General features: G+C 36.0%; 299 protein-coding genes, 4 tRNA genes, 1 rRNA gene, 3 pseudogenes and 2 riboswitches (1 of these 309 only partly in view). Of the genes and pseudogenes, 85 read left to right on the top strand and 222 right to left on the bottom strand.

Going from position 1 to position 334,021, the window contains the following annotated elements:
* The 4 genes from comFA to AC2CGR_RS20810 all read right to left on the bottom strand — a co-directional run.
* Window positions 1-772: the 5' portion of an ATP-dependent helicase ComFA gene (gene comFA, locus AC2CGR_RS20795; protein ID WP_484481105.1), read on the bottom strand. 578 nt of this gene lie to the left of the window's left edge; the window shows 772 of its 1,350 coding nt (coding positions 1-772); it begins with the start codon at window positions 770-772; its stop codon lies beyond the left edge, outside the window.
* A 127-nt stretch (window positions 773-899) separates the two neighbouring features.
* On the bottom strand, window positions 900-2,303 hold the full coding sequence (locus AC2CGR_RS20800; protein ID WP_131101126.1) for a coiled-coil domain-containing protein: 1,404 nt from the start codon (window positions 2,301-2,303) through the stop codon (window positions 900-902).
* A gap of 148 nt (window positions 2,304-2,451) precedes the next feature.
* Window positions 2,452-2,766, bottom strand: a complete 315-nt coding sequence (locus AC2CGR_RS20805; protein WP_000400857.1) for a winged helix-turn-helix transcriptional regulator — start codon at window positions 2,764-2,766, stop codon at window positions 2,452-2,454.
* A 173-nt stretch (window positions 2,767-2,939) separates the two neighbouring features.
* The gene (locus AC2CGR_RS20810) at window positions 2,940-3,782 is read right to left on the bottom strand and encodes a DegV family protein (protein ID WP_029440995.1); all 843 of its coding nucleotides are present in this window, start codon (window positions 3,780-3,782) and stop codon (window positions 2,940-2,942) included.
* A gap of 239 nt (window positions 3,783-4,021) precedes the next feature.
* Here AC2CGR_RS20810 and AC2CGR_RS20815 point away from each other — a divergent pair, with 239 nt between their 5' ends.
* Complete coding sequence (locus AC2CGR_RS20815) at window positions 4,022-4,657, top strand: YigZ family protein (protein ID WP_000926682.1); 636 nt, start codon at window positions 4,022-4,024, stop codon at window positions 4,655-4,657.
* 74 nt (window positions 4,658-4,731) lie between these two features.
* The gene (locus AC2CGR_RS20820; RefSeq protein ID WP_001975277.1) at window positions 4,732-5,865 is read left to right on the top strand and encodes an LCP family protein; all 1,134 of its coding nucleotides are present in this window, start codon (window positions 4,732-4,734) and stop codon (window positions 5,863-5,865) included.
* Between the two features lie 41 nt (window positions 5,866-5,906).
* On the opposite strand, the gene wecB is transcribed toward AC2CGR_RS20820, so the two are convergent.
* Both wecB and AC2CGR_RS20830 read right to left on the bottom strand, forming a co-directional pair.
* Window positions 5,907-7,022, bottom strand: coding sequence for a non-hydrolyzing UDP-N-acetylglucosamine 2-epimerase (gene wecB, locus AC2CGR_RS20825; protein ID WP_000140129.1), 1,116 nt, complete (start codon window positions 7,020-7,022; stop codon window positions 5,907-5,909).
* 73 nt (window positions 7,023-7,095) lie between these two features.
* A complete protein-coding gene (locus AC2CGR_RS20830; RefSeq protein ID WP_102990439.1) occupies window positions 7,096-8,466 on the bottom strand; it encodes a UDP-glucose dehydrogenase family protein in 1,371 nt (456 codons plus the stop codon).
* 488 nt (window positions 8,467-8,954) lie between these two features.
* On the opposite strand from AC2CGR_RS20830, the gene AC2CGR_RS20835 reads away from it, so the two are divergent.
* The 3 genes from AC2CGR_RS20835 (at window position 8,955) to AC2CGR_RS20845 (ending at window position 13,746) form a co-directional block, all read left to right on the top strand.
* Window positions 8,955-10,028 (top strand): glycosyltransferase family 4 protein, encoded by a 1,074-nt coding sequence (locus tag AC2CGR_RS20835; RefSeq protein WP_000378317.1) that lies wholly within the window; start codon window positions 8,955-8,957, stop codon window positions 10,026-10,028.
* A 200-nt stretch (window positions 10,029-10,228) separates the two neighbouring features.
* The gene (locus AC2CGR_RS20840; protein ID WP_087968728.1) at window positions 10,229-10,966 is read left to right on the top strand and encodes a polysaccharide deacetylase family protein; all 738 of its coding nucleotides are present in this window, start codon (window positions 10,229-10,231) and stop codon (window positions 10,964-10,966) included.
* 104 nt (window positions 10,967-11,070) lie between these two features.
* On the top strand, window positions 11,071-13,746 hold the full coding sequence (locus AC2CGR_RS20845; protein WP_087968727.1) for a sigma-54-dependent transcriptional regulator: 2,676 nt from the start codon (window positions 11,071-11,073) through the stop codon (window positions 13,744-13,746).
* Window positions 13,747-14,046: 300 nt separating this feature from the next.
* On the opposite strand, the gene exsM is transcribed toward AC2CGR_RS20845, so the two are convergent.
* Complete coding sequence (gene exsM, locus AC2CGR_RS20850) at window positions 14,047-14,460, bottom strand: exosporium regulatory protein ExsM (RefSeq protein ID WP_087968726.1); 414 nt, start codon at window positions 14,458-14,460, stop codon at window positions 14,047-14,049.
* A 188-nt stretch (window positions 14,461-14,648) separates the two neighbouring features.
* On the opposite strand from exsM, the gene AC2CGR_RS20855 reads away from it, so the two are divergent.
* On the top strand, window positions 14,649-15,830 hold the full coding sequence (locus AC2CGR_RS20855) for a chromate transporter (protein ID WP_087968725.1): 1,182 nt from the start codon (window positions 14,649-14,651) through the stop codon (window positions 15,828-15,830).
* A gap of 38 nt (window positions 15,831-15,868) precedes the next feature.
* On the opposite strand, the gene chbG is transcribed toward AC2CGR_RS20855, so the two are convergent.
* The 5 genes from chbG to AC2CGR_RS20880 form a co-directional block, all read right to left on the bottom strand.
* The gene (gene chbG / locus AC2CGR_RS20860; protein ID WP_000593484.1) at window positions 15,869-16,573 is read right to left on the bottom strand and encodes a chitin disaccharide deacetylase; all 705 of its coding nucleotides are present in this window, start codon (window positions 16,571-16,573) and stop codon (window positions 15,869-15,871) included.
* Between the two features lie 49 nt (window positions 16,574-16,622).
* Window positions 16,623-17,948, bottom strand: coding sequence for a 6-phospho-beta-glucosidase (celF, locus tag AC2CGR_RS20865; protein WP_000145757.1), 1,326 nt, complete (start codon window positions 17,946-17,948; stop codon window positions 16,623-16,625).
* Window positions 17,949-17,951: 3 nt separating this feature from the next.
* Complete coding sequence (locus AC2CGR_RS20870; protein ID WP_000989050.1) at window positions 17,952-18,275, bottom strand: PTS lactose/cellobiose transporter subunit IIA; 324 nt, start codon at window positions 18,273-18,275, stop codon at window positions 17,952-17,954.
* A 183-nt stretch (window positions 18,276-18,458) separates the two neighbouring features.
* Window positions 18,459-19,766 carry a PTS cellobiose transporter subunit IIC gene (gene celB, locus AC2CGR_RS20875; RefSeq protein ID WP_087968724.1) on the bottom strand — a complete coding sequence of 436 codons (1,308 nt, stop codon included), beginning with the start codon at window positions 19,764-19,766 and terminating at the stop codon, window positions 18,459-18,461.
* 16 nt (window positions 19,767-19,782) lie between these two features.
* Window positions 19,783-20,085, bottom strand: coding sequence for a PTS sugar transporter subunit IIB (locus AC2CGR_RS20880; protein WP_001023567.1), 303 nt, complete (start codon window positions 20,083-20,085; stop codon window positions 19,783-19,785).
* 402 nt (window positions 20,086-20,487) lie between these two features.
* Between AC2CGR_RS20880 and AC2CGR_RS20885 the strand changes: the two genes are divergently transcribed.
* Both AC2CGR_RS20885 and speD read left to right on the top strand, forming a co-directional pair.
* A complete protein-coding gene (locus tag AC2CGR_RS20885; RefSeq protein WP_484481106.1) occupies window positions 20,488-21,597 on the top strand; it encodes a polyamine aminopropyltransferase in 1,110 nt (369 codons plus the stop codon).
* A gap of 27 nt (window positions 21,598-21,624) precedes the next feature.
* Window positions 21,625-21,996, top strand: a complete 372-nt coding sequence (gene speD, locus AC2CGR_RS20890; RefSeq protein ID WP_087968722.1) for an adenosylmethionine decarboxylase — start codon at window positions 21,625-21,627, stop codon at window positions 21,994-21,996.
* 262 nt (window positions 21,997-22,258) lie between these two features.
* On the opposite strand, the gene AC2CGR_RS20895 is transcribed toward speD, so the two are convergent.
* From AC2CGR_RS20895 to AC2CGR_RS20905, 3 genes are read right to left on the bottom strand one after another with little or no spacing between them, the layout of a single operon-like run.
* Window positions 22,259-22,576 (bottom strand): PTS lactose/cellobiose transporter subunit IIA, encoded by a 318-nt coding sequence (locus tag AC2CGR_RS20895; protein ID WP_484481107.1) that lies wholly within the window; start codon window positions 22,574-22,576, stop codon window positions 22,259-22,261.
* Window positions 22,577-22,585: 9 nt separating this feature from the next.
* Complete coding sequence (gene celB / locus AC2CGR_RS20900; protein WP_029441007.1) at window positions 22,586-23,887, bottom strand: PTS cellobiose transporter subunit IIC; 1,302 nt, start codon at window positions 23,885-23,887, stop codon at window positions 22,586-22,588.
* A gap of 14 nt (window positions 23,888-23,901) precedes the next feature.
* Window positions 23,902-24,204, bottom strand: a complete 303-nt coding sequence (locus AC2CGR_RS20905; RefSeq protein ID WP_044792017.1) for a PTS sugar transporter subunit IIB — start codon at window positions 24,202-24,204, stop codon at window positions 23,902-23,904.
* A 222-nt stretch (window positions 24,205-24,426) separates the two neighbouring features.
* On the opposite strand from AC2CGR_RS20905, the gene AC2CGR_RS20910 reads away from it, so the two are divergent.
* The 3 genes from AC2CGR_RS20910 to AC2CGR_RS20920 all read left to right on the top strand — a co-directional run bounded on the left by AC2CGR_RS20910 (window position 24,427) and on the right by AC2CGR_RS20920 (window position 27,373).
* Window positions 24,427-25,644 (top strand): dicarboxylate/amino acid:cation symporter, encoded by a 1,218-nt coding sequence (locus tag AC2CGR_RS20910; RefSeq protein WP_000649373.1) that lies wholly within the window; start codon window positions 24,427-24,429, stop codon window positions 25,642-25,644.
* A 148-nt stretch (window positions 25,645-25,792) separates the two neighbouring features.
* Complete coding sequence (locus AC2CGR_RS20915; RefSeq protein ID WP_087968719.1) at window positions 25,793-26,950, top strand: acyltransferase; 1,158 nt, start codon at window positions 25,793-25,795, stop codon at window positions 26,948-26,950.
* A gap of 42 nt (window positions 26,951-26,992) precedes the next feature.
* On the top strand, window positions 26,993-27,373 hold the full coding sequence (locus AC2CGR_RS20920) for a VOC family protein (RefSeq protein ID WP_087968718.1): 381 nt from the start codon (window positions 26,993-26,995) through the stop codon (window positions 27,371-27,373).
* A gap of 41 nt (window positions 27,374-27,414) precedes the next feature.
* Here the strand turns inward: AC2CGR_RS20920 and AC2CGR_RS20925 are convergent, their stop codons facing one another.
* Window positions 27,415-29,415 (bottom strand): YhgE/Pip family protein, encoded by a 2,001-nt coding sequence (locus AC2CGR_RS20925; RefSeq protein WP_484481108.1) that lies wholly within the window; start codon window positions 29,413-29,415, stop codon window positions 27,415-27,417.
* 135 nt (window positions 29,416-29,550) lie between these two features.
* Here AC2CGR_RS20925 and AC2CGR_RS20930 point away from each other — a divergent pair, with 135 nt between their 5' ends.
* Window positions 29,551-30,435 (top strand): LysR family transcriptional regulator, encoded by an 885-nt coding sequence (locus AC2CGR_RS20930; protein WP_000421918.1) that lies wholly within the window; start codon window positions 29,551-29,553, stop codon window positions 30,433-30,435.
* A 47-nt stretch (window positions 30,436-30,482) separates the two neighbouring features.
* Here AC2CGR_RS20930 and AC2CGR_RS20935 read toward each other — a convergent pair whose 3' ends face one another.
* On the bottom strand, window positions 30,483-31,568 hold the full coding sequence (locus AC2CGR_RS20935; RefSeq protein WP_131101139.1) for a transcriptional regulator: 1,086 nt from the start codon (window positions 31,566-31,568) through the stop codon (window positions 30,483-30,485).
* 94 nt (window positions 31,569-31,662) lie between these two features.
* Window positions 31,663-31,830, bottom strand: coding sequence for an adhesin (locus AC2CGR_RS20940; RefSeq protein WP_131101141.1), 168 nt, complete (start codon window positions 31,828-31,830; stop codon window positions 31,663-31,665).
* Window positions 31,831-32,062: 232 nt separating this feature from the next.
* On the opposite strand from AC2CGR_RS20940, the gene cydA reads away from it, so the two are divergent.
* From cydA to AC2CGR_RS20955, 3 genes are all read left to right on the top strand, one after another.
* The gene (cydA, locus tag AC2CGR_RS20945; protein ID WP_484481109.1) at window positions 32,063-33,418 is read left to right on the top strand and encodes a cytochrome ubiquinol oxidase subunit I; all 1,356 of its coding nucleotides are present in this window, start codon (window positions 32,063-32,065) and stop codon (window positions 33,416-33,418) included.
* Window positions 33,411-34,436: a cytochrome d ubiquinol oxidase subunit II gene (locus AC2CGR_RS20950; RefSeq protein ID WP_270184658.1), complete on the top strand. Its 1,026-nt coding sequence runs from the start codon at window positions 33,411-33,413 to the stop codon at window positions 34,434-34,436. The genes cydA and AC2CGR_RS20950 overlap by 8 nt, the downstream gene beginning before the upstream one ends.
* 327 nt (window positions 34,437-34,763) lie before the next feature.
* Window positions 34,764-36,122: an arsenic transporter gene (locus AC2CGR_RS20955; RefSeq protein WP_087968714.1), complete on the top strand. Its 1,359-nt coding sequence runs from the start codon at window positions 34,764-34,766 to the stop codon at window positions 36,120-36,122.
* 101 nt (window positions 36,123-36,223) lie between these two features.
* On the opposite strand, the gene thiC is transcribed toward AC2CGR_RS20955, so the two are convergent.
* Complete coding sequence (gene thiC, locus AC2CGR_RS20960; RefSeq protein ID WP_000814468.1) at window positions 36,224-37,984, bottom strand: phosphomethylpyrimidine synthase ThiC; 1,761 nt, start codon at window positions 37,982-37,984, stop codon at window positions 36,224-36,226.
* Between the two features lie 113 nt (window positions 37,985-38,097).
* A riboswitch (TPP riboswitch) is annotated at window positions 38,098-38,213 on the bottom strand.
* 71 nt (window positions 38,214-38,284) lie between these two features.
* Window positions 38,285-39,943, bottom strand: coding sequence for an L-lactate permease (lldP, locus tag AC2CGR_RS20965; protein WP_029441019.1), 1,659 nt, complete (start codon window positions 39,941-39,943; stop codon window positions 38,285-38,287).
* 297 nt (window positions 39,944-40,240) lie between these two features.
* Here lldP and AC2CGR_RS20970 point away from each other — a divergent pair, with 297 nt between their 5' ends.
* Window positions 40,241-40,558, top strand: a complete 318-nt coding sequence (locus AC2CGR_RS20970; RefSeq protein ID WP_087968711.1) for a magnetosome magnetite crystal formation protein family — start codon at window positions 40,241-40,243, stop codon at window positions 40,556-40,558.
* A 66-nt stretch (window positions 40,559-40,624) separates the two neighbouring features.
* Here AC2CGR_RS20970 and AC2CGR_RS20975 read toward each other — a convergent pair whose 3' ends face one another.
* Both AC2CGR_RS20975 and AC2CGR_RS20980 read right to left on the bottom strand, forming a co-directional pair.
* Window positions 40,625-41,116, bottom strand: a complete 492-nt coding sequence (locus tag AC2CGR_RS20975; RefSeq protein WP_001139082.1) for a metal-binding protein — start codon at window positions 41,114-41,116, stop codon at window positions 40,625-40,627.
* Window positions 41,117-41,166: 50 nt separating this feature from the next.
* Window positions 41,167-41,532, bottom strand: a complete 366-nt coding sequence (locus tag AC2CGR_RS20980) for a YkvA family protein (RefSeq protein ID WP_000810368.1) — start codon at window positions 41,530-41,532, stop codon at window positions 41,167-41,169.
* A 546-nt stretch (window positions 41,533-42,078) separates the two neighbouring features.
* Here AC2CGR_RS20980 and AC2CGR_RS20985 point away from each other — a divergent pair.
* From AC2CGR_RS20985 to AC2CGR_RS21010, 6 genes are all read left to right on the top strand, one after another.
* On the top strand, window positions 42,079-44,007 hold the full coding sequence (locus AC2CGR_RS20985) for an LTA synthase family protein (RefSeq protein WP_087968710.1): 1,929 nt from the start codon (window positions 42,079-42,081) through the stop codon (window positions 44,005-44,007).
* 510 nt (window positions 44,008-44,517) lie between these two features.
* Window positions 44,518-45,402 carry a D-amino-acid transaminase gene (locus tag AC2CGR_RS20990; RefSeq protein ID WP_205687613.1) on the top strand — a complete coding sequence of 295 codons (885 nt, stop codon included), beginning with the start codon at window positions 44,518-44,520 and terminating at the stop codon, window positions 45,400-45,402.
* Window positions 45,403-45,612: 210 nt separating this feature from the next.
* Window positions 45,613-47,355, top strand: a complete 1,743-nt coding sequence (locus tag AC2CGR_RS20995; protein ID WP_087968708.1) for a C40 family peptidase — start codon at window positions 45,613-45,615, stop codon at window positions 47,353-47,355.
* A gap of 345 nt (window positions 47,356-47,700) precedes the next feature.
* Window positions 47,701-48,912 carry a NupC/NupG family nucleoside CNT transporter gene (locus AC2CGR_RS21000; RefSeq protein ID WP_001051011.1) on the top strand — a complete coding sequence of 404 codons (1,212 nt, stop codon included), beginning with the start codon at window positions 47,701-47,703 and terminating at the stop codon, window positions 48,910-48,912.
* 250 nt (window positions 48,913-49,162) lie between these two features.
* Window positions 49,163-49,918: a GGDEF domain-containing protein gene (locus AC2CGR_RS21005; RefSeq protein ID WP_087968707.1), complete on the top strand. Its 756-nt coding sequence runs from the start codon at window positions 49,163-49,165 to the stop codon at window positions 49,916-49,918.
* Window positions 49,915-51,216, top strand: a complete 1,302-nt coding sequence (locus AC2CGR_RS21010) for a glycosyltransferase family 2 protein (protein ID WP_087968706.1) — start codon at window positions 49,915-49,917, stop codon at window positions 51,214-51,216. The genes AC2CGR_RS21005 and AC2CGR_RS21010 overlap by 4 nt, the downstream gene beginning before the upstream one ends.
* A gap of 558 nt (window positions 51,217-51,774) precedes the next feature.
* Here the strand turns inward: AC2CGR_RS21010 and opuD are convergent.
* Window positions 51,775-53,292, bottom strand: a complete 1,518-nt coding sequence (gene opuD, locus AC2CGR_RS21015; protein WP_087968705.1) for a glycine betaine transporter OpuD — start codon at window positions 53,290-53,292, stop codon at window positions 51,775-51,777.
* A gap of 664 nt (window positions 53,293-53,956) precedes the next feature.
* On the opposite strand from opuD, the gene AC2CGR_RS21020 reads away from it, so the two are divergent.
* Entirely contained in the window at window positions 53,957-54,835 is an 879-nt protein-coding gene (locus tag AC2CGR_RS21020) for a cell wall-binding protein EntA (protein ID WP_484481110.1), read from the top strand.
* A 79-nt stretch (window positions 54,836-54,914) separates the two neighbouring features.
* Window positions 54,915-55,217, top strand: coding sequence for a DUF3910 family protein (locus AC2CGR_RS21025; RefSeq protein WP_087968703.1), 303 nt, complete (start codon window positions 54,915-54,917; stop codon window positions 55,215-55,217).
* 40 nt (window positions 55,218-55,257) lie between these two features.
* Here AC2CGR_RS21025 and AC2CGR_RS21030 read toward each other — a convergent pair whose 3' ends face one another.
* From AC2CGR_RS21030 to AC2CGR_RS21040, 3 genes are read right to left on the bottom strand one after another with little or no spacing between them, the layout of a single operon-like run.
* On the bottom strand, window positions 55,258-56,637 hold the full coding sequence (locus AC2CGR_RS21030) for a zinc ribbon domain-containing protein (protein WP_087968729.1): 1,380 nt from the start codon (window positions 56,635-56,637) through the stop codon (window positions 55,258-55,260).
* 12 nt (window positions 56,638-56,649) lie between these two features.
* Complete coding sequence (locus AC2CGR_RS21035; protein WP_087968702.1) at window positions 56,650-58,203, bottom strand: zinc ribbon domain-containing protein; 1,554 nt, start codon at window positions 58,201-58,203, stop codon at window positions 56,650-56,652.
* A 5-nt stretch (window positions 58,204-58,208) separates the two neighbouring features.
* A complete protein-coding gene (locus AC2CGR_RS21040) occupies window positions 58,209-58,700 on the bottom strand; it encodes a zinc ribbon domain-containing protein (RefSeq protein ID WP_033692244.1) in 492 nt (163 codons plus the stop codon).
* A gap of 158 nt (window positions 58,701-58,858) precedes the next feature.
* On the opposite strand from AC2CGR_RS21040, the gene AC2CGR_RS21045 reads away from it, so the two are divergent.
* Window positions 58,859-60,478, top strand: a complete 1,620-nt coding sequence (locus AC2CGR_RS21045; RefSeq protein WP_484481111.1) for an SWIM zinc finger family protein — start codon at window positions 58,859-58,861, stop codon at window positions 60,476-60,478.
* A complete protein-coding gene (locus tag AC2CGR_RS21050) occupies window positions 60,462-63,218 on the top strand; it encodes a DEAD/DEAH box helicase (protein WP_484481112.1) in 2,757 nt (918 codons plus the stop codon). The genes AC2CGR_RS21045 and AC2CGR_RS21050 overlap by 17 nt, the downstream gene beginning before the upstream one ends.
* A gap of 177 nt (window positions 63,219-63,395) precedes the next feature.
* On the opposite strand, the gene AC2CGR_RS21055 is transcribed toward AC2CGR_RS21050, so the two are convergent.
* Window positions 63,396-63,881: a VanZ family protein gene (locus tag AC2CGR_RS21055; protein ID WP_001080719.1), complete on the bottom strand. Its 486-nt coding sequence runs from the start codon at window positions 63,879-63,881 to the stop codon at window positions 63,396-63,398.
* Between the two features lie 109 nt (window positions 63,882-63,990).
* Between AC2CGR_RS21055 and AC2CGR_RS21060 the strand changes: the two genes are divergently transcribed.
* Window positions 63,991-64,215, top strand: a complete 225-nt coding sequence (locus AC2CGR_RS21060) for a DUF1659 domain-containing protein (protein ID WP_061686765.1) — start codon at window positions 63,991-63,993, stop codon at window positions 64,213-64,215.
* 84 nt (window positions 64,216-64,299) lie between these two features.
* Window positions 64,300-64,515 (top strand): DUF2922 domain-containing protein, encoded by a 216-nt coding sequence (locus AC2CGR_RS21065; RefSeq protein ID WP_484481113.1) that lies wholly within the window; start codon window positions 64,300-64,302, stop codon window positions 64,513-64,515.
* Window positions 64,516-64,687: 172 nt separating this feature from the next.
* Here the strand turns inward: AC2CGR_RS21065 and AC2CGR_RS21070 are convergent, their stop codons facing one another.
* Window positions 64,688-65,086 (bottom strand): DUF4359 domain-containing protein, encoded by a 399-nt coding sequence (locus AC2CGR_RS21070; protein ID WP_484481114.1) that lies wholly within the window; start codon window positions 65,084-65,086, stop codon window positions 64,688-64,690.
* Between the two features lie 194 nt (window positions 65,087-65,280).
* Between AC2CGR_RS21070 and AC2CGR_RS21075 the strand changes: the two genes are divergently transcribed.
* Window positions 65,281-65,787, top strand: a complete 507-nt coding sequence (locus AC2CGR_RS21075; protein ID WP_001001401.1) for a competence protein ComK — start codon at window positions 65,281-65,283, stop codon at window positions 65,785-65,787.
* 55 nt (window positions 65,788-65,842) lie between these two features.
* On the opposite strand, the gene AC2CGR_RS21080 is transcribed toward AC2CGR_RS21075, so the two are convergent.
* The 47 genes from AC2CGR_RS21080 to nuoA form a co-directional block, all read right to left on the bottom strand.
* Window positions 65,843-66,313 carry a sigma-70 family RNA polymerase sigma factor gene (locus AC2CGR_RS21080; protein ID WP_270184650.1) on the bottom strand — a complete coding sequence of 157 codons (471 nt, stop codon included), beginning with the start codon at window positions 66,311-66,313 and terminating at the stop codon, window positions 65,843-65,845.
* Window positions 66,314-66,531: 218 nt separating this feature from the next.
* Window positions 66,532-67,212: a YknW family membrane protein gene (gene yknW / locus AC2CGR_RS21085; RefSeq protein WP_087968695.1), complete on the bottom strand. Its 681-nt coding sequence runs from the start codon at window positions 67,210-67,212 to the stop codon at window positions 66,532-66,534.
* Between the two features lie 16 nt (window positions 67,213-67,228).
* Window positions 67,229-67,927 carry a YknW family membrane protein gene (yknW, locus tag AC2CGR_RS21090; RefSeq protein ID WP_087968694.1) on the bottom strand — a complete coding sequence of 233 codons (699 nt, stop codon included), beginning with the start codon at window positions 67,925-67,927 and terminating at the stop codon, window positions 67,229-67,231.
* A 127-nt stretch (window positions 67,928-68,054) separates the two neighbouring features.
* A complete protein-coding gene (locus AC2CGR_RS21095; RefSeq protein ID WP_000054356.1) occupies window positions 68,055-69,257 on the bottom strand; it encodes an ABC transporter permease in 1,203 nt (400 codons plus the stop codon).
* The gene (locus tag AC2CGR_RS21100; protein ID WP_000631615.1) at window positions 69,254-69,934 is read right to left on the bottom strand and encodes an ABC transporter ATP-binding protein; all 681 of its coding nucleotides are present in this window, start codon (window positions 69,932-69,934) and stop codon (window positions 69,254-69,256) included. The genes AC2CGR_RS21095 and AC2CGR_RS21100 overlap by 4 nt, the downstream gene beginning before the upstream one ends.
* The gene (locus AC2CGR_RS21105; RefSeq protein WP_484481115.1) at window positions 69,931-71,124 is read right to left on the bottom strand and encodes an efflux RND transporter periplasmic adaptor subunit; all 1,194 of its coding nucleotides are present in this window, start codon (window positions 71,122-71,124) and stop codon (window positions 69,931-69,933) included. The genes AC2CGR_RS21100 and AC2CGR_RS21105 overlap by 4 nt, the downstream gene beginning before the upstream one ends.
* A gap of 240 nt (window positions 71,125-71,364) precedes the next feature.
* Complete coding sequence (pgtP, locus tag AC2CGR_RS21110; protein ID WP_029441040.1) at window positions 71,365-72,699, bottom strand: MFS transporter; 1,335 nt, start codon at window positions 72,697-72,699, stop codon at window positions 71,365-71,367.
* 19 nt (window positions 72,700-72,718) lie between these two features.
* Window positions 72,719-73,753, bottom strand: coding sequence for an ABC transporter substrate-binding protein (locus AC2CGR_RS21115; RefSeq protein WP_087968692.1), 1,035 nt, complete (start codon window positions 73,751-73,753; stop codon window positions 72,719-72,721).
* A complete protein-coding gene (locus AC2CGR_RS21120) occupies window positions 73,750-74,532 on the bottom strand; it encodes a DUF3919 family protein (RefSeq protein WP_087968691.1) in 783 nt (260 codons plus the stop codon). The genes AC2CGR_RS21115 and AC2CGR_RS21120 overlap by 4 nt, the downstream gene beginning before the upstream one ends.
* A 66-nt stretch (window positions 74,533-74,598) precedes the next feature.
* Window positions 74,599-76,029 carry a HAMP domain-containing sensor histidine kinase gene (locus AC2CGR_RS21125; protein WP_087968690.1) on the bottom strand — a complete coding sequence of 477 codons (1,431 nt, stop codon included), beginning with the start codon at window positions 76,027-76,029 and terminating at the stop codon, window positions 74,599-74,601.
* A gap of 11 nt (window positions 76,030-76,040) precedes the next feature.
* Window positions 76,041-76,712 (bottom strand): response regulator transcription factor, encoded by a 672-nt coding sequence (locus AC2CGR_RS21130; protein WP_484481116.1) that lies wholly within the window; start codon window positions 76,710-76,712, stop codon window positions 76,041-76,043.
* 121 nt (window positions 76,713-76,833) lie between these two features.
* Window positions 76,834-77,826 carry a UDP-glucose 4-epimerase GalE gene (galE, locus tag AC2CGR_RS21135; RefSeq protein ID WP_001084647.1) on the bottom strand — a complete coding sequence of 331 codons (993 nt, stop codon included), beginning with the start codon at window positions 77,824-77,826 and terminating at the stop codon, window positions 76,834-76,836.
* A 175-nt stretch (window positions 77,827-78,001) separates the two neighbouring features.
* Entirely contained in the window at window positions 78,002-78,769 is a 768-nt protein-coding gene (locus AC2CGR_RS21140; RefSeq protein WP_484481117.1) for a tyrosine-protein phosphatase, read from the bottom strand.
* Window positions 78,770-78,972: 203 nt separating this feature from the next.
* Entirely contained in the window at window positions 78,973-79,884 is a 912-nt protein-coding gene (tagU, locus tag AC2CGR_RS21145) for a polyisoprenyl-teichoic acid--peptidoglycan teichoic acid transferase TagU (protein ID WP_074569587.1), read from the bottom strand.
* A gap of 385 nt (window positions 79,885-80,269) precedes the next feature.
* The gene (locus AC2CGR_RS21150; RefSeq protein ID WP_484481118.1) at window positions 80,270-80,467 is read right to left on the bottom strand and encodes a hypothetical protein; all 198 of its coding nucleotides are present in this window, start codon (window positions 80,465-80,467) and stop codon (window positions 80,270-80,272) included.
* A gap of 387 nt (window positions 80,468-80,854) precedes the next feature.
* Window positions 80,855-81,289: a 3-hydroxyacyl-ACP dehydratase FabZ gene (gene fabZ, locus AC2CGR_RS21155; RefSeq protein WP_000884318.1), complete on the bottom strand. Its 435-nt coding sequence runs from the start codon at window positions 81,287-81,289 to the stop codon at window positions 80,855-80,857.
* Between the two features lie 780 nt (window positions 81,290-82,069).
* The gene (tagH, locus tag AC2CGR_RS21160; protein WP_484481119.1) at window positions 82,070-83,704 is read right to left on the bottom strand and encodes a teichoic acids export ABC transporter ATP-binding subunit TagH; all 1,635 of its coding nucleotides are present in this window, start codon (window positions 83,702-83,704) and stop codon (window positions 82,070-82,072) included.
* A gap of 15 nt (window positions 83,705-83,719) precedes the next feature.
* The gene (locus tag AC2CGR_RS21165) at window positions 83,720-84,526 is read right to left on the bottom strand and encodes an ABC transporter permease (RefSeq protein WP_484481120.1); all 807 of its coding nucleotides are present in this window, start codon (window positions 84,524-84,526) and stop codon (window positions 83,720-83,722) included.
* Window positions 84,523-85,806: a nucleotide sugar dehydrogenase gene (locus AC2CGR_RS21170; RefSeq protein WP_484481121.1), complete on the bottom strand. Its 1,284-nt coding sequence runs from the start codon at window positions 85,804-85,806 to the stop codon at window positions 84,523-84,525. The genes AC2CGR_RS21165 and AC2CGR_RS21170 overlap by 4 nt, the downstream gene beginning before the upstream one ends.
* A gap of 22 nt (window positions 85,807-85,828) precedes the next feature.
* Window positions 85,829-87,337: a DUF6270 domain-containing protein gene (locus tag AC2CGR_RS21175; protein WP_484481122.1), complete on the bottom strand. Its 1,509-nt coding sequence runs from the start codon at window positions 87,335-87,337 to the stop codon at window positions 85,829-85,831.
* Between the two features lie 58 nt (window positions 87,338-87,395).
* Window positions 87,396-89,723 carry a glycosyltransferase gene (locus AC2CGR_RS21180; RefSeq protein WP_484481123.1) on the bottom strand — a complete coding sequence of 776 codons (2,328 nt, stop codon included), beginning with the start codon at window positions 89,721-89,723 and terminating at the stop codon, window positions 87,396-87,398.
* The gene (locus tag AC2CGR_RS21185; protein WP_484481124.1) at window positions 89,723-90,496 is read right to left on the bottom strand and encodes a hypothetical protein; all 774 of its coding nucleotides are present in this window, start codon (window positions 90,494-90,496) and stop codon (window positions 89,723-89,725) included. Before AC2CGR_RS21185 ends, AC2CGR_RS21180 begins: the two co-directional genes overlap by 1 nt.
* Window positions 90,497-90,583: 87 nt before the next feature.
* A complete protein-coding gene (locus AC2CGR_RS21190) occupies window positions 90,584-91,885 on the bottom strand; it encodes a glycosyltransferase (RefSeq protein ID WP_484481125.1) in 1,302 nt (433 codons plus the stop codon).
* The gene (locus AC2CGR_RS21195; RefSeq protein ID WP_484481126.1) at window positions 91,836-93,077 is read right to left on the bottom strand and encodes a glycosyltransferase family 4 protein; all 1,242 of its coding nucleotides are present in this window, start codon (window positions 93,075-93,077) and stop codon (window positions 91,836-91,838) included. The genes AC2CGR_RS21190 and AC2CGR_RS21195 overlap by 50 nt, the downstream gene beginning before the upstream one ends.
* Before the next feature lie 295 nt (window positions 93,078-93,372).
* Complete coding sequence (mreB, locus tag AC2CGR_RS21200; RefSeq protein WP_000457985.1) at window positions 93,373-94,374, bottom strand: rod shape-determining protein; 1,002 nt, start codon at window positions 94,372-94,374, stop codon at window positions 93,373-93,375.
* Window positions 94,375-94,535: 161 nt separating this feature from the next.
* A complete protein-coding gene (gene spoIIID, locus AC2CGR_RS21205; protein ID WP_000544012.1) occupies window positions 94,536-94,808 on the bottom strand; it encodes a sporulation transcriptional regulator SpoIIID in 273 nt (90 codons plus the stop codon).
* 308 nt (window positions 94,809-95,116) lie between these two features.
* Entirely contained in the window at window positions 95,117-95,251 is a 135-nt protein-coding gene (locus AC2CGR_RS21210; protein ID WP_000008905.1) for a hypothetical protein, read from the bottom strand.
* A gap of 141 nt (window positions 95,252-95,392) precedes the next feature.
* Complete coding sequence (gene spoIIQ / locus AC2CGR_RS21215; protein WP_087964163.1) at window positions 95,393-96,298, bottom strand: stage II sporulation protein SpoIIQ; 906 nt, start codon at window positions 96,296-96,298, stop codon at window positions 95,393-95,395.
* Between the two features lie 161 nt (window positions 96,299-96,459).
* Window positions 96,460-97,167 carry an ABC transporter permease gene (locus AC2CGR_RS21220; RefSeq protein WP_131101178.1) on the bottom strand — a complete coding sequence of 236 codons (708 nt, stop codon included), beginning with the start codon at window positions 97,165-97,167 and terminating at the stop codon, window positions 96,460-96,462.
* Window positions 97,167-98,009 carry an ABC transporter ATP-binding protein gene (locus tag AC2CGR_RS21225; RefSeq protein ID WP_000170839.1) on the bottom strand — a complete coding sequence of 281 codons (843 nt, stop codon included), beginning with the start codon at window positions 98,007-98,009 and terminating at the stop codon, window positions 97,167-97,169. The genes AC2CGR_RS21220 and AC2CGR_RS21225 overlap by 1 nt, the downstream gene beginning before the upstream one ends.
* A gap of 193 nt (window positions 98,010-98,202) precedes the next feature.
* Entirely contained in the window at window positions 98,203-99,210 is a 1,008-nt protein-coding gene (locus tag AC2CGR_RS21230) for a LytTR family transcriptional regulator DNA-binding domain-containing protein (RefSeq protein ID WP_087964161.1), read from the bottom strand.
* A gap of 116 nt (window positions 99,211-99,326) precedes the next feature.
* The gene (locus tag AC2CGR_RS21235) at window positions 99,327-100,943 is read right to left on the bottom strand and encodes a long-chain fatty acid--CoA ligase (RefSeq protein ID WP_484481127.1); all 1,617 of its coding nucleotides are present in this window, start codon (window positions 100,941-100,943) and stop codon (window positions 99,327-99,329) included.
* A 135-nt stretch (window positions 100,944-101,078) separates the two neighbouring features.
* A complete protein-coding gene (spoIID, locus tag AC2CGR_RS21240) occupies window positions 101,079-102,098 on the bottom strand; it encodes a stage II sporulation protein D (RefSeq protein ID WP_000672666.1) in 1,020 nt (339 codons plus the stop codon).
* A 206-nt stretch (window positions 102,099-102,304) separates the two neighbouring features.
* Entirely contained in the window at window positions 102,305-103,609 is a 1,305-nt protein-coding gene (gene murA / locus AC2CGR_RS21245; RefSeq protein ID WP_000411264.1) for a UDP-N-acetylglucosamine 1-carboxyvinyltransferase, read from the bottom strand.
* A gap of 39 nt (window positions 103,610-103,648) precedes the next feature.
* Window positions 103,649-104,353, bottom strand: a complete 705-nt coding sequence (locus AC2CGR_RS21250; protein WP_412678146.1) for a YwmB family TATA-box binding protein — start codon at window positions 104,351-104,353, stop codon at window positions 103,649-103,651.
* A gap of 51 nt (window positions 104,354-104,404) precedes the next feature.
* The gene (locus tag AC2CGR_RS21255) at window positions 104,405-104,641 is read right to left on the bottom strand and encodes a DUF1146 family protein (RefSeq protein ID WP_000940742.1); all 237 of its coding nucleotides are present in this window, start codon (window positions 104,639-104,641) and stop codon (window positions 104,405-104,407) included.
* Between the two features lie 213 nt (window positions 104,642-104,854).
* Window positions 104,855-106,369, bottom strand: a complete 1,515-nt coding sequence (nuoN, locus tag AC2CGR_RS21260; RefSeq protein WP_484481155.1) for an NADH-quinone oxidoreductase subunit NuoN — start codon at window positions 106,367-106,369, stop codon at window positions 104,855-104,857.
* A 7-nt stretch (window positions 106,370-106,376) separates the two neighbouring features.
* Window positions 106,377-107,879, bottom strand: coding sequence for an NADH-quinone oxidoreductase subunit M (locus AC2CGR_RS21265; protein WP_087964156.1), 1,503 nt, complete (start codon window positions 107,877-107,879; stop codon window positions 106,377-106,379).
* Entirely contained in the window at window positions 107,876-109,738 is a 1,863-nt protein-coding gene (gene nuoL / locus AC2CGR_RS21270) for an NADH-quinone oxidoreductase subunit L (RefSeq protein ID WP_484481128.1), read from the bottom strand. The genes AC2CGR_RS21265 and nuoL overlap by 4 nt, the downstream gene beginning before the upstream one ends.
* Before the next feature lie 29 nt (window positions 109,739-109,767).
* Window positions 109,768-110,082 carry an NADH-quinone oxidoreductase subunit NuoK gene (gene nuoK, locus AC2CGR_RS21275; protein ID WP_000100078.1) on the bottom strand — a complete coding sequence of 105 codons (315 nt, stop codon included), beginning with the start codon at window positions 110,080-110,082 and terminating at the stop codon, window positions 109,768-109,770.
* Entirely contained in the window at window positions 110,075-110,599 is a 525-nt protein-coding gene (locus tag AC2CGR_RS21280) for an NADH-quinone oxidoreductase subunit J (protein ID WP_484481129.1), read from the bottom strand. The genes nuoK and AC2CGR_RS21280 overlap by 8 nt, the downstream gene beginning before the upstream one ends.
* Window positions 110,596-111,015: an NADH-quinone oxidoreductase subunit NuoI gene (nuoI, locus tag AC2CGR_RS21285; RefSeq protein ID WP_000677191.1), complete on the bottom strand. Its 420-nt coding sequence runs from the start codon at window positions 111,013-111,015 to the stop codon at window positions 110,596-110,598. Before nuoI ends, AC2CGR_RS21280 begins: the two co-directional genes overlap by 4 nt.
* Before the next feature lie 25 nt (window positions 111,016-111,040).
* The gene (nuoH, locus tag AC2CGR_RS21290) at window positions 111,041-112,042 is read right to left on the bottom strand and encodes an NADH-quinone oxidoreductase subunit NuoH (protein ID WP_000573430.1); all 1,002 of its coding nucleotides are present in this window, start codon (window positions 112,040-112,042) and stop codon (window positions 111,041-111,043) included.
* Entirely contained in the window at window positions 112,042-113,142 is a 1,101-nt protein-coding gene (gene nuoD, locus AC2CGR_RS21295) for an NADH-quinone oxidoreductase subunit NuoD (RefSeq protein WP_484481130.1), read from the bottom strand. The genes nuoH and nuoD overlap by 1 nt, the downstream gene beginning before the upstream one ends.
* A gap of 3 nt (window positions 113,143-113,145) precedes the next feature.
* Entirely contained in the window at window positions 113,146-114,288 is a 1,143-nt protein-coding gene (locus tag AC2CGR_RS21300; protein WP_484481131.1) for an NADH-quinone oxidoreductase subunit C, read from the bottom strand.
* On the bottom strand, window positions 114,285-114,803 hold the full coding sequence (gene nuoB, locus AC2CGR_RS21305) for an NADH-quinone oxidoreductase subunit NuoB (RefSeq protein WP_000236331.1): 519 nt from the start codon (window positions 114,801-114,803) through the stop codon (window positions 114,285-114,287). The genes AC2CGR_RS21300 and nuoB overlap by 4 nt, the downstream gene beginning before the upstream one ends.
* Entirely contained in the window at window positions 114,794-115,162 is a 369-nt protein-coding gene (gene nuoA, locus AC2CGR_RS21310; RefSeq protein ID WP_000179273.1) for an NADH-quinone oxidoreductase subunit NuoA, read from the bottom strand. Before nuoA ends, nuoB begins: the two co-directional genes overlap by 10 nt.
* Before the next feature lie 268 nt (window positions 115,163-115,430).
* Here nuoA and AC2CGR_RS21315 point away from each other — a divergent pair, with 268 nt between their 5' ends.
* Window positions 115,431-118,160 carry a putative bifunctional diguanylate cyclase/phosphodiesterase gene (locus tag AC2CGR_RS21315; RefSeq protein ID WP_087968243.1) on the top strand — a complete coding sequence of 910 codons (2,730 nt, stop codon included), beginning with the start codon at window positions 115,431-115,433 and terminating at the stop codon, window positions 118,158-118,160.
* A 33-nt stretch (window positions 118,161-118,193) separates the two neighbouring features.
* Here the strand turns inward: AC2CGR_RS21315 and AC2CGR_RS21320 are convergent, their stop codons facing one another.
* The 19 genes from AC2CGR_RS21320 to AC2CGR_RS21410 all read right to left on the bottom strand — a co-directional run bounded on the left by AC2CGR_RS21320 (window position 118,194) and on the right by AC2CGR_RS21410 (window position 132,589).
* Window positions 118,194-118,847, bottom strand: a complete 654-nt coding sequence (locus tag AC2CGR_RS21320; protein WP_087968244.1) for a DUF975 family protein — start codon at window positions 118,845-118,847, stop codon at window positions 118,194-118,196.
* Window positions 118,848-118,896: 49 nt separating this feature from the next.
* Window positions 118,897-119,691 carry a DUF975 family protein gene (locus AC2CGR_RS21325; protein ID WP_087968245.1) on the bottom strand — a complete coding sequence of 265 codons (795 nt, stop codon included), beginning with the start codon at window positions 119,689-119,691 and terminating at the stop codon, window positions 118,897-118,899.
* Window positions 119,692-119,822: 131 nt separating this feature from the next.
* Window positions 119,823-120,224 (bottom strand): F0F1 ATP synthase subunit epsilon, encoded by a 402-nt coding sequence (atpC, locus tag AC2CGR_RS21330; protein ID WP_048528049.1) that lies wholly within the window; start codon window positions 120,222-120,224, stop codon window positions 119,823-119,825.
* 20 nt (window positions 120,225-120,244) lie between these two features.
* Window positions 120,245-121,651: a F0F1 ATP synthase subunit beta gene (gene atpD, locus AC2CGR_RS21335; RefSeq protein ID WP_001032595.1), complete on the bottom strand. Its 1,407-nt coding sequence runs from the start codon at window positions 121,649-121,651 to the stop codon at window positions 120,245-120,247.
* 240 nt (window positions 121,652-121,891) lie between these two features.
* Complete coding sequence (gene atpG / locus AC2CGR_RS21340; RefSeq protein WP_000157696.1) at window positions 121,892-122,752, bottom strand: F0F1 ATP synthase subunit gamma; 861 nt, start codon at window positions 122,750-122,752, stop codon at window positions 121,892-121,894.
* Window positions 122,753-123,042: 290 nt separating this feature from the next.
* Complete coding sequence (atpA, locus tag AC2CGR_RS21345; RefSeq protein WP_000027512.1) at window positions 123,043-124,551, bottom strand: F0F1 ATP synthase subunit alpha; 1,509 nt, start codon at window positions 124,549-124,551, stop codon at window positions 123,043-123,045.
* Window positions 124,552-124,562: 11 nt separating this feature from the next.
* Window positions 124,563-125,105: a F0F1 ATP synthase subunit delta gene (gene atpH, locus AC2CGR_RS21350; RefSeq protein WP_000064683.1), complete on the bottom strand. Its 543-nt coding sequence runs from the start codon at window positions 125,103-125,105 to the stop codon at window positions 124,563-124,565.
* Window positions 125,102-125,608, bottom strand: a complete 507-nt coding sequence (gene atpF / locus AC2CGR_RS21355) for a F0F1 ATP synthase subunit B (RefSeq protein ID WP_001142618.1) — start codon at window positions 125,606-125,608, stop codon at window positions 125,102-125,104. The genes atpH and atpF overlap by 4 nt, the downstream gene beginning before the upstream one ends.
* Before the next feature lie 127 nt (window positions 125,609-125,735).
* Window positions 125,736-125,954 carry a F0F1 ATP synthase subunit C gene (gene atpE, locus AC2CGR_RS21360; protein ID WP_000052064.1) on the bottom strand — a complete coding sequence of 73 codons (219 nt, stop codon included), beginning with the start codon at window positions 125,952-125,954 and terminating at the stop codon, window positions 125,736-125,738.
* Between the two features lie 56 nt (window positions 125,955-126,010).
* On the bottom strand, window positions 126,011-126,730 hold the full coding sequence (gene atpB / locus AC2CGR_RS21365; RefSeq protein ID WP_000399870.1) for a F0F1 ATP synthase subunit A: 720 nt from the start codon (window positions 126,728-126,730) through the stop codon (window positions 126,011-126,013).
* A 7-nt stretch (window positions 126,731-126,737) separates the two neighbouring features.
* Window positions 126,738-127,130: an ATP synthase subunit I gene (locus tag AC2CGR_RS21370; protein WP_000567600.1), complete on the bottom strand. Its 393-nt coding sequence runs from the start codon at window positions 127,128-127,130 to the stop codon at window positions 126,738-126,740.
* A complete protein-coding gene (locus tag AC2CGR_RS21375) occupies window positions 127,130-127,354 on the bottom strand; it encodes an AtpZ/AtpI family protein (RefSeq protein ID WP_001171223.1) in 225 nt (74 codons plus the stop codon). Before AC2CGR_RS21375 ends, AC2CGR_RS21370 begins: the two co-directional genes overlap by 1 nt.
* Window positions 127,355-127,380: 26 nt before the next feature.
* On the bottom strand, window positions 127,381-127,494 hold the full coding sequence (locus AC2CGR_RS21380; RefSeq protein WP_000232961.1) for a DUF4024 domain-containing protein: 114 nt from the start codon (window positions 127,492-127,494) through the stop codon (window positions 127,381-127,383).
* Between the two features lie 371 nt (window positions 127,495-127,865).
* The gene (upp, locus tag AC2CGR_RS21385; RefSeq protein WP_000517539.1) at window positions 127,866-128,495 is read right to left on the bottom strand and encodes a uracil phosphoribosyltransferase; all 630 of its coding nucleotides are present in this window, start codon (window positions 128,493-128,495) and stop codon (window positions 127,866-127,868) included.
* Window positions 128,496-128,767: 272 nt separating this feature from the next.
* Window positions 128,768-130,009 (bottom strand): serine hydroxymethyltransferase, encoded by a 1,242-nt coding sequence (gene glyA, locus AC2CGR_RS21390; RefSeq protein WP_131101185.1) that lies wholly within the window; start codon window positions 130,007-130,009, stop codon window positions 128,768-128,770.
* Between the two features lie 216 nt (window positions 130,010-130,225).
* Window positions 130,226-130,798 (bottom strand): TIGR01440 family protein, encoded by a 573-nt coding sequence (locus tag AC2CGR_RS21395; RefSeq protein ID WP_087968251.1) that lies wholly within the window; start codon window positions 130,796-130,798, stop codon window positions 130,226-130,228.
* 66 nt (window positions 130,799-130,864) lie between these two features.
* The gene (gene rpiB / locus AC2CGR_RS21400) at window positions 130,865-131,308 is read right to left on the bottom strand and encodes a ribose 5-phosphate isomerase B (RefSeq protein WP_000869544.1); all 444 of its coding nucleotides are present in this window, start codon (window positions 131,306-131,308) and stop codon (window positions 130,865-130,867) included.
* Window positions 131,309-131,405: 97 nt separating this feature from the next.
* Entirely contained in the window at window positions 131,406-131,846 is a 441-nt protein-coding gene (locus AC2CGR_RS21405) for a low molecular weight protein arginine phosphatase (RefSeq protein WP_029441076.1), read from the bottom strand.
* 245 nt (window positions 131,847-132,091) lie between these two features.
* Window positions 132,092-132,589 carry a PTS sugar transporter subunit IIA gene (locus AC2CGR_RS21410; RefSeq protein ID WP_000473666.1) on the bottom strand — a complete coding sequence of 166 codons (498 nt, stop codon included), beginning with the start codon at window positions 132,587-132,589 and terminating at the stop codon, window positions 132,092-132,094.
* A 386-nt stretch (window positions 132,590-132,975) separates the two neighbouring features.
* On the opposite strand from AC2CGR_RS21410, the gene AC2CGR_RS21415 reads away from it, so the two are divergent.
* Together AC2CGR_RS21415 and AC2CGR_RS21420 are read left to right on the top strand one after the other, a co-directional pair.
* A complete protein-coding gene (locus AC2CGR_RS21415) occupies window positions 132,976-133,362 on the top strand; it encodes a DoxX family protein (protein ID WP_087968252.1) in 387 nt (128 codons plus the stop codon).
* 159 nt (window positions 133,363-133,521) lie between these two features.
* Window positions 133,522-134,133 (top strand): flavin reductase family protein, encoded by a 612-nt coding sequence (locus AC2CGR_RS21420; protein WP_087968253.1) that lies wholly within the window; start codon window positions 133,522-133,524, stop codon window positions 134,131-134,133.
* A 141-nt stretch (window positions 134,134-134,274) separates the two neighbouring features.
* On the opposite strand, the gene AC2CGR_RS21425 is transcribed toward AC2CGR_RS21420, so the two are convergent.
* From AC2CGR_RS21425 to spo0F, 14 genes are all read right to left on the bottom strand, one after another.
* Window positions 134,275-134,553: a DUF3935 domain-containing protein gene (locus AC2CGR_RS21425; protein WP_087968255.1), complete on the bottom strand. Its 279-nt coding sequence runs from the start codon at window positions 134,551-134,553 to the stop codon at window positions 134,275-134,277.
* Between the two features lie 230 nt (window positions 134,554-134,783).
* A complete protein-coding gene (locus tag AC2CGR_RS21430) occupies window positions 134,784-135,332 on the bottom strand; it encodes a manganese efflux pump MntP (protein ID WP_131101187.1) in 549 nt (182 codons plus the stop codon).
* Between the two features lie 74 nt (window positions 135,333-135,406).
* The gene (locus AC2CGR_RS21435) at window positions 135,407-136,450 is read right to left on the bottom strand and encodes an L-threonylcarbamoyladenylate synthase (protein WP_087968257.1); all 1,044 of its coding nucleotides are present in this window, start codon (window positions 136,448-136,450) and stop codon (window positions 135,407-135,409) included.
* 108 nt (window positions 136,451-136,558) lie between these two features.
* Window positions 136,559-137,017, bottom strand: a complete 459-nt coding sequence (locus AC2CGR_RS21440) for a GNAT family N-acetyltransferase (protein ID WP_000758435.1) — start codon at window positions 137,015-137,017, stop codon at window positions 136,559-136,561.
* A 49-nt stretch (window positions 137,018-137,066) separates the two neighbouring features.
* Window positions 137,067-137,930: a stage II sporulation protein R gene (spoIIR, locus tag AC2CGR_RS21445; protein WP_087968271.1), complete on the bottom strand. Its 864-nt coding sequence runs from the start codon at window positions 137,928-137,930 to the stop codon at window positions 137,067-137,069.
* A 112-nt stretch (window positions 137,931-138,042) separates the two neighbouring features.
* A complete protein-coding gene (gene prmC / locus AC2CGR_RS21450; protein WP_087968258.1) occupies window positions 138,043-138,894 on the bottom strand; it encodes a peptide chain release factor N(5)-glutamine methyltransferase in 852 nt (283 codons plus the stop codon).
* Window positions 138,894-139,961, bottom strand: coding sequence for a peptide chain release factor 1 (prfA, locus tag AC2CGR_RS21455; protein ID WP_029441082.1), 1,068 nt, complete (start codon window positions 139,959-139,961; stop codon window positions 138,894-138,896). The genes prmC and prfA overlap by 1 nt, the downstream gene beginning before the upstream one ends.
* A gap of 270 nt (window positions 139,962-140,231) precedes the next feature.
* Window positions 140,232-140,816, bottom strand: coding sequence for a thymidine kinase (locus AC2CGR_RS21460; protein ID WP_000280861.1), 585 nt, complete (start codon window positions 140,814-140,816; stop codon window positions 140,232-140,234).
* A gap of 108 nt (window positions 140,817-140,924) precedes the next feature.
* The gene (locus AC2CGR_RS21465) at window positions 140,925-141,170 is read right to left on the bottom strand and encodes a type B 50S ribosomal protein L31 (protein ID WP_000643437.1); all 246 of its coding nucleotides are present in this window, start codon (window positions 141,168-141,170) and stop codon (window positions 140,925-140,927) included.
* Window positions 141,171-141,649: 479 nt separating this feature from the next.
* Entirely contained in the window at window positions 141,650-142,921 is a 1,272-nt protein-coding gene (gene rho, locus AC2CGR_RS21470) for a transcription termination factor Rho (RefSeq protein WP_001053897.1), read from the bottom strand.
* A gap of 318 nt (window positions 142,922-143,239) precedes the next feature.
* Window positions 143,240-144,205, bottom strand: coding sequence for a class II fructose-bisphosphatase (gene glpX / locus AC2CGR_RS21475; protein ID WP_000442336.1), 966 nt, complete (start codon window positions 144,203-144,205; stop codon window positions 143,240-143,242).
* A gap of 112 nt (window positions 144,206-144,317) precedes the next feature.
* Window positions 144,318-145,607, bottom strand: coding sequence for a UDP-N-acetylglucosamine 1-carboxyvinyltransferase (gene murA / locus AC2CGR_RS21480; protein ID WP_484481132.1), 1,290 nt, complete (start codon window positions 145,605-145,607; stop codon window positions 144,318-144,320).
* A 331-nt stretch (window positions 145,608-145,938) separates the two neighbouring features.
* Window positions 145,939-146,796: a class II fructose-bisphosphate aldolase gene (locus tag AC2CGR_RS21485; protein ID WP_001131850.1), complete on the bottom strand. Its 858-nt coding sequence runs from the start codon at window positions 146,794-146,796 to the stop codon at window positions 145,939-145,941.
* A 210-nt stretch (window positions 146,797-147,006) separates the two neighbouring features.
* Window positions 147,007-147,375 (bottom strand): sporulation initiation phosphotransferase Spo0F, encoded by a 369-nt coding sequence (spo0F, locus tag AC2CGR_RS21490; protein WP_000398594.1) that lies wholly within the window; start codon window positions 147,373-147,375, stop codon window positions 147,007-147,009.
* A gap of 201 nt (window positions 147,376-147,576) precedes the next feature.
* On the opposite strand from spo0F, the gene AC2CGR_RS21495 reads away from it, so the two are divergent.
* Window positions 147,577-148,101, top strand: coding sequence for a DUF2529 domain-containing protein (locus AC2CGR_RS21495; RefSeq protein WP_088297785.1), 525 nt, complete (start codon window positions 147,577-147,579; stop codon window positions 148,099-148,101).
* Between the two features lie 31 nt (window positions 148,102-148,132).
* On the opposite strand, the gene pyrG is transcribed toward AC2CGR_RS21495, so the two are convergent.
* The 8 genes from pyrG to AC2CGR_RS21535 form a co-directional block, all read right to left on the bottom strand.
* The gene (gene pyrG / locus AC2CGR_RS21500; protein WP_000170457.1) at window positions 148,133-149,740 is read right to left on the bottom strand and encodes a CTP synthase; all 1,608 of its coding nucleotides are present in this window, start codon (window positions 149,738-149,740) and stop codon (window positions 148,133-148,135) included.
* 257 nt (window positions 149,741-149,997) lie between these two features.
* Entirely contained in the window at window positions 149,998-150,534 is a 537-nt protein-coding gene (rpoE, locus tag AC2CGR_RS21505; RefSeq protein WP_087968260.1) for a DNA-directed RNA polymerase subunit delta, read from the bottom strand.
* Window positions 150,535-150,688: 154 nt separating this feature from the next.
* Window positions 150,689-151,318, bottom strand: a complete 630-nt coding sequence (locus AC2CGR_RS21510; protein ID WP_000238599.1) for a TetR/AcrR family transcriptional regulator — start codon at window positions 151,316-151,318, stop codon at window positions 150,689-150,691.
* Between the two features lie 66 nt (window positions 151,319-151,384).
* Complete coding sequence (gene acdA / locus AC2CGR_RS21515) at window positions 151,385-152,524, bottom strand: acyl-CoA dehydrogenase AcdA (protein ID WP_000545533.1); 1,140 nt, start codon at window positions 152,522-152,524, stop codon at window positions 151,385-151,387.
* Between the two features lie 21 nt (window positions 152,525-152,545).
* Complete coding sequence (locus AC2CGR_RS21520; protein WP_087968261.1) at window positions 152,546-153,676, bottom strand: acyl-CoA dehydrogenase; 1,131 nt, start codon at window positions 153,674-153,676, stop codon at window positions 152,546-152,548.
* Between the two features lie 72 nt (window positions 153,677-153,748).
* On the bottom strand, window positions 153,749-154,600 hold the full coding sequence (locus AC2CGR_RS21525) for a 3-hydroxybutyryl-CoA dehydrogenase (protein WP_000116035.1): 852 nt from the start codon (window positions 154,598-154,600) through the stop codon (window positions 153,749-153,751).
* A gap of 56 nt (window positions 154,601-154,656) precedes the next feature.
* Window positions 154,657-155,940 (bottom strand): acetyl-CoA C-acetyltransferase, encoded by a 1,284-nt coding sequence (locus AC2CGR_RS21530; protein ID WP_131101191.1) that lies wholly within the window; start codon window positions 155,938-155,940, stop codon window positions 154,657-154,659.
* A gap of 9 nt (window positions 155,941-155,949) precedes the next feature.
* Window positions 155,950-158,061, bottom strand: a complete 2,112-nt coding sequence (locus tag AC2CGR_RS21535; RefSeq protein WP_087968263.1) for a (Fe-S)-binding protein — start codon at window positions 158,059-158,061, stop codon at window positions 155,950-155,952.
* A gap of 306 nt (window positions 158,062-158,367) precedes the next feature.
* On the opposite strand from AC2CGR_RS21535, the gene cls reads away from it, so the two are divergent.
* From cls to AC2CGR_RS21550, 3 genes are all read left to right on the top strand, one after another.
* Window positions 158,368-159,561, top strand: a complete 1,194-nt coding sequence (cls, locus tag AC2CGR_RS21540) for a cardiolipin synthase (protein ID WP_087968264.1) — start codon at window positions 158,368-158,370, stop codon at window positions 159,559-159,561.
* A gap of 32 nt (window positions 159,562-159,593) precedes the next feature.
* Window positions 159,594-160,547 carry a UV DNA damage repair endonuclease UvsE gene (gene uvsE / locus AC2CGR_RS21545; protein ID WP_131101193.1) on the top strand — a complete coding sequence of 318 codons (954 nt, stop codon included), beginning with the start codon at window positions 159,594-159,596 and terminating at the stop codon, window positions 160,545-160,547.
* A gap of 128 nt (window positions 160,548-160,675) precedes the next feature.
* Window positions 160,676-163,354: a DUF4084 domain-containing protein gene (locus AC2CGR_RS21550; protein WP_087968265.1), complete on the top strand. Its 2,679-nt coding sequence runs from the start codon at window positions 160,676-160,678 to the stop codon at window positions 163,352-163,354.
* A 16-nt stretch (window positions 163,355-163,370) separates the two neighbouring features.
* On the opposite strand, the gene papR is transcribed toward AC2CGR_RS21550, so the two are convergent.
* Both papR and AC2CGR_RS21560 read right to left on the bottom strand, forming a co-directional pair.
* On the bottom strand, window positions 163,371-163,517 hold the full coding sequence (papR, locus tag AC2CGR_RS21555; protein WP_000734740.1) for a quorum-sensing peptide PapR: 147 nt from the start codon (window positions 163,515-163,517) through the stop codon (window positions 163,371-163,373).
* 147 nt (window positions 163,518-163,664) lie between these two features.
* Window positions 163,665-164,528, bottom strand: a complete 864-nt coding sequence (locus AC2CGR_RS21560) for a helix-turn-helix domain-containing protein (RefSeq protein ID WP_002194878.1) — start codon at window positions 164,526-164,528, stop codon at window positions 163,665-163,667.
* Between the two features lie 168 nt (window positions 164,529-164,696).
* Between AC2CGR_RS21560 and AC2CGR_RS21565 the strand changes: the two are divergent.
* A pseudogene (locus tag AC2CGR_RS21565) lies at window positions 164,697-165,194 on the top strand (M4 family metallopeptidase); the annotation flags it as partial.
* A gap of 67 nt (window positions 165,195-165,261) precedes the next feature.
* Here AC2CGR_RS21565 and AC2CGR_RS21570 read toward each other — a convergent pair.
* From AC2CGR_RS21570 to AC2CGR_RS21585, 4 genes are read right to left on the bottom strand one after another with little or no spacing between them, the layout of a single operon-like run.
* On the bottom strand, window positions 165,262-165,864 hold the full coding sequence (locus AC2CGR_RS21570; protein WP_484481133.1) for a response regulator transcription factor: 603 nt from the start codon (window positions 165,862-165,864) through the stop codon (window positions 165,262-165,264).
* Complete coding sequence (locus AC2CGR_RS21575; protein ID WP_484481134.1) at window positions 165,861-166,991, bottom strand: sensor histidine kinase; 1,131 nt, start codon at window positions 166,989-166,991, stop codon at window positions 165,861-165,863. The genes AC2CGR_RS21570 and AC2CGR_RS21575 overlap by 4 nt, the downstream gene beginning before the upstream one ends.
* Window positions 166,992-167,726, bottom strand: coding sequence for an ABC transporter permease (locus AC2CGR_RS21580; protein ID WP_002194881.1), 735 nt, complete (start codon window positions 167,724-167,726; stop codon window positions 166,992-166,994).
* Window positions 167,723-168,625 carry an ABC transporter ATP-binding protein gene (locus tag AC2CGR_RS21585; RefSeq protein WP_484481135.1) on the bottom strand — a complete coding sequence of 301 codons (903 nt, stop codon included), beginning with the start codon at window positions 168,623-168,625 and terminating at the stop codon, window positions 167,723-167,725. The genes AC2CGR_RS21580 and AC2CGR_RS21585 overlap by 4 nt, the downstream gene beginning before the upstream one ends.
* A 157-nt stretch (window positions 168,626-168,782) precedes the next feature.
* On the opposite strand from AC2CGR_RS21585, the gene map reads away from it, so the two are divergent.
* Window positions 168,783-169,577, top strand: coding sequence for a type I methionyl aminopeptidase (gene map / locus AC2CGR_RS21590; RefSeq protein ID WP_002096176.1), 795 nt, complete (start codon window positions 168,783-168,785; stop codon window positions 169,575-169,577).
* A gap of 507 nt (window positions 169,578-170,084) precedes the next feature.
* On the top strand, window positions 170,085-171,482 hold the full coding sequence (locus AC2CGR_RS21595) for a M28 family metallopeptidase (RefSeq protein WP_131101195.1): 1,398 nt from the start codon (window positions 170,085-170,087) through the stop codon (window positions 171,480-171,482).
* 637 nt (window positions 171,483-172,119) lie between these two features.
* On the opposite strand, the gene AC2CGR_RS21600 is transcribed toward AC2CGR_RS21595, so the two are convergent.
* On the bottom strand, window positions 172,120-180,852 hold the full coding sequence (locus AC2CGR_RS21600) for a Cna B-type domain-containing protein (protein ID WP_484481136.1): 8,733 nt from the start codon (window positions 180,850-180,852) through the stop codon (window positions 172,120-172,122).
* Between the two features lie 1,840 nt (window positions 180,853-182,692).
* Between AC2CGR_RS21600 and AC2CGR_RS21605 the strand changes: the two genes are divergently transcribed.
* Complete coding sequence (locus AC2CGR_RS21605; RefSeq protein WP_087968481.1) at window positions 182,693-183,067, top strand: hypothetical protein; 375 nt, start codon at window positions 182,693-182,695, stop codon at window positions 183,065-183,067.
* A 27-nt stretch (window positions 183,068-183,094) separates the two neighbouring features.
* Here the strand turns inward: AC2CGR_RS21605 and AC2CGR_RS21610 are convergent.
* The 3 genes and pseudogenes from AC2CGR_RS21610 to AC2CGR_RS21620 all read right to left on the bottom strand — a co-directional run.
* Window positions 183,095-183,604, bottom strand: a pseudogene (locus tag AC2CGR_RS21610) (anti-sigma factor); the annotation flags it as partial.
* A 278-nt stretch (window positions 183,605-183,882) separates the two neighbouring features.
* The gene (gene argS / locus AC2CGR_RS21615; protein WP_087968483.1) at window positions 183,883-185,553 is read right to left on the bottom strand and encodes an arginine--tRNA ligase; all 1,671 of its coding nucleotides are present in this window, start codon (window positions 185,551-185,553) and stop codon (window positions 183,883-183,885) included.
* Window positions 185,553-185,990 (bottom strand): YwiB family protein, encoded by a 438-nt coding sequence (locus AC2CGR_RS21620; RefSeq protein ID WP_000744345.1) that lies wholly within the window; start codon window positions 185,988-185,990, stop codon window positions 185,553-185,555. The genes argS and AC2CGR_RS21620 overlap by 1 nt, the downstream gene beginning before the upstream one ends.
* A gap of 202 nt (window positions 185,991-186,192) precedes the next feature.
* On the opposite strand from AC2CGR_RS21620, the gene AC2CGR_RS21625 reads away from it, so the two are divergent.
* The gene (locus AC2CGR_RS21625) at window positions 186,193-187,179 is read left to right on the top strand and encodes a S66 family peptidase (RefSeq protein ID WP_087968484.1); all 987 of its coding nucleotides are present in this window, start codon (window positions 186,193-186,195) and stop codon (window positions 187,177-187,179) included.
* A gap of 25 nt (window positions 187,180-187,204) precedes the next feature.
* Here the strand turns inward: AC2CGR_RS21625 and AC2CGR_RS21630 are convergent, their stop codons facing one another.
* Complete coding sequence (locus AC2CGR_RS21630; RefSeq protein ID WP_087968485.1) at window positions 187,205-187,567, bottom strand: YxeA family protein; 363 nt, start codon at window positions 187,565-187,567, stop codon at window positions 187,205-187,207.
* Between the two features lie 234 nt (window positions 187,568-187,801).
* On the opposite strand from AC2CGR_RS21630, the gene AC2CGR_RS21635 reads away from it, so the two are divergent.
* Window positions 187,802-188,839, top strand: coding sequence for a PTS sugar transporter subunit IIC (locus AC2CGR_RS21635; protein WP_087968486.1), 1,038 nt, complete (start codon window positions 187,802-187,804; stop codon window positions 188,837-188,839).
* Between the two features lie 407 nt (window positions 188,840-189,246).
* Here AC2CGR_RS21635 and speB read toward each other — a convergent pair whose 3' ends face one another.
* The 4 genes from speB to AC2CGR_RS21655 all read right to left on the bottom strand — a co-directional run bounded on the left by speB (window position 189,247) and on the right by AC2CGR_RS21655 (window position 192,927).
* Window positions 189,247-190,119 (bottom strand): agmatinase, encoded by an 873-nt coding sequence (gene speB / locus AC2CGR_RS21640; protein ID WP_001209831.1) that lies wholly within the window; start codon window positions 190,117-190,119, stop codon window positions 189,247-189,249.
* Window positions 190,120-190,336: 217 nt separating this feature from the next.
* Window positions 190,337-191,164 (bottom strand): polyamine aminopropyltransferase, encoded by an 828-nt coding sequence (gene speE, locus AC2CGR_RS21645; RefSeq protein WP_000424696.1) that lies wholly within the window; start codon window positions 191,162-191,164, stop codon window positions 190,337-190,339.
* 186 nt (window positions 191,165-191,350) lie between these two features.
* A complete protein-coding gene (locus tag AC2CGR_RS21650; RefSeq protein WP_061687835.1) occupies window positions 191,351-192,514 on the bottom strand; it encodes an MFS transporter in 1,164 nt (387 codons plus the stop codon).
* A gap of 5 nt (window positions 192,515-192,519) precedes the next feature.
* Entirely contained in the window at window positions 192,520-192,927 is a 408-nt protein-coding gene (locus tag AC2CGR_RS21655) for a MerR family transcriptional regulator (protein WP_000276566.1), read from the bottom strand.
* A gap of 152 nt (window positions 192,928-193,079) precedes the next feature.
* On the opposite strand from AC2CGR_RS21655, the gene AC2CGR_RS21660 reads away from it, so the two are divergent.
* On the top strand, window positions 193,080-193,805 hold the full coding sequence (locus tag AC2CGR_RS21660; RefSeq protein ID WP_087968488.1) for a glycerophosphodiester phosphodiesterase: 726 nt from the start codon (window positions 193,080-193,082) through the stop codon (window positions 193,803-193,805).
* 99 nt (window positions 193,806-193,904) lie between these two features.
* Window positions 193,905-195,956 carry a transglycosylase domain-containing protein gene (locus AC2CGR_RS21665; protein WP_484481137.1) on the top strand — a complete coding sequence of 684 codons (2,052 nt, stop codon included), beginning with the start codon at window positions 193,905-193,907 and terminating at the stop codon, window positions 195,954-195,956.
* Window positions 195,957-195,989: 33 nt separating this feature from the next.
* On the opposite strand, the gene AC2CGR_RS21670 is transcribed toward AC2CGR_RS21665, so the two are convergent.
* Both AC2CGR_RS21670 and AC2CGR_RS21675 read right to left on the bottom strand, forming a co-directional pair.
* The gene (locus AC2CGR_RS21670) at window positions 195,990-196,499 is read right to left on the bottom strand and encodes a YwhD family protein (RefSeq protein ID WP_000136678.1); all 510 of its coding nucleotides are present in this window, start codon (window positions 196,497-196,499) and stop codon (window positions 195,990-195,992) included.
* 25 nt (window positions 196,500-196,524) lie between these two features.
* Window positions 196,525-197,199 carry a site-2 protease family protein gene (locus AC2CGR_RS21675; RefSeq protein ID WP_000372447.1) on the bottom strand — a complete coding sequence of 225 codons (675 nt, stop codon included), beginning with the start codon at window positions 197,197-197,199 and terminating at the stop codon, window positions 196,525-196,527.
* A gap of 112 nt (window positions 197,200-197,311) precedes the next feature.
* On the opposite strand from AC2CGR_RS21675, the gene AC2CGR_RS21680 reads away from it, so the two are divergent.
* Complete coding sequence (locus tag AC2CGR_RS21680) at window positions 197,312-197,497, top strand: 2-hydroxymuconate tautomerase (RefSeq protein WP_001147171.1); 186 nt, start codon at window positions 197,312-197,314, stop codon at window positions 197,495-197,497.
* Between the two features lie 39 nt (window positions 197,498-197,536).
* Here the strand turns inward: AC2CGR_RS21680 and AC2CGR_RS21685 are convergent, their stop codons facing one another.
* The 6 genes from AC2CGR_RS21685 to AC2CGR_RS21710 all read right to left on the bottom strand — a co-directional run bounded on the left by AC2CGR_RS21685 (window position 197,537) and on the right by AC2CGR_RS21710 (window position 203,559).
* Window positions 197,537-198,841, bottom strand: a complete 1,305-nt coding sequence (locus AC2CGR_RS21685) for an HD domain-containing protein (RefSeq protein WP_000262739.1) — start codon at window positions 198,839-198,841, stop codon at window positions 197,537-197,539.
* Window positions 198,842-198,986: 145 nt separating this feature from the next.
* Window positions 198,987-199,931 carry an ABC transporter substrate-binding protein gene (locus AC2CGR_RS21690; protein WP_087968489.1) on the bottom strand — a complete coding sequence of 315 codons (945 nt, stop codon included), beginning with the start codon at window positions 199,929-199,931 and terminating at the stop codon, window positions 198,987-198,989.
* Between the two features lie 191 nt (window positions 199,932-200,122).
* A complete protein-coding gene (locus tag AC2CGR_RS21695) occupies window positions 200,123-200,935 on the bottom strand; it encodes an ABC transporter ATP-binding protein (RefSeq protein WP_087968490.1) in 813 nt (270 codons plus the stop codon).
* Window positions 200,936-200,950: 15 nt separating this feature from the next.
* Window positions 200,951-201,967 carry a FecCD family ABC transporter permease gene (locus AC2CGR_RS21700; RefSeq protein ID WP_001260776.1) on the bottom strand — a complete coding sequence of 339 codons (1,017 nt, stop codon included), beginning with the start codon at window positions 201,965-201,967 and terminating at the stop codon, window positions 200,951-200,953.
* Entirely contained in the window at window positions 201,964-203,019 is a 1,056-nt protein-coding gene (locus AC2CGR_RS21705) for a FecCD family ABC transporter permease (protein ID WP_001980709.1), read from the bottom strand. The genes AC2CGR_RS21700 and AC2CGR_RS21705 overlap by 4 nt, the downstream gene beginning before the upstream one ends.
* Before the next feature lie 315 nt (window positions 203,020-203,334).
* Window positions 203,335-203,559 (bottom strand): YuzB family protein, encoded by a 225-nt coding sequence (locus AC2CGR_RS21710; protein WP_000526077.1) that lies wholly within the window; start codon window positions 203,557-203,559, stop codon window positions 203,335-203,337.
* 284 nt (window positions 203,560-203,843) lie between these two features.
* On the opposite strand from AC2CGR_RS21710, the gene AC2CGR_RS21715 reads away from it, so the two are divergent.
* Window positions 203,844-204,536, top strand: coding sequence for an RsfA family transcriptional regulator (locus tag AC2CGR_RS21715; RefSeq protein ID WP_000868372.1), 693 nt, complete (start codon window positions 203,844-203,846; stop codon window positions 204,534-204,536).
* A 28-nt stretch (window positions 204,537-204,564) separates the two neighbouring features.
* On the opposite strand, the gene AC2CGR_RS21720 is transcribed toward AC2CGR_RS21715, so the two are convergent.
* Window positions 204,565-205,155, bottom strand: a complete 591-nt coding sequence (locus tag AC2CGR_RS21720; protein WP_087968491.1) for a lipoprotein BA_5634 family protein — start codon at window positions 205,153-205,155, stop codon at window positions 204,565-204,567.
* Between the two features lie 173 nt (window positions 205,156-205,328).
* Here AC2CGR_RS21720 and lipL point away from each other — a divergent pair, with 173 nt between their 5' ends.
* Complete coding sequence (lipL, locus tag AC2CGR_RS21725; RefSeq protein WP_000071954.1) at window positions 205,329-206,174, top strand: octanoyl-[GcvH]:protein N-octanoyltransferase; 846 nt, start codon at window positions 205,329-205,331, stop codon at window positions 206,172-206,174.
* 48 nt (window positions 206,175-206,222) lie between these two features.
* On the opposite strand, the gene pta is transcribed toward lipL, so the two are convergent.
* Entirely contained in the window at window positions 206,223-207,194 is a 972-nt protein-coding gene (gene pta, locus AC2CGR_RS21730) for a phosphate acetyltransferase (protein WP_484481138.1), read from the bottom strand.
* A gap of 280 nt (window positions 207,195-207,474) precedes the next feature.
* On the opposite strand from pta, the gene hemQ reads away from it, so the two are divergent.
* The 4 genes from hemQ to gerQ all read left to right on the top strand — a co-directional run bounded on the left by hemQ (window position 207,475) and on the right by gerQ (window position 210,743).
* Window positions 207,475-208,218 carry a hydrogen peroxide-dependent heme synthase gene (gene hemQ / locus AC2CGR_RS21735; RefSeq protein ID WP_001287588.1) on the top strand — a complete coding sequence of 248 codons (744 nt, stop codon included), beginning with the start codon at window positions 207,475-207,477 and terminating at the stop codon, window positions 208,216-208,218.
* 201 nt (window positions 208,219-208,419) lie between these two features.
* Window positions 208,420-209,691, top strand: a complete 1,272-nt coding sequence (locus AC2CGR_RS21740) for a serine hydrolase (protein WP_484481139.1) — start codon at window positions 208,420-208,422, stop codon at window positions 209,689-209,691.
* Between the two features lie 173 nt (window positions 209,692-209,864).
* Window positions 209,865-210,287, top strand: coding sequence for a cell wall hydrolase CwlJ (gene cwlJ / locus AC2CGR_RS21745; protein ID WP_000538159.1), 423 nt, complete (start codon window positions 209,865-209,867; stop codon window positions 210,285-210,287).
* Between the two features lie 27 nt (window positions 210,288-210,314).
* On the top strand, window positions 210,315-210,743 hold the full coding sequence (gerQ, locus tag AC2CGR_RS21750) for a spore coat protein GerQ (RefSeq protein WP_000068648.1): 429 nt from the start codon (window positions 210,315-210,317) through the stop codon (window positions 210,741-210,743).
* 31 nt (window positions 210,744-210,774) lie between these two features.
* On the opposite strand, the gene AC2CGR_RS21755 is transcribed toward gerQ, so the two are convergent.
* From AC2CGR_RS21755 to AC2CGR_RS21765, 3 genes are all read right to left on the bottom strand, one after another.
* The gene (locus tag AC2CGR_RS21755; RefSeq protein ID WP_000688322.1) at window positions 210,775-211,143 is read right to left on the bottom strand and encodes a DUF423 domain-containing protein; all 369 of its coding nucleotides are present in this window, start codon (window positions 211,141-211,143) and stop codon (window positions 210,775-210,777) included.
* A 64-nt stretch (window positions 211,144-211,207) separates the two neighbouring features.
* Entirely contained in the window at window positions 211,208-211,492 is a 285-nt protein-coding gene (locus tag AC2CGR_RS21760) for a YwdI family protein (protein WP_029441120.1), read from the bottom strand.
* A 6-nt stretch (window positions 211,493-211,498) separates the two neighbouring features.
* On the bottom strand, window positions 211,499-212,491 hold the full coding sequence (locus AC2CGR_RS21765) for a potassium channel family protein (protein ID WP_131101203.1): 993 nt from the start codon (window positions 212,489-212,491) through the stop codon (window positions 211,499-211,501).
* 95 nt (window positions 212,492-212,586) lie between these two features.
* On the opposite strand from AC2CGR_RS21765, the gene AC2CGR_RS21770 reads away from it, so the two are divergent.
* From AC2CGR_RS21770 to AC2CGR_RS21780, 3 genes are all read left to right on the top strand, one after another.
* Window positions 212,587-213,870 carry a purine/pyrimidine permease gene (locus AC2CGR_RS21770; protein ID WP_484481140.1) on the top strand — a complete coding sequence of 428 codons (1,284 nt, stop codon included), beginning with the start codon at window positions 212,587-212,589 and terminating at the stop codon, window positions 213,868-213,870.
* Window positions 213,871-214,111: 241 nt separating this feature from the next.
* Window positions 214,112-214,933, top strand: coding sequence for a Cof-type HAD-IIB family hydrolase (locus AC2CGR_RS21775; RefSeq protein WP_087968496.1), 822 nt, complete (start codon window positions 214,112-214,114; stop codon window positions 214,931-214,933).
* Window positions 214,934-215,142: 209 nt separating this feature from the next.
* A complete protein-coding gene (locus AC2CGR_RS21780; RefSeq protein ID WP_000953396.1) occupies window positions 215,143-215,436 on the top strand; it encodes a DUF3817 domain-containing protein in 294 nt (97 codons plus the stop codon).
* A gap of 41 nt (window positions 215,437-215,477) precedes the next feature.
* Here AC2CGR_RS21780 and AC2CGR_RS21785 read toward each other — a convergent pair whose 3' ends face one another.
* The 5 genes from AC2CGR_RS21785 to AC2CGR_RS21805 are packed head-to-tail and all read right to left on the bottom strand — an operon-like array spanning window position 215,478 to window position 219,943.
* Window positions 215,478-216,155: a uracil-DNA glycosylase gene (locus tag AC2CGR_RS21785; protein WP_270184634.1), complete on the bottom strand. Its 678-nt coding sequence runs from the start codon at window positions 216,153-216,155 to the stop codon at window positions 215,478-215,480.
* Window positions 216,156-216,174: 19 nt separating this feature from the next.
* Window positions 216,175-217,167, bottom strand: coding sequence for an ABC transporter permease subunit (locus AC2CGR_RS21790; RefSeq protein ID WP_087968497.1), 993 nt, complete (start codon window positions 217,165-217,167; stop codon window positions 216,175-216,177).
* Complete coding sequence (locus tag AC2CGR_RS21795; protein ID WP_088308136.1) at window positions 217,160-218,077, bottom strand: ABC transporter ATP-binding protein; 918 nt, start codon at window positions 218,075-218,077, stop codon at window positions 217,160-217,162. The genes AC2CGR_RS21790 and AC2CGR_RS21795 overlap by 8 nt, the downstream gene beginning before the upstream one ends.
* The gene (locus AC2CGR_RS21800) at window positions 218,074-218,955 is read right to left on the bottom strand and encodes an SGNH/GDSL hydrolase family protein (RefSeq protein ID WP_002022849.1); all 882 of its coding nucleotides are present in this window, start codon (window positions 218,953-218,955) and stop codon (window positions 218,074-218,076) included. Before AC2CGR_RS21800 ends, AC2CGR_RS21795 begins: the two co-directional genes overlap by 4 nt.
* Window positions 218,956-218,965: 10 nt before the next feature.
* Window positions 218,966-219,943 carry a LacI family DNA-binding transcriptional regulator gene (locus tag AC2CGR_RS21805; protein WP_087968499.1) on the bottom strand — a complete coding sequence of 326 codons (978 nt, stop codon included), beginning with the start codon at window positions 219,941-219,943 and terminating at the stop codon, window positions 218,966-218,968.
* Between the two features lie 97 nt (window positions 219,944-220,040).
* On the opposite strand from AC2CGR_RS21805, the gene AC2CGR_RS21810 reads away from it, so the two are divergent.
* On the top strand, window positions 220,041-220,667 hold the full coding sequence (locus AC2CGR_RS21810) for a YczE/YyaS/YitT family protein (RefSeq protein WP_029441130.1): 627 nt from the start codon (window positions 220,041-220,043) through the stop codon (window positions 220,665-220,667).
* A 24-nt stretch (window positions 220,668-220,691) separates the two neighbouring features.
* Here the strand turns inward: AC2CGR_RS21810 and AC2CGR_RS21815 are convergent, their stop codons facing one another.
* The 3 genes from AC2CGR_RS21815 to AC2CGR_RS21825 form a co-directional block, all read right to left on the bottom strand.
* Window positions 220,692-221,987: a homoserine dehydrogenase gene (locus tag AC2CGR_RS21815; protein WP_000659095.1), complete on the bottom strand. Its 1,296-nt coding sequence runs from the start codon at window positions 221,985-221,987 to the stop codon at window positions 220,692-220,694.
* A 141-nt stretch (window positions 221,988-222,128) separates the two neighbouring features.
* Window positions 222,129-223,034: a homoserine O-acetyltransferase MetA gene (gene metA, locus AC2CGR_RS21820; RefSeq protein WP_001121520.1), complete on the bottom strand. Its 906-nt coding sequence runs from the start codon at window positions 223,032-223,034 to the stop codon at window positions 222,129-222,131.
* Window positions 223,018-224,316, bottom strand: a complete 1,299-nt coding sequence (locus tag AC2CGR_RS21825; RefSeq protein WP_087968500.1) for a bifunctional O-acetylhomoserine aminocarboxypropyltransferase/cysteine synthase — start codon at window positions 224,314-224,316, stop codon at window positions 223,018-223,020. The genes metA and AC2CGR_RS21825 overlap by 17 nt, the downstream gene beginning before the upstream one ends.
* Before the next feature lie 92 nt (window positions 224,317-224,408).
* A riboswitch (SAM riboswitch) is annotated at window positions 224,409-224,513 on the bottom strand.
* Window positions 224,514-224,834: 321 nt separating this feature from the next.
* Between AC2CGR_RS21825 and AC2CGR_RS21830 the strand changes: the two genes are divergently transcribed.
* On the top strand, window positions 224,835-226,067 hold the full coding sequence (locus AC2CGR_RS21830) for a chloride channel protein (protein ID WP_131101207.1): 1,233 nt from the start codon (window positions 224,835-224,837) through the stop codon (window positions 226,065-226,067).
* Between the two features lie 40 nt (window positions 226,068-226,107).
* Here the strand turns inward: AC2CGR_RS21830 and AC2CGR_RS21835 are convergent, their stop codons facing one another.
* Window positions 226,108-226,803: a YjjG family noncanonical pyrimidine nucleotidase gene (locus AC2CGR_RS21835; RefSeq protein ID WP_087968502.1), complete on the bottom strand. Its 696-nt coding sequence runs from the start codon at window positions 226,801-226,803 to the stop codon at window positions 226,108-226,110.
* Window positions 226,804-226,909: 106 nt separating this feature from the next.
* On the opposite strand from AC2CGR_RS21835, the gene AC2CGR_RS21840 reads away from it, so the two are divergent.
* Window positions 226,910-227,581, top strand: a complete 672-nt coding sequence (locus AC2CGR_RS21840) for a transcriptional regulator YeiL (RefSeq protein ID WP_087968503.1) — start codon at window positions 226,910-226,912, stop codon at window positions 227,579-227,581.
* A 62-nt stretch (window positions 227,582-227,643) separates the two neighbouring features.
* Here the strand turns inward: AC2CGR_RS21840 and AC2CGR_RS21845 are convergent, their stop codons facing one another.
* The 3 genes from AC2CGR_RS21845 to AC2CGR_RS21855 form a co-directional block, all read right to left on the bottom strand.
* Window positions 227,644-228,270 carry an FMN-dependent NADH-azoreductase gene (locus AC2CGR_RS21845; RefSeq protein ID WP_029441135.1) on the bottom strand — a complete coding sequence of 209 codons (627 nt, stop codon included), beginning with the start codon at window positions 228,268-228,270 and terminating at the stop codon, window positions 227,644-227,646.
* A gap of 190 nt (window positions 228,271-228,460) precedes the next feature.
* Entirely contained in the window at window positions 228,461-229,108 is a 648-nt protein-coding gene (locus AC2CGR_RS21850) for a response regulator (RefSeq protein ID WP_000695789.1), read from the bottom strand.
* 20 nt (window positions 229,109-229,128) lie between these two features.
* On the bottom strand, window positions 229,129-230,700 hold the full coding sequence (locus tag AC2CGR_RS21855) for a GAF domain-containing sensor histidine kinase (protein ID WP_270184631.1): 1,572 nt from the start codon (window positions 230,698-230,700) through the stop codon (window positions 229,129-229,131).
* A gap of 135 nt (window positions 230,701-230,835) precedes the next feature.
* Here AC2CGR_RS21855 and pdxK point away from each other — a divergent pair, with 135 nt between their 5' ends.
* Window positions 230,836-231,660 carry a pyridoxine/pyridoxal/pyridoxamine kinase gene (gene pdxK / locus AC2CGR_RS21860; RefSeq protein ID WP_000174252.1) on the top strand — a complete coding sequence of 275 codons (825 nt, stop codon included), beginning with the start codon at window positions 230,836-230,838 and terminating at the stop codon, window positions 231,658-231,660.
* A gap of 78 nt (window positions 231,661-231,738) precedes the next feature.
* Here pdxK and AC2CGR_RS21865 read toward each other — a convergent pair whose 3' ends face one another.
* The 8 genes from AC2CGR_RS21865 to AC2CGR_RS21900 form a co-directional block, all read right to left on the bottom strand.
* Window positions 231,739-232,794, bottom strand: coding sequence for a GGDEF domain-containing protein (locus AC2CGR_RS21865; RefSeq protein ID WP_087968505.1), 1,056 nt, complete (start codon window positions 232,792-232,794; stop codon window positions 231,739-231,741).
* A 146-nt stretch (window positions 232,795-232,940) separates the two neighbouring features.
* Window positions 232,941-233,144 (bottom strand): YbdD/YjiX family protein, encoded by a 204-nt coding sequence (locus tag AC2CGR_RS21870; RefSeq protein WP_000919823.1) that lies wholly within the window; start codon window positions 233,142-233,144, stop codon window positions 232,941-232,943.
* Window positions 233,137-235,212, bottom strand: a complete 2,076-nt coding sequence (cstA, locus tag AC2CGR_RS21875) for a carbon starvation protein CstA (protein ID WP_061687851.1) — start codon at window positions 235,210-235,212, stop codon at window positions 233,137-233,139. Before cstA ends, AC2CGR_RS21870 begins: the two co-directional genes overlap by 8 nt.
* A 121-nt stretch (window positions 235,213-235,333) precedes the next feature.
* Window positions 235,334-236,050, bottom strand: coding sequence for a LytR/AlgR family response regulator transcription factor (locus AC2CGR_RS21880; RefSeq protein ID WP_029440336.1), 717 nt, complete (start codon window positions 236,048-236,050; stop codon window positions 235,334-235,336).
* Window positions 236,051-236,327: 277 nt separating this feature from the next.
* A complete protein-coding gene (locus AC2CGR_RS21885) occupies window positions 236,328-237,527 on the bottom strand; it encodes an MFS transporter (protein ID WP_087968508.1) in 1,200 nt (399 codons plus the stop codon).
* Between the two features lie 216 nt (window positions 237,528-237,743).
* Complete coding sequence (locus AC2CGR_RS21890) at window positions 237,744-238,484, bottom strand: WecB/TagA/CpsF family glycosyltransferase (RefSeq protein WP_000453368.1); 741 nt, start codon at window positions 238,482-238,484, stop codon at window positions 237,744-237,746.
* Between the two features lie 15 nt (window positions 238,485-238,499).
* Window positions 238,500-239,600 carry a glycosyltransferase family 4 protein gene (locus tag AC2CGR_RS21895; RefSeq protein WP_484481141.1) on the bottom strand — a complete coding sequence of 367 codons (1,101 nt, stop codon included), beginning with the start codon at window positions 239,598-239,600 and terminating at the stop codon, window positions 238,500-238,502.
* Window positions 239,601-239,678: 78 nt separating this feature from the next.
* Window positions 239,679-241,079, bottom strand: coding sequence for an O-antigen ligase family protein (locus AC2CGR_RS21900; RefSeq protein ID WP_087968510.1), 1,401 nt, complete (start codon window positions 241,077-241,079; stop codon window positions 239,679-239,681).
* A gap of 271 nt (window positions 241,080-241,350) precedes the next feature.
* On the opposite strand from AC2CGR_RS21900, the gene AC2CGR_RS21905 reads away from it, so the two are divergent.
* The 3 genes and pseudogenes from AC2CGR_RS21905 (at window position 241,351) to AC2CGR_RS21915 (ending at window position 243,415) form a co-directional block, all read left to right on the top strand.
* Entirely contained in the window at window positions 241,351-241,983 is a 633-nt protein-coding gene (locus AC2CGR_RS21905; RefSeq protein ID WP_000924376.1) for a trimeric intracellular cation channel family protein, read from the top strand.
* 250 nt (window positions 241,984-242,233) lie between these two features.
* Window positions 242,234-242,611, top strand: a pseudogene (locus AC2CGR_RS21910) (protoglobin family protein); the annotation flags it as partial.
* Window positions 242,609-243,415, top strand: coding sequence for a methyl-accepting chemotaxis protein (locus AC2CGR_RS21915; RefSeq protein ID WP_481748783.1), 807 nt, complete (start codon window positions 242,609-242,611; stop codon window positions 243,413-243,415). The pseudogene AC2CGR_RS21910 and the gene AC2CGR_RS21915, both read left to right, overlap by 3 nt.
* 89 nt (window positions 243,416-243,504) lie before the next feature.
* Here the strand turns inward: AC2CGR_RS21915 and AC2CGR_RS21920 are convergent, their stop codons facing one another.
* Window positions 243,505-244,818, bottom strand: coding sequence for an ArnT family glycosyltransferase (locus AC2CGR_RS21920; protein WP_087968512.1), 1,314 nt, complete (start codon window positions 244,816-244,818; stop codon window positions 243,505-243,507).
* Window positions 244,819-245,131: 313 nt separating this feature from the next.
* Between AC2CGR_RS21920 and AC2CGR_RS21925 the strand changes: the two genes are divergently transcribed.
* From AC2CGR_RS21925 to AC2CGR_RS21945, 5 genes are all read left to right on the top strand, one after another.
* A complete protein-coding gene (locus AC2CGR_RS21925) occupies window positions 245,132-245,644 on the top strand; it encodes an acyl-CoA thioesterase (protein WP_000412133.1) in 513 nt (170 codons plus the stop codon).
* 385 nt (window positions 245,645-246,029) lie between these two features.
* A complete protein-coding gene (locus tag AC2CGR_RS21930; protein ID WP_087968513.1) occupies window positions 246,030-247,484 on the top strand; it encodes an oligosaccharide flippase family protein in 1,455 nt (484 codons plus the stop codon).
* 28 nt (window positions 247,485-247,512) lie between these two features.
* The gene (locus AC2CGR_RS21935; protein ID WP_087968514.1) at window positions 247,513-248,334 is read left to right on the top strand and encodes a glycosyltransferase family 2 protein; all 822 of its coding nucleotides are present in this window, start codon (window positions 247,513-247,515) and stop codon (window positions 248,332-248,334) included.
* A gap of 195 nt (window positions 248,335-248,529) precedes the next feature.
* A complete protein-coding gene (locus tag AC2CGR_RS21940; RefSeq protein WP_000055390.1) occupies window positions 248,530-250,083 on the top strand; it encodes an ABC-F family ATP-binding cassette domain-containing protein in 1,554 nt (517 codons plus the stop codon).
* Between the two features lie 91 nt (window positions 250,084-250,174).
* Window positions 250,175-251,632, top strand: coding sequence for an ArnT family glycosyltransferase (locus AC2CGR_RS21945; protein ID WP_131101209.1), 1,458 nt, complete (start codon window positions 250,175-250,177; stop codon window positions 251,630-251,632).
* Between the two features lie 59 nt (window positions 251,633-251,691).
* Here AC2CGR_RS21945 and AC2CGR_RS21950 read toward each other — a convergent pair whose 3' ends face one another.
* Window positions 251,692-253,131 (bottom strand): glycosyltransferase family protein, encoded by a 1,440-nt coding sequence (locus tag AC2CGR_RS21950; RefSeq protein WP_061687857.1) that lies wholly within the window; start codon window positions 253,129-253,131, stop codon window positions 251,692-251,694.
* 304 nt (window positions 253,132-253,435) lie between these two features.
* Here AC2CGR_RS21950 and AC2CGR_RS21955 point away from each other — a divergent pair, with 304 nt between their 5' ends.
* Together AC2CGR_RS21955 and AC2CGR_RS21960 are read left to right on the top strand one after the other, a co-directional pair.
* A complete protein-coding gene (locus tag AC2CGR_RS21955) occupies window positions 253,436-253,819 on the top strand; it encodes a GtrA family protein (RefSeq protein WP_087968515.1) in 384 nt (127 codons plus the stop codon).
* 36 nt (window positions 253,820-253,855) lie between these two features.
* The gene (locus AC2CGR_RS21960) at window positions 253,856-254,827 is read left to right on the top strand and encodes a glycosyltransferase family 2 protein (RefSeq protein ID WP_087968516.1); all 972 of its coding nucleotides are present in this window, start codon (window positions 253,856-253,858) and stop codon (window positions 254,825-254,827) included.
* Between the two features lie 29 nt (window positions 254,828-254,856).
* Here AC2CGR_RS21960 and AC2CGR_RS21965 read toward each other — a convergent pair whose 3' ends face one another.
* Entirely contained in the window at window positions 254,857-255,729 is an 873-nt protein-coding gene (locus tag AC2CGR_RS21965; RefSeq protein WP_131101211.1) for a TetR/AcrR family transcriptional regulator, read from the bottom strand.
* 191 nt (window positions 255,730-255,920) lie between these two features.
* Here AC2CGR_RS21965 and AC2CGR_RS21970 point away from each other — a divergent pair, with 191 nt between their 5' ends.
* Window positions 255,921-259,037 (top strand): efflux RND transporter permease subunit, encoded by a 3,117-nt coding sequence (locus AC2CGR_RS21970; protein ID WP_087968518.1) that lies wholly within the window; start codon window positions 255,921-255,923, stop codon window positions 259,035-259,037.
* Between the two features lie 27 nt (window positions 259,038-259,064).
* On the opposite strand, the gene msrB is transcribed toward AC2CGR_RS21970, so the two are convergent.
* From msrB to lytS, 6 genes are all read right to left on the bottom strand, one after another.
* A complete protein-coding gene (gene msrB, locus AC2CGR_RS21975; protein ID WP_087968519.1) occupies window positions 259,065-260,030 on the bottom strand; it encodes a peptide-methionine (R)-S-oxide reductase MsrB in 966 nt (321 codons plus the stop codon).
* 99 nt (window positions 260,031-260,129) lie between these two features.
* Complete coding sequence (locus tag AC2CGR_RS21980) at window positions 260,130-261,164, bottom strand: AI-2E family transporter (protein ID WP_001977228.1); 1,035 nt, start codon at window positions 261,162-261,164, stop codon at window positions 260,130-260,132.
* A 326-nt stretch (window positions 261,165-261,490) separates the two neighbouring features.
* A complete protein-coding gene (lrgB, locus tag AC2CGR_RS21985) occupies window positions 261,491-262,183 on the bottom strand; it encodes an antiholin-like protein LrgB (protein WP_000168869.1) in 693 nt (230 codons plus the stop codon).
* A 35-nt stretch (window positions 262,184-262,218) separates the two neighbouring features.
* The gene (gene lrgA, locus AC2CGR_RS21990) at window positions 262,219-262,650 is read right to left on the bottom strand and encodes an antiholin-like murein hydrolase modulator LrgA (RefSeq protein ID WP_000104901.1); all 432 of its coding nucleotides are present in this window, start codon (window positions 262,648-262,650) and stop codon (window positions 262,219-262,221) included.
* Between the two features lie 132 nt (window positions 262,651-262,782).
* Window positions 262,783-263,523 (bottom strand): LytR/AlgR family response regulator transcription factor, encoded by a 741-nt coding sequence (locus AC2CGR_RS21995; RefSeq protein ID WP_087968520.1) that lies wholly within the window; start codon window positions 263,521-263,523, stop codon window positions 262,783-262,785.
* A complete protein-coding gene (gene lytS / locus AC2CGR_RS22000; protein WP_087968521.1) occupies window positions 263,501-265,270 on the bottom strand; it encodes a two-component system sensor histidine kinase LytS in 1,770 nt (589 codons plus the stop codon). The genes AC2CGR_RS21995 and lytS overlap by 23 nt, the downstream gene beginning before the upstream one ends.
* 328 nt (window positions 265,271-265,598) lie before the next feature.
* On the opposite strand from lytS, the gene AC2CGR_RS22005 reads away from it, so the two are divergent.
* Window positions 265,599-266,897, top strand: a complete 1,299-nt coding sequence (locus AC2CGR_RS22005; protein WP_001103433.1) for an MFS transporter — start codon at window positions 265,599-265,601, stop codon at window positions 266,895-266,897.
* Window positions 266,898-267,009: 112 nt separating this feature from the next.
* On the opposite strand, the gene AC2CGR_RS22010 is transcribed toward AC2CGR_RS22005, so the two are convergent.
* Both AC2CGR_RS22010 and AC2CGR_RS22015 read right to left on the bottom strand, forming a co-directional pair.
* Complete coding sequence (locus tag AC2CGR_RS22010) at window positions 267,010-268,578, bottom strand: BCCT family transporter (RefSeq protein ID WP_484481142.1); 1,569 nt, start codon at window positions 268,576-268,578, stop codon at window positions 267,010-267,012.
* 363 nt (window positions 268,579-268,941) lie between these two features.
* Window positions 268,942-270,012 carry a nitric oxide synthase oxygenase gene (locus AC2CGR_RS22015; protein ID WP_087968523.1) on the bottom strand — a complete coding sequence of 357 codons (1,071 nt, stop codon included), beginning with the start codon at window positions 270,010-270,012 and terminating at the stop codon, window positions 268,942-268,944.
* Between the two features lie 215 nt (window positions 270,013-270,227).
* On the opposite strand from AC2CGR_RS22015, the gene sodA reads away from it, so the two are divergent.
* Window positions 270,228-270,854 carry a superoxide dismutase [Mn] gene (sodA, locus tag AC2CGR_RS22020; RefSeq protein WP_270184623.1) on the top strand — a complete coding sequence of 209 codons (627 nt, stop codon included), beginning with the start codon at window positions 270,228-270,230 and terminating at the stop codon, window positions 270,852-270,854.
* An 88-nt stretch (window positions 270,855-270,942) separates the two neighbouring features.
* On the opposite strand, the gene AC2CGR_RS22025 is transcribed toward sodA, so the two are convergent.
* Both AC2CGR_RS22025 and AC2CGR_RS22030 read right to left on the bottom strand, forming a co-directional pair.
* Window positions 270,943-271,824 carry an NAD-dependent epimerase/dehydratase family protein gene (locus AC2CGR_RS22025; protein WP_484481143.1) on the bottom strand — a complete coding sequence of 294 codons (882 nt, stop codon included), beginning with the start codon at window positions 271,822-271,824 and terminating at the stop codon, window positions 270,943-270,945.
* Window positions 271,825-271,929: 105 nt separating this feature from the next.
* Window positions 271,930-272,520 carry an AmiS/UreI family transporter gene (locus AC2CGR_RS22030; protein ID WP_000542569.1) on the bottom strand — a complete coding sequence of 197 codons (591 nt, stop codon included), beginning with the start codon at window positions 272,518-272,520 and terminating at the stop codon, window positions 271,930-271,932.
* 426 nt (window positions 272,521-272,946) lie between these two features.
* On the opposite strand from AC2CGR_RS22030, the gene AC2CGR_RS22035 reads away from it, so the two are divergent.
* The gene (locus AC2CGR_RS22035; RefSeq protein ID WP_087968526.1) at window positions 272,947-273,348 is read left to right on the top strand and encodes a hypothetical protein; all 402 of its coding nucleotides are present in this window, start codon (window positions 272,947-272,949) and stop codon (window positions 273,346-273,348) included.
* A gap of 150 nt (window positions 273,349-273,498) precedes the next feature.
* Here AC2CGR_RS22035 and galE (AC2CGR_RS22040) read toward each other — a convergent pair whose 3' ends face one another.
* Together galE (AC2CGR_RS22040) and trhA are read right to left on the bottom strand one after the other, a co-directional pair.
* Window positions 273,499-274,515 carry a UDP-glucose 4-epimerase GalE gene (gene galE / locus AC2CGR_RS22040; protein WP_087968527.1) on the bottom strand — a complete coding sequence of 339 codons (1,017 nt, stop codon included), beginning with the start codon at window positions 274,513-274,515 and terminating at the stop codon, window positions 273,499-273,501.
* A gap of 223 nt (window positions 274,516-274,738) precedes the next feature.
* Window positions 274,739-275,386 (bottom strand): PAQR family membrane homeostasis protein TrhA, encoded by a 648-nt coding sequence (gene trhA, locus AC2CGR_RS22045; RefSeq protein ID WP_029440313.1) that lies wholly within the window; start codon window positions 275,384-275,386, stop codon window positions 274,739-274,741.
* 164 nt (window positions 275,387-275,550) lie between these two features.
* On the opposite strand from trhA, the gene AC2CGR_RS22050 reads away from it, so the two are divergent.
* Window positions 275,551-276,111 (top strand): DUF1836 domain-containing protein, encoded by a 561-nt coding sequence (locus AC2CGR_RS22050; protein ID WP_087968528.1) that lies wholly within the window; start codon window positions 275,551-275,553, stop codon window positions 276,109-276,111.
* A 42-nt stretch (window positions 276,112-276,153) separates the two neighbouring features.
* Here AC2CGR_RS22050 and dbpA read toward each other — a convergent pair whose 3' ends face one another.
* Both dbpA and AC2CGR_RS22060 read right to left on the bottom strand, forming a co-directional pair.
* A complete protein-coding gene (gene dbpA / locus AC2CGR_RS22055) occupies window positions 276,154-277,599 on the bottom strand; it encodes an ATP-dependent RNA helicase DbpA (protein ID WP_131101215.1) in 1,446 nt (481 codons plus the stop codon).
* A 188-nt stretch (window positions 277,600-277,787) separates the two neighbouring features.
* A complete protein-coding gene (locus tag AC2CGR_RS22060) occupies window positions 277,788-278,819 on the bottom strand; it encodes an acyltransferase (protein ID WP_484481144.1) in 1,032 nt (343 codons plus the stop codon).
* A gap of 240 nt (window positions 278,820-279,059) precedes the next feature.
* On the opposite strand from AC2CGR_RS22060, the gene guaC reads away from it, so the two are divergent.
* A complete protein-coding gene (guaC, locus tag AC2CGR_RS22065) occupies window positions 279,060-280,043 on the top strand; it encodes a GMP reductase (protein ID WP_000432434.1) in 984 nt (327 codons plus the stop codon).
* Between the two features lie 134 nt (window positions 280,044-280,177).
* The gene (gene pepF / locus AC2CGR_RS22070) at window positions 280,178-281,995 is read left to right on the top strand and encodes an oligoendopeptidase F (RefSeq protein WP_087968531.1); all 1,818 of its coding nucleotides are present in this window, start codon (window positions 280,178-280,180) and stop codon (window positions 281,993-281,995) included.
* Window positions 281,996-282,032: 37 nt separating this feature from the next.
* Here pepF and AC2CGR_RS22075 read toward each other — a convergent pair whose 3' ends face one another.
* From AC2CGR_RS22075 to AC2CGR_RS22090, 4 genes are all read right to left on the bottom strand, one after another.
* Complete coding sequence (locus AC2CGR_RS22075) at window positions 282,033-282,911, bottom strand: radical SAM/SPASM domain-containing protein (RefSeq protein WP_000713634.1); 879 nt, start codon at window positions 282,909-282,911, stop codon at window positions 282,033-282,035.
* A gap of 103 nt (window positions 282,912-283,014) precedes the next feature.
* Window positions 283,015-283,626, bottom strand: a complete 612-nt coding sequence (locus tag AC2CGR_RS22080; protein WP_131101218.1) for a hypothetical protein — start codon at window positions 283,624-283,626, stop codon at window positions 283,015-283,017.
* Between the two features lie 183 nt (window positions 283,627-283,809).
* Window positions 283,810-284,568 carry a DUF2290 domain-containing protein gene (locus AC2CGR_RS22085; RefSeq protein ID WP_484481145.1) on the bottom strand — a complete coding sequence of 253 codons (759 nt, stop codon included), beginning with the start codon at window positions 284,566-284,568 and terminating at the stop codon, window positions 283,810-283,812.
* Window positions 284,561-286,735, bottom strand: coding sequence for a DEAD/DEAH box helicase (locus tag AC2CGR_RS22090; RefSeq protein WP_484481146.1), 2,175 nt, complete (start codon window positions 286,733-286,735; stop codon window positions 284,561-284,563). The genes AC2CGR_RS22085 and AC2CGR_RS22090 overlap by 8 nt, the downstream gene beginning before the upstream one ends.
* Window positions 286,736-287,196: 461 nt before the next feature.
* Between AC2CGR_RS22090 and AC2CGR_RS22095 the strand changes: the two genes are divergently transcribed.
* On the top strand, window positions 287,197-289,080 hold the full coding sequence (locus tag AC2CGR_RS22095) for a DEAD/DEAH box helicase (RefSeq protein WP_484481147.1): 1,884 nt from the start codon (window positions 287,197-287,199) through the stop codon (window positions 289,078-289,080).
* Window position 289,081: 1 nt separating this feature from the next.
* Entirely contained in the window at window positions 289,082-289,399 is a 318-nt protein-coding gene (locus tag AC2CGR_RS22100) for a hypothetical protein (RefSeq protein WP_484481148.1), read from the top strand.
* Between the two features lie 215 nt (window positions 289,400-289,614).
* Here AC2CGR_RS22100 and AC2CGR_RS22105 read toward each other — a convergent pair whose 3' ends face one another.
* From AC2CGR_RS22105 to AC2CGR_RS22235, 27 genes are all read right to left on the bottom strand, one after another.
* A complete protein-coding gene (locus tag AC2CGR_RS22105) occupies window positions 289,615-291,225 on the bottom strand; it encodes a recombinase family protein (protein ID WP_484481149.1) in 1,611 nt (536 codons plus the stop codon).
* A gap of 292 nt (window positions 291,226-291,517) precedes the next feature.
* The gene (locus AC2CGR_RS22110; RefSeq protein WP_484481150.1) at window positions 291,518-293,128 is read right to left on the bottom strand and encodes a DNA primase family protein; all 1,611 of its coding nucleotides are present in this window, start codon (window positions 293,126-293,128) and stop codon (window positions 291,518-291,520) included.
* A 145-nt stretch (window positions 293,129-293,273) separates the two neighbouring features.
* Window positions 293,274-294,569 carry a hypothetical protein gene (locus tag AC2CGR_RS22115; protein WP_484481151.1) on the bottom strand — a complete coding sequence of 432 codons (1,296 nt, stop codon included), beginning with the start codon at window positions 294,567-294,569 and terminating at the stop codon, window positions 293,274-293,276.
* 121 nt (window positions 294,570-294,690) lie between these two features.
* Window positions 294,691-294,909: a hypothetical protein gene (locus AC2CGR_RS22120; protein ID WP_484481152.1), complete on the bottom strand. Its 219-nt coding sequence runs from the start codon at window positions 294,907-294,909 to the stop codon at window positions 294,691-294,693.
* Between the two features lie 1,006 nt (window positions 294,910-295,915).
* Window positions 295,916-296,395: a 23S rRNA (pseudouridine(1915)-N(3))-methyltransferase RlmH gene (rlmH, locus tag AC2CGR_RS22125; RefSeq protein ID WP_001027003.1), complete on the bottom strand. Its 480-nt coding sequence runs from the start codon at window positions 296,393-296,395 to the stop codon at window positions 295,916-295,918.
* A 59-nt stretch (window positions 296,396-296,454) separates the two neighbouring features.
* On the bottom strand, window positions 296,455-296,640 hold the full coding sequence (locus AC2CGR_RS22130) for a CxxH/CxxC protein (protein WP_001052835.1): 186 nt from the start codon (window positions 296,638-296,640) through the stop codon (window positions 296,455-296,457).
* 53 nt (window positions 296,641-296,693) lie between these two features.
* Window positions 296,694-297,869 (bottom strand): S1C family serine protease, encoded by a 1,176-nt coding sequence (locus AC2CGR_RS22135; protein WP_001977497.1) that lies wholly within the window; start codon window positions 297,867-297,869, stop codon window positions 296,694-296,696.
* 63 nt (window positions 297,870-297,932) lie between these two features.
* A complete protein-coding gene (locus AC2CGR_RS22140) occupies window positions 297,933-298,727 on the bottom strand; it encodes an MBL fold metallo-hydrolase (RefSeq protein WP_000522841.1) in 795 nt (264 codons plus the stop codon).
* Window positions 298,711-299,553 carry a two-component system regulatory protein YycI gene (locus AC2CGR_RS22145; RefSeq protein WP_087968533.1) on the bottom strand — a complete coding sequence of 281 codons (843 nt, stop codon included), beginning with the start codon at window positions 299,551-299,553 and terminating at the stop codon, window positions 298,711-298,713. The genes AC2CGR_RS22140 and AC2CGR_RS22145 overlap by 17 nt, the downstream gene beginning before the upstream one ends.
* Window positions 299,534-300,850 carry a YycH family regulatory protein gene (locus AC2CGR_RS22150; protein ID WP_484481153.1) on the bottom strand — a complete coding sequence of 439 codons (1,317 nt, stop codon included), beginning with the start codon at window positions 300,848-300,850 and terminating at the stop codon, window positions 299,534-299,536. Before AC2CGR_RS22150 ends, AC2CGR_RS22145 begins: the two co-directional genes overlap by 20 nt.
* A complete protein-coding gene (walK, locus tag AC2CGR_RS22155) occupies window positions 300,847-302,688 on the bottom strand; it encodes a cell wall metabolism sensor histidine kinase WalK (RefSeq protein ID WP_000755372.1) in 1,842 nt (613 codons plus the stop codon). The genes AC2CGR_RS22150 and walK overlap by 4 nt, the downstream gene beginning before the upstream one ends.
* Before the next feature lie 3 nt (window positions 302,689-302,691).
* Window positions 302,692-303,399 (bottom strand): cell wall metabolism DNA-binding response regulator WalR, encoded by a 708-nt coding sequence (gene walR / locus AC2CGR_RS22160; RefSeq protein ID WP_000971872.1) that lies wholly within the window; start codon window positions 303,397-303,399, stop codon window positions 302,692-302,694.
* A gap of 430 nt (window positions 303,400-303,829) precedes the next feature.
* Window positions 303,830-303,902 (bottom strand) — tRNA-Phe (locus AC2CGR_RS22165).
* Between the two features lie 41 nt (window positions 303,903-303,943).
* Window positions 303,944-304,019: transfer RNA gene (locus AC2CGR_RS22170), tRNA-Asp, on the bottom strand.
* 22 nt (window positions 304,020-304,041) lie between these two features.
* Window positions 304,042-304,113, bottom strand: a tRNA-Glu gene (locus tag AC2CGR_RS22175).
* Between the two features lie 13 nt (window positions 304,114-304,126).
* A tRNA-Lys gene (locus AC2CGR_RS22180) sits at window positions 304,127-304,202 on the bottom strand.
* A gap of 141 nt (window positions 304,203-304,343) precedes the next feature.
* Entirely contained in the window at window positions 304,344-305,633 is a 1,290-nt protein-coding gene (locus AC2CGR_RS22185; protein WP_087968534.1) for an adenylosuccinate synthase, read from the bottom strand.
* A gap of 215 nt (window positions 305,634-305,848) precedes the next feature.
* Window positions 305,849-307,210, bottom strand: a complete 1,362-nt coding sequence (gene dnaB, locus AC2CGR_RS22190; RefSeq protein WP_001286244.1) for a replicative DNA helicase — start codon at window positions 307,208-307,210, stop codon at window positions 305,849-305,851.
* A gap of 27 nt (window positions 307,211-307,237) precedes the next feature.
* On the bottom strand, window positions 307,238-307,684 hold the full coding sequence (gene rplI / locus AC2CGR_RS22195) for a 50S ribosomal protein L9 (RefSeq protein ID WP_000864235.1): 447 nt from the start codon (window positions 307,682-307,684) through the stop codon (window positions 307,238-307,240).
* A complete protein-coding gene (locus AC2CGR_RS22200; RefSeq protein WP_087968535.1) occupies window positions 307,681-309,654 on the bottom strand; it encodes a DHH family phosphoesterase in 1,974 nt (657 codons plus the stop codon). Before AC2CGR_RS22200 ends, rplI begins: the two co-directional genes overlap by 4 nt.
* Before the next feature lie 78 nt (window positions 309,655-309,732).
* Window positions 309,733-310,668 carry a YybS family protein gene (locus AC2CGR_RS22205; RefSeq protein WP_140349829.1) on the bottom strand — a complete coding sequence of 312 codons (936 nt, stop codon included), beginning with the start codon at window positions 310,666-310,668 and terminating at the stop codon, window positions 309,733-309,735.
* A gap of 81 nt (window positions 310,669-310,749) precedes the next feature.
* Complete coding sequence (gene rpsR, locus AC2CGR_RS22210) at window positions 310,750-310,983, bottom strand: 30S ribosomal protein S18 (RefSeq protein WP_000918873.1); 234 nt, start codon at window positions 310,981-310,983, stop codon at window positions 310,750-310,752.
* A gap of 45 nt (window positions 310,984-311,028) precedes the next feature.
* On the bottom strand, window positions 311,029-311,541 hold the full coding sequence (gene ssb, locus AC2CGR_RS22215) for a single-stranded DNA-binding protein (protein WP_000981966.1): 513 nt from the start codon (window positions 311,539-311,541) through the stop codon (window positions 311,029-311,031).
* Window positions 311,542-311,567: 26 nt separating this feature from the next.
* Entirely contained in the window at window positions 311,568-311,858 is a 291-nt protein-coding gene (gene rpsF, locus AC2CGR_RS22220; protein ID WP_001233778.1) for a 30S ribosomal protein S6, read from the bottom strand.
* Window positions 311,859-312,048: 190 nt separating this feature from the next.
* Complete coding sequence (gene ychF / locus AC2CGR_RS22225) at window positions 312,049-313,149, bottom strand: redox-regulated ATPase YchF (RefSeq protein ID WP_000524669.1); 1,101 nt, start codon at window positions 313,147-313,149, stop codon at window positions 312,049-312,051.
* A 115-nt stretch (window positions 313,150-313,264) separates the two neighbouring features.
* Window positions 313,265-313,462, bottom strand: a complete 198-nt coding sequence (locus AC2CGR_RS22230) for a DUF951 domain-containing protein (protein ID WP_000436051.1) — start codon at window positions 313,460-313,462, stop codon at window positions 313,265-313,267.
* A gap of 20 nt (window positions 313,463-313,482) precedes the next feature.
* Complete coding sequence (locus AC2CGR_RS22235; protein WP_087968537.1) at window positions 313,483-314,364, bottom strand: mechanosensitive ion channel family protein; 882 nt, start codon at window positions 314,362-314,364, stop codon at window positions 313,483-313,485.
* 258 nt (window positions 314,365-314,622) lie between these two features.
* On the opposite strand from AC2CGR_RS22235, the gene yyaC reads away from it, so the two are divergent.
* Window positions 314,623-315,219 (top strand): spore protease YyaC, encoded by a 597-nt coding sequence (gene yyaC / locus AC2CGR_RS22240; RefSeq protein ID WP_087968538.1) that lies wholly within the window; start codon window positions 314,623-314,625, stop codon window positions 315,217-315,219.
* A gap of 20 nt (window positions 315,220-315,239) precedes the next feature.
* On the opposite strand, the gene spo0J is transcribed toward yyaC, so the two are convergent.
* The 10 genes from spo0J to rpmH form a co-directional block, all read right to left on the bottom strand.
* A complete protein-coding gene (spo0J, locus tag AC2CGR_RS22245) occupies window positions 315,240-316,091 on the bottom strand; it encodes a stage 0 sporulation protein Spo0J (protein WP_001051839.1) in 852 nt (283 codons plus the stop codon).
* Window positions 316,084-316,845, bottom strand: coding sequence for a sporulation initiation inhibitor protein Soj (gene soj, locus AC2CGR_RS22250; protein ID WP_000516114.1), 762 nt, complete (start codon window positions 316,843-316,845; stop codon window positions 316,084-316,086). The genes spo0J and soj overlap by 8 nt, the downstream gene beginning before the upstream one ends.
* 189 nt (window positions 316,846-317,034) lie before the next feature.
* Complete coding sequence (gene noc / locus AC2CGR_RS22255) at window positions 317,035-317,907, bottom strand: nucleoid occlusion protein (protein WP_000799027.1); 873 nt, start codon at window positions 317,905-317,907, stop codon at window positions 317,035-317,037.
* A 105-nt stretch (window positions 317,908-318,012) separates the two neighbouring features.
* Window positions 318,013-318,732, bottom strand: a complete 720-nt coding sequence (rsmG, locus tag AC2CGR_RS22260) for a 16S rRNA (guanine(527)-N(7))-methyltransferase RsmG (RefSeq protein WP_001019621.1) — start codon at window positions 318,730-318,732, stop codon at window positions 318,013-318,015.
* Window positions 318,733-318,753: 21 nt separating this feature from the next.
* Window positions 318,754-320,643: a tRNA uridine-5-carboxymethylaminomethyl(34) synthesis enzyme MnmG gene (gene mnmG, locus AC2CGR_RS22265; protein WP_087968539.1), complete on the bottom strand. Its 1,890-nt coding sequence runs from the start codon at window positions 320,641-320,643 to the stop codon at window positions 318,754-318,756.
* 46 nt (window positions 320,644-320,689) lie between these two features.
* Window positions 320,690-322,066, bottom strand: a complete 1,377-nt coding sequence (gene mnmE, locus AC2CGR_RS22270; protein WP_087968540.1) for a tRNA uridine-5-carboxymethylaminomethyl(34) synthesis GTPase MnmE — start codon at window positions 322,064-322,066, stop codon at window positions 320,690-320,692.
* A gap of 226 nt (window positions 322,067-322,292) precedes the next feature.
* Window positions 322,293-322,910, bottom strand: a complete 618-nt coding sequence (gene jag, locus AC2CGR_RS22275; protein WP_131101223.1) for an RNA-binding cell elongation regulator Jag/EloR — start codon at window positions 322,908-322,910, stop codon at window positions 322,293-322,295.
* Entirely contained in the window at window positions 322,907-323,674 is a 768-nt protein-coding gene (spoIIIJ, locus tag AC2CGR_RS22280; RefSeq protein ID WP_087968542.1) for a YidC family membrane integrase SpoIIIJ, read from the bottom strand. The genes jag and spoIIIJ overlap by 4 nt, the downstream gene beginning before the upstream one ends.
* A 52-nt stretch (window positions 323,675-323,726) precedes the next feature.
* Window positions 323,727-324,074, bottom strand: coding sequence for a ribonuclease P protein component (rnpA, locus tag AC2CGR_RS22285; RefSeq protein WP_029440294.1), 348 nt, complete (start codon window positions 324,072-324,074; stop codon window positions 323,727-323,729).
* A gap of 76 nt (window positions 324,075-324,150) precedes the next feature.
* Window positions 324,151-324,285, bottom strand: a complete 135-nt coding sequence (rpmH, locus tag AC2CGR_RS22290) for a 50S ribosomal protein L34 (RefSeq protein ID WP_000831901.1) — start codon at window positions 324,283-324,285, stop codon at window positions 324,151-324,153.
* A 565-nt stretch (window positions 324,286-324,850) separates the two neighbouring features.
* Between rpmH and dnaA the strand changes: the two genes are divergently transcribed.
* The 7 genes from dnaA to AC2CGR_RS22325 all read left to right on the top strand — a co-directional run.
* The gene (gene dnaA / locus AC2CGR_RS22295) at window positions 324,851-326,191 is read left to right on the top strand and encodes a chromosomal replication initiator protein DnaA (protein WP_000428025.1); all 1,341 of its coding nucleotides are present in this window, start codon (window positions 324,851-324,853) and stop codon (window positions 326,189-326,191) included.
* Between the two features lie 178 nt (window positions 326,192-326,369).
* On the top strand, window positions 326,370-327,509 hold the full coding sequence (dnaN, locus tag AC2CGR_RS22300) for a DNA polymerase III subunit beta (protein ID WP_001212891.1): 1,140 nt from the start codon (window positions 326,370-326,372) through the stop codon (window positions 327,507-327,509).
* A 127-nt stretch (window positions 327,510-327,636) separates the two neighbouring features.
* Entirely contained in the window at window positions 327,637-327,849 is a 213-nt protein-coding gene (gene yaaA, locus AC2CGR_RS22305) for a S4 domain-containing protein YaaA (RefSeq protein WP_000821367.1), read from the top strand.
* A 12-nt stretch (window positions 327,850-327,861) separates the two neighbouring features.
* Entirely contained in the window at window positions 327,862-328,989 is a 1,128-nt protein-coding gene (recF, locus tag AC2CGR_RS22310; protein ID WP_000470746.1) for a DNA replication/repair protein RecF, read from the top strand.
* Between the two features lie 38 nt (window positions 328,990-329,027).
* Window positions 329,028-330,950 carry a DNA topoisomerase (ATP-hydrolyzing) subunit B gene (gyrB, locus tag AC2CGR_RS22315; RefSeq protein ID WP_000435986.1) on the top strand — a complete coding sequence of 641 codons (1,923 nt, stop codon included), beginning with the start codon at window positions 329,028-329,030 and terminating at the stop codon, window positions 330,948-330,950.
* An 88-nt stretch (window positions 330,951-331,038) separates the two neighbouring features.
* Complete coding sequence (gene gyrA / locus AC2CGR_RS22320; RefSeq protein ID WP_071758537.1) at window positions 331,039-333,510, top strand: DNA gyrase subunit A; 2,472 nt, start codon at window positions 331,039-331,041, stop codon at window positions 333,508-333,510.
* Window positions 333,511-333,752: 242 nt separating this feature from the next.
* Window positions 333,753-334,021 (top strand): 16S ribosomal RNA (locus AC2CGR_RS22325); the annotation flags it as partial.

The raw sequence follows: 334,021 nt of genomic DNA on the forward strand, positions 1-334,021 counted from the left end.
TCCACTTTTCATCAGGGGTTGCAGTTAAATAAATACGCGCTGCTTTCTCTTTCATCGCTTGCCTAACTGCATACTGTAACATTTGATCCGCATGATACGGGAAGGCATCAATCTCATCTACAATCATCACATGAAACGCTCTATAGTAACGTAACAGTTGGTGAGTCGTTGCAACGACTAACGCTGCATCTTTTTCATGATCTACACTCCCTCCGTATAAAGCAGCCACATTTATACTTGGAAACACTTCTTGTAATCTCGGCGCTAATTCCATTACAACGTCCGTCCTTGGTGTTGCTATACAAACTCTTTCTCCTTTTTGAAGTGCCTCTTCTATACCGTAAAATAACATTTCCGTTTTTCCAGCGCCGCACACAGCCCAAATAAAAAAAGATTCTTTCTGCTTAATCGCTTCTATAACACCTTGCGCCGCCAATTCCTGACCAGTAGATAAAGTTCCTTTCCAATGTAACAAATTTAATTCCCTTTCTCCTTTTCTTTCATTAATCCCTCGAACAAGTACAGTACATTCACTAACTCTCCCCATCGTTATACACTTCCGGCAATACATGCATGCTTTACCGCATCTTTTACATAAAAATGATGCAAATAGCCGCTGCTCTATATTTCCGCAGCGCTGACATATATATTTAGAAGCCTTTTTTATTACGCCTTGTACACATATGACCTCTCCCTTCTCTTTTAAATCACTTAATTCTCTCCCTAAATCTGAAGAGAGTTCTTCTAATAGCAACTGTTTCCCAGCAAACATCCGCAACCACCTCCAGCACTACTATAAACCTTTCTCATAATCTCGTAAAAACTCAAAAAAGCCGATAACCTACTTATAAAATAGTAAGCTATCGACTTTATACACATGTTTTATTCGATTATAAATCCTAGAATCTACCGTATCCTAAGAAATGTTTTTGGTTGTAGCTACTGCTTAAGCTAGAGTAAGCAATACCTTTATCACCAGCATGAATCATTTGGTCATTACCAACGTAAATACCGATGTGAGATGGGCCTGCTTTATAAGTACCTTGGAAGAATACTAAATCTCCAGGTTGTGGGCTACTTACTTTAGAAACTGAGTTCCAGTAACCGTTAACGTCTTGACGACCTACACCGAAGACGTAAGAAATGAATCCACTACAGTCAAAACCACCATTTGACGGAGATGCACTTCCCCAAACATATGGCATACCTAAGTATTGTTGTGCTTTACCAATTACGCCAGGAACCGGAGCTGGGCCTGGTGTCGGTTCTGGTTTTTTATCTTCTTTTTTAGGTTCTTCTTTTTTAGGTTCTTCTTTTTGAGCTTGTCCACCGTTATTTGCTGGCGCTGCTGGCTGAGCAGGTGCCGCCGCTTGTGCTGGTTGAGCTTGCGCATCTTTAGCAGCTTGCTCTGCTTGTTTTTTTGCTGCAGCTTCTTGTGCAGCTTTTTCTTGCGCTTCTTGTTCAGCAATACGTTGTAATTGCAGCGCTTGCTTTTCAAGTTCTTTCAATTGACTTTCCGTACTTGTCATTGAAGTTACAACTGTATCCATTTTACCGCTTAAATCGTTTACTGCTGTTGCTTTTTTCGCTTTTTCAGCGTCAAGTTCTTTCTTAGCAGTTTCAATTTGAGCTTGTGCTTCTTTTAATTCTTTTTGCTTTGTTTTTACCGTTTCAACATCTTTTTTCACGTTCGCTTGATCTTCTTGTTGCGTTTTCATGATATCTTCGTCAGACTCAAGAATTTTAGAAACAGAAGTTAAACGATCAACTAAATCTGCAACGTTTTTAGAGTTTACAAGAACTTCTGTTACAACGTTCGTGTTTGGTTGTTCTTGAAGTGCAACTAAACGTTTTCTTAATAACTCTTCACGTTTTGCAATTTTCGTTTGTAATTCTGCAATATCTTTATTTTTCTTTTCGATTAATTGCTCAGTATCTGCAACTTTTTTCGTTGTTTCATCAAGTTTTGCAGCATTCTCTTGAACAGACTTATCTAAACCTTGAATTGTTTTGTTTAAGTCATTCATTTGTTTTTGTAATTCATCACGTTCTTGTTGTTGTTTATGTAAAGTGTCATTTTGTGTATTAATTTGTGATTTCACGTCAGAAATTTTATCTTCTGCAAATACATTTGGTGTTAGCCCTGAAAACATTAACCCTGCAACTAATGCGCAAGATGCCATTTTTAGCTTTTTCATTTTATTTTTTACACCGCTTTCTTTTTTCTTTTTCCGTATATAACCTATAAAATTTATACCATAATTCGGGATTTTTTTTGCTAATGTTACGGTTTTGTAAAACAAATGTAATATTATATGTAACTCTATCGCAAAATATGCATATTTTTGTATGTATGTGTAGAGTTTTAAAAGGTTTTTTATAAGCAAAGAAAAAAACGCAAGGTTTCCCTTACGTTTTATTAAATATACTAATACGGATGAAATCAAAACGTTATTTCATCCATTTCTCAGCCCAATTTTGGACTTCATCCATAACACTTTCTAACGCTTTTCCCTTGTCCGTTAAGCCGTACTCGATTCGAACTGGTACTTCTGGATAAACATTGCGAACTACAATGCCTTCGCTTTCCAATTCCTTTAAACGCTCTGATAACATACGATCGCTCATATTCGGTATAATATCTGCGATTTCTCTAAAACGTTTTGACTCTTCCAGCAAAGATTTAATAATTAAGCCAGTCCATTTCTTACTAAGCAAAGTAAAAGCTGACTCAAACTTTGGACATAAACAAGAATTATGCTCCATATGTTTCACCTCTCTTCTATTATAATATAGTTTCTTGTAAAAAGTAAGTTATAAAACTTTCCTCATTATTTTATTTTACGTACATTTTACCATTTCCAAATATTAACTTGTCAACTTCACGTAAAATATCCGTAAAAAAACCCTCTTCCGAAAGAGAGCTTTTTATATCTTTATTACTTCGTATACCATCCAAGACCTAGTGCACCTTCACCTAAATGCGTTCCAATTACAGCACCGAAATAACCTGTGCGGATTGTAACATGAGGATATTTTGCTTCTAATTCTGCCTTCCATTCATTCGCTTCCTCTTCACGTTGTGCATGAATGATAACTGCTTCCATAGGTACACCTTTACTTGCTTGCTCATCAAAAATTTCAATGATACGTTTTAACGCTTTTTTACGCGTACGAATCTTTTCAAACGGGATAATGATTTTGTCTCTAAAATATAAAACCGGCTTTACTTGTAACAGACTACCGATGAAAGCTTGCGCACTATTTAATCGGCCTCCACGTTGTAAATGGTGTAAATCATCTACTACAAAATAAGCGTCCATCGTTTTCTTCATTTCATCAAAACGGGCGATAATCTCTTTTGGATCCTTCCCTTCGCTTGCTAGCCTTGCACCTTCACGCACATAGAACCCTTGTACTTCACAACTAATTTCAGAGTCGTACGTATATACATCAATACCCTCTACCATTTGTCCAGCTGTCGTTGCCGTTTGATATGTACCACTAATTCCACTTGAAAGATGAATGCTAATAACTGCATCATAATCCTTAGATAATTCTTCATATAGCTCAACAAACTTTCCGATTGCTGGTTGAGAAGTTTTTGGAAGTTCTTCTTGCTCACGTACTTTTACATAAAAATCATCTGCTGAAATTTCAGCTTCTTCTTGATAAGATTCCGTTCCAAACACAACGTTTAATGGAATCATATATATATTGAGTTCATCACGAATATGCTTCGGTATATATGCTGTACTATCAGTAACAATAGCTGTTTTCATTTTCGTACCTGCCTTATAAAAAAGTTTTTATTTCCTAATTTTACACGAAAACTAAAAATGGTGCATCCATACATAAAAATGCGGGTTTGAAATTATACTCATCATCTCGACAAATTACAACAAAAAGGGAAAACACTCACCAAAAATTTCAGCTTATTTATAAAAAATGTTTGAATATAAAAACGCCCGCTTTTAAAATGTAAAGTACTAGTCATTTTGATGGATAGGAGCGTATACAAGTGTTATTACAATATTTAACAATAAAGGACTACGGTGAACACGAAATTGTTATTCAAAAATCAAGATTCATCTGTTATGTTAGTCGTGCTACAACCGAAGAAGAGGCTCAAGAATTCATACAAAAAATCAAAAAACAAAACTGGAATGCAACACATAATTGTTCTGCTTATTTAATTGGCGAACAAGATCAAATTCAAAAAGCAAATGATGATGGTGAACCTAGCGGTACAGCTGGCGTACCTATGTTAGAGGTACTAAAAAAACGCGGTTTAAAAGATACCGTCGTTGTCGTTACCCGCTATTTTGGTGGCATCAAACTGGGCGCTGGTGGATTAATTCGCGCATATGGAAAATGTACAAGCGAAGGCATTAATCATGTCGGTGTTGTCGAGCGAAAACTAATGCGTGTTATGCAGACCGAAATTGATTACACGTTACTTGGCAAAATTGAAAATGAATTACGCAATTCAAAATATGCCATTAAAGATATACATTATCTCGAAAATGTCACATTTGATACGTATGTAGAAGAAGATGGAAAACAAGCATTCACGGATTGGATGATTGAATTAACAAATGGGAAATGTACAATTACAGAAGGAGATATGTTGTACTTAGAACAAGATGTTATCTAAGAATAAATACTTTATCGCCTTTAAAGATTAATGTAGTGAATTACTTTCCTACAAATGAACTAAGGAGATTATATATGGAAGAACGTTATTATCATCTCCAAAATAGCAGAATAAAAAAGAAACGAAGAAGAAAGTTTTTCTACTTCCTTATTTTCTTATTTTTATTTGGTAGTGTAGGACTTTATATATTAAATTCCTACTCTTCTCTCATGGGGATGTATAGTGGTTTTACTCGTGAAAAATCGGATTTGAGAACCGAAGATGTAGAAATTACAAAGGAGCCTTTTACACTCCTTATTATGGGTATAGAAGATTATGCAACAGACGGTCAAAACGGTCGTACAGATTCATTAATGTTTGCGACAGTCAATCCGAAAACGCAAAAGATTTCGCTTATGAGTATCCCTCGTGATAGTCGCGTTCCAATTGTCGGAAAGAATAAAGAGGACAAAATTAACGCTGCACATGCTTACGGCGGAGAAGAAATGGCAATCAAAACTGTCGAAGGTTTTCTAAAAGTGCCTGTCGACCATTATCTTAAAATTGATTTCCAAGGCTTTAAAGGTATTGTTGATGCTGTTGGCGGTGTTACTGTTGATGTCCCCTTCGATTTTTGGGAGCGTTCAGACGTGGATTACTACAAAAAAATTGAATTTAAGCAAGGACAACAAGAATTAAACGGTGAAGAAGCACTCGCTTACGTTCGTATGCGAAAGCAAGATCCAAATGGCGATTATGGCCGGGCTGCTAGACAAAGACAATTACTAGCTGCTGTTGCTCAAAAACTAAATTCCACCTCTACCGTATTTAAAATTAAAGATTTGACAGCAGTCGTTGGAAAATATATAAAAACTGACATTCCTATTTCAGATGGCCTTGCTCTTTATAATAAACTTTCTGGGTTTGATCCTTCTACAATGCAAACGTTCAAACTTGAAGGAGAAGACAAAAAAATAGGTGGTATTTATTACTTCCTTCCGGATCCAAACGGTGTTGAGGCAGTACGTAACGAAATTAAAAAGGAATTAGGTGAAAAGGTAAACACGCAAGAAAATCCAACAACAAAAACTGAATCAAATCCTTCTTCAAATTCTAACTCGAACGAAAAAGCAAAGAAAGAAACGAATCACAATCAGAACAAAACACCAACTGATCCCCCTCCTTCTACGAATGCTCATGCAGAGTGGATTATGAGAAATCAGCAATAACAAAAAGAGCCAAATCGTATATGATTTGGCTCTTTTTTTATTTACTTATTAAAGTGTTGTAAAATTGCTTCTACAATACGCTCTGATGCACGGCCATCACCGTACGGATTAGATGCTTTTGACATCTTATCATGAGCTTCTTTGTCTGATAACAACTCATCAGCAAGACTAAAGATTGTCTCTTCGTCTGTTCCCGCTAATTTCAACGTACCTGCTTCAATACCTTCTGGACGCTCTGTTGTATCACGAAGAACAAGAACCGGTACACCTAATGACGGCGCTTCCTCTTGTACCCCACCAGAATCAGTTAACATTAAGTATGAACGAGCTGCAACATTGTGGAAATCAATTACATCTAGCGGCTCAATTAAATGAATGCGGCCATGATCACCTAAAATATCATTTGCTGTTTCACGAACAACAGGGTTCATATGAACAGGATACACAACTTGTACGTCTTCATGCTTATCAACAAGACGCTTAATTGCACGGAACATATTACGCATTGGCTCTCCTAGGTTTTCACGACGGTGAGCTGTCATAAGTACAAGACGATCATTCCCAAGCTTCTCTAGTACAGGATGACTATATGTTTCTTTTACAGTCGTTTTTAATGCATCAATCGCTGTATTTCCTGTTATGAAAATGCGTGACTCATCTTTATTTTCTTTCTGTAAGTTCGTTGCTGATTTTGCTGTAGGTGAGAAATGAAGATCTGCCATTACGCCTGTTAATTGACGATTCATCTCTTCTGGGTATGGAGAATATTTATCCCATGTACGAAGTCCTGCCTCGACATGGCCTACTGGAATTTGATTATAGAAAGCAGCTAAGCTTGCAATAAATGTTGTCGTTGTATCACCATGTACGAGTACGATATCCGGCTTTGCTTCTTTCATTACTTTATCTAAACCTTCTAAACCACGTGTTGTAATATCAATTAAAGTTTGGCGATCCTTCATAATATTCAAATCGAAATCTGGTGTAATCCCAAAGATACTTAATACTTGGTCTAACATTTGACGGTGTTGCGCTGTTACAGTCACAATCGATTCAATTTTCTCTGGATGCTTTTGCAACTCTAATACAAGAGGTGCCATTTTAATTGCTTCTGGACGTGTCCCGAAAATTGTCATTACTTTTAAACGTTCAGTCATTTCATTGCCTCTTTTCTTTCACTAGTTACAACTTCTATTATGACATATAAGAATATACATGAATACATACTTTTTAACGAATAATGGAAAAGTCCCTCTTACAAATACTTTCTCTTCCAACAGAATAATAATCTATCTCTTGCTTCTTGACATCCTCAACAGTATAACAATTTCTTCCATCAAATAAAATAGGTTCTCTCATAAGTTGGGCGTACTTTTCTAACGGATAAGCCCGGATAGCCTCCCATTCTGTCATGATAAAAGCCGCACTCGCTCCTCTAATGGATTCATCTATACATTCGCTATATTGTATAGTCTTCCCAAAGATATTTTTCATATTTTGAATCGCCTTCGGGTCATATAGAACTATATCCGCACCTATATTCATTAATTCTTGTATTATAATAAGGGACGGTGCGTCTCTTATATCATCTGTGTTCGGTTTAAATGCCGCTCCCAGCACTGCAATCCGCTTCTTGTTCATATTCATTACTTTCTTCGCTTTCTCGATCAATAATAACTGTTGTTTATTATTTACTTCAATGACGGCTTTTAACAAGCGAAAATCATGTGCTACATTCCCTGCAATTTGCACAAGAGCTTTCGTATCTTTCGGAAAACACGATCCCCCGTAACCAATGCCCGCATTTAAAAAAGATGCCCCAATTCTCTTATCCATTCCCATCCCTTTTGCAACGTCTGATACATTAGCTCCTACCTTCTCACATATATTTGAAATTTCATTGATAAAACTAATTTTTGTCGCTAAAAAAGCATTCGATGCATATTTAATCATCTCTGCACTTTTTATGTCTGTCACATATGTCTGTAAGTGTAATTCACTATATAAATTCTCCACTTTTCGTGTCGCTTCCTCATTATCTGCTCCAATTACAATACGATCTCCCCGAAAAAAATCGTAAATACCTGAACCCTCCCGTAAAAATTCGGGATTCGATACAATATGTAATTCATGCCTATTTTGTAATGTCTCCTCAATCCATCCCCTCATAGCATCATTCGTCCCTACAGGAACCGTACTTTTTGTAACAACAATGATGTCTTTAGTCGCATATGTTCCAATATCAACACATGCATTTTGAATATATGTTAAATCCGCTGTCCCATCTAATAATGATGGCGTTCCAACTGCAATAAATATAAATTCTGCATCGTTAAATGCTTCTTCTTTACTTGTTGTAAAAGTTAAACGATTATTCTCAAACGCATCATGTATTAATTCATATAAGCCTGCTTCATAAATAGGCAGATCCCCTTGTTTTATCCGTTCAATTTTCTCATTATTTATATCAAAACATGTAACCGAATGTCCCAATACTGCCAATCCTACTCCTGTAATCAATCCAACGTATCCGGTACCTATTATCGTAATTTTCATTTCCTTTTCGCACAGGAATATACAATAGAAAATATACGAATACATAGAATTCTCCCTGCGCTTCCTCCTCTCACATTAAAAATGAGAAAACTCTTTTACTTCTTTATTATATGAATTACTTTCTTCATTCTTTTTTAAGTTTTTGTAAAATTAAATATTGTTCATTAAACCAATAGAGATCTTACCGGGATTAAAGCTCCCTTTTCACGCAGGATAAATTCCCACATTTTAACACGGAACTTACTCATTTCTACGTGTAACACTTATAATATTGAAATAAAAGTATTCACTATTAAAGAAAAAGAGAAAATGTCATATTCCAAAGCCCAATACGATTAACCTTCTCAAATGATTCAACATTCTGTATACAATTGTCATATATTCTATCTGTTTCCATTTACTGTAAAACGAAAAAAAGATTGAATTCTAATCTTTTTGTGATACCATATGTTATGAGCCTGTAAATAAACATCATAATTTTCAGATAAATACATTTAAAAAATTACGTTAGACTATAAAAGGGTGGGGTATTAATGGACTCACAAGTGATTTATGCCATTTTGGCATCTTTCATCACTGTACTCGTCGTTACTCCTTTAGTTATTAAGTTAGCTTTTAAAATAGGAGCAACAGATAAGCCAAACGCGCGTAAAGTGCACCAAAAGATTATGCCTCGTCTTGGCGGGTTAGCGATATTTATTGGTGTGGCTGTTGGATTTGTTGTCGGTGGCTTATACGAACAAAGAATGTTATCGATAACGCTAGGTGCGATTATCATTGTAATCATCGGTATTTTAGATGATATGTACGAGTTATCTGCGAAGGTAAAATTCGGTGGACAACTATTAGTTGCCGTTATGATTGTAAAAAGTGGATTATTAGTGCAAGTATTATATATTCCAATCCTCGGGGATACTGAACTTGGATGGCTTGCTTACCCAATTACAGTATTTTGGATTGTAGGTATTACAAATGCTATCAACTTAATTGACGGCTTAGATGGATTATCCGCTGGTATTTCATCTATCGTACTGGCAACGCTAGCATATATGGCCTTCACTAGCCCATGGGGTACTGGAACAGCTATTATTTTACCGCTAGCACTAATTGCACTTGCAAGTACAATTGGATTTTTATTCTACAACTTCCATCCAGCAAAAATTTTCATGGGAGATACAGGAGCACTATTTTTAGGATACTGTATTTCTGTTATATCGTTACTTGGATTATACAAAAGTGTAACGTTATTCAGTTTTATCGTTCCAGTTATCATTTTAGGCGTACCTGTATTTGATACGACATTTGCAATTATCCGCCGTATCGTAAATAAAAAACCTATTTCAGCACCAGATAAATCGCATTTACATCACCGTTTACTTGCAATGGGCTTCTCTCATCGTAAAACGGTACTAATTATATACGCATTCGGTATTTTCTTTAGTGTAAATGCAATCATTTTCTCTAGTGCGACATTATGGTTATCCATTATTCTTCTTTTCGTTTTAATCTTCTTTACAGAGATTATTGCTGAAGTAATTGGGCTTGTACATGAACGTTACAAACCACTTATTTCCTTTTATAAAAAAGTGAAAAAACGCGAAGACTAATTGTAGTATAGCCTTTACTATTATGAAATATTCAAATAGCATCCTCTTTCTTATAAGAGGATGCTATTTTTTATTCGTTATTTTACATTTCCAAAATATAGCTTGTTTGAGAGTTCCACTATTGGAGAAAGATATACATAATAAGAAAAGGGTTATATTTTCTTTTTTACATCTTGATTGTCAAACTGAGGGTGAATGTTATGATCAAGCGAGTATTTCAATACATTATTTTATTTTTAACGATTACTATGTACGCGTCATCTCATGCAGGAGCAACTACAATTCCCCCTGCTGAACATCATCCAAATACCGAAACTACCTCTTCTACAAAAAAAATCGCGTACTTAACATTTGATGACGGACCAAACAAATATACTACGCAAATTTTAAACATCTTAAAAGAAAAGAACGGAAAAGCAACTTTCTTTGTGATTGGTGGAAAAGTACCACATTATAAAAAGACAATGCAACGATTAATTAAAGATGGACATTATATCGGACTTCACAGTATGTCCCATGATGTAAAACGCCTTTACACTGGTGATCCATCTGCTTTAATTACAGAAATGGAACAAACACAAAACATTGTCCAACAAGTTACAAAATTAAATACACATCTCGTTCGTGTCCCGTATGGTAGCATGCCTTATTTAAAAAAGAATTACCGTGATGCACTTGTATCAGCCCAGTATAAAATGTGGGATTGGACAATCGATACATACGACTGGAAAAGCTATGACAATCCTTCTGCCATACTAGAAAGGGTACGTAATCAGAGCGATGAACAAGTCGAAGTAATTTTAATGCATGATTCGAGTGTAACCGTACAAATACTGCCACAAGTAATTGATTACTTACAGTCACAAGGATACAAACTTCTTCCTTATAATCCATCTTCTCATCTCAAAGTAAACTTTTGGAAAGACACAAGATTGTAACAGCTTTAGTGCCTATGTGCTAAAGCTGTTTTATTTTTCTCTTCCCACCCTTCCCATTTTTGTGTAAAATTTTAAATAGTGATGAAGTTTCGAGGTGAATAGAAATGAAACGAATAGATCTCATTTTTAACGCAATACAAAAAGGCAATTATACAGAAGGTGTAACTGCATCAGAACTCGCTACCCTGTTGCAACTAGATCGAGCCAATGTAAGTAGCGACTTAAACAAACTCGTAAAAGATAAACGTTTATTAAAAACAAATACGCGTCCTGTTCGTTTTTATATAGAAACGAACGCTTCGTTGGAAACGCATTCAAAAGAAGTAACTTCATTAGATACATTTGCAGTTGAAAATACGAGCCTTAAAATCGCAATCGAAAAAGCGAAAGCTTCTATTCTCTATCCTCCAAACGGTATGCATACTTTACTGCTCGGAGAAACAGGCGTCGGAAAATCTATGTTTGCTTCTTTAATGCACGAATATGCAATTGAGGTTGAACAGCTTCCTAAAAATGCACCCTTTATCGTCTTTAACTGTGCTGATTACGCAAATAATCCACAGCTACTACTAGGACAATTATTTGGGATTAAAAAAGGAGCTTATACAGGGGCAAGTGATCAAAAAGGGTTAATTGAAAAAGCACATGAAGGGATCCTTTTCTTAGATGAAGTACATCGCCTTCCTCCAGAGGGACAAGAAATGCTTTTCACCTTTATTGACCGCGGAGTATACCGCCGCCTCGGAGAAACAGAAAATGAACGTAAAGCACAAGTATTAATCATTACTGCAACAACAGAAGAACCAAATTCATTTTTATTAAAAACATTTACAAGACGTATACCGATGACTGTCACGCTGCCACCACTTCGTGAGCGTACACATAAAGAACGTTTTGCTTTACTGCAACTATTTTTCACAAATGAAGCAATTCGCTTGCGAAAAGAAATTCACGTTAGCCCGAATGCAATGCGTGCTTTCGTTTTTTACAATTGTCCCAATAATATCGGTCAATTAAAAACGGATGTACAAATTGCCTGTGCGAAAGCCTATTCTGACTTCGTGACAAAGAAACGTGATTCTGTCTATGTTTCAAGTACAGACTTACCTTGGTATATGAAAGAAGGGCTCTTCATTGAAAGAAAAAGCCGTCATCTATACCAAATACCGAATGAAACATTTATATTTACAGGTGATGAAGGTTGGAGTCATCATAAAGCAGAAAATGAGAAGCAATCTTCTATTTACGATTATATTGATTATAAATATGAAGAACTTCAAGCTCGTGGTATTGAAGAGGAAGAATTAGAATTACTAATCGAAAATGATATTCAAAGCTTTTTCGTACAATATTTTAACCAAATGTCAAAAAAGACAAGTCATGAAAATGTTTTTAAAATTGTGGATCGTAATATCGTTTCCGTTTGTGAAAGAATTGCAGAACTTGCTGAAAAACATTTATCCAAGACGTTTGATGAAAAAGTATTTCTCGCTTTAAGTTTACATGTACAGACAACTCTACAACGTTTACAAGCTGGAAAACAAATTCATCATCCACAATTAAATCAAATTCGTACGAAATATAAAGAAGCTTTTTCCGTAGCTATGCAATGCATTCAACTACTGGAAGACGAATTACAAATAACAATGCCTATCGATGAAGCAGGCTTTTTAACAATGTTCTTCGTTGTTGATCCAATTCCTGCCTCACAAACAGAAGTAAAAGTATTAATATTAGCGCACGGCAACGGCATAGCAACAGAAATGGCAAACGTCGCAAACGAACTGCTCGGCATTGAGGAAGTAACCGGTATCGATATGCCATTACATGAATCACCCAAAGATTTCTTAGAGCGTGTGAAAGTGTATATGAAAACACTCCAAAATGTAAACGGGCTTCTCTTACTCGTTGATATGGGATCTCTCGCTTATATTGGTGATATATTAGAAACTGAGTTCAAAATCCCGGTACGTGTTCTTTCCATGACGAGCACTCCACATGCACTAGAAGCTGCTCGAAAAGCTCAGCTTGGCTACTCGTTAGATGCATTATATGAAACAGTGAAGAACTTAACACCGTTTTACTTAAACGTACAAGAAGAAAAGAAAAAGCCACTATCACCAATGAAATCTGTTATTTTGACAGCTTGTTTAACTGGGGAAGGCAGTGCTTTAGCTATTCAAAAAATGTTGGAGAACTATTTGCGATTTGACAAAGACTTAATTGAAATCATTCCGATTAGTATCGTCCATGAAAAAGATTTAACAAAAATGATTGAGAACATAAAAAAAGAGCGGAATATCATTTGTATCGTCACGAATTTCGATGTGCAGGTGCCATGCTTAACTTATCATTTCCAAGACATTGTAAACTACACAGCGATTCAGCCAATTCAAGAATTAATTACGTATGAAGAAACATATGCAAAAATGGCTGACATTCTTGAACAACAAATGCAGCGGAACGACGGAGCATTACTTATTAAAACGATCCGTTACGCATTGAATACAATTCAAGAATTAATTTCCTTACAGCTAACTCCTGACAGTTTAATGGGTGTTATTCTGCATATGAGCTGTATGGTTGACCGTCTTCAAAAAGGAGAAAGCCTCCTCCCTCATCCGGATAAAGAGAAACGAAGACAAGATGAATACTGGATGTATATGAAAGTAAAAAAAGCATTGCAGCCAATTGAAAATACATTTGAAATACAAATACCTGATGACGAAGTGTTTTATGTTATGGACTTCTTCATTAAAAATCAGCCTGTAAAAAATTAATCGAGACAGTTTTTTAGTATATCGAACGTAACTCGGATTTTATCAGTGTTTTTCAAGATATATCAGCGCAACTCGGATTTTATCAGCGATTTTCAAGATATATCAGCGCAACTCGGATTTTATCAGCGATTTTCAAGATATATCGGCGCAACTCGGATTTTATCAGCGATTTTCAAGATATATCAGCGCAACTCGGATTTTATCAGCGATTTTTCAAATATATCGATTTACCGGCAATAACCGCTAAAATTTGCACCTTATAGCAAAAAAGGCTGTTCCAAAATATGGACAGCCTTTTTTCTACTTCTTTACTTTCCTGATTCTACCCCTTATTTCACCCTTCTTATGGGACTTCGTATAAACATTTACATATACATTCGCCTGAATGATTTCTTGAAGTAAGCTATCAAACGCTCTCCCCTGTAAAGGTCCTTCAAAATCCCCCACATTAACTACACCAGTGACGACTCCTTCATTTACACTAATACCTTGCTTTAGCGGACCAAGTAAACTTAAAACAATTGGACCAATTTGATCTGCTTTCCCTAAATGAATTTGGCATGATGTAACTTTTTCGATGTTTTTCAATATGACCCGATATTGCAACTTCTTTAAATCCTCACTAAATATAAACTCTGCTACGCCATAAGCTTCTGTATTTACAGGAGGTATTTCCCTCTTACCTGTTAACCTCGCAAAGAAATGTGTTGTCATACGGGCATTCTCCTTATATAAATTTCCCAGCACTACTTCTACTACTTTATGGTTTATACATAATCATTTATGACTTTTTCAATTTTAATTACAAAGAAAAGATTCACACAATCTTTACATTAGAATCGTTCCTTTTGCTTCACTACCTCTTGTATAATGCACATAGAAAAACATTCTAGGAGGTTATTTTGGAAAATAACAAATACACTATTCACACATTATTAGAGATTTTTCTCGTTTCATTTAAATTAGGACTTACTTCATTTGGGGGTCCTGTCGCCCATCTTGGGTATTTCCACCACGAATATGTGCAAAGAAGAAAATGGATGGATGAACGGAGCTACGGAGATTTAGTAGCACTAAGTCAATTCCTTCCTGGTCCTGCTAGCAGCCAAGTCGGTATGGGCGTTGGATTATTAAGGGGCGGGGTATTAGGAGCTATTATTTCATGGATTGGATTCACACTACCATCTGTACTTGTTTTGGTTTTCTTCGCCTCATTCCTTAATCAATTTAACCTTGGAAGTGCTGGCTGGATTCATGGACTAAAACTTGTAGCAGTCGCTATTGTCGCTCATGCAATATGGGGAATGGCGCAAAAATTAACGCCAGACCGAAATCGTGCAACGATTGCAATTGCAACTGCCGCAATCGCCCTATTATGGCCAAGTAGCTGGACACAAGTCACTCTCATTATAATATCTGGCTTTATCGGCTGGCTTTTATATCGCAACCAACCAATTAGCCAATCTCAAAGTATAAAAGTACCTATTTCAAAAAAGATAGCAGTTTCTTGTCTCGTCTTATTCTTTGGACTATTACTACTGCTACCAATATTAAGACCGTTCTCTTATTACATCGCTTTATTTGATAGTTTCTATCGCTCTGGCGCACTTGTATTTGGAGGCGGACACGTCGTGCTACCTCTTCTTGAAGGTGAGTTCATACAAAATGGAATGATGACGAAAGAACAATTTCTAGCTGGATACGGATTAACACAAGCAATGCCAGGACCACTATTTACATTCGCTTCTTATATAGGAGCAGTGTTAAACGGAACGCTCGGAGCAATACTCGCAACAATTGCGATCTTTCTTCCTGCCTTCTTACTCGTTATTGGTGTTTTACCATTTTGGGACAGTGTGAGAAAAATAGCTTTCATACAAGGCGCACTATTTGGAGTCAATGCCGCAGTTGTTGGTATTTTAATTGCCGCCTTTTATGATCCTATTTGGACAAGCACAATTATAAACGCTGCAGATTTTGTTTTTGCGTCTCTTCTATTTTGCTTGCTCGCTTTTTGGAAAACACCCCCTTGGGTTATCGTCATACTTGGAGCCTTTGGCGGATATGTTCTATCCATTTTATAAATAAAAAACGACGGCATGATGTAGCCGTCGTTTTTTTATTAGAACTTCACAAGCTCTATTCCTTCAGGCAACTCACTCTCTGTTAAAATACGCAATTCTTTCACACGATCCATTACGTAAGAAGAACGTTTCACAAGCTCTGGGTCAATATAAGCTGGATGAACCATAATTTCTACCGTTTGTTCACCTTGTACTCTTTCTTTTAACTTCACAAAATAATCTTCCGTCACACCATCCGCATAAAAGTCACTATAAAACACGTCAGAAAATGGACGCACTGCTCGCTCTTCTTCACAACGACGAATTGGAACATTATATTTATTAGCTAATCTTTCAAGAACATCGTGCAAGATCGGTAATCCATGCACGTGATGATGACTATCTAAATGAGTTGGTTTTAATCCGTAAGATAGGAATTTCTCAATTTGAGCAGCCCACTCTCTCTCGACTTCCTCTGGATTTACCTTCCCTTCCCATACGACGCTTTGTTTATGAAACAATCCATCGCTACTTACAAGTGATGGAACATCTCCAAGAAGCGGGTTCCCTGCCGTTAATACAAGATGTACGCCTACCCCTAACGTTTTATACTCTTTTGCTAAGCGTACCGCATGCTCTGTTCCCGGCATATTCATCATCATCGTCGTTGAATTGACAAGTCCATTTATATGCCCATCAATAATGCCGTAATTTGTACCTTCTGTAAGACCGAAATCATCTGCATTTACAATTAGTTTAATCATCGTAATACCTCCTAATAGAATAAAAAAAGCGGGCTAAATAGCGCCGCTTTTATTTCTCTACCTTTTTAAAGAACTGCGGAAGATATTCTTTATGCGCTTCCAACATTTCATCTAAAATTTGTTTTGCAACTTTATCTGATGGTACAAGTGGGTTAATTGTCATAGCAAGCAGCGCTTTATGATAATCCCCTGTAACAGCAGCTTCAATTGTTGTGCGCTCAAATGATTTAATTTGTTGTACTAAACCGCGAACTGGTACTGGAAGATCTCCCACTGCAATTGGTTTTGGACCTTCTTTCGTAATAATACAGTTCACTTCAACAGCAGAATCATGTGGCAAGCTTGCAATTGTTCCGTTGTTTCGTGTATTAACAGGCTGGATATCACCTTTATTATTATAAATAGACGTAATTAAGCTACATGCTGCATCACTATAATAAGCGCCTCCACGTTTTTCTAATTGTGGTGGTTTAATATCTAAGTTCGGGTCTTTATATAACTCGAATAAATCATCTTCTAATTGTTTTACTACTTCTGCACGTGTTCCTTTTTCAACCGAAGCTTCTTTCTCTTCTTCTAGCATTTCACGTGTTTTGTAGTAGTAACGATGGTATGGACAAGGGATTGCACGAAGACCGCGAATAAAGTCTGGCTCCCAGTTAAGCGCAGCGATATTTTCCATCGTAATTTGCTTCTCTGGATCTGTTACAAGTTCTAACACACGATCCATTACACTTACGCCATCTAAATACACATCTAGTCCGTATACCATATGGTTTAAACCTGCGAAGTCAACGTGTACACGACTTGCATCTACTTCAAGTAATCTCGCAAGCCCCATACGGATTCCGATTGGAACGTTACATAGACCAACTACTCTTTGGATATTTGTATAACGAAGGACAGCTTCTGTTACCATACCAGCTGGGTTTGCAAAGTTAATTAACCATGCATTCGGACAAAGTTCCTCCATATCCTTACAAATATCTAAAATAACAGGAATCGTTCTCAACGCTTTGAATAAACCACCAGGACCATTCGTTTCCTGACCGATTACATCATATTTTAACGGAATCGCTTCATCTTTTGCACGAGCTTCTAATAAACCTACGCGAAGCTGCGTCGTTACGAAATCAGCATCCTTCAATGCCTCGCGACGATCAAGTGTTAAATGAACCTCGATTGGTAAACCTGATTTTTTCACCATACGTTTCGCTAAGTTACCAACGATTTCTAACTTTTCTTTTCCTGCCTCGATATCTACTAACCAAATTTCACGAACAGGAAGTTCATCATAACGCTTAATAAATCCTTCAATTAACTCTGGTGTATAACTAGATCCACCGCCGATTGTAGCAATTTTAATTCCAGTCATGCTTTATTCCCCTTTCGCTTCTAACTTTTTATAAAGGTCAATAAACTCTGCTGCTAATTCTTTTACTGTAATCGCATTCATTAAATGGTCTTGTGCGTGAATTAAAAGAACACTAATCTCTGTTTTTTCTCCTCTTGCTTCTGATTGTATGAGCTCTGTTTGGAAATGATGCGCTTCATTAATCGCTTCTTTCGCCTTTACCATCGCTTCATCAGCTTCTGCCATTTTCCCCTGTTTAGCAAATTGAAGTGCCTCCATTGCAAAGCTTCGTGCATTACCGCTATTTAAAATTAATTGGAATGGAATTTGTTCTGCTGTAGTCATCATAATTACCGCCCTCTCTATTATGGTTCAACCGATTGAAATACCCCTTCAGTTTGAACATTTCTATTAAAATATTAATTTATGAATGATAGTTTGGTGTTCTTTTAGATGGGTCTCATCTTTTTGAACATGATATAAAGGTAATTGTTCTCACAGATCATGTTGTCTGTGAGAACAATTACTATGTTACATAGGTACAGAGTTGTTATTTCCTTGTGCTGCTGCTTTTTCAGTACGAACAACAGAACGGTCACATAATACAACGAATGGATAATAGATTACCATCGCAATTACAAAGTTGAATAACTGTAGAATTGCACCTGAAAGATGCCCACCTGTTACAAGATAACCACTAATAATTGGTGGTGTTGCCCATGGAATCATCACAACTGTTTTTGGTACCCAGCCAATAGATATAGCTGTATAAGAAGTAATTACTAATACAATTGGTGTTATGATAAACGGTAAGAATAAAATTGGATTTAAAATAATTGGTGTACCAAAGATTACTGGTTCGTTAATGTTGAATGCACCTGGACCAATTGATAAACGAGATACACCGCGTAATTGTGCACTTTTTGCTACAAGTAATACAACTACTAAGAACGCTAATGTTGCACCAGAACCACCAAGATATACGAAAGTATCAAAGAACGGTTTTGTAACAATGTTTGGAACATCAAATGCAGATGTGCCACCTTTGAATAACTGCATATTTTTCTCTAATGCTGGTAAGTATAACGGCTCAATAATACCACCAACGATATTTGGACCATGTAAACCGAAGAACCAAAGAAGATGAACAAGAATTACAATGACAATTGCACTTGGTAATGTCCCTGCTAAACTTTGCAGTGGCGATTGAATCGTATTAAAGATAAATTCATGAACACTTGTACCGGCTAATTTCACTGCTAATTGAATACCTGCAACTACTGTTAAAATAACAAATGCTGGAACTATAGCTGCGAAAGATCTTAAAACTGCTGGTGGTACTCCATCAGGCATTTTAAAAGTAATGTTTCTTTGTACAAAGAAACGGAATACTTCAGTAACAAGGAGTGCCACGATAATTGCTACGAATAACCCTTGTGCACCTGTCCAAGCTAAGTTCAAGCCGCCTTCTTTCGGTGTTGTTGGCGTAAGAATAATTAACGCACCAAATGAAATAATACCTGCTGACAAACCATCAACGCCGTAAGATTTTGCTAAGTTATAACTTGTTGTAAATGCTATGATTAATGCTAAAATCGCGAAAGAACCAGTCCACATTCCACCGCCAACTTGTTTCCACGTTTCACCAAACAAACCTTTCATGAAATCTTGGAAAGCTTCAGACGGAAAACCATTAATTAGTGATGCCAGTGCACCAACTAGAATAAGTGGCATAACTGCAATAAATCCGTCACGGATCGCAGCTAAGTGACGTTGCGATCCGATTTTACCAGCGACAGGAACAATATATTTCTCCATAAATGCAATAAACTTTTGCATTTCGCTTCCCCCCTAATTATTTTTTTAGTGTTAACGCGTGATCTAAAACTGCTTCTCCATTCATCATGCCGTAGTGCATTGGATTGATAACGTCGATTCCAACGTTCTTCTCATCAGCAAGCGTTTTCATTGAAGAAAGCATGTAACGAACTTGTGGTCCTAATAATAATACGTCTGCTTGATCGATATTTGTTTTTACTGCATCCCCAGATACAGCCCAAATCTTTCCTTCTAGACCGCGAGCTTTTGCAGCCGCTTCCATTTTTGTAACTAGTAAACTTGTAGACATCCCTGCTGAGCAACATAATAAAATATTCATTTGAAAATCCCCCTTGTGTAGTATAAAAAATTTATGTTTTATTTATTTTTCTTTACGCTATTTATTAATGCAATTAGCGTGCCAACTTTTTAAAACCACTAAAATCAGCACTTTTTCGACTATTTTCTTTGTGTGTTAACGCTTTCAATTAGTGTGTCGCTCAAAAAACACACAGTGTGTTATAAAACAACACGCTTTTAACACATAACTGTATGAAAATAGATTAGTGTTTAGTTGTCTAGTTGTGTTTAAACCAAAAAAACACTAAAAAATATTTTTTAGCGTGAAAATCTAGTAAAAAAATAAAACTCTCTTGAACACACTCTTCTATCTATTGTCCAAGCAAACTCTACTAAATCACATAGAATAGAGTAAAATAACACAATTCGAAAGGGGATTCCTATGCCAAAACATAGAAAACAAAGCAAAATAAAGATTTATAGAATAACAAGCTATAAAAAAGACAAGCGCTCTGAATTAGACTCTGACAAATTTGAACTAGAACAGCAGGAAATAGAAAATAAGCAGGACAAGCACGGTAAACAAGACAAACAGGATAAGCACGACAAACAGGACAAGCACGTACAAGCGGAAAATGTAGTCATAGTACCCACGGATTCACACAACTTAGATATATGGGATGAAATTTCTCTAAAAGAAATACAAGCTGGTGAACATACAAATTTATTGAATGAAAAAAGTAATTATCAAAATATTAATTTGGTACAAGTAAGCGATATCCGTTTATATTTGGACAACCAACTACAATTCAGTTCCGTTGATGAACAAATTTATCATGAAGCTCTTGTACATCCAATTATGGCAAAAGTAATTGATCCGAAACGTGTTCTCATATTAGGTGGCGGCGATGGACTTGCTTTACGAGAAGTTTTGAAATATGAAACTGTGCTACATGTAGACCTTGTTGATTTAGATGGGGCAATGATTAATATGGCACGTAATGTTCCAGAAATAGTATCCTTAAACAAAAATGCTTTTTTTGATAATCGTGTGAATGTGCACGTATGCGATGCGAAAGAATTTCTAAATTCTCCTTCATCCTTATACGATGTAATTATTATTGATTTTCCTGATCCAGCAACAGAGGTTTTAAGTACTTTATATACAAGCGAACTTTTTGCTCGTATAGCTACATTCTTAACAGAGGATGGTGCTTTCGTCTGCCAATCTAATTCACCTGCTGATGCACCTCTTGTATATTGGAGTATCGGTAATACAATTGAAAACGCCGGCTTAATTGTAAAAAGCTATCATATAATTGTGCCTTCTTTCGGAACTGACTGGGGATTTCACATTGCTGCTAACTCCTCACATGTACTCAATCAAATTGAACAATTATACGTAGTACCCACTCCTCGAACATTACCTTCCCTTCTTTTTCCTTTATTTCAATTTAAAGAAGAATATTTAGAACAACGTAACCATGCTCTTATAAATTCCGAATCGAACCTTATCCTACATCAATGCTACAAACAAGAAATGGAGTTTTGACGATACTATAGTAAGGAGTGCTACCTTATGGAATACTCTACTTTCGGTAAGCATATAATAGTAGATTTATGGGGAGTGGACTTTTCCCTATTAGATGATGTTCACTTTTTAGAATATCATTTAGTTAACGCTGCTGATCACGCAGGTGCCCATGTTTTAAACGTAAGTGCAAAAGAATTCGATCCGCATGGCGTTACTGTTTTAGTTTTACTGTCAGAAAGCCATCTTTCCATTCACACTTATCCAGAAAAAAACTTTGCAGCCATTGATTGTTACACATGCGGTACGACCGTTGAACCACAAATAGCGATTGATTATATTGTGAGTATATTAAAACCAAATGAGATTAATATAAAAAAACTAATTCGTGGTATAGGAGAAATTATTACTGTCGATTAAATATCAATCTTACTCATTTGTAAAAAGGAGGATTGTAAATACCATCAGTGGAATGAACACTCCACTGATGGTACAGACACATACATAAAGTGAAACTTTAATTAGTGGGGGTTTTGTTCATCCCCCACTAATTATTAGTTGAACCAATCGGGCCTTTACGGGCAGTTAAGCTCCCTCCTAACTTCCTTGCTCCAGCCACATTTTGAGGTGGGAGTTTTACTGCCCGTTAATGCGGGATAAAAAAACCTTGCATACGCAAGGTTCATTCGGATACTGACATCTTCCTATATAATTCTACAAATTCACTCGCTAATTCCTTCACCGTAATCGCATTCATTAAATGATCTTGCGCGTGTACCATCAGAAGGGTCACTTCGGTCTTTTCACCACCAGCTTCTTTCTGTATGAGATCCGTTTGTACACGGTGCGCCTCTTTTAATTCCTCTAACGCTTCTTGTAATTTCGCTTCTGCTTCTGCAAATTCTCCACGCTTTGCGCAATCAATTGCTTCCATTGAACAACTTCTCGCATTTCCCCCATGCAAAATTAAATGAAAAGCCTTCGTTTCTATTGTATCCATTTTCCTTTTTCACTCCCCCTTTTCTTCCGCTACTTTTTGTTTATCCCATATTTTTAAGAACGGTAAATAAATGACGAACGCTAGTGCAAAGTTAACGAGTTGCAAAATAACACCTGAAATTTTGCCACCCGATCCTAAATATCCACTAAATAGAATTGGTGTCGTCCATGTTACAGCAGCACCACTTGGACGAGCTACCAACCCCCATTCCATTGCGAAATAAGAAACAATCGTTAATACAACGGGAACTACTATAAATGGAATAAGTAAAAGTGGATTCATGACAATTGGCATACCGAAAGTTACCATTTCATTAATGTTAAAAATACCAGGTGCAATTGACAATCGTCCTAAACTTTTTAATTGCTGACTTCGTGCAAACAATAACATTCCGACAACTAAGGCTAGTGTTGCACCAGAACCACCCATATAAATCCATAAATCAAAAAACTGTGCAGTAATCGTGTTCGGTACATCTTGGCCCGCTTGAAAAGCAATCCGGTTCTGATCCATTAACGATAACCAAATCGGACTCATTACACCGCCCACAATTGTAGCTCCATGAATTCCGCATGCCCAAAGAACATGAACGAGAATAACCGCTATAACTGCTCCCCAAAGACTAGCACCAAGTATACTCAGCGGTTCTTGCAGTAGCTTCCCTACAACATTATGAATGCTTCCGAAAGTTGTGTGTTCAAAAATCAATCTAATGATCCAAACAACTGTCACAACAATAAACCCAGGAATAAGCGCTGCAAATGAACGCGTTACTGCCGGCGGAACTGTCTCAGGCATTTTTATAATCATCTTTTTTTGTACAAGAAATCGGTATATTTCAGTAGATATAATTGCAATAATCATCGCTACAAATAAACCTTGGCTTCCCATTAATGCCGCTGGAATTACTCCATCTACCAGTATACTTTCTTTCGTACCCGGCATGATATATGAAACTTGAAATGGAGTTGCAAGTAAAAATGTCACAAGCGACAATGCCCCGGATGCTAAAGCGTCCACTTTATAATATTCCCCAAGTCTGTAAGCGATTCCAAAAACAGCTATTAAAGCCATTATATTAAAAGTTGCACTAACTGGATACCCTAATGCTACGTTCCAGTTTTTTCCGAACAAACTCGCCATGAATTCACTATACCCGGGGATTGGTAGTGTACTAATAATAAGAAAAATTGATCCTATAATTAAGAACGGCATCGTCAATACAAGTCCATCACGAATTGCTAGCAAATGCCTCTGCTCTGCAACCTTTCCTGCTACCGGCATTACATATTTCTCTAAAAACCGTATCATCTATCCCACTCTCCTCATGGTTTCATTGACAAAGCTGCTTGCAAGATAGCTTCTCCATTACAAAGTCCGTAATGGACGGATTGAATGACATCAACAGGTACTCCTTTCTCCTTACATAATTCTTTCATTTTCGGTAATAAATAACGTACTTGTGGTCCAAGTAAAAGTACATCGGCTTTATCAATATGGCTATTTACTTCAGAACCTGATACAGCCCAAATATTTACCTCTATTCCTCTTGCCTCTGCTGCTTTCTCCATTTTTGTAACAATCAAACTGGAAGACATTCCCGCTGCACAGCAAAGCAAAATATTCATCTCGCTTCCCTCCCCCTTCTTCTCAACCTAAGTGATGGTGCATCCCTTGCCACAACAAGGTTACAAATATATATGTCTAGATTTCCTGCTGTATGCCGAGCTTAAAAACAAAAATTTCTCGGTTTTCACGCTATTCCATCTATCCGTATTCTTCTAGTAAAGAGGGCTCTAACTCGCTATAATAATTCAGTATGATTTTTTAATTGATAGGAGGATATATTTATGAAGGCATATCGCTTTCCACTTATTTTATTATCTTCTATCCTAATTGGTGGTTTCATTGGTTATTTCATGGGTGCCGATGCAGTTGCTTTAAAGCCGCTTGGTGACATTTTCTTAAACTTAATGTTTACGATTGTTGTACCATTAGTGTTCTTTAGCATCGCGTCATCTATTGCTAATATGGATGGATTAAAACGTTTCGGTAAAATTATGTCTAGTATGGCTGGGACTTTCTTATTTACGAGTATTTTAGCTGCTATTTTTATGATTATTGTCGTGAAAGTATTCCCGCCAGCACAAGGTGTTGTATTGGAATTAACACAACCTGACAAAGCAGAAAAAGCTGTTAGTGTTGCAGATCAAATCGTCGGTATTCTAACAGTATCTGACTTCTCGAAATTACTATCTCGTGAAAATATGTTAGCACTTATTTTCTTCTCTATTTTAATGGGGGTTGCAACTTCAGCAGTTGGTGAAAAAGGAAAACCATTCGCTACGTTCTTACAAGCGGGTGCAGAAATTTCAATGAAAGTTGTATCTTTCATTATGTACTACGCTCCAATCGGACTTGCTGCTTACTTCGCAGCATTAGTTGGTGAATTCGGACCACAACTTCTTGGAACTTACTTCCGAGCAGCAATGGTATACTATCCAGCGTCTCTCATTTACTTCTTTGTATTCTTCACGTTCTATGCATACCTTGCAGGTCGCAAGCAAGGTGTACAAGTATTTTGGAAGAACATGGTCTCTCCTACAGTTACATCTCTTGCAACTTGTAGTAGTGCCGCAAGTATTCCAGCGAACTTAGAAGCAACGAAGAAAATGGGTATCTCTTCTGACGTTCGTGAAACAGTCGTCCTTCTTGGATCTACACTTCATAAAGACGGCTCTGTTTTAGGCGGCGTATTAAAAATTGCTTTCTTATTCGGTATTTTCAACATGGAATTCGAAGGACCGAAAACATTAGCAATCGCACTTGTTGTTTCTCTATTAGTAGGAACAGTAATGGGCGCTATTCCAGGCGGCGGTATGATTGGTGAAATGTTAATCGTTTCTCTATACGGCTTCCCGCCAGAAGCATTGCCTATTATCGCAGCAATCAGCACAATCATTGATCCTCCTGCAACGATGTTAAACGTAACAGCAGATAACGCTTGTGCCGTAATGACAGCTCGCCTTGTAGAAGGTAAGAACTGGATCAAAAACAAATTTGCTTAATAAATAGAAAGAGGATGCTCCAAACGAGCATCCTCTTTTTTTGTTGTTAATCCATTCCGCCACAAATTTGTTAAAATCTTCACAAATATTCCACACCCATCATCCATTCTCCGTACTATAATCATGTATGGAAAAGGAGATGGACACGATGACACAAAGCGCACCAGAATTTAAAGTTTTGCAAAGCATTGCATTTCTTGCTGTCGTTTTGCAAAGTTCCTTATTATATACAATGAATCAAGGACATGTTTTACTTGAGCAATCCCTCATTATGGGTATGCTATTTAATCTCGCAAAATTTTCAGCACCTGCATTCATATTTATCGTCGGCTTTCACTTAATTCGGCAATATACAAAGCAACTAGCCTATACAGAATATATTTATGAAAAAGCCGCACATTTACTCATTCCTTATTTCTTCTGGTCTATTCTTTACTTATTAACAACAAACGATATGATTACACTACAAAGTGGAATAAAAAGTGTATTACTCGGAACAGCCGCACCCCATCTTTGGTACGTGATTATGATGTTCCAAATTCACCTATTGTTCCCTTTGCTGTGCACACTATTTTATTGGTTTCAAAAACGAACAGAAAATAAAAAAGACATATATAAATATATGACCATCTTTGCTTGCTTATATTTTCTCTTAATGTGGTATTCTTCGCACTACATTTTTAATGGAGAGAAATTAACTAGCTCAACCATTTTACATTATACAGATCGTTCCTTCTTCTTCTACTCGTTCTATTTCGTCATGGGAGGAATTGCTGCTGTCGCACTCAAAACGTGGCGTACATTTGTCATGAAACATATCCCGCTTATCACAATATTATTTTTCGTCTTATTTTTATTCATCAATTATGAGTTATTTAGTTTTTACGGAGCAAACTCTATTCATTTAACCGTTTCAACTTATTTAAAACCGTCTATGTTTTTATATATCGTATGCGAAATTATTATACTTTACGTGCTATCTATTACAATCGTACAGCGACGCGGTTTCTTGTATAAAGCTTTACGCTTTATCGGGAATTACACGTATGGTGCTTATTTAGCTCACCTTTTCTTCTTACAACTATGTACAAAATTTCTTTCTTTATTTACACTGCAAGAAAACACAATATTATATAGCCTATTATTATTTACAATAACGGCCACAATCTCGATTTCAGCCATGGTCATTTGCAGTACACTACCATTTCATACATGGATTACAGGACCTTCTCCTACAACAAATGTGAGATGGGCGAAGATTGTACTTCGGAAAAATCACGAAAAGGTATTCAAACCATATCTTTGATATAATAGAATTCCATACAAGAAAAGAAAGTAGGACACACCTATGATTAATCAAATTGGACAAATTATGCTATATGTAAATAATCAAGATGAAGCCGTACAATTCTGGACTGAGACAGTAGGATTCCAAATTATTGCGGAAGAAAATAACGGACAAGGGTTTCGCTGGATTGAAATTGCGCCGGCAAAAGAAGCAGGCACAAGCATCGTCCTTCACGATAAAGCGTTAATTGCAAAGATGCAACCTGAATTAAACTTACATACACCTTCACTTATGTTCTTCTCTAACAACTTAGATCAACTGTATAAAGATCTTTCTGAGAAAAACGTTACTGTTGGACAAGTTGTAGATTTACCTACTGGCAGAGCATTCAACTTTGCTGATCATGAAAACAATTACTTTGCGGTAATGGAGCGAAAATAAAAAAAGAAGCTATCCGAAAAAACCGGATAGCTTCTTTCATTTTAAGAAACTTGTTCTACATTCGTTTCCCTATGTTGAATATGACTCGTAATCCAAGCAATTCCGCCGGCAACAACGAGGTAGCATAACAATATTAAAATTTGCATTTGTAATTGCGACCAATCTCCTAAAGAAATCACATCTTGCAATCCTCTAAGAGAATGGGACATTGGGAGAAATTGTCCAATCTTGCTAAGAACAGCTATATTTAATTCTCCTGGGAAAGTCCCCCCGCTCGTCGCTAACTGCAGGACCAGCAGCGTTACCGCTAAAAACTTTCCAACAAGACCAAACACCGTTACTAACATAAGAATAAACGTCATGAACGTAAAGGAAATAACGATACTTGATAAAACAAAGAGTGGCACACTTGCAACTTCTAATTTCATAACTCCTAGCACAACCACATCCACAAGTAATGCTTGAATCAGTCCAATTAAATATACTAACCCTAATTTATTAATAAAATGTACCGTTCCGCTTACTTTCATATTTTGTCTACGGCCAAGCGGTAAAATATTTGATGCCATAATTCCGCCAACATAAAATGCAAGCGATAAGAAATATGGTGCAATACCTGAACCGTAATTAGGCACATCAGAAACTGTTGACTTCACTAATTGAACCGGCTCTGAGAACATCGTATTGCGTGCATCATCATTGCGAACATCCGCTATCTTCTCTGCGCCCTCTCCTAATTTCGTAGAAAGTTCTTTCGCACCATCGTCAAGTTTAACAAGTCCGTTCGTTAACTGATCAGCACCATGATTCAGCTCTGTTCCACCATTCGCAAGTTGATTTACACCTTCTTGTAATGATGTAAATCCAGTTCCCCATTTCGTAAATCCACTAGCTAAATTTGTAGCACCATCTGCTATCTTTTTCGTTCCAGCAGTAGCTTCATTTAACTTAACTCCGAATGTATTCATACCTTCTTCCATCTTATGTTGACCATCCGCAAGCTTCTTTGCACCTTGCGTCAATTGTTGCTGGCTATTATTTAAGCTGTTTGTTGCTTTAGCTAATCCATTAGAAGTAGCAACGATTTTTTGAAAAGCAGGGTCTTGCTGCGCCTCTGGATGATTTTTCACGTACTCTTCTAATTGTTGTTTTACACTATTTGCTGCATTGTCCGCTTTCACTTGCCCTTCAGCAAGTTTCTCACTTCCGTTCACCCATTCATTTGTACCAGCATTTAATTCACTAACCCCTGATTGTAAGGTTTTTTCACCTTGTGCTAATAACTCCATACCGCTATGAAGTGAGGTTGCTCCTTGACTTAGCTCATTTGCTCCGTCAGTTAAGGCAGATTGGCTAGAAGCAAGTTTGTCACTTCCCTCTTTCACTTTTGATGTCCCGTCACTTAAGCGATGAATACCATCTGCGAGCTGATTTGCCCCATCTTTCGCATCTGTCGTTCCTTCATGTAACTTCCCAGCACCATTACTTGCATCATTCAACCCTTGTGCTAAGTCTTGAAACTTTGAAAAGACACCTTCTGTATAAGATTTTGTAATACTATTTGAAATTTTTGTTTTCATATTTTCAACAGCTGTCGTTCCAATTTGCGCTGCTACAAAGTTTTTACCCGGATTTACTTTGTACTGCAATTGTGCTGGTTCTGGTTTCTCATCCATAAGTGTACTTACCTTTTTAGAGAAATCTGCCGGAATCGTAACAACCATATAGTACTTATCTTCTTTTAGCCCTTCATCAGCATTTTTTTCTGATACGAAATGAAAAGCCAGTTCCTTATTCTCTTTTAAATTTTTTACAAAATCGTCTCCTGCATGAATTGTTTTCTCATCCATTGCAGCACCCTTATCTAAATTTACAATCGCAACAGGTAATTTATCTAATCGTCCGTACGGATCCCAATATCCAGCTAAAAAGAACCCTGAATAAATTAAAGGAACGATTAACAAAAAAATTAAAGCGATACGTCCATGTTTATGGTGCCACATCGCTTTCCAATCTTTAAATATAAGTTGAATTCCCTTCATGAAACATACTCCTTCTCCGAATTTAACACCATTAGAATGGTTTAACAGATTTACTATACACGTCCACTTTCATACTGTATAATACATCTTTAATTATCAATTCATTCCTTTTGGTCTATTGAAAGGAGAGTCAAAATGGAACTTCTTCAACTAAAATACTTTCAGACAGTGGCAAGATTAGAGCATATGACAAAAGCCGCTGAAGAATTGCATATCGCACAGCCTTCGCTCAGCAAAACAATTGCTAGACTAGAAAAAGACTTAGGCGTCCCGTTATTTGATCGCCAAGGTCGACAAATTACATTAAACTCTTTCGGGAAAGTATTCTTAAAACGAGTAGAGCGCATTTTTCATGAATTAAGTGAAGGCGAACGAGAAATTAAAGATTTAGCTGACTTACAACAAAGCTCTATTACGCTGGCCGTTTCTATTCCAAGAATATTACCAGAACTACTCGGTTCTTTTTTACTAGAACATCCTAACGTTCGATTCCAACAATTTCTCGCATCTACTCCTTCTATGAAACGACAACTAGATAATATAGAAATTGACTTTTGCATTTCTTCTGTGCCAATTGAAGGCGAGGAGATTATTTGGGAACCACTTATTACAGAAGAAATTTTCTTAGTCGTCCCTTCAGGCCACCGTTTATCAGAACGTGAAAGTGTATATCTGCATGAAGTAAAGGACGAACCGTTTATTAGTATGAACACTGGTTATGGATTTCGGCACTTAACAGATGAATTTTGTAAAGAAGCTGGCTTCACTCCACATATCGCTTTTGAAGTAGATGAACCAACTGTGATTAGCGACCTTATTAAGCAAGGCCTCGGCATCGCCTTTGTCCCAAGTTTAACTTTATTAAAAAACTCTACTTTAGCATTAAATAAGTTACGTATTATTGAACCCGTTTGTAAGCGAACGATTGGCTTAAGCTGGTCAAAAAAACGTTACTTATCGAAAACCGCTCAGCAATTCCGTGAATTCGTGATTCATTACTTCTCCAATATTAGGACGTAAAATGATATCCAAAAATAAAAGGTGCCATCCCCATAGGGTGGCACCTTTTATTTTTCACTCTTCTCTAATTCTATTTCAGCTAAAAGCGGCAAAACATTATCAAAAATATGCGTATTGTTATTTTCGCCTGTTACGTATCCACCGTAATATCTACTAAATACATTGTCATTTCGAAATGTGGCCATATGATCATATAATTCCTTTGCAAACTTTGTATCACCTGTTTGTAGTACGTACAAAATCGTTAATCCGTAAGCGGCTGGAGATTCATAATTCACAGTTTGCTTTCCCGTTTCTAAATTGTAACGACCGTATAGCTTTCCATCTTCCTGGAATTTCTTCTTTATAAATTCCAAATATGCATCTGATGAAAGGCCGCCTAAACTACGATGATATGCAACGTATGATTGGTCAATAAGATTCACTTCTTTGTCGTACGTAAATGTACCATCTGCTTTATACTCTTTCGGGAATGCCCATCCACGCCTTGGATAATCCGCTAAAAATTGAACGACTTTCTGATATTGCTCAGCAGAAACTTTGCCATACTTTTTCATATAGGAGAATGCGCGCGGATTTATATATGACGTTGTTGCAAAATCATTTTGTTTCCTTGCATCTGCATCATAATAATCAACATAATAATTATCTTTCTTATTATAACGAATTACAGCATCACTCAATTGATCTGCCAAGTTTTTATAACGCTCTTCCTTGTACATTTCATAAGCGCGATATAACTGTTCTATAATACGAAGATCATCGATAAGTGCATTTGTAGCTGACTGCATTTCTCCCTTTTCAGAGATTTTCCATAAAACAATTTGGTTCTTATGTACAAAGTTATTTTGAATAACCTTAACTTGTTCATCAAATAACGCTTGATCGTCTTTATCCAATGTATATTGTAGCCATAGTCCTGCTGATTCCGATAAAGCTTCACGGCCTTTCGCTTCACCGGTACCTGCTTTTGTATCTTCTAAACGATATGTAGCAAGCGTTCCATTTTCATTCACCATATGTCTTAAAATAAAATGTTCCGTACGGTTTCCTTGCAGAGCTGACCAAAATACAATTCCACCTAAAGCGATTAAAAGAATAACTCCGATCACTATATATATACGTTTCCGCAAACTTTTCACCTCCCTAGTAAGGCTATCCTTAATTTTACCAGAACATACGTAAATGTAAAAAAGACAACCTATTAGATTGTCTCCCGTTCCTCTATCACTCACAAGCCTCTTTAGAAGGTCTATATAACGATTCCACGAGTCGATCATACTCACTACGTGTAATCTCTTTATTATACAGCTTCAATAATAAATCTCTATGCTCTTTTGAAAATGCCATCTTTTTAATGACTTCAGGATACATAAAACATCCTCTCCATTTCACATAAACTTCTCCACTCCAAAACAGAACTTATGTTCGCATAAAAGATTATAAAATATTCCCGCTAAAAAAACAAACAAAACATGAGAAACTACATATTTCTTTTTATTCAAAATATTACAACATTATATTATCATATTCACTTTTTAAATACATATATATTTTTGGTAGTTTTTTTGAATAAATCTTCCAATTCAATCAGAAAATAATGGCAAAAAAGAAGAGGAGTCTACATATGGATACGGTAACATTAGCAAGAGCATTTTTCGGTTCTTCACTAGCATTCCACATTATCTTCGCAACACTTGGTGTCGGACTTTCATTAATGATTTTTATAAGTGAAATACTCTATCACTGGAAGAAAGATTCCGACTACGCCATTATGGCGAAAAGATGGACAAAGGCTTTTGCCATCCTTCTCGGTGTAGCAATTCCAACTGGAACAATCGTTGGTGTGCAAATCTCACTTCTTTGGCCTGGTTTTGCCAAAATTGTTGGGCAAGTTATCTCTGTGCCCTTTCAAATTGAGATTTTCGCCTTCTTTTTAGAGGCTTTGTTCATGTCCATTTATGTATATGCAGCTGACAAACTACCTCCATTCATGAGATTAATCTCACTATTCTTCGTCATGATTGGTGCCACGGCATCCGCCGTGCTTATTACATCAGCAAATACATGGATGAATACACCCGCGGGCTTTTCAATGGGGCCAGATGGATCAGTTTTTAACGTTGACCCTTGGAAAGCTTTCTTTAATCCGAGTTTTGGCACAAGCGCATTCCACGTTGTGATTACAGCCTACGCAACGGGAGCTGCCGTCATTGCCTCTATCGCCGGATTTAAATTATTAAAGAAGAATGTAAGTGAACGTGAAGTGGCGTATCATACAAAAGGACTACTGTTAGGACTCATCGTGACATTTATTACAGGTGCTACGATGTGGCTTTCGGGACACGAATCGGCAATTGCCTTACATAAGCATTCTCCTGAAAAACTGGCATCTGCTGAAGCTCTATTTGAAACGACATCACATGCACCGTTATCAATTGGCGGCGTTGTAGATCCTAACACACTTGAACTAAACTATGCACTAGAAATCCCGAACATGCTTAGCCTACTAGTGGGACTAGACCCTAGCACCGTCGTAAAAGGACTAAAGGAATTCCCACAAGAAACATGGCCACCATTTTACACACATACACTGTTCAATTTAATGGTCGGCACTGCTGCCTTTACCTTTGCAGTTGCAGCAATTGCCCTCTTATATTGGTACTTTGTTTACCGAAAAAAAGGAACAGAACTACCGAAGTGGCTTCTTTGGGGAGCTGCCGCATGTGGACCAGTTATGATGCTCGGCATTGAATTCGGGTGGATTTTCAGCTGTAGCGGTCGTCAACCGTGGACCATTTATGGTATGCAACGTACCGTAGATGCTTCTACACGCGCTGATTTTGTCGGTCCTTTATTTATTCTATTCATCATTTTATATATTGGACTCGGTATTTTAACAGTCTTTGTGCTACGAACATTCTTTAAGAAACATCCGCTTACAAATGATTTACATCACGAAGGAGGCGATTCTCGTGCATGAGGAAAGTATTGCAATCATCATCTTATGGGCTCTTATTTTTGTATACAGTATATTAGGGTCCATCGATTTTGGAGCAGGTTTTTGGGGCATGGTATACGCCAAACATCCAACGCTCGCTGCCAAGCTTGCCAACCGATACTTATCACCGACTTGGGAAGTAACAAATACATTTCTCGTCTTTGTCGTTGTCGCTTTTCTCGGTTTCTTTCCGAAAGCCGCTTTCACCCTAGCAACGGTGATGTTCGTACCCGTTATGTTAATTCTAGTACTCGTGGCAATTCGCAGTACATTTATGGTATTTGCTTATTCCCTGCCGAGGTACCAACACCTTCTTCGTATTATTTCAGGTATTACAGGACTCTTAATTCCAGCCCTATTAATTACCGTTTTACCCGTTACAGAAGGTGCCTATATTACAATGTCTGAAGGAAAAGAAGTACTCCTATACGGAAAACTTCTTTCTAGTCCTGTTATTTATTGTTACATGCTCTTCGGACTAACTTCTGAACTATTTCTTTCCTCTCTCTTTCTTGCTGATTTTGCGAGAGAACAAGGTTCAGAAGATGCATATAAAATTTATAGAAGAAACGCGATTATCCTTGGTCCTGCAACGCTCGTTACGGCGATTATTGCCCTCGTTGTAATGGATCCGGAAACACACTGGCTTATGCAAGGGCTAATAAAGCAATTCACATGGTTTACAGTTTCTATCGTTTTATTCGTTATCGGGTACTCTTCTCTTTGGTGGACAAACAAGAAGTATGCCACACTAGGATACCCTCGTATTGCCGTTTTAGCAGTCGTCGCTCAATATGCATTTGCAAGTTATGCTTACGGCGTTGCGCATTTACCGTATATTATTTATCCTGATGTAACTGTATTTACAAGCTTTACAACGGTCGAAACATTCTATGCATTGCTTATTTTATATGCAATTGGGATCGCAATTTTATTACCAGGATTTATTTTCTTCTGGAATTTATTCTTGAAGGATCGAACTTTTTTGAAGGAAAAATAATATTGTAGGGCCTGTTCCAAAAGGTATTTTGGGATGGGCTCCTTTTTTCATGTTTTGTCGATAAATTGATATAATTTAAAAATCGCTGATATATTTCAATGATTGTCTATATAAATTTCATTTACTATCCTACCGCCCCACCAATTTATAGACTCCTATCACAATAGTTATTACACTATTCATGATACTTGTCCTTTAGCTTGAAAAACACATATTCGTTTCATTCCATTATACGTCTAGTTCTTCTTATTTTTTGCTGAATATACTACCAATACAAACCTTGAGACAAGCTACTTGTTCAAGGAAAAATAGAAAGGTAGGCAAAATATGAGCGTTGAAATATGGATTACTATTATTGTATTCTTCTTAACGATGATTGTTATTTTTTGGCGACCCCGCGGTTTAAATGAGGCGTGGCCGGCAGCAATTGGCGCTGGCATTATACTGATTACTGGACTTGTATCAAAACCAGACGTCATGGACATTATTAGTAAAATTGGCGGTGCCTCCATAACAATATTAGCGACCATTGTTATGGCGGTTATATTAGAAAGCTTCGGCTTCTTCCACTGGTCCGCGGCAAAACTTGCAAATTTAGCAAAAGGCTCCGGTCGCCGTTTATACTGGTATATTCAATTATTATGTTTTCTTATGACTCTTTTATTTAATAATGACGGTAGTATTTTAATTACAACTCCCATTTTAATTCTTCTCCTAAAAAATCTTCAATTAAAACCACATCAACAAATCCCTTATTTATTAAGCGGTGCTTTAATTGCTACTGCTTCCAGTGCGCCAATTGGTGTAAGTAATATCGTAAACTTAATCGCATTAAATATCGTGAATATGACTCTTTATATGCATACTGCTATGATGTTTGTACCAGCAACATTAGGACTATTATTTATGTCATGGCTTATGTATACGGTTTTGAAGAAAAAACTTCCGAAAAAATTACCTGTTTCTTCATATGATATCGAAGAAATATTCTTCACGAAAAACTTCCATCCGTTAAAAGGACAAAATTCTGTTGATACGAAACAAAAACGGACAAGATTCATGTTAAAAGTATTGGGTTTCGTCTTCCTTATGCGCTGTCTTCTATTCGTTGCATCCTTCTTATCCATCCCAATTGAAATCGTTGCAGTACTTGGTTCACTCGTTCTTCTCATTTGGAGATGGTACTACTTACGAACAAATCCTGTCGACATTTTGAAAAAGACACCATGGCACATTTTAATTTTCGCCTTCTCTATGTACGTCATTATTTACGGACTCCACAACGCAGGATTAACAGCAGCGCTTGTTCAATGGCTTGAACCAGTTGTAAGTCAACATCTACTTTATGCTAGCTTTGCAATGGGTGGACTCGTTTCTCTCCTCTCCAATGTCTTCAATAATCACCCTGCACTTATGATTGGTACCATTACGTTAACAGAAATGGGATTAGATCCAGTCACATTAAAAACTATCTACCTCGCAAATATCATTGGTAGTGACATCGGTTCACTATTATTACCAATCGGTACGCTAGCTTCCCTCATTTGGATGTATATCCTGAAACAAAACAAAATTAAAGTAAAATGGAAAGACTATTTAAGTGTATCCCTTATCGTTATCCCACTTACAACAGTCGTCACATTATTCCTCTTATTCTATTGGGTACATCTCTTCTTCGCCTTATAAACAACAGAAGCCCGCTTTGCTACCGTCTTAGCAAAGCGGGCTTCTTCTATATTTAAGTTAGGTACTACAGTGTGATCAATCAAGTAAAGAGGTGTAACGTGTTATTGGTATAAATGACTACCAGTGTCTTTAAATTCTTTCGCTTTCTCTTTCATTCCCTTTTCAATTGCTTCTGTCGTTTCTAAATCATTTTCTTTCGCGTATTCACGAATATCATGTGAAATTCTCATACTACAAAACTTCGGTCCACACATAGAGCAGAAATGAGCTGTTTTCGCGCCTTCTGCTGGCAATGTTTCATCATGATATTCCATCGCACGTTCAGGATCTAAAGATAAATTAAATTGATCGCGCCAACGGAATTCAAAGCGCGCTTTTGAAAGTGCATCATCGCGCTGATGAGCCGTTTTGTGCCCTTTCGCAAGATCGGCTGCATGCGCAGCGATTTTGTACGTAATAACACCTTCGCGTACATCATCTTTATTCGGTAAACCTAAATGTTCTTTCGGCGTTACATAACAAAGCATCGCCGTTCCAAACCAGCCAATCATCGCAGCTCCTATTGCGGATGTAATATGGTCATAACCTGGTGCAATATCTGTCGTTAAAGGCCCAAGTGTATAGAATGGCGCGCCCTGACAAATATCAAGCTCTTTCTCCATATTTTCTTTAATTAAATGCATCGGTACATGCCCAGGCCCTTCAATCATCACTTGCACATCATGTTTCCAAGCGATCTTCGTTAATTCACCAAGTGTTTCAAGCTCAGAGAACTGTGCTTCATCATTTGCATCTGCAATTGAACCTGGGCGTAATCCATCTCCAAGAGAGAACGAAACATCATACTGCTTCATAATTTCACAAATCTCTTCAAAATGAGTGTATAGGAAGTTTTCTTTATGATGGAATAAACACCACTGCGCCATAATCGAACCACCGCGCGAAACGATACCTGTCGTACGCTTTGCAGTAATTGGAATGTAACGAAGTAATACACCAGCGTGAATTGTAAAGTAATCTACGCCTTGCTCCGCTTGCTCAATTAACGTATCACGATACACTTCCCACGTTAAATCTTCTGCAATTCCGTTTACTTTTTCAAGCGCTTGATAGATCGGTACAGTTCCAACTGGTACAGGCGCGTTACGAATAATCCACTCACGCGTCGTATGAATGTTTTTACCTGTAGATAAATCCATAATCGTATCTGCACCCCAGCGAGTAGCCCATGTCATCTTCTCTACTTCTTCCGCGATAGAAGAAGATACAGCAGAGTTTCCGATATTTGCATTCACCTTCACGTGGAAATTACGTCCAATAATCATCGGCTCTGCTTCCGGATGGTTAATATTTGCTGGTAAAATAGCGCGACCTTCCGCAATTTCCTTACGAACAAACTCCGGCTCTACTCCTTCACGAATCGCAACATATTCCATCTCAGACGTAATGATGCCATTACGTGCATAATGCATTTGCGTAACATTTGCACCTTGCTTCGCTCTAAGCGGTTTGCGATCCATCTGCGGGAAAACAGGCGTGTGTTTCGAAGCCACCTTCACACCGTCATCCTCTGGTTTTACTTCGCGCCCTTCGTATGCCTCTACATCTCCGCGCTCTAGAATCCAAGAGTGGCGCGGCGTTGGAATCCCCTTCTCTAACTCGACTTTATACGCAGGATCTGTGTAAGGACCGCTCGTATCATACACACGAATTGGCGGATTCGGGACGCCATTTGTATCGCTTTGTTCAATCTCACGCATCGGCACCTTCATACCTTCTCGTGGTCCATCCACATACACTTTCTTACTTCCTGGTAAACTCGATTTCAATTCAATTTGCTCAGCTGAAACAGACTGTTTCATAACCTTTGTTGCCCCCCTGTACGTGACAAGGACGAGATATGGCCAGCGTATGCCAAAATAAAAAGAGCCAGGTCCATAAAAAAATAAGGACCTGGCTCATAAAAGACATCATTATGTAAAGCCGTTAACTTCCCTACGCTGGTACGAGCCAGATCAGGTCCAAAGGGTTAAGAAGTTCACGCGCTTCTCTCTCAGCCTACGCATACGTTAGGCACCCCTAGTTTATCACTGATTTAATTTTCAATACTTTCCCATCATACACGATAATCTGAAAAATGCAAAGTTTATTTCTTTTGTCGCTTATGGAATCATCCACGTTAAATAATATGCCTGTACATACGTCATAATACCAACAATAATTACGAAGAACAAACTATGCTTCACTGTAAACCGGAATAAATCTGATTCTTTTCCAGCAAGTCCAACTGCCGCACAAGCAATCGCAATCGATTGCGGAGAAATCATTTTTCCGGTTACACCGCCCGTTGTATTCGCTGCAACGAGAAGTACTTCAGATACACCGACTTGCTGCGCTGTAATTGCTTGTAAATTTGAGAATAATGCATTCGCTGACGTATCAGACCCTGTTAAGAATACACCAATCCATCCTAAGAATGGTGAGAAGAACGGGAATAGTCCGCCAGTTCCTGCTAGTGCTAATGCTAGTGTTGAAGATAGCCCAGAATAGTTTGCAATAAATGCAAATCCTAATACAAATCCAATAGATAGAATTGGCATTTTTAATTCACTTAACGTTTCTTTAAATGTTACTACTGCATCTTTTACACTCATTTTCAAAATAAACATGGAAATGATACAAGCAATTAAAATTGCTGTTCCCGTTGCTGATAATACATCAAACTTCAAAATTGCCTCGTAAGGCGTCGCTTTATTTACAATAGGCTCAGCTTTCATTACTAAATTGTGTAAGCCTGGAATTTCAAACTTAAATACAAGGCTTTCTAACGCGCCTCCTGGAACAAATAATGCTTTAAAGAAACTTTGACTCCAAACCACTACCATAACCGTTAATACGATAAATGGAGACCATGCCTTTACTACTTTTCCTAACGTTAATTTTGGCATCGATGCCGCTGTTGTTGCAGCTACTTCTCTATTTGCTTGCCCAGATTGATAAATTTCTTTCGGTTGCCATACTTTTAAGAACAGCGCTAAACTAACTAAACTTACAAGGGCTGACGTAATATCCGGAAGTTCTGGTCCTAAAAATGTCGCTGTTATGAACTGCGTAATTGCAAATGAGCTACCTGCTACAAGTAAAGCAGGCCACGTTTGTCTTACCCCTTTCAACCCGTCCATTAAAAATACGATAAAGAATGGAACAAATAATGATAAGAACGGTAATTGATGTCCAGCCATTTGTCCAATTTTATGTGGATCAATACCTGTTACTTGTCCAGCAACTGTAATCGGAATTCCCATCGCTCCGAACGCCACTGGTGCAGTATTTGCAATTAAACAAAGACCTGCTGCGTATAAAGGATTTAACCCAAGACCCGCAAGAAGCGCTGCTGTAATCGCTACTGGCGCTCCAAATCCTGCCGCTCCTTCTAAAAATGCTCCAAATGAAAATCCAATTAAAATAACGAGTAAACGATGGTCATTCGTAATGGATAATACAGATGCACGAATCACATCGAATTGACCTGTTTTCACAGATATTTTATATAAAAATACCGACATAATGATAATCCAAGCAATCGGCCATAGTCCGTATAAAAAACCATATCCAGTTGCTGCCATTGCCATCGTGAACGGCATCTTATAAGCGAATAACGCCACTAAAATTGTAAGTACAACTGTAATAAATCCTGCCACATACCCCTTCATGCGGAAAACTGCTAAAGCTAAGAAAAAAAAGATAATCGGAATAAGTGCGACCGCTGCCGAAATCCAAATGTTTCCGAACGGATCATAAACTTGTGTCCATGTGTTCATTGTTCTCTCCCCCTAAAGAATCCCCTTTTAAATAGAATAACCTCATCAATAGACTATCAGGTCATCATACCTTTTAGCCTAAAAATAAAAAAACGTTTAAGAAAACGTTTTCAACAACTTTCATTTATACTGTACCATAACAATTTCCATTAAAAAAGATTTTTTTGAAAATTTTATCATTTAATATAAAAATCTTACAAAATCGTCATGTTCCTGTAATGTTCATCGATAGTAAGCTTGCCAAAACTATTGCATAATAATAGTATAACAACGGACATTATTTATGAGGTGATATATATGAATGGAAACAAAATATTAGCAGCTTTATCATACTTTAGTGTATTATTTGCCCCTATCTTATTCCCTATTATTGTGTGGATTGTGGGCGATGCGGAAACGAAACCACATGCAAAACGTGCTCTATGGACACACATTATCCCAAGTATCGCTACATTCGTTGGCGTAACTATTTTAGGAATTATGGGTCTTGGATCTGATCAACCGGATGTAACACTGGGCATCGGTACAATAATTGTCTTATGTATTTGCGGAATCATTAGCTTGTACTACTTCATTTGGAACATCGTGAAAGGTATTAAAGTACTGAAAGCTTAATCTCTTTTTAAACAAACGTTTGATTAAAAAGAAAAACCGTCCCAAAAGGTATTTTGGGACGGTTTTTTATCTTCTGCGTTTCTTCTTTTTTCTCATCATTTTCTTGCGGCGCGTATTCACTTTATCCGCTATAATGTGAAGCGTGCTTGCAACAACAATTCCCATTACGAACGTTACAATTTCAACCTCATGTTTCTTCGCAATTTCTATTAAATTCCCGTCAAGTGCGATTACATTTAATAGGAATAAAAACGGAGAAAACACAATTAACATGTATGCAATACGAATCACATCACCAAGTATAATTGTGTGTGTAAAGAAGGAGCGATGCGGCATCACCTTCTTATACGGATACCAAAATATGCGCAGGAATCCCCATTTATTATACGCATTACTATACGTATCTAAATCCGGTGTTAAAAATGTAGTACCTACTAAAAAGCCAATTGCAAAAGTTAATAAAAAATCAAAATTTGTTAATCCATACGAAAAGAGCATAAACAAAACAACCGGAAGGGATATTAAGTTTATTTTCGTATGCGTTCTTCCTGACGGCATAATGCACTTCCTCGCTTACGTTCGCCCTGTCACCATGTGACAGTTCTCACCTATTGATCTAATTTTTGATCGATAAAGGATGTGTCTATATCCGAACCAAACCATTCTGTCAACTTCACTCGTGCCTTATCTTTCACATCATCATTGACGTATAACGACGCTTGTAATAGCGCAGCCATTAACGCCCCTAAATCATCCGTATACCCAATTCCAGCAACGAAATCTGGAATCGCATCAATCGGTGCAATAAAATAAGCAAGTGCTCCAATTACAATAATTTTCACTCGTTTTGGAACATCTGGTTTCTGCAAAACGTAAAACAATAATAAACTTGCATAAATGACCGACTGCCCTGCTTGCTTTGCGACATGTTTTACTTTCTTCCAAAATGCTTCAACTGAAAATTTTTGTTTCATGTAAAAGCCTCCCTATTTTTTAAAAGAAATAAGCTACAATATGTTTTCAGTAAAAGTTCATCAAAATTACACATAATCTATCAATGAACTTTCATTGTAACAAACAAACTAAAAAAGAACAAGTGTTCGTTAATTTTCACATACTTCCCTTCATATAATAGGTTTCTAGATAACCACTTACCCATTGTCATTTCTTATTTCTCAACAAAGAAAATTTTCACTTTCACTTAACATTCTGCTCTACCTTTGTTATATTTTCTAGTTGACGGACATATAAACGAATGTTAAAGTTTTCTCTGGTAGTGACAAATATCATACAAAAAATGTAAAATGTTATAGTGTTTCTCAGAAATGAATTTTGTTGTATAATACAGAAATGACGTTATGCTTATGAGCAACACAAGAAACTAAAAGGGTATGCATAGTTATAGTCGTATATGGGTGAATATAGAACCTCTAATTATGGCCAAGAAAACTATGTATTTTTTATTTTAGCATTTTTCGCTCCAAAATCGACCAAGCCTGATAGAGAAAGGGTGGAAATGAATGAAAGAAACCTTGAAATCACAATTTCAAAATGTGCGTTTCACTGTATTCGTAGCTTTAGCCTTATGGTTGAAGACATATCTTATTACACGCACAAGCTTTGATTTAAAACTTGAATCTTTCATGCAAGAATTCATTTTATTCCTTAGCCCATTAGCAGCATCATTACTGCTTGTTGGTCTTGCATTATTTGCAAAAGGGAAAAAACGTAACTATATAGCACTTGGAATTAGTTTTGTTTTAACAATCGTTCTTGTTGGTAACGTAATGTTCTACGGATTCTACAATGACTTCGTTACTTTACCAGTACTAGGACAAACATCTAACTTCGGAAGTTTAGGTTCTAGTGTAAAAGAATTGTTTAACTACAAAATTATCCTTGCATTTGCTGATATTATCGTATTCTTCATTTTATTGAAGAAGATGAAGAATTTTGCACCGACAGAACGTGTAGCACGCCCAATGCGTTCCCTATACTTCGTGTCAACAATTGCTATTTTCTTCGCAAACTTAGGACTGGCAGAAGCTGAGCGTCCAGAACTATTAACACGTTCATTCGACCGCGTGATGCTTGTTAAAAACTTAGGTTTATATGTACATCAAGTGTATGATCTTGGCTTACAAGCAAAATCAAGTTCACAAAAAGCATTTGCTGACGGTAGTAAGTTACAGGAAACAGAGAACTACGTAAAAACAACGCAAAGCAAACCAGATCCAAATATGTTTGGTACTGCAAAAGGGAAGAACGTAATTGTTGTCTCTCTTGAGTCATTACAAACATTCTTAATCGGTGCAACAGTTAACGGACAAGAAGTTACACCGTTCTTAAACCAATTTACGAAAGAAAGTTATTACTTTGATAACTTCTTCCATCAAACTGGGCAAGGAAAAACATCTGATGCTGAATTCTTAGTAGATACTTCAATGTATCCACTAGACCGTGGTGCTGTATTCTTCACACACGGTAACAACGAATACACAGCAACTCCAGAAATTTTACGTCAGCAAGGATACTACACTGCAGTATTCCACGCAAACAACGCAACATTCTGGAACCGTAACATTATGTATCCAGCACTTGGTTATGATCGTTACTACAACGAGCTTGACTACAAGATTACGCCAGAAACGAAATTAAACTGGGGATTAAAAGATATCGAATACTTTGATCAGTCAGTCGATATGTTAAAACAAGTGAAGCAACCGTTCTATACTCGCTTCCTTACTTTAACAAACCACTACCCATTCACTTATGATGACAATACAAAATTAATTGATGAATACAATTCTGGTGATGGCGTATTTGACCGTTACATGGTAACAGCTCGCTACTTAGACGAAGCAATGAAACACTTTATTGAACGTCTAAAAGCAGAAGGTATTTATGACAACTCAGTTATCGTATTCTACGGTGACCACTACGGTATTTCTGAAAACCATAACCGTGCAATGGCACAGTTCTTAGGAAAAGAAGAAATTACTGCATTTGACCATATGAACTTACAAAAAACACCGATGTTTATTCACGTTCCAGGTCAAAAAGAAGGTAAAACAATTTCAAAACCAACTGGTGAAATTGACATTAAACCAACTATTCTAAACTTACTTGGTGTAGACTCTACGAATGACGTTCGATTCGGTCATGACGTATTCTCACCTGATAATAAAGGATTCGTTGTTCTTCGTGATGGTAGCTTCGTTACAGATAAGTACATGTACACGAACAGTACATTCTACGACCGTACTACTGGTGAAGTTGTACAACTACCAAAAGAAGAATCTCAACCACTTATTGATCGTGCCCAAAATGAATTGAACATGTCTGACAAAATCATTGAAGGTGACTTACTTCGCTTCTCTGAAAGTAACAAGATCAAAACTGGTGAAGTAAAGACAGCTATTAAAGAAGAAAAGAAGAGCGCTGAGTAATCTCAGCCTCTTTTTTTATATTTCTCCATACAATTACTTATATTCATTAACTTTAACATTACATAACCTTTACCAAATATTCACATAAAATTAATGAAGTATCTCTATAATAAAATATGTAAACGAGGTTCTATATATTTCTTATCTCTCATCTGTAATAAGATCCCTTAAAGAAATATGTGAATCGTTTATTTCTACTTTCTTATAATTGTCTTTCAATATGTTTTGTTTCCATACACAAAACATTCAATAAGACGATGTCCCTATGAAAGATAGCTACCCTCCTTGTGCAGCATTCCATAAGAATGTTGCTTTTTTTTATTTAAAAGCAGGATTCTTATTTCTTATTTTCGAATTTGTATATACAAAATGCTATAAATCACCACTACTTCTCTACCATTTACCAATACATATACGTCATATGTAAAGAGTTACTCACATAAAAATTACTATAGTGATTTTTATTCCGAATGAATTACAGTTTCACTTTACTTATGCACTTACGAAAGGATGGGACGAAAATTGGCATATGAAAGATTTGTACTTTGGAATGATGCAGTTATTGATACAACGAAACAAAAAACGTACATAGAACTTGAAGAAAGAGGCTTGCAGTTTGGAGATGGTGTCTACGAGGTTATTCGTCTATACAAAGGGAACTTTCACTTATTAGATCCGCATATCACAAGATTATATCGCTCCATGGAAGAAATAGAATTAACACTCCCTTTCTCAAAAGCAGAACTGATTACCCTACTTTATAAACTAATCGAAAATAATAATTTCCACGAAGATGGAACGATTTATTTGCAAGTATCTCGTGGTGTACAAGCTCGTACCCATACGTTCTCATATGACGTCCCTCCGACAATCTATGCCTACATTACAAAGAAAGAAAGACCAGCGTTATGGATTGAATATGGTGTACGTGCCATATCAGAACCGGATACGCGCTGGCTACGCTGTGATATTAAATCATTAAATTTATTACCAAATATATTAGCTGCTACGAAAGCGGAACGAAAAGGTTGTAAAGAGGCTCTTTTCGTTCGAAATGGTACTGTAACTGAGGGCAGCTGTTCTAACTTCTTTCTAATTAAAAACGGAACTCTTTACACACATCCAGCTAATCACCTTATTTTAAATGGCATTATTCGTCAATATGTCCTTTCTTTAGCGAAAACCCTTCGTATTCCAGTACAAGAAGAGCTTTTCAGCGTTCGTGATGTTTATCAAGCGGATGAATGCTTTTTTACAGGAACCACAATTGAAATTTTGCCGATGACTCATCTTGATGGAACCGCAATCCAAGATGGTCAAGTTGGCCCTATCACTAAAATGCTGCAACGATCATTTTCTAAAAGTTTGTTACAATCCAATATGTCATCTTCTTAAAAACGAATAATTTCTATCCTTTCTACATTCAACATATGTATTTAAATGGAAATCAAGGTATAGATTTATGCCTTGATTTTTTCTTGTAATCTTTTTGTCATATTCAGATTCCCGCATAAGTCTTGACAGTAATCGACATGCTCTTTAGAATTTTTAACAGTTGGTAAATATTTCTTCACTACATTACAGACAGAAAGGAATCGACAAATTATGAAAAAATACCTTGCCGGTCTTGCGGCAGTGTCTGTAGCAGGAGGAGCAGCACCTACACTTGATAGCGTTCAAGCTGCCCCTGAACAAAATACACAAAAAGCTGCTACAACTGTCCAAGCTTCTGCATCAAACAGCTCATCTTATAAGGTTAACGCTGACGTCTTACATGTTCGTGCAGGATCAAGTACTTCTCACGACATCATCTCGCGCGTTTATAACGGTCAATCACTAAACGTGATTGGCGAAGAAAATGGTTGGTACAAAATTAACATTAATGGAAAAACAGGCTTTGTTAGTGGCGAATTTGTATCAAAAAATGGTGCAAGTAATTCCAATGTAAGTACAACAGGTGGAAAAAATAAAGTTACTGCTGATGTATTACGTGTACGTACTGCTCCTAACACTTCTAGTTCTGTTTCAGGACGTGTATATGAAGGACAAACATTAAACGTAATTGGTCAAGAAAATGGTTGGGTGAAAATCAACCATAATGGACAAATTGGCTATGTAAGTGGCGAATTCGTATCTGGTGTTTCTTCTAATGCAGGTTCTTCAAACAACAATACGAATAATAACAATCAAGAATCTGTAAAACCAGCAAGCGGAAACTATACAGTAAATGTATCTTCCCTTCGTGTTCGTACAGGCCCTAGCACTTCCCACACAACTGTAGGTTCTGTTACAAAAGGACAAGTAGTACAAGTTGTTGGCGAAGTTCAAGATTGGTTCAAAATCAATTATGCAGGCCAAACAGCTTACGTAAGCAAAGACTACGTAACAAAAGGCGGTTCTAGCGATAACGCTACACAAGGAAACAACCAAAATAATAATCAAAACAATAATGTAACTGTTCAAACTGGTGGTACTTACGTTGTTAACGCAACATCTCTACGCGTTCGCACAGGCCCTGCTACTTACCATAGCGTAATTGGTGGCGTATTAAACGGTACGACATTAAACGTAATTGGCTCTGAAGGTAGCTGGTTTAAAGTTAACTATCAAGGAAAAACAGGATACGTTAGTAGCGAATTCACGAAATTTGTTAAAGGTGGCACTACTACTCCTGAGCAACCAAAACAACCTGAAAAACCTAATCAAGGTGCAATTGGTGACTACTACATTAATGCTTCTGCTTTAAATGTACGTAGTGGTGAAGGTACAAATTATAGAATCATAGGCGCACTTCCACAAGGACAGAAGGTTCAAGTAATCTCTGAAAACTCTGGATGGAGCAAAATTAACTACAACGGTCAAACTGGTTATATCGGAACACGTTACCTTTCTAAAACACCAGTTGGTGGCGCAGTAGATAATAAGCCTAACAACAACCAAAATAACAATCAAAATAATAACAACAATAATACGGGCAATAATAGCGGTGACAGTTCTTCTATACTTGCATATGCAAAATCAATGCAAGGCGTACCGTACGTTTGGGGCGGAACTTCTGCTAACGGTGTGGATTGCAGTGGCTACATCTACCACGTATTTAAGAAATTTGGTCATAACATTAGCCGTCAAAGTGTTGCGGGATATTGGGGTAGCCTACCACAAACTTCAAATCCACAACCAGGCGACTTAATTTATTTCCAAAACACTTATAAATCGGGCCCTTCTCACATGGGTATTTACCTTGGAGGCGGATCATTTATCCAAGCTGGAGATAACGGTGTAGCAATCGCTTCGTTAAGTAACTCTTATTGGAAGAGCCATTTCTTAGGATACACGAAAGCACCTTAATTAATAGCTTCAAAGCCTTCTAGATTACTAGAAGGCTTTTTTTATTATGTTTCACCTATATCCTCCAAAAAATAATGTATCTATTTCCCTATTTCATACACTATATTCTACAATAATGATCCATAACGTTATCACAATGTATAATTTCACATAAAAAACATAACCTATTTCATGCCTATTCATTTTATATGTGTTTTTTCAAAGAATTTTCTTTTTATTTAAACTTTTCGTTAGACGTTTGACCTCCGATGTCCATTATGATAAGTTACTTAAGATGTTATATTTGCAGAAGTATAGACAACTGTTTTATACATTTTTTTACTATGAGGAAGGAGCATACACTGCATGAATCTTTTATGGGGAATTGGCGGCGTGATTGGAGTATTAGCAATTGCTTTCTTATTATCTTCCAACCGCAAAGCTATTAATTGGCGCACAATTTTAATCGCGCTAGCATTACAAATGTCATTTTCATTTATCGTATTACGCTGGGATGCCGGAAAAGCAGGTTTAAAACACGCTGCAGATGGCGTTCAAGGATTAATTAATTTTTCTTACGAGGGAATTAAGTTCGTTGCTGGGGATTTAGTCAACGCAAAAGGACCTTGGGGATTTATCTTCGTTATTCAAGCACTACTTCCAATCGTATTTATTAGTTCATTAGTAGCAATCTTATATCATTTCGGTATTATGCAGAAATTTGTTAGTATCATTGGTGGCGGGTTAAGTAAACTTCTTGGAACTTCTAAAGCAGAAAGTTTAAACTCAGTGACAACTGTATTTTTAGGCCAAACTGAAGCTCCAATCTTAATCAAACCTTACTTGGCACGTTTAACAAATAGTGAATTCTTCGCTATTATGGTAAGCGGTATGACAGCTGTTGCTGGATCAGTTCTTGTCGGCTATGCAGCAATGGGTATTCCGTTAGAACACTTATTAGCAGCAGCAATTATGGCAGCTCCATCAAGTTTATTAATTGCGAAACTAATTATGCCAGAAACGGAAAAAGTAGATAACAACGTTGAACTTTCTACAGAACGTGAAGACGCAAACGTTATTGACGCAGCGGCACGTGGTGCATCTGAAGGTATACAACTTGTTATTAACGTAGCAGCAATGTTAATGGCTTTCATCGCATTAATCGCTTTATTAAATGGCTTATTAGGATGGGTTGGCTCTTGGTTCGATATTAAACTTAGCCTTGATTTAATCTTCGGTTACTTACTATCACCATTTGCAATCTTAATCGGGGTTTCTCCTGGTGAAGCTGTACAAGCGGCAAGCTTTATCGGTCAAAAACTTGCAATCAACGAATTCGTTGCATACGCAAACTTAGGACCACACATGGCAGAGTTCTCTGACAAAACAAATCTCATTTTAACATTCGCAATCTGCGGATTCGCAAACTTCTCTTCTATCGCAATTCAATTAGGTGTAACAGGAACATTAGCTCCTACTCGCCGTCAACAAATTGCACAATTAGGGATTAAAGCAGTTATCGCTGGTACACTAGCGAACTTCTTAAATGCAGCAGTTGCAGGTATGATGTTCCTATAAACTAAAGCAAAGTCCTCTCTTTCTAAAGAGGGGGCTTTTTATTATATTTTCTCAGTATATATTAAATACTTTATGCCGAAATATAAAAACATTATGATACAATAATTAATAACCTGTTTATTTTTTCTTGCAAAAGAGAGATACTACTTATTGTTGCTCTACAAAATAACCTAGTCATCCGGTCTATTTCTTAATAATTGCGCATACTACAAGTATCCTTGCATGAATTACCTTTAAGGAGGAACGTTTTGTGAAAGATAATTACTATAAAGTCCTCTCTATGTGGATTTTACAAATTTTATTTTATTTTACAACTGTACATGTAACACAATATGAGCATGCTCTCATTTTTACAATTATATATGTAATTGTTAATGTACTATTTCTATTTTTGGCTGATAAAACTGCATTCGTTTTCTTCATATTAGGAACCATTATTTCGGTATTCTACCTGTTCTACCAAGCATGGCTTTACTTATGGAGTACATCAGAACAATGGCAATACATTATGACCCATTTCCTAATGGCAGCAAACTTCTTCATCGTATATATCTCCACTCATCTATTAAAAAAGGTTATTCATGAAAATAAAAAATTAACCGAACGTGTGAGAACGTTAGAACAATACATTGGAGAATCGAAATTATTAACAAGACAAGAATTCGAAAGACGACAAGCATTATTAATCAATGCAATGAATCGTCGTAATGAAACAGGCATTATTATGTATTTTGACTTCACTTCCTTTAGTAAATATACGAAGGAAAGTGTTATGGATCGCGTAGCTTCATTATTAGTTGGAACGGTAAGAGCTGACTTTGACCTTGTTGCTAAATATGATAATAATACGCTCGTCATTTTATTACAAAATACAAATGAAGTCGGTGCTGACATTGTAATGAACCGCCTAAAGCCAAAAATGGAGCAATGGCTTGCTGCTGAAGCAATCCAAGATATAAAAATTTCACGCGAGCAAATTGGGAACAAAGGACAGACGTTACTATGATGACACTCGTTATACTTCTTTTATTCCTTCTATTTTGCGTACTCGTTTTTTGGATCAGCATCACATTTTCGATTAAGTATGTACTTATTTTTACAGCCTTTCTTTTCTCTGGCTTACTTGTTTACTATTCTTTCTTAACACTCGCTGGTCTAGTTCACCGAAATAGGAAACGAAAAGATCGTACGCTAGAACATTACCCAAGCGTCGATATTTTAATACCAGCTCACAATGAAGGAGTCGTTATTAAAGATACTTTAGAGGCGATGGCAAAGATTGAATATCCAGGCAAACTAACTGTTTATTTATTGAACGATAACTCGCAAGATGAGACACCTGAAATTGGTGACGATTTTGACAAAGCTTATGCTCATATTCGTCACATTCGCGTTCCACCTGGTGAACCAAAAGGAAAATCACGTGTATTAAACTATGGCCTTAGTATTTCAGACGGTGAATACTTCTGTGTTTATGATGCAGATAACCAGCCTGAACCACATGCACTGCAAATGCTTGTAGAACACGCTGAAACAACCGAAGATGCTGTTGGAGCTGTTGGACATGTTCGTACTGTAAATGAAAAAAGAAACTGGCTAACACGAATGATTTCGTTAGAATTTCAAATCTTCCAGCTCCTTATGCAATCAGGACGCTGGTTACTATTCCAAACAGGTTCACTAACAGGAACAAACATGCTTCTTCGCCGCGCTGCATTAGAAGAGCTTGGCGGCTATGACCCTTATGCAATTGCAGAAGACGCTGAATTAACATTACGAATTACACAAAAAGGCTATCTCCTGCCAATCGTTCCAGAATCGATTACATGGGAACAAGAACCTGAGCATTTAAAAATCCTTATTAAGCAGCGTACACGTTGGCTCCAAGGGAACTTGTACATTTTAGAAAAAATGTTTTCTTCATTAAGTTTCTTTAAAGGAAAACTTCTCGTCCATTCTTTACAACAAGTTTTAGTGTATGTTGTATTTTGGTTATTCTTAATCATTTCGAACGTTTGGTTTGTAATTGGGTTACTCGGGATATTCCAAATTCAATATAGCATTCCGCTACTATTTATGTGGTATGTCGCATATATTACATATGTTTCTCAATTATTTAGTGCCCAGAGTGTGGAGCGAACCTTTACACCAACTAACATTTTTATTAGTGTTATCATGTACTTTACGTACGCACAGCTCTTTACGTACTTATTCATTCGTAGCTTAATTTTATACTTACGTGCAAAGAGCAAGAAGCAAGTCATTGGCTGGGATAAAACCGTTCGATTCAAAAAAGAGAAATAATAAAAATAAGCACAGAGCGCCGTATGCTCTGTGCTTATTTATTGCCGTATAAATTATATATCAGACAATACCCCTTAGCTGAAAGTAATTTCACGTCCATCCCCCAACGAACGATCGACCTTCATTTATATACGAAAAAGTGATTGCTATTTTTGTAGAACCAATTGCTTCTCTTGCTGCTCTTTGCGCGTTTCAGTCTTAGGTTCCGTGCTTTCTTGGACACTACGATGTGCCACACGTTTCAAACAAATATGCTTCCACTTTCTTTCGTAACGTTTCATTATTCTAGATGTCCCCCTTGAATGCGCTTTAAAACTATTTGAAATCGCTTACAGGAAATAATATAGCACATATATATAAACGTGACAACACATTTCCGACAATTTTTTGTCAAAAATATGAATAGAATCCGCAATATATCGAACATTGTCGAAATGTATCGATTTTTCTCCGTATAAAAGGCATACTACTAATATAGTATTTTATTCCCCTTACTTGCAGTTCAAATTCCTTCTATATAAAAAAGAGCTGATACATAATCAGCTCTTTTTCCTTCTATTATTTATGACGCTTCATACGCCCTTCTTTTTGTAACTCTTTAAATAATGCTGCCATCATAAAGAAAATAACGAAGACGAACGGGAATGCTGCAATGATAGCTGCCGTTTGTAAGGCTTCTAATCCACCTACATATAATAAGATAGAAGCTAGAGCAGCTAAAACGATACCCCAGATCATTTTAATGCGGTTTGGCGGATTTAAACTACCATGTGTCGTTAACATCCCTAAAACGAATGTCGCTGAATCTGCAGATGTAATAAAGAATGTAGAAATAAGAAGAATAGCTAGAACCGATAAGGCTGATCCAAAGCTTCCCATCTGGTCAAACATAGCGAATAATCCTACTTCTGTTCCCATCTCTTTCACTTTTTCAAAGATATGTGCATCACCAAACAGCTCCATATGAATACCTGTCCCGCCGAAAACAGAGAACCAAAGTGCACCAATTACGGTCGGTACGAGTAACACACCGATAACAAACTCACGAATGGTACGTCCTCGTGAAACACGAGCAATAAATGTACCTACGAATGGTGACCATGCAATCCACCATGCCCAATAGAAAATTGTCCACGATTGAATCCATTGGTTTCCGCCTTCATCTAATGGACTTAAACGGAAACTCATGCTTGGCAATTCCTGAATATAAGAACCGATTGTCGAAGTGAAGTAATTCATAATAAAGTTTGTTGGACCTGCAAACAATACAATTATCATAAGTGCAAACGCAAAAATAATGTTCGTATTACTTAAATATTTAATTCCTTTATCAAGACCTGTTTGTGCAGATAACATAAATAACACTGTTACGATTGCAATAATAACTAACTGAGTCGTTAATGAATTCGGGATAGATGTTAAATAACTAACACCACCGGCAATTTGTTTTGCACCAAGACCTAATGATGTTGCCACACCAAACACTGTCGCGAAAACAGCTAACACATCAAATGAATGAGCAATACGCCCATGGTCCCCGCCCTTAAATAACGGTCCTACTGTCGCACTAATTGTACTTGCTTTTCCTTTTCTAAAAGTAAAGTAAGCAATACACAGCGCTACAAATGCATATAGTCCCCACGGATGTAATCCCCAATGGAAAAATGAAAAACGCAGTGCAAGACGCGCACTTTCCTCAGTTGCACCTTCTCCAAACGGAGGTGCGTATAAATGGTTTAATGGTTCGGCAACGCCCCAGAAAACTAAACCGATACCCATACCTGCGCTAAATAGCATAGCAAACCATGTCATATAACTATAATCAGGTTCGTCATCATCTTTGCCTAAACGAATAGAACCGTATTTCGACACAATTAAAAAGATAGACACACCTAAAATAATAGAAACAGAAATAATATAAAACCATCCAAACTTACTAACTAATGCCGTTTGAATTGCGGTTGTTACATTTCCTAAGCTACCTTTTCCAATAATAGATTCGGGAATAATCCCCCAAAGTGTAAATGCAATACATAATGTTAATGATACGATGAATGTTTTTGTCAGTTTCCTCATCAAATCCCCCTTCGTAGGTTTCACTTTTGTAAATAACATAAATTCCGATATGTAAAATCGGATAGAAAACTATAATTTTACGGTGATTTTCTTACTTTCACCTTCACCAATTCGAATTCTTATGGACAGCCTTACCTTCCGTATAACCTTTTCACTCTGCAAGAGCTATAAGATCGAAATACTGCTGTCAAATTGTGTGAGAAAAATGCGGATGGGAATGTATTTTCCCAAAAAAGGATGTGTTACAGATGTAAAAAAGGGCATTTTTCTTCCTTTCAACCCTTTCTTTTTGTAACAATTATGCGGTTTTTTTGCTAGTATATAGCACGTGTTTATAGTTTCACAAACGAAATGTTTATGTTTATATAACTATATTACCCATAAAACGGTAAAATACTCAAGGAATGTAATCGTTTAGTAAATATTATGTAACACTCCTGTAATATTTTTATTTACGCCGAAAACAATACGTTGTATTAAATATTTTGAATATAAGTAGAAACCTACTAATTATATAGAATGAAAAACGCTTTCCTATATTTTTTGTTATATTACAGGATGTTAACGACTTATTACGAATGGTTTGTAATTGTGTGTTTTCCCCAAATCCGAAAAAATCTGTTGCTATAATGAGGACACGAAAACAAACGCAATGGAGGCTATCATGAAAAAATTAATTGGAATAGCAACAGCAGCAGTTTTTGGTCTTGGGATTTTCACATCATCTGCTAATGCAGAAACTGTTGTAACAACAGACGTACTAAATGTACGCGAAAACCCTACTACTGAATCAAAAGTTGTCGGTAAATTACTAAACGGTAATAAAATAGATGTTCAAAATACAGAGAACGGATGGTCAAAAATCACTTTAGATGGTAAAGACGCATTCGTAAGTGCAGAGTTCACAAAAAGCATCTACTACGTAACAGCTAACGTATTAAACGTACGTGCTGAAGCGAACACAAACTCAGAGGTTCTTGGAAAGTTGAAGAAAGACGATGTAATCGAAACAACGAACCAAGTACAAAATGAGTGGTTACAATTTGAATATAACGGGAAAACAGCTTATGTTCATGTTCCTTTCTTAACAGGTACAGCACCTGTAATTGAGAAACAAGAAACAACTGCTCCTGCTAAAGCTGAAGCACCAGCTAAGGCTCAAGCAACTGCAGCGCAAGCAAAACAAGCTGCTAAGCCTGCTGTGAAAGCTGCTGAAACTAGCACACCTTCTGGTGGTCGTGAGTTAACAGTTGTAGCTACAGCATATACAGCTCACCCGAGCGAAAACGGTGGCACATATGGCGGCCGTGTATTAACTGCAATGGGTCATGACTTAACAGCGAACCCAAACATGAAAATGATCGCTGTTGACCCGAAAGTAATCCCATTAGGATCTAAAGTATGGGTAGAAGGTTACGGAGAAGCTATCGCTGGAGATACTGGTGGTGCAATTAAAGGTAACCGTATCGACATCCTACTTGGATCAGATAGCGCTGCTCAAAAATGGGGACGCAAAACTGTTAAATTGAAAATTTTAAAATAACCAATGACTGCTAAAGCCAGTTCTCTTTGTTGAGAGCTGGCTTTTATTTTTTTATAATAGCTATAAGGAGGCTACGCCCATGAATGTACAAGCAAAAGTAGACTGGATCGGTACGCCAAAACCGTACATATATAAAGATGAAGTAACATATAACGCTACTTCTATTGATTTTTCACTCGCTGGTGATGATAATCGCTATAAGTTAATTGTGCTCAACTCTGAAAACAATACACATTACAAAATTGTACAATATGGAATAAAACCAGGCTCTCAAAAGCCATTTCCTATCAACATTCCATTCGAACAAAACATGTTACCAATTATAGAGCAAATATTACATGATCCGTATGTACAAGCGATATTAAAGGAAACGCGCTTCTAATCGAAAAAAGACTATCTCAATCATGAGATAGTCTTTTTCATTAACGAGTTGGACCAGATACATCCTCTGATTTCAACGTATTATTCGCTCCAAGAGAATGGTACAACATCTTTCCATTTCCATTCACAGTAACGATATGGTCATTATTAAAGCTTTTGAACTTCACAGATCCATCACCGTAACGAATATGATACTCTTCATATGTCGTTACTTTATATTTCGTTTCACTTTGACGCTCTACATTGCGAACTTCCATTGTTAATAAATCTTCTGTAATTCCTTTTTTGTGTAGATATTGCAAGTAGTCACGGTCTTCTTTATACGATTTTCCGCTCTTATCATAGTTATTTTCAATTAGACTAAAATCATTTAATGAAATGGCACGTACATTATCATAAAGATGATTTCGTACAAATTCACCAACAGCCGAACTTGATGTTTCTTTCGGGAACTTTAAATAATACGTGCTTTGGTCTCCAATTTTAATACTTTCAGATTTCATCACACCAAAATCAGTCGTTTTCTCTAAGTGTACTTCCACTGTTTCGTCTGTGGATACAGGACCTAGATTATAACTTCCATAATTTAATTTCCCTCGTTTTTTACCGTTCACATATACAGTTGCATCATTTTCATCAGAAGAAATTGTTACATACTTTCCTTCAAGTGATAAATCCACTTCTACTTTCCCGCTCTGTTCATCTGCTAAATCTACTTCTTCTTCTGTTTCTAATTCAGTAAGTTCAGTCTTCGCCGTTGCCTTTACAACATACGTACCTGGGAAGTATGGTCCTAATTCTTTCGAAGTTTTACCACTAGAAAGTTCAGTTTCTTTTTTATCATTCACATATATTTCAGCATTTTTTGCAGTTGTACTAACGCTCATGTAATAAGATTTCATGCTAAACTTATACTTCGGATATAAAAACCACTCTTTTCCTTCTTCTACAATTTGTCCATCTTTAAAAGATGCCTTATCTTTTGTTAACTTTTGATCTATTGTCTGTTTCTGTAAATAAGCCAATAATTCTTTGTTATACGAAGGATTCTCTTTTAAATAACGCATGTACGCCTTAATATCTTCTGTCTTAATCTTTAAACTTGGATCATCTGCTTTCACAATTTCATCAATTGCATTGATATCTTTCTTTTGGAATGCTTCAATCATCACATTTACTTGTTTTTCTTTTGAAAACTTATATGCTCCAAATTTATATGCTCCAAATAATACAGCCGCAATGATGAGGAAACCGATGATTAAAAATAAATTTTTCTTACTTTTCGCTGGTTTTATCTCATTTTGTACTTCTGTGTATGAAGCAACAGTTTTATCGACAATTACTTCAACTTTGCTTCCGCATTCAGGACAAAAGTTCAAATGGTCTGCAACGTTCTTTTTACATGTTCCACAAAACTTCAACATGCTCTCCCCCTATTTTTTAGCTAATTTCATTCCAGCAAACGCCGCCACATATGTCACAATAAAACTAAACATAGTTAAATATACAAATGAATTTTGCATAGATAATACAGTACCGCCCGCTCCAAAGAAGTTCTTTATATTTCCAGATACATCAATTTGGAACTTAGAAATGATGTTCATTACAATCATCATAATCGTGTAAGAACCACTACATACCGCTAGTGTGATATACATATTCGCAGTTGGTAATTTCGCTAATTTCCTCCCAGCCATGAACATAAAGAATGCTGGAATGATAAGTAGTAATAAGCCATAATGGAATGCACCATTGACTTCTTCTACTTCAGCAAGATCCTCTGGATATCCACCTTGTGCAATTATGACATCCTTCATTCCGATACCATTTACAGAAATACCTGACACGAATGAGAATGCTAATTTGTTATCAGATGCTTTCTTAGTAAATTTTTTCAATTCATGATCCAATGCTGGACTTGACACTTCTAACGGAGAAAAATGAGCCATGCTCCATGCTTGAGGTGTTAATTCTAGCGCTAATAATACAGCTTGTGTTTTTTTAGATTCTTTCGCTTCTTGTAATGGTGAAGCACTATCTATGTTACTTACTAACGCTACAGCTAAAATGCACATTACTACCGCTGTCGCTAAAAACCCTTTTATCATAGATGAAATTCCATAATAAATAGATGCTCCATATGGCATTAATTCTTGGAATGCTGCTGCCATATTGTTTTTGCTTGTATGAGCAATAAATCCTACTAAAGTAAATAATGTTCCGCATACAAAACCACTCAAAAAGCTCTTAAATGCTGAAAAACCAACCGTAATCTTACCTGCATCTGAGAATGGAATTGCAAAAGATTGTGATGCGATAAAACTTATGATAAATAAAAAGACGCCATAAATAATACCAACTGTTGCTGCAATAAAAATTTGATCTTTAATCATTTTTGCAGCACGCTGCTTTCCTAACCAAATTCCTGTTCCAGCGAAAACAATAAATGGAATGATCAATAATAATGTAAATGGAGTATGCCAAGATAAAGATAATACCATTCCACTATCGGCACTAGCTGTAAAACCAAGTAAATGATAACTTAGCAGCGTAGCAGTCGCGCTCGCATAAAAGTTTGGTAGCATTTCTAACTCTTTCGCAAATGTACTAAACATCTCACTTAACATAGATGCAAATAATACACTACCAATCCATCCAGCAATTAACATGAGAATACTTGCAACAGCTCCACCAATAACACCTGTTTTTAACCCAGCCTTATCTGCTGTAAATTCAACTTTAGGAGCGCCATCCATCGCAGGTAATTTTACAGTTTGTTCTTTTTTATTCACAACAAATAACGAGTGCCCACACTTTTGACAATATAAATTTTGCTGAGCATTTTCATTACCACAGCCTTTACAATATTTCGCAGTATCTTGTTCTAACGTTACTACATCAGTAGCTCCCGCAATCTCCATACTACCTTCATTGGGGCAATAATTTACTTCTTCACCATGTTGCTTTCCGCACGTGCGACAATACATCTTATTCACTCCCCACTCTGCTTAATTCCACAAACCGGACAGTAAGTAGAGTTTTTATCGATATGCTCATCACATGAAATACAATTTGCCGTTTCACCGTCATTTTCTACCGCTAACATTGGGTTAGGATTTCCGCATGAACCACAAAACTTATCATTCATCGATAAAGGTCCACCACATTCACATGTAGCTTTCTCGCCTTGTTGTTTTTGCAATTCAACAATGCGTTTTCTCGCTTGATAAATAGCCACATCAAATTCTTGAACTGGAGCAATCATTTCTTTCAAACTTTCTTCATTTACTCCGTTTCCTCTTAATTGAACATATACTTGTTGTCCAACCTCTAATAGAACCTCTGCCTTTTTCTGCATTTGCACTTGCATTCCCTTTTTCAATTGAGCAATCTCTTGTGCAACTTGTAGCTTCATCTTCCCTTGCTCAATTCCTTCTTGTAACTTATTCATTCCACTGCCTAACTTCGTTTGTAAATCTGACAAACTGATTCTCCCCCTATAAAAATATGGTAATATATAAAATTAACATTTTATATATTACCATGATTTTCAAGTAATGTAATCTAAATTTCATTTTTTCTGTTTTGAGCATTTTTTGTTTATAATGGTAAAGGAAAGAAATATGTGTACGGAGGAATATTATGCTGCAACACTCAATTACGAAAGATGAAATTATGATGATTGCGAATGAGTTCGTTCAAGGACTAGATCCACAGCAAACAGCTGATCAGGAACATGTCGCTACAGCTCGGCACCTATATCGTAGTGGTGTTGTCTACAACGTTGACTTTGATGGCTATACGCTATCAGGAACTGTAGATGCTGAAGGCAGCGTATATAGCGTCCATATCCCGATTCGTAACGTCGCTGAAAGCTATTGCGATTGCTTCGCACCAACGCAATGTGAGCATATGCTCGCTGTGTTACTATCGGCAGCATCTAGTTTCGGGCAAGTAGGAGATGTATTAACTTTATTTAAAAATAATACGAAACCTTCCCTTCCTCCTATTCGAACTGCAAGACAAGTATTACAATCATCAGCTTTTGAAGAAACGGATTATAAAAGTTGGCAATCATATTTTGATAACGAATATGAATTATTTAAAAAAGAACAAGCTCGGCTTACTTATAAACAAATGTATTTTCTTATGAGTATTTTTACGGACTTCTATACGAAACTTGAGCGGAAGGCTCCGCGTATCGTTGTGATACATGAATTGTTCAGGTTACATGCAGCACTTTATTGCTTTCAAAAATTATTAGAAGAAATTCAGGATTTTGAAGCAAATAAAACGTATTCTTATCACCAGCCTGTTAATGTCGTTCGCCTATTTGTAGATAAAGTAGAAGCCATCGTTCGGGACTTACAATCAGAATCGATTCCTTCAGAGTCTAAATCAATTTTGCAAGAAACAGCTCGTCTCGTTCACGAAGTATTCTTCTCCACTGACGCCTATACGCAAGAGAGATTTTTTATTTATCGTCACATATGGAGTGAACTGTTACACAATAAAGAGCAGCTGCATGAAGAAGAAAAACGAATCGATACGAAAATGAATCCACTTTCCAAAGCGTTAGCATCTTCGCATCTACTGTTTTTAAATGATGAAGACCTATTAGCGATGGACTTACTAAAGAAACAGCCTGCTTCTGTTGTAAGTTTGTACTTCTATTGGTTAGAAGAGTTGTTAAATGCAATGAAATGGGATCGTGCGAAAAACTGGCTTTCCTTTACGTATAAACAAGTAAAAACAACGATACATGAGCAAGAAAATACGATTTTCATAAAAGATATTGTTCGCTTATTCGTCATCATGTATGAAACGTATGCAACACATACAAATGAACAAGCTGGACTCGAAATGATTTTGCAAGAGCTATTACCATATAGTTTCGCAAACTATGAACAATACGTACTCGCGAAAAAGCAGTATCGAACATGGGCAGAACTTCAGCTCTTACATGGATTTGAAGCAATTGAACTTTTGAAAGGGCCGCTGAAAGATATTGAAAAGGAAGCACCAGAAGCGGCACTTCCTCTTTATCACCTTGCTGCTGTAGAGGCAATTGAAGAGCGAAATCGCAAATCATATAGACGTGCAGTTCGTTACTTAAAGAAATTACGTACATTATATAAACGATTAAAGCGTACCGATGAATGGGATGCCTTCATTATTCACATCGCAAACTTACATTCACGTCTACGTGCACTACAAGAGGAATTACGGAAAGGAAAATTAATCGATGATCAATCAAACTGAAGTAACAATTAGGCTCCAGCATGTTAGTCAAGGTTGGTTCCTTTGGGGAGAAGATGATAGCGGTACTCCATTATCCGTAACCAGTTGGAAACGAAATGCATTTACATGGCATTCCACTTCCTTCTACGGCACGTTTCTAAAAGAAGCAACCTTTGAAGGAAAACAAGGTGTTATGCTAACAAACGCACAAGCATTTGAATACATCGCTAATAAACCGATGAACTCCTTTGCCCGTATTCAAATGAACGGACCTATTACAGCACTTACGAAAGATGCGAACGAATTGTGGGATGCATTCGTCAGCGGTAGCTTCGTACCTGATATGGATCGTTGGCCTAAACAACCAGCTTGGAAAGTACAACATACACCGATTGAAGATGACACATTAGCATCTCTTTTCTCATCCGCTGTAAATGAAAGTATATTACAAGATAACCGTTCAAACGATGGATGGGAAGATGCAAAGAGACTTTATGAACATTACGACTTTACGAAAAGACAATTGGATGCTGCACTACATGAAGAAGATTGGCTTCGAAAAATTGGTTACATTGAAGATGACCTTCCCTTTACAATCGGACTACGACTACAAGAGCCACAAGAAGAATTTGAAATGTGGAAGCTTGAAACAATTGTTACACCAAAGCGCGGGGCACATCGCATATATGTATATGAGAGTATCGATTCTTTACCAAAACGATGGCACGATTATGAAAAACGTATTCTTGAAACACAAGAAGGCTTCAGTAAGCTCGTACCATGGTTAAAAGACGGTGATACATTCCGAAGTGAACTCTTTGAAACAGAAGCGTGGAACTTCTTAACAGAAGCAAGTAACGAATTACTCGCCGCAGGTATTACAATCTTATTACCATCTTGGTGGCAAAATTTAAAAGCGACAAAACCAAAATTACGTGTGCAGCTGAAGCAAAATGCTACGCAAACGCAATCTTTCTTCGGCATGAATACACTCGTTAATTTTGACTGGCGCATCTCAACGAACGGCATTGATTTATCTGAAAGCGAATTTTTTGAACTCGTTGAACAAAATAAACGGTTATTCAATATAAATGGTCAATGGATGAGACTAGATCCAGCCTTTATTGAAGAAGTACGAAAACTCATGAATCGTGCTGATAAGTATGGACTTGAAATGAAAGATGTTCTTCAGCAACATTTATCAAACACTGCTGAAACAGAAATTGTAGAAGAGGATAGTCCGTTTACCGATATTGAAATTGAACTAGATGGATATTATGAAGATCTATTCCAAAAACTATTGCACATTGGAGATATTCCAAAAGTAGATGTCCCTTCTTCACTAAACGCTACACTCCGTCCGTATCAACAACATGGCATTGAGTGGTTATTATATTTAAGAAAGCTTGGATTCGGCGCATTGTTAGCTGATGACATGGGACTCGGAAAGAGTATTCAAACGATTACTTACTTACTGTATATAAAAGAGAACAATCTCCAAACAGGTCCTGCTTTAATCGTGGCACCGACATCTGTTCTTGGAAATTGGCAAAAAGAATTTGAGCGTTTTGCACCGAATTTACGTGTTCAGTTACATTATGGAAGTAACCGAGCTAAAGGGGAATCATTTAAAGACTTCCTTCAATCAGCAGATGTTGTATTAACATCTTATGCATTAGCTCAGCTTGATGAGGAAGAACTTAGTACGTTATGCTGGGATGCTGTTATTTTGGATGAAGCACAAAATATTAAAAACCCACATACGAAACAGTCCAAAGCAGTGCGAAACTTGCAAGCAAATCACAAAATCGCATTAACTGGGACACCGATGGAAAACCGCCTTGCCGAGCTTTGGTCTATTTTCGACTTCATTAATCATGGATATCTTGGTAGCTTAGGGCAATTCCAGCGCCGCTTCGTCTCACCGATTGAAAAGGATCGTGACGAAGGAAAAATCCAGCAAGTTCAACGGTTTATCTCACCATTTTTACTGCGCCGTACGAAGAAAGATCAAACAGTCGCATTAAACTTACCAGATAAACAAGAACAGAAAGCTTACTGCCCACTGACTGGGGAACAAGCTTCCTTATATGAACAACTTGTTCAAGATACATTGCAAAATGTAGAGGGATTAAGCGGAATTGAAAGACGCGGATTTATATTATTAATGCTGAACAAACTTAAACAAATTTGTAATCACCCTGCTCTTTATTTAAAAGAAACAGAACCGAAAGACATCATCGAACGTTCCATGAAAACAAGCACGCTAATGGAACTAATTGAAAATATAAAAGATCAAAATGAGAGTTGCTTGATCTTCACACAATACATTGGTATGGGGAACATGCTAAAAAATGTGTTAGAAGAACATTTCGGTCAGCGCGTCCTCTTCTTAAACGGTAGTGTACCGAAGAAAGAACGTGACAAAATGATCGAGCAGTTCCAAAACGGAACGTATGACATTTTCATCTTATCGTTAAAAGCAGGTGGAACAGGCTTAAACTTAACAGCTGCCAACCATGTCATTCACTATGATCGTTGGTGGAATCCAGCTGTAGAAAACCAAGCAACAGACCGCGCATATCGCATTGGTCAAAAGCGCTTCGTTCACGTTCATAAACTCATTACAACGGGGACACTTGAAGAAAAAATCGATGAAATGTTAGAAAGAAAACAATCATTAAACAACGCCGTCATTACAAGCGATAGTTGGATGACAGAACTATCTACAGATGAACTAAAAGAATTGCTTGGTGTATAAAGTGAAACTTTAATCAGTGGGGGTTTTCTTCATCCCACACTGATTATCAGCCCTAACCAATCGGACTTTTATGGGTAGCCCGCCCCCCACCTAACTTCTTTGCTCTCGCTGAATTTTGAGGTCGGGGTCTTACTGCCCATTAAAGCGGGATAAACAAAAGGAGCTAATCTTTCGAGATTAGCTCCTTTTTCTATTCCAAAACCAATTACTTATTATAATCCCTGTTAATCCGCCGCACGTATCCAATAATGAATCTTGCCACATCGGTGTACGATCTCCCGTAGTCCATTGATGAATTTCATCAAATGTTGCATATCCAGCAACGAAAAGGAGAGCGTATATAAAACACCTTTTTCTCGAATAGCCCAATCGATAAAAAGCGTAATACGTCAATGAACCGAGCATAAAGAACACCATAAAATGAGCACCTTTACGAAGGAAAAACTCAATAAATCCACCTACACCTTTATTTGCAATGCTAACAGGTGTACCACCGCCGTAATCGATAGATACCCATGAAAAATGCTCTTTCACAAACTCCACATTTACATATTGTTCAATATCTGAACGCATATCCTGCTTTTTATACGGTTGTGCCGAGGAATAGAAAATCAGCCCCATCCATAGTAAAACAGGAATCCAAAATAACCATTTACGATTCATTCTTCCGAAACCCCTCTCTTAGTCTTTTAAGAGTACCAAAAAAAAGAATACATTTCACGCCAAAACATGACATTCACGCCCTATTTATATAGTGAAAGGGGGGATAAACATGGCAGTCGATACAATCGTAATGGATTTAACTTTACGTCTTGTCTTAAACAATGGATTAGATAAGAACGGAAAAACAGTTTTTAAGAACAAACAATTTAAGCGCGTAAAAACAAACCCAAACTTAGAGCAAGTACAAAACGTAGCACGTGCTCTAGCTTCTTTACAAGCATCACCACTTCACGCTGTACAACTTGTTAGTACATCAGATCTTTCTAGCCTATAAGATGAGACTGTAATCAGAGGGGGGATCCCCTCTAATTGTTAGCCAACACTAACAGCTAGATAAATAAAAAGGAGGAAATAACATATGCAAGTACTAGAATTGATTTTCGCGAAAGAAGATGGAAAAACAGTTGTTTTTTCTATCGAGAAACCTATCATACCCATCGATGCACAAGTCGTAAATCAAGTAATGGATACGATCCTTGCCTCATCTGTATTTTCATCAATTAATGAAAATGCCCGAAAAAAAGGAGCCCGTCTCGTAGAAAGAAATGTATCTGAAGTTCCCATTACCTTATAAAGTGAAACTTTAATCAGTGGGGGTTTTCTTCATCCCCCACTGATTATTAGTTGAACCAATCGGACTTTAATGGGCAGTTGATCCCACACCTAACTTCTTTGCTTTCGCTGCATTTTGAGGTGGGGGTCTTACTGCCCATTAAAGTCGGATAAACAAAAAAGACGAATCTGCATCATTTTGCAGATTCGTCTTTTTTCTTCGGCATTTCAACTGGAATAAAGATTTTTGAAAAACCGACGCATACATATTTATAATGTTCTCCGCCAATATCAAATTCCGTCTTATATGTTGAGAAGAATATATAATCATCTCGCTTCGTATAATGATCGATTAATAATCCAACTTGCGGCTCAACATATTTTTTCGCCAACTTCTTACCAGCCGATGCTAAATCACCAAGGAGACCCTCTTCATTTTCCTTTTGAACTTCGTCTAGCTTCTTACTTACATCATTACGTTTCATAAACTGCTTTGCTGCCCAATCCGTATATTCACCTTTACTCGGATTACTATTTGCCAAATATACTAGAAGAACAACAACTAGAGCCATAATAATATACTTTTTCTTCATATTATCTCACCGCCTACTCTTTTCTATTTTCATATATATGTACAAGCGATGCAAATTAGAAAAGCTATCATCTCTTGATTGTAAACGAATAACCAAAGTTTACAATACGAAACAGAATATTAACAATCAATTTACTTAATCAGTATATAATTATATATAGAATTATCAACATTCATAAAGGGGGAATCAAATTTATGAATGAAGAAAATGATATTATTATTTCTAATTCTACAATGATGCTGGAACCATACAAGCACCCTTATTATCGTACCAAAATTATCGACAGTAGCGGGAACCATCTTTACTCCTGTCAAACTGCTCTCCAACTCATCAAGCAATCTTGTCTAGCCAATGTTCATTCTACTTATCAAGGCAGACGTAATGCAGTTCAAACAAACTTTAAATTCAAACAAAATGTTCCAATTCCAATTAATCATAGAGAATATATTTGTGCTTTCCCAACAGAATCTCCTTCTTCTCCAAACTGTATATGGCTGTTTTATAACCATATAGATGACATAGAATTTTTGAAAAAAAGTAAAAAAGCTACCATTCATTTTTCAAATGGTACTACTACAACCATACATATCAGTCCCCATAAGTTAAAACAACAATTATTAAAAGCCGGATACGTATTATCACGTATGAACATGCAAGATTCACTACAATTCAAAAACCTCTTATTACATTTACTACCTTAACAAAATAAATAGAATGGAAAGCAATATCCCTTGCCTTCCATTCTTATGACAATATTTATCCTCTTAAGCTATTTCGCATTTTCTCAAGCGCTTGCCGATACACCCATCTCACTTGATAATAGGTCATCTCTGTCTCTAAAGCGATTTCTCCCATCGTTTTCCCTACAAAAAAACGTTCAAAAATAATATACTTCTCCTTCTCATCTAATACACTCATAAAATCCTTCACTTTCATTTCAATATCTTCAAAATGAAAGATATCCTCATACTCTCCTACACATACACACTTTTCTTGCACTGTGAATTCTTTTTTCAATCTCTCCAATATATAACCACGTACCGTTACAACTGCATATGCAGGAAAACTCCCTTTCTCCGCATCAAACTTTTCATACGCATGCCAAAGACCGATTAACCCACATTGATAATACTCTTCATAATCTTGATAAATCCCTAACTTCTTTATTTGATTTACAATCAACCCTTCATACAACACAACTGCCTCTTTAAAAGTTGCTGGTTTCACATAGTACCCACTTCTAAAAGGTATACCTCTTTGTTATTCCGCCGGTACCTCCACAATATAAAAATAAAGAAGCGAATTCACTGTGAGTAATTTCAAATACTATCGCTGAAATTTGAAATTACATGAAGTAGAATTTGAAATTCTGCTGGTCGTATTTGAAATAAGGATAAAAATAAAAAAGGTGACTCTAGAAAGAGTCACCTTTTAATCCAATCATATTATGCGCCAAAACCATTTGCTAAACCTTTTAGGAAACCTAATCCTATTGTTAGAATAAAGAAAATTACAATTAAAATTGTCGCTTTTTTCTTGCTTAAACCGGCCACAATATGTAATCCTAATCCAGTTAAAATTAAACTCCAAATATTAAAAATTTCAATTGAAGATGCAATACCATTTAACACTGTCCCTTTTTCAAATAAAGGAGCTAAACTTGTATAAGAATCTGTTCCATTTCCATCGAAAATTAAACTTAATCCTACATTTAACAATCCACCAATGTAGAAAACAAGATTAGCGTATAAGTAAATAGATAATATCTTCATGTAAGGAGTATCATTTCCCATTAACATCATAATCACTTTATAAAAACCTGCTGCAATAAAGAGCCCGATAGGTGTTCCAATTGCACCGAAAATTGCCCCGCCACCAAGCGCAAACCATTTTACCATTTGCCCATCTTGGCCATTCAATTCTTTTGCCACTTCTGGGGTATTAACCACTGATAAATAAAATACCGCCGCTGTCGTAACCGTTCCGATTAGAACAAACAAGAGAAATGCTACCCAAACCGGACTTTTCGTCTTCATTCTCTCAAACTGTTCACCTGGAGAAGTAATCATCCCTAATAATGATGGCTTTTTTGAACCTACATCTTGCGTATTAATATTCGCTTCCATTATAACGCCTCCTTATTTATACTGGCATATTTGGTAAAAATGCCGCAATTAACATAACAATCGCTGCTAAGAATAACGCTTTAAGGATGAATAAAACGATAATTGGAATTGCTGCTTTCACTTTACTTACTCCTGCTGTAATTTGCAGTCCTAACCAAATTAAAACGATATTCCATAAATAGAACACTTCAATTGTATTACCGATTCCATAAGCTAGTGAACCTTGCTCAAATAGTGGTCCTAAACTTGTATATGCATTTGGTGCTTCACCTAAAATTAAAGCTATAATTCCATTAATAAATCCACCAATAATAGCAACAATATTCGCATATACAATAATCGTTACTAATTTTTTATAAGAGGTATCATTCCCATAGAACATCATAAATACTTTATAGATAGCTGCTACAACAATGATTGCAAACATACCACCTACAGCACCCGACACCATACCAGAAATAACGTCGGATGTCAGTGAACTCTGTCCCGCAAATTCACCTAGTTCTTTTTTCATTTTCACCATCTCAGGTGACGTATTCGTAACGTACGTAGTAAGACCACTTAAAAGCCCTTGTAATAGCGCCATTAAGAAGAACATACCCCAAACTTTCTCGCTCGTCTTCATTCTCTCAAACTGTAAACCAGGAGAAGTAATCATTCCAAACAATGATGGCTTCTCGCTGCCAGCTTTTTGTGTATTCACATTTGCTTCCATTATAACGCCTCCTTCCATTTATATAACCCGTTCTAACGGGCGGTTCACTTCCTCATATAGAGGCTACGAACCGCCCACTAGAACGGTAATGTGCAGTAGAGAGCCCCCCTCTCTACTACACTATTACTTATTCATAACGTAATGCTTCAATCGGATCTAATTTCGCAGCTTTGTTTGCTGGAATTAATCCAAAGATAATACCGAGTGTCATAGAGAACAGTACGCCTCCAACGACAACTTCCCATGAAACGAGTGGTGGCCATTTTGCGAATGTGGAAACGATATATGCTCCGCCATATCCAAGACCAATTCCAATTAAACCACCTAGAAGTGTTAACATAACTGCTTCAATTAAAAACTGTAATAAAATTTTACTACGCGTTGCCCCAAGTGCTTTACGTATTCCAATTTCGCGCGTACGCTCCGTTACAGATACGAGCATAATATTCATAACACCGATACCACCAACGACTAATGAAATACCTGCAATACCGCCGATGATCATCGTCATAATACCAGTTACTTTAGAAACATTTTCTTGGAATTCTTTTAAATTTACCAGTTCATATTTACCTGGAATTTCACTTGGCTTACGACTATTTAACACATCAACAGCTTTTTTCCCCGCTGCTTCTAAGTCATCTACATTTTTAGCTTGAATTGCGATATTTTGAATATCATCTGTTCCATATAAAACAGGCCATAATGTAAGGGGGATTAACGCTTCTTCCATTTCAAATCCCATAAACTCATTATCAGATTTATACACACCAATAATTTGCATTGGTTGCCCCTTCATCTCAATAATTTGTCCAACTGGGTTTACGTCCTTAAATAATGTTTCCTCTGTTTTTGTACTAATCATCACAACATTATTTGCATGAGTAATATCTGATTCACTTAAAGTACGTCCCTTTACGACCTTTACTTTATTAACCGCAAAATATTCATTATCAAGACCAATAATATTCAGATTTGCTTTTTTATCATTTACATCAAGCACCTCTGAATTCTGGTTTGTCGTAATAACGTGTGAAACGTCTTTCACTTGTTTCACTTCCAAAATATCCTCTTCCGTTAACTTCGGTATTTGAAATCCGCCCATAGCAAACTCATCATTAATATCTGCTTTAAATTGAATTGGCATTAGGTTATTACCACCAGAACCTGCGAATTTCGATTTCAGCATCGCTTCCCCGCCTTGCCCAATTGCAACGACAGTAATAATAGAACCAACGCCGATAATAATACCGAGCATCGTAAGAGCTGAACGCAGTTTATGAGCTAAAATAGAAGAGAGGGCAATTTTTATACTATCTAGTAAACTCATACCGCACACCTTCTATCTTCTGTAATTTTCCCATCTCGCAGTACAATGCGTCGGGAAGAATACGCTGCTACTTCCTCTTCATGCGTAACCATAACAATTGTTGTACCTTCTGCATTAAGCTTCGTAAAAATATCCATAACTTGCTCACCAGATTTCGTATCAAGCGCACCAGTCGGCTCATCAGCCATAATGAACGTTGGATTATTCGCGATCGCTCTTGCAATTGCTACACGCTGCTTCTGTCCACCTGACAATTCATTCGGTAAATGATGCACGCGGTCTGCTAATCCAACTTTACCTAATGCCTCTAAAGCACGCTTGCGACGCTCTGCTTTCTTTATGCCACCATATACGAGCGGAAGCTCAACATTTTCAACTGCCGAAAGACGCGGAAGCAAGTTAAAATGCTGAAACACAAAACCGATATATTCATTACGAATTAAAGCAAGCTTTGACTCATCTGCTGTTAAGATATTCACATCATTCAGCATATATTCGCCTTCTGTTGGACGATCTAAACAACCGATAATATTCATAAGCGTTGATTTACCAGAACCAGACGGTCCCATAATGGAAACGAACTCACCGCCTTGAATTGTTAAACTAATACCATGCAAAATCGGCACTGCCAATTTTCCTTGATAATACGTTTTAGCAATATTATTTAACGTAATCATTTCTCTTTCACTTCCATTCCGTCATACACATCGTCGGAAGGATTTTTAACCACCTTTTGCCCCACTGTTACGCCTTCTACAACTTCTGTCCAGTCTCCATCAGTAGAACCTTTTTTCACATTTTGTTTACGAAGCTTTCCTTTATCCTCAACATAAACAAATGCATCATCGTCTTTTTCTATAATGCTCTTAGTCGGAACAGCAACCATTGTCTTATTCTCTAAATTTACTTGCAATGAAACGTGATAACCTGGAGATAAACCATCTTGACTATCAAGACTTGCTTTATATGTATATTGAGACATATTTTGAGTCGCTTCACCCATACCACCAGCTTGAGCCATCTCTGCACTCGTTGGGAACTCACTTACTTCTGTAATCTTACCCGTCCACTTCTTCTTATTATTTGCTTTCGCAGTTACAGTAAATGTTTGATCTGGTTGAATTTGTGACTTCTGAAGCTCAGTTAACGTCCCTTGCACTTGAAACGGATCTTTAGAAGCCACTTGTAAGAAGGCTTTCCCTTGACCACCTAACGCTTGAGATGAACTTTGTGCCGCATCTTTATCTAACTTTTGAACAACACCAGCAAAGTTACTATAAATCGTAAGTTCGTTCTGCTTTTTACTTAACTCTTCTTTCTGCAACTTCCCTTTTTCTTTCTCAAGATCAGTTGTCTTTTGAGCCATCTCTAATTCACTTACTTGCTCTTCCATCGGATCTGTTACTTCTTTCCCAGCTCCGCTATCTTTCGCCTTCTTAATTTCTTTCTTGAGCGAATTAATTTTCTTCTCCCCTTGATCATAACGCATATCTGCCACCTTCTGATCAAGCTCAGCTTGCTTCATTTGCAAATTAATCTCTTCATTATCATAAGAGAATAACTTCGTACCTTTCTCTACCTCTTGTCCTTCTTTTACCTCAATGTTTTTCACTTTTCCTTTGGCCGGATCCGCATAAAAACTTTCAATATTCCCAGGTTTCACCTGACCAGAAATTAACTTCGTATTATTCAGCTTACGCTCTGTCACTTTCTCAAAACTTACAGCATCAGCAGATGTTGATGCCCCCTTCTTCTTGCCTTGCATAATAAAAATATTAACTGCTGCTACAATAATAATTAGTGCAATAACCCCGATAATAATCCATTTCTTCTTCTTGTTTGGAGTACGAACCGTATTTGGTACCATAGTCTCTCTCCTTTTTATAACTTAATAGTTTAATATAAAAATTGTATAAAACTTTCTGAAAAAGAATTACATATTATTACATTCTTTTTACAAAGTTTTACACATTCATTTATATTGTAACAAAAATTCCAATGATTAGAAATATGACATATTGTCTTTTAAGATAGATTTAAGGAAAGGTTATATGAATATAAGAAAAGCTATCCAAAATGATAATTGGATAGCTTTTTAAACAAAATATTACGCCGCTTTAGGTGCTTTGCTCTCATGTCCACGTTGAACGATGAACAAGAAGATTGTTGATAAAATGGCACCTGTTAATAGTAAAATGAAACAACCATCCCAGCCAGAACGATCAACAATAACACCAATTGCTGCGTTCGCTACAAGGCTTCCGCCTACATAACCGAACAGACCACACATACCAACTGTCGTACCTACTGCAAATTTCGGTACTAATTCCATCGCACTTAAACCGATTAAGAACTGTGGTACATAAATTAAACAACCGATAATAGAAACTGCAATACTTACAACAAGTATGCTAGTTGCTTGCCAATATACAAAAGTACCAATTACAACTCCGACCATACTAATGATACATAATGGCATACGTTTTCCTTTAAATAATTTATCACTTAAAAGACCAACGATTAATGAACTTGGAATTGCCATACCTTCAAAGATTGCGTACGCCGCGTGTGCTTCATTTTTTGAGAAACCTTTAACTGTCGTTAAATAAAGTGGAACCCAGTTAATAACACCGAAGCGAATTAAATAAACAAATGCATTTGCAATACATAAGAACCATACAAATTTATTTTTCACTACATACTTCATTAAAATTTCTTTTGGTGACATCTTGTTAGCATTGTCTGCTTTTTCAAGATTTTCATAGTCATTACGATACTCATCAATTGGAGGAAGACCTTCTGATTCTGGTGTATCCTTCGCATTAATCCAAACAAGAACTGAAATTACCATTGCGATAATCGCTGGGAAAATAAACACGCCGCCTTGCCAATGATTTTCACCAAAAATACCTACACCAATTCCGACAAGTGGTGGTACAAGCATTCCACCAACGTTATGTGAAATATTCCAAATACCTGTTTTCGTACCGCGCTCTTTCTTCGAGAACCATTTCGTCATAACAATACTACAAGGTGGTGCTCCCATACCTTGTACAATACCGTTAACAACAAGTAATGTAACAATCATCCCAAATGAAGATGCAAAACCGAAGCAAATATTTACAAGCCCTGATAAAAATAAACCGACCGCGATAAAGCGCTGGGCGAAAGCTTTATCCGATAAATTCCCCATAAAAAACTTACTAAATCCATAAACAATTGCCATTACTGAACCTAGTAGACCAATTTCAGCTGTACTAAAGCCATATTCTTGTACTAAATACGTACTTGATAACGTAAAGTTACTACGAACTAAATAATAAGCAGCATATCCAACTGAAATTCCGATTAACACACGAATACGTAATAATCGATATACACGGTCGATCATATCCGCAGGCAATCTTTCAATTGCAGGTGCTGGCTTGAGCCATTTAAACATATTCTTTCGTCTCCTTTTCTCACTTCTGAGAGAGACGTTGTCTATTCCATATCTCGATTATTCCGCTATTTGATATATTTTGGTTTGTTCTTCTAACCGGCTGTCCTTCTATTTCTTTCTCGTTCTTCGCAAACATCGTTGGCACGCCAAACGAAACCTTTTCTAAAATGTGACCCGCTTCTTCTGATAAACAATAATCAATAAATAAATCCGCAATAATACCATTCGGTGCACGTTTTAGTTTCGAAATCGCATTAACAGATAACCCTGTTTGCTCAGGTACAATACTTACAACTGGAAACCCTTGTTTTTGAAGCATTCTCTGGTCTCCCATGAAATTGATGCCTATCATATACTCACCGCTCGCAACAAGCTCTACTGGTATGTAACCATTCACCGTTACTTCACCAACTTGCCCTGCAAAGTTCTTAACATATTCTTTCGCTTCCTCTTCACCTACAGTATCAATAAGTGATTGAAAAAACGTATATGCTGTTCCTGATACATTTGGATCTGGCATAATAATCTTTTCCTTATATACTGGATTTAATAAATCTTGCCACCTTGATGGATAAGGAAGTCCGAGCGGTGCTATTTCTTCGTTCCACCGCTCTTTATTGATCGCAATTGCCAGCTTCTCTACTTCATAACCGTACCAATAACCGTCTTTATCTTTAACAGTTTTTGAAATACGATTCGCATGCTGACTCGTAACAGGAATAGATAGGTTTTTTCGCTTCATCATTTGATGTGCGTCTACCGTACCGCCAATAATAATATCCGCTTTCGGATTTCCAGCTTCCTCTTCTACCCTCCGAAGAAGCTCTTCTGTCGAAAGACGAATAAATTCATACGTACAGCCGCGTGGTTTACAAAACGATGAAAGCAACGCTTCCCCAACTTCCTCGCGAGCCGCTACATAGGCAACAAGATGACGATCATCCAAAATAGGGAGACCACTTTTATTATATTTAATAGAGGTTGTATCTCGAGAGCAACTAGACATCGCTCCTCCAATTACTAGCAAAAAGAAGAAAAAGGCTATCTTTCTCATGACACATTCTCCTTTACAAATAAATTTGCGAGGGAGCTTTTCATATACATGACATTCCCATTATTATCACCGAGATATTGCACAACAAAATACGATGGATACACAGAAATAGTAAGAATGTCTTCACGCTCATTCTTTATATGCTTACCAATTTTATAAGCGGTAATATAAGCGATCGGTTCATTCTGTGATTGTAATAACTTCTGGATTTCTCCGTAATCTGTAATTTGCTTTGCGTACCGAATCGAATCAAGTATGTGCGTAAGATTCATCGCACGTTCTACATCACCTTGGCGTACTATGACATCTTGCGCTGACGCAAAAAAATCACGAATACGTTCTGGTGTGTAATACAGGCTTAACAAATACGTTTGAAATGCTGAAATCATTGGATCCGTACCATTCTTTCCGTACATATCAGCCCCGTACTGGAACAAGTCACCTACTGCAAAAGTACGTTTCTGTCCATTCAAGTACGTTACTTCTCCAGTAAATACTTGTTCTTGATTCTTAGCTTCACTCGGATTTATTTGAATTCGGTCAAAGAATGAAACAATCGTATGCAAACGAACTTCATCCGTTATAACAATTTCTCCCCACTTTTCATGCCTAACCTTCATTTCAGTAGGCAGGGATTCATTCACTCTCTGTAAAACAGCTTGTTTGTCATTCACGATTGTGATCCGATTATATATTCGCTTCTCCATCACATAAAACAAAATAAGAGAAACAATTATACAAAGGACAAATATAAGAATTTGAAATGATAGCCTTTTCATTTCTGCCTACCTCCAAGATAAAAAAACGTTGTTTCGAAAATACCGCATAATTGTTTCATAAATGTATCATTTAACCGCTTTCAAGTTTTTTATGTCTTCCACCCGTCTCGGAAGCAAGAATGTAATAAATATTGTAGTTCCTATTTCTTCACTACTCTCAATCCGCATACTTCCGCCCTGCTTATTCATAATCTCCTGACAAATATACAAACCATAACCATTCCCATAACTAGAAGGAAGTACCTTTCCTTCTGGCGATTCATTCCACTCTGCCAGCACACCTTCATCTATACCAATGCCATCATCATGAACAAAAACTTTTGCCTCACGTTCATTTATAATTACATTCATACGAATTTGCGTAGCATCGCTATATTTTATCGCATTATCAAGTACATTTAAGAAGATCTGTTTCGTCTTATCGAAATCAGCAACAACATGTACATCTGTTAACTCATTGATAACTTCAATCTCAAATTTCTGTAGGCGAGGTTTCACAATTGAAACTGCTTCTTCGGCTAATTCTTTTATATTCACAACTGTAGGTGATATTTCAAACGTACTCGTCCCGTACTTTGAAGACTTAAGTAATTCCTCTACAAGTGATAATAAACGCTCACTTTCTACAGCCACATAACGCAGGCTCTCCTGTACATCTTCCTTCGCCTTTAACTTCGGAATTAAATCCACATAGCCAATAATCGCCGTTAGCGGTGTTTTTAGCTCATGCGTAATGCGGTCTAGGAAATCTTTCTGCTTCTCTTTCTCCTCTTTCAATTGCTTAATATGCAGTTCAATTCCATCGGCCATTGCATTAAAAGACGCTGAAAGCTGCGCAATTTCCACATATTCATTTAGCTCAATCTTACTTTTATAATCACCATTTGCAAGCCGGTGCGCCATTTGTCTTAACTGATCAATCGGCTTATGAAGAGACTTCGCCAAACGAATTGCAAAGAAAATACCCGCAGCTACGAGACAAAGAGAGGTCATTAAGAACGTCCAACCGACATTTGTTAAAACTTCCTTCTCACCCGTTAACTCATTTATAAAACGAACACTTCCAATGACATCGTTTCCATAATAAACTGGGCTTGAAAACAAAAGAATTGGAGCTGGGTCTCCCTCTTCAAAAACATAAGATTTCTTCCCCTTCAAAGAGCTCTCAATATCAATATTCCGATGAAGAAGTGCTCCCTTTTGCGTATCGGCAACAACATCCCCATTCTTTCCAATCATCTGTACACGGACATCCATGCGCTTTGCTAAATACGAAGCAATTAAAAGTGAATTAGGACCGAGCGTCTCTACCTCTGCTTCCTTCTCTAAATAATTCATCGTATAAATTTGTGCTTCTACACTTAACTTTTCTAAAGAATTTGCTGCGTTATGATACATATTCTTTTCTAACGTAATATAAACAACTGCGTACAAAAGAACAAATATCGGGATTAACAGTCCAACGATTCCAAACACCATATTTCTTTTTAAAGACATCCCATCACCACTTAACAATCTAGTTTATAGCCAACGCCATAAATTGTTTTAATATATTCCCCGCTATTCCCTAGCTTCTTCCGCAGTCTTTGCACCATAATATCAACCGCTCTCGTATTTCCGATATACTCAAATCCCCATACTTTCTCCAGTAACTCATCTCTCATAAATACACGCTGCGGATTTGAAACAAATAACTGACATAAATTAAACTCTCTGTACGTTAACTGAATCTCTTGTCCACTAACATGCACTTTTCTTTCCTTAGGACAAATCGTTATCTCTCCCGCCCCGATTACTTCATGGCTTACCGTTACCTCTTTCTTCTTCACGCGCCGCGTCATATTCTTGACCCGAAGAATAAGCTCCGCATAATTAAATGGCTTCGTCACATAATCATCTGCACCAAGCTGCAAGCCAAGCAATTTATCATTCATCTGACTCTTCGCAGTTAACATGAGGACTGGAATATCCCTATCCTTCTCCCGGAACAGACGAAGTAATTCATATCCATCTGTATCTGGAAGCATAACATCCAAAATCAAAACATCCGGCCCTTCATACCATCTCTCTAAAGCTTCTCTCCCATCAACCGCCGTGAGCACTTCGTATCCTTCCATCTCTAACTGCATCCGAATCAAATTGCGAATACTCGACTCATCATCCACTACAAGTATTTTCATTATTCTCCTCCTTCCACCCTGTATTATAGTACAGTTTAGTATAGCAAAAATCTTATAAAAAAAGAGAGGGTATTGTCGAACATATGTTGAACGACAATACCCCTTTTTCACTTATTATATTTTATTTCTCATACCCATTAGGTTTCTTCTGATGCCAATTCCAAGCATGCTCAATGATTGTCTTCACATTTACATACTGAGGATCCCATCCTAACTTCTCTTTCGCTTTCTGAGAAGAAGCAACTAAACGTGCCGGATCTCCCGCACGGCGCGGTGCTACTTCAGCAGGAATTTCATGATTTGTAACTTCACGAACTGCATCAACGATTTCTTTTACACTGAAACCATTACCATTTCCTAAGTTATAGAAATCACTCTCTCCGCCGTTCTGTAGGTCCTTAAGACCTAAGAAGTGAGCCGCTACTAAATCTTCAACATGAATATAATCACGGATACAAGTACCATCTGGTGTATTATAGTCATCACCAAACATCATAATCTTCTCACGTTGCCCTAACGCCACTTGCAGCACAAGAGGAATTAAATGCGTCTCTGGACGGTGATCTTCTCCAATAATACCATTTGGAGTTGCACCAGCCACGTTAAAGTATCTGAAAATCTTATAACGTAAATTAGAAGCTTGGCTATACCAATGAAGCATCTTCTCGATCGCTAACTTCGTTTCTCCATACGTATTCGTTGGATTTGTCATCGTTTCCTCAGTAATAAGGTCTACATCTACCTCACCATACGTTGCTGCAGTTGAAGAGAAAATAAACTTATCTACCTTAAACTCATCCATTACCTCTAATAAGCAAAGTGCACCATACACATTGTTATTATAATATTGAAGAGGCTTCTCCATACTAACTCCCACTAAAGAATCAGCCGCAAAATGCATAACCGCCTCAATATTTTCTTGTGTAAAAACATCTCTTAAAAATGCTTTATCACGAAGGTCGCCATTATAAAACTTCGCACCTTCCGTAATCGCATCTTCATGACCCGTTTGTAAGTTATCTACTACTACTACAGATAAACCTTCGTCTACTAATTTTTTCACAGCGTGAGAACCGATATAACCAGCTCCGCCGCAGATTAGAATTGAATTCATTGTCTTCCTCCTACTTCAATAACTATACTCAACAAAACAAATAGCTTCTCTCTTACATTTAAAATCATTTACTTCCTTATATTTTACCATAAACTTTCATTTGAAATGGTATAATTCGAGCCTTATCAACTTGTTTCATATAATTAACTTCCTACAATCACAAGCTTCTCTCCAATTAAAAAATCCCAAACAACTTTTTACGTTGAATTCGATTAGCCTCGTACTTGGCGATTGATTGCCCACTAATTAATAAAGCCGGCGCTCCTTTTAACCCGTGCATAACGTTAGTTCCAAATTCCTTTTGAATTCTTTCATAAGCTTTATTTAAGTTAAAACCTCTTGTTGTTGTATTATGCGCGTCTGAGGCAATTACATGTGTTAAATTATGTTCAACAAGTTGCAAAGAAAATTTATTGATTTCCCTCCCAAATTTCCCAACCAAACTGCCTGCTGTTACTTGCGTCAAGGCACCCTTCTTTACAATATCGTATAGCTTTTCTGGTCTCTCTCTAAACTCAGCGTTGCGTTCAGGATGAGCAATAACGGGAGTAATCCTTTTTAATTTCAACTCATATAATAATTGTTCCGCATAATGTGGTATATGATTAGCTGGAAATTCAATCAACATATATTTATTTGTCTCATTTAAAGTCATAACCTTACCAGACTCATATTCTTCTAATAAATTACCATATAATCGTACTTCTTGCCCCGGCAATACTTTAAGTGGAATGTTTTGTCTTTGTAACTCATCATTTAATCTTTCTACTTTATATATAACTTCAGCACATTCATTAACATATTTTCCGTTTTTATGATGCGGCGTTGCAATAATAGTATGAATTCCTTCCGCGACTGCCCATCTTGCCATTTCCAAACTGTCTATTAACGTATTCGCCCCGTCATCAACATTGGGTAAAATATGACAATGCATATCAATCATTTCTTATCACCATCCCTTTACACAACAACCTCTTTCTATAAATATTAACTAGTTAATATTTATAGAAAAAGGTAGATATGTTTCTTCACATATCTACCTTCTTATTCATTAGTACGAAAGTTAAAATGACAAACTAAAATTATATAACCATATACATCAGGAAGAAATCCTTCATCTAGTTATACGTAATAAAGGCTCTTATGCTACTTCGTCACTTCAAGATGCGCTCTTAATTTATTCGTTAAATCTTGTTTTGCTGCATCTGGAACATAGTAATACCAAATGCCGTCAGCAGCCTTGTGACCATCACCTGGGATTTGGATATCCTCACTATTTTTCAAGCAATCTTTATAGTTCTTTTGCATATCAAACATTTGATCTTGCGTTAAGTTTGTCTTCACATTCTTTTGAATTGCCGCTAATACATCTCCATAACCCGTTAAAGAAGAGAAGCTTGCACCTTTTTTGATAACACCTTGCATCACTTGGCGTTGGCGCATCTGACGACCAAAATCACCACGTGGATCTTGTTTACGCATACGTGTGAATGCTAGAGCTTGGTCACCTGTTAAATGAATATTTCCTTTCGCAAAATGATGTCCATCTTGCGTAAATTCTAAATCATTATTTACATCTACACCATCGACTGCATCAACGATATCTTTAAAACCTTCCATGTTCACTTCAATATAATAATTAATAGGAACATTCAAGAAGTTTTCTACTGTCGCTACAGACATATCTACTCCGCCGAATGCATAAGCATGATTGATTTTATCACTTTTACCTTTTCCAACAATTTCTGTATACGTATCACGAGGAATGCTTACTGTTTTCATAGAGTTATTTTTAGGATTTAATGTAATCACCATTAAAGAGTCTGAACGCCCTTTATCATCACCGCGCTCATCTGCTCCTAGTAATAAAATTGACACTGGTTCACTCTTACTAACTTTTTCTCCAACTTTACTGTTGTTTTGATCACGTTTTAAAGGTTGATGAACTTCCTTTAATGTATTAGATACAGAAGAATATACATTATAGGCATAAATTCCTCCACCTATGATTAGTACCCCAAGAATACCGAGTACCCAAAATAAAATTTTCTTTTTCATACCTTTACCCTCTTTATCAAAATTTTAAAATAATATATCTATTTTTATACTCACCACTATATTACATTATTCTTGATTAAAAATAAAAGGTAAATTAAAAAGAGCAATTAGTATTTGTCATAAAAACAAGAAAAACTCCATCAATTACATGATGAAGTTTTTTATTATCTTCTATATTCATATAAGTGTAATTTTCCCATAAAACAATAAGATTTGCACTTCTTATTTCTAATTATTTTTCAGTTTGGCCATCCTCTCGCATTAAGATGGATTTCTTCTATATTTGTAAAAATTCTCTATTCCACACATATCAATCAAAAAAATGACTAAATATTCAGATAATTAACCCGAATGAACCCTTTCGCATGGCATCCTTAATCTTTCACTACTTTTCTCTGATATACCAAATATCTTTTGAAATATCTTTACAATTAACAGCCACATTGTCATCGTTCCAAACAAAATTACCCGATTTAAAAATTGCAATCATCCTTGGATTATTTTGATATAAAAACATATCGCCATCTTTAAACCTTCCATTCTCATAATCATGTAAAACCTCGCATAGCTTCACATTCATCATCTCTTTTCTCTATTTTGATAAACTCATTTTATATTTCTTTTCTTAAAAAGTTGTGTTTTTCTTATGAAATCGCCGTGAACTTTTATAATCTTTTAAAAGTTCCGTCCCCTATATATTTAACAATTTAATGTATAAATTCTTACCTTTACTTTATTCTTTCATCACACTATAAATACCTGCAAATTTATATAAATTACCTTCTTAATTATTCCGAAATATCCTCTGACTTATTTAATCAAAACTCTTATTAACATTCTAAAGTATTCCTGCTACTAAATTTCTTTACTAAACAAATCACATATTACTACTTGCAAATAAAATAGGTGGACACAAGGCTACAAACTCAGCCCAGCATCCACCTATCTGTATAAAAACATTTTATATTTACTATTCTTTTTTATCTCCAAGAGCGAACGTTATTTCTGTCTCACAAGCAATTTCACCATCTACAGTAGCAATGGCTTTTCCTTTTCCAATTGCTCCACGTACACGAGTCATTTCAACTTCTAAACGAAGCTGATCACCTGGACGGACTTGTCGTTTAAAACGGCAATTATCGATGCCTGCAAAAAATGCTAAGCGACCACGATTCTCTTCTTTCTTCAACATAGCAACAGCGCCAACTTGTGCTAAAGCCTCTACAATTAAAACACCTGGCATTACAGGATAATCTGGAAAATGTCCATTAAAAAATTCTTCATTAGCTGTAACATTCTTTATCCCAATAGCACGCTTACCTTCTTCTACTTCTAAAACTTTATCCACTAGTAGAAATGGATAGCGATGAGGAATTATTTCTTTAATTTGTTGAATATCTAGCATACACTTCTCTCCTTACAAAAGATTGGTCATACCACCAGAAGTTATACTATCATTATCCCATTTTAAATCTCATTTGTCATTATAAAAAAGATTTTCAAGATTTCTCTTATAAATAAAAAAATGTATACACTCTTTTCAATATGTATTATTACTGACACGGAGGTTGAAAAGAGTGTATACCCAAGTTAGGGAAAGGCAAATTATATCAAATATATTAAGCCTTAATGTCGTATTCAAGATTTATTATATATGACAAAAATAAGAAATTAAAACCTAATTTTCGACCTTTTTCGTATTAATTACCTAATATTACTCAGGATTTCTCTATTTTCCTTACATTCTCTTAAATGTGATATTTAGAAATATGAATTCGAATTAAAAATTATTAAAATATAAGTAAAAACTCTTTTCATAAAACTCATATATTACATTACAATAAATTTCAATATAAATATTCAAATTTATTTACCTCTATTTTTAGAAAGAAATCAAAAAATGTAAAAAAATCATACATAAACTTATTGATTCATGACACTCTACTCGGCGTTCACATGATGATTTGATTGTGATAAAGTGCTATATTAACCTAAACATTGAAACTATCGAATGGAAAACATCTAATAAATAAGCTTTGCCATTACACCACAAAACAAAAAATAATCAAAAAAGTGCTTTATTTTTAAATAGCGCATTAAAAACACCAATATATAACAGTTATTTTCTCATAAAAAAAGAGATTTACCTTTATTAAAAAAGATAAATCTCTAAAAAGAAAAAACTTTATTTTTTTACAATTGATATAGATTGAATTTCCTTATGTGTTTTATCTGAACGCGCTGCAACATAATAACTATTTGTCTCATAGAAATAGTTGTTTTCTTCATTATTACTGATGCTCTCTTTTCCTAATAATTCATGAAGTTTCGCAACAGATAACGAAATATCTTGAAGTGTAATATCTACTACCTGATTTTGTGAAATACCAAATTGGATATTTCCATCTTTAACAATTGTTTTTCCTGCTACATTCTGTAATGGGTTTAATGTATTTGGATATATTGCCTCTAATTCCTTTTCCGTCTTGCCTAGATAAGAAGGTGCCTCCTTAATTGGAGCCCCATACACACGCTTTAGTAATGAAAGTAAATCATCTAATTTTGAATCCTCTACCATATTCTGCTTAGATGTAAAAGGTACAGTATATTGTGTACTTAACCATCCAGTTTCTCCACTTGGTAATCTAATTTGGATCCAATCGGTGTTTACTGTACTTTTTTTACGATCAAATGCAATAAAAACGTCTCCAAAGTTTGCAACAGCCATGCGTTCACTACTTGTGCTTGCTTCTTTACGAATGCTAATTTCATTGCTATTTACTATGTATCTTTCCTCTTTTCCAGCTTGCTTCTCTTCAGTTATAGTCTTACTTGAAACCACTTTTTCTATATCCTTATTTCCCTTGCTAAATAGCATTAAGTCATTATAGTGAATCCCTGTTGCAATGATCCCCGCTATCGCAGCTAAGCAAACCCCAGCAATTATCTTACTTTTTCTTTTCACTTTATGGCGGCTCGATTCAAGGTTACGACGAGGCTTTGGAATTCTTGTAAACTGTTCTTGTAATAAGCCATGCTGAAATTGTGACATTTGTTCTTCACGGAGCTGTTTTCTCTCTTCTGCAGTCATTTGATTATATTGCTTTAAAAAGTCACTATAATGATCGACTACTTCCTTGACATTTCCGTATTCTCTCAACTGCCCATAATGAATCCAAATCGCTTTTGTACAGAAACTTTGCACTTGGGAAATGGAGTGACTAATAAAGAAAATCGTCTTACCACGTTCTTTAAACTCATTCATTTTATCCAAGCACTTTTGCGTAAACGTTTGATCGCCTACAGAAAGTGCTTCATCAATTACTAAAATATCAGGATCAATATGAATTGAAATTGCAAAGCCTAGTCTCGATTTCATTCCGCTTGAATAGGTTTTGACAGGCTGATATATAAACTTACCAATATCTGCAAATTCAATAACTTGAGGAATAATTCTCTTGATCTTTTCTTTACTAAGCCCCATCATCAAGCCTTTTAATTCAATATTTTCAAGACCTGTTAATTGGCCGTTTAATCCTGAAGAAATTGCAATTAACGCTGCAGTGCCATTAATATCAACCGTCCCTTTATTTGGCATTGTTACACCAGCAATTAAATTAGATAGTGTACTTTTTCCTGAGCCATTTAAACCGACAATTCCAACAATCTCGCCTTCTGGTACTTCAAATGATACATTATTTAGGGCATAATGATACTCACCATCTCCACTCCTAAAAAATAAATCTTTTAATTTGTCAGAAGGCTTGTTGTACATCTTATATTTTTTTGTTACATGTTCTAACTTCACTTTATAATTCATTGGATTATTCACCTTTTATAAGTAATCAACAAACTGCCTACGGAATCGGACATGAAGCATGGATCCAAAAACAAATAATAATATTACAATCCCCCAGAAATATAATGTATACCATGAAAAAACTACAGACATATTATTATAAATTAAAGCACCTCGGTATATTTCTAATAAATAGTATAGAGGATTAATCTTAACTATAAACAAAAATAAATCTGACATATTCTCTTTTGGTTCCCAAAAGATTGGAGTTAAAAAGAATAACATTCTTGTAACAGATTGAATTAACAATTGAATATCTCGAAGCATTGTTGATAATGTTGATGTCACAAAAGATAATCCGATTAAAAATAATACAGAAGACATCAAACTATATATCAAACCTAAAATACTTATAGTACTCCATCCTATATTTAAAAGAATAATTATAAGTACAAACACCACTAAGATTAAATGTGTATATAACTGAGAAACGATTACATATGTCGGAATAATACTCAATGGAAAATTCATTTTAGATACTGTACTTAAACGACCATGTATTGCATTTGCCCCTTTTGTTATCCCAGAACTAATGAAGAACCATGGTACTATTCCAGAAATCATCCAAATAAAGTAAGGAACGCCATTGATTGGCGCCCCCCCTCTAATTCCTAACCCAAAAACTAACCAATATACGCCAATTTGTGTAAGAGGATTCAAAAAAACCCATAAAACCCCTAACAAATTACCTGCATATTCCTGTTTTAGCTGATATATAGATAGTCTCCTGATTAGGTATAAATTATCAAATTGTTCCTGAATAACAGTCTTTAACAACCTCATACTGTCATCACTTTTTTCGATAACACCTCATATAAAGTTCCAAAATTAATAATTTCTACTTCATCAGTTGAAACAGCTTGTATACAATTACGTGTATCAAAAACAACAGCTTTTGCCATGTATGGTGCTAATATTTCATAATTCATCGTTTTAAATTCATCATGATCCGTTAATACTAGAATTAAATGTGCATCCTTAACAGCTTCTTCTGCAGAATGTAATTCAAAGAAATCAGATTCTACATGTGGATCATGTGCTGAAACTGTAATTCCTTCATTTCGGATTAAATCAATCACATCCATTGCTGGACTTTCACGCATATCATCTACGTTCCCTTTATATGTCACACCAAATGCCGCTACCTTTGGATTTTCAACACCTGCAAGCAATTCTTTTACTTTTTCAGTCACATAATGTGGCATAGAAACGTTCGTTTCACGAGAAAGTTTAATAATATTTGCTAATTCAGGTGCTTTAGCAACGATAAAGTATGGATCAACTGCTAAACAATGTCCACCTACACCCGGACCTGGGTAATGTAAGTTCACACGTGGATGCTTGTTAGCCATTTCAATTACATCTAATACATTAATGTCTAATGAATTACAAACTTTTGTTAACTCGTTTGCAAGCGCAATATTTACATCACGGAATGTATTTTCCATAAGCTTTGACATTTCTGCTGTTTTTGCATTTGTTTTAATGATTTCACCTTTTACAAATACACCATATACACGAGCTCCAGCTTCTGCACAAGCAGGAGTAACACCACCAACAATACGGTTATTATGTACTAATTCGTGTAAAATTTGCCCTGGAAGAACTCGCTCTGGACAATGAACAAGATAAATATCCTCTCCAACTTTAAATCCAGCTTCTTCCACCAAAGGTTTTACATAGTCATCCATGCTACGTGGGGCAATCGTAGACTCAACAATAATTACATTACCTTTTTTTACAAATGGTAATACTTTTTTCGTAGCTGTTAAAACATATGTTAAATCACAAGATTTATGCTCGTCATCATTATTTGGTGTTGGAACAGAAATAATAAACGCATCTGCTTCTTCTGGTGTTAAAGATGCACGGAATTTTCCATTTGCAACTACTTCTTTTACAACTTCTCCGAGACCTGGTTCTTCAATATGAATTTCACCCTTATTTAGTTTGTCCACTACTTTTGGGTGAATATCTACACCTACTACCTCTGTACCATATTGTGCAAACATTGCTGATGTCGGTAATCCAATATAACCTAGTCCCATCGTACAAATTTTCATATTAATATCCTCCTGTTTTTTATTACTTAGAAATAATTCCTTCTAAATTTTTCAGAAAATCTATATAGTATTTATCTTCATAATGAAAAGCAGATAAGCCCCATGTATGTCCTTCCCATGCATAATGCTTTTCATCTGACAAATCAATAATTTTCATGTCAGGTAAAACTTGCTGTATATAATTATATAAATGACTTAATAATCCATTAAGAGCCTTGTTTCTTTCTAATATATCCGAATTAAATCTCCTAACAACCCCTTCCTTATCTAAGTACTCATCCTTACAATATGCTCTGTGAAGAATAATTTTGGATTGGTCATATGCTTTTATAATTTCTTTCGCAAATGCGTCACAAGCTTGTTCCCATTGTTCTAGTACCATTCGCTTTTGTACTACTTCAAAACCCGCTAATTTACTTTCTAATTTGCTATTAATAAACTCAAATGAACGTGTAATATAACTTTCGCCTATTTTCACCACATCAAATCTCTCATCTATGAAATCCAATATTAAATACTCAGAGGGTTTAGCTGATATTTTTTCAAAAAAATTCTTCATCATATCATCTTTTACTAATCTTTTTTGAAAATCACTCGATAAATTACTTAAATCTACATCTTGAACTTCATATGGTTTAGTCATAATACTCAATAATGATGTCCGTGCTTGATAATAAGGAAGTTCCACTCTCTTTTCTTTATCAAAAGTAAAGGCATCTCTTGTTACACAACTCCCCAAAATGGCGACAGAGGGCGTTGTTTTTTCTTCACGCTTATACATTAGTTGATCTTTTGAATTAATAATTCTCTCTATATTTTTCAACATATATTTCGGAAAGTATTGTGCCACTTCTCCATGTTTTTCATAGTCTGCAACTTCTAAATTATAGGGTATTTCCTCTTTTTCTAGCTTTTCCACAAATGGTAAAACATGATTAGAATAGTGATGATCTCCCTTACCTACCTGAATATTAATTTCAGGAAAAGTATTCTTTTGTTCTATCGGCTGATATAAGAGACCATTTAAGAACTCTACACTTTCCTTACTACAATCACCTGCAATAAATTCAATAATCCCCCTTGTAAAGCTGGATAGATTAAATAGATAATCTCCCATTAAAGTTTGTGGTCCACCACTAATAGCAGCTCCAAAGCTATATTTAATAGCATAATATAAAGCGGCATAGCCTCCCTTACTAGATCCACATGTAATTATATTTCCCATCGGTACCATGTTTTCATTAGCAATATAGGTGATTAAAGATATAACTGCAGCTTCCAAAGCATAGTCACGATTTTTCCCAATATAATAACTAACTTTCCCATCATAATCATCTAAGATAAATAATTTATTACATTGACATTCATCTAGTGTTTTCACATAATTATAAACTGGTGGCATTCCCTCTATTTCTCTACCATGGAATCCTGAAAATACAATAATAAGATGATTACAAGGTTTATCAGCCTTTTGAAATACATATTTAATGGGTCTAGTTGATTGAAACGTTTTTTCTCCTGGAAATGCCATACTATCTCTCCTTCAATTGTTTTAGGGTGGAAATTCGTAAAACCTAATATTACTACAATTATATTGTGACATAAGTTTTAAAGTCTGTAGTATATGCCAATACATTTCCCTGCTTTAACATATCCTCATCAGTAATTTGCCATGTATGAGTCGCTTTATTTTTGCGGCGTATTACACAAAAGTTATAACTATCGTTCGAATAAATTTTATAACCATTCTTTAGCGCTTTTTCAATGAATTTTGTGTCTTCTCCGGTATTCCGATCATCAAAACCGTTTAATTTTTTAAATACCTCTTTTTTAAATACTAAAGTTGCTCCCGCTACAAAATTTGAGTACCTTTCTTCACCAGCACCAATTTTCCTCTTTATTAATGCATTATTTTCCTCAAAGTGTACAAGGTACGTACTTTTTCCAACTATTGAAGCATCCGTATACTCAAATGACATGACCATATCCTTCAAATAATTAGGGGCATAATAATCGTCATCATCCATTTTTGCAATAATTTCACCTGTAGCTTTTCCAACAGCAAAGTTAAGACAGGCACCTAAAGAATTCTTTTCATCCACTTTAAATATCCTAGTATTCCTTAAGTTTTCAAATTTCTTTTCCCATTGTTTAATATTCATATTATTATTATTTAAAATAATAATATGTTCAATGTTTTCGTAAGTTTGATTGGATAAATTCTCATAAATATTATCCATAAATTGAGGTCTATTTGTAATAGCTACTACACTTACAAGCTTTTCTTTTTTCTTTTGATATTGTATTCCGATAATATCAAACATTTCTTCTAATCTATGACTATAAGTATGGTTTTCCATAATAAAACGCTGAGCTAACTTTGCCTCACGCTCCAATTTTAATGGGTTTTGCAACAATACCTTCAACATATTCCTTGTTTTTTCTGGCGCATCTGATATATATAAGTAATCTCCAACCTGCTCTCTAACCCCTACAGAATCCCCAGAAATCACCATTGTTTTACTCGCCAAAACTTCATATACACGGCGCGAAAACATATACTTACTATTTTGAATTGAGTTCACATTTAAGAAAATATCATAATTTTTATACGCTTCCACCATGTTATCATAACTTAAATTTCCAATAATAGAGTCTTGATATAGATCAGGCCATGTTCTATCTGTAGCTGTTTTCATCTCTACCCCATAAAACCTGTCATAAATATCCAAATCAAATTCAACTGCAGGTGCTACTACATTCTCTACATCCTTTATACGATCTGGGTGCTTATTCCCGTACCAAGAACCAGAGAAAGCAACTGTTCCTAATTTCCCCCTATTTTTATTAATTGGGTTGTGTATCCTAGGTTGTGCTGCAAAAGACAAAGGATATACACGATCATGTTTAGCGCAATTCTTAAAATTGTCTATATTATGCTCATCTGTAACGAAAATATAATCAAAATAGCTTCCGGCCTCTTTAAATACTTCAAAATTATCTTTTCCTTCTTTATCCCAAAATACGGTAGGAATTCCTTTTGCTTTACAAAAATCAACTAATTCTCTTAGTTGAGGGTGCCTATTATTTTTATGAAGATTTGCAACCTTATAATTCCATGCACCCTTGTTACCTGCCCAAGCTGATTCTACTAATAACATTTCGGGGCTCTCTTTTTCTATAACTTCTTTCCAGTTCTCTTGCGTAATAGGTAAAAGATTAGCTTCATATTTAAAACATTCATAACTAAACTCATCTAATATAACAGCAATCTTTGTATCTTTTGAAATTTGCAGTTGATTACGATGTTTTTCTATATTCCCTACATATTCCCTAAAATTATCAAGCTTATTTACGTCATTTTCTTTTTGTATAAAGGATAACTTTTGGACCGAGGTACATTCTCGAATCTCTATCCCTTTGAAATCTATTTTCCCTTTACCAATAAACTTTATTCCAATTCTTACCGATTCCGTATCTGGCAACAAATTAAATTTCATCTCATTCCCTAAAGGAATAATTTCACTGCGGGGATTTCCAACCTTAGGATACATAATGAAATATAGATGAGCATCTGATGTCTCAGTTTTTTCACCTTGAAATATCACATGGTACATCTTTTCTAAATCTAAATCAAATAATCTATCCTTAGGTCTCTTAGTAAAATTTATGTTCCTCTCTAGATAAGAGATATAAATAAACTTTGTAGGATCTTGCTTTAAAATTATCTCTTTCCCTTCTACATGAATAATTTCTTTATAATCCCTACTAATAAACCAATCTTGATTCTGTATACCCGAAATTAGTATTTTGGAATCATAATTTTTTATATTACTTAAAATTGGATGATTCAATAGTAGCTCTTTTGTTTGTTGAACTTCCTGCAATCTATTTCTTAATTGTTTTATTTTTAACATTATTTCTGTCCACCTTTTAATCTATTCATTAATTTCCAGTATCCTAATGTTAATTTTCCTAATCTCGATTTACTTAGACTATTATATTTCCTCTCTAAGGCATTAAATCTTTTTTCAACTTTTTCATATTTGCTTTCAATATCAGCATGCATCTGTCTCAATTCAAGAAATTGATTTAATTCCTCTTCCCGACATTTAATCTGACTAATTAATTCTTGTTTTAATTGGATATTCACCTGTATCAAATTTTCATTTTCCTTATATATCAACTTATTATTTTTATTAAACTCGTTAATAAGCTGATTTTTTGACATAATTATTTTTTCGAGTTGCTTAGCCTTATTAAAAAGTGTATCCATATTATGTTCTTCAACCGGCTTATTGCCTATTACTTGCGTCTCTTTTGTTATTCGTTTTTTCATCTCATTCTCTACTAGTTTTGGTTTGCCCGTATCCTCTTTTAACTTCCCTACCTTAGATTTTTCAGTATCCCTTGTTGCTTTCAATTCATTCCCTATTAGTTTTGGTTTCTCCTTATCCTCTTTTAACTTCCCTACCTTAGATTTTTCAGTATCCCTTGTTGCTTTCGATTCATTCCCTATTAGTTTTGGTTTCTCCTTATCCTCTTTTAACTTCCCTACCTTAAATTTTTCAGTATCCCTTGTTGCTTTCGATTCATAACGCCCTTTCTTTCCTTTAGAAGGACGTCTTCTGTTCTTATTTAACTGCTTTATCTCATTAAACTGTTCAGTGTCGACAAATTTTTGATTCACTTGAAATCCTCCCATATTATTTCTTGGCCCACTATTACTTTTCTAATCAAAAAGTAATGTGCTCTATAAGTGAAAGTTAAATTATCTTCATTTGAAGATTTTTTGATAAATATCAATAAACGATTTTTTCTCTTCTTCCCAATTGTACTTCTCTCTCGCTTTAAAACTGTTCCTTTGCATTTCCTCTTTTTTTTCAGGATGATCTAGCAAATAATTTACTCCTTGAGCAATTGATGCTGGGTTATGAGAATCAACACAAACTCCAATATTTTCTTTCTCAACTACACCCTGAATTTCAGGAAAACTACAAGCAACTACAGGTACACCACTCATCATATATTCAAATAATTTATTAGAAGAAGCCGAATAATGATTAAAACAAACATTATTTAATAATTGAAACCCTAAATAAGCATTTTTCGTATAGTGAATTAGATCCTGTACTGGTACTTTTGGTATGAATTTCACTCGATCTTCTAATTTCATATCTTTCACCATTTGTTGTAATTCAGGCTTAATACGGCCATCACCAATGAACACCACAACCCCCCGTTTAAACAAAGGAACTGCTTGTACCAATTTATCAAGACCACGTCCAATTTGAATTCCACCTTGATATAAAAGGATTGGTTCATCTTGTGAAACATTTAACATTCCATGTAATTCAATTGATTTACTCAGTTCTGGACGCGAAACAAACGGATAATTATGAATGACTTTTGGATAAAACCCATATAATTCTTCTGTATACTTTGCTCTTGTATGATTTTCCATAATCATTACATCACAAAATTTAATGAAAAATTTCTCCATAATCCCATAAATATTACTGTTATATCCCGTTCTGCTCGTCTGTACTTCATGAGAATCATAAATCAACTTTTTCCTTCTCAATATTTTTGCACATATAAATCCTTGTGGTAATGTATTTAAATCGTTCGAATGATATATATCATAATTCTTTTTTAATCCCGCTCGAACCATTCTAAACAAAATTGCTCCCCTCACAAATAAAGTAGCAACCTTTCTCTGCGAAAATAATAAAGCTAGTAATAGTAAACTAACTGTTATAATAGGGAACTTCCAAATTCCTAATACCAATAATAGACCAAGCACAGTCATTGTAGCGATATTTTTCATCGCTACCCTTTTGACGCGTTTAGCCAATCCAAATATTTTCTGTAATATCGGTACTCTATTCTTCACACGAGTTACTGTAAAACCCTCTTGACCCTTTTCCCATAAAGGAAGATCTTCTTGTTTCCAATCGTGAATACAAATTAAATCAACCTCATAACCAGATTCTGCTAAGGCTGTACATTCTCTTAATACACGTGCATCATTTGTGAAGTGATTCCATACAAACATGCACACTTTCTTCTGTGACATCTCTTTCCTCCAATATTTTCAATAGAGTTTCAATATTTGTTTTCCAGCGTAATGTTCGAAATGCATATTGATATCCATTCTCTCCTAGTCTATTTCGTAACTGCTTATCCTGTGCTAACTTGATAATGTAAGCGCCTAGTTCAGCAGCTGTTCTATCTTCAGTAACAAAACCACACTGAGCTTCTTCAATAACCTCTTTTGCATAACCTGCAACATCTGCAACAATCGGTTTTCTCATACTCATATAATCCATTACTTTCCCTGGGAGAACCTTTTTAAATACATCTTTTTCTACTAAACTCACATATGCTATATCTGCATTAAAAATTTCAGCAAGGGTATCTTCACGGTTTTTTGGGTCAATCAATTGTATATTGGGAAGTTGCTTTGCTTCAATACTCTCTCCAAGCTCTCTCTTTTGATAACCATATCCAATAATCTTAAATGCAATATTCTTATACTCTTTCAAATGCTCTGCAATCAAAATTAATTTTTCTATATCTTGCGCTAATCCTATATTCCCTGTATAAATCACAGTTAATTGATCACTAGTGTTCTTCTTTGGAACAGTAGATAATTCTTTTTCCGTTAAAGAATTAGGCATAAATGAAATACGATTAGGAGCAATACCTATAGAGGAAATATAAGAATAAAAACCTTTACTATTAATAATAATGTTATCGGCAGCATGATATATTTTATACTCTAATTTATAAGCAAATTTTAATATCCAATTTTTATTAAAAAAACCTATTCCTATTAGGGACTCCGGCCATAAATCCCTTACATCAACAATTAATTTCGCCTTCATTTTTCGTTTTGCAAACATCCCTGCTACAGGAATAAAGATGGATGGTGTGGAAACAAATATATAATCATATTTCTCTTTATCTTTATATATGGCCAAAATTAACCTAAAGGCAACCTCTATGTACAACATCAACCTTCGAAAAAGGTTTCTTGTATATTTTCGCGTTTTCGGATGGATACGTACTATATCCTTTTCTATATTTTCATCATACCAATAACTCGAATCTTTGTATAAATTACGATTTGGATAACTAGGATCAGAAGTTAATATCTTTACATCATAACCTCGCTCATTTAATTCCAAGTATATATTTTTCATCCTATTAGAGGCGCTACCAATTTCCGGATAAAAATTTTGTGTTATCATTAAAATTTTTTTCATACTAAATTAATCTCCGCTCACTTATGATGTTAGTATTACTTAAACAATCATCGTTATTTAAATCTTAAAATCAAATATTCTCAAAAAAAAAAAACTAAATGTAAGATTTACACATATCTAAGAATACTATGAAACTTTCAGGAATTAAATACCTTTTCAAAAATCCATAAATTCACATTTAATAATGATATTATAATTCACTGTGAAAATTGTATATAATAATTATATAAAACAATAAAAAGTACCCATGCAAAACAAAATACACTCTCATGTTTTGCATAGGTACTTTTTAATTTTATTTTAAAGCACGACGTGGTAATTTATCGATATTCTCTAACATAATACCTGTACCAACCGCAACGCAGTGCATTGGGTTTTCAGCAATTAATACTGGTACTTTTAGCTCTTCTGCTAGAAGCATGTCGATACCGTGTAGTAAAGCTCCACCGCCTGTTAGAATCACACCGCGGTCGATGATGTCCGCTGATAATTCTGGTGGTGTGCGCTCTAGTACGCCTTTTGCAGCTTGTACAATAACAGCTGCATTTTCTTTTAATGCTTCTGTAATTTCCTCTGAGCATACTGTAATTGTACGTGGTAAACCTGTTACCATGTCACGTCCGCGAATTTCAAGTTCTTCGCTACGTGCACCTGGGAATACTGTACCAACTTTAATTTTAATATCTTCTGAAGTACGTTCTCCAATTAATAGCTTATACTTACGTTTAATGTAGTTTAAGATCTCCATATCAAACTTATCGCCAGCCATTTTGATAGAGGAAGAGGTAACAATATCACCCATAGATAGTACAGCGATATCTGTTGTACCTCCACCAATATCAACAACCATGTTACCGCTTGGTTGGAAGATTTCCATACCAGCACCAACTGCGGCTACTTTTGGTTCTTCTTCTAAAAATACTGTTTTACCACCTGAACGTTCAGCAGCCTCACGAATTGCTTTTTGCTCTACTGATGTGATATTTGTTGGACAACAAATTAAAATGCGAGGTTTTGAAAAGAAGCTCTTTACGTCCAGTTTGTTAATGAAATACTTTAACATTGCTTCTGTAATTTCGAAATCTGCGATTACACCATCTTTTAGTGGACGAATTGCTACAATATTACCAGGCGTACGTCCCACCATACTTCTTGCTTCTTCACCTACTGCCAATACTTTACCTGTGTTACGATCAATAGCAACAACAGATGGCTCATTTAATACAATACCCTTACCTTTAACATGGATTAATACGTTAGCCGTACCTAGGTCAATTCCGATATCTCGCGCAAACATTCCCGTTTTTTCCTCCTCGATATTCAAAATCAGGTTACACCCGAATTCTTTTACACCTAATTTCTGATTTTATCATAAATTTAACAGAAACGTAATATTCGCAAAAAGAATTCTTCTGAAAAATATTACCGAATTGAAACGGAATGTTTGCGATCGCATATTTATTGACGTACCGGCTTTTCTACATCTTCTTTTCTATACTTTTGCTTTGTTGCTTCTCCGCCTCTTAAATGACGAATAGACTTATGATAATCAAGAATTTCTTTCACTTCATTTGCGAGCTCTGGATTAATTTCTGGTAGACGTTCTGTTAAATCTTTATGGACTGTACTCTTCGATACCCCAAATTCCTTTGCAATGACACGCACTGTCTTTCTTGTCTCCACGATATACTTACCAATCTTGATAGTTCTCTCTTTGATGTAATCGTGCACACCACTCGCCTCCCTAAATTGGATGTGAGAAGTGTGAAATGAGCCTCGCTGCATACGACTTAGAAGTAAGTGTGAGTGCTGTTTGTAAGCGTTAAACATTCTTGGATTTATAATGAAATGATTCACGATTTCTCACCTCAAACACTCTCTTTGCTTTGGTTTATACCATTGTATTGCCCGCACTACTGATATATGCTACATGTTCACTATTTTTGCGGACTAAGTTAAGAAAAATTACGTTTTTTTGTGAGAAATACGTTAACAGTGACTATTTTGGCGAAAAAAAATGACACCTTATATATAAGGCGTCATTCTTCCCGTTCAAACTCTTCTTCTAACAATTGATGGTGGGGAACCTCTTTCTTACTGGCAATGTAATAATATAAAGTAAATAAAACAAACAATAAAATAATAGCAGTCGACAGAACAAACAAAAATGACACAGTATCCCCTCCCTTTTGTAATATATATTCGAGAATCTCGTCATTTTTCCTTGTTATTGCAACTTTTTTCTCGAAATTGAGTATTTTTATATAAAAATAAAAAAATCAGCTCCCCTAGTGGGAACTGATTTTTTCACTTTTTTATTCTTGTGAAGAAGAATCGTTAGATGATTCTGTAGAACCATTTGTTGATTTTTCTTCTTTCTTCGGTTCTTCTTTTTTGTCACTAGTCGAACCGCTAGTTGATTTCTCTTCTTTTTGAGACTTGTCGTCTGTTTTATTTTCTGGTTTCGTGCTCGTTGACTTTTCTTCTTTTTGAGATTTGTCATCAGCTTTTTTACCAGAAGCGTTCGTTGCCTTTGCAGCACCTGCATCAGCTTTAATTTCTGCTACTGACTTATTTAAATAGCGCTCAGGATTCACAGCCACATTGTCTTTACGTACTTCAAAGTGAACGTGAGAACCTGCTTCTTTATTCATTGCACTTAGACCGGATTTTCCTAATACTTCACCTTGTACAACTCGTGCACCTTTTTCTACTTTCACACTGCCTAAGCTTTGATAAGAAGCTGCTACACCATTTCCGCTATCAACTGTTACAACATAACCAAGAAGTGAATCTTTTTCAGCTTTCGTTACTGTACCACTTAAAGCAGCTGTAACATTGAATTCTTTTCCATTCTTCGCAGCAATGTCAATTCCTTTGTTCGGGGAATATGTGTTGTTATAAAAGACAAGTGCTTTTTCTTGTTCCGCCTCAGTTGCTGCATCTTCATAGAACTTCTTCTGTACGACTACTTCTGCATTAGCAGGAGCTGGCATTTTCACTACTTCTGAAGATTTCGTTACTGGTACTGCTGGATCTTCCGTTTGTGTATACGGTGTTGCTTGATCTTGGTTCGGAGTCTTCTTCGTATTAGCTCCTTGGAACCATAGCGCAACCATTAAAATTACCGCTGCACAAGCAATGTATAGTGCCGGAAACACCCATCTTTTTTGAAATAAATGTACTACCTTTTGCGACTTTTTATTATTTCTTCCTCGCATTCCATCATCACCTCAGCAATCATTTTGAACAATATTCACGCATCCTATACAACGTATAACTAATTACTTTTCGACAAAATCTGTAAAAATATGTATGGGAATTGTAAAATTTCCGAGGAAATGATAGAAAATAGAAAAAACTGAGCGTTTCAGCTCAGTTTTTAGTCCATTTGTTTCTTTCTATACACGAAGAGTGTAATAACAAGTACCGCAACTAACCAAATTATTATGTTCAATAAATTACTAGTAATTGCACTAAACCCCTCCCCCTTTATAACACTGCTAACTGCTAAACCGATATGACGAGTTGGTAAATAATTGATTATTTTTGTAACGACTTCATTCTTCACAAACATTCCAATTAAATCACCGAAAAGAAATATCATTAATATTGGCAATCCAATTGTTGATGTTTGTGGTACATTTTGAGCTAATAATCCAATACAAGTACCAATAAGGTTAAATATTAACATTCCGAGAACAAAGATAAGTAATAATAATGCAAAATTACCTTCTAATTTACCTAAAATAAGTAGATTAATAAAACAGATTGCAACTGTAATCAGACCTGTTAATGAACTTTTACCAATTAATACTTCAATTGATGATGCTGGTGATAGCATAAGAACACGAAGAGTATTTTTTTCCTTTTCTTCAGCAATGAGCATTGCCTGTACAAAACCTCCGACCATAACTAACGTCATCGCAGTTAATGAATTCGCTCCAATTTCTCTCATATTATCGGAGCGACTAAATAATACCGAAAAGACAAGTGGCATTAACAACATAATTAAAGTTTGTGAATTCGTTTTAAAATCTTGTAACTCTTTTCGAAAAATAGCTGAAAATCGTCTCATTGAAAATGTCATTATAATCCCCTCCCAGTAACTTCAATAAAGATATCACCTAACGTTGGCTCATAAGAATGAATGGATAATAGTTCTCCTTTTTTCATCCACTCTGAAATGCGTTTTGCACCTAATTCATCTTTTTGTACCGTTTCTTTCTTCTTATCCTTTAACACGACTTGTATTTGATCTTTCGCGTATTGTAAGCGAAGGTTCTCCGGTGTATCAAGCGCTACAATTTCTCCGCCACACAGAAAGGCAATGCGGTTACAAAGCGTTTCTGCTTCGTCCATGTTGTGCGTCGTTAAGAAAATCGTCGTTCCTTCTTTATTTAAGTCTTTTAAGATTTTGTGAATGTTTTGTACGTTTACTGGATCAAGTGCAGATGTTGGTTCGTCTAAGAAGAGGATATCTGGTTTATGAAGGATTGCTCTAGCTAATGTAACGCGCTGCTTCATTCCCTTTGATAGTTTCTTTACTAATGTTTTTTTATCATCTAATAAGTTCACTTGCGCTAGTACTTCATCAATTCGTTCTTTTTTGCAATCGTATAAGTCACAAAATAATAGTAGGTTATCATAAATGCTAAGTCTCTCATATAAACCGCTGTTGTCTGTTAAAATACCAATTCGTTTATAATCGATGCTGCTTGGCCCTGTAATATCTTTCCCTAATACTTTTACCGTTCCAACGCTATGAAGTAATTGAGAAGTTAATATTTTTACTGTTGTCGTTTTCCCAGATCCACTCGGTCCGAGGAATCCAAAAATTTCTCCTTGCTTTACCTCAATATTTACATTTCGAAGTGCCGTTTTTTCGTTGAAACTTTTCATTACATCTTTCATTTCAATTGCCAATGTCATCTCGTCATCCCCTTTGTTTTTTTCTTTTATAGATGAAAGTCGCTTTAGCGCTTTTCGTTTGTTCGTTTGTTTGTTTGTTTCGCTTTTGTTGACTCAATCATATGAAAATCAAAGGGTTTACGCAGTAAAATACCGGTAAAAGGAGTATTTTTACCGGTGAATGAATCATATTTTGAGCTTATTGGAGCGAATTTTATAGGCCAATTACACCTTTTAACTCATCCATTCGTCCTTTCGAAAGCGGAATTGAACTTTTTCTTTCGTCATCCAAAATTAAACTAAAGCTATTACGAGTCCAAGTAATCACTTCTCGTACCCTTTGTAAATTCACAAGGTACGAGCGATGACATCTAAAGAAACCAAAACCTGTTAATCTTACTTCTAGTTCACTTAATGTTAATGCGCATACGAAATCCCCTTCACGAACATGAACATGTGTCACTCCGCTTTGCGTTTCAATGAAATGGATCTCCATTGGATCAAGTAAAATGATTTTATCATTCACTTTCGCTGGTATTCTTTCTAACTTCATTTGCGGAATCATTTGAATGACTTTTTCTTCATCGACTTCTTCCGCTTCCTCTTGTTCAATTTCTACTTTTTTCACACCATCATTGTTTAATATGTATACATCTTCTGTTAACGAAAGGGCATCCGATAGGAAAGATGACGTAATAAAAATTGCCTTGCCTTGCTCTTTCATTTTCATAATCGCTTTTCGAATAATAATCGTGCTCTCTATATCTACATTTTGCTCCGGCTCTTCCAAAATAATTAAATCTGGATTATGAATCATCACTCGCCCGATATGAAGCCGACGTTTCTCTGAAAATGATAATTTTTCTATTTTAACATTTAACTTATCTAAGAGACCGACATATTGTACAACTTCTTCCGTACTCATATTCGATTCATACAGCCCTATTAAAAACTTAAAGTATTCCTTCACCTTCAAACGATCATATGCTTCATCTTTCAAAAAACAAAAGCCGATGCGAGAATAGTTTTTCTTTCCAATCGACGCTCCCTCAAATAGTACATTGCCAGTTGAAGCTTCTTCCTCACCAATAATAATGCGGTGCAACACTTTAGCTGTATGGTTATTACATTGCAAAACAACACATTGCCCCTTCCCGACCTTCAGTTCAACTGCCGGTAACTGGTTCGTCTTCCCTAATTGTTTCAACTCCAGTAACGCCATTCTGTCTCCCCCAAATACTTTTTATCTTATTATACCAAATAATTAATGGAAAATTTAGACATATTACGAAGTACTATAAAAAGAAGGCTATCCAAATGAAAGGACAGCCTTCTTCTCTATTTCTGCTCTACCATATACGTCTTAAGCTGATCACGCAAAGCTCTCTTTAAGAATTTCCCTACAGATGTTTTCGGAATTTCGTTTACAAATAAAATATCATCTGGCATCCACCATTTCGGAAATTCTGCTTCTAATAAAGCGTACAGCTCTTCTCTTTCAACTGCTTGTCCCTCTTTTAATACAACACAAGCAACAGGACGTTCTTGCCATTTTTCATGCGGCACCGCCACAACAGATGCTTCTAACACTTTATCGTGTGACATTAAGGCATTTTCTAAATCTACGGAAGAAATCCATTCACCTCCGCTTTTAATTAAGTCTTTTGTCCGATCAGCAATTTTAATAAATCCTTCCGAATCAACCGTAACAATATCTCCTGTGTGGAGCCAACCGTCTTTCATTGATTCCTCTGTACGCTCATCCTTATAATAGCTACCAGCGATCCATGGCCCCCTTAAACAGAGTTCTCCCATCTCTTCTCCATCCCACTTAATTTCACCGTCTTGTCCAATCACTTTCATTTCTAGACCAGGGAATAAATAACCTTGGCGCGAACGTAAATTATAATATTCTTCTTTCGGTAAATCACGTTGATATGATTTTGGACAGTTAATGACAACAGCCGGACTTGTTTCTGTCATTCCATATATTTGTCTAAATGCAATTTCATAGTTCTCTTCATACGTACGAATCATACTTAATGGGGCAGCTGATCCACCTGACCATATCGTTTTTATACTGCTAATATCATATGGATGTTTTTCTAGCTCTTGCAATAAGCCAATCCAAATCGTCGGCACGCCAGCTGTAATTGTGACGTTTTCTCTTTCAATTAATTCTGCTAAAATCTTCGGTGTGAAATGCGGTCCTGGTAATACAAGTTTTGTCCCAAACCACGTACTCGCAAATGGTAATCCCCATGCATTAACATGGAACATCGGAACGACAGGCATACAAGTATCTACTTCCGATATATTCCCGCCATCTGCAAGTCCCAGTGTATAGCTGTGGAGTGCAATACTACGGTGTGTGTAAACTACACCTTTCGGTTTCCCTGTCGTAGCCGATGTGTAGCACATACCGGCCGGTTCTTTTTCATCTAAGTCTTTTACAAATGGAAATGTCTCATCGCCTTCTTCGAGTAGTTGGTCGTAATGGTATGCTGGTGATAGTGTTGTGTGAGGTAGTTTATGATCGTCTGTCATAATGATAAAGGCTTTTATATGCGGGATTTCGTGTTGAATACTTTCTAATATAGGCACCATATCTTCATCGACAAGAATGATCTTATCTTCTGCATGGTTAATAATATATGAAATATGGTCAGCGGAAAGTCTTAAGTTAATTGTATGTAGCACTGCTCCGATTCCTGGAATCGCAAAGTATGCTTCCAAATGTCTATGGTGATTCCAAGCAATCGTACCTACTTTATCCCCTTGTTCAATTCCCATTTTCGTTAATACGCTAGCAAGTCTGCGCGTCCGCTTTGCAATTTCTCCGTATGTTAATGTATGAATACGCGATGCAGTCCGTGAAACAACTTCCTTTTTCGAAAAATATTTCTCTGCTCGTTCCAGCATTGACGGAATGAGAAGTGGTACATCCATCATCATGTTTCATTACCCCCTGTTATTATGTTTTATATATTCACATAACTGTATTATAACACGAGGCGTGCAAGTCACCTTTCATTTGTTTTCTACAAATAATGACAAAAGGAGCTAATTAAAATTAGCTCCTTTTGCATCCTACTTCTTCACCATCAACTTACCTTCATAATCGTTCATCGTCTTTATTTCAACGCCTTTGTAGTAATGAGCAACGATATCTGTATATTTCTTGCCTTCTGCTGCCATGCCGTTTGCTCCGTATTGGCTCATGCCAACGCCGTGGCCGAAGCCTTTCGTCGTAACAACAATTTTATCTCCCTCTTGTTTCCACGTGAAATCAGAGGAGCGTAAATCTAATTTGTCACGCACATCTCTTCCGGTTAATGTTTTCCCTTGAAATGCTACATCTTTTACACGTTTTCCTTCCGTACGCCCTTTAATATCACCAACTTTTCCGTCTGCTAGCACTTTCACACCGAGACGTTTTTGAAAGTCAGCTACTGTAAAGGTTTGCTCGCTCGTAAATTTTGGAGAAGCTTGATCCCACGGACTATCTACGCTCTTTAAGTACGGATAATCATTCCCCCAATAATCAGCCGCATTTTCTGTCCGGCCATTACTCGTTGAGAAGAATGATGCTGAGATTGGCTTTCCCTCATACGTTAAAACTTGTCCTGCGGTTTTCGAAACAGCTTCTTCAATTTTCTTCAAATTATTTTCGTAGTTATTGCCCCATTGTTTCTTCAATTCTTCTTTGCTTTTGTACACTTGATCTTTCACCGTATCTGTCACGTCCGCATTGTTTTTCTTTCCTCCGCTTAGCATACGCTGGACTACAAATGTTCTCGCTGCTAATGCCTGCGCCTTTAGCGCCTCTATTTCAAAACTGGCATTCATCTCAGAAGCTACTACACCGGTCACATACTCCTCCATAGGTAATGATTCTACCTTCTTTTGTTTCTCACGATATACAGCAACTTGAACCGCTGTATCCACTTTCCCTGGAGCTGGTATACTTTCTATCGCTGGAGGAGTTTTAGAAGCTGCTTTTTCCCCTACTTTTGCTTTCGCAAATGGAATAACAAGAGCAGCAGGTACAATGATAACGAGCGCTATGAGAAGCGCTACCGTAATAAAAAGTGGCTTTGAAAATTTCATCTTATTTCCCCCAATATAAAAAAGCTTTACTCCATTCATTCTTATGGAACAACTCTTTCTTTTAGAACATACTTAAGGGGACCCATATAAAACAAAATTTTCTAAATATTTTTACTGGTACGTGCATAAGTATAGAATTTCTTGACTATAACAGTAATAACCCAAAAAAATAGCCCCTACGTCAAAAGACGTAGAGACTATTTCAATTAAGCGTGAAGATCAGAAACTTCTTGTTCTTTCACTTCTTCTACTTTTTCGTTTACACGTTCAATAGTTGCACCTAATGCAGCTAATTTCTTATGGAAATCTACATAACCACGGTCAAGATGCTTTAACTCAGTTACACGAGTGTAACCTTCTGATACTAAACCAGCTAAAATTAATGCAGCTGCAGCACGTAAATCAGTTGCGCCTACTTCAGCACCTTGTAAGCTGTTTGGACCGTTCATAATAACAGAACGACCTTCGATTTTAATATCAGCATTCATACGACGGAATTCTTCAACGTGCATAAAGCGGTTTTCGAATACCGTTTCTGTAATCATACTTGTTCCATCAGCTTGTAGTAATAATGCCATCATTTGTGATTGCATGTCTGTTGGGAAACCTGGATGAGGCATAGTTTTAATATCAACCGCTTTTAACTTATCTGGGCCGATAACACGTACACCTTCATTTTCCTCAATAATTTTAACACCCATTTCTTCCATTTTCGCTGTAATTGAGCGTAAATGTTCAGGCACAGCATTTTCAATTAAGATGTCTCCACCTGTAATTGCCGCTGCAACCATGAATGTTCCCGCTTCAATACGGTCAGGAATAATAGAGTGGTTTGCACCATATAATTTATCAACGCCTTCGATACGAATCGTTCCAGTTCCAGCTCCGCGTACTTTCGCTCCCATCGCATTTAAGAAGTTAGCTAAGTCAACGATTTCTGGTTCTTTCGCTGCGTTTTCAAGGATTGTTGTCCCTTTTGCTAATGTAGCTGCAGACATAATATTTTCTGTTGCGCCCACGCTTGGGAAGTCTAAATAAATTTTAGCTCCTTTTAGTTCTCCCTCAACGTATGCCTCAACAAAACCATTACCAACCTGTACTTTTGCTCCCATTGCTTCGAAGCCTTTTAAATGTTGGTCAATTGGACGTGAACCAATTGCACATCCACCAGGAAGTGCAATACGAGCACGACCGTTACGTGCTAATAATGGTCCCATTACTTGAACAGATGCACGCATTTTACGTACATATTCAAATGGTGCTTCAATGTTTAGTTCTTTAGAAGCATCGATTGTTACTTGATTATTTTCAAATACGACTTCAGCATTTAAATGACGTAATACCTCATTAATTGTGTATACATCAGACAAAACTGGTACTTCAGATAGTACATTCTTTCCATCACTCGCTAATAGGGCTGCAGCGATTATAGGTAATACAGCATTTTTTGCGCCCTCAACACGCACTGTGCCGTTTAACCGCTTTCCGCCACGGACGATGATCTTTTCCAAATTATTCCCCTCCGTGTCCTTTTTTCAGTATCTATTCACTCAATACTCAGAAGTTATGATCGGTGTGCCAACCACAATTGTATCTTTGTTGTCTGTAGAACGTATTGCTATTTGCACATTTATTTTCTCTCTATTTGTTGAAAGAGCGTCATCCCACTTTTTATTGTATGCGGAGACTGACACAAATGCTCTTTCTTCTATCTGTTCGATCGCTCTTGCTGAAAGATCTTTCAAAACCTGATTGGTTTTATTTTGCAAAACACCTTCAATCTTATCATTCAGTACACCTTGAACACAAGTGTAAATTATAGGTTTTTCACTAAAAATTTTATTCGTTTTCTGAATATACTTCGGGTCCCATTTTGCCCCGCTTACTTCAAAGATAATGAAAGTGTTTTCTTTAGTATTTTCCTTACTCCAAGTTACTACTACTCGTTCTTCATAGGAAGAAAATTTTTTATAGGATGTAGCTTTATATCCATCTGGAGATTGCTCTAATTCCCACTTTTGAATATTCGCCTTGTCCTTCACATCGTTTAACAACTTTTGAAACGTATGTATATTAGAAATTGTTTTTGTTTCTCGTGCTAACCATGACCATTTCTCTACTTTAGCATCATTTTTCTCTACAGCTGCGATCATGTTCTCCATCTTCTGTTCATTGCTTATCGGTTTCATCTCTCTATATCCAACCAAAAATAAAACAACACTAAGTGCAACAATAAGAATGGCTTTAAGCTTCAATTTCATCCCCTCCTATCCCCATTGTTAACGGAGATTTGAGGTTCTATACACTTACTTTACTAAATACGTTAAACTCTTTGAATAGCCTAAATAATCAAGGAAAAAGTTACTTACAGATGTCCCAATTGCAATTGTAATTAAGATGAGTAATACTCTCGTCTGCATCACCTTTCCAGGCTTCATTAAACGCTCAATGTGAATACCTTGTAAGGCCCACCACGTAATGGTAATAAACAATAAATGCGAAACAATGGCAATCAGTGCTTGTTGCCCTAAAAGATGTGCCAAAAAACCGACCCCTTTTTACCCAGCTACTACTTACGAAATCTTATAAAAACGATACCATAATAAGTAGGAGCCACACTTTTTCAAATACAAATAAGCATCTTACATGTTACATCATAATTTTTCTCTTTAAAAACGTATACTTATATGTATTTTCAATTGTAATTCACACAAAATAAAAAGCGCAGAGTAACGACTCCACACCTTTTATTTTCACTATTGTACCACGTTCCCTAAGAAGAAGAAATCTTTCATTAATGGAAAATATTCATAAAAGAAATTGTATCCAATCATCGGCATAATCCCTAGTATTACAATCGAAATTGCGCAAAGGCTCATCACAACCTTTATATTGAGTGGCAAACGAACTTCCTCTTCTACTTCTCCCGTACGGAAAAACATTTGCTGTAAAATACGGAAATAATATACGAATGAAATGACTGTCGTCCCCATCATAATAGAAGCTAGTACGTAATGAGCTGGCTCTACATGAAGGGCCCCTAAAAAGATGTTAATTTTCCCAACGAAACCAGCTGTTCCTGGTATCCCTGCTAGCGATAAAATAAAAATCGTCATCACGATCGCTGTAAATGGCGACCTTTTATATAATCCAGTGAAAATGGTGATATTTTCTTTGTCGCTTTGTAAGATTAAGCCGTGGATAATTGCAAACGCGCCTATATTCATAAGCATATACGCAAGCATGTAAAACCACATGCCATCCATCGTAAATGGCGATAATGCTACAAGCGGAACGAGTAAATATCCCGCATGCGCGATTCCTGAATAAGCAAATAGGCGTTTTACGTTATATTGCTTTAATGCGACTACATTTCCAATAATCATCGTAATACTAGCTAGCACAGCGATGTATATGCTCATACGCCCATATAAAGATTGCATGTCTCCTTGCACCGATACACTTGCAAAAACCATGAGGAACAAACGAATAATGAGTAAGAACCCCGCAATTTTAGAAATCGTTCCAAGAAAAGCAGTAACAGGTGTAGCCGCTCCCTCATACACATCAGGCGCCCACATATGAAACGGCACTGTCGCAATTTTGAATGAAAGCCCAACGAGTAATAGTAGAAATGCAAGAGCTAGCAATAACTGAATACCACCAGCCAGTTCCCCGGCAAATACTTTTTGCATATCCACGATATTAGTTGATCCTGTAATGCCGTATAAATAACTCATTCCAAAGAGCGTAATTGCCGTTCCAATTCCTCCGTTAATGACATATTTCATTGCTGCCTCATTTGATGCACGATTCTTTTTTCGTATTCCTACTAAAATGTAGGAAGAGAGTGAAAGCAATTCTAAACCGACGAAAAGTGTAATGAAATCAACGCTAGAAGCCATAAACATCGCCCCAAGAAGCGCCATTAAAAATAAGTAATAATATTCTCCCTTATCTTCAATTGAATTCTTCTTATCATCGCTCATTGCGATGCATAAAATGAGGGCCGCACCGCCTAACAACAACGTTTTAAATCCTTTTGAAAATCCATCTAACACAAACGATCCATTTAAAATGTCTCCCGCTGGTTCGCTATATAGCGTAGTTAGTGACACGATTGCTAATACGACCGCACCGATTGCACCAAGCGCTACGTATCTATGGTTCAGCTTAAAAAACAAATCACATATGGAAAGAAGGATGGCAGCTCCGAGAATAATGAATTCTGGCACCATGAGATGCCACGATAAGCTAAGTAACGTATTCATATCCATCCTACTTCACCCCCAATGTTTTCAATGTATTTTGAAGCGGATCCCCTAGTATTTCTGGCATTACGCCAATTGCAATAATGCAGAAGATAAGTAGCAATATAGGAACATACTCCCATCCGTGTATATCAGCTTTCGCTTCCCACTCTTTCTTACCAAATGTTACTTGAAGTGTTGCCCTTAATACGTATACAGCGGTTAAAATGATGCCAAGTACTCCGGCCGTAGCAACGACTGGCTCTCCTTGGAATAAACCGAGAAAGGCAAGAAACTCGCTAACAAATCCGGACATCCCCGGCAATCCAAGCGATGCCATTCCTCCCGCTAAGAAGAACCCGCTAAGTACGGGTACACTTTTTGCAAGTCCGCCAAGCGCTGTAATATCCGACGTTCCAAAACGCTGTTCTATAACACCGAGTAAGAAAAAGAGTAAGGCTGCAATTAAACCGTGCGAAACAACTTGGAATAGTGCTCCTTGTGTACCTGGTGCATTTAATGCCGCAAGGCCCATTAATACAATACCCATATGTGAAATACTAGAGTAAGCAAGCACCTTCCGAAAGTCCGTTTGAATGAGCGCTAAGAATGCTCCGTACAATAAATTGATGACTCCTAAAATCGCAATGAACGTTGCAAACTCGCGAAAGTAATCCGGGAATAGCCCCTGTCCGAAGCGGATTATACCGTATGCCCCAATCTTCAGTAAAACACCTGCATGAAGCATAACTACAGCCGGATGTGCTTCAATATGTACATTGACCATCCAGCGATGTAACGGGAAAACGGGTAGTTTAATCGCAAAAGCAATCATTATGGCAAGAAACAAACCGAACTGTAAGCTATTTGGGACAACCATTCCTCCCCCAGCACCTACACTCGTTAATATTTCTCTAAGCTCTGTAATATTTGTTGTACCTGTTTTCGCAAATAAAACCGAGAAAACGATGAGCAAAATAGCGGAGCCAATACCGTTATATATTAAATAACTATAAGCAGCCTTTTCACTCGACAATTTCCCCCACTTCCCAATTAATAAAAACATTGGTGGCAATGTAATTTCAAAGAAGATAAAGAACAACATTAAATTTTGAGCAGCGAAGACACCGAGCATCCCTATTTCTAACATGAGTAACAGCATATAAAATGCTTTCAAATTCTTTTTAATAGTAAATGCGGCAATTGCTGCAAGCATCGCTAGAAGGGCCGTCAGCACCATCATAACGAGCGATAAACCATCAATACCAAGCTCGTAATAAATGGAAAACCATCTTTTATCCACCGCTGCAAAATCCCCAAATTTAATCCATTTCACTTTTTCATCAAATAGAGACAAACTCTTTCCAGAAGCATATGTACAAGCGAGGACGAGAGCCATTCCAAATGGAAGCACCGTTCCAAATAAACCAAGTGCTCGCACTGTACGCGATTCTTTTTTCGGCGTGAATGCAAGTAAGAGAATTCCTAAAAGTGGGGAAAAAATGAAGAACGTTAATAACAAATCATTCATCGTAAATCCCCTCCCGTATAGAGCAAAATAATGAAGAGTACTGCAAGTGAAACAGCTGTTACAGTCCCGTACACTTGTACATTTCCGTTTTGGAGTCTCGAGCCAATTGCACTTATCCCTTTCACTAAACTCCCTATTAAAACGGCAATTCCTTCGACTACATACACTTCAAATAGGCGAAGCACTTGAGCGATTCCTTTCGTAATAGGGAGCACCGTCATATTGTATAGTTCATCCACATAATATTTTTCTTTCAAAAGTTTATAAAGGGAGGCTTCCTTGCCACCAGCCCAATCTCTAGAAATAGATTTCTTGCTATATATGAAATATGCGAGAACAATCCCAGTAAATGAAACGAGCGTCGCAACAATCATAATCCAAACTGGTCCGTGTGCCTCTCGTGCTTTAAATGCTACATCTTTCATAAGCCAATCCCCGAGAAACGTTCCAAACCACGGTGTATTTATATAACCTGCCACTACTGCAAGGACGCCAAGGACGATCATCGGATACGTCATAATGCGGGGCGATTCATGCACCTCTTCTTTCGTCTTCGCCTCTCCAGTAAAGACAAGGAAGTATAAGCGGAACATGTAAAATGCTGTTAAAAATGCTGCAATTACTGCTAATATGAATAAAACGTAATTGCCGTTCATCCAAGCCGCTGCTAAAATTTCATCTTTACTAAAGAAGCCAGAAAGGAGTGGCACACCACTAATTGCAAGGGTACCGATTAAAAATAGTACACCCGTTACTTTCATCTTCTTCTGTAAACCGCCCATTTTATTAATGTTTTGCGTATGCACTGCATGAATGACACTTCCTGCTGCCAAAAATAGTAGCGCTTTAAAAAAGGCATGTGTCGTTAAATGGAAAACACCAGCTACATAACCAGCAGATCCTAACGCAAGCATCATATACCCGAGCTGGCTAACTGTAGAATAAGCAAGCACTCTCTTTATATCCGTTTGTACAAGACCGATAGAAGCCGCAAAGATTGCAGTGAAGGCTCCAACGATTGCCACTGTCTGCATCGCCACCGCACTTGCTGAAAATAGCGGAAACATCGTTGCTACTAAATATACGCCAGCTGCGACCATCGTCGCCGCATGAATAAGTGCCGAAACAGGCGTCGGCCCTTCCATCGCATCCGGTAACCACGTATGAAGCGGGAACTGACCTGATTTCCCCATCGCCCCGATAAAAATTAATATCGCCGTTATTGTAATCATTGTAGGAGTAAGATCACCCGTATGAATCGCTCTAAAGATTGCGTCATATTCAAAACTACCTGCATGCCAGAAAATTAGGATCATCCCAATAAATAAACCGACATCCCCAATACGTGTCATAATAAAAGCCTTTTTCGCGGCAGCCTTCGCTTCTTCTTTAAAGAAATAAAAACCGATGAGTAAGAATGAACCAAGGCCTACTAACTCCCAAAATATATAAAGCTGTAGTAAATTCGGTGATATAACGAGCCCCAGCATCGCAAATGTAAAGAGTCCTAAATAAGCATAAAAGGTTGATAATCTTTCCTCGCCTTTCATATAACCTTTCGAATACACGTGTACAAGTAAACTCACAAGTGTAACGATAAACAGCATTAAAGCCCCTAATGCTGTCACTTCAAAGCCAAATGATATATCAATATCTCCAGCTCTAAGCCATACCCACTTATGCTTCACTGGTACTGTCGAAAACCGTTCTATTAATACAAGTACCGCAAATATAAAGGAGAGAAAGACGAAGAAAATACTAAGTACACTGCTTCCTTCTCTAATTTTCTTCCCGAATATAATTAATAACAAAAACGAAACAAGCGGGAAAAGCGGTATGAGCCATACATAATCGATCATTGTTTCCTTCCCCCTTTTCGGTCACAATGTTATCCTTTGAGCGTATCCATTTCATCTACATGAACTGTCGTACGATTACGATATAAAGCAATTAAAATGGCGAGTCCTACCGCCGCCTCCGCTGCCGCTACGGCCATCGTAAACAGAGAGAAAATTTGCCCTGTTAAATTTGGGAACAAACCTAATTTACTAAACGCTACTAAATTTAAATTGGCTGCGTTAAGCATTAATTCAATACAAACTAATACAATCACTGTATTTCGTTTCGTTAAAGCTCCAAATAAACCGATGCAAAATAAAATAATCGCAAGCGTTAAATACGCAGAAGCAGGAACGCTACTCATTGGAATCCTCCTCTTCCTCATCCTTCTTCGCAAGAATAATTGCGCCAACAAGTGCTACAAGTAAAATAACTGAAGTTAGCTCAAATGGAATAATATATTCTGAATAGAGAAGTGTACCGATTTGAAGTGTGTTTTTTTCATGGAGAGGTAAACTTCCTTGTGTGCTTTCATTTGCAAAATCAATATTGTTAACAGCGAAATACATAACTGCCCCGAATGCTACAACCGCAAAGAAGATAATCCATTTTCGAAGAGTAAGACGAGATTCATTTTCTGCATTATGTTTCGTTAACATAATGCCAAAAATCATAATAATTGTGATCGCACCTGAGTAAAGTAAAATTTGTGCAACCCCGATAAATTCAGCTGATAAAAGAAAGTACAAACCTGCAATGCTGAGGAATGTCAGAACGAGAGCTAGCATCATATGCATGACTTTCGTTAAATTCAACATAAGAACGCCGCCGATAATTGCAGACAAGGATAGTATGAAGAATGCTACAAACTCGCCATTCATGCTTTATTCTCCTTCCTGACATTTTCGTCGTTTTCATCAAGCCACTGCAAATTTTTAAATAAGTCATCACGTGAATATTCCGCAAGTTCAAAGTTATTTGTCATGACAATTGCCTCTGTCGGACAAACTTCAGTACATAAATCACATAGAATACAAATTTCAAAATTAATATCGTACGTGTCGATAATTTTTCCTTTTTTCGTAGGATCCGGATGTTTTTTCCCCGTTAACTGAATACAGTCTGTCGGACAAATATTGGAGCACTGGTTACAAACAATACACTTTTCTGGATAAAACTTTTGAATCCCTCGAAAACGATCTGGCAATGGCAACGGTTGATTCGGATAATCATACGTCACCTTCTTCTTACTCAAATTGCTTAGTGTATATTTTAATCCTTTAAATAGCCCTTTCATCTCTTACTGGCACCCCCTTCATAGATTAGAAGAATAACTCCTTAATCAATGCCGTTAAGAAAATATTTGCAAGTGCAATTGGCAATAATACTTTCCAGCCAAACTCCATTAACTGATCACCTCTTATACGCGGAAACGTAACGCGGAACCAAATTAATAGAAAGACTACACTGCTAAACTTTAAAGCAAACCATACGGCACCTGGGATAAATCCAAGGAACATAACTGGATTCCATCCGCCTAAAAAGAGCACTGTAATTAAAGATGCCATCCCGAAGAAATATACGTACTCTGAAAGCATGAAAAACGCCCAGCGAAACCCTGAGTATTCCGTATGATATCCAGAAACAAGCTCCGACTCAGCTTCTGGTAAATCAAACGGCGTCCTATTTAACTCCGCTACCGCTGCGATTAAAAATACAACGAAACCGATTGGTTGCACGAAAATGTACCAAACATTCTCCTGTGCCGCTACGATTTCATTTAAATTTAGGCTACCCGCTAACAAAACGATGCCAATTACACTCATTACAAGCGGAATTTCATAAGAAATCATTTGCGCCGCCGCACGCATCCCTCCTAAAAGGGAATATTTATTATTTGATGCCCATCCTCCGGTTACGACACCAATCGTCGTAATGCCAGAAACAGCAATGTAATACAGTAAGCCTACGCCAATATCCGCGAACTGAAATTTATCAGTAAATGGGATAACTGCTAGAACCATAAATGCTGGCGCGAATGCAATAACAGGCGCTAATATAAACAACGGTTTATCTGCCGCCTTCGGAATACTATCTTCTTTCAGTAATAGCTTTAAAACATCGGCTACCGTTTGTAGCAGACCAAACCGGCCTCCAACTTGGTTTGGTCCAATCCGCCCTTGCATAAAACCCATCACTTTCCGTTCTGCCAAAATACCATATGTAACGAAGCCAAGGACTGCAAATAATAGGAGTACCGCTAATCCGAAAAAAATGAAGAAATTCGTCCAGCTTGAAGGTGATTGTAAGAGCGTTTCAATCATCAGCCATCAACCTCCCCAAGTACAATATCAACTCCACCCAAAATCGTAATTAAATTGGCGATATTTTCACCTTTCAATAACTTCGGTAAAATTTGCAAATTGTAAAAAGACGGCCTGCGAAACTTCAAACGGTACGGCTCTTTCTTTCCATCACTAGCAATATAGCAACCAATCTCTCCTCGCGGCGATTCTATACGGACGAACGCTTCCCCTTTAGGAGCCTTAATAATTTTCGGTACTTTCGCAAGTACTGCTCCTTCTTTTGGGAAATGCTGCACAGCTTGCTCGACAATTTTTAAGGACTCCTCAATTTCCTGCATGCGGCAAACATAGCGATCCCAAGCATCCCCCACGCTCCCAACAGGAATATCAAAGTCAAACCGATCATAAATGGAGTACGGTTCATCCTTGCGAAGATCCCAGTTTACTCCGGCACACCGCAAATTCGCTCCGCTTAAAGAATACGAAATCGCTTCTTCCGCGCTATATATGCCAACGCCTTTTACACGATTTAAGAAAATCTCATTGCCACTAACAAGATCATGGTAACCTGCCAATTGCTCTCTCATATACGGAACAAATTCTTCCACTTTTTCAATCCAACCATCTGGCGCATCCCATTTCACACCGCCGACTCTCATATAGTTAAAAGTAAGCCGGGCACCGCATAATTCGTTTAATAAATTAATAATCATCTCTCGCTCACGAAACGCATACAAAAACGGGCTAACTGCCCCTATATCAAGAAGATTTGTTCCCCACCAAACGAGATGACTCGCAATCCTTCCAAGCTCCATCGCAAGCACTCGCAAGTATTCGGCCCGCTCCGGAATTTCAAGCCCCATCATCGTCTCTACAGCGTGGCAAATGACGTAATTATTCGTCATAGCCGATAAATAGTCCATCCGATCTGTATAAGGGATAATTTGCGTATACTGTAAGCTCTCTGCAATCTTTTCGGTCCCGCGATGCAAATATCCAATAACCGGTGTAGCTTCTTTAATAATTTCCCCGTCAATCTTAATAACAAGCCTGAACACACCGTGCGTACTCGGATGCTGAGGACCTACATTCAAAAGCATTTCTTCTGTACGGATCATTAGCTACACCTCCACATCATACGGCTCATAATCTTTCCTAAGCGGATGTCCTATCCAATCATCGGGCATTAAAATACGTGATAAATTCGGATGCCCCTTAAATACAATACCTAGCAAATCATACGCTTCCCGCTCTGGCCAGTCCGCCCCTTTCCAAAGCGCTGTCACTGATTCTACTTGCGGCACTTCCCTATCCAGCTTCACCTTTACCGCTACTGACTGTTTCTTTCCATATGAAAATAAATGAACATACACTTCCATATGTGTCACAAAATCCGTCGCATGTAACTCTGACATATAATCAAATGCAAGTTCCTCATGGAATCGCAGTAACTCCATTACTTCATAATATTTTGAGGGCTCCACTACAAGAGTTGGCACATCTTTGGAAAGTTTATTAATGTAGGAATCTATTAATATCTCCTCTCCCATCTTCCCCTTAATAACTTCAACATATTGATTTAAATACGGTTGATTCACAGATGGCTCTTCCTGCTTCAGTTCCTCTTTCTGCTTACCTTCAGCACCCTTCGTCTTCGCCCTTGCAGCCGCTGCCGCTTTTGCCTTTGCTGCTGCAATTGCCTTCGCCTTTTCATCTCTCGAATCCCCATCACCTTGCGAGGCTTTCTGCTTTGCTAGCGCCGCTGCCTTCGCCTTCGCTTTGGCCTTTTCTTCTTCCGTTACCTCTTCTATTCCTTCCCTTTTTTGCTTCGCTAACGCCGCTGCTTTCGCTTTTGCTGCAGCTGCTGCCTTCGCCTTCGCTTTGGCCTTCTCTTCTTCCGTTACCTCTTCTTCTGTTCCTTCTCTTTTTTGCTTCGCTAACGCCGCCGCTTTTGCTTTCGCTGCAGCTGCTGCCTTCGCCTTCGCTTTGGCCTTCTCTTCTTCCGTTACCTCTTCTATTCCTTCTCTTTTCTGCTTCGCTAACGCCGCCGCTTTTGCTTTTGCTGCCGCTGCTGCACGGCGTTTCACTTCTTCCACAGTCATATCATCATTTTTTGGTAGCGCTTTCTCTTTTTCTTGATTTTCTTCCTCAAGTTTACTTATTTCCGCATTATGTTTCGCAACGAGACGCTTTCTTGCCTCTTCTTTCGCACGCCTAGCCGCTTCTCTTTTCAAATCCTCTAAATCTTTGTTTGGATCACTCATTTATTCGTCACCTGCTTCCCCGTCTTTGCCTCGTAACGAATTTTTTCTTTTAATTTATTAATTCCATAAATTAAAGCAGCGGGATTTGGTGGGCAACCAGGGATATACACATCAACTGGTACAATTTGATCTACACCTTTTACAACAGCGTACGAATTTACATATGGACCACCTGCTGTCGCACAAGATCCCATTGCAATAACCCATTTTGGTTCAGGCATTTGATCATATAAGCGCCGAACAATAGGAGCCATCTTCTTCGTTACCGTTCCCGACACAATCATAACGTCCGATTGCCTTGGTGAAGTTCGAAAAAATGACCCAAATCGATCTAAATCATAATGTGATGAACCTACTCCCATCATTTCAATTGCACAACATGCCAGTCCAAATGTCATTGGCCATAAAGAATTACTTCGCGCCCATCCCTTCAACTGTTCCAATGTAGAAAAAAAGATATTTCGTTCTAATTCTGCTCGCTCATTTGGATGTAATTCTTCAAAATTTATAACCATTGTAACACCTTCTTTTTCCAAGCATACGCTAATCCAACTAGCAACATTACAACAAAGATGAGCATTTCAATCAGTGCAAATAAACCGAGCTTGTCATATGCAACAGCCCATGGATATAAAAATAAAGTTTCTACATCAAAGATGACAAACAATAAAGCAAAAATATAATAACGAGCATGAAACCGAATATTTGCATCATGAAAAGGCTCAATCCCACTCTCATACGTCGTCGCTTTCGCTGCACTTGGTTTATTTGGGCGCAGCATCCTTCCTAATGTAAGAGCCACTACCGGCAGCAATATGCCTAATAGCAAGAAAATCAAAACGATCATATAACTATTTTCATATACACTTGCCATTGTGAAACCCTCCCCCCTAAATTAAGAACAAGTTCACTTAGTAAACAATATGTCCTAGTTGCAGTAATTATTATTTTTAAATTTTTCTAAATAATGCAACTATTTTAATCATTATAGCAAACTTCAAATTCCTATGTCGATATGTTGGGGACAGAAACGAGAATTATTAAAATCTATTTTTATAACTCGCTATACCTGTGCAAAATAAGTATAGAAACTAAAAAAAATAAAAAGAGGAATTTATATGTATATCCCGTGGGTGAGATAAATGAAAAAACAAACACATGTAAGTATTCTTATAAGCATTACATTATTATCTATATTGATTCATTACGTGGCAATGCCTTTTCTATATGAATACTCATTTCCTTTTCAAATATTAATTGGCATGACTACATTATTCATTGATATTATCGCTTGTAGTTATATACTTTATTTTTCAAACATGAAAGAAGGGTTACCTCGTTTATTTTGGACCATTTTATCTGTTGGAACCCTCTCTTACTTCATTGGTGATATCGTCGTTGCCTATCAACGTTTAATTTTAAAGGACTACTATACATTCGTTGATCCGTCTGATTTTTTTTACCTACTTTTTTTAATTAGCTTTGCATTTGCCTTTCTATATGAAATTATTTATAACCGAGATTTATTAGAAAAGCTTTTTATGATATGTGATATTTGTATTATTGTTACAGCACAATTTACTTTAAGTTACTACTTACTTATTGAACGAACCATTCACATTTCTTCAAAATCCTATATCGACATATTTGTTCAACTTACCTATCCAATGACTGATTTACTCTTTTTTCTCATAGGAATTAACCTTTTATTCAAACCACTTTCCTTATTACCGAAAAAAGTTGGTGCGCTTCTTGGCAGTGCTTTAATTTTATATGCGACTACAGATGCGATTTATGCTTATATCAAATACTTCATACCGGAGTATTCTATGTTTACAATTACGCCTCTCTATCAAGTAACTTTAGTACTAGTAGCAATCGCCTGTATTCTTCATACAAAAGAACCTGAAAGACAAGAACAAGTGCTATTAACACCTAAACTTGGAGAATCAATCAGATTATCATTACCTTATATTTCTGTCGTAATGCTTATTGTTTTCATATTGGTTGAATACGTTTTTGCGCCTATTGTAGTAATCGGGCTTATGATCACTTTCTCCTTCGTTCTCATACGCCATAGTTTAGTTCGAAAACAAAATAAAATATTATTACTAGCCCAAATGCAATTCAACTCAGAACTCGAAAAACAAATTGAACTGCGTACAGAAGATTTAGTAGAACAAAAAAATGAACTATATCATAACCAACAAATGTTTAAATCTTTATACGAGCATCATCCAGATCCAATCTTCACATTAGATTTATACGGTAATTTTCTTAAAGTGAATAACGCTGGTACGACTTTACTTGGTTATCAAACGAATGAATTATTAAATCAACCTTACTATTCACTTACGTATGAAGAAGATTTGGAAGAAATCATTAATGCCTTTCATCGCGTAAAAAAGGGGAAATCTATTTCTTTAGAAATACGGGCATATCATAAAAATAGAGATATTTACTACTTGCATGTGACAGCTGTTCCTATCTTTTTAAAGAACCATATTTCTGGAGTGTATTTAATGATCAAAGATATTACAGAAAGCAAACAACAACAAGAACAAATTAATTTTCTAGCATATCACGATACGCTAACAGAGCTTGCAAATCGGCGCGCATTTCATCAATATGTAGAACAAGCAATCGCTCGATCCGAAATATCAAAGATGCCTTTTGCTGTTATGTTTCTTGACCTAGATCGCTTTAAAGTTATTAACGATACCCTCGGTCATAGGGTAGGAGACCTTCTATTAATTGCAGTAGCAAAAAGACTCGAAAGTATAGCGACACCAAATATGAAGCTTGCCCGATTAGCTGGAGATGAGTTCACGATCCTTATCGAAAATTATAAAAAGAGGCCAGATGTAAAAAAAATAGCTGATACAATTGTAGCAGCCATGAACGAACCATTCGAAATTGAAAATCAACATTTACAAATCTCACCGAGCATCGGGATTGCAATATATCCTGAAGCAGGTGAAGATCCTTTATCCATTTTACAACATGCTGATATGGCCATGTACGAAGCAAAAAATAAAGGGAAAAATGGTAGCTCTCTGTACACGAAAGAATTGTATAAAAAAACGGAACGAAAAGCCCGAATTGAAAAAGATTTACCACTCGCTTTAGTAAACGAAGAATTTTATCTCGTCTATCAACCACAAATTGATATTACGACGAAAAAGATTATTGGTGCTGAAGCATTACTACGCTGGAAACACCCACTCCTAGGTGACATTCCGCCATGTGAGTTCATTCCAATTGTAGAGGAGACTCCTCAAGTCATTCCACTTGGTCATTGGGTATTAAATGAATCTTGTCGTCAGCTAAAAATATGGCATACTTTTGGCTATAAAGATTTAAAAATAAGTGTTAACTTATCAGCTAAAGAGTTCCAGCAAAATAATTTAATCACAAACATTTTACAAATAATAACAGACGTTAAAGTCGATCCAAAAGATGTAACACTTGAGTTAACAGAACGAATTGCAATGATTGATGAAAAAGAAACATTATCCAAGCTAAAGCAATTAAAGGAATATGGTATTCAAACGTCCATTGATGACTTCGGGACCGGCTATTCTTCTCTCGCTTATTTATCCATTTTCCCTATTGATACATTAAAAGTACCGAGAGAATTTACACAACTAGCCGATCATCGGCCTGAAGAAAGGGCCATCGTTTCCACTATCCTTTCCCTTGCAAATACTTTGAACCTTTCTGTCGTTGCTGAAGGAATTGAAACAGAAAAACAACTTAAGTTTCTACAAAAGAACAACTGTAAATATATGCAAGGTTACTATTTCAGTAAACCACTTACTAGTCATCAATTTATAAGATTTCTACAAAAAACACCCAGTATGAATCAATAGCTCATACTGGGTGTTTTTATCATGCTATTTACTTTAAAATGTCGGAGTTTTTTTCTCGTAATACTCCTCTGCAATCTCTTCATAAAAGGCTGCTGACGTCGTATAAAAATATGGAATTAGCCATAGGAATCCAATACCGAGTGTAATACAGCTTAATATAAACCAGCCAATAAAGCTTAAACATAAAATGAAATACTCCATCTTATGTCCATCCATCATACGACGGCTTTCTGTAATCGCTTGATTTATAGAATACTCAGGATGGTCATTTATTATAAAATACGTCATCGCATAAGAAAATGATTTAATGATGCCTGGGATAATGAACAGTAACGTCCATAAGAAAAGATAAAGATTTACTAATAAATATAATAAAAATGACTTTAAAAATCTCTTTCCCTCTGAAAACCAAATGAACACATTACCGATACTAGCTTGCTTTTCACGAAGGATATTTAAAGCAAGATAATATCCACCTAAAGTTAAAGGCCCAGTAACAAAAAATGTAATGATATTTATTGAAATTGAATTTTTTGTTTCTTTCCAATCAAAAATTGAAGAAAATACCCACTCAATACTAAAACTAAAGGTCGTAAGAAGAATCGAAATCAGTAATGTTGCCCCGACAGCTAAGCCCCATTTCCCTTCTAATGAATCCAGTGCTTCTCCTTTTAAATCACTAATCATGTTTAGCCTCGCCTCCTATACACAATAATTCTATTAGTATAGCATACTCCTACTGCAATTCACCCTTTGAAATGTAGCGATAAAAATGCGCTGTCGTTGTACTCACGTACGGACTAAGCCATAGAAATCCTATTCCAAGTGTAAAAATCGCCAAAATGGCCCACCCTATAAAACTTAGCCATAAAAGAAATAAATCTAATTTGTGCCCCTTCATCAGATTCTTACTTTCTTTCATTGCCTGCGAAACACTATATTCTGGTTTTTCAACCATCACATAATATGTCATCGAATATGAAAAATACAAAATAGCCATTACAATAAACGAAATAGCTAATAAAATAAAGAAAACAATTATAAATGATGGATTTGCATTCTCATCAAGAAAACCTAATAGCCCAAATACAATCGTTCCTAACATCGGAACCCATGTACCTGTATATAACAAAATCGCAAGCATAGCCCACATTGTTTTTATCATTCTTTTAAAACCACGAAATCCTTCAAATAAATAATCTACTCTAGCATCTTCTCGTTTGCTTATTTGTAGAAACAAATTCGTATAACCGTACGAGGTAATGCCATAAGCCGCATAACTTAAAATTATCATAAGGCAGTAAAAAAGCCCAAACGTAATAGCAGCTCCAATTGCCATCGCGTCTTCTTCAATTGAACCAGTTGAAATAGACAATAAAAGAATTATTATAACCCCTGGAATTAATAGTATAAGCATTATAGCCATTGAAACGACGTAACTTATAATATGATATAAAATCGTTGATCCAACACCTAGTCCCCATTTTCCTTTTAAAGAGTGCAATGCTTCTCGCTTCATTTCACCGATCATTTATTCATCCCCTTTATAAATTGTTGTACATTCTCTACTTATACAAGCACCAATATAATTATACCATTTTTGTAAAATTATCCATAAACTACATAAAAAAATCCGTAAAGGCAAAGCCTTTACGGATTTTTTTATTTCATATCGGAAACGTTTAAACGGTTCACAGCACGTTGTAATGCCATTTCTGCACGTTTAAAGTCAACATGTGCTTGTTTATCTTGCATACGTTGCTCAGCACGACGCTTCGCTTCATTTGCACGATGGATATCGATATGGCTTGCTTCTTCAGCAGATGATGATAATACAGTTACTTTATCTGGACGAACTTCGATAAAGCCACCACTTACTGCTACATAATCAGTGTGTCCACCATTTTTCAGACGAACTGCACTAATTTTTAATGGTGCAACAGTTGGAATGTGACCTGGTAAGATCCCCATTTCCCCACTCTCTGCTTTTACACTTACCATTTCTACTTCTTTTTCGTAAACCGGTCCATCAGGAGTTACAATACTGACTGGAAATGTCTTCATACTTCGTCCCTCCTAAGGCCTTACGCCATCATTTTCTTCGCGTTTTCAATAACTTCTTCAATGCCACCTACTAAGCGGAATGCATCTTCTGGAAGGTCATCATATTTTCCTTCTAGAATTTCTTTGAAACCACTAACTGTATTTTTTACAGGTACGTAAGAACCTTTTTGACCTGTAAACTGCTCCGCTACGTGGAAGTTTTGAGATAAGAAGAATTGAATACGACGAGCACGATGTACAACTAACTTATCTTCTTCAGATAACTCATCCATACCTAGAATAGCGATGATATCTTGAAGCTCTTTGTAACGTTGTAAAGTTTGCTGTACTTGACGAGCCACTTCATAATGCTCTTCTCCTACGATTTCTGGAGAAAGTGCACGAGATGTAGATGCTAATGGATCTACGGCTGGGTAAATACCCATTTGTGTTAAACGACGCTCTAAGTTTGTTGTTGCATCTAAGTGAGCGAACGTTGTAGCTGGTGCTGGGTCAGTATAGTCATCGGCTGGTACATATACCGCTTGGATAGACGTGATAGACCCTTTATTTGTAGATGTAATACGCTCTTGTAATTGACCCATTTCTGTTGCAAGTGTTGGTTGGTAACCTACCGCAGATGGCATACGACCAAGAAGGGCAGATACTTCAGAACCCGCTTGCGTGAAACGGAAGATGTTATCGATGAACAGAAGTACGTCTTGTCCTTGCTCATCACGGAAATGCTCAGCCATTGTTAAACCTGTTAATGCAACACGTTGACGTGCTCCAGGTGGCTCATTCATTTGTCCGAATACCATCGCCGTTTTCTTGATTACGCCAGAGTCGCTCATTTCGTGGTATAAGTCATTACCCTCACGAGTACGCTCACCTACACCAGCGAATACAGAGATACCACCGTGCTCTTGTGCGATGTTGTTAATTAATTCCTGAATTAATACTGTTTTACCTACGCCGGCACCACCGAATAGACCGATTTTACCACCCTTAATGTAAGGAGCAAGTAAGTCTACTACTTTAATACCAGTTTCAAGAATTTCTACTTTAGTAGATAATTCTTCGAATGCAGGTGCTTGACGGTGAATTGGATCACGGTGTACATCCGCAGGAAGTTCACCATCTAAGTCAATTGCATCACCTAATACGTTGAATACACGTCCAAGTGTTGCATCACCAACTGGTACAGAGATTGCTTTACCAGTATCTTCTACTTCTGTGCCACGAACAAGTCCATCTGTGGAAGACATCGCAACTGTACGAACTGTATCATCACCTAAATGAAGTGCAACTTCAAATGTTAAGTTCATGCTTCCGTTTTCGTTGCTTTGTTTTACCGTAAGGGCATTGTAGATTTCTGGTAGCTTTCCGCCATCAAACTTAACGTCTACAACCGGACCCATGATTTGCGTAACGCGCCCTTTATTCATCGGGTTCCCTCCTAGCTTTCTTTTAATTAGCTACCTCTATCAGAGAGGTTAGCTTTTAATTTTTTTATTAGTTTAGCTTACGCGACTCTCCTGAAAGAGCCGCTTCCGCTTTTTATTGAATCTAGCTCCAGCGGTTAGAATGTTCGGTGGCTTCGCTTTTTCCTACGAGGCACAAATCGCCTCTACGTCAAAAGCTCCATCCCCCTCTCATTCTGAACGAACCGCTTCCGCTTTTTAATACTATTCTAACGCTGCTGCTCCACCAACGATTTCCGTAATTTCTTGCGTAATCGCTGCCTGACGCGCACGGTTGAATGAAAGTGTAAGTGAATCGATAACTTCCATTGCGTTGTCTGTAGCACTCTTCATTGCTGTCATACGCGCTGCGTGTTCACTTGCTTTACCGTCTAGTAATGCACCGTACACTAAGCTTTCTGCGTATTGTGGCAATAGTACTTTTAAAATTTCTTCTTCAGAAGGTTCGAATTCATAAGCTGTCGTTGGTTTATCAGACGCCACATCAGTAAGCGGTAAAATTTTATTTTCCGTTACTTCTTGTGAAATTTTACTTACGTAATGGTTGTAGTAAATATACAGCTCATCATAAGCACCATCTGCAAACATCGCAATTGCTCGAGAAGCAAGGTCTTTAATATCAGTAAATGATGGGTGGTCAGATAATCCAACTACTTCATCAATGATGTTAAAGCCGCGACGTTTTAAATAATCACGTCCTAGTCGTCCAAGCACAATAATTGAATATTGGTTTGAATCCATATTATGACGTTCACGAATTACGTTACTCACTGTACGTAATACGTTACTGTTATAACCACCTGCTAGTCCGCGATCAGATGTAATAACGATGTATCCTGTACGCTTTACAGGGCGCGCATTTAGCATTGGATGATTAATTCCTTTACTTCCTTGCGCAATGCTCGCTACTACTTCTTGAATCTTTTCCATATACGGAACGAAAGATTTAGCATTTTGCTCTGCACGGTTTAACTTAGATGCAGATACCATCTCCATCGCTTTCGTAATTTGACTCGTTTTCTTTGTCGAGTTAATCTTCGCTTTTATATCGCGTAAAGATGCCACAGGTTTTCACCACCTTTTTTCCGGAAGTTGGCACGATTAGTAAGAATCCTCTTCCTAATCTACGTTGCAAGATATTCTTGCTCATGATTGAAGGAAAAGAATAGGTGCACCTACTCTTTTCCTTTACATAACCGTCAGCAATCTCAGAGCCCGAGATGCCTTTTATATATACTATCTAGCTCCAGCGGCTTGAATGCTCGGTGGCTTCACTTCTTCCTACGAGACAAAGACCGTCTCTTCGTCAGAAGCTCCATCCCCCTCACATTCAGGACGAGCCGCTTCCGCTTTTATTATTCAGAAGCTACAAATACTTTTTTAAATCCATTGATTGCTGCTGCAAATTTATCGTCATCCGCAAGTTTCTTAGTTGTGCGGATTTCTTCTAATAAGTCAGTCGCATTAGAATCTAACCAAGCATGGAATTCTTCTTCGAAACGAGTGATATCTACTACTGGGATATCATCTAGGAATCCACGTGTTAAAGCGTAAAGAATGATAACTTGTTTCTCTACACGTAATGGTTTGTGTAATCCTTGTTTTAATACCTCAACAGTACGAGCACCACGGTTTAGTTTCGCTTGAGTTGCTTTATCTAGGTCAGAACCGAACTGAGCGAACGCTTCTAACTCACGGTAAGATGCAAGGTCAAGACGAAGTGTACCTGATACTTTACTCATTGCTTTAATCTGAGCAGATCCACCTACACGAGATACAGAAGTACCCGCATCGATCGCTGGACGTACGCCAGAGAAGAACAAGTCAGATTGTAAGAAGATTTGTCCATCCGTAATCGAGATTACGTTTGTTGGGATGTAAGCTGATACGTCCCCTGCTTGTGTTTCGATGAAAGGTAGTGCAGTTAAAGAACCGCCGCCTTTTGCATCACTTAATTTTGCTGCACGCTCTAATAAGCGAGAATGTAAGTAGAATACATCCCCTGGGTAAGCTTCACGACCTGGAGGACGACGTAATAGTAATGACAGCTCACGGTAAGCTGCTGCTTGTTTTGATAAGTCATCATATACTACTAATACGTGTTTACCATTGTACATGAACTCTTCACCCATCGTTACACCAGCGTAAGGAGCTAGGTATAATAATGGAGCTGGTTGAGAAGCAGATGCAGTTACAACGATTGTGTAATCTAATGCACCATGCTTACGTAGTGTTTCTACTACGTTACGTACAGTTGATTCTTTTTGTCCGATTGCTACGTAGATACAAATCATATCTTCATCTTTTTGGTTGATGATTGTATCAAGTGCAACAGCTGTTTTACCTGTTTGACGGTCACCGATGATTAACTCACGTTGACCACGGCCAATCGGTACAAGAGCGTCAATCGCTTTAATACCTGTTTGAAGTGGCTCATGAACAGATTTACGATCCATTACACCTGGTGCTGGACTTTCGATTGGACGAGTGTTTGTTGTATTGATTGGGCCTAAACCATCAACTGGTTGACCTAATGGGTTTACAACACGACCAATTAGTTCTTTTCCTACTGGTACTTGCATGATGCGACCAGTACGACGAACTTCGTCACCTTCACGGATTTCTGTGTAAGGTCCTAAAATGATAATACCTACGTTGTTTTCCTCTAAATTTTGTGCTAGTCCCATAACGCCGTTAGAGAACTCTACAAGTTCGCCAGCCATAACGTTATCTAGACCATGAGCACGCGCGATACCGTCACCAACTTGGATAACTGTACCAACATCACTAACTTCGATTTCAGACTGATAGTTCTCGATTTGTTGCTTTATCAGTGCGCTAATTTCTTCAGCTCTGATGCTCATGTGCTTCACCCCTATCTATTCTTCATTAATTCACGCTGAATACGTGCTAATTTTCCTTGTAAACTTCCGTCATAAATGCGATTTCCAATACGTACTTTAATGCCGCCTAGTAAATCTTCATCTACAACATTTTTTACGCGAATTGCATCTTTTCCTGTTCTCTTTGCAAATGCTTCTGCAATGTTAAGCTTCTCTTCTTCTGATAGAAGACGAGTAGAATATACAGTTGCGTCCGCTACGTTACGTTCTTCATTAGCAAGAACAACATATTCATCTGCAATTTCAGGTAAAATATCAATGCGTTTGTTATCAATTAAAATATATAACGTATTTAAAATAGATTCAGAAACAGACCCGAATACGTTTGCAAGAAACGTCTTCTTCTGCTCTTTTGAAATGTTCGGTTGCGTTAAAAAGCTATGTAGTTCTCCGTTCTTTACATAAACGTTTTGTACAAGGCGTAATTCCTCTTCAAACATTTCTAATACGTGTTTTTCTTTAGCAATTTTAAAAAGAGCGACAGCATAACGTTTTGCTACAATCCCATTGCTCATCGCGCTTCTCCTACTTCTTTAATATAATCGCGAATTAACTTCACTTGATCTTCTTCTTTTAATTCTTTTTCAATTACTTTAGAAGCAATTTGAACAGATAAAGAAGCAACTTGTTCTTGTAAAGCAGCAATTGCTTGCTCTTTTTCGCGTTGAATTTCTTGTACAGCAGATGCTTTAATTGATTCTGCTTCTTCTTTCGCAGCAGCAACAATAACATCTTTTTGATCTACAGCTTGTTTTTTCGCTCTTTCGATTAACTCTTGTGCTTCAACACGTGATTGTTTTAACATTTCACGTTGTTCTTCTACTAACTTCTTCGCTTCAGCGTTACTTCTTTCTGCAGCGTCGATTTCATTAGTAACATGCTCTTCACGTTCTTTCATAATTCCCATTAAAGGACCCCACGCAAATTTGCGTAGCATTACTAATAGAAGTAAGAAAATGAACAATGTATAAGCAATCGTTCCAAATGGAATGGCAGCCCCTAATAATAAAGTTGGCACAAGGATTCACTCCCTTCAAAATATCTAAATTGATCATATGAAAAAAAAAGACATACGTTTCGTCATAAAGCAATGGCGAAGAAAGTTCAAAAAACACTCTTCGCCATCTATGTAAGGGGAGTCTCCCTTATTTGTTCATTACGATGAAAGCAATAACTACACCGATGATTGGAAGTGCCTCAACTAAAGCAACCCCGATGAACATAATTGTTTGAAGTGCGCCTTTTAATTCTGGTTGACGAGCAACACCTTCGATTGTACGTGATACGATAAGACCGTTACCAATACCTGCACCTAATGCTGATAAACCAATTGCAATTGCAGCTGCGATTACACCTAAACTCATTTAATTTGTCCTCCTTTGTATTATAAAAAAATAAATTTTTTCTTACTTAAATTATATTAATGGTCATGACTTACTTTATGAGCCATATAAACCATCGTTAACATAACAAAAATAAATGCTTGGATTGATCCAACGAATACACTGAATCCCATCCATGCTAACATCGGTACAAGTGCACCTAATGCTCCAAGGAATGATGCTCCGCCCAACTTAGCAAGTAATCCTAATAAGATCTCACCTGCATAAATGTTACCGAATAAACGAAGACCTAACGTTAATGTGTTAGCAAACTCCTCAATAACCTTTAATGGGAATAAGAATTTCATAGGTTGGAAATAACCTTTTACGTATTCTTTCGTACCCTTCATCTTAATTCCATAATAATGGGTGAGGGTAACTACCATCACGGCTAATGTTAATGTAACTGCTGGATCAGACGTTGGTGATCTCCACCATGCAATATGTTCGCCAGCCTCAGTTGCTGAATACATGAATGGTAAACCAAGGAAGTTCGATACGATGATAAACATGATAAGCGTAACGCCAAGCGTTAAGAAACGTCCACCTGTTTTCCAGTCCATCGTACTATTGATAATCCCTTTCACGAAGTCAAACACCCATTCCATGAAGTTTTGCATTCCTGTTGGGCGAAGAGCTAAGCTGCGAGTTCCGATAACAGCGATTAAGAAAACAATAACTGCTGCTACAGTAACCATCATAACTGACGACAAATCGAACGTTAAACCTAGAAATTCAACTAATTTACCGTGTTCCACTAGTAATTCACCTCTCTTCCCTGCTCTTATACTCTAAATAAAGAAAATCTATGATCATGACAAGGTATCCTGTCAGCAATCCTACACCTAAGCCCCACATCGCAATTAACTCTTGATATTTGGCTGCAAATAAAATCAATAACCCAATCGTGGCGAATCTTGAATATGTACTTACCGCTGTCGCCTTAAACTTCACGTTTTCTCCATTTGTCACGCGATCCAACAGCTTGTCTGTTCTACGTGCAATGATGCGCAAACTAAGAAAACTGAAAATCGTCCCGATAATCAGTCCAAGAAATACATCCTTGTAAGAGGTGAATCCCCATCCTAGCACTAGAAGCGCAAGCAAGTAGTACATATATTTCTTTTGTCTTTGGACAAGTCCATGTACGTCTATCATCATTGCTCTCCCGAATAGTAATGTCGAATGAGTCGAATCATTGCGTATACCCCTGTTCCTAACCCGAGTAATAACCCTATTATAAGAAACAATGGAAACGTTCCAACCTTATTATCAATCCACTGCCCACCAAAGATTCCAACAAGAATAGAACCGACTAACTGAGCAAGAATACCTGACATTAAAGCATAAGCTTTTATATGGCTGCGATCGTTTTTTTGCAAGGATTCATCCCTCCAATATGTAACCCTCATTCACGATGTGTTAATAATAACTCATTTTTTTGCATAAATCCTATACAAAATAAAAAGTTTACATTTTCGTCACGGAATAGATGTATTTTTGTCACTGAAAGCCCTACCATCTATCCCCGTTGTTAGCATACAATAGGGTATTAACAGTGTCAACGAGAAATCGTAAAAAATCAAAAAATTTGAGTATTAGTCATTTCCTCCCAAAAATGAAAACGTTCCCCTTCTAAATACTGGTTAGAGATATGCAATTTCTAACAGTTTTCTCTTTATAATAGAAGGAAATGTTCACAAGTTTGTCACTATTATATTTTTACGATATAACGCTTTCCTTCCATAATATAGTGCTCTTTAGACGTAAGACTTCTATATTATATGTGATGCGTATGCAACTTATGTTGTATATACTATGTATATTTATCCTCCTCCCCTACCTCATCAAGATACAACAAAACGAGAGGGGAACCCCCTCTCGTCAGTTGTCTTACTTCGTTCCGAATAAACGGTCACCAGCATCACCAAGACCTGGTACTACATATCCGTGGTCATTTAATTTCTCATCTAATGCTGCTACATAAATATCAACATCAGGATGTTCTTCTTGTACTACTTTTACTCCTTCTGGAGCTGCAACGATACACATTAATTTAATTTGTTTTGCACCGCGCTTTTTCAGAGAGTTAATTGCTTCAGCTGCAGAACCACCTGTTGCTAGCATCGGATCTAGTACGATAAAATCACGCTCTTCTACATCCGTTGGAAGTTTCACATAGTATTCTACCGGTTGCAATGTTTTAGGGTCGCGGTATAAGCCAACGTGTCCTACTTTTGCTGCTGGAATTAATTTCAGAATTCCATCAACCATTCCTAAACCTGCACGTAAAATCGGAATTAAACCAAGTTTTTTACCAGCGATCACTTTTGTTGTCGCTTTGCTTACAGGCGTCTCAATTTCAATGTCTTTAAGTGGAAGGTCGCGAGTAATTTCAAAAGCCATTAAGCTTGCTACTTCGTCCACTAATTCACGAAAATCTTTCGTACCTGTATTCTTGTCGCGAATATATGTAATCTTATGTTGAATTAACGGGTGATCAAATACATACAGTTTTCCCATGTGAATCTCTCCTTTAGATGATATTCATGCGTTTGCACGCTTTTTTACACTATTTACGATTGTAAAGAAAACGCTACTAATATTCAAGGGCAAATTTGGCAAAATCATGATTTTCCGATGAATCTATCTAGTATCTTTACCAATTATGGGAGCTGTATCCTTCATTATATCGCCAAAATTTATTCATCATTTGTATACATACTTAAAGAACAATATATGTCCACAAAAAAGACTGCCAAAACAATTACGTTTCAGCAGTCTTCTTCAATCTATTATAGATCTGTGTACATTGGGAATTTGCTCGTTAACGCTTCTACACGCTTACGTGCTTCTTCTAATGCAGCTTCATTTTCATGATTTTTTAATGTGTAAGCAATAAGTGACGCAATTTCATCCATGTCTTCTAAACCGAAACCACGAGATGTTACAGCTGCTGTACCGATACGTACACCACTTGTTACAAATGGGCTTGCTGTTTCAAATGGAATTGTATTTTTGTTCACTGTAATACCAACTTCATCTAATACATGCTCTGCTACTTTACCTGTGATTTCTAAGTTACGAACATCAATTAAGATTAAGTGATTGTCTGTTCCACCAGAAACAAGTGTAAGTCCTTCTTTTTGAAGACCTTCAGCTAAGCGGTTCGCATTGTTAATGATATTTTGTGCATATGTTTTGAAATCATCTTGAAGTGCCTCACCAAACGCAACAGCTTTTGCAGCAATTACGTGCATAAGTGGACCACCTTGAATACCAGGGAAGATTGATTTATCAATTTGTTTTGCAAATTGCTCTTCACATAAAATCATACCACCACGTGGACCACGTAATGTTTTATGTGTTGTCGTTGTAACGAAATGTGCATGTGGCACTGGATTTGGATGTAAACCAGCCGCTACTAAACCTGCGATATGTGCCATATCAACCATTAAGTATGCGCCCACTTCATCTGCAATCTCACGGAATCGTTTGAAATCGATAACACGAGGGTATGCACTTGCACCTGCAACGATTAATTTTGGTTTATGTTCTTTCGCTTTTGCTAATACATCATCGTAATTAATACGGTGAGATTCAGCATCCACGCCATATTCTACGAAATTATATTGTACTCCACTGAAGTTAACAGGGCTTCCGTGTGTTAAGTGACCACCATGAGATAAATTCATACCAAGTACTGTATCGCCTTGCTCTAAAATCGTGAAGTATACTGCCATGTTCGCTTGTGCACCAGAATGCGGTTGAACATTTACGTGCTCTGCGCCGAAAATTCCCTTTACGCGATCACGTGCGATATCTTCTACTACGTCTACGTGTTCACAACCACCATAGTAACGTTTCCCAGGATATCCTTCAGCATACTTATTCGTTAAAACAGAACCTTGCGCCTCCATGACTGCTTCACTTACGAAGTTTTCCGAAGCAATTAACTCAATCTTTGAACGCTGTCTTCCTAGTTCTGCCTCAATTGCAGCAAATACCTTTTCATCTTGACGTTTTAAATGATCCACCAAAATCCCCCTTTTCTGAACGAATTACATCGATTCCCAACAGTTTTTTCTTATTTATTCAGAAAAAACGAAAATTCAGGTTGTAATTCTTTCGAACCTTCATGTTTTCAACTACATTCTAACATGACTTTCTATATCATAAAAGAAAAAAAAGACCGAAAATCGGTCTTTTCTTTCTTCTATGATAAAGTCAGACAACATACCTTATTCGTAACTTTAACGGCAAGTAATAGTCTCTTCCTTCGCCGCATAAACAGCACGTGCTCCACCAATTAGTTTTCCACGTGTTGTTGCCATCGTTACATGTGCACTTCCAATTTCCTTCACACTAGTACGAACCGGAACAGCTACGTGCTTTAAATGCATACCGATAAATGTATCACCAATATCCATTCCTGCATCTGCTTTAATAAACTCAATTACTACCGGATCTTTCAAATTGTGATAAGCATATGTTGCTAATGCACCACCTGCTGATCTAACAGGCGTAACTGTTACAATTTCAAATTGATATTTCATCGCCAACTCTTTCTCAACTACTAAAGCACGGTTTAAATGCTCACAACATTGAAACGCCAACTGAATACCTGTTTGTTCTTGAAATTGTTTTAACTCAGAAAAAATCGCCTCTGCTACTTCCATCGTTCCTGATGTCCCAATTCTTTCTCCTAGCACTTCGCTCGTACTACACCCCACTACAAAAATTTGATTACTTTGTAATGAAGCTTGTTCTTGGAAATCAGAAAGCGAAATTTGTAGCTGTTCTCTTACCTTTACGATTTCTGTCATTACGCCTCTTCCTTTCACAGGTTGGTTCACCAAATTATATTTCCTACTGCTTCTAGTTAGAATCTATTACTTTGCTTCGTATGTTTTAATTTTCCCTACGCGGTTTTCGTGACGGCCGCCTTCAAATTCAGTTGTTAACCAAATTTTTGCGATGTCACGTGCTAGACCAGCACCAATTACACGCTCGCCCATTGCTAACATGTTCGTATCATTATGCTCTCTTGTTGCTCTCGCGCTGAAAGTATCATGAACTAACGCACAACGAATACCATTTACTTTGTTTGCAGCAATTGACATACCGATGCCTGTCCCACAAACTAAAATACCACGGTCTACTTCGCCATTTGCTACCATTTCTGCTGCTGGAAACGCAAAATCAGGGTAATCAACAGAACCAGCTTCACATTCACAACCTAAATCAATATATTCAATATTTAACTCTTCTAATAAACTTACAAGTTCTTTACGGATATTCATACCGCCGTGATCAGATGCTATTACTACTTTCATTTTTACCCCTCCAAAGTTTCAATCCATTATCTTCATTTCTCAATCGCTCCTATATATGGAACGAAGTGATCTCCAATATCGTATTATACACGAAACATTAACCTTCTGAATGTTTTTTCAGTAAAGTTTGTACAAGTTTTTCCATCTCTTCTAACGTTTCTTTATAAATAGAAAGTGATCCGCCAAATGGATCTGAAATATCCTTACTTATCCCCTCGGTCACTCCATATAATGTATCTACTTTCTTTTCAACGCTCGGATAATGTCCAAGTAAAATTTGCCTATGGTTTTCCGTCATTGTTACTACAATATCTGCCCAATCAATCAAAGTTTCGTTTATCTGCTGTGCGGCATGATCGATTGCAATTCCTTTTTCAGCTAAAGCTTCCTTTGCATGTACCGACGCATCACTTCCAGGATAGGCAAAAACACCAGCAGATTGCACTTCAAACTTACCTTCTCCATGATGGCGAAGTAATGCCTCAGCCATCGGGCTACGGCATGTATTTCCAGTGCAAACAAATAATACTCGTTTCATCTAAACCCACCCCTTTTCTCTATTTCCTACCTTTTATCATAGCGTACATTAGAATAGAACAAAAGAAATGTGAATATACGAAAGGCGCATTCCTCTTATATTTTTTCTAAGAAAAATGCGCCTTATCCACATATATGTGAAATCCTATTTCCAAGTGCCCAAAGTATTTTACCATACATAAGGAACAGACTACCAAAAAAATAAGGAATCCATTTCATACGAAACGGATTCCTTTCATGTGATAATTATTTCATTGTAACTTTCATTACTTCTGTTGAACCTTTTGTAGCAGTTACGCCTACAGTTGTCTTAATAGACTCAGCTGCATCTGTGTTTGTAATAACGATTGGAGTAATTGTGCTTTTCGCTTTTTCACGAATTAATTCTAAGTCGAATGAGATTAATTTATCTCCAGCTTTTACAGCTTGTCCTTCAGAAACGTGAGCCTCGAAACCTTCACCTTCCATTTTTACAGTTTCTAATCCAACGTGGATTAAAATTTCTGTACCGTTTTTCGCTTTAATTCCAATTGCATGTTTCGTATGGAATAATTGTACGATTTCACCATCAACTGGAGATACAACTACACCTTCAGTAGGATCGATTGCAACACCGTCGCCCATCATACGACCAGCGAATACTGGATCTGGTACTTCTTCAATATTTTTCACTGCTCCAGTTAATGGAGCTACGATTGTTTCTTCATTTGTTTTTGAACCAAGACCGAATAATTTTTTAAACATAGGATAGTCCTCCTTATAATTTACCTAAAAGTTTATAGGGCAATCTCTATTAAAGATCAGAATAAACGTAAGACCTCATACTTCGAATATTATATTGTAAAAACGCTTTCGAAATAAATTACGTCATTACTACTAGACTCTTATTGTAGCGTCTCACAAAATTCCAGTCAATTCTGATTGTCTGAATAACAATAAGAAGTTAACTTCTACTTATATTTTCTCTTTTTTTACCTAACTTGTCTAGAGGTCTTTACTACATTTTATTTTTTGTTGTTAATTTGTAAAATTTTTTCAAACTTTTTTCAAAATCCACTTGACTAAAGTAAGTAACTATTTTATTATTACTTACGTAAGATAAGTTAATAACTTTTAGGAGGTTTTCAAAAATGATGGATTTCGGTCTTCTTATTATTCGTCTTATTATAGGTATTACATTCATGGGTCATGGTGCTCAAAAATTATTTGGTTGGTTCGGCGGTTACGGTTTAAAAGGAACAGGTGGCTGGATGGAATCAATTGGTTTACGCCCTGGTATATTCATGGCATTTATGGCTGGCGCAACTGAAGTATTAGGTGGTTTCTTATTCGCATCAGGTATTTTCACTGCAATTGGTTCATTATTTATCGTTGGAACAATGTTAATGGCAATCTTCACTGTTCATGGAAAAAACGGTTACTGGGTAACACAAAATGGATATGAATATAACTTAATGTTAATCGCTGTTGCTATCGGTGTAGCTTTAATCGGACCTGGCGCATACGTTTTACTATAATTTTTATCTTGAATTCGAGATTATTCAGAAGGAACTTACTTCATTGTGTTTGAAGTAAGTTCTTTTTATGTAATAAAAATATTATTTTCAGCAGGAGTTTTCCACTATCATCTTGTAAACAAACAATAAGTCGTCATATTTAGAAAGGGGATTTCAATCATGTTATCCATTAATCCAAATGAACAATCGGAAAAAGAGAATTACAAATTATTAACGGGAAGCATCATTCCACGCCCTGTCGCATTCGTTACATCTGTAACAAAAGACGGCATATTAAACGGCGCACCATATAGTTATTTCAATATTGTCGCTGCTAATCCACCACTTATCTCAGTTTCTGTACAACGAAAAGCTGGAGAAAGAAAGGACACTTCCCGAAACGCAATTGAAAAAGGGGAATTTGTCGTACATATCTCTGATGAATCATATGTAGCGGCAATTAACGAAACAGCAGCTAATCTTCCGCCAAATGAAAGTGAAATTGAACTAGCAAAATTAACACCAATTGAAAGTGATGTCATCTCCGTTCCAGGTGTAAAAGAAGCAAATATTCGAATGGAATGCGTACTGGAACGCGCAATCCCTCTTGGCGGAACAGAAGACTCACCAGCTTGCGATTTACTAATCGGACGCGTCGTTCGTTTCCACGTCGCAGAACACCTATACGAAAAAGGGCGCATTCATGCCGAAGGACTAAAACCAGTAAGCCGCCTAGCAGGACACAACTACGCAAAACTAGGAGAACAATTTGAATTAGTGAGGCCAATCTAAAAGCGGAAGCGGCTCGCAGGAAGACGCGAAGCCACCGACCATTCTAGCCGCTGAAGCTGGATATTATCAAAAAGTAAAGGCGTCCCGATTCCTTCCATCACTTAAACATAAAAATCCCCTGCTAAATAGCAGGGGATTTTATCATTGTAATTCTTCCTTCTTTTCTTCTAAAGCCGGCATCTTCTCTTTTTTCGGTTTCCCAAGCTTAATGACTAAGAAATATAGGGAAAGCAATGTAATAAGAAAAACGATTATAAATGGATACGGAGAATAAAAGGCACGCGCCGCCTCCGTTTTTCCCGCAACAAACTTCAATGACTCAATATCTAAAAACTCAGCAAACATTTGTACACCGAGCATACTAAACCAAAAAACAAAAAAACTAATAATAATACCAAAAACTTGCTTCAATCTCGTCATCCATCTCATCCTTTCTATATGTTTAATTTTTTAGCGCAATCAGTATAGTACAAACAAAACTATGCACAGAAAGGAACTATCCTATCATTCGCGAATTAATTTAATCCAACCTAAAATTGAAATTTGTAAAATAATACCCCAAATAATAAGCAGTCGTAACCATCTAGGAAAAATTTACAAATCGAATATACCATTCTAATAATTTGTTCATAACGCCCTCCCCCTTAAAATTATATAGGAAAAAGGAGATATAATCCAAATCCAACCAAAATGATACCACCTACTATCTCACCATATGTACCGAGCATACCTTTCGCATGCCTACCAATGAATAAACCAATCCACGCTAATAACATACTAACAAATCCAAAGAGTAATATCGTAATAATTGTCTGTGCCCCGTAAATACCAAGACTAAGCCCTACTGAAAAACTATCTATACTAACACCAAATGCAAATACGAATAAACTAATTCCAATAGGGGCTGTTCTAGTTTCTTCATTCTCTAGAATAGAGGAATACACAATATAAAATCCTAATCCTATTAATAAAATAGCACCGGCAAAATGTGCAATGTCTCCATACTGCTCTGATAAAAAACGACCTAATACCATCCCTATAAACGGCATGATAATATGAAATATCCCTATCGTCACACCGATATACAGGATTTGTCTTATCTTTAAGGTCATCATTCCCATCCCAAGACTCACCGAGAACGCATCCATCCCTAAGGCGAATGCCATAATTATTAAAGGTATTATCTGTTCAAACGTCATTCATGTCCCTCCTCGGACGTGCTACTTCAAAATATGCTTATCCGAGGAGAAATATTCTGTTTGCTAACCGTACCTTATGATTCAGTAATAATTTGATGTCCTGCCGCTTTTGTTAAACGATTCATAATGGCATTCCCTATTCCTTCATTTGGGAATGATTCACTAAAAATAACATCCACTTCACTTGCATCAAATGTTCTAAGTACATCATATAATTTAGTCGCAACGCTAGCTAAATCGCTTCGAACACCACAAGATAATACAACATCCGCGATATATACATGCTGATACTCTTCTGTCGTTAATACACCGACTTTAAATCCTTCTTCCTTTTTCTTATCCACAATAAGCTGAATAAATTCACGTGAACCCTCAACAATACTAAGTGGAGCTTTTGGTGCATAATGTGTATATTTCATTCCAGGTGATTTCGGTTTTTCCTTCTCATCCTTTAGAGCCGGATCTAAAGAAACCGTGCCAATCACCGCTTCCAATTGTTCTTTCGTAATCCCACCTGGGCGCAATATCGTTGGAACAGCGCTCGTACAATCAATTACAGTCGATTCAACACCGACTCCTGTTGCACCACCATCTACAATACCTGCGATTTTCTCATTTAAATCTTCATATACGTGAGATGCTAACGTCGGGCTTGGACGACCTGAACGATTCGCACTCGGTGCTGCAACAGGTACATTTGCCTCTTCAATAAGAGCAAGAGCTACTGGATGATCAGGCATTCTTACTCCAACCGTATTAAGTCCGGCCGTCACCTTCTCTGAAATTCCTTCTTTTCTAGGTAAAATAATTGTTAACGGACCTGGCCAAAAATGCTCCATTAACTTCTCTGCAACTGGCGGGATTTCCTTCACAATCCCATCTAACTGCGATTTTGTCCCAATGTGGACAATAAGTGGATTATCACTCGGTCTTCCTTTCGCTTCAAAAATTTTCGCAATCGCTTCATCATTCATCGCATTTGCACCTAGTCCATATACCGTTTCTGTAGGGAAGGCAATCGCTTCATTTTCCCTTAATAATTTTGCTGCTTCTTGTAACTGTGGATAATATTTTTTTCTTTCCACAACATTATCCACAACCCACATATTTGTATGCATTTTTTCCCACGTCCTTTTCTACCATGAAATACTTGTCTATTTTTAGTTTACTATGAGATTTATCCAAAAGACAAACAAGGTTTATCCACAAAATGTGGATAAACCTAATTAATCCGTGGATAACTTTGTGAATAGCTGACAATTTAGTATTATTGCATTTGGCTCTTTTATATTTTTACAAAAGTGTTCTAACTGTCGAATTCCCTCTGGTACGTTTTCTTTCTCTATAGTAACAAAGTCAAAAAACTGAAAGATTGTTATAGATTGTGGATGATTTGTTAGTAAGTACAATTGTCGAATATTTTTTTCTTTCATATACTGCAAAAACATTTCAAAAAAATATAAGAAAGTCTGTTTATCCACATTAGGTGTGAATAAACAAGAACGAATAAGTGCGTTTTCTTCACTTTGTTCATATCCAATGACTGCCCGTATTTCTTCCGCCTCTTCCAAAATCATAAATTGCGCGTACAACTCATTTATTTTATCATCTTTTTTATTAGCTTGTCCGAAAAAAGAATGCAATCTTTCCACATCTGCTTTCGTCGCAAAATATACCTTCTTCATAATAAATCCCTCCTCTTTTTTATATATGAGAAGGGATTTACTAATAGTACTATTTAGAGAATAAAGATGTAAAAGCTTCTACAATAAAGAACTTAACTTCTGGCTTTTCTTCTTCCTCTTCTACTTTTACATACTCATTTTGTTTTTCTTGTTTTTGTTCCACAGGTTTCTCCACTTTTTCCAAAGTTTTTATTTCCTCTTTACTTGCAGGTTGTTCTTCTACTTTCGTTTCATTTTTTACTATTTTCTTTTCAGAAGCTGTTACTTTTTTTGCGACTTCCTGCTTTACAACTTTCTTTTCTTTCACCTCATCCTCTTTTTTCTCTTCTGCATTTACTACTTCTTCATCTATTTGTTTTACTTGCTCCTCTTCAGGAGATTCAGCCTTCACAACATGTTCTTCTTTCCTTACAGCTGTACCACTTGAAAAATCTAAGAAACACATCGGTGGAAATAATACACACCACCAGTTTGCCCCTTCACCTTCCCCAATTGTAATTAAGACTGCTTCATATTCCCCTGCCGGATAAATAAAATTCCCATATACCTTTGTAGGAAACTTTACATTTTTACTGAATTTCACTTGAAATGAATCTTTACTTCCTTCTTTTTTTAACGTATTTGCCACTGTTTTTTCGATTTCTGGAATATGACTTTGAATGACTTTGCGCGCCTCTTCAAATGAAGTTAAATCAGCTACCCATCCATCAATTTGTGTTTTTACTTCATCACGCACTTTGCGCTTTAACGCCTGGTCTTTATCTGAATCACTATTTGCTAAAATCCGTAATCGAACAGCCTCTTTCGGAATAACTGAAGGCCCTTTCGCATCAGCTTTCATATATCCAAACTGCACAAGTAACTGTGCACCAATTAATAATAGAAGAAGATAAGCAATAACTTGTTTTTTCATTTCCTCCACCGTCCCTTCTACAAACAGTGTGGACAGACTTTCATCTTTCTAAACTATTAAATTCAAAATCTATATGAATTTTCCCACAAAAAAATAGAGTAAGGTGTAAACCTTACTCCATTTCTGCAAACACCATACGATCTTTTCCATTAATATCAAAAACAACCTCAACATGAGCATGTGGAAAAGCTTGTTGTAGCAGCCCTTTCACGTCCTCACCTTGCCCTACTCCAATTTCAAAGGCCACAATCGCTTTCTTCTGCAATACATTCGGCAACTCGTCCATAAAGCGGCGATAAAAATCTAATCCGTCTTCACCACCAACCAACGCTCTCTTTGGCTCATGCTCTTTCACCACAGGAGAAAGCCCACGCCAATCTTCTTCCGGTATATATGGAGGATTTGAAACAACAACATCTAACTTTTGACCCGTTTCATAAAATGGTGATAATAAATCACCGTGATAGAACGTTACTTCTGCGCCCAAAGTTTTCGCATTTTCTTTTGCGACTTCAATTGACTCCTGTGCAATATCTACCGTATACACATGAAGATTTTTATTTTCTAAAGCAAGCGTAATCGAAATCGCTCCGCTACCTGTACCAATATCTGCTACATGTAGTTTCTCATCATCAAAATGGCGCTCGATTCTTTCTAACACTCCCACTATAAGCTCTTCTGTTTCCGGTCTTGGTATTAACACCTCTTCATTCACAAAGAACGATCTTCCATAAAACATCTCATGACCAATCATATATTGAATAGGAATACCTTCTACATGCTTGTGGATAAACTCTGTAAAACTTGTTTCTTGTTCCGCAGTTATTTCTTCACGCATGTTCATCAATAATCCTGTTCTATTCGTCTTTAATACATGACAAAGGACAATTTCTCCCGCATTTTCATCTCGTCCATTCTCCTGTAAAAAAGAAGAAGCCCATTTCAGGGCTTCATAGACACGCATTACTCAGCTGCCTCCATCCTTTGAGCCTGATCTTCCATCACTAAGGCATTGATGAAATCATCTAACTTACCTTGTAAGATTTGATCTAGCTTTTGAATCGTTAAACCGATTCGATGGTCTGTAACACGGTTTTGCGGGAAGTTATACGTACGAATACGCTCTGAACGATCACCCGTACCAACAGCTTGTTTACGGTTTTGATCATACTCAGCTTGTGCTTCTTGTCTAAACTTATCATAAACACGTGCGCGTAATACTTTCATCGCTTTTTCTTTATTCTTAATTTGTGATTTCTCATCCTGACACGATACAACTACACCAGTCGGTAAATGCGTTAAACGCACCGCTGACATCGTTGTATTAACGCTCTGTCCACCAGGTCCACTAGAAGCGAATGTATCAACACGAACATCTTTCTCATGAATATCAATTTCTACTTCTTCTGCCTCTGGTAATACAGCTACAGTTGCTGTAGATGTATGGATACGTCCACCAGATTCCGTTTCAGGAACACGTTGTACACGGTGAGCGCCATTCTCGAATTTCAGCTTCGCGAAAGCACCTTTACCGTTAATCATAAAGATAATCTCTTTATATCCACCTAACTCTGTATAGCTAGCCTCGATAATCTCCGTTTTCCAACCTTGTACCTCAGCGTAACGGCTATACATACGGTATAAGTCACCAGCAAATAAAGCGGCCTCGTCGCCACCAGCAGCTCCACGAACCTCAACGATAACGTTCTTATCATCGTTAGGATCTTTTGGTACAAGTAAAATTTTCAGACGCTCTGATAATGTTTTTTCTTGTGATTCTAACTCAGAAACCTCTTCTTTTACCATTTCACGCATTTCTGCGTCTAACTTATCTTCTAACATTGCTTTCGCATCTTTTAATTGCTCACGAACATCCTTATACTCACGATACACCTCTACCGTTTCCTGTATATCAGACTGTTCCTTTGAATATTCACGAAGCTTATTTGTATCGCTAATAACCTCTGGGTCACTTAACAATTCATTTAACTTCTCATAACGATTTTCTACAGCTTGCAAACGATCTAACACATCATTCACCTCTACATCCTAGTATCTAATACAAATAGTATATGGTACTTACTCAAAAAAACGCAAATTATATTTGAAAGTGGCGGTGGCTCGTTCAGCTCTGACCAGCTAAGGTTCTTTCGACCTAAAGGTGCTTTTTACCTTTCGGGCGGAAGGTTCTTAGATGCGAAGAGCTAGCCACCGGAACTAGATATTATTTAAAAGCGTAAGCGGCTCACACCACTCACACTCTCTATTCTGAAAAAAACCCGCCTTGCACAGCGAGTTTACTTATCTTTGTTTTGTAGGAACTGCATGACAATGACGACAGCGTGGTTCATACGATTCTGAAGCACCAACTAAAATAATCGGGTCATCAAATGCCGCTGGTTCTCCATCAATTAATCGTTGTGTACGACTTGCCGGAGATCCACATGCAGAACATACTGCTTGTAGTTTTGTTACATGTTCAGCAATCGCCATCAGCTGAGGAACTTGTCCAAATGGTAGACCACGGAAATCTTGGTCTAAACCAGCTACAATGACACGATAGCCACGATTTGCCAATACTTGCACCACTTCCACAATGTCCCCATCAAAGAATTGCACCTCATCGATTGCAATTACATCCATTTCTTCAGTGATATGTTCAAATATATCTTTTGAAGCTGAAACAGGAACTGCTTTTACCTTTAATCCGTTATGTGATACAACGTCTTCTTCACTATAGCGATTATCAATACATGGTTTAAATACAATTGCATGTTGTTTCGCAAATTGCGTACGACGCACACGGCGGATAAGCTCTTCTGATTTACCAGAAAACATACTACCGCAAATCACTTCAATCCAACCGTTCTGATTTATTAAGTACATGAAGCTCTCCTTTCATCTACTTTTTAATTAAAAGTAGGGTAAAGGTATAATATTTTCGCAAAAAAAACAGACAAGCGAATAGATACACTTGCCTGTTTTATGTTTTTATTACTTAAGACCGTATTTCTTATTGAAGCGGTCAACGCGTCCGTCTGCAGTAGCAAACTTCTGACGTCCAGTGTAGAATGGGTGAGAATCAGAACTGATCTCAACTTTTAGTAATGGATAAGTGTTACCATCTTCCCACTCAACAGTTTCGTTAGATCCTCTAGTAGATCCGCTTAAGAATTTGAAGCCTGTGTTTGTGTCCATGAATACAACTTTCTTGTAATCTGGGTGAATTCCTGCTTTCATTCTTTTCATCTCCTTCCGCCCTGAATCATTTTCGAAACAGAGTTTTTCATCTTCAGCTGCATACACAACTATATTGATGAAACACATATGATGAAATTATAACAAGGCTAACTTCATTTTGCAACTACCTGTTTTTGTCTTTTTGATTTTAAAAGCAGAAGCGGCTCGTTCAGAATAGGAGGGGGATGGAGCTTCTGACATAGAGGCGCTTTTTGCCTCGTAGGAAGACGCGAAGCCACCAACCATTCTAGCCGCTGGAGCTGGATATTATCTTAAAAGTGGAGACGGCTCGTTCAGCTCTGACTGGCTAAGGTTCTCTCGCACAAAAGGTGCTTTTTACCTTTCGGGCGGGAGGTTCTTAGATGCGAACGAGAGAGCGGAATGACCGGAAATTCTTCCACGCATCTTTCTTTAATATTACCTAAAAAAACATAAAAAACTCGCTTACCACAAAATAAGCGAGTCCCAATCTTTTCCCTTTACTTAGTTGTTACATATTTTTTCGAATCTGCAACAATGTTTTGTAAAAATTCTTCATTTGTCTTTGTTTGACGAAGTTTACGTAAGAACCCTTCAACAAAGTCTGGTGTATCACGCATTGTTTTACGAATACCCCATAGCTTGTCTAAATGTTCTTTCGGAATTAATAGATCCTCTTTACGTGTACCAGAACGGCGAATATCAATTGCCGGGAAGATACGACGCTCAGCTAATGAACGATCTAAGTGAAGTTCCATATTTCCAGTTCCTTTAAATTCTTCGTAAATTACATCGTCCATACGAGATCCCGTATCAACAAGCGCTGTTGCTAAAATTGTTAAGCTACCGCCTTCTTCGATATTACGTGCAGCTCCAAAGAAACGCTTCGGTCTATGGAAGGCAGCTGGGTCGATACCACCCGATAATGTTCTACCACTTGGCGGAATAACAAGATTGTAAGCTCGCGCTAAACGGGTAATACTATCCATTAAGATGATAACATCTTTTTTGTGCTCTACAAGACGCATTGCACGTTCTAACACAAGTTCCGCTACTTTAATATGATTTTCTGGTACTTCATCAAAAGTAGAGCTTACAACATCTCCTTTAACAGAACGTTCAATGTCTGTTACTTCCTCTGGACGCTCATCAATTAAAAGTACAATTAATTCAGCTTCCGGATGATTTGTTGTAACACTGTGTGCGATTTCTTTTAATAGACTAGTTTTACCAGCCTTTGGAGGCGCGACAATTAAACCACGTTGTCCAAATCCAACTGGTGCAATTAAATCCATGATGCGTGTCGGTAACTTTTTCGGTTCCGTTTCCAATTTCATTTGGCGATCTGGGTATAATGGTGTTAATGCAGGGAAATGCACACGCTCTTTTGCTGACTCTGGATCATCTCCGTTTACAGCTTCCACTTGTAATAATCCAAAGTAGCGTTCATTTTCTTTCGGAGGTCGTACTTTACCAGAAACCTTGTCTCCATTACGTAAATCGAAACGACGAATTTGCGAAGCTGAGATATAAATATCTTCTGAGCTTGGAGAGTAGTTGATAGGACGTAGGAATCCAAATCCTTCTGATTGAATAATTTCTAATACGCCTTCCATGAAGAAGAAACCTTCTTTTTCTGCTCGAGCTTTTAAAATGGCGAAGATTAACTCTTTTTTCGTTAATTTGCTATAATACGAAATCTTAAATTCTTTCGCAAGCTCGTATAACTCTTTTAATTTCATGTTTTCTAATGCTGCAATTGACAAATTCATTCAGACACCACACTTTAACGTTATTCTCTTTTCACATGGGTAAAGGGAAAAAATACGGAAGGCAAATAATTAATAATGAAAGGCAATAAGTTCAAGTAGGGTAATATTCACTATTGTAACCCTTTTATCTAGTTTTAATCAATACGTTGAAACACAAATACAAGAAGCGAAGACAAGAAAATTTGTCTTCGCTTTTTATTTAATCCGGCTCCGATGGCTAGAAGGGTCAGTCATTCCACTCTCTCACTCGAAGCAAAGAGCGCTTCAAGGTCGAGAGCTCCAAATAGCCTGCGATTCTGAACGAGCTGCTTACGCTTTTTATTTAATAACCAAGTTTGGTTTTTTATTCAAGCTATGACGTCCATCCACGAAGCGTACTGTGCCTGATTTTGCACGCATAACAAGAGATTGTGTTGTTCCTACGCTACCTTTAAATTGAACGCCGCGCAATAGTTCTCCGTCTGTTACGCCTGTTGCTGCGAAGATTGCATCGTCACCTTTTACTAAGTCCTCCATGCGAAGGATGCGGTTGATGTCTTCTATGCCCATCTTTTTGCAACGCGCCAATTCAGCTTCGTTTTGTGGTAATAATTTCCCGTGAATCTCGCCACCTAAACATTTTAATGCAACTGCCGCTAATACACCCTCAGGCGCACCACCAGATCCGAATAAAATATCTACACCTGTACGATCAAATGCGGTGTTGATTGCACCAGCTACGTCTCCATCATTAATCAATTTAATGCGAGCACCAGCTTTACGAATTTCTTCAATAATTGCTTGATGACGTGGACGGTTTAAAACTGTCGCTACAACATCTTCAATATCTTTGTTTTTCGCTTTCGCAACTGCACGTAAGTTATCGATAATAGGCGCATCAATATCGACCGCCCCAACCGCTTCTGGGCCAACCGCGATTTTATCCATGTACATGTCAGGAGCATGTAACAAATTACCGTGATCTGCAATTGCAATAACAGCAAGAGCATTCCACCCACCAGCTGCTACAATGTTTGTCCCTTCTAAAGGATCAACTGCAACGTCTACACGTGGACCATATCCTGTACCTAATTTTTCTCCGATATATAGCATTGGTGCTTCATCCATTTCACCTTCACCAATTACAACTGTACCTTTCATCGGAATTGTATCAAATACATCACGCATAGCTGATGTTGCTGCACCGTCTGCCTCATCCTTTTTCCCGCGTCCCATCCAACGCGCTGATGATAAAGCTGCAGCCTCTGTTACACGTACTAACTCCATAGATAAACTTCTTTCCACGATAATCCCTCTCCTTTAAGTCTTTATATTTCTGCCGTATTTTGTGAACCGTGTTTTTTCTATAAAGTGTACTTCCGCAAGTAGTGATACTTCCCCCTTGCGGAAGTATCACTTATGCGTTCTTCATTTCTTCAATTTCTTGATTTGTCATTTGTTCTCGCCAAATGCTTGCACCAAGCCCTTTAAGCTTGTCTACTATATTTTCATAGCCACGATCAATATGCTCAAGTCCGGTTACCTCTGTAATTCCATCCGCCATTAATCCTGCAATAACGAGTGCTGCTCCAGCTCGCAAATCACTCGCTTTCACTTTTGCACCTTGCAATAAAACAGGACCAGTTACGATAGCTGATCGACCTTCTACTTTAATTTGTGCATTCATACGACGTAATTCATCAATATGTTTAAAACGTGCACCATAAATCGTATCCGTTACAACACCCGTTCCATGTGCCTTTGTTAAAAGTGTTGTAAATGGCTGTTGTAAATCTGTTGGGAAACCTGGATATACAAGCGTTTTTATATCAACTACTTTTAATCTTCTATCACCGTTCACTGTAATCTGGTCATCATTCGTTTCAACCTGGACACCAGCTTCTCTTAACTTTGCGGTAACTGACTCTAAATGCTGAGGAATAACATTATCAACTGTTACTTCTCCTCCTGACGCAGCACCTAAAATCATATACGTACCCGCTTCAATACGATCTGGAATGATTGTATGATGACAACCGTGCAGTGAATCCACACCATCAATTCGGATTACATCTGTACCAGCACCTTTAATACGTGCTCCCATGCTAGTTAACAATGTAGCTACATCAATAATCTCTGGTTCTTTTGCTGCGTTTTCAATAACAGTTCTACCTTTCGCTCGTACAGCTGCTAGCATAATATTAATCGTAGCTCCTACACTAACAACATCTAAATAAATACGTGCCCCGCGTAGTTCATCTGCTCTTAAATAGATAGCACCTTGTTCATTCGTAACATGTGCACCTAACGCTTCAAACCCTTTAATATGCTGATCAATCGGCCTCGGTCCTAAGTGACATCCACCTGGAAGCCCAATAACAGCTTTTTTAAAACGGCCAAGCATCGCACCCATTAAATAATAAGACGCACGCAATTTTTTCACTTTTCCATTTGGTAAAGGCATTGCAACCATGTTAGAAGGATCGACTACCATCTCTTCCTCCTGTCCATAAGTTACTCTTCCTCCAATTTCCTCTAGTAAGTCTCCTAACATTTTCACGTCCGAAATATTAGGGACACCACCAATAGTTACTGGAGTATCTGCTAAAATTGTCGCTGGAATTAGTGCAACGGCGCTGTTCTTTGCACCACTCACGCGAATTGTTCCATTTAAAGCTCTTCCGCCTTCAATTAGCAATTTTTCCATATTGAGCTCCCTTCTTGTGAATGTATTTACTTTCTATATTTTTATAGAAAGCTCCCCTTAAGAATCTCAATCACTCTTTCCACCCTAACACTCAATAAATAGGAAACCATCATCTTCATTTCTCCTGTAATACAAAAAGATAAAGATTAACTATTTATCGAATTTACTTTATCAATTTAGATACTTTATCACATTTATTAATAGGACTATGCACATTATTTTCTATTTCAAAAACAAAATGATAAAATCTTTAGACTTGTTCACGCTTTCATTATACAACGAAAGGAAACCGTCTAAAAGAGTAGACGGTTTCCAAAACGGAATTTTATTCTTACGCTTTACCGTTAGAACCGAATTCGCGAATTTTACCAATAACAGTTGCTTTGATAGCGTCGCGGCCAGGTCCGATAAATTTACGAGGATCGTAAACTTCTTGGTCTTTGTTTAATACTTCACGAACAGCTTTTGTAAACTCGATTTGGTTCTCAGTGTTTACGTTGATTTTTGAAGTACCTAAAGAGATAGCTTTTTCGATATCAGCAGTTGGGATACCAGTACCACCGTGTAATACTAAAGGTACGCCAGTGAAGTCACGAACTTGTTCCATTTCAGCGAATCCTAAGTTAGGCTCACCTTTGTAAGGACCGTGTACAGAACCTAAAGCTGGAGCTAGGCAATCGATACCTGTTGCTTCAACAAGGTGCTTACACTCAGCTGGGTCAGCGTAAATTACGCCTTCAGCGATTACGTCGTCTTCTTGTCCGCCAACTGTTCCAAGCTCAGCTTCAACAGATACGTTACGAGCGTGTGCGTATTCTACTACTTTTTTAGTAGTTTCTACGTTTTCTTCGAATGGGTGGTGAGAAGCGTCGATCATTACAGATGTGAAACCTGCATCGATTGCTTCTTTACATTTTTCGAAGCTTGAACCATGGTCAAGGTGAATCGCTACAGGAACAGTGATGTTCATTTCTTCGATTAGAGCTTTAACCATAGCTACAACTGTTTTGAAACCAGTCATATGACGAGCTGCACCCTCAGATACACCTAGGATTACAGGAGATTTTTCTTCTTCCGCAGCAGCTAAGATAGCTTGAGTCCACTCTAAGTTGTTCATGTTGAATTGACCAACTGCGTATTTTCCTTCTAGTGCTTTGTTTAGCATTTCTTTCATAGAAACTAAAGGCATGGTGAATCCTCCTAAAAAACGTTTTTTGTATCCGATAAGTTCTTATCGCTGGTAGTATGACCAGAATAAGGTAAAATATGTATATCTACATACCGGACTTTTTTCTACACTCAATAGGATAACAACTTGTACTCAAAAACTCAACCGTATTCACCTGCACAATAGTCCATGTAAACGCTTTTTTCCATATTTTTTATAAAAAATTCATTTTTAAGCCTCTACAGCGAGCTCATTTCTCACCGCTTGACGAATTTCATCAATATCAAACGGTTTAGCAAAATGCATTAAAGCACCTAAATCTTTTGCTTCTTGGATCATATCAAGCTCTCCATAAGCAGTCATTAAAATCACTTTAATACTCTCATCAATTTCTTTTACATGCTTTAAAATCTCTATACCATCCATACCTGGAATTTTCATATCTAACACAACTAAATCTGGATTATCTTTTTTCACGATATCTAAAGCTTGAAATCCATTCGCTGCTTGGAATGTCTGATAACCTTCTTTTTGGAACACTTCATGTAATAACACACGAATGCCATATTGATCATCAACGATTAAAATTTTCCCTTCCATAACTCCCAACCTTTCTGTGTAAGTACAAGATTTAAAGCTTCTTATATCTTAACGATTAATTTTCGCTATTCTTTGGCAAATTCCTTCCTATTCTTTCTTATTTTACCGTTTCCTATTTTGTTATGCCACCCTTCGATTTCACCTTTCTAAAAAAATAAACTATAATGAAAGCCGGTAAACACGTACGAAGGGAGCAATATTATGTTAAAAATTTTTTCAACTCAATTAAGTGGTTATTTCTCCAGAGTTTCTCAAAAAGAGGAAATGAATATAGAAGATAGCGCCCGTCTACTTGCTCAAGCATTAGTTGGCGAAGGTTTCATTTATTTACATGGTGCAAATGAAATGGAGGGCGTTGTTGCTGAAGCGCTATTCGGTGCTGAACCAATGAAGCAAGCAAAACGATTATTTGAAAATGGTAAAGAAGTAGAAGTAACTTCTGCAGATCGTGTACTTCTTATTAGCCGTTTTTCAACAGATGAAGAAATTGTAGCAATAGCAAAAAAACTTCAAGCAGATGGAAACTCTATTGTCGGCATCTCTGCTATTCAAGAAGGTACTGAATCACTAGAACAATATACAGATGTACATATTGATACAAAGCTGTTAAAAGGTCTTATTCCAGACGATGAAGGTAATCGCTACGGATTCCCAAGCTTAATCATAGCTTTATTTGCATATCACGGTATCAAATTTACAATCGATGAAATGTTAAATGAATATTAAAAAAAGCGCCCTATTTCAGGCGCTTTTTTTATTACTTGCTCTCTTTATTCGTAATAGAAGCTCTTACGAAGTCATGGAACAATGGTTGTGGACGGTTTGGACGAGAAACTAGTTCTGGGTGGAACTGTGCTGCCACGAACCAAGGATGATCTTTTAATTCAATGATTTCAACTAGACGACCGTCTGGGCTTGTACCAGAGAATACAAATCCTGCTTTTTCCATATCCGGACGGAATTGATTGTTGAACTCATAACGATGACGATGACGCTCATATACAACCGGCTCATTGTAAGCATTGTAAGCATTTGTTTCTTCAGAAAGCTTACATGGGTATAGACCAAGACGAAGTGTACCACCTAAGTCTTCTACATCTTTTTGTTCTGGTAATAAGTCAATGATTGCATACGGTGTGTCAGGATTAATTTCAGAAGAGTTAGCTCCTTCTAATCCTAATACGTTACGTGCAAATTCGATTGATGCAAGTTGCATACCTAAGCAAATTCCTAAGAATGGTACTTTGTTTTCACGAGCATATTGAATTGCAACGATTTTACCTTCTACACCACGATCGCCGAAGCCACCTGGTACAAGGATACCGTCTGTGTCACCAACTAATTCTTGTACGTTCTCTGCTGTTACATGCTCAGCGTTTACCCATTTCACTTCTACATCTGTGTCGAAAGAGTAACCTGCATGACGAAGTGCTTCTACAACAGAAATGTATGCATCTTGAAGCTCTACGTATTTACCAACAAGAGCGATTTTTGTTTTCTTAGAAAGGTTACGCACTTTTTCAACTAGCGCAGTCCACTCTGTCATATCTGCAGCTGGATTGTCTAATTTTAAGTGATCGCAAACGATTTGGTCCATATTTTGCTCTTGAAGAGATAATGGAACCGCATATAAAGTATCTGCATCGCGTGCTTCAATAACTGCTTTTGTATCAATATCACAGAATAATGCAAGCTTGTCTTTCATATCTTGAGAAACAGGCATTTCTGTACGAACAACGATAATATTTGGTTGAATACCTAAGCTGCGAAGCTCTTTAACGCTATGTTGCGTTGGTTTTGTTTTCATTTCACCCGCTGCTTTTAAGTACGGGATTAACGTACAGTGAATGTACATTACATTGTCACGACCGATGTCGCTCTTAATTTGACGGATTGCTTCTAAGAATGGTAGAGACTCAATGTCACCAACAGTTCCACCAATTTCCGTAATAACAACATCCGCGTTTGTTTCGCGACCAGAACGGTATACGCGCTCTTTAATTTCGTTAGTAATGTGAGGAATAACTTGAACTGTTCCTCCTAGGTATTCACCACGACGCTCTTTTTGAAGAACTGAAGAGTAAATTTTACCTGTTGTTACGTTGCTGTATTTGTTTAAGTTGATGTCGATGAAACGCTCATAGTGACCAAGGTCTAAGTCAGTTTCTGCACCATCATCTGTTACGAATACCTCACCGTGTTGGTATGGGCTCATAGTCCCTGGGTCTACGTTAATGTATGGATCAAACTTTTGAATCGTTACGTTTAAACCACGATTTTTTAAAAGTCTTCCAAGAGATGCTGCTGTAATACCTTTTCCTAAAGACGATACTACACCGCCTGTTACAAAAATATACTTAGTCATGAAAAAGCTCCCTTCTATTTTGCTGTTATATAATCACCGTTGCAAAGCGCAACGTATGTAGATAACACTGTATCCATCTTATTGTTAGACTCTTTTTATTTTCTAAACAAAAAACAAAAAAGAAAATTGCTCCCCTCATCACATAAAGTAATAAGTAGGGAGCAATTTTCTTTTATATTTACACTTTAAAAGTATTATCGTCCTTTTTTAAAGAGCCCAAAAATGATTCTACATGGACGATAATGAAAAGTCAAGAACTACAGTTCTTCCTCTTCTTCTTCTTCAGTTTCATCATACTCAAGTTCCTCTTCAGCGAAGTCATCTTCTTCGTCTTCATCTAAATCATCAAGATCATCGTCGTCTCCGTCTTCGTCTTCAAGAACCTTGTCCAAATCTTCTACATCATCTTCTTCGTCTTCATTTCCGTCTGCATCGTCGAAGTCATCTTCATCTTCTTCAATGTAGTCGTCAAAACCGTCGTCTTCAACTTTACGTTTCTTCTTCGGTTTTGGTTGAGGCAAGATTTCTTCATCAATTTGCTCGTATGGGTACCAGCTGCGTAGCCCCCAACGATTTTCTCCTAAATTAATGAAACGTCCATCAATGTTTAAGTCTGTATAAAATTGTGCGAGTTTCGCATTAACTTGCTCTTGAGATAGTCCCAGCACTTGAGCGATTTCTTGAACCAACTCATTGAATGTCGTTGCTTGTCTTTTATCCCCTAAAACGCTATGTACAACTTCAATCATTGAACATTCTTTTAGCTCTTCTGGTGAATATTGCTTAAAATCCACTTATGCGGCACTTCCTTTCATCAAATATAACCTTATATATAACGGCCTGCTTAAAAAAATCCATACTATTCATTATAAACAAAAGTCGCACAAATATGCTACAAAAAAAACGGGAAACTTTTATAGGGTAATAAAATTATGATTTGTCCATTCCTTATTTCGGAAGCATATGGGCCCCTTGCAATACATACCTAATTTGCATTTCTGTATATTCTTCAAGCGTATATAGTTTTTGCAGCGCCCAACGTCTAAATCCCCACATCTGTCCTTGTATAAAAATATTATGCGCAAGAAGCTGTATTTCTTTTTTATTTAATGTAAATGTTCCATTTTCCGTACACTGTTCTAAAATATTCTCAAACATTCCTACCATTTGAAACTCCTTTTCTAATACATACGGGAGTGATTCTTTCGGTAAAAAACGTACCTCTTGATACATTATCAATACTTCTTCCTGCAATTCGTCCATCACTTTAAAGTAATTCGTTATTGCTATTTTTAAACTTTCTATACTCCCTTTTTCTGTACAAACTACTTCCTCTAATCTTTCTTTTACATGTTCATAAATACTATCACAAACTAAATACAAAACATCATCTTTTGTACGGATGTATTCATAAAGCGTACCTATACTAAATCCGGCCGCCTTTGCAATTTCTCTCGTTGTCGTACGCGGAAATCCTTTTTGCTTAAACAATTGCACTGCACCTTTAATCATTTGTTCACGCCTTAACGCGACTAATTTTTCATCCTTCACTGATGCGTGCACATTATGTTTAACCATCTCCTTCACCTCTCTCGATTATTTTTTGGAAGGAAAAAGCGTAGGAAAATACCTACGCCTTTGATCCTATTTCGTTAACATACGAGAAATTACGAGTCTTTGAATCTCTTGTGTTCCTTCATATATCTGTGTAATCTTTGCATCTCGCATATAACGCTCTACTGGATAATCTTTCGTATAACCGTAACCACCAAATACTTGTACCGCTTCCGTCGTCACCTTCATCGCTGCATCGCCTGCAAATACTTTTGACATCGCTGACTCTTTCCCATAAGGAAGCCCTTCCGATTCAAGCCAAGCTGCTTGGTATGTTAGAAGGCGCGCTGCCTCTACATCCGTTGCCATATCTGCTAGTTTAAAACCAATCCCTTGCTGCGCCGCAATTGGCTTCCCAAACTGATGACGCTCTCTTGCATATTCTACGGAAGCATCTAAAGCCCCTTGTGCAATACCAACCGCTTGCGCCGCAATACCGTTACGGCCGCCATCTAATGTTTGCATCGCTATCTTAAACCCTTGCCCTTCTTCCCCCAGTAAATTTTCTACAGGAATGCGGCAATCTTCGAACATAATTTCAGTTGTTGGTGAAGAGCGAATCCCTAACTTACTTTCCTTCTTCCCAACTGAAAATCCTGGTGTATCACTTTCCACAATAAACGCGCTCGTGCCACGCTGCTTCGATTCAGGATCAGTTAAAGCAAAAACAACATAAATATCAGCAATACCGCCATTTGTAATAAATATTTTCGATCCATTTAAAACGTAATGGTCTCCATCTCTTTTTGCGATCGTCTTCATTCCACCAGCATCCGATCCAGATCCTGGCTCCGTTAAGCCGTATGCACCAATTTTCTTTCCTTCAGCCATCGGTCGTAAGAACGTTTGCTTTTGCTCCTCTGTTCCAAATTTAAAAATTGGCCAACCAGCAAGTGAAGTATGTGCAGACAATGTTACACCTGTAGAAGCACATACGCGTGATAATTCTTCAATTGCAATTACATATGCTAAGTAATCGCTTCCAATTCCGCCGTATTCTTCAGGCCACGGAATTCCGGTTAAACCAAGCTCTGCCATTTGATCAAATAGTGCACGATCAAATCTCTCTTCTTCATCACGCTCAGCTGCTGTCGGTGCTACTTCGTTCTTAGCAAAATCCCGAACCATTTTTCTTATCATTTCATGTTCTTCTGATAGTTTAAAATGCATGTCCGTCTCCCCCTTATGCTTTTATAAAGCTCGGCTAATAACAAGTTTCTGTATTTCACTCGTTCCTTCATATATTTGCGTGATTTTCGCATCACGGAAAAATCTTTCTACTGGATAGTCTTTCGTATAACCGTAACCACCAAATACTTGCACGGCTTCAATCGCAACTTCAACAGCTGTTTTAGAAGCGAATAGTTTCGCAATAGATGCTTCTTTACCACATGGTAATCCTTGTGCTCTTAGCGATGCCGCCCTATATACAAGTAATCGTGCCGCTTCTACGCTAGTTGCCATATCTGCAAGTTTGAAGCCAATCCCTTGTTGCGCCGCAATTGGCTTTCCGAATTGCTCACGTTCTTTCGCATAATCAATCGCACATGCAAGCGCGGCTTCAGCGATTCCTAAAGCCTGTGCACCAATTCCAATTCGTCCAACATCTAAATTCGCCATCGCTACCTTAAATCCTTGTCCTTCTTCACCAAGTAAATTCTCGGCCGGCACTTTCATATCCTCGAACGTAAGTTGTACTGTGCGAGAACCGAGAAGCCCCATTTTATGCTCATCTTTACCGATAATTAAGCCCGGTGTATCTTTCTCTACTATGAATGCAGAAATCCCACTCTTTCCTGCATCTGGATTTGTAGAAGCGAATACAATGTATGTACTTGCTTCACCGCCATTTGTAATAAATACTTTCGATCCATTAATAATGTAATGATCGCCTTTCTTTACAGCTCTTGATTTCAAACTTCCTGCATCTGACCCTGCATTAGGTTCTGTTAATGCAAATGCACCTAAATATTCACCAGTCGCAAGTTTAGAAACATATTTCTCTTTCTGTTCTTCTGTTCCGAAATATAAAATCGGGTTCATTCCAACTGACGTATGTACAGCTAAAATTACACCAACCGTTGCACTTACCTTTGAAATTTCTTCAATTGCTAAAATATAAGAAATAAAATCCATTTCTGCACCGCCGTATTTTGCAGGCGCTGGAATTCCCATTAATCCAAGCTCACCCATCTTCTGTAAAATCTCTTTTGGGAACACCCCTTGTTCCATACTAGGAACAAAGGGAGCAATTTCCTTCTGTGCAAAATCTCGAACCATTTTTCTCATCATTTGCTGCTCTTCATTAAAACGAAAGTTCATATACTCCGCCTCCATTTGCTATAAATCCTTTTAATAATTTGGTAAGACCACTATTTTGTAACAAAGGGGGATTTATTCGTAAACGTAGAAACCACGACCTGTTTTACGTCCTAACCATCCTGCATTTACGTACTTACGTAGTAATGGACATGGGCGGTATTTACTATCACCTAAACCTTCATGCAACACTTCCATAATATATAAACACGTGTCTAAACCAATAAAATCAGCGAGCGTTAAAGGACCCATCGGGTGATTCATACCAAGTTTCATTACTTCATCAATCGCTTCTTTCGTCGCTACACCTTCATATAACGTATAGATTGCTTCGTTAATCATCGGTAATAAAATACGGTTCGATACAAATCCTGGGAAATCATTTACTTCAACTGGTACTTTGCCAATTTTCTTCGTAATATCTTCAATTGTTTCGTATACCGCATCATCTGTAGCCAAACCACGAATAATTTCAACAAGTTTCATAACTGGAACCGGATTCATAAAGTGCATACCGATTACTTTTTCCGGACGTTTCGTTACCGCGGCAATTTCTGTAATTGGCAAAGATGACGTATTCGTCGCTAAAATTGCGTGTTCTGGGGCAATTTCATCTAGATTTGCAAAGATTTTCTTTTTAATATCCATTTTCTCAACAGCTGCTTCAATAATAAGATCCGCTTCCTTCACACAATCTAAATCAAGCGTTACTGCCAGACGGTTTAATGTCGCTTCCTTCTCTTCTTCCTTCATGCGTCCTTTTTCTACTTGGCGCACTAAGTTTTTCGTAATGATCGCCAATCCTCTATCTAATTGCTCTTGTTTTAAATCTTGTACCTTCACGTCGTATCCTGCCATTGCACATACTTGCGCGATCCCTGATCCCATTTGCCCTGCACCAATTACAACAATTTTTTGTACACTCATTTCTTCTTCCCCCTTAATATAAGTTTGTAATAAATGAATTGTTTTCTCGCCGTAAATTAATGAACCTCAATCATCACTGCATCACCTTGGCCGCCACCGCTACAAATCGAAGCAATTCCAATTCCGCCGCCGCGTTGCTTAAGTGCATGGATTAGTGTAACGATAATGCGTGCTCCGCTTGCTCCAATCGGATGCCCCATCGCCACTGCGCCGCCATTTACATTCAATTTTTCTGGGTCAATTCCCGCAATCTCCGTACTTGCAATTGCTACCGCTGCAAATGCTTCATTAATCTCGAATAAATCGATGTCTTCAATTGTCTTACCTGTTTTTTCAAGCAATGCGTTAATTGCATAACCTGGCGTTCTTGGGAAATCTTTAGATTCCACCGCAATTGCTGTATGTGCCAAAATTGTCGCTAATGGCTTTCTTCCTTCTTGCTTCGCTCTCTCTTCGCTCATTAATACAAGTGCAGCACCACCATCGTTTAGTCCTGGCGCATTACCAGCTGTCACCGTTGCTGTCTTATCAAATACAGGTTTTAATTTTGCTAACTTTTCGACCGTTGTATCCGCGCGTGGTGCCTCATCCTTCGCAACGACAATAGGATCGCCTTTTCTTTGTGGAATCGTTACTGGCACGATTTCCTCTTCAAAACGTCCTTCTTTATGTGCTGAAACCGCACGCTGATGGCTACGATATGCCCACTCATCTTGCGCTTCGCGAGAGATTCCATCTTCCTTCGCAACTTCTCCGCCATATACACCCATGTGTGTACCTGAAAATGCGCATGTTAAACCGTCAGCAACGTTTAAATCAATGACTTCGTTATTGCCCATTCTGTATCCCCATCTTGCTCCGCGTAAAATGTAAGGACTGTTACTCATCGACTCCATACCGCCAGCTACAATCAATGATTGATCGCCAGTACGAATAATTTGATCCGCTAACGTAACCGCACGAAGTCCTGATGCACAAACTTTATTCACTGTTTCCGTCTGCACTTCCCAAGGGATTCCAGCCGCCCTCGCCGCTTGGCGCGATGGAATTTGTCCCTGACCACCTTGAATAACCGTTCCGAATATAACTTCCTCAACATCACTAGCGGAAACATTTGCTCTTTCAAGCGCCGCTTTAATTGCAATCCCTCCAAGTTCTGTTGCTTTTACATCTTTTAAAGATCCTCCAAATTTCCCAACCGGTGTTCTTGCAGCACTTAAAATAACTGTTTTACTCATGTTTCTTTCCCCCATTTCTTTTTTTAGCACCGAGCGCTCGCTCGGCATTCTTACGTTGAGAAGAGGTGCAATGATTGCACCTCTCTCTAAAGTTGTATTCATGCTTGCAAATTACATCGCTTCTTTCTTCTGTCCAATAACAGAGCGTTCTAAAATCTCTGTTACATCAAGTGTTTGAACATTCTCTTCTACTTCTTTCGCTTTCGTCCCATCACTAATCATCGTTAAGCAATATGGACAACCTGTACCGATAATCGATGGTTGCACAGCTAGCGCTTGTTCTGTACGAGCAACGTTAATACGAGAACCTGTTGTTTCCTCCATCCACATTAAGCCGCCACCTGCTCCACAGCACATTCCCGTTTCACGGTTACGTGTCATTTCTACAAGATTCACGCCAGGAATCGCTTTCAAAATGTCTCGTGGCGCTTCGTATACTTCGTTGTATCTTCCTAAGTAACAGGAATCATGGTACGTAACTGTTTCCTCAATAGCGTGAACAGGTTTTAAGCGTCCTTCTTTCACCCACTGAGCTAACAGTTCTGTATGATGATAGACTTCTGCTTGCAAGCCAAAGTCTGGATACTCATTTTTAAATGTGTTATAAGCATGAGGGTCAATCGTAACGATTTTCTTCACTCCTGCTTTTTCAAATTCCTCGATATTTTTTGTCGCCATCTCTTGGAAGACAAATTCATTTCCAAGGCGGCGCGGTGTATCTCCAGAGTTCTTCTCCTTATTACCGAGTATCGCAAATGAAATACCTGCTTCATTCATCAACTTCGCAAATGATATCGCAATCTTCTGACTGCGATTATCATATGATCCCATTGAACCAACCCAGAATAAATATTCGAACTCCTCGCCAGCTTTCGATTTTTCTTTTACAGTTGGAACCGTTACTTCATCATCACCTTGGCGCCAAGTTTCACGCTCTTTACGGTTTAGACCCCACGGATTCCCTTGACGCTCGATGTTTGTCATCGCACGTTGCGCTTCCGCATCCATCTTTCCTTCTGTTAAAACGAGATAGCGGCGTAAATCAATAATTTTATCAACATGCTCATTCATAACCGGACACTGGTCCTCGCAGTTACGGCACGTTGTACAAGCCCAAATCTCTTCTTCTGTAATAACATCTCCAATTAAACTTGGATCGTAAGCGAGTGTTGTAGCCGCTGATTCTTGTTGCCCTTTCCCAGCTGCCATCATCGCTAACTGATTTCCTTGTGTATTATTAAAAGCAACTACTGGAACCCAAGGCGCTTTTGATGTTACTGCCGCTCCTTTATCAGTTAAATGATCGCGAAGTTTTAAAATTAAATCCATCGGCGATAACATTTTCCCTGTTCCCGTTGCCGGACACATATTTGTACAACGACCACACTCTACGCAAGCATATAAGTCAATAAGCTGGTTTTGTCTAAAGTCTTCAATTTTACCAACACCAAATGTTTCTTGTGTTTCATCTTCAAAGTCAATCTTTTCAAGTTTCCCTGGATTTGAAAGACGACCGAAGAAAACGTTAGCTGGTCCCGCAATTAAATGCGCGTGTTTCGATTGTGGAACATAAACTAAAAACGTTAACAAAATTAGTAAATGCACCCACCAAGAGAAATAGAACACAGAAATGGCTGCGGTTTCATTTATCCCTGAGAAAACGTAAGCGATTGCAGAAGCGATTGGCTCACTCCATGAAAGCTCCTCGCCATGCCATATAATTCCCATTCCATTACCGAGTAGCACAGAAATCATTAAGCCACCGATAAAGATAAGAACAAGACCTGATTTGAAATTACGTTTTAAACGAACTAGCTTCTCAACATAGCGTCTATGAAAAGCCCAAAAGACTGCAATTAAAATAACAAGTGTGACAATTTCCTGGAAGAATGTAAATGCAGGGTATAGTGGTCCAAGTGGAAGATGTGATCCTGGTGCGAGTCCTTTCCAAACGAAGTCAATTGCTCCAAATTGGACAAGAATAAATCCATAAAAGAACATAACGTGAATAATGCCGCTCTTTTTATCTTTCAGCAGCTTTTTCTGACCGAAAACATTGACCTTAAGGAGATCCCAACGCTCTTTAAAACGACGGTCAAATTCAATCTTTTTTCCTAACTGTATGTAGGCCATCCTCGTTCGTATAAGATACACAAACAAATATCCCGCATAAGCAATAACAGCAATAGCAGCCAGCCAATTAATGATCAGTAAGCTATTCATTTTTATGCTACCCCTCTCTTTGTAAGCCCTCTTTCTTTTTTAGAATCTTCAAAAACATATAATTTTCTGAATTTTATCCCCTACCTTCATTATATAATGAGTGAGCATTCAGTCAACAGTTTTTTGTTATACAACAACATATTTTTTCATAAAGCTGTTTATTTCGGTGAAACTATAAAGTGAAACTTTAATCAGTAGAAGTTATTTACTCCCTACTAATTATTAGCCCACAAATAACAGGATAAAATGAATGTTTGATTTATAAAAAACGAATGGTGAAAAGACCGTGAAGGAGGGAATTTACTCATGTTCTTCTTATCTCTCTTATTGCTAGGCAGCACTCTCTGGGTTGTAATTGATCTTTCTTATGGGAGAATTGTTCATTTAAAGCGTGTACGTTCTCGTTCTTTCCCTTTACGTCAAAGTGATTTTCACCTTTATACATATGGAAAAGATTTGTATGACGCTCTATTTACTGATATAAAACAGGCGAAACACCATGTGCACGTTTTGTTCTTCATTGTAAAAAACGATAAAATCAGCCGGGAATTTTTAAAGTTACTTATTGATAAGGCAAAGGAAGGAATTGAAGTAAGACTTCTACTCGATCGATTGGGAGGCCATCATTTATCAAACGAGGCCATTCGCTCCCTACAAAAACATGGTGTCTCTTTTTCATTTTGTCACAAAGTAAAGTTTCCTTTTCCTTTCTTTTCTGCAAATCAAAGAAACCATAGAAAAATTACAGTTATCGACGGGAAAATTGGTTATATTGGTGGATTTAATATTGGAGAAGAATATTTAGGGCATAATCAAAAATTAGGATTATGGCGCGATTATCATTTACGTCTTACAGGGGAAGGAATACAAGATTTACAAAAGCAATTTTTACATGATTGGCTCGACGATACGGACCAAAATTTATTAGATGCATCTCTTTATTTCCCTAAGCAACAACCAGGAAGCATTATTCATCGTTTTATCCCTACTGATGGTGCTTATTTGCAAAATACATTTTTATATTTAATCGAAAGCGCGGAAAAAGAACTCTTTATCGGTACACCATATTTCATTCCTGGGAAAAAAATTATGAATGCATTATTAGAAGCACGAAAACGCGGCGTTCAAATCACGATTCTCGTTCCAGAAAAAGCGGATCACGCCCTTGTTCGAGAAGCAAAATTCCCGTATTGCCGAAAGTTAATACAAGCTGGATGTAATATTTACGCATTTCAACAAGGCTTTTTTCACGCTAAAGTTATTATAGTTGATGACTACATTTGTGATATCGGAACTGCAAACTTTGATATGAGAAGTTTATATATTAACCATGAAATCAACTGCCTTTTATATGATAAACATTTTATACAAACCGTAAAAAACAAATTCCATGAAGATCTAGGAAACGCGTCATTACTTTCCTTGAAAGATGTTAGCCCGACTTCTCTTATTGATAGAGGAAAAGAATGGATAGGAACAATACTTGCTTTCTTCCTATAGAAAAGATAATGCATAAAGGAGATGTATTCATTATGATTATGCGGTTCGGATATGTCTCACATGCAATGGCACTCTGGGACTGCTCTCCGGCTAAAACGATCACATTTACAAGCTTTCAAAAGCTCAGTAAACAAGAGCGAGAAGATAAATTATACGATGTTACAAGGCAAAATCTTGAGCATACAATACGTATTCTTCATTACAATATAGCTCATGAAATCCCGTTATATCGCTTGTCTTCTTCCATTGTTCCACTTGCAACACATCCCGAAGTCGAGTTTGATTATATCGGGGCATTTACACCGCTTTGGCGTAAAATTGGGGCATTAATTAAAGAACATAATTTACGAGTAAGTTTTCATCCAAATCAATTTACGCTATTTACAAGCGACAAACCACATATTACAACTAACGCTATTACAGATATGACCTATCATTACAAAATATTAGATGCAATAGGAATTGCAGATTCTTCTTATATTAATATCCATGTAGGTGGTGCCTATGGAAATAAAGAAAAAGCGGTTGAACGTTTCCATGAAAACATAAAAAAACTTCCTGCACATATAAAAAAGCAAATGACACTTGAAAATGATGATAAAACATATACAACTGCCGAAACTTTATCTATTTGCCAAAAGGAAAAGATTCCATTTGTATTTGATTATCATCATCATACGGCAAATCTTTGCGAGGAACCGTTAGAAGAGTTACTTCCTGCAATTTTTGAAACTTGGTCACATACAAATATCCTTCCTAAAGTTCATATTTCCTCCCCTAAATCAAAAAAGGAATTTAGGGCTCACGCGGAATATATTGATTTAGAGTTTATTAAACCTTTCTTACACGTTGCAAAAAAAATCAATCATAATTTCGATATTATGATTGAAAGTAAACAGAAAGATTTAGCAATGCTGCAATTCATACATGAATTATCCTCTATAAGAGGGATAAAAAGAATGAATAGCTCAACATTACAATGGTAAATTGTAATGTTGAGCTATTTTTTTCAAGAAAAGTAATTTTTTTAATAAAAAACACCCTATTTTATATGCTATGATTGGAATTAGCATTTTCCACCTGTGATTCAACTTTATTGAAACGGAGTCATAATATGATTAATCAAAAAAAATACGTACACTTTGTCACGATATATATAATTATATTTTCTCTTTGGATATTTCTTATCCCTAAGGACTTAAATATAAAAGAAATTGGAATTCTTTTCTTATTTTATTTCGCTACACTCTTTTCTTGCTATTGCCTATATAAAGCAATTAAGAAAATGAAGCGCGGTGACAAACTATTTTGGGTTTTAGTACTATGCACTTGCCTATGTGGATTAACAATGGAGATAACTTTATTTCTTCATTCACTTTCTATATACGACCAAGTCATATTCTCATATAAGGCGTTACCCTTTTTTATCGTACAATATATTTTGCTCTTTTCTGGCTTTGCTATAAAGTTCATAAAACATTACTCTATTAGAGGCCTAGCTCAATTTTCATTCGATAGCATCTTTATCATTATTATGAATATTTATTTCACCTTAACTTTTATTTTGGACGTTTCAAGCTTTCTTATGTTAACAACAGATACCTGGGTTTTAATTGGATATTTTATTGCACAATCATTAGTAATTTACGCCGTTATTAGTCTATATAGAAGAGAACAATATTCTTCTAGCAGAATTTCATTAATTATCGGCTTTACTATTATACTCGTGTACGGATATATACACATGTTTCAATTAAACGCAGGGATAAAACCTTCTTCTGAAGTCTCTTACTTAATACATACTGCTTCAATTTTATTAATCGGTTTATCCTCCATACTATACATTTTGGATAAACCAACGCAGCACGAAACGAAAACAAAATATTATCGGTTTGATTATGTGCGCTTTATATTACCCTATTTTAGTATAATCATTACTTTTTCTTTTATTATCTTTCAACCTTGGGATGATAAGTTCATGTTGATCGGTCTAATATTATCTCTCATCTTATTATTCTTACGACAACTTTATATGTGGAAAGATAATCAGGCACTAATTGATACATACGAACAGTTGACTACACAACTAGAAGGCAAAGTAGAAGAAGGTGCATCTGCGTTATCAAAGAGTGAACAACGCTATACATCTTTATTCGAGGATCATCCGGATGCTGTTTTCTCTTTAAATATGTATGGTATTTTCCAACAATCTAATACAGCTTGCGAAAGCTTATTTACTGCCTACTATTGTGAAGTAGAAAGCTATTCTCTTTTACACTTTATTGACTCAAAAGACCATGATTTACTAAAGAAAGCTTTACAACTAACGAAAGAAGGTAGACCACAAACTTTAGAAGTTCGTACAAAAGAAAAAGAAGGTTATTACTATTACCTTCACATTACACTCATCCCTACTTTCATAAACAAAGAAGTTGTTGGGATGTTCGGCATAGCACGCGATATTACAACTTTATATGAAAAACAAAAACAAGTAGAACATTTAGCCTTTCATGATGCACTTACTGGATTACCAAATCGCCGCAAGTTCGAAAAGGATTTAAAAAATATTTTAAATACAGCTCAAACTAGTGCAAATGATGTTGCCGTCATGTTTCTTGATTTAGATCGATTCAAAAAAATTAACGATAGGCTCGGTCATGACGTCGGAGACTTATTATTAATTGAAGTAGCAAAACGATTACGCGGTTGCTTACGTTCAAAAGATGTCGTTGCTCGTCAAGGCGGAGATGAATTTACAATTCTATTACCAGATATGTACTCAGAAAAAAGTGCAGCTTTTATTGCTGAACAGATTTTAAATATTTTAAACAAACCATTCTTCATTCAAGGCGAAGAACTGTCTATTACACCGAGTATCGGAATTGCAATGTACCCTGATTATGGAACAGATGTAACAGAATTAATGAAAAATGCTGATATGGCTATGTATCGAGCGAAGGCAAATGGAAAGAATAGATTTGTTTTCTTCTCAAAAGAAATGAGTATTGCTCAAAATGAAATCCAATTTTTAGAAGGCGAACTTGCAAAAGCATTACAACAAAATGAATTTTTCCTTGAATACCAGCCGCAAGTAAGCACAAAAACAAAACAAATTATTGGGTTTGAAGCATTAATTCGTTGGAAACATCCAAAGCTTGGTATCGTATCCCCAGCCCAATTTATTCCCCTAGCAGAGGAAACTGGATTCATTATTGAACTTGGAAATTGGATTTTACGTACTGCTTGCTTAGAAGCAAAAAGATGGCACAATCAAGGTTTCTCTCAATTAAAAGTCGGTGTAAATTTATCTGTTGTTCAATTTAACCATGCAGATTTAATCCCAACTATTTCAAAGGTTTTAGAAGAAACAGAGTTAAAACCAGAAGCACTAGATATTGAAATTACAGAAAGTATCGCCATTAATCAAAATCAATCTGTAGTTGCAAAACTAGAACAGCTTCAAAATCTCGGTATTCAAATTTCAATTGATGACTTTGGAACTGGTTATAGTTCTTTAGCTTATTTAACAAAATATCCAATTAACACATTAAAAATTGCTCGAGAATTTATTTGCGGAATTACAACTAGCCCTTTAGAGGAAGCGATTATTTCTTCCATTATTACACTATCAAAAGAACTAAATTTAGAAGTGATTGCAGAAGGTGTAGAGACCGAAGAACAATGGAAGTTTTTATATGAGCAAAACTGTGACCACATTCAAGGATTCTTTATTAGCAAGCCCGTTTCTAGTAAAGACGTTTGGAGGTTACTCCACAAAAAAACAACCGTCTAAGTAAGACGGTTGTTTTTTAATGTTCAAATGGTAAATCTGAAGCTAATTGTACCTCTTGATCATTGTGAGAAATTACTTGGCTTTTCTCTAAAGCTGTATCTGTTAATGAAATACCCCATGCCATTGCTAACGTTAATAGACTACCAATAAGTAATTTTTTCATATTCCATCACCCACATCGTTTTCTTTTAATATATCATGAAAATTTATCCATGTTTTATGCAATTATGCATACCCATTTTTTGGATTCTTCATTACTTTTCGTGGATATAATTCACAAAATGTACCACTATACATACTCCAAATCATTTTAATTTAAATACTTCTTTTTTTTTAATAACGTTTCTTTGTACGAATGTAAATCTAATAAATCGAAGAAGAAAGACGCTTTTTTATACACTTCTTTAATATCATCTGATGAATACTCTAATTTCTCCAGGCACTCGCCCTTTTGATAATACAATTGACCGATTAATTCCATACTTCCCATATGCCGAGAAGCTTCAATTGCTTCATTTACTTGGTACAATGCCTCTTCAAATTGATCGCTCAAATATAAAGATTTTGCATAATTGTAGCGAACTTTAACTGTGAATGCTTCATCATTATGTAGCGATTCTAACTGTTCTAAAATAGCTCGAAATGAAGTTATTGCCCTATCTAATTGATTATTTTCTGCACAAATACTTGCAATGGAATTTTCGATATATAAATTTTGAAATACATCTATCCCTCCGTATGATTGGTGGACAATTTTTCTCAACTCCAAAATGCAATATTCAAAATTAATTTTCTGTAAAACATATGCAGATAAGTAATAGTACCAAAGAAGAAACTGATTAAATTCTGGATGAAACTTTTCTTTTTTCAACTCATTTGAAACAATGTTATAAATTTCAGCATATTGTTTCTTCTTACTCAACATTTGAATTCTATCTTTAAATAACTTTTTTCTTTCAATATCAGAATAAACAAGTACCTCATAAAAGTGAATAATGGGAACTTGTAATTTCGCTGCGATACCTTGCAATATATCCATACTTGGGTATACTGCACCCGATTCAATTCGGCTCACTTCCGATTGATGACATATGTTCTCGGATAACTGTTTTTGTGTTAATCCCCTCATTACCCTAATTTTCTTAATTTCACTTCCTAATTTTTCTGCGTGCATACTTACTCACCATCCCATTAGAACAATCTAATTTATTAAGTTGTCATACCACTACAATAATGTGAATTCGACAATTTTTGATATGAAATAATGCATAATATATATAAAATTCGGCAAATTTTTCATACAATTCCTCTCACTTATAGTAATAGATTAGGAGTTTTATAGATAAATTATAGAAAACTTGCCTAGGCTTTCGTTACATTCGGTCCTCTTTATCCTTTATTAGCAGAAGCCCTTCACACCCAAGAATTAGACAAAAATGAAGTACAATTTGAAATTGCTCAGCCTAGTTTAACGATTTAAAAGTTAACACGACCTCAAAATGATACGAAAAAATATTTAAAAGGTGAGATAAACGAGGCTAAAGCTCAACAAGAGTGAGTGACAGCTGAAATGAATGTAGATTCCCAATCTACCAATAAAGATACAAAAGAAACTCAAAGCGAAGTTCGCCTTGCACAAACTTACAAAAACTATAAAATATATAGTCAAGATCTCATTGTAAAAGTAGATACAAATGGAGTAATTACAACTATTAGTGGCAAAGTGGTCCAAAATTCAGACCAACAACTTAATCTAACTATAACAAATTTTTTGTCGAAAAATGAAGTAAAATCTTCATTATGTACTACACTTCAACTTCCAAGCAATTCAACTAAGACGTAATTCTCTAGTGAAACCGTTGTTTATAAGAAAAAAAGAAGTTTACCACTCATAGGTAAACTTCTTTTCATATCCAACCCTTTTCTTCCGCAATTGTAATTGCCTCAATTCTATTTTTCGCATCAAGCTTCGTTAATACTTCAGAAATATAATTACGTACTGTACCAGGTGAAAGATAAAGGGCCTTTGCAATTTCATTTGCCGTCTTTCCTTCTTTTGCAAGTAGCAATACTTCTCTTTCGCGATCTGATAACGGATTTTGTTCCTGCCATAAGCCGAACATTAAATCTTGAGAGATCTCTCGTTTACCTCTCATTACATTACGAATCGATGCAGCTAAATCTTCACTTGGGCTATCCTTCAATAAATAACCGTGCACTCCAGCTTTCATTGCTCTTTCAAAATATCCCGGCCGTGCAAATGTTGTTAAAATTATTACTTTACATGATGACTTTTCTTTCTTTAAAGTTTCCGCAACATCTAATCCACTTTGAATCGGCATTTCAATATCCATAATACTTATGTCGGGTTTTAACGTTTCAATTAATTTTAGCGCCTCTTCCCCGTTCGCCGCTTGTCCAATTACTTCAATATCATCTTCTAAATCAAGTAGGGCTCCTAACGCACCACGAAGCATCCGTTGATCTTCTGCAATAATGATACGAATCATGCCTTCACCTCATCTTTTCCTGTTCTAATAACAACTGGTACTTTTACTATTAATAGTGTCCCTGGATTGATTGCATCCAGCTCAACAAACCCATCAATAAGGGCGATGCGCTCCTTCATACCACGAATACCATTCCCATCGTGATTTTGATCTGCTAAACCGATTCCGTTATCTTCTACTGTCAAAATCAATTCACCTTGTGATTCTAGTACAGAAACTATGCAACGTGTTGCCTTACTATGCTTTACAACGTTCGTAACAGCTTCACGTAAACACATCCCTAAAATATTTTGTTCAATGGGTGATAACGAACTTGCACGCGTTTCTTGTTTTATCTCTAATTCAATATTAGCAGCTTGTAAGATCGCTTTTATTTGCTCAAGCTCTTCTTCTACTGTAATCATGCGCATATCAGAAATTAATTCTCTTAGCTGCTTTAAAGCGGTACGAGAGGTTTGTGTAATTTCTTTCGCTTCCACACTTGCGCGTTCTGGATTTTTCACAATTAACTTCTCCACGAGCTGACTTTTTAACGTAATAAGAGATAGCGTATGCCCAAGCGTGTCATGAAGGTCTCTTGCAATACGCTGCCGCTCTTCACGTTTTACTAAGTCTTTAATTTGCTCGTTTGCTTCATTTAATTGATTTCTTAATATCTTTTTCTGATTAAAGTTGCGCATACCAAATGGTGTAAGAAGCATTAAAATAAACATCGGTACGATATTTATTAAACTTGTAGGTGTTAGTTGATTCATATTTATAAATACAAATGCTCCAAGCATTACAACTAACAAACATAGTAATACCCGAAATGCTTTCTTACTTGGTGCAAATCCCATCGCACTTGCCGTGAAAAAGCCAAAGAATATCATGAAGGGATTATAAAATAAAGCAAATAAATAGATAAGCGCCATCTGTATACATGCCCACAAAACAAATGTCTTCTGAACAAAATAAAGTTGACGGTATGTGATAATAAAAAGTATCAACATACCGCTCCCTAGCACAAACTTCCATCCTGGCACTTGCGCTAAATGGTAAATTGGAAATAATAAATACACGAGAAACATATACGGAAAGAATCCCATATGCTTCGGAAAAATCTCAATCCTCTTCTTCTCTATCATTCATACCGCTTCCTGTCTTTTTCTTATATATATTGATACTACAACAAATATAAGGAAATAACCTCCTAATACCGCGATATTTTCCCATCCAATTGATTTTCCAGCAACAATATCCCATGCACCACTTCCAAAATGGTATGTTGGTGTCCATTCACCAATAAATCTTAAGATTTTCGGGAATACTTCAATTGGCATCCATAAGCCACCAAGAATTGCTAAACACATATTTAAAATATTTGCTAAGCCCGCAGCAGCATCCGCCTTCTTAATAGAACCTATTACTGTCCCTAACGCTAAAAATGGTGTCACACCTAACAGCAACCATAATCCAGCACCAATCCATTGTCCTACTGTTAACTCAACATGATTAATTAATATTCCTGCGATAAAGATAACTAAGATTGAAAAAGCATTCACTACAGTTTGAGCGATGATTTTAGCTGTTATATATGCTCCCTCTGGAAGTGGTGTAATTTTTAAAAGATGTGTCCACCCCTGCCCTTTTTCTTGTGAAATTCTCACACCAAAACTAAAAAGTGCTGTCCCTACAATACTGAAAGTTGCCATCGAAATTAAATAGTGTGCTTTCCACGCATCCCCGTTTTGCGGCACTTGAACAACATTTGTGAAAATATAGTAAAACATAACTGGCATTAATAATGAGAAAAAGATAAATAATTTATTACGGAATGTACGTAAAATTTCTATTTTGCATTGCATCCATAAAGCTCTCATGCGATTTCCTCCTTCTGATTTGCGACAAACTGTTCAAATGCTTCATCAAGGCTTCCACGTTCAACGGAAACATCTGTTACAGGTAAGTTCTTTTGATAAATTGCTTTTAACGTTGCATCTGTATCTTCAGTTGTTAAAGTGAAGTGCCCTTCTTTTGATTGTACTTCTGTTACGTTTGGTAATTCTTTTAGTAATTTTCCCGGAATACTTTCCTTCGAATAAAACGTGATTGTTTTTCGTGAAATCGTTGCTTTCATCTCATCTGGTGTACCATCTGCGATAATCTTTCCATTCGCAAACAATAAAATACGATTTGCCAATGCATCTGCTTCTTCTAAATAGTGCGTTGTTAAAATAATCGTTTTCCCTTCACTTGCTAACTCTCGAATTGTTTCCCAAAATGTTCTTCGAGACGTAACATCCATTCCAACTGTCGGCTCATCTAAAAATAGCAAATCTGGATTTCCTGCAAGTGCGAGTGCGAAATTTAACCTTCTCTTTTGACCACCTGATAATTTCTCACATCTTTGCTTTCGTTCCGATTTTAAATTCGATAACTGTAGCAACGTTTCTTTCGCTACCGGATTCGTATAATAGCTGCGAAATAACTCAATTGCCTCTTCCACCGTAATGCTATCAATGACACTTACTTCTTGTAGCATCGCGCCGATTCTATTACGAACATCTCTATGCTTTGGACTCTTTCCAAATGTAGAAACCGTTCCTTCCGTCGGATCCTTTAATCCAAGCATCATCGACATCGTCGTCGTTTTCCCTGCACCATTCGGCCCAAGCAGTGCTACGATTTCTCCTTTATTCACATGAAATGACACGTTATTTACTGCTTTTTTATGTTTAAATGTTTTAGAAACACTATTTACTTCAATAATCTTTTCCATCTCTCCACCCCCGCTGTTTCTTATATTTACATTGTATTACTTGGAAAACTTAGGAAACAGTATGATGCGTCATGACATCGATATGACAATTGTCATGTATTCTTTATGAGAGGAATCAATCCGCATACTGCAAGCAAGTAGCAGGACGAAAATAAACATGATACAATCGGGTAAGATATATATTCGAGGAAGGACAGTGGTTTTCATGATTATTCGTAATGAACAAGATTTAGAAGGCTTACGAAAAATCGGCCGCATCGTTGCGCTTGCACGTGAAGAAATGAAAAAAGAAGCGAAGCCAGGTATGACAACGAAAGAGCTTGATTTGATTGGCAAAAAAGTATTAGATGAGCATGGTGCTATTTCTGCACCTGAAAAAGAATATGATTTCCCTGGCGTAACTTGCATCAGTGTAAATGAAGAAGTTGCTCACGGTATTCCAGGTGATCGTGTATTAAAAGAGGGCGACCTTGTAAATGTCGACGTATCTGCAGCACTTGATGGTTATTATGCAGATACAGGTATTTCATTTGTACTTGGAGAAGATGAAGCAAAAGAAAAGCTTTGCCAAGCAGCTGTTGATGCCTTTTGGGCAGCGATGAAAAAGGTGAAAGCTGGTTCAAAACAAAACCAAATTGGTCGTGCCGTTTCAAACTTTGCACATAAAAATGGATACAATGTTATTCAAAACTTAACTGGCCACGGTATTGGTCTTAGCTTACATGAAGCACCAAACCACATTTTAAGCTATTTTGATCCAATGGATAATGCGCTTCTAAAAGACGGTCTTGTTATCGCTGTAGAGCCATTCATTTCTATGAAAGCTGATCATATTATCGAACGTGGCGATGATGGTTGGACATTCGTTACACCTGATAAAAGCCTTGTTGCACAATGCGAACATACAGTTGTCGTAACACGCGGCGAACCGATAATCTTAACAGAAATATAAAAAAGGAACCGCTTCTTAGTAGGAAGCGGTTCTTTTTTAGGCTGTAGAAAAGATTTTCTCCACAGCCTGAAAAAGGACGATACATAAAGTATCGTCCTTTTAACGGGGTGAGGCTGTCCAAAAGTACGGAAAACCTTTGAACAGCCTCGTATTTTCATATGGATGCCTTACATATATCACTGATAATAAGTATGAAATGCGGAAACATATTTATCATCACATGATTCAAACATGAGAAAAGAAACCCTACAGTGGATTCTTTTCTCTACATAATCTAAAGTTTGGGTACACTAGATTCATGCAATGTAGGAGCTTTCCAAGCAGAAAGCGAACCTTCATTTAAAATGATAGCATACATGTCTCCATCAAAAATATGCAAATATGCATACACCGTTTTTTATTTCTAAATGTCAGAATATTGAAAATTAATAAGGATAAAGGTAAAATGAAGTCGTTATCCGTCTTCTTTTGTCAGTCAGAGAGAATAGAAGAATAGGAGAGGAAAAAATGAAAAAATCTTTGAAACAAAAAATAGTAAGCTCTTTGCTTGCTGTATCACTCGCTGTTAGCATAGCTCCAGTCGGACAAGCCAAAGCTGATTCCACGTCAAAAATCACACAAACTTCACCTATCACAAAACAAGTTGATGCAAGCCGCGCTATCGAACACATCCGTTTCTTATCCGAAACAATTGGTCCTCGCCCTGGTGGAACAAAATCAGAAGAATGGGCTTCTCGCTACGTTGGTACGCAGCTTAAATCAATGGGCTATGAGGTAGAATATCAACCATTTCAAGTACCCGATCAATACGTTGGATTTATAGAATCACCATTATCCACAAAGCGTAATTGGCAAGCTGGTGCTGCTCCTAACGCACTAATTTCTACAGAAGCTGTTACAGCCCCTCTTATCTTTGTTCAAGGTGGGACAAAATTAGAGGATATCCCAAATGAAGTAAACGGAAAAATTGTTCTATTCGAAAGAGGAACAACAGTAGCAGACTACAATAAACAAGTTGAAAATGCTGTTAGCAAAGGAGCAAAAGGTGTTCTTTTATATAGTTTAATTGGCGGTCGCGGGAACTACGGACAAACTTTCAATCCTCGTCTAACGAAAAAGCAATCTATCCCTGTCTTCGGTCTTGCTTATGCGCAAGGAAATGCATTTAAAGAAGAAATTACTAAAAAAGGGGCGACAATTCTTTCCCTAAAAGCAAGACATGAATCTAATTTAACATCCTTAAATGTCATCGCTAAAAAGAAACCAAAAAATAGTACAGGTAATGAAAAAGCTGTCATTGTAAGTTCACACTACGATAGTGTCGTTGGAGCACCTGGAGCAAACGATAATGCTTCTGGTACAGGATTAGTATTAGAGTTAGCTCGTGCTTTTCAAAATGTAGAAACTGATAAAGAAATTCGCTTTATTGCTTTTGGTTCTGAGGAAACTGGCTTACTTGGCTCCGATTATTATGTTAATAGTCTGTCCCAAAAAGAACGCGATCGAATTTTAGGTGTCTTTAATGCGGACATGGTTGCAACAAATTACGATAAAGCAAAGAATTTATATGCTATGACGCCTAACGGTTCTCCAAACCTTGTAACAGATGCAGCCTTGCAAGCAGGTAAACAGTTAAATAATGACCTTGTACTGCAAGGAAAATTCGGCTCTAGTGATCACGTACCATTTGTTGAAGTTGGCATTCCTGCCGCTCTATTTATTTGGATGGGTGTCGATAGCTGGAATCCATTAATCTATCATATCGAAAAGGTATATCACACACCTCAAGATAACGTATTTGAGAATATTTCACCTGAACGTATGAAAATGGCATTAGAGGTCATTGGTACAGGCGTCTATAATAGCCTTCATTCCACTGTGAAAACAGGAGAGAAAGCCGCTTAATACTATTTCAAGCCACCGATTAATCGGTGGCTGTTTATTAAGAAAAAATAAATATGCATAAAAGCATATTTATTACATGGTATTATGGTGTATAATTAAAATCGTAATATATAAATAAAGAATATAAATCACATAGCATTATGTAGAATAAAAAATTTAAAATACTATTGATTACATCTAATGATAAGATTTTTCGATTGTAAAAAGGTGCTCTTGCAGTTGTGTTAACTTGAACTTCAGAAACTAATACCTTCATTCCTAAAATAAACGTTACATCAGCTACTCAAGAACAAAGCTTTACAAAATGCTATTTCTAAATTAGCCATAATAATGGCTATGCATTAATGAAACATGGCATTGACCTTAAATTACATGAGATACCCTGCTCTAAGTTTATGGTCCAATTATAATAGGCTTCTTAAAAACGGTCTTGTTATCACTTTAGAGCCGCTGATTGGGTCCACCTTAAAATTGTTCTCTTTTTTCTATAAAAAAAACCCCTTCAGGCTGCATTCTTCCCTTCACTTTATCGTGAAGTGTTTTTGAATACTTACCTAAAGGGAGCAATATCAATAGTAATTTTTTAATTTGTCAGCTACTTAGATTACAGTGTAATTAATAATCTAAAGCTTTTTTATTATTTAATTCGCTGACGAGTGAGTAGGATTCCGCCTAAAAGGAACAATACCATACCTCCAAGAATTGAACTCATTTCTGCTGATGTTCCTCCTGTGTTAGGAAGTAAGGTTTGCTTATCATTTTCTGTAGTAGGTGGAACTTTTGAATCGCTATTGTTATCTGTATTTGTATTTGTGTTTGGATCTTTTGGATCTGTGCTTGGATCTTTTGGATCTGTACTTGGATCTTTCGGATCTATACTTGGATCTTTCGGATCTGTACTTGGATCTTTCGGATCTGTGCTTGGATCTTTCGGATCTGTACTTGGATCTTTTGGATCGTCCTTGATTTTTGTATTTGTGATGTCATAACCATTTACTTCGGACTTGTATCCCGCTACTGGTTGTTCTTTCACTTCATACTTATACGCTACTCCATTTGCATCGTATGCTGCTAAATCTTTGAATTCATATTTCCAACCTGTTGCTTTGCTTACTTCTTGCGTCGCAATCACTGTACCATTTTGTAGTAGGTCTACTTTGATCATTTCCGGACGATCTGTTGCGTTATCGTCTTTCCATGTCTTCGTTCCTCCTACTTTTGTTTTGCCTACTTTCGTATTTGTGATGTCAGTGCCACTTACTTTGGATTCATATCCGGCTACTGGCTGTTCTTTCACTTCATACTTGTACGCTGCTCCGTTTGCATCGTATGCTTGTAGCTTTTCAAACGTATACTTCCAGTTTGTTTCTGCTGTTACTTCTTTTGTATCTACTACTTTACCGTTTTGTAGTAAGTCTACTTTAATCGAGCTTGGACGATCTGTTGCATTGTTATCGTTCCACGTTTTTGTTCCTTCTACTTTCGTTTCGCCTACTTTTGTATTTGCAATATCAGTACCTTTTACTTCGGATTTATATCCAGCTATTGGTTGTTCCTTCACTTCATACTTGTACGCTACTCCGTTTGCATCATACGCTGCTAAATCTTTGAATTCATATTTCCAATCTGTTGCTTTGCTTACTTCTTGCGTCGCAATCACTGCACCATTTTGTAAAAGGTCTACTTTAATCATTTCCGGACGATCTTTCGCGTTATCGTCTTTCCATGTTTTCGTTCCTTCTACTTTTGTTTTGCCTACTTTTGTATTTGTGATGTCATAACCATTTACCTTTGATTCATATCCTGGTACTGGCTGTTCTTTCACTGTATACTCGTAAGGCTTACCTTCCACATCATATGCTTCTAAATCTGCGAATATATATTTCCAACCCATTACTGCTAGTACGTCTTGTGTTTGAATCACGTTCCCGTTTTGTAGTAAGTCTACTTTAATCATTGTCGGACGGTCTGTTGCATTTCCGTCGTTCCACGTCTTCGTTCCTTCTACTTTTGTTTTACCCACTTTTGTATTTGTGATGTCAGTGCCACTTACTTTGGATTCATATCCGGCTACTGGCTGTTCTTTCACTTCATACTTGTACGCTGCTCCGTTTGCATCGTATGCTTGGAGTTTTTCAAACGTATACTTCCAGTTTGTTTCTGCTGTTACTTCTTTTGTATCTACTACTTTACCATTTTGTAGTAAGTCTACTTTGATTGTGCTTGGACGATTTGTTACATTATCGTCTTTCCACGTCTTCGTTCCTTCTACTTTTGTTTCGCCTACTTTTGTATTTGTGATGTCATAACCGTTTACTTCGGATTTATATCCTTCAACTGCTTGTTCTTTCACTTCATACTTGTACGCTACTCCATTTTCATCGTATGCTTGGAGTTTTTCAAACGTGTACTTCCAATTTGTTGCTTTACTTACTTCTTTCGTGTCAATTACTTTACCGTTTTGTAGTAAGTCTACTTTAATCGAGCTTGGACGATCTGTTGCATTGTTATCGTTCCACGTTTTTGTTCCTTCTACTTTTGTTTCGCCTACTTTTGTATTCGTAATGTCATAATCTTTTACTTCAGATTTGTATCCGTCTACCTGTTGTTCTTTCACTTCATACTTGTACGCTACTCCGTTTGTATCGTATGCTTGGAGTTTTTCAAACGTGTACTTCCAATTTGTTGCTTTACTTACTTCTTTCGTGTCAATTACTTTACCGTTTTGTAGTAAGTCTACTTTAATCGAGCTTGGACGATCTGTTGCATTGTTATCGTTCCATGTCTTTGTTCCTTCTACTTTTGTTTCGCCTACTTTTGTATTTGTGATGTCATAACCGTTTACTTTTGATTCATATCCTTCAACTGCTTGTTCTTTCACTTCATACTTGTATGCCTTTCCTTCTGCATCGTAAGCTTGGAGTTTTTCAAACGTGTACTTCCATTCTGTTGCCCCTGTTACTTCTTTTGTATCTACTACTTTACCGTTTTGTAGTAGGTCTACTTTAATCGAGCTTGGACGATCTGTTGCTTTATTATCGTTCCACGTTTTTGTTCCTTCTACTTTTGTTTCGCCTACTTTTGTATTTGTGATGTCAGTACCACTTACTTTTGATTCATATCCTGGTACTGTTTGCTCTTTCACTTCATACTTGTATGCCTTTCCTTCTGCATCATACGCTGCTAAATCTTTGAATTCGTATTTCCAGCCTGTTGCTTTACTTACTTCTTGCATCGCAATCACTGTACCATTTTGTAAAAGGTCTACCTTAATCATTTCCGGACGATCTTTCGCGTTATCGTCTTTCCATGTTTTCGTTCCTTCTACTTTTGTTTTGCCTACTTTTGTATTTGTGATGTCAGTACCATTTACCTTTGATTCATATCCTGGTACTGGCTGTTCCTTCACTTCGTACTTGTATGCTACTCCGTTTGCATCGTATGCTTGGAGTTTTTCAAACGTGTACTTCCAATTTGTTGCTTTACTTACTTCTTTCGTATCAATTACTTTACCATTTTGTAGTAAGTCTACTTTAATCGAGCTTGGACGATCTGTTGCATTGTTATCGTTCCACGTTTTTGTTCCTTCTACTTTCGTTTCGCCTACTTTTGTATTCGTGATGTCAGTACCATTTACTTTTGATTCATATCCTGGTACTGCTTGTTCTTTCACTTCATACTTGTATGCCTTACCTTCTGCATCGTAAGCTTGAAGTTTTTCAAACGTGTACTTCCAGTTTGTTTCTGCTGTTACTTCTTTTGTATCTACTACTTTACCGTTTTGTAGTAGGTCTACTTTAATCGAGCTTGGACGATCTGTTGCTTTATTATCGTTCCACGTTTTTGTTCCTTCTACTTTTGTTTCGCCTACTTTTGTATTTGTGATGTCATAACCGTGTACGTCAGATTGGTATCCCGCTACTGGTTGTTCCTTCACTTCATACTTGTACGCTACTCCATCTTCATCGTATGCTTGGAGTTTTTCAAACGTATACTTCCAGTTTGTTTCTGCTGTTGCTTCTTTTGTATCTACTACTTTATCGTTTTGTAGTAAGTCTACTTTAATCGAGCTTGGACGATCTGTTGCGTTGTTATCGTTCCACGTTTTTGTTCCTTCTACTGTCAATTTCGCTACTTTTATATTCGTAATGTCATAACCTTTTACCTCGGATTTATATCCTGCTACTGGCTGTTCTTTCACTTCATACTTGTACGCTACTCCATTTTCATCGTATGCTTGGAGCTTTTCAAACGTATACTTCCAGTTTGTTTCTGCTGTTACTTCTTTTGTATCTACTACTTTACCGTTTTGTAGTAAGTCTACTTTGATTGTGGTTGGACGATTTGTTGTATTATCGTCTTTCCATGTCTTCGTTCCTTCTACTTTTGTTTCGCCTACTTTTATATTTGTGATGTCAGTACCGTTTACTTTGGATTCATATCCAGCCACCGCTTGTTCCTTCACTTCATACTTGTACGCTACTCCATTTGCATCATACGCTGCTAAATCTTTGAATTCATATTTCCAATCTGTTGCTTTGCTTACTTCTTGCGTCGCAATCACTGCACCATTTTGTAAAAGGTCTACTTTAATCATTTCCGGACGATCTTTCGCGTTATCGTCTTTCCATGTTTTCGTTCCTTCTACTTTTGTTTTGCCTACTTTTGTATTTGTGATGTCAGTACCATTTATCTTTGATTCATATCCTAGTACTGGCTGTTCCTTCACTTCATACTTGTATGCTACTCCGTTTGCATCGTAAGCTTGGAGTTTTTCAAACGTGTACTTCCATTCTGTTGCCGCTGTTACTTCTTTTGTATCTACTACTTTACCGTTTTGTAAAAGATCTACTTTGATCATTTCCGGACGATCTTTCGCGTTATCGTCTTTCCATGTTTTCGTTCCTTCTACTTTTGTTTCGCCTACTTTTGTATTCGTGATGTCATAACCGTTTACTTCGGATTTGTATCCGTCTACCTGTTGTTCTTTCACTTCATACTTGTATGCTACTCCGTTTGCATCGTATGCTTGGAGTTTTTCAAACGTGTACTTCCATTCTGTTGCCGCTGTTACTTCTTTTGTATCTACTACTTTACCGTTTTGTAAAAGATCTACTTTGATCATTTCCGGACGATCTTTCGCGTTATCGTCTTTCCATGTCTTCGTTCCTTCTACTTTTGTTTGACCTACTTTCGTATTTGTGATGTCAGTACCACTTACTTTTGATTCATATCCAGCTACTGGCTGTTCTTTCACTTCATACTCGTAAGCCTTTCCTTCTGCATCATATGCTTCTAAATCTGCGAATATATATTTCCAACCCATTACTGCGAGTACGTCTTGTGTTTGAATCACGTTCCCGTTTTGTAGTAAGTCTACTTTGATCATTGTCGGACGGTCTTTTGCATTTCCGTCTTTCCATGTCTTCGTTCCTTCTACCTTTGTTTTGCCTACTTTTGTATTTGTGATATCAGTACCATTTACTTTGGATTCATATCCTGGTACTGCTTGTTCTTTCACTTCATACTTGTACGCTACTCCATTTTCATCGTATGCTTGTAGCTTTTCAAATGTGTACTTCCATTCTGTTGCCGCTGTTACTTCTTTTGTATCTACTACTTTACCGTTTTGTAAAAGATCTACTTTGATCATTTCCGGACGATCTTTCGCGTTATCGTCTTTCCATGTTTTCGTTCCTTCTACTTTTGTTTCGCCTACTTTTGTATTTGTGATGTCAGTACCACTTACTTTTGATTCATATCCTGGGACTGTTTGCTCTTTCACTTCATACTTGTATGCCTTTCCTTCTGCATCATACGCTGCTAAATCTTTGAATTCGTATTTCCAGCCTGTTGCTTTACTTACTTCTTGCATCGCAATCACTGTACCATTTTGTAAAAGGTCTACCTTAATCATTTCCGGACGATCTTTCGCGTTATCGTCTTTCCATGTTTTCGTTCCTTCTACTTTTGTTTTGCCTACTTTTGTATTTGTGATGTCAGTACCATTTACCTTTGATTCATATCCTGGTACTGGCTGTTCCTTCACTTCGTACTTGTATGCTACTCCGTTTGCATCGTATGCTTGGAGTTTTTCAAACGTATACTTCCAGTTTGTTTCTGCTGTTACTTCTTTTGTATCTACTACTTTACCGTTTTGTAAAAGGTCTACTTTAATCGAACTTGGACGATCTGTTGCATTGTTATCGTTCCATGTTTTCGTTCCTTCTACTTTTGTTTCGCCTACTTTTGTATTTGTGATGTCATAACCGTTTACTTTGGATTCATATCCTGGGACTACTTGTTCTTTCACTTCATACTTGTACGCTACTCCATTTTCATCATACGCTACTAAATCTTTGAATTCATATTTCCAACCTGTTGCTTTGCTTACTTCTTGCGTCGCAATTACTGTACCATTTTGTAAAAGGTCTACTTTAATCATTTCCGGACGATCTTTCGCGTTATCGTCTTTCCATGTTTTCGTTCCTTCTACTTTTGTTTGACCTACTTTTGTATTTGTGATGTCAGTACCACTTACTTTTGATTCATATCCTGGTACTGGCTGTTCTTTCACTTCATACTCGTAAGCCTTTCCTTCCGCATCATATGCTTCTAGATCTGCGAATATATATTTCCAACCCATTACTGCGAGTACGTCGTGTGTTTGAATCACGTTCCCGTTTTGTAGTAAGTCTACTTTGATCATTGTTGGACGGTCTTTTGCATTTCCGTCTTTCCATGTCTTCGTTCCTTCTACTTTTGTTTTGCCTACTTTTGTATTTGTGATGTCAGTACCATTTACTTTGGATTCATATCCTGGTATTGCTTGTTCTTTCACTTCATACTTGTATGCTACTCCGTTTGCATCGTATGCTTGGAGTTTTTCAAACGTATACTTCCAGTTTGTTTCTGCTGTTACTTCTTTTGTATCTACTACTTTACCGTTTTGTAAAAGGTCTACTTTGATCATTTCCGGACGATCTTTCGCGTTATCGTCTTTCCATGTTTTCGTTCCTTCTACTTTTGTTTCGCCTACTTTTGTATTTGTGATGTCATAACCATTTACTTTGGATTCATATCCTGGTACTGCTTGTTCTTTCACTTCATACTTGTATGCTACTCCATTTGCATCATACGCTGCTAAATCTTTAAACTCATACTTCCAGCCCGTTGCTTCACTTACTTCTTGCGTCGCAATCACTGTTTCTTTTTGTGCTTGTGAGTTATCTTTTTGTACTAAATCTACTTTGATGGTTTTCGGACGATCTGACGCATTGTTATCATTCCACGTCTTCGTCCCTGCAACTGATGTCTTGCCTACTTTTGTATTCGTTATGTCATAACCATTTACTTTGGATTCGTATCCATCTACCGGTTGTTCTTTCACTTCATACTTGTATGCTTTTCCATTTTCATCGAACGCTACTAAATCTTTAAATTCATACTTCCAACCTGTTTCTTTGCTTACTTCTTGTGTCGCAATCACTGTACCGTTTTGTAGTAAGTCTACTTTGATGGCTTTATGCTCTTCCTCTGTGCCACCTTTCCATGTCTTCGTTCCTGCAACTGATGTCTTGCCTACTTTTGTATTCGTGATGTCATAACCATTTACTTTGGATTCGTATCCGTCTACTGCTTGTTCTTTCACTTCATACTTATATGCTTTTCCGTCTGCATCGTTTATTGCCAAATCTTTAAATTCATATTTCCAGCCTGTTGCTTCGCTTACTTCTTGCGTCGCAATCACTTTACCGTTTTGTAGTAAGTCTACTTTAATCATCGTTGGACGACCTTCCGCATTTCCGTCCTTCCATGTTTTCGTTCCTTCTACTTTTGTTGTTTGTACCACTTTTGTATTTGTAATGTCATAACCATTTACTTCTGTTGTGTATCCATCTATCGGTTGTTCTTTTACTTCATACTTGTACGCTACTCCATTTGCATCATAGACTGTTAGGTTGTCAAATTTGTATTTCCAACCATCAGCCGCTGTTACTTCTTTCGTGTCTACCACTTTCCCATTTTGTAGTAATTCTACTTTGATTGAACTTGGACGATCTTTCTCATTATCGTCTTTCCACGTCTTCGTCCCTGCAATAGATGTAGTTTTCACTTTATTCGGAATTAGCAACTTAACTCCATTTACAGCATCTGATTTAACTTCAAAATTCACTTTTGCTTTAGGATCGAAATCAACATAGTCTGGAGCTGAAATTTCTTGCACATAATATTTACCTGGCTGTAAATTAGGGATTTCAATTATCCCTTTTTCATCTGTTTTATATACATCTCCAACTTGTTCATCAGACTCTTTATACAGCTTAAACGAAACATTTGGGATTACTTTTTCTTCATCCCCTTCAATATGCTTTACAATTTTTAGCGTTCCTCTTGGAATCACGTTACCTTCAGCACCACCACCAGCTGTCATATTTTCGACTGGGTGGGTACCCGATTCAGTAACTGGTTCCTTGTTTAGAACTTGGTAATCAATCGTATAATCATTCTTAAAAAACTCTTGCTTCTTCCCAGCTTCCGTTATAGTAGATGTATAACCAATCGTAAAGGAGGCAAGACGTGCTTTATCTTTATTAAGCACAACTTTAAATGATCTGTCTCCAGTAAAGGTAATCGTTCCGTAACCTTGCTTTTCAAGCTCTTGTAGCGTTAAAGATCGACGACCTAGATGATCATCTATACTGATATAGAAACTATCCTTATTAAGTGTTTGACCTTCCTGTAAATTATCAGTCACAACAATATCGCGACTTAACTCTTCTTTATTTAAGTTTATATTTAAGAACCAACGTACCTCACCTGGCTTACCTCTCATATCACCAGTTTTATAAAAAAACGGACCCTTTCCAGGATCTGTACCACCACCGCTTGTTGGACCGGTAATTGTTACAGATTGCTTATCTACATTTGTACCGAAATTGGTTTCAATCTCTTTCTTTTCATCCGTTCCTACATTGGCAGCTTCCACGAAAAAGTTTAAATACCCTTTAATATTTTGATGTGTACTCACTTTATCATTAAATGTACATACCACAGTACCTGCAGTGACTTTACAAGTACCATAGTCATCTAATAGAAACTCTGTATCTAATCCTTTTAATTCTGGAGGCAGTGTTAATGTTAGTGTGTCTCCAGCCTTCAGCTTAAGACCATCTTTTTCACTGAAGTTTACAGTGACTTTAGTCTGTTGCCCGATAAAAAGATCTGTTTTATCAATCTTAAAACTATCCACAATTCCTGCTGTGTTTAATTCTTGTGCATTTGCTACGATAGGTAAAAGACTCTGGCCTATAGTAAACATGAAAATCATTATAATCGAAAAAATTGAAGTAATTCTCTTCAAATACATACTCTATGTTAGCCTCCCCATAATTTAAAATATAAATAGTTTCTGGTACAAACATGTTATGTCGAAAATTCTATTATCCAAATATTTTACCTACGTATTTTTAATAGTTATTATGATTTCTCTTCCCCCTTCACTACTACTTAACAACTTGAAACTTGATTTTTTATAAGTGTATCTAACATTTTCAACACGCCTACAATTATGTACTTTTGACCTATATTTTTTAATAGGAACATAGATAAACCTTAATAAAGAAGTTTAAATAATAAATACATATAGACGACAGATACTGGAATACATTTAAAATCAGAAAAAAAAGATTTAAAACGCATTCCGGACGAAACTCATGACAACCAGTCTTCTTTTTGTGCCTTAGGAATTATAAAACGATTATTCTATGTGTAAAAGATTTTAGTGCGGGCAAATATAGACTAACTACTTCACAGCAAATATGCATCCTATCAACTTCCATACTTATCGTTCTGAAAAAAGAACGAAAATTACGGATTATAGTCGCATTCAGCATACCAGCAAAAAAGCTTATAAATGTGGAACGAGTTAAAATACTCATATTTTACAGAATATCATTAGAAGATAAGCTTTCTGTCATCATAAGTACGACTGATAATGTCCATGTATTAAAACATTTGATATTTAGTTAAATACCGAAATAAGTTGATGCAAAAAACATTTTAACATCAGCGTTATATGATTAAAATATTACGGACGAAGTATTGTTTGTCTATGAAGATAAAAGAAATATTCTCCAAATCTGAATAAAGTGGAACAAGTTTGGGGGTAAATAAAAACGATTGTGATTTTCAACTGATTTCATGTGAATTTTGCAGAAATACGGGAATCAGTCTTTTCATTTTTGGAGTATATAACTGGGTGTCAGGAAAAAGGGTTTCTCCTGATAGATCTGATTCTAGATCTATGTCAAAAAATTAAAATAAACCTACATATTATCTATCCGCTAGGAATTTTTAATTTCTTTACGAATAATAAAATATTTATATGTACTTATATATATTTATGTATTAATATATATAAGTGGTATTGAATCAAAAATACGAGGTGTATATCTCCTCATTATTTTTATCTAATCTAAAAAAACAAGTTGATTAGCATCAAATCCCTAATTCTTTAAATAAATAAGAAGTTTTGAGGATTACCTACTCAGTTGTTAGGTAGTTATAAATGTAAGTATACTTACCTTGATTGTAATAACATTATTTAAAGCAATTACAACATTTCCTATTAGCATTTCATCAATAAATAGTACAGACATGCTTTTTTTCGTAATTCCCCCAAAAAACAACAAATTTTTTCCATAGTCTATTATTCTAGAATTGTTACCAAAAATCAATAGTTAATTGTTGTCCCCCATTTTTACTTCATTATTATAAGGCACCTTTAGGTTAACCGATTATCCTATTTTACATATCATATTTTGGCTAAGATTGACCACCCTCATAGAATTCTCCTTAATTTATAAAACATTATATATTTATGTTTTTCAGAAAAACCCACCTTTCTTTTAAAAGTAATAACATCTATATCCTCATTAAAAATATGCAAATAATTCACTTTTCACTTTTCTATTTCTCAATATAAATTAATTGAAATAAAAAAACATATAATTAAGTCTTTATCTATCTTGTGTTTTCAGTCCAAAAGAAAAAACAATTAGTTATATTAAAAATAACCCAATTTAAAGTGGTGACATTTTATTGAGAAAATACATATATGCATAAAAGCATATTTTCTCCTACTCATTATCGTATACAATATTAACTGTAACAAAAACGATTACAACAATTAAGGAGGCTTTTCTACTATGAAAAAAATGATTTTAGCCGGTACATTAACTTTAGCAGGAATTACTGGTGCTACCGCGTTTATTCCTGAAACAAAGGCCGCTGCCGCTACTCAAGCACAAAGCTTTACAAAATTTTATTCTTTGCAAACTGGAAGTAGTTCTGAACAAGAACCTGTTTTCCTTCAAAAGGGACAAGAATTAACAATTCAACCTAACAGTAAAACTCCTAGTTACAGTGTTTATGACTCAAATCATAACCTTATCGGACGTTATTCTGATGGGTACGGCAGAATTTTCACTGCAAAAACAGATGGAAATATATACGTTCAATTTCATGCGCCTTACGTTTACTATAGTCCTATTAGCTTTTCTGTTACGTATACTATCCAATAGAAAAGAGGTCCTTTTACAGGACCCCTTTTATTTCTCTTTCCATTTTACTTTTACAAATCCATCTTTCACCATTAAGCCACTTATATTTAAGACATATTTTTCATTTGCGTTCAATGTAGCTTTGAAAGTACCTTTTTTCGATTCACAAATTTCCTTTAACTCTTTTATCCCTTCCCCTTGTCTTTCATACAAACTAAAGCATAAATTACCGCGTTTTGCATCTGTCTCATAAGAAAATGTCACTTCTGTATCTGTCTCGTGCTGAATTTCAATATCTTTACCAGCAATATCCCATGATGAGAATTTCGCTTCATAACTTTTCTCTCCTTGCTTCTCACTTTCTAAATATATATCACCAGCTTTCCACATATCATCTAACGTTTGAACGCAAGCAAAGCCGCTAAGTAATACAAACATCGCACTTGCAAATGTGACAACTAATGTTATCTTTTGTTTTTTCATAGCCTTCATTGTATGTTCTCCTTCTATTTTCTTGTTACTTCTTCTTATCATATATAACAAAACTCCAATAAAAAAAAGGCAATCACAACATCGTGTGATTGCCTTTTACTAAAAGCGAAAATCGACTAGAATACTCGGTGGCTTCGCGCCTTCCTCCGAGGCAAAGTACGCCTCTCTGTCAGGTGCTCCATCCCCCTCCTATTCTGAACGAGCCGCTTCCGCTTTTCTTTATGTCTAGCTCTGCCTCCTAGCCCCTTCCGTCTAAGAACCTTCCCCACGAGAAGATAAAATGCATCTTCTGTGGGAAAGAACCTTAGCCTTCGGGACTAAACAGTCGGCTCCGCTTTTCTTAATTACATTTTTTCTGGTGCAGATACTCCTACGATTGCTAATGCGTTTTGAAGTGTCGTGCGTACTGCTTTCATTAACTCGTAGCGAGCTTTACTTAATTCTAAGTTATCTTGGTTTAATACTTTTTCTGCATTGTAGAAGCTGTGTAATGCTGCTGCTAATTCAAATGCATAGTTTGTAATGCGGTGTGGTAGACGTTTTTGTGCTGCATCCGCAACTACTGCTGGGAATTCACCAAGTTTTTTCAGTAACTCTACTTCTTTCTCAGAAGTAACAAGTTTGTAGTTAACGTCTCCGCCTGTAGCTAATCCTAATTCTTCACCTTGGCGAAGGATACTACATACGCGAGCGTGAGCGTATTGTGCATAGTATACTGGGTTTTCATTAGATTTTGATACAGCTAAGTCCATATCGAAGTCTAAATGAGAGTCACCGCTACGCATTGCGAAGAAGTAACGCATTGCGTCCACGCCTACTTCTTCCATAAGCTCACGAAGTGTAACTGCTTTACCTGTACGTTTACTCATTTTCATTTTTTCACCATTTTGATACAGTTGTACCATTTGGATGATTTCTACTTCAAGTGTTTCTTTATCGTAACCTAACGCTTGAATAGCAGCTTTCATACGTGGAATGTAACCGTGGTGGTCAGCACCCCAAATGTTGATTAACTTATCGAAACCACGCTCTAATTTATCACGGTGATACGCGATATCTGGCGTTAAGTACGTGTAAGAACCATCGTTTTTAATTAATACACGGTTCTTATCGTCACCGTAAGTCATTGAACGGAACCAAGTTGCACCGTCTTCTTCAAAAATCTCGTCGCGCTCTTTTAATACAGCAAGAGCTTGATCAATTTTTCCGTTTTTGTATAATGATGTTTCTGAGAACCATACATCAAATTTAACACGGAAGCTTTCTAAGTCTTTTTGAAGTTTTGCTAACTCATATTTTAAACCGTACTCACGGTAGAATTCATAGCTTTCTTTTTCATCAGCTTTCGCATAACGATCGCCAAACTCTTCTGCTAAACGTTTACCGATTCCAATGATGTCCGCACCATGGTATCCATCTTCTGGCATTTCTTTCTCTAACCCTAAAGCTTGCATGTAACGAGCTTCAACAGAAAGAGCTAAGTTATGAATTTGGTTACCAGCGTCATTAATGTAGTACTCACGAGATACATCGTATCCTGCTTTTGCTAATAGGTTACATAAAGTGTCACCTACTGCTGCGCCACGTGCATGTCCTAAGTGAAGGTCACCTGTTGGATTCGCAGATACGAACTCAATTTGTACTTTTTCACCTTTACCAGTATTCGTTTCACCGTAAGCTTCACCAGCGTTAACGATTGTTGGAATTAAGTCTGTTAAGTAGCTGTTATCCATGTAGAAGTTAATGAAACCAGGACCTGCGATTTCAATTTTTTCAATAGAAGCTTTTGCTTTATCGAAGTTTGCAACTAATTCTTCTGCAATCATACGAGGTGCTTTTTTCGCAACGCGTGCAAGTTGCATTGCCATGTTTGTAGAGAAGTCACCATTTGTTTTATCTTTTGGAGATTCTAATACAACGTTTGGAATCTGTTCTTCTGTTGCTAATTCTGCCTTTAATACAGCAGCTTGAATTTCTTCTTTAATCAATCCTTTTACTTGTTCTAAAGAATTCATTATTTTGCCTCCTTCAAATTAAGTGTAATTGTATATCTGCCAGCTTCTTGTTCACTTAGAAGCAATGCGTACGTTAAGAAGAGTTGTCCTTTTTTCTTTTCATCCGACCATTTAAAAAGAACGTTATCAGTCTTTGTTTGCAATGCAAACGTACCAAGTTCACTCGTGTACGTACCAGTTGTCCATTCACCTTTCACATGCGTTTGACGCATTGAAACAGCACCTGAACGCATAATGAGAACTTGTTCATCTTGAATTTTAATAATTGTTTTCACTTCGCCTTGTTCGTTCGGCTCTTGGAATGTTACATATGTACCTTGACCTTTTACATAGTATTGACCATTTGCTTCAAAAGCAACGGTTTCCTTCCTCGCCCCTTCACGGATTTCTGTTACGAAATGAACGTGTACCGGCAAGCCTGCAAGTTGTTTCTTCACGTCTTGCACACCTTTCAAATGTTATAGATATTAAATACTACTTATAATAAATCACTTTTCCTATCATATCAAAAAAAACCTCTGTCTGTCTGCTGAAAAATCAGGAAAACTCCATTTCAAAAAATAATTCACTTTCACTTTATTTCATATGATAAAATATTTTTTAAATCTAAATATTCTTTCATTTAAAGGGGTGAAATAGATGCTACCAACAAAATTGAAAAAAGGTGATGAAATTAGAGTTATTTCACCATCTTGTAGTTTAAGTATTGTCTCAACTGAAAACAGAAGTTTTGCTATAAAAAGATTAACCGACATTGGCTTTCACGTTACATTCTCAACACATGCTGATGAGATAGATAGGTTCGCTTCTTCTTCTATTTCTTCACGCGTTCAAGACCTTCACGAAGCATTTAGAGATCCGAATGTAAAAGCCATTTTAACAACACTTGGCGGATACAACTCTAATGGTTTGTTAAAACATCTCGATTACGATTTAATTCGAGAAAACCCGAAATTTTTCTGTGGCTATTCTGATATCACTGCATTAAATAATGCGATTTATACTAAAACAGGACTTGTTACATATTCAGGCCCCCATTTCTCCTCATTTGGAATGAAGAAAGGGCTCGAGTATACAACCGATTACTTTTTAAAATGCGTAACTTCTAATGAGCCGATTGAAGTCCTTCCATCTGAAACATGGAGCGATGATTCTTGGTATATAGATCAAAAAAATCGAGAATTTATTAAAAATGAAGGATACGTTTCGATTCACGAAGGAGAAGCTACGGGAGATATTATCGGTGGTAATATGAGCACATTGAACTTACTGCAAGGTACACCATATATGCCAAACTTAAAGGATAAAATTTTATTTCTTGAAGAGGATAGTTTAACTGGGAAAGCTACTCTTAAAACTTTTGATCGATATTTACATTCTCTTATGCAGCAGCAAGATTTTGAACATGTAAAAGGCATCGTTATAGGAAAGATGCAAAAAGGCACAGAATGTACGACAGAAGACATTCAAGAAATGATTGCTTCGAAGCCTGAACTTGCACATATCCCTATCATTGCAAACGCAAGTTTCGGTCATACAACCCCGATTTTCACTTTTCCAATCGGTGGACGTGCAAAAATCATTTCTAGCAAAGAAAAGATATCTATCACGATTTTAACGCACTAAAAAAGGAGCGAATGAGTCGCTCCTTTTATGGTTTTTCTATTTTTTCCAACGCTTTTTGCGGAATTGATTCTTTCGGGATTTCAGCCCATCCTTTTCCTTGCATACCTTTTGCATAAATTTTTATAAAAGCACCTGTATGCAATTCACGGTTCATCATTCTTTTCACAACTTGTAACTTTCCGTCTTCTGTATATGCTTTAAATGTATACAAATATTCCCCGTCTTTTTTCTCACCTTTATCTATAACCGCATAATAATCTTGTATTTCTTTATTTGAAAAGAAGTTGTCTACAAAAGCATGTACACCTTCTGTTTTTGTGTTCAAATAATACGCTGTTCCACCTAGAATGATGGCGAATACAACTAAAACTTTAATTACCAATTTCATACATGCGCCTCCTGTTTGTACTTCTTTTTCCCTAGTCATATATCTATACTTGTATTATACGAAAAATGACATACTATACTCTATCTAAACACCTTACACTTTCCTTACATTATTGTAAGGCATTTTCACCTTATAGCAATTTCCCAATAAAAAATTTTTCCGTTTCATGAACTTTTATATTATTATTGAATGATACAAATTTTTATTACAAAAATCAAAGGAGACAGTTTTCAAATGGCTATCTTGCAAGGTTTAGCACTATTACTTGTTGTACTTTGTCTATTTACACTTTTTAGTTACCGTGCTCCTTACGGAATGAAAGCAATGGGTGCTTTAGCTAATGCAGCAATCGCAAGTTTTCTTATTGAAGCATTTCACCGTTATATCGGTGGAGAAATGTTTCATAATGACTTTTTACAATCAGTAGGAGAAGCTTCTGGTAGTATGAGCGGTGTCGCAGCGGCAATTTTAGTCGCACTAGCAATCGGTGTTTCACCTGTATATGCTGTTTTAATCGGTATCGCTACTAGTGGATTCGGTATTTTACCAGGATTTTTCGCTGGATACGTTTGTGCTTTCGTCGTGAAATTCCTCGAAAAGAAATTACCAGCTGGTGTAGAGTTTTTAGCAATTTTATTTATTGCTGCACCAATCTCACGCGGAATGGCAATGCTTATGGATCCGCTCGTGAACGCAACGCTCGGTAAAATCGGTTCTATGATTTCAGTTGCAACTACAGAAAGTCCTATCATTATGGGCATTATGCTTGGTGGATTAATAACAGTTATTTCTACCTCTCCACTAAGTTCTATGGCACTAACTGCAATGCTTGGATTAACAGGTTTACCAATGGCAATTGGTAGTCTTGCCGTAGCAGCCTCAGCCCCAATGAACTTTATTTTCTTTAAACGACTAAAGATTTGTTCAAAGAAAGACACAATTGCTGTAGCAATCGAGCCTTTAACACAAGCCGATGTTGTTTCAGCAAATCCGATTCCAATTTATGCGACAAACTTCGTTGGCGGTGCACTTGCTGGTATTATTACATCTCTATTCCAGCTCGTTAATAATGCACCAGGAACAGCATCACCAATCCCAGGACTTCTTGTCTTATTCGGATTTAATGACGTTGTAAAAGTAACAATTGCTGCTATATTATGTGGAATCGTTACCACTATTGTTGGATACATCGGATCAATTGTGTTCCGTAAATATCCTATTCGTTCTGCTGATGAAATTCGCGGCATTACCTCAGAAGAGAAGGTTGCATAAGAAAAAGAGCTATTCCCATCGTTTGAGAATAGCTCTTTTTTGTATTGTATAACGGTAAATGAAATTATATCGGCACAACTCGAATTATATCATTCATTTTTTAATATATTGGTTTATCGATTCACAAAGGCAAAATAAGAACCCTCTATATGATTAGAGGGCTCTTATTTTATCCAGCTACAGCAGCTAGAATGATCGGTGGCTTCGCTTCTTCCTTCGAGGCAAAAGGCGCCTTTGTGTCTGAAGCTCCATCCCCCTCACATTCTGAACGAGCCGCTTCCGCTTTTATTTCTATCCAGTTACGCCTCCTAGACCCTTGCGTCTAAGAACCTTCCCTGTCAAAAGGTAAAAAGCACCTTTTGCAGGAAAGAACCTTAGTCACCGGGTCTAAACAGTCGGCTTCACTTTTATTTTACCCAACCGAGAAGCATTTCCCGCACGAATTTGCTTGCTGCGACTGGTGTTTGATCACTATGGTCGTAGACAGGAGCTACTTCTACTAAGTCTGCTCCAACTACATTTATATTTGAATTTGCAATTGCTACGATGGAATCTAATAATTCTTTAGATGTGATACCACCAGCTTCTAACGTTCCTGTTCCTGGAGCATGAGCTGGGTCTAATACATCAATGTCGATTGTGACATAGACTGGGCGTCCTGCAAGTTTCGGTAATACTTCTTTTAACGGTTCTAATACGTCAAATTTGTATAAGTTCATCCCTACTTCTTTCGCCCATTCAAATTCTTCCTTCATTCCAGAACGAATTCCGAAAGAATATACGTTTTCCGGACCAATTAAATCACACACTTTACGAATTGGTGTAGAGTGGGATAAAGGCTCCCCTTCATACGATTCACGTAAATCAGTATGAGCATCCATATGGATGATTGCTAAATCCGGATATTTTTTTGCCATAGCCTTAAAAATTGGCCAAGACACTAAGTGCTCACCGCCGAGACCTAGTGGAAACTTATCGGCATCTAAAAGTTTTGATACATATTCTTCAATCATGTCTAAGCTGCGTTGTGCGTTTCCGAATGGTAATGGGATATCACCCGCATCAAAATATTTTACCTCTTCTAGTTCACGATCTAAATACGGACTATATTCTTCAAGACCGATTGATACTTCACGAATACGTGCAGGGCCAAAACGAGATCCCGGACGGTAACTTACTGTCCAATCCATAGGCATCCCATAAATAACTACCTTTGACTCTTCAAAACTTGGATGACTTTTAATAAATACTTTACCTGAATAAGCTTCATCAAAACGCATATTCTTTTCCTCCTTATGTGGAACTTAAGGTATCCCAACCTTTCATTATTTCTCAAATTTGGAGCGAGTTGCTCCTCTTTCTCGATTTACCGGGTCTTCTATTTCATAACAAGAAGACAATTTTCTTTACAGAAGTGTAAATAGCTAGCATGTTCAAGTCTTCTGGACAAACACCTTAAATGAGCTACTTACACTTTATTTGTTCCATACGATTCTCTTACTTAATTAGATCGCCAACAAATTTCGGTAATGCGAATGCTGCATTGTGTAATTCTTTTGTGTAGTATTTCGTTTCGATTTCGTGGAAACGCTCTTCACTTACCTCTAATGGATCGTGTTTTTTAGATCCGATTGTGAATGTCCAAAGACCACTTGGGTAAGTTGGAATGTTCGCTGTGTATAAACGAGTAATTGGGAAAATCTCTTTTACGTCTTTAAACACAGTTGTAATTAGTTCTGGTGTGAACCAAGGGTTGTCCGTTTGTGCAACGAAAATACCATCTTCTTTTAACGCTTTTGAAATTCCAGCGTAGAAGCCTTTTGTAAATAGGTTTACTGCTGGCCCTACTGGCTCAGTAGAATCTACCATAATTACATCGTATTCATTTTCACTTTCTGCGATATGTAGGAAACCGTCTCCTACTTTTACTTCTACACGCTCATTATCTAATGCGCCTGCAATTGATGGTAAGTATTGTTTAGAGTACTCAATTACTTTTCCATCAATTTCAACAAGAGTTGCTTTCTTTACGCTTGGGTGTTTTAACACTTCACGAATAACACCACCATCGCCGCCACCTACAACTAATACGTTTTCAGGGTTTGGATGTGTAAATAAAGGTACGTGCGCTACCATTTCATGATAAACGAACTCATCTTTTTCTGTTGTCATAACCATGCCATCTAAAATAAGCATGTTTCCGAACTCTTCCGTTTCAACCATATCAAGTTTTTGGAATTCTGTTTGCTCCGTATGTAATGTGCGGTTAATACGCGCCGTAATCCCAAAATGTTTTGTTTGTTTTTCAGTGAACCATAGTTCCATCGTACAATCACGCCTTTCAATGCAAATTTATAATAGGGACATCATTAATGTCCCCTAACAAAAATAAAACAAAACATCCAAAAAGTATAGTTAAAAGTACAAAAATACCGAAAATATATTTTAGTCAGAGGGTTCTAACATATATACGAAAAGGGATTGCCCTGTAATAGGAAAGAAAACCCTTTCTTAAGAAAGGGCTTTTGTCTCTACTTCTACCGGTTTTCGAATCGGAATTAAAATCATTACACAACCAACTAATACAACAATCCCACCTACTAAAAATGGACTTTGCGGTGAAACAGTGTGGCCGATAATCCCTGATAAAATGGGAGCAATTGCGCCACCTAACCAACGAACAAAGTTATAAACACCAGATGTAACAGATCTTTCATACGGTGAAATATCCATTACATAACTTGTAAATAATGCATTATTTAATCCTGATGCTAATCCTGATAGAACAATTAATACAATTTGTAACCACATAATTTTCACGAAGAATAGTGCAATTAAGAACAGCGCAAATACGAGTAAACTACCTTTTAACAATGCTTTCGGCTCATATTTCCCTTCTAGCTTATGTGCTAAAATTGCAGAACCGTAAGCTAACGCAAGTCCCCATCCGCAAAATACAAATCCTAATTGAATGGCAGATAAATGCATGATAAGTGGTGAATATGCTAACACAACGAAAAATCCGTAGTAGTATAGCATTCCTGAAATCGCACCTTGCATAAACGGTTTATATTTCACTAGGTTAAGTAATTCTCCTACGCCCGCTGCTTTACGCTTCACTTTTCGCTCTGGTTCTTTCACAAAGAAGAAAACTAAAATAAATGCTAAGAAAATTAAAATACTCGTCGCAAAAAATGGGTAACGCCAAGAATGTCCACCTAATATCCCGCCTAATAACGGTCCGCCTGCCATTCCTAAACCGATAGCTGCTTCATATAATCCTACTGCTTCATGAACTTCTTTACTTAATGCAATCAATAAAGTCATCGCCGTTGCGAAAAACATCGCATTCCCTAATCCCCATCCAGCGCGGAAAAGAGATAATTGAGCAATCGTTTGCGATATACCGCATATAAACGCAAATACAGTCACGATCGCAAGACCGATTGTCATCATTCGTTTATCACCAAATCTCGATGCAAATATTCCAGCTGGTAACATCATAATTGCCATCGTCAAAATATATGCTGTAAATAACATCTCTACTTGCCAATGCGATGCACCAATCTTTTCAGCAATAATTGGCAGAATTGGGTCGACTACCCCTATACCTGAAAAGGCAAGGAAAGTAGCCAACACTGTAATCAATCTCCCTAGTTTTTGTTTGCTCTCCATTTTGATTACTCTCCTTTTGTATTCTCTAAAAATGTCACTGCACGATGTAAACTATCTTCCAGTTCGGCCTTCACACGCTGCATTTGTTCCATTTTCTCGTCTAGCGTTTGCACTTGTTTTTCAAGCATCTCTTTAATTTCTTGAATCACTTCACGGTCACGAGGATTCTCGCTATTTCTTCTCTGTTCCATTCTTTCTTTTAACGATAAGAAATGCTGCATTTCTTGTAGCGTAATTCCTAGTACTTCTTTCGCTTCTACAATCCTTTTAATCCTTGCAATATCTTCATCTGTATACAGGCGGATGTTCCCTTCACTACGTTCTGGGGGATGAATTAAACCAATTTCCTCATAATAACGAAGTGTACGTTTTGTTAAACCAACTTGCTTTGTGACTTCATCAATCTTATACATGTTTATTCCTCCCTTCACTCGATTATTACATTTTACGTTAACGTTAACTTTTGTGCAACTGTTAGACTTTTGTAAATGTTTGTCATATTAAATTGTATTTTTTCTAAAGCAGTTTCATAATGAAAGAAAAGAAACGATAAGGAGAATTTCACATGAGTAAACCACTTATTTTCGCTCACCGCGGCGTAAAAGGGACACATCCAGAAAATACGATGATTGCCTTCCAAGAAGCTGAACGCATTGGCGCCCATGGAATTGAGATTGATGTCCACCTATCAAAAGATGGTGAACTTGTCGTGATTCACGATGAAACAGTCGATCGTACAACAAATGGCATAGGACTTGTTTCTGAAAAAACGGTAGCTGAATTACAAGCTTTAGATGCTGGTAGCTATAAAGATCCTTCTTTTCATGAAGCAAAAATTCCGACGTTACGAGAAGTATTTATTTGGTTATCTACAACAAACTTACAACTCAATATTGAATTAAAAACAGACGTAATTCACTATCCAAATATTGAAGAAAAGGCTGTTGCTCTCGTTCGAGAATATCATCTATCTAATCAAATTGTATTCTCTTCATTTAATCACGACTCTGTTTCATTATTAGCAGAAATAGCTCCTGAAATCCCAAGAGCAATTTTATATGACACACCACTCGCTGATCCTATCGCTGAAGCAAAAACTAGAGAAGCAACTGGTTTACATCCAAACTTTGAGCTACTAACAAAGGAATTTGTTCAACTCGCACAAAAACAAGGGTATGTTTTCCGCCCTTATACAATTAACGAATACAAAGATTTACAAACTATGATTGATTATGGCGTAGATGTGATTATTACCGATTGGCCAGCACGTGCCTTTGAGCTCCTTTCTTAATTGAAGGAGCTCTTTGTTTTCGAAATTTCATTGTTTAAAAAAACAGAAAACCCTCAATACTAATACAATAATGTTTGTATGAATGAGGGGCTGAAAAAGATGGATCAAACTATGAATCCGAAACTTAAAAAATATAAACGTCTTTTCTTCACCGTAATATTTTCTTCTGTTCTTTTTTTCGTTTTCTCCTTTTTTGTTATTATTATAGTTGCAAAAATTATGGGACCTCCCCCTGTTGCTGTCCCGCAAACAAGTGTCTTTTATGCTAATGATGACACTGTTATAGGACAAAGTAATGAAGTGCAAAATCGATACAATGTATCTCTCAATGAAATTTCTCCTTATGTAAAAGAGGCAACACTTTCTATTGAAGATCAAAGATTCTACAAACATCATGGCTTTGATATGAAGCGTATTGCTGGTGCCATTATTGCTGATTTAAAAGCGATGGCAAAAGTCCAAGGTGCTAGTACGATCACACAACAGTATGCCCGTAACCTATACTTAGACCATGATAAAACGTGGAAACGTAAACTATTAGAAGCAATGTACACAATCCGTCTTGAAGTGAATTATAATAAAAATCATATTTTAGAAGGATATTTAAATACAATTTATTACGGGCATGGTGCTTACGGAATCGAAGCTGCGTCCCGTCTATATTTCGATAAAACAGCAAAGGAATTAACATTAGCGGAAGCTAGTATGCTCGCAGGTATACCAAAAGGACCTAGTGTCTACTCTCCCTTTTTAAAAGAAGATCGTGCGAAAGAACGACAATCTCTTATATTAGATGAAATGGTAGAACAAGGTTATATTACGAAGAAACAAGCAGCTTCAGCGAAGAAAGAATCACTAACTTTTGCTTCATTAGATACGAAAAAAGTAGCAGAGGTCGCGCCTTATTTCCAAGATGCTGTACAAACTTCTCTTCTTCGTGATATCGGATTAGATGAGCAAGCCTTACAAAAAGGCGGCTTGCGTATTTATACAACGCTAGATCCGAAATTACAATCGGTTGCAGAGCAAGCTGTAAAAGACCACATACCTGACACGACAAACATACAAACTGCGCTTGTCTCTATGAATCCAAAAACAGGTGAAGTAGCTGCCCTTGTTGGTGGAACTGATTATAATACAAGTCAATTTAACAGGGCTACACAGGCCGCTCGCCAGCCTGGATCTACATTTAAGCCATTTCTATATTATGCGGCATTAGAACGAGGATTCACCCCTGCTACGCGCTTAAAAAGCGAATACACCGTGTTCACTTTAGGTGACGGTGTTTCAAAGTATAAACCGAAAAACTATAAAGACTATTATGCAGACGATTTTGTAACAATGGCGCAAGCTCTTGCGGTCTCTGATAACGTCTATGCCGTGAAGACCAATTTATTTTTAGGGGAAGACATTCTTACAAAAACGGCGAAGCAATTCGGCATTAAGAGTGCATTAAAAGACGTCCCATCTCTTGCTCTCGGTACATCTCCTGTAAAACCAATTGAAATGGTTAACGCTTATAGCATGTTCGCAAACGGTGGAAAAGAAGTAAAACCTATTTTCATTCGACGTATTATGGATCATGAAGGAAACATGTTATACGATGCTCATTTGGAGAGTAAACAAATTCTCGATAAGAGTAAAGCGTTTGTGATGGAAGAAATGATGACGGGCATGTTTAATAAAAAGCTAAGCAGTTATGCTGCTGTAACTGGTCAATCGATGTTATCTAAACTATCCAGAACATATGCCGGTAAATCTGGTTCTACTGAAACAGATAGTTGGATGATTGGGTTTACCCCGCAAATTGTAACTGGTGTATGGGTCGGATACGATCAACCTAAATCAATTTCAAACGTAGCAGAACAAGGATATGCGAAAAGAATATGGACCGATACGATGGAGAAAGGCTTAGATGGACAACCAAAAAAAGAGTTTAAACAACCAAGTGACGTCGTTGCAGTCGATATTAACCCTGAAAACGGAAAAATCGCTACAAAAAATTGCCCGATTTCAGTGAAAATGTATTTCGCAAAAGGTACAGAACCAACTGAATATTGTATGGATCATGTCGATGATAAAGAAGAATTTGAAAAGACAACTGAAGAAAAGAAAAAAACAAGTTGGTGGAAGAGGTATCTTCCTTGGTAAAAAAATAGCTGACGGGCATCCGTCAGCTATTTTTTATTCACTTAATAAAGCACGGCGCAATTCTTCACTAGATTCGTTCCAAATCGCTTCATTATGTTCTTTCAAGAATGTACCAAGTACTTTTTTAGATGATTCATCCATATGGTCAACCATAATGTGACGCTTCAATGATTTATCCATTTTGTTTACATGCTCTGGAAGTGATTTATATCCGCGACGAATTTCACGGTCAACTGTCATCTCACAAGCTGTTACACCTGCATAATAAGCACCTGTTGCAGTTCTTTCAATCGTTACCCAAACAAGCCAAAATGGTTTTCCGTTTGGAACTTCATCTTTATTTGTTAAAAACTTAATACCTTTTTCTACTGTACTACGTGCATGCATCGCACCGATATCAACAAATGCTGTTTTCTCTAGTACATCGACAAATACAGGTGAGATGTTTTCTAGGCTTAATGCCCCAACGCCAAAACCACCATGTCCATCTGTTGAATCATTTTTCACGATATTAAAACCGATTTTTTTCTTTTTCTCTGTCATATGTATATTCCTCCTCGCTTAATGATTATAAAAGGCCAAAGATAGGCGCAATAATACTGTCTAAAAATACAAATACGTATGGAATGACAACATTAAAAATAGGTTGAATTGTATAATTGCTAAGCGGTGTAATAACAAGAATTAATAACGCTATTGCTCCATACTTTTCATACTGTGTCATTTTCGCACGAATATTTGTTGGTGCTAAATCTTCCACTACGCGATATCCATCAAGTGGTGGGATTGGTAATAAGTTAAAGACAAGTAAAACGATATTCAACGTAATAAAAATCTGGAAAAATTGAGCTAACGTATCTGCTACCGCAGATGGAATTGAGTATAATACACCAAATTTTAATAAGCTATACCAAATAATTAAACCGATTGCGCTTAAAATTAAGTTACTAATCGGTCCAGCAATAGAAACTAATATACCTGCAAGACGCGGCCTTTTAAAGTTGTACGGGTTAACTGGTACCGGCCTTGCCCAACCGAAACCAAGAATTAATACAGCAATCATACCGATAGGATCTAAGTGTGCCATCGGTGATAATGTTAAACGTCCTTGCTTCTTTGCTGTATCGTCTCCAAATTTATATGCAACATATGCATGCGCAAATTCATGCACTGATAATGCAATAATAATGGCCATTGCTACCAAAGGTATTTGGTGCAACGGGTATCTAAATAACTGATCCATGCTTCATCTCCTCTTCAATATGTCAAAAAAAGAAAATATTTGTTTTTTCGATTGTTCTTCCCCATAATCCGCTATAATAAGAGTGTAACTTACATAAAAGGAGCGATTATATATGCCATACGTAACAGTGAAAATGCTAGAAGGACGCACAGAAGAACAAAAGAAAGCTCTTGCTGAGAAAGTAACAGCAGCAGTAAGCGAAACAACTGGTGCTCCTGAAGAAAACATCGTTGTTTTCATCGAAGAAATGTCTAAAAACCATTATGCAGTTGGCGGAAAACGCTTAAGCGACAAATAATTTCAAGTTCTTTCATAAGAAGCAGCTCTTAGCTGCTTCTTATTTTTTTCCTTCTAATAACTCAATAATTCTCTCTTTATATTTTCCTTTTCTTCCATCTTCATAGATTAAATCATGCGGATAGAATAATTTTTGATCCCTTCTCTTCTTACCAGTAATCGCCTCAACAATATCCGATTCACGTGAAAGCTCTCTAAGCTCTCCATTTGGCATAAGAAGTAAGATTGGCAGACGCTCTTCTTCTTCACCAGCACGATAAAAGTCGTATGGTAAGTCTGATGTTGAATCAACTACTAAATAGTACTCTGGATCAAGCCCAATCTTTTTAAATAAGCTACTTAATTCCATCCAATTATCTAAACCGTGCTTATCTGTAAACTCTACGTATTTAAATAGGTTTCGATTCATAAAACGGCGGCATAAATCACTTAAAATTGGATCTTCTTCGTCTTGCCATACTTGGAAGTAATAATACATAACGTTCTCGTCTAACTTTAAATAATCCTCTACTGTTACTTCTTCTTCAAATAAAGAATAGAAATGAACCGGATGATTTTTAAATGTATAATACTTCTCATGCAATGATTTCGCACGGTGTAAAATCTTCGTTAAAATAACTTCGGCACTTCGAGTTACCGGATGGAAATATACTTGCCAATACATTTGATAACGACTCATAATATAATGCTCAACAGCATGCATACCACTATTCTTAATGACTACTTGATTCCCGTACGGACGCATGACACGCAATATACGTTCCATATCAAAGTTCCCATACTTTACACCAGTGAAATACGCATCTCTTAATAAATAGTCCATGCGATCTGCATCAATTTGACTGGAAATCATGCTAATCGCTAATTTATTAGTAGATGTTTTTGCGATTACATCCGCTACCTTTTGCGGAAAATCTTTATCCACACGACTTAATACACGATTAATTTCCGTATCTCCAACGATAATCTTTTGCGTAAATTTTTCATGATCTAATGAAAATACTTTTTCAAACGAATGAGAAAATGGGCCGTGACCGACATCATGAAGTAATGCCGCACATAAACATAACAATCTATCTTCAGCATTCCAGTTCGGTCTGCCATCAAACACATCATCAATCATACGACGAATAATTTCATATACACCTAACGAATGAGTAAAGCGACTATGCTCTGCACCGTGAAATGTAAAAAATGTCGTTCCAAGCTGCTTAATACGGCGCAAGCGTTGAAATTCTTTCGTTCCGATTAAATCCCAAATAACACGATCGCGCACGTGCACATATTTATGTACCGGGTCTTTAAACACTTTTGTTTCGCTGAGTTTGTCGTTTAAATATACCACTTTCCGACATCCCCCTTTCTTTACTGCATTCTTACTATATATTATAAACGAAATAGGAAACAGAAAGAAATGAAAGACTATATTAATTGCCTTTATAAAAAGAAAAATCACCTTTACCGAAGTAAAAGTGATTTTTTGTTATATATTATTTCCCTAAAACGAACTCAGAAACTTCATCTAAGATCATTTCTTTACCTAGCGGGAAGTAACCTTTGTTTAAGTCTTCGTTTTTAATTGTAAATACGTGGTTGTTTTTAACAGCGTTCATATTTTTCCAAATTGATTCTTCTTGGAATTCTTTTAAGCGCTGAGAACCGTCACCAGTCGTAAATACGAATAAGTAATCTGGGTTGTAATCGATTAAAGCTTCTTTTTGCACTTGTACTAACGGTTTATCAGTTGGTGTACCTTTAACTGCTGGTAATTTTAAATCATTAAAGATTACGCTACCGTAACCGTAGTCACCATATACACGGAAAGCATTTGGATATGCAGCCATTTTCATGAATGTAGCATCGCCAGTTTTCGCAACGATTTTGTCATGTAATTTGCTTGCTTTTTCATCATACTGTTTGAACCACTCTTTTGTTTCTTTCTCTTTACCGAAGATTTGACCTACTTCTTCGAATTTTGGACGCCATTGGTCTAATGGAGTTTTTAGCATAACTGTTGGTGCAATTTTAGATAATTGATCATAAATCTTTTCTTGACGATTGTTTACAAGAATTAAGTCTGGTTTTGCAGCAGCTACTGCTTCGATGTTAATTTTATCGCCCCAAGCAGAACCAACTGGTTTTACGTCTTTTAATTTCTTTTCAATATGTGCATCAATTTTTTCTTGAGATGTATTAGCAGTAATAATTGGTTTCATACCAAAGATTAATAATTCTTCTGTTGAACCACTAAGGTCAGCAATTTTCTTTGGATTTGCAGGGATTTTAATTTCCCCTTTTGCATGTTGTACAGTGCGCTCTTCAGTCTTCGCATCCTTCGCATCTGCTTTCTTCTCTTCTTTGTTAGAACAAGCTGCAAATAGTACAGAAGTAACGACTAGTACCATTGCTAATAACGCCATTTTAAAATTCTTCATGTTCCCACTCCTTCTAGCTGTATTTCTCTTATCAGTTACAGTGAACTATAAGAAACAAGATTAACAATTAATCGATATATATTTATTAATTGTTGTTTGTGCCCCGTTCTAACGGGTGTTCAACTTCCTATTTTACTAATAAGAAGCTCAACGTCCATTAGAAGCCCCCCTCTTTACGAGGGGGATTCTACTTATGCTTTTTTACGTAATTGATTACTAATCATCGCTAAATCATATGTTAAACAAATTGGCTTACAGTTCACTGGACATGGAACAATTTGAGCTTCAATCTCAAACACACTGCGAAGTGTTTCACTCGTCATCACTTCATCTGGCGTTCCTTGTTTCATTAACTTACCAGCTTTTAATGCAATCATATGATCTGAGAAACGAGAAGCATGGTTTAAGTCATGGATAACCATAACAATCGTTCTACCTTCTTCTTCATTTAACTTTTTCAATAAGTTTAATACTTCTAATTGATGAGCCATATCTAAGTACGTTGTCGGTTCATCTAATACGAGTAATTCTGTCCCTTGTGCAAGAGCCATCGCAATCCATACGCGTTGACGTTGCCCACCTGATAATGCCTCTGCTGGACGATTTGCGAATTCTGTCATTCCCGTCACTTCAAGTGCCCAATGAATGTAGCGATAATCCTCTTCTTTCAACGTTCCAAACCCTTTTTGATGCGGAAAACGTCCGTATGAAACAAGTTCAAACACAGTAAGACCTGTTGGCACTTCTGCAGTTTGTGGTAAAATCGCCATTTTCTTTGCAATTTCTTTCGTTGGCTGTTTTTCAATTGCTTTTCCATCAAGATAAACAGTGCCTCGTTTTGCCTTCAAAATACGAGAAGCCGTTTTTAATAATGTGGATTTCCCACAACCATTTGGTCCAATAATTGTTGTAATTTTCCCTTCCGGAATTTCAACTGTTAATCCATCAATAATTAACCCTTCATTATAGCCAACAGATACCGCATCAACTGCTAAAGTTGCCATACAAAAAGCCTCCCTTTATTTTGTCCTCATAAGTAAGTATATGAAATACGGTGCACCAATTACAGAAATAACAAGACCGACCGGTATTTCTGAAGTTGGTAACACACTTCTTGAAATTACGTCTGCGAATAAAAGTAAAAACGTTCCTATTAGTGCAGCTGTAGGCAACATAATTTGATGCTTACCACCAACAAGGCGCCTCGCTAAATGCGGAGCCATTAAACCGATAAAACCAATTCCTCCGGCAACAGCGACAGATGCCCCTGCTAAACAAACTGCAATAAATAATAATTTACGTCTTTCCTTTTCTACGTTTACACCAAGACCAACTGCTGTAGAGTCGCCTAGGTTCATTACATTTAATATGTGTGCTTTACTAATAGCTAGTGGCAAGAAAATAACCATCCATGGAAGGACACTTAGTACGAACTTCCAATCTGTGCCCCACAAACTTCCTGCTAACCAAATCGTAGCAAAACGGAAATCGTTAGATGTCATCTTCATAGAAAAAATTAAACTAACAGCACCAAACCCGGCTGCAACAGCGATACCAACTAGTATCAATCGAGTAGATGAAACGCCGTCTTTCCATGCTAGTAAATAAATAATAACCGCTGCTAATATCGCTCCAACTAACGCGAAGAACGGAAGGATAAATACAGATAAAAATGTACCAGTTCCAACTTTCCCGAAGAAAAAGTAGACAAATATAACAACCGTTAATCCAGCTCCAGCGTTAATACCGATAATACCTGGATCAGCAAGTGGATTTCGTGATAAACCTTGCAAAATCGCACCTGACATAGCTAAAGCAGATCCAACTAATATAGCAATAACCATACGTGGCATACGGAATTCAAATAAAATAACAGACTGATCCTCAGCCCCAAGTCCAACCAATGACTTTAGTACGTCCATTGGCGGTATTTTAAATGTCCCTGTATTTAAACTCACTAAAAATACAGTAACGATTAATCCTACTAAAATTGTTAAAACAGAAACGTTCTTTTTTGTTAAGACACTTGTCCTCACATTTTTCCTCTCCCTTCGTTACGTGCTAAGTAGAGGAAGAATGGAACCCCAATTAGCGCTGTAATTGCTCCAATTGGCGTTTCAAACGGCGGATTAATAACGCGAGATAACATATCTGCACATTCAATTAACAACCCACCTAAAACCGCAGAACATGGAATAACCCATCTATAGTCTGAACCTACAAGGAAACGAGTCATATGCGGGATTACAAGACCAACAAATCCAACCGACCCTGCCATAGAAACTGCAGAACCTGTTAACACAAGAACAAGTACTGTTCCGATAAATTTAATTAATGTCGTATTTTGACCAAGTCCAATCGCAATTTCTTCACCAAAGCTTAAAATTGTAATGTACCTCGACATCATAATTGCAATAAAGAGACAAACAAGCCCAATCGGCACTAACATATTAATACTTTCCCATTTCACTCCAGCAACTCCGCCTGCATTCCACATACTCACCTCTTGGGCGAGATTGAAATATAGTGCAATTCCAGATGAAATTGCCCCTAATAAAGCACTAATTGCTGCACCTGCTAAAGCTAATTTCACAGGTGTTAATCCACCTGGTGAAGAGGACCCAATCCCATATACAATGCTCGCACCAAACGCAGCACCAATAAAAGATGCGATGACAAACATTAAATAAGGTGAATTAGGGAAGAATGCATACATAATTGCAATTCCAAATACAGCTCCATCTGTAATCCCCATTAACGATGGTGATGCAAGTGGATTTCGCGTCATACCTTGCATAATTGCTCCCGATACCGCTAAAAAGGCACCTGCAACTACGCCCCCTATTGCTCTAGGCATGCGAAGTTCTTGAATTACGTTATGATGCGTAATAGAACCGTCAAACTGAAATACAGCTTGCCATACAGTCTTTAAACTAATATCTGCAGCACCAAACGAAATAGAAACTGCCATGCTTAAAGCTAACAAAATTGTACCCACTACTAAAATAATAGAAGCAATGAGCGGTCTGCTCTTAATCTCTTTAACATTCACATCTTGCTGTTCTATACTCCTTGCGCTCGCTTCCATCCCTCAACCATCCTAACCAACAACATATGTTTAATTTAATGAAATGAAATTTATTCTCAAATAGTAATAAAAAAATTAACTGAATCGCCCTTCACCTGATAATGATTCTCAGAATCAGACACCTTCTATTCTACCTATCGCTTCCAAAGACTGTCAACTATTATTTTGAAATACAAATTTATATAGGTTGAGACCTTAATAAATAGATAATACCTATCTGTCACTATCTATTATCACCAATTAAGCTTCCACAGAATAAATCCTTCCCTGTTATGGGCATAAAAAAGAAGAGTAATCTGTTCACTCTTCTTTTCCTTACTTATTTAACTTTGCTTCAATTTTTACAATTAATTCGTCTTCTGTTGGCGCCGCAACTGGACGGTTATTTACAAATGCGAATGATTTTTTACGACCAGGGCCACAGTAAGACTGACATCCAACTTCAATCGTTGCACATGAATCTACTTTTTTTAACTTCGGAATCAACGTTTTAACGTTCGTTGCCTGACAATCATCACACACACGAAATTCGTTTCCCATTATCTAACACTTCCTCTATTTTAAACTTTTCTCAAGTACATTTAAAAATAAACACTAAATGGTATTTTACCGCTCTTTGAAGCTCGTTGCAAGTTTCCCTTCGACGCTCTTTCCTCATATAATGCTACATATTTATATGTTCTCCTACAGAAGCTTCCGTCATTCTTGACAAAATGTATACCTTTCATCGAAATCTACCATATTTTTAAAAGCTTTGTATAAAAGCTCATTTTTTTGCCCATTATAAAAATAGGAAGTTCATAAAAAGAAAGGGAGTTGAATCTATGAAAGTAAGACAAGATGCTTGGACGGATGAGGATGATTTATTACTTGCTGAAACTGTACTTCGTCACGTTCGAGAAGGAAGTACTCAATTAAATGCATTTGAAGAAGTAGGAGACAGGTTGAATCGTACATCGGCTGCCTGTGGTTTCCGTTGGAATGCTGTTGTTCGCTATAGCTATGAACAAGCTCTTCAACTAGCAAAAAAACATCGTAAAGATAAAATGCGCGCTGCAAGTGGTGAACAAGCGAAAAAACGTTTACTCTATACACCACCGGCTTCAGATTCGATAACTAATTATGAAGAATTCGTACAAGAGGAATCAATTGTACAATATAAAGAAGCTACTCCATATCAAGAAACTACCGTTCCTGCTGCAAAGGGCTCTATGACAATGCAAGATGTTATTTATTTCTTACAAACAGTCGGATCTTCAAATATAAAAGTGACAGCTCTTGAAAACGAGAATACGAGATTGAAACAAGAAATTAAATCACAAATCCTTCGAAATGAAGAATTAGAAAAGAAACTAGAAAAGTTAGAAAAACAATCTCATACTGTACAAGAAGATTACGAAACACTTATGAACATTATGAACCGCGCTCGTAAGTTAGCAGTCATGGATGACGAAGAGCGTTCTCAAACATCTTTCCGAATGGATCGAAACGGTAATTTAGAAAAAATCGCAGAATAAAAAGGATGCATTGCATGCATCCTTTTTATTATTTCACTTCTACCATATGCACTTCTTCTACGTTAGAACCTCTCTTTATATCTGGGAAAATTTTTTCCTTTGGATTCTCTTTAAAGGCTACTAAACCAATTGTTTTTACCGGTTCATTTATTTTTGCATATTCCGTATCACTAACAACTGCATACATATCTGTATATTTACGCGCATCACCAATTACTACGTTACCTTCATACTTCATTTTCTTCCCATTCATTACTACATCTTTTTGTTCCTCTTTAGCAAATAGGATTCCAGCTTCATCAGAAATAGCCGGCAATGCTTTAATTGGTTCTACATCTTCTTTTACTACCTTTTTCAGCATATTTTCTTTTACCATCTTTTCAGCGGTTGTTTTATTCATAATTAAAACCTTTTTCTCATTGACAGTACCTAGTTTTGCTTCAAATTTATTTTGGGATTCAATTTTATCTTTATATTGATCCATTGTTTTTTGAACGCCCGTTTCATCTCCGTATATAACAACGCCCTTTGCTTGTGGTGCAATCATATCCATAATAGAACAGCCACTAAATACGGCAGCTGACATAATCGCTACGAGTCCTAATTTAACTTTTTTCATTTGTATGCCTCCTAAAATCATAATTGCATCTCTTAGTTTAACGACAGTAGCTCGCTTTACCAATTCACTTTTCTTACAACAACATTACAATTTAGTAAGATTTCTCCCTAAAACTATTTTCTATATTTTTGCTATAATAAAGATTGTCATTTTAAAGATAAGGGGTTAGTTATATGAGCAATTCCCGTTCCATTTTATCTCAACCAGAGTGGCGTATTGTAGATCAGTCTAGTTTAGGACCAACATTTCATGCATTGCAATCGTTCGCAATGGACGACACATTATGCACAAGTATAGGAAATGGTCAATCAGCTGCAACAATGCGTTCTTGGGTTCATCACAATACAATTGTTCTTGGCATTCAAGATTCACGCCTACCACACTTGGAAGAAGGTATTTCCTTTTTAAAAGAAAACGACTTCAATGTTATCGTTCGTAATTCTGGCGGGCTTGCAGTCGTACTTGATGAAGGTGTTTTAAACGTATCACTTTTATTCCAAGAGACGGAAAAAGGTATCGATATTGATCTTGGATACGATACGATGTGGCATTTAATTCAGGAGATGTTAAAAGATTACGACGTTACGATTGAGGCAAAAGAAATTGTTGGCTCTTACTGTCCTGGTAGCTACGATTTAAGCATTCGCGATCAAAAATTTGCTGGCATTTCACAGCGTCGTATTCGCGGTGGTGTCGCTGTTCAAATTTATCTTTGCGCTACAGGAAGTGGCTCTGAGCGTGCCGCACTCGTTCGTGATTTCTACAATCTAGCTATTCAAGGGGAAGAAACACGCTTTACGTACCCTGAAATTGTACCGAGCACGATGGCTTCGCTTTCAGAATTGCTTGGTGAAACCATTACAGTACAAGATTTAATGATGCGCCTTTTAAAAACATTGCAACAATTCGCTCCAAAGTTAACACCATCTCAATTAACAATAGATGAAATACCTTTATATGAGACGAATTTACAACGTATTATTGATCGTAACAATAAAGCACTTGGCTTAGAAAAATAAAGACCGTCGCTATTATAGCGACGGTCTTTATTTCAATTCGTTATAGAATTAAAGTGCTTGAGCTGCTGTAATTAAAGCTAACTTGTACACTTCTTCTTCGTTACATCCACGAGATAGGTCATTTACAGGCATGTTTAAACCTTGTAAGATTGGTCCTACTGCTTCGAAGTTACCTAAACGTTGAGCGATCTTGTAGCCAATATTACCAGCTTCTAAGCTTGGGAATACGAATACGTTAGCATCACCTTTAATTGTAGAACCTGGAGCTTTTTTCTCAGCTACAGATGGTACGAATGCAGCATCAAATTGGAATTCTCCATCTAAAGTTAATTCTGGAGCCATTTCTTTTGCAATGCGAGTTGCTTCTACAACTTTTTCTGTCTCTGGAGATTTCGCAGAACCTTTTGTAGAGAAGCTTAACATAGCAACGCGTGGGTCAATGCCGAATAGTTCAGCAGTTTTCGCACTCTCGATACCAATTTCAGCTAAATCTTGGCTGTTTGGTGCAATGTTAATTGCGCAATCAGCGAATACATATTTCTCTTCTTCACGTACCATGATGAATACGCCAGAAGTTTTTGTAACGCCTGGTTTTGTTTTAATAATTTGAAGTGCTGGACGAACTGTATCAGCTGTAGAGTGAGCTGCACCACTTACTAAACCGTTTGCTTTGCCCATGTATACAAGCATTGTACCGAAGTAGTTTTCGTCTTTAAGGATTTTGCGAGCGTCTTCTTCAGTTGCTTTACCTTTACGGCGTTCAACGAAAGATGCTACCATTGCATCCATTTCTTCGTATGTAGCTGGGTCGTAAATATCAACGCCTGCTAATGTTAAATTCATGCTAGCAGCTTTTGCACTAATTTCTTCTTTATTACCAACTAAGATTGGTTTTACTAACTCTTCTTTTGCTAAACGCTCTGCAGCGCCTAAAATTCTTTCATCAGTTCCTTCAGGAAGTACGATAGAAATGCCTTTTCCTTGAACTTTTTCTTTTACTGTTGTAAATAAGTTGCTCACGAATAAACCCTCCTACATATGTTAAAAAAACTCTATCTTTAAGAATACTTCTTTTCCTCTATATTTTAAACTTATAGCTCCCAAAAAATAGATAAAATAAAAATGATTATATTTTCATAAAATTCAGCATAGAAATAAAACCCCTTTAAGTCTTGTCTCCTCCTATTTTAAAGTAATTTTAAATGTGACAATTTTATGTGCCAAGGTTTTATATAGATGATTTTAAAACTATATATGCTATAGTTAACGTGTAAAACTATCATTAACTGAGGTGAATAGAATGAGTGAAGCAACAACAACGTTAGATGGCTGGTATTGTTTACATGATTTACGTTCTATTGATTGGGCTGCATGGAAAACATTATCTAGCGACGAACGCGGACAAGCTGTGTCTGAATTTTTAAATGTCGTTGAAAAATGGAACGACGTAGCTGCTACAAAAAAAGGCAGTCACGCAATGTATACAGTTGTTGGCCAAAAAGCTGATATTATGCTTATGATTTTACGTCCAACAATGGAAGAGTTAAATGAAATTGAGACAGAATTGAATAAAACAACATTAGCTGAATATATGGTTCCTGCATACTCTTACGTATCTGTTGTTGAACTAAGCAACTACCTTCCAGCTGATGAAGATCCATACCAAAATCCACAAATCTTAGCTCGCTTATATCCTGAGTTACCGAAAGCAAATCACATTTGCTTCTATCCAATGGACAAGCGTCGCCAAGGTGATGACAACTGGTACATGCTTCCGATGGAAGAACGTAAGAAAATGATGTACAGTCATAGTAAAATCGGCCGCCAGTACGCAGGTAAAGTACGCCAAGTCATTTCAGGATCAGTCGGATTCGACGATTTCGAGTGGGGTGTAACATTATTCGCTGATGATGTTCTTCAATTTAAAAAGCTTATATATGAAATGCGCTTCGATGAAGTAAGTGCTCGTTATGGTGAATTTGGAACATTTTTCGTCGGAAACATTTTACCAGACGAAAAGGTAGAGAAATTTTTACACATATAAATCGTGAAAAAGGAACGAAATTCGTTCCTTTTTTATTATCCACTATATTTCTCCTCAAAAAACTTCTTTTCTCCGCAAATTTGAACAAAAATCGACAAATTCTTTTCAAATTCCCTGTAAAATTGTAACCTTTTCATATCCAAATTTATGCTAAAATGGTACGAGCTACATGCTAATAACGATGCGAAGGTGATAATCTATATGAAGAAAATCTTGTCTATTTTACTAGTACTTTTATTGTCAATTTCTTCCTTAGGAGTAACAACATCCCATGCAGAAGAAAAAATACACATTGAGGCAGCTGCTGCACTCCTATTTGATGCAGATACAGGAAAAATACTGCATGAACAAAATCCTGATGAATTACTAGCTATCGCTAGTATGTCAAAGTTAATTGTTGTTTATGCTGTATTAGAAGCAATTAAAGCAGGAAAAATCACATGGGATACAAAGGTAAATATTTCCGATTACGCTTATGAAATTTCACGTAATAACGAATTCTCTAACGTACCGTTCGAAAAAGGGCGTCAATATACTGTAAGAGAACTATATCATTCTATCGTTATCTTCTCTGCAAACGGATCTAGTATTGCCTTAGCAGAACTTCTTGCAGGAAGTGAGAAAGACTTCTTAAATCTTGCAAATGAACATGCAAAAAAACTAGGGTTAAAGAAATATAAATTTGTAAACGCTACTGGTTTAAATAACGCTGACTTAAAAGGAAAACATCCTGAGGGTACTGATCCAAATGCGGAAAACTCTATGTCAGCTCGCGATATGGGTATACTTTCAAAAGCAATGATTACAAAGTATCCAGAAATGCTAGAGGATACAAAACAAAGATTTAGAAACTTCCCAGATAATCATCCGAAACCAATTCGTATGGAAAACTGGAACTGGATGTTACCAGGAGCTGCTTTCGCTTATGAAGGTACTGATGGTTTAAAAACCGGAAGTTCTGATACAGCTGGATATGGATTTACTATTACTGCTAAACGTGGTGATGTACGTCTTATTTCGGTTATTATTAAAACAAAATCAATGGACGAGCGCTTCACAGAATCTCGTGAGTTAATCGAATACGGATTTAATAACTTCGAAAAACAAAAACTAAAGGTTGATAAAAACAATACACTCTCTGTAGTACAAGGGAAAGAAGATCAAGTAACTGTTGCACCGGAAAAAGAAATAACCTTAATTGCGAAAAAAGGTAGCAAAGACCCTTATAAAATTGGGACTGAAGTTGATAAATCTCTTGCTGAAGATGGTCATTTAATTGCTCCTATTAAGAAAGATGCAAAAGTAGGATCGATTACTTTAGAATCGACTGATAAATATGGTTTCTTAGATGGTAGTAAAAGTATGAAAATTACTGCAAAAACGACAGAAGAAGTTGAAAAAGCAAATTGGTTTGTGTTAACAATGCGCTCTATTGGTGATTTCTTCTCAAATTTATGGTCTAAAGTTTTTTAATAAAAAAGCTGGCTCACGCTAGCTTTTTTTATTTTCCACTCTCAATGTAAAACTTCGTTTGGTTGTCATATCTGAGTCCTTTTTCTCATACGTATGAACTAGTAATCGTTACACACTTCATCTAGAAATAAACCTCTTTCCACAAGGTATTCCAAAAAGAGAGGTGACACATAATGGGCGTTATCGCGTATAACGAAGAAGATGTAAAGTTATTAGCCAGACTGATGCGTGCTGAAGCTGAAGGAGAAGGACAACAGGGGATGTTAATGGTCGGAAACGTTGGAGTAAATCGTGTCCGCGGAAATTGTTTAGACTTTAAAAAAATACGTAATTTACGTCAAATGGTTTATCAAAATCCTGGCGGTTTTGAGGCAACTCAAAAAGGGTATTTTTATCAACGCGCAAGAGAACAAGATATCGCATTAGCAAGGCGAACGATTCAAGGACAACGTTTTTGGCCTGCAAATTTTGCCTTATGGTTTTTTAGACCTGAAGGCCCTTGTCCGCCAACTTGGTATAATCAACAAAACTCTGGTCGCTTCAAAAAGCACTGCTTTTTCCAGCCAAATGCTGGGGATTGCCCTAGCATTTATTAAGGAATGAAAACAAGGAGGGATTTTTGAATGGCACAGCAACAAAATCCGTATTACGGAACAGGTTTCTATCAACCATCTGGAACTTACGTACAACCGCAACAAATGACTCCACAGCAACAGCAACAACAGCAAGCAATGCAACAACAAGCTGCGCAAGCTCAATATGCTGTATCTCAAGGCATGTTACCTCTAGAACAGTCATATATTGAAAATATTCTTCGCTTGAACAAGGGCAAGCAAGCCACAGTTGTAATGACTTATGAACGTGGTAGTTCACTCGGTACACAATCGTATACAGGTATTATCGAAGCAGCTGGTCGTGATCATATCGTAATTAGTGAGCCACAATCAGGGAAACGTTATTTATTATTAATGATTTACTTAGATTATGTAGAATTCCCAGAAGAAATTACGTATTTGCCTAGTCAACAAGCAACTTATGCTCCAAGACCATAAGAAAAGCTGGCGTATGCCAGCTTTTGTTTTTTTATAATCCTTTTACAACTGCAGTTCCAACTAAGATCCATGCCACAATAAACGCTACACCACCAAGAGGTGTAATTGGACCAAAGAACTTAATACCTGTTGTACTTAATGCATACAGACTACCCGAGAACATAATGATCCCAGCTACCATAAGCCAACCAGCAGTAGTTAAGAGTGATGATTGAATTTTATCCATTAATAAAGCAACTACAAATAGTCCACCTGCATGAAACATTTGATATGTAACACCTGTTTTCCAAACTTCTAACATTTTCGCAGAAACTTTATTTTCTAAACCGTGTGCTCCAAAAGCCCCTAACGCAACAGATAGCCCCGCTGCAATACAACCTAGTAAAAAGAAAATTTTCATCTTAATTCCCCTTTTTTACTTTTATCATAAGCAATTTTTTCATATAAGCCAAACGATTTATCCTCTAAAAATCAAATAAAGAATTACCGTTTGCATCACTTTCTTTTATATATACTGGCTCATCAGAAACCGGTGCAATTGGTTGCATCGTGATTGGTTGTGATCCAATTATTTGTGATTGAATTTGTGGCTCTCTATACGTAGAAGATTCAACCTGCTCATCTAATAATAAATCACATAAAGCACGCACAACTAATAAATGCTCTTTTGATTTTTGTCCTTCACTACCTTTTGCCTTTGCAATTTCATTCGCCATTTTATTTAAAATCTTATCGCTCGATATTTGCATTCCTCGTCACCTCTTACTTTGTAGTTCTTTCTCAAATTGACCCAGTTTCTCTACTGAACCAAATACTATTATCATATCATGTTCTTGCAGTTTTTCCTGCCCCGTTGGATTATGTATAACATTTCCATTTCTCAAAATCGCTAAAATTGTTACATCAAATTGATTTCTCACATCACTCTCTAGTAACGATCTACTAGCTAAAATAGAGCCCTCGCCGACTGCAATTTCTTCAATTACAAATGACTGCTCCACGCCATACAGTACTGTATCAATATAATGAACTGTTAACGGATTCGCAATACCTTTTGCAATATGAATTCCTGCCATACTAGATGGATTAATCACCTTATTTGCCCCAGCCCTCTTTAATTTGTCTTCGGTTTCTGGTTTTTCTGCTCTTGCCACAATTTTAATTGCATCGTTTAATCCTCTTGCCGTTAATGTAATAAATACATTCTCAGCGTCATTTGCCACGATGGCAACTAAACCAGCTGCCTTTGAAATTCCAGCATGATGTAGCACTTGGTCTTCTGTTGCATCTCCATGTACATACAAAAGTTTTTCCTTCTCTAATATGCTTTCATCCTTATCCACGACGACAAATGGAATTTTCTTTTCTTGCAATTCATGTACAACTTGAAGCCCCACTCTACCGCAACCACATACGATAATATGATTTTGTAACTGTGCTATTTGTTTATCCATCTTCTTCCTCCGCACTGCATGAAATAAATTCCCTTCAATAATCATAGCTGCCACTACACCAATTGCATACGTAACGATACCGACGCCAACCGGTATGATAAGAAGCGCAAAAATTTTCCCTGCCTGTGTTACAGGAACGGCATCTCCGTATCCAACAGTTAATACAGTAATCATCGTCATCCAAAATGCTTGAAACAAACTAATCTCTTCAATCGTCATAAATCCTAACGTTCCTAGAATTACAACAAAAGTCATACATATAACTGCTATCCATAATTGCTTACGTGCATTCATATCGTGTTTCAACTCTTTTCTCTATCTACAATCTTTGCCAGTAGAAATGAAATACATATATACTAGATACGGAATCTATGAAAGAGGTTGATATAATGAAAACATTTCTTTCCGCCTTACAATGGGCGCTATTTATTTTAGCTGGGAGCCTTATTGTACCAATTAGCGTTGCAACTAGTTATGGCCTAGGTGGTGCAGAAGCTATTGCATTCGTACAAAGAACATTATTTGTTCTTGGCTTTGCCGGTCTACTGCAAGCTATATTTGGACATAAACTTCCTATTCAAGAAGGTCCCGCAGGACTTTGGTGGGGGATTTTCTCCCTTTACGCAAGTTTAGGTGTCGTATTATTTGGGTCAAGCAATGAAACGCTTAAAGTCCTTCAATACGCCTTCCTATTAAGCGGCATTATTTGTATTATTCTTAGCGTTTTTGGACTTATTGATAAACTAGTTCGCTATTTTACACCAACAGTCATTGGAACGTACTTATTTCTTCTTGTTGCACAACTTAGTGGTTCCTTCTTAAAAGGAATGTTCGGCCTTGATGGAAAACATACAGAAGTACAACCTAATGTATTTATTCTTTCACTCATTGTTATTTTACTATCCTTTTTCGTCATGAAGCTACCTATTATTGGGCAATACTCTGTTCTTTTCAGTATCGTTTGCGGCTGGATATTATTCGCGTGCTTTGGGTTGTCTAATCCAGTAACGCCTGTGACAGATATAATTCGTTTTCCGTCCCTATTTGTTTTCGGAATGCCTCGTGTTGAATGGAACATGGTAATTACGGTCATATTTGTTACATTATTACTTCTAACAAATATGTTAGCAAGTATTCGTGTTGTGCAAAAGATTGTCTCTAAATATGAAGAAAATACTGCATCAGATCGTTTTAAACAGGCCGGCATTATAACCGGAATCAATCAATTGCTAGGCGGCCTGTTTTCGGCTATCGGACCTGTCGCTATTTCTGGGTCAGCAGGTTTTATTGCAACGACTAATATTTATAAACGCCTCCCATTTATATTAGGGTCAAGCTTTATTATTGTCGTTAGTATATTCCCAAAGATCACTTCATTCTTTGCAGCAATACCAGTTGCAGTTGGTTATGCCGCTATTTATCCTGTATTTGCAAGCATGATTGGCCTCGCCTTTCGCGAATACGAAACTGTACAGGATAAAGAACGATTATTTAAAGTAGCGGGTCTTTCAATCTTTACAGGAGTCGGGGTTATGTTTGTTCCAGCAGAAGCATATTCCACTCTTCCACCATTTCTAGCTTCGTTCTTAAGTAACGGTCTCGTTCTTGGGGCTGTAATGGCAATCTTGCTCGAAATACTATTTTCTCGTTCAACAGGAAAACAACCATCGTAAATTGGCAAACTTCCATTATTGCACTCTATCTTTAGAGTTGTTACGATAATAATAAAGCGTGACTAATAAATAGTTGCAAATAAGTGTATAAATTATCATGGGCAATACACCCATGGTAATTTATACTAACAATACAGAACTTCTCCTAGCTTCATATAAAGAAGTTCGATGTCTTACTATATATTCCCCAATATCTTCATAAAACTTTATTTCTATTTCAACAAAGAGAGGAATTTTCAATATGACTTATAAAATGATTGTTTTAGATTTAGATGATACTTTATTACGTGACGACCATACTATTTCACCTCGCACGAAAGAAGCTCTAATGACTGCACAAGAGCAAGGTGTAAAAGTTGTACTTGCTTCTGGTCGTCCAACATTTGGTATGCGCAATGTGGCGAAAGAACTTCGTTTAGAGGAATACGGCAGTTTCATTCTATCTTTTAATGGCGCAAAAATTATTAACTGTAAAACAAACGAAGAAATCTTTAGTAGTACGCTATCTCCTGAAATCGTTCACAACCTATTTGAAATTAGTAAAACGGAAGATGTATGGATTCATACTTATATGGGCGATGATATCGTAACGGAAGAAAATAATCCTTATACTGAAATTGAGGGCGATATCACTGGTATGCCAATTGTTGTAGTAGATGACTTTAAAGCCGCAGTTAAAGAGCCTGTAGTAAAAATATTAATGAATAAAGAGGCTGAACGCCTTGTTGAAGTTGAAAAGAAACTACAAAAACAACTAGAAGGTCAATTAAGCGTTATGCGTTCAAAACCATTCTTCTTAGAATTTACAGAAGCCGGTGTTACAAAAGGAACGAGCTTAAACAAACTGATTCAAAAGCTTGGCATTAAGCGTGAAGAAGTTATCGCAATGGGCGATAGCTATAACGACCAAGCAATGATTGAATTTGCTGGTCTTGGCGTTGCAATGGGCAATGCACCTGATGATATTAAAGAAATTGCAAACTACGTAACAGATACAAATATGAACGATGGTGTTGCAAAAGTTGTAGAGAAATTCGTTTTAAAAACGGATGTACTTGTTTAATATTTTCATTCACAAAACCTATTTGAAGTCAAATACTTCAAATGGGTTTTTATTTAAATTCTCATGCTTTTGTGACTATATTTTGAACTTTGCACTATTCTCGTAGTGTAAAGTTCCTTTTTGTATATAATGAAACAAAATAGACTATTTTATTTTGAAAAAGAATACAAATTTATTATATACAAGCATACGTTAAAGGAGGCTACTTTATGTTATCTACACCAATCGGACGATTAAGAGCAATTGGACTAGTTGAGGGTATTTCTTTCCTATTACTATTATTTGTAGCAATGCCATTGAAATATTTCGCAGGATTTGCAACAGCTGTTAAAATTACAGGCATGGCTCATGGTGTTCTATTTATTCTATTCATCTTTGCAGTAATTCAAGTAACAATCGTACACCGTAAATCAATTTTATGGGCACTTGGAGCATTCGTTTCATCAGTTATCCCATTTGGTACTTTTGTACTAGATGCAAAATTAAAGAACGAGCAACAATAATAATAAAAAGGTAGTTAACGACTGTTAACTACCTTTTCTATTTATAAATTTGAAATTTCCCAATCAATTTCTCTCTCACCCATATTAGCTAAAATCGTATTTACTTTAGAATACGGCTTACTACCAAAGAAACCACGTCTTGCCGATAATGGGCTTGGATGTACAGATTCGATAATATGATGATTCGGATTCGTAATTAACTTCTTCTTCGCCTGCGCATGGCGCCCCCACAATATGAAAATAACTGGCTTTTCACGTTCGTTCAACAGTTCAATCACACGATCTGTGAAATGCTCCCATCCTTTTCCCTTATGAGAATTTGCTTCACCTTGACGAACTGTTAATACGGTATTTAGTAATAATACTCCTTGTTCCGCCCATTTTACTAGATAACCGTTATTCGGGATTTCATAACCATATTCATCTCGCAGTTCTTTATACATATTTAACAATGATGGTGGTGTTTTAACACCAGGTTGTACAGAAAAGCTTAAACCATGCGCTTGATTCGGTCCATGATATGGATCTTGTCCTAAAATAACAACCTTTGTATTTTCATAACTTGTATACTGAAGAGCGTTAAAAATATCTTCTACCTTCGGATAAACAACATGCGTGCTGTATTCTTCTGTCAAAAAACTGGATAGAGTAAGATAATACTCTTTCTCGAATTCTGGTGCCAATAGTGGCTCCCAATCATTCTTTAAAACATTTTCCATACTGTCACTTCCTGTCTAATTAATTCACCATATCCTGTCTTGTAAATACTACGAACGAAATAATAAGGGAAACAACTGCCCAAACAGTTAAATTCATTAAAGAAAATCCCATCGATAAACCTTGTAATGCAGGTAATTTTCCTGATAAATAATCCGTTAATGATAAATTTACACTAAAAATATATTTCGCACCTTCCCAAGATGTTGCGAACGAGCTTAAAATACCGCCTGCAATTAATGCAGCTAGCATAACGCCCATACCAGCTGGTGTATTACGAATTAAAACAGAGACCATAAATGATATAGTTCCGACAACGATAGCAACAAACCAGGCTAGTCCATACGCCATTAAGATGTATTGCCACTGTGGAATAAGATGCACAAAGTTCGTATTTAACGTTTCCTTATCAATGACGAATCCTGTTAAAACAGGTAAATTCCATCCCGAGTACCCAAATACAAGCCCTGATAATATGTAAGCAAACAAACCTACAAGAAATAGTATGAGCGAAATGAAAAATAACATCGTCACGTATTTACTAAGGAGTATTTTCCAGCGCCGAATCGGCCGCGTAAGTAACATCTTCATCGTCCCATCACTTCGTTCTCCTGAAACGATATCAATGGCGACAATCATTACGAGAAGCGGAATAAATAATGTAATTCCTTGTTCAATAAATGCTCTGACAAAAGTCGGTGCACCCGGTGCCATCGGATTAATATCATGATCTAAATAATATTGTTGTTGCTCAACTCTTACCTTTAACCAATCACGCCATTCTTCTGGCAACCTAGAATTGTTCAACCGGTTCTGAGAATCAACAATTTGCTGTTGCAATGAAACCTTCCAATCAGTTGTACCGAGTCTTTTTTGTGTCGTTTCTATTTCACGATACTGCGCGTACACAAAAAGCGGGATCAAGATTGCTAAAATAAGCATGACAACAAAAATACGTTTCTTGCGGTAAATCTTTTCTGATTCATTTAAAACTAGATTCGCAAATTCACGCATGCTGCTCACCCCTTGTGAGTTCAATAAATAAATCTTCTAGCGTAAATACAAGCTCCTTAACGCTATGTACATCTATTTCATTTTCGACAAAGTGTTTATTCCAACTACTTATAGATGCAATATCCATGCGGCATAGTAATCGCTCGCCTTCTACACTCACTTCTCTTATTTCCTCGGCCGCTTCTAGCATATCTTTCGCCTTAGAAATCGGTGTAACAATCCATTCTACACGATCACTTGCTGTTTTAATTAATTCTTCAACCTTGGCAACTGTTATCATCTTTCCTTTATGAATAATAGCAACGCGATCGCATATCATTTGCACTTCACTTAGCAAGTGACTTGAAATAAACACGCTCATATTTTCTTCTTTTACAAGCTTATGTATAAATTCCCTAAGTTCTCTAATCCCTGCTGGATCTAAACCATTCGTTGGCTCATCTAATATGAGCAATTTTGGATTCCCAAGGAGCGCCTGTGCAATTCCAAGGCGTTGTTTCATACCAAGTGAGTACGTTTTTACCTTGTCATGAATTCTTTCATCTAAATGAACCATTTCAGCAATTTCAATAATACGTTCATCTGATATATCACCTAACATACGAGCAAATTGCTTTAAATTTTCCCATCCCGTTAAATATGTATACAACTCTGGGTTTTCAACGATACTCCCAATTTGACGCATCGCTTCTCTAAAATTTTCCTTAATCGAATAACCACCGATAGAAATCGTACCTTCTGTCGCCTTAATCAATCCGACTAACATTCGAATGGTAGTCGTCTTTCCAGCACCATTTGGTCCTAAGAATCCGAACACTTCTCCTTGCTTTACATCAAAGGAAATATTCTCTACAAGAGTCTTCTTTCCAATTACCTTCTTCAAGTCTCGTACGGAAAGTATCGTCGTCATTTTACCCCTCCTTGTTCTAGTTTTAATTTACTTACAACATTTTGAACTAAACGTTCTGCCATATACGTATAACCTACTTCGTTCGGATGGAAATGATCAGAGTATAATAAATCTTTCCCACGGTTTTGGAATAAATCAAATGTCGGTGTAATATACACATTTTTATCGTTTAGCGCTAACTTCTCTAAAGATGCATTCCAGTCCACAACAATGTTTGAAGACCCTTTTAAATCTTCTACATCTTCAAAAGGATTGTATAAACCAAGCCAAAAAATCGGACTATCTGTATTTAATTTACGAATTTCTTCTATAATTTTCTTTGCTTCATTTTGAAATGTTTCTGTGTCAGGACGATACGTCTCTAAATCTATTTTCCCAAGCGATTCCCAGCCTGGGAACAAATCATTCCCACCAATCGTTAACACGATTACATCTGCTTGTTTAATCGAATATTGAGCGCCATTACTTTCAATTTGTTTTAATAAATCGGGCATTTTTGCACCACTAACTGCTAAATTTGTTAATGCAATTTTTTGCTTATAATCTTTTTGTAAATCCTCTTTCATTCGCCCAACATAGCCAATTCCTTCTTTATCACCAACGCCACGCGTTAATGAATCACCTAAACTGACGATTTGTAACGTTCCCGTTTTCTTTTTCTCTTTTGCCACTACATCGGTCTTTTTAATTAAATTTGAAGCTTTCGGATTTAATACATCATTTACACCTGAAACAAAGCCATATGCAAATAAACAGAAAGATGCAATTGTAATGAGTAGAATTACTTTTACTACTTTTGATCTCATATCAAAACCCCTTTTAGCCCTCATAGATTGTCCATAATTATACCAAACGAAATTTTGAAAAGCGATTTTCATACCTTCTCAATTATGTCGTTTCTCTTTCTACTAACTCCGGTAATAACTCTATATGCTTCACATCTAATTTCTCTTCATTAATCTTTTCATATAATAATTCGAACGCTTTCACTCCAACGTTTTTACTAGAATGCGAAATCGTCGTTATACCCAATATATCTGCCACCTCTTGATCATCACACCCGATAATCGTAATGTCCCCCGGAATACGAATTCCTTGTTTTTTTGCTTCTGTAACCATCCCCGCTGCAATATGGTTACAAGATACAAGGAACGCCGTCGGTTTTACTGACATATAAGCCCATTCTCTAATTACATTGCGCCCATCTTCCACTGTAAAACAACCCTCAAATTTCCAGGTCTCTAACGGTGTTACGATACTCTGTTGAAGCGAATCTTCATACGCCTTCTTTCTTCTTTGGCTATTAACACTATTACTTCTTCCAATACAATATCCAATACGTGTATGGCCGGCATCTATTAAGCTTTTCATCCCACGTGAAAATACTTTGTAGTAATCGATATGGACACTTGAAATGCATTTTGAATCTATTTCTTCACACATAACAATCGGGCCGAATTTCGTATATTCTTCAAGCTTCTCCTTACTATTTGCCCGAGAACAAATAATAACCCCATCAAGCTTTTTCATTTTTAACATATTTAAAATTTCTAGTTCTCTTTCTTCGCTATAATTCGTCTGGCAAAGCATCATATTATAATTATTCTTTGCTGTTTCCTTTGATATCCCCTCAATAATAGCACTATAATATTGATCATTTACGTGCGGTAATAAAACACCAATTACATTCGTTTTTCCTTTCACTAAATGAATTGCATTCACATTTTGCGTATAATTTAACTCTTCTATAATTGCTAAAATTTCTTTTCGTTTCTGTTCATTTACGTACGGATGATTATTTAGTACACGTGAAACAGTTGAAACAGATACCCCAGCGAGTTCCGCAATCTTTCTTATATTCGTCATCTCATTTTCCCCTTTTCACAAAAATTCTCCCTTGACCTGGTAAGCTTTCCACAATATATCCTTTCCTAGCAAATACATTTTGAAAGGATATACAACTATGCTTCGATTCAAATTAGAACATATATTTTTCATTGGTGGTCTACTTATTCTCGCCATCGGTATTAATATGATGACGACAATTACTTCCTTTGGACTTAGCCCTTATGATTCCTTCTTTATTGCACTATATCAAAATTTCGGGATAAGTATCGGTTTTTGGATTTTCATGATTAACTTTGCTTTTACCCTTATCGTCCTCTTTTGGAATAAAAGACAAATTACAATCGGTACAATCGTAACAATGGTTCTTATCTCTCTTTTTGTTGATTGGATTGGTTCCATTACAACTATTATGGACGCTGTCCGCTCTCTTCCAAAATATATAACACTTATTTGCGGAAATCTATTCGTTGGAGCCGGAATTGGTCTTTATGTCTCTACAAACCTTTGTGCAGCACCGCAAGAAGCTTTCGTTTTAACAGTTGCTGAGAAAAAGAAATGGACATTTAGAAAAACAGAAATTTCATTAGCATTTTTATTTTTAACATTAAGCTTTTTATTAGATGGACCTATCTATTTTGGAACAATCATCTTATCTTTTACAACAGGCTGGATTATTCAAGCATTTATTCAAGTTGGTACGAAGATTTTAAATAGAAAAAAACCTATTAAGCAAGCCGCTTAATAGGTTTTTTTCTTAGAGGGGATACTACTTTGCATCCCCTTCAATTCGATAATTTGCCTTCACACAATCTATTTCTTCATACCCTTGCAACGTATGTAGAATATAATCATAATCAGCAAGAGACGCACGATGCGTTACAATTACAATTTCAGCCTTTCCTTTCTCTTCAAGAGGCATTTGAATAATCTTTTCAAAGCTAACACCACGCTCAGAGAATAATGAAGTGATTTTTGCAAATACACCAATTTCATCTTTTACATGAAGTCTTAAAAATTTCTTCACAACAATTTCGTCTGGCTCTTTTAATACCTTTTTATACTGCGGGGATACTGCACTATTTCCGTTTACACCTAATCTAATATTTTGCATGACAGCTACTAAATCTGAAACAACAGCTGTTGCTGTTGGTAAACTTCCTGCACCTGGTCCATAAAACATCGTTTCTCCAACTGCTTCACCATACACATATACAGCGTTATATTCGTTTTGTACGGCCGCAAGAGGATGTGTATTTGGAAGTAGTGTCGGTTCAACTGTAACCTCTAATTTTTCACCATCTCGCTTCGCAAGACCGATTAATTTAATCGTGTATCCTAAACTCTTACTGTATTCAATATCTTCTTCTGTAATAGAAGTAATCCCTTTTACCTTCACATCTCCAAGCTCTACATTTGTAGAGAAACCAAGGGTAGCCAAAATCGTCATTTTTCTTGCTGCATCTAAACCTTCTACATCTGATGTTGGATCTGCTTCTGCAAATCCAAGTTGCTGGGCTTCTTTTAACACGTCGTTATATGCTCTCCCTTCATCTGACATTTTCGTCAAAATAAAATTTGTCGTTCCATTTACAATTCCCATTACTTTCGTAATAAGATCTGAAGAAAGTCCTTCTACGATACTTCGTAAAATCGGAATCCCTCCGGCTACACTGGCTTCATAAAATAAATCAGCTTTATTATCTTTTGCTACCGCTAATAGTTCCGCCCCATGTAACGCCATTAAATCTTTATTGGCAGTCACAACATGCTTCCCGCTTTGTAAAGCTTGCAAAATATATGCTTTTGCATCATCAATGCCACCCATTACTTCGATGACAACGTCGATGTTTGGATTGTCTAAAATTTCATGTGCATCTTGTGTTAATAGAGTAGAAGGTACCTCTACTTCTCTCTCTTTTTCAATATTTTGTACTAGTACTTTCGTTACTTTTACAGGACAACCTACTTGGTGTATAAGTCGCTCTTGGTGATCTGTAATGATACGAACTACCCCGCTACCAACTGTCCCAAGACCTAATAAGCCAACTTGAATTTCTTTCATAATACTGTCCACCCCTCAAAAATTGTGTTTAGATGAAATTATATGAATAAAAAATCTGAAAAACAATGTTTTTTGAACATTCGGAAAAATATAGGTTAATCTTTACAAAGAAAACGTTGCCACGTGTGACACAATCTTTTTTTATAATACATAAGGGGTTTCTTGATACACGTAATAATTCAGCCAATTAGAGAATAATAGATTCCCATGGCTTCTCCACCGTACAAGCGGCTTCTCATTTGGATTATTATGCTTAAAATAGTTTTTCGGCACATCAATATTTAACCCTTTTTGGCGGTCCCGTTCGTATTCTTGCTTTAACGTATCACAACTATATTCACTATGCCCAAGCGCAAACACTTGTCTTCCTTCCTGCCCAATAACAAGGTGAACACCTGCTTCCTCAGAGTTTGCTAATAATGTTAACTCTTTCACCTCTCTAATATCACTCTCTCGTACTTCTGTATGACGCGAATGCGGGGCGAAAAACAATTCATCAAAACCTTGTAACAGTTTCACATGTTGCTCACGGACTTCATGTTCAAATACACCAAACATTTTTTCCTTAAGAGGATACTTTGGAACGCCATAATGATGATACAAACCAGCCTGTGCCCCCCAGCAAATATGAAGCGTAGACGTTACATTCGTTTTTGAATACTCCATAATACGTTTAAGCTCTTCCCAATAATCTACCTCTTCAAAAGAAAGGGTTTCAACTGGTGCTCCTGTAATAATGAGTCCATCAAATTTCTCATTCTCAATATCACGGAATGTTTTATAAAAACTTGTTAAATGTTCCTGTGCTACATTACGGGACAGATGTGATTCCATATGAAGTAAATGAACATCTAATTGCAATGGTGTATTTCCAATTAAACGAAGTAGTTGCGCTTCTGTTTCTTGCTTTGTAGGCATTAAATTTAATATGGCAATTTTCAATGCTCGGATATCTTGTGTTTCTGCTCGCTCTTTTGTCATCACAAAAATATTTTCCTCCTGCAACACTTTGCGAGCTGGTAAATCTTTATCAATTATGATCGGCATGTTCTTTGCCTCCGACTAGCGCTGCTTCTAAATCTGCAATAATATCAGAAACATCTTCTATACCAACCGATAAACGAATTAAATCTGATGTAACGCCAGCTAAACGCTGATCTTCAGCGCTTAATTGTCTATGCGTTGTGCTAGCAGGATGTATAACGCAAGTTCGTGCATCCGCTACATGCGTTACGAGAGTTGCTAGTTTTACATTGGCAATAAACTCTTTCGCAGCTTCTAATCCTCCCTTAATGCCGAATGTTAAAACACCACTAGCACCTTTTTTCAAATACGTTTGTGCTAACGAGTAATTTTCATTACTATCTAGTCCCGGATAATTCACCCATTCAATACGTTCATGATCAGCAAGCCACTTAGCAACTGCGAGAGCATTTTCACTATGACGCTCCATTCTTAAATGCAACGTTTCTAAGCCGATATTGCTAATATACGCATTAAATGGGCTCATACAGTTTCCATAGTCTCTTAATAATTGAACACGTGCCTTTACAATATAAGCTGCTGCACCAAAATTTTGAACGTAACTTACGCCGTGATAACTTGGATCTGGTTCAACAAGTTCAGGATATTTCCCATTTGTCCAATCGAAGTTCCCTCCATCAATAACAATGCCACCTAACGAACTTGCATGACCATCGATATATTTCGTCGTAGAATGAACAATAATATTTGCTCCATGTTCAAATGCTTGGCATAAATAAGGAGTTGCTAATGTATTATCCACGATAAACGGTACTTCCAACTCTTTCGCTGCATCTGAAAATTCTTTGAAATTTAAAACGTTCATTGCTGGATTTCCTAGCGATTCTGCATAAACGAGTTTCGTCTTATCATTAGCAAGGGCCACAATCTCATCAGCAGTTAAATTCGGATTAAAGAACGTAACATCAATACCAAGCTTACGCAAACTCACTCCAAATAAATTAAACGTCCCGCCATACACTGTGGAAGAACAAAGCAAGTGATCTCCGCTACTACAAATATTTAAAACAGCAAGCATAATAGCAGCTTGCCCAGAAGCCGTTGCAACAGCTCCTACACCACCCTCTAAATCCGCTAACTTTTGCTCAAATGCAGCTAAAGTAGGATTTCCAATACGCGTGTAGATATATCCTTCTGCCTCTAAATTAAATAGCGCCGCTAAATCATCTGAAGTATCGTATTTATACGTTGTACTTTGATAAAGCGGTAAAACACGCGGTTCACCATTCTTTGGCGTATAGCCGCCTTGCACACAAATCGTTCCTTTTCCCCATGATTTTCCCATTTCTCATTCTCCTTTCTTTTATACAAAATAAAAAACTGCTCCTTTCCTGAAAACAAGAAAGGAGCAGTTTGAAAACACGCTCTAAAGGCTCTTTCTTATCTTTCAGGATTACTACCTGCAGGATTTGGCACAATTCCGTTATACGGCTGTTGCCAAGGTTTCATCGGGCCTGTCCCTCCACCTTTTCTTGATAAGACTATGCAATTACCGTTGATTTTATAGCAATAATTTCCTAATGTCAATTAGTTTTTCTGAATGTTCTAAAATAAATGTTAACAGTTTCATATAAAGCAACAAAAGAAATATATTCTAGTCTATTTCAAAAAAGACCTTTAAAAACCTCAAATCAGTCTATAAAATTAAATAAGTAATTTAACCTATAAATTCAAATTCCCCAGAAGTTAGCCTATATGTTGAATAGGCCATCTTCTCAAAAAGATACTATATATATTCAATCCATTTTCCACTAGTATATTTCACTTTTTTCCCTACTAAGATTTACATAACGGAGGTATAACATGACAAATAAAAAAGATATGCATTACATACTTGCTCTATATGGCATTCTTCTAGGATCTATAGTAGGAGCTACAGTCTGGTTATTTTTAGTCACAATAAATATTGGAATCCACTTTATTTGGGGATACTTACCTACTATCTTCTCTTCTCCCCCGTATTACACCATTTGTGTAACAACTATCGGTGGTATTCTTGTTGGTTTAACTCAAAAATACTTCGGTACATATCCACGCCTTATGCCGGAAGTAATGAGTGAATATAAAAAAACAGGTAGAATTGAATACCGTTTCGTACATAAAGCCACTTTAACTGCGATTATCGTTTTAATCTTTGGAGCTAGCTTAGGTCCTGAAGCAGCACTTGTTGGCATTATCGGTGGACTTTGTACATGGGTCGGGGATCGCTTTGCATTCGCCTTAAAAGGAATGAATGAACTAACAGAAGTTGGAATTGGTGCTACTTTAAGTGTAATTTTTAATGCGCCATTATTCGGTTATTTAGCTCCAAGTGAAAATGAGGGCGAGCAAATTAACGAATTCTCTAAAGGAAAAAAAGCAATTGTATATTTGGCTACCACTTTCGCTGGTTTTTCCGTTTATTTATTACTTAGTAAATTCGATAATCGTGGATCCTTTATCGTTGATTTCGGAGAAGGTTCTCTTTCTCTTAATGAATGGATTGCCTTTCTGCCACTTGCTAGTATTGGTGCTATAGTTGGATTCTTTTATTTCAAATTAGAATTTACATTAGAGAAATTCATTCACCCTTTTAGGGAATACAAACTGACGCTCGGAATTATCGGTGGTATTTTATTAGGAATTGCGGGAACTTTTCTTCCTTACACATTATTTTCAGGGGAACATCAATTAAAAGAATTAGTTGTTGAATGGAGCCATTTATCTTTTTGGATACTACTTCTTTCAGGGATTTTAAAGTTGTGCGTTACTGCCGTTTGCTTAAACACAGGGTGGCGAGGTGGACATATCTTCCCAATTATATTTTCTGGGTCAAGTATCGGATATGCTGTAGCATCTATTCTTCCTATAGACCCAGTAGCATCTGTTGCCATCGTAACGACAGCAATTTCAAGCTATGCATTAAGAAAACCAATTGCTATAACATTACTATTACTCATGTTTTTCCCGCTCAATTTACTCTTACCGATGCTTGGAGCGGCAGCGATTGGCAATGCATTTCCACTTCCTAAAAACAACGAAGCTACAAACGAATAAAAATAGGCAGTAGGGACAAAAGTTCCACTGCCTATTTTTATTACACATGTTGCTTCAATAGTGCGTGTAACTCCTCAAAATTTTGCACTTCATACGTTGGTACAATCTCGCTATGATTGGATTTTTTTTCTGGATTAAACCAACAAGTATCAATTCCCGCTACATATCCACCTTTAATATCAGCGCTTAACGAATCCCCAATAATGAGCCCTTCTTCAGGAGCAAAATTAGGAATGCGTTCGAATACATAATCAAAATACTCTTTCATCGGCTTTTGGAATCCTGTATCTTCAGAAACGAAAACATCTTGAAACAAGGCATGTAATCCTGCATTACGTAAACGTTTATCTTGCGTCTTAGAAATACCGTTTGTCACTATATATAAATCGTACTCACTTTGAATTTGATTTATAAATTCTAACGCACCTTGCATGAGCTGATTTCCTTCTTCTAAGTAGCTACGATAATTATTTTCGAATAATATCCCATCTACTTCTTCTCCATATCCTTTAAACAAAATCGAAAACCGTGTATTTACGACTTCATCGCGATTTATTTCACCTTCTTCAAAAGCATCCCAAAGATTTTTATTAATTTTTTTATATTGCGCTTCAATCTCGCTAGTTAGAGACATCCCTTTCTCTTCAAAAAGCATACGTAATGCCGCTTTTTCCGCCTTTTGAAAATCTAACAATGTATCATCTACATCGAATAATAATGTTTTATATTTTTTCATAAGCCCTTCACACTCTCTTTTCTACAAAAACAAATTTACGTAAATCGTATCATTCTTTCTTGTAAAAATAATAGGAGATATCTCATACTAAACATGAGGTGAAAACATGAAAGTCAGCAAAAATAGCGAAGAAATCTCTCATTACATACAAACTTACAACTTCCATACTCTTTTTTCTTTTGACATCTTACCGTATGCTGAACTACATTCCTTTCAGAAGAGCGAAAAGATATGTAATGAAGGGGTCGATGTTCCTTATCTTTATTACTTAATTTCTGGGAAAGCAAAAATATATATGAGTCACAAAAACGGAAAAATCTCCTTAATTAACTTTATTCAAGCATCTTCATTCATTGGGGAATTAGGATTAATTGGCGTAGAATCCGTTACGAAAACGGTGGAAGTAATTGAAGATTGCATGTGCTTAGCGCTTCCTCTTAAAGATTGTCAGCATCTTTTGTTACAAGATGTTATCTTTCTACAGAAACTATGCAAATTTATCGGCGAAAAAACAATTACCCGAACAGAAAGTTATGCCAAAAACAATAGTTATCCGTTCGAAAATCGATTAGCGGCGTTTATTCTATTAACAGAACAAAATAACAATTATACAGAAAAACATACCGAGGCTTCGGAATACTTAAATGTTAGCTACCGTCATCTTTTATACGTATTAAACCAGTTTTGCCAACAAAATTACTTGAGAAAAGATGGAAGAACCTATTACATACAAAATCGAATTCAGTTAGAAAAACTAGCTGATGAACTTAAAATATAAAAAAGTAGCATTAACGTTTACCTGTTAATGCTACTTTTTTCGAGTGACGATTTTATTTTTAATTAAAATTTGCTTGCTACTTTAGCTGCTTCTTCAAGACCAGCTGTAATGATTTCTTCTGCTTTATCTGGGAATTGGTTATGTCCTTCAATAACTACTGTTTCCATGTTTGTTGCGCCGAAGAAGCCCATCATGCTTGCTACATATTTAACAGCCATTTCTACTTCTGCTGCTGGACCTTCAGAATATACGCCACCACGTGCGTTTAATAATGCAATCTTCTTATCTCCAATTAGACCAACTGGACCTTCTGGCGTATATTTAAACGTTTTACCAGCACGGTTTAAATAATCAATATATGTGTGTAGTACCGCTGGAATCGTTAAGTTCCATAATGGGAAACCGAAAACGACTTTATCAGCTTCTAGGAATTGATTTAAGTACTTATCAGCAACTGCTACGGCCTTTGCTTCTTGTTCTGTTAAATCAAATCCTTTACCAGCTTTGAATGTACCATTAATCATATCTACGCCTACATATGGTAATTCTTCTTTATATAGATCAAGTTCTACTACTGTATCATTTGGATGTGCTTCTTTATAGTTCGCTAAAAACGCCTCGTATAATTTCACACTAACTGCTTGTTCCGCTGGGCGGTTGTTTGCTTTTACAAATAAAACTGTTGCCATTGTTTTTCCTCCTACTACTCACTCTTGTGTTGTTATATGCTTTCAAAAAAGGTATCCCTTGTAATTGTTGTTTTGTTGCTTACAAACATATTTTATCTTTATATCAAGACAATTTCGTCCTCACATAGACGTATTTTTCCATAAAAAAAGTCCACCTTCTAAAGGCGAACTAGGTCTTACGACTTTCGTCTTATACAATACCATTTTTCACTGCATATAATGCCGCTTGCGTACGATCAGATAAATGTAATTTACTCAAAATACTACTTACATGAGCTTTTACCGTTTTTTCTGTAATAACTAAAACAGAAGCGATTTCCTTGTTACTCATCCCTTTCGCTAATAGCTGCAATACTTCATTTTCTCTCGCTGTTAGCACATCTACTTGAATAGAGGGCTCTTCTTCCTTTTCTTCTACAGGTAATGTTTGAGAGAGAAGAGCATTTGCTATGTCCGGATGTAATTGAATATTACCTTTATATGCGCTTCGAATGGCCTCAACAAGCTGATCCGGTTCTACATCTTTTAAAATATACCCGCTTGCTCCAGCCCTTAATGCTGGTAACACATGTGCCTGATCAGAAAAGCTAGTTAATACAATCACTTTCACATCCGGATATTCTTTTTTAATACACGCTGTCGCCTCAACGCCATCCATTTCGGGCATATATAAATCCATTAGTACAACATCAGGATTCGTTTCCCCTACTTTCACTAGTGCCTCTTTCCCATTACTTGCTTCTCCAACTAACTCTATATCTTCCTGTGTACTTAAGAAAAATGCTAATCCTTTTAAAACGACTGTATGATCATCAACTAACAATACTTTTATTTTCACAAACTTCCCTCATTTTCACATCATAATGGTACGTTTACTTTTACACTTGTTCTTTTCTTATCACTTACAATTTTAATTGTTCCACCGACTAATTCTACTCTTTCTCGCATCGTAGTCATGCCAAGTGATTTCTTCTCTTTTATATCCTTTTCTACAAAGCCGTTTCCTTGATCGACTATTTCTAATGATACATTCTTCTCCGTCACTTTGAAATAAATCGTCGCTTCTCTAACATTTGCATGCTTACTTACATTATTTAAAGCTTCTTGTCCAATTCTCCATAGCGCTTCCTCTACTACGCGTGGCAAATCACGGACACCTGTAACTTGTTCTCGAATTTTCAAACCCAAACTTTCCCCATATTGCTTTAAAGCCGGTAATAATCCTTTCTCTAAACCCGCTGGACGTAGTTGCCAAATTAACGTCCTCATTTCTTTTAAAGCTCCTTGCGCTAGTTCACGCATGTCATGCAAAGATCGATCCACTTTTTCGTTTTGACCTTTTAAAACCGCCTCAGCGCCTTTTGTCATAAAAGTTAACGAAAATAGCTTTTGTGAGACAGAGTCATGTAAGTCCCTTGCTAATCGATTTCTTTCTTCCATTCGTACGAGTTCACGTCGTTGCTCATTTAACCTTAAATTTTCTATCACGAAAGAAATATGATTTGTTATTGCTTGAAGTACATCTAACGTATTTACATCAAATTCACCATTATTTGAACTAACACATAAAACACCAAATATGTGAGTTTGAATCTGTATTGGGGTGGCAATAACCGTCCTATTAGAGGCTACCTTATGACTGATTTGATTGTTTAATAAAATAGGTTCACCTTTTTCTAACGCTTCTTTCGCTGCTTCTTTTATATCCTCCTGCCATTCTTCCTGGCAATAAGATGCCCGCAAGGATAATTCTTTCTCTTCCCTAATAAAGAACGCGACTTGATTCCACTGAAACACTTCACCTAATTGATTTACAACTTTTTCAGGTAATATATTAAATTGATGAATCGTTCTTAAAACTTGAATAAATCGTTCTAATTTCACATAATAATGCGCTCTTCGCTTTTCATTTTCATATAACTTTGCTCGTTTTAAAGCTGTTCCAATTTGGAAAGCAACTGCTTGAAGCAATACTAATTCTTCTTCTGAAAAATGTGTTTTACCTGGGCTTGCCACATTTAACAAACCAAATTTCTCTCCTCCAGCCTTTAAAGGAACAGTAGCATGATGAAGAATTCCTTCTGTATCTCCCCAATTATATTCAATTGCATTATTAATTCTTTTACATTCAATGATATTAACAGCTCGCTCTAGTTTTCCTTCCACAAAGCCACGTAAACACCAACATTCCCCTTCACACATCGGGCGTTTGTTTTCATATGTAAGTGCCTCTGGTAATTGATAATCAATTAATTTTGTATATCTACCATTTTCATCCGCAAGAAATATCCATCCTGTCGTTAAACCTGTTACACTAAGTAATTTTTCTAGCACTGCTTGCAATACATGATATGTATCATTTGATGTATTTAGTGTTTCTGCAATTTCTTTTAATATAACTAATTCATTTGTACGATTCTCTTGAAACATAATTCGTCTCCTACATACAAGATTTTACATAGTCCCTAACATAAATCATCTACTTTTCACTTTGTACTTATTCGTAACATTGATATAATGGTGAAAACATAGTTTTCATTATATCACCTGAGGGGGCTTTTCATAATGACATTAAATAAAGCACTTACTATCGCTGGTTCTGACACAAGTGGCGGTGCTGGTATACAAGCAGATTTAAAAACATTCCAAGAACTTGGTGTGTACGGAATGACATCACTTACGACAATCGTAACAATGGATCCACATAACGGTTGGGCACATAACGTATTCCCAATCCCAGCTTCTACATTAAAACCACAATTAGAAACGACAATTGAGGGCGTTGGCGTAGATGCTTTAAAAACAGGTATGCTTGGATCAGTAGAAATTATTGAAATGGTTGCAGAAACAATCGAAAAACATAATTTCAAAAATGTAGTAGTTGACCCTGTTATGGTATGTAAAGGTGCTGATGAAGCATTACATCCTGAAACGAATGATTGCTTACGTGACGTTCTTGTTCCAAAGGCATTAGTTGTAACACCAAACTTATTTGAAGCTTACCAATTAAGTGGCGTAAAGATTAATTCTCTTGAAGACATGAAAGAAGCAGCGAAAAAGATCCACGCTTTAGGTGCGAAATACGTCCTAATTAAAGGCGGTAGCAAGCTTGGTACGGAAACTGCAATCGACGTCCTATATGATGGAGAAACATTCGACCTTCTAGAATCAGAAAAAATTGATACGACAAATACACACGGCGCAGGTTGTACATATTCTGCTGCAATTACAGCAGAACTTGCAAAAGGAAAACCTGTGAAAGAAGCAGTAAAAACTGCTAAAGAATTTATCACAGCTGCTATCCGTTATTCATTCAAGATCAACGAATACGTAGGCCCAACACATCACGGTGCATATCGCAAATTCGTTGTATCAAAAGAACTTGTCTAACTAAACGAAAACACCCACAGAGTTCATATATTCCCTCTCTGTGGGTGTTTTTTATAAGCTCTTCTGGTCATCTTACCTTTAAGATGCAGAACTGACCTGATTTCTACCATTTCTTTTGGAATAATATAATGCATCATCAGCAGCTTGAATAAATTGCTCTGGTGATTGTTCATATACTGAAATTCCTACTGAAACTGTAATTTTTATTTTTGTTCCATCTAACAATTGGAATGAATGTTTTTCAACAGCTACACGAACTTGTTCCCCCATATGCATTCCGTAAGCTAATCCCTTCTGTGGTATCAGAAGCGCGAACTCCTCTCCACCCTTTCGAAAAGCCAAATCTGGAAACGGTGAAATTTCTCTTAAAATACAACCTATTTGTTTTAACACTTCGTCTCCTGCAGGATGCCCGTACGTATCGTTTACAGACTTGAAGTGATCAATATCTATAAATAGTAAACAAAGTGAATCATTTTTCGTGCGCCTATTACCAATATGATGATTCATTTCTAAATCAAACTGCCTTACGTTTCCTAAACCTGTCAATGCATCTATCGTTGCATATTGCTTCATCTTTTGAAATAACTCATTGGATTGCAATACATAATTTGCGCTTATAAATGTGATATATGCCGCTACACTACTACAAACTAAATATAATGCTACTATAGACATATCTTTAAATAATATAGAAAGTGGCACTATTAAAATAGATAAACTATATACATTAAACCAGATCCACCTTGTAAATATAGAAGCTTTCATACGCCAAATAAAAATAATTCCAACACCTATCAATACAATAGTATAACAAGCCAATTCAGAGGCTAAAGAGTACTCGGTTAAAAATAATCGGGTAATTAAAATAATAGTAACTGTTATACTACTAGCTATCGGACCTCCAATTATAATTGCCAAAATAACAGCTAAATAGCGTAGATCTAACATAATATCCCCAATATGTACGCCAAAGTACATCAACAGTACACTTAATATTCCAGTAAAAATACCTACTACACATTTCTGCCAAAAAGAGAACTCTTCTTTTAACGGTTTATCTCTTAAAAGCTGACCTCCAATAAAAATAAAGGAAAGAATAATTGTTGTGTTTACAAATAAGTCCCTTAACATAAAATAATCTCCCTACTTTTCTATCTATCCCTTTCCTTATTTTATTGTATACGAAATCCCTATAATTCCCAAAGACTTTTATTTATTTTTTGCTGTTCCACGTGAAACAGCAAAAAAATAAAAAGGACGAAAATTCGTCCTTCTCATTAACAACAGCGTGATATCTTTCCACCCTTTGCATTAAATCTAGCTTCTTGCGCTTCTGCAAAAAATTGTTTTTGACATAAAACTTCTTCTTCTGGATGATGCTTTTTCATATGCTCTACATATGTTTCATAGCTTGGTACCCCAACAAGTAAACTAATGAAGTGTTTCCTTTGTCCCCATACTTGCCGTAGTCTTTTAAGCATAGTTCCTCGACTCACTTTCATCTCTAGGGATATATGGTGCCTCTTTTAGCGGCATCGGCTTATTTCTTAATACTTGAATCCAAATTCGAATTGCAGAAATTAATACAGCGATTACAACTACCATAAAAATCCCGCAAAGTGCCGCATCAATATAATCATTGAAAATAATTTGCTTCATTTGAGCGACATTTTTAGCTGGCGCTAACACTTTCCCCTCATCTAATGCTCCTTGAAACACCTTTGCGTGGGATAGAAATCCTATTTTAGGGTTTTCATGAAATAGCTTTTGATAACCAGCCGTCATCGTTACAATAAGCAATCCGACAGTTGGAATAAGCGTCACCCAAACATATGCCTTTTTTCCCATTTTGAACAAAATCGTCGTTCCAAGTAATAATGCAATACCTGCTAACATTTGATTTGCAATACCGAAAAGTGGCCATAATGTATTAATTCCACCAAGTGGATCAACTACCCCTTGATATAAGAAATAGCCCCATCCTAATACACATAACGTTGTAGCTATTACATTCGCTAATGTAGAATCCGTTTTCCCAAATGGCTTATATACATGCCCTAAAATATCTTGAATCATAAATCGACCTACACGCGTTCCAGCATCAATCGTTGTTAAAATGAATAGCGCTTCAAAGAGAATCGCAAAATGATACCAAAATGCCATCATGGCCGTTCCACCTATTACTTGTGAGAAAATATATGCCATACCTATCGCTAACGTTGGTGCACCACCTGTACGTGATAAAATCGTTTGCTCTCCAACGTTTACAGCGAGATCTTTTAATTCATTTGGTGTAATAGCAAATCCCCATGAAGAAATAACTTGAGCTGCCTGCGAGACATCTGTACCGATAAGTGCTGCGGGACTATTAATTGCAAAATACGTTCCCGGTGTTAATACACAAGCTGCAATCATCGCCATCGCCGCTACAAACGACTCCATTAACATTGCTCCATAACCGATTGGCTGTGCGTGTCCTTCTTGCTCAATCATCTTCGGCGTCGTACCTGATGAAACGAGGGCATGGAATCCAGACACTGCACCACAAGCAATAGTAATAAATAAGAACGGGAATAAGTTTCCAGAGAACACAGGACCAGTTCCATCAATAAATTTCGAAACTGCTGGCATTTGTAAATCTGGTGCTACAATTAAAATACCGATTGCTAATCCTACAATTGTTCCGACTTTTAAAAATGTACTTAAATAATCACGTGGTGCTAAAAGCATCCAAACTGGTAATGCCGATGCGATAAATCCATATACAATAAGCATAATAGCAATTGTTTCTCCGCTAAACGTGAACATGCTTGCAAGTGCTGGATTTTCCGCTACATACTGCCCTCCAATAAGAGATAGTATAAGTAGAATAATTCCGATTACTGATCCCTCACCAACCCGTCCAGGTCTAATGTAGCGCATATATACTCCCATCAAAATAGCAATAGGAATCGTTGCCGCTATCGTAAACATTCCCCAAGGGCTTCCGACAAGCGCCTTTACTACTACTAATGCTAATACTGCTAATAAAATAATCATTATGCCTAAAATACCGATCATTGCAATAAGTCCTGTAACAGGACCAATCTCATCTTTAATCATTTCACCGAGAGATTTACCATTACGTCTCATCGAAGCAAATAAAATAACAAAATCTTGCACAGCTCCAGCGACAACTACTCCAACAATAATCCATATTGTCCCTGGTAAATATCCCATTTGCGCCGCCAAAATCGGTCCTACTAAAGGCCCAGCCCCAGCAATTGCTGCAAAATGATGCCCAAATAATACCCATTTATTTGTCGGAACATAATCTTTTCCATCATTTAATGTATGGGCTGGCGTTTGCCGATTATTATCTAAACCGAATACCTTTCTCGCTATAAATCTACTATAAAAGCGATAAGCAACGGCATACACACATACCGCAGCGACTAAGAGCCATACAGCATTAATAGTTTCACCTTGTGATAAAGCTATCACACCAAAAGCACCTGCTCCTACTGCTGCAATAACGCCCCAAAGTAAAATCGACTTCAATGTTCTCACATACAATCCCCCCAATACTATTTCTTAGTGGGATTGTACTAAATTTTCTGAATATTTAATTTGAATCCTCCCTATCATGAAGGATTTTTAGTTTATCATGTTAAAAAATTCGCATTATCTACTATAATTCAATTTTATTTCGAAGTCGTTTCACATAATTACGACTAACTGGAATCGGCTGTTCATCATATTTATCTAAATACAGATTATATGTGCCATTATAGTAAGGCTTTAACTCCTGTACATATGACATATTAATTAAATAACTTTTATGCACACGTAAAAAATCATATGCATTTAGCTTATTTTCCAGCTCCTGAAGTGTATATGTTGAAATATACTGATTATTTGTTGTATAAATTGAAACTGTTTTGTTTTCCTTATTTTTGCTTACATATACAATATCTTCAGGGAAAATATACCGAATTCCTTCTTGACCTTCTATCGGTAGTTTTCGCAAATAACTCTTTGCTTTCTCCCCTTGCTCTTTACCCATTCTATATAAAAGGAATTGCAAATCTTCTTCGCGAAATGGGCGTAATAAATAATAAAACGCTTGAAAACGAAATGCTGTAATGGACTCTTCTATATCTTCACCCATAAAAATAAATTTCGCATAACAATTTACTTCCCGTAATAAATTCGCATATTCAAAGCCAGTTCCATCCATTAATTTTGAGTTTAAAAAAACAAAATCTGGTGTATGCTTTTTCATGATAAATAGTGATTCTGTTCCCATACTTGCTTCAAAACATTCTACATTCCTTATATTTTCAGTAAATTTTTCAGCTAAACTTCTTCGCTCTTCTGCTTCTTCCATGATCAGTAAAATTTTCATTTCTTCAACCACCTAATTCTTTTGTCCGTATGTCCTGTTGTATACATTCGCTTTTATAAGGAACATTCCCTTTTTCTTACTATACCATTATTTATCTAAAAAAACAGAAAAAAGGAAACCTTTACGGATCCCCTTCCATTTTATTCCACTATTTGGAATCAGTAAAACTCACACTTCAAGATTGGCTGAATGTAAAGAAATAAAGTGCAAGTCTTACTGCCATGATACGAGCCGATAATTAGTGAAAGAATAGACCCTCACCGATTAAAATTTCACCCTATGCTAACTCTCGTTGTTTCGTTTCTTGCCCAAGTATAATTACAGCAAATACGCCTATTAAAATTGATCCACAGAAAATCGTAAATATTAATGATAGTGAAGCCTGTGAAGCAACTAAATATCCTACTAATAGCGGCCCAAGAATACCACCAATACGACCAAATGCTGCTGCCATCCCTGCACCTGTCCCACGAATAACTGTTGGATATTGTTCAGGTGTATAAGCATATAATGCACCCCAAGCACCTAAATTAAAGAAGGATAGTAACATGCCTGCTACGATTAGTACTGTTAATGACTCTGCCACTCCAAACAAGTAAGCACTGCACGCTGTACCGATCAAATACGTAACTAAAACAAACTTACGACCAAGACGTTCAATAAACCAAGCAGCAGTGAAATACCCTGGCAATTGAGCTAACGTCATGATAAGTACGTATTGGAAACTTTTTATTAAACTAAACCCTTTTAATACCATTACACTAGGTAACCAAAGGAACATCCCATAATAGGAAAAGACAACAGAAAACCATAGAATCCATAACATAATTGTTGCCCTACGATATTCCCCAGACCAAACTGACTTTATATTTTCGATAACAGATGGTCTTTTTTCAACCTTTTGGAATCTCGGAGAATCTGGTAAATTCCATCTTAAATATAAAGCATATAGTGCCGGAACCGCACTCAATACCATCGCCACTTCCCAACCATATTTTGGGATAACAAAATACGAGATAAGAGCTGCAATTAGCCATCCACCTGCCCAAAAACTTTCTAATAGCACAACTATTCTGCCACGTTCATGTGCTTCAACGCTCTCTGATACTAATGTAGAAGCAACTGGAAGTTCTCCACCTAGCCCCATACCAATTAAAAATCGTAAAACAAGGAACATCGCAAGCGTCGTCGTTAAAGCCGTTAAACCACTACCGATAGAAAATAATAATAATGTAATAATAAAGACTGATTTCCGTCCTATTTTATCTGATAGTATTCCAAAAACGAGCGCTCCGACTGCCATACCAATTGAATTAATGCTGCCTATCCAGCCCATTTCTTGCGTACTTAATCCCCAATCTTTTTGCAATGCTACCATTACAAATGAAAGCATTCCAACATCCATTGCATCAAATAACCATCCAAGCCCTGCTATACCAAGTAGCTTTCGCTTCGAAATTTCTTTCACCTTGCTCACAAGAAGTCCTCCTTACACAGCTGTCTTTACACATCATTTTACATGTGTGTATTGTATAAGTAAAATACTTTCGTGTAAAAAAATTCTCCTTCATCATTCCCAAAAAGTAAAATACTTATCCGACTATTTGAGGACAGTAAAACCTCCATCTCAAATTTAAGATGGAGTAAGGAGGTTAAATTAAAAATGGACAAATAAAAAAGTAGCGATATTCCGCTACTTTTTTAAACGCATGACTTCTTTTAAAAATTCCGCTAATACTAACTGACGGCGCCAACGCGTTGGATTGCTACACAATCTATAAAACCACTCTAAATGGATCGCTTGAATCCATTTTGGTGCACGTTTTACCTCCCCAGCCCATACGTCTAAACTTCCGCCTACTCCAACAGCCATTTTCGTTTCTAAACGATGCTTATTCGTTTGGATGAAGTTCTCTTGTCTCGGGAAACCAAGTGCAACAAGCAATAAGTCTGGTTTTGCCTTTTGAATACGAGAAACAATATTCTCTTCTTCTTCTTGTTTAAAATATCCATCTTGTATACCCACAATAGATACAGCTGAATACGTCTTCGTTAAATGATCTGCTGCAGCTTGTACAACATGTGGTTTTGCACCAAGTAAGAAAACAGATACTGGTTTATTCTCTTCTGATAGCTTCGCAAATAAATTACACATTAAATCAAAACCTGCTACACGTTCCTTTAAAGGTGTGCCCAGCATACCACTTGCTTTTACAACTCCAATACCGTCAGGTGTAATTAAATCTGTATTTAATAATGTTTTATGGAATGTTTCATCTTTTTTTGCACACATAACAATTTCAGGATTTGCTGTTACTACCTGAAAAGTATGAGTTCGCTCCAATTCTAGTTGTCCCTTCAAATATTGGATTGTTTCATCCATTGTCATTGTAGAAAAAGGAACACCTAGAATATCAACCGTTTTTACTTCCATGATTAACTATCCTCTCTATTTCAGTAAAAGTTTTTTATATGCATTATAAGTATCTTCATACAAATTCTTTAGCGAGAAATGAGTAGATGCGTGATTATATAAACGATTTCCCATCGCTTCTAATTCACCATTCAACCATTTTTCATAAGCATTTGCTAATGCATTCGTTAACGAGTCTGCATCACCAATCGGTACAATCCATCCATACGTATCATCAACTATTAACTTTTTCATATCGCCTACATTTGTTGCAATAGAGGTTAAGCGTTGATTAGCCGCTTCTAATAAAACAAGAGGGAAACTTTCGCTATAAGAGGTTAACAAATTAATGTGTGCAGATGCATATAATTCTTTTGAATCTGTACGAAAACCTAGAAACATTACTTTATCCTCTAAGCCCTTTTGTTTCACCATCTCTTTTAATTCTGCTTCTATAGGACCATCACCAAGCAAGAGTACCTTTATATTTGGAATTTTAATTTTTTGTAACGCTTCAAATAAAATATCATGACCTTTAACAGGATGAAGACGTGCTACTTGAATGGCTGTAAATACTCCTTCATCGATGCCAAATTTACTCTTATCATAAGGTTTTGCGGGATTACAATCATACTCAATTCCATTATAAACCGTACAAATCTTCTCTTCTGGTACACCTAGTTTTATTATGTTTCTCTTAAAGTTCTCCGTAATTGCAAAGAACAAATCTACCTTCCTGAAAGAACGTAAATTTAATTTCGTAAATATCCATCCTTTTAATCCCCTCTTCATAAAATCCAAAGTTGGATCACTGTGGACAGTCATTATCCATTTTGCTTTTATACCTTTTTTCAAGAGGGAGAGATAGAAATTTGCTCGTGCGCCATGTGTATGCACAATGTCAAATTGATTTTCATTAATAAATGCTTTTATTTTTGAAAGAATTGATAGGTCGTACCGAGATGATTGGGTAAAAACATGCACTTGAATACCAAGGTTTCTCGCCTCTCTAGCAATCGCACCTTCTTCAAATACCATTAATTCCACTTCTTCCTTTGAAAATTGAGATAAAAGTGAAATAATATGTGTTTTCCCCCCACCTTCTTCTGCACCAGCATTCATATGCAACACTTTCATTTCTTACATCCCCCATTTTTTTCTTTTTATTTACTATAACAAAATAAAAGCTAACATATGCTAGCTTTTATTTTTCTATCATTCAATTTCCAGGTCAACTATTAAATATGCCATGATTACTACTAAGTAGAAACTCACTCCAGGTGCCATTAAAATATGACCAGCTATGAATGAGATACCTAATCCGAGAAGTATCGCTGCAATTACCATTGCATATTTCACAGTAAATATTTGTTTAAATTTAGTAAATATACATGCAATAAATTTAATACCAAAGTATAAGAATGGAATTACAAGTAAAATGAACCCTATGATTCCGAAAGAATAGAACCAATCATGGAAGTCACGTTCAATTAATTTCGGCTGTTCTTTATAGTTACCTGCATAACCCATTCCTAATAATTTTTGAGACATTGGGGCTTCATTATAGAAATCTTTATACATTTGTTCAAATAGTTGACGCCCACTAAAAATAAGCGCTTGCGTTTCTTCTTTTTTCTCCGCTACTTTTTCTTTTTCTTTCTCTTTTTCTTTTTCTTGTTCTGTCACAGGAGGTTTGTGTTCTTTAGCTTCCTCCTTCTTTTTCTCTTCCTTTTTCGCACTCTGTTCTTGTTCAATTAATTGGAAATGGAATCCCATATTTTTCATAAATGGTGAAAAAGGTGTATATGCCAATATGCCTACAAATACAGTCATTGCAAGAAAACCATTTAATAAATAGGCATGTTTCTTTCCATCTTTACGTTGTGTAAATGCTTGAATAAAGCACATAACAACTGCGATAGCCATTGATCCAAAGATTGCTCCTACGCCAACCTTTGTCCCAATTGCAAATAGTGAATAAACAACTAAAATTGAAGGAATCCAATAGTACGCTTTACCTATACTTTTTGTTTTTTCAATTGAGTATAAAATAACAATTGGACACATGATAGCTAAAATAGATCCTAGCTCATTACCTGCATAAAACCAACCGCGTGATCCTAACTTTACCCATTCATAACTATTATAATCTGTGCCAGTAGTAATCGAAGCTACCATTACTACTCCTATAATTAGCGATGCATACGTAATATAGTTAAGCATTTTCGAATGACTTTTTTCTTTTAAAGACTTAAACACAAACACATAACAAGTAAGCATAACAAACGGATATAAAGCTTTTGCTATAAACTTAATTTCTTCTGTAAGTACCATAGGATTTTTTGTAAGCTTATTATTTACCAATCCGATAGTAAAGACTATTCCTACTAAGATTATATACAATATATATTTTATATTTCCTTGTTTCTTCGTTTGAATTAAAATATATATCCCGCTTAGGAACATAACGAATAAGCGTGTAATAACTCCAATGGTCGTATCAATTTTTAAAACCATGATACAGAACGCTGTAAGCAAATCTAAAATTGGTTGCAACAAAATAAAGATTAGTAGAAAATTTTCAAATTTATTACTTTTACTATTTTCGCTTAACATCTAGAACCTCCATAACTATTACCTAATTTCAATCTATACAGTTAATATTTTTTTCTCATCTCAAATATTTATTATAACATATATTTTTTAATTAAACGCCTCACATTTCTACCCCAACCTTACCTTTCAAAAAAAGATTATTTGTATTTTCAAGCGCTTTCTTTCCTCATTTTTTCTTTTTTTCTACATGTAACGAAAATGCATTGTTATTTACATAACTTTAGTGTATATTTTTTCTCTGGAACATCTTTAGGAGGAAGGGATTACAGCAATGTTATTAATCGACATATTTACGTTTCTTGGCATTATCGCCGCTGCTATTTCTGGTACATTAGTTGGTTTAAAAAAAGATTTAGATTTATTCGGTGTCCTTTGTTTAGCTGTAGCTACTGCGCTCGGCGGCGGTATTATTCGTGATATTATGATCGGTAACCTGCCTCCTGTCGCATTTGTTAAACCTATTTACTTTTTCGTAAGTGTACTATCAGCACTATTTACTTGTATGTTTTTTGAACGTATCAATAAACTGCAAGTCGTTATTATGCTTTCTGATGCTGTTGGCTTAGGGGTTTTTACAGCTATTGGTGCAAATGCGGCAATGTCACATCATGTTGACGCCTCGTTTCTAGTCGTTTCAATGGGAGTCATTACAGGTATTGGAGGCGGTATTTTGCGTGACATTTGCGCTCAAGATATCCCCTACGTCTTCCGAAAAGAGATTTACGCAATCGCTTCTATTTTAGGAGCAATTAGTTTCCTAATCACATATGCAATGGGGGCACACGTATTAGCTTTCTATGTTTGTTTATTAGTAACATTCATTATTCGTGTTGTCACTGTAATATATAATGTACATTTCCCAGTTTTCTTTAAAACACATGCTAAAATTAATAAAGGCCATTAAGAGAATTCTACATAGAATTCTCTTAATTTATATACTATTCTACACACTAATGTAGAGTAATTGTATATAAAAATATATAATTATATTGTAACCAAAAAATGAAAACGCTTTACATACAGGGGGAAGAACAATGCTTGGGGTTTTTAAAAAACATACAAATAAAACAAACGCCAGTATACTTGAATTAAGTAAGGATCAACAAATCACTTTTAACGTGCCTACTAATTCTGAACTGAAGATTCAAATGGATATGCTACATATTTCGAAAGAAGATTTACAAATCGTAAAGGTACTACAGCCCTTTATTTATGAAGAAATTGATTGGATTACGGAAAAATTCTATGCCAACATTACAAAACAGCCTAATCTAATTACTATTATTGAACGTTATAGCTCCGTTCCAAAATTAAAGCAAACTTTAAAAACACATATAAAAGAATTATTCAGCGGAGATATGCACGAAGATTTTATTGAACAACGTGTTAGAATTGCCAAAAGACACGTACAAATTGGTTTACATAGAAAATGGTATACAGCTGCTTATCAAGAATTATTCCGCTCTATCATGAAGATTTTAAAAACGAAAATTACAACAATTGACGATTTTTCTTATTCTATAAACGTAATAAACAAATTATTCACCCTTGAACAAGAACTCGTTCTTGCGGCCTATGAATCTGAATATGAAAGAATGCAAAAAGAACTTGAAAAAGAAAAAAAACTAACAGCTATGACCATTACACATATTGCAACAGAATTAGCCTCTGTATCTGAAAAAACGAGCGCTTCTATTCAACAGTTAACCGCTAAATCTGAAACTATTGTAGAAATTGCCAAAACAGGTACATCATTAGCTACAACATCAGAAGAAAAAGCGAATAAAGGTAAGGAACAATTAAATCAGCAAAATAAACGAATGGAATACATTCAAGCGAACATGGAAACGATTATTACAGATACTCATGAACTTCTCGATATTTCTAACAAAATTAACGAAATTATAGATATTGTAAAATCAATTGCAGAGCAAACAAATCTACTTGCACTAAATGCTGCTATTGAATCTGCACGTGCTGGGGAGTTTGGCAAGGGATTTTCTGTTGTAGCTGGAGAAATTCGAAAGTTATCAGAGCAAACGAAAGAATCTATATTCAACGTTACAAAGCTCGTTGAAAAAACAAATGAACAAATTATTCGTGTCTCTTCTTCGGTGAAACAAATTAGCTCCCTCGTATCTGAAGGAACGGATGGTATGTCTGCAACAGATCAATACTTCCAAGAAATTGTAAAAGACATGTCTAACTCAAAAGAACAGAATAAAAAAATTGAAAATGAATTAGAAACCATTTCACAAGTAATGAAAGGAATTCAAGATGATTCCTCAAAAATGGCTCTAACAGCTGATAGTTTACAACTGGAACTGAACCGATAGAGCGATTATATCAGTAGAGATTCTTTCTCTCTGCTGACTCTTAGTCTTCATCTTCCATCCATAAAAAAAGAATCCAATTTGGATTCTTTTTATTTTCTGAAGAATATTTTTTGACAATACACATAGCTCATATAAACACCAAAGCTTTGCAAAATAAACAATGCCGGCACAATAAGACTATAATATGCCATATCGACTTGGAAGAGTCTTACCAATACGTATCCGCTAATTAACAATAAGAACAACATATATCCTTCGTTTTGTTGTTTCTTAATAAGAAAGTGTAATAAGGCGATAGACATAAACAATGTTACCGCTATATATATAAGTTTTTCACATTTAAATAGAATAGAATGTATTCCTTCATCTGAGAATTGATTAGTTACTGGTTTTAAAAGTTTAAATCTTTCTTCTTCCATCTCTTTTACCTTTTGATCAATATGTTCTGTTACGCTTTGATTCTTAGTTATTTTTTCCTCATTTTTACCTTTTCCAATTAAAACAGATTGCACATACGTTTCGTTTGAAAGCGTATATTGTGACATTCCCATTGTCTGAATTCCATAACTCACTCCAAAATGAGCACTATAAAATAGAATAAGTATCCCTATCATCTTTAATAATACCTTTTGCTTCATTGCCGATTGAAAGAATTCAATTACCAACACGTATATAGCAATAAAAATAGGAAGAAATAACCCCATTGGAAAAATCATATTACTACATGCAAATAAAATTGCTGAAAGCACCCACATATAAGGATGATCTAAACCTTTATATAAAAGTATGTAACAAGCCAAATAAAATAAAAATATGGCGAGCGATTCTGATGTTAATAAGGAACTCATAAATATATTTGGTATATATAAAACGTAAAATACAGACGCAATACGGCCACATTCTTCTCCAAAAACCATTGCTGCAATACGATAAATGAAAAATGCAGTCCCTGTGCAAAATAAAATATTAAATAACTGTAATGCGAATACTGTATCGCCAAATATACGAATGATAATGGATTCATAAATAATAAAAGGTAACTGCGTTACATTCTCTACGCTATTACCAATTGCAACCTGCTTTGCAGACTCAAACATAGCTTTCATATCACCGATTATCGGAACGTCTACAAATAAAACCATACTAAGTCTCACGACTATAGATGTACCAATAAGAAAACCAAGAAATTGTTTATCTGTAAAACGATACTGTAAAATCGATGCCACTAACAGCATGAGAATAACGAAAATAACCAATACGATTGTTACACTTGTTGTACTGTCTCCAAAAAATTGTTTACTTACTTCAAATGCAGACCAACAACTATAAACAAAAAATGCGAGCATCGCACCAATCATTATTTTACTGAAAAAAGACGAAAAATTTGTTTGTATATGATTCATATTTCCATTGCACCTCTATTTCCATTCATAACAAAACGATTCTATCATGAATAGGTGCACAGCTGATAGGGAATTTCTATGACAAATACAGAGTCCTAATTTTTTCACTTGCAATGTAAGCGAATCCTCTTTTACACTACATTTTATATATGATAAATTTTCTTTCAGTTACATGAATACAAATACAGAAGTTTTGCTAACTCTCTTCTGGAATTCTTTACTTCATTTAAATATCTATAGATTTTTAATATTTTTGTACTCCACTTACAAGACATGTCATTCTGATTGAAAACAGAAAATAGGGGCTGACCATATGGAAAAGAAATTCATGCGAGAATCCAAAGCAATTAAAACAACACGTGTTTTTCCGAATGATTTAAATAATCATCAAACACTTTTCGGAGGAAAATTATTAGCAGAAATTGATAGCATCGCTTCAATTGCAGCTGCAAGGCATAGTCGTAAACATTGCGTAACAGCATCTATCGATTCTGTTGATTTTTTAACTCCAATTCACCAAGCTGATTCTGTTTGTTACGAAGCATTCGTATGTTATACAGGAAAATCTTCAATGGAAGTGTTCGTAAAAGTAATTGCAGAGAATTTATTAGCAGGGGAACGTAGAATAGCCGCAACATGTTTCATTACATTCGTTGCATTAAAAGATGGAAAACCTTCTTCTGTTCCACAAGTATTACCCGAAACGGAAGAAGAACATTGGCTACACACAACTGGTGCTGAACGTGCAGAAAGTAGAAAAAAAGGGCGTGTAAAAAGCAAGGAAATGGCTGAAGTTCTAACTTTAAGTAAACCTTGGAGTATGTAGGCCTTCACCATTAAGACATCTTCTGAGCGAATAACAATCATGTATTCGCTCATTTTTTATAAACAACTTCCCACCTTCATACAACCATTACTCCTTTTCACACATACTATGTAATATTTTTATACATATCCGTTCGCTATTAACTTTTTCTAATTGATAAAATCTCATTTATAATACGGTTCTATCCTATCAATAGTTGCTTTACAAAGTTTATGTAGGGTACACTTATACGGGTGATTAACAAAACAATTTAAGGATTTGTAAATCGTGTAGAAAACACCTTACACTTCATTATATTGAAAGAATTAACTGTAGTTAAAAAACCTTACTATGACATAGCAAGTATTTTAATTAAATTGGATTATTTTAATGGAAAGGTGAAATTATGCAGAAATCAATTGCTTCAAATATTTTTTATAAAATACTGCTCAATACGTTTAATATTATCCTTCCAATTTTAGTTGGCCCTTACGCATATCGAACGTTAGGAGCAACTTCAATCGGAACCGTTAATCTTGCTGAAACTTTTTTCAATTACTTCTTCGTGTTCGCCGTATTTGGTGTATATCAATATGGTTTACGTGAAATTAGCTTAATTAAAAACGATAAAAAGAAAGTTTCTAAGTTATTTACAAGTCTTTATGTAATTAACTTCACAACTAGTATTTTGGCTTTATCAGGCTTTATGCTCTTTAGTTATATTGGATATGGACATCAAAGTCTATTTCCTGTTCTTCTTATTTTCGGTTTTAATTTTATATCTAACATGTTTTATGTAGAATGGTTCAATGAGGCATATGAAAATTATGACTTTATCACTAAAAAAACAGTTATCGTTCGATTAATCTATGTCGTACTTCTTTTCTCTTTGATTCATGGGGTTGACGATTACAAAACATATGCTGGTTTATTAGTATTATCAACATTTTTAAACCACTCTATTAGCTTTATATATGTGAAACGCCAAGTGAAATTTGATTTTTCCGACTTAACGATTATTCCTCATTTAAAACCGTTACTATTAGTCTTGATTTTTTCAAATGCTAATATTTTATATACTCAATTAGATCGTCTTGTTTTAGGAGTATATGTTGGAAAGGAAGAAGTCGCATATTACGTAATGGCTTTTCAAATTATGATGATTATTAATACACTTATGTTAAGTGTTGTACAAGTAACCGTTCCAAGACTGTCTTACTTATCAGGAAATGCATCTGAAATGGAGTATGAATCTTTACTAAATAAAATTTCAAAAGTATATTTCATTACCCTATTCCCTGCTGCAATCGGTTTAATGCTCATTGCTCATGGAGCTGTTGTCATTTACGGTGGACAAGATTTTGCTGCGGCTGGTAATACATTAATTGTTTTCGCCTTCTATATGATTACAGTTGGTATTGAGTCCATTTTATCGAATCAAATTATTTATGTGAAAAAGAAAGAAAGCATTTTAGTGCGATTTTTATTCATTTGCGGATTTATCAACTTGGCATCTAATATTGCGCTCATATTCTTCCATGTACTTACACCAACAACAGCGATTTTCACAACAACAATTGCGAATTGTTTCTTAATCACATTTGAATATATTTATGTGAAAAAGAAACTAAAAGTGAATTATACGTTATTCGATATACAAAAACTTAAATATCTATTTTATTCATTAACATTTATACCGATAGCATTCGTTATTGATATGATTGTATCTGGACAAATACTACAAGTTATTCTAGTAATAATAACTTGTGGATTAACGTATGCCCTTATCCTCTTTATAACAAAGGATGAAATTCTCTTTTCACTACTTGAAAAGATACTAGCACGATTCAAAAAAGCTTAAACGCAATCTCTAAAAGGAGCTGTTAAACTTGAAATTTTCTTTAATCATGGCTACTTGTGGCAGACGTGATGATATTCTTGACTTACTAAAATCACTTGAACAACAAACTTACAAAAACTTTGAACTGATCGTAGTAGATCAAAATGATACGCCAATCTCTGATTTATTTGATGAATATAAAGATAAATTTTCTATTAATTACATCTATACACCTATTAAAGGACTATCGAGAGCTCGCAATGCAGGTTTAAAAGTAGCAGATGGCGACTTCATCGCTTTTCCAGATGATGATTGTATTTATGAAACAAACGTTTTAGAAAGCATATTAGAAACTTTCAACTCTAATAAAGATGTTCATTTCATCTCAACAAATACGACAAATGTCGAAGGAACGGGTTCTTTAATACACGCACCGAATACAGACATTATTTTAAATAATAAGTATGGATTCATGGGACCTTCTTTCACACTATTCTTCACAAAGCAATTTGTACAAGATGTAGGTACATTTGATGAAGACTTAGGTGTTGGTTCTGGAACGATTTATGGAGCTGGTGAAGAAACTGATTTTGTACTACGCGGTATGAAACAAAATTATACTGGTTTATTTAGAAAAGACCTGTTCGTATACCATCCTGTAAAAGAGGAAGTTATTAATGAACAATCATTAAAACGTGCCATTTCTTATGCTGGTGGTTTTGGTCGGGTTATTCGCTTACACTATGGATTCCCTTATTTCTTGCGTGCTGTCGCTGCCGCAACATTCCGTATGACACAAAATATTTCTAATGATAAGCGCAAATTCCATGCAAATCGCTTACGAGGAATTGTTCGTGGATATTTAAAATAAAAAATAAGGTGTAACCACTTATATGAAATGGTTACACCTTATTTTTATTTCTCTCGCATCACAGCAATCCGTCATCCTTTTGTAATCGCATACCCTACTATTCAATTACATTATATATTTTGGAAATGATAGCATTCTATCCAAGAATTTAGTATCATGATTCAAGACACTATTTAGAAATGAACGGAGGACATTATGAGCTTATTAACTGTTGAAAAATTAGGCCATACATTTGGTGATCGTACATTATTTAAAGACGTATCCATGCGCTTACTTGCAGGAGAACACGTTGGATTAGTTGGAGCAAACGGCGTTGGTAAATCAACATTTATGAATATAATTACTGGTCAGCTTATCCATGACGAAGGTCGCGTTGAATGGACACCTGGTACAAATTACGGTTACTTAGACCAGCATACTATTTTAACACCTGGCCGCACGATTCGTGATGTATTAGCAGATGCGTTTTTACCTTTATTTGAAAAAGAAAAAGCTTTAAATGAAGTTACAGAAAAAATGGGAACTGCTACACCGGAAGAATTAGAGGAACTTCTTGAGCAAATGGCAGAAATTCAAGATGCTCTTGAAGCAGGTGGCTTCTATTTATTAGATATTAAAATTGAAGAAGCAGCGCGTGGTCTTGGGATTGATGCAATCGGGCTAGATCGTGATGTTGCAGCATTAAGTGGTGGACAACGTACAAAAGTATTACTTGCAAAGTTACTACTTGAGCAACCAGAAGTACTACTATTAGATGAGCCTACCAACTATTTAGACGTTGAACATATTCATTGGTTAACAAATTATTTAAAAGAATACCCACATGCTTTCCTATTGATTTCCCATGATACGGAGTTTATGAATAAATGTGTTGATGTTATTTTCCATCTAGAATTCACAAAAATGACGCGTTATACAGCAACATATGAAAAATTCTTAGAGTTAGCAGAAATCAATAAAAATCAACATATCAACGCCTATGAAAAGCAGAGAGAATTTATTAAAAAACAAGAAGACTTTATCGCAAAAAATAAAGCTCGTTACTCAACGACAGGACGTGCAAAGAGCCGTCAAAAACAACTTGATCGTATGGAGCGTATCGATCGTCCTGAAACAGCTATTAAGCCTGAGTTCTCCTTTAAAGAAAGTCGTGCAAGTAGTCGATTTGTCTTCGAAGGGGAAAATGTGGAGATCGGATATACACATCCGTTATTACCGAAATTAACAATGACAATTGAACGTGGCGAAAAAATTGCAATTGTCGGATGTAACGGTGTCGGTAAATCAACACTGTTAAAAACAATTTTAGGTAAGATTAAACCATTAAGCGGAAAAACAAGTCTTGGTGACTTCTTAAATCCATCATACTTCGAGCAAGAAGTAAAAGCTGATAACATAACACCAATTGATGATGTTTGGAATACATTCCCTAGCTTAGACCAACATCAAATCCGTGCAATGTTAGCAAAATGTGGTTTAAAGAATGAACATATCTCTCGTCCACTGAACCAATTAAGTGGTGGCGAACAAGCAAAAGTTCGTTTATGTAAACTAATGGGTGAAGAAAGTAACTGGTTACTCTTTGATGAGCCAACAAACCACCTTGATGTTACAGCAAAAGAAGAACTGAAAAAGGCGATGAAAGCATACAAAGGAACCATTCTTCTTGTATGCCACGAACCTGATTTTTATGAAGATTGGGTAACAAAAACTTGGGATGTAGAGAAATGGGCCCAAGAAAATTCTTAATCCCCTAACAACATCCCTTTACACTCATATTTAATGTGTAAAGGGATTTCATTTTAAAATAACCATGCAATTTGATAAGGAGTTTTTATTCATGCAACGCACATTTCCCCTAAAGCTTAATACGTTTTTTGTAAAGTGCTTATTAGTACTATGTCTAATTATTTCTGCTGCTATAACGTGGCAATCAATAGGCATAATTCAAGAAAAAACCGACACGCATTCCTTTATTATAATCGCGATTATTATTTTAATAGGTCTTCTATTTTTGCTTATTGGCTATATTTCTAATAAGTATATGTCTACATTTATATTTACCGTTTCACTTATTGTTTTAGCTTTTTCTGTTCGATTAATTTGGGTTCTCAACGTTCCCACTCCTATCGAATCAGATTTTTCAGTGATGTACAATAGTGCTATTCAAGCTACTAAAGGCGACTTTAGTTTTGCACAAGATGACTATTATACTTCATGGGTTTATCAACTTGGCTTTACAATGTACCAAGCTTTCATTATTAAGTTATTCGGTGAAGGGCCTTTCCTTCTAAAACTTTTAAATATAATGTATTGCACAGGAACAACATGGCTAGTTTACAAAATAACTTCATATGTTTTCAATGAATGGGCTGGAAGAATGGCTGGATTACTATATGCATTATATATCCCTAGCATTGTATTGACCTCATTACTAACAAATCAACACATTGCCACATTCCTATTTTATCTTGGATTTTACTTATTAATTACAAAAGGCCTAACCCATAAATATATGTGGATTTTTATAGGAGTCTCCCTAGCCTTAGGAGATATTATGCGTCCACTTGGCGCTTTCGTTTTGATTGCAGTAGCTCTTTATGTCTTTTTACAAGGTATATTAGGAAAATCAAAACAGGATATTTTAACTTCTATAAAAAAACTGTCTGGGATTTTCATCGTTTTTTATCTTGTTCATTACATTATAAGCTCTTCATTTATATCTGCCGGAATTACACAATATCCGCTATCTAACCGGGATCCTCTCTGGAAATTCACAGTAGGACTTAATCACGAAACAAGAGGTGGATATTCTTCATCAGATGTAGAATATGTTATGTCCTTTAAGCTTGGAAAAGAACGAGAAGCTGTTGAGAAGAAATTAATTCAAGAGCGACTAGCTGATCCAGAAAAGGTTTTATCTTTATTTGGTGATAAATTCACGATTATGTGGGCAGATTATGATTCCGCCCCAGTATGGAGCCTGGCAACACTAAGTAACACAGAGAGTGATATGGTTACCTTACAAGATGATCTTAAGACATACGACAAGTATATATATATTACAACGATGTTATTTGCTACGTTAGCAACTCTTTATCTCATATTAACTAAGCAAAATAACACACATTACACACTATTTTTATTATTAATAATTGGTTATATAACGATTCACTTCTTAATCGAATATCAAACGAGATATCGATACTTTATCATCCCTAGCTTTACAATCATCCAAGGTTATGGATTATATGTAATTTATCATCTTATGTCTAAAAGAAAGGCCACAAAAATATAAAATAAGGCTAAATAAAAAAGGCGTAAGCTCGGTGCAATACCGAGCTTACGCCTTTTTATTTATATTCTTTTTTTATTGTAAATATGTTTAATACCAAAGGCAGCTAAAAAGATCATAGGTATTGTAGCCGAATAATGATATCTCGGTGCTACTTCTACTATCATTTGTGCCATTGTTAGCCCAATCACATATAAACAAATAATTAAAAGTGAAGATTTATTTTTATTTTTTATAGCTACTAATGCTCCGAACAGTGAAGTAACTAGTAAAAAGTAATAGAAAACATTAGAAATTATAGTATAGCGTACTTTATGGTCCATAATTGGATCTGCATATTTAACAGCTTGATCATCATTACCTAAAAAGATAATAAATTTATCATACATTAGTTTCCCGAAATCTATATCATCGTTTTTGATTCTCTTTTTCGCTTCTTCAAGCATTTGCTTTTGAACGTCCTGAGCACTCCATCCAGGTTGACCACTATAATGATATAGTAACGCTGAATCTCCTGGATTCCATGTTCCTGAGGCTCCCTTATTAAATCCTACATGAATATTGTATCCCGGCACTGTTGCTATCTCTTCACCTAAACGTAATGTTACATAATGATTTGCCGCCGAAGACATCATTAAGTATCCAATAATGATAACCCCTACATATGCCACCTTATTAATAAGTAGCTTTTTATTCCCGATATGCTTTGTATCTATAATAAACATCCATATCGCTAAGGCTATAATTGGCACTGCTGCAATTGGTCTTGCCATATTTATTAATACAAGTAATGCAGCTAATAGAATTGAATACATAAGAATCTTTGCAATCGTCATCTTTTCAATTTTATCATAAACAATTATCATAATTGCCCAGGCTAATAACAGTACTGTACAATACAACGGTTCTGAAAGTGCAAACATGTTATACATCGTTTGTGATGGCAAGAGAATCCATAAAACACTTGCTGTTATCGCTGTTCTCACTCCACCAATTCGTCTAGCTATAAAATATATTAATCCCATTGAAATTGTAGTTAAAATAACATTAATAATTGGCGGAATCATAAAGTTTGCCCCAAATATTTTTAGGAAGATACTTAAGAATGAAGCATAACCAAAAATATGTGGAAATAATGCAACATATCTATCATGAATAACAAAGTTATCACCTAATGCTTTTGCAGTATTGAAAAAGGCTTCATAATCACCAATCGGATCAATCTTATATGTAACAATCCATGCAGTTTTCACTGCTAAACAAATAATTAGTAGTACAAAAAAACATATTTTTTCATTTACCTTTTCAAGATATAGCGATCCACTACTAAGTATAAAGTTTCCAATTGTACATAATAATAAAACTCCAACTAATATCATTACATAATTATATTTTTGAGTATCTGAAAAATAATCAAAAATTAATATTGCAACGAAAAAGCTATAAATGCCGTATATGGCACGTGTAGAAAAAGTTGAAAACAATCCAGAAAAACGTTCCAAAAAAACTCACTCCTTAACATATTTATATGGGAAAACATTATATTTCCTAAAAAAATTACACTACCAGCTACTATACATTAATATTACCATGATTTCCATGTTTGCTTTTATATTTCCAAGTATACCAATTTAAAATAAACATTTTTATTATTGACAGATTTATTCTATATACTAAAATGATATCCACCCAAAACATATAACATCTTAGCATAAATTATGCTATAATTGATAGTTGTTATGTACAATTAACCATTCTACATTTCCTGTTTTGTTTATACATTTTATAAAGTTGAGGATACTATCTATGGAGAAACTCTTAAAGTTTGGTTTAGTAGGGATCTTTAATACACTCATTACAATCATTAGCTTTTGGATATTATTGAAATTTGGGATGAACTACCTTATTGCGAATACCATTGCCTATTTAATTGGTGTTGCCAATAGCTACTATTGGAATAAAAATTGGGTGTTTAAACCTAATAATAAAAGCTCGTCAATGTTCTTTAAATTTCTAACTGTAAACTTAATTGTATTGGCTTTTAATACATTATGTTTATTTATATTAGTAAATAAATTTACCTTTAATGCGCTAATTGCACAGATTTTTGCAATCGGTGTCGGAATGGTTATAAATTTTGTCCTTAATAAAATTTGGACATTCAACCAAACTGAAAAGGCTACTAATTAAATTTGAACAACTTATTAAAAATACGGAGGATACAACATGCAAAAATTAATTTCGGTTGTAGTTCCTATGTACTTCGAGGAAGAAGTAGCACAGGAATGTTATAACCGTTTAAAGTCCGTTATGCTTCAAAATAACATTAATTACGAGTTTGTCTTTGTAAACGACGGTAGTACAGATCGTACAATGGAAATCTTGTCTGAGATTGCAGCAAATGATTACCGTACAAAAATCGTTAATTTCGCACGTAACTTTGGTCACCAAGTAGCTGTTACAGCTGGTATTGCTGCTGCAAAAGGTGACGCTATTGTAATTATAGATGCAGACTTACAGGATCCACCTGAAGTTATTCCTGAACTTATTGCAAAATGGGAAGAAGGATATGAAGTTGTTTATGCAAAACGTAAGCAACGTAAAGGTGAAACTTGGTTCAAACTTTTAACAGCTAAATATTTCTATAAATTCTTAAACTACATGTCTGATATCGATATCCCAAAAGATACTGGTGATTTCCGAATCATCGATCGCAAAATAGCTGATGTTTTCAATCAAATGACTGAGCGAAATCGCTTCATCCGCGGTATGATGTCTTGGGTTGGCTTCCGCCAAACGTATGTTGAATATGAACGCGACGAGCGCTTTGCTGGTGAAACAAAATATCCATTAAAGAAAATGATTAAATTTGCATCTGATGGCATTATTGCATTTTCAACAAAGCCGTTACGTATCGTGATGACTTTAGGCTTATTATCAGTCCTCATTTCAATAATTGTTCTACTATATACAATCACTGTGAAAATTATCGGCAATGGTACGCAAACAGGTTGGGCATCTATTATGGTTGCTATTACATTCTTTAGCGGTATTCAATTACTTGGTCTTGGAATCGTTGGCCAGTATATTGCTCGCATTTATGACGAAAGTAAAAACCGTCCGATTTATATCGTAAAAGAAACAATCAACATTGATGAAGAAGAGACTGCACCGAAAAAGGAAAAAGTGAATGCATAATAAAAAGGTAACAATGAAAACTATCATTGTTACCTTTTTATATTGTAATAGCCCATAAGCCTCAAACGAAACTCTTTTAAAGCTGGATATGCCTCTAAATTAAACAACATCCCTTGGATAACTGGAATTCTTGGATTTTGCATCCTCATTTCTGCCTCCAAAACATCTAATGTAACAAGCAATTCCTCATCTTCTAATTGATCCGCTAATGTACGTTTAAACACAATAATTTCTTTTAAAAAATGTTCCTTAACCTGCTCCTTAATAAGCTCTGATTTACAAAGAAATTCTCCAAGCTTTTCTTCATGTAACACAGGTTCTTCTGAAGATTCTACCAATCCATCTACTAAATCGTCTACTCTTTTCAAAATAAACGCAGAGACGTAAGATAAGTCCATTTCTGGCGCTTGCAAAATAATTAGCTCTAAATATCCACGGCATATGCCTTCTACCATAATGACTAAATCTAATAAATATGGCATAACCTTATCACCATAAATTGACAGTAAACTGTTCCGATAAAATGCGTGAGACTCTAACTTCATACGCATCATAAATTCTTCTACTTCTTTATTAAATGGAATAGCATTTTCCCTTGCATGCATAATAATGAATTCTTTATGCTTTTGTATATCATTAAACTGGCAATGCAATTGTTTTGAAAATTTGTCACGTGGCAATAACGACTCTTTTTCAATATCCATCATTTTATTTTGAATCTTGTCATAGTAATATCGAAGTGTCGCTAATAAAAGTTCCTCTTTCGATTTAAAGTATAAATAAAAGGCTCCCTTAGATATGCCACAAGCCGTCACAATTTCCTGTACTGATGTCGCATTTACACCCTTAGTCGCAAATAACTTCATAGCCATCTCTATAATTAAGCGCTCTTTTTCTTTCATATCCCGTCTCTCCTAAATGTAATCTCGCATCTTATAATAAATACATCTCACTATTTACAGATCGTAAATTCCCACTGATTAAAGTTTCACTTTATTATACCATCCCTTTTCATTGACGGCTGACCAATCAGTCAGTTATATTATGTATTAGACTGACCAGTTGGTCAATATAATATAAAGGGAGCGCAAACATGAACAAAATTATTAATTTTTCGTTAAAAAATAAGTTCGCAGTTTGGCTACTAACCATTATCGTTACCATTGCAGGTATTTATTCTGGGCTGAATATGAAGCTGGAAACAATTCCTGATATTACAACACCTGTTGTAACAGTAACCACGGTTTATCCTGGTGCTACACCAGAAGAAGTAGCTGATAAAGTTTCAAAACCGATGGAAGAGCAACTGCAAAATTTAAGTGGTGTAAACGTTGTTAGTTCATCATCTTTTCAAAATGCATCTTCTATTCAGATAGAATATGATTTTGATAAAAACATGGAAAAAGCTGAAACAGAAATAAAAGAAGCTCTCACAAATGTGAAACTGCCAGAAGGCGTAAAAGATCCGAAAGTTTCACGTGTAAACTTCAACGCCTTTCCTGTTATTTCATTAAGCGTAGCAAGTAAAAATGAATCTTTAGCTACCTTAACTGAAAATGTAGAAAAAAATGTTGTTCCAGGATTAAAAGGACTTGATGGGGTCGCATCTGTTCAAATTTCAGGTCAACAAGTAGATGAAGTACAACTTGTCTTCAAAAAAGATAAGATGAAAGAATTAGGTTTAAGTGAAGATACTGTAAAAAATGTAATTAAAGGATCGGATATATCTTTACCACTTGGCTTATATACATTTAAAGACACAGAAAAATCAGTTGTTGTAGATGGAAATATTACAACAATTAAAGCATTAAAAGAATTAAAAATCCCTGCTGTTCCTTCATCAGCAAGCGGTCAAGGTAGTCAAAATGCTGGAGCTGGTACACAAGTGCCGCAAATGAATCCAGCCGCTATGAACGGGATTCCGACAGTTACATTAGACGAAATTGCTGACATTAAGGAAGTCGGAAAAGCGGAATCTATTTCTCGAACAAATGGAAAAGAAGCAATTGGAATTCAAATTGTAAAGGCTGCTGACGCGAACACAGTTGATGTTGTAAATGCAGTGAAAGATAAAGTAAAAGAGCTTGAGAAAAAATATAAAGACTTAGAGATTATTTCAACATTCGACCAAGGTGCACCTATTGAGAAATCAGTAGAAACAATGCTAAGTAAAGCCATTTTTGGTGCTATCTTTGCGATTGTTATTATTATGTTGTTCCTACGAAATATCCGAACAACATTAATCTCTGTCGTTTCCATACCACTTTCTTTATTAATTGCTGTATTAGTCATAAAGCAAATGGATATTACGCTTAACATTATGACGCTCGGAGCAATGACAGTCGCTATTGGGCGCGTTGTGGATGACTCCATTGTTGTTATTGAAAATATTTACCGACGTATGTCGTTATCAGAAGAGAAACTACGAGGGAAAGATTTAATTCGTGAAGCTACGAAAGAAATGTTTATCCCAATTATGTCTTCTACCATTGTAACAATTGCTGTATTCTTACCGCTTGGACTAGTAAAAGGTATGATTGGTGAAATGTTCTTACCATTCGCCTTAACTATCGTCTTCGCTTTATTAGCATCATTACTAGTAGCAGTTACAATCGTACCGATGCTAGCTCACTCTTTATTTAAAAAAGAGAGCATGAGGGAAAAAGAAGTACACCATGAAGAAAAACCAAGTAAATTAGCAAACAGTTACAAACGCATACTTGCATGGGCTTTAAATCATAAAATCATTACATCAAGTATTGCTGTCCTTCTATTAGTTGGTAGTCTTGCACTTGTGCCAATTATTGGTGTAAGTTTCTTACCATCTGAAGAAGAAAAAATGATCATTGCAACGTACAATCCTGAACCAGGTCAAACGTTAGAAGACGTTGAAAAAATTGCAACGAAAGCTGAGAAGCACTTCCAAGATAATAAAGACGTCAAAACAATTCAATTCTCATTAGGTGGCGAAAACCCAATGAGCCCTGGTCAATCAAATCAAGCAATGTTCTTCGTACAATATGATAACGACACGAAAAACTTCGAAAAAGAGAAAGAACAAGTCGTTAAAGATTTACAGAAGATGTCTGGAAAAGGCGAATGGAAAAACCAAGACTTCGGGGCAAGTGGCGGTAGTAACGAAATCAAACTATATGTTTACGGGGATAGCTCGGAAGACATTAAGCCTGTCGTAAAAGATATTCAAAATATCATGAAGAAAAATAAAGACTTAAAGGATATAGACTCTAGTATTGCAAAAACGTATGCAGAATACACTTTAGTCGCAGATCAGGAAAAACTAAGTAAAATGGGTCTAACGGCTGCACAAATCGGAATGGGACTTTCTAATCAACATGATCGCCCTGTTCTGACAACAATTAAAAAAGACGGTAAAGATGTCAATGTATATGTAGAAGCTGAAAAACAAAATTATGAAACAATCGATGACTTAACAAATCGTAAAATTACAACGCCACTTGGTAATGAAGTAGCTGTGAAAGATGTGATGACTGTAAAAGAAGGGGAAACTTCGAATACAGTGAAACACCGCGATGGCCGTGTTTATGCAGAAGTAAGTGCAAAACTAACAACTGATGACGTTTCAAAAGCATCTGCCGCTGTTCAAAAAGAAGTAGATAAAATGGATCTTCCTTCTGGCGTAGATGTTTCTATGGGAGGCGTTACAAAAGATATTGAAGAATCATTCAAACAACTTGGCTTAGCGATGTTAGCTGCGATCGCCATTGTATACTTCGTTCTTGTCGTTACATTTGGTGGGGCTCTTGCACCATTCGCAATTTTATTCTCGCTACCATTCACAATTATTGGAGCTCTTGTTGCCTTACTAATCTCTGGCGAAACATTAAGTGTCTCTGCAATGATTGGTGCGCTTATGTTAATCGGTATCGTTGTAACAAACGCAATCGTGCTTATCGACCGCGTTATTCATAAAGAAAATGAAGGTCTATCAACACGTGAAGCTTTATTAGAAGCTGGCGCAACACGTCTTCGTCCTATTTTAATGACTGCAATTGCAACAATCGGGGCTCTTATCCCACTTGCATTAGGATTTGAAGGTAGTGGCTTAATTTCTAAGGGACTTGGTGTAACGGTAATTGGTGGATTAACAAGTTCAACGTTATTAACACTTCTTATTGTCCCAATCGTTTATGAAGTATTAAGCAAGTTCAAAAAGAAAAAAGCAAAATAACAAAAAATAACCTCGCTAACTGCGAGGTTATTTTTGATTTCCGAACAAGATTAAGAAATCACCATAGCCTTCTCTCTCTAATTCCTCTTTAGGAATAAATCGAAGAGCTGCTGAATTTATACAATAGCGAAGCCCATTTGGTCCTGGGCCATCTGGAAATACATGCCCCAGATGTGAATCCCCTTCTTTACTTCTCACTTCCGTGCGCGTCATATTATGACTCACATCCATCTTTTCTTTCACACTTGCTGACATAACCGGCTTCGTAAAACTAGGCCAACCACATCCACTATCAAACTTGTCTAGAGAAGTAAATAACGGTTCTCCTGAAACAATATCTACATAAAGACCTTCTTCTTTATGATTCCAATACTCATTTCGAAATGGTGGTTCCGTTCCATTTTCCTGTGTTACATAAAACTGCATTTCATTGAGTTTTTCTTTTAAATGAGCATTATCTTTTGGCCAATGTCGCTTAATAAACGCATCTCGCCCTGAGCCCTTACGGTATAACTCGTAGCGGAATTCATTTTTCCTATGATATCCTTGGTGATATTCCTCCGCCGGATAAAACGTAGCAGCTGGCAATATTTTTGTCGCAATCGGCTTTGAAAAGCGCCCACTCTTTGCAAGCTCTTCTTTTGAAGCCTCTGCTTTTTTATGTTGTTCTTCATTATGATAAAAAATCACTGTTTCGTAAGACTGTCCCCGATCGTGGAATTGCCCACCTACATCAGTCGGATCAATTTGTCTCCAATATATATTTAATAACTCCTCATACGGCATTTTATTTGCATCAAATGTAATTTGTACTGCCTCATAATGTCCCGTCGTTTCTGAACATACTTCTTTATATGTTGGATTCTCTTTATGACCACCTGTATAGCCAGAAACAACCTTTATAATTCCTTCCATCTCTTCAAATGGCGAAACCATACACCAGAAACACCCTCCAGCAAATGTAGCTAACTCTACCTTTTCATTTACAGCCATTACTTCACCCCTATTCTATCTTCTCCTTACAGTATGGCATAAGAAACATCATGTTATAAAAGAAAAAGCATCGAACATCGATGCTTTTTCTTCTTCACTTTATTTTTTTCCAACATCCTTCTCCATTTCATCACTTGTCACATCTAAGACATCTAATAAGAAAATGAAGATTGGAATACCGATAATTAATCCCCATACACCCAAGAAGTGTTCTGAGAAGATTAATACCATAAATGTATAGAAAATCGGTAAATTTGTTTTTTGCGACATAAACTTCGGATTTAACACGTAACTTTCAAGCGCATGAATGACTGTTACGATAACTAAAATATAAACCACGTACATAATACCGCCGATATTGTAAGCAATCATACAAAGCGGGAATAACGAAATGATAACCCCAGCTACTGGAATTAAACCGAGTAAGAAGATCATTAATGCTAAACCTAATAATTGTGGGAATCCTAATATCCATAGTGCAATAACAGATAGAACACAGTTAACAACAGCAATTAAAAATTGTGCTTCGATTACTTTTCCGAATGAACGTGCAAATTTCTTACCGAAGTACTCGATTTCAGTATAAAAAATTGCAAGTCGGCTTTCTTTAAATTTTGCAGTAAAAGCAACGATACGAGCTTTCTCCAATAAGAAAAATAAACTTAAAATTAAAGAAAGTAACACTTGAAGGCCAAATTTCCCAACATTCGTAATCGATTTATACAAAATGTCAACGCCTTGTCCTACATACTTCGAAAGTTCCATATGATTAACAGCATTAACTGCATACTTAATTAATTCACTATCCGGTGGGTTTCTTAAAAATACGTTAAATTGATAAATCAATTGTGAAATTTGTATCGTTAATACTGGTAAATATTTAAATAGCGTAATAGCAATTCCGCCAATTAACATGACATACAGAAATGCTATAACGAGCTTTCGATTAATGGGCATAAAGTGGTCTAATTTACGAGAAATAAACTTTTGGAATCGATCCATTAAATACGTAAGAATAAACGTAATTAATATTAAATTCAACATACTTTGCAGCCCATATAATACGAGAGCAAGTATTACTAATACGAGTAACCTCTGAAATCCTTTGCTTTGAAACAGGTTTTTTATTTGCATAATCGACGAGTACTCTCTCCTGTCCTATAAAGTAAAACGTTAATAAGTAGATTTTTCTCTCTTTTCTACTTTTAATTATTCATTCATATTAAGATTTTTATAAGCTCATTATACGCCTACCTTAGCAGATCTATAGTAGCTTACTTCTTATTTTACAATACAATGACCTAATTCAAAACGTATTCTACACAGTATTAATGAAGATTTAAGGAAACTTACATTTTGTCACAATAGGTCTTACCACTACTGTAACATAAAAAGCAAGCTATCAGTAGAAATCTGTCCTACAAATAGCTTGCTTTTCTCATTTTTTTAAGTAAGTTTTACTATCCAATGAATGGCATAAACATCGGTATGACAACTACTGTTACAACTCCAACTACTGTTACAGCAATACTTGCCATAGCTGCCTCTACTTCACCCATTTCAATTCCTACTGCCACTCCTAATGCGTGACCTGCTGTTCCAAGTGCTAAACCTTTTGCAATTGGATGTTTCACTCTAAATGTTTTTAAGAATAATGCTCCTAATGCGTATACGATAACTGCGTTAAAGATTACTGCAAACGATGTAATTGCTGGTATACCACCAATACTTTCAGAGATTGGTAACGCAATTGCTGTTGTCGCTGCTTGTGGTAACATTGAATTCATTACTGCTGTATCTAGACCAATTGCTTTTGCAACAATAAACACGACAATTACTGAGCAAATAGATCCAACCACGATAGCCGATAAAATTTGCCACCAATATTTTTTTAACTTATCAACTTGTTTATATAATGGAATTGCAAAGGCGATTGTTGCTGGTTCTAAGAAGAAGCTAATCATTTTTCCACCAGTATTATACTCTTCGAAAGTAAAATTACCTACTTTTAGAAAGACAATTCCTAAAACCATTGCTACGAATAACGGTGTAAATAAGAAGAAGCCTTTTGAATGCTTAAACAATAATGTTCCGATTCCGTATGCGATTAATGAAACGACGATTCCGAAATATGGAGTCATTGTGCTTGCCATGTTCATTACCTCCTAACAATATATAAATGCAATGGTTACGCAACTTTTCCGTGCTTGCGTCCTTTATTTACTACTTTCAATTCTTTTGTATCTTCTGTTTCTTTTTCATCTTTTCCTAAAATAAATTGTGCAAATAATCCTGTTACAGCGAGTAAAATAACTGTTGCGACAACAATTACAGTTAAAATTTGTACAAAATATTGTCCCATTACACCAAGAGAATTAATAACTGAAATACCTGATGGGACGAAAAGGAATCCGATAATACCTGTTAAAGCTGTTCCAAGTGATTCAACTTGTTCCAATTTAATAACCTTTAAACATAGTAGACTAAATAAAATGACTAATCCGATCACTGATGAAGGCATCGGAATTGGTAAATGTGTTGCAATAATATTAGAAATTAACATAATAGCTGAGAATATGAATGCTTGTGATAAGAAACTATATACTTTTTTCGTACTCATTTTGGCCACCTCTTTCGATTTGGTACCTTTATTGTATAAGATATAATCATTAAAGTAAGCGTTTACATAACAGAACGTCAAATATACAGAATCAATTACAGATATAAAAGGATGAAATACAAAAGCTGCTTCTTAAATACGAAGCAGCCTCTTGAGTTCTTTTGCATATGTACGACTAACAGGTACTTTTGATCCTTCTTTCATAATTAAATTATAAGTAGAGTTGAACCATGGCTGAATTTCAGTAATGTGATTAATATTTGCAATAAAACTGCGATGAACACGCATAAAACTTGCTTGTGGCAACTTCTTTTCCAAAATCACAAGTGTATCGTGTGTTACATACGTTTCCCTCATTGTTTTTACTGTCACTTTCCCATCTACAAGTCCTACATATACAATATCTTCAATATTAACAAGTACGATTGATTCTTCAATTGGTAATGCTAATTTATGCATCTCTGCCGTTACATCTGTTCCTTTTATTTCTTGCTTTGTTTCTATTTGCGCTTGTTTTTGTTTTTTATACTTCTTTAATGTTTGTACAATACGTTCTTCATCAAATGGCTTTAAAATATAGTCTAACGCGTCTACTTCAAATGCTTGCAACGCATACTGATCGTATGCAGTAGCAAATACAATTGCAGGTGGATTTTTCATCTTCTTTAATATATTCGCGATTTCAAATCCGTTATCATCAGATAACTGAATGTCTAGGAAAACAATATCTGGTTTGTTTTTCATTAACTCTTCTAATGCGTCCTCTACACAATCAGCCTCACCAATTATCTCAACTTCCTTCGTTCTCTCTAATAAATACTTTAGTTCATCACGTGCTAACATTTCATCATCAACTACTAGTACTTTTAACAATCTGCTCTTCCTCCCCTACTTTTTTTGGAATAACAAAAGTAACTTCTGTCCCCTCATTTAATTCACTTTCAATATGAAGCATCGTTTCTTTCCCAAATAACCCAATAAGACGTTCATTAATATTATATAAAGCTGTTCCAGTCCCTTTCTTTGACGAAACTACCATCTTACCTAATTGTTCTAAACGTTCTTCCTCAATTCCCTGCCCATTATCTTTTACTTCAAAATGAACCATACCCTCTTTTTCAAAAACATGCACTTCCACTTCGCATACTGGTTGCTTCTTCGGAAAGGCGTGTCGCAACGCATTTTCAACCAATAGTTGAAGAACAAATGGTGGTACTAAAGTTGCCTTTAGCTCATCCTCAATATACATCTTTACTTCATACTTATTTGGAAACCTTGCTTGTTCTAGCGATAAGTATGCCTGTACATGGTTTAATTCTTGTTCTAGTGGAATCAATAACTGACGTGCCCCTTGCAAATTACAACGGAAATATACGCTAAGCTGTAATAATAACTTCCTTGCTTTTTCTACATCTGTTCGGCATAAAGCTGATACTGTATTAATCGCATTAAATAAAAAATGCGGGTTAATTTGTGCTTGTAATGCCTTTATTTCCGCATCTTGCAATAATTTACTTTGTAACTCAGCTTCACCTAATTCAAGTTGTGTAGAGAATATTTTTGCTAATCCTTCTGCTAATTCCTCTTCCACACGACTTAACTGGTTAGGATTTTTGAAATACAGTTTTAATGTCCCTATTGTATTTCCATGTGAAGTTAGTGGAATAACAATCGCCGCTTGCAAAGGGCAGCCTTCATGTTGACAATTAATAACCTCACGTGATTTTGCTTTCATTATTTTCCCTGTGTGTAACACTTCTTTCGACAAACCAGTTATTAAACTATGTGAAGGAATATGGTGATCTGATGCTAATCCAACATGAGCTAATATTTTCTCTGTATCTGTTAAGGATACCGCATCTGTTCCTGTAAAGCGGTGAATAATTTGTGCCACATGCTTACACGATTCTTCTGTTAAGCCTTGGCGAAAATATGGTAACGTTTTATCTGCAATACGTAATACCTTATGAGTCTGAAGTGCCTTTGCGTTCTCTTCCTGACGCAAAATAGCTTGTATCATAGAAAGTAAAATAAAACTTCCAAAACTATTTACAAGGATCATTGGTATCGCAATTGTTTTCACAATGCTCATTCCATCCTCTACAATTAATAGGATCATAATCATTTCTAAAGAAACGATAAAAACACTTAAAATCGCTGAAAACTTAGGTGTAATTGTACGGTTATATTTTTTAAAAATGTATCCGATATAACCAGTTATAACGCCTGCTAAAATTGAAGAGATTGCACAACTTAGCGCCGTCGTCCCGCCAAGCATATAGCGGTGAATACCAGCAATTGATCCTACTCCAATTCCGACGATAGGTCCGCCGAGCAATCCACTAATTCCAACACCCATAATACGTGTATTCGCGATTGTGCTTGATGAAGAAACACCCTGTAGCCAATTTTCATTCATAATCGTATTTCCTGCTATTTCAATTCCTGTGTAATTGCTTACAATTGTAAACACCGAAAAAATACAAATAAGCTTAAGCTTATCTACATATCCGTCTTGCTTATGAAGAAGACGCCTGAACGTTTTAATATGCGAAAGTAAAAACCCTAAAATAACAATAAGTCCGACACGTTCAATCATCATAAGTACTAAATTTAGCATCTGTGATTCATTCCTTTTTATATGAGTTAGTTTTATTATGGGAAAATAATGAAGTGGGCGTCAAGAAGAACGAAATATCTTTTGAAATATTTTGTACATAACAATCCCCTCTTTATTTGACAATCTAATAGAAGAGTGCTAAAAATAAAGTAATATAATACAGTCCTTTAACCCAACCCCGTGAGGTTGAGAAGGAAGTCGGAATATACTATACGTATGGCCTTTTTTAGGAATACGTATGCTTTTTTGGCCTTCTCATCGTATCAGGTGAGAAGGCCTTTTGTTATTCTTCCATAGCGACTGTAGAAGAAAATAAGGAGGAGTAATGATGAACGTCACTACTGATGTACAATCAACAACAGAGGAAACGAAAGAGAAAAGATATAAAACATTATTTGGGTCTGCGCTAGGATATGCAGCAGAAGGCTTAGATATGTTGCTCTTATCTTTCGTACTCGTCTACATTTTAAAAGAATTTCATTTAAGCCCTGTTGAAGGTGGAAACTTAACTTTAGCTACCACAATAGGAATGCTAATTGGGTCTTATTTATTTGGATTTATTGCTGATTTATTTGGGCGTATTCGTACGATGGCCTTCACAATCTTACTATTTTCACTCGCAACAGCACTTATTTATTTCGCAACAGATTATTGGCAATTATTAATTCTTCGCTTTTTAGTGGGAATGGGAGTTGGTGGTGAATTCGGGATTGGAATGGCCATCGTAACTGAAACATGGTCTAAAGAAATGCGTGCTAAGGCGACATCCGTTGTTGCACTTGGATGGCAATTTGGCGTACTAGTCGCTTCACTCCTTCCAGCATTTATCGTCCCGCATTTTGGATGGAGAGCCGTTTTCCTATTTGGACTTATTCCCGCTTTATTAGCTGTTTATGTACGAAAAAGTTTAAGTGAACCGAAAATATGGGAACAAAAACAACGATACAAAAAAGAATTGTTACAAAAAGAGGCTGAAGGTAGTTTAACAACTACTGAGGCTGAACAACTAAAACAAATGAAAAAGTTCCCACTTCGAAAGCTATTTGCAAATAAAAAAGTAACAATAACAACTATTGGCCTTATTATTATGTCATTCATCCAGAACTTCGGATATTATGGCATCTTTACATGGATGCCAACTATTTTAGCAAATAAATATAACTACACATTAGCAAAAGCAAGTGGTTGGATGTTCATTTCTACAATCGGTATGTTAATTGGTATTGCAATTTTTGGTATTCTAGCCGATAAAATTGGTCGCCGTAAAACTTTTACAATCTATTATGTCGGTGGTACTGTATACTGTCTCATTTACTTCTTCTTATTCACAGACTCAACATTATTGTTATGGGGAAGCGCATTGCTTGGATTCTTTGCCAATGGTATGATGGGAGGATTCGGAGCAATTTTAGCTGAAAACTATCCTGCTGAAGCTCGCTCTACAGCAGAAAACTTTATTTTCGGTACTGGACGTGGTTTAGCTGGTTTTGGACCTGTTATTATCGGATTACTTGCTGCAGGTGGTAATTTAATGGGAGCATTATCTCTTATCTTCATTATCTATCCAATCGGTTTAGTTACAATGCTATTATGTGTCCCAGAGACGAAAGATAAAGTATTAGAATAGATGGAAACTGCACAGTGTACGATCTTCCTTCAAGAAAGGTAGTTATATAAGTAGCAAAGAGGAAGCATCTCAAATGAAATGCTTCCTCTTTTAATATAAAATATACAATTATTTATTTTGATCTACTAGCTTTTTGGAACAAGAAAGAAGTTTTCTCTTCTTCTTTTACAATCCCTTGTTTTAATGCTAGTTCCCCTGCAACTTTAGGCGCTAGCCATAGCATTGGGAACAATAGAACGGATACTGGAACAGCTGTTACTACGATGAATGATTGCAATGCATTAATACTTCCCTCACCCATGTATAAAAGAATCGCTGCAACTGTTCCCATAATAAGCGACCAAAAAACTCGCAAACTAATTCTAGGATCTCCATCTCCAGTCACTGCCATTGAAATTGAATACGCCATTGAATCTCCCGTTGTCACTACAAATAAAATTGTTAATAAAAGAAATGCAGGTCCAATAATATGAGAAAATGGCAGTTGCTCTGTAATTGCAATCATAGCCGCTGGCATACCAGATTCACTTAATGCGCTTGAGATAGAACCAGGCTTCATTAACTCATAAAACACGCCTGATCCCCCTAGTATAGTAAACCAAAACGTTGTAATAATAGGTGCAATAATTCCAATCGCAACGATGATTTCTCGAATCGTTCTCCCTCTTGAAATTCGGCTCACTAAAATTGCCATCATCGGTCCATATCCAATAAACCATCCCCAGAAAAAGATTGTCCATGATCCTAACCAACCTGTATCCCCACGATATGTGCTCATTGGAATAAATTCATTTATATAAAATCCAAACGAAGAAACAAATGAATCAATAATAAATCCACCTGGTCCAAACAGTAATACGAATACCATTAATAAAACTGCTAACCTAACATTTAAATTACTTATAATTTGAATCCCTTTATCAATTCCTGTTACCGCAGATATAGTAGAAACAGCTACTACACAAACAATAATGGCTAATTGAGTAGTAAACACATCAGGAATTCCAAACAATGCTTGTAATCCATAACTTGCTTGTAATCCTAAAAATCCGATTGGACCAATTGTCCCTGCAGCTACCGCAATAATTGCAAACACATCAATCATCGTTCCAAGCCAACTCTTTCGCAATTTCTCACCGAAAATAGGATATAAAAGCGTTCGAGGTTTTAACGGCATACCCTTATGGTAATGCCCATACATCATAACTACTGCACTAATTGTACCTAAAATTGTCCAAGCCAGGAAACCCCAGTGCATATAACTTTGTGCTAAAGCAGGCATTACCGCTTCTTTCGTTCCAGCGGATATACCTTCATGTATTGGTGGTACCGTCATCAAGTGGTACATTGGCTCTGCTGCTGCCCAAAAAACGCCACCTCCGGCAAGTAATGTAGACATAATAATAGCGAGCCATTTTGTCGTACTAATCTCAGGTTTCTCTAGCCCCCCAAGTTTAACTCTCCCATATTTCGAGAACGCCATACACATTGCAACAATAAATGTACCAATTAATAAAACTTGCCAAAAGGCACCAAAATATTTAATTGAAGCTGCAAAACTGCTATTAATGACTCCCTCTACGTAACTTTTATTTAAAAAAACCGCAATTACAAATAATAAAAGTGAGCCACCACTAATAAGAAATACAGGCCAATCCGTTTTTCGACTCTTCATCCTCATTTACACTTCCTCCTTCCTCAGCAATCTAAAAAAACAACTTTATTATGTTTTATTGTTTACAACCAAAACACAATGATTATATAAGCATAATAATTCATCTATTTTCTACACACTTATGTTGTCCCTAAAAATATGCTAAATCCCTTATTTAAAAGAAAATTTCTATTCCTGTTACATAAAAAAGCAAAATAAAAGACCTTATATTTCTATAAGGTCTTCGAAACAGAAATTTGATTATAACATAAGGAACTCCTTGGTTCAAAAAGCCTCTTCCAAAAATAACCGATAGTAAAGGCTTCCATTTGCTACGTAACAGTAATTAAAAAAATTTATATTTTGATAGAAAATGTCCTATACTACAAACTATTTATGAAAGAAATTCGGCTTCAAAATCTCATTCGGATACGGTTTATGATAAATATGGGTGGTGGCTGGAGATAACGGCGGAATGAGCCACACCCAATTGCCCGTTACAACACGACCACAGGCAGCTTCTTGCTTCTCAAATTGCTGAAATTGTTGTGCCGCAGTATGATGGTCAACAATACTAACCCCTTGTTTTTTAAAGGAATATAAAACAGCCACGTTTAATTCAACTAACGCCTTGTCTTTCCATAACGTACCATTTCTCGATGTATCCAAATCCATCATTTCCGCAACTGCCGGAAGTAAATTATAACGATCATGATCTGCTAAGTTACGTGCCCCAATCTCTGTTCCCATATACCATCCATTAAACGGAGCTGCTGTATAGGAAATACCGCCAATTTCTAAGCGCATATCTGAAATCATTGGAACCCCATACCATTTTGCTCCAAGTGATGAAATCGGGTATTCTGGATGTTCAATTGAAACTTCTTTTACTTCTTCTTTCGGAATTTCTTTATATATAGGCGCTTTTCCATCTATAGAAAACACAAGTGGCAATACATCAAAATTCGTGCCTTCTCCTTGCCAGCCAAGTTCCTGACAAAAATCTGTAAACGCAGTGGAATGAGAGTCACCAATCAATCCCATTTCTGTTTTATATCCTGCATATCGAATTAATTGATGATTATAAATTCGTATATTATTTTCTTCACCTTGATATTGCTTAAAAATTGTAATTGTCGGTTTCACTTTTCCTTCGTTCGTTGCATATTTAATATGATGAATCAATGCATTATATACACCTTCCTCATCATTTACTTCACGTGCATCTAATATGTGCATCTTACTCCAAAATAGTCTTCCGATACATCGATTACTATTGCGCCATGCTATTCGCGATCCGTGAACAAGTTCTTCAAATGTATGTTCATACGTCCCTGTCTTCTCTATCTCAGCTTGAATTTCTTTCATACGTTCTTCTATGAATTGTTCTTTATTAAGCTCTTTATAGCAAATCGTAATAAAATGACTCGCTTCCTCTATTAATTGTTTCGTTTTACTCATAAACGATCTCCTTCTATTTCAACAAAACGTTCTACTTTACAGTATAAGCAAAAAGAATAAGAGTCACAAATGAAAGTCGAAGTGTTACTTTTATTGTAATATTTTTCAGAAAATTAAAGGGATTACTATTGACTTGTATAAAAAATAGGTGTATTTTTGACTCAGGTAAATTATTTTTACCCAGACCAACTTTTAGAGGGAAAGGAGGTAATGTCATGTCTTCATTTCAATTGCCAAAGCTCTCATATGACTATGATGAACTAGAGCCATATATCGATAGCAATACACTTTCTATTCATCACGGGAAGCACCATGCGACATACGTAAATAATTTGAATGCTGCATTAGAAAACTATTATGAATTACATAATAAATCTTTAGAAGAATTACTATGTAATTTAGACACTTTACCAAAGGAAATTGTTACAGCTGTAAGAAATAACGGTGGTGGACATTATTGTCATAGTCTTTTTTGGGAAGTAATGAGCCCACGTGGTGGCGGCGAGCCTAATGGAGACGTTGCAAAAGTAATTGATTATTATTTCAATACCTTTGACAACTTAAAAGATCAACTGTCTAAAGCAGCAATTAGCCGTTTTGGAAGTGGTTATGGCTGGCTTGTCCTTGATGGTGAAGAACTTACTGTAATGAGTACACCTAATCAAGATACACCTTTACAAGAGGGTAAGATTCCATTACTCGTCATTGATGTATGGGAACATGCCTATTATTTAAAGTACCAAAATCGTCGCCCAGAATTTGTTACCAACTGGTGGCATACAGTGAACTGGGACCGGGTAAATGAAAAGTATTTACAAGCAATTCAATCACAAAAACATTAGTCGTGCGTATAAGGTAAGTTTGGTAATGTAAAATTAGTATTGTCGAAATCCTCCAGAATCCCCCGGATTGCCACCGGGGGATTTATGATTATTTCATTGCATGTATGTAATAACGTAATACTTTTTCCATTTCTATTTTCAACTCTTGGAACGGGAATCCTAATTCATTAGCTTTTCCATTATGTAATGTACAATTAGTCACTTCATTATAAGGTGCTACATTGTCTCCTGCTTCTTGAACAAGTGCTTTTATTCCCGTAGTTTCTTCTATGAAATGAATCATGTCCCGAGCAGAAACTACACCGTTGCTACAAGCATTAATTGGCCCTTCTATGTCTTTCATCCCGCACCAAGCTAAAAATCCCCCTGCTTCTTCTTCATGTATAAACGACAACTTTCCATCTAGATGATTCACTGCGACAGGTTCTTCTCTCACGATATGTTCAACGTAAAATTGTAACCTTTTCGTATAATCGTTTTCTCCAATAACAACCGGAAAACGAACTGCAACAACTGGGAATGTTGCTTGTTGAAATACAACGGCTTCGGCTAATCTCTTTCCTTCACCATAATTGAAGTCATTCCTATCTCCATACACGATTGCATACTCGTACGGATTGAAGTCTTCTTCTGATAAGCTTAGTGCAGGTTCATAGACGGCCATTGAAGATGTCATAACATATTTCTTCGTTTTCCCTCGTAACACTTCACATATTATCTTCGCTGCATTCGAGCTATAGCATAAATTATCGTATACAATATCATACCTTTTATCTTCTAGACGCTCTGCTAGTTGTTTTTCATCTTCTCTATCTACGATAAGCCTTTTTACTGCACTTCCAAAAGAATCTTCTGTAATTCCTCTCGTCGCAATCGTTACATCGTGCCCCCCTTGCAAAAGTACTTCTACTAAATGTTTACCAAAAAATCTTGTTCCACCTAGCACCAATACTTTTTTCAACTTCATCATCCCCATTTTAGAAAATTGTAAAATACTACCTCTCTATTATAAGTGCTAACATATAAAAAGCATGGAATTCGTTTAACGATTCCATGCTTTTCTACAAAAAATATATTAACGTACTCGATATTTATAAATACAATAACAGAAGTATAAAATAGAAATTACAGATACATAAACCCATAATTCATATACGAATCCCTCTCCCCATACTCCCATAAAATAAAAGAGTGAAGGTAACGTCAATGTTACCCATGATTGTACAAAGGCAATCCTGCCAAGATATTGATTGATGTTCTTTTTTTGTGTATTTAATACAAAGAATAAATACCAAAGTAATGCCCACATAAACCACGTTAACGCATTAACAACATCGTGGAATTGAACAAATGAAACAACCATATAGAATAAAGCAATAATTGCTACCCAAATACAAAACCATCCTAGACCGCTACTATCCATTCCTTTTATAAAGGTAACACCTACATATAAATAGGTTAATCCAAATAAGAAAGTAGCTGCATATGAATACACTGTCCAATTGCTTTGGTCAGAAATCATGATCAAATAGAACGGAATAATAATTTGTAGTGCACCCACAAATAAATTAAAAACACCCGCACTTTTCATCTCTGCTTTTCCTAATATAACAAGACTATTTAAAAATAAAGCTGCACCCGAAAGTAATAATCCTACATAACCCATATATCCTCATGTGAAAACCTTATATTTTCACACTGTACCCTCCCTATCTTGTAAAAATTATATTATTCCTTATTCTCCTTCTTACTTACAACTACATACAAAGTTTTTTCGAAAATAAGTCAGACTTCCTACCTTAAAAAACAATAAAAAAATCCTTTTCATATATGTCATACAGTAACGTTTTCCATCAAAATGTATCACTCAATAAAAACGCTTTCAATAATGCGTAACTTAATCAAAAAGCTAATAGGATTATTTGATTATAAACGCACTTTAACAATGATACAAGTATTGAAATATTATTCAATATTACATTTTTTATTTCTATAAAAAATTAATAGAATAATGCATTTTCCCTATCTCATTCTATTAATGATCTGCATAGAATATTGTACAATCATATTAAATTAGAAAGGTCTGATATTTATGCCTCTTCATTATCCACATCAATCTGTTATTCATTCAACAGGTGTATTAACAAGAGAGCCTGCAACAGTTTCAGCAGTAATAAACATTGTAAATTTAGATGCATATTATGCACACTATGTAAATATAGAAGTGTGGGATTGGTCTAAGTATTCTAATCCTGTAAAATTACCTGTACTAATTGGTGAAGATACAGTAGTAGAATTCCCCTATCTTTTACAAGGCAACAACCTAGCAGTGTTTTATGCTAATCTAGACGAAGCAATTAATTTGTATGAAATTCGTATTTCTTATCCTACTCATTCCAATATTATTGCAAATTGTTTCGGACGAAGCGTACCACCTTATACAAGTCAAGAAGGTAATACAGTATTTCATAAACAACTTGTTCGCATTCATTAAAGGTTCTTTTCTCTATCGCCAATTTATATTATATATAACTAGTTACTATTCAAACGCTATGGTCAGTAATATTTTATTACATTCTCTTTCCTAAAATGAACATATTACTGACCTCAAGCAACATAATAAGAGCATGCTTTACTAGCTACCCTAAATCATTTGGTAGCCATTTTTATTATTTACTTGCCATCTCCAAGAATCTACACACATCTCTTCTAACCCATATTCCGCTTCCCATCCTAATTCTCGTTTCGCCTTAGATACATCAGCAAAACAGATTGCTACATCACCAGGACGACGCCCTATCACTTTATAAGGTATTTTTTTACCCGAAACCTTCTCAAAAGCTTTTACCATCTCCAATACACTATACCCTTTACCTGTGCCAAGGTTATACGCTTCGATTCCTTTCGTCTTAAGTACTTTCTCAAGTGCCTTTACATGTCCTTTTGCAAGGTCAACAACGTGAATATAATCACGGACACCCGTCCCATCTTTCGTTGGATAATCGTTTCCGAATATATTTAGCTCCTTTAACTTACCTATCGCTACTTGCGTTACATATGGCATTAAATTGTTCGGAATCCCATTTGGATCTTCTCCGATACGGCCACTTTGATGTGCTCCAAATGGATTAAAATAACGAAGTAACGCAATACTCCACTCATCATCAGCCTTTGCTACATCACGCATAATTTGCTCAATCATTAATTTTGTTTGCCCATACGGATTTGTCACACTCAGCGGAAATTCTTCTGTAATTGGTGATGTTTTGGGAATTCCATATACAGTTGCAGATGAGCTAAAAATAAAATTTTTAACATTATGTTTTTGCATCACATCACATAGTACGATCGTACTTATTATATTATTATAATAATATGTAAGTGGAATTGTAGTAGATTCCCCCACTGCTTTAAACCCAGCAAAATGTATAACCGCTTCAATGTTATTTTCTAAAAAAATCTCATTCATTTTTTCACGATTTAAAACATCTTCTTTATAAAATTCAAATTGTTTTCCTGTTATTTCCTTTACTCGATTTAAAGATTCGATTGAACTATTTGAAAGATTATCTACAACTATAATTTTATAATTATTATTTAATAATTCTATACATGTATGACTACCGATATATCCTGCTCCACCCGTTATAAGTATCGCCATATATATAGTCCCCCACTAATTATTAATTATAAAATTTTATAACCTCAATACACATATATCCTATCATAAAAAGACTGATAATTCTAAAAATTATTTTCGATTATTATTTATATAAAAAAGAGCCACATAACCTTTACGTTATGTAACTCTTCAACATACATATGTGTCTATATCTTTTTTTATTAATCAAGAAAAATAAAAATCAATTGGAAATTTTATATTGTTAAATTACATAGCAATATACACTTAAAAAGTGGGCAAGGCTTCCCAATAACACGAAAACGTGAAAAATTTCATGATGGCCCATATGGTTAAACTCTAACCATTTTGGCTTTGTTCCATAAATAAATCCACCAATTGTATAAAGAATGCCCCCAAGTACTAAGAGCACCATGCCTCCTGTACTTAAGTTAGCAGCTAACGGCGCAAAGAACAGAACAATTAACCAGCCCATTGTAATATAAATTGCTGTTGATAACCATCTCGGGCAATTAAACCAAAACATTTTAAAAACAATACCACAAATGGCAGTTGCGTAAACTAAACAAAATAATAATAAACCGTTTTCGGAATGTAATGTAATTAAACAAAATGGTGCATATGTACCTGCAATCAATATAAAAATCATAGAGTGATCAAGCTTCCTAAAGAAATAAATAACACGTTCACTGGCTACAACACTATGATATACAGCTGATGCTGTATACAGAACCATCATTCCGATACCAAACAAAATAATAGCTGTAATTGCCGCAAAAGATGGCATCTTAATAGAAACTTTTACAAGCATAGCTAGTAACGCAATAAATGATAATACAGCTCCTCCCAAATGAGTAAAAGCATTAACCGGTTCTCTTATGTAAGTATTCATATAAACACCCCTCATATAATTACATGTAGTTTTGATAACTACATGTAATTATATACCTATCGATACTAGAGGTCAACATTTACAATTCATTTGTTTCGTAATACCATATTTAGAGATAAGATAAACATTATGCTCCACTAAGTTATAAAAGTGAGGGATTCTACGTGGAAAATATAAATAAATTGCTTGAAACATTACATTTAGAAAAAAATATTACACTTGAAGACATTCCAAATGTCGACTTGTATGTAGACCAGGTTGTCCAACTATTTGAAAACACTTATGCAGATACAACAAGAACCGATGATGAAAAAGTATTAACAAAAACAATGATTAACAATTATGCAAAAGGTAAATTGTTTATTCCAATCAAAAATAAAAAATACTCAAAAGAGCATATGATTTTAATCAGTTTAATTTATCAACTAAAAGGAGCTCTTTCCATTAATGACATAAAAAGTTCCTTAGAACATATAAATGAATCCTTATTAAGCGATGATTCATTCGAATTAAATACGCTATATAAAGATTATCTTACTCTTACCGAAAACAACGTCGAAAGCTTTAAACAAGACGTAAATAATCGTGTTTCAGAAGTAAGTGAGATTTCTTCTTTAGAAGATCCAAAACTAGAAAAGTTTCTATTACTAAACTCCTTAGTGAACATGAGCAATATGTATAGACGTTTAGCAGAGAAGTTAGTCGATGATTTAAAGGAATCTTAAATAAAAAAACTATCCACCTATTAAAGTGGATAGTTTTTTTGTTTACTTATTTGCCTCATGGACTTTCAATTGTTTACCTTTTATCGTTGTATTTCTCATAACCTTTAAAACAAGTGGTCCTTTTCCATTTAATATTTCAACATAAGAAACATTATCTTGTATTGTAATAATACCTATATCTTCAGCAGAAACACCTTGAATTTTAGCAATTGTACCGACGAAATCCACCGCTCTAATTTTCTTTTTCTTTCCGCCATTAAAGTACAATTTCATAATTCCTTTATTTATATCTGCATTTTTATCCTTCTTTATAGTTGGTTTAGCGTGTATTTTTTCTTCAAATGCAGCTTTACCTTTCAAAACTTCTTCTTTTAAAGGTGCGTTTGCCTTCGGAATTGCAAAACCGATGTACGCCTCAATCTCTTCTAAAAATCGCTCTTCATAAGGCGTTATAAATGTAATGGCCTTTCCGCTATTACCAGCTCGTCCTGTTCTTCCTGTACGGTGTACATAACTTTCTTTCTCTAATGGAATATCATAATTAATAACATGTGTAATATTATCAATATCAATTCCTCTCGCAGCTACGTCCGTTGCTACTAAATAACGGAACTTTCCTTTTCTAAAATCATCCATCACTCCAAAACGATCTTCTTGCACCATGCCACCATGTATTTTGTCGCAAGGGTAATTAACTCGGTTTAACTGTCTATATACATGATCTACGTTTTCTTGTGTACGACAAAAAATAATACAACTGTCTGGATTTTCAATTGTTGTTACATCTTTAAGAAGTGACAACTTCTCTTCTTCCCTTACTTCAAAAAGGGTATGTTCAATTTTATCTGTTGTAATCCCAGCAGCTTTAATTTCAATATGAGTTGGTGCGTTCATATATGTACGGGATAACCTTTCAACATCTTCCGGTAAAGTTGCTGAAAATAGCATTGTCATTCTTTTTGTGGGTAATTCATCAATGATTGCCTCTACTTGATCGATAAAGCCCATGTTTAGCATTTCATCTGCTTCATCAATCACTAAATATTTTAATCGTTCTAATGAAAGAGTCCCTTTTTCAATATGATCCAGCACACGTCCTGGAGTCCCTACTACAATATGCGTCTTTTGCTTTAATTCTAATTTTTGACGTGCAAATGGGGATTTCCCATAAATTGCAGCAGCTTTAATTCTTTTGAATCGCCCTATATTTGTAATATCTTCTTTCACCTGAACAGCAAGTTCTCTCGTTGGTGTTAAAACTAACGCTTGTGGTTTATTCTCTTCCCACTCTACCATTTCACAAAGTGGTATACCGAACGAAGCTGTTTTTCCACTTCCTGTTTGCGACTTTACAACAAGATCCTTTTTTTGTAATGCAACTGGAATAACCTCTCCTTGCACTTCTGTTGGATGCTCATATCCTAAACCAGTAAGTGCTCGCCTTACTTCTTTACTTAATGCATAATTACTAAAGCTTTTTTTACTCATATATTAACCTCATTTGATTTTATATTTAATTTATTATGTTCTTCATACCTCACTTTAGACTATAGTAAGATACTATATTAATCCACTGTTTTTAATTCGTTTCAACCTAAATTGATTTAAGTATAATTTTAAAATAGTAAAGGGCAGCCTTAATAATAAGTCTGCCCTATCTATACCATATTCATTTTTTACGGAACTAGTTTTTTCACAACTGGTATTCTTTGCAATACTAACGTAATTACCATACTAAGAACAATTGTAATCGTTACATTAATAGGTATTGCCAATATTGCATGCACACGATCATTTACTTTAGGGAAAACCATGTACAACAAGTTATTTAATAAGAAGAAGTGAAGAATATAGATTCCAAGGCTTGCTTGATTTATAAAACGGAATAACAATGGTAATTCTCTTTCGGATTTTTGGAATGCATATTTGAAAAATATAAATAATCCAATCGCCATCAGTACGACACCTGGCGCAAAATATCCATACCAAAACTGCTCTAATTGTCCATTTGCTTTTACTGTATAGTAATAAGTAATAAAGAATGTACTAATAAATCCTACAAATCCTCCAATGTAAGAAATATTTCTCCATTTTTTCGAAATATCAAAATTTGATAAATAATAACCAAGTAGGAAATACCCCACATAATTTGTAACGTAAAATAATTCAATATTAAAGTTGATAGGATAATAATATTTAACTAAATTGACTACAACAGACGCATATAGCCATAAAATTAAAAAGTATTCTATCTCTCTTTTTTTAGCGTTCTTCACAAAGATTTTCAGTAGCGGTGTAATTAAATATATCCCTACAATCATGTATAAGAACCATAAATGTCCCCCAATAGTATCCGTTAAAAAGTGCTTTATTCCTTGCTTTAAAGATGCTGGAAAATACCCTGCATAGGCTCCATATGCATAAAATATAGCACTCCAAGCTACAAAAGGTATAATCACCTTACTTGCGCGCTTCTGTAAAAATTCTCCGACTGAAATATCTTTTGTCCCCTTTAACAATAAAGCTCCACTAATCATTACAAAAATCGGAACACTCGCACGTGAAATCGATTCAAATAGATTACCAGCCATCCAGCGTGAAGCATTATTTGCATCTAAAATGGAAACATAACCAGCAGAAACGTGAATTGTAACAACTGCGATTGTCGCTAATACTCGCAACCAATCCATATATACTAAACGCTTCATTAGTACTCCTCCTAAAATTCCCTCTATAACTTTTATTTTCCAAACATAATTTTACATCAAATAATACTATGTTTAAACACATTTTTATTATAAGAACTGACAAAGTACGTAGATAAACTTTAATTTTCAAATATAAACATGAAAACCTTTGACTTATGAGTGAAAATAATGTAAATTATCTTTTGGACGAACATTTTTAAATAAAATGAATAAAATATTCGTATTTTAGGGGTGTAAATGATGGAAAACGTATTCGACTATGAAGATATTCAATTAATTCCTGCAAAATGTATTGTAAATAGCCGCTCTGAATGTGATACAACTGTCACTTTAGGAAAACATAAATTTAAATTACCTGTCGTACCTGCAAATATGCAAACGATTATTGATGAAAGAATTGCAACTTATTTAGCTGAAAATAATTACTTCTATATCATGCATCGTTTCCAACCAGAGAAACGAATCTCATTTATTAGAGATATGCAATCACGTGGATTAATCGCTTCTATTAGCGTTGGTGTAAAAGAGGACGAGTATGAATTCGTACAACAGTTAGCTGCTGAACACCTTACACCTGAATACATCACGATTGATATCGCGCATGGACATTCTAATGCTGTAATCAACATGATTCAACATATTAAAAAGCATTTACCAGAAAGCTTCGTTATCGCTGGAAACGTTGGAACTCCAGAAGCGGTAAGAGAATTAGAAAACGCTGGTGCTGACGCAACAAAAGTCGGTATTGGACCTGGTAAAGTTTGTATTACTAAAATTAAAACAGGCTTTGGAACTGGTGGTTGGCAGCTAGCTGCACTTCGCTGGTGTGCAAAAGCTGCAAGTAAACCAATTATCGCTGACGGTGGTATTCGTACACATGGCGACGTAGCTAAATCTATTCGATTTGGGGCGACTATGGTTATGATCGGTTCTCTATTCGCTGGTCATGAAGAGTCTCCAGGGGAAACAATCGAAAAAGACGGCAAACTTTATAAAGAGTACTTCGGTTCAGCTTCTGAATTCCAAAAAGGTGAGAAGAAAAACGTTGAAGGTAAGAAAATGTTCGTTGAGCATAAAGGTTCTTTAGAAGACACTTTAATCGAAATGGAACAAGATCTTCAATCTTCTATCTCTTATGCTGGTGGAACAAAATTAGACTCAATTCGTACTGTAGATTATGTAGTCGTGAAAAACTCTATTTTCAACGGTGATAAAGTATATTAATTTTTAAATTTAACTCGAGGGACAAGCATTTTTATGCTTGTCCTTTTTCATATATAGAAATGTAAAATATTTTCATTTTACTGAATTTTCTAGTATCATATTTTTAGATACTTATAATAAGGGGGATATAATATATGAAAGATGTAATTGAGAAACGCTATATTCGTGCAGAAGTTCCTACTGAATTAACATGGGACCTCTCTGATTTATACGAATCTGATAAAGAGTGGGAAACTGCATTACGTGTATTAACAGATGATATAAAAAAACTTGATGCGTTTAAAGGTCAATTACACACTAGCCCCACTATCTTATTACATTGCCTACTTTTAGAAGAAGAGCTTTTAATGAAGTTAACAAAACTATACTCCTATGCAAATTTAAAAGAATCTACTGATCGTACAAATCCAGTTATTCAAGCGAACTCTTCCAAAATTGCCGCTTTATGGACGAAAGTACATACGGCACTATCCTTTATTCATAATGAAATTCTCTCATTAGAAGAAGGCACAATTGAAAAATATTTAACTGAAGAAACAAAACTTGAACCTTTCCGTAAATCATTACTAGACATATTACAAAAAAGGCAGCACACGCTCTCTCCTGAAACAGAAGAAGCACTTGCTGCACTTGGCGAAGTACATAGTTCTCCATACAAAATTTACGGTATGACTAAATTAGCCGATATGGATTTTAGCCCCATACAAGACGAACAAGGAAATGAACTTCCTGTCTCATTTGCATTATTTGAAAGTAAATATGAGTTTTCTCCAAGCGTAGACATACGCAGAAAGGCATACTCATCATTTGTGTCCACCTTGAAGCGATATAAAAATACCGTGGCAACAACATATGCTACCGAGGTAAAAAAACAAGTAACACTCTCTCGCTTACGCAAATTTGAATCGGTTACTCATATGCTTTTAGAACCTCAAAAAGTTCCACTTGAAATGTATAACAATCAACTTGATATTATTTATAAAGAATTAGCGCCTCATATGCGCCGTTTTGCAGATTTAAAAAAGAAAGTATTAGAACTCGATCAAATGCTGTTCTGCGACTTACATGCGCCTTTAGATCCCGAATTTAATCCAGCAATTACTTACGAAGAAGCTGGAAAACTCATTCAAGAATCTTTACAAGTACTTGGCGATGAATATAGTGCCATTATCAAAAAAGGGTTCAAAGAAAGATGGGTCGACCTTGCAGATAACGTAGGCAAATCAACTGGAGCATTTTGTTCAAGTCCATATGGCTCTCATCCATACATTTTAATTACATGGCAAAATACGATGCGCGGCTGCTTCACATTGGCTCATGAATTTGGGCACGCTGGTCATTTTTATTTAGCAAATAAAAACCAGCGTATTATGAACGTACGTCCATCTATGTACTTTGTTGAAGCACCATCTACAATGAATGAATTACTATTAGCCCAGCATTTATTAGCGACCACTGACGATAAGAGAATGCGTAGATGGGTGATTCTGCAACTACTTGGCACATATTATCATAACTTTGTTACTCACTTACTTGAGGGAGAATATCAAAGGAGGGTATACAGCCTAGCAGAAGAAGGAGAAGCACTTACAGCTACAACTTTAACTGAAATAAAAACAAATGTACTTTCGACATTCTGGGGTGATTCTGTAAAAATTGACGAAGGTGCTGGCTTAACTTGGATGCGTCAACCTCATTATTATATGGGCTTATATTCTTACACGTATTCCGCAGGCCTCACTGCATCTACTGCGGTAGCTCAAATGATTAAAGAGGAAGGACAACCTGCCGTTGATCGCTGGTTAGATGTACTTCGCGCTGGTGGTACGATGAAACCACTTGAATTAATGAAACATGCCGGAGTCGATATGTCAAAACCAGATGCAATCCGCAGGGCTGTTTCTTACGTTGGTTCCCTAATCGATGAATTAGAGAGCTCTTATCAAGAATAAAAAATAAGCCCTCACTTTATGAGGGCTTATTTCATATTTACTTTCCAAATCTTTTACGGTATCCACATTTTCTACATAGCTCTTCAACTGCAACTCTTCTAGAAAATCCATCGACAATGTTTGTTGCTCTTTCGCCTTCTATAATGTTAGAGAATGAATCATTATTAATATTTCCAAGGTTAATAATCCCTTCACCATCTAAACAACAAGGAATAACCGTTCCGTTCGCTAAAATACCAGCTTGATTTCGAAGACCATGACAGAATCCTTTTCCATCATCCTCTTCTTCATGCAATGCTGGCCACTGGAATTCATAGTCTTGATTAATAAAGACGCGTTCCGCAATTTTTATACCTTTTCCTGGTGTAAGCTTCTCTTCAATTTGATAAGATAGATCAAACTCATTTTCAATGATGGATAATAACTCTCTATTTTTTTGGATTTCAGCATTCGTTTTATTATCCTGCGTTAAATTCCATAATCTTAGTGAAACAATTAAATCTGATTGACTTGTTGCCTCTCTAATGAAGGAAAGTATACTTCTTACATAGCCCTCTTTATCTTGTGAACCTGGGTGTCCATCAAAACTATGCAGTGAAAAATTCATTTGTCTTAAAGCAGGCTTATTTAACAGTCTATGCCTTCTCTTATTAATTAACGTTCCGTTCGTTGTAATATTAACTTTAAACCCTTTTTCATGGCTTAAATCTAACAATTGATCTATTTTCGGATGAAGCAACGGCTCACCCTTCACGTGCAAATAAATGTAGTCTGTGTGTGGTTTAATTTGGTCTAATCTTTTCGCAAAATCCTCCACAGAAATGAATTGCTTCTGCCTTTCCGTCGGCGGACAAAAGCTGCACGCAAGATTACATACACTCGTAATCTCCAAGTAAAATTTCTTAAACTTCTTCACCTTTAACTCCTCACTTCTATGACTACTTATACTTTTTCCTCTTCATATTACAGCATACTTTTTTAGAAATAGAAACATACTTATTTTAGGGAATAAGCTTTTACTACGTAAAATACCTCTTTAACCTCTTTTGAATTTCTAAAAGTTGCATATTACTATCATGTTTTCTATCTTTAATCTCTTGAATACCTCTCTCAAGGATTTCTTTCGCTTTCTCTTTTTGCCCTGATATCATATAAAAATCGCATACCTTTTCATAAAAAATAATTGGACTTCTTGTAGCATAATCTGCTGCAGTATCCCAGTCATCAATTTGCGAATAATATGGAATTCCAACATCCATTACACTATCTATAAATTCGCTAAATTCTGTCCTATCATATTCCACATTCGTAAGCTTCCAATACTGTTCCTTTCCTTTCCAGCCTGGAATATTCCACTCTGGATCTCCAACTACCGCATCGTTAACTGGTTTATCTCCCCATTGACCCTTATACCATTTTGAGTATTTTTTTGATGTAACATCCCACATGGTCCAAAACTCACAATAATTTTCAGAGTTCCATGTACTGAGCGAAAAACTAAAGGTTAATTCAAAATCACCTTGTTTACGAGAAAATTTAGGTACACTCTTTGCATAACGGAAGCCCAATCTTTGTAGTTTATCGACTAAAAAATTTTCTATATATAAACTTAGTAGTTGTTTTGGCTTCATACAGTTCTCCTATTACATATTATGAAATATAGAAAACGGCCACATCTGTAGCCGTTTAAATGTACTATTACTATTTATGATACGGTTCACCGTATCAGTTTTAACTGCAAACATTCCGTATCTCTTTTATTTCATATAAAATAAAAAACCTAAATTGTAATCCGAGCATTCTCCATATACTATTCAAATCAATTTAAGCGAATAGCCTAATTCTTCAACTTCTGTCAATACATTTTCAAACTCTGTTAATTGAATATAACTCCTGCTTCTTTCACTCCTATAATTTGAATACATTTTCAAATCCTCTAATTTATCTTTGTGAATTTTTTCCCAATCCGAGATATAAGAAGTAAACAAAACAAGATCAATAAAATCTGATAACAAAGGCAGTTTATTAATAGCTAATCTAAATTGATTATTCAACCCAAAGTGAATGTGGCATCTAGGATGAGTAAGCTCCGTAAAATCAGATTCCTTATTTGAATAATCCAGTCGCATATAGTTTGAATGATAAGTAAAATCTCTTGCTGTATCCATTTTTAAAGAATTCCAAAAGTCAATTTGCTCTTCTTCTGGAATATCTTCTTTCATCATTTCAAGTATCCCTTCTTCATATAATCCAGGATTAGGATAAAAATTTAAATTCGCTTTACTTACAACCCTCTCTCTGGTTGTTGGATGTTGAATAAATTCATAGTTTATTTGTATAAAACTATTATCTAAAAATAAGAACAAATATTCATTTTCATTATAGAATTTTAAAAAGTTCTCAACATATGTTTTTGTCTTATCAATTTTAGGCCCATTTAGGCGACTAGAGATTTTATTGACTTTGCAGCTCTTTCTATCCGAAAAAGAAGGATTAGCTATCAAATTAAATCCCATTAATTTTTTTATAGTCTCGCTTATATCCTTCTTTATAACATCATAGATATCAGGCATCGTTTTTCCCCTTAAATATCTCTTTTCTGAATTTTTCCAGTGCATCTTCGTCTAAAAATGCTTTTAATGCTCCTAAATCCCCAGTAGATAATATTTCATTAATTACCTCTGCCTGACTTTGTAATTGCTCAGTTTTCTTAGTATCAGTTGTTAAAAGATTTAAGCTATTAATAAACTCCTCTTCTTCCCTACTAGGGTATCTAAATTCAAATATTCCTTTTTTAACATCAGAATAAAGCCCCTCTAGCTCAATCCTAAATTTTTCAGCATTCTCACCATGACCAGACATAAATAACCAACCTTTAGATCTTGTCATTGAAATAAACAGCATATTTCTCAGGATTCTTTTTTTAAATGGTGTATTAGCCTCATATGCCTCTTCTACACCAATAATAAACACAATAGGTACTTCATTACCTTTAGCTCTTCTAACAGTCGTTAAAGTTACTGAATCCTCTTTAAAGAAATCCTTTGCCCCATCAATAATCCCTGGGATAGTACTCTCAATTTCCTCATTATATAATAATCCTTGCAAATCTAATAAACGTGCCTTCGCCCTAGAATGCATATCTACAACCATAATATCTTCTGGTCGAACTTGTTCTCTCAAAATCAATTCTTGAATTAAATTAGATACACTTACAAGCTCATCCTTATATGTATCAAATTTTTCATAATTCATAATATCAAATTTTGTATACTCTTTATTTGGGTTATTAGGGCTATTTTGTTCAGGCCTAATAATTTTCACTTGAGAATTATAGTTTAATTCACCATCTACCGTAAAACCAAGTGCATTCCAAGTGTTTTTGTTATTAATCATTTGAACTATACCATCACTTGAATACAACCCAAATCCCAATGCTAGTGCAGACATTAATACATCTTTATGATTTCTATATGATTTATTTAAAATATAATCATTCTCTGGTAACAGTGGCACTTTTTCTTCTTCATTTTCTAAGACACCAAAAAGTTCAGCAGAATCCGGAATCTTAACATCATTTGTAGTCTGTAAATCATCGTATGCCCAGATAATATTTTTAGGCTTCTTAGATACCTTTTCTACCAACTTAAAGAAACTTAAAGGTAAATCTTGTGCTTCATCTATTAATACCTGATCAAACTCTTCCTTCAAATCGTAATCCAACAAACGCTTACAGGCCTCTTCAAATTTATCCTTATACTGTAATAGATCCCTAACAGCCAATGGTTGAATCCCATTTGATTTACAAACATTATAGTAAAAACCAGCCCCAGTAGTTTTCCCACCCCATGCATGTATAACCTGTAAATTTTCAGGATTTAATTTCTCCCCAGTTAACTTACCGTAATATTTATTAACTAATTCTGTAACCTGTTTATATAAACTATGAGTAGAAAATACATAGGCAATTTTTGCTTGAGGATATTTTCTATGTAGTCTAGCAGCCTTTATTGAAAGTATAACCGTCTTACCGCTACCTGCTAGTCCTCGAATCCTCTGGGCACCCTCAGTAATAGTCATACTAGCATCTAATTGTTCTTCATCAAAAAGGTTAATTTGTTGATTATTATATGCAATAGCATCCCTTAAATTTGAAATAGGAGTGTCTACAAAATAATTCGATTCTTTATTTAAAATATTAGATTTCTGAATAACACTTTTTAGCTTAAGCCAACTATCATCACTTATTTCAACTTCAGGTAAGCATTCCGTCAATTCGATTGAACGATAATTAGAAAAAATAATTTCATTTACATTCTTACGTTTTAAATCAACCTTAACTTCAGTACTGTCTAACATTGGAAAAATAACAATATTAGTGATAGGAATCTCATCATAAATATCATTAGAAGGTAACTCAATATCATTCTTTAATTTGAAACAGTAATCCGCAAAATCAATAAAGGCATTTTTTTTCTTCAAACCATTTATCATCCAATATTTATCTGTAATTTCGGTTAAAGTTTCTTTAGTATGCTCATAAACCTTGATTATAACTATTCCATATTTCTTAGAACAAATTGTAAATGTAGGAAGTACATTAGATGCTGTCCAGTAATCCGGTTCTTGATAATACGCAATGGCTTCATGATTATTAAATTCATCTTGTAAGTACGTTTGTATATGTTGGGCTAACTTATCGTTATTAAACGCTATTTTGTCATAGATTTTTATCTCCATATTCACTACTCCTTAAAAAATACTCTATAAGTATCAAAATTAATTTGTTCTCTATAATATCTCTTGAACTAAATTATACGTTAATTTAAATTAACTTTCCGTATAATTTTTGTAGCTACTTTACTGCTAGTATCTTCATATAGGTACGACTTAATTAAATCTTTTTAATGTCTTTTAAATGGTCTAAAGAGAGATGTAAATCAAAAAATATGCACTATTTAAACGGACAGTTTCATACTAATATTGGTATAAAACTCCTAAAAAATAGATGACTGTAACTAAGATTATGACCTTAATTTAAATCTTTTCCATCCATATCTACTATAATATTGCCAATTAACTGCATAGTAATACTATATAAATCTATTAAGCAATTAAAAATACATTATAACTTATTGTATAATTGTTATTATTAGTAAAATCGTACAAAACTATATTACATATGGAAAGGAATCTATAGAATGAATCACTATTTAGTTGCAAATCCACACATCCGAAGCAATATTAATTTAAGAGATCCACAAATTTTTGCATATGAAAAATTACAAAACTTTTTTTCTGAGGACAACTCAAATAGAACCGCATTGGTTGTTTTACCTACAGGTTCAGGTAAAACTGGATTAATGGCAATTGCTCCCTATGGAATAGCCAAAAAAAGAGTTCTAATTATAACCCCTCAAACCGTTGTTAAAGATACTGTACTAGGTTCACTTGATCCTATGTATCCATTGAACTTTTGGTTATCTACGAAAGTATTTTCAGGTAAGTATGAATTGCCAACTGTGATTGAGTATTCAAAGGATTTAAGCCCGGATATACTAGAAAGTTCGGATTTAGTAATTTTAAATATACATAAACTACAAGAACGACTAGAGAGCTCTTTATTAAATAAAGTTGATAAAGATTTTTTTGATATGGTCATTATTGATGAAGCCCATCATTCAGAAGCTTATACTTGGAAGAAAACAATTGAATATTTTTCTGATTCAAAGATACTAAAAGTAACTGGCACCCCATTTAGGAGTGATGGTATTAAAATTGAAGGTGAAGAGGTTTACCGTTATAAATTAGGACAAGCTATGGCTAATGGATATGTCAAAACCCTAGAAAGATTTGTCCATATTCCAGAAAAAATGTTGTTTACACTAGATAAAGACGATAGTAAGTATTATTCCCTAGAAGAGGTAATGAAAATTAAGCCTGAAGATTGGGTTCGCAGAAGCGTTGCCTTATCTCCAGAAAGCAATCTTAGTGTTGTTGAGCGATCAATTGAATTATTAAATGAAAAGAAAAATAAAACTAATAATACCCCACATAAAATTGTGGCCGTAGCTTGTAGTATTGAGCACGCACAAAACCTTAAAGAAATTTACGAGCAAAAAGGGTTAAATGTAGCTATAGTACACAGTAAAATGGAGAAAAAAGATTTAAAAGAAGAATTTTCTAGGATTGATTCGCATCAGGTTGAGGTTGTCGTAAACGTTGCGTTACTAGGCGAAGGATATGATCACAAATTTTTATCTATTGCTGCTATTTTTAGACCATTTGGATCTGACTTGCCATATCAACAATTTATAGGTAGGGTTTTGAGGTCTATATCCCCAAGTGATGGTTATAAAATAAATGAAGAAGATAACATCGCACAAGTCGTACACCATAGAGAACTTAAGCTAGACGATTTATGGTTAAATTATAAAACAGAAATTGAAAGAAGTGAAGTAATTAAAGAGATAAAGAAAAAGGCTAAAAAGGAACGAGAACTTAAACCAACGACACCATTAGATGAATTAGAATTTGGGTATACATCGGAATCTAATGACTTTAATATGAACGTTGATGCTTTTATGGACACCGAACTTATTAAAATGAGGGAAAAAAAATTAGCTGATGAACAAAAGAGAATTCAAAAATTAATGTCTGAATTTGGTGTTTCAGAAGAAATGGCTAAGAATTTAAGTAAGCAAATGGATGTAAAAAACGACATTCAAACTGAAAAACTATTGCGTCCCGATTTATATCAACAAAATTTGCGTTCCCTACTAAATGCAAAAATCAACGAAGAAATTATACCAGATATACTTTCTCACTTTAAAATTGAAGTTAATAGTGACGAAATCACCAAGGTTCGACATAATTTTATTGCTAATTCTAATAAATTACCCTACGATAAAAAAGATGATAATGGTGCTACACTAGCGAAATACTTTAATATGTCTTTACGCTTATTTAATAATAAAAAACGTAAAGATTGGGATTTAGATGACTATGAGAGAGCATTAAAACAAATTGAAACTTACAACGAATTTATTTTATCGGAGTTAAAATATCATTTAAAGGAGAATTAATATGAAAGATTTAATTGAGCGTTTATATGATGAAACTTATTCACCTAAGATAACGCCACAAACACTTCTAACTAATCTTAATTTATCCAATTATTCTGCAATCAATTATAAAAAAGAAACATATTTTTTAGTTGCTTATGTTTCCTGTTATTTAGAAAATGGCTCTATTGCTGAGTACAAATATTATTTTAAAGAGGATTTATTGTATAAACTTGAGTCAGAAATCGAAGGTGTTACAGAAGTAATTTATGATCGAGAGATAGAAAAGCAAAAACTAATTGCGCAATTGAAGCGTAACACTCCAAAAAAACTAGCTTAAAAATATATACCAATTCTAATACCCTATTTTCAAATAAAAACGAACTTCAAAATCAAATGAAGTTCGTTTTTTGCATCAATATTCCTTTTCACCTAGATTTTTCAGTATTGCGTTTATTTTCCTTGATTTCTACTTTCTTACTCATATTTACATAATATAGTTGTTATGTTGATGAATTTTAAAACATTTCTTATTTTGAGATTTACGTTAATGACTTACCTACAAATTATTGAAAAACTAAAAGAGGATGTTCCATATATGGAAGCATCCTCTTGTCCATTAAATATATACTTTTTAATTTGATCATCAAATGTAAATGTGATCCCCTGTAATTTCCTATGTTCATCCAATTCAATTTTTTGAATTACTAAATTCAAAATTAACTTTTTCTTTTCATTCTCTACCTTAGTTAATACCTGATTAAATTTAGCCAAAACCCTTTTAACTAATTTATAATCAATAGGTTCTATCTGCTCTTCTGAAACACTTTGCTGAAGTTTATCCCTTTCTTTTAAATTACATTTTATTTGATTAGAAAGGCTTTTCACTCGCTCAGATAAATCCTCCTTTTCAAAAATACCTTCTTCGTACAAATCGAATATTTTATTCTTTTTCAATTCCAATTCTTTAATTTTTTTATCTATATATTCTAAACGCTCTTTTCTTGGTTTTGTAATATTCTGTCTTTTTTTATTCATCCGATCTACGACATCTTTTAATATAGTCTTAGTAAGTAGTAGTTCTCGTATTTTATTAAAAACACATTCCTCAATTTCATTTTTCCTAACTCCATTGGAACGACAAGCGGCAATCCCCTTATTTCTCCATTCACCACAAAAATAATACTGATGTATTTTATAGCTTCCGTCCTTAAGTTTTCTTTTAGTTTTTCCAGCTACCATAGAGCCACCACACTGTGGGCACTTCAAAATACCCGTTAATGGATATGAACCACTATAATTTCTAACTGGTTTATAAGATTTCTTTTTATATAAACTTTGAACCTTATCCCACAAATCTATATCAATAATGGCTTCATGCTCCCCTTCAACTAATATGATTTCCTCACTCTTTCCCTTCCTTCTTTTTTCACTCCAATTCTGCATTTTATTATAACGAATTTTCCCAATATACAATGGGTTATGTAAAATGTCCCTAATTGTTGCAATTGCAAACATATTTCCTTTTTTACTCCTATACCCTAATTTATTTATGTGATTTACTAAGCTTTTTAGTCCCTTTCCACCTGCATATAAATTAAAAATCATTCGAACTATCTCAGCTTCTGCCTCTACAATTTGTAATTTAGATTTTTTGCTATCTCCATTATCCTTAACAGATTTATACCCCAATACTTGTCCACCATTCCATTTGCCTAACCTAGCTCGCTTTTTCATGCCCATTTGTACATTTTCAACAATTGTTTTTCGTTCAAATTCCCCCAAAGAAGCAAGCACACTTAATAATAATTTCCCAGCTGCTGTGGAAGTATCAAACTCTTCCGTACAACTTTTGAAACTTACGTTACTCTTTTCTAGAATATCTACGACCTTTAGCAAATCTAAGTTATTTCTTGCTAAACGATTTGTTTTCCAAACCCATACTTCTTCAAACTCCCCTGATTTTGCATCCCTTATTAATTGTTGCAATTGCACACGCTTTTCAATGGATTTTCCACTTATCCCTCGATCCACATATTCCCTAATAACTATCCTTTCCGCCAATTTACATTTTTTCTTAACGGTTTCAATTTGTGCATCAATAGAATAACCTTTTTCTGCTTGTTCCGTTGTCGAAACTCTAGCATATATCGCTACCTTCTTCACGTTCTTCATCCTTTCCAATATACATATAGTCAACTAATACATCGCACAAGATATCGATTAAATCACTATACTTAGTTGCATCATTTATCATCATTTTCCTCCCCCCTTTCACTATAGAAATACGTATCCAAAAATATAATATATATATAAATTCCATACATTTACGTTTACTTAAGTTCTACATGTAGCTAATTATGTAGTAAATAATTAGCTATAAATCTACCCTATGACTCAAAATATCCGCATAAAATCAATGCTTTTAGCTATAAGGTAGATAATGTAGACAATCTTTTTAAAAATCCTTTTCTATCCTATCCTTTAAGGTAATTCCTAAATATCCTTCTAATGGAGTGGATTTATTATATCTAAATTTCTTTTTCTCTAATGATAAGCCATTTATTTGATTGAAAAATTCCAATTTTCCCACTGCACCCAAACAATTATTTGTACAGTATTGATAATAACTATGATATAGATCCTTCTTATGAATTCGTAACCTATAATCATTTCTATCTAATAGGCAACATTGCTGAATGAATGAGATAACTGTATTTACTTCTTCTACATATTTATTTTTAAAATCAGTAGAGCTTTTACATGTAGTAAATATAAAATTATTTTTAATCAATCTTTTTAGTCCTTTTATAGCCCAATAAACAATGTAATCCTTCTCCCTAAGCATTTTTTCTTTTAGCTCTAAATCTCTTTTATGCTCTGGGATTGTATTATTAAATGTTACAAAAATTATCCGATCAAAAAATGCAGAAGTACTATCTAAATTCTTTAATAATGGCATCTGGTTCCCTGCAAATACTAATTTCGCCTTATTTTTAAATACAAATGGATCTCTTCCTTTTCTTTCACCTATAATGTCATCATTACCAGTCAGAGCCTTAATCGTATTTAATCCTTTAAGCTCTCCTTCATTCAATTCACCCGATATATTTAACTTTGCCTCAAATAGATTAGCTGTCATGAAACGATCACCTAACTTATGTAATGGTATTGCTGATGTATATTCACTACCTATAATCTCTTTTAATAAGTCTAATAATGTACTCTTGCCTGTATGTGGTTTCCCAATAAAAACAAAAAATTTCTTTGCATTAAAAAAATTAGAGATTACATATCCACATATTTCTTGAAGTAATTTCCCTTTATCCTCATCGCCCTCAATACATTGATTTATAAATCCCCTGAATGTTTCCCCTCTATTTTTGTTCATATTCGTATAATAGTTAGCTTTAATATAACTTTTAAAATTAAATTTAGGTGAATGCTCATATAAATCACCATTATTTACATCCAACACATAATTTTCAAAATTAACTAGACCTGTATACTTATCAAAACTATCACTATTAATTTGTAGTACATGACTTCCCTTTAATCGATCAATCACATCATCTACCTTATACTTAGTTAGTTGTCGTTCAATCCATTCAGGCCATCCCTTCCTAATTATTACCTTTAATTCACTAGGCGTTAATTTTTTAAAATAACCGTATTGATTTATGTATAAATACACATCATCTTGATGTACTCTAAATTGCGCCCGTTCTAATAATTTTTTATAAATGTCATAATCCACATTAGTTTTATTTACTTTCTCATTCTCACTTTCTTTAAACCCTTTATTATCACTTTCCTTATTTTTAACTTTTTGCTTACTACTCGATTCTTTAGTACCCTTATCTACATTGCTACTTTGTTTTTTTACACACCCTTCTATATTGCTTACTGTATAAGAAGCAAATATATCTGTAATATTCCCGACGTTATTACTAAATTCTTCAACAAAATCTTCATTTTGCTTTCCCTTTCCTTGAGTATTAATTTGTTCTTCTTTATTATCATCGAGATTTATAGTTATATATAATTTTTCATCAATAGAATTCTTCATCTTAAACATCCAACCTCCCTTGACCCATATATTACATATTAAAAACTCACTTACATATTGGTTAAAAATGAAAATATGCTAGTGGAAGCCTTGATAACACTAAAAAAACGTTATTTCATAAAAGAAATAACGTTTCATAATTTTTTTATTTAGACGACATCCGTACGCTTCGCCATTTTGCTTTGACCCTCTCTACTATTTCAAATGAGTATGCGGACATAATTGATTCAATATCCATTTCCAATTCTGCACATATTTTAGCTGTATCTGTAATATCTCTAATGAAAAATTGATCGGCTTCTTTTTTTGTTGATTGAATGCTAGAGATTCGCAAATAGATACTCTTATATAGCTTTAGATTATTTACCTCTAATTTTTCATATTCATCCATCATTTCACTAAAATTGAAAAGTCTTTTCTTCCCTAATACCTCATATGTGTATAATCTTCGTTTTAAATCCTTAATATTTCTAAATTCTTCTTTCAAACTTATTTGTTGATTGACTTCCTTCAATACCAAGGAACGATTTTTTTTATTTAATATTCTTCCCTCTATATATTTTTTTGTAAATTCTGGATATACAATTGCCAACATATATACATCTCTTAAAAGCAATTTAAGGGATTTGTATTTACGCTCATCAAATAAATCACCATTTTCTATTAACTGCTTTGCTAAATATAATTTTAAATTAATATCTTCTATAATACATAATGAAGCTAATATATTTAAAAAATCTCCCTCATAAGATGAATCAATCTTATGTAAATTTTCATTTACTAGTTGATAACACCTAAAAATAAATAGCATATTGGAAGCATTCTCAAATTGAAACATATCTTCATTACATACTAATCCATCTAATTGATTTAGCATTTTCAAAAAAGATATGATATTTCCCTTTAATATTCCTATATCCTTCACTTCATTTAATTTATCTCCTTCTTTATTAAAAGGTTTTTTATGTCGTTTTAGCCAGTCCTTATATATATTAAAAAACATACCTTCATTTTTTATATAATTTAGTGATTTTGTCACTTGAGTTGTATTCTTAATTGCTTGCATTATTTTTTCTTTTTCTTTAAAAGCAATTGTTTCAACTTTATTATTTAAAACATGTCCAAAGCTTTCATAATATGTTTCGAGAGAATTACAAAACTCCTTATCCAAAACTTCCCCAAACGTTAAATTCACTATTACTTCTTCATTATATTTTTCCATTAATTTAATATCGTCATCAGAAAATAAGCATTGCTCTTGTAATAATTTAAAACTGGAATATTCTAGTATATATTTCTTTACAATCCCAGGGTCTAGATCTAAGCCCTTACATAAATCATTAAAATGATCTCCAAATATAATTGATTCAACTGATTCTTTACCTGCCTCTTTCCCCTCTCTTATACCCGAATATCCCAATAATTCATCAAACGTATTCATTATTACACCTTCCCCCCTTTTACTAATACATAAAATAGTCTCTCTAATATAAATTTCTTTAATTTAGTTTGCTGTCCCAACTTCAACGGTAAATTGTATCACGATAGTTATAATACAAACTTCAAATCCTTATATATGCCCTGCGCTCAGCATAAGGTTTACACAACTCACAAACTTTAATAAAATTACCATTATCACTTAAATAAGCTTGTAACAAAAATGATTTTCTCTTGCATAGCGTACATTCATTTTCAAGTGAATTTTCTGCAATTACTTTTCTATTTCTATAAATTGGTTTCTTTCTTATTCTAGATGGTTTAGAATGTAAATTTCTCTTCATACAATCTCTCCTCACGTTATTTATTCCTCATGTATATTGCATTTTAAATCTTGAATTATTTATCAGAAAAATACTCTATGCATGTTTATTAAGAAATTATAAATATGTATCCTCATTTAATATTAAATATATTATACCTAATTGCTCTAACTTATTTAGCTAAAAAATTATAAAATAAGGATATATTATATTTAAAATATAGTATTCCAATCCACTTCCGGCTGAATGATAATTTGATTATTTAATCGGAAGTATAAAATTTAAATTTTACAGTATCCCACTTATATTTTTATATTTTGATAAAAGGATATTTAAAGCATTTAATGACAATGAGTTAAAAGTCTTTAAAGTGGGGCTCAAATAAAGAATATCAAAAAATGCTTAGAGGATTATATAATGGGATATTTAAGAATATAATCCTCTTACTTTAATATGTCTTTCTATGTTACCAGCCTCATATATGGACTGCCTATCGGCATAGGCATCTAACCTTATAATATATAAATGTAATTTTTATATTTTCATTATTTAGCCACTAGTGAGATTGAACCTAGTGGCTAAATAATTCATCATATACTTTCAATCTTTGTCTTTAAACAGGATATCCCAAATAAATTCAATTACCTCTTCTATAAGCTCTTCATAATCATTATTTCCAGGTAAAAAGCTCATTTCATTCCCTCCCTAGAGTTTATTTTAATAATTCTTTAATTACTTTTTTCACGAAGATGGTAACAACTATTTTTGGAATGCTACTTTTCATATATATCCCTCCTTTTTAACAAAAAAGGACGAAGGCAAACAAGAAAGATTAAAGAAAATAATGAATTTGTATCTTGTATTCGGCAATCTAATCCCAATACAATTACTATTCAACTATTTCTTTATATACTTCCTTGATGACTTCGTCCAAATGTTTAATAAATTATTATTGATTACACCATCATTATTAACTTATTTTATAATATACATACTTAATTTATTATTTTTTGAGCTTGGTTTGCAGTTACTTGTGATACGGTTCCCCACGATTAATACGAAATGCCCTATACACTTGCTCAAGCAATACTAATCGCATTAATTGATGTGGTAATGTCATCTTTGAAAAAGAAAGTGATTCATTTGAACGCTTCATTACTTCTGAACTTAATCCAAGTGATCCACCAATTACGAATGCAACTTTACTCTTCCCATATGTAGCAAGACGATCTAAGCTTACCGCAAATTCTTCTGATGATTTTTGTTTTCCTTCTATCGCTAACGCAATCACGTGCGTATCATCAGAAATTTTATCCAGTATACGTATTCCTTCTTTTTCTTTTACAATTAACATTTCTGCTTCACTTAAATTTTCTGGTGCCTTTTCATCTGGCAATTCAATTACTTCTACTTTCGCGTATGCAGATAATCGTTTTAAGTATTCTGCTATACCTTGTTTTAAATATTTTTCTTTTAATTTCCCAATTGAAATAATCGAGATATTCACACGTATTCCCCACCTTACAAACATGTTATCCACATAACTTATCCACATATCCACAATTGTTACCCACATATTGTGTGAGAATCTGTGTTCGATACAACATATGTCGCCTCATTTTGACAAAATTCACATGTTTTTTTCTCTTTTTCCGAGTTATCCACATTGTTAATAACTGGCGGAACTTCACACTCATCCACAATAATATCTAAAGCTAATTCAACATGTTCTAAACAACAAGGTAAATTCATATTCTTCACCTCACTTTTCTACAATAGAAAACAGGAGGTAGGCCCTCCTGTTTTTAATACTTTTGAATGCCTAGTTTAACCGTTGTTGTTGCTCGTTTTGTACCACGATAAAACGTAAGAGTCATTTTATCATTAATTTTTTTATCATATAAGGCCGTACGGAATCCGATAATATCGCGAACCGGCTTTCCATCTACTGCTACAATCACATCGTGTTCTCGTAAACCAGCATCTGCACCTGGCGAAGGGCTTTTCACATCTAAAATGCAAACTCCCTCTGTTACATTGCCTGGTAAATGCAACGTTTTTGACCAATAGTAGTTTGGAATCTCATTTAATGATCTAAGTTCAATTCCAACATACGGTCTTCTTACTTTTCCATACTTCTCTAATTCATTCATAATTGGAACAGCTCTAGTAACAGGAATAGCTAGTCCAATTCCTTCTACTTCTTTTGCAGCAATTTTCATTGAGTTAATACCAATTAATTGACCTGCTGCGTTTACAAGCGCACCACCACTATTACCCGGATTAATTGCTGCGTCTGTTTGCAATACTTCTACTTGCCAATCATAATGTCCATCTTGATCTAAATCTACAGGGACAATACGCTCATTAGCCGAGATAATACCTTGTGTGACGGTTCCAGAAAATTGTAGCCCGAGCGGGTTTCCAATCGCAATGACTGGTTCTCCTCTACGAACAGTATTAGAATCGCCAATCTCAATTACTTTTTTCACATGCTTTGCATCTATCTCTAGTACAGCCAAATCTGTGACTACATCGGTTCCTAATACCTTTCCAGGAACCTTCTTACCATCACTTAAACTTACTTCAATACGATTTGCTCCAGCAACAACATGATTATTCGTTACAATATAAGCTTGACCATCTGTCTTCTTATAAATTACACCTGATCCCGTACCTGCTTCTGAATCTGCCTCTGAAAAATTATCTCGTTGAATATTAATAACTCCAACAACAGCTTCAGACGCACGATCAACAGCATCCACAAAGCTAATCTGTTTAATACCTTGAGCTTCCGCCATATTACTTCCACTTGCTTCAGCTTGCGGAAACGCGTCCGTATCATTTGAAAATAAAGGAGCTCCAAATGCAAATAACGAAGCTCCTACAATTGTTCCTGCTATGCTAGAAATAACAATACCTTTATGCTTCTTTTTCTTTGCACGTTTCATACGATAATTTTCTCCATCAATAAAGGACATATTTGTTCACCTATCTTCCTGAAAACAACTATATTCACCTTTATTGTTTACTAAAATGGAGAATTATACGTATTGAATTTTTGTAGGCATTTTTGGATCTGTATCGTGGATTTCAAAGGCTTCTCCCACTCCAAATCCCTTTTCCTCTAATACTTGTGATACTGACATTCGCGCCAATTCTTTCATGTTATTATCTAAACTTAAATGGGCTAAATAAATATGCTTTGTCTCATCTGTAATTACATCCGCCATCGCTAATGCAGCGTCTTCATTACAAACGTGCCCTACGTCACTTAAAATACGTCGCTTAATACTCCATGGATAACGTCCCATACGAAGCATTTCCACGTCATGATTACTTTCAAACACGAAAGCGTTAGCCCCCTTAATAACACCTTTCATACGGTCACTCACGTATCCCGTATCTGTAATAAGAGCTAACTTTCTATTATTGTTATGAAAAGCATAGAACATTGGCTCTGCCGCATCATGTGAAACTCCAAATGACTCGACCTCAATATCACCGAATGTTTTTACATCCCCAACTGAGAAAATAAACTTTTGCTCAGTTGGAATATTTCCTATTAAGTGTTCCATTGCACTCCATGTTTTCTCATTTGCATAAACAGGCAAATCATATTTACGTGCCAATACACCTAATCCTTTAATATGGTCACTATGTTCATGTGTTACAAGAATACCCGATACATCATTTATATTTAATTCTGCCTGTTTAAATAAAGCCTCAGTTGCTTTACCACTTAAACCTGCATCGACGAGTAATTTTTTTTCATCTGTTCCTACATATAGCATATTTCCTGTACTTCCACTTGCAAGTACGCTAAAATGCAAACCCATTCTTTCTCACTCCAGTATGTTCATCAACCACTTGATTTTCCTTTTCACCTAATTCCATAACTTGTCCTTCAATTGCATTTACAAAGAAGTCCTGCTTCTGCTCCGTCTTTAAGTTCCACGTTGGAGCAAGTACTTGGTTATTAGAAGTAGATGCGGTAAGGTTGGCATAACCAATTTGCGCTTCTTTTACATGTGTATTCCCATGAATTTTATTTTTTAAATACAGATTTTCTAAAGCGGTTTGGGCAGTAATAATTTCTTGCTGTTTCGTTTTTTCACTTTCGCCCATTTCTTTTAAATCTGTTAGCATCGTCTGTGTGTACGACACAAGTTCATTTTTCTCATTTAATTCCACAACAATCATCGCCTGATCGTTATAGAAAATAGGCTTATCTTTATATTTTTGGAAGAAATAAATTTTAGAGTCTTTCATCGCTCCAAACTCATACTTTTGTCCATCCAGTACATAGTTCTTCAAAAAATCATTATACTTATCTTTGGATAACGATTTTGTATTTAAAAAGGGCTCTTTTAGCTTACTTTCTATCTTGTACATATTTTGTATATGCGCCGTTTGATTTTTTAAAGCCTGTACATCTTCTTCTTTAAAGGCCTTGTTTTCAGCCCTAATAAATGACTCTTTTTTCGGTTCTTTAGGGAAATTACCCATAGTAATTTTGTTTGCTTTTAATTCTTGATCTATCTTTGTTTCTGCAATAAGCTCCAATTGATTACTATCTTGCTTTTGAATGAATTGAAAGATGAGAAAGAGGTCCAAAACAAAAAAGGTCACAATAAATATGGTTTTAATCCGATCCCAATCCATTTAGTCCTCCCTCACTCCACTCATATATTTTTTGTTTGCCAGCTTCATCTTCAACAAACTTTACATACCAAATTGGCTGTAGTCGCGCTACTTGTCCGTCTAGTGCTAATTTGTATCCAATACCAATGTCTTTAATGAATCTTTTATCTACCGCGGCATTATTTTCTAAGGATGCTATCACAACGTGTCCTGATGGGAGAGTAACCTTCTGTTCAATACCTTTCGTATTTAAAGACAACAACGGTCTTTCGTATTCCATTACTTCTTCTGATCCCCATACTTGTCTCAATTCAGCTAATCCATCTGTATTGAATACAGGATATCCATCTTCCTGTAAGCGGAATACTGTCTGTCCTTTATTCATATAGTCCAAACGGTATGAATCCAGACTTCCACTATGACCATTTACAAAATCAAAGCTTTTTTGTAAAAGCATTAAATTATCTGTCGTTTTCTCGCTTGAAACAGAAGAATTTTTATACTTTAGCATATGCTGATTGTTTTCAATCTCCATAGACCTAATACCGTCTGTAAATATTTCTTTCGTCGGCTCGATAATAGGGCTTAAATAACGTGGGTCACTAAAAAGGGCATTCTTAAATGTATCAACCGCTAAATTAGATGCAATATATGTTATATTACTTAATTCTGTCGTTCCATCTGGTAAAAATAGCTTTTTCATATCATTAATTTGATAGTCAAAATAAGGTTTCGCGGATACTATAAATTGATTTTGTGCATTTACAATATCTTTTAAATACACACCACTTAATTTTGCTTCATATATTCTAGAGTTATCACCATCAGAAACAAAATTAATTTTAATTTCCTGATCCCTACTTCTAGAAGGATCAAGAATAATTCGATTAAAGTGTTTAGGCTTATCTATACTTTTTTCTTTCATACTAAACATAGATTTAACTGCATCAAATGGGATGTTGGTAGGGAAAAGAAGTTCAATTTTCCCTTCACCATGCACATAAGAAAGGAAGTCAGCCTTAGCAATCGATATCTCTTTGAAAGCATGTAATTCCCCTGCTTCCAAAGTTTTATAGATTGATTCTATATCTCCCTCTCTTTTGCTCCCGTAATGATTTTTATCTTTATGCACGATGATAGAAGTAGGGCGGACAACATCAGCGATTTTAGTTTGCGTAGTTCCTTCATTCCCCTGTACAAATTTTGCATTTTGCATAGATGTGGAATCTGGCACATACGTCCATAAGTTAAAAGTAAGAAATAAACTAATTACAACTAAATTAATTAAAACTATCGTTTTAACATTTTCCATACTCATTCCCAATCGTCCTCTTCATCCGCTGCCATTGGCAATGTGAAATAAATCGTTGTCCCTTTTCCTTCCTCACTCTTCGCCCAAATCGAGCCACCATGCGCCTCAATCATTTCTTTCGCAATTGCTAATCCAAGTCCTGTACCACCCATTTGTCTTGAACGTGCTTTATCTACGCGATAAAAACGTTCAAAGATTTTATCGACGTTTTCTTTCGGAATACCCATTCCTTGGTCACTTACACTAATCTCTAATAATTCCCCGCGATCACGTAAGCGATACGTTACTGTTCCACCTTCTGGTGAATACTTTAATGCATTCGAAATAATGTTATACAATACTTGCGTAATTTTATCCGTATCCATATCAATAAATCGAGATTTTTTAGAGAAAGATCGTTTGAAACTTACGTTTTGCTCTTTAGACATTTCAAAACGATCAATAATGTTATTAAAGAAGTCAGTAAAGTCGACCCATTCTTTCATTAAACGATGTTCTGTACTATCGAGTTTAGATAGTTGCAATAACGCATTTACAAGTCTAATCATTCTTTCTGTTTCTTCTTGTGTAACTGTTAAAAATTGCGGTGCAATATTCGGATCTTGCCACGCACCGTCTGTAAGTGCCTCTAAATAACTGCGCATTGTCGTTAATGGCGTTCTTAATTCATGAGAGACGTTTGCTACAAACTCGCGGCGTTCCCTTTCTATACGCTCCTGCTCAGTTACATCATATAATACGGCAATTAAACCATTTGCTTTCCCTGTCTCTTTTTGAATAACAGAGAAACTAGCACGTAAAATATATGGCTCATTTCTCGTACTAAAATCTAATAAAACAGAATCAGGCTCTTCGTATAAATGATCGAGCGTAAATTCTTCTTGTATTCCCAATACTTCTAAAACAGATTGATCGAGCGCCGTTTCACGCGAAACATTTAGCATCTTTTCCGCAGGATCATTTAATAAAATAATGTCCCCTTTTCGGTCAGTAGCAATTACTCCATCTGTCATATGTGATAATACAGATGACAATTTACGTCTTTCACTTTCCGTTGAAGAACGAGCTTGTTGTAATTTTTTTGATAAATTATTGAAAGATAATGCTAATTGTCCAATTTCATCATGGCTATGCACTTTTACTTTTCTTGAATAGTTTCCTTTTGCCATTTCAATCGCTTGTCTTCGCATATCAGAGATTGGTCTCGTAATCGTTTGAGCTAACAAAATTCCAAGTACAGCTGTTACGAGTAATGCAATAACGGTTCCGGTCGCAAAGATTTGATTAATATCCTTCATCTGCTTATAAACATCTTCCATAGATGCAACAACGTAAATAGCACCAAGTGCATCTTTGTTGTTATCATCCATAATAGGAGTAATCATAACTTGTACACGGTGACCTGTACGACCATCCTTCTCAATTTTCACTTCTGGTTTTTTTTGTACCAATACCCGCTGAACAGCTATATCAGTTGATGTTCTATTTACCTTGTTTTGCTTTGACTCATCTGAAATAGCGAGCAGCTTTCTATTCGCATCAAATACACTTACCTCTTGAATATCTTTCTTTCGATCAGAGGCAAATTTTCGAATGGAAGTTTTAATCGTTTCATCTGTTGACTCTGTCTCTGCTTTTGTATAACTTTTTTTAAACTCTTGTTTCAAGTTATACGATAATAAGTTCGTTTGTTGCGTTAAAGAATCTCTAAAGCCTTGTACAAGACTCTTTTCTAACTCTCTTACGAAATATACCCCAATAACTTGCATAGCTATCAATATTAATAGCATATATATGAGTACAAATTTTAAATGAATAGATTGAAAAAAACCGACTTTCTTCATATACTATTCCTGCTCTGGGTCACGCAAGTAATACCCTACTCCGCGTCTAGTGACAATTAATGTAGGATGACTTGGATTATCTTCAATTTTTTCACGTAGACGACGTACTGTTACATCCACTGTACGTACATCTCCAAAATAGTCATAACCCCAAACTGTTTGCAATAAATGTTCACGTGTCATAACTTGTCCTAAATGTTTTGCTAAATAATGCAGCAACTCAAATTCACGATGTGTAAGCTCAATATTTTCCTCACGTTTCGTTACACTATACGCATTTGGATTGATAACAATTGGTCCAATAACCATTTCCGTATTTTCTTCTTTTTCTGCAGCACCACCTTGTTGATGGCGACGTAAATTCGCCTTCACGCGAGCAAGTAATTCCCTCGTACTAAATGGCTTCGTTACATAATCATCTGCCCCAAGCTCCAGACCTAATACTTTATCGATTTCAGAGTCTTTCGCTGTAAGCATAATAATCGGCATTTCTGAGCTTTTACGTATTTCACGGCAAACCTCTAAGCCATCCTTACCTGGTAGCATAATATCTAATAAAACCATATCTGGCTGTTCTTCAGTCGCTTTTTCAATCGCTTCATCACCATCATGCGCCATTACAATTTCAAAACCCTCTTTTTCTAGGTTGAACTTCAAAATATCCGCAATCGGCTTTTCATCATCAACTACTAAAATTTTCTTTCCCATCATCGTCTATTTCCTCCTTATAAAGTGAAACTTTAATCGGTGGGGAGTTTCATCCCCCATCGATTATTAGTTGAACCAATCGGGCATTTACGGGCAGTTGATCCCGCACCTGACTTCTTTTATCTTCGCTGAATTCTGAGGTAGGATCTTACTGCCCGTTGATGCGGGGTAAAAATATGGTCAATATCCCTAAACACATTGATGTCTACATAGTATGTCCCTATATGACCGCATCTTTTGCTTAAGTACTTTCTTCTCTATTCTCACAGACTCATGTATGATCCACTTTTACACGGAATCCTATACGATCTATAGAAAAACCTCTAGCTTCAACTGCTAGAGGCTCCTCATTCTATTTTAAAATAACTACTCAATTTTGTAAAATTACACAAATAAAAAGGATATTAAGTGGGCCCACTTAATATCCTGAGAGTGGCTCGGGACGGAATCGAACCGCCGACACGAGGATTTTCAGTCCTCTGCTCTACCGACTGAGCTACCGAGCCAAAACTATATATAAAACCACTAATGGTGGTATAAACAAAAGTGGCGGTCCCGACCGGGGTCGAACCGGCGATCTCCTGCGTGACAGGCAGGCATGTTAACCACTACACCACGGGACCAAAAATGAACATAAAAAAAACATGACCCGTACGGGATTCGAACCCGTGTTACCGCCGTGAAAGGGCGGTGTCTTAACCACTTGACCAACGGGCCACGAAAAATAAAATGGTGAGCCATGAAGGACTCGAACCTTCGACCCTCTGATTAAAAGTCAGATGCTCTACCAACTGAGCTAATGGCTCATACTCACCAACGTCATATTTTCGTGACGACAAGATGTATCATAACATGTTTCTTTTATATTTTGCAACACCTTTTTTTATTTTTTTATAAAAGATAAGAAAAAACTCATGCGGACATGAGTTTTTTCTTAAAAATATCAATTAAGCTTCGTATACGTTACGAACGATATTCGTTTGGTTACGATCTGGTCCAACTGAGAACATAGATAATTGAATTCCCGTTAACTCAGAAACACGTTCTACGTATTTTCTTGCATTCTCAGGAAGCTCGTCTAATGATCTTACACCAGTAATATCTTCTGTCCAACCTGGAAGCTCTTCGTATACAGGCTCACATTTCGCTAAAATGTTTAAGTTTGCTGGAACTTCATCGATAACTTCGCCATTGTATTTGTAAGCAACACAAATTTTAAGTGTTGGAATACCCGTTAGAACGTCGATAGAGTTTAATGATAGATCTGTTAAACCACTAACACGACGTGCATGTCTTACAACAACGCTATCGAACCAACCTACGCGGCGTGGACGACCAGTTGTTGTTCCATACTCACGACCAACTTCACGAATTTGATGACCAATTTCATCATGAAGCTCAGTAGGGAACGGACCATCACCTACGCGGCTTGTATATGCTTTACATACACCTACAACGCGAGTAACTTTCGCAGGACCAACTCCAGTTCCAACTGTTACACCACCAGCAATTGGGTTAGAAGATGTAACGAACGGGTACGTACCGTGGTCGATATCAAGCATAACACCTTGTGCACCTTCAAATAATACACGGTGATTATTATCTAATGCATCATTTAATACAACAGACGTATCACATACATATTGCGCGATTTTTTGTCCGTACTCGAAGTACTCTTCGAAGATTTCTTCTACACTGAAACCTTCTGTATCGTACATTTTTTCAAATAAACGATTTTTTTGTGCTAAATTGCGCTCAAGCTTCTCTTTAAATGCTTCACGGTCTAAAAGATCAGCCATACGAATACCAATACGAGCAGCCTTGTCCATATATGCAGGACCGATACCTTTTTTCGTTGTACCGATTTTGTCATCACCTTTACTTGCTTCTTCTAACTCATCTTGTTTTAAGTGATAAGGTAAAATAACGTGCGCACGGTTACTTACGCGTAAATTATCAGTACTTACACCACGATCGTGTAAGTATTTTAACTCTTCAAGTAATGCTTTCGGATCTACTACTAAGCCGTTTCCGATTACACAAATTTTCTCTTTATAGAAAATACCAGATGGAATTAAGTGTAATTTATATTTAACTCCGCCAAAAACAATTGTATGTCCTGCGTTATTTCCACCTTGATATCTTGCAACTACTTCCGCATGCTCAGAAAGAAAATCAGTGATTTTACCTTTTCCTTCGTCGCCCCATTGTGTTCCTACAACTACTACTGAAGACATTATTAAAGCACCTCCGCAATTTTCAAACGATCTATTCAAACAATATAATTGTACCAAAACCGAAAAAGAAGTCAACCAAAAAGCGAACATTTTTTTATTAAAAAACTTTTTCGTTCGTAAGAATTATATTTTTATACTATGAAAGCCTTATCTTTTCTATAAAAAAAAAGAAACACATCTTATTATAAGAAATGCGTTTCTTTTTTATACTATCTTTATGCCGGCGGCGCATGTCCATCTTCGAAGCGACGTTCTAAGTTAACGAACTTATTGAACTCTTTAACGAATGCGAGCTCTACTGAGCCTACTGGACCGTTACGCTGCTTTGCAATAATAATTTCAATCGTATTTTTATTTTCCGTTTCTCGGTCATAGTAATCTTCACGATATAGAAAGGCTACGATATCAGCATCCTGCTCGATACTTCCCGATTCACGAATATCAGACATCATCGGACGTTTATCTTGACGAGATTCTACACCACGAGATAACTGCGACAAGGCAATAACAGGAACTTGTAATTCACGCGCAATCCCTTTTAGTGTACGAGAAATCTCAGATACTTCCTGCTGACGGTTCTCTCCTGATTTCCCACTTCCTTGAATAAGCTGTAAGTAGTCAATCAAGATCATACCAAGCCCCTGTTCTTGTTTTAATCTACGACATTTTGCTCGAATCTCATTTACTTTAATCCCCGGCGTATCATCAATATAGATACCAGCATTAGAAAGGCTACCCATTGCCATCGTTAATTTCGCCCAATCATCAGAAGTTAATGATCCGGTACGTAGTCTTTGTGCATCAATATTCCCTTCTGCACAAAGCATACGCATAACAAGCTGATCAGCACCCATCTCTAGACTAAAAATCGCTACATTTTCATCCGTTTTCGTCGCTACGTTTTGTGCGATATTTAATGAAAACGCCGTTTTACCTACCGATGGACGTGCTGCCACGATGATTAAATCATTTCGCTGGAACCCTGCCGTCATCTTATCTAATTCAGTAAACCCAGTTGGTATACCGGTAACTTCACCTTTTTGATTATGCAAAAGTTCGATTTTATCGTAAGCATCTACAAGAACGTCTTTAATATTTTGGAATGCTTTCGCATTCGTCTGATGAGATACTTCTAATATTTTTTTCTCAGCCTCATTTAAAAGACCATCCACATCATCTTCTCTCTCATATCCATCAGACACAATATGAGTCGCCGTTCGAATTAAACGACGTAACAGTGCTTTTTCAGCGATGATTCGTGCATAATACTCTACGTTAGCAGCGGTCGGAACAACTTCTGCTAATTCTGCTAAGTAAGAAACCCCACCGACTTCTTCTAATAACCCTTGATCAGCCATTGCTGACGTCATCATTACTAAGTCGATTGGCTCTCCCTTATCAGACAATCCAAGCATGACTTCAAAAATCTTTTGATGTTTTGTTCGATAAAATGAGTCAGGTACCAATAATTCTGATGCTGACGTTAACGCATCCTGATCAATCAATATAGCACCTAAGACTGCCTGCTCAGCTTCTATATTATGCGGAGGGGTACGATCAGCCATTACATCACTCATACGCAATCCTCCTTGCTTAACGTATTTTTATTGTTCACTAACATGAACTTTTACTGTTGCCGTTACTTGCGGATGCAATTTCACAGTAACATTTGTATAGCCTAATGCACGAATTGCATCATCCATTTCAAACTTACGCTTATCAAGTTTAATCTTGTGAGATTTTTGCATTGCATCTACGATTTGTTTACTTGTAATTGAACCGAATAGACGGCCGCCTTCTCCAGATTTAGCCTTTAATTCTACAGTTAGTTTCTCTAACGTTTCTTTTAATTGTTTTGCACTTTCAAGCTCTGCTGCTGCATCTTTTTCTTCTTTGCGTTTTTGAGCTTCTAAAGTTTTCATACTGCTATTTGTCGCTTCAGCAGCTAATCCTTGTTTTAGTAAGAAGTTATTTGCATAACCATCTGGTACGTTTTTTACTTCTCCTTTTTTCCCTTTACCTTTTACGTCTTTTAGAAAAATTACTTTCATGATTGTGTGCCTCCCTGTAAATAGTCATCAATAACAAATCGAAGCTTCTCCTCAGCTTCATCTACTGTAACATTTTTCATTTGTGTGGCTGCATTTGTTAAATGCCCTCCACCACCTAAATTTTCCATAATTAGCTGCACATTCACTTCACCTAAAGACCTGCCGCTAATTCCAATGAAATTCTCGCCACGTTTTGCAATAACAAATGATGCAATAATTCCTGTCATTGTTAATAATGTGTCCGCTGATTGCGCAATAAGCACTTGATCGTAATAATCAGCGCTATCAACTTTCGCAATCGCAATTCCATTTGTATAAATGTACGCATTTTTAATAGCTTTTGCAACCCGTAAATACTGATCCATATCTTCTTTTAAAAGCTCTTGTACAAGTACAGTATCTGCACCGTGTGAGCGTAAATAAGAAGCAGCATCAAATGTACGAGCACCTGTCCGGAATGTAAAGCTTTTCGTATCAACAATAATACCTGCTAATAATGCTGTCGCTTCTAACATTGTCATTTTCAAATTTTTCGGTTGGTATTCAAGTAATTCCGTAACAAGTTCTGCCGTGGAAGAAGCGTATGGCTCCATGTAAACAAGCAATGGATCTTCAATAAAATCTTCTCCTCGGCGATGATGGTCAATAACAACTACATTTTCAATTTTGCGTAACAGCTTTTCTTCCATCACCATTGAAGGTTTATGCGTATCAACAACAACAAGTAAGGAATCATCATTTGCAAATTCCATCGCTTGTTCTGGTGTAATAAAGTGAGACCATAACTCTTCATTTTGCTTCACTTTATCCATTAAACGCTTAATTCCCTTATCAGAATCATTTTCATCGAGCACAATATATCCTTTTCGTTCGTTTAATTGCGCTACTTTTAAAATACCAATCGCAGCACCAATTGCATCCATATCAGGAGCCCTATGCCCCATTATAATGACATTGCTGCTTTCTAATACTAAATCCTTTAATGCATGCGAAATCACTCTGGCACGTACACGAGTACGTTTTTCTACCGGATTTGTCTTACCACCATAAAACTTAACTTTACCTGTCGCTTGCTTAATAGCTACTTGATCTCCACCACGTCCAAGCGCAAGGTCTAAACCTGATTGTGCCATCGCCCCAAGCTCGGATAAAGGTAAATCACCTGATCCAACACCTACACTTAATGTAAGTGGTATATTCCTTTTGGATGTTTCTTCACGCACTTGATCTAAAATACTAAATTTCCCTTTCTCCATCTGCGCTAAAATACTTTCATTTAGTACAACGAAGAATCTTTCCGAAGATGCGCGTTTTAAATATGCCCCATACTTAACGGCCCATTCATTTAGACGCGATGTCACAAGACTTGTTATATTCGTACGTAATTGATCATCTAATCCTTGTGTAACTTCATCATAATTATCTAAATAAATTACAGCTAAAACAGTACGTTGATCCTCGTACATCTTTTCGATTTCTGTTTGTTCTGTTACATCAAAGAAATAAATTAACTTTTCTTCTTTCCTTACAAAAACACGAAACTTTCGATTATTTAAAGAAACTATATCATCGGAAGTCTCTCCCTTAATAAAAAGAAGTAACGTTTCTGATACATCATAAAGGTGCCACCCAGCTAATGCATGCTGCCCCAAACATGAAGATAAATAAGGATTTGCCCAATCAATCCCATAATCCTTATTGTATAACAAAATACCAATCGGCATCTGGTTAAATGCCTCATTACTCACTTTCTTTACCCTTGTAATCATATCTGTCGTATGTTTTTCAAAATTCTTTTGGAAGGTAAGTTCGAATCGTACAACAACAAAAAGGACGATACAAAAAATAAAAAAGGAGACTATCCCCATCAGTAAATGAAAGTAGCAGAGAATCGAAATGAGCACAAACACGAAAAATGCCAATACATAAACAGGATATAAAAACCACTGTTTCTTATAAAATTCAGGCATGTATACAACTCCTATAAAGTAAAACTAACTTATCTTCCAGTTAGTTAAACAGATTAAAATAGTATAAGGAATATTACTTTATCCTCCTATTTTAGAACGTAATGAAATCCCTAAATCAATTATACCTAAGATTGTCACAAGAGGAAACAGCATCGGAATAAACATGCAGACAATAAAACTAATAATAGGAACCCCTTTCGTAAAACCTTTGCTATGCGCCAGAAAAGCGATAAACGTCAGACCTTGCAGCACTAGTAGTAAAGCAAATATGACATATAGGTTAGAAAATACCATATGTAAATATGATGTCGGTTCTACTTTTATAAAAGTTGATAGCAAAATAAATATAACGTAATACCAAACAATACTCTTCGGTAATTGTATATCCTTAAATTTAGGCCAAGGTATGACATCGTGTTTTAACTTTCTCAAAACACTGCCTGATATCATAACTGTAATCCAAGAAAAACATACTGAGACCATGACAAGTAAACTTGGGAATAACGTTTGTAACACATCATTAAATTGTGCAAATAGCTCTTTTTGCTCTTTACTAATTGGCATACCCGCAGCAGTAACTATCTTTTCACTTTGTGTCATACTTTCATTAAACATATTTTGCATTTGCTTCATTAAATCTATGTTAAAAAACTTTATACTCGCAACATAAATGAGCATAATACCAATTAAGTAAGCAAGCGTCCCTGCCATCAAAATTTCTACCGGCTTTTTTTGTTTTTTATACATATACCCTAAAACGATACCTATCAATCCAAACATAGTTGTCTTTACTAGGTTCATCGGCTGGCTGACGATAACAGTAATAAAAAGCGCCGCCGTAAAAATCACAAAGGCACTGGATAATTTATATCTTATCGTTAGCAATATAAATGGCAACGGCAACGCAAACGTTACAACTGTGCCTAAAATCGGAACATACATAGATACAAGCAATAACATTGCATATATCGCTAACAACGCTGCACCTTCAGTAATAAATTTTGTATTTTTCATCATCTAACCTCTCTTTCAAAAAAAGAAAAGCATAGCAAAATGCACAGTAGAGTCCGACTCTACTGTGCATTTCATACGCTATTATTCACCAACATATGGTAAAAGTGCCATTTGACGAGCACGTTTAATTGCAACTGTAAGTTTGCGTTGGTATTTTGCGCTTGTTCCTGTTACACGACGAGGTAAAATTTTACCACGCTCAGAAACGAAACGTTTTAATAAATCAACATCTTTATAATCGATGCGAGTGATGCCGTTAGCTGTGAAGAAACACACCTTACGACGTTTCGCACGTCCACCTTTGCGTCCTGCCATGTCTATTTCCCTCCATTCTTTGTTAAAACTAACAAATTTACTGTATTAGAACGGTAAATCGTCGTCGGAAATGTCGATCGGTTGACCTACATTTGAAAATGGATCGTCATTCTTCGTAAATCCAGAGTTACCTTGGTTACCTGAATTACTAGATTGACCAAATGGGTTAGAGCCTTGGTTACCGAAACCAGCTCCTGATGGTTGCTGATTAAATGAACCACGTTGCTCCCCACCGCCATTACGCGGCTCTAAAAATTGTACGCTTTCCGCAAGAACTTCTGTTACGTATACACGTTTACCATCTTGTCCCTCGTAATTACGAGTTTGAAGACGTCCATCTACGCCTGCTAAGCTACCTTTTTTCAAATAATTTGCTACGTTTTCTGCTTGTTTACGCCATATTACACAATTAATAAAGTCAGCTTCACGCTCACCTTGTTGATTGGCAAATGCGCGATTCACAGCTAACGTAAAAGTAGCTACTGCAACACCATTGGGCGTGTAACGTAAGTCAGGGTCCTTAGTTAAACGACCAACGAGGATAACACGATTCATCAATCGAACCACTCTCCCTTATATATCAATTATTTTTCTTCTTCTTTAACAACGATATGACGAAGGATGTCTTCGTTGATCTTAGCTAAACGGTCGAATTCGTTAATCGCTTCTGCGTTAGATTTCACGTTTAAGATCATGTAGAAACCTTCACGTAAGTCGTTGATTTCGTAAGCTAAACGACGCTTACCCCACTCTTTCGTGTTAATGATTTCTGCACCATTGTTTGTTAAAACACCTGCAAAACGTTCAACTAAAGCTTTTTGAGCTTCTTCTTCAACGCCAGGACGAATGATGTACATAATTTCGTACTTTCTCATTACACTTTCACCTCCTTTTGGTCTAAACGGCCCGTAATGGGCAAGGAGCAATTAATTTATAGTAATTACTCACGAGTTTAGATTATATCATAGTAAGTTAGATGAATCAACTCACCCATACATAAAAAACTTGGCAAACACTAATATATTTGCCAAGCTCATATCTTTATTTTTCCTAGGAAATATTAAATTAAACGTTGAAGCGGAAGTGCATAACGTCTCCGTCTTTTACAATATACTCTTTTCCTTCTAAACGGACTTTACCAGCCTCTTTTGCAGCTGTCATAGAACCGTTTGTCATTAAGTCTTCGTAAGAAACTGTTTCTGCACGAATAAATCCACGCTCAAAGTCTGTATGAATTACACCAGCACATTGCGGTGCTTTCATACCTTGTTTGAATGTCCATGCACGTACTTCTTGTACACCAGCTGTGAAGTAAGTAGCAAGTCCTAATAAATCATATGCAGCACGAATTAATTGATCTAAACCAGATTCTTCAATGCCTAGTTCTTCAAGGAAGACTTTTTTCTCTTCCTCGTCTAGCTCAGCAATTTCTGATTCGATTTTTGCACATACAACGATTACTTGAGAATTTTCATTTGCAGCAAATTCTTTTACCATTTGTACGTATTTATTTTCAGAAGGATCGATAACATCGTCCTCGCTTACGTTTGCCACGTATAACATTTCTTTCGTTGTCAGTAAATGAAGACCTTTAACAATCTTCATTTGCTCTTCTGTAAATTCAACCGTACGAGCTGGTTTTCCTTCTTCGAAAGCTTCTTTTAAACGTACTAAAATTTCATGCTCATATACAGCTTCTTTATCTTTTTGTCTTGCTAATTTCGCAACACGTTCGATACGTTTATCAACAGATTCTAAATCTGCTAAGATTAGCTCTAAGTTGATTGTCTCAATATCATCAATTGGATCTACTTTACCTGAAACGTGCGTAATATTTTCGTCTTCAAAACAACGAACAACTTGGCAAATTGCATCTACTTGGCGAATGTGAGATAAGAATTTATTTCCTAAACCTTCACCTTTACTAGCACCTTTTACGATACCTGCAATATCAGTAAATTCAAATACAGTTGGAACAGTTTTTTTCGGTTCTACTAATTCCGTTAATTTATTTAAACGCTCATCTGGTACTTCTACAATTCCTACGTTTGGATCAATTGTACAGAATGGATAGTTCGCAGATTCTGCTCCTGCTTGTGTAATTGCATTAAATAAAGTGGACTTCCCTACGTTAGGTAATCCAACAATCCCAGCCGTTAATCCCATATTTTTCACTCCTATGTCTCAATCTTTCATCATTATAGATAGTAACGAAAAAAATGACAAGTTTCCTCCAAACGAAAAAAAGTAACAGTCACCCACTGCAACTGTTACTTTCTCTCTATTCTTCGTGCTTCACAAGTATTTTTTTTACCTTACGATCAAACTCTCTTCGAGGAATCATTACGGAATGGTCACATCCCTCGCACTTAATGCGGATATCCATTCCCATACGAATAATCTTCCAACGATTCTCCCCACATGGGTGTGCTTTCTTCATTTCCACAACATCATACAAGTTATACTGCTTTTGCTCCATTCTCCAAACCCCTCTCCATATTAAATTGCTTTTCCACTCACTAATTCTTCACGATTATATAAAACCATACGTGGATATGGAATTTCAATACCATGTAAATCTAGACGGTTTTTAATTTCTTTACGAAGTGCCCTTGCAATAACTGCATGTTGCATTGGTTCTACTTCAGCAATAACACGTAATATAACTTCTGAAGCAGCTAATGTTTGTACACCTAACAATTGCGGTGTTGTTACCATTTGTTCGTACTTTGCAGGTAATTCTTGTAATAAGTCTTCAATGACTTGCTCTGCTTTTGCTATATCAGCCTCATACGAAATAGATACATCAACAAATGCTACACTATTACTTACTGAGAAGTTCGTAACTTGAATAATACTTCCGTTTGGTAAAGTATGGATTTCACCTGTCCAACTTTTCACTTTTGTTGTACGAAGTCCAATTTCCAAAACGACACCTTCAAACTGACCAATTCTTACATAGTCACCTACTGAAAATTGATCTTCTATCAAGATAAATAACCCTGTAATAACATCTTTAACCAAACTTTGAGCACCAAATCCGACTGCTAAACCAATTACCCCGGCACCGGCTAATAAACCTGATGCATTAATATTAAACACACCTAAAATCGCAATTAACATAATAAACATAACAACGTATGCCACAATATTTTCAAGTAACTTCGCTACTGTAACTGTACGACGTTCTGAAATTTGAATTGGTGAACGACTTCCCATACGAAACGCATTTCGTACAACAGCCCTTGCAATTCGCACTACAATTGCACCGATTGTTAAAATAATACATATTTTCAATGTCGCAATTCCAATATGAGCCCAACGATCAGCATCTAATAAATACTGTTTCGTAGCATTAAACCACTTCGTTAATAAATCCATGTACCTCTACCTCTCACCCAAAATTTCTTTTTAATTATCCTTCTTATTGTATCAGAAGTCTCCTAATTGCTGAAAAAATTTTATGACTTTATTTCCATTTGTTAACCGCCATGCAGGTATAAAATGGAACGAATATATATATACTAGTACTATTATTTCCGTTCTCACTTAAATTTCACAGCAAGTACGCACTTATAGTTTTCCATTTTACTCACCATATAACATATTTTGAAAATTTATTAAAAGGATGGGTGCTTCATGAATATTGGAAGTTTTCGCTTACCTTTTTTCGAAAAAGAAACTCAAAATGTTATGCACCAAGATATAGAAGCCTCCGAGACAATTAGTAACTTCTTACTTTCCCATATCCCTATTAAGACTCATATACCAATTATTCTCGTTTGTATCGGAACAGATCGTTCTACAGGAGATGCACTCGGCCCATTAGTCGGTACGAAACTAGAACAAATAGGAATTAAAAACTTCCAAGTGTTCGGCACACTAGATGATCCAGTACATGCGCTAAATTTAGAAGAAAAAATTCAGAATATACAGAAAGATAATCCTACTTCATTTATAATTGCGGTTGATGCCTGTTTAGGAAAATCTCAAAGTATTGGTTCCATCACTACAGGAATGGGACCTAGTAAACCTGGAGCTGCAATGAATAAGAAATTACCTGCAGTTGGTGATTTACATATTCATGGCATCGTAAATTTAAATGGTTTTATGGAGTTTTTCGTTCTACAAAATACAAGATTAAGTTTAGTCATGAAAATGGCTGACGTAATCGCACAGAGCATAAAAGAAACAGATCAAAAAATATGTGCATTAAAAAAAGCAAACCATCTATAAATAATAAGATGGTTTGCTTTTTAGTTTTTCTGCGCTAATAATTCTAAAATACGATTTAAATCTTCTTTATTAAAAAATTCAATTTCGATTTTACCTTTTTCTTTTTTCGTTTCTTTAATTTTCACATCTGTGCCAAACTTTTCTCTTAAGAACGTTTCGCGCTCTATGAAAAATATGTTTCTCTCTTTTTTCACTTGTTTTGTTTCACGTGAAACGCTTTGATTAATCTCCTGAACAATTTTCTCTAATTGACGAACATTTAATCCTTCTTTTTCGATTCGTTTTAATAAAGATTTCAATTGTTCTTCATCTTTTATCGTAAGCAAAGTTCTCCCATGAGCCATTGAAAGTTGACCATTTGCGATCATATCTTGAACAAAAGAAGGGAGGCTCAATAACCGCGTATAGTTTGCAATGTAAGGTCTGCTCTTACCAAGACGTTTTGCTAATTGTTCTTGCGTCACATTTAGCTCATTCATTAACATTTGGTATGCCATTGCTTCTTCCATTGGATTTAAATCTTCTCGTTGCAAGTTTTCAAGCAATGCAAACTCCATCATTTGCTGCTCATTTAATTGTCTGACAACGGCAGGTACTTTTTCAAGTCCCGCCTCTTTAGCAGCACGATATCTTCTTTCACCTGCAACAATTTCATATCCTTTAATACTCTTTCTAGCAATTAACGGTTGTAATATGCCGTGCTCTTTAATAGAGGCCGATAATTCCTGAATCGCCTCTTTATTAAAGTGTTTACGTGGTTGATATGGATTCGGCCTTAATTCAGTTATCGTAATCTCCTGAATTGTCTCTTCTTCTTTCACATCTAAATCAGGAAAAAATACATTGATTCCTCTTCCTAACCCTTTAGCCACCTGCAATCACTTCCTCTGCTAAATCTATATATACTTCTGCCCCTCTTGATTTAGCGTCATACTGCATAATTGGTTTCCCATGACTTGGTGCTTCACTCAAACGAACATTACGAGGGATAATCGAACGGTATACTTTATCCCTAAAGTATTTTTTCACTTCATCTATAACCTGAATCCCTAAATTTGTACGGGCATCCAACATTGTTAGCAATACACCTTGAATTGCTAGATTTTTATTTAAGTGCTTTTGCACAAGTCGAACTGTATTTAATAGCTGACTTAACCCTTCTAGTGCGTAATATTCGCATTGAACAGGAATAATAACAGAATCTGCTGCAGTTAATGCATTAATCGTTAATAACCCTAAGGACGGGGGACAGTCGATAATAATATAATCATATTCATCACGAACTGGCTGCAATGCCCTTTGCAAACGTACTTCCCGGGAAATAGTTGGTACCAATTCAATTTCAGCACCTGCCAATTGAATTGTAGCGGGTAGAACATCTAAGTTTTCAGTTGCGGTTTTTTGTATAACCCCTTGAACATCTGCATCTTCCACAAGAACATTGTAAATACATTGATCTAATTCGGATTTTTCAATCCCCACACCCGTCGTTGCATTTCCTTGAGCATCAATATCTACAAGAAGGACCTTTTTACCTACTTGTGCCAATCCAGCCCCTAAATTAACAGATGTTGTTGTTTTTCCAACGCCACCCTTTTGATTGGCTATAGCAATGATTTTTCCCATGATGTCACCTACTTTCAACCTTTCTATCTTATTCTAGTAACAATTACGTTTATTGTAACATGAAATAAAAGTTTTTCTTTTACGTCCTTATTAAACTTCAAAATTTATTTGTAAACTCCTTCTTCATCTAACAAGAAAATATAGTAAAAGAGACCTATCCAATAGGATCAGGTCTCTAACATGCCATTATTATTTTTTCTTCGGAATTTGAATTGTAATTTGATAGTACTCGTCAAACTCTTCTTCCTCAGAATTAACATTTAAACCACTGTCAGCAACCATTTGTAATGACTGCCTAATTGTATTCATGGCAATTCTCGTATCTCGACTTACTGCTTTTTGCTTTGCCTTACGCTTCGGTTTTGCTTCCTCTAGTAATTTCGCAATTCGTTCCTCTGTTTGCTTTACATTCAATTGTTTTTCCACAATCTCCTGTAAAACCTTCAGTTGTAATTCCTCATTTTTTAAAGGGATGAGCGCACGGGCATGACGTTCTGTAATGCTTTTTTCTAATAACGCACTTTTTATTTCTTCAGGCAACTTTAACAATCGCAACTTATTTGCGATTGTGGATTGCCCTTTTCCGAGTCTTTGTGCCAATGCTTCTTGCGTTAAATTATGTAACTCAATTAGCTTTTGATATGCCACAGCTTCCTCGATTGCTGTTAGTTCCTCACGTTGCAAGTTTTCAATTAAAGCCACAGAAGCTGTTTCTGTATCATTTAAGTTTTTTATAATTGCAGGAACCTTTTCCCATCCTAACTTTGTTGCTGCACGGAAACGCCTTTCTCCAGCAATAATCTCGTACTTATCATCTTCATATTGCCTCACAACAATCGGCTGAATAAGTCCGTGTGTACGAATCGTTAATGCTAGTTCCTCAATACGCGCATCATCAAAAACTGTTCGTGGTTGATAGCGGTTAGGGGTAATATTTACTATCGGAATTTCTTGTATTTCTTCATATACCTTTTTATCTATTTCTTCATGGCTTTCGTCTTGTAATTCGAATTCGCTCTCTTTATCTCCAAAGCCAAATAAACGAGAAAACGTATTTTTCATACATATTCCACCACCTTTTAGGCCTATTGACTATTCTCCATAAAATGTTTCCTATGAAACATTTACGTTTTCATTTATATAATTTAATCTTACGTCTAATAAGATTTATTTTTCAATAGGTAATTTATTGGGTGTTCCCGGTTTGCGTGGATATTTCTTTGGTGTCTTGCGTTTTTTCTCGATTAATAAAATATTACGTTCACTTTCTTCAAACGGTAATTGGAACGTAGACATTTCTTTTAGATCCCCGCCTAGTACCTCTAAAGCATACTTGCCATTTTCAATTTCTTCGTTTGCTGCAGCACCTTTCATTGCAATGAATGTTCCCCCAACTTTTACAAGTGGTAAACATAGCTCACTTAATACTGAAAGACGCGCGACTGCACGTGCCATTACAATGTCGTACGCTTCACGTACACCTTCTTTTTTCCCAAACGTTTCAGCACGATCGTGACAAAACGCGACGTCACTTAATTCCAACTTTTGTGCTAAATGATTTAAGAAATTAATACGTTTTTGCAATGAGTCTACAATCGTCACTTTTAAATGCGGGAAACAGATTTTTAAAGGAATGCTTGGGAATCCAGCTCCTGCGCCAACATCACAAATTGAGAATGGTTTTGAAAAATCATAATAAAAAGCAGCTGTAATGGAATCAAAAAAGTGTTTTAAATATACTTCCTCTTTCTCCGTAATAGCCGTTAAGTTCATTTTTTCATTCCACTCTACTAGTGTTTCGAAGTAGATTTCGAACTGCTCTAACTGTCTAGAAGAGAGGGTGATACCCTTCTCTTCTAGCATAGATTGAAATTGTTCTATGTTCATCTAACAATATCTCCTTACTATTTATTGGTTCGATACTCGCGCAATTTTTCCTTGTTCAATATACACAAGTAAAATGGAAATGTCCGCTGGATTTACACCCGATATACGTGAAGCCTGTCCCATTGAAAGTGGACGAACATCTTTCAATTTCTGTCTAGCTTCTGATGCAAGGCTAGAAATTGCATCATAATCAATATCCACAGGGATTTTTTTGTTTTCCATTTTCTTCATACGCTCTACTTGCTGTAAAGATTTTTCGATATATCCTTCGTACTTAATCTGAATTTCAACTTGTTCTGTAACCTCATCACTTAATTCTACTTCACTTGGTACTAAAAGATGAATATGCTCATATGTCATCTCTGGACGACGTAATAAGTCACTTGCACGTATTCCATCTTTCAATTCGCTTCCACCAATATTGCGAATTAATTCTTGAACTTCAGGACGTGGTTTAATAATAATGCTGCTTAAACGTTCCTTTTCCTGTTCAATTTGTAATTTTTTATTTATAAATCGTTCATAGCGCTCTTCTTTAATTAATCCAATTTCACGACCAACTTCAGTTAAACGAAGATCCGCATTATCGTGGCGTAATAATAGACGATACTCTGCACGAGACGTTAATAAACGATATGGTTCATTCGTCCCTTTCGTTACAAGATCATCAATTAAGACACCAATATAAGCATCCTCACGACCTAAAATAACTTCTTTTTTACCTAAAGAACGACATGCTGCATTAATTCCGGCCATAAGCCCTTGTCCTGCCGCCTCTTCGTAACCAGAAGTTCCGTTAATTTGTCCTGCTGTATATAAATTTTTAATTTTTTTCGTTTCAAGTGTTGGCCATAGTTGTGTTGGCACAATTGCATCATATTCAATTGCATAACCTGTACGCATCATTTCAACATTTTCTAGACCAGGGATTGTTCTAAGCATATCACGCTGTACGTCTTCTGGTAAGCTTGTGGATAAACCTTGTACGTATACTTCTTGTGTATTACGTCCTTCTGGCTCTAAGAAAATTTGATGGCGTGGTTTATCATTAAACCTTACTACTTTGTCTTCAATTGAAGGACAATATCTAGGACCTGTTCCCTTAATCATACCAGAATACATAGCTGAGCGATGTAGGTTCTCATCTATTAAACGATGTGTTTCCGTACTTGTATACGTTAACCAACATGGAATTTGATCCATAATAAACTTTGTCGTTTCAAAAGAGAAAGCTCGTGGTTTATCATCACCTGGCTGAATTTCTGTTTTACTGTAATCAATCGTATTACTATTTACGCGCGGAGGTGTACCTGTTTTAAATCTAACAAGATCAAATCCAAGCTCCTCTAAATGTTCTGATAACGTAATAGATGGTTGTTGATTATTTGGACCACTCGAATATTTTAAATCTCCCATAATAATCTCACCACGTAAAAACGTACCAGTCGTAATTACGACTGTTTTTGCTGTATATTCAGCACCAGCTTGCGTAATTACCCCTTTACATTCGCCATCTTCAACGATTAAACGCTCTACCATTCCTTGGAACAACGTTAAGTTTGGTGTTTCTTCAATTGTTTTCTTTAATTCATGCTGGTAAGAGAATTTATCTGCTTGTGCTCGAAGTGCGCGTACAGCTGGTCCTTTACCTGTATTTAACATACGCATTTGAATATGCGTTTTATCAATGTTGCGTCCCATTTCTCCGCCTAATGCATCAATTTCACGAACAACAATCCCTTTTGCTGGTCCACCAACAGAAGGGTTACATGGCATAAACGCTACCATATCTAAGTTAATTGTTAACATTAATGTTTTGGAGCCCATTCGTGCTGCCGCAAGACCAGCTTCACATCCTGCATGACCTGCACCGATTACTATGACGTCGTATGAACCGGCATTGTATCCCATTGTTTATTCCTCCTAATAATCTCTATCTTTCTGAAACATCACTATATTATTTTCCTAAACAAAACTGAGAGAACAACTGGTCAATTAGGCTTTCATGAACGGTATCACCAGTAATTTCACCAAGTATTTCCCACGTTCTTGTTAAATCAATTTGCACCATATCAATTGGAACACCATTTTCTATCGCTTCAATTGCGTCTCCAATTGTTTTTCCTGCTTGTGTTAATAATCCAATATGTCTCGCGTTAGAAACATATGTTACATCTGCAGAATCAATTGTTCCTTCAAAAAATAAATCAGCTATTGCAGTTTCAAGCTCATCTATTCCTTGTTCCTCAATTAACGACGTTGTAATAACACGATTTCCCTCTGCCAATTCTATAACACGTTCCATATCAATTGCTTGCGGTAAATCTGTCTTATTTACAATAACAATGAAATCTTTTCCTTGTACGGCACGGAATAGATCTTCATCCTCATTCGTTAAAGCTTCGCTATAATTAACGACAACTAACACTAAATCAGCTTGACTCATCATTTCTTTTGAACGCTCTACACCAATTCGTTCAACAATATCTTCTGTTTCACGAATACCGGCTGTATCTATAAGTTTAAGTGGTACACCACGCACATTAACGTACTCTTCAATAACATCACGAGTTGTTCCTGCAATATCAGTTACAATTGCCTTTTTCTCCTGAACGAGACTATTTAATAGCGATGATTTCCCAACATTAGGTCTACCGATGATTGCAGTAGCAATACCTTCACGTAAAATCTTTCCTTGCTTTGATGTTTCTAATATTTTTGCAATTTCAGCACGAACATGTGTAGCTTTCTCAATTAAGATATGATGTGTCATTTCTTCCACATCATCATATTCTGGGTAATCTATGTTTACCTCAACATGAGCTAACGTTTCTAATATATCCTGACGCAGACGGCCGATTAATTTGGATAATCGTCCTTCCATTTGATTAATCGCTACGTTCATTGCTCGATCTGTTTTTGCACGGATTAAGTCCATAACAGCTTCTGCTTGTGATAAATCAATACGGCCATTTAAAAAAGCACGTTTTGTAAATTCACCAGGCTCCGCTAATCGTACTCCTTGCGCTAAAATAAGCTGCAATACTTTATTTACCGAAACAAGTCCACCGTGACAGTTAATTTCTACTATATTTTCACGTGTAAAAGTCCTTGGTGCACGCATAATAGACACCATTACTTCTTCAATAACCTGATTTGTATCTAAATCAACAATATGACCATAATGAATTGTGTGAGAAGGAACCTCTGTTAAATCCTTCCCTTTAAAAATACGATTAACTTTTTCAACCGCATCATCCCCACTTACTCGAACAATGGCAATTGCACCCTCTCCAAGCGCTGTGGAAATCGCGGCAATTGTATCAAATTCCATGTCCTTTCACCTCACTTGCTTATTTATCTCTATTTCAACATGATTATTTTCTTCACTAAATTATTAGAATACCATAACGAACCTATCTACAAAAGAATAATAACTCATTTTATTATGTCCTCATGTAAAAAACACTAAACTTATTCACAGTGGATAAGTTTAGTGTTTTTTAGTTATCCACACCTATTTTCCCCTCAAAAAAACCGGCACTCAATTGAGTAACCGGTCACTTGGAAGATATTACAACATGTCGATTTGGTTCTTTTCCTTCAGAAGTTGTAATGATATTTTGATGATTAGATAATGCTTGGTGGATAATCTTTCGTTCAAAAGATGGCATAGGCTCCAATACAACTCTTTTTTTCGTACTTACTACTTGTTTGGCTAATCGATAAGAAAGTGCTTCTAACGTAGCTTTTCTTTTACTACGATAATTCTCAGCATCTAATGTGATACCAATGTACTGCTTCGTATTACGATTCGCCACAAGTTTTGTTAAATACTGTAAAGAATTCAAGGTGTTCCCTCTTTTTCCAATCAAAACACCTACATTTTCGCCGTAAATTGTAAATTCAACTTCGCGTCCTTTTACAATTTTACTAATCTCAGCTTCCACACCCATATCGTGAATAACATTTTTTAAATATTCTTCACATTCTTGAATTGGATCTTTCTTCAATACAACTTCTACTACTGCAGGTCGGTTCCAAAATAAACCTAAGAACCCTCTCTTACCCTCATCGATAATATTTATATCTACTCGGTCTTTTGAAACATTTAATTGCCTTAAAGCATCCTGTACTGCCAGCTCGACTGTTTGTCCTTTAGCAGTAATTATACTCACTTGCTTGATCCTCCTGCCTTACTAGCCTTAATTTCCGGCCCTTTGATCAAGTACATTTGAGCGATACCAAAGATATTACCAACAACCCAGTAAAGTGATAATGCAGCTGGGAAGTTAATTGCAAAGATTAAAATCATAATCGGCATAAGCCAAATCATCATTGCCATTTGTGGATTTTGACCAGCAGTTCCTGCCATTGCAAGCTTTTGCTGAATAAATGTCGTAATCGCTGCAACAACCGGTAAGATATAGTAAGGGTCTGCCTGTCCTAAATCAAACCATAAAAATGTATGTTTACTAATTTCTGATGTTCTCATAATCGCATGATAAAATGCGAATAAAATAGGCATCTGAACAAATATTGGTAAACAACCGGCTAATGGATTTACACCATTTTTTTGATATAGCTGCATCATTTCTTGTTGTAATTTTTGCTGTGTTGCTTGGTCTTTCGAGCTATATTTCTCTTTTAACTTTACCATTTCTGGTTGTAACGCCTGCATAGCTTTCGTACTCTTCGTTTGCTTAATCATTAATGGTAATAATGCAAAACGAATAATAAGGGTCGTAATAACGATCGCTAAACCGTAATTATCACCAAGCCATGTCGCAAAATACGTGATTAACTGAGAAAGCGGGTATACGAAATATTCATTCCAAATCCCAGTGCTCTTCGATGTAATCGGCTGACCCGTTTCACTACAGCCGGTAGCAATTGCCATTAATGTAATAACCATGGCCAGTAAACCTATTTTCTTTTTCAAAGCCTGCTCCTCCTTGTTTCGGTATGTATATAGTGTAATTCATTTCCTTACGCTACTTTTTTATTCTTTTCATACCAGAGCGTTTAAAGACATGAATTAAGCTTTTCTTTACTTCTTCATATGTCATCTCTGCACAAGGCTTCCTTGCTATTATAACAAAATCTTTTCCAGAATCTATCTCATCTTTTAATTCTGTGATCGACTGGCGAATCATACGTTTAATTCGGTTACGCACTACTGCATTTCCTATTTTCTTGCTGACAGAAAGGCCAATACGAAAGTTTGGCTGCTCTTCTTTATCTAGTTGATACACAACAAATTGACGATTCGCATTCGATTTTCCTTTCTGAAAAACCGTCTGGAATTCATCATTCTTTTTTATACGATGTTTTTTCTTCATATCAATTGACACTCCTGTAGTTCATCAGCGGAAATTCACTATTATTAGAAAAAAAGACCACTGAACGATCAGTGGTCTACGCAGATAATACTTTTCTTCCTTTACGACGACGAGCTGCTAGCACTTTACGTCCGTTCGCTGTGCTCATACGGCTGCGGAAACCATGTACTTTGCTGCGCTTACGTTTATTTGGTTGGTAAGTTCTTTTCATTATATGACACCTCCCTGAGGAATATCTGTTAAAGACAGTCTTATAAATTATAGTTAATCAACTAGGAAAATGTCAATGGTTCTAGAAATTTTCATGAAATATTCATTTCGAACCTATTCACATACTTTTTCACAGACGCTACATTTCCTTGTGGATAAATGTTTTTTCTTGTTTTTTATATCCACAAACTCATTTCATACTTTTACACAGTATATCGTGTTGTGGACAAGTTTATTCCACAAGGTATTGATTTTGTGGATAACTTTCTTAATTTCATTGCTATAGCTACTTTTTTTTGATATTATAGTTGTGTTTTCACTTTGAATAAGTTTTCCACATCTTTATCTTATCCACAATTTGTGTATAACATGTGGACAGTTTTAATCACATGTGGGTAAATGATTATCCACATTTGCTTTTTTTGTCGAAAACCCTATCTCATATACAAACGACGTTTTTAGGTTTTAAAATACGTTTCGTATAAATATACATTTTATATTTATTTAGGTTGTACATTTGTTGCGCAACCTTATTCTTTTACCATCTTAGTAAAGGAGGGACACCTTTGGAAAACATCTCTGATTTATGGAACAGCGCCTTAAAAGAACTAGAAAAAAAGGTAAGTAAACCAAGTTATGAAACATGGTTAAAATCAACAACCGCACATAATTTAAAGAAAGACGTATTAACAATTACGGCTCCAAATGAATTCGCCCGCGATTGGTTAGAATCTCATTATTCAGAGCTAATTTCGGAAACACTTTATGATTTAACAGGGGCAAAATTAGCTATTCGCTTTATTATTCCCCAAAGTCAAGCTGAAGAGGAGATTGATCTTCCTCCTTCTAAACCAAATTCAGCACAAGATGATTCTAATCATTTACCACAGAGTATGCTAAACCCAAAATATACGTTTGATACGTTTGTTATTGGCTCTGGTAACCGTTTTGCTCACGCTGCTTCATTGGCCGTAGCCGAAGCGCCAGCTAAAGCATATAATCCCCTCTTTATTTATGGGGGAGTTGGACTTGGAAAGACCCATTTAATGCATGCAATTGGTCATTATGTAATTGAACATAACCCAAATGCCAAAGTTGTATATTTATCATCAGAAAAATTTACAAATGAATTCATTAATTCTATTCGTGATAATAAAGCGGTCGATTTTCGTAATAAATACCGTAATGTAGATGTTTTATTGATAGATGATATTCAATTTTTAGCAGGAAAAGAACAAACTCAAGAAGAGTTTTTCCATACATTCAATGCATTACACGAAGAAAGTAAACAAATTGTAATTTCCAGTGATCGGCCACCAAAAGAAATTCCAACTTTAGAAGATCGTCTTCGTTCTCGCTTTGAATGGGGACTCATTACGGATATTACGCCACCAGATTTAGAAACACGAATTGCAATTTTGCGCAAAAAGGCAAAGGCTGAAGGACTTGATATACCAAATGAGGTCATGCTTTACATTGCAAATCAAATTGATTCAAATATTCGTGAACTAGAAGGTGCACTTATCCGAGTCGTAGCTTATTCATCTTTAATTAATAAAGATATTAATGCTGATTTAGCAGCTGAAGCACTTAAAGATATTATTCCAAATTCTAAACCAAAAATTATCTCCATTTATGATATTCAAAAAGCTGTCGGAGATGTTTATCAAGTAAAATTGGAAGATTTCAAGGCGAAAAAGCGAACGAAATCGGTTGCCTTTCCTCGCCAAATTGCAATGTATTTATCACGTGAACTGACAGACTCCTCCTTACCTAAAATAGGTGAAGAATTCGGTGGACGCGATCATACAACAGTTATACATGCACATGAAAAAATTTCTAAGCTACTTAAGACGGATACGCAATTACAAAAGCAAGTTGAAGAAATTAACGATATTTTAAAGTAGTAGCTGAATAGTGTGAATAACTTTCCTTGTTTTACGCACAGTCTATCCACATGTAGATAGACTGTTTTTACATCCTTTAACGGGGTTATCCACATATCCACAAGCCCTATTACTATTACTACTATTTTTTATCTTTATTAATTAAATAAAATCTTATACTTACCGGAGGTTTTTCTTTATGCGTTTTACAATACAAAAAGACTATCTTGTAAGAAGTGTACAAGATGTAATGAAGGCTGTTTCTTCTCGTACAACAATTCCGATCCTTACAGGAATTAAAGTTGTAGCTACGGAAGAAGGAGTTACATTAACAGGAAGCGATGCTGATATTTCGATTGAATCTTTTATCCCAGTTGAAGAGGATGGAAAAGAAATCGTAGAAGTAAAACAATCAGGAAGTATTGTTTTACAGGCGAAATATTTTAGTGAAATTGTAAAAAAATTACCTAAAGAAACTGTAGAAATTTCTGTAGAAAATCATTTGATGACAAAAATAACTTCTGGAAAATCAGAGTTTAATTTAAATGGTTTAGATTCTGCAGAATATCCGTTGTTACCACAAATTGAAGAACATCATGTTTTTAAGATCCCAACGGATTTACTTAAACATATGATCAGACAAACTGTATTTGCAGTTTCCACTTCTGAAACAAGACCGATCTTGACAGGTGTAAACTGGAAGGTATATAACAGCGAACTAACTTGCATTGCTACAGATAGTCACAGGTTAGCTCTTCGAAAAGCAAAAATCGAAGGTATTGCAGATGAATTCCAAGCAAATGTTGTTATTCCGGGGAAAAGCTTAAATGAATTAAGCAAAATTTTAGATGAGTCTGAAGAAATGGTAGATATCGTTATTACGGAGTATCAAGTATTATTCCGTACAAAACATTTATTATTCTTCTCAAGATTGTTAGAAGGAAATTATCCTGATACAACTCGCTTAATTCCAGCGGAGAGTAAAACAGATATTTTTGTAAATACAAAAGAATTTTTACAAGCAATTGATCGTGCATCTCTATTAGCAAGAGATGGTCGTAATAATGTTGTAAAATTATCAACTTTAGAGCAGGCAATGCTAGAAATTTCTTCGAATTCACCAGAAATCGGAAAAGTAGTAGAAGAAGTTCAATGTGAAAAAGTAGATGGGGAAGAGTTAAAAATATCTTTTAGTGCAAAATATATGATGGATGCACTGAAAGCATTAGATAGTACTGAAATTAAGATTAGCTTTACTGGAGCAATGAGACCATTCTTAATTCGTACAGTAAATGATGAATCCATTATTCAATTAATTTTACCGGTTCGTACTTACTAAGTAAGAAATAAGGGTTGCTAGTTTTCAGATGCTAGTAGCCCTTATTTGATTTTTGGGTATTACTTTCCTAATGCTAGTTTATTTAGTACAATGAAAGAATGAACACTTTCAGAAAGTGAGCGATTTTATGAAACGTATTAAAATTTCAACAGAGTATATTACACTAGGACAATTTTTAAAGTTAGCCGATGTAATTGATACAGGTGGCGCTGTAAAATGGTTTTTACAAGAATATGAAGTGTACGTGAATCAAGAACTTGAAAATAGAAGAGGTCGCAAACTATATGCGAACGATATTATTGAAATTCCAGGAAGCGGAAGTTTCCAAGTTCAGTCATAAAGGGGGAGCCCTTTGTTTATTTCAGAAATACAATTAAAAAACTATCGCAATTATGAAAAGTTAGAGCTTTCCTTTGAAGATAAGGTAAATGTAATTATCGGCGAGAATGCGCAAGGGAAAACGAATTTGATGGAAGCTATTTATGTTTTAGCGATGGCGAAATCTCATAGAACCTCTAATGATCGCGAGCTTATCCGTTGGGATGAAGATTTCGGTCAAATTAAGGGGAAGTTACAAAAGAGAAATAGTTCTTTGTCTTTGGAATTAAATATCTCGAAAAAAGGTAAAAAGGCAAAATTAAATCAACTTGAACAACAAAAATTGAGTCAATATATTGGCGTGATGAATGTTGTCATGTTTGCCCCAGAAGATTTAAATCTTGTAAAAGGAAGCCCTCAAGTAAGAAGACGCTTTTTAGATATGGAATTAGGCCAAATAGCTCCGGTCTATTTGTATGAATTGAGTCAATATCAAAAGGTGCTCACACAACGAAATCACTTGCTGAAAAAGATGCAAGGGAATAGTAAGAATGAGGAAACGATGTTGGATGTATTTACACTTCAACTTATTGAGCATGGTGCAAAGATATTGCAAAAGCGTTTTGAATTTTTGCATTTACTACAAGAATGGGCAGCTCCAATTCATCGCGGTATAAGCCGTGGATTAGAAGAATTAGAAATTGTCTATAAACCAAGTGTAGATGTATCAGAATCAATGGATTTGTCGAAAATAAAAGAAGTATACTATGAAAGTTTTCAATCTGTGAAACAACGTGAAATTTTCCGTGGTACGACTTTACTTGGTCCTCATCGTGATGATTTACAATTCTTCGTTAATAGTAAAAATGTTCAAGTCTTTGGTTCACAAGGACAACAACGAACGACCGCACTGTCCCTAAAATTAGCTGAAATTGAATTGATTTACTCAGAAGTTAAGGAATATCCGATCCTTTTATTGGATGATGTATTATCAGAATTAGATGATTATCGTCAATCACATCTGTTAAATACAATTCAAGGAAAAGTGCAAACATTTGTGACAACGACGAGTGTCGACGGAATTGAACACGAAACATTAAAAGAAGCGAAAACAATTCATGTAACGAACGGCACGGTAGATTGTGAAATAGATAGGGCATAATCCCTGTTTAAATGGAAAAGTAGGTGATCTTTGTGTCAATGGAACAAAAGCAAATGCAAGAAAATTCATATGATGAAAGCCAGATACAGGTACTTGAAGGACTAGAAGCAGTTCGAAAGCGCCCTGGTATGTATATTGGATCTACAAGTGGAAAAGGACTTCACCACCTTGTGTGGGAAATCGTCGATAATAGTATTGATGAAGCACTTGCAGGGTACTGTGATGAAATTAATGTTAGTATCGAAGAAGATAATAGTATCCTTGTAACGGATAATGGACGTGGTATTCCAGTTGGTATACAAGAAAAAATGGGACGTCCTGCTGTAGAAGTTATTATGACCGTTCTTCATGCCGGTGGTAAGTTTGGCGGTGGCGGTTATAAAGTTTCTGGTGGTTTGCACGGTGTAGGTGCATCTGTTGTAAATGCCTTATCAACAGAACTAGAGGTATTTGTACATCGTGATGGAAAAATCCATTACCAAAAGTATGAAAGAGGTATCCCAGTTGCGGATTTAAAAGTCATCGGCGATACAGATAAAACTGGAACAATAACTCGCTTTAAGCCAGACCCAGAGATTTTTAAAGAGACGACAGAATATGAATTTGATACGTTAGCGACTCGTATGCGTGAGCTGGCATTTTTAAATCGTAATATTAAATTAACAATTGAAGATAAGCGTGAACATAAGCAAAAGAAAGAGTTTCACTATGAAGGTGGAATTAAATCATATGTTGAACATTTAAATCGTTCAAAACAACCAATTCATGAAGAACCTGTATATGTAGAAGGTTCAAAAGATGGAATTCAGGTTGAAGTTGCGCTTCAATATAACGAAGGATATACAAATCATATTTACTCATTTACGAATAACATTCATACGTATGAAGGTGGAACGCATGAAGTAGGATTTAAAACAGCCTTAACTCGTGTGATCAACGATTATGGTCGTAAAAATAGTATTTTAAAAGATGCAGACAGTAATCTAACTGGTGAGGATGTTCGTGAAGGTTTAACTGCAATTGTGTCAATTAAACATCCGAATCCACAATTTGAAGGACAAACGAAGACGAAACTTGGAAATAGTGAAGCAAGAACAATTACAGAGTCAGTATTCTCAGAGGCATTTGAAAAGTTCTTACTGGAAAATCCAAATGTTGCACGTAAAATTATAGATAAAGGGACGATGGCAGCGCGTGCACGTGTAGCAGCTAAAAAGGCTCGTGAGTTAACTCGTCGAAAGAGCGCTTTAGAAGTTTCAAGTTTACCAGGGAAATTGGCAGACTGTTCTTCTAAAGATCCCGCAATTAGTGAAATTTATATTGTAGAGGGTGACTCTGCGGGTGGATCTGCAAAACAAGGGCGCGATCGTCATTTCCAAGCAATTTTACCGCTGAAAGGTAAAATTATTAATGTTGAAAAGGCCCGCTTAGATAAAATTTTATCAAATGATGAAGTTCGTACAATTATTACGGCGATTGGTACAAATATCGGCGGAGACTTCGATATTGAAAAAGCACGCTATCATAAAGTTATTATTATGACCGATGCCGATGTTGATGGTGCACATATTCGTACCCTATTATTAACGTTCTTCTATCGTTATATGCGTCAAATAATTGAGTGTGGATATATATATATCGCACAGCCACCTTTGTTTAAAGTACAACAAGGTAAGAAAATTCAATATGCTTATAATGAGAAAGAGCTTGAAAAGATTTTAGCTGAATTACCAGCTCAACCTAAACCAGGAATCCAACGTTACAAAGGTCTAGGGGAAATGAATCCAACTCAGCTGTGGGAGACAACAATGGACCCAGAAGTACGTTCATTACTTCAGGTTTCTCTTCAAGATGCAATTGAGGCAGATGAAACATTTGAAATTTTAATGGGAGATAAAGTAGAGCCACGTCGTAACTTTATCCAAGAAAATGCAAAATACGTGAAAAACCTTGATATTTAAATGAGTAATGACAGGAATCTAAGTATTCCTGTCTTCTACATATAAATCAATGTATGTGTAACGGAAATGTAAGAGGAGGTGCTCGTTGATGTCAGACAATCAACAACAAGCACGAATTCGAGAAATTAATATTAGTCATGAAATGCGTACCTCATTTTTAGATTACGCAATGAGTGTTATCGTATCTCGTGCATTACCAGATGTTCGTGATGGATTAAAACCTGTGCATCGTAGGGTTCTATATGCGATGAATGATTTAGGAATTACAGCTGATAAAGCGTATAAGAAATCAGCGCGTATTGTCGGTGAAGTAATCGGTAAGTATCACCCTCATGGTGATTCAGCTGTTTACGAGACGATGGTACGTATGGCGCAAGATTTCAGCCAACGTTATATGCTTGTTGATGGGCATGGTAACTTTGGTTCTGTTGATGGTGATTCGGCAGCAGCAATGCGTTATACAGAAGCAAGAATGTCTAAGATTTCTATGGAATTAATACGTGATATTTCAAAAAATACGATTGATTATCAAGATAACTATGATGGTTCTGAAAGAGAGCCAATTGTATTGCCAGCGCGTTTCCCTAATTTATTAGTGAATGGTACGACGGGTATTGCAGTTGGTATGGCAACAAACATTCCGCCGCACCAACTTGGTGAAGTAATTGATGGAGTATTGGCACTAAGCCATAATCCTGATATTACTATTGCAGAATTAATGGAGTTTATTCCAGGACCAGATTTTCCAACGGCAGGTTTAATTTTGGGACGAAGTGGCATTCGTAGAGCTTATGAAACAGGACGAGGTTCTATTATACTTCGTGCTAAAGTTGAAATTGAAGAGAAGTCAAATGGCAAACAATCTATTATCGTAACGGAACTACCTTATCAAGTGAATAAGGCACGATTAATTGAAAAAATCGCAGAATTAGTTCGCGATAAGAAAATTGAAGGTATTACAGATTTACGTGATGAATCAGATCGAAATGGTATGCGTATTGTTATGGAAGTACGTCGGGATGCTAATGCTAACGTATTATTAAATAACTTATATAAACATACAGCACTTCAAACAAGTTTTGGTATTAACATGTTGTCTCTTGTAAATGGAGAGCCGCAAGTACTGAACTTAAAACAAAATTTATATCATTACTTGGAACATCAAAAGGTAGTAATTCGTAGACGTACTGCTTATGAACTAGAAAAAGCAGAAGCGCGTGCTCATATTTTAGAAGGGTTACGAATCGCCTTAGACCACCTGGATGAAGTTATTACATTAATTCGTAGTTCGAAAACAGCAGAAATTGCAAAGCAAGGTTTAATGGAGCGTTTCGGTTTAAGTGAAAAACAAGCGCAAGCTATTTTAGATATGCGTTTACAACGTTTAACAGGATTAGAACGCGAAAAAATTGAACAAGAATATCAAGATTTAATGAAGTTAATCGCTGAATTAAAAGCAATCTTAGCGGATGAAGAAAAGGTTCTTGAGATTATTCGTGAAGAATTAACGGAAGTAAAAGAGCGCTTCAATGATAAGAGACGCACGGAAATTACAATTGGTGGTATGGAGTCTATTGAAGATGAAGACTTGATTCCAGAACAAAACATCGCCATTACGTTAACTCATAATGGTTATATTAAGAGGTTACCAGCTTCTACGTACAAAACACAGAACCGTGGCGGACGTGGTGTGCAAGGAATGGGAACAAATGATGATGATTTCGTAGAGCATTTATTAACTACTTCTACACATGATCATATTCTATTCTTCACTAATAAGGGGAAAGTATACCGTACGAAAGGATATGAAATCCCAGAGTATAGTCGTACAGCGAAAGGTATACCTATTATCAACCTATTGGGTGTAGATAAGGGTGAATGGATTAACGCCATTATTCCAATTCGCGAATTTGGTGACGATGAGTTCTTATTCTTCACAACAAAACAAGGTATTTCTAAGAGAACGCCACTTTCATCATTTGCGAATATACGTACAAATGGTTTGATTGCAATCTCTCTTCGTGAAGAGGATGAAGTAATATCTGTACGTTTAACATCTGGTGATAAGGATATTATTGTAGGAACAAGCAATGGTATGTTAATTCGTTTTAACGAGCAAGATGTGCGTTCTATGGGACGTAATGCGGCTGGTGTAAAGGCAATTACATTAGGTGAAGAAGATCAAGTTGTAGGTATGGAAATTGTCGAAGAGGATGTAAATGTTTTAATTGTAACGAAAAATGGTTATGGAAAACGTACGCCAATTGATGAATACCGTCTACAAAGCCGTGGTGGTAAAGGTCTGAAGACTTGTAATATTACAGATAAAAACGGTAAATTAGTAGCTGTTAAATCTGTAACAGGTGAAGAGGATATAATGTTAATTACAGCAGCAGGTGTTATTATTCGTATGCCGGTTGATCAAATCTCTCAAATGGGACGTAATACACAAGGTGTTCGTCTAATTCGATTAGAGGATGAGCAAGAGGTAGCGACAGTAGCAAAAGCACAAAAAGATGATGAGGAAGAAACGAGCGAAGAGGTTTCTTCAGAAGAATAAGAGGGGAGATATCTCCCCTCTTTATTTTTTTATAATAATACTTGCATAGGGAAGAGAAAGTCTATATAATAGGCAGAGTCAGCAAATGAGAGATACAAGTTATCTAAAAAAACTTGTTGACGAAAATAATGTACTATGATATATTATAAAAGTCGCTGAAACGCGATGTTGAACTTTGAAAACTAAACGAAACAAACAACGTGAAACGTCAATTTTTATTTTAGATGCTAGACAAACTAACTTTATTGGAGAGTTTGATCCTGGCTCAGGATGAACGCTGGCGGCGTGCCTAATACATGCAAGTCGAGCGAATGGATTAAGAGCTTGCTCTTATGAAGTTAGCGGCGGACGGGTGAGTAACACGTGGGTAACCTGCCCATAAGACTGGGATAACTCCGGGAAACCGGGGCTAATACCGGATAATATTTTGAACTGCATGGTTCGAAATTGAAAGGCGGCTTCGGCTGTCACTTATGGATGGACCCGCGTCGCATTAGCTAGTTGGTGAGGT

The organism is Bacillus sp. LSHTCR4, assembly GCF_057197025.1.

Coding starts and splice junctions, on each gene's coding strand:
- AC2CGR_RS21805 (WP_087968499.1), bottom strand. CDS start 219,943: ATGACGAATATAAGAAAGATTGCGGAACTCGCTGGGGTATCTGTTTCA.
- AC2CGR_RS21810 (WP_029441130.1), top strand. CDS start 220,041: ATGCTTCGATTCAAATTAGAACATATATTTTTCATTGGTGGTCTACTT.
- AC2CGR_RS21970 (WP_087968518.1), top strand. CDS start 255,921: ATGAACAAAATTATTAATTTTTCGTTAAAAAATAAGTTCGCAGTTTGG.
- AC2CGR_RS21410 (WP_000473666.1), bottom strand. CDS start 132,589: ATGTTTAAAAAATTATTCGGTCTTGGTTCAAAAACAAATGAAGAAACA.
- AC2CGR_RS20840 (WP_087968728.1), top strand. CDS start 10,229: ATGATCAAGCGAGTATTTCAATACATTATTTTATTTTTAACGATTACT.
- argS (WP_087968483.1), bottom strand. CDS start 185,553: ATGAATTCTTTAGAACAAGTAAAAGGATTGATTAAAGAAGAAATTCAA.
- AC2CGR_RS21575 (WP_484481134.1), bottom strand. CDS start 166,991: ATGATAGAGAAGAAGAGGATTGAGATTTTTCCGAAGCATATGGGATTC.
- AC2CGR_RS21780 (WP_000953396.1), top strand. CDS start 215,143: ATGTTATCTACACCAATCGGACGATTAAGAGCAATTGGACTAGTTGAG.
- AC2CGR_RS21105 (WP_484481115.1), bottom strand. CDS start 71,124: ATGGTACCAAATACGGTTCGTACTCCAAACAAGAAGAAGAAATGGATT.
- AC2CGR_RS21035 (WP_087968702.1), bottom strand. CDS start 58,203: ATGTATTGTCGCACGTGCGGAAAGCAACATGGTGAAGAAGTAAATTAT.
- AC2CGR_RS21180 (WP_484481123.1), bottom strand. CDS start 89,723: ATGTTAAAAATAAAACAATTAAGAAATAGATTGCAGGAAGTTCAACAA.
- spoIIQ (WP_087964163.1), bottom strand. CDS start 96,298: ATGCGAGGAAGAAATAATAAAAAGTCGCAAAAGGTAGTACATTTATTT.
- AC2CGR_RS20845 (WP_087968727.1), top strand. CDS start 11,071: ATGAAACGAATAGATCTCATTTTTAACGCAATACAAAAAGGCAATTAT.
- AC2CGR_RS21430 (WP_131101187.1), bottom strand. CDS start 135,332: ATGACGTTTGAACAGATAATACCTTTAATAATTATGGCATTCGCCTTA.
- AC2CGR_RS22030 (WP_000542569.1), bottom strand. CDS start 272,520: ATGGGTTATGTAGGATTATTACTTTCGGGTGCAGCTTTATTTTTAAAT.
- AC2CGR_RS21785 (WP_270184634.1), bottom strand. CDS start 216,155: ATGGAAAATGTTTTAAAGAATGATTGGGAGCCACTATTGGCACCAGAA.
- AC2CGR_RS21755 (WP_000688322.1), bottom strand. CDS start 211,143: ATGAAAATTTTCTTTTTACTAGGTTGTATTGCAGCGGGGCTATCTGTT.
- spoIIR (WP_087968271.1), bottom strand. CDS start 137,930: ATGAAAAAACAAGTTATTGCTTATCTTCTTCTATTATTAATTGGTGCA.
- AC2CGR_RS21925 (WP_000412133.1), top strand. CDS start 245,132: ATGGAAAAGAAATTCATGCGAGAATCCAAAGCAATTAAAACAACACGT.
- spo0F (WP_000398594.1), bottom strand. CDS start 147,375: ATGGAAGGGAAAATTTTAATCGTTGATGATCAATATGGCATTCGTGTG.
- AC2CGR_RS20995 (WP_087968708.1), top strand. CDS start 45,613: ATGAAAAAATACCTTGCCGGTCTTGCGGCAGTGTCTGTAGCAGGAGGA.
- AC2CGR_RS21075 (WP_001001401.1), top strand. CDS start 65,281: ATGAATGAAGAAAATGATATTATTATTTCTAATTCTACAATGATGCTG.
- AC2CGR_RS22235 (WP_087968537.1), bottom strand. CDS start 314,364: ATGGATTTATTAACGAAGTGGTTTAATGCTACGAAACAGTATTTATTA.
- AC2CGR_RS21300 (WP_484481131.1), bottom strand. CDS start 114,288: ATGAGTGATCCAAACAAAGATTTAGAGGATTTGAAAAGAGAAGCGGCT.
- map (WP_002096176.1), top strand. CDS start 168,783: ATGATACAATCGGGTAAGATATATATTCGAGGAAGGACAGTGGTTTTC.
- AC2CGR_RS20820 (WP_001975277.1), top strand. CDS start 4,732: ATGGAAGAACGTTATTATCATCTCCAAAATAGCAGAATAAAAAAGAAA.
- celB (WP_087968724.1), bottom strand. CDS start 19,766: ATGCAAAAGTTTATTGCATTTATGGAGAAATATATTGTTCCTGTCGCT.
- nuoD (WP_484481130.1), bottom strand. CDS start 113,142: ATGATCCGTACAGAAGAAATGCTTTTGAATGTAGGTCCTCAGCATCCG.
- AC2CGR_RS21585 (WP_484481135.1), bottom strand. CDS start 168,625: ATGGAAAAGATTATTGAAGTAAATAGTGTTTCTAAAACATTTAAACAT.
- AC2CGR_RS21520 (WP_087968261.1), bottom strand. CDS start 153,676: ATGAACTTTCGTTTTAATGAAGAGCAGCAAATGATGAGAAAAATGGTT.
- AC2CGR_RS21320 (WP_087968244.1), bottom strand. CDS start 118,847: ATGATTAGTGATTTAAAAGGAGAAGCACTGGATTCATTAGAAGGGAAA.
- AC2CGR_RS22095 (WP_484481147.1), top strand. CDS start 287,197: ATGAATCACTATTTAGTTGCAAATCCACACATCCGAAGCAATATTAAT.
- AC2CGR_RS20930 (WP_000421918.1), top strand. CDS start 29,551: ATGGAACTTCTTCAACTAAAATACTTTCAGACAGTGGCAAGATTAGAG.
- AC2CGR_RS21625 (WP_087968484.1), top strand. CDS start 186,193: ATGCTACCAACAAAATTGAAAAAAGGTGATGAAATTAGAGTTATTTCA.
- speB (WP_001209831.1), bottom strand. CDS start 190,119: ATGCGTTTTGATGAAGCTTATTCAGGTAAAGTATTTATTAAAAGTCAT.
- AC2CGR_RS21550 (WP_087968265.1), top strand. CDS start 160,676: ATGATTAATCAAAAAAAATACGTACACTTTGTCACGATATATATAATT.
- AC2CGR_RS21680 (WP_001147171.1), top strand. CDS start 197,312: ATGCCATACGTAACAGTGAAAATGCTAGAAGGACGCACAGAAGAACAA.
- AC2CGR_RS21025 (WP_087968703.1), top strand. CDS start 54,915: ATGAATGTACAAGCAAAAGTAGACTGGATCGGTACGCCAAAACCGTAC.
- AC2CGR_RS22090 (WP_484481146.1), bottom strand. CDS start 286,735: ATGGAGATAAAAATCTATGACAAAATAGCGTTTAATAACGATAAGTTA.
- rho (WP_001053897.1), bottom strand. CDS start 142,921: ATGAATTTGTCAATTGCAGCATTAGAAAACATGAAATTAAAAGAGTTA.
- AC2CGR_RS21130 (WP_484481116.1), bottom strand. CDS start 76,712: ATGAAAATACTTGTAGTGGATGATGAGTCGAGTATTCGCAATTTGATT.
- AC2CGR_RS21265 (WP_087964156.1), bottom strand. CDS start 107,879: ATGAATGATTTGTTATTAACGTTCTTCATTTTTTCCCCACTTTTAGGA.
- AC2CGR_RS21370 (WP_000567600.1), bottom strand. CDS start 127,130: ATGATAGACGTACATGGACTTGTCCAAAGACAAAAGAAATATATGTAC.
- atpC (WP_048528049.1), bottom strand. CDS start 120,224: ATGAAGACATTTCCAGTCAGTATTGTAACTCCTGATGGACCGGTTTAC.
- hemQ (WP_001287588.1), top strand. CDS start 207,475: ATGAGTGAAGCAACAACAACGTTAGATGGCTGGTATTGTTTACATGAT.
- AC2CGR_RS21630 (WP_087968485.1), bottom strand. CDS start 187,567: ATGAAATTGGTAATTAAAGTTTTAGTTGTATTCGCCATCATTCTAGGT.
- AC2CGR_RS21465 (WP_000643437.1), bottom strand. CDS start 141,170: ATGAAAGCAGGAATTCACCCAGATTACAAGAAAGTTGTATTCATGGAC.
- AC2CGR_RS20805 (WP_000400857.1), bottom strand. CDS start 2,766: ATGGAGCATAATTCTTGTTTATGTCCAAAGTTTGAGTCAGCTTTTACT.
- AC2CGR_RS21945 (WP_131101209.1), top strand. CDS start 250,175: ATGCAACGCACATTTCCCCTAAAGCTTAATACGTTTTTTGTAAAGTGC.
- rpsF (WP_001233778.1), bottom strand. CDS start 311,858: ATGAGAAAGTACGAAATTATGTACATCATTCGTCCTGGCGTTGAAGAA.
- AC2CGR_RS22120 (WP_484481152.1), bottom strand. CDS start 294,909: ATGAAGAGAAATTTACATTCTAAACCATCTAGAATAAGAAAGAAACCA.
- AC2CGR_RS21190 (WP_484481125.1), bottom strand. CDS start 91,885: ATGTCACAGAAGAAAGTGTGCATGTTTGTATGGAATCACTTCACAAAT.
- AC2CGR_RS21600 (WP_484481136.1), bottom strand. CDS start 180,852: ATGTATTTGAAGAGAATTACTTCAATTTTTTCGATTATAATGATTTTC.
- AC2CGR_RS21495 (WP_088297785.1), top strand. CDS start 147,577: ATGTTAAAAATTTTTTCAACTCAATTAAGTGGTTATTTCTCCAGAGTT.
- rplI (WP_000864235.1), bottom strand. CDS start 307,684: ATGAAAGTAATTTTTCTAAAAGACGTAAAAGGTAAAGGGAAAAAAGGA.
- speD (WP_087968722.1), top strand. CDS start 21,625: ATGGAATACTCTACTTTCGGTAAGCATATAATAGTAGATTTATGGGGA.
- yknW (WP_087968694.1), bottom strand. CDS start 67,927: ATGGAAGCAAATGTGAATACACAAAAAGCTGGCAGCGAGAAGCCATCA.
- acdA (WP_000545533.1), bottom strand. CDS start 152,524: ATGCATTTTAAACTATCAGAAGAACATGAAATGATAAGAAAAATGGTT.
- AC2CGR_RS21955 (WP_087968515.1), top strand. CDS start 253,436: ATGGAGAAACTCTTAAAGTTTGGTTTAGTAGGGATCTTTAATACACTC.
- AC2CGR_RS21670 (WP_000136678.1), bottom strand. CDS start 196,499: ATGACAGAGAAAAAGAAAAAAATCGGTTTTAATATCGTGAAAAATGAT.
- dnaB (WP_001286244.1), bottom strand. CDS start 307,210: ATGAGTGATGTAATGGCTGATCGTACCCCTCCGCATAATATAGAAGCT.
- AC2CGR_RS22115 (WP_484481151.1), bottom strand. CDS start 294,569: ATGAATACGTTTGATGAATTATTGGGATATTCGGGTATAAGAGAGGGG.
- rpmH (WP_000831901.1), bottom strand. CDS start 324,285: ATGAAAAGAACTTACCAACCAAATAAACGTAAGCGCAGCAAAGTACAT.
- AC2CGR_RS21865 (WP_087968505.1), bottom strand. CDS start 232,794: ATGTTAAGGGACTTATTTGTAAACACAACAATTATTCTTTCCTTTATT.
- fabZ (WP_000884318.1), bottom strand. CDS start 81,289: ATGCTAGATATTCAACAAATTAAAGAAATAATTCCTCATCGCTATCCA.
- pdxK (WP_000174252.1), top strand. CDS start 230,836: ATGACATTAAATAAAGCACTTACTATCGCTGGTTCTGACACAAGTGGC.
- nuoK (WP_000100078.1), bottom strand. CDS start 110,082: ATGAGTAGCGTTCCTGCTTCTGCGTATTTAACGCTTGCGATTATTTTA.
- nuoI (WP_000677191.1), bottom strand. CDS start 111,015: ATGAAAGGGCTATTTAAAGGATTAAAATATACACTAAGCAATTTGAGT.
- AC2CGR_RS20915 (WP_087968719.1), top strand. CDS start 25,793: ATGACACAAAGCGCACCAGAATTTAAAGTTTTGCAAAGCATTGCATTT.
- AC2CGR_RS21140 (WP_484481117.1), bottom strand. CDS start 78,769: ATGATTGATATGCATTGTCATATTTTACCCAATGTTGATGACGGGGCG.
- ychF (WP_000524669.1), bottom strand. CDS start 313,149: ATGGGATTAACGGCTGGGATTGTTGGATTACCTAACGTAGGGAAGTCC.
- sodA (WP_270184623.1), top strand. CDS start 270,228: ATGTCTTCATTTCAATTGCCAAAGCTCTCATATGACTATGATGAACTA.
- AC2CGR_RS22060 (WP_484481144.1), bottom strand. CDS start 278,819: ATGAAGCGTTTAGTATATATGGATTGGTTGCGAGTATTAGCGACAATC.
- cwlJ (WP_000538159.1), top strand. CDS start 209,865: ATGGGCGTTATCGCGTATAACGAAGAAGATGTAAAGTTATTAGCCAGA.
- AC2CGR_RS22200 (WP_087968535.1), bottom strand. CDS start 309,654: ATGCCTGAATTTTATAAGAAACAGTGGTTTTTATATCCTGTTTATGTA.
- AC2CGR_RS20985 (WP_087968710.1), top strand. CDS start 42,079: ATGAAAGAAACCTTGAAATCACAATTTCAAAATGTGCGTTTCACTGTA.
- chbG (WP_000593484.1), bottom strand. CDS start 16,573: ATGATTAAACTAATTGTAAATGCAGATGATTTCGGTCTTACAGAAGGT.
- AC2CGR_RS21570 (WP_484481133.1), bottom strand. CDS start 165,864: ATGATTCGTATCATTATTGCAGAAGATCAACGGATGCTTCGTGGTGCG.
- AC2CGR_RS21115 (WP_087968692.1), bottom strand. CDS start 73,753: ATGAGAAAGATAGCCTTTTTCTTCTTTTTGCTAGTAATTGGAGGAGCG.
- AC2CGR_RS21660 (WP_087968488.1), top strand. CDS start 193,080: ATGAGTAAACCACTTATTTTCGCTCACCGCGGCGTAAAAGGGACACAT.
- msrB (WP_087968519.1), bottom strand. CDS start 260,030: ATGGCTGTAAATGAAAAGGTAGAGTTAGCTACATTTGCTGGAGGGTGT.
- AC2CGR_RS21770 (WP_484481140.1), top strand. CDS start 212,587: ATGAAAACATTTCTTTCCGCCTTACAATGGGCGCTATTTATTTTAGCT.
- AC2CGR_RS22140 (WP_000522841.1), bottom strand. CDS start 298,727: ATGGGTTTGCATTTTAGCGTACTTGCAAGTGGAAGTACAGGAAATATG.
- rsmG (WP_001019621.1), bottom strand. CDS start 318,732: ATGAACATAGAACAATTTCAATCTATGCTAGAAGAGAAGGGTATCACC.
- AC2CGR_RS22005 (WP_001103433.1), top strand. CDS start 265,599: ATGAACGTCACTACTGATGTACAATCAACAACAGAGGAAACGAAAGAG.
- AC2CGR_RS21905 (WP_000924376.1), top strand. CDS start 241,351: ATGTTATTAATCGACATATTTACGTTTCTTGGCATTATCGCCGCTGCT.
- AC2CGR_RS21740 (WP_484481139.1), top strand. CDS start 208,420: ATGAAGAAAATCTTGTCTATTTTACTAGTACTTTTATTGTCAATTTCT.
- AC2CGR_RS21650 (WP_061687835.1), bottom strand. CDS start 192,514: ATGGAGAGCAAACAAAAACTAGGGAGATTGATTACAGTGTTGGCTACT.
- walR (WP_000971872.1), bottom strand. CDS start 303,399: ATGATGGGAAAGAAAATTTTAGTAGTTGATGATGAAAAGCCGATTGCG.
- noc (WP_000799027.1), bottom strand. CDS start 317,907: ATGAAAAATACGTTTTCTCGTTTATTTGGCTTTGGAGATAAAGAGAGC.
- soj (WP_000516114.1), bottom strand. CDS start 316,845: ATGGGAAAAATCATTGCTATAGCCAATCAAAAGGGTGGCGTTGGAAAA.
- AC2CGR_RS21835 (WP_087968502.1), bottom strand. CDS start 226,803: ATGAAAAAATATAAAACATTATTATTCGATGTAGATGATACATTGTTA.
- AC2CGR_RS21775 (WP_087968496.1), top strand. CDS start 214,112: ATGACTTATAAAATGATTGTTTTAGATTTAGATGATACTTTATTACGT.
- nuoH (WP_000573430.1), bottom strand. CDS start 112,042: ATGATTGAAACGCTCTTACAATCACCTTCAAGCTGGACGAATTTCTTC.
- lrgA (WP_000104901.1), bottom strand. CDS start 262,650: ATGAGTACGAAAAAAGTATATAGTTTCTTATCACAAGCATTCATATTC.
- AC2CGR_RS20895 (WP_484481107.1), bottom strand. CDS start 22,576: ATGGATACAATAGAAACGAAGGCTTTTCATTTAATTTTGCATGGGGGA.
- AC2CGR_RS21325 (WP_087968245.1), bottom strand. CDS start 119,691: ATGATCGGTGAAATGAAGCGAGAAGCATTGCACTCTTTAAAAGGAAAA.
- AC2CGR_RS22135 (WP_001977497.1), bottom strand. CDS start 297,869: ATGTCCTTTATTGATGGAGAAAATTATCGTATGAAACGTGCAAAGAAA.
- AC2CGR_RS21965 (WP_131101211.1), bottom strand. CDS start 255,729: ATGAAAGAAAAAGAGCGCTTAATTATAGAGATGGCTATGAAGTTATTT.
- AC2CGR_RS22185 (WP_087968534.1), bottom strand. CDS start 305,633: ATGTCTTCAGTAGTAGTTGTAGGAACACAATGGGGCGACGAAGGAAAA.
- galE (WP_087968527.1), bottom strand. CDS start 274,515: ATGGCGATACTTATAACGGGTGGAGCAGGATATATCGGTAGTCATACA.
- AC2CGR_RS21315 (WP_087968243.1), top strand. CDS start 115,431: ATGAAAAAACAAACACATGTAAGTATTCTTATAAGCATTACATTATTA.
- walK (WP_000755372.1), bottom strand. CDS start 302,688: ATGAAGAAAGTCGGTTTTTTTCAATCTATTCATTTAAAATTTGTACTC.
- AC2CGR_RS21595 (WP_131101195.1), top strand. CDS start 170,085: ATGAAAAAATCTTTGAAACAAAAAATAGTAAGCTCTTTGCTTGCTGTA.
- AC2CGR_RS21405 (WP_029441076.1), bottom strand. CDS start 131,846: ATGAAACGAGTATTATTTGTTTGCACTGGAAATACATGCCGTAGCCCG.
- AC2CGR_RS21960 (WP_087968516.1), top strand. CDS start 253,856: ATGCAAAAATTAATTTCGGTTGTAGTTCCTATGTACTTCGAGGAAGAA.
- AC2CGR_RS21010 (WP_087968706.1), top strand. CDS start 49,915: ATGATGACACTCGTTATACTTCTTTTATTCCTTCTATTTTGCGTACTC.
- AC2CGR_RS21655 (WP_000276566.1), bottom strand. CDS start 192,927: ATGTATAAGATTGATGAAGTCACAAAGCAAGTTGGTTTAACAAAACGT.
- AC2CGR_RS21665 (WP_484481137.1), top strand. CDS start 193,905: ATGGATCAAACTATGAATCCGAAACTTAAAAAATATAAACGTCTTTTC.
- atpE (WP_000052064.1), bottom strand. CDS start 125,954: ATGAGTTTAGGTGTAATCGCAGCTGCAATTGCAATTGGTTTATCAGCA.
- AC2CGR_RS20920 (WP_087968718.1), top strand. CDS start 26,993: ATGATTAATCAAATTGGACAAATTATGCTATATGTAAATAATCAAGAT.
- AC2CGR_RS21690 (WP_087968489.1), bottom strand. CDS start 199,931: ATGAAGAATTTTAAAATGGCGTTATTAGCAATGGTACTAGTCGTTACT.
- AC2CGR_RS20970 (WP_087968711.1), top strand. CDS start 40,241: ATGAATGGAAACAAAATATTAGCAGCTTTATCATACTTTAGTGTATTA.
- rpiB (WP_000869544.1), bottom strand. CDS start 131,308: ATGAAAGTAGTAATAGCATCTGATCACGGCGGTATGAATATCCGTAAA.
- opuD (WP_087968705.1), bottom strand. CDS start 53,292: ATGAGGAAACTGACAAAAACATTCATCGTATCATTAACATTATGTATT.
- papR (WP_000734740.1), bottom strand. CDS start 163,517: ATGAAAAAATTACTTATTGGTAGTCTATTAACGTTAGCAATGGCATGG.
- AC2CGR_RS21880 (WP_029440336.1), bottom strand. CDS start 236,050: ATGAAAATTTTACTGATCATGGAAGAAGCAGAAGAGCGAAGAAGTTTA.
- AC2CGR_RS22025 (WP_484481143.1), bottom strand. CDS start 271,824: ATGATGAAGTTGAAAAAAGTATTGGTGCTAGGTGGAACAAGATTTTTT.
- lldP (WP_029441019.1), bottom strand. CDS start 39,943: ATGAACACATGGACACAAGTTTATGATCCGTTCGGAAACATTTGGATT.
- AC2CGR_RS21920 (WP_087968512.1), bottom strand. CDS start 244,818: ATGAATCATATACAAACAAATTTTTCGTCTTTTTTCAGTAAAATAATG.
- AC2CGR_RS21170 (WP_484481121.1), bottom strand. CDS start 85,806: ATGAAAATTTGTACGATGGGACTAGGTTATATTGGATTACCGACATCA.
- yknW (WP_087968695.1), bottom strand. CDS start 67,212: ATGGAAGCGAATATTAATACGCAAGATGTAGGTTCAAAAAAGCCATCA.
- nuoA (WP_000179273.1), bottom strand. CDS start 115,162: ATGGCAAGTGTATATGAAAATAGTTATATGATCGTTTTGATTTTCTTG.
- AC2CGR_RS21415 (WP_087968252.1), top strand. CDS start 132,976: ATGATGGATTTCGGTCTTCTTATTATTCGTCTTATTATAGGTATTACA.
- AC2CGR_RS21635 (WP_087968486.1), top strand. CDS start 187,802: ATGGCTATCTTGCAAGGTTTAGCACTATTACTTGTTGTACTTTGTCTA.
- AC2CGR_RS22230 (WP_000436051.1), bottom strand. CDS start 313,462: ATGGAGCAAAAGCAGTATAACTTGTATGATGTTGTGGAAATGAAGAAA.
- AC2CGR_RS21065 (WP_484481113.1), top strand. CDS start 64,300: ATGCAAGTACTAGAATTGATTTTCGCGAAAGAAGATGGAAAAACAGTT.
- AC2CGR_RS21705 (WP_001980709.1), bottom strand. CDS start 203,019: ATGGAAGCGAGCGCAAGGAGTATAGAACAGCAAGATGTGAATGTTAAA.
- AC2CGR_RS21165 (WP_484481120.1), bottom strand. CDS start 84,526: ATGAGGTTGTTAAAGACTGTTATTCAGGAACAATTTGATAATTTATAC.
- AC2CGR_RS21070 (WP_484481114.1), bottom strand. CDS start 65,086: ATGAAGAAAAAGTATATTATTATGGCTCTAGTTGTTGTTCTTCTAGTA.
- AC2CGR_RS21870 (WP_000919823.1), bottom strand. CDS start 233,144: ATGCTTAAAAGACTACGGCAAGTATGGGGACAAAGGAAACACTTCATT.
- AC2CGR_RS21435 (WP_087968257.1), bottom strand. CDS start 136,450: ATGCATACAAATATGTGGGTTGTGGATAATGTTGTGGAAAGAAAAAAA.
- AC2CGR_RS21795 (WP_088308136.1), bottom strand. CDS start 218,077: ATGACGACGATACTTTCCGTACGAGACTTGAAGAAGGTAATTGGAAAG.
- yaaA (WP_000821367.1), top strand. CDS start 327,637: ATGAAACGTATTAAAATTTCAACAGAGTATATTACACTAGGACAATTT.
- AC2CGR_RS20885 (WP_484481106.1), top strand. CDS start 20,488: ATGCCAAAACATAGAAAACAAAGCAAAATAAAGATTTATAGAATAACA.
- AC2CGR_RS20835 (WP_000378317.1), top strand. CDS start 8,955: ATGGACTCACAAGTGATTTATGCCATTTTGGCATCTTTCATCACTGTA.
- AC2CGR_RS21020 (WP_484481110.1), top strand. CDS start 53,957: ATGAAAAAATTAATTGGAATAGCAACAGCAGCAGTTTTTGGTCTTGGG.
- AC2CGR_RS21845 (WP_029441135.1), bottom strand. CDS start 228,270: ATGGCAACAGTTTTATTTGTAAAAGCAAACAACCGCCCAGCGGAACAA.
- lytS (WP_087968521.1), bottom strand. CDS start 265,270: ATGCTAAATTTAGTACTTATGATGATTGAACGTGTCGGACTTATTGTT.
- AC2CGR_RS22085 (WP_484481145.1), bottom strand. CDS start 284,568: ATGCCTGATATCTATGATGTTATAAAGAAGGATATAAGCGAGACTATA.
- AC2CGR_RS20925 (WP_484481108.1), bottom strand. CDS start 29,415: ATGAAGGGAATTCAACTTATATTTAAAGATTGGAAAGCGATGTGGCAC.
- murA (WP_484481132.1), bottom strand. CDS start 145,607: ATGGAAAAATTGCTAATTGAAGGCGGAAGAGCTTTAAATGGAACAATT.
- mnmG (WP_087968539.1), bottom strand. CDS start 320,643: ATGGGATACAATGCCGGTTCATACGACGTCATAGTAATCGGTGCAGGT.
- AC2CGR_RS21510 (WP_000238599.1), bottom strand. CDS start 151,318: ATGGTTAAACATAATGTGCACGCATCAGTGAAGGATGAAAAATTAGTC.
- AC2CGR_RS21100 (WP_000631615.1), bottom strand. CDS start 69,934: ATGATTACGTTAAATAATATTGCTAAAACGTATTATCAAGGAAAATTG.
- speE (WP_000424696.1), bottom strand. CDS start 191,164: ATGGAACTATGGTTCACTGAAAAACAAACAAAACATTTTGGGATTACG.
- yyaC (WP_087968538.1), top strand. CDS start 314,623: ATGAATATTGGAAGTTTTCGCTTACCTTTTTTCGAAAAAGAAACTCAA.
- AC2CGR_RS22010 (WP_484481142.1), bottom strand. CDS start 268,578: ATGAGGATGAAGAGTCGAAAAACGGATTGGCCTGTATTTCTTATTAGT.
- nuoN (WP_484481155.1), bottom strand. CDS start 106,369: ATGAATACGTTACTTAGCTTATCGTGGCATCTCATGGTGCCAGAATTC.
- AC2CGR_RS22205 (WP_140349829.1), bottom strand. CDS start 310,668: ATGAAAAATACAAAATTTATTACTGAAGGTGCAGCGTTGTTAGCGATA.
- mreB (WP_000457985.1), bottom strand. CDS start 94,374: ATGTTTGCGCGAGATATCGGAATTGACCTAGGTACGGCTAACGTATTA.
- AC2CGR_RS20955 (WP_087968714.1), top strand. CDS start 34,764: ATGAGCGTTGAAATATGGATTACTATTATTGTATTCTTCTTAACGATG.
- AC2CGR_RS21050 (WP_484481112.1), top strand. CDS start 60,462: ATGATCAATCAAACTGAAGTAACAATTAGGCTCCAGCATGTTAGTCAA.
- AC2CGR_RS21045 (WP_484481111.1), top strand. CDS start 58,859: ATGCTGCAACACTCAATTACGAAAGATGAAATTATGATGATTGCGAAT.
- metA (WP_001121520.1), bottom strand. CDS start 223,034: ATGCCGATCATAATTGATAAAGATTTACCAGCTCGCAAAGTGTTGCAG.
- AC2CGR_RS21855 (WP_270184631.1), bottom strand. CDS start 230,700: ATGTTTCAAGAGAATCGTACAAATGAATTAGTTATATTAAAAGAAATT.
- AC2CGR_RS21225 (WP_000170839.1), bottom strand. CDS start 98,009: ATGACATTGGCAATTGAAATGAAAGATGTAATGAAAAGTTTCAACGAA.
- AC2CGR_RS22110 (WP_484481150.1), bottom strand. CDS start 293,128: ATGAAGAATTCTATTGATGAAAAATTATATATAACTATAAATCTCGAT.
- AC2CGR_RS21825 (WP_087968500.1), bottom strand. CDS start 224,316: ATGGGAAAATCATGGGGAAAAGGAACGATTTGTGTGCAAGGCGGCTAT.
- AC2CGR_RS21760 (WP_029441120.1), bottom strand. CDS start 211,492: ATGCAAATATCGAGCGATAAGATTTTAAATAAAATGGCGAATGAAATT.
- AC2CGR_RS21175 (WP_484481122.1), bottom strand. CDS start 87,337: ATGGCATTTCCAGGAGAAAAAACGTTTCAATCAACTAGACCCATTAAA.
- cls (WP_087968264.1), top strand. CDS start 158,368: ATGTTCTTCTTATCTCTCTTATTGCTAGGCAGCACTCTCTGGGTTGTA.
- upp (WP_000517539.1), bottom strand. CDS start 128,495: ATGGGAAAACTGTATGTATTTGATCACCCGTTAATTCAACATAAGATT.
- AC2CGR_RS21715 (WP_000868372.1), top strand. CDS start 203,844: ATGAAAGTAAGACAAGATGCTTGGACGGATGAGGATGATTTATTACTT.
- AC2CGR_RS20880 (WP_001023567.1), bottom strand. CDS start 20,085: ATGAATATTTTATTATGTTGCTCAGCAGGGATGTCTACAAGTTTACTA.
- AC2CGR_RS21525 (WP_000116035.1), bottom strand. CDS start 154,600: ATGAGTGTACAAAAAATTGTTGTAATTGGTGCAGGGCAAATGGGATCA.
- AC2CGR_RS21830 (WP_131101207.1), top strand. CDS start 224,835: ATGACAAATAAAAAAGATATGCATTACATACTTGCTCTATATGGCATT.
- AC2CGR_RS22145 (WP_087968533.1), bottom strand. CDS start 299,553: ATGGATTGGGATCGGATTAAAACCATATTTATTGTGACCTTTTTTGTT.
- AC2CGR_RS20975 (WP_001139082.1), bottom strand. CDS start 41,116: ATGCCGTCAGGAAGAACGCATACGAAAATAAACTTAATATCCCTTCCG.
- mnmE (WP_087968540.1), bottom strand. CDS start 322,066: ATGGAATTTGATACAATTGCCGCGATTTCCACAGCGCTTGGAGAGGGT.
- AC2CGR_RS21535 (WP_087968263.1), bottom strand. CDS start 158,061: ATGAATAGCTTACTGATCATTAATTGGCTGGCTGCTATTGCTGTTATT.
- AC2CGR_RS20905 (WP_044792017.1), bottom strand. CDS start 24,204: ATGAATATTTTGCTTTGCTGTGCAGCGGGAATGTCTTCCAGTTTGATT.
- AC2CGR_RS21840 (WP_087968503.1), top strand. CDS start 226,910: ATGAAAGTCAGCAAAAATAGCGAAGAAATCTCTCATTACATACAAACT.
- trhA (WP_029440313.1), bottom strand. CDS start 275,386: ATGAATACTTACATAAGAGAACCGGTTAATGCTTTTACTCATTTGGGA.
- AC2CGR_RS21560 (WP_002194878.1), bottom strand. CDS start 164,528: ATGCACGCAGAAAAATTAGGAAGTGAAATTAAGAAAATTAGGGTAATG.
- nuoB (WP_000236331.1), bottom strand. CDS start 114,803: ATGGTTATAAATTTTGAAGAATTACATCCAAATGAGCGAGCAGAATTA.
- atpD (WP_001032595.1), bottom strand. CDS start 121,651: ATGAATAAAGGGCGCGTTACGCAAATCATGGGTCCGGTTGTAGACGTT.
- cydA (WP_484481109.1), top strand. CDS start 32,063: ATGGATACGGTAACATTAGCAAGAGCATTTTTCGGTTCTTCACTAGCA.
- AC2CGR_RS21695 (WP_087968490.1), bottom strand. CDS start 200,935: ATGGCAACTTTAGCAGTTGATGCGGTATCTGTTGGCTATAATGAAGGG.
- guaC (WP_000432434.1), top strand. CDS start 279,060: ATGGAAAACGTATTCGACTATGAAGATATTCAATTAATTCCTGCAAAA.
- AC2CGR_RS20990 (WP_205687613.1), top strand. CDS start 44,518: ATGGGACGAAAATTGGCATATGAAAGATTTGTACTTTGGAATGATGCA.
- AC2CGR_RS22130 (WP_001052835.1), bottom strand. CDS start 296,640: ATGAATTTACCTTGTTGTTTAGAACATGTTGAATTAGCTTTAGATATT.
- AC2CGR_RS22080 (WP_131101218.1), bottom strand. CDS start 283,626: ATGAAGCCAAAACAACTACTAAGTTTATATATAGAAAATTTTTTAGTC.
- gerQ (WP_000068648.1), top strand. CDS start 210,315: ATGGCACAGCAACAAAATCCGTATTACGGAACAGGTTTCTATCAACCA.
- AC2CGR_RS20830 (WP_102990439.1), bottom strand. CDS start 8,466: ATGTATTCGTATATTTTCTATTGTATATTCCTGTGCGAAAAGGAAATG.
- AC2CGR_RS21380 (WP_000232961.1), bottom strand. CDS start 127,494: ATGGTAGGGCTTTCAGTGACAAAAATACATCTATTCCGTGACGAAAAT.
- AC2CGR_RS22150 (WP_484481153.1), bottom strand. CDS start 300,850: ATGAGTATGGAAAATGTTAAAACGATAGTTTTAATTAATTTAGTTGTA.
- AC2CGR_RS21000 (WP_001051011.1), top strand. CDS start 47,701: ATGAATCTTTTATGGGGAATTGGCGGCGTGATTGGAGTATTAGCAATT.
- AC2CGR_RS21220 (WP_131101178.1), bottom strand. CDS start 97,167: ATGACATTTTCAATGAGACGATTTTCAGCTATTTTTCGAAAAGAGTTA.
- AC2CGR_RS21815 (WP_000659095.1), bottom strand. CDS start 221,987: ATGAAAGAAATTCAAGTTGGCTTATTAGGTCTTGGGACAGTTGGTAGC.
- AC2CGR_RS21395 (WP_087968251.1), bottom strand. CDS start 130,798: ATGACAGAAATCGTAAAGGTAAGAGAACAGCTACAAATTTCGCTTTCT.
- celB (WP_029441007.1), bottom strand. CDS start 23,887: ATGATACGGTTTTTAGAGAAATATGTAATGCCGGTAGCAGGAAAGGTT.
- AC2CGR_RS21530 (WP_131101191.1), bottom strand. CDS start 155,940: ATGAATACAACTTTAGAGAGAGGTGCAATCATTGCACCTCTTCTCAAC.
- atpH (WP_000064683.1), bottom strand. CDS start 125,105: ATGAGCAATGGGATTGTAGCAAAACGTTATGCTGTCGCTCTTTTTAAA.
- galE (WP_001084647.1), bottom strand. CDS start 77,826: ATGAATTCAATTCTAATCTGCGGCGGAGCTGGTTATATCGGTTCTCAC.
- lrgB (WP_000168869.1), bottom strand. CDS start 262,183: ATGGCAAGCACAATGACTCCATATTTCGGAATCGTCGTTTCATTAATC.
- spoIID (WP_000672666.1), bottom strand. CDS start 102,098: ATGAAATTTTCAAAGCCACTTTTTATTACGGTAGCGCTTCTCATAGCG.
- AC2CGR_RS21055 (WP_001080719.1), bottom strand. CDS start 63,881: ATGAATCGTAAATGGTTATTTTGGATTCCTGTTTTACTATGGATGGGG.
- AC2CGR_RS21485 (WP_001131850.1), bottom strand. CDS start 146,796: ATGCCTTTAGTTTCTATGAAAGAAATGCTAAACAAAGCACTAGAAGGA.
- AC2CGR_RS20910 (WP_000649373.1), top strand. CDS start 24,427: ATGAAGGCATATCGCTTTCCACTTATTTTATTATCTTCTATCCTAATT.
- pepF (WP_087968531.1), top strand. CDS start 280,178: ATGAAAGATGTAATTGAGAAACGCTATATTCGTGCAGAAGTTCCTACT.
- AC2CGR_RS21235 (WP_484481127.1), bottom strand. CDS start 100,943: ATGATGATGGATGTACCACTTCTCATTCCGTCAATGCTGGAACGAGCA.
- dnaN (WP_001212891.1), top strand. CDS start 326,370: ATGCGTTTTACAATACAAAAAGACTATCTTGTAAGAAGTGTACAAGAT.
- AC2CGR_RS22015 (WP_087968523.1), bottom strand. CDS start 270,012: ATGAGTAAAACGAAACAATTAATAGAGGAAGCGAGTCATTTTATTACG.
- wecB (WP_000140129.1), bottom strand. CDS start 7,022: ATGACTGAACGTTTAAAAGTAATGACAATTTTCGGGACACGTCCAGAA.
- atpA (WP_000027512.1), bottom strand. CDS start 124,551: ATGAGCATCAGAGCTGAAGAAATTAGCGCACTGATAAAGCAACAAATC.
- dbpA (WP_131101215.1), bottom strand. CDS start 277,599: ATGAGTAAAAAAAGCTTTAGTAATTATGCATTAAGTAAAGAAGTAAGG.
- AC2CGR_RS21930 (WP_087968513.1), top strand. CDS start 246,030: ATGCAGAAATCAATTGCTTCAAATATTTTTTATAAAATACTGCTCAAT.
- AC2CGR_RS21765 (WP_131101203.1), bottom strand. CDS start 212,491: ATGAATGCACGTAAGCAATTATGGATAGCAGTTATATGTATGACTTTT.
- AC2CGR_RS21060 (WP_061686765.1), top strand. CDS start 63,991: ATGGCAGTCGATACAATCGTAATGGATTTAACTTTACGTCTTGTCTTA.
- AC2CGR_RS21150 (WP_484481118.1), bottom strand. CDS start 80,467: ATGATGAATGTGAAGCTATGCGAGGTTTTACATGATTATGAGAATGGA.
- rpsR (WP_000918873.1), bottom strand. CDS start 310,983: ATGGCAGGACGCAAAGGTGGACGTGCGAAACGTCGTAAGGTGTGTTTC.
- prmC (WP_087968258.1), bottom strand. CDS start 138,894: ATGCGTGTCTATGAAGCCCTGAAATGGGCTTCTTCTTTTTTACAGGAG.
- lipL (WP_000071954.1), top strand. CDS start 205,329: ATGAGCAATTCCCGTTCCATTTTATCTCAACCAGAGTGGCGTATTGTA.
- AC2CGR_RS21280 (WP_484481129.1), bottom strand. CDS start 110,599: ATGAATGGCGAGTTTGTAGCATTCTTCATACTATCCTTGTCTGCAATT.
- AC2CGR_RS21900 (WP_087968510.1), bottom strand. CDS start 241,079: ATGTTAAGCGAAAATAGTAAAAGTAATAAATTTGAAAATTTTCTACTA.
- AC2CGR_RS21580 (WP_002194881.1), bottom strand. CDS start 167,726: ATGAGAGCTTTATGGATGCAATGCAAAATAGAAATTTTACGTACATTC.
- AC2CGR_RS21440 (WP_000758435.1), bottom strand. CDS start 137,017: ATGAAGAAGGTATATTTTGCGACGAAAGCAGATGTGGAAAGATTGCAT.
- exsM (WP_087968726.1), bottom strand. CDS start 14,460: ATGACAACACATTTCTTTGCGAGGTTAACAGGTAAGAGGGAAATACCT.
- AC2CGR_RS21895 (WP_484481141.1), bottom strand. CDS start 239,600: ATGAAAGTGTTGCATATGAATGCTGGTGCAGAAGAAGGTGGGGGGAAA.
- AC2CGR_RS21605 (WP_087968481.1), top strand. CDS start 182,693: ATGAAAAAAATGATTTTAGCCGGTACATTAACTTTAGCAGGAATTACT.
- nuoL (WP_484481128.1), bottom strand. CDS start 109,738: ATGATCGATTATGTATGGCTCATACCGCTTTTCCCGCTTGTTTCGTTT.
- AC2CGR_RS21420 (WP_087968253.1), top strand. CDS start 133,522: ATGTTATCCATTAATCCAAATGAACAATCGGAAAAAGAGAATTACAAA.
- uvsE (WP_131101193.1), top strand. CDS start 159,594: ATGATTATGCGGTTCGGATATGTCTCACATGCAATGGCACTCTGGGAC.
- tagH (WP_484481119.1), bottom strand. CDS start 83,704: ATGAATTATAAAGTGAAGTTAGAACATGTAACAAAAAAATATAAGATG.
- AC2CGR_RS21675 (WP_000372447.1), bottom strand. CDS start 197,199: ATGGATCAGTTATTTAGATACCCGTTGCACCAAATACCTTTGGTAGCA.
- rnpA (WP_029440294.1), bottom strand. CDS start 324,074: ATGAAGAAAAAACATCGTATAAAAAAGAATGATGAATTCCAGACGGTT.
- AC2CGR_RS22100 (WP_484481148.1), top strand. CDS start 289,082: ATGAAAGATTTAATTGAGCGTTTATATGATGAAACTTATTCACCTAAG.
- AC2CGR_RS20810 (WP_029440995.1), bottom strand. CDS start 3,782: ATGAAAACAGCTATTGTTACTGATAGTACAGCATATATACCGAAGCAT.
- pyrG (WP_000170457.1), bottom strand. CDS start 149,740: ATGACTAAGTATATTTTTGTAACAGGCGGTGTAGTATCGTCTTTAGGA.
- AC2CGR_RS21195 (WP_484481126.1), bottom strand. CDS start 93,077: ATGAAAAAAATTTTAATGATAACACAAAATTTTTATCCGGAAATTGGT.
- thiC (WP_000814468.1), bottom strand. CDS start 37,984: ATGAAACAGTCTGTTTCAGCTGAGCAAATTGAATTGAAATCGAGTTTA.
- AC2CGR_RS21125 (WP_087968690.1), bottom strand. CDS start 76,029: ATGTCTTTAAAAAGAAATATGGTGTTTGGAATCGTTGGACTGTTAATC.
- AC2CGR_RS20980 (WP_000810368.1), bottom strand. CDS start 41,532: ATGAAACAAAAATTTTCAGTTGAAGCATTTTGGAAGAAAGTAAAACAT.
- AC2CGR_RS21720 (WP_087968491.1), bottom strand. CDS start 205,155: ATGAAAAAAGTTAAATTAGGACTCGTAGCGATTATGTCAGCTGCCGTA.
- AC2CGR_RS21095 (WP_000054356.1), bottom strand. CDS start 69,257: ATGAGTTTACTAGATAGTATAAAAATTGCCCTCTCTTCTATTTTAGCT.
- celF (WP_000145757.1), bottom strand. CDS start 17,948: ATGACTGGAATTAAAATTGCTACAATCGGCGGTGGATCTAGTTATACA.
- gyrA (WP_071758537.1), top strand. CDS start 331,039: ATGTCAGACAATCAACAACAAGCACGAATTCGAGAAATTAATATTAGT.
- AC2CGR_RS21425 (WP_087968255.1), bottom strand. CDS start 134,553: ATGACGAGATTGAAGCAAGTTTTTGGTATTATTATTAGTTTTTTTGTT.
- AC2CGR_RS21460 (WP_000280861.1), bottom strand. CDS start 140,816: ATGTACTTAATAAATCAGAACGGTTGGATTGAAGTGATTTGCGGTAGT.
- AC2CGR_RS21120 (WP_087968691.1), bottom strand. CDS start 74,532: ATGAAAAGGCTATCATTTCAAATTCTTATATTTGTCCTTTGTATAATT.
- AC2CGR_RS21940 (WP_000055390.1), top strand. CDS start 248,530: ATGAGCTTATTAACTGTTGAAAAATTAGGCCATACATTTGGTGATCGT.
- gyrB (WP_000435986.1), top strand. CDS start 329,028: ATGGAACAAAAGCAAATGCAAGAAAATTCATATGATGAAAGCCAGATA.
- AC2CGR_RS21980 (WP_001977228.1), bottom strand. CDS start 261,164: ATGCAAATAAAAAACCTGTTTCAAAGCAAAGGATTTCAGAGGTTACTC.
- AC2CGR_RS21710 (WP_000526077.1), bottom strand. CDS start 203,559: ATGGGAAACGAATTTCGTGTGTGTGATGATTGTCAGGCAACGAACGTT.
- AC2CGR_RS21890 (WP_000453368.1), bottom strand. CDS start 238,484: ATGGAAGTAAAAACGGTTGATATTCTAGGTGTTCCTTTTTCTACAATG.
- AC2CGR_RS22035 (WP_087968526.1), top strand. CDS start 272,947: ATGCCTCTTCATTATCCACATCAATCTGTTATTCATTCAACAGGTGTA.
- AC2CGR_RS20870 (WP_000989050.1), bottom strand. CDS start 18,275: ATGATGACTACAGCAGAACAAATTCCATTCCAATTAATTTTAAATAGC.
- AC2CGR_RS21800 (WP_002022849.1), bottom strand. CDS start 218,955: ATGAAAATCGCTTTTCAAAATTTCGTTTGGTATAATTATGGACAATCT.
- tagU (WP_074569587.1), bottom strand. CDS start 79,884: ATGAAAAAGAAAATTTTATTTTGGGTACTCGGTATTCTTGGGGTACTA.
- AC2CGR_RS21790 (WP_087968497.1), bottom strand. CDS start 217,167: ATGCGTGAATTTGCGAATCTAGTTTTAAATGAATCAGAAAAGATTTAC.
- AC2CGR_RS21230 (WP_087964161.1), bottom strand. CDS start 99,210: ATGGCGTTACTGGAGTTGAAACAATTAGGGAAGACGAACCAGTTACCG.
- pgtP (WP_029441040.1), bottom strand. CDS start 72,699: ATGTTTAAATGGCTCAAGCCAGCACCTGCAATTGAAAGATTGCCTGCG.